This is a genomic window from Actinopolymorpha rutila, from assembly GCF_013407855.1.
Classification (GTDB): domain Bacteria; phylum Actinomycetota; class Actinomycetes; order Propionibacteriales; family Actinopolymorphaceae; genus Actinopolymorpha; species Actinopolymorpha rutila.
On record NZ_JACBZH010000001.1, the window covers coordinates 115,344 to 576,716 of the forward strand.

A 461,373-nucleotide genomic window follows, 5' to 3' on the forward strand; every position below is an offset into this window, starting at 1 on the left:
CACCAGGACCAGGGGGAGCGCGACGACGAGTCCGAACGCGAGGGCGGTGCGCCGGCGGCGCAGCTGCCGGCGGAGCTCCGCCCGGAACGGCAGGGTGGCACCGGACCGGTAGCCGGGCGTCCCGCCGTCGACGGCGCCGGCCACCGCGGCGCCGGTCTCCGCTCCATTCGGGGCGTCGGCGGCATCGTCGGTCGCGGCGGAGTCTTCGATGGCGGCTGGGTTCTCGCTCGCCTGCTCGGTCACGCCGGACCACCTTTCTCGACCGTGGCCACGAGGTCGTCGGCCGGCGACTGGTCGGCCGGCGTCTCGTCCTCCACCAGGGTCAGGAACACGTCCTCGAGGGTCGGTGAGTCACCGACGACCTCGGCAACCGTCCCGGCCGCCAGCCGCCGGCCCCGGTGCAGGATCACGACGTGACTGCAGGTGCGCTCCACCTCCGCGAGCAGGTGGCTGGACACGAGGACCGCTCGGCCACCCGCGGTGTAGGCGCGCAGCGTACGCCGCAGGGTCGCGATCTGTGGCGGGTCGAGCCCGTCGGTGGGCTCGTCCAGGATGAGCAGGTCGGGTAGCCCGAGCATGGCCTGGGCGATCGCCAGCCGCTGCCGCATGCCGTGGCTGTAGGTGCGGACCCTGCGGTTCAGGCCGGGGCCGAGGGCGGCGATGGCGAGCACCTCGTCCAGGTGCGCGTCGCCCGGCGGGCGGCCGGTGGCCTGCCAGAAGAGCTCGAGGTTGGCCCGGCCGGTCAGATCCGGCAGGAAGCCCGGCCCCTCCACCAACGGGCCCACCCGGGACAGCACGGGTGCGCCGGCGCCGACCCGGTGGCCGAAGACGAGCGCCTCGCCCGCGGTCGGCCGGACCAGGCCGAGCAGGATGCGCAGACAGGTCGTCTTACCGGCGCCGTTCGGGCCGAGCAGCCCGACCACCTCGCCGCGGCGGACGGTGAAGTCGACGTCGTCCAGCGCGGTGAGCCCGTCGGCGTAGGTCTTGGTCACGCCGTGGACCACCAGCGGCACGTCGGCGTACTCCGCCACCACCCGCCGAACCCGCCGCCTGCTCCACCGGCGCGCCGCCCACCAGCCGAGCGGGAGTACGACCACCAGCGCGGCCACGACGGCACCGAGCAGGACGACCCACGGTCCGGTCGGGTCGGAGGCGGTGAACGCGGCCACCTGCGGCAGCTTGATCCCGGCGCCCGGAGCGAGGCCGACGGTGTAGACCTGCGGTTGCGCCGGTCCGGCGTACGCCTGGTCGGTGGTGGCGAGGGTGACCCGGAGCCGGTGACCGGCAGGGAACCGGTGCACGATGCCGGGCAGGGTCACCGACACCGGCCTGGCCTCCTCGATCGAGGCGGGCAGCCCCGCCAGCCGGACGGGTGCGACGCCGCCGCCGGGGAGTTCCCGGGCGCCGGTCGGCGCGACGTCGTACAGCTTGACGAACAACACCGCACTGTCCGACCGCGAAGCCGCCCGGATCCGCACGGTGGGTGCGCCGGTGACGTCGACGGGCGCTGCCAGCGGCGCCGAGTCGTACGACGTGAACTGGCCGGGGACGTCCGTGGTGAACGAACCGCCGAGCGACCCCGCGAGCGGGGACTCCGACAAGGAGCCGGACTGGGAACCGGACGAGGCGCCGGACGAAGGGTCGGAGGAGGAGCCGGCCGAGGACCGCGACAGCAGCGAACCGGCGAGGGCGCCCAGCCCGGGTACGGACGAGACGGCCGCGGGAGTGCCGGCCGGTGGGTTGCTGACCGCGCGCGGAGACCCGTGCAGCGCGACGTTGCGGGCCGGGCGGTCCCCGTCGAGGCGGGGGTAGTTGTCGGCGTAGAGGCCGAGCACGCGCACGCCCTCCCCGCCGTAGCCGGTGCCGGTGACCCGGCTGAACGCGAACGAGTCCGGCGGCGGTGACCCCTCGTGGAGCAGGTGGTAGTCGAGCCAGCCGATGGTCGCGGCCTTCACCCGGCGCTGGTCGAGGTCGGCGCCGGCGCCGGCGCCGGCGTCGTGACCGCCGGAGAACCACGCCACCCGCACCTTGGTGCCGGCCCTGGCGATGCCGATGGCGTTGGCGTCGGCCTCGCTGAGCGGGAAGAGCGTGTCCGCGGTGCCCTGTATCAGCAGCGTCGGGGCGGTGATGCGGTGCAGGACGGAGGCCGGGCTGGACCTGGCCAGCAGGGCACGGGTGGCCGGGTCGGTGCGGCCGGTGAGGATCAGTCGCTGGTACGCCCGGCACACGTCCTCGGCGTACCGTCCGCAGTCGGGGCTGGTGCCCGCGGGCGCTCGTCCCGCGCCGCCGCGGGCGGAGCCGAGCCCGGCGGCGAACAACCGGCCGGCCCAGGCCCGCTTCAGTACGCCGGCGCCTGACCCACGCCCGGTCGCCTCCGGCAGCAGCGCGTTGCCCAGGTCGTTCCAGGTAGCCTGGGGAACGATCGCGTCCACCCGGCGGTCGTAGCCGGCCACCAGCAGCGCCAGCGCGCCGCCGTAGGAGGCCCCGACCACGCCGACCCGTGGGTCGCCCGGACCGTCCCGGCGCACCTCCGGACGGCGGGCCAGCCAGTCCAGCAGGCGACGGGCGTCTCTGACCTCCCAGTCGGGGCTGTCCAGGTGGATCTGCCCGCCGGAGCCCCCGAATCCCTCGGCGGTCCAGGTGAGCACGACGTACCCGTGTCGCACCAGGTCACGGGCCTGCCCGGCGACGCTGTCCTTGGTTCCACCGAGTCCGTGGGCGAGCAGCACCGCCGGCGCCGGGCGGCCGGCGGTCGCGGACGAGGGGACGTACAGCCGGGTGTCCAGCCTGACCGGCCGGTCACCGCGCGGCCCGGTGCGAACGGTGACCATGGATTCGGCGGTGCGGTAGCCGGCGCTGTCCCCGGCGCCCTGCCCGTTCGTGCCGCGGGCGGCCGCCGCGACAGCAACGCCGCCGCCCGTGACGAGGGCGACGACGAGGAGAGTGACCAGTGCCGCGCGGGTGCGCGTCCGGCCGCGGGCTGGCGATGCGGCCATGGCGCAACCGTACGCGGCACCTGCCGGACTCGTCCGTGGGTTCCTTCCGGCCGGGACGCGTGTCGTAGCGAGTGCGCGGCGCCGGTTGCCGCCGCGTACTCGCTACTTACTCGCCACTGCGTTGCTACTGCCTCGCTAATGCCCACTTACTGTGTGGCGTCCAGCACCAGCCGGATCGCGAGGGCACCGAAGATGGTCGCGGACGCCCGCTCCAGCCAGCGGCGGAACGCCTGCCGGCGCAGTACCCGCTCGGAGAACGTGCCGGCCAGCAGGGCGACCGAGGAGTCCACCACGATCCCGATGACGATGAAGATCGCGCCGAGGACGAGGAACTGCGCGGTAGCCGGCCAGCTGTGCGCGCCGGTGGTGAGGAACTGCGGCATGAACGCGAGGTAGAAGAGGATGACCTTCGGGTTCGCGAGGTTGGTGAGCACGGCCATCGCGTACACCCGCGGCAGCGAGCGCGGCTTGTTCGGCGTACGCACCGAACCACCCTTGCCCCGGCTGGCCCGCCAGGTCATCACGGCGAGGTAGACCAGGAACAACGCCCCGGCGATCCGGATGCCCTCGAGGACCAGCGGCGCGGTCCTGATCAACGCGCCCAGGCCGAACGCCGCGGCCACGGTGTGCACCATGAGCCCGGTCGACATTCCGGCCGCGGCGACAAAGCCCGCCCGGCGACCGCCGGAAACCGCGTGGGCGAGGACGAACATCATGTCCGGGCCGGGTACGACGCTGATCAACGCCACCGCGACGACGAACGCGATGAGCAGGGCGTGGTTCATGGAGCTGGGGTCCTCCTGGTTCTGCTGGGCGAGTCGCCCGATCAGGGCGCACGCCGAGAAGGAGCCACGCAGGTGTGCGGGCTCCTTGGTGGTTACGTTCTGTGCCGGACCGGGGGTGTGGGATCGCCAGTGCCGGGCGGCCTGCCCACTCTAGGTGGCCGCTGTCCACGCCTCCCAAACGCCCTGGCACCAGGGCGCATTCCACCGCGTTGGGTGGCCGATCGGTCGCCGGCGGGTATGTCGGGCAGCTCTCAGGATTGGTTACGTTCTGCCACTGTGCGGGCTCCCTGGCCGCGCTGACGTCGCGGTCACTCCGCGGGTTCGTCGCCCAGCCGCCGGCGGCCTCGCCGGGCGTGGCGTCCCTTCCACTCGGCGCCCCAGCGCTCGCCCTCGTCCTCGCCCTCGTCCTCGCCGCTCTCGGCACGGTCACGGCGCAGCAGGCGGACGACGACGAACGCCACCACGGCCAGAGCGGCGACCGCGACGATCGCCTTGGAGAGCATTCCGACGTACACCTCGACCAGTGACCAGTGCTCACCCAGGAAGTAGCCGGCCAGGATCAGCGCGGAGTTCCACAGCGCGCTGCCGGCCGCGGTGAGGGGCACGAACAACACCAGCGGCATGCGTTCCACCCCGGCCGGGATCGAGATCAGGCTGCGGAACAGTGGCACCATCCGGCCGAAGAACACCGTCGACCGCCCGTGCCGCAGGAACCACGCCTCGGTCCGGTCGACGTCGGACACCTTCACCAGGGGCAGCTTCCGTACCAGCGCACGCGTGCGGTCGCGGCCCACACCTGCGCCGACGAAGTAGAGGACGAGCGCGCCGAGCGTCGAACCCAGCGTGGTCCAGCCGATGGCGCCCAGCAGGCTGAGATCACCCCGGCTCGCGGTGAACCCTGCCAGCGGCAGGATCAGCTCGCTCGGGATCGGCGGGAAGAGGTTCTCGAGGAAGACCGCCACGCCGGCGCCCGGGCTGCCGAGCTTCTCCATCAGTCCGGTGACCCAGCCGACGATTCCGCCGCTCGGCTCGGCCTTGGCCGCCACCGTCATGGCGCTCACAAACACACTCCGTTCGATCATGCCTGGACGCTACGAACCGCGACCCGGGGGGCGACCCCACCTCAGGGAGCAACGATCGGGCCCTCGTGAGCGCTCCCGACCAGTCCCGGCCGTGTTCTGTTACACATCTGTGCAGGGCAAGCGCGGTCCAGTCCCCACCACTGTCCGGAGCGGCACATGAGCACCCGATACGACGACGTCCTCGACAGCCTCCGCGTCGCCTACGACGACGTCCTCGACAGCCTCCGCGTCGCCTACGACGACGGCGCCGAACGCCGCGACGCTGTGGACAAGGCGCCGTGGAAGCTCGCCGAACGCGCGGCCTTCCTCGACCGGCTGCGAGCCGAGGGCGCCGCGACCCTCCTCCCCTGCTGCGAGAGGCGGCTCAACCGGCGGTGAGCTCGACCCGGTCGAGCGGCACCGGTCGTACGGTTCCTTCGGTCGCGTCCCAGCGCACGAGTTCGGCGGCCGGAAGGACGACGGAACCGAGCTCGGCCTCCCGGTGGTCGTCGCACCAGGTGAGAACAGCTCCGACGCCGAGCGCCGGGGCGGCGAAGTGCACCAGGTTGACGTACCAGTCCCGGGCTTTCCGGGAGGCGGACGGTCCCGGTCGGTCCAGACCGGAACCCGCCTGGAGCGAGCGGTCGATCCGGCGGCGCAGCGTGTCCGCCGTGTCGTCCTCGGGGTAGGCGAGCACCGCGACCCCACGAGGATGCGGACCGACACCCCGAAGGACGAGGCGTACGGGAGGCAGACCGGTCGCCGCGGCACGCAGCGCAGCGCCGAACGTCAGCACCCGCCGGTCGGTAGGCGATACGCCGGGACGATGCGGCTCGAACGTGCAGATGGTCACGTGCAGGTCCGTCTCGGTGTCTGCCCGCCCGTCGTCTGCTCGCCCGGCCGCCACGTCGCGATCATCGCAGGCGAGGAGCCGGCGCGCGCAGAGCCAGAGGTGGAGGCAGAACGGATGGCCGACCGACAGGCCGGCGTCAGCGCCGTGCGGTCAGCTCCACCGTCGTCGGGATTTCATCCAGCTCGACGGCCTGCCGCACCCGCGTCAGTGCCTGGTCGATCCGGGCCCGGGCTGCTGCCGGGTCCGCGTCTCGGTCCAGGACGACGTGCAGGTGAAGCCGGGGGTGGGCCGCCGAGCCGGTCAGGTGGGCATTGCCGCGGTGGAGGTACGGGCTGTCGGCGAGGTCGTTCTCGATCGCGGCGGTGACCGCCCTGCCGGGGAGGTTCGTCACGCCCTGCCGCGAGTCGGGTTCGAGGCGGAGGTTGCGCAGGGTGTCGACCCGGGTCTGGCTCGCCAGCCACCACAGTCCCACCAGGGTCAGCACGATCGCGACCACGGCGAGCGCGGGCCAGAACCACTTCTGCTCCACGACGAACCGGACGGTCGCCGGATCGATCACCGGGGAGGAGGCGGGTCCGAACACGCGTGGGAGGACGTTCAGTCCGCGTGCCAGCCCGGCCGCGCCGGCCAGCAGCAGAATCAGCCCGACGAGCGCGAGCCCCACGCGGTTCCTTCGGGCGGTACGACGATTCCTCGTGGTCATCTGACTCAGTCCTGTCTGCGGCGGACGGTGACCCGGACGTTGGGGCGACCCGCCATCGGCGCGAGTTCGTCGACGCGTTCGGTGACGGCCGTACGGATCTGCTCGTCGAGGCCGGCGGTGTCGCGCAGGGGACTCGACGCGACCACCCGTACCCTGCGCGCACTGACGGCGACCTGAGCGGAGGAGACTCCGGGCACCGACTCCGCCGCGCGGGCGAGGTGCCGGCTCATCCCCGCGGACTCGATCCCCATCACTACCTGGGGATCCGCCGACGCCAGCACCACCGCACGCGGACGGCCGGGCTTCACCGCGAGGAAGAGCAACAGCAGTCCGAGCAGGATGCCCGCGCCGCAGACGACGAACGGCAGTGCGTCGTTCCAGCGCGTTTCCCGACCGAGCGCACTCAATCCATCGACCGGCAGCAGTCCGGGCGGGGACCCGAACAGCCCGCCGATCACCTCGACGGCCACCAGCGCGGCCACCACAGCGAGCACGAGCGCGACGATCGTGGCCGGCAGCACCCGGCGGGGGCGGAACACGCGGGTGGCCCGGCGAAGCGACGTGCGGTCGCCCGATCCGGTGGGCGGCGTCGAAGCCTGGGCAGGCCGGTCTTCCGCCGTACGGATCTCCTCGGTGGGCGCGCTCACAGCACCCTCCTACCGTGCTCGGCCGGGGGTACGAGGTGCGCGACGTCGATGTCGACCTGGCGCACCTCGATCCCGGTGAGTCCGGTGATCCGCTCCATCACGTGGGTACGGAGGTTCCGGGTCACCTCGCGCACCGGCGCGGGATAGACCACCGAAACGGTCATGCGTACGGTGGCCAACTCACCGTCCACCTGCGCCGACACCTGCGGTCCGGAGTCGAGTTCGTCGCGGCCGAGGGCCATGCCGAGCACCCGCCGGCTGGCCCCGCCCGCCTGGTCGACCTCGGCGAGTGCCTGGCCCGCTATGCGTTCGAGGACGCGGCCGGCGATGTCGGTACGACCCCGCGACTCCGGTGGGCCCAGCGTCTTCGTCCGATCCCCTGTGCCGGACGCAGACTCGGGTGGCCGGGTCGCCGGCGCCTCGGCCACGGTCGTCACGACCGCCTCCGGCTACCCAGCAGCGCACCTACGTCGAGGTCGCCGGTGAGCGCCCGGCCGACCAGCAGGCCCAGCAGACCGAGCACCGCCACGATCAGGAACGCCGAGAAACCGCCGAACGCCCCCGCGAATCCCACAGCCGTACCGAACGCCATGCCGATCGCCGGCCACCAGCGCGTCTCATCCATCGAAGGCCACACCCTTTCGATCAGTAGTCCCGCGAACGCGTCACCGCACCCGGGGTTCCCGGCGGCGCACTCGTCGCCACCACCGGATCAGAAGCCACAGTCCGCCACGTCGGCGGTACGTGCTCACGTCGTCGGCTCGCGCCCCGCCGGCTTCTGCTCCCGGTGACGGCGTACGTGCCGACGGGACGCCGCGGCCGGCACGCATCCGTTCCAGTCCGGCGACGAACTCGGCGTGGTCACCGCCCACGTCCGGGTGGTGCGCACGCACCCAGGCCCGGAACGCGCTGCGCTCCGCGCGGGTGCGGGTGGGATCAGAGCTCATCCGACGCCCGGATCCCTTCCCTCACCTGCCTCACCCGCCGCCGGTCGCCCGTCCTGCTCCTCGTCACCCATCGCCAGGTCGTCGATCGTCACGTCGACCCGGCGAGCGGACACGAGCGGAACGACCGCCGCGCGTACCTGCTCGGCGATCTCGGCCAGCGGCCGTCCGTACCGGGCCACCACGGCCACCCGGACCTCGTCGTCGCGTACCGCCACCCCGGGCACAGAGCGCCCGGGCAGGTAGGTGGCGACGGGCCCCGCACTGAGCCGGGCCACCTCCGGGCAGGCCGTGACCGCCGCGGCGATCCGGTCCGCCAACCGGCCCGCGTCGACGGGCTCGGCGCCGGGCGACTCGACGCTTCGCGGTTCGGTGCCGACCGACTCGGCCGCCTGCCGGCTCACTGGACCCGGGGCTGCTCGGGAGCTTCGTTGGTCTCCTGGTCACCAGGCAGGTGAATGTCGCCGACGGTGATGTTGACCTCGGTCACCTCGAGCCCGCACAACTTCTCCACGGCACCCACCACGTTGCGGCGGATGCCCGCGGCGAGGTCGGGGATGGAGACGCCGTACTCGACCACGACGTCCAGGTCGATGGCGGCCTGGCGTTCGCCCACCTCGACCGCGACGCCCTGCGTGACGGTGGACGTCGAGCCACCGATCCGCTCGCGTACCGCGCCGAACGCGCGGGAGATGCCCGCGCCCATGGCGTAGACGCCGCGGACCTCACGGGTCGCCATGCCGACGATCTTCGCGACGACCGCGTCCGCGATCACGGTGCGGCCGCCGCTGCCGGCCAGGTCGGTGCCCTTCCGCGTGGCGACCGCACCGGTGGAGGGTCCGTTCGACTCACCCGCGGTGGCCTTGGTCTTGTCGTTGGTCTGCGCAGTCATGTTCGCCTCTCGTCCAAGCCTCGGCACCAGGTGTTACCCGCAGCGGTGCCTCGTCCGTGCATGTGTCCTGCCGGTCGTTCGAGCCCGTCCGAGCCGGGCGTTCACCTTGCGCCTGCTCAGGGTGACCGCTTTGCGGCTGATCGGACGGACGGATATACCTAGCGAAGATGTTCCTGGGCCTCTTCTCCTCACGGGGGTTTGCACGTGATCTGGATCACAGTCATCCGGACCTCCTCCGTGGCGGGGTGACCGAGTGACGACGTCCGCGCCCGCCGACGACACCCTGGTGGCGCGAGCGCGGATCGGCGACACGACGGCGTTCGCCCAGCTCGTACGCCGCTACTCCGGTCCGGCCTACCGGATCGCGCTGCGCATCCTGGGCGACGCGGACGCGGCTCAGGACGTCGCGCAGGAGGCGTTCCTCACGGCCTGGCGCCGCCTCGACCGGATCCGCGAGGAACAGGCCTTCGCCGCCTGGCTCTACCGCATCGTCACCACCGCCGCCCTCCAGGCGGCGAGGAGCCGTCGCGCTCACCCCGATGCCGAGCTTGATCATGAACATGTCAGGCTTCCGCCCTCGGCTACCGGCAATCCCGAGCAGCACGTTCTCGCCGCCCACCTGCTCACCGCTCTTCAGGCGGCCCTCGGTCTGCTCACGCCGGAGCAACGGGCATGCTGGGTGCTACGAGAGTTGGAGGGGCTCTCCTATGACGAGATCGCCGAGGTCGCGGGAATCGGACCCGACGCGGTTCGGGGACGGATTCATCGCGCCCGCGTCCGCCTCGCCAGGGAGCTGAAACCATGGCGATAGACCATCCCAACGGCAACCCCCTTCCGCCGCCCGACCAGGATCGGCGCGAGGAGGTGCTCCCGTGTGGCCGCGACGTGGGGACGGTGTACGACCACCTGACCCGCGGCGGCGGCCTGGACGACCACGAGCTGTCGTGCCCGCACTGCCGGGGCGCCGCGGCGGAGTTCGCGCCGGTGCTGCAGGCCACCGAACTCCTGCGGGACGAGCCCGCCGAGCCCCCGCCGGGGTTCGTCGAGTCGATCATGGCCCGCATCCATGCCACCCGCAGTCGAGGCTGGCGGTTGCCGCTGCCGGCCGAACACCCCCTACACCTCGCCATCACCGAACACGCGGCCGCCACGGTGCTGGCCGCGGCCGCGAGCGAGGTCGCGGGCGTCACCGTCGACCGCTGTCATTTCCCCGAGCACGGCGACCCGACACGGCTGCAGATCAACCTCACCCTGCGGCAGCGAACGCCGGTGTCACTGATCGTCGAACGCGTCCGGAAGGCGGTGCGCACGGCCGCCCGGCGGCAGCTCGGCCTGGAGTTGCGCACGATCGATGTCCGCGTGGACGACATCCACCTGTGACGTCGTCCGCGACGTGACCGTCAGCGGGTCACCGCGCCTGGATCGGCGCCGCCCAGCCTGGCCGGGGGATGAGACAGAACGGGTGACCGGCCGGGTCCGCGTACACATGGTCGCCCCCGGCCAGCCGTCGCGCGCCCAGGCCGACCACGCGTACGTCGGCGTCGGCGAGGTCGTCCACCATGACGTCGAGATGGAGTTGCTGGGAGCGGTGCGGGTCCGGCCAGGCCGGTGGACGGTGGTCCGGCACCCGTTGGAACGCGACTCCCGAGGTCGTGTCGTTCGCCGCGACGACCACCCAGTCGTCGCTCCGGTAGGTCACCGGCAGGCCGAGCAGCTCGGAGTAGAAGGCGGCCAGCGCCTCCGGGTCCGGGCAGTCGACGACGACGTGGTGCATCCGGCCGATCATGGCCCGATCCTGCCACCGCGAACGCCGTCGCCGGCCACCGACGCGAGGACGAGTTTCCGTCGTACGTGCTACCAAACGGTTGCACGTGTGTGGCAGGGTGTGCAACCGTGGGGTAGCACGTCAGTCGAAGAAGCCTGGGGCAGGGCTGCCACGGAAGGGACGGTTCAGATGGGCGACGCAGCGCGGAGTACGGACCGGATCGAGCGCGAGATCATGATCGACGCCCCGATCGAACGGGTGTGGTCCCTGGTCAGCGAACCCGGCTGGTGGATCGGTGACGGCGACCGGTCCAAACAGACGGTCACCCGGGAGGGCGACCTGGTGGTGGTGGAGTTCCAGCCGTACGGGAGGTTCGGGGTGTTGCCGATCGCCGCGGACGCGCCGGCGTACGTCTCGTTCCGGGGCAACGCCGACCCGGGCGAACTGCCCGGGGAGGACAACTCCACGCTGGTGGAGTTCTTCCTCACCGAGAAGGACGGCGGCACGCTGGTGCGGGTGGTCGAGAGCGGCTTCGACACGATGTACCCCTCGCCCGAAGGCCGGGCCGACGCCCTCAGGGGCAACACCCAGGGGTGGGAGCTGCAGCTCGGATTCGCCAAGCGGGACACCGAGACCCCGACCCGATGACGGTCGCCGGGATCGACGTGGGAGCGGTCCTGGCGGCAATGGCCGATCCGACCCGCCGGCAACTCCTCGACGAACTCGTCGACGCCGGCCGGGCGAGCGCTACGACGCTCGCCGGCCGGCTACCGGTCTCGAGGCAGGCGGTGGTCAAACACCTGCGAGTGCTGGAGGACGCGGGTCTGGTGGCGGGTACCCGCGCCGGCCGGGAGGTGCTGTACTCCGCGCGCACCGAGCCTCTGGACGCTTCCGCGCGCTGGCTTGCCGACCGGGCCGCCGCCTGGGACCGCCGCCTCAGCGGGCTCAAGCGGGCCGCCGAACGGGGAGAGTAACCGGTTCCCGCCCAGGGCTACCGTGAGCACATGGAAGCCGAGTTGACGGACCTGCAGGACCAGATCGACCAGGGCACCGAGCACCTGCTGGCCACCATCTCGACGTTGACCGACGACGACGTCCGGGCGCCGTCCCTGCTGCCCGACTGGACCCGCGGGCACGTCGTCACCCACGTCGCGCGAGTCGGTGAGGCCCTGCGCAACCTCCTGGTGTGGGCGCGTACGGGCGTGCCGATCCCGCCGTACGTCAGCCAGGACGCGCGTGACGCCGACATCGCGGCAGGTGCGGGACGCAGTGCCGCCGAACTCCTCGCCGACGTGATCCAGTCGGCGCAGGCCCTGCGGGCCGCGGCGGTGGAGGTCCCGGACGAGGGCTGGGAACGCACGGTCGGCGTGCCGGGGTCGCTGGAGTTTCCCGCGTCGCAGGTCCTCGTCCGCCGACTGGTCGAGGTGGAGCTGCACCACGTCGACCTCGGCGCCGGCTACCGCGCGAACGACTGGCCGACGCGGTTCGTCGACCTCGACCTGCCCGAGCCGATGCGGTCCCAGCGCGCGGAACGTTCCTCCTGGCCGGGCGGGGCATGAGTGGCCGCGGTGACCACGGGCGGTCGCGGGAGCAGGGTCCTCCCGAGCCGGCGTCCGCCCTGGCCGCTGCACGAGCCGGCGACGAGTCGGCGTTCGTCACCCTGGTCGAGCCACATCGGCGCGAACTCCGGGTGCACTGCTACCGCATGCTGGGCTCGTTCGACGAGGCCGAGGATCTCGTTCAGGAGACCTTCCTGCGCGCCTGGAAGGGCATCGGCGACTTCGCGGGGCGGTCGAGCCTGCGCGCCTGGCTGTACCGCATCGCGACCAACGCCTGCCTGGACGCGCTGGACGGCCGGGCCCGGCGGGTGCTCCCGCACCACCTGAGCGGGCCGTCGGACGCCGGTGACGCGCTACTGCCGCCGCGGACCGACGTACCGTGGCTGCAGCCGTTCCCCGACCGCCTGCGGGACCCGGTCGGGGGCGCCTCGTCCGTCGAGCAACCGGGTCCGGTGGCACCGCGCGATGCCGAACCCGACGCCATCGTGGAGGCGAAGGAGACGCTGGAGCTGGCGTTCCTGGCCGCGATCCAGAATCTGCCGCCCCGGCAGCGGGCGGTGTTCCTCCTGCGCGACGTGCTCGGCTGGCCGGCGAAGCAGACAGCTGAGCTGCTGCAGAGCAGCCTGGCCGGTGTCAACAGCGCCTTGCAGCGGGCCCGGGCCACCATGCGGGAACAGCTGCCCGAGCGCCGGTCGGAGTGGGTCGCGTCCCAGGAGCCGTCCGCCGACGAGCGCGCGGTGCTGCGCCGCTACATGCTGGCGGTCGAACGCGCCGACGTCGCCGCGGTCGCCGAGCTCCTTGCCGAGGACGTTCGTACGACCATGCCTCCGTGGACGTTGTGGATGCAGGGCCGGGACGCGGTCGTGGCCGCGTTGACCGCGAGCTGGAACACCGAGTCGCCGGACTACGTGGGGCAGTTCCGGATGCTGGCCACCCGGGCCAACGGCCGGCCGGCGGTGGCGTCGTACGTCCGTAGCGGCGAGTCCACCTTCCACGCCTTCGCCATCGGGGTGGTCCGGATCGAGGACGGGCGGATAGTAGAGATCACCGCGTTCCACGACAGCGGGCTGTTCCGGGCGTTCGAGCTTCCGGGCGAGCTCGCCGGGTAGCACCGGCTCACCAGGCGCCCGCCGGACACCCCTCGCCCGCGGGCCACCGAACGGCGCCGATCAGTTTCTCCGCGGTCGGCCGTCTCAACGGGAGTCATCCGCGGCGAGCTCCGCAACCTGCACGACCTGCACGAGCTCCGGGCGGACGCACCATCGACGGAGGATTCCCGTGGGCAGGTTGTTGTACTCGTGCACCATGTCGCTGGACGGCTTCATCGCAGGCCCGGGCGGTGACATGTCCTGGTTGACCAGCCATCTCGGCCCGAACCCGATCGTGGACCGGCTCGTCCCCCGGATCGGCGCCCTGCTCGTCGGCAACCGCACCTTCGGCGGCGACGACCCACATCGGGGCACCGAAGGCGAGGGCAAGGCGTTCGGCGGCGGGTGGGAAGGTCCGCAGTTCGTCCTCGCCCACCGGCCGCAGGGGAGGTCGGTCCCAGGCGTCACGTTCGTCACCGACCTGCGGCAGGCGGTGGACGAGGCGAAGGCCGCCGCCGGGGAGAAGTACGTCAACGTGCTCGGCGCCCGGACGGCCCACGGCTGCGTCGAGGCCGGTCTGCTGGACGAGATCCTGGTGTTCGTCGCCCCTGTGCTGCTCGGCGACGGCGTTAGGTTGTTCGAACACCCCGGCGGGACGAACGTACGACTCGAACGCATGGACGTCGGACAGACGCCCCAGGCGACGAGTATGTGGTTTCGCGTCGTCCGCTGACCACTGCTCAGTCGGTCAGGACCAGCCAGCGCCTGCCGTCGATGAGCTCGCGTACGACGTCGAGCTGGCCCGCGTGGGTGGCGGTCTCGGTGATGACGTGCAGAACCGTCCGACGCAGGTCGCGAGACGGCAGATCGCCGAAGAGCTCTGCCGGCCACGCGGCCGGTGCGGCCTCGAGCGGAGTCGAGACGATGATCTCGTCCGCCAGTGCGGTCTCTTGTCGGTACAGCTCGTACACCTCCTCGGCCGTGGTGCCGGAGCTGACCTGCCAGGCACCGTCGCCGGTCTCCAGGTCGACGGTCTCACCCGCCACCACGGCGCGGAACCAGAATCGCTCGACGTCCAGCGCCAGGTGCCGGACGAGCCCCAGGCAGGTCCAGCCCGACGGCAGCACCGGGCGGCGCAGGTCGGCGTCGGAAAGTCCGTCCAGTGCTCCGAGAACGTGCTCGCGCTGGGCGTTCAGGGCGGCCAGCAGGGCCTCGGTCTCGGTCTCGGTGACGTGCGACGGCTGCGTCATGGTTTCTCCACGGTGGGCGGCTGGTTCTCGGGCGCGTGGCGGTGGAGAAGGTCTACCACCGGTCGCCGACAGGTCGTACCGACGCCAGCAGTTTGGCCGCGAACCGGTCCAGGTGCGGGTCCAGCGTGTCCGGCGGTTCGTCGCCCACTTGGTCCGCCCGCACCCACCTGATGCCGGCGAACTCGGCCGCGTCGTAGGAGACGATCGACGACCGGGGCAGGCCGAGGACGTACCAGAGGCTGACGTCGGTGTGCGGTCCGGCGCCGCGGGTGCGGGTCACGGTGACGAAGAAGGGCCGGTCGCCGGGGAGGCCGGGCAGCCGGGAGGGCGCGGCCTCGACGTGTAGTTCTTCGCGGCACTCTCGTACGACTGTCTCCCACGGGTCCTCGTCGGGTTCGACGTGTCCGCCGGGCGGCAGCCAGAGGCCGGCCTTGCGATGGGCGACCAGCAGGAGATCGCGCCGGGCCTCGTCGAGTACGACGAAGTAGCTCACCAGGTGCGGATCTGGGACGTCCGGCTTCGCGGTCCGGTATGCCGGGGCGCCGCCGGCCAGCCAGTCCAGCGTCGTCTGCCGGTGGGCACGCTCGGTCTTGTCCCAGGGGCGGATGCCCTCGACCAGGTCGACCAGGTGCTGCCGCGACGCCGTGGCCGCGGTCATCGCTTCGGCGCCGCGGCGGAGCTGTTTCGGTCGTGCTCGGCGACGCGGAACACGGCGGTCGTGGCGTCCTGCCCCATGCCGACGAAGGTCCGGCCGCGCACCTCGAAGACGGGTACGTGGAACCGGAAGCGTTCGGTCTCCTCGACCTCGGGGAAGGCGGTCGCCCACCGGCGGATGTCGTTCGTACTGGTCACGCCGACACCGTACCGACGGCCACCGACCGGCCCATCGGGATTCGTACCTCAGCGCGGACCGGCTCGCGTCCCCGTGGCGACCAGGACAGCCGTCACGGTCAACAACGCCGCACAGCCGAGAAGCGCGGCGGACAGCCCGGCCGACCCGGCGACCAGGGCGACGGCGCCACCGCAGACGATCTCACCGGCGTACTCCGCCTGCGCCAGGAATGAGTGGACCGTCGCCCGAACGTCGCCGCTGGTCTGCCGGTTGACCGAGATGGTGGCGATCACCCGGGTCAGCGGGACCGCGACCCCGGCGACGAACAGGACGGCCACGCTGCCTCGGACGTACCCCGGTGAGCTCGCCAGGCCGACGAGACCGAGCGCTCCCACGGCACACGCCACGACGTAGCCGCGTGGGGCCGTGCGTACATCGTCGATGTGCGGCTCCACCAGACGCAGCGCGACCGCACCGACGAGCAGGGTGAAAACACCCAGAGCGGTGAACCAGGCGACCGGGTCGGCGGGGAACCCGAGCTCGACCAGGCGCCGCGGATACAGCCGTCCGGAAGCGTCCTCGGCGCCGTTGACCAGGAAGGTGGCCGCGAAGACGACGAGGAGGACGCGGCTGCGCCGCACGAGTGCGAAGCCGCGGAGGAGGATCCTCCACGAGGTCAACCAGCGCCTGGTGCGCGTCGGCACGAACCGCCGCTCGCGGAAGCGGTGTCCGACGTACCCGCCGAGCGCCACCATGGCGACTCCGGCCAGCACCATCGCGGTGCTCCGGTGCATCAGCGAGGCCAGCGCGCCGACGCTCACCATCCCGGCCGCGGCGCCCGTCAGCTGCGCCCGTCCCGACCGGACCAGCACGTCGGAGACCCGTGCCGGATCGTCGAGCTCGTCGGTGATCCAGGCGACGTCGGCGCCGCTGGCGAACGTCCACGCCAGGCCCCAGAGCATCTGGGTCACGACCACCAGCCAGAAGGCGGTCACCAGACCGGTGGCCAGCATGGCGGTCCCCATCAACAGGTGCGAGATCACCAGCGACCACTTCCGGCTCACGGTGTCGGCGACCACGCCTGCCGGAACCTCGAACCCGAACGCGACGATCCCCTGCGCCACGCCGATCAGCACCAGCTGCGCCGCCGACAGACGGGCGTCGACGACCAGGTAGACGCTGGTGACCAGCCACCAACCGCGGTGGAGGAAGGCCCGGCACCAGGTCCAGCGGACGAAGACGGCGACCGGATCCGGGTCGCTCATCCGTCCTGGGCTCATCACGAACACTCAGGCCCGGACGTGGTCCTCCGCCGCGGGAACCTCCAGGCCGTGGCCCGCATCCGGGCCTCCGCGCAAGGAGGCACAGCAGCCATGGCGGTGATGCTGGCATGGCGCCTCCCTGCGAGTCGATGCCTTTTCGCCCCACCCAGGGTGTCCAGGGCGGGATGCGGGCACGCGAACCGGCCATGATCCGCAGGACAGGCCCTAGCGCTCCGGCAGCGTCGCGTGTGGAGGAGTGGGCGGGATGTCGATCATGGAGGTGGTGATCGCCCATCGCTCGTGGTCTCGCCAGGCCCCGTCGATGTACAGCAGCTCGGGCGAGTAGCCCTCCTGGCGAAAGCCGACTCGTCGGACCAGCTTGAGGGAGGCGTGGTTGCCGGGTTGTATCTGGGCTTCGAGCCGGTGGAGCCGCAACTGTTCGAAGGCGTAGCGCACCACCAGCGTGAGTCCTTCGGTCAGGTAGCCCTGGCCGGCGGTCGGGAGGAACGCGGCGTAGGCGATGGACCCGGACTGGAACCGCCCCCGGATGATGCTGTTGAGGTTGACCACACCAGCGATGGCTCCGCTGCCACGCACGCAGATCAGCACCGACTCCTCGTCGGGCTTCGCGTACCGAGCGAGGTACGCCTGAAACTGATCCGGTGTGGACGGCAGCGACATCCATGGGTGGTGCAGTTCCGTACTGGCGCTCACCAGGTCGAGGACCTCGTCCTGGTCATGGGCGGCAAGGTGGCGCAGAGTCACCCGGCGGGAGGTGTCCGGTCGGTCGGCCTGGAAGGCGTCGATCGCCGCATCGTTCACGGACGGACGGTACCCGCGTGCTCGTCGGCCGCCTGCGGCGTGTCCGGCCGGCACGCGTCTGGCACGCCGACGCCACAAGTGCTCCTTGACCGGTACGGCCGGGATTAGGGTGCGGATAGCGAGCGTCGAGACCACGGGGACGGGGGCAGCGGTGAGCGTCCAGCGCGATCCCATTCACAGGCCGCTTCGCGTGGGCGACGAGGAGCGCCACGCATGTGCGGAGCAGCTCGCAACCCACCATGCGCGGGGCAGGTTGAGTGCCGAGGAGTTCGAGGAACGCCTGGGGATTGCGCTCACCGCTCAGACAGGCGGTGAGCTCGGTCGACTCCTCGTCGATCTGCCGTTCCCAGAAAGCGCGCCCTCCCGCCGGGGGTCGGCCCCGTCGCAGTTGGAGCACCGGTGGGCCTGGGTCGGTGGTGGCCTCTTCCTTCTCGCGTTGTCGGTGGCCGCGATCGTGCTCATGTCGACCACGGGAACGTTGTACGGCGACGAGGCGGCCTTTCAGGCTGCCATGACAGGCCTGGCCGGCATCGTTGCGACGTTGCTGGTAGTGCGCGGTGTCCTCGGCCGTTGGCCCGTTCCCCGTAACTAACCTCGCGGTCTCCCGCGTGCTGAGCGCGGATCGGCGCCCACTGGCGCGGTCGCGGTCTCGACGCGTGGTCCCAGTGTGCCCTCCTTCGGCGGCGGAATCTTGTTTCCAGTCCAGCGGCCGACGAGGCTACCCTGCGCCGGGTGAAGTCGAGACCGACGTCCGTACCCCTGTGCCTTGTCATTGGCGCCCCGAGAGTCGGGTGCAGCTCTTCGCGCCCTGGTCGAGGATGTAGCTGATGCGAGCAGCGGAGGTGCGGCGTGCGGTGGCTGCCGCGAGGTCGACCGCCTCAGCCCTCGACTTGGCGGTCGATGACGCTGTCGTCCTCAACGACTCCAACCGGCTCGTCGTCCGCCTGACGCCATGCGACATCGTCGCCCGGGTCGCGCCCGTGACCCATCACGCTGGGAGCGCAGAGCTAGAAGTCGAGCTCGTGAAGCGGCTGGTGCAGACGGACAGCCCGGTCGCCGCGCTCGACGCCCGGGTCGAGCCGCGCGTCTTCGTGCGTGACGGCTTCGCGATCGCCATGTGGACCTACTTCGAACCCGTTCGTCGAGTGCTTCCGCCGGCTGAGTACGCGCACGCGCTTGGGCGTCTTCATGCCGGCCTGCGGCAGATCGATGTCACGATGCCGCACTTCATGGATCGCGTTGCGGAGACGCAACAAGACGTTGCGAACCGTGACGTCACCCCTGACCTCACGGATACGGACCGGGCATTGCTCGCCAACATGCTGCGTGATCTGCGGGGATCGATCGTCGACCGGGGCGCCCCCGAGCAGCTGCTGCACGGCGAGCCGCACCCGGGGAACGTGCTCGACACGAACAACGGGCCGCTCTTCATCGACTTCGAGAACACCGCCCACGGGCCTGTGGAGTACGACCTTGCCTGGGTGCCCAAAGCAGTCAGCGACCGCTACCCGAAAGCTGACCAAGATCTGGTCGACGAATGCCGAGGCCTCGTGCTGGCGATCGTCGCGATGCACCGCTGGCGTCTCGGCGACCAACACCCGAGCGGCCGGCGATCAGGAGTGGCCTTCCTCGACGTCCTGCGGGCGGGTCCGCCGTGGCCAGCGCTCGATTCCGTTCATTGGTAGGTACGTCCACCCAGCTACCGCAAGGCCACCTGGTCCGAACGCCGACGGAAACTGAGCGGAGGATCAGCCCGCCGTGCGGCCTCGGCTGTTTTGACCGCCGGTGACCGCCACAGACCATGATCATCCCCGCGATCTGGCACGCATCTGGCACGGCACGACCTTGTGCCGACGTTCAGCTTGGGAAACGTACGTCTACGGGTTCTGAGGCCGGTTACGCTCGCGGGTCGTCGGCCGGGGGTGGCCTGGGGTGACCGTCGGAGACCTCGGCTAATGGCCCGGCGAGAGGCGGGTTAGAAACCCATCCCCGCTCGGCCGGTCCGTGCTGCCAGAGACGGACCGGCATCAACGCGTCTGCTGACTTTCTGCTGACTCCCGCCTCGTTAGCGAAGTGTGTTCAGCTCGTCGAGGGTGCGATGCCCGCGCTCGATCACCCCTGGAATGACGTCGTGGCGCCCCTGACGGATCGGGAACTCAAGCTGCGTAAGGATCTTTGTCGCTGTGAGCACCGCCGCCTGCTCCCAGCCGATCAGGTCGAGGATCCTCGTCCACAGCCGCCTTCGGGCACCGTCCAGCGGATCCTCGAAGGTGTACCACTGGAGAGTGGCGAGATCAGTGGCCCGCGTGCCGCTACCGGCGTTCCCGATATCTACGACCGCCGCCACCGCGCCGTCACGGACCAGGACATTGCGGGGGTTCAGGTCGGCATGGACCATATCGGGCGCTTCCTGTGGTGGTGGGACGTCGGCGCACATGAGCCACAGGCGCTCGACTATGGCCGACACCGCCGAGGAATACCCCGGAAGCTTGGCGACAGCCCTCGACAGGCTCGGATCCAAGTCTTGACCGGATTCCTGACCGGTGGCGAGCTGGTAGGCGTACGACCAGTGGTCGTGAGGCTCGGAGGCTTGGCCGGCCTGGAGTTCGACTATCTCCATCAGTTGCTCAACGAGGGATGGGGTCAGCTCGGGCGCGGGAATCGCGTCAACGAAGTCCATCAGCTGCCATGTATGGGTCGCTGTGGCCCCCACTCCGAGGCAGACCGGGGTGGGATAGCCGCGCCCACGCATGTGCTTGACGACTTTCTGGGCTCGCAACGACTCGTCCAGCTGGTTGGGGCGTTCCCAGGGCCATGCTTTGAGCACAGCATTTGCCCCGCTGGCCAACTCGACGCGCACGGCACCCACATCGAGGCCTCCGGGCAGGTGACTGACAACAGTGACCTCTGCCTCGACCACTCTGGCCACGTCGTCCAGGACCTCAGTCGGCAGCTCTTCGGGATGGGTGCCGTGGTTCATCGACTTCACGACAGGTCACGTTGTCAGACCAGGCAAGCGGTCATCAACCAATTAGTTCCTGGCCACGAGAGCATTTACCTATGCCTCGGGGATGTTCTCCTGTGGGGCAGTCGTAGACCTACCGGGCCGGTTTCACCAGGGTCAACCAACGCTTCACCGGTTGAGCCTGGTGTTCCGGTCCTATAGGCGTTGTCCATGATCAACGACCCTGGCTGGACGAAGGCCTTCACGTAGCGCAGCGCAAAGTGCGCTGGCCACAGGTGGGCCCTCATTGGTGGCGCCACTCCCGGAGTAAGGACCGGGGGTCCAGGGGGCAGCGCCCCCGGAAAGACCTCAGTCTGAGACGACCTTCCCAGACACGCGGACCGCTCATGACCGTGCCAGCGCTGTCCGAGGACGGCCGCCAGGCCGCGCGCAGGACGAAGCCGGTGCGGAGCGCCGCGTCAGCGGCGCCTTGATCTAGGAAAGCTCTACACAGCAGAGCTGCGTCAAGACATGTGTGCTCCGTCGGTTGATGTGCGACACGCGTCCGACAGTTGATGTGCGACACCGGTCGTGATCGGCACTCTGGGCCGGAACGTCTCCGTGGGGCGTTCCGGACTCGGGGAGGCCGGGATTGGCACTGGTTGTCTTGTCGGTTGTGGAGCAGCGTCTGGACGCGGTTCGGGCTGTGTTGGCGGGCATGGAAGTCACTGAGGTCGCTGCCCGTGCTGGTGTGCATCGGGCGACGGTGCATCGGTGGGTGTCCAGGTATCTGGCTGAGCAGATTGGTGGGTTGTCGGATCGGTCGCATCGGCCGGCGTCGTGTCCGCATCAGGCTGGTGAGGTGGTGGAGGTCGCGGTCGCGGAGATGCGGCGGGAGCATCCGCGGTGGGGTTCACGGCGGATCCGGCTGGAGTTGCTGCGCAAGCCGCTGCCCTGGCAGGACAAGGAGTTCGTGGTCCCCTCAGAGCGGACGATCGACCGGATCCTGATCCGTCATGGTCTGTTGCGTCAGCGGCCGCGGAAGCGGCCGAAGTCGTCGTTCAAACGGTTCGAGCGGCCGGGTCCGATGCAGCTGTGGGGCATCGACATCGTGGGCGGGATCCGGCTGGTCAACACCACCACCGGTGAACTACGAGAAGCAAAGATCGTCACCGGCGTCGATGACCACTCCCGGTTCTGCGTGATGGCCGCGGTAGTCGAACGAGCCACCGCCCGTGCTGTGTGCCTGGCGTTCGCCCAAGCGCTGGCCCGTTACGGGGTGCCGGAAGAGGTCGTGACGGACAACGGGAAGCAGTTCACCGACCGGTTCAACCGTTACGGGCCCAGCCGCGGGGAGGTGTTGTTCGACAAGATCTGCCGCAAGAACGGCATCACCCACCGGCTCACTGCGCCGGCGTCGCCGAACCAGAACGGGAAAGTGGAAAGGTTCCACGGCACGTTCCGCCCGGACTTCCTCGACGACGCCGACCCGTTCACCTGCATCGACGACGCCCAGGCGGCAGTCGATGCGTGGGTCGCCTCATACAACCTCGACCGTCCCCACCAGGGGCTGAACGAGAAGGCTCCGGTCGTTCCGGCGGACCGGTTCGGTCCAGCGCCGGCGGGCGTTGGTGGCGTGGGAGGTGTGGAGCTGTGGCTGCCACCGTCGCTGGAACTCCTCGAGCTCACCGCGCAGGCGTCCGATCCCGGGACCGGACCCAGCCCGGCGCCCACACCAGCCCCGGCGGTGTCGGTGGGCGTCGATTCCGCCGTCGAGCTGGTGCCGGTGGACCCGAGGCCGGTGAAGGCGTTGCCGGCCGGTGGGGTGCGTGTCCCCGGTTCGGGTGAGGCGATCGAGTTGGATCGTGTTGTGCCGGCGTCGGGGAACATGTCGCTGTGCGGGAACCAGTTCTGGCTGGGAACAGCCCGGGCCGGCCTGGTGGTGCGGTTCTGGATCGACTGTGAGTGGGTGCACCTGTCGATCGGTGGTGCACGGGTGAAGTCGCTGCGGTCCCGGTTCAGCGTCAACGACCTGGACACCCTCGTCGCACAGGGAGCCGTGCCCGCCGGCGAGCCGCCGCTGCCGTCCAAACCCGGACCGGGAAGCCGTGCCGGCCGCACAGTCGTGGAGGTCGAGCGGACCGTCTCCAAGGTCGGCACCGTCTCGCTGGGACAACGCCTTGTCCTGGCCGCGGAAATCCTCGGCGGCCGGCGGGTCGGGATCTACATCGAAGAAGGCGCACCCCTGCTGTTCTTCGACCCCGAGACCCGGGAGTTGCTGCGGACCCGGCCCAACCCGCTGCAGCCCGGGGAGGCCGTCCGGTTGCAGCGCACCCGTCCGGTCGGGACGTTGCCACGCCCCTCGACCGAACCGATCCGGGTCCAGCGGCGAGCCAACAACAGCGGCGTCATCATGGTCACCGGCCAGAAGATCGCGCTGGGACGCGAACACACCTACCGCACCGTCACCGTGCACGTGTCCGAGACGACCCTGACCATCGAACTCCCCGACACCGACACCCGGCTCGTGCGCCGCACCACCACCCAGCCAGTCCGTAGCATCAAGGCACAGCGGCCACGGACCGCTGACACCTCAGTTTCCTAGGCCACGTGTCGCACATCAGCTGGCGGACATGTGTCGCGGATCTACTGTCGGATCACATGCGTCAAGACATGCGTCAAGACAAGAGCTACGCTCGTGGCCGATCCCAGGATCAGGATGGTTGATCGCAGAACGTTTCGGCGGCAGCCTGGATCTTGTCGTGAAAGGCCTGCCACCAATCGGTATCGCCCATCTCGGCGGCGTGGGACCCGGCCGTGCCGTCGATCTGCTCACGGATAATGTCGGCATGGCCGAGATGCTGGCTGGTCTCGGCGATCATGTGGGTCAACAGGACGCAAAGCGTCGTGTTCCGCTTGGTCTCCTGCCACCAGGGCACAGTTGCGGGCGCATCCAGCTCCAGCGCGGCGATCGTCGCGTCGGCGTGAGCGGAAGCTGCCTGATAGCGGCCGAGTAGGTACGCGCTGGTCTCGTCGGGTGTCGCCCACATGTCGGCGCCCTGCCAGATGGAGTCGTCTTCGATCCACGGCAGTGTCCACTCCGGTGGCCGGCCGAATACGCCGCCCAAGTAATAGGACTCGTAGAAGGTGAGGTGCTTGACCAGCCCGAGCACATTCGTTCCGGTCGGTGTCATCGGACGACGGCGGTCGTACTCACTGAGACCATCGATTTTCGCCACCATCCCGGCCCGGGCTCTGCGGAGGTAGTTGTGCATGGCGTCCTTAGGGCCGGGCGTCGATGCCATCAGGTTTGCCCCCTTCGGGGTTTCAGCTCATCGGCACTGGTCTATCGAGAGTCGGGCGCCCAGATGCGGTCGGACAGAGCATAGGCGCTGGTCTTCGCCGTAGTCGATACCGCTCGGATCGCGGTCTCGCCGGCTTCGCGTCGGCGATCCACATGGGGAAAGGCCGCCCGGTCAGCCGAGCTGACCATCGTCGAACCAAGGCCGGACGACAGCCCTGATCACTATCCCTCGAATTCCTAGCCGGAGTGTCGAGCAGGTGCTGACACAGATCCGTCAAGCACCTCCTGCGTCAAGACATGCGTCTAGAGCCTCGTGTGTCTGCAGCCTCGGTTGCGTAGGGCGTGTCCCGCGGATCTTGGGTGATTGTTCGGGCTCCGACGGCACACCGGTCGACCCCGCCAGCTACGACTACCGGCGGGCCGCACTGGACGCGTTGCACCTGTCGAAGCTGTGGGACCGGGTCACCAAGAACCTGCGCCGTGCGGTCGGGTATGAGGTGCAGTGCCTCGCCACTCTCCAACCTCAACGCCGGTTGGCGCCGCACCTGCACGTCGCCATCCGCGGGCGGTGATCTACCAGCACGCGACGAGCGAGCGTGATCGACACATCGCGGAGGCTCTGAGCACCCAGATCGCGGCCGCTCAGACCCGCTCGGGGGCCGATTCGTGAGCGGGATCTGGCACGTATCTGGCACGCCGAGCCTTCGCGGACCTCAGCTGGTCTCGCCGAGAGGGAGCCGAGAAGCGGCTGACCTGGTGTTTCGTGGTGGTGGAGACGAGGGGACTCGAACCCCTAACCCCTGCCTTGCAAAGGCAGTGCTCTGCCAGTTGAGCTACGCCCCCGGGATCGGCGCCGAAACGCCGGAGCGCCGAGCCGGTCGGTCAGCGGGCGCCACCGGACGGCGGGACCGGGTCGGTTGCCTCGGCCCAAAGGTTCTGTTCCGCCTTGTCCGCCTGCAACCGCTTGTACGCGAACCAGCCACCGGCGATCGCGACCGCGGCGAGGAGTGCCTTCTTGATCATCGGGAGCCTCCTTGAACGACACCGGCCTGGGATGACCACACCCCTGCGGGTGGCCGGCACGGACATGACATCGCTGCCGTGTCGAACGTGCCGACCGCTCGGGTGAGTGGGCCTAACTGGACTTGAACCAGTGACCTCTTCCTTATCAGGGAAGCGCTCTAACCGTCTGAGCTATAGGCCCGGGCGCCGACGAACGTTACCGCAACCCTAGCGTCCCGCCCAAACCGGTTCGACGCGGGTACCGCCAAAGGAACGGTGCGCGACCGGACTCGCGCGGAGATCACCTGAGATCCTCGAACGCGGTCCTCTGGCCCGGTCTCCGGGCCCCGTCTATCGCGTCACTCGTCCTCGGCGAGCGTGACCTCCAGACCACCCAGCAGACTGGCGGACAGGTTGTAGAGGAACGCGCACAATGTCGCGATCGCGGTGATCAGGATGACGTCGACCACACAGATCAGCGCGGTGAACCCGAGGACCCGTTGCAGCCCGATGTAGTCCTCGAGGTTGAACCGGGTCTCGGAAGCGCTGCCCAGTACGTCTGTGATCGTCCGGCTGATGGAGTCGTACACGCCGGCCGCCTGAAGGACGTACCAGACCACGCTCACCGCCACGATCGTCACGATCGCGAACGCGATGGACAGCAGGAAGGCCGTCTTCATCACCGACCACGGGTCGAGCCGGACCGCCCGCAGCCGGGCCCGGCGCACGCGGGCGCGCGGGTCCGGTGGCGGCTGCGGCGCTGACAGGATCCGCTGGCGGAGCCCGTTGCGCTCCCGGATCGCCGCCGGGTCGGTCGGCCGGTTGGGTGCGGGCCGACGCAGGTCGGGGCGGGGTGGCGCCGCACGCGGAGCGTCATTCGGACCGTTCTGACCCTTTTGCCCAGAACGGTTGCTGTGGCCAGGTCCGCCCCCGGACGTGGGGATGACTTGGGTAGCGGATTCGTCAGGCCCGCCGTTCCGTGTCACGTGCTGTCCTCCTGGCTTTCGGCCTGGTCCTGCCCGGCCGGACCGTCGGTAGGTCCATCATCAGCGGGCAGGTCGTCGGCCGTCTCCGGTTTCCCGTCGTCCCCAGCATCGTCCTCGGTGTTCCGGGCTATGGCAACGACCGAATCCCCCTCGCGAACGCCGGCGAAGATGACGCCCATGGTGTCACGTCCCTTCGCCGCCACGTCCGCCACCGGGCTCCTGGTGACCTGTCCACTGGCTTTGACGGACAGAACCCGGTCCCCGTTGCTTACCACTATTGCCCCGACGAGGGATCCCCGGGCGTCGGAAATCCGCATCGCCTTGATTCCCAGCCCGCCACGGCCCTGCCGGCGGTACTCGGACACGGCGGTCCGCTTGGCGTAGCCACCGTCGGTGACCGTGAAGACGTACTGGCCCTCTTCCTGCCCGGCCCGGATCACCGCCATCGACAACAGCTCGTCACCGTCGCGGAACCGCATCCCGGTCACGCCGGACGTAGCCCGGCCCATCGGCCGCAATTGTCCGTCATCGGCCACGAAACGCACCGCCTGAGCCTTGCGGGAGACCAGGAGGAGCTCGTCGTCGGGGTTGACCAGCTCCGCGCCGATCAGCTCGTCGTCCTCGTCGCGGAAGTTCAGGGCGATGACCCCGGCCGCGCGATTGGAGTCGTACTCCCGCAGCGGGGTCTTCTTGACCAGGCCCTTCTTGGTGGCGAGGACGAGGTACGGGAACTGCTCGTAGTCGGCGATCGCGAGCACCTCGGCGATCTCCTCGTCCGGCTGGAACGACAACAGCCCGGCGACGTGCCCGCCCTTCGCGTCCCGCGCCGCCTCGGGCAGCTCGTACGCCTTGGCGCGGTAGACCCGGCCACGGTTGGTGAAGAACAACAGCCAGTGATGGGTGCGGGTCACGAACAGGTGGTTGATCACGTCGTCGCCACGCAGCGACGCGCCCCGCACACCCTTGCCGCCGCGCTTCTGGCTGCGATAGAGGTCACTGCGGGTGCGCTTGGCGTAGCCACCCATCGTGATGGTGACCACGACCTCCTCGTCGGGGATGAGGTCGGCCGCGGTCAGGTCGCCGTCGGCGGGAATGATCTGCGTACGCCGGTCGTCGCCGTAGCGGTCGACGATGGCGGTCAGCTCCTCGGCCACGATCGTGCGCTGCCGCTCCGGCGAGGCGAGGATGTCCTTGTAGTCGGCGATCCGGGCCTCGAGCTCGGCCAGCCGCTCCAGGATGGCCTGGCGTTCGAGCGCGGCCAGCCGGCGCAGCTGCATGTCGAGGATGGCCCGCGCCTGGATCTCGTCGATCTCCAGCAGCTCGATCAGCCCGGTGCGGGCGTCATCGGCCGAGGGGCTGCGCCGGATCAGTGCGATGACCTCGTCGAGGGCGTCCAGCGCCTTGGCCAGGCCGCGGTAGACGTGGGCGTCCTCCTCCGCCTTGCGCAGCCGGAAGCGGGTGCGCCGCTGGATCACGTCGATCTGGTGGTCGATCCAGTGCGAGATGAACAGGTCGAGGGAGAGCGTGCGCGGAATCCCGTCGACCAGCGCCAGCATGTTGGCGCCGAAGTTGTCCTGCAGCTGTGTGTGCTTGTAGAGGTTGTTGAGGACGACCTTCGCGATCGCGTCCCGCTTGAGGACGACGACCAGGCGCTGGCCGGTACGGGAGGAGGAGTCGTCGCGTACGTCGGCGATTCCGGTGACCTTGCCGGAGTCGGCGAGCTCGGCGATCCGCAGGGCGAGGTTGTCCGGGTTGACCTGGTAGGGCAGCTCGGTGATGACCAGACAGGTCCGGCCCTTGTTGTCCTCCTCCACGTCGACCACCGCGCGCATGGTGATCGAGCCGCGACCGGTCCGGTAGGCGTCCTCGATCCCGCGGTTGCCGACGATCAGCGCACCGGTCGGGAAGTCCGGACCATGGATCCGCTCCATGGCGGCGGCGAGGATCTCCTCACGGGTCGCCTCGGGATGCTCCAGCGCCCACAGTGCCGCCGAGGCGACCTCGCGCATGTTGTGCGGCGGGATGTTGGTGGCCATCCCGACCGCGATCCCGGCCGAGCCGTTGACCAGCAGGTTGGGGAACCGGCTGGGGAGTACGACCGGCTCCTGCCCGCGACCGTCGTAGTTGGCGCGGAACTCGACGGTGTCCTCGTCGATGTCGCGCACCATCTCCATGGCCAGCGGCGCCATCCGGCACTCGGTGTACCGCATCGCGGCCGGCGGGTCGTTGCCGGGCGAGCCGAAGTTACCCTGCCCCTGCACCAGCGGGTGCCGCTTGGTCCACGGCTGCGCCAGGCCGACGAGAGTGTCGTAGATCGCGCTGTCGCCGTGGGGGTGGTACTGACCCATCACGTCACCGACGACGCGCGAGCACTTGGAGAAGCCCCGGTCCGGGCGGTATCCGCCGTCGTACATGGCGTACAGCACGCGGACGTGCACCGGCTTCAACCCGTCGCGGACGTCCGGCAGCGCCCGGCCCACGATCACGCTCATGGCGTACTCGAGGTAGTTGCGCTGCATCTCCGCCTGGAGATCGACGGGGTTGATCCTGGAGGGGGGAGGAGGTGGAGCGGCGGTGGTGTCTTCGGTCACTGGACCTGTTCCTTCGCACTACGGTCGCCCACGGGGGTCGACGCGAGGTGTCCGGGCGAACCGGTGGACGGGGAGCTGGACGTTGCGGGGAGAGTCATCAGATGTCGAGGAACCGGACGTCCTTGGCGTTGCGCTGGATGAACGAACGCCGCTGCTCGACGTCCTCACCCATCAGTACGGAGAAGATCTCGTCCGCCTGCGCCGCGTCGTCGAGGGTGACCTGCCCCAGGATCCGGCCGTCGGGATCCATCGTGGTCTCCCACAACTCGTCGGCGTTCATCTCACCCAGACCCTTGTACCGCTGGATCGGGTTCTCCTTCGGCAGCTTGCGGCCGGCCTCCCTACCGGCGGCCAGCAGCCCGTCGCGTTCGCGGTCTGAGTAGGCGAGCTCGTGCTGAGCACCGGACCAGCGGATCTTGAACAACGGCGGCTGCGCGATGTAGACGTGACCGGCCTCGATGACCTGCTTCATGTACCGGAACAACAACGTCAACAGCAGGGTGGTGATGTGCTGGCCGTCCACGTCGGCATCAGCCATCAGCACGATCTTGTGATAGCGCAGCTTGGCCAGGTCGAAGTCCTCGTGGATCCCGGTGCCCAGCGCGGCGATGATCGCCTGGACCTCGGCGTTCTGCAACACCCGGTCGATACGGGCCCGCTCGACGTTGAGGATCTTGCCGCGGATCGGCAGGATCGCCTGGATCCGCGGGTCACGTCCACCCTTGGCCGACCCACCCGCGGAGTCACCCTCCACGATGAAGATCTCGCACTCGTCGGGGTTGGTCGACTGGCAGTCGGCGAGCTTGCCCGGCAGGCCCCCGCCACCCAGCAGACCCTTGCGGTTGCGGGCCAGGTCGCGTGCCTTGCGGGCGGCCACCCGGGCGGTCGCGGCGGCGATGCCCTTGCGCACGATGTCCCTGCCCTCGCCGGGGTTCTTCTCGAACCACTGGCTCAGCTGGTCGTACATCAGCGTCTGGACGAACGTCTTGGCCTCGGTGTTGCCCAGCTTGGTCTTCGTCTGACCCTCGAACTGCGGCTGCTCCATCTTGACCGAGATGATCGCGGTCAGGCCCTCGCGTACGTCGTCGCCGGACAGCCGGTCCTCACGCTTCTTGATGAGGTTCCAGTCCTCGCCGAACTTGTTCACCAGGCTGGTCAGCGCCGAACGAAACCCCTCCTCGTGCGTGCCGCCCTCGTGAGTGTTGATCGCGTTGGCGAACGTGTGCACCGACTCGGTGAAGGAGGAGTTCCACTGCATCGCGACGTCCAGGCTCATGCCGACCTTGTTGTCCTCGGCCTCGAACGCGATCACGCTGCGGTGCACCGCGTCCTTGGTGGCGTTGAGGTGCTCGACGTAGTCGACGATGCCGTTCTCGTAGCAGTAGACGGCCTCCCGCGCCTCGCCCGTGTCGCTCAGCTCGGTCCGCTCGTCCCGCAGCGCGATGGTGAGGCCCTTGTTGAGGAAGGCCATCTCACGCAGCCGGGTGGCGATCGTCTCGTAGGTGAACGTGGTCGTCTCGAAGATGTCGGGCGTGGGCCAGAACGTAATCGTGGTCCCGGTCTCGTCGGTCTCCTCGTGCTGCTGCAACGGATGGTCGGGCTCACCGAGGTGGTAGGCCTGCGTCCAGCGAAAGCCGGCGTTCTTGATGTCGACCTCGAGCCGGCTCGAAAGCGCGTTGACGACGGAAATACCGACACCGTGCAGGCCACCGGAAACCTTGTAGCCGCCACCGCCGAACTTCCCGCCCGCGTGCAGCACGGTCAGGACGACCTCGACCGCCGAACGCCCCTCCGACTCCACGATCCCGGTGGGGATACCGCGGCCGTTGTCGACCACCCGCAGGCCGCCGTCGGTGAGGATGGTGACCTCGACCCGGTCGGCGTGGCCGGCCATCGCCTCGTCGACCGCGTTGTCGACGGCCTCCCAGACGAGTTGGTGGAGACCACGTTCGCCGGTGGAGCCGATGTACATGCCCGGGCGCTTACGGACCGCATCCAGGCCCTCGAGAACCCGGATCGCGCTGGCGTCGTACTGCGGCATCTCGCCGTTCGTCGGCACATCACCACGGGTAGGCACATCGCCAGTCGTAGGCACATCACCAGTCGTCACGTGTGGTTGACCTCCTGCCAACAGGACACGAAGAGGCCGCTCCGGTTGTGAGCACGTCCGGCGTTCGATCGGAACGCGGCGCCCCAGACGGTCGGAGCGGCCTGAACTGCCGCCATTGTACTCGTCCGGAGCCGCAGAAGCATGTCTGGCAGGCCCTGGAAGCCCCACTGGCCCGCACAGCCGCGACTGAGGTATCCCCCTCCGTACCTTCACTTCCGCTGATCGGTCTGAGTGGCTTCTGTGGACGATCACGAGGTGGGCTCCCCACAGGCGCGTCCGGCGACCGGAACCAGGCCATTCCGGTACGACCCGGGCGTCTCAGCCGTAGGTGTCCCGGGGACCCCGTCCGTCGCGCACGCTGCGCAGACCCCGCTGCCAGCTCGGCGCCGACGGGCCGAGAACGACCACCCGCCGGACGGTGCCGTCACCGAGTTCCTCGTTCAGCCTCCGCACCAGGCTCGGCGCGAGCAACCGGACCTGGGTCGCCCACGCGGTCGAGTCGGCCCGGACGGTCAGCTCGGCGTCGACGTACCGCTCCGCCCTGCAGTGCGCGGCGACGTCCGGCCCGACGATGTTGTCCCAGCGGGCGAGTGCGCCGGCGACGGCCACGTCGGTGGTCCAGCCGCGTTCGTTGACGAGGCGGCCGATGGTGGAGTCGAGCACCTGCGGGTCACGGTCGTCGGGACCGGCGCCGGACCGGGTGGTCCGGGTCGTGCGTCCCGCCCTCGAACGCCGGCCACCGGTGCGGCCCGCCGAGCCGGACCGTCCGCCTGGGCGGCCGCCGGGGCCTGCCCCGGGACGTGCGAGGGCTGCCGCGACCGCCCGGGCCAGTTCGAGGCCGGAGGGATTCCAGGTCGCGTCGCCGTCGTCGGGTGAGCGGGGGCCTTCCGGCGTCTCTTCGCCCTGGCCGGCCGTCGCCCGGTCTTCGGCGCCGACAGAGTCGACGGGGCCGTCGGAGTCGACAGGCACCGAAGTGTCGACGCTGTCCGGCTGGTCAGGCGGCTCGGTCGGCACGATCGACCCTCCCTTCCGCGACGACGTATCGCGCCCCGGCCAGCTGCTCCGGGACGTCCTCGGCCACCGCCGCGGTGACCAGCACCTGCTCCGCGCCGGCCACCAGACCCGCCAGCCGGCGTCTGCGGCCGGCGTCGAGTTCGGCGAACACGTCGTCCAGGATCAGCACCGGTTCACCTCCGTCGCTGCACAGCAGGTCGTACGCCGCGAGGCGCAGCGCCAGCGCCACCGACCACGACTCGCCGTGGCTGGCGTATCCCTTCGCCGGAAACTCACCGAGGCTCAGGACCACGTCGTCGCGGTGCGGACCGACCAGCGAGACGCCGCGGCGGACTTCCTCGTCCCGGCGTTCGGCCAGCGCGGCGGTGACGTCGTCGGCCAGCGCGGCGGCGGTGACCTGGTCGCCGAGGTCGGCGGAGCTGCGGTAGTCGAGCCGGACCTCCTCCTGCGTGGGCGAGACGTGTGCGTAGGCCTTCGCCACCAGTGGACGCAGCAACTCGATCGTGGCCAGCCTGGCCGCGAGGATCTCCCCACTGAGCCGGGCCAGGTGTGAATCCCACGCGTCCAGCGTGCGCAGTGCCCCGGAGGACGCCTGCGCCGCTGTCTTCAGCAGGGTGTTCCGTTGGCGCAGAACCCGGTCGTAGTCCTGGCGTACGCCGGAAAGCCGCGGGGCGCGGGCCACCAGCAACTCGTCCAGGAACCGCCGCCGGGTGTCCGGGTCGCCCTTCACCAGGGCGAGGTCCTCGGGTGCGAACAGGACCGTGCGAAGAACGCCGAGCACGTCCCGCGGACGGGAGACCGGCGAGCGGTTGAGCCGGGCCCTGTTGGTGCGCCCGGGCGTGACCTCCAGCTCGATCAGCGCGTGCCGGGCGTCACGGACCACGTCCCCGCGAACGATCGCACGGGTCGCGTCGGCGCGCACCAACGGCGCGTCGTACGGCACCCGGTGCGAACCGAGCGTGGCGAGGTAACCGACCGCCTCCACGAGATTGGTCTTGCCCTGGCCGTTCTGGCCCAGAAACACCGTGACCCCGGGTTCGAGGTCGAGCTCGACCGTGGCGTAGTTGCGGAAGTCGGTGAGGGAGAGGTGCGCGACGTACACGGCAGTGCGTCGGGGATCGGCTCAGGGAGCCTCGGTGTCCGGGCGCACCGCATGGGCGTCCGGGTGCACCGCGTGGCCGCCGAACTGGTTGCGCATCGCGGCGATGGCCTTCATCGCGGGGGAGTCGTCCTGACGGGACGCGAAGCGGGCGAAGAGTGCGGCGGCGATGGCCGGCATGGGTACGGCGTTGTCGATGGCGGCCTCCACCGTCCAGCGACCTTCGCCGGAGTCGTCGGCGTACCCCTTGATCTTCTCGAGGCCCTGGTCCTCCTCCAGCGCGGAGACCAGCAGGTCGAGCAGCCAGGACCGGATCACGGTGCCCTCGCGCCAGGAGCGGAAGACGTCGGTGACGTTGTCGACGATGTCGGTGGCCTCGAGGAGTTCGTATCCCTCGGCGTAGGCCTGCATCACGCCGTACTCGATGCCGTTGTGGACCATCTTGGCGAAGTGGCCGGCACCGACCTTGCCGGCGTGGACGAAGCCGAACTCGCCGTCCGGCTTGAGTGCGTCGAACGCGGGCTGGACCTTGGCCACGTCCTCGGCCTTGCCGCCGCACATCAGTGCGTAGCCGTTGGTACGGCCCCACACCCCACCGGACACGCCGCAGTCCACGAACCCGATGCCACGCTCGGCGAGCGTGTGAGCGCTGGTGACGTCGTCGGTCCACCGCGAGTTGCCGCCGTCGACCACGACGTCACCCTCGTCGAGAAGCGTGGCGAGTTCGGCGATCACCGCGCGGGTCAGTCCCCCGGCCGGAACCATCACCCACACCACGCGAGGCCGCGACATCTGCGCGACCATCGCCTCGAGACTGTCCACGTCGGAGACCTCGGGGTTGCGGTCGTACCCCACGACCGTGTGATCGGCGGCACGCAGGCGCTCCCGCATGTTCGCGCCCATCTTGCCCAGGCCGACGAGCCCGATCTCCATCAGAACCAGTCCCTTCTCGTGTGCCGGTACGCCGTTCCTCCCGTGTGCTGCCCCAACCGCGCCGGGGCATTCCCGCATCGACCCGCTGGTGGGCCCGTTTAGATCTCGCCGGGCTCAGCTCTGCAGTCGTACCGGCATCAGCAGGTAGCGATAGTCGCTGTTCGGCTCGGCGTCGGCGGCGGGCAGGCCGGTGAGGACGGCCGGACGGGTCGACTGGGTGAACGCGAACTGCGCGATCGGCGCCTCGATCGCACCCAGGCCGTCGAGGAGGTACTGCGGGTTGAACCCGATGGTCAGCCCCTCGCCCTCGATGGTCGCGTCGATCGACTCCGACGCCTGCGCCTCGTCGCTGCTGCCCGCCTCCAGCGTGGCGACCCCGTCGTCGAAGGTCAGCCGGATCGGGGTGTTGCGTTCGGCCACCAGGGCGACGCGCTTCAGCGACTCGACGAGGGAGCTGGTCTCCACCCGGGCGACGGTCTGCTGCTCGGGCGGGAAGAGCGTGCGGTACTTCGGGAACTCACCGTCCAGCAACCGGGTGGTCGTCCGGCGCTGGGAGCCACCGGTGGTGCCGGTGAAGCCAACGAGCCCCTCGCCACTGCCGGTGCCCGGCGCGGCGAGCGCGATCGTCACCTCCGATCCAGCACCGAACGCCTTGGCCGTGTCGGCGAGCACCCGGGCCGGCACCAGAGCGGTGGCCGACAGGTCGGACTGCTCCGGCGACCAGGTGAACTCGCGGACCGCGAGGCGGTAGCGGTCGGTCGCGGCGAGCGTCACCGACGAGCCCTCGATCTCGATCCGTACCCCGGTGAGGACCGGCAGCATGTCGTCGCGGCCGGCGGCCACGGCCACCTGCGAGACGGCGTTGGCGAACACGTCGCCCTTCACCGTGCCGGAGGCGGCCGGCATCTGCGGCAGCTCGGGGTAGTCCTCGACCGGCAGCGTCTGCACGGTGAACCGCGCGCTGCGGCAGGTCACCACGACTTTGCCGCCCTCGGCGGTGAGGTCGACCGGCTGGGCCGGCAGGCTCCGGCTGATGTCGGCGAGCAGGCGCCCGGACACCAACGCCGAACCCTCGGCGGAGACCTCGGCGGGCACGCTGACGCGAGCGGAGGTCTCGTAGTCGAAGCCGGACAGCAGCAACTCGCCGTCGCGGGCCTCGACCAACATGCCGGCGAGCACGGGCAGCGAGGGCCTGGACGGAAGGCTGCGTGCCACCCAGGCCACCGAATCGGCGAGGACGTCACGGTCTACGCGGAACTTCACCGCTCTTCGCCTCCTCGACGGACAGCGGCCAACTGGGAGCACGACGCTACACCGCCGACCAGGTCGACGGTGGCGGCGGGGCGACCTGGCCGATGCGCTGTGCGGTTTCGGATCGGAACCGGGTCACCGACGAGGTCACGCGCCGAGTCGGGCGTCGGGTAGCCGACCCGGTTGGCGGTGGGGGTCCGGAAATGCGGGTCCTGGTGACGTCGTCCCCAGGAGCGGGCCGTTGGGGATTGTGGAGTTCTTGTCATAGACGTAATTAGGCTCAGCTTCGTCATAGGTGCGGTGGACACTGGGGATAACTCGCGTTTGCGCTGCTCAGCAAGCTTGCGGGCGTCCACCGGGGCTGTGTGTGCGGTTGGGGGCGCCTGGGTGGGCCCGGTGGACCGTGGAGTTCTGTCCCACCCGATCCACAGTTCTTCCCCGACCTGGTCGGGATTGATCCACAGAGTTGTCCCCAGGGTGTGAGCACCGCGCGAGGGCGTGGTGGGCGGGTCGTGGCGGAGGGCGGTTCAGGACGAGCGGGCCTGCTGCTTGATGCGGTTCGTGAGCTCGGTCACCTGGTTGTAGACGCTGCGCCGCTCCGCCATCAGCTGACGGATCTTCCGGTCCGCGTGCATCACCGTGGTGTGGTCGCGTCCGCCGAACTGCTGGCCGATCTTCGGCAGTGACAGGTCGGTGAGCTCGCGGCAGAGGTACATCGCGATCTGCCGGGCCGTCACGAGGACCCGGCTGCGGCTGGAACCGCAGAGGTCGTCCATCGACAGGCCGAAGTACGACGAGGTCTGCGCCATGATCTGGCCGGCGGTGATCTCCGGTTCGCCACCGGTCGGGATGAGGTCCTTCAGCACGATCTCGGCCAGGGCGAGGTCGACGGCCTGCCGGTTGAGGCTGGCGAACGCCGTCACCCGGATCAGCGCGCCCTCGAGCTCGCGGATGTTGGTCTGGATCTTGCTGGCGATGAACTCCAGGACCTCGGGCGGAGCGGTGAGGCGTTCCTGGGCGGCCTTCTTGCGCAGGATCGCGATCCGGGTCTCCAGGTCGGGCGGCTGGATGTCGGTGATCAGTCCCCACTCGAACCGGTTGCGCAGTCGGTCCTCCAGCGTCTCCAGGCGCTTCGGCGGCCGGTCGGAGGAGATCACGATCTGCTTGTTCGCGTTGTGGAGCGCGTTGAAGGTGTGGAAGAACTCCTCCTGCGTGCGCTCCTTGTTCTCCAGGAACTGGATGTCGTCGACCAGGAGCACGTCGACGTCGCGGTAGCGGCGCTGGAAGGTCGGCGCCTTGTCGTCCCGGATCGAGTTGATGAAGTCGTTGGTGAACTCCTCGCTGGACACGTAACGGATCCGGGCGTTCGCGAAGAGGTTCCGCACGTAGTGACCGATCGCGTGCAGCAGGTGGGTCTTGCCGAGTCCGGAGTCGCCGTAGATCAACAGCGGGTTGTACGCCTTGCCCGGCGCTTCCGACACCGCCACCGCCGCCGCGTGGGCGAACCTGTTGGACGAGCCGATGACGAACGTGTCGAAGAGGTACTTCGGGTTCAGCCGCGGTGGCTCGCTGTCGGCGCGTACCGGCTGACCGGGCGGGGCGGAGGACAGGGTGAAGGCGTCCGTCCCGCTCACGCCGCCGTTCAGCCCGGACCGAGGGAGGTCGGGTACGCCGGGCTGGCCGGGCGAGGCCGACCCCGGGGAGCCGGGCGAACCGGATGATCCCGACATCCCGGGCCCCTGCGTTCCGGGCTGCCCCTGGCCGTGTGGTCCGGCGGGGATTCCTCCGCGCTCGTGCCCCTGGTCGTACTCGTCCCCGTCGGCCGCGGCCGCGCTCGCCATGCCGTCGGGGTCGTCGTGATCGTCGAGGGAGAGCGAGGGCTCGACGGTGACGGCCAGCCGGACCGGCTGGCCGAGCGCCGTGGACAAAGCATCCTCGAGGCGCGGACGGAGCTTGGTCTCGAGCTGGGTGCGGGTGAAGTCGTCGCGGACGGCGATGATCGCGGTGTTGCCGTGCAGGGTGACCGGGCGACTCTGGGCGAGCCACACCCGGTGCGTGGCCGGCAGATCCTGGTCGAGGCCATCGCGGACCAGTCGCCAGGTGGCGCTGAGTGGGTCAGGTTCGCCGGCCACTAGGTCACTCCCGTCTCGACATGCTTTTGGTCTTGCGCCCACGCCCTGTGGATTACCCCGCCGTGCGCGGCTGTGGACGGACTTCGGTCGACCACAATCCCAGGCGCTCGCAGGCGTCCACAGATCCTTCCACAGGCTGTGTAAAGCGACTGTGGACGACCCTAAGGGTGAGGGACGGTAACAAGCGCACAATCCGGTCAACAAGCTCCGGTCCATTCACGGCGAACCGGGCCGAAGCCGGACGACCCGGACGTTTCTCCGTCGGGCCCGCGCAATCGCCCGGTGCCCCCGGGACCACGATCTCCGGGCGGACGTGAGACGGTCGCAGCAACCCGGTCGGCAGGGCCCAGTTTGACCGGCCGAGCGGCTGACCCGTACCGTAAGTCGGTCACGGTGCTGTCTTCTTCGGCGCTCGCCGTATGCTCACGGATCAGATCCCACACCGCACTCGGTGCGTGTGCGGGGCCGCGGGTGGACGGTGACGTCGAGTTGATGGTGCCCGCGATCTTCGTCACTGACCAGGAGACTCCCTGTGAAGCGCACCTTCCAGCCCAACAACCGGCGCCGGAACAAGACGCACGGCTTCCGGCTGCGGATGCGGACCCGAGCCGGCCGCGCCATCCTTTCTGCCCGGCGGCGCAAGGGCCGCCAGCGCCTCGCCGTCTGACGGCCGAGGTCGTCCAGGTCACACTCGATGTCGTGGTCCCGGCCCGCCACCGCATGCGTCGTCCGGCCGACTTCGCGACGGCCATCCGACGCGGACGCCGGTCGGGTCGGTCGACGCTTGTCGTCCACCTCGCACTTACCACGGATCCTGCCCCCGCGAGGGTCGGGTTCGTGGTGAGCCGTGCCGTGGGCAACGCGGTCGTCCGCAACACCGTGCGGCGACGGCTCCGGCACCTGCTGCGAGACCGGGTCGCCGGGCTGTCCCCAGGAACCCTCCTCGTCGTCCGCGCGTTACCGTCGGCAGCGGAGGCGTCGAGCCAGCGGCTCGGAGGTGACCTCGACGCGGCGCTCGACGTTGTCCTGACGCGTGCGCGGCGGGTCGAGGCGGAGGGTGTGCGGTGAAGGTCGTTCTTGTCCTGCTTCTCAAGGGCTATCGCCTGGTGGTGAGCCCCTTGTATGGCCAGGTGTGCCGCTATCACCCTTCCTGTTCCGCCTATGCCCTGGAAGCAGTCGAGACACACGGGGCATTGCGAGGTAGCTGGCTCGCCGTACGCCGGCTCGCGCGGTGCCACCCCTGGACCCCCGGTGGGTACGACCCGGTCCCGCCACCCCGACCGCGCGCCGGTGTGGGCGCGCACACCCACACCTGAGGTGCATGAAGCGTGAGTTGGTACGACACGATCCTTACGCCGCTCTACGACGTCGTGTCGTGGATCATCCGAGCGTTCTACACCGTTTTCTCCCCGATCCTCGGTCCGGACTCGGGGTGGACGTGGGTTCTGTCGATCGTCGGCCTTGTGGTCTTCATCCGGATCCTGCTCATCCCGCTGTTCGTCCGGCAGATCCGGGCCAGCCGCAACATGGCGCTGCTGCAGCCGAAGGTCCGCGAGCTGCAGAAGAAGTACGGCCACGACCGGGAGCGGATGGGCCAGGAGCTCATGAAGCTCTACAAGGAGAGCGGCACCAACCCGTTCTCCTCGTGCCTGCCGATCCTGTTGCAGTCGCCGATCTTCATCGCGCTGTTCCGGGTGCTCGACGGCGCGGCGAACGGCCTGGTCCGCGGCTCGGGCCTGAACCAGACCCTGGTCGACTCCCTGCGCCACGCCTCGATCTTCGGCGCGCACATCTCGGACAAGTTCATCGGCTCGACCAGCCTGTCCGTGCGGATCGTGACGATCGTGCTCATCCTTCTGATGACGGCCACGACGTTCACCACCCAGCGCCAGCTGATGCGCAAGAACATGCCGCCCGAGGCGCTGACCGGTCAGTACGCCCAGCAGCAGAAGCTTCTGCTCTACGTGCTCCCGCTCGTGTTCGCGGTCGGCGGCGTCAATTTCCCGGTCGGTGTCCTCATCTACTGGTTCACCACGAACCTCTGGACCATGGGCCAGCAGTTCTGGGTGATTCGCCGTAATCCGGCGCCGGGTACGCCTGCTTACGACGCCTACCAGGCGCGCAAGACCAAGAAGGCGGGACATCGCCCCGGCCTTGCCGGGATCCTGCCCGGCGGCGCCAAGGAGACCGCCAAGGAGACTCCGAACGGCTCGGCCCCGGCCGCTGACGGCGAGCAGGCGGAGACCGCGCAGACGGTCAAGCGGGTACAACCGCAGCGCCTGCCGCGTAGCAAGCGGAAGGGCCGTTGACGACGGACGGCATGGCCGTCCCCGAAGGTGTCAAGCGCCGCCGACGGCGCGGGAACGAAGGAGAAGTCGTGACTGAAGGCGCTACGTCGTTCGTCGAAGGTGGCGATGCGGAGAAGCCCGGTGGGTCGAGTGAGCAGACTGATCAGGCCGCGGTGACCGGGTCTCCGCAGTCTTCGGAGTCGGGCGGATCGACCGAGGGTGCCGACGAGGTCTCCGAATCGGAAAAGTCCGAGGAGACCGGTCGGCCTGACAATGGTCAGGAATCCGGTGAGGCGTCGGCGGATCGGATCGCCCGGCTGGAGGGCGAGGGTGACGTCGCTGCCGACTACCTCGAAGAGCTCCTCGACATCGCCGACATCGACGGCGACATCGATCTCGACGTCGAAGGTGACCGCGCGATGGTCGCGATCGTCGGTGGCGACCTGAACCTCCTGGTCGGCCAGGACGGCGAGGTCCTCGAAGCGCTGCAGGAACTGACTCGACTCGCGGTCTACCGGGAGACCGGGGAACGCAGCAGATTGATGCTCGACGTCGGTGGATACCGCGCCCAGCGTCGTACCGACCTGGTCGCCCTGGCGGAGAAGGTCGTCGAAGAAGTCCGCGCGAGTGGTGAGCCGGTCCGGATGGCGCCGATGACGCCGTTCGAACGGAAGATCGTCCACGACGCCGTTGCTGCGAAGGGACTGACGAGTGAGTCGGAGGGCGAAGAACCGGACCGGCGAGTCGTCGTCCAGCAAGCCTGAGTCCGAGGCGTCGGCCTCCGACGTTTCACGTGAAACGACGTCAACTGCGGTAGCTCCCGAGAGCCCTCCTTCCGCTGAGGAGGTGTTCGGCGAACGCCTGCCGCTTGCTCGTCGGTACGCCGAACTGCTGGCAGGCGCAGGCACCGAAAGAGGTCTCCTCGGTCCACGCGAGGTTCCCCGGCTGTGGGACCGGCATCTGCTGAACTGCGGTGTGCTCGTAGAACTGATCCCGACCGACGCCACTGTGTGCGACATCGGCTCCGGGGCCGGCCTGCCCGGCATAGTGCTGGCTATCGCTCGACCCGACCTCCGAGTCACGCTGCTGGAGCCGTTGCTGCGCCGGGCAGCGTTCCTGTCGGAGGTCGCGGAGACCCTCGAGTTGACCGGTGTCACGGTGATTCGGGCGCGCGCGGAGGATCATCGGGGCAGCTACGACGTGGTCACGGCCAGAGCGGTCGCGCCACTTTCCCGCCTGGCCCGTGTCGCGCTTGGACTGTGTCGGCCCGGTGGGTCAGTCTTGGCCATGAAAGGCGAACGCGCGGGCACCGAACTCGACGAAGCGCGCCCTGAACTCGACGCGGCAGGTGCCGCGAAGTGCTCGATCGAGCGCCTGGGCGCGGATCTACTGTCGGTCCCGACCACTGTGGTGCGCGTCGTCGCGGGGACATCGCGAGGTGGTAGAAGCTCGGCGAAGCGGAGGCGGAATCGCCCGGGCGGATCCGGTTCGGCAAGAGGAGAGTGACGGTGACCGACGTGCAGGTGACAACCGGACTCGGCTGGCCGGGGGAACCGTCGCACAAACACGAACCCGAGTCGCAGCGGCCGCGCTCTACACATCACCGGACCGGGCTCGGTTGGCCGGGGGCAACACCGCCCGGTGCTTCGTCGGAACTGGCTGAGGAGGACTCGGCGACTCCGAGTTCGGCGGCGTCGCCGACACGATCGGACAGGACTCAAGGATCGCCCGACGCTGATTGGTCACCCGAGGTGGACGCGACCGACCCGGGCACCACTTGTAGCACCGGATCAGCTGGCAGGGTCGGTCACGATGGGACGTCGGTTTCGCCGGCTCCCACGGAGCAGCAATCGTCTCGAACCGAGCGATCCGGGACCGGTTCCCTCGCCGACGAGAGTGGGCCGGACGCCGACGGGTCAGCATCCGCTGCGATGCCTCCGGCTAAGGAGGCGCCGGCTGTAGTCAGGCCGACCGATCCGGCTGGTTCCCGTGCGGAGACAGACCTGCCTGATGACGTCGGCGGACAATTCTCCGGCGGTGAACGTCCGGCACCACTCGGAGGAATGCGCGGTGGGCCGGTAACCGAGGTCGCCACCACGTCCGGCGCAGGTGCGAACCCCGGCGGCAGGGTCGAATCCGCGGCCCAGCACTCACCCGCCGACGCGTTGGAGTCGGTCTCGCACCAGCGCCTCGTCGTCACAGAGACGGCCGCACCGACCACGGAGTCGGCCGAGGGGCAGCGCCAGGTGTCCAGTGAGTCCCAGACCAATGTCAGTGCGTTTCACGTGAAACCGGTCGGTGGTGAGGGGCTCTCGAGCGCATCGATCGCCCAGCCGAGCCCTCGTGACACCTTCGACTCTGCGGCCGGCGCTCACCATGCGCCGGACCATGACGAGAATTCACCCGCCGTGGAGTCTCCGGCAGGTGAGGGCAGCCCGGATGGCGACCTCACCGACGCATCACCCGCTGTCGGTATTCGCCATGGTGCGCGCCAGACGGCGCCGGAGCCGGCAGCCGACGGCACACTCGCTTCGTCCGAGAACCTCTCTTCTTCTGGGCATCGGGAGACTGACTTCGGCAGTCAGTTCCTGTCCAAAGCCGCCGAGGCTCGGGTGACCGACGGCTTGGCCGGGAGCGACCCTCGGTCCACAGCATCCCTGTGGCTTCCCCCGGGTGTCCGTGAGGCCACTCCCGGCGGAGTGCGGTCGGCGAGTGAAGCAGTGAATGAGTCCACTGAACTTGATGAGGAAGTACCCGGAGGCGGCGAGTCGGTGCCAGGCACAGAAGAGTCCCGCCCGATGTCCCAGCGAGAGCACCCCACCGATGCCTTGCCAGAGCATGAGCGTGACCGAGCCGCGGGCGAAGCGTGGGTCCGTGGCGCGGTCGGCCGTGCTCGTGGCCGCGTGAGCCAGATTTTCAGCACCTGGAGACCGGCGATCGAACCTGACGAGGCCCGGACGCATCGCGAGCGGCAGGCGTACGGCCTGGACGTGCTGGTACCCAAGCATCTGGGTGCGCCGGCACAGGACGAGCCGACGTCGGCTGGCCCGGGAAACACCGCGCGCCACGCCGACCGACCCGCAGCTGAGAGTGACCTGCCTCGCGGGACCGGCGATAGCTCGGGGAACGATGTCGCTGGGGTGGGTCAGTTCGAGACCAGCGACGATCCGACCGATGCCGGGTCCAGTCGTGACCAAGCGGCGCCGGACGTCCGCGCATCTGCGGGTGCGGCGAATCCTGGGGTTGCTGGCTCCGAGTCCGAGGCTGCTGCCACCGATGCGAGCGTGGCCGGTGAGGATGCGCACGAGTCGCTCCCGGAAGCAGCCAACTTCGACGACTCCTCTCGCGACGCCGCTACTCTGATCGATCCGCGGGCTGCGACCGACAGGTTCCGCAGTGCGGTACTGCCGGCTGACTCTGTTGAGCCAGGTGGTGAGACGCGGTCGGTAGGGATGACAGCAGGAGATGCGAACGGTCTGGGAGTCGTGGGGTCCAGGGGTGAGGAGCAGGCCTACGGCAGCACGCAGCCGGACGCAGGCCCTCGCGCTGAAGCCTCGCCCCACGGTGCCGAGGGCGTCGGGCCGCTGTCCGTCGTTGAGTCGTTGTCGGCAGAAGCAGCTGGACCCGAAGGCTCGGAGGCTCACACGCACACTCCGTCCTCCGTCGACGGCTCGGTGGCTGACGCGGCCGAGTCCGTAGGTGAGCAGCCGGTATCGAACGACCAGGACGCATTGGCGGTCCGCGTTTCACGTGAAACGACCGCATCGATCGCCGGTGCTGCCAGCCTGAAGCAGCCGCAAAGCACCGGCGTCGACGAGCGGCCTGAGCTCATCGATAGGGATGGGGGCGTCGACCGCCGCTCGGAGGAGACCGAGTCTTCGGGTGTCGATACAAGCGCATCCGCCGATGACAGCCAGGTCAGGGCGAGCGAGCCTGTACAGCCCCACACTTCGGCACCTGAAGTGCAGGGCGAGAGCGTTGGCGGCCTGCCTGCCTTTGAGAGAAGTGGCCTTTCCGGTGTCCCGAGTGAATCTGAGGTGAGGTCCGGCTCGGAGTCGTCGCGGTCGCACTACGGAGGCGGTGAACCGGCTGCTGAGCGAGGTGAGGCGATCGCCACCGAACACGAGGAGAGGACGCCGCTGACAACGGTCGAGCCGTCGGCCCAGGCAGTTCATGACAGCGCGGTCAAGGTCCCCGGCGCCGCCCAGGAACAGGCGCCAGATGCAGGCGATGGCCCTGACAGCCCCAGTGTGGAGGCTTCAGAGGAGCGGAGCGTTTGTGGGCCGGAAGTAGGTGGCTCCACCGGGGAGCCGAGCGTCCCTTCCGATATGGCCGACCTTCCCAGCGGTGTTGAGCAGTCGGAGTTCAGTTCTGCAAAGCCGGCTGAGCTGGAGACCGAAGAATCCCTCGGTATTCGTGCCGACAGCCAGGGACCGGCGGATTCGGCCGAAGGGTCGCAGCCAGTCCCGACGACGAATCGTCTCGACGGAACCGACGCGAGCCCGGCCGCCAGGGAGATAGACAACCGGCACCTGGCCGTTCCTGTAACGGCGGGCATAGAGGACGGAGCTGACACCGACCAGGCTGAGCGGAGTGGAGATGCCAAGTCGGTAGAGGAGGCGCACACTGTTACGCCTGCACCGACGCGCGAAGCAGACCCTCATCAGGCGGACCTGAGCGGGGCCGCTTGGGCGGTGGAGGAGGGGGACGCCGCCAAGACTGCACAGGCAGGCGAATTCGACGTGGACCAGTCCGACATCAGCGAGGTATCCGCGCCGCTCGATGAGTCGCGCGGCGCCGCACCCTCGACGACGAGCGTGGAGTACGGGGCTGGTGCAGGCCAGGTTCGGTCGGCCCAGCCTGGAGAGAGTTCCGGACTGTCCTACCTCTCGCGCGAAGCCGATGAGGACACGAACATCGGCTTGGCGGTTGGTTCTGCCAACGGGGATGAAGACGCTGAACCGGACGCCGCGGCAGGTGTCGCTGAGGCCGCGGACTCCGGCCCGGTCGACGGGAAGCGAGATGCCGTGGCGTCGGCAGAGAGAGCAGCGAGTGATCTGCCGACCGGAGTCGCGGACGCGACGGGTACGTTCCGGTCGGAAGCGACCTTGCCTGCGTCCTCACCAGCGGCCACTACTGGCGAGGCATCCAAAACGGGTGAGGCATCCGAAACAGGAGGGCTGGGCCGCCCCGATGACATCCGAGCGGAGAAGGACCCCGCGGTGGAGCCCGATGCTTCGTCGGTCGACGGCGAGGGTAGGCCTACGCCCGTTTCACGTGAAACGGACCGCTCAGAGCGGCTGAGTGATGATGTCGAAGTTGAGTCGGACACCTCGGCAACCGCCGCTGCGGACCCGCAGGTACCCGCCCGCGAGCACGCCTCGGCGGCCGACCTGCCAGGGTCGCCGAAGGTAGCCACGTCCACCACCGATGCGTTCACGGCTGGAGGTGAGCCGCGACTGGCGGAGCCCGAAGCTCGAGCAGAGGACGCCTGGGCGCGGTCGTCAGCAAACGAAGAGGCCGCACCGGTTGTGGACTCCGCCGCACCTGGCGGCGGGGAGCAAGAGTCCGTGCCGGCAGCGCCGAGTTCTTCGGCAGGACCGTACGACCTCGCAGCGATTCAGGGATCTGAGATCGACTCGCCCGCTACGACCGGCGACGAACTGCGTGCCGACGCCGGGGAGGTGAGCACATCAGAGCCGGGGCATCCAGTCGTCGCCGAGACGACGCGCGACGAGCGCGAGCAGCGAGACGAACCCGCTGCTGCCGACCCGGAGTCTGCCCAGAGCCCTCGGCACGAGCCGCACGATGACCAAGACGAGGATGTTGCGGCACCTGTCGGCACCGCAATAGGCCAACTGGCAGATGCTCAGCCGACCGATGCTCAGCCGACCGATGCTCAGCCGACCGATGCTCAGCCGACCGATGCTCAGCCGACCGATGCTCAGCCGACCGATGCTCAGCCGACCGATGCTCAGCCGACCGAAACTGTCGGCTCGGCTGAGGCGGCGCCAGCTCCGGTGTTCAGCATGGCTGGCGAACCTGGACCAGTGCCGCAGCCAGACGACGATGACATCCTCGTTTCACGTGAAACGACCGAGCTGCCGCCGGCCGCTTCGCTCCCACCCAATGTCAATCTGCCGATGGTCTTTCGCCCAACGCTGCCGAGGCCGGTAAAGACCCGAATCTTCGTGGTGGCGAACCAGAAGGGCGGCGTAGGTAAGACGACCACGGCGGTGAACATGGCCGCGGCGTTGGCAGGATCGGGAGCCCGGGTCCTGGTGGTCGATCTGGACCCGCAGGGAAACGCGTCGACCGCGCTGGGAATCGAGCACGGCGAGGGCGCACCAGGTATCTACGACGTGGTCGTCGACCGTCAGCCGATGGAGAAGTTCGTCCACGGTGTCCCGCGCTTCCCGACGTTGTGGGCGGTCCCCGCGACCATCGACCTTTCCGGTGCCGAGCTGGAACTCGCCACGGTGGTGGCGCGGGAGAGCCGGCTGAAGCGCGCTCTCGACACCTACCTGCGGGACCAGGAGGCGGCGGGTGAACGATTCGACTACGTGATGATCGACTGCCCCCCGTCGCTTGGGTTGCTCACCATGAACGCCCTGGTGGCGGGCCAGGAGGTGCTGGTACCAATCCAGTGCGAGTACTACGCGCTGGAGGGCGTCGAGACCCTCTTCAAGATCGTCGAGCTGGTGCGTGAGCTCAATCAGGACCTCATCGTGTCGACGGTGCTCCTGACGATGTACGACGCCCGTACCCGGCTCTCGGCCCAGGTTGCCGAGAACGCGCGGGAGAACCTCGGCCCGGCGGTGCTGCGTACGTCGATTCCGCGCTCGGTGCGGATCTCGGAGGCCCCCAGCTTCGGCCAGACGGCGATGACCTGGGATCCCGGCTCGTCCGGCGCGTTGTCCTATCTCGAGGCTGCTCGGGAACTGGCGCACCGCGACCCGGCGGCACCACCCCCGGGTCGGCCGCCCCAGGACAACGGACCGGGCGATGGTGACAACTCAGACGTACTAGGCTCGACCACCGCAGAAGCTACCAAGCGAGGGGACGTTCGATGACGGTTCGACGTGGTTTGGGTCGTGGGCTCGGTGCGCTCATTCCGCCGGCTCCCCCGCAGGGAGCCAACCAGGCGGCGCCACCGACCGGCCACGGCGGCACCGCGACGACGTCTGCCAGCGAGAACCCCAGCGATTCGGGCGGCGTCACGCCTGCCCAGATCGCGGAACCAGCCGCAGTCGCCGGCGCGCACTTCGCGGAGGTGCCGGTCGACGCGATCAGGCCGAACGCCAGGCAGCCGCGGCAGGTCTTCGACGAGGAGGCCATGGCCGAGCTCGTCCACTCGATCAAGGAGATCGGCCTGCTCCAGCCGATCGTCGTACGTCGGCTGGACTCCGACTCCTACGAACTGGTGATGGGTGAGCGTCGCTGGCGGGCGAGCCAGGAAGCCGGCCTCGAGAAGATCCCCGCGATCGTCCGGGACACCGGCGACGACGCGATGTTGCGGGATGCCTTGCTGGAAAATTTGCACCGTGCCCAGCTCAACCCACTCGAGGAGGCGGCTGCCTACGAGCAGCTGCTGGACGACTTCGGCTGCACCCACGACGATCTGGCACAGCGAATCGGACGTTCTCGTCCACAGATCAGCAACACGCTCCGACTGCTGAAGCTCCCGCCGACCGTGCAGCGCCGGGTAGCGGCCGGAGTGCTGACCGCCGGCCACGCGAGAGCCCTGCTGGCGATCGACGACGAGGAGACCCAGGACCGGTTCGCCCATCGCGTCATCGCCGAGGGCCTGTCCGTGCGCGCTCTCGAGGAGATCATCGCTGTCGGACTCGGCGAGGGTGAGAAGGCGAAGCCGAGGCGTTCGTCCAAGCCGGTGGCTCCCCGGCTCGCCGACCTGGAAAGCCGTTTGGGCGACCGCTTCGAGACCCGGGTGAAGGTCGCCCTGGGGCGGTCCAAGGGGCGGATAACGGTGGAGTTCGCTTCCCTGGACGACCTGGAGCGCATCATCGGGCTGATGGACCCGCCGGCGGCCGAGATGCTCGACAACCACGAGCAGGTCTGACAACGGGGAAGCCGATGATCCCCAGCTTTTTCCACATCGGTTTCCACACTGCATCACCTGCTCGACCCGATGTCGAGGCGCGGTAAACCTGCAGGTAGGAGCGTTGTCAACAACGGCTGTGAGGCATGCCAGCTGGGTGGAGATCCACCGAGGGTGCCGTAACTCACAGGTACATCCCCAGGTCACCGGCCGTCTTATGCACGCGTTGGACACAATTCATGCCGTGGGTTCCGACCACCCTGTGGACCGCCTCGAGACGCAGGGCGGTACGACCGTGGAGGAGGAAAGGGCGCCGCGCGCGACGGGATGCAGAAGCCCACGGACCAGCTGTGGTCCGCCGGGATACCCCTACGCGATGACGGTCGGCGCCGCGCGACGGACGGCGGCGTCGAGAAGTTCGCGGCAGACGACACCCAGGTCCAGTCCCGCCGACTCGAACGCCAGCGGCACCAGCGAAGTCTCGGTCATACCGGGCGCGACGTTGACCTCCAGGAACCACGGCAGTCCGTCGGCGTCCACGATCAGGTCGCTGCGGGACAGGTCACGCAGCCCCAGGGCGCTGTGCGCGGCCAGCGCCATCTGCGCGCACGCGGCCGCTGAGTCGTCGCCGAGCCGGGCGGGCGCGATGAACTCCGTCGCACCGGCGTTGTAGCGGGCGGCATAGTCGTACACGCCGCTGTCGGGCACGATCTCCACCGCCGGCAGCGCCTGCGGCCCGTCGCCCACGTCGACCACCGTCACGCTCACCTCGGTGCCGCCGACATGGCGTTCGATCAGGCTGACGTCGCCGTAGGCGAAGCAGCTGACCATCGCGGCAGGAAGCTCGGACACGTTGTGGACGACGCTGCAGCCGAGAGCCGAGCCACCGCGGGTCGGCTTCACCACCAGCGGCAGCCCCAGCCGGTCGACGATCCGGTCCAGAACCGTCTGTGCACCGAGTTCACGGAACGTCTCGTGCGGGAGTACGACAGACTCCGGCGTCCGGACTCCGGCCGCGGACACCACGGTCTTGGCGACGGGCTTGTCGAACGCCGACCGGCACGCGGCCGGGGTGGAACCCGCGTACGGCACGTCGAGTAGGTCCAGCACCTCTCGCAAGGCGCCGTCCTCGCCCGCCACGCCGTGCAGCAGGGGAAACACCGCGGCCGGCGGATCGGACTGGAGGGACGGAATCAGGCCGGCATCCGCGTCGCGTTCGTCGACCTCCACGCCGACGTCGCGAAGCGCCTCGCTGACCCGGCGTCCGGACCGGAGTGAAACCTCGCGTTCGTGGGAGAGTCCGCCCGCGAGAACCACCACGCGGCCAAGATCGCTCATCTGCCGTCCCTTCGTCACCAACCGGCTCGCCCGCTCGTCTCGCTCAAGCGCACTTCTCAGCGCACCTCTGGGCCAGGGAACTCGATACCTCCGTCGCGGCCACCGCGTACGGGCCCGAAGGTCTCCCGAAGCTCTAGTTCCCGCTCCACCACCGCCGCCAATCGGCGGACACCCTCCCGGATCCGGTCCGGTGGGGGCAGACAGTACGAGAGCCGCATGTTCTGCGAGCCGAACCCGTCGGCGTAGAAGGCCGTACCCGGCACGTACGCCACCCGGGACGTCACCGCTCGCGGCGACATCGCCTTCGCGTCGATGCCGTCGGGGAGGGTGACCCAGACGAAGAACCCACCCCGCGGCGTGGTCCACGTGGTGGTCGCCGGCATCAGGTCGGCCAGCGACTCCAGCATGGCGTCCCTGCGCTCGCGGTACATCTCCCGGAAGGACTTGATCTGGCCCTTCCAGTCGTGGTTGGCGAGGTAGGTCGCCACGGCGTACTGGCTGAACGTCGGCGGGCACAGGGTCGCCGACTCCTGGGCCAGCACCAGCTTGTCCCGGATCGCGTGCGGGGCCAGCGCCCAGCCCACCCGGAACCCGGGCGCGAACGTCTTGGAGAAGGACCCGAGGTAGACCACCCGGGCGGGGTCGTCGGCGCGGAGCGCGCGGTAGGGCTCGCCCTCGAACCCGAGCAGGCCGTACGGGTCGTCCTCGACCACCAGAACGTCGTGCCGGTGACAGATCTCCAGCACCCGCTGCCGCCGGTCGAGGCTAAGCGAGACGCCCATCGGGTTGTGGTAGCTCGGGATGGTGTAAAGCAGCTTCACCCGCCGGCCCTGCGCGGCCAGGGAGGCGAGCGCGTTGTCCAGGTGCTCGGGCACCAGCCCCTGGTCGTCCATCTCGACGTGCACGACGTCGCACTGGTAGGCGGCGAAGACGCCGAGCGCACCCACGTAGCTGGGAGCCTCGCACACCACGGTGTCGCCGGGGTCGCAGAAGATCCGGGTCACCAGGTCGAGCGCCTGCTGACTACCGACAGTCACCACCACGTCGTCGGGGTTGGCGTCGATGCCGACCTCCGCCATCACCTCGGTGATCTGCTCCCGCAGCCGTGGATCCCCCTGGGCAGGGGAGTACTGCATCGCGACCGCGCCGTGGTCGACCACGAGCTCGTTGAGTAGCGAGCCGACCACGTCGAGGGGAAGCCCGGAGATGTTGGGTGAGCCACCGGCGAGAGAGACGACCTCCGGGCGGTTGGCGACGGAGAACAACGCTCGGATCTCGGAGGCGACCATGCCCTTGGCGCGTGCTGCGTACCGCGTGACGTCGGCGTCGAACCTCGTCTCGCGGTGTACTGGCCGGTGCTCCGGACTGCCCTCCATAGCGGCGTACGCTCCTCTCTTCGCGGAAGCGCGCAGCCACATACCCCCTGGGCTGCCCACTCGCTACTACGATGCCCTATGGAGCGGCCTCGCGGGGACCTGGGTCAGCACCAGAAGGGTAGTCATGCGGATCGTCACCTGGATGCTGATGGGCATCGGTGCGGGAGCGCTCGCCGGTTTTGTGAGCGCACTACTGAGGCGACGACACCACCGCGCCGGTGAACCCGTGGTCGCGTACGCCGGCGGCTACGCGGCGCCGGTGGCCTCCGATGACCACACGGCCAGCCAACCGGCCCATACCATCGCTTCGGACAGTTCGCCCTCCTCGCCCTCCTCGGCGGCAAACGGGGCCGGCCACGCAAGCGATGCAAACGGCGCTGACCACGCAAACGGTGCCGACCGGGCCCATCGGGTCAACCAGGCGGCAACCGGGGGGCGGACCGACCGGGCCGAGCACGTCGGTCGGGGAGGGCGCGGGTAGCAACACCATGGGTACCACACGCCGTATCGTCAACATCACTCTCGACAACCTCGACGATCTGCCGTGGCCGTGCCGGCGGTGTGTCTTCTGGGAACTCGATCCGGTCGCTCGCCAACGCGCAGAGGACGCCGGTGACCCCGCGCTGGAGAAGGAGGCGTGGATCTCCGCCGCCCTGCTGGAGTGGGGGTCGTGCGGAAAGGTCTGCTACGTCAACGACGTGCCGGCGGCGTTCGCGATGTACGCACCCCCGTCGTACGTGCCCCGCTCGGTCGCCTTTCCCACCTCGCCGGTGAGCGCGGACGCCGTCCTGCTGATGACGGCGCGGGTGCTTCCGGACTTCGCGGGGGCCGGTCTCGGCCGGGTGATGGTCCAGAGCGTGGTGAAGGATCTGCTCCGGCGAGGCGTCCGCGCGGTGGAGGTCTACGGTGACGCGAACTGGCATCGACCCGAGTGTGTGCTGCCCGCGGACTTCCTGCTGTCGGTGGGATTCAAGACCGTACGCCCACACCATCGGTACCCCCGGCTACGGATCGAACTCCGCAACGTCCTTACCTGGAAGGAGGACGTCGAGGCGGCGCTGGAGAAGCTGATCGACTCGATGACTCCCGAAGGCGTTCCGAACCCCGCCTGAGGTCCGGTCCGGGTTCGGCGTTAGGGCTGACGAGTCGGTCCACCAGGACCGGCTGTCAACCCGGCCTTGTCACCCGCAGGACGGGGTTGACAGGTGCCTGCCCAGGTGCCGAATCGCAGGCAGTAATGGCGATCCGGACGTGAGCAAGGTCCCGTTGACGGCTCGCAACCACACTTGGCTGTACGCGGATGCACCCGACGGCGAGGACACGACGGGAACGCGACCGCAACAGAGCGCGGGCGGGTGGGCGAGCCTGCTGCGGTCAGCGGATGAGTTCGCCGAGCTGGAGCACCCCGGTGGGCGCGTCCATCTCCGGGGGCAGGTAGACCCGCTGGACGGCGACCACGATCGCCTCGGCGACGACGTCCCGGAAGCCGGGGTCGGAGATCCGGGCCGCGTCGCTGGGGTTGGTCACGTAGCCGAGCTCGATGCGGACGGCCGGCATCCGCGTGTAGCGGAGGAGGTCCCAGGTCTTGGCGTGGGTGTGACAGTCGCGCAGGTCGGTGCGGGCGACGATCTCGCGTTGGACCAGACCGGCGAAGCGTTCGCCCAGCGTCGACGGGATGTCGTCCTCGTGGCCGGCGGTGCCGTAGTAGTAGGTCGCGACTCCGCTGGCGTGCGGGTTGGGGTGCTCGTCGACGTGCAACGACACCACCAGGTCGGCGTCGGTCTCGTTGGCGAACCGTGCGCGGGTGGCCTCGTCCGGGCTCGCGTCGCGCCCACGCGACAGGTAGACCCGGACGCCGGTCGCCTCCAGCCGGCCCTCGATCCGGCAGGCGAGGTCGAAAGCGATCTCTGCCTCCGACAACCCGTTGGCCGAGCAGCCCCGGTCGGCGCCGCCGTGTCCGGGGTCGATGACGACCACCTTGCCGGGCAGCCGGGGGCCGGAGCGGTGGATGCGCTCGGACTCGCGGAGCGCGTCGGCCCGCCCGCCGGTGACGATCGGCGACAGCCGGGCGAGCGCCTTGAACGTCGCCGGACCGCAGGTGCCGTCGGCCGGTGCGCCCACGCTGTGCTGGAACTCTCGTACGGCGTGTTCGGTGCTGGGGCCGTACATCCCGTCGATCCGGTCGACCTCGAACCCCAGCTCCATCAGCCGGCGCTGCAGCGTGGCGACGTCGTCGCCGGTGAGCAGGTGGCCGGCGGTGTAGGACAGCAGCCGGTCACCGAGCCGCCAGCGTGCCTCGTCGAGGACGCGGTAGGTCTCGGCGTCGACCACGCCGTTGGCCGTCAGTCCGCGCTGCTGCTGGAACTGGCGTACGGCTCGATCGACGCTCTCGTCGAACGGCGCGTCGACGTGCCCGACGGCCTCGGCGGTCGTCGGCAGTATGCCCAGCTGGACCAGCTTCGTACGGATCTCGGCCACCGCTGGACCGCGGTCGCCCAGCCCGTATCGGTGCTCGGTCATGGGCGCCTCCGAAGTCGCTGCGTACGCACGGGCCCCGGCCTGGGCCCGGATCGGCGTCGCCATGCTATCCATGCCCGCTGGCAGGGCCCATCCCTCGGTGCGGACCCCGGCGAACGGGCCGAGCGTGGCGGATGACGTCCGGCCGGTGCAGAACGGGACCAGCGCGGTGGCGGCGGGGTCGGCCATGGTGGGTGGCCGGGCTCATACCGGCGGGCCGTACGGATGGGGGAGGCCGAAGGTGGGGCCCACCCGAGCCGAAGCAGTGCCGGGCGAGGATGCGGACGAGACGGCCGTACAAGAAGGCCGGTACGCGAAGGCCCCGACCGGCGCCCGCCGCTTCCTTCCGCCGGAGTGGCGGTACGAAACAAGCGGTGCGCACGGTCGGGGCCTTCGGTGGAACCCGAGCGCGGACGGCCCACCCCCTACGGGATGCTCGCCGCGTGCTGGTCGGAGTCAGTCGCGACCAGTCGTGACCCAGCCGGTCAGGCCGGTACGAGGTCCGACAGTTCGGCCTTGATCGCCGCCTTGGGACGCGCGCCGACCAGCGACTTCACGACCTGACCGCCCTTGTAGACGTTGATGGTCGGAATGCCGGTCACGCGGTACTCGAGCGGCGTCTGCGGGTTTTCGTCGACGTTCAGCTTGAGGAACGTGATCTTGTCGGCGTACTCCTTGGCGAGTTCCTCCAGTACGGGCGCCACCTGACGGCAGGGACCGCACCATTCCGCCCAAAAGTCGACAACGACCGGCTTGTCGCTCTGCAGGACCGTGGTCGGGAACTCGGCATCGGTCACCGGCTTGATTTCGCCCACTGGTGTCTCCTCTCGAAGGGTTTTCGTCTCAGGCTTCCACGGTCTGTGCGGTCTGCACGTCCGTGTCGTCTTCCAGCGCCGCCAGGTAGCGCTCGGCGTCCAGGGCGGCGGCCACACCGGTTCCGGCCGCGGTGGCGGCCTGCCGGTAGGTGCTGTCCACGAGGTCACCGGCGGCGAACACTCCCGGCAGGGTGGTCCGGGTGCTCGGGTGGTCGACCAGGACGTAGCCGGCCTCGTCGAGATCGACCTGGCCCCGGACGAGCTCACTGCGCGGGTCGTGCCCGATCGCCTCGAAGAACCCCGTCACCGGCAACGTCGACTGCTCACCGGTCCTGGTGTCCCGCACCAGCAGGCCTTCCAGCTTGTCGGCACCCTCGGCAGCCAGCACCTCGGTGTTCCACAGGAACCGGATCTTGGGGTTGGCCAGCGCGCGGTCCTGCATGATCTTGCTGGCCCGCAGCGCGTCCCGACGGTGCACCACGGTCACCGACCGGGCGAACTTCGTCAGGAACTGCGCCTCCTCCATCGCGGAGTCACCACCGCCGACGACGGCGATGTCCTGCTCGCGGAAGAAGAAGCCGTCACAGGTGGCACACCAGGAGATGCCGTGCCCGGAGAGGAGCTCCTCGCCCGGGATGCCGAGTTTGCGGTAGGCCGAGCCCATCGCGAGGATGACCGCGTACGCCCGGTGCTCGACCCCGGCGGAGTCACGGACGACCTTGACCTCGTTGGTCAGGTCGACGCTGTGCACCTCGTCGGAGACCAGTTCGGCGTCGAAGCGCTCGGCCTGCTTGCGGAAGTTGTCCATCAGGTCCGGGCCCATGATGCCGTCCGGGAAGCCGGGGAAGTTCTCCACGTCGGTGGTGTTCATCAGGGCGCCGCCGGCTTCCACCGATCCCTCGAACACCAGCGGTTGCAGCCGTGCGCGTCCGGCGTACAGCGCCGCGGAGTATCCCGCGGGCCCGGAGCCGATCACGATCACATTGCGGACATCGGACACGGACTACCTCGCTCTCCAAAGCAACTGACGCTGCCCATGCGTAACCGATCCTAGGCGTCGGGCATTCCGGCGCCATCCGGTCGCCAGGGACCTGCACACGCGGTGATGTTCCATGTGACATCAGTCAGAAACCGGTCGATCCGGACCACCGGCGCGCGCTGTGGCGGTGATCAGCGCACCGGCACCTGCGCGGAGTGGACGACGTGTGCCCCTTCCGACGGACATCCCGCGACGGCGTACGCCCGGACCTTGGGCTGGCCCGACGAGCCGCCGCTGGTCCTGATGAGCGCCACGATCACGGGGACGCCGCCGAAGCGTGCTCCGACGGTGTCCAGGAGCGTTCCGCCGGCGCCGGCGTCGTCCAGCACCCGGCTGACGCAGGGGCTGGGGTCGGGGGCGATGCCGTTGTTGCTCTGGGGGCCGATCGGTTTGCCCGGCGCCTTCGGCGCGGCCGCCTCGACGACGGCGCCGACCTCGCTGCCGAAGCCGGCCGCGGAGAAGTCGGTGCCGGCCGCCTTCGCGGTGAAGGCGTAGCTCCTGGGGCGCAACGGTCGCGGTGAAGGGGAGGCGGTCGAAGGCGACGGCGTGCGCGGCGCCGTGGAATGTGATCCACCGGCGACCTGGACGTCGTTGCGCTTGTCGAGGAGGTTGCCGGCCACGCCCGCACCGGCGGCGAGCACGGCCACGCCGGCGGCGACGGCGAGGAGCCGGGAGGGACGAAGCCATCCGGAGCGACGGTCGGCACGGGCGGCATGATCGGCACGGTCGCGGGCGGTGGAGAGCGAGGTCACTCCGGCCTGACCGGCGGCGCGAGTGCGTGCCTCCGCCGCGAGTGCGGACTCCATCCGGTCGGCGACCGCCGACGGCATCTGGGTGGGGATGGCCGCGCTCTCCCGGAGCAGGTGTTCGAGCTCCGCGTGCGCGTCCGCGGCGGCCGAGCACTCCGCGCAGCCGGCCAGGTGAGCGTCGATCCGGGCGTTCTCGGCGTCGGACAGGAGCCCGGCGTGGGCGTCGGCCAGGGTGTCGTCGTCAACGTGCGGGCCGGCCGTCACTTCGCCTCACCTCCACGTCGTCGCGCGCCTCCTCGGCGGTGGGTGGCCGAAGGCCGGGTGTGATCCGGGTCCTGGTCGCTTCGGGCCCCTCGAACGCGTTGGACGTCAGGTGCCGCCGGGTGGTTCCCACCGGCTTCGGCGGGCTCGGAGACGGCGCCGGCGGTCGGTCGGAGGTGGGTCAGCAGCGGCACGAGCCTGGCCCGGCCCCGCGCACACCGGCTCTTGATCGTCCCGGGCGCACACCCGAGGATCTGCGCCGCCTCCTCCACGGAGTAGCCCTCCATGTCGACCAGCACAATCGCCGCCCGCTGGTCCGGATTGAGCGAGTCGAGGGCGGTGAGGACGTCGATCCGAAGCTCCTGCGCCTCCGCCGGGTCCGGTGGCCGATCGGCGGCGAGCTCGGCCGCCCGGTCGTCCTCGGGCAGTGGGTCGGCCGCCCGGACGGCGCGACGCCGGATGCGGTCCAGGCAGGCGTTGACGACCACGCGGTGCAGCCAGGTGGTCACCGCCGAGTCGCCGCGGAACTGGCCGGCGTTGCGGAACGCTGAGATCAGTGCGTCCTGCAGGGCGTCGGCGGCCTCGTCAGGGTCGGACATCGTGCGAAGCGCCACCGCCCACAGCCGGTCACGGTGCCGGCGGAACAACGTGGCGAACGCGTCCGGGTCGCCCGCCACGTGTGCCGCGATGAGTTCCCGGTCGGTCGGTGCACCGCCCTCGGCGAGGGTGTCCGGGGTGCTGGTGGTCATCGGCGTACGACGATCTCCGCAATCCCGCCACGGTATTCGGAACCGTCGGGCGGCAGCTTGGTCAGCCAGACCAGCAGGAACCGGGTGTGCACCGGTTTGTCCGGGCGCAGCGTCACCTCGCCGTCGGCGCCGTCCTGCTTGGCGATCTGCTGCCAGTCGTCGATGCTGGCCGGTGCGCTCGACGCGCCCTCCGGCGCCGCCCGCAGTTGGACGTCGGTGCCGCCGCTGCGCAGGCTGAGCTCGACCCGGCCCACGTCGACCGGCTTGCCGAGATCGAACCAGACGCCCACGCCCGGCTTGAGGCCGCCGAGCTGGGGGTTGTTGCGGTAACTCATCGTCGTCCACATCGTGGCCTGGTCACCGTCGTAGGCCTTGGCGACGTCCTCGGGGTGTTCCTCGCCGTTGCCACCCGGCGGCGGGTCGAAGTCCTTGGCTCCGGTGATCCGGATGGGCGAGCCCGCCGCCGGCGTCTTGGTCTTGTCCGGGGTGGGGGTGTCGCTCGCCGAGGGGGTCGTCGAGGGGCCCGGGTTGTCGAACGCCGTGCTCATCAGCTGCCAGCCGAGCAACCCGGCCCCGGCCAGTACCAACAGCGCCACCAGGGCCGCGGCGATCCGCCACCAGCGTGGCCGCTGCTCGCGTTCCTGCTGGGGGTAGTGGTGTGGGGCCTGTGCGGGCGGGTGCGGCGGGGCGTAGTTGCCGCGCGGGTGCATGGCTTCGTGGGACATGCGGGACATGTCGGCGGGCGGCACCCGCTGGGTCTGGTCGCCGAGATCACCGCCGCCACCGCCGTGCTGGGTGTGGCCCTGTGCGCGGCCGTTGAGGTCGCCGCGGGTGGCACCGACCGGCGGGACACCGACCTGGGTGGGTGCGTCGGCGTAGTTGGGGGCCCCGTGCCCGCCCGCGTGGTGGCCCGGGTCGTGCCCGCCACCGGACATCGAGGCCGGCGGGAGCACTCCCTCGATCGGCGTCATGCCGACGACCTCGGTGAGCGCGGCGGCGATCTGCTGCGGCGTGGTCAGCGGGTCGCCGTGCCGGGGATGCTCGTCGAGGATCCGCTCGGTGATCTCGTCCAGGGTGCGCGGGACGCCGGCCCGGCACTGCCGGGGCGACAACAGTGAGCCGTCGGCCGCGCGGGGTGCGGCGTTCAGTCCGCTGCGCGGCCCGGCCGGCCAGCGCGCGGTCAGCGCGGCGTAGAGGAGCCGGCCGATGCCGACCGCGTCCTCGCGTTGCGGATCGGTGCCGGTCTCCTCGTCGGTGCGGGCACCGCTGAGCGCGGCCTGGGTCGCCAGCCCGACGATCTTGATGGAGCCGGTGTCGGTGACCACCACGGAGTCGGGGTCGAGCCGGTCGTGGGACAGACCCTGGTCGTGGGCGCGGGCGATCGCCTCGCTCACCTCACGGACCAGCAGTCCGGCCTGCTGGGGTGGCAACGGTCCGTCGGCCAGCAGCGCGCCGAGGCTGCGGCCGGCCACCCACTCGCGGACGACGTAGGCGACCCCGTCGTCACGCAGTGCGTCGAGCACGCGGATGAAGCGTACGTCGGCGGCGGTCGCGGCCCGCCGGGACGCCTCCAGCAGATGGTCGACCCGCGGATCGTCCGCAGCCAGCACGTGCACGACCACGGAACGTGAGAGAACCTCGTCGATGGCCCGCCAGGTCTGCGCCACCCCACCGTCGCCGGGGGTCTCCGCGAGAAGCTCGGCGACACGGTAACGACCGGCGAGGGTCACGCCCGGGTCGACATCGGTCGGATGCACGGCCCTCCTGCTCGCCGAGGGACGCGATCCGTCCCGGACTGTCTGACTGGCGCTTACATGCTAATGCCCGATTGCTCCGAGCGCTCGCCCGGAGACGCGCGCGACGAGCGCCGTGGGCCCTCAGGCCGCGGACCGGCCCAGCCGGGTACGGAGCAGGCCGAGGAGCTCGGCGATCTCCCGGACCGCGAACAGCCTGGCCAGGACAAGGTATCCCCCGAGCAGGACCACTCCACCCACCGCCACCGCCAGCAGCTCCACCAGCGGGGAGTCGCCGAGCCCCGCGGTCACGAGCCGGGCGAGGGCGTACGCGAGCACACCGGGGATCAGAGCCGCCCCGCCGGCCCGGGCGTACGTGCTGAACAGCCGGCGCCCGTCGACCCCGCCCATCCGGCGGCGCAGCACGACCAGACTGCCGAGGAACCCGATCCAGTAGCCGAGGCCGTACGACGCGGCGATGCCCACCGTCTTCCACTGCACCGGCAGGACGGCGTAGGCGACCACCGAGCACACGATGCCCACCGCGACCACCCCGATCTGGACGAAGACCGGCGTGCGGGTGTCCTCGTAGGCGTAGAAGCCGCGCAGCACGATGTGGTGGCTGGAGAACCCGATCAGGCCGAGCGCGAACCCCATCAGGACGTACCCCATGAACCGTGCGCTGGTGTCCCCGCCGCCGTGCAGGAAGAAGAACAGCGCGGTCGTCATGTCCGCGCCGAGGGCGAGGAAGGCGATCGACGCCGGGATGATCGCCACGGCCGTGAGGCGCAGGCCGTACGACAGGTCGGCGCGGACCGCACCGTTGTCACCCTCGGCCGCCGACCGGCTCATCCGCGGCAGCAGGGCGGCCACGATCGAGACCGTGATCACCGCGTGCGGGAGCATCAGGATGAGATAGGCGTTGAGGTACGGCGTGAGGCCGTACCCGCTGTCGTGCCCGAACTTCTGCAGCGCCTGCGCACTCACCGCGGTGGTCAGCCGGGTGGCCACGATGAACCACACCTGGTTGACCAGGACGAACCCGACGGTCCAGATCGCCAGCCGGCCGGACTTGCCGATGCCGCCGCCCCGGAAGTCGAACCTCGGGCGGAGCCGGAAGCCCGCGCTGCGCAGGACGGGCAGCAGGCACAGCGCCTGGACGGCGATGCCGAGGGTCGAGCCGAGGCCCAGCAACAGGATCTGCGCGCCGGTGATCTCCTGCGGGGTGTCCGCGTCGGAGATCACGATGAACGCCACGAAGACGACGATCGAGACGATGTTGTTGAGGATCGGTGACCACATCATCGGCCCGAACCGCCCGCGGGCGTTCAGCATCTGGCCGAGGATGACGTACAGGCCGTAGAAGAAGATCTGTGGCAGGCAGTACCACGCGAACGCCACCGCGAGGTCGAAGTACGGCCGGTTGGCCGGCGAGTTCATCGCCGCCCCGGAGTAGGCCCGCACCAGCAGCGGGGCGCAGACCACGGCCACCACGCTCATGCCGGCCAGGACGAGCGCCGCCAGCGTGAGCAGCCGCTGGGCGAACGCCACACCACCGTCCGGGTCGTTCTTCATCGCCCGGACGAGCTGGGGCACGAAGACCGCGTTGAGCGCGCCGCCGGCGATCAGGATGTAGAGCGAGTTGGGGATCGTGTTGGCGAGGTTGAACGTGTCCGCGAAGAACGCCGTGCCGAGTGCCCAGACGAGGACCAGGCTGCGGGCGAAGCCGGTGACCCGGGAGACCACGGTGCCGGCCGCCATGACCGCGCTGGCGCGCAGCAGGCTGGCCTGCTCGCTTCGTGGTTCCTTCTTCTGGGGGACAGCGACGTCACCGTTCACCGCTTCGCCTTCGTCATGTCGGGGCCAGGAGAGCCGGGCTGGGAGCCGGGCTCGGAACCGGGCCGGCTGCCGGATTCCTTGTCGTGCGGCTGCGCGGCCCGGCCGTTGGACCGGTCCGGGTCACCCGGCACGTCGTCCGGAGTCGGCTCGGCCCGATCGGGCTCGGCGGGCTCGCCGACCTCGGTGGCCGCCTCGCCCTGACCGCCGGCCCTGGCCCTCCGTGCCGCCGCGGCCGACCGCAGCCGCCGCACGATACGCGTACCGGCCGCCAACAGCAACAACCCCAGGCCGACGAAGATGACCACCCAGCCGACCTGACCGTAGCCGGTGACCCTGACGAAGAACGGCTGGGTGGCGCCGAACGACGTACCGGAACGGGTCGTCACCCGCGCCTCCATCTGCACCGCGGACCGGACTCTGCTGTCCGCCGGTGCCTGCGCCGTCACGCTCACCGTCGCCTTGCGGTGGGGGTCGACGCGCACCGGGTCGATCGGGGCCACCTTGAGCAGTTCGGGGTCGCGGGGGCGCACCTCGAGGTGTACCTCCACCGGCTGGTTGCCGCGGTTCCAGATCGTCACCGGGAAGCGGCCGGTCTGGCTGGACAGCGTCACCAGGCGTGGCGGGACGACCTCCACCCGGCCGATGGCCGTACGGATCCGGGAGCTCATGCTGTCGACGAGGTCGATCGCGTCGGCGTCGTCGCGCCGCCACGACGTGGAGGCTCCACGCAGGAACTCCCGGTCCAGCGCCGGGCGGGACCGCTCCGGCTCGGCCAGCATGTCCAGGAGTTCGGCCGAGTTGGCCGCGAGCTCGCGCAGGTGCTGGACGTGGCGCGGGCTGAGCTCGGCCCGGGTGTCTCTGGGGGAAGTACGCAGCGGGCCGCCGTAGGCCGTCGGCGCCTGGGACAGCAGCGCGCCGACCGAGAGGGGCCGCAGCCAGGAGACCGACTCGACGGTGCGGAACAACGTGTCGCCGGAGGCACCGGGGTTCCAGTCGCGCGGCATCGCGGCGACCATCCGCCGCAGCGTGGTGGCCGGGTCGCCGCCCTGCATCGCCGCCAGCGCGGTCTCGCTCAGGAACCGCTGCTGGATGCTCACGGGTGAGGACTGTCCGCCCGGCCCGCCGGCGGTCAGGGACGGGTCGGCAACCAGCGCGGTCACCGCGCCTTCAGGGGTGGCCAGCGACGCCACCGGGCTGGAGCCGTCCTTGGGCAGGGTGGGCAGGGCCGGCTGGGACAGCAGCACCGTGTGGGCCTTGCTGGCGGCGATCGTCTCCAGGGTGCCCGCGTCGGCGTAGCCCGCGCCGGGCCAGACGAGGGTGCCGCCGGTCTGGTACTCGTCCGAGGCCTGGTCGGCGGCCCGGACCGCCTGGGGGTAGCGGTCGGTGAGGTGGTAGCGCTGCAGAGCGGGCAGGTCGGGGTCGGCGTACGGCAGCATCTTCGCGTCACCGGCAGCGAGCACACCCCGGGCGCGGTTGAGCCACCGGCGCACGTCGGCGGTCTGGGCGGCACTGACCTTGGTGCCCGACGAGGTGGTGAACCCGTCGGACATCCGCTGCGCCTCGTCCAGCAGGGACGGGTCGACGAGGAAGCTGAGTCCGTGGCGGGCGCCGAGTTCGAGCAGCCGGCTCAGCCGACCGTTGGGCCCGAACTCCCCGAGCGCCGGGGTCTCGGCGGCGTCGTTGCTCCCGGACGGGGAACGCATGACGTCGCCGTCGACCAGGCGCGGCTGGTCGGTGACGGGCAGGACGAACGCCACCTCGACCGGCGTCAGCTTGGTGCCCGCCGGGAGATACGGCAGGAAGGTACGAGCCCGCCAGGTTTCCCGCAGGCTGGAATCCGGCGTGGTGGCCCGGATGTCGACGCCCACGACGTACACACCGGCCGCGTCCAGTCCCAGCTGCGCCATCGGCACGTTGACGTCGAAGCGCGCGGCGGCGTGCGGCCGCAGCCTCGGGGCCACCTGGTCGACGAGGTTCCACGGCTGGTCCAGGCGGGTGCCGAGGCGTTCGCCCGGCTGTTCGGCGGCGGCAGTGGTGAGCTCGTCACGGGACGTGAGGGGTGACTGATCGAACCACAGCATCGCGTTGACGGTGGACAGCGGGACGTCGCCGGAGTTGACCACCCGGCCGGTGATGCGGAGGTTTTTCGTCCCTTTGGTGGCGTACGGCGTCACGGAGTCGATCTGGATGCGTACTCCCGGCACCTGGGCCGAGGCGGGCGTCGCGGAAGCCGTGACCAGGCCGCCGACGCAGGCCAGCATCGCCAGCACCGCCAGGACGGCGGTCGCCAACCTTGCTCGACCCGCCAACACGCCTCGATGCTAGGGCATGTCTCTATGCGGGGTGCCTGACTCGGTCCGCGCCCACCACGGCGTACGGCCACACCCGAGGCCGTACGCTTGCCTCCCGTGTCGACCGACCACCTGAGCGAGGCCCAGCAGCGCGGAGTACGAGAACTCCTGCGAATCGCCCCCGTGATCGACGAACTCGGCGCGCGGTTCCAGGCCGCCGGTGCCCGGCTCGCGCTCGTCGGCGGCTCCGTCCGTGACGCGCTGCTCGGCCGGCTCGGCCTCGACCTGGACTTCACCACCAGCGCCCGGCCAATCGAGGTCGAACGCCTGCTCACCGGCTGGGCAGACGCGGTATGGGACATCGGCCGCGAGTTCGGGACGATCGGCGCCCGCAAGGGCGACTGGACTATCGAGATCACCACGTTCCGTGCGGAGGCGTACAGCTCCGACAGCCGCAAGCCCGCGGTCACGTTCGGTGACACGCTGGAGGGCGACCTCGGCCGGCGCGACTTCACCGTCAACGCGCTCGCGGTCAACCTCCCCGACCGGGCGTTCGTCGACCCGTTCGGCGGGCTGACCGACCTGGCCGCGGGGGTGCTGCGGACACCCGGCCGGCCGGAGGACTCCTTCACCGACGACCCGCTGCGGATGATGAGGGCGGCGAGGTTCGCCAGCCAGCTCGGCTTCTCGGTGGCGCCGGAGGTGGTGGCGGCGATCCGCGCGATGGCCGACCGGATCACCATCGTGTCCGCCGAGCGGGTCCGGGACGAGCTGGTGAAGCTGGTCCTCGGCCCCGACCCCCGTGCCGGGCTGGAGCTTCTCGTCGGCGCCGGGCTGGCCGACCACATCCTGCCCGAGCTTCCCGCGCTGCGGCTGGAGCTCGACGAGCACCACCGGCACAAGGACGTGTACGAACACAGCCTCACCGTGCTCGACCAGGCGATCGCCATGGAGGGGCGGATCGGCACCGGTGGCCCCGACTTCGTGACCAGGTTCGCCGCGCTGATGCACGACGTGGGCAAGCCGGCGACCCGGCGCTTCGAGGACGGCGGCCGGGTCACCTTCCACCACCACGAGGTCAAGGGCGCCCGGATCACGACCAAGCGGATGCGTGCGCTGCGGTTCTCCGGTGAGCAGATGGACGCGGTGTCCCGGCTGGTGGAGCTGCACCTGCGCTTCCACGGGTACGGCGGAGGGGAGTGGACCGACTCCGCCGTACGCCGCTACGTCCGCGACGCCGGGCCGCTGCTGGATCGGCTGCACGTGCTCACCCGCGCCGACTGCACCACCCGCAACCGGCGCAAGGCGGCCTCCCTGCAGCGCACCTACGACCAGCTGGAGGAGCGGATCGCGCGGCTGGCCGAGGAGGAGGAGCTGGCCAGCATCCGGCCGGACCTCGACGGCAACGAGATCATGCAGACGCTGGGCGTCCCGCCTGGTCCCGTGGTCGGCCGGGCGTACAAGCACCTGCTGGAGGTACGCCTGGACCAGGGACGGTTGGACAAGGACGCCGTACGCGGCGAGCTGCTGCGTTGGTGGGCGGAGCAGCCGGAAGCCCGGGCCTGAGCGATTCCGTCCGGCCGGTGCGCCCATGCGGCCCGTCGGTCACTCCGCGGCCGATTCGGAGGAGACCGGGGTACGAGGGCGCAGGCGTACGCCGGTGAGCCGGGCGTAGCCGACCGCGGCGGCGACGTAGGCCACCGCGGTGACCGCCAGCACGGCGTACGAGCGCCCGGTCGGCGGCAGCGTCAGCGCGGCAAAGGCGGCGGCGAGCACGACGACGACGTTGAACAGCACGTCGTACAACGAGAAGACCCGGCCGCGGTAGACGTCGGCGACGGTCTCCTGCACCAGCGTGTCCACACAGATCTTCACACCCTGGGCGCACAGGCCGAGGACGAACGCGGTCACCAGGACCGCGGGCACGGTGAAGAAGGTGCCCGGTACGAGCACCGCCACGGCCCCGACGAGGAAGAGCACCACGATCCAGGCCTCCTTCCGGATCCGCCGGACGGCGATCGGCGTGAGCAGCGCCGCCGACCCGAAGCCCAGCCCGGACACCAGCACCGCGGTGCCCAGGCCGGCGATCCCGGCGGCGGCGTCGCCCGCGGCGAAGTAGTTGCGATAGAGCAGGATGATCGCCACCGTGCACAGGGTGAAGAAGAAGCGCTGGACCGCGATCGCCGCCAAACCGAACGCCGCGGGCCGGCACTCCACCACGTGCCGCGCCCCGTCGGCCAGGCCGCGCAGCACGTGCCGGACCGTCGCGGCGACCTCGGCGCGTGCCGCCGCGAGGTCCGGCCCCAGCATCGGCCGCGGAATCCGCAGCACCAGCAGCGCGCTGGCGGCATAGCCCAGACTGGCGAGGACCAGCACGACGTACTCCGCGGTCGCCGGAGCTCCCCACCCCAGCGCGGCCGCGGTAGAGCCGACGCCCAGGCCGACGAGGTAGGCGAGCGTCCCGCAGGTCGGGGTGACCGCGTTGGCCAGCACCAGGCGTTCGGTGGAGACCACGTGCGGCAGGGCCGCCGACAGGGCCGCGAGCAAGAAGCGGTTGACAGACAGGCAGGCGAGGACGGCAAGGACGAACAACGGCCCCTCGCCGCCCCCGCGCGTCACCGCCAGGACGATCAGCACCAGCACCGCGCGAACGGCGTTGCACCACACCATCGTCTGCCGCCGCGACCAGCGGTCCAGCAGCACACCGCAGAACGGGCCGAGCAGGGAGAACGGCAACAACAACACCGCGAACCCGACCGCGATCGCGGTGGCGGTCGGCTGGCGTTCGGGAGAGAACAGGACGTACGACGCGATCGCGACCTGAAACACCCCGTCGGAGAACTGCGAGACCAGCCGGACGGCGAACAGCCGCCGGAAGAATCGGTGCCCCAGCAGGGTGGCGAGGTCACGCAGAAACCGCACCCCAGCAGGGTAGGCGGTTCAGCGCTCGACCTCTCCGCGGATGAACTTCTCCACCAGTTCGCGGGCCACGTCGTCGGAGTACTGCTCCGGCGGACTTTTCATGAAGTACGACGACGCCGAAAGGATCGGCCCGCCGATGCCGCGGTCCTTGGCGATCTTCGCCGCCCGGATCGCGTCGATGATGATGCCGGCGGAGTTGGGCGAGTCCCAGACCTCCAGCTTGTACTCCAGGCTGAGCGGGACATCGCCGAACGCGCGGCCCTCCAGTCGTACGTAGGCCCACTTGCGGTCGTCCAGCCAGGGCACGTGGTCGCTCGGGCCCACGTGCACGTTGCGCTTCTCCAGGTGGTGCGGGATCTGCGACGTGACCGACTGCGTCTTCGAGATCTTCTTCGACTCCAGCCGGTCCCGCTCCAGCATGTTCATGAAGTCCATGTTGCCGCCGAAGTTGAGCTGGTACGTGCGCTCCACCACGACGCCGCGGTCCTCGAACAGCTTCGACAGCACGCGGTGTGTGATCGTCGCGCCGACCTGGCTCTTGATGTCGTCGCCGATGATCGGCAGCCCGGCCTCGGTGAACTTCGCCGCCCACTCCGGGTCGGTCGCGATGAACACCGGCAGGGCGTTGACGAATGCCACCCCGGCGTCAATCGCGCATTGCGCGTAGAACTTGTCCGCCGCCTCCGAACCCACCGGCAGGTAGGAGACCAGCACGTCGGCCTCGGCCGCGCGCAGCGCCGCAACGATGTCAACCGGCTCTTGCTCGGACTCGCTGATCGTCTCCCGGTAGTACTTCCCGAGCCCGTCCAGCGTGTGCCCGCGCTGGACCGTGATCCCGGTCGGGGGTACGTCACAGATCCTGATCGTGTTGTTCTCGCTGGCCCTGGTGGCGTCGGCGAGGTCGAGGCCCACCTTCTTGGCGTCGACGTCGAACGCGGCCACGAACTCGACGTCCCGTACGTGGTAGTCGCCGAACCGCACGTGCATCAGCCCCGGCACCTTCTGGGTGGGGTCGGCGTCGCGGTAGTAGTGGACTCCCTGGATCAGCGACGTCGCGCAGTTTCCCACGCCGACGATGGCAACCCGGATCGACTGCGGACTCATGGACCTTCTCCTCGGTTCTCAGTGGTCTTGGGTGTGGCGCTGTTCTGGGTGGCGGTCTTCGGGATGGTGGTCGTCGGCGTGGCGGTCGGCCGGCTCGGGCCGGTCGGGCAGTTCCTTGGCGGCGGGGCGGCCCACGCGTTCGGAGGCGATCAGGTCGCTGAGCCAGTGCACCTCCCGCTCGACGGACTCAACGCCGTGCCGCTGGAGTTCGACGGCGTAGGTGTCGAGGCGTTCCTGCGTACGGTGGAGTTGCGCGCGGGTGCGGTCCAGGCGCTCCTCCAGCCGCCGTCGCCGGCCCTCCAGGATGCGCAGGCGTACAGCCGCGTCCGTGCGCGCGAAGAACGCCAGGCGGACGCCGAAGTTGTCGTCGTCCCAGGCGGACGGCCCGCCCTCGGCCAGCAGTTCGGTGAGGAGTTGCTCACCGGCGGGGGTGAGGCGGTAGACGATCCGCGCCCGGCGCCGGGCGGCGGTGCCGGTGGAGGTCCGGTCGCCGACGTCGGTGGCGGAGGAGTCCTCGCTGACGCAGTCCCGGGCTAGCAGGGACTTCAGGCAGGGATAGAGCGAGCCGTAGGACAGCGCGCGTCCCCACCCGAACCTCGCGTTGAGGCGCTTGCGCAGCTCGTAACCATGCATCGGCGCCTCGTGCAGGAGTCCCAGGACCGCGAGCTCGAGTACGCCCCCGCGGCGTGCCATGCACCTCACCGTCCCTGTCCCGCGTCGTCCAGCGCCGTTCCGAGCCCCGTTCCAAGCCCGATCCGGGCTGATCCAAGCCTGCCCGTGGCGCCGCCTCACGATGCCCGGCCCGCACCGATTTGGACATTGTCCACTATTCGATGTATCGAACTGATACATCGTGTCGAGATGTTCGGACGATAGAGGCGGGCGCCGTGGAAGCGCAAGGGGTGACCGCTCCGGGGACCGACGGCGGCCGGGCCGATCGGCAGGTTTGATCGCCGCACCTGCGCCGCGGGACTCGACGCTCCCGCCGAAGGCCGTACTCTCGTTGGCATGTGGTCCCAACGGTCGGTAGTCGATTACAGCCTGCAGCGGAAGGCGACGCTGCAGGCGCTGCGTGGTGGCCACGCGACCGTGATGGAGGACGTGTGCGACGCCGACCCGTACCTCCTCCGGGCGGCGAAGTTTCACGGGGAACCGACCGACCGGCCCTGCCCGATCTGCCGGAAGGAGAAGCTGACCCACGTCACCTACGTCTTCGGTGACGAACTCGGTCAGTACTCCGGCCGGATTCGGCAGACTCCCGAGCTGGAGAGGATGGCCCGTGAGCACGGTGAGTTCCGGGTCTATGTCATCGAGGTCTGCCAGGGTTGCTCGTGGAATCACCTCACGCTTTCGTACGTCCTCGGTGACGGTGTGCCACGGCGGCCGCCTCGTCGGCAGCGCACAGTCGAGGACGAGTACTCCTAGCCGGGCCAACTGCCGTACCCTCGTCAGCGCCAATCCGCTGCCGGGCAACCCCCTGGAACGACACCGTGACACATAGACACGAAGACAGGTATGCCGACGACCACACCTCCGTGGACGTCTATGGCGATCCACGCGAGGATCGGGGACCTCGCGGGCACCGCCAATCCCGCAGGCGACCCAGACGGCGCCTGCGGCGCTTTCTGCTCGGTTGCCTGTTCGCCTTCCTCGGGATCGCCATCCTGGGCATGGTGGCGTTCGTCATCGGCTACGCGCGCACGTCCGTGCCGGACCCGAACGCGAAGCTGGACTCCAACGCGACGACCATCTACTACCGCGACGGCAAGAACGTCCTGGGCTCCTTCCACGCCCAGAACCGCATCTCGGTGCCGCTGGACCAGGTGCCCAAGAACACCCAGGACGCGGTGATCGCGGCGGAGAACCGCAGCTTCTGGACCGACCGAGGTGTGTCGCCGACCGGTATCGCCCGCGCCGCGTGGAACACCGCGCGGGGTCAGAACGTCCAGGGTGGTTCCACCATCACCCAGCAGTACGTCAAGAACTACTACCTGACCCAGGAACAGACCTGGACCCGCAAGGTGAAGGAACTCTTCATCACCCTGAAGGTCCAGCGGCAACTGTCCAAGCAGGAGATCCTGCAGAACTACCTCAACACCAGCTACTTCGGCCGCGGCGCATGGGGCATCGAGACCGCCTCGCAGGCGTACTTCGGCAAGCACGTCCAGGATCTCAAGCCGCAGGAGTCGGCGGTGCTGGCGTCCCTGCTGCGGGCGCCGTCCTTCTACGACCCGGCCACCGACCCGACCAACCGGCCCCGGCTCGAGGCTCGCTACCACTACGTGCTCGACGGGATGGCCAAGCTCGGGCACCTGTCCATCGCCCAGGCCGCGCAGGAGCCGCTGCCGAAGATCAAACCGATCAGCAAGAGCAGCAACAACTCCGGACCGGGTGGCTACCTCGTCAGCCAGGTGCGCAAGGAGCTGGTCAAGCTCGGCTACAGCGAGGCGCAGATCGAGACCGGCGGCCTGCAGGTCACCACGACCGTCGACGCCAAGGCCCAGCGCGCCATGCAGGACGCGTTCGCGAAGCACTTCCCGACCAAGAACGCCAAGGGGGTGTACGCGGGCGGCGCCGCCGTGCGTCCGGGCACCGGCGAGGTCGTCGCGATGTACGGCGGGAAGGACTACATCAAGCGCCAGTTCAACGACGCCACCCAGGCCAAGCTCCAGCCGGGCTCGACGTTCAAGTCGTTCGCCCTGGCCGCCGCGCTGGAGGACGGGGTGTCCCTGCGCAGCCGGTTCGCCGGCAACTCGCCGTTCCTACTCGACAACGGCGACAGGGTGCGCAACGAGTTCAACCGCGACTACGGCCGCTACGTCGACCTGATGCAGGCCACGAGGGACTCGATCAACACCGCCTACGTCGACCTCACCGTCAACAAGATCGGCCCGAACGCGGTGTACGGCGCGGCACTGCGCGCCGGCGTACCGGCGAACTCGCCCGGCCTGGACAAGCACGCGAAGATCGCACTCGGTTTCGCGTCGGTGTCCCCGATGGACATGGCCAACTCCTACGCCACCTTCGCGGCCGAGGGCAGGCGCGCGCCGTGGCACCTGGTGGAGAAGGTCACCGCACCGGGCGGCAACGTCCTGCACGAGACGAAGGTGACGAACAAGCGGGAGTTCAGCAAGCCGGTGGTCCGCGACCTCGACTACGCGCTGGAGGACGTGGTGAAGCACGGCAGCGCGGAGGAGGCGGCGAAGGGCCTCGGCCGCCCCGCCGCAGGCAAGACCGGCACCCACGAGGACCAGACGGCGTGGTTCGTGGGCTACACCCCACAGTTGGCCGCCTCGGTGGCGTTCTACAAGGACGCGAACGGCGACGGGAAGAAGGAGTCGCTGGACAACGTGGGCGGAATGAACACGTTCTTCGGCGGCGGCTACCCGGCGCGGATCTGGACGGCGTTCATGCGCGAGGCGCTGGCCGGCCAGCCGGTACTTCAGTTCCCGCCGCCGGCCAAGCTCGGCAAGGTCGTCAACCCCAAGCCGACCTTCACCCCGCCGCCGCCCCAGCCGACGCCGACCGACACGCCGACCCCGACCGACACGCCGACGCCGACGCCGACTCCCACGGACACACCCACGCCGACGCCGACGCCGACCTTCACCCGGAAGCCGCCGGGCCCGAAGCCCAAGCCGACCGAGACCCTCCCCATCCCGACCCCCACCTCGTCGCCCAGCCCGACCAGGACCAAGGGACCCCACCGGCCGTTCCCGTGAGCCCGGCCCAGCGGTGACTGCCGGGAGACGGGAGCCGACGCGTCGTCCCGACCTGTTGACGCGGTGTAGGTCGTTCGGCGTGGCACCGGGAGGGTGCCCACCCGGTCAGCGCGATAGGGCACGATGGGCTCCGACGTGACGCCGGACCGGACGGAGGCGCGGGTGAACAGGAGTCCCTCCCGGGAGGATCCCCTCGCCCGCCTTGCGACCACCTGGCTCGGCGGCCCGGTCGGTCTGCACGCGCGCCTGAGTGGCAACCGGTGGACGCCGCTGGCGGTTGCGTTCGCGGTGACGACGGGGATGTTCGTCCTCGGCGTCCTGCAGAAGGTGCCGTGTCACGGCGTGGGCTGGCCGCGCGAGTCCGGGTACGCCTTCAGCCATCTCTGCTACACCGACGTGCCGTACCTCTACCGCGAGCGCGGCTTCGCCCAGGGCAACCTCGCGTACCTCGACACCGGCAACTACCCGCCGCTGGAGTACCCCGTCCTCACCGGCGCGGTGATGCAGGTGACCGCCTGGCTGACCCAGGCGTTCGGGTCCGGGGACGCGATGCGCGACAGCGTGCTGTACTTCGACCTCACCGTCGTGTTCCTGTTCGTCTGCGCGCTGGTGACGGTGTGGGCTCTCGCCCGGCTGTGCCTGCGCCGGCCGTACGACGTGTTGTTCTTCGCCGCGGCACCGGTGCTCGCACTGGCCGGCACCATCAACTGGGACCTCGCGGCGGTCGCCCTCACCACCTGTGCGCTGCTGGCCTGGTCGCGGTCGCGTCCGTACCTCGCCGGCATCCTGATCGGGCTCGGCGCGGCGACGAAGTTCTACCCGCTGCTGTTGCTGGGCCCGCTGCTGGTGCTCGCGCTGCGCACCGGCCGGATGCGGTTGTGGACCACGACCACGCTGTCGGCGCTGGCCGCGTGGCTGGTCGTCAACCTGCCGGTGATGCTCCTCGCGGAGAGCAGTTGGGCGGTGTTCTGGTCGTTCAACACCGCGCGGATGGGCGACTTCGGATCGATCTGGTACGTCCTCGGGCTGGCCGGGCACCCGCTCAAGGCGGTCAACACGGTCTCCCTCGGGCTGTTCGGGCTGGCCTGCGCCGGGATCGCGGCACTGGGGCTGTTCGCGCCCCGGCGACCGCGGCTGGCCCAGCTCGCGTTCCTGACGGTCGCGGCGTTCCTGCTGGTCAACAAGGTCTACTCACCGCAGTACGTCCTCTGGCTGCTGCCTCTGGTGGCGCTGGCCCGGCCGCGGTGGCGGGACTGGACGATCTGGCAGGTCGGTGAACTTCTCTACTGGCTGGCCATCTGGCTGCACCTGTCCGGCAGCCTGGCCGCGGGTGGTGCGGAGCGGCTCTACTGGCTCGCCGTGGCCATCCGGGTGGCGGCCACCGGCTACCTGTGCGTGCTGGTGGTCCGCGACATCCTGCGGCCCTCCGCCGACGTCGTGCGGGCCGGTGACCGGGTCGACGACCCGACCGGCGGGCCCTTCGACGACGCAGCCGACGCGGACTGGTGGCGTGGAGGACGCTCCCGGAGTCCGGAGCCGACCGAACGGGCCCTGCAGGAGGAGGGTGTGGCACGGTGAGCAACCGACGCAGGTGGACCGAGGACCCGCCGGAAAGACCCGGCCGCGGTGACGGCGGGCGTGGCGGAGGCCGCGCCGCAGGTCCCGGTGGCTCCGGCGACTCGGCCGGGCCCGGTCCGTGGGACGAACGTTCCAGGTCCGGGGACCCGTTTCCGAGCCGGCCGGCGCGCCGCCGTGCCGACGGCGGCCCCGACTGGCGGGAGAGGCTGGCATCGCCGCTCCCCGACGAGCCGGCGGACGACCGTACGCCCCGGCCAGGTGCGCCGGCGCCCGGCCGCCGCCGCCGGGAGAACGTGCCGCCCGAACCCGAAGGAGACCTCTGGGGTAGCGGCGGTACCGCCAGCACAGGCGGTGCCAGTGGTGCGGGAAGTGGCGGTGTCGGCCGTACAGGCGGTGCCGGCAGCACGCCTCGGTCGACCGAACCGGTGACGGACACCGGCTGGTACGGCGCCTCGGAGGTGCAGGCTTCCGCGCCGCCGTGGGACGCCCCCGACTGGGACTCACCCGACTGGACCATGCCGGAACGCAGTACGCCGGAGTGGACGCTCGACACCACCGGTCCCGACGACCGGGCGGCCGGTGGCAGCGGCCGGGACGACGGTTCGGACGACAGCCCGGGCGGGGGCGAGCGGCGCCGCGCCGACCGGCAGGGTCCCTCGTGGCCGGACGAACTGGACGGCCCGGGCAGTGGTGCGGACGACGAACCGTCCGCGCCGCTGACGCCGATGGGCGGCACCCCGGCACCGGCGCCCGCTCCGGACGACCGCGCGGCGGACCGGCCCGTCCAGCCGGGCCGACCGAGCGAGCCGGGACGGCCGGGTCGGTCCGAGCCGGCGAACGGGCCGGCGGCCGCCCGATCCGTTCCAGCTGAGCCCGCCGCGAAGGCCGGGTTCGATGGACCTGACGGACCTGGCTGGGCAACCCCGGAGCCGGAGACCGAACGCTCCGCCGCCTCGGGCGCGGGTGAGCCGCGGAGTTCCTCCCGGCTCCGGTGGCTGCCCGAACGCCTGCGACCGACGCCCGGTGACCTGCAGGTGCTGGCCTGGTGGGTGCTGACCCGCCTCGGCATCCTGTTGATCGCGATGACCGGGCCCTGGCTGTTCCACGGCACCGGCAAGATTCCGAGCTTCTGGGACTCCTGGAAGCAGTGGGATTTCTGGCACTTCGACCGGATCGCGACGTTCGGCTACTTCGCTCCTGGCTGGAGCACGCCGATCGAGGCGTTCTTCCCCGGCTTCCCGATGACGCTGCGGCTGGGTGTCCTGGTCGGGATTCCCACCGTGGTGGGCGGCCTGCTGGTGTCGTTCGTCGCCGGGGGTGTCGCCGCGGTCGCACTGGCCCGGCTCGCCGACCGCGAGTGGGGACCGGGCGCTGGGCGGTACGCCGCGGCGATGTGGATGCTGGCGCCGCCGGCGATCTTCCTCGCCGCGCCGTACACCGAGGCGCTGTTCCTCGCTCTGGCGATCCCCGCCTGGCTGTCCGCCCGCCGGGGCACCTGGTGGCTCGCCGCCGTGCTCGCCGCCGGTGCGTGCACGGTCCGGGTGTCGGGCATCTTCCTGGTCGTCGCGCTGGCGGTGGAGTTCCTCACCTCCGGGCGCCGGAAGCAGTTGCTGGACGGACTGTGGCTGGCGCTGCCGGCGGTCCCGGTGCTCGGCTACATGGCCTACCTCTACGCGAACACCGGCGACTGGCTGCGGTGGTACCACGCCCAGTCGCAGGAGTGGTACCGCGGCTTCACCCCGCCATGGGACTCGTTCTTCAACACCTGGAACGCCGCGACCGGGCACACCGCGTTCGGTGACGTGAGCGACGCGCTGCGGGCGAACTTCGAGTGGATGTTCCGGGCCGAGCTCGTGGCCATGCTGCTCGGCCTGGTCGTCACGGTCGTCCTGCTGACGCTGCGCCGGTGGGGCGAGGCCACCTGGGTGGGCGTGCAGGTGGCGGCGTTCGCGACGTCGTACTGGTTCTTCTCCGTTCCCCGGGCCACGCTGCTGTGGTTCCCGCTGTGGATCGGCCTGGGTGCCCTGGCTGTCCGGCGGCCGTGGGTGTGGCGGGCGTACGTCATCCTCGCGGTGCCGTTGTTCGGGATCTGGGCGGCCGCCTACCTCACCGGCCGCTGGTCAGGCTGACCCCGCCGGACCAGCAGGCTCCGCGTTCCAGGCGAGCCGGAACCACCGCCGCCGGCCGATCCGGAGCAGCGCGCCCTCCCCGGTGCCGGCGGGCAGCACCTGGTCGACGTCGGCCAGCACGCGGTCGTCCAGGCGTACGCCGCCCTGGTCGACCAGGCGCCGGGCTGCGCTGCGGCTCAGGTCCGGCTGGGCGAGACAGACCAGGTCCCAGACGGTGAGCCAATCCGTCTCGGTGGCGACGGACAGCACCGGCACGTCGGTGGGTTCGTGCCGGGCGGAGAACGTCGACCGGAACCACTGGCGTTCGGCCGCCGCCCGGTCGGCCCCGTGGTAGCGCGCGACGACCGCCTCGGCGAGCCCCAGCTTGGCGTCCCGGACCTCCCGGCCACCGCGTTCCACCGCCGGCCGGGCCTGCTCGGCCACGGACATCGGCACGGTCGTGTAGACCTCGAGGTAGCCCGGGACGAGCGCGTCCGGGATGCTCATCAGCTTGCCGAACTTCTCCCGCGGCGGGTCGGTCAGTGCCACGTAGTTGCCGAGGCTCTTGGACTGCTTGGCCCGGCCGTCGATGCCCGGCGTGATCCTCGTGGTGATCACCACCTGCGCCTTGCCGCCGAGCCGCTGCTGGTAGTGCCGGCCGAGCATCTCGTTGAAGAGTTGGTCGCTGCCCACGATGGTGAGGTCGGAGCGCATCGCCCACGAGTCGTAGCCCTGCAGGACGGGGTAGACGAGCTCGTGCATCGCGATGTCGCGGCCCTCGGCGACCCGGCGGCGGAACATGTCCCGCGCCATCAACTGGCCGTGGGTGACGTGTGACAGCAGGGTCAGCCAGTCCCGTGTGGTGAGGGTGTCGTACCACTCGGAGTTGCGGCGTACCTCGAACACCTCGGGTTCGGTGCGCAGCACCATGCCCGCCTGCTCCAGGAACGCCGCGGCGTTGGCCTCGATCGCGGCCCGGGGCAGGACCGGCCGGGTCTCGGCGCGGCCGGTCGGGTCGCCGACCTGGGTGGTCACGTCGCCGAGAAGGAAGACCACCGTGTGGCCGGCGTCCTGTAGGCGGCGCATCATCCACAGGTTGACCGCGTGGCCGAGATGGAGGAACGGTGCGGTGCAGTCGACGCCGTACTTGATCCGCAGCGGGCGGCCGGAGTCGAGCAGGGCTTCGAGCTCGGGGCGGCTCACCACCTCGTCGGTCGTGCGGGCGAGGTCGGCGAGCAGGGCAGAGCGGTCGGCGGCAGAATGGTTGGCGGCTGAGCCGCCCGGGGTGGCAGACACGGGTCGGGATCCTTCGAGGTCAGCAGCGGAAGGGCGCACCCTGACGAGGGCGGCCCGGGACGGCGCGTCAGCGCCGATATCGCTGCTGGGTCCCGATCACGCGAGGAAGCCTAGCGGACAGCCGGGAACGAAGCTGTGGATCAGTCCAGAACGACCCGGTCGAACTTCGTGATCGCCATCCCGACGTTGACCGGCAGCTCCGCACCCACCTCCGGCGGGCGGACCGACTCCGGCAGGAAGAGCACGCTCACCTGCATGTGCGGCGGCTCGGCGAACCACCGCCGCTTCCCGTCCACGGAGTACGGCGACAGCGCCCGGCCGGACGCCTCCAGCCCGCTGGCGGCCAGCACCCGGGCCCGGGTGCGCAGGTCGGCGACGTGGCTCGGCGCCTCCAGCGCGATGCCGTGCGCGGTGCCACCGCTGGCGACGACGAGATGCCCGGCGCCCGGCACCCGGCGCTGGCGGTAGCCGAACCGGTCGCCCTTGCTCACCGGGTGCACGTCGAGCACGTGCGCCCGAGCGGCGTAGGCCTCGCGGTCGGCCAGCCACAGCCGGGTGCCGATCCGCGACCGGATCTCCAGGCCGGGGTGGGCGGCGGTGAGCGTGCCGAGCTCCTCCGGCGTCACGTGGGAGACGAACAGCCGGTCGTACGACACGCCGCCGTCGTTCAGCCGCTCGATCCAGCCGGTGACCTCCGGCCCGTGACGTCCGGCCGAGGGCAGCGGCAGGTGCAGTGCGAAACCCTCGCAGCGCACACCCTCCAGCAGCTTCACCACGTCGGCCAGCTCGCCGGCGGGAACCCCGTGCCGGCGCATCGCGGTGAACAGCTCGACGACCACGCGCGGGCGTCCGGGGCCGTCGGCGAGGGTGCGCAGGTCGGCCACCCTGCTCACCGTGGAGATCACCCGCGGGTCGTCCGGCACCTCGTCGAAGGGCCGGATCGGGGTCAGGACCAGCAGGTCGCCGGGGAACGCCTCGCGAACCGCGGCCAGCTCCTCGTACGTCCCGACGGCCAGCGTCTCGACGCCCATCCGGGTCGCCTCGGCGGCCAGCAGCGCGTGCCCGAAGCCGTAACCGGTGCCCTTGACCACCGGGACCAGCCGTGGGTACGCCGTGGCGACGGAGTCCAGGTGGCCCCGCCAGCGGGCCGAGTCGACGTGCAGTGTCAGCGACATCCGCGGGCTACCCCCGTCGGCGCATGTAGAGGTCGAAGGCGGTGTACAGCATCCGGGAGATCGGCAGGTCCCACTCGCCGAGGTACTCCGCGGCCTCCCCGCCGGTGCCGAGCTTGAACTGCAGCAGCCCGAAGTGGGAGTCGGACTCGTCCATGGTGTCGGTGATGCCGCGCAGGTCGTAGACCCGGGCACCCGAGGACAGGGCGTCCCGGATCATCTCCCACTGCAGCGCGTTGGACGGGCGGACGTCGCGCTTGGCCGTGGACGACGCGCCGTAGGAGTACCACGCGTGGGTGCCCACCTGGACGCCGACGGTCGCCGCGGCCAGCTCGCCCTCGTGGTGGGCGAGGTAGAGCTTGGCGCGGTCGGGGTGCTCGGCGTTGAGGGCGCGGAACATCGTCACGAAGTACGCCAGCGGGCGCGGGGTGAAGTGGTCGCGCCGGGCGGTCTCGACGTACAGCTGGTGGAAGGCCGGCAGGTCGTCGGCCGATCCCCGGCTGACCTCGACCCCTGCCTTGGCGGCCTTCTTGATGTTGCGCCGCCACAGCTGGTTCATCCCGGACAGGACGGCCTTCTCGTCGCGGTCCTCCAGTGGCAGCTGGAAGACGTAACGCGGCTGGCCGGCGGCGAAGCCGGAGGCGTTCTCGGCCGGCGGGCGCCAGCCCAGGGACCGCAGCTGGTCGGCCACGGCGAGCGCGGCGTGGTCGCTGTGGTCGGGGGTCACGTCACCGAGGGTGCGCGGCCCCGAACCCTCCTCCGCCAGGGCGGCCTTGACGGTGGCGGCGGACCAGCGGCGGGTGATCACCGGCGGGCCCATCCGGATCCCGAACGCGCCCTGCGCGCTCACGTGCTCGGTGAGCGGCGTCAGCCATCGGCCCAGGTCGCCGTCGGTCCAGTCGATCACCGGGCCCTCGGGGAGGTAGGCGAGTGAACGCCGCATCCGGGGCAGCCGGCGGTAGAGGACCAGGCCCGCGCCGATGACCTTCTCACCCTCGTCGCCGGCGTCCACCCAGCCGACCGACTCCGCTTGCCACTCGCGCTTCACCTCGCCCCAGGCAGGGGTCTGGAGGAAGCTGGCCGACTCCCGGGACTCCAGGAAGGCCAGGTGCTCGGCAGGGGTGAGAGTTCGTACGCGCAGGACCACGGAGGCGAGGCTACCGGTCCTGGGCTGCCCGCGCGCCCGGCCGGCCTGGCTTCCCGGTAAGCAGGAATCCGGGCGTCGGTGGGGCCGCTACCGACTGTCCAGGCGTCGGCGCAGCCAGTCGATGTCGGCGCCCTGGCCGTCGGCGCCGCCGGGCGTCTCCACGATCACCGGCGCCCCGGCCGCCCGGACCACGGCCAGCAGGTCGTCGCCGTCGATCTTGCCCGAGCCGAAGTTGGCGTGCCGGTCGCGCCCGGAGTCGAAGGCGTCCTGGGAGTCGTTGGCGTGCACGAGGTCGACCCGCCCGGTGATCGCCTTCACCCGGTCGACGACCGTGCCCAGCTCCTCGCCGCCCGCGTGGAAGTGGCAGGTGTCCAGGCAGAACCCCACCGTGTCCCCGCCCTCGGCGTCGGTGACCGCCGCCCACAGGCGCTCGATCCGGTCCAGGTGGCGGGCCATCGCGTTGTCGCCGCCGGCGGTGTTCTCGATCAGCACCGGGCACGGCATGTCCATCCGCTCGATGCACTTGCGCCAGTTGTCGAAGCCGACCTCGGGGTCGTCGCTCCTGGAGACGTGCCCGCCGTGCACGATCACGCCGCGCGCACCGATCTCGGCGGCCGCGGTCACCGTCTGCTGGAGCAGTTTGCGCGACGGGATGCGGATGCGGTTGTTGGTGGTGGCGACGTTGATGACGTACGGCGCGTGGACGTAGAGCCCCACCCCGGCGTCGGCGGCGGCGGCCACCAGCGCCTCGGCGCCGCCTTCGTAGGCGAACTTCGGGCCCTTCCACCCCTGTGGATCACCGAGGAAGAACTGCGCGATGTCGGCCGAACGCGCCCGCGCCTCGGCGATCGGGTCCTCCTGGTCGACGTGCGCTCCGAGCGGCAGGCTGGTCATGCACGGCACCCTACGAGGCACCACCGACACTGCTCGCCACGCCCCGCCGTACAGACCCGCCGTACAGAAAGACAGGCCCGATGAACGGAGCGCCCCGCACCCTTCGTGAGCTCCGGCGCGGCATCGAGGAGGGCCGGCACACCGGCGCGCAGGTGTACGCCTCGCTGAACGGCCGGACGGTTCTCGACCTCGCCCTAGGGCAGGCCCGGCCCGATGTGCCCATGCGTACCTCCACCATCGTGGAATGGGCCTCGGCGACCAAGCCGGTGACCTGCGTGGCCCTGATGAGGCTGGTCGACGCCGGCCTCCTCGGCCTCGACGACCCGGTCCACAAGCACCTCCCGGAGTTCGCCGCCGGTGGCAAGGAGGACGTCGCGGTCCGCCACCTGCTCACCCACACCGCCGGGCTCACCAGCACGCTCACCGGGGTGGTGCCGCCGGAGCGGATGGTGGCCGACATCTGCGCGTCGCCCCTCGCACCGGGCTGGCGGCCGGGCAGACGCAGCGCCTACAACTCGGTCGCCATGTGGATCGTCGCCGGACTGGTCGCCCGGCTGTCCGGGCGGCGGTTCGGCGACTTCGTGCGTACGGACGTGTTCGGCCCGGCCGGGGTCGAGGAGGCCTGGATCGGCATGCCGGAGGAGGAGTACGACGCGCGGCGGGACGACCTCGCGGTGATCGCCGGCTCCCCGCGCTCCGGCACCCGGGACTGGGTCACCTGGGAACGCCCCACCGGCGGCGGCCACGGACCGATCCGCGAGCTCGGGCGGTTCTACGAGGCATTCCTCGCCGGGCGGCTGTGCTCGGCCGGCGCCGTCGCGGAGATGACCCGGCCCCAGGTCGCGGGCGCGTACGACGAGTACCTGCGCGCGACGGTCGACCGCGGGCTCGGCTTCCTCCTCCGGACGTCGTACGCCGGACACACCTACGGTCCGCACGCGTCACCGGACACCTACGGACATGGCGGGCGAAACTGGTGCGTCGGCCTCGCCGACCCCGCCCACGGACTGGCCGCCGCGGTGTACTGGAACGGCCTGGCCGACAGCGACCTCCAGGCGCTGCGGCAGCCCGCGACCCTGGCCGCGCTGTACGCCGACCTCGGCCTGGTAACCTAAGCGGCTGGTCCGCTGGGAAGAACCCGCCCCATGGCGCGGAAGGCACCCGGACCTGACGCAAGCCCTCCTGTCACGGAAAGACCGTGACCGCTCGAGTCCAGAGGAGGTGGAGTTCCGCATGCGTCGTTACGAAGTCATGGTGATCCTCGATGCCGATCTTGAGGAACGCACCGTAGGCCCGTCCCTCGACCAGTACCTCTCGCTGGTCCGCCAGAACGGCGGCACCGTGGAGAAGGTCGACATCTGGGGCCGTCGCCGGTTGGCGTACGACATCAACAAGAAGTCCGAGGGCATCTACTCGGTGATCGACCTCACCGCCGAGCCCGCGACCGTCCTGGAGCTGGACCGTCAGCTGACCCTGAACGAGTCGGTGCTGCGGACTAAGGTCATCCGCCCCGACACCCGCTGATTCACGGGAGGCGTTCATGGCAGGCGACACAGTCATCACACTCGTCGGCAATCTCGTCGACGACCCCGAGTTGCGTTTCACCCCGTCCGGGGCGGCAGTGGCCAACTTCCGGCTCGCGTCCACCCCGCGCACCTTCGACCGGCAGAGCAACGAATGGAAGGACGGCGAGACGCTGTTCCTGACCTGCAACGTGTGGCGGCAGGCGGCGGAGAACGTCGCCGAATCGCTGCAGCGCGGCATGCGGGTCGTCGTCCAGGGCCGGCTGAAGTCCCGTTCGTACGAAACCCGCGAGGGTGAGCGGCGGACGGTCTTCGAGGTCGAGGTCGACGAGGTGGGACCCAGCCTCCGCAACGCGACCGCCAAGGTCACCAAGACCAGCCGTGCACAGGGCGGCTTCGGTGGCGACGACCCGTGGCAGACGCAGCAAGGTGGCGGCGGTGGCGCCCGGCAGGGCGGCCAGCGGTCCGGCGGAAACGACCCCTGGGGCGGCGGACAGCAGTCCGGCGGATCCCAGGACGAGCCGCCGTTCTGATCCACCGACGTCATCCCGTTCTTTCCCCATCCGCGACCATTCCCGCATGACGCGGGGCTTCCTGGAGGAGCACCACGATGGCCAAGCCCCCTGTACGCAAGCCCAAGAAGAAGGTTTGCGTGTTCTGCAAGGAGAAGATCTCCTACGTCGACTACAAGGACACGACTCTGCTGCGGAAGTTCATTTCCGACCGCGGCAAGATTCGTGCCCGCCGGGTGACCGGCAACTGCACCCAGCACCAGCGGGACGTCGCGGTTGCCATCAAGAACTCGCGCGAAGTCGCCCTGCTGCCCTACACCAGCACCGCGCGCTGACGAGGAGGTTGACACGCTATGAAGCTCATCCTCACCCAGGAAGTGTCCGGTCTGGGCGCTCCGGGCGACATCGTCGAGGTCAAGGACGGCTACGGCCGTAACTTCCTCATCCCGCGCGGTCTCGGCATGCGCTGGACCAAGGGCGGCGAGAAGCAGGTCGCCTCGATCCGCAAGGCGCGTGAGGTCCGGGAGATCCGCGACCTCGGGCACGCCGAGCAGATCAAGGGCCAGCTCGAGGGCCTGTCGGTGAAGCTGCCGGCGCGGTCCGGCGAGAGCGGCCGGCTGTTCGGCTCGGTCACCGTCGCCGACATCGTGGCGGCGGTCAAGCAGTCCGGCGGCCCCGACATCGACAAGCGGCGGATCGAGATCGGCACGCCGATCAAGACGCTCGGCTCGCACCAGGTGTCGGTTCGCCTGCACCCGGAGCTCAGCGCCAAGCTCTCGCTCGAGGTCGTCTCGGCCTGAGCGCAGTGGCATTGCTGCCCGGAGGGGCGGTCCCGGATTCCCGGAGCCGCCCCTCCGGTCTTTTCCTGGCTGGGTCCGGTCTGAGTTCGGCGGCGTCCCGGCGCCGGCGTCGATGGGGCCGTGCCGTCAGCGCCGGGCAGCGCGTGCCCCGGTCACCAGCCAGGCGTCGCTTCGCGCCCGCACCGCCAGGGTCGCCAGCCGGGCCACCATGAACCCCCCGAACGCCCACCACAGCGCGAGCAGGCCCGCGTGGGCGGCGTACACCAGCAGCGCGAGCGGCAGGAACGCCACCAGCGTCACCAGCCCGGCGTAGGCGAGGTACTTCCCGTCGCCCGCGCCGATGAGCACGCCGTCCAGGACGAACACGATCCCCGCGACCGGTTCGAAGCAGGCGAACACGAGGATCGCCTGGGCGAGCAGCGCCTGGACGGCCGGGTCGGCGCTGAACAACGGCACGTACACCGGTCGCGCCAGCACCACCACAGCGCCGAACACCAGGCCCGCGCCGACGCCCCACTCCACCATCCGGCGGGTCGCCGCCCGCGTACCGGCGACGTCCGATCCGCCGAGGTAGCGCCCCACGATGGCCTGCCCGGCGATCGCGATCGCGTCCAGGGCGATGGCGAGGGTGTTCCACAGGGTGAACGCCACCTGGTTGGCGGCCAGTGCCACGTCACCGAACGACGTGGCGACGTACGCCATGACCAGCAGCGCGGCCCGCAGCGTCAGTGTGCGGATGATCAGTGGTACGCCCGCGTGCGCGTTCGCCCGGATGCCGGTCAGGTCCGGCCGCAGCGGCGCGTCGTGCCGGCGGGCGGCCCGCACCACCACCACGACCAGCGCCACCGCACCGGCGGTCTGGGCGAGCACGGTTCCCCACGCCGAGCCGGCGATCCCCAGGTGCAGTCCGTACACGAAGAGCACGTTGAGCACGACGTTGCCGACGTACGACGCACCCGCGATCCACAGCGGCGTCCGGGTGTCCTGGAGCCCGCGCAGCACGCCCGTCCCCGCGAACGTCAGCAGCAGGGCGGGCATACCGAGCACCGCCACCCGCAGGTAGCTGACCGCGAACTCGCGCACCTGCGGTGAGGGTCCGAACGCGCCGACCACGGCGGGTGCCGCCAGCGTGCCGACCAGCGCGAGCAGCACCCCGAGCCCGAGTGCCAGCCACAGCCCGTCGATCCCGTACGCCAGCGCCGACCGGCGGTCACCCGCGCCCAGGTGACGGGCGACGGACGCGGTGGTGGCGTAGGCGAGGAAGACGAACACGCCGACCAGGGTCTGCAGTGCCGTGCCGGCCAGGCCGAGCGCGGCGAGCTGGGGGGTGCCCAGGTGGCCGACGATCGCGGAGTCGGCCAGCAGGTAGACGGGTTCGGCGATCAGCGCGCCGAACGCCGGCACCGCCAGGCGCAGGATTTCCCGGTCGTGCGGGCTCCGGAGCCGGATGAGGGACACGGGCTGGGACCTCCGGAGGCGGCGCGGCACGGCTCGGTCGGGGTTCGGGCGGGCTTCGGGCGTGGCCATGGACGGGTTCGGACGGGGTGGCCGTCCCTATGATGCGGCCATCGCGAGAGCGGCCGGCCGAGGGGTCTGCGCACACCTCGGCGTGGACACGGCACGCCCGGTGTGGACGACACGCCCGGGCAAGCAATTGCCGGGCACTTTCTCCGGACATCGGTTGTGTCCACAGCGTGGGGACGCCGAACTCGCAGGCGAACCGCCTGATCGTGCGCTCTCCGAGATCTTCTCCACAGAGAAATCCCCAGGCTGTGCACAGCGAATCCCCAGGCAATCCCCCGGCTACCCACAGCCCCTGTGTACAAGCGGGTTGCCGCTCACGGCCCTCCACGGCGTACGGTCGCCTCTCACGTCGAACCCTGGCCGATCGCGCAGAACCATCTTGTCGGTGGTCGCCGCTAGAACTGTCGCACAGGTGTTCGTCACGGGTGGAGCGTCGGAGGTAGTGCGGCAGTGAGTGTCAGCGAGTTTCCTGTCCCGCGCGCGGTCGAGGGTGCACCCGACCGGATGCCGCCGCAGGACCTTGCCGCGGAGCAGTGCGTGCTCGGCAGCATGCTGCTGTCCAAGGACGCCATCGCCGACGTGGTGGAGGAGGTCCGCGGCCCCGACTTCTACCGTCCCGCGCACGAGACGGTCTACGAAGCGGTCCTCGACCTCTACGGCCGAGGCGAGCCCGCCGACGCGGTGACCGTCTCGGCAGAGCTGCAGCGCAAGGGCGAGCTGGCCCGCATCGGCGGCGCACCCTACCTCCACACCCTGATCGCGTCGGTGCCGTCGGCGGCCAACGCCGGCTACTACGCCGCGATCGTGCGGGAGAAGGCGATCCTGCGCCGGCTGGTCGAGGCGGGCACCAAGATCACCCAGATCGGGTACGCCGGCGACGGTGACGTCGACGACGTGGTCGATCGTGCGCAGGCCGAGATCTACAGCGTCACCGACAAGCGCAGCAGCGAGGACTACGCCGTCCTCGGCGAGATCATGGAGTCCGCCCTCGACGAGATCGAGGCGATCGGTTCCCGCGGCGGCCAGATGGTCGGCGTGCCCACCGGGTTCACCGACCTGGACGCGCTGACCAACGGCCTGCACCCCGGCCAGCTGATCGTGGTCGCGGCTCGTCCTGGTGTCGGCAAGAGCGCGCTGGCGCTCGACTTCGCCCGCGCGGCGTCGGTCAAGCACGGCCTGGCGTCGGTGATCTTCTCGTTGGAGATGAGCCGTACCGAGATCACCATGCGGCTGCTGTCGGCGGAGTCGCGGGTCCCGTTGCACCACATGCGGCAGGGCAGCATGACCGACGACGACTGGGCGCGGATGGCCCGGCGGATGGGTGAGGTCTCCGGTGCCCCGCTCTACATCGACGACTCGCCCAACATGACGCTGATGGAGATCCGGGCAAAGTGCCGGCGGCTGCGTCAGCGCAACGATCTGCGGCTGATCGTCCTCGACTACATCCAGCTGATGACCTCCGGCAAGCGGGTGGAGAGCCGCCAGGTGGAGGTCGCGGAGTTCTCCCGAAACCTCAAGCTGCTGGCCAAGGAGCTCGGCGTCCCCGTCGTCGCGCTGTCCCAGCTCAACCGCGGTCCCGAGCAGCGCACCGACAAGCGCCCGATGCTCTCCGACCTCCGCGAGTCCGGTTGCCTCACCGCCGACACCCGAGTTCTCCGCGCGGACACTGGACAGGAGGTGGCGTTGGGGGAACTGCTTGCCTCCGGTGCCCGCGACGTGCCGGTCTGGTCCCTGGACGAGCGCCTCAAGCTGGTGCCGCGCACGATGACACACGTCTTCTCCAGCGGGGTGAAGGAGGTGTTCCGTCTCCGTCTCGCGTCGGGCCGGGAGGTCAAGGCCACGGGCAACCACCCGTTCCTCACCTACGACGGCTGGAAGCCGCTTCGCGAAGTTGCGTCGGGTAGCCGCCTGGCCGTCGCGCGCCACGTCCCGCCACCGTTGCAGATCACGCCTTGGGACGACGACGAGGTGGTCACGCTCGCTCACCTGCTCGGCGACGGCTCGTTCGTCCGTCGTCAGCCGATTCGGTACGCGAGTACGGACGAAGCCAACCTGCGGGCAGTCACGCAAAGCACTCGGCGTCGTTTCGGGATCATCGCTGTTCGAGACGAATATCCCGCTGCGCGGGTCACCACCCTTCGGCTCCCGGCTCCCCACCGGCTCACTCACGGCCGGCGTAACCCGATCGCGGCGTGGCTCGACGAACTCGGCCTCTTTGGCCTGCGCTCGCACGAGAAGTTCGTGCCGGCCGGGGTGTTCTCGCTGCCGAAGAGGCAGGTGGGGCTGTTCCTGCGGCACCTGTGGTCGACGGACGGGTGCGTGCACCGGGACGTCCGCGATCAGGTGCGGATCTACTACGCCACGACCAGCCGCCGGTTGGCGGACGAGGTCGCCCGGCTGCTGTTGAGGTTCAACGTCTTCACCCGGATCAAGACCGTCCGCAAGGACGGTTACCGGGATTCCCACCACGTGCACGTAGTGGGTGCGGAGAACCAACTCCGGTTCATCGAGGACGTCGGGGTTCATGGTGCACGCGGCGCGATTGCCGCCGAGGTTCTGCCGGCACTCCGCGCCGTCACCGCCAACCCGAATGTCGACACCGTGCCCCGGGACGTGTGGGACCGGGTGCGCGAGGTGCTCGCCGAGCGGCAGGTGACTCACCGGCAGTTCGCCGCTGCGACGGGCACCAGCTTCTCCGGCTCAACGATGTGGAAGCACGCACCGAGTCGTACCCGGCTCGCCAAGGTCGCCTCGGTGCTGGACTGCGCCGAGCTGGACGTCCTCGCCACCAACGACGTGCTCTGGGACACGGTGGTGTCCGTCGAGAGCCTCGGCGAGCAGGAGGTCTACGACGCGACGGTGCTGGGCACGCACAACTTCGTGGCGGACGGGATCGCGGTCCACAACAGCATCGAACAGGACGCGGACATGGTGATCCTCCTGCACCGCGAGGACGCCTACGAACGCGAGTCCTCCAGGCCCGGCGAGGCCGACTTCATCGTCGCGAAGCACCGCAACGGGCCCACCGCCAACATCACGGTCGCCTTCCAGGGCCACTACTCCCGCTTCGTCGACATGGCCCAGGGCTGACCCGGGCCCGGCGGCAGTGATCGGGATCGACGAAGCACGCGTGCCCACACCGCCGCTGCGGCGAGGGCGACGGCGAGCAGTGCGGCACTCCCCGCCACGTCGAGGACGTAGTGGTTCCCGGTGGTGATGACCACGACGACCATCAGAACGGGAAACAACCAGGCCAGCAGGGCGCCCCGAGGGTGGGCTCCGCGAAGCGCTGACCAGACGGCGAACGCGCACCAGGCCGCCAGCGCGACGTGCATGCTGGGCATCGCCGAGAAGTGGTTCTGACCGTTGTCGAGCGTGGTGGAAGCCTTGCTTCCCAGCAGGTCGTTCTCGCCGATGATGTCGACGACTCCGTCAAGGGCGAACCTCGGCGGCGACATCGGCAGGGCCCACCAGACGGGCAGGACCAACGCGGTCATCGCCACCAGAGCCCGCCTCAGCTGCGGATAGATGTCGCTGTGCCGTAGAGCAGTCCACGCCAGGACCCCGATGAGAGCGACGTAGTACAGCCGGTAGAAGTACACCGACGGCTGGATCAGCGCCGATTCCTGTGTAAGCCACTGGTTCACCGTCAGTTCGAGGTCCAGGTGGGTGGCCCGCTCCAGCGACTGCAGGCCGACGGCGTTGCGGGTCGCCGCGGCGACGTCCCGGCCGGCGAGTGAATGCAGGCGCGTGAAGACCACGAACCAGGCGGCGAGACCGACGAGTTCGACGACGGCCACCCGCCATGACCGCGAACCGCCCCATGCCCGAAGCGACCGCGCGCTTTCACGGCCCCTGGAGGCCCGGTTGTTTCGCATGTCGCAGTGAACGCACGGTGGCCGCGAGCTGTCCACCGTCGCGCTCGTCAAGCGGAAGGCTCCCCGGTCGATGGTGGGCGGTGCTCGGCGCGACGGGTGCTCTGCTCTTCTGCCTAGTGCACTTCTACTGGGCGGCAGGCGGCCGGATCGGGGTGTCACCGGACGCCGCGCCCACCAGCGACCGACTCTGGTTCTGGCTGTACGACGACGAAATCGGTGCTGACAGGACGAAAAAGTCGCTGACAGGATGAACCGGTGCAGAAGCTGCTCGGGACCGTGTTCTTCCTGCCGACCCTGTTCCTCGTCGGCCTTGGTTTCGCCGTGGCCATCCGTCGGCTGCTCGGTGTTCGGATCGGCCTGGTCCGGACGGTGCTCGCCGCCGTCCTGGCCCTGGTGGTCTCCGGTCCGCTGCTGACCGCGATGGTGCGCCGGCCAGAGGCGATCGACACCGGCTCCGGGCTCCTGCTCACGGTGCTCGCCGCCTGCTGCGCCAGCCTGGTGGCGATGATCGTCCTGGTCATCGGCGAGGTGCTCGTACCCGACGGTTCGCTGCCCGGGCCGGTCGAACTCTGGCGTGGCTGGCGGTCGCGGGTGATCCGGGCGCGGCGGTACTCCCAGATCGTGCGCATCGCGGCGCGGTACGGGCTCGGCCGGTTCCTGCGCGGTTACCGGCACAGCGGGTTGGAGTCACCGGCCTCGCGGCGCGACCTGGCCAGGTCGGTGCGCCGGGCGCTGGACGAGGGTGGGGTGACATTCGTCAAGCTCGGCCAGCAGCTGTCGACCCGGCGCGACCTGCTGCCGACAGAGTTCGTGACCGAGCTGACCCAGCTGCAGGACAACGTCGCGCCGATCGCCTGGCCGCGGGTCGAGGAGGTGCTGGTCGCGGAGTTCGGGCGTCCCGTCGGCGAGGTGTTCGCGGAGTTCGACCAGACACCGCTCGCGGCGGCGTCGGTCGCCCAGGTGCACAGCGCCCGGCTGCCAGACGGCCGGCCGGTCGTGGTGAAGGTCCAGCGCCCCGGCATCGAGCGGACCGTCGAACGCGACCTCGACATCCTGCTCCGGCTGGCCCGTACGCTCGAGTCCCGCACCGACTGGGGGCGATCCCTGCGAGTCGCCGACCTCGCCGGCGGGTTCGCCGAGGCGCTGCGTGAGGAGCTCGACTTCACCGTCGAACGCGACAACCTGCAGGCGATGGCCGCGGCACTCGCGGACGGACCGGCCCGGGAGGTCCGGGTGCCCGTACCCCACGCCGGGCTCGCCACCGAACGCGTCCTGGTGATGGAACGGCTGCACGGCACTCCGCTCGGCGCTGCGGAGGAAACCCTCGCCGCCCTCGGCACCCGGCGCCGGCGGCAGGTGGCCAACGCCCTGCTGGAGACGGTCTTCGACCAGGTGCTGGTGCGCGGGATGTTCCACGTCGACCTGCATCCCGGCAACGTCCTCGTCGCCGCCGACGGTTCGCTCGGGATGCTGGACCTCGGGTCGGTGGGCCGGCTGGACGGAACGACCAGGCTGGCGGTCGGCCGGCTGCTGGCCGCGCTGGGGCGGGCCGACTCGATGGGTGCCTGCGACGCGCTGCTGGAGCTGGTCGACCGGCCGGACGAGATCGACGAACGCACCCTGGAACGCGCGCTCGGCGTGCTGATCGTCCGGTACGCCTCGCCCGGTGCGAACGCCGGTGCCGCCGCGTTCGCCGAACTGTTCCGGCTCGTCACCACGCACCGGCTCGGCATCCCACCGCAGGTCGCGGCGATCTTCCGTACGTTCGCCACCCTGGAGGGCACCCTCACCGTGGTGGACCCGGAGTTCGACCTGGTGGCCGGAGCCCGCGAGGTCGGGCGTACCCAGCTCGCCGAGTCGGTGGAGCCGGTTCGGCTCCGGCAGTCGCTCGAGGACGAACTCGTGACCCTGCTGCCGATGCTGCGCCGGCTGCCGCGCCGGGTGGACCGGATCGCCGACGCCGTCGAACACGGCCGGTTCACCGTCAACGTCCGGTTTTTCGCCGACGCCCGCGACCGACGGGTGGTGACCGACCTCGTGCACCAGGCGCTGCTGGCCTTCGTCGGCGCGGCGGCGGGGGTGCTCGCGGTCATGTTGCTGGGCGCCGACGGTGGACCCCAGGTCACCGAGACCTTCGGCCTGTTCGGGTTGCTGGGGTACGCGTTGCTGATCGTGGCCGTGGTGCTGGTGCTACGGGTCCTGGTGGTGGTGTTCCGGCGGGACCTGACCTGACCCCGACGTGACGAGTCCGGACCGGGACCGGCTGTCAACCTGTGCTTGGCGCTGACTGCGCCGTCAACCCGAGCTTGGCGTTGACCGCACTGTCAAGCTGCGGTTGGCGCTCCAGCCAGGCGTACTCGACCGCGTGTCAGGCAGTGCGGTCGGTGAGCCGCCCGATCAGGAGGTCGCCGCGCGCTCGGCCGCGCTGCGCAGGACGCAGAACTCGTTGCCCTCCGGGTCGGCGAAGACCACCCAGCCGGTGCCGTCGGCGTTGCGCCGGTCGTCGACGACCGTGCCGCCGAGCCCGAGGACGCGCTCGACCTCGTCGTCGCGGGCGATGCCCGGCTCGAGGCACATGTGCAGGCGGTTCTTCACGGTCTTCGGCTCGGGCACCTGGAGGAACAGCAGCGGCGGTCCCTCGGGCAGCTGCACGAGGACCTCGGGGTCGCCGGGGAAGTCCTCCTCGCCGAGCGGGGCGTCGAGGAGCTTGCTCCAGAACTGCGCGAGTGTGTACGGGTCGGCGCAGTCGATGGAGAACGAGTGGACGCGAGTGTTCAAAAGAGCTCCGGGGTCGGTTGAGGTGAGGTGTCGGAAGCTATCAGCCGGGTCCGACAGCGCGTAGAGGTTTTCCGTCCGGCCCCAGCCCCGCCTCAGCCCAACTTCAACCCCACTTCAACCCCGCCTCAGCGCTGGGTGAACGCCATCGGGTCGTCGACGTCCACGATCTGCTTGCCCATCGGGAACAACGAGATCGGCACCAGCTTGAAGTTCGCCAGCCCGAGCGGAATCCCGACGATCGTGAGGCACTGCGTGACGCCGGTGACGATGTGGGCGAGAGCAAGCCACCAGCCGGCGAGGATCAGCCAGAGCACGTTGCCGATCAGGGATCCGGCGCCGGCGCCCGGCTTGTCCACCAGCGTGCGGCCGAACGGCCAGAGCGTGAAGTTCGCCATCCGGAACGCCGCGACGCCGAACGGAATGGTGATGATCAGGACGCACAGCACGACTCCGACCAGGGCGTACCCGAGCGCCAGCAACAGCCCGCCGAAGATCAGCCAGATGACGTTGAGGACCAGCCGCACGTAGTCCAGTCTCCGCCGGTGTTCCGGTTGCCGGTAATCACCGGATCTCGCACCGGGGTACGCACTGACGCCCTTGAGAGCTATGCCGACGCGTACCGCTGCTTGCGGCGCAGCAGGGGACGCTCGACGAGGAGGTACGACAACCCGGCCATCGCGAAGGCCCCGCCGACCACCAGCATCACCTCGACCTGCGGCACCAGGTGCAGCGTCCCGACGTACGCGAGGATCGGGTAGTGCCACAGGTAGAGGCCGTAGCTGAGCCGCTGCCCCACCCAGGCCAGCGGTGGCAGCGCCAGCAGCCGGCTCAGTGGGTGGCGCCGGTCGAGCACCAGGACCGCGAGCACGGTGGCGGTGAGCACCGCGACGGCGAGGAATCCGAAGGTGTACCAAGCAGGGGTCCACCCGTCGACCCAGCCGGTGATCCGCAGCCGCCAGGCCACCAGGCCGATCGCGACCGCCGCGACCCAGGCCAGCCGGCCGGCCCAGGTGCGGATCCGGGCGAGCGCCGCGTCGTCGTCGCGCAGGTGCCACAGCACCAGGGCGAGCAGGCAGCCGACCAGGAGCTGGTCGGCGCGGGTGTCGAAGCCGTTGTAGATGCGGTGCGCGGCGTCGTCGTCCCAGATCACCAGGCGGACGACGGTCGGCACCAGGCACGCGGCGCCGACGACGGCGAGTACGGTCCGGGATCTCAGCCTGCCCAGCAACGCGCGGAGCGCGATCGGCCAGGCCAGGTAGAACTGCTCCTCGACCGCCAGTGACCAGGTGTGTGGCAACGATCCCATGGTGTTGTCGTACGGGCCCGGCTGGCCGGCCCGGACGATGTTGGCGACGTAGGTCGCGGCCAGCAGTGCGGCCATCCACTGTCCCTCGAACGCCCGCAGCGGGGTGGCCAGCGCGAGCAACGCCACCAGTCCGCACAGCAGCATCAGCGCCGGCATCAGTCGCAGGAACCGCCGGGTGTAGAACCGCCGCAGCCGGATCCGGCCGGTCCGCTCGAACTCGGTGACCAGCAGCGTCGTGATGACGAACCCGCTGATGGCGAAGAACACGTCGACGCCGACCGAGCCGCCGGGCAGTAGGTCCGGCCGCAGGTGGCAGGTGATGACGGCCCCGGCCGCGACCGCGCGCAGCCCGTCCACCCCGGCGCTGCGGACGTCGAGCGGTCGAGCCGCCCGCGCCGACCGCGTCTGCGGCGCCGACGGTACGGCTCGTCCGCGCGGTCCGGTCGCCGAACGCGCGTCCCTCGTCGGGACGTCGGTGGCCTGGGCGGGAGGCGGCGCTGAGGAAGGCATCACCGCCACCTTTTCGGCAGGGGCTGAGCAGACACCCAAAGGAACCTGAACGACAGCTGAGACGAAAGTGATCCTTTCCACTCTTTCCGGCTTGAATAGACCAGTTGGACCAATTAGGGTCCGAACGGCGAAGACAAGGAACGCGGCGGAACGAGGAGCGAGAGGGTGGTGCGCGTGCGGGTGCGGCCGACGCTCTTCACCGATGCCGACGCACTCGGCCGGGCGCTGGCGGCCGAGATCGCCGACGGCGTCGAGGCGGCGAACTCCAAGGGCCGGCGCTATCTCCTCGGCTGTCCGGGCGGGCGAAGCGCGATGACGACCTACGCCGCACTCGCCGACCAGGTGCGCATCCGGCGGGTGGACCTGTCCGGCCTGGTGATCGTGATGATGGACGAGTACGTCGAGGCCGGGCCCGTGCCGGGCTCGTTCGCGTGTGTCGCCGACGACCTCGCGCACAGCTGCCGCGGCTTCGGCCGGGACCTGATCGCGGGGCCGCTGTCGGCCGCCGCGGGCCCGGGCCGGGGCGTACGCGAGGACCACCTGTGGGTGCCCGACCCGGCCGACCCCGCCGCGTACGACCGGAACCTCGAGGCAGCCGGTGGCATCGACCTGTTCGTCCTGGCCTCCGGCGCCTCCGACGGGCACGTGGCGTTCAACCCGCCCGGAACTCCCGCCGACGCCGAGACCCGGATCGTGCCGCTCGCGCGGAGCACCCGCCAGGACAACCTGGTGACGTTCCCGCACCTGCGCACGCTGGACCGGGTGCCGACCCACGGCGTGGGCGTCGGGGTGGCCACCATTCGTACGCAGGCCCGCCGGGCGGTCATGGTGGTGCACGGCGCCGACAAGGCGCGGGCCGCCGCCCAGGTGGCGGCCGCCGACCACTACGACCCGGCATGGCCGGCGACGATCGTCAGCGAGTGTGCCCACCCCGGCCTGTACGTCGACCTGACGGCCGCCGTCGGGCTCGGTCGCGGTGATCCCACGCATCCGCTGATCAGCCGCGAGGACTGGCACCACGACGATCCCGCAACGTCGGGTTGACATCCGCTCGCGACTCGCCCGACCCACGAGAAACCCTGACAGTACGAAGCTCGGAGGACCACTGATGGCCCGGATCAAACTCGCCTACCTCGGTGGCGGCTCGACACGTGCCGCCGGGACGATGGCGTCGTTCGTGCACCACGGCGCGGAGTTCGACGGGTCGGAGGTCGTCCTGATCGACCTGGACGCCGACCGGCTGGCCCTGATCAAGCAGTTGGCCGAGCGAATGGCACGCAACGCCGGTCTCGACCTCACCATCACCGCCACCACCGACCGGCGCGAGGGGCTGCGCGACTGCGACGCCGTACTCTCCAGCTTCCGCCCCGGCGGCTTCGAGGCCCGCGCTCTCGACGAGCGCATTCCCCTCAAGCACGGCGTGATCGGCCAGGAGACGCAGGGGCCGGGCGGCTTCTTCATGGCGCTGCGGTCGATCGCGGTGATGAAGGCCGTCGCCGACGACCTCGCCGCCGTCGCGCCGAACGCCCGGATCTTCAACTACACCAACCCGGTCAACATCGTCGCCCAGGCGTTGACCAGCTACACCGACATCCCGATCGTGTCGCTGTGTGAGGGCCCGATCATCTTCCCGCGCGGTGTGGCCGAGGGTGCGGGCCTGGACCCCGACCTGGTGCAGACGACCATGGTGGGGATCAACCACAACTGCTGGAGCACCGAGCACACCTACGAGGGCAAGGACCTGATCCCGCTGCTGCGCGACGCCTACGAGGCGCGCCGCGACGACCCGAGCGTGAGCGCGGACACGAAACGGCTGCTGCGGCTCGCGGTCACGATGGAGTCGGTGCCGTCGTACTACTTCCTCAACTACTACTTCCGCGACGAGGTGCTGCGCCAGCTGCAGGGCAAGCCCACCACCCGCGCGGAGGACATCCTGGCGGAGGTGCCGGGTTACTGGCGGCACTACACCGAGCAGGCGACGTCGGAGGCGCCCGAGCTCGACCCGGGACGTTCGCGCGGCGGCATCCACGAACTCGAGCTCGCCATCGACGCGATGAACGCCTTCTACAACGACACCGGCGAGGTGCTCCCGGTCAACCTGCCCAACACCGGCGGCGTGCTGCCCGGGTTCGACGAGGAGGTCGTGGTGGAGGTGCCGACCCACGTGGACGCGAACGGTTTCCGCGCGCTTCCGCAGCAGCCGCTGCCGCACGCGGTCCGCGGGCTGGTCCAGGCCCTGGCCGAGCACCAGGTGCTGGCCGCCAAGGCGGGCTGGGAAGGCGACCGGAACGCCGGTGTCCGTGCGCTGGCCGCACACCCGCTGGTGCCCTCGCTGCCGGTGGCCGAGGAGTTGTACGCCGAGATGGCACACGCCCACGCCGCCCACCTGCCCGAGCGGCTGCTGCCGTAGATGGAGCCACTGCACCTCGGCGTGGACGCCGGGAACAGCAAGACGGTCGCCCTGCTGTGCGACGAGGAGGGTCGCGTCGTCGGGTACGGCCGGTCCGGTAACGGCGACATCTACGGCGCGGAGTCGGCGCCGGCCGCCGTGGACGCGGTCGTCGCTGCTGTCAACGAGGCGTTGACGTCCGCCGGTGCGCGGGTCGCCGACGTGCGTGCGGCGGCGTTCCGGCTCGCCGGGGTGGACTGGCCGGAGGACCACGCGTACTGGATGGACGCGCTGGCCCGGCGGCTGCCCGAGCTGCGCGCACCGTCGGTGCTCAACGACGGGTTCGCCGCCATTCGGTGCGGGGGACCGGAAGGCCCCGACGGGGCCGGTGTCGCCGGTGGTGCCGGTGTCGCCGTGATCGGCGGTACCGGCTCGGCGGTGGCCGGACGCGGCCCGACGGGTACCGAGTGGAGCATGAGCTTCTGGATCCAGGACGCGCACGGCGCCTCCGGTCTGGTGGGGAGTGCGTTGCGTGCGGTCTACCGGGCCGAGCTCGACCTCGGCCCGGCGACGGCGCTGACCGCGCGGCTGCTGGCGTTCTTCGGCGCCTCCGACGTCGAGGCCCTGCTGCACTCGTTCACCGGCCGGGCGACCGGGCACGGCTGGGCCCGGCAGGCCGCCGCCGCGCGGGAGGTGGTCGCCGCGGCCGGCGACGGAGACGAGGTCGCCACCGCGCTGGTCCGCGACCAGGGCCGGCACCTGGCCGACTACGCCCGGGTCACCGCCCGGCGGGTCGGCTTCGCCGTCGACGGGGGTGCGGCAGACGGTGCGGACGGCACGAGCGGTGTGGACGGTAGGTCCGGCGTGCCGGTCGTGCTCGCTGGACCGGTGCTGTGTGCGCCGGGTTCGCCGGTGACCGCGGCGCTGATGGACGCGCTGCCCGAGGTCTTCCCGTCGGCCCGTCCGCGGCTCGCCACCCTGCCCCCGGTGTCCGGCGCGGTGCTCGACGCACTGGCCGAGGCCGGCGTCGATCTCGTCCCCGCCGTGTACGAACGGCTGCGGGCCACCGCGCCGCCCCCGGCGTTCCTGGCCACCTGAGCGGGTCGCCGATGAGTACGAACGAGAGCGCGGCGGCACTGGCGTACGCCCAACTGGCCGACGCGTTGCGCCGCGGTGTCTACCCCGAAGGGGCCCGGCTGCCCGGCGAACGCGACCTCGCCGCCCAGGTCGGCGTCAGCCGGATGACGCTGCGCCAGGCCCTCGCCCGCCTCGCCGGGGAGGGGCAGCTCGAACGCTCCGCGCAGCGCGGCTGGTTCGTCGCCCGGCGGATGGTCGGCGAACCACCGAGCGTCCTGCAGAGCTTCACCGAGATGGCCGGCGCTCGCGGCCTGCGTCCGACGTCGCGGGTGCTGAGCTCCGAGTCGCGTCCGGCCACGCCGGAGGAGGCACAGCGGCTCGGGGTGGCCGAGTCGTCGAAGGTGCTGGAGATCCGCCGGCTGCGCGGACTGGACGACGTGCCCGTCTGCCTGGACACCACTGTTCTCGCCGGTGACCGGGCCGGGGCGCTGGCCGACGCGGACCTGACCGACCGTTCGCTGTACGAGGCGCTGCGCACGTTGTGCGGAGTGGTGGTGGCCCGCAGCTCCTACACGGTCCAGGCGCACGCGGTCGAGCCGGTGCCGGCCCGGTTGCTCGACCTGCCGGTGGGCGCGCCCGTGCTGGTCGGCTCCGAAGTCACCTACGACGCCGACGACCTGCCGGTGCTGTGCGGCACCACCCTCTATCGCGGGGACGCCTACCGCTTCCAGGCCGACCTCTACCGCCCGCTGTCTTAGTCGCACACACCCTGACCCCGCGTCGGGTCACCGGCCCGATCTCGGCCGTTCGTGCGACCGGTGCGTCTCACGCCGTGACGTTCTCGGCGCGACCTCGTTGTCCTTGATGCCTGTCGCGTGGTGTGGCCACGTGGCCGGTTGGGGCCACCCGGGCAACCAAACCGGGTGGCTCGCGCGAATCTGCGTTTGGAAGGCCCGGCGAACTACCATCATCTAGCGGAAAGGAGAACAGCACTCATCGGGCAGAACCGTTCCGCAAACGAACTGCATCGTCTGCGCCATGGGGGTGGCATGGGGACAGGCCTGCTGGAAAGCGGTGACGTCGGAGTCGATCGGATAGAGGTGCGCCTGCTCGGGCCACTGAGAGTCCGGCGGCCCGACGGCTCGATCGTCCCAAGTGGCGCGTGGCGTACGGGCAAGACCACCGACCTGCTCCGGCTGCTCGCGCTGAACGCCGGCGAACCGGTTCCGGCCATGACGCTGACCGAGACCCTCTGGCCCTCGGTGGACGAGTCCCGGGCCCGGGCGAGCCTGCGCACCGCCGCGTCCCAGATCCGCAAGGTCGTGGGTGTGGACTGCGTGGGCCGCCGCTCCGGCGGACTGGTGCTCCTGGACGCCTGGGTCGACGCCGTCGCGTTCACCGGTCTGGCCGCGGAGGCCGCCCGGGCATACCGCGAGGGACGGTACGCCGACTGCCTGACCGCCACCCGTGAGGCGGAGGCGCTCTACGTCGACGCCTTCCGCGCGTACGACGTCGACTCGGTGTGGGCGAGCGAGCATCGTGAGCGCCTCGCGGTGACCTACCTGTCGTTGCTCTCCGACGCCGCGGACGCCGCGGTCGCGCTGGGCTGGATGCACGACGCGGTGGAGTTCGCGTCCCGGGTGCTCGCCATCGACAGCTGGTCCGAGCGGGCGTACCGCGCACTGATGTACGGCCATGGCGGCCTCGGGCAGACGGCGCTGGCGCTGCGCACGTTCGAACGATGCCGGGCCGTCCTCGCCGAGGAACTCGGCGCCGACCCCTCGCCCCAGACCCGGGCGGTGCATCTCCATCTGCTCTCGGCCGACCCGGTGACCCACACCGAGTGCCCGTTCGTCGGGCGTACGGCGGAGTCGCGGTGGCTGGGCGGCATCGTGCGGTCCACTGTCGCCAACGGCCTGCCCAGCATCGTGCACCTCGGTGGCGAGCCGGGCGTCGGCCGGTCCGCACTGGTCACGGAGGTGTGCCGGGCGCTCGGAGTGCGGCTGGTCCGCGCGGACGGCGACGGGCCGAACTCCACTCGCGCCGACCTGGTCGACCGGGTCGTCGCGAGCCTCGACCAGCGACCGGACGGCGCCGAGCCGCCCGAACGCCTCGCCGCCGCCATGTCCCGCTCGGCGCCGACCGTCGTCCTCCTCCGCGAGAGCGAGGACGCCCCGTCGGCGTACCGGAACTCCCTGTGCCGGGCCGTGCTCCGGGCCACCGGTCCGGTGGTCGTCGTACTCGTCACCGGCACCGGCAAGGACACCTGCGACCTGCTCTACGTGCACCGGGACGGCACCGAGGCCGACCGGGTGCACCGGCTGGACCTGCCGCCCCTGGACGCGACCGAGCTCACCGAACTCGCCGAGGGCCTGCTCGCCGGTACGCCGACCGAGCCGCTGGTCGCGGAACTGCTGTCGATCAGTGCCGGTCTGCCCGGCCGGGCGATGGCCACGCTGAACACCTGGTCGCGGCGGGGGCGCATCGTTTCCACCCCGGACGGCCTGGCGCTGATGCCCGCGCGTGAGCTCGGCGTAGCCACCCTGCCGGACGTGGAGGATCCGGCCGGCCGGATCGTCGACGGGCACGGGGACGCCGACTCGGGTTCGGCCTCGGGCTCGGGCCTGGGTTCGGCTCCGCAGTCGATCCTGGCCCGGGCGTTCGACCAGCTCGACGCGGAGTCGCTGACGGTTCTGCAGTACGCCGCCCTGCTGGACCGCCCGCTGACCCCGGAACTGCTCGTACCACTGCTTCGACCCGACGGTGGCCCGGACGACGACCCCGGCAGCTCGGCCGGCTCCGCGTACCCGGCCGGCGGACCGGCCGCGGACGCCGCCGCCGAACGCCGACGGGTGCAGGCGCGCCTGGACCGGCTCATCGACCTGGGCCTGCTGGTCCGCGACGCCCGGGGCGCGGCGGCGTTCCGGGACCCGCTGCGACGGTCGGCGGTCCGCTACTGGTTGCGGCCCACCGTCCGCCAGCGCCTGCACGGCCGGATCGCCGCCCAGGCCCCGATCCCGACCGGCGAGCGGGTGCACCACTGGCTACGGGCGGGCGAGCCGCAGCTGGCCTTCCTGGCCGCCGTCGACGCGGCCAACGAGGCCGCGGCCGAGGGGCTCCTCGACCAGGCGCGGGACTTCCTGCTGCGCGCCCGCGCGCTCGGCCCGTCGGACTCCGACGCCCTCGACCGTGCGGACCTGGACGAGCGGATCGCCGACACCGAGGCGAGCATCGGCCGGCGCGAGGAGGCCCGGGAGACCTACGCGAGTGCGTTGCGGATCGCCCGCGCGCACGACCTGCCGGTGGAGAGCCGGATCGTCCGCAAGCTGCGGTCGCTGGACGACCCGCCTGGCCGTGACGCCGGTCCGGCGGGAGGGAGCCGCCTGATCGCCTCCGGCGGCCCGGACGGGCCCGGCCGGACCGTCCAGCACCTTCCGGCGCCGCCACCGGCCGGCGGCAACGGCGAGTTCGGCATCGAGCCCGGCTCACCGCCCACCGCCGAGGCCGAACGTGTCCTGCGGGCGGCCGTCGAGGACGCCGACCAGGCGGGTGCCGCGGACATCGCAGCCCACGCGCGGTTGCTGTTCGCCCGCATCGTGGCGTTCCCCCGGCGCAGCCTCCACCAGGGCCGGCACCTGGCGCGGGAGGCGCTCGCGCTGGCCACCCGTCCCGACCTGCGGGCACAGGCGCTGCTGATCGCCAACCTTCCCGACGTCGTGCTGGGCAGTCCGGCCGTCGTCGAACGACCACTGGCGGAGGCGGCGGAGCTGGCCGCCGGCGAAGGCATCCATCCGTCCCTGCTCGGCCGGATCAACCTGATGCGCTGCCTGGCCGCGCACGACGCCGGCTCCCCTGTGTTCGACACGATGTGGGCCGACTACCTCGCCGCGTACCCACGTCCCGAGGACGACCCGTCGTTCGGGTGGGCGCGGGTCCGGATCCACACCGAGCGCGGCGACCTCGAGGCCGCGCAGGTCGCCGACCGGGTGGACCTGCCGGCGGCGTCCGGGCCGCTGCTGACGCAGTTGCACGCCAGCGCCCGGGCGGACCTGCTGGTCGCGCTCGGCCGGCCCGACGACGCCGCCCGGACCACGCAGTCGCTGCTGGATCAGGCGACCGAGGACGGGTGCATCCTGATGGTGCCCGAAGCTGCCGCCCGGCTGGTGGTGCTGCGGTCACCGGCCGACCTGCGGGCCGCGCACCAGTACTTCGACCTGCTCGACTGGGCGATCGGGTCCGAGGGCGACCTGGCGCGGGAGAGTTGCTGGCGGCTGCTCGCCCGGGCCGCGATCCGCGCCGCGGACAGCCGGCCCGCCGCGGCCGCCGGTGCCAGTGCCCTCGCCGCACACGTCGCGGAGTCGGCCGGACTCGTCCTGCTCGCCGGCCGCGCCCAACTCGACCGGGCGCGGCACCTCGCGGACGCGGGTTCCTGGGTGGACGCCCGGCTCGCGGCGGCGGCCGCCGGGCGCGCGTTCCGTTCGGCCGGGCTGGACCACCTGGCCCGGGCGGCGGACTCGGCCACGTCGTCCGCACCGCGGAGCAACGCCGCCGGCGAACGCCCCGTCGGCTGAACCCGCGACCCCCTGGAAACCCGCGACCCCCTGGACTCCCGCGGCTCCCGGGACATGGCCGACCCGGGAGCACGGCGCGCGCGACTCAGATGTACTGGCGTACCCAACCGGCGTCGGGTTCGGGTGCCCTGGGCGCGACCCGCACCAGGTGCGGCCGGATGATGCCCAGGTTGCGGTCCTGCCACGCCATCCGTACGTACCACAGCACGCCGAGCAGCGGCATCACCAGACTGACGAACAGCATGTAGAACGGGAGGAGCAACAGCACCGGCCCGCGGTGCCTCCAGTGCAGGTACGCCACCAGAGCGGCGTACAGCACCAGCGCCGCCGTCAGCGACGACACCAGCGTCACGCCCTCGGCAACGTCGTCCACCGCGAGCCAGCGCAGCGGCGCCAGCGCGATGGTGACCACACCGCCGTACACCCAGAACCACGGATGCCGGGTCACGAACCGAGCGTTCACCACGAACAGCCGGAACTCCCCACCGGCCCAGGCCAGCCGCTGCCGGAACCACCCCCGCGCTGTTCCGGGCACCGTCGTCGGCACCTCGAACGGGATGTGCGCCACGCGGTAGCCCAGCGCGCGGGCGATCAGGCCCACCTCGACGTCGTTGCCCTGGAAGAACAACGAGTGGCGGCTCATCACGTCGGCGAGGACCTCGGTGCGGGCCACGTGGCACGCGCCCGAGACCAGCCACGACGCGAGGAACCGGAACCGCATCGCCAGCCGGTACTCGTAGTGCTGGAGTCTCGCGAGCAGGGTGTCGGAGTTGAGGGGGACCAGCCGTACCGACGCGAGGTCGGCACCCTGGCGTTCGAGTTCGCCGACCAGGACGTCGAGCGGCCGAACCGTCGTGGTGTCGGCGTCGAGTGGTACGACATACGTCGCGCGTACGAGGTTCAGCGCGTCCCGGATCAGCCGGTCCCGCACGGTGCCGGACGTGGCCCGGCGCCCGCCGGTCCGCGGAGCGGTGAACGACGCGACGAACACCCGGAACCCGTGCCGGCGGGCCAGCGCGTATAGGTCGGAGTAGAAGTCGTCGCTCTCGCCGGAGGGCGTGCACAGCACCACCCGGTCGCCGTGCGCCGCGAGGTAGTCGGCGTTCTCGAGGTACATGATGCTGCCCCAGATCGGGACCAGCACCTCGAAGTCCGAGTTCACCCGGGTGCCGGCGAACGTGTAGACCCGCCCGCGTGCCCGCAGACTCGCCAGCGCGTCCACGGCCACGGCGAGGACCGGCACCGCGACCATCGCGAGGACGACCAGCAGGGCTGTCACAGTTGTCATGACCGGCCCTCAGCTCGCCAGTACGGCGAGGTCGGCGCCCGCCAGCAGTTCGGCCATCGCCCGGCGTACCTCGTCCGGGTGCGCGGTGGCGGCCCGGGCGCACAGCGACCTGATCGCCGGCCAGGACGCGGCACCGTTCTCGGCCACGTCGACCTCCCGGATCCGCGGGTGTGCCGTGGGCCGCTGCGCCTCGGAGGGGTCGAACAGCTCCTCGTGCAACTTCTCGCCAGGACGCAGACCGGTGACCACGATTCGAGGTTCGGGCGCGCCGGACAGGGCGGCGAACCGCTGGATGAGGTCGAGGATGCGCACCGGCTCGCCCATGTCCAGCACGTACGTCTCACCAGCCTGGGCCAGGACGGACGCCTCGATCACCAGCCCGGCGGCCTCCGGGATGGTCATGAAGTAGCGCGACGCCGCCGGGTGGGTGAGGGTGACCGGCCGACCGGTGGCGAGCTGCCAGCTCAGGGTCTCCACGAAGGAGCCGCGGCTGCCGAGCACGTTCCCGAAGCGCACCGAGGCGACCGTGGTGCCGGGGTTGGCCGAGCCGGCCCGGTCGGCCACGACCATCTCCGCCAGCCGCTTGGACATCCCGAGCACCGACGTGGGCCGGGCCGCCTTGTCGGTGGAGATGTTGATGAACCGTTCCACCCCGTGTGCGATCGACGCCTGCAGGACGACCGCGGTCCCGAGGACGTTCGTCCGTACGGCCGCCTCGGGGGAGTTCTCCAGCAGCGGCAGGTGCTTGTGCGCCGCCGCGTGGTAGACGATGCTCGGCCGGGCCCAGGCGAACACGCGGTTCAGCTTCGCCTCGTCCGCGACGTCGGCCAGTACGAAGTGCGAGTCGTCCAGCAGTGCGGTGCCGGACAGTTCCCGCTGCAGCGAGTACAACGCGTACTCGTCGTTGTCGACGAAGAACAGCTCGCCTACTCCCAGTCGCGACAGCTGCCGGACTATCTCGCCGCCGATCGACCCGCCGGCGCCGGTGACGAGGACGCGGCGACCTGCGACAAGGCGCGTGGCCTCCTCGCCGTAGACCGGTTCGGCCGGTCGGCCGAGGATGTGGGCAGGCGAAACTCCCAACATGTGGACGTACTCCTCCTGACGTCGGCCGGCCGAACGGCCGGACACGCGGAGCAGCCTCGCGCCTGGGCGTGACGGTGACGTGAAGTCACCGAGTTGACGGAAGCGCCCTGACGCTCCGTACCTTGTTCACGCTCCGTTGACGCCGGGCCAGCATGCTCATCACCAGCAACTGGGGGGCGGCGCGGCCGAGCTGGGGGGCTCGGCCGAGCCACGTCAGGGGGGAACGGCGCGGCCGGGATCGGGAGGCCCGACCGCGCCACTCATTGGGGGGACAGGGCGACGCCGGTCGGATTTCCGTACGGACTCCGACCGGCGTCGCCCTGTCGAGCGGTACGGGGACGTACCGGCGAGGCGCTGGAGGGGAGCGTCTCGTCGGTACTCCGTTCACCGATCTTCTGCGCCTTCTGCTGGTGTGGCCGGTTCACGTGCTCCTGCGCTCTGCCCGACTGCCCGACTGCCCTACTGCCCTACTGCCCGAACATCACCTCGCGGACATGCCGATCACGCGTGTCGGCGCGACGGCATAGGCTCGGAAACTCCCGCGCCGCGACGACGGCGCGGGAGCAGGGACCACAGTCGTGCGGCAGGGGGGTCATCCAGGCATGGGCGAGATCGGCCACGGCGGCAACACCGGCTACCTGCGGTTTCCGACGATCAGCGGCGACACGGTGGTGTTCTGCGCCGACGACGACCTGTGGAGCGTGCCGGCGACCGGCGGCCGCGCCTTCCGGCTGACCGCGGGCGTCGCCGAGGCAGGCCGTCCTCGGCTGTCACCGGACGGCACCCGGATCGCGTTCGTCGGCCAGGAGGAAGGCCCCGGCGAGGTCTACGTCATGCCCGCCGCCGGCGGCGCGTCCCGGCGCCTCACCTTCGAGGCCGCCCGGGCCAGCATCGCCGGGTGGCTGGACGCCGGCACCATCGTCTACGCCAGCACCACCGGCCGGCCGGTCGACGAATACCGCCTGCGCAGCGTGGGTGCCGACGGCGGCCCGTCCGAGGAGCTTCCCTACGGCCAGGCCCAGTCGATCGCGCTCGGCCCGGCAGGTGGGGTGGTCCTCGGCCGCAACACCGCCGACCCGGCCCGGTGGAAGCGCTACCGCGGCGGCACGGCCGGGCGGCTGTGGACCGACCCCGAGGGCAGCGGCGAGTTCCGCCCGCTGGTCGCGCTGCCCGGCAACCTCGCCAGCCCGTGCTGGGTGGGTGAGCGCGTCTACTTCCTGTCCGACCACGAGGGCATCGGCAACGTCTACTCCTGTACACCGGACGGCGACGACCTGCGCCGCCACTCCGACCACGGCGACTACTACGCCCGCAACCTCTCCTCCGACGGCGCCCGGCTGGTCTACCACCACGCGGGCGACCTCTACCTCCTCGACCCGGCCGAGGAGGAGCCGCGGCAGGTCCCGGTGGAGTTCGGGAGTTCCCGAACCCAACGCAACCGGCAGTTCGTCCACGCCGGTGCGCACCTCGACTCGGCCGCCCTCGGGCCCGACGGCAGCGACCTGGCCGTCACCACCCGGGGCAAGGCGTTCTCGTTCGCCCACTGGGAGGGCGCGGTCCGCCAGCACGGCGAGCCGGACGGCGTTCGCCACCGGCTGCTCACCTGGCTGAACGACCACGCCAGGCTGGTCGCCCTGGCCAGCGACGACCGGCCGGAGGAGCGCCTGGTCGTCCTCACCGCCGACGGCAGCGCCCCGCCCCGGTGGCTGGACGACCTCGACCTCGGCCGCGTCGTGGAGCTGGCCGTGTCACCGCACACGGACCAGGTGGCGGTGACCAACCACCGCAACGAGGTGCTGCTGGTCGACCTCGCCGCCGAGCCCCCTGCCGTACGCCCGATGGACCAGACGCCGCACGGCTCGATCACCGGGATCACCTGGGCGCCAGACGGCCGGTGGCTCGCCTACTCCCGGCCGAGCAGCGCGAAGGTCCGCGCGATCACCCTGTGCCGGGTCGAGAGCGGGGAGACCTGGCCGGCGTCGCGTCCGGTGCTCGCCGACCACTCGCCGAGCTTCGACCCGGAGGGGAAGTACCTCTACTTCCTCGGCCAGCGCGACTTCGTGCCGGTGTTCGACGCGCTGCAGTTCGAGGCGGGCTTCCCGCTCGGCACCCGTCCGTACGCCCTGGCCCTGCGCACGTCGGTCGGATCGCCGTTCGTGCCCGAGCCCCGGCCGGTGGTCAGCGAGGCGGCCGCCACCCAGAAGAAGGCGGAGGAGGAACGCAAGGCCGAGGAGGGCGTCTCCCAGGACCACGTGCCGCCGGTCGAGATAGACGTGGACGGGCTGCCGGACCGCGTCGTCGCGTTCCCTGTGCCCGAGGGTCGTTACGAGCGGGTCGCCGGCATCCGCGGCAAGGTGCTGTACTCCAGTTGGCCGCTGCAGAGCCCGCCCGAAGGCCCCGGCCGGCGTGAGGGCGGCGGCGTCCTCGACGTCTACGACTTCGAGACGCAGAAGTCCGACCGGCTGATCGACGGGCTGTCCGACTTCACCCTCGACCGCGCCGCGCACACGCTGCTCTACCACTCTGGCGACCGGCTGCGGGTGCTGCGCGCGGGGGAGAAGCCACAGGACGAGGGCGACGACCCGCGACGGGCGACCGGGTGGGTCGACCTCGGCCGGGTGAAGGTGTCCGTGCGGCCCGGCGCGGAGTGGCGGCAGATGTTCCGGGAGACCTGGCGCCTGCAACGCGACCACTTCTGGGTGGCCGACATGTCCGGGATCGACTGGGACCGCATCTACGATCGCTACCTTCCGCTGGTCGACCGGGTGAGCACGCGCTCGGAGTTGTCGGACCTGATCTGGGAGCTGCAGGGCGAGCTCGGCACCTCCCACGCGTACGAGATGGGTGGCGCCTACCGGCCCGGTCCGCACTACGCGCAGGGATTCCTCGGCGTCGACTGGGAGCTCGACCCCGACACCGGCCACTACCGGATCGGGCACCTGCTCGGCGGCGACCGCTGGACGGACGACCTCACCTCACCGCTCAACCGGCCAGGTGTCGACGTCGCGGCCGGCGACACCGTGCTCGCCGTCAACGGCCAGCCGATCGGCACCACCGCCGACGGCACCCACCTGCCGCCGGGCGCTCCGCTGGTCAACCAGGCCGGCGAGGAGGTGCAGCTGACCGTCGTACGCGGCGACGACGCACCTCGCACGGTCACCGTGCGGGCCACCGGCTCCGAGCGGCCCGCCCGCTACCGCGACTGGGTGGAGGCCAACCGCGCCTACGTCGCCGAGCGCACCGACGGCCGGGTCGGCTACCTGCACGTCCCCGACATGGGCACCCGCGGGTTCGCGGAGTTCCACCGCGGGTTCCTGGGCGAGTACGACCGGGACGCGTTGCTGGTCGACGTGCGGTTCAACGGCGGCGGCTTCGTCTCCGGGCTGTTGCTGGAGAAGCTCGCCCGGCGCCGGCTGGGCTACGACTTCTCCCGCTGGCTGGAGCCCGAGCCGTACCCCTACGAGTCGCCGCGCGGGCCGCTGGTCGCCCTCACCAACGAGTGGGCCGGGTCCGACGGCGACATCTTCTGCCACGCGTTCAAGATGCTCGGCCTGGGCCCGCTCGTCGGCAAGCGAACGTGGGGCGGTGTCATCGGCATCTCGCCCCGGCACGCCCTCGCCGACGGTACGGTCACCACCCAGCCGGAGCACTCCTTCGCCTTCGACGACGTGGGCTGGCGGGTGGAGAACTACGGCACCGACCCCGACATCGAGGTCGACATCACGCCGCAGGACTACCGCGCCGGGCGCGACCCACAGCTGGACCGGGCGATCGAGGCGGCGCTGGCCGAGCTGGCAGCAAAGCCGCCGCACACGCCCCGCCCGGCCGAACGCCCGCGCCTGGCCGCACCCACCCTCGCCCCTCGCCAACGCTCGTGACCCAGTGACGCTCATGACCCGCGGGCGTCGTGACAGGTCGGTACGGGCATCTCCGATGAGAGCCGGGCGTGTTGAGCCCGGGTCTGCTCAGGAGGGCCGGTGACCGCCGCGCATCTGCCGTACAAGCCGCGCTGGAGCGCCGCCGACCTCGAGGCGATACCGGCGGAGTTCCGCGCGGAGGTGGTGTACGGCGCACTGGTCCTCAACCCGGCACCGACAAAGCGACACCAGTTGGTGATCCGCCCGAACTCGTCGGCGCGGACTACCTCGAGCACGCTCCGGTGACCGACACCTTCAGCACCCGGCAGCCGTGGCCGCTGGAGATCGACATACCAGACCTGGCCCGGGTCGGGCCACGGCGCTGACTCAGCTGCCAGGGCTCGGCGGGCCCGCTGCGTCCTGGGCGGCGGAGCCGACGCCGAGGGCGCGGGCGGCCAACTGGGCGAGGTGGGCGGGTTCGCGCTCGCCCGCCTGGCGTACCTGCGTACGGCAGCTGAACCCGTCCGCGAGCATCACCACGTCGGAGTCCGCTGCCCGCACCGCCGGTAGGAGCTTGCGCTCGGCGCAGTCCATCGACACCTCGTAGTGGCCCTTCTCGAAACCGAAGTTGCCGGCCAGGCCGCAGCATCCGGAATCGAGCACCTCCGCCTCCACGCCGAGCGCGCCGAGTACTTTCCGGTCGGCGACGAAGCCGAGTTCGGCGTGCTGGTGGCAGTGCACCTGGACGAGCGCCCGCTGGCCCGGCCGGCGTACGTCGAGGTCGTCGGTGTGCTCGGCCAGCACCTCGGCGAGTGTGCGCGTCTGCCCCTTGAGCGTCGCCGCGGCCGGTTCGTCGGGCAGGAGGTCGGTCAGTTCGCCGCGGAACAACGCGGTGCAGCTCGGCTCCAGCCCCACCACGGGGACGCCCGCGTCAAGCCAGGGTTGCAGGGTGCGCAGCGTCCGGCGCAACACCCGCTTGGCGGTGCCCAGTTGGCCGGTCGACACCCAGGTGAGTCCGCAGCACACCGGCTTGTCCGGGATCTCCACCCGGTAGCCGAGCGACTCCAGCACCGCCACCGCGTCCATGCCGAGGTCGGGGTCGAACGCGTTGGTGAACGAGTCCGGCCACAGCAGCACCCGCGGCGCGTCCGCCGGCAGCGAGGGCGCCTGACGGGAACGGAAGCGGCGTACGAACGTCGTCGGCGCGAACTCCGGGATGTCGCGTTCGGGAGCGATGCCGCCGAGCCGCTTGGCCAGCGCGGCCAGCGGCCGGACCTTCGTCGCCGCGTTGACCAGCCGGGCGAACGGCGCGGCCAGCCGTAGCCACAGCGGCAGGAAGCCCATCGAGTAGTGCGAGGCCGGCCGCACGCGGCCCTTGTAGTGCTGGCTGAGGAACTCCGCCTTGTAGCTCGCCATGTCCACGTTGACCGGGCAGTCGGTCTTGCAGCCCTTGCAGGACAGGCACAGGTCCAGCGCCTCGCGTACCTCCGCAGAACGCCAGCCGTCCTTGACCACCTCGCCGTTGGCCATCTCGAACAGCAGCCGCGCGCGGCCCCGCGTGGAGTGCTTCTCCTCCCGGGTGGCGCGGTAGCTCGGGCACATCACCCCGCCGTCGGCGGACAGGCACTTGCCCACGCCCATGCAGCGCCGGGTCGCCCCGAAGAACCCGTCCTCGTCGTGGGAGAACGCCAGCGTCGTGTCCGCTCGGATCGTGGGCGGCGCGACGAACACCCGCAGGTCCTCGTCCAGCTTCGCCGGCGAAACGATTCGCTTCGGGTTCATCAGGCCGGCCGGGTCCCAGGCGGAACGGAAGTCCTCGAACGCGCCGAGGATCGCCGGCGGATACATCCGGTCGAGGAGTTCGGCCCGGGCCTGCCCGTCGCCGTGCTCGCCTGACAACGAGCCGCCGTGCGAGGTCACCAGGTCGGCCGCGTCCTCCATGAACCGCCGGAACCCGGCCACGCCGTCCTTGGTGAGCAGGTCGAAGTCGATCCGGACGTGGATGCAGCCGTCGCCGAAGTGGCCGTAGTAGATGCCCTGCCGCCCGTGCTCGGCGAGCAGCGCGTCGAAGCCGCGCAGGTAGCCGCCGAGCCGCTGCGGCGGCACCGCCGCGTCCTCCCAGCCGGGGTACGCCTCGCTGCCGTCGGGCAGCCGGGTGGTGCTGCCGGCGCCGTCCTCGCGTACCCGCCACAGCGCCTTCATCCGGCCGCGGTCGCTGACCACCACGCTGGTCGCGCCGTGGCCGGCCATCACCCGGGCCACCTCCCGGCCGCGGGCCTCGGCCTCGGCGACCGACTCACCACCCGTCTCGACGTAAAGCCAGGCACCGCCGTCCGGCAGCGCCTCCAGCGCCGGGTTGGAGGGGTTGCGAGCACGCACGATGGCGACGATCTTCGAGTCGACGCTCTCGATGGTGAGCGGGTGCAGATCGAGCAGCGGTACGACGTTGTCGGCGGCCACGAACTGGTCCGGGAACCCCAGCACGGTCAGCGCCCGCACCGGCGGCGACTCGACCAGTTGCACCTCCGCCTCGAGCAGCGTCGCGCAGGTGCCCTCGGTGCCGACCAGCGCCCGGGCGAGGTGGAAGCCCTGCTCGGGCAGGAGCTGGTCGAGGTTGTAGCCGGAGACACGGCGGGTCAGGTCGGGGAACTCCGTGCGCACCAGGTCGCCGTAGGTGTCGCGGACCGCGCGCAGGTCGCGATAGAGCTGTCCTGTCCGGCCGGGGTCCGCGCACAGGCGGGCGAGCTCGTCCTCGCTGGTGGGACCGGCGGTGAGCCGAGTGCCGTCGGCGAGTACGACGTCGAGCTCGGCCACGTTGTCGACCGTCTTGCCCCAGGCCACCGAGTGCGAGCCGCAGGCGTTGTTGCCGATCATGCCGCCGAGCGTGCAGCGGTTGTGGGTGGACGGGTCGGGTCCGAACGTCAGACCGTACGGCGCGGCCGCCTTGCGCAGGTCGTCCAGCACCACGCCGGGCTGCACCCGGGCCCGTCGCCGGTCCGGGTCGACGGACACGATCGCGTCGAGGTGCCGGCTGAAGTCCATCACCACCGCGGTGTTGACCGCCTGTCCGGCGATGCTGGTGCCGGCGCCGCGCGGAAGCAGCGGTACGCCCAGCCGGTGGCACACGTCGACGGTGGCGAGTACGTCGTCCACGTCGACCGGCTGCACGACCCCGACCGGCAGGTGGCGGTAGTTGGAGGCGTCGGCGGAGAACATCGCACGGGACCCGGCGTCGAACCGGACCGCGCCGCGCACGGCCTTCGCGAGTTCACGGCGTACCGACTCGGCCAGGTCGGCGCCGGTGCCGCCGGCACCCGCCGACCTCGGCCGCCGTGCCGCGCTGTTCTGGGTCTGGGCGGAACTCTGCACGGTCCGAGCCTTCCACGCGGTGCTCGGTCGGTCACGACGAGGGGGTGCCGCCGGATTGGGTGCTGCCGTCGCGTGGTGCCGGTTCTGTGCCGGTTCTGTGCCGGTTCGGGTGGTGGCCCGGGTGGTGGTTTCGGTGTCGGCTGCCGGCGAGCCCCTGTGATGCACTTGTCCGGTGACCTTGCTGCTCGGCCGCTCCGACCTGGAACGACTGCTCGACGTGCCCGCGTGTCTGGACGCGCTGCGGCAGGGGTTCGGTGCGGAGGGGTCTGGCGCGGTGGAGTCCGGTGGGCAGGACGTCTCCCCGCGCAGGGTGCGGACGGACCTGCCCGGGCCGGGTACGGCGACCGCGCTGTTGCCGGGCCTGGTGCCGGGCGTTCCGGCGTACACCGTGAAGGTCAACGCGAAGTTCCCCGGTGCGCGGCCGGCGCTGCGCGGCCTGGTGTGCCTGCACGACCTCGCCTCCGGTGACCTGCTGGCCGTCTTGGACTCAGCGACCGTCACCGCGTGGCGAACCGGCCTGGCGGCCGCGCTCGGGACGCACCTGCTGGCCCGGCCGGAGGCCGACCGGGTGGGCGTGGTCGGCGCCGGTGCGCAGGCCGACCTCGTGGTCCGCGGGCTGTCCGCTCTGCGAACGGTGCGCGGGCTGGTCGTGCACGACGTGGATCCGGAGCGGGCCCGCGCTCTCGGCGAGGCACACGCTCACGGGGCAACCTCGGACGGTGGGGCGGTGGAGGTCGCGGTCGCGGCCGACGCGGCCGAGGTGGCCCGGCGGTGCGGGATCGTCGTGCTCGCCACCTGGGCCCGGTCGCCGCTGCTGTCGCGTACGGACGTGGCACCCGGCACGCACCTCACCTCCCTCGGAGCCGACGAGCCGGGCAAGGCGGAGTTGACGGCGGACCTGCTCCGGCTCGCCCGGGTGTTCGTCGACGACGTCGACCTGGCGGTAGCCGCCGGCGCTCTGGGCAACGTCGGGCTCGGTCACGACCAGGCTGCCGGGACCCTTGGCGAGCTGCTGACCGGACGCGTTGCCGGTCGGTCGGCGCCGGGGGAGGTCACCGTGTACGCGCCGGTCGGCCTGCCCTGGCAGGACCTCGCGCTGAGCTGGCTCGCCTACGACGCGGCGCGCGCCACAGGGCTCGGCACGTCGTACGACTGGCTGGCCTGAGCGAACCCGCGAACCGTCAGGAGCGCCCGGATCTGGCGTCCTCCCAGCTCGTGCTGGTGGCGAAGTAGGTGTCGTAGAGCTCCTGGACCTCCAGCAGGCTCTCCGGCGGCACCTTTCCGTAGGCGATGCGTTCGAGGTGGCGGAAGTAGTCGAACCGCTCGACGCCCGGGGTGATGACGATGAGGATGTCGGCGTCCTCACCCGGCGCCGCGGCGAAGGCGTGCGCGAGACCGGGCGGCACTACGACCAGGTCGCCCCGCTCGGCGGTGACGACCTGGTCGCCGGACAGTAGTTGGGCCGTACCGTCCAGCAGGTAGAACAGCTCGGCCGAGTTGGCATGGTGGTGCGGCTTCGCACCGTCCGCCCCGTTGGCCAGGCTGACTCGCTGGGTCGACAACGCGCCACCGGTGGAACTGCTGTCCGCGAGCAGCCGGATCGTGGTCGGGGCGCGGCCGACCACCTCGGCGTCCGCGGAGCGCACGATCACGGAACTGTCGAAGCTCGGTGCGATCAGCGACATGCGATCGGTCCTTTCAAGGAGTTTCCAGGGAGTCGATCAAGGAGTACGGAAAGCCTTGCGGGGTTGAGGGTCGCGGCACTCAGACCGCGAACAGGAGCGCGGCGCTGACGAGTAGGACCACGGCCGTGGCGAAGTGGATGCCGAACGCGGTCGCTCGGCTTCCGCCGTGACGGAGAACGATCAGAGTGTCCCCGATCGGCACGATGGCGACCACCAGCATGAACCACGCCTCGGCCTGCGCGCCCACCAACGCGAGCAGCGCGAGGCCGAGAATGCCGAAGGTCCCGTCGCGCAGCCCTTTGATGGTGAGGTACGCCGGATCGCCGTCCTGCTTGGCCGGGACGCCGTAGCCGGCCGCCGCCGCGCGAGGCACCAGGAGGAATCGCGCGCCGATGAAGACGACGAACAGGTTGAGAACGATGGCGAGCCCGTAGGCGAGATAGGTGAGCACGAGAGACTCCGTTGCTAGCGCTGCTAGATTCGAGAGTGAAGCTAGCATGCCGACGACAGATTGGCTAGCGGTGCTAGCCTGCGCGGTATGCCGATCCAGAAGCGCCGGGAACGCGAGCGGGCCGAGCGGGAACGCCTGATCGTCACGGCCGCACGTGAGCTGGCCGAGTCGGAGGGCTGGGACGCGGTGACCACTCGGCGGCTCGCCGACGAGATCGAGTACAGCCAGCCCGTTCTCTACAGCCACTTCAAAGGCAAGAACGCCATCATGGCGGCGGTTGCGGTGGAAGGCTTCGCCGAGCTCGCGGCCGAGCTCCACACCGCGCGTACTTCGGCGTCGGGTCCTCGGGACGCCCTCGCCGACGTCGGGGCCGCGTACGCCGCTTTCGCCGAACGCCGGCCGGCACTGTACGACGCGATGTTCACGCTCGCCGTCGACCTGCCGTTCGCCAGTCCGGAGGCGCCGGCTCCGCTGCACCAGGGTTTCGCCGAACTCCGTGAGACGTTGCGGCCGCTCGCGGGTGAGGAGAGTCCGGAGGTCCTGGCCGAGACCTTCTGGAGCGCACTGCACGGGCTGGTCACCCTGATGCGCAACGGCCGGCTCCGCCCCGCGGATCACGACATGCGGATGGCCGCCCTGATCAGCCGGTTCTCCGGGTAGGACCGGCGCTAGTCATGCTGTGCCGGCCTGCCGCCGAAGCGCCAGGGATGCACCTCGGTGTGGCCATCGCCTCGTGCGGGGAGCGTGGCCGCCGCGGCTTCGGGGTTCGGTGCCTCCGCGGCGGCCGCCCGACCGAGCCGGGTGTGTCCGTCGAGGGTCAGCAGGCCGCCGTACACGATCAACTGTGGTGAGGTGAGCGGCCCGGCGTCGGCGCCGTCCATGGCGATCAGGAGGTACCGGCCGTAGCCCTCGACGGCCTCGGTGAAGTCCCACATGGTGCGCCGGAGAACGTTGTCGAAGCGGCACAGCAGTACCGACTCGAACGCGCCCGCGCGGAAGTACGGCTCCTCGTAGGCGAACTCGCGGGCCGCTTGTACGTCCGGGAGGTCCACGATGTGCAGGCTGCCCGTGGACTCGGCCTCCTCGCCGTGGTGGGTCAGCGTGGGGCCGCGGGCGATCAGCCGATCGGCGTACTGGTCCATGAAGTCCCAGTGCTCGTTGCTCAGACGTATTTTGAGCGGGAACGCGCCCGGGCGATCGCGACCATAGACGAAGTACTCCACGTCCGTCAGCCTAGATCGCCGTGCTGCGCTTTATGGCCGGAGAACTCGCCGCTGGGGGTCGGTCCATTCCGGGGGTACGTATTCGGGGTGGCCGTGGGTGCCCATCCGCACCAGCCAGCCTTTGTGGTGGACGGTGACGTGGTGGAAGCGACACAGCAGCACCCCGTTCGCCAGGTCCGTCGGACCGCCGTGGTCCCAGGCGGTCATGTGATGGGTGACGCAACGCGGCTCCGGAATCTGGCAGCCGGGGAAGTGGCAGTGGCTCCCGTCGCGTATGGCCAGCGCACGCCGCTGGTGCTCTTTGAAGAACCGGTCGGAACGGCCCAGGTCGAGGACCTGCCCGTCCCCGCCCAGCACGACCGGGATCAAATCCGCCTCGCACGCCAACCGGCGCACCGTCGCGGCGGAGATCGGCTTGCCGTCGGTACCGAGGTAGCGGGCCGACCCGCCGCCTCCACACGTGGGGCAGCCGTCGTGGGGGTCGATAGGGTTCGGGGCAGCTTCCGACCCCGCCGCACCCTGTTCGGGTTCGGCGTCACCTCCCGGCCCGGTGTCCACGCCCGGGTCGGAGTCAACTCCCCGCCCGGTTCCCGGTTCGGCGTCGTCGCCCAGAACCGGTCCGGTTGTCGGGTCCGTTCCGGTACTGGGTTCCGGTTCGGGGTCGGTGTTCGGTTGTGGGTGCTGCCGTTGCCCTGGTGCTCGCGGTGGGGGTATCCCGTCCGCGAGGGAGCCGGTGCCAGGTGATCGCCGTTTCTCCTTACCGGCTTGGCCTTCGTTCTGGCCTTCTGCCTCCTCCGGCTTCGGCTCCCCGGCCTGGCCGGTCTTGGTGCCCTTGGCGTTTTTGGTGGTGGCGTATTTGGGGTCTGTGCAGGGGCAGGTGCAGGGTCTGGGCCGGATGATGGTTGCGGTGTCGTCGATGAAGCCCGCACCGGTGCCCTTCAGCATCGCTTCCAGCGGGATGGTGACCGCGACCTGGGGTGGTCTGCCGCCGCGGACGGGTGCGGTCGCGGCGGCGGCGAGTAGGCCGAGGGCTTCGGCGAACGCGTCACCGCGGCGTTGGTCGATGGGCCGCCGGTCCGGCTCGGCTCCTTTGATGGGTTCGGCGAGGGGTTCGATGATCTTGCGGAGCAGTTCCATCTCCCACGCCGGCAGCGTGATGTGCACCGACTCCGACTGCGGGATGCCGTTCGGCACGTAGCGAAGGGACCGCTTCTGCTCGGCCTTGCGGTCCTTCCGTTCCAGTTCCTCCCGCATCCGCCGGTCGTACTCTTCCGGCGCGATCCGCTCCAGCAGTTTCTCGCCCAGCACCCGTAGCTCGTCGGGGTTGGCGAACCTGGCTTTGGCGATCAGGAACTCCTCGGCCTGGTGACGTTCGTCCAGGCCCACATACTCGGGGAGCTTCTTGATCGCGTCGACGATGACCTGCGCCTGCCGCACCGACACCACACCGGCCGCCAGCGCCTCCCCGGTCAACCGCACCTCCTTGTCCAAGTCACGGGCGAGACCGACGGCCGCGGAGGACTCGTGCTGACTCATCCGCTGAGCCGTCCGCAGATAGACCGTCGCGTTCGGCGCACCGGTCAACCTGCCGACGTCACACGCCTCGGCCTGACGCACCACCTGCAGCTGGGCCGCGTGCAGCCGGGCGATCTCCCGCCCCAGCACCTCCAGCACCGGGCCGGCCTGCTCGGCCGTCAACGACAACACCGACGTCGACAACACCGAGTCGTTGCCGGCGGTGACCAGACCCAGAGCACCCTGCAGCGGATGCGGCGGTGCGCCGCCTCCGCTGCCGAGAGACTCCTGGGTGGTCGAAGACATGAGCGAATACTATCGGCCACCACCGACAAGCAGCCCGTTGTCCACAGCCGGGATTCCCCTTGTTGAGAAGGGATTTCTGCGCCGACTACGCCAGCACCCGGAGCAGGTCCACTAGGCGGTTCGCCTCTGCCCGAGCGAGACGCCACACTTTCCAGATCCCTGAGCTTTGCTACACCAGGCGCTGCGATGAGAGCTGTTCCGTACGGTCGAGGTTCTCGCGGAATCCCATCGCGTCTCCGACCGACCTGCACTCCAGCGCGACGTGCACACAGCACGCGAACGTCCAGCCCGCGATGCGTCGCGCATCAAGATCCAGACGATCGGCAAAGAAGGCGACCTGCTCCCGCGCGTCACGCAGGTCACGCCGCGGTCCTCGCGACAGATCGTGCCCAACGTCGAACGCGCGATCACCCAGCACCGGATACGGATCGATCGCCAACCATCCACGCTCCGAGAGCACCACGTTCCCCGGCCCAAGATCGCCGTGTAGCAACACCGTGTCCGTACAAGATGAGGTCAGGGACGTGAACAGCTCGTCCGCCTGCTCGACGACGCCTCGATCCACCGGCCGCTCGAACCGATCGAACCAGTCCCACATCGTCTCGCGGGAGCGCTCCACCAACATCGCGAGTGGCTCGAACTCGTCCTCTGCAGGAGGTTCGACTGCGTGTAACTCGGCGAGTACTGACGCAACGACTTCGTTCCCGGTCGCGACGTCGAGGTCATCACCGTTCGTGCCGGGCACGCACCGCTCGAGCAGCAAGACCTGACTCGCCTCGTCGGAGTCGAATAGTCGCACCGCTCCGCGACCAGCCCAGTGTTGCAGGCCCTTTGCCGCCCAGGGATTGCGATGACCCGGGCACTCCACCTTCAACGCCGCGTCGCCGCCGTCCGCTCGACGTACGGGAGCAACCCACCCGACGTTGCCGCCCGGCTCGAACGGGGCGCCCACATGCAGCTGCCAGGCAGAGGCCGCGTCAGCGACTAGACTCGGCAGTCGCGCCAGCCAGTTGCGTCCGACATCGCCGAACGCCGAGACGACGGTGTGCGCCAACCGATCCGGAATTCGAAGCGCAGTCGTCATGCATCAGCCCCTTGGTCTGCCTAACTCGTACTTGAACAGACGGACTTCCCCGTAGGCGATCTTAGGGGAAGGAGTGTCTACCACCGTCCAGGCGACATGATGGGCGTCACGCCGCGTTTCGCTCGGTCGGTCGCCTCAGCCCCGGAAGTCGTTGTCCTGCAAGGCTCGTGGGCTCGTGAACGCGCGCGTCCTGCGGATCATGGCCGGCTCGCGTGCCCCCGCATCCCGCCCGGCCGCGTTGTCGTCGTCGCGCGTAGAACACCGCTACGCGACTCCTCCTCCGCCTTGCCGACCGGGCACGGATGACCCGCTCACTTATCGACCCTGATCCACAGGACAGACCCTAGGCAGGTGCCACCTCCCGCGGGACGGACGAGCGCGCCAGTCGCAGCACGTTCGCCACCAGTTGATGGCCCGCGCGTCCGGTTGCGCTGAGAATCGATTCCGGGTGAAACTGCACCGCCCAGCGTCGCCGCACGTCGTCTGCGATCGCCATCGCCACCCGCGCACCACTCGGATCGTCCGTGACCGCGACGACCTCGAAGCCGGGAACGCTTTCCGGCGTCGCGTACAGCGAGTGGTACCTCCCGGCGGTGAACGACGGACCCAACCCGGCAAGGAGACCGTCGGACGGAGCGGTCCCGCTGGAAAGCACACGCACGTGCCCTGGCTTGCCGTGCGCGGGCCGGGGAAGCAGGTCGAGCGTCCCACCGGCGTACTCCACCATCGCCTGCAGGCCGAGGCACACGCCGAACACCGGAAGTCCGCGTTCCTCCACCGCCGCCAGCAGGCGTGCGCAGTCGAAGTCCGCCGGCCGGCCCGGTCCCGGCGACAGCACCACGAGATCGGGTGCAAGCGTGTCCAGTTGCTCGACCGGAAAGCCGTACCGCAACGTCACCACCTCCGCACCGTGCTGGCGGAAGTAGTCGCCGAGCGTGTGTACGAAGGAGTCCTGGTGGTCCACCAGCAGGACGCGCACGCCGGCACCGATGGCTTCGTCCGTGCTCGGGGTGAGACGGTAAACCCCCCCGGATGGTCCCGGATCTGGTTCGGACATGGTGTCAAGGAGAGCTTGCGCCTTGAGCAGGGTCTCGCGTTCCTCCTCGTCCGGGTCGGATTCGTACAACAGCGTGGCACCCGCACGCACGCTGGCGATCGAGTTCTCGACGTGGGCGGTACGCAAAGTCAGCCCGGTGTTCATCGATCCGTCGAAGCCGACGAACCCGACGGCGCCGCCGTACCAACGCCTCGGAGCGGACTCGGCGTCCTCGATGAACTGCATGGCCCACTGCTTCGGTGCGCCTGTCACGGTGACCGCCCACATGTGGGTCAGGAACGCGTCGAACGCGTCCATACCAGGTCGCAGCCTGCCTTCGATGTGGTCCACCGTGTGGATCAGCCGGCTGTAAAGCTCGACTTGACGGCGGCCGATGACCCGCACGCTGCCGGGCACGCAGACTCGTGCCTTGTCGTTGCGGTCCACGTCGGTGCACATGGTGAGTTCGCTCTCGTCCTTCGTGGAGTTGAGCAACGTCGCGATCTGGGTGGCATCCTCCAGTGCGTCCCGGCCGCGACGGATGGTGCCGGCGATCGGGCAGGTCTCCACCCGGTCGCCGGTCACGCGGACGTACATCTCCGGCGAGGCGCCGACGAGGTACTCGCCCTCGCCGAGGTTGCAGAAGAACTCGTACGGCGAGGGATTCTGCGTGCGCAGGCGTTCGTAGAAGGCGGCCGGTGAGTCGCAGCGACCGCTGAGCACGTGGCTCGGGGTCACCTCGAACAGATCGCCACGTCTGAAGCGTTCCCGTGCGGTGCGGACGATCCCGGCGTAGCGGCCGGGTTCCGGCGGCGCGGGGACCGGACGGACCTCGGGTCGCGGCGTGGGGCCGGTCTGCCGCGCCAGACCGGCCGTCGTCCGTCCGCCCACCTCGAAGTCGTACGCGTACCGCATGCTCGTCTCCCGCTTGCGGTCCACGACGACGAGCTGGTCCGGCAGGTGCAGTACGAGATCACGGTGCGGGTCGGCCGAGCGGTCGTGCCGTAGGCGAACCGGCTCGAACTGGAACGCCAGGTCGTAGCCGTACGCGCCGTACAAGCCGAGGTGCGGGTCGACCGTACTCGCGAACGCCGCGACCACCGCCCGCAGCGCGGTGAAGACGGTCGACTGCCGGCTGCGCTCCTCCTCGGCGAAGGACTCGGCCGACTCGGGGACGTCGACCCCGAAGCAGGACTCCTCGTCGCGTACGACCTCCCCGGTCCCGGCCATCGCGGCGGCCACCACGGGCAGCAGGACAAGGCCGCGTTCGTTGAGTGCGCGCGCCTCGATCCGCCGGCCGTACGCGACGAGTTCGATCGGCGGGTCGACGTAACCGAGGTGCCAACGGCTGTAGCGGCCCGGATAGTCGACACCGGACGACAACACCGCGCCACGGCGGAGGTCGAGGTCGGCGACCAGACCGGTGAGGACGCTCTCCTCGACGGGAGAGTCGGTGCGGACGACGGTGACGCCACCGGCGGTGACGTAGGAAATCGTGGTGGGCTTGGGTGTTTCGAGCACGTCGGTCGGCCTTTCGGGCGGGGGCCCGCACCGATGGCCAGGTGTCCGCGTCCTACGTGCCGGACAACGAAAAACGACCGCCGGTGAGGGCGGTCGTCGCTGGGAGATGCGTCAGGATGCGCAGGTCGTGGCGGCCGCCGGAAGGAGGCGCCACCACCACTGCAGCACGTGACTTTGCATGTCCGGAAGACTAACCCATGCTGGACGCCGGAGACAGTGAATCCTCAGGCGACCTCGGGAAGCGCCATGTCGAACGTCGTACGCAACCCTTCCTCGCCGGCCTCGGTCACCCGGACACCGCGGCCACTGCCCACCCGGGTGAGCCACTCCAGCACGAACAGCCGCTCGGTCAGGGCCGCGCCCACCGCACCGGCGAGGTGGGTGCGGCGTTCGGTCCAGTCCAGGCAGTCGCGGACGAGCGGACGGCGAGCGCGGGCCAGCCCGGCCACGTCGACGCCGAACTCGGTGAGCGCGTCCCGGCCCGCCGGAGTGAGCGCCGGGTCGTCGGTGAGGAGGTCGCGGGCGCGCAGCGCGTCGGCCAGTGCTACACCGGCCCGTCCGGCGAGGTGGTCGTAGCAGGTACGCCCGGCCGCGAGCGCCCGGCCGCGGGAGGCGGCGCGCAGGCTGGTGACCGGCGTCGGCGGCGCGATCTGCAGCAGTGGTTCGATCGCCTCGGCGATCTCGGTCCCCGCCAGCCGGAAGTACCGGTGCCGGCCCTGCCGCACGACCGTCGCCAGTCCGCCGGTGACCAGCCGGCCGAGGTGTTCGCTCGCGGTCGAGGGGGCGATCTCGGCGGCCCGGGCGAGCTCGCTCGCGGTCCAGGCCCGTCCGTCGAACATCGCCAGCAGCATGGCCGCGCGGCTGCGGTCGGCGAGCAGGCCGGCGATCCGGGCGAGGTCCACTTCGGCGGGCATGCCGCCACGGTACCCACGGCTCGTTTCGGCCCAGCCCGAACAGACCCGGCCCTAGCGTCCGGGGCATGTCCGTCCAGTCGACCCAGCTCGCAACGTCCGCCCACCGGACGATCACGCCCTCCGTCCTGTACTTCGGCACCCCCGTCGTCCTGGTCACCACCCGCAATCCGGACGGATCGGCGAACATCACGCCGATGTCGTCGGCGTGGGCTCTCGGCTCGACCGTCGTCCTGGGCCTGGGCGACTCCGGTCAGGCGGTCCCCAATCTCGAGCGCGAACGCGAGTGCGTCCTCAACCTCCCGTCGGCGGACCTGTGGGAACGCGTGGAACGGCTGGCTCCGCTGACCGGCCGCCACCCGGTCCCGGCTGCGAAGGCCGGCAAGTACCGCCACGAGCCGGACAAGTTCGGCGCGGCCGGGCTCACCCCGCTGCCAGCCGAGACGGTGCGCCCGCCGCGCATCGCCGAGTGCGCCCTGCACCTCGAGGCCGAGGTCGTCTCGATCACGCCGGGTACCGAGGGCGGCTTCCGGATCGTGGAGACGCTCGTCCGCCGGATACACGCCGCCGACGGCATCACCGTCCCGGGGACCAGCCACGTGGACACCGGCCGGTGGCAGCCGCTGCTGTACGTGTTCCGGCACTACTTCGGTACGGGGTCGCGGCTCGGGCGGACGTTCAAGGCCGAGACGTAAGGAACGCGGTCAGCTCGTCGTGGGTCGGAACACCCGAGCGGCCGTCGATCGCCCGGCAGGCCAGGGCCGCCGCGCCGTTGGCGTACCGTACGGCGTCCGGAAGGTCCAGGCCGCGGTCCACGGCGAGCAGCAATGCGCCGTGGAAGACGTCGCCCGCCCCCAGCGTGCTCACCACCTCGACGGCGAAGCCGGGCACGTGCACCGGCTCACCGCTCGCGGGCAGCAGGTGCGCGCCGTCGGCGCCGGCGGTGGCGACGACGAGCCCGGCGCCGTCGTCCCGGGCGCGTTCCAGCAGTGCGCCCACCGGTTGTTCGCCGTACGTCAGGCGCAGCCGGTCGACCGTCGGGCCGTAGAGGTGCACGCCGCGCGGGTGGAAACCCGGGATCGGGTTGCCCGCGTCCACCGACACCCTCGGCCCATCGGGCACCAGCACGTCACGGGTCGCCGGCCAGCCCAGGTGGTCCAGGTGTACCCAGGCGGCGGCCGCCACGAGGTCCCGCGCGCGCGGCCCGAGCTCGAACGCCGGCAGCGGGCGGGTGCAGATGGCCCGCGTACCCGACGACCGGTCGACCAGGACGACGCTCGCGCCGCCGGCGCCGGCGGGTACGGGAACGACGCCGGACACGTCGACGCCCTCGCGGGTCAGGTCCGCGACGATGCGCTCCCCGGTCGGGTCGTCGGCGATCGGCCCGACGAACGCGACGTCCCCGCCGAGCCGGGCCGCGGCCACCGCAGCGGTGGCGGAGTTGCCGCCGCCTGCGTGGACGAGCGCCTCGGCCAGCAGCCGCTGGTCCGGCCCCGGTAGATGGGGTACGACCGCGATCGCGTCGTCGTTGACCGAACCGACGAAGACCAGCCGGCTCATGCGTCCGTCCAGGGGCGGGCGTTCGCGGCCACGATCGCGGCGAGTTCGCGGAGGTACGGCACGGACTCCTCACGCAGCAGCCGCGTCCGGTCCGCGGCCGGCAGCGCGTTCGTCCACAGGGCCCGGCCGGCGAGCATCCCGGAGGCGCCGCCCCGGCAGCACGCCGCCACCGCGCCCGGGAAGTCGCCGCGTTCGACGTGGGAGGACAGCACCACCCAGGGACAGGCGATGGAGGCGGTGAGCTCGGCCGCGGCGGCGGTGATCCGGTCGGCGTCGCCCCGGCCGAAGTACGGAACCTCCGCCTTGTACAGCGAGGGCTCGACCGCGCCCAGCTCCCGTGCGCACCGCAGCAGCGTCGCCTCCCGGTCGAACGAGCCGCTCGCCTGCTGGTCCTCGGTCGGGCGTACGACACCCTCGACGATGCTCGGCATCCCCGCGTCCCGGCACGTTGCGACGAACCGGGCGGCGTCGGCCACCCGTTCGCCGATCCGATCGTCCTCGCGCCACACGACCAGCAACTTCGCGGCGACAGCCCCCTGCCCGGCGTACCCCGGAAGGTCCAGCGTCCGGTCGAACACCGCGTCCCCGACCACTTCACCGGGGCGGCTCGACAACCGGTCGGCGGCGACGATCCGCCCGGTGTCCGGACCCGGCGACGGCTTGCCGGCGAGGATGTCCGCACCGAACTCCGGGTCGGCGAGGAACCCTGATGCCTCCGGACCCAGCGCGACCGCGACGTCCTGCTTGAACTCGCGAAGCTCCTTGTCCGGCACCGTGTCCGGGGTGCGGCCCGACGTCTGGGCCAGCATGCCGCGCAGCGACTCCCGCTGGTCCATCGCGACCATCACGAATGTTCCGTCGGGGCGGGCGAGCCCGCGCAGGCCGGGATCCGGCATCGATGCCTCACAGTCCTGGGATCGTTCCCACAGTCGGTCCCACAGAGTCGTTCGCAAGGTTCTCCGAACCGACCGAACCAGAGCGGTGACAGGCAGGTCAAACGGGTGGCCGGGACCGGCGAGCTGGTCGCGGCGTGTCCGGTTTTTCAACAAGGATGTCCGTCCAGGCCCTGCGGGTGCCGTGCGGGTGACGCCTACCGTCGAACGCGTCGCCGATTCGCACGTACACCCGAACCGCAGGAGGATCCCCATGGTGGACGAGTCCCAGCTCGCGTCCCACGCCGCCGCGTACGCCGAACACGGCTACGTGCTCGTCAAGGGCCTGCTCGACAAGGCGGAGGCGCAGGCCTACCGCGAGGAGAGCCACGCGCTGATCGAACGCCTGAACCGCGACGCCGACCCGACCTGGGAAAGCGCCCGGCAGCTCGGCATGGGGGAGCGTACCGAGCTGAAGCACTGTCACGACGTGCAGTTCCACGCCGCGGCGTTCTCGAAACTGCTGGTCGACCCGCGCTTCACCGACGTCGCCGCCGCGGTGATGGGTACGCCGAACGTCCAGCTGCACCACACCAAGCTGTTCGTGAAGCCACCGGAGAAGGGTTCGCCGTTCCCGATGCACCAGGACCACCCGTTCTTCCCGCACGCGAAGCACTCGGTGGGTGCGGCGATCTTCCACTTCGACGACGCCCCGCTGGAGAAGGGCTGCGTACGCGTGGTGCCGGGCAGCCATCGCGACGGCCCGCTCGCTCACCAGTCGGAGGGGAGCTGGCATCTGCCGTTCTCGCAGTGGCCGCTGGACAAGGCGGTGCCGTGCGAGGCGGAGGCAGGCGACGTGCTGTTCTTCACCTACTTCACGGTGCACGGCTCGGGCGTGAACACCACCTCCGAGGCACGTACGACGCTGCTGGTGCAGTACCGCGACCCGGCCGACCCGCCGACCGAGGACCTGCACACCCACTCGCTCGGCCAGGGCATGATCCTGCGCGGCGTCGACCCGACCTCGCGGGGCGCGGCCGCGGCAGCGATGTGAGCGGCCCGCCGGCGAACGGGCGGGCGCTCGCGTCGCTGACCGCCGCCCGCGTCGGCGTAGACGTGGCCGGGCACCGCGCGGAGTTCCTGTACTGGGGCTACTACGAGCCACGGCCGTGGCGGAACTACCTGCACACGCACTCGTTCTTCGAGATCTGTTACGCCTATGCAGGCACGGGCGTCTTCCGGACCGGTGAGCAGGAGTACGTCGTCGGCCCGGGGACGCTCTTCGTCGCGCGTCCCGGCGACGTGCACGAGATCGTGTCCGACACCACGGATCCGCTGTGCATCCACTACTGGTCGTACACGCTGGTGCCAACCCGCACCGCCCGCAGCCGCCGGCCCAGGCCGAACCCGGAGGGGACCGAGGGGCGCGAGGTGCTGGACCTGTTCGCGGCGCCGGGTACGCGGGTGCTGTCCCAGGCGCCGGATCGGATCCCGGCGGTCCTCGGCCTGCTCGCCGCCGAGGCCGCCGCACCCGGTCCGGCGTACGACCAACTGTTGTCCGCGCTGGCCGGCGCCCTGGTGGTTGAGACGGCGCGGGCCGTGGTGGACGAACCCGACCTGCGCCCGCGGCTCGTCGCGGACTCGGCCGGCCGTGACGAGCGGACCGCCGCCACGATGGTGCGCTACCTGCAGGACAACTACGACCGGGCGGTGGCCGTCCGCGACGTCGCCGCCCAGGTGCACCTGGGCGAACGGCAGGTGAGCCGGTTGTTCCGGGCGCACACGGGCACGACCGTGCACGCCTACCTCACCCGGCTCCGGCTGGAGATCGCCGCCCAGCGGCTGCTCGAACGCTCCGCCGACGGTGAGCACACCGCCATCGCCGAAGTCGCCCGGGCGTGCGGTTACCCCGATGTCCGTCACTTCACGACCGCGTTCCGCCGGCACTGGGGAGTCGCGCCGGGTGCCTTCCGGGACGGCGGCGGCACCGCCCAACTGGGGGACCGGCCGTCCACAAACACGCCGCCGTCGGTCACCGAACGTTGACGCTTCATCGAGCCGATGACTACCGTCCGGTAGTCCATGCCGAGATGTCGGCATTTTCCGGCTGCGGAGCGACGTGGGAGGGCGTCCACCTGCGGCCACCCGCTCCCTCTGGAGGTTTTGTGCCCCAGTCGCGTCAACGCGCCGATGCCGCCGCGTTGGAGGTCGCCCCGTCCGCCGTCCCGAGCGCCACCGCGCCGGCCGTGCCCACGCCACCGGTCATCCCCGACGCACCGGCGCGGGCGACGCTGGCCGACGTCGCCCAGCGGGCAGGGGTGTCCCGCTCGACGGCCTCGCGCGGGCTCACCGGCCGTGGGTACGTCGCACCCGCCGCCCGCGAACGCATCCTGCTCGCGGCGGAGGAACTCGGCTACGTGCCCGACGGCAACGCCCGCAGCCTGAAGGCCCGGCACACCCCCGCCGTCGGCCTGCTGGTGTCCGATCTGCGCAACCGCTTCTACGCCGAGGTCGCCGCGGGGGCGAGTTCGGTGCTGCGGGACGAGGGCTACACGATCGTGCTGGTCGACGACACCGGCAGTGACCCCGAGGAGGTGGCCGCGGCCCGTACGGTGCTCGCGATGCGGGTCGCCGGGGTGCTGGTCACGCCGGTGTCTGCGGCGGTCAGCCAGCTTGTCGCCCGGCACGGCGTACCCCTCGTCGAGATCGACCGGCAGTTCTGCCGGGGCGAGTGCGACGCGGTCCTGGTCGACAACGTCACCGGCGCACGCGAGCTCACCGAGCACCTGCTCGGGCTCGGCCACCGGCGGATCGCCCTGCTGGTCAACGAGACCGGGTGGACGACGAGCGCCGGCCGGATCAAGGGCTACCACCAGGCCTGGGCGGCCGCGGGCAGGGAGGTGCCGGCCGACGGCGTGGAGGCGGTGGGCTTCGACCCCGACCAGATCGAGGACAAGGTGGGCGAGCTGCTGTCGCGCCGGCGTCCGCCGACGGCGGTGTTCGCGGCCAACAACGTGGTGGCGGAGGCGGTCTGGCGGCAGTCGGCCAGGCTCGGCCTGCGCATCCCCGACGACCTGTCGTTCGTGGCGTTCGACGACTCGCCCTGGATGAGCATGGTGAGCCCCGGCATCACCACCGTCGCGCAGCCGTCGGTGGAGCTGGGTGCCCGGGCCGCCCGGCTGCTGCTGAGCCGAATGGCCAAACCCGGTCGCCCGCGCACCACCCGGCTGGACTGCCCGCTGATCGTACGCGGATCCACCGCTCGGCTGGGCCGTCGGCGTACGCCCGTGAAGGGGTCCGAGGGCGTCCGGTCGGCGCGTTGACGTAGATCGTGGAGCCCCTCTACGTTCGTGTGGGAACGATGCCAGCCGCAGCGACCGCACGGCCAGGACAGCCCCAGAGGGAGTCACCCACCGATGTCTCGACCAGCGGCCGCCCCCGCGCGGCTCCTGCACATGATCGGCAACGCCCACATCGACCCGGTGTGGCTGTGGCAGTGGCCGGAGGGGTTCCAGGAGGCGCGGTCGACGTTCTGGTCGGCGATCCACCGGATGGCGGAGTACCCCGACTTCGTCTTCACCTGTGACCAGGTGGCGTTGCTCGCCTTCGTGGAGGAGGCCGACCCCGCGTTGTTCGAGGAGATCCGCAAGCGGGTCGCGGACGGGCGCTGGGTCAACGTCGGTGGCTGGTGGGTCGAACCCGACTGCAACGTTCCCACCGGTGAGTCGTTCGTACGCCAGGGCCTGCTCGGCCAGCGTTACCTGCGGGAGAAGTTCGGCGTCTCCGCGACGGTCGGGCTGAACGCCGACCCGTTCGGCCACAACGCGACGCTCCCGCAGATCCTGCGCAAGCAGGGCCTGGAGGCCTACTGCTTCCTGCGTCCGGGCCCGCACGAGGCGGAGCTGCCCGGCAACCCGTTCTGGTGGGAGGCGGCCGACGGGTCCCGGGTGCTGGCCTACCGCATCCCGCACGAGTACTGCAGCCCGCGCGCCGACATCGCCTACCACACCGACAAGGCGATGGCCCAGCTCCCGCCCGGACTCGGCACGGCGATGGTCTTCTACGGCGTCGGCAACCACGGCGGCGGGCCCACCAAGGACAACATCGACAGCGTGCACCGGCTGGACCGGCTCGGCGCGTACGGCGAACTCCGGCTGTCCAGCCCGCCCGCCTACGTCGAGGACGTGCTCGCCTCCGGGGTGGAGCTACCCGTGTGGCGCGGCGACCTCCAGCACCATGCCGCCGGCTGCTACGCCGCGCACTCCGGCATCAAGGCGTGGATGCGGTCCGCCGAGCACGCGCTGGTGGTGGCCGAACGCTGGGCGAGCGTGGCCTCGGCCGTCGCCGGTACGCCCTACCCGCACGAGGCGCTCACCCACGCGTGGAAGCAGGTGCTGTTCAACCAGTTCCACGACATCCTTCCCGGTACGTCGATCGAGCCTGCCTACGACGACGCCCGCGACCAGCTCGGCGAGGCCCGGTCCATCGCCCGGCGTACTGTCAACCTCGCCTTGCAGACGCTGGCGCGCGACACCGACATCCCGTTCCGTGAGGGCACCCAGCCGGTGCTGGTGTTCAACCCGCACCCGTGGCGGGTCCGTGCCGACGTGGAGTGCGAGTTCGGCCTGGCCATCGAGCGTCCGTGGGTGGAGGACGACACGGGCCGGCCGGTGCCGTCCCAGTCCACCCGCGCACTGGCCACCACCTCGAATCCGAAGCGGGTGGCGTTCCCGGCAGACCTTCCCCCGTTGGGACATCGGCTGTACTGGATCCGGCCGGGTGCGCAGGCGCCTGTGTCCGTTGGCGATCGCGCCTCCGAGGTGGCGGTCACCGACGCCGCGTCCGCGCCGGTGCTGGAGAACGCCCACCTGCGGGCAGAGGTCGACCCGACGACCGGGTGGCTGCTCACCCTGCTGGACAAGGAGACCGGCGCCGACCTGATGGCCGGCTTGGACGGGGATGCCGGCGTGGACGCGCCGCACACCGTGGTCACCGAGGACCCCACCGACACCTGGGGTCACCGCGTGGTGTCCTATGCCGGCCCGGGTACGCCGTTCACCTGCACGTCGGCGCGGATCGTGGAGAGCGGGCCGGTACGCACCGTCGTCCGGGTGGAGAGCACGTACGGGAACTCCAAGCTGGTCGAGGAGATCATCCTCGGTGCGGACGCCCGGCACCTGGAGGTGCGGGTCGACCTGAACTGGCAGGAGATGCTCCGGCTGCTGAAATTGCGGTTCCCGGTCGGCCTGCGTGAACCCTCCGCGACGTACGAGATTCCGTACGGCCACCTCACCCGGCCCGCCGACGGCGCGGAGGAACCCGGCCAGTCCTGGGTGGACGTGAGCGGCACCCTCGCGAACGGCACCCGGGCCGGGCTCACCGTCGTCAACGACGCCAAGTCGGCCTACGACGTCAGCGGCGCCGACATCGGCATCACCGCGGCGCGCAGCCCGGTCTACGCCTGGCACGAGCCGCGTCAACTTGAACCTGACGGTCTCTACAGCTACCAGGACCAGGGCCGGCAGACGTTCCGGTACCTCCTGGTGCCGCACGCGGGTGACTGGCGCGATGCCGGAGTCGTCCGGCTGGCGGCGGAGCTCGCCGAACCCGCCCAGCCGGCGTACGAGTCGTTCCACCCGGGCCCGCGGCCGGCGACGGCGTCGTTCGCCGTGGAGGGTGTGGGTGGAGGCTCGGACGGCGCCGGCGGCTCCGTGGTCACGACCGTGCTGAAGCGCGCCGAGGACGGTGACGCCCTGGTCGTCCGGGCGTACGAGTCGGCCGGGGTGCCGGCCACGTGGAGCCTGGACCTCGGCTTGGCCGGGCGTACGGTCAGCGCGACCTTCGGCCCGCACGAGATCAAATCGTTCCTCGTGCCGTTCGATCCCGACCGGCCGGTCGTGGAGACCGACCTGCTCGAGGACCCGCTCGCCGCGACCGAGCCTGCCACCGAGCCCGCGAGCGAGCCGGCCACCGACGAGGGAGTTTCCGGTGATGCATGACCTTCTGGCCCGTCAGTTGGCCGACCACGTGGACACCGCGCGGGCGGTCGAACCCCTGCTGGCGCGGGTCGGTGAGCTCGGCGAGTTGCTGTGTACGACGTTCGCGGCCGGGGGACGGCTCTACACGTTCGGCAACGGCGGCAGCGCCGCCGACGCACAGCACCTTGCCGCGGAGCTGATCGGCCGCTACAAGCGCGAACGCCGTCCGCTGCCCGCCGTGGCGCTGAGCGTCGACCCGTCCGTGGTGACCTGCATCGGCAACGACTACAGCTTCGACGACGTGTTCGCCCGGCAGGCCACCGCGCTGGCCCGGCCAGGCGACGTGGTCGCGGGGTTCACCACCAGCGGTATGTCCGCGAACGTCGTCGCCGGGCTGGCCGCCGCGCGCGAGGCGGGTGCCCGGACGGTGCTCTTCGCCGCCGGCTCGGGCGGGAAGGCGGCCGAGCACGCCGACGTGTCCCTGCTGGTCCCGTCGAGCACGACCGCGCGTACGCAGGAGATGCACCTGCTCCTGCTGCACCTGGTCAGCGAATGGGTGGACGCGTGGGCCGCGGGCGAGACCGACGAGCGCGGCGTCGCCCTGCAGGCCGCAACGACGAGTTGACAGCAACGCCCGCTTGACGTGCATCCCCGGTGCCGAGGCGGCCAGGGCATGAAGGGGCAGGGAACCGTTGACGTCGGCAAGGCCGGGTTGACGGTCACCAGCCTCGGTACGCGGCCGCACGCAGGCGGAGGCGTTCGCGGACCGACGCGACGGTGACGCCGCCGTCGGGATGGCGGTCCAGTTTGCCCCGGGTGAGCAGGTCGTGCACGCCCTGCCGGGTGACGCCGAGCATCGCGCCCGCCACGGCGTACGTCACCGCCTCCGCCGTCGGGTGGCCGACCCGGCGCACGGCGACCTGGCCCAGCGGAGTTCGCCACCACGAGGCCGGTGGGTCGAACATCTCGTCGCCGGGCCAGAGCGTGCCCACCAGCCGGGCCAGCGTGTGGGCGGCCTGGCGTTCGTCGTCGTCGAGCAGGTCGTCCGCCCACGCCGCCGCCTGGGTGACCGCGCGGTCGCGGAGGTCGTCCAGGTGCGGGCCGGTGCCGAGCAGGATCTCCACCGGGTCGAAGAATCGCCGCTCCAGCAGTTGCAGCAGGTGCGCGGCAAGCGCGCGGTGCTCCCGGTCGGCCGCGCTCATGGCTGCTCCTTCCTCTCGTACGGCAACTGCTTGACGCGTTCCGTCAAGTATCTTGACGTGCCCGGTCAAGGTACTTGACGGAGATGGTCAAGTAGCGCCGGCGCGCCGATGCCACCCGAACCTGTGCGCGGACTGTCGCTGGGCGGCCCGCGGACGGTCTGGCAGGCTCGAAGGGGTGGGTCCGCCGTGCCGGAACGTGATGGAAGGGGTCAGTGAACGATGCGAACGACGACGCTCGGAGCCGGAGGTCCGCAGGTCGGCCGGATCGGCCTGGGCTGCATGGGAATGTCCTGGGCGTACGGCGAGGGTGACCGCGACGACGCCGCCTCGATCAAGGTGATCCACCGCGCGCTCGACCTCGGCGTCACGCTGATCGACACCGCCGACGCGTACGGCCCCTACTCCAACGAGCAGCTCGTCGGCCGAGCCCTGCGCGACCGGCGCGACCAGGCGGTCCTCGCCACCAAGGTCGGGCTGATCCCGGACGGCGCGCGTCAGCTCCACCGCAACGCCCGGCCGGAGTACATCCGCGGCGCGATCGAGGGCAGCCTCGCCCGCCTGGGCGTGGACCATCTCGACCTCTACCAGCTGCACCGTGTCGACCCGGCCGTCCCGCTGGCGGAGAGCTGGGGTGCCCTGGCCGAACTCGTGAAGCAGGGCAAGGTCCGGGCGATCGGACTGTCCGAGGCGACGCTGGCCGAGATCAAGGAGGCGCAGGCGATCCACCCGGTGGCCAGCGTCCAGTCCGAGCTGTCCCTGTGGACCCGTGGCCAGCTCGACGACGTCGTGCCCTACACCGAGGAGCAGGGGATCGCGTTCCTGCCGTTCTCCCCGCTCGGGCGTGGGTTCCTCACCGGCGCGATCACCTCGGCGGCCGACCTGCCCGAGGGCGACATGCGCCGGCAGCTGCCGCGCTTCCAGGGTGAGGCGTTCGACGCCAACCAGGCGCTGGTGACGAAGGTCCGCGCGGTGGCCGAACGCGTCGGCGTCGCCCCCGGCCAGGTCGCCCTCGCGTGGGTGGTCGCGCAGGGGCGCTACGTCGTTCCCATCCCCGGCACCAAGCGGTTGCGCTACCTCGAGGAGAACGCCGCCGCCGGAGACCTGGAGCTGCCGGCCGACGTGCTGGCCGAGCTGGACGCGCTGCCGCCCGCGGTCGGCGACCGGTACGGCTCGTTCGCCGGCGCCTCGAACACCTCGACCGGCCCGGCCGCCTCGAAGTAGCCCACCTCCGGCGACGGGGGAGTTTCGGCGCGCAGCCGCTCAGCCGCTCAGCCTGCTCGGCCGAGGTCGGCGAGCGCGTGGGCCAGCCGCTCCGGTTCGGACAGCATCGGCCAGTGCCCGGTCGGTACCTCGACGTAGGTCCACTCCTTGCCGGCGAACCCGGCGAAGTACGGATGGCCCTCGGCGACCATCGCCCGTACCTGTTCCACGGGAAACATGCACGTGACCAGGGTGTGCGGCAGGCCGTCGCACCGGCCGTCGTCGGCGAGACGGAGCGGCTGGGCGTTGGCGTTGAGCGGCTGCGGGACCGCCCGGGCGGTGAACGACGCCCGGGCGGTCTCGTCGAGACCGGCGTACACCGGTACGCCGGAAGCCAGCTCGGCCGGCGACGGTGGCGGAAGGAGCCACCCGTCCTCGCGTTCCTTCAGCCGCCGCAACGTCGCCTCGCGCTCCTCCGGGCCGGTCATGTCCAGCTGGGAGGTGCCGCTGGGCAGCGGCCCGCTCTCGACGTAGACCAGGCGTGCGAGCCGGTCCGGTACCCGATCGGCCGCGCCGGTGACCGGGAAGCCGCCGTAGCTGTGGCCGACCAGGATCACCTCGTGCAGGTCGGCGTACTCGATCGTGTGCACGACGTCGGCGATGTGGGTGTCCAGGTCGACCTCCCGGGACGCGAGGTGCACCCGGTCGCCCAGACCGGTGAGCGTGACGGGGTGGACGTCGTGGCCGGCGGCGCGCAGGCGCGCGGTGACGTCGGTCCAGGCCCAGGCGCCGAGCCAGTTGCCGGCGACGAGTACGTACGTGGCCATCGGTGGATCCTTCCGGGAACGCTCCGAAGAGCGGAGAAGCAGCGAAAGCGGAGAAACGGCGGCTGTTCGGATCGGGGATCGGGAGTGACCCCGGCCCGACCCACGGCAGTACCGTAGAACCGAATCCGGACCGAACCCGCCCGCATTGCGCGGCATCCTGGAGAACATGTCGCCGAACCCGTCGTCCGCCGACCGGCCGCACCCCACGACCCGGGTGCTGGCCCTGCTCGAACTCCTGCAGGCCCACCACCGGCTCGGCGGCGCCGAACTCGCCGACCGGCTGGGCGTAGACCAGCGCACCGTGCGCCGGTACGCCACCCGGCTGACGGAGTTCGGCGTGCCCGTGGAGGCGGAGCGCGGCCGCTACGGCGGCTACCGCCTGCGTCCGGGCTACAAACTTCCCCCGCTGATGTTCACCGACGACGAGGCCACCGCCGTCGTCCTCGGGCTGGTCGCGGCGCGCGCCGCTGGACTCGCCACCAGCACGACGGCGACCGCGACCGAGAGCGCGCTGGCCAAGATCTCCCGCGTCCTGCCCGACGCGGTGCGCGACCGGGTGACCGCCGTCCAGGAGACCCTCGGCCTGACCCGGCCGCCCCGGACCGGCGAGGTGCCGCCGACCGAGGTGGTTCTCACGCTCGCGTCCGCCGCGCGGCGCCGGCGGCGGGTGCACCTGGTCTACGCCGGTCGTGCCGGCGAGCGGTCGGAGCGCGACCTCGACCCCTACGGCCTGGTGGTCGACCGGGGCAGGTGGTACGTCACCGGTCACGACCATCGGCGCGACGAGGTGCGGACCTTCCGGGTGGACCGGATCGTCGCGGTCACCCCGACCGACACCGGCTTCGAACCACCGGCCGGCTTCGATCCGGTCGCCCGGGTGAGCGAGTCGCTGGCGGGGGTTCCGTGGGCGCACGAGGTCGAGGTGGTCCTGGACGCTCCGCTGGCCGACGTACGCCGGCGGGTCCCCGCGACGCTGGCCACGCTCGCGGAGGTGGATGGCGGCGTCGTGCTGACCATGCGGGCCGAACGCCTCGACGGCGCCGCGCTGATGCTGGCCGGGCTCGGCTGGCCGTTCGAGGTGCGCCGTCCGGCCGAGTTGCGGGCAGAGGTACGCGCGCTCGGTGCGGCACTTCAGGCGTACGCCGACCGCGGCGACTGACACGCCTCAGGTGTCTGAGCCCTCGCCCCGGCCGCGCCGGCCGCGTCGGATCTCGGTCCCGAGCGCGTCCAGTCGCTGCGTCCAGAACCGGCGGTAACGCTCCAGCCACTCGTCCACCTCGCGCAGCGGCTCGGCGTCGACGGCGTACAACCGACGGGTGCCCTCGGCCCGGACGTTCGCGAAGCCGTTCTCGCGGAGCACCCGCAGATGCTGGGACACCGCCGGCTGACTGATCCCGAACTCCGCCCGGATCGTCTCCACGATCGCCCCCGCGGACTGCTCGCCGTCGGCGAGGAGTTCGAGGATGCGCCGTCGTACGGGATCGCCGAGAACGTCGAAGGCGTGCACAGGTCGATCCTTCAGAACGTCCCTGCGCCGGCCGCACCCGGGTCGCGCAGCACGGCGAGGGCCCGGGCGAACTCCGCGTCCCAGCCGGCCTCGCCGGGGTCCGTCCCCGCCAGGTGAGAGGCGAGTCCGGCGTCGGTGCGTACGTCGGTGCGTGCTGCCATGGCGGTCCCCTCCGTCCTCGGCCCCGCGGGAGCACCGGAGCGACGACGCCATCATTTGCCATCGACTTATATAAGTCAAGGCGAATCCGAGGCCTGCTTCCAGGGGTCGTACGGCGCCGCGCCGGTGGCCGCTTCCAGTCGCTTCCCGCCGCTGGGCGAGCCAGTGGCCCAGGTCGCCGTAGTCTGTCGTGCCGACGGGACAGACCGAGCGGCGTTCACGGGGGCGGGAGGCGGCAGCGAGTGCAGGCGGACACGCAGGTCGTCGGCCCGAACACCCACGAAGCCGGGCCGGGGCAGGGTCCGAGGCAGGGTTCGGTGACCCGGGTGGTCGGCCTGATGTCCGGTACGTCGTACGACGGAATCGACGTGGCGGCCGCGGACCTCGCCTTCGACGGGACCGAGATCGTGCTCCGCCCCCTCGGCGAGCTCGCGCTTCCCCTCGACCCAGGCATCCGCGACCTGATCGGCGCCACCCTGCCTCCCGCACAGACCTCGATGGCGGACGTGTGCCGGCTGGACACCGTGCTCGGCCAGGCGTTCGGCGAGGCGGCCGCGCGTGGCGCCGAGGAGCTGGCCGGCGGCCGGGCCGACCTGGTGGTGTCCCACGGTCAGACGCTGTTCCACTGGATCGACGACGGGCAGGCCCGTGGCACGTTGCAGCTCGGCCAGCCCGCCTGGATCGCCGAACGCACCGGCCTTCCCGTCGTCTCCGACCTGCGCAGCCGCGACATCACCCGCGGCGGGCAGGGTGCGCCACTGGTCAGCATCCTCGACGTTCTGCTGCTGCCGCCGGGACCGACGGCGCGCGCGGCGCTCAACCTCGGCGGCATCGCCAACCTGACGCTCGTCCGGCCCGACGGCGACGTACTGGCGTACGACCTGGGGCCGGCCAACGCGCTCGTCGACCTCGCCTGCCGGCGCTACTTCGACCGGCCGTACGACGTCGACGGGGAGATCGCGGCGTCCGGTTCGGTGAGCGAGAAACTGCTCGCCGCCCTGCTGGACGAGCCGTACTTCCGCCGTCCGCCGCCCAAGTCGACCGGCAAGGAGCTGTTCCACGGCGGCTACCTCGACGCCGCGCTGCTCGGCGTACCCGACCTCTCGCCGGCCGACATCGTGGCCACGGTCACCGAGCTGACCGCCCGGCTGGTGGCGACCGAATGCGGCACCCACCGCGTCGGTGAGCTGATCGTGTCCGGCGGCGGGGTCCGGAACGGCAGGCTGATGCACCGGATCCGGGAGCTCGCCGGCGCCGACAGTGCCGACGGTGCCGACGTGCGGATCCGGCCGATCGACGACCTGGGGCTCCCGTCCGACGGGAAGGAGGCCTATGCATTCGCCCTGTTGGGCTTTCTCACCTTCCACGGGGTGACCGGAACGGTTCCGGCCTGCACCGGTGCGGACGCGGCGACCGTCCTCGGGAGCATCACTCCCGGTCGCGGCCCGCTCCGACTCCCCGAACCACCCGGCGTGGTACCGACCCGACTGCGGATCGAGCCGCCCGTAGCGAGAGGATCGAAGGCATGACCGAAACGACGACCGAGCCCGGCGGCACGGCCGCGAAGCCGGAGCAGTCCGAGAAGGAGGCGTCCGTGCAGACGCCCGAAACGCCGGACAAGGCCGACATCGCCGTGACCGGCCTGGCCACCATGGGGCGCAACCTGGCCCGCAACCTCGCCCGGAACGGCCACACGGTCGCGGTGCACAACCGCACCCGCAAGCGCACCGACTCCCTGATCGCCGAGTTCAGCGGCGAGGGCAACTTCATCGCCTGCGAGTCGCTAGCCGACGTGGTGCGCTCCCTCAAGCGGCCGCGCAAGGTCATCGTCATGGTCCAGGCCGGCGCCGGCACCGACGAGGTCATCGACCAGCTGGCCGAGCTGCTGGAGCCGGGCGACATCCTGGTCGACGGCGGCAACGCCCACTTCATCGACAGCCGCCGGCGTGAGTCGGCCTTGCGCGAGCGCGGCCTGCACTTCGTCGGCACCGGCATCTCCGGCGGCGAGGAGGGCGCGCTGAACGGCCCGAGCATCATGCCCGGCGGCACCGCCGAGGCGTACAAGACGCTCGGGCCGATCCTGGAGTCCATCTCCGCCCAGGTCGACGGCACGCCGTGCTGCACCCACGTCGGCGCCGACGGTGCCGGGCACTTCGTGAAGATGGTGCACAACGGCATCGAGTACGCCGACATGCAGCTGATCGGCGAGTCGTACGACCTGCTGCGCACCGTCCTGGGCAAGACGCCGGACGAGCTCGCCGAGATCTTCCGTACGTGGAACACCGGCGACCTGGAGTCGTTCCTGATCGAGATCACCGCCGAGGTCCTCGCCGCGAAGGACCCGCGCGGCGGCGACGGCGCGTTCATCGACAAGGTGCTCGACCAGACCGAGCAGAAGGGCACCGGCCGCTGGACGGTGCAGATCGCGCTCGACCTCGGCACCCCGGTGTCCGGGATCGCCGAGGCGGTCTTCGCGCGCTCGGTGTCCGGCCACGCCGAGCAGCGCAACGCGGCCCGGGGCGTGCTCGACGGGCCGTCGGAGAAGGTGGCCGTCGACAACCCCGACCAGTTCGTCGAGGACGTACGCCGCGCGCTGTACGCGTCCAAGGTGGTCGCCTACGCGCAGGGCTTCGACATGATCCGGGCCGGCGCGGAGGCCTACGACTGGAACATCGACCTCGGCGCGATGGCCACCATCTGGCGCGGTGGCTGCATCATCCGGGCGCGGTTCCTGGACCGGATCCGGGAGGCGTACGAGAAGACGCCCGACCTGCCGTCGCTGCTGGTCGACCCGTACTTCGCGCGTACGGTCAACGAGGGCCAGGAGGCCTGGCGCCGGGTGGTCGCGACCGCGGCCGCCGCCGGTGTCCCGGTGCCCGGTTTCGGTGCCGCGCTGTCCTACTTCGACGCGCTGCGCCGCGACCGGCTGCCGGCGGCCCTGCTGCAGGGGCTGCGCGACCTGTTCGGTGCGCACACCTACCACCGGACCGACGCCGAAGGTTCGTTCCACCTCGAGTGGTCGGGCGACCGGTCCGAGCGCGAGGTCTGATCGCCGGAGTTTGATCAGGGTCCGGCCGGAAGGTTCGTTCCACGTGGAACGAACCCGGCCGAACCGCTGTGCAGGTGTCGGTGGGTCCGGGGGCTTCCCCCGGACCCACCGACGTGTTGTTTCGGGAGCCGTGCGGAGTAGGTTCACCCGCATGCGCATCTCGGTGTCTTCCGACATGGCGGCCGGTGTCGCCGACGCACTGGTCGCCGACCTTCGCCGCCGCGGCCACGACGTGCTGACTCACGGCGCGCTGAACCCCGGCGTCGGCGACGACCGCGACGACTGGGCCTGGGCCAGCGAGGCGGCGGCTCGCGACGTCGCCGACGGTCGTGCCGACCAGGCCGTCGTGTGCTGCTGGACGGGTACCGGCGCGTCGATCGCCGCCAACAAGGTGCCGGGTGTGCGAGCCGCGCTGTGCGCCGACGCCTACACCGCCACCGGTGCCCGGCGCTGGAACGACGCGAACGCCCTCGCCCTCAGCCTGCGGGTGGTCTCCGAGCCGCTGCTGGGCGAGATCCTGGACGCGTGGTTCGAGGGTCGGCCGAGCGAGGAGGCCGACGACCGGGCGAACGTCGCCCACGTCGACGCCATCGCCCAGGCCTGACGCCGGCCCCGCGTCCGGCCGGCGCCCGCCGCCGTCACACGCTCGCGTCGTCCGGGCCACGCAGCAGGGCGTTCACCTCGGCGACCTGCGCCGGCGTGAGCGGACCGTGCGCCAGCGCGCCCGCGTTGTCCTCGACCTGGGCGACCGTACGGAAGCCGGGGATCGGGATCGTCCGGTCGCTGCTGCCCCAGATCCAGGCCAGCGCGCCCTGTGCCAGACTCCGGCCGCCGCTGCGCAGGATCTCGCGTACGCCGTCCAGCTTCGCCAGCAGCGCGGGCGACGGCCGGCCCCCGTCGAACCACGGCTGCCAGGTCGCGACCGTGCGTACGTCGTCGGCCGGAAGCTGGGAGCCCGCGCCGTACTTCCCGGTGAGCAGGCCCATCGCCAGCGGGGTCCGGTCGACGCTGGTGAGATCGTGCCGGGCGCAGGTGGCGAGCAGGTCGGTGGCCGGGCGGAACAGGTTGAGGTCGTGCTGGACCACCGCGCAGTTGGTGCCGGAGGCGAAGAACTCCGCGCGTTCGGCGTCGTCGGTGCTCCAGCCGTACGCCCGGATCGTGCCGGCGGCCACGAGGTCCTCCAGCGTCTCCATGACGGCGAGCGCCTCGCTCACCGGCAGGTCGCCCACGTGGAGCTGGTACAGGTCGAGGTAGTCGGTGCCCAGGCGCCGCAGCGACGCCTCGCAGGCACGCCGGACGTACGCCGGTGAGGTGTCGCTGCCGGTCAGGTCGCGGCGTTCCTCGTCGTAGGTGTAGCCGAACTTCGTGGCCACCACGACCCGTTCGCGGTCGGCGCCGAGCGCCCGGCCGAGCACGCGTTCGCTGTGCCCGGTGCCGTACGCGTCGGCGGTGTCGAAGAAGGTCACGCCGAGGTCGAGCGCGCGGCGGATCGCGCGCACCGACTCCTCGTCGTTCACCTCGCCCCAGCCGTCGGGCTGGCCGAACATCGTGAACGGCCCGCCGATCGCCCAGCAGCCCAGGCCGAGGGCGCTGGGTTCGATGTCGGTACGGCCGAGCCGCCGGGCGAGGGAGGCGCTGGTGCTGGGGGAGGTGCCGGTCTGCTGGAAGGTACCGGTCTGCTGGTTCGTCATGCGTTTCACCGTAGGAGCATGCGGACCGGGTGGCCGGGCCGAAGACGACCGACGATCCCGGACCAATCCCGAGCCAAACCCGGGCCAGTCCAGCCGGTCGCCTTCGGATGCTTCTTACGACCGGCCCTGGGCTCGAGGTCCGTACGTCAGCCGGCGCAGCACGAACTCCGCCGGGCCCGGCCGACCGCGCCGGTCGAGCCGGTCGGCGGCCACGACTGTCCCGAGCCAGACGGCGACCGCGACGACCAGGCCGGTCACGGTGGGGCTGCCGAACCGACCGCCGAGCGCGAGGGTGAACGGCGCCAGCAGGACGAGCCAGGCCACCGACTGGGCGAGGTATCCCGACAGCGAGCGCCGCCCCAGAGCGGAGAGGGCCCCGACGACCGGCCCCGGCCGGGTCACCCGCGCGGCGACCAGCCCGAAGAGCGCCACGTAGCCCGGTCCGGCGAACATGCCGCTGACGCCGTGAAGGGTGAGCGCCAGGCCCCCGGTCGACTCGTCGACGTGCAGCCCGCCGGCGGCGATCAGCGCGGCCGGGAGACCTCCGGCGACGGCGATCCCCAGCCCGAGGACGGCCGTCCACCCGAGCAGGTTCCGGTGGCGGTCGGGCTCCTCGAGAACGCGGCGGCGCGCGGCCCACATGCCCAGCCAGGTGATGACGATGAACGGTACGACGGTCAGCGTGTGCAGGGGCCACTCGCCGAGCCGGTCCAGCACTGACGCGGCGTACCCCGTCGCGGCGAGGGAGTCGACGTGCTTGGACCCAAGCCCTGCCGTGCCGTTGGAGCCGCCGGTGAGGCGGCTCGCCACCAGGGCCGTGAAGACCACGACCTCCACCAGCATCAGCGCCCAGATTGCCGGCGCGATCCGGTGGAACCTGTCACCGCGGCGCAACAGCAGCAGCGTCATCAGGATCCCGACGATGCCGTAGGCGCCGAGGAAGTCGCCGTAGTACAGCAGGGTGGCGTGCACGAGCCCGAAGACGACGAGCCAGGCGTTGCGGCGCAGCAGCACCGAGCGGACCTGCGCCGGTGTGGCGCCCGCGGTCTCCTGGCGGCGCGCGAGCTGGACGACTCCGTAGCCGAACATCACCGCGAAGACGGGATAGCCGCGGGCGTGCACGAGGTCGAAGAGCCAGAAGTTGAGGACGCGCTCGGCGCCGTGCGGAGTGGTGTCCAGGCCGGGTTCACCGGCGAACACGACCCCGGCGACGTTCGCCACGGCGATGATCAACAGCATTGCGCCCCGGGTCAGGTCGGGTGCGAGGGCGCGTTCGGTGGGCCGGACCGGCCCTCTCCGGGTCTGTGGTGCGACGGCGACGTTGATGGTGTCCCCCTGAGGTCGGGCCTGCGGTGGCTTCCAGAACTAAGTTGCAGCAACAAACTATCAGAGAGAAACTAAATCTGTCTGGCAGGATGGCGGTCACATTCCCGGCACATTCCCGGACGGGAACGAGGGGGCCATGAGCGACGACGAGAGCGTGCCGGCGCCGCTACGCCGGCTGTGGCGAATCCCCGAGCCCTCGCGCCTCGGGCGGCCCGCGGCTCTCGACGTCGACCAGGTGGTCGCCGCGGCGGTGGAGATCGCCGACCGCGAGGGCCTGACCGGCGTGACGCTTCCCCGGGTCGGCAAGAACCTCGGCTTCACCGGGATGTCGCTCTACCGGCACGTCGGGTCCAAGGACGAGTTGCTCGCCCTGATGGCCGACTCCGCCCTGGGTGCCCCGCCGACCATCGATCCGAAGGACTGGCGGGAAGGGCTGCGTACGTGGGCGTTCGCGCAGCGCGCGGTGTTCCGGCGCCGGCCGTGGCTGACCCGGATACCGGCCTCCGGGCCGCCCGCTGGACCGCACCAGATCGCCTGGATGGAGGCCGCGCTGACGGCCATGTCCGGCACCCCGCTGGAGTGGGGGCCCAAGGTGGGCATCCTGTCGCTGGTCAGCGGCTACGTCGCCCAGTCGGTACGCCAGTCGGGCGAGTTCGCCGAGAGCAGGCCCGAGGGGCAGGGGCAGGTGGAGGCCGAGCGGGCGTACGGCCGGGCGCTGGAACGTCTCGTCGAGCCCGGGCGCTTTCCGCAGACCGCCCAGCTGTTCTCCTCGGGGCTGTTCGAGGCCCCGGCGCCGGACACCACCGACGCGGCCGCGGCCGACGCCGACTTCTCGTTCGGGCTCGACCTCATCCTGGACGGGGTCGCCGGGAGGCTGGAGCGATCCGACCCCTGAGCCCGCCCGGGCTTGGGGCGTACGACCTTCTTGGGTCTCGCTGCCGGGCCTGGCGCGGGCGGCCGGATCTGCCGGTCTACTCTCGGAGCGTGACCGAAGCCGCACGAGTCCGGTACGCCTATCTCGGCCCGGCCGGGACCTTCACCGAGGCGGCCCTGCGCACCCTGCCCCACATCGACCAGGTCGATCCGGAACCCTGTGCGACCGTCCCCGCCGCCCTGGACGCCGTACGCTCCGGCGCGGCCGACGGTGCGGTCGTACCCATCGAGAACTCCGTCGAGGGCGGCGTCCCGGTCACCCTGGACGAACTCGCCGGCGGCCACCTGATGATCACCCGGGAGATCCTGCTGCCGGTGTCGTTCGCGCTGCTGGCCCGGCCCGGCACGCAGCTGGCCGACTGCAAGCGGATCAGCACCCACCCGCACGCCGCCGCGCAGTGCCGGCGGTGGCTGGCCGACAACCTGCCGCAGGCGGAGGTGACGCTGGCCTCGTCCACCGCCGCCGCGGCCGCCGCCGTCGCCGAGGAGGGCTCGGAGTTCGACGCGGCGGTGGCGCCCCGGATCGCCGGTGAGCGGTACCGGCTCGAGGTGCTCGCGAACGAGATCGAGGACAACGCCGACGCGGTGACGAGGTTCGTGCTGGCCACCCGGCCGGCCGCGCCGGGGCCGATGACCGGTGCCGACAAGACGTCGCTGGTGGCGTTCATCCGCGACGACCACCCGGGCGCGCTGCTGGAGATCCTGGACGAGTTCGCCGTACGCGGGGTCAACCTCACCCGGATCGAGTCCCGACCGACCGGTGACGGCATCGGCCGGTACAACTTCTCCATCGACTGCGAGGGGCACGTCGGCGAGGCGCGGGTCGGCGAGGCGCTGATGGGCCTGCGCCGGGTGTGCGCGGAGGTGCGTTTCCTCGGCTCCTACCCGCGCGCGGACGGCGCCCGGATCCGCCTGCGCATCGGCACCGCCGACGCCGACTTCCACGACGCCGCGGACTGGCTGGGGCGGGTGCGGGCAGGCCGCGGCTGAGCGCCGAGCTGCGCGCTCTGGTGGTGCTCATCTGCGACTCGGCCTTGTGCTCGGCTCTGTGTTCGGCTTTGTGCTCGGCACCGCGGCGGGCGTGGGACGCCGCGGTACCGGCACGAGAACACCTTGGCAGGGACCACCGACAACTGTCCGATCCCGCGCCGTCGGCCGAGCCGCAGACCGACCTTCCGGCCCCTTGGCGCTGACCCGTCGGACCTACCTGACCTGCGGCGTCAGCGGTCCGGGTCGGCGAGCCGGCGGATCATCCGGGCGAGCTGGTCGGCGTAGGCCTCGGCGAACTCCTCGGTGTCCGGATCGGTGCCGAAGATCGCCTGCGCCATCTGCGGGAGCGTGGTGACGGCGTTCGCCGCGGCCATGAAGGCCAGCAGGAACGCTCGGGGGTCGATGTCCGCGGCGAGCTCGCCGGCCTGCTGGCGGCGTTCGATCTCGGCGACGGCGGCCGGCATCCGGGTGGTCCGGTGCTCGGCGGCCCGGGCGGTCTCCCCGTCGTCCGGCTCCGCCTGGCTTCTGGCCTCGGTGGCCGCCGTCGTCAGGCCCTGCCAGGCGAGCAGCCGGGCGAAGTCGCGTTCCTGCGGTCTCCGCGCGACGTATCCGCTGGTCAGCTCGGCGAGCGACAGGTCGGCCTGAACGGCGAGAAGCTCCCCTTCGACCTCCTGCCAGCGGCCCACCAGCGCGTCGTACAGCCCGGCCTTCCCGCCGAAGTAGTAGGAGATCAGCTGCTTGTTGACGCCGGCGCGGTCGGCGATCTCGTTGACCCGCGCTCCGGCGTAGCCCTTGGCGGCGAACTCCGTGAGCGCCGCCTCGAGGATGCGATCGCGGCTGCGTTCCGGGTCGCGCTGCCGAGTCGCCTTCGGGGGTGTCCTCCTCGTGCCGGCCATGCCGGGATCCTAGCAGTCGCCAACCATGCGGATGACTGTTTCAAACGTTCAGTTGACAAATTCAACCGAATGGATGAACCTGGCGTACGTCCCCATGACCCAGGGACCCACGGACGCACAACCCACGGAGGAGTACGACCATGACCGCGAGCACTGCCGCCGCATCGGCCAACGCCGCCGCATCCGCCAACGCCGCCACCCCCGACACCGCCCGGACGTCCGTCCTGGTGGTCGGCGGATCCCTTACCGGCCTGTCCACCGCTGTCTTCCTTGCTTGGCACGGCGTACCGGTGGTCGTCGCCGAACGCCACCCGGACCTGCTCATGCACCCCCGGCTGCGCGGTCTGAGCCCGCGTACGGTCGAGCTCTACCGCCAGGCCGGGCTGGAGGACGCGATCCTGCGGGCGAGCTACGCCCGGGCCGAGACGTACGAGTGGATTCCGGTGCGGGCGCAGACGCTCGCCGACGAGGAGTACGCCCCGGTGGAGGGCGAGGGTGACGCGAGCCCCGAGGCCGCGAGCCCCTGCGGCCAGGGCCCGATCGACCAGGACCAGCTGGAGCTGTTGCTGCGGGCCCGGGCCCGGGAGCTGGGCGCCGACGTGCGGTTCGCCACCGAGGTCACCGGCTTCGACCAGGACGCGGACGGGGTGACGGCCAGGCTGCGGGACCTGACCTCCGGCGCGGAGACGGTGCTGCGCGCCGACTACCTCGTCGCCGCGGACGGGTGGACCAGCCCGGTGCGGACGGCCCTCGGCATCGAGGTCGACGGGCCGGGTGCGTTGTTCCACACCATCACCGCCATCGTCGAGACCGACCTCACCCCGGCGACGCGTGGCCGCGAGGTGTCCATCGCCTACCTCCAGCGGCCGCAGCCGTTCACGATCCTGATGGTGCACGACGACCTGGGGCAGCGGTGGGTGTTCGGGACCGGCTACTCCCCGGAGCGCGAAGGCCCGGAGGACTTCACCGACGAGCGGGTCGTCGCGATGGTGCGCGCCGCCGCGGGTCTGCCCGATGTCAAGGTGACCTTGCTTCCGCAGATTCCCGGCACCGAACGCAAGGTGTTCGGGTTCGGCATCGGCGTGCAGCTCGCCCGGAGCTACCGCTCCGGCCGGGTCTTCCTGGTCGGCGACGCCGCGCACCTGATGCCCCCGACCGGCGGGCTGAACGGCAACACCGGCGTGCAGGACGCGCACAACCTCGCCTGGAAGCTGGCCGCCGTGCTGGCCGGGCAGGCCGGTCCGGCGCTGCTGGACACCTATCACGACGAACGCCATCCCACCGGGCGCCTCACCATGGAGCAGGCGTACGCGCGGTTCGGGAACCGGATGGGGCCCGACGCGGACGTGGAGATGGTGGAGTACTCCGCGGTGGCGATGGGGTACCAGTACCGCTCCGCCGCGGTGGTCGGTGCCGGCGAGGACGCGTCACCGTTGCCACAGGGCGCGCTCGCCGGTCAGCCCGGGACCCGGGCGCCGCACGTCGTGGTCGGGCGCGCCGGGGCGGAGATCTCCACGCTCGACCTGTACGGACGGGAGTTCGTGCTGCTCGCCGGGCCGGCCGGGCAGGCGTGGGCCGACGCGGGGGAGTCGGTGGCGGCTGACCTGGGCGTACCGGTGCGGGCGTACCGTTTCGGCGCCGATCTGACCTCGGCCGACGGTCCGGCACGGCACGGGATCGGTGCCGCCGGCGCGGTGCTGGTCCGCCCGGACGGCGTAGTCGCCTGGCGGTCGGCCGCGGCGCCCGCCGACGAGGATGCCCGGGCCGAGCTCGGGCGGACGCTGCGCGCCGTACTCGCGCGCAGCTGATCCGGCCCGAGGGAACCCGTGAGGCGTCAGTGCCGGAAGAGGCGCACTCCGGTCCGGACGAGGCTGATCCCGTGCTCGTGGCAGGCCCGCGCCACCTCGTCGTCACGGATCGAACCGCCCGGCTCGGCGAACCACCGAACGCCGTGCCGGGCCGCCTCGTCCACGTTGTCGCGGAAGTTCACCATCGCGTCCGAACCGAACGCGACGTCGCGGGGCGGCTCCTGCCGGAGCTCCCACCAGGCGTCGGCCTTCGCCCCGGCGATCGGGTGCAGGCGATGCGGGACTGCTGACCGGCACCCACGCCGAGGGTCGTGCCCGCGCGGACGTAGACGACGGAGTTCGACTGGGTGTGCCGGAGTACGACCTGTCCGAACAGCAGGTCCTCGACGGCGGGTGCCGGCAGCGGGTGCCCCGTCGTGTCCACGCGTACCAGGTCGGGTGTCAACCGCAGCTTGTCAACGGGCTGGGCCAGGCGCAGGCCGTGGACCTCGCGGACCTCCTCCTCGGGCGGTTCGTACGCCGGATCCATCCGCAGGACGAGGAAACGCCCGCTCTTCTTGGCCGCCAGGATGTCAACCGCGCCTTGCTCGTACGCCGGGGCGATGATCGCGTCCGACACCTTGCGGCGCAACAGCCGGGCGAGGGTCACGTCGACGGGCGCGGACACCGCGACGACGTCGCCGTACGACGACTGCGGGTCGGTGTCGCGAGCACGTACGTAGGCCCGCGCGACCGGACTCAGCTCGGCAGCGTCCACGCCGAAGGTGGTCGCCGCCACCTCGTCCACCGAGCCGTCGAGCGCGGCACCGGCCGGGGACAGGTGCTTGATGGACGCGGCGGCGGGCCGGCCGAACAGGTCGGCAGCCTCCGCGACCAGCCGCCAGCCGGCCAGGGCGTCCAGCAGGTTGAGGTACGACGGCGTGCCGTTGATCACCTCGAGCGGCCACTCGCCGGGGCGTACGGGCGTCACGGACGCGGGCAGATGGGGATTCATGCCGTACCGCAGCTTCATCGGGGGTCTCCCTCGGTCGCAGGTGGATGCTGCGGACCGAGGCCCCCAGGCGGTCGAGGCCGGTCCAGGCCCACGAAGAACACAGGGCCGGGTCGCCGCTCCCCGATGGTCGGATCCATCCGCGCCAGTCGCGGCGAGCCCAACCCTAGGACACGCCCCAGCCGCACGAAACCCGTCCGAAGCGGGTGTGTCGTCGATCGAATTCCCCCGGTGGACCCCTGATCCTCGATCACGCCGCCGGGGTTGGGTCAATTCCTTCCGGCCTGCCCGCAGGCCCCGGCCACAGGCAGGTCCGAGCGGGTCGATAATGCCTACGGTGAGCGATCCGTTTACGACAGGGCAGATCCGCGACCGGGTGCTGGCCGGTTGGTCGGCGTCACCGGCGCGTTTCCGGGAGGACGCCAACGCCGAGGAGGACCTCGCGCTCGGCGGTTACCGCGACCGGCTGGTCGTCGAGCTCGCGCAGAACGCCGCGGACGCGGCCGCCCGCGCGGGTGTGCCCGGCGTCGTCCGGTTCACGTTGCGCGACGACGCGCCGGCGTGGTCGGCGTCCGGCGGCCCGGTCCTCGTGGTGGAGAACACCGGCGCCGGGCTGACCTCCGACGGGGTGCAGTCGCTGGCGACCCTGCGGGCCTCCGCCAAGCGCGACGAACCGTCCGAGCCGGCCGGGCCGACCCGGCCGGGCGACCTGTCAGAGCCGACCGAGCCGATCGAGTCGGCCGTCGGCCGGTTCGGGGTCGGGTTCGCGGCCGTGCTCGCGGTCACCGACGAGCCGGTCGTCCTGTCCCGCTCCGGCGGGGTGCGGTTCTCCCGCGCCGACACCGCCGCGCTGGTCGCCGAGGCCGCGCGGGAGGCGCCCGGCCTGGACACGGAGGTACGCCGGCGCGGGGGCCAGGTGCCGGCGCTGCGGTTGCCGTTCCCCGCGGAGGGCGAGCCGCCGGAGGGCTTCGACACGGCCGTGGTGCTGCCGCTGCGCGACGAGGCCGCGGCGGAGTTGGTACGCGAGTTGCTGGCGGAGGTCGACGACACCCTGCTGCTGGCCCTGCCCCGCCTGGACCGGATCGAGATCGACACCGGCACCGCTCCCGTACGCGTGCTGTCCGACGCCGCCGCGCGCTGGCACACCGTACGAGCCGGCGGGACCTGGACGAACGCCGAACGCGCCACGCTGCTCGCGGACCGGCCGACCGAGGAGCGCGACCGCCCGTACTGGTCGGTCCTGTGGGCGATACCCCGCGACGCCGCGCCGGTGGACCCGCTCGGGGGCACCGGGTCCGCCACCTCGGCGCTGCCACGGGTCGTGCACGCGCCCACGCCGACCGACGAGCCGATGTCGTTGCCGGCCCTGCTGCTGGCGTCGTTCCCGCTCGACCCGACCCGCCGGCACGTCGCGCCCGGTCCGCTCACCGACCGGCTGGTGGAGGAGGCGGCCACGGCGTACGCCGAACTCGCCCGCACCCGCGCCGAGGCCGGAACCGACGGGGGCTCCGGCGGGGGCACTGACGCCCTCGACCTCGTGCCCCTCGGCCTTCCGGCGGGCCGCCTCGACGGCGCCCTGCGCGCCGCCATCGCCCACCGGCTCCCGGCCACGCCGCTGCTGCCCTCGGCGGAGGACCCGTACCTCCTGCTCCGCCCGCGGGAGGCGGTCGTCGTCGACAACGCCGACCCGGTGCTCGTACGCACCCTGGCGTCCGTGGTCGGCGGGCTGGTCGCCCCCGACCCCCGGCACGGCTCCGCCCTCGACGCGCTCGGCGTACGCCGGCTCCCGCTGGCCGACCTGGTGGACGAACTCGGCGCGGTGGCCGACGCGCATCCGCCGGACTGGTGGCACGACCTGTACGTCGCCCTCGCCGGTGCCGCCGCCGACCCCGAACGCCGGGAGGCGCTGGGCGCGCTGCCGATCCCGCTCGCCGACGGCCGGGTCGCCCGCGGCGCCCGCGGCCTGCTGCTGCCCGGAGGCGCCGACCTGCCGGAGGAGACGACCGGCGTCCTCGCGTCGTACGGCCTGCGGCTGATCCACCAGCTGGCCGCGGCCGAGCCCGCGTTCGACACCCTCGAACGCCTCGGCGCGACACCTGCCGGCCCCCGAAGCATCCTCGACGACGGTGCGGTCCGGGCGGCGGTCCAGGACTCCCCGGACGCCGACGAGCCCGCCGAGGTCGCCGACGCCGTGCTCGCCCTGGTCGCCGCCGCGGTGCGCGCCGGTGAGCTGCAGCCAGGCGACCTGCCCTGGCTCGGCGACCTCGCGCTGCCCGACGACACCGGCGAGTTGGCCCCCGCCAGCGCACTCGTCCTGCCCGGCTCGCGGGCGGAGGAGCTGTTCGACCCCGAGGACCTCGCGCCGCTGGACCGGGCGGTGTTCGAACACTGGGGTCCGCAGGTGCTGGAGGCGGCCGGCGTGGTCGGCACGCTCGGCCTGGTCACCGCCTCCGACGTGGACCTCACCGCCCCGCCGGACGAGCTCGCCGAACTCGACGACATCGAGAGCTGGGCGAGCGAGGCCGCCGACGAGCTCGAGGCGGGCGACGGCGGCGGCACGGTGGGCGAGTTCCTCGCGGTGCGCGACGTCGACTTCGTACGCGAGGACGCCTGGCCGCGGGCCCTCGTGCTGCTGGTCGCCGAGCCGGCGCTGCGCCGGGCGCTGGTCGTCCCCGCGCGGCTGCGTGACCCCCGCCGGCCGGAGCTGCCCGCGGTGGACGTCCCGTCGTACACCGCCTGGTGGATCCGCCGGCACGTCCACGTCGACGGCCTGCCGATCCCCGCGTACGCCGACCCCGACGCCGAACCCGCGATCGCCGCGCTGGCCCGCCCGGCCCCGGCCTGGCTGGCGGCGTTCGACCCGGCGGCCCGGCTGGCGATCGGCCTGGTCCGCACCGCCGACGACCTGGACAGCGACGGCCTGCGCCGGATCCTGCACCGGCTCGCCGACCCCGCACTGGTCGTGGACGCGCCGACGATGGTGCGACTGTGGGCGCAGCTCGGCTCCCTCGACCCGCAGCTGCTGGGCTCGGACTCCGCGCCGGAGCGCGTCCGCGTCCTGGCCGGCCGGGAGACGCGGGTGGTCGACGCCGACGACGCGGTGGTCGTGGACGCACCCATGTGGGCGCAGCGCACCGACCTGGGCGAGCAGGTCGTCGCGACCGGCGAGGCCGCGGACAACCTGGCCGAGCTCCTCGACCTGCCGCTGGCCTCCGAGCTCGCCGCCGGTGAGGTCGGCGGTGAGCCGGCGGGTGACGGCGGGGAACGCCAGGTGCCGGAGGCGGTCCGCCTGCTGCTGCCGGAGGTGCCCACGAGCTGGTGGGAGTATGACGACCTGCACGTCGACGGGCAGTCGGTGGAGTGGTGGGTGGACGACGACGGCCGCCCGCACGCGGCCACCGGTGCGGGGCTGGCCCGGGCGCTGGCCTGGGCGGGCGGCCGGTGGGACCTGCGGTACGCCGTCGCGGCCGTGCTCGCCGAACCCGACCAGCTGGCGGCGTACGTCGTGGAGGCCGCCTTCGACGAGCGACCCGGCGACGAGGGGCCCGCCGACGAGGGGCCCGCATAGGGCGGGCCGCCTCGATGGGCGGAGCTAGTTGCGGCGCTCCGTACTCGGCATCCGGATCAGCAGGACGCCCGGCTCGATCTCACACCGCAGCTCGCGCCCGGACTCGATCACGTCACCGTCGAGCTGGCGGGGGACCTCCTCCGCGGCGGTCACGACGACCCGGCGGCCACGCCAGGTGTGCAGGCGTTCGTCCTGTTCCTTCGACCGCCGGGCCACCCGCCACGCCACGTGCGGCCACTCGGTCAGCCGGCGCGGCGCCACCGCCACCACGTCCAGCATCCCGTCGTCCGGCTCGGCCTCGGGCAGGAGTTCGAGTCCGCCGTGCAGGGTGCCGACGTTGCCCACCAGGACGGTACGTGCGTACCGGCGTACCGGCGGCTCGTCGTCGACGGCGATGTCCACCCGCAGCGCGGGGAACGACAGGTTGCGCACGATCGACACCGCGTACGCAGCCCAGCCGACCCGCCGCTTCAGCTTGGCCGGCGCCTCGCCCACCACGGCCGCGTCCAGCCCGAGCCCGGCCATCACCGCGAACCGGTCGGTCTCCAGGCTGTCCCCCTCGACCCGAACGAGGTCGAGCCGCCGGTCGGAGCCGGTGAACGCCACCTCGATCGCCTCCCGCAGGTCCAGCGGGAGGCCGAGGTTGCGGACCAGCAGGTTGCCGGTGCCGGCGGGCACGATCCCGACCGGTACGCCGCTGTCGGCGAGTTCGGAGCAGACCACCCGGACCGTGCCGTCGCCGCCCGCGGCGATCACCAGGTCGACCTCGGCGGCGAGCGCGGCCTTGGTCATCGCGTGGCCCGGGTCGTCCACGCTGGTCTCGAACCACTCCGGCGGCTCCCATCCGCCGCGCTGGGCCGTGCGTTCGACCTGGTTGCGGAAGTCGGTGGCGTCGTCGACCTTCGACGGGTTGAGCACCACGGCGACGCGGCGGCGAGGGCGTTCGGGCTCGTGATCGCCTGACGGGTCGCGGGGGCGGCCCAGTCCGAAGGCGAGAACGGTGGCTCCGAGCAGGGCGGGCGCGAGTATCCAGGCGGCTAGCACGTCTGAAACGTAGTGCACGGACAGGGCTACGCGATCCAGTCCGACCAGCAGAATCGTCCCGCCGGCCGCGGCGATCGCCGCGACCTTGCCGCGCGTACGGACCCGGAGGCGGAGTGCGACGATCACCAGCGCCACCGCCACGAGGGACGACATCAGCGCATGTCCGGACGGGAAGGAGTAACCGTGCGGCTCCGAGACCGGTCGCGCCACCGGTGGCCGTGGCCGCGCGACCAGCGCCTTGATGAACCACTCGAGCAGCGTGCCGACCGTCACCGCCCCGATCAGCCACAACCCGAGCCTGCGGTAGCCGGCCCTGATCACGAACGCCGCCACCACCACCGCGGCGGCCCGTAGCACCCAGGGCTGGCTGATCGCCTGCACCGCGACGAAGAAGTCGGCGAGCCAGGAGCCCGGCGTCACCACGGTCGTCCACCAGGTGGCCACCGAGCGGTCCATGCCGACCAGCGGCGCCCACTGGATGGCGACCAGCACGAGGAGTACGGCGAACCCGGCGCTGCTGGCCAGCGTCGCGAACATCGCCCGGCGCTCGACCGCCCGGCTGCGCGCCGCCCGCTGCCGTGCGGCCCGGGCGGTACGTTGCTGGGCGGAACGGCCGGTCCTGCCCGGCCGGTCGGCGCGGTGGTTGTCGGGGGGCTGCTCGGTGGTGGCCGGCGCGATTCCCGTTGCTTCCGGCTCCGGCCGGTCCGGTGTGGTCCCGGCCGATCCGTTCCGCTCCGACTCGTTCCGCCGGGATTCGTTCCGCTGGGATTCGTTCTGTTCCGAACCGGTCCGCTCTGCACCGTCCCCGCCTGCTCCGTCCTGCCCGGCGTGGCCGGGAGCCGGTTCGGGTGCATCGGCGTACCGCGGGTCGGTGCGGTCGGCGCCGGGCGGGCCGTTCTTCGGCGCCGTCGCGACCTTCGGAGCGGCGGGCACGGGTGCCTTCACACCGCGTCGGCGGCGCCGCCGACGGTCCTTGGCTCCCGTCTTGCTACTCACGGAAAGCATGTCTACCCCGGGATCGGCCCGTTCGCAGACCACGGGGGTGTCCGGCGCCCCGGCGCGTCCTCGCCGGGCTCCGCTCCGGGGGCGCGCGCCGCCCTGCCGGACACGGAGCGGTACCCGTCCGGCTCCGGAACGGAGTCTTGCCTGGTCCGGCCAGGGCCTTACCAGGTAAACCGGTGGCGGGGTCGACGGTCCACCCGCGTACCCTCGATGCCGTGATCGACCCCAAACTGCTCCGAGAAGACCCCGACCGGGTGCGCGCCAGCCAGCGGCGTCGCGGCGCCCCGGTCGAGCTCGTCGACCAACTGCTCGCCGCCGACGAGCGGCGCCGGTCCTCGATCGCCTCGTACGAGCAGGTTCGGTCCGAGCAGAAGTCCCTCGGCAAGCAGGTCGCACGCGCCCAGGGCGAGGAGAAGCAGGCCCTGCTGACCCGCACCCGGGAGCTGTCGGCCCAGGTGAAGGCGGCCGAGGCGGAGCAGGCCGAGGGCGAGCGGGAGTTCCAGCGGCTGATGCTGGAGCTGGACAACCTCGTCGAGGACGACGTCCCGCCGGGCGGCGAGGACGACTACGTCGTACTCGAGGAGGCCGGCAACCCCCGCGACTTCGCCGCCGAGGGGTTCGAGCCGCGCGACCACGTCGAGCTCGGGCAGCTGCTCGCCGCGATCGACATCGAACGCGGCGCCAAGGTCTCGGGCGCTCGGTTCTACTACCTGACCGGAGTGGGCGCGCTGCTGGAGATGGCGCTGATCAACATGGCCGTCGACCAGGCGATGGCGTACGGCTTCACCCCGATGATCCCGCCGTCGCTGGTGAAGCCGCGGGCGATGGAGGGCACCGGCTTCCTCGGTCAGGCCGCCGACGACGTCTACCACCTCGAACAGGACGACCTCTACCTCGTCGGCACGGCCGAGGTGCCCCTCGCCGCCTACCACTCGGACGAGATCCTGGACGCCGACGCGCTGCCGCTGCGGTATGCCGGCACCAGCCCGGCGTTCCGGCGCGAGGCCGGGTCCTACGGCAAGGACACCCGCGGCATCATCCGGGTGCACTGGTTCGACAAGGTGGAGATGTTCTCGTTCTGCCACCCGGACCAGGCGCGTGAGGAGCACCAGCGGTTCCTCGCCTGGGAGCGGGAGTTCTGGGACCGGCTGGAGATTCCCTACCGCGTGATCGACACCGCGGCCGGAGACCTCGGCGCCAGCGCGGCGCGCAAGTACGACATCGAGGCGTGGATCCCCACCCAGGGCCGCTACCGCGAGGTCACCTCGACGTCCAACTGCACAGAGTTCCAGGCCCGCCGGCTGGGGGTGCGGTTCCGCGACGCCGACGGCGTACGCCCGGTGGCGACGCTGAACGGCACCCTGGTCGCGATCGCCCGGGCCATCGTCGCGGTGCTGGAAAACCACCAGCAGGCCGACGGCTCGGTCCGGGTGCCGAAGGCGCTGCAGCCCTTCCTCGGCGGCCGGGCTCTGCTGGAGCCGCGCACGTGACAGCTCACTCGACGACCTCGCCTGATCGGATCGCCGAGAGCTGGCGCCCCCGCCTGGTGGCGCTCGACATCGACGGAACGCTCGTCGACGCGAGGAACCAGCTGTCTCCGGTGGTGGACGCCGCCGTACGCCAGGTGGTGCGGGCCGGTGCGCACGTGGTGCTCGCCACCGGGCGCGGGCTGACGGCCACCCGCCCGCTGGCGCAGCACTTCGACCTGCCGACGCCGTACCTCGTGTGCAGCAACGGCGCGGTGACCGTACGCCTGCACCCGGAAGGGGCGGCGCTCACCCACGACGGCTCGGTCGACGGCCGCGGGGTCGAGCTCGTCGACGTGGTGACGTTCGACCCCGAGCCGGTGGTGCGGATGCTGCTCTCCCGGCTGCCCGGCGTGCTCGTGGCCGTGGAGGAGTTGGGCGTCGGCTACCGCGTCAACGCGCACTTTCCCCAGGGTGAGCTGACCGGGGAGATCGAGGTGCAGTCGATCGCCCAGCTGGTCGCCGAGCCCGCCACCCGCGTCATCCTGCGCGAGCCCACCATCGAGGCCGAGCAGTTCCTGGACATCATCGACCGGGTGGGCCTGCACGGGGTCGCCTACTACATCGGCTACACCGCCTGGCTCGACCTCGCCCCCGAAGGCGTCAGCAAGGCCACCGGGCTGGCCAAGGTCGCCGAGCGCCTCGGCGTCGACCGGGAGGACATCCTGGCGATCGGCGACGGCGACAACGACGCCGAGATGCTGTCGTGGGCCGGGCGCGGGGTGGCGATGGGCAACGCCGCGATCGAGATCCAGCGGGTCGCCGACCACGTGACCGCGCTGCAGGAGGACCACGGGGTGGCCGTCGAGCTCGCCCGCTGGTTCCCCGACATCGCCGTGCCGGCGGTTCCGTCGAGCTGACCTGCCCGGTGCCGGGCCTGGGACGCGTCCCAGCGGGTAAGCTTCCGGCATGACGTTCCGGCACCAGGAGATGATGCGGCCCCGCTAGGGGTCGCTTCCGTGCCGTATCCACTGCCGAAGGCCCCTCGCGAGAGCGGGCCTTCTTGCATGTCAGGACCGGGCCTCCCTCGCGAGCAGACGAAGGGAACCCGCCCGATGTCCGCCCGCCCGACCTTACCGGCCCAGCCGGCCCCGCCGCCGTCGAACGACCCGCACCGGCCGAGGCGGTTCTACGTCACCACCTCGATCCCGTACGTCAACGCCGATCCCCACCTCGGGTTCGCCCTCGAACTCGTCCAGGCCGACGTCCTCGCGCGGCACCGCCGCCTGCGCGGTGACCAGGTGCGCTTCCAGTCCGGGACCGACGACAACGCGCTCAAGAACGTCCAGGCCGCCGAGCGCGCAGGCGTACCCACCCAGGACTTCGTGGACGCCCACGCCACCGCGTTCGAACGGCAGCGCGAGGTGCTCGACCTGTCCTACGACGACTTCCTGCGCACCAGCCGCGACCCCCGCCACCGCCCGGGCGCCGAGCGGCTGTGGCGTGCCTGCGCCGACGCGGGCGACCTCTATCGCAAGCACTACGAGGGGCTGTACTGCGTGGGCTGCGAGCAGTTCTACGCCGAGGACGAGCTCGCCGACGGGTTGTGTCCGCAGCACGAGACCCGGCCGCAACTGGTGAGCGAGGAGAACTGGTTCTTCCGGCTGTCCCGCTACCAGCAGCAACTGCTCGACCTCTACGCCAGTGGCCGGCTGCGGATCGAGCCCGCCGTCCGCGCGAACGAGATGCGGGCCTTCGTCGAGGCCGGCCTGACCGACTTCTCGATCTCGCGGTCGGTGGCCAGGGCCCGCGGCTGGGGCGTGCCGGTGCCAGGGGACCCGAGCCAGGTGATGTACGTCTGGTGGGACGCGCTCGGCAACTACCTCACCGGGCTGGACTACGGCGACGGCCCGGACGCGCCCGCGTTTCGCACCTGGTGGCGCGGCGAGGGCGCTGCCGAAACCCGCCGGGTGCACGTCGTCGGCAAGGACATCCTGCGCTTCCACGCGATCTACTGGCCTGCCATGTTGCTGTCGGCAGGGCTGCCGCTGCCGACCGAGATCCTCGTGCACGACTTCCTCACCGCGAACGGCCGCAAGCTCAGCAAGTCGCTCGGCACCGTGGTCGACCCGGTGCAACTGACCGAGGACTACGGCACCGACGCCCTGCGCTGGTGGCTCACGGCCAGGGTGCCCAAGGTCGGCGACACCGACTTCACCCTCGACCGGCTGGTGGACGTGGCCAACCAGGACCTGGCCGGCGGGATCGGCAACCTCACCCAGCGGGTGGTCAGCATGGTGCACCGCTACCGCGCCGGCGTCGTTCCCGTCGTCTCCGCCGTACCCGATGGTCCTGTCGATCCCGAACGCGATGACGTACGCCAGGACTCCGCCGGCACCGCGCTCCTCGACGAGGCGAACGCGTTGCCGGACCGGATCGACGAGGCGCTGGCGGCGTTCGACCTGCGGGCGGCGACCCGGGCGGTGCGCGCGGTGGTCGCGCAGGCCAACCGGTACGTCGAGGACACCACGCCCTGGACGCTGGCCAAGGCGGAGCGAACCGGAGATCCGGACGCCGGCCGGCGGCTCGACGTGGTGCTCGGCGTCCTCACCGCCGCCGTACGCGCGATCGGCGCCGAGCTCGCGCCGTTCGTGCCCACGCTGGCCGAACGCGTGCTCACCCAGGCCGGGGCGCCCGGCGAGCGGCTGCCGGATCCGGTGGCGGTCTTCCCACGCCTGGAAGTGCAGGTGAGTGAGGAGGTGCGGCCGGAGAAGGGAAGGGCAGTGCCGGCGAGGTGACGGCCGACGTGGCGGCGGGTGTGGCGACTGATGTGGCTGCCGAGGCGAGGTGACGGCGACGCGGGCGGGTTGCGGGCCGGAAGCGTTGGATGGTTAGAGTTCCGACTCGTGCCAAGATTCCGACTTGCGCTCGCCCTGGTCGCCAGTTGCGCGGTGGCCCTCGCCGGTTGCGGTTCCAGCGACGACGACTCGGCTGGTGCGCAGGGGGCCAAGGCCCCGGCCAAGGTCGCCGCGGACCGGGCCGCGAAGCCGACGAAGAGCCCCACCCCGACGTCGAACCCGACTCCCACACACGAGCCGAAGACGGCCGAGGAGCTGAAGGGATCGATCGGCAAGATCGTCCTCACCGGCAAGGAGATCGGCCACGGCGTCGAGATCCAGAACCAGGACGACAGCCTGACCACGCCGACGAACGACATCTGCGGCCGGAAGTGGGCCGGGGACAGGAGGCGGCTCGCCCGCAACCAGGACTTCTTCTGGAAGTCGGGCAGCTCCCCGTCGCTGGTGGTCAGCGGCGAGGCCGTCGCGTACGAGCCGGGCACGGGGTCGAAGGCGCTGGCCGAGATCCAGAGCGCGGTCGGCGACTGCGACGGGTGGAAGCACGACCAGGGACAGATCCGCGACGTGACGGCGGTCGACCCGCCGTCCGGCGCGCTCAAGGATGCGTTCGCGTGGCGGGGTGTCGACGCCCGCGACGGCCATACGTACTCCTACCTCGCGGTGTACCAGGCCGACGGTGACCTGCTCAGTGCCGTCTACGTCTGGGCCGACAGCCGGTCGCAGGCCCGCGAGGTCGCCGCCCAGGTCGTACCCAAGGTCGCCGACCGGCTCGAGAACGCCGCCAACTGACCCGGCGCGGCCGCTCTGGGAGGATGGGCCGGTGACCGTACCGCCGCATCACCTGCCGTCCAGCCCGCCCCGCCTTGTCGTCAGCGACCTCGACGGAACCCTCCTGCGCTCCGACGGGACGGTCTCGGACCGCACCCGCGCCGCGCTGGCCGCGGCGGAGGAGGCCGGCGCGACGGTGGTGTTCGCGACCGGGCGGCCGCCGCGCTGGATGCGCCCGGTGGCCGAGCAGACCGGGCACCGGGGAATCGCGGTCTGCTCCAACGGCGCCCTGGTCTACGACCTGCACCAGGAGCAGGTGGTCCAGAGGTTCCCGCTGTCGCCGGAGATCGGCAGGTCGGTGGTGGGGTCGATCCGGGCGGCGATCCCCGGAGTGTCGTTCGGGGTGGAGTCCGGCGACCGGTTCGGGCACGAGGAGACGTATGTCATCGACGGCGACGTCGCGAGTGAGACGTACGTCGGGGAGATCTCCGACCTGCTGGGCCAGCCGATGGTGAAGCTCCTGGTCCGCCACGACACCTACCACCCGGACGAGCTGCTGGCGAAGGCCCGGAAGGCGGCCGGCCACCTGGTCGAGCTCACCCACTCCAGCGAGGTGGGCCTGCTGGAGATCTCCGCCCAGGGCATCTCGAAGGCGACGACGCTGGCCGCGCTGTGCGACGAACGCGGGATCGACCCCGCGGAGGTGGTGGCGTTCGGCGACATGCCGAACGACCTGGCCATGCTGGCCTGGGCCGGCACGGCGTTCGCGATGGCGACCGCGCATCCGGAGGTGCTGGCCGCGGTCGAACGCCGCTGCCCGTCCAACGACGAGGACGGGGTCGCGCACGTGCTGGAGAGCATCTACCTCTGACGGCGGAATCCCTCGCGCTCAGCTCAGAGGTACATGCCGCCGGGGCGCTCGGCCTCCGGCGGTGCCGGCTGCATCTGCGGCGGGAGCTGGCTGCCCGGCGGGAGCGAGCGGCGCATCTGCTCCAGCTGGGCTCGGGCCGCCATCTGCTGGGCGAACAACGCCGTCTGGATGCCGTGGAACAGGCCCTCCAGCCAGCCGACCAGCTGGGCCTGCGCGACCCGTAGCTCCGCCTCGGAGGGAACGACGCCGTCCTCGAACGGCAGCGAGAGGCGGCTCAGCTCCTCGACCAGCTCCGGGGCGAGCCCCTTCTCCAGCTCGGCGATCGACGACTTGTGGATCTCGCGGAGGCGCTGCCGGCTCGCCTCGTCCAGCGGCGCGGCCTTCACCTCGTCCAGCAATTGCTTGATCATGCTGCCGATCCGCATCACCTTGGCGGGCTGCTCGACCAGGTCGGTGACGGAGCGCTCGTCGTCCTCGTGCCCCTCACCGTCCGCGTCGTCCCTGGCGGGCGGGCCCTCCACGGCCATGCCGTCGGGGCCGACGATCACGACTCGGGGCGATTCCTCGCCGCCGTGCGGGTGGTCGGAGCCGGCCGCGCCGGCGTCGGAGGCGAAGAAGGGATCGGTCATGGCCCCCATCCTTACCCCTTCGGGTCGCAGACGCGAGGGCACCCCCGGACCAACAGGGGAGCCTCCCGGGTGAGCTGCCTCAGGCATCTGGGTCGGTGTGGCCGGCCGAACGGCCGCGTGACCGGGGGCGGTCGGTGTCACCGGATCTGCGGAGGCGTTCGGCTCGGCGGCGGGCGACCTCGGCTCGGATGCGGATGCGGGCGAGTCGCTGAGCCCTCTGCGTGTAGTCGATGTTCATTCCGCTCACCCGCCTCGTCGTCGGTGCGCCCTCGCACGCTGTCTCGTGCCGCGCGGCGGGGCCAGGCAGGCCGTGTCCGGTCGACTGCCCCGCCGCGGGTTACAGAATGGGACGGGCTGAACGGCGCCGCGGTTGCCTCCTCGACCAGATTTTTTCCGTTTGTCCGTTTTGCTGGACTCTCGCCGGGTGGTTCGGCACCGGCTCGATGGGGATTCGGTCCCAACTCGTTGCCGGCTTGGTGCCGGCGGCGTCGACCCGGTCCTGGCCTGGTCCTGGCCTGGTCCCTAGTCCTCGCGGACGGCCAGCAGCACCTTGCCGACCTGCTCACCGCGGTCGAGGACGCCGTGCGCCTCCGCCACCTGGTCGATCGGCACCACCTGGTGGACGACCGGGCGCAGATGCCCGTCGGCGACCAGCGGCCAGACGTTCTCCCGCACGCTCGCCACGATCGCCGCCTTCTCCGCCACGGGCCGGGCACGCAGCCCGGTGGCCAGGACGGCGGCCCGCTTGACCAGCAGGCGGCCCAGGTCGAGTTCGCCCTTGCGGCCGCCCTGCATCCCGATGACGACCAGCCGGCCCTCGATGGCCAGCGTGGAGACGTTGCGGTCGAGGTAGGGCGCGCCCACGATGTCGAGGATCACGTCGGCGCCGTGACCATCGGTGGCCTCTCGTACGACCTCCACGAAGTCCTGCTCGCGGTAGTCGATGGCGACGTCGGCGCCCAGGTCCCGGCACACCGCGCACTTGGCCGGGCCGCCCGCCGTGGCCAGCACCCGTGCACCGAGCGCGGTGGCCAACTGGATCGCGGTGGTGCCGATGCCGCTCGCGCCGCCGTGCACCAAGAGGGTTTCCCGAGGCTGCAGCCCGGCGAGCATGAACACGTTGGACCACACGGTGCAGACCGCCTCCGGCAGCGCGGCCGCCTCGACCAGACTCACGCCCTCCGGCCGGGGGAGCACCTGGCCGGCAGGCACCGCCACCTTCTCGGCGTACCCGCCACCGGCCAGCAGTGCGCACACCTCGTCGCCGACCGCGAACCCGTCCACGTCCTGGCCCAGCGCGGCGATCCGGCCCGAACACTCCAGGCCGAGGATGTCCGACGCTCCCGGCGGGGGCGGGTAGTTGCCCTGGCGCTGCATGACGTCGGCGCGGTTGACGCCGGCCGCCACCACGTCGACGACCACCTCGCCGGGGCCGGGTTCGGGGTCTGGCACGTCCCCGAGCGTCAGGACCTCAGGACCACCCGCACCCTCGAGTACGACTGCACGCATCGTTCGGCTCTCCTCCCGGTCGGCCGGCTCGTCGCCTACCCGTTGCCTACCCGTTGCCTACCCGTTGCCTACTCGGTCGTTATGCGGTCCGTTCGACGTCCCGACACCTACGGCAGGGCTCGGTCACCCGGCCCGGCCACCGGACGCGCCGGTGCCGTTGGTCCCGCCGTTGCCCTTGGTCCCGCCGGGCCCGTCCGACCCGGCCGGCCTGATCGGCCCGAGTTCCTCGGCGTCGTCGGATTCGTCCTCGTGGTGGGCCTCGTTTTCTCCGCCCGGGCGCGGCGCCCACGGGAGCTCCTCCGCGGGCCGGACCACGATGACCCGGTCGCCGCGCAGCAACTGCGACACGGTGGGGTCGAAGTACCGGTAGACCTCGCCGCCGCGGACCACGGCCACCGCCACGTCGTCCAGGTCGCGAGGGGAACGACCCTCCTCGCGCGGAAGTACGGGGCGTTCGGCCACCTCCATGCCCTCGCCGTAGCTGAGCAGGTCCTCCAGGACCGTGCCGAGCGCCGGGCTGACCGTGGACAGGCCCATGATCCGGCCCACCGCGTCGGAGGAGGTGACGGTGACGTCGGCGCCGCTCTGGCGCAGCAGCCGGATGTTCTCCGCCTCCCGCACCGAGACCACCACCGTGGCGCTGGGGTTGAGCTGGCGGGCGGTGAGCGTGACCAGGACCGCCGTGTCGTCCCGGTGGGCGGTGACGATGACCCGGGAGGCGACGGAGAGTTCGGCCCGCCGGAGTACGTCGGCCCGGGTGGCGTCGCCGACCACCCCGCTCAGGCCGGCGGCGTTCGCCTCGGCCACGGCGCCCGGTGACGCGTCGACGACGACGATCTGGTCGGCGGGGATCCCGCCGTTGACGAGGGTGTCGATCGCGCTGCGGCCCTTGGTGCCGTACCCGACGACGACGGTGTGATCGCGCAACCTGGTCCTCCATCGCGAGATGCGCCACTGCTCCCGGCTCCGCGTTGCCAGGACCTCCAGGGTCGTGCCGACCAACACGATAAGGAAAGCGATCCGCAGCGGCGTGACGAGCAGGACGTTCGTCAGCCGGGCCTGTGCGGTGATCGGCGTGATGTCGCCGTATCCGGTGGTGGTGAGGCTGACGGTCGCGTAGTACAACGCGTCGAGCACGCTGAGTGACCCGCCCGCGGTGTCCCTGTATCCGTCCCGGTCGACGTAGACCACCAGGACCACCAGCGCCAGCAGACCGAGGGCGGCGGCGGCCCGGATGGCGATCTGGCGGAGGGGCGGGACGTAGCTCTCGGGGAGACGCACCTCACCGAACAGGTGCGGTGCCGCGCGGTTGGAACGCTGCGGAAGTGACATGGCGGCAATGACAGTAGCGCCAGCCGGGTTCGGTCAGTCCGCCGAGCCGCCGTCCGTACCTCCCCGAGACCATGGATCAGTCGAACCACCTCCGGTGTCCCACCGCTGGGAGAGGTCGCGGGCCAGGTCGACACAGGCCGCGAGGTCGGCCGGTGAGCCGCCCCGGCGCGCGGCGGCGTACCCCACCAGGAACGTCGTCAGCGGCGCGGCCGGCCGGTCGACGTTGTGCGCGGCGTCGCGGGCCAGGTCGAGGACGGTGTTGATCAGGTCGGCGTCGACCACCGGGCTCACGCCGGTCTCAGGCGTCTCAGGCGTCTCGGGGGTCTCGCCGCCGTCCGAGGCGTCCGCCGCCAGTGCGGTGGTGAGCTGTTGGGCCCAGTCGAGGAGCATGGGTGGCCTTTCGGTGCTGTCGCAGGGAGTACGGGCGAGCTGGTCGGCGGCGGCGAGGTCGTCCGGGGTGTCGCAGTCGCGGGCCGCGCGGGGCGAGCGGAGCTTCGCGCACTTCAGGTGGGTGGTGAGCCGGCGCGCGGGCTGGTTCCGCGGATCGCCGGTCTCGGCCAGAACCCGGTCGACTGCGGTACGCCGGTAGGCCGCGGCCAGCGGCTGCGTACGCCCGGTTCCGTCGGTCAGCGTGACCCCCTCCACGTCCGGAGTCGGCCAGGTCGCCAGTCCGGTCACCAGTTCGGCCACCACGTCCGCGTCCACCAGTGGCATGTCCGCGGCCAGCACCACCACGACGGGTGCGGTGCCTCCGAGGAGGCCGGCCGCCACCGCCGCGAGCGGTCCTGACCCGGGCGGATCCTCCCGGGTCCAGCGCGGTCGTACGGGAAGGTGCGGGTCGACCGCACGCCGTGGGCCGACCACCGTGACCGAGGCGGCACCCGCACACGCGGCGAGCACCCGGTCGAGCATCGGCCGGCCGCCGACGGGGAGCAGCACCTTGTCGGTGCCGCCGAACCGGCGCGCGCCGCCGCCGGCGAGCACGATCACGTCGTACGCCCGATCGTTCGCCGTCGGGTCGTACGCCTGGCCGTCCGCCGGCGGAGTGGTCACGGGGTCGAGTGTTCCACCAGGCAGACTGGACGCGTGCGTATCGCCCTGCTGCAGTTCACCGCCACGCTCGACAAGGAACGCAACCTCGCCGAGATCGGGCGCCTGGCCCGGTCCGTCGCCGCCGACCGGCCCGCCGTCGTGGTGTGCCCGGAGGCGAGCATGTGCGACTTCGGCCCGGCCGACACGGTGCTCGCGGAGTACGCCGAGCCGCTGGACGGCCCGTTCGTACGAGGCCTGGCCGACCTCGCCGGCGAGCTTGGTGTGGTCGTCGTGGCGGGCATGTTCGAGCGCGTCGCCGACGACCCGGGGCGGGCGTACAACACGCTCGTCGTCGTACGCCCCGACGGTTCGCTGGCCGCGACCTACCGCAAGATCCATCTCTACGACGCGTTCGGCTACCGCGAGTCCGACCGGCTGGTGGCCGGTGAGCCGACCCCGGTCACCGTCGCCGTCGGCGACCACCGGCTCGGCCTGCTCACCTGTTACGACCTTCGCTTCCCGGAGTTCGCGAGGACGCTGGTCGACGCCGGGGCGGACGTCCTGGTGGTGCCGGCCGCCTGGATGCGCGGGCCGCTGAAGGAGGACCACTGGATCACGCTGGCGCGGGCCCGGGCGATCGAGAACACCAGCTACGTCGCCGCCTCCGGGCAGTGCGGTTCGGCGTACTCCGGGCACACCATGCTCGTCGATCCGATGGGCGTCGTGGTCACTTCCCTGGGCGAGCAGGTGGGCGCGGCGGTCGGTGACGTCGACGCCGAACGCCTGGCGGAGGCGCGCACCCGCAATCCCACGCTGCGCCACCGTCGCTTCACTGTCAGTCCGTAGGGGTGAACTCTGGGTGACGAGAGCCTCTCCAAAGGTCCCAAAAGTCAATGTCTGGGACAAAAAACGGCTCCCGGTACTCCTGATCCACTCCGTCACCTCTATGGTCTGTGCTTGCAAAATGCTGCTAAAGGCAAGGACAGGCCGGGGGGCTCGTCTCCTTAAAGGGGTGTGCGACACATGGCCGTGACTAGTGTGAGTCGTCGGCTACGAGTGCTCGGAGTGCCCGTCGACGCCGTCGACATGCAGGGCACGTTGAACTGGGTGGAGGAGCGGGTCGCCAGCCGGAAGAGCGGCACCCACCTGTGCGTCAACGCGGCGAACGTGGTTCGCGCGCACGACGACCCCGACTACCTCGCCGTCCTCGAACGCGGTGACCTGATCGGCTCCGACGGCCAGCCGTTCGTCTGGGCGGCGCGTGCCCTCGGCCAGCCGCTGCCGGAGCGCGTCGCCGGGATCGATCTGATGGAGCAGGTGCTCGACCGTTCCCGGGAGACCGGGTGGCGGGTCTACCTGCTCGGCGGCCGCGACGAGGTGGTCCGCCGGCTGGCCGGTCAGCTCAGCGCCCGCGGCGTTCGCATCGTGGGTCACCGCGACGGCTACTTCGGTCCCGACGACGCCTCCCGGGTGTGGGACGAGGTTCGGTCGGCCGACCCGGACGTGGTATTCGTCGGGATGCCGACCCCCACCAAGGAGCACTTCATCATCGAGGGCGCCCACCAGGCCCAGGTGCCGGTGTGCATCGGGGTGGGCGGCAGCTTCGACGTCCTGGCCGGCGACCTGCGCCGGGCGCCCGCGTACATGCAGCGACTGGGGCTGGAGTGGTTGTTCCGGCTGCTGCAGGAGCCCCGCCGGTTGTTCACGCGGTACGCCGTGACCAACACGAGGTTCCTCGCCCTGGTCCTGCGGGCGATGGTGCGCCGGACCCGGACCGCGCGAGGGTGACGGTCGGCGGCCCGACGTGCGGAGGATGACGCTCCGCGCGAGGTGACCCGCTGACCAGGCGTGGATAAGGGGTGGGCCGTCCGGGGGAGACCCCATACGATTGGCCCACGTGTCATCAACCTGCGAATCCGCCGGCTCGTCGGCTCCCTCCCCGTCACTGAGCCCGTCGTTGGTGGCGCCCGCCGGCAGCGCCGCGGAGTCCCACCGCACCCCCGCCTACGCCGACGTCGCCGTGGCGACGCTGGACGCGGAGCGGGCCACCGCGCAGACGACCGTGCCGGCGCAGTCGGCCCCGGCCCGTGGCGGCTGGCCGGCCTGGCTGCTCCTCGCCGCCGTCGTTCTCCTCGCCTTCAACCTCCGCCCCGCCGTCTCCGGCCTGGGTGCCGTCCTGGACGAGGTGAGCGCGGACCTCGGCGTCTCCGCGCTGGTGGCCGGTGTCCTGACCACACTGCCGGTGCTGAGCTTCGCCGCGTTCGGTGCCATGGCGCCCGGCTGGTCGCGCCGGTTCGGTTCCCGGCAGGTGCTGGCCGCGGCGCTCCTCGCCGTGGTGGCCGGCCAACTGGTGCGGGTGCTCGTCCCGTCGGTGCCGGTGTTCCTGCTGGCCACGACCATCGCACTGGCCGGGATGGCGGCCGGGAACGTCCTCGTCCCGGCGTTCGTCAAGGCGTACTTCCCGGGGCGGGTCGGCCTGGCCACCGCCGCGTACACCACCTCCATGGCCGTCGGCACCACGTTGCCGGCCGCGCTGACCGTGCCGATCGCGCACGCGTTCGGCGGCTGGCGGTTCGGTCTCGGGGCCTGGGCGGTCACCGCGGGGGTGGCGCTGCTGCCGTGGCTGGTGCTGGCCCGGCGCCGGGGGGTGGTCGCTCGGCCGGCCGGGTCCAGCGGCCGGCACGAGTCGCTGTGGTCGGTCGGCCGGTCACCGCTGGCGTGGTCGCTGGCGGGATACTTCGGGCTGCAGTCGTTGCAGGCGTACGCCGCGTTCGGCTGGCTGCCGCAGATCTTCCGTGCCGCCGGGGTGGACGCCGCCCATGCGGGGCTGCTGCTGGCGATCCTGCCGCTGGTGGGCGTACCCCTGTCGCTGCTCTTCCCGTCGCTGGCCGCCCGGCTGCCCGACCAGCGGCCGCTGGTGTGGGCGTGCGGCGCGGCGTACATCGTCGGGTACGTCGGGCTGCTGCTCGCGCCCGCTTCCGGGGCGGTCGCCTGGGCGATCCTGCTCGGCCTGGGCGGCGGCGCGTTCCCGCTGACGCTGACGATGATCGGGCTGCGCTCCCGGTCGCACGACGTGACGGCGCGGTTGTCCGGGTTCACCCAGAGCGTGGGCTACCTGCTGGCGGCCTGCGGGCCGTTGGCGATGGGCGCGCTGTTCGACGTGACCGGCGGATGGACGGTGCCGATCGGGCTGCTGCTGGTGCTGGTGGTGCCGCAGGTGGCGACCGGGCTGATGGCGGCCCGGCCGAGGTACGTCGACGACGAGCTGGCCGCCGCGGACGCGGCGCAGGACGTCGCCGCCGAGGACTTCGCCGCTGATCCTGGGGCCGCCGGCGAGCGTGCCGACGTGGACGGTCCGGGGCACTCTCGCGGTTGACGGTTCCGGCCGTCCGCGGCGGGTTCGCGCGCTGTCGCCCACTGTGATCGTTCGCCATACTTGGCCACACCAGTAGGCCCTGGCCGGGAGGCGACACGACCGTGACCGAGACCTCCGACACCCTCGAGGCGAACGGCGCCGCGCTGTACGTCGGAACCGCCACCGCCGACATCACCCCCTCCGACCCGGTACCGCTGGCCGGGTTCGCGGTCCGGCTCGAACCCTGGGAGAAGGTGCGGGCGCCGCTGGCGGCGCAGGTGTTCGCGTTCGGCGACGCGGCCGGCACCTGCACGGCGCTGCTGGTCTGCGCCGACCTGCTGTGGTGGGGGCCGGACACGGTGGCCGACCTGACCCGGCGGATCGAGGCCGAGCACGGCGTACCGGAGGGCAGCGTCGTCCTGCACGCCTCGCACACCCACTGCGCACCCCAACCGGGGCTGACGTTCTCCCCGCTCATCGGCCAGGGGGACCCCGCCTACGTCGCCCACCTGACCGACGCCGTGCTCGCCGCGATCGGTGAGGCCCTCGCCGGGATGGAACCGGCGTACGTCGAACGCGGCACCGGCAGCTGCGGGTTCGGCATCAACCGCCGGCGGGCCAACCTCGACGGCACCTACGGCGGCCCGAACCCCAACGGCCCGAACGACCCGGAGGTGGGCGTGCTCCGGCTGGCCCGCCCGGACGGCTCGACCCGGGCGCTGCTGGTCCACTACACCTGCCACCCCGTCGTCTCCGCCGACCCGCAGGTGTCGCCGGACTACCCGGGCGCGATGCGGTCGGCCCTGGAGCACACCGTCGGGGAGGGCGTACCCATCGGCTTCCTGCAGGGCTGCTGCGGCGACGTCAACCCGAACGTCGTTCGGAACGGGGAGTTCCACCGTGGCGGCGACGAGGAGATCGAGGCGATCGGGCAGCAGTTGGCCGCCGCGGTCGGCGCGGTCCTCGGCCGGCCGCTGCGGCGACTGCCTCCGCTGCCCCCCGGCGGTGTCGCGGTGCGGACCCACACCGTCAACCTGCCGTTGCAGGTGCCCTCCCGCGACGAACTGGCCCGCCGCCGGGAGGCGCCCGGCATCGACGGCGACTGGGCACGGCGGCTGCTCGCCGAGCCGGGCCGGCTGGTCGAGCAGGTGCCGCTGCGGCTGACCCGGGCCGACCTCGCCGGAGGCCTCACCCTGGTCGGTCTCGACGCTGAGGTGAGCGTGGCGTACGGGCACCACGTGAAGCGCCGTACGTCCGGCGCCGCCCTGCCGATCCCGTACACCAACGGAATGATCGGGTACGTCGTCACCGCCGCGCAGGTGCGGGAGGGCGGCTACGAGCCGGACCAGTCCTATCCGTACGTCTACCGCGCCGGCAGGTTCGCGCCCGCGGTGCAGGACCACGTGCTGACCGCGCTGGACGAGGTGTTGGCCGACCTTGCCCAGGACGAACTCGGCGTGCCCGGACAGCATGGCCCTTCCACGCAGATCGGAGACCACCGATGACGGCGACCAGGCCGACGACGGACGCCGACCGGCCGGCCCTGCTCGGCGGCGCCCCCGTACGCCAGGCGGCCTTTCCCGCCTGGCCGCCGGTGAACGACGCGGCCGTGCGCGCGGTCACCGAGGTCGCGAGGGCCGGCGTCTGGTCGGCCGCCGACGGGCCGGTGAAGACGGAGTTCGAGCGGGCGTTCGCGGCCTACCACGGCGCGCGGCACGGCCTGGCCGTGTGCAACGGGACCATTGCGCTGGAGATCGCGCTGAAGTCGCTCGGCATCGGCAGCGGCGACGAGGTGATCGTGCCGGGCTACACGTTCCTGGCCACCGCGACCTCCGTGCTGGGCGTGAACGCACTGCCGGTGTTCGCCGACGTCGACCCGGAGTACGCCTGCCTGGCCCCGGACGCGGTCGAGGCCGCGATCACCCCGCGGACGAAAGCGATCATCCCCGTCCACCTCGCCGGGCATCCGGCCGACCTGGACCGGCTCACCGACCTGGCCCGCAGGCACGGGCTGGCGCTGATCGAGGACGCCGCGCACGCGCACGGGGCGAGCTGGCGGGGACAGCGGGTCGGGTCGTTCGGCACCTTCGGCTGCTGGTCGTTCCAGGCCAGTAAGAACCTGACCGCCGGCGAGGGCGGCATGGTCGTGACCAGCGACGACGAGCTCGCCGAGCGGGCGTGGAGCTTCCACCACTGCGGGCGTTCGCGGGCCGGCGCGTGGTACGACCACGGGATCCTCGGCGGCAACTACCGGTTGACGGAGTTCCAGAGCGCGATCCTGCTGGCCCAGCTCGCCGACCTGGGCGAGCAGCTGGAACGCCGCGAAGGCAGCGCCCGCGTCCTCGACGAGGGGCTGTCCCGGATCGCCGGGCTCACCCCGCTGGCCCGCGACCCGCGGTGCACGACGCACGGCTACCACCTGTACCAGTTCCGGTACGACCCGGACGCGTTCGGCGGGCTGCCGCGCGAGCGTTTCACCGCCGCCCTGAACGCCGAGGGAATCCCGTCCAGTCCCGGTTACGGCGTACCTCTCGACCGGCAGGGCGTGTTCGCGCATCGCCGATTCGACCAGCGCGCAACCGGATTCGACCCGTCCTACCCCGCGACCGACTACGGCCGGCTCGACCTGCCGGTGACCGAGCGGTTCTGCGCGGAGCTGGTGTGGATTCCCCAGCAGGTCCTCCTCGGCTCCGACGCCGACATGGCCGATATCGTCGCCGCGGCGGAGAAGGTCTCGGCGGCGGCGGACACCCTGGTGGAGGCGACGTGACCGAAGCGGCGGACGGCGCGCGGACGCTCGACGCGACGGCCCGGCCCCGGGTTGCGATCATCGGCACCGGCCAGATGGGCAGCCGGCACGTCGAGGCGTGGCACCGGCTCGGTGCCGAGGTCGTGGTCCACTCCCGTTCGCCCGAGCGCGGCCGGGCGTTCGCGTCCGAGCACGGCGTGCGGCCGGTAACCGAGCCGGCCGAGGTGCTCGCCGCCGCCGACGTCATCGACGTCTGCACGCCCACCGACACCCACGCGACGCTCGCCCACTGGGCCGCTAGGGCCGGCCGGCACGTCGTCTGCGAGAAGCCGCTCGCCCGCGACCCTGCCGAGGGCCGGACGATGATCGATGCGTGCATCGACGCCGGTGTCGGGCTGTGCGTGGCGCAGGTGCTGCGTTACTTCCCGGCGTACGTCGTGGCCCGGGACGCCATCGCCGCCGGCCGGATCGGGCGGCCCGAGGAGTTCACGTTCTTCCGGCAGGCGGAGAGCCCGGGCGCGCAGACCTGGTTCGCCGACGTGGCCCGGTCCGGCGGCCTCCTGGTCGACCTGGCGATCCACGACCTCGACTACGCCCGCTGGGTGGCCGGCGAGGTGAGCGAGGTCGTCGGCCGTACGACGCCGCGCTCCGGCCCCGGCGCCCCGCTGCGCAGCAACGCGACGCTCACCCACGCCGACGGGGTGACAACCCGGGTCGAGGCGGTCTGGGACGTGCCGGGCACCGAGGTGCGCTCGACGTTCGAGCTCGCCGGCGACGAGGGCGTGCTGCGGTTCGACTCCGCGGCACCGGTGGTGACCGACGGGACCGGTGCGGTGGTGTACGCCGACGACGGTTCGATCGACCCGTTCGCCGAGCAGTTCGCAGAGTTCGTCACCGCGTTCACCGGCGGACCGGAGCCCAGGGTCACCGCCGAGGACGGCCTGATCGCGCTGGCGATCGCGCTGGGCGCCGAGGAGTCGGCGCGCACGGGCCGGCCGGTCGATCCCGCCGGCCTGCTCCGCTGACGCACTTCGCGTCGCCCTCGTCCCGTCTCGGAAGGGCGTGACCGGGACCGGTCGCGGCAACGGTGTACGAAGATCGACTTCCGACCGAAAACCGTTAACGTGGGCGCGGGCGCCTGCGTCGCCAGGTGCCCTACCCCTGTCGCCGGGAAAGGGAGCAGTTCGTGCTTCGACGTACGCCACGACTCACGCGTGCACTCACCTTCGCGGGTGCGGCCGCACTCGCGCTCGCCACCTCCGTCGGGCTCGCGGCCGCGCCGGCCAGCGCCGACCAGACCAGTGTCAACGCAGCCCGCGCCGACCAGGCCCAGCCGGTACGGGTACGGGTGGCCAGCTACAACATCCACCACGGTGCGGGCCCGGACAACGTGCTCGACCTGCCCGACGTGGCCGACGAGATCCGCGGCCTGCGCGCGGACGTGATCGGCCTGCAGGAGGTCGACCGGCACTGGGGTGACCGCAGCGACAACCTCGACGAGGCCGCCTGGCTGGCCGAGCGGCTGGACATGCACGTCGCCTACGCCGCCAATCTCGACCTGGATCCGGCCACGCCGGGTGTGGAGCGCCGCCAGTACGGCACCGCGATCCTGTCCCGCTTCCCGATCGAGTCCTACACCAACACCCTGCTGCCGAAGTTCGGCGACCACGAACAGCGCGGCCTGCTCGTCGCCGACGTCAAGGTGCGCGGCGTGACGATGCGGTTCGCCAACACACACCTGCAGCACAACGACAACCTCGAGCGCCAGGCGCAGGCGCAGCGGATCATCGAGCTTCTCGGCGAGCAGCCGACCCGGACGTTCCTCACCGGCGACCTGAACGCCAGTGTCGGTGCGACCGAGATCAAGATCCTGACCAACGTGTTCACCGACTCCTGGGCGGCGGTCGGCGTGGGCGACGGGTTCACCTACTCCCGGGAGGACCCGCACAACCGGATCGACTTCGTGATGTCGTCGCCGGACGTGCGGCCGTTGCACGCCCGGGTGGCCACCGACGCCGACGGCTCGGACCACCTGCCGGTGGTGGCCGACCTCGCCGTCCGTCGCTGACCGCGCGGCCTTTCTACGGCCGTCCCCGTAGCGTGGACCGGGTGAGCAGCCCGCGGTTCCACGTGGAACACGAACACCCGCACGACCCCTCGGAGGGCGGTGGCCACGAACTGGCCGCCGCCCTCCGCGTCGTCACGTACAACGTCCACCACGGCGCGGACACGGAGGACCGGCTCGACCTCGCCCGGACCGCCGCGGTGCTCGCTCGCTCCGGCGCCGACCTGATCGGGCTGCAGGAGGTCGACCGGCACTGGTCCGAACGCAGTGCGTTCGCCGACCAGGCGGAGTGGCTGGCGACGGCGCTGGGCATGCACGTGGCGTACGCCGCCAATCTCGACCTCGACCCCGACGGGTCCGACGGGGCGGGGCAGGAGCGCCGGCAGTACGGCCTCGCGGTGCTGTCCCGGTTCCCGATCCTGTCGGTGCTGCACGAGCTGCTGCCACCTGGGCCGGGCCTCGAACCGCGCGGGCTCCTGGCCGTCGACGTCGACGTCGACAAGGACGGGGGCAGGGAGCGGCTGCGGTTCGTCACCACGCATCTGTCCGAGGCCGATCCGCGAGCCCGCGAGAGCGAGGCCTCCCGGGTCGCTGACATCCTCGGCCCCGCACCGCGGCGGACCATCCTCACCGGAGACCTGAATGCCCTGCCCGATGCCCCGGAGACCAAGCCGCTCACCGACGTACTCGCCGACGCCTGGCCGGCCGAAGGCTCCGACCCCGGCCACACGATTCCCGTGGCCGTCCCGGACCGCCGGATCGACTACGTGCTCGTCTCACCCGACCTGACGGCTCAACGCGCGTGGGTGCTCACCGACGCGGACGCCTCCGACCACCTGCCGGTCGTGGCCGACGTACGGCTCTGAGCTCCGAGGACCCGGACTCAGTCGGCGAGGGGTTCGTCCAGCGGGTCGCGCCACTTCGTACCCGCGTGCTCTCGTACGCATCCCAGCAGTTCCTCGGTCGGCCGCGACCAGCGTTCGACACCGGAGATCAGCAGCAGCCGGCGGTTTGGTTCCCAGCGCATCGCCCAGCGGTGCGGCTTCGTCTCCCACCCGCGCGTAGGGCGTACGGACAGGAAGCGGGCGCCACGCCACTTCACCAGCCCGACGCCGTCCAGGTCGCTCCACGGCATCCGCAGCCGGTTGGTGTTGAACAGCCCGACCATCGACAGGGCGGCCTCGTCGACCTCGATCGCGAACCAGCCGCGCAGCATCAGACAGCCGCCGATGCCGGGCAGGAACGCCACCGCCGCGAACAGGAGGAACCACAGCACGCCGGCGGTGCCGGGGGTCCTGACCAGCATCGCGACGGCCGCACCCCCGAAGAAGAGCGCCATCACCGGGAGCAGGACGGCGCCGAGGAACGTGCCCAGTGGGTTGGGTCGGAACACTTCTTTGGCGCGCACGGCCGACAGGGTATCCGTACGCGCCGACCGTGCGACCAGGCCCGCGAACTTGTCCACAGGCTGTCCTCCGCACGCGTTGTCCACAGACGCGCCGCCGGCCGGTCCGGCCCGACCGTCCGGACCAGTAGGCTCGGCACTTCGCCTCGCGACACCGGGATCGGGAGGCCGGGCCGGCGGCCGGGGTTGTGGTCTGGTCCGGGTAGGCGACGGGACGACGGAGGCCGGATCGGTGGCACCCCAGAACAAAAACACCAGGCACCTGATCGAGGCCGCGGCTCAGGCGGCCGCCGACAAGGCCGGCCCGCACCTCAACGTCGCGGTCGACTACGTCGACAAATACACCGAGCTGCCCTGGCACGCGTTCGGCGCACTCCCCGCGGCCATCCTGGCGGGCTCCTACGACGCCGCGCGGGAAAGCCAGCTGCACAACCTCAAGGACGGCCGGGAGAAGCTCAAGCAGATGGTGGAGGGCCTGGCCCAGGTCGCCCACACCTACTGGACGGCGGAGAAGGCCAACACACTCACCGCCGACGGCAAGGAGAAGCTCGAGGCCACCAGGCCGAAGCCGGCCACGTCGATGCTCGGCTCGATCGTCGACGGCTACGCGGGCGGCGGGGTTCCCGTCACGGTGCTGGCGGCAGTGGCTCTCCGGCCGCACTGGGTCTTCTCGATCGTCACGAAGAACGCCTCGGCGAGGCTGTGCCCGCTGGCACTGATGAGCGTGGGGACCTGGGCGGCACTGGAGCCCGACGAGGAGTCCCTCAGCCAGGCGAAGGGCGCCTGGGAGCAGACGGCCGAACACCTGAAGAACATCGGTGACCTCGACACGGCGATGGGGCTGAGCGACGACGCCTGGTCGGTGGAGAACGAATCCCGCAGGCAGTTCAACGCCTGGCTGGCCGACTTCCAGGTCGAGCTGAACGACGCCAAGGACGCCGCGTCCGGTCAGGCGACCGCGATCGACGGTGTCGCCTCGGCCATCCGCGGAATCCAGATGGGCATGATGATCACCGACGCCGCCTGCCTGGCCGCGATGATCTGCTTCAAGATCATGGAGGCGTTCCCGCTGACGACGCTGGCGGGCAAGCTCGGCCAGGTCGCCGTCGCCATCACCAACGCGATCGCGACGACGGCGGTGGCCGCCGCGATCCTGACGTTCATCGCCACGTGGGCAGGTAACGCCACGTCAATCGCCAGCGCCGGACAGTTCAAGAAGCTGGACATCGGGCCGGGCGGTGACGAGCAGACGTTCATCGACCTGAAGGATCCCACCAAGGACTGGGCGAAGGCGTGAGCTGACCGCGTGGTCCCGACTGAGCCACTGGATTGGGCACCCCACCGGCCGGGAGGACAGCGCACATGAGCTTCTTCGGGATCCCCGAGCTCGACGCCAACATGGACGGCCTGCTGAACATGGTCGACCAGCTCGAGACGGTCCAGCAGCGGATGAACGACCTGACGGCCAGCGCCACCAGCGAGGACGAGTACATCACCGTCACCGTCGACGCGAAGGGCCAGGTCGCCGCGATCGACCTCAACCCCCGCGTCATGCGCAAGGCGTCCGAGGACCTCGCCGAGGAGCTCAGGGAGACGATCAACCAGGCGCACGCGGCGCTGGCCGAGCGCAGCCAGGAGCTCATGTCCGAGCTGAGCGGAGCGGCCGGGATCGACCTGGACACCGCGCTGAACGGTACGAGCAACGTCAAGGAAGCCGCCGAGGAGCTGATCCGGATCGGGCGTGGCGACGTGACGCCGGAGCAGGCGAACGCCGCGATGCGCGATGCCACCCACCGGGTGACCGGCTTCAAGCAGCCCTGACAGCAGCCCGAACCGTTCAGTCGACTCGGCATTCCGGGAGTCGGTCCAGGATCTGCGTCACCGTCTGCTCCGGCGTCTGGTCGGAGGTGTCCAGCCACAGGCCGAGCCGGGGCGTCTCGACGCGCAGTGCGGCGTCGAGGTCGGCGGCGGTCCAGCCGTCGGCGTACCCCGTCTTGGTCCGGCCGGCCTCCCGGCGTTCCACCACCTCCGGCCGCGGTGCGAGGACGACGACGCCGACCGGGCGGGTGCCCAGCGACTTTACGTACTCCATCAGGTGCTCTCCGATGATGATGTCCTGGACGACGGCGGTGTAGCCGGCCTCGGCGTAGGCGTCGGCCACCTGGGCGGAGATCCGAAAGCGCAGGCGGAGTTCGGCGTCCATGGCCTCCCCGCCGTCCGGCACGATCGGCGCCGCACCCGACACGATCATCCGGCGGAACACGTCGCCGCGTACGTGCGCGGACCGGTTCAGGCGTTCGGCCAGCAACTGTGCGACGGTCGACTTCCCGGCGGCCATGACGCCGGTCACCACGATCACCTTCGGGACCTCGGGTGCCTCGGACACCTCGGACATCTGGGGGGCCATCGGCCCATCGTGCCGGGCGGGCGCACCGCGGTGCACCTGGTTTGGATCTCGCCGGTCCCGTCACCGACGCCGGTCCCTGAGCCGCCGGCCCTGGCCCGACGGGCCCGCCGCTTCCGGGCCGGACGCCCATGGTGAGAGGGACGACATACCCGTGCCGCCGCGCGGACGCCGATGGTGGGATGCCGGGAGTGCAGGCGTGGTCCGTGGCGCCCGCGAATCTTTGTGTCTCCGCCCAAGGGGGTCCGGCCGTGGCTGTCGTACGACTGCACTCCTTCGCCGGCAATCTCGTCGAGGTGCCCGAAGGGGCGGTGGAGAGGTTCGCGGACGAGTTGCGCGGCCGGCTCATCCAGCCCGTCGACCCGGAGTACGACACGGCCCGGGCGGTGTGGAACGGCCTGGTCGACAAGCGGCCCGGACTGATCGCCCGCTGCGCCGACTCCGGCGACGTCGCCACCGCGGTGAACTTCGCCCGCGAGCACGACCTGCTCCTCGCCGCACGTGGTGGTGGGCACAACGTCTCCGGAATCGCGTCGTGCGACGGCGGCCTGGTCGTCGACCTGTCCCCGATGAGCGCGGCCCTGACCAATCCCGCCACCGAGATCGTCCGCGCCCAGGGCGGCGTGCGCATCGCCGACCTCGACCAGGCGACGCAGCCGTTCAACCTGGCCGTCCCGATGGGCGTGGTGAGCGAAACCGGTGCGGCCGGCCTCACGCTCGGCGGCGGCTTCGGCTGGCTGTTCCGCAAGCACGGGCTGAGCTGCGACAACCTGCTGTCCGCCGAGGTGGTGACCTCCGACGGGGGTACGGTACGCGCCGGGTCGAAGCCCAGCGAGGATCCGGACCTGCTGTGGGCGCTGCGCGGAGGCGGCGGCAACTTCGGGATCGTGACGGAGTTCGAGTTCCGTGCGCACCCGGTCGGGCCGGACGTGTTCTGCTCGCTCGTCGTGCACGCCGGCGCGGACGCGGGCGAGGCGCTGCGGGCGATCCGATCGTGGAAGGAGACGATCCCGGACGAGGTGGCGTCGCTCGCCATCCTGATGTACGGGCCGCCGATGGAAGGGTTCCCGCAGGAGTACGTCGGGCGGCCGGTGCTGATCCACCTGGCCACGTACGTGGGTGACCCCGACGAGGGCGAGCGCGTGCTGGCCGCGGCCCGCGCGCTCGGCCGGCCGGTCGTCGACCTCAGCGGGCGGCGTACGTACCTCGAACTGCAGGAGTTCTTCGACGCCGACTATCCCGCGCACGAACTCCGCTACTACTGGAAGTCCCGCTTCCTCACCGGGCTGGACGACGCGCTCATCGACACCATCGTGGGGTTGAGTGAAGCGGCTCCGTCCCCGCGGTCGACCATCGACGTGTGGCCGCTCGGCGGCGCGATGGCGCGGGTGCCGGCGGGCGACACCGCGTTCGGCGACCGGTCGATGCCGTACATGCTGGGCATCGAGGCGAACTGGGAGAATGCCGAGGACGACGACGCCAACATCGCCTGGGCGCGTGACGTGTACGAGCGGACAGGGGCGTACTCCGACGGGCGGGAGTACGTGAACTTCCCCGGCTTCTACGAGGCGGACGAACTCGCGCGGTCGACGTTCGGAGACAACTACCCGCGCCTGGTCGAGCTCAAGCGGCGCTTCGACCCGCAGAACCTCTTCCGCCTCAACCACAACATCTCCCCGACCGGCTGAGGTGCGCCTCGCCGGGCGTGGGCCCTCGACCGGCCTCGGTCTGGCTGTCGGCGCCAGGGGTGGGATGGGTTGTCGTACCCGGATGGGACAATGGTCGGCGTTGCCCTCGAGCCTGGCTTCGAGGGTGGATCTGCGGGGTTTCGCCGGGGTGGGGTCTGGTCGTTCGAACGGCTGTCGGCCCGGGCTAGGGCGTCGTACCGCAGGTCGGGAGGGCTCGCATAGTGGCCTAGTGCGGCGGTCTTGAAAACCGCTACCGAGGGACCCCTCTCGGTCATGGGTTCGAATCCCATGCCCTCCGCTCACCGGTATTAGCTGCTCTGACCTGCGGAAACGTGTTCTGCGGTCTGCTCGTTCCGACGGCCTGATTGATCTTATTGTGTCGCCGCGACGAGCCGGCGGATCCGCTGTCTCAGGGCTCTATTTCGGGGCCAGTTGGGTGCCGGAAGGAGCGGACGCGATCGTGGGCGTCGACTACAGCCTGGCGCGCCGGAGTTTCACGAAGCCGGATTGCCGGGTCGCCGCAGTCGGTCAGCCCGGCCAGGGCGATCAGAAAATGCGGTGGTCGGCGACCTGCGATCCCCCGCGGTCCTCAGCCTCTGGGGCCAAGTGTGTTCGTGACAAGGCCCGGCCACACAAGCTGGTGACGGCTCTGGATACACGTCGTCCACACGCCAACGAAGAATGACTCCCGACCTCGGCAGGACGGCCTATGCGGAACCTGAAACCAGCCTGTTCCGAAACTGTTCGTCATCCGAGTCAAGCGGTGGGTCATCAAGCCTCGCGATGAAGAAGGCTAGGAACGTGCTCCTGACGTTCGAGCCCGCCAGGAGTTCTCGCCATGACCACAAGTTCGGATGGGGCATGTGGATCGCTGCCTCCGCCGGAGTGAGACGAGCGATTGCGCTGGCAAACAGGTCGCGATCGAGTCGATAGACGTCCGTGTCAGCGACGTAGCCGCAAGTTCCCGCCAGCACGACGGCCGGAAGCGGGCGAACAGCCCCAGGCGCATTGATATGCCCGAACGTCAGGTGCGGCCCGTCCTTGCGCGCCACGCCGTATGCCACCGGAATCGCAAAGCCGGGGATTTCGTCCGCGAACCGCGTGTACGCGGCGCGGAGGTCTTGATCGGTCACCCATGCTTCGGACATTCGGAGCCCCTCGTGCGACGGGTCCAGCGGCCATTGACTGGGCGTTCGCCTACCGTGACTCGACTGCAACCCGCAGGCCCAGCGCGATGAGGACGGTGCCGCTGACTGCCTCGAGTCGGCGTCGGATGGCCGGCCGCCTGAACCACGCCCCGGCGCGCCCAACTGCGGCCGCCAACGTCAGGTACAGGACGATCTCGATCGCCACCTGCAACAGAGCGAGCAAGGCCGTGGTGGCCAGCAGCGGCTGGTCCATAGGCACGAACTGCGGGTAGAAGGCGAGCATGAAAACCGCGGCCTTGGGATTCGCAAGCATGACCACGACGCCCTCGATGAACGCCTTACGCCGCCCCGCGACAATCAGGTGCGGCATCGCGCCTTCGGCGTCGTCGACGGAGACGGATGCGCGGTTGCGCCAAGCTTTCACGCCGAGGTAGATCAGAAAGCAGGCACCAACAACGCGAAGGACGATGAACGCCAACTCGGATGCAGCCACAAGCGCAGCAAGGCCGGCGGCGGCGAGCAACGCCCACAGATATAGCCCGAGCTCAAGCCCGAGCACCGTCGTTACCGCGCCGGAGAACCCATACAGCGCGGCGCGGCGAAAGATCAAAGCCATCGCCGGACCCGGCGATGCCGAGATAAGCACCACGGCCACCACGAAGGCGGGAAGTGAAACGACGAGGTCCATGGGCAGATAATCCACGACCGACGTCGCGTGATCAACCACCTCGCACCAGGGGCACTCACCGGCGCGTCGGCCGTGCGGCTCGACGGTGCCGCCTCGACGGCGAAACGGCGTGGGATACCCGGGCGCTCAAGACGCCCATGATTGCCGGGCCGAGGTCACTGCGGTGTCCGCGCCCCGGGCCTCACCGCGAAGCAGGACGCCATCTGAAGCACGATCGCCCCCGATGAACGGATGCTCCGGGCGCGCCTCCAACTGCTTGGCGGGCCCCACTGTCAGGCTCTGCTGCCATGACGGAGGCGATGACCGGTGCCGAGATGTTCCTCGTGAGGATTGGAGACGCGGAGCGCGGCACTTGCCTCGACGCACTCACCGAGCACCACCGCTATGGACGCCTGAGTGCCGAGGAGTGCGACAGGCGCCAGCAGGCCGCACTGGAGGCGTTGACCGCGGCCGACCTGGGCAGGCTGGTTGCAGACCTTCCATCTCTGCCTACCGGAGTGGACCGGCGCGTACGTCGGCTCGCGGCTCGATAGACGCCCGCACGGCGGCACTCTGGGTAGCTCCACCGGTCGTCATCGTCAGTTCGGCTGCGATCACGTCGACGGTGATCCCGGACGCCTTGGGGATGGTTAGCACGCCAGTCCTGATCTGGGTCAGTGCGGTCACGGCGCGATTGGCTATGCGACCCACTGGGCCGTATCGCATTTTCGCCACAGGTAGGCCATCCGCTTTTCAATGGGCGGCGGGAGCGGCGCTAACTTCACTGCGGCGCTTCGCATGCCGACACGTGACGGGTTGGGAACCGTCGGCGGCGCGCAAGAGAAATGATCAGAACCTGTGGATGGCCCTCGGCCGGGTGACGTGAACGGACGCACCTTCCCGAGGAAGATCTGGAATCCATTGCACTCTGATCAGGACCGGCGTTGGCGCGTCGGTTCGGGAAGGTACGTCCATGCTCAAGGTAGTCCACGACGCGGAGGCCTCCAACGAGCCGGCCGGTGGGTCGTTGATCGACCAGATCGTCCGTAACGGGGCCCGGCCGCGTGGCGCAACCGGGTGTCGCTGGATGAGTTCATGCAGATGCTGGCCGCGGCGTTGCAGGCGGAGGTCGCCGCCTACGTCGAGGCGTTCACCGACGAGGTCGACGAGAACGGACACCGGCGGGTGGTCCGCAACGGACACCACGAGCCGCGAGAGGTGACCACGGCGGCGGGTGCGGTGCCGGTCCGGCAGCCGCGGGTCAATGACAAGCGGATCGATGCGGTCACCGGGAAGCGGAAGCGGTTCGCTTCGGCGATCCTGCCCGCCTGGGCGCGGAAGTCGCCGCGGGTCGCCGAGGTGCTGCCGCTGCTTTACCTGCACGGCCTGTCTTCCTCGGATTTCGGGCCCGCGCTGACCCAGTTCCTCGGCACCAGCCACGGCCTGTCCGCCTCGGTGATCACCCGCTTGACGAAGGACTGGCAAGACAAGGCGGCAGCGTTCAACAAGCGATCGCTGGCCGACACCGACTTCGTTACGTGTGGGTCGATGGGATCCACCTCAAGGTCCGCCTCGAGCAGGACAAGGTGTGCCTGCTGGTCATGGTCGGGGTTCGTGCCGACGGCAACAAGGAGCTCGTCGCACTCGACGACGGACACCGCGAGTCCACCGAGTCCTGGCTCGACCTGCTCCGCAGCTGCAAGCGCCGCGGCATGCGCGGCCCGGTACTCGCGGTCGGCGACGGCGCACTCGGGTTCTGGGCCGCGCTGCGCGAGGTGTTCCCCGACACCCGCGAGCAGCGCTGCTGGTTCCACAAGATCGCCAACGTGCTCAACGCGCTGCCCAAGTCGACCCAGCCCGGCGCGAAGGCCGCACTCGCCGAAATCTGGAACGCTGAGGACCGCAAGCACGCCGAGGCAGCGGCGAAGGCATTCACCACGGCCTACGGGGTCAAGTAGCCCAAGGCGGTCGCGAAGATCACCGACGACCTCGACGTGCTGCTGGCGTTCTACGACTACCCCGCCGAGCACCGGATCCACCTGCGCACCACCAACCCGATCGAGTCGACTTTCGCCACCGTCAGGTTGCGGCAGCGGGTCACCAAGGGCCCCGGATCCCGGGCCGCCGGCATGGCGATGGCATTCAAGCTCATCGAGTCCGCTCAGAGCCGCTGGCGCGCGGTCAACGCACCCCACCTCGTCGCGCTGGTCCGTGCGGGCGCGAAGTTCGAGAAGGGCAAGCTGGTCGAACGACCCGACGAATCAGGAGGTGGGACTCAAGCCGCGTGACACCCATCCACGGCCCGACAGACCTCTACCCCTCGGCTCGACCTTGAAGGCAGGACCATCAGTGTCAGAGTCCGCCGCCTCGCCCCCCGATTTCGTCCGCACCTACGAACAGGCCACCAACAGCCACGACATCGCCCAACTCACCCCGTTGATTGCTCCCGAAGCCGTCTGCTGGTTCTCCGACGGATCGCACTGCGGCCGAGACGCCATCCTTACCGCGATCGCCGAGACGTTCGCCACCATCCGCGACGAGACCTACGAGATCAGCGACCTGGAATGGATCGCCGTCAGCGGAAGCCACGCGGTCTGCCGCTACACCTTCCGCTGGGTAGGAACCATCAACGGGCAGCCCCGAACGGGCAGCGGTGTTGACGAGGAACCAATGTCCTCGTCAACACCGACGCCGGGCAGATACTTCACGAGCACCTGAGCACGTAGTCCCGTCGGTGGCACCGATCCACAGGTCTTGACAATTGCTCAGTCCGACAAGATGACCGGCCCTCGGCGGCCTTGGTCTCAACGACAAAGAAGGCAGAGGAACCCTGGGCCTTCGCTTCTCTTGACACCCAGACGACTATGTCCGCGCGAGGGCTGTTGTGCCCATGCATCGTGCGACGTTCCTAGTCCATCTGCGCCAAGTCGAACTTCCCGTCAACGACCAGTCGACGCACCCACTCTTGGCGAACAACTTCCTCAGGCTTGTGAGTGATGTCGACCCACTTATCGCGGAGGGGAACCCAGACCCACTTCCCGACTTGATGGATCGCTTTGCTGTCGTCGGCGAAAGGGCTGTCGGGCCTCTGAGGCGGCACGGCGTTGGGCATGTCGGGAGCCTAACGAAACGTCAGGACAAGTCCGACGATCCGGTTGCCGTGAAGAGTTTCCTTACTGGCTCAAGCGCGCCTGCGGCGCGACATGGTGGGGCCCCAGCGGGGACCCCGCGCTCCGGGCCTCCGGCCCTACGCGCACCCCCGCTGGGGCCCACCATTCCCAACCAATCAGGTGCAGATCCGGGTCATCACCGATTGCCCCGAACTGCTCCGCAGCGGTCAACTACGTATGTGTCCATCACCCGACCACTCCTCTCCGAGCCGGAAGCGCGAGCCCGGACAGCCAAGGCACTTATCGCCGGCGCTGTCGCGCTCGCAGCTTGGGCCATCTACCTCGGCGCTTCACTGCCACCCGGACCGCACCACTCCTGGTCATCGACCTGGACCGGGCTCGACAATCTTGCTCTCACATGGGCCGGACTCGATGGCATCGAGTGCATCGCGCTCACCACCCTTGGAGTCGCGATGCTCCTGGATCGACCGCTCCTCGCATCCGTCACGGGCCTGTTGGCTCTCCCCGTGTTCGCCCTCGATGCCTGGTTCGACGTGATGACGAGTCTGACCCGCGGCGAACTCGATGCCGCGCTCGCCATGGCGGCGCTCGCGGAGATTCCCCTGGCCCTGCTGCTCGCGCTCATAGCAAGACACGAAATGGCCCGTGCCGTCTCGGCTCTTTCGCCGACCTGACGCACACGCCGCCGACCCGATCCAACAGGATTTGCATGCCGGCACCCGACAAGGGCGTTACGCGTCGCTACGCGATGGCCTCCGGCCACCCTTGACCCCGGACACCACCAGGGCTGGTTATTGGGTAGGTGGCTCTCCCCTGTCCAACTGCCCCTTTCCTGCCCCCGCGACCGTCTGGGCGGCCCTCAGCAACAAGCAGGAATCGCCCCCGCAGCACGCCTGTGGACAGTGCGCTCAGGAGGGCCAAAAGCCAGCCAAGGGCCTTCCGTGCGTAGTGTCAGAAGCCGCATCGATCACTACCGGACCAAAGGACATGGTGGTCGAGGTTAGCCGCAATCATCTCTTCCCCCGCAGCGGTGACATCTGCTGCAGCGATGTCGCTCGTATCTCCGACGTCTCCAGCCATTCGCCGAAGGCTGCGTTAGCGTCGCTCACAGGATGGCACGACTTATCGTCCAACTGGTGAACGCTGCGGCCGGGGGAATTTCCGTCGAGGCTGGGCCTCAGCGTGTATCTGCCCAGGCGTCGTTCTTCGCCGCCACCGCCGGAGTGGGCGATGGCAAGCCGACGCGCGCGATCACGAGCGGCGCGCCGGACAACGAAGGATTCGTGGCGCTCGAGCTCGCCGATCTCGTCCATGAACGCACGGTGGTCGTGGACGCGCTGCTTGACGGGACGAGCACGCTCGGCCAGCCCCGCCGACATCACCGCCCTGGCCGCCTCGCCAGGCACGATCCGCGGTTACGAAGAGTTGAAACTCGCGAGCGCCGCCGAGTTCCGCAAGCAGGCGGCCGAGCTTCTCACCCGCATCCAGCGACCCGGCCCGGAGCCCGCGCTGCGCCCCGGGCTGGAGAACCGTGCCCCAGACGACGGTCCTGGGCTACCGCGACACGCCGACCTCGCCGTCCGGGTCAGGCGTGTAGCAGGTCCACCCGCCCACGCGCTCGCTGAGCGGCTTGTCGCACTGGTCCTCGCTGGACCCCACCGTCCGGAACGCCACGACGGCCCCGGCCCCGAGGACGACCAGCACGACCAGGGCGATCACTTTGGCTCGTATCGACAATCTCATGCGCGCTCCCCTTCCCACCTGACGCCGGGACGAAAACGGATGTAGTAGCCCCTACCACCGCCTCCGCCGCCGCACGTAGGCCTGTAGCTCTACCGGCGGGGTACCGAGCTTTGGGGTAATTGTGGGCATCAAGGACGGCTGGGTCGCCCCGCCGGTACCGGCGGGTCTCCAGATACGCCCGCCGGGTCGCGCAGTTGCGCTCCCAAATCTTCGCCGACGGGGGAGGCGGCCGTGGCCTGCGCGTACGTGTTCCCTTGGTCGCGGTTTCGCAGCTGTCGGGTTCCATCCGCAGCAGTGGGCAGTGGGCAGTAGGCCTCGTCCAGCAGTTCGGCAACGGAGCTGGCGCCGACACGCTCGGAGGCGGCGAGGACCATCCGAGCCGACGTCCATGCGGACCTCCGGGACGCGGATGTGGATCGAGTTGCGGGCTGATTCTGACCGGCAGCCACGCCTTTTCAAGAGCAGCGCTCGGCAGAAGCACTTCACCACGAGGCGCGGCATTCCAAGAGTTGTTTACTGACCCACGCTCCTAGACGCAGACCCAGCAGTAGATCCGAGCCGGACGAGGCGGTCGCCCTGATCTGCTACACGCCGTGGTCCGGGCCGAGCCCGTGGATGGAGGCGGGTCCGGTGTTCGTGCACGCCGAGCGGTGCGCGGGCTACCTGACGCCGGACCGCTATCCGGAGAACATGGCCCGGGGCAGGTGCATGTTCAACACCTTCGACCCAGACGGCAACCGGGCGTACGACCACATCACGTTCGTCTCACCGGGTGATTCCTACGAGGAGACGCTGGCCGAACTGCTGGGCCGGCCCGAGGTGGCGTTCGTGCACGTCCGCAGCGTCGACGCGGGATGCCTGGCCTTCGAGGCGCGCCCGGTCCGGTAGGTCTTCCGCCGTACGATCCCGGGCATGCTTCCCACGCTCGACGGGTTCACGCTGGAGTTGGTCCCGCACTGTTCGTCGGTGCCCCGCGAGGGCTGGTCCGGTGAGCACCGGGTCCGTCCCCTCAGCGAAGAAGGCCATGCGCAGGCCCGCGCCCTGGTGGGTGCGCTCGGCATCGACGTCGATGCGATCTACAGCAGCCCGGCGCTGCGGTGCCGGCAGACGGTTTCGCCGCTGGCCGATGTCGTCGGCCTGACGGTCATCGAACTGGCCGAACTGGACGAGGCGGCGGGGTTCGGGGAGCCGAGTGAGTGGATCGACGGGATCTTCGCGCCCGTCGGGATGGCGATCGGTGGCGCGTGGTCGGCCGGCCGTGCGGTGCGGGCCCTTGCCCTGATGGCGCGCAGCCATCCCGGCGGGCGAGTGGTCGCCAGCTCGCACGGGGACGTCATCCCGGTCTTCCTGTCGCTGGTGGCCGGGATGTACGACCGGCCGCTGCCGGCGGTGGTCGATCGTGGCGGGTGGTACCAGCTGCGGTTCGCGACCGGCACCGTGACGCTCACCGGTCACGACCAGGCCGCCACGACCGCGCGCTGAGAACGGGGTCCACTTAGCCCGGATTCACCGATGGGCGTGGTGGTGTGAGCGTGGCGTGAGGAGCGGATGCCCTTGTGTGTTGGAGGATCGGACTTGTCGAAGGTCGAAACTCTGGCACTACGAAGGGCATCCGCAAGATGCAACTGTCTCACACGTTCGCGGCGACTTCGGCGGTGTTCGACGAGCCGAATCTGGTGTCGTCGGCAGGCCTGGTCCCGGTGATGGGGCTGGCGGAGTCGGCTGGGTTGGCCGACCTTGTCGATGCATGTCTGAGCGTGCCGACCGATAAAGGTGCCAACGCCGGCTCGAAGGTGGCGTCGCTGGTGGGTGGGATGGTCGCCGGGGCGGACAGCATCGACGACATGGCGCTGCTCCGCCATGGTGGGATGGGCCGGGTCTTCACCGGCACCTATGCGCCGTCGACGCTGGGGTCGTTCCTGCGCTCGTTCACCTTCGGCCACGTCCGCCAGCTCGATGCGGTCGCCTCGCGGCTGCTGACCGGGCTGGCGACCAGGACGCCGCTGGTGGCCGGGATCAACGGCATCAATGACTACGCGGTCGTCGACATCGACGACACGATCGTCGAAGTCCACGGGTATGCCAAGCAGGGGGCGGGGTTCGGCTACTCCGGAGTGCGCGGCCTGAACGCCCTGCTGGCCACGCTCACCACCGGGCAGACCGCACCGGTGATCGTGGCGCAGCGGCTCCGCAAAGGCTCCTGCGGCTCCGCACGCGGCGCGAAACGCCTGGTTCGTGACGCGTTGAAGACCGTGAAGACCCTCCGAGGCGCCGGCACCGAAGAGTCGTCTGCGGCCCCTGTGCTCGTGCGGGCGGACTCGGCGTTCTATGGCCGGCCCACCATCGCCGCCGCTGTCGGCGCGGGCGCGCAGGTGTCGGTCACCGTCCGCCTGGACACGCCCGTGAAGAAGGCCATCGCCACCATCGCTGACGACGCGTGGCACACGATCGAGTACCCGCACGCGGTCTATGACGAGACCACCGACTGCTGGATCTCCCGGGCTCAGGTCGCAGAGCTACCGTTCACCGCCTTCAGCGGGAAGAAGAAGGCCGACCAGGTGCCCGGCCGGCTGGTGGTCCGCCGCATCCCCGACCTCAACACCACACCCGGGCAGGACGGCCTGTTCGACGTGTGGCGGTTCCACGCCTTCTTCACCACCGTGCCCACCCAGGCGATGGACACCGTGACCGTGGACAAGACCCACCGAGCCCACGCGATCATCGAACAAGTCCATGCCGACCTGAAGAACTCAGCCCTGGCGCACCTGCCCTCGGGCCGGTTCGCCGCGAACGCCGCCTGGCTCGTCCTGGCCGTGATGGCGTTCAACCTGACCCGCGCCGCGGCCACTCTCACCGGGCCGGCGCTGGCCCGCGCGACCACGGCCACGATCCGCCGCAAGCTGATCGCCGTCCCCGCACGCATCGCGCACTCCGCCCGACGGATCACGCTGCACCTGCCGACCGCCTGGCCGTGGGAAACCGCGTGGACACGCCTGTTCACCCACGCCTGCGGGCCACCCACCCCGGCAACAACCTGACCACCCAGCCTCCTACGGCGCGAACCGGAACCCCGAACGTGGACACCTGGCAACCAGGCCAGGCGAAAGCGCCTGCCCCCAACCACAGCCCAGCAGCAACGCGCCCCCGGAAACGATCACCTACAGCCCATCGGTGGATTCGGGCTTAGCGGCAGCAATCACCGGGGTGGGTGCAGTCCTAGCCGAGCTGCTTACGCTGTCCAACCGCGTTGTGAGCGGTGCACTGCAGCTCGCCGCGGGCGTCCTGGTCGCCATCGTTTTCGTTGACCTGCTACCGCCTGCGGTGAGGGGCCTGGTGCTGGGTCGAGTCGTGCTCGCGTTCTTTGTTGGAAGCGCCCTCTTCGTGGCCTTCGACTACGCCTCGGCATGGCACACCGCCAGACGTGGGAAGGACGAGGCGTCTACCGGCTCGGCCGGCCTGTTCGTGGGTGTCGTTGGTGACTTCCTCATCGATGCAGTCGTCATCGGCATCGGGGCGGCCCTCGACTTGGGCACCGGACTACTCCTGGCGACCGGAATGGCTATCGCCCAGGCACCACTGGCCTTCGTCGCCATCGCAACCGCCAAGGCTCAGGGGATGCCCACCAACCGGCGTCGATTACTGATCGCGGCTTTCTTCGCGATCATCCTGGTGGGCGTACTGCTTGGATACCTGGTGCTGCAGAACCAGTCCGAGACCGTCATCTTGACGCTGACCGCGGCCAGCGGGGGCTTTCTGATCACCGCCGTGGCCGAGATCATGGTCCCTGACGCGATCAGGTTTCTCGAACGGAAGGGCCCTAGCCTCACGCCGATCTGGTTCACCATCGGCCTTACCGGCATGGCCCTGTTCAAGCTCACCAGCAAATGACCTCCCCAGTCGTGCTGGATAGCCGTCGAGGCGCAGCCCGCGCCTCCACGTCTGTCCGGGGGGTGCCTCTCCCAGCGGTCGGTCAGCTTGCCCACACCCTGCTCAGGTTCTGGGTACGCCGCTTGCGGTGGCCGTCCGATGGGAGGGCACCCGGATGAGACCTCCCACAAGGGGCTAAGCGTCAAGACTGCTGATCGGCCCGGTCTGACCCTGCCTTGCAAAGGACCGTTGAGGTCTCAGACTGCCGTGAGGGTCGATCCTCGCAGTGTCCCGACCCCGCCGGCATGACCGTCGTTGACCGCTGCGGACCGTGATCGGCCCTGGCTTGGGGCACGCGGAGGGCACGCGACTTTTGTCGGAAGGGCAGGAGTTGCCGTTACACGGTTCGAAGCCAGGCGTCGGCGGCGGTGAGCAGCCCATCAATCCATGGCACGCCCTCACGACGACACCAATCGGCGTTGAATATCGCGTTGTGCGCCTGATACAGCGGCAGTGTCCGATCGAGCCGGGCACGGTCAATGCCGGTCTCGGGGACGTAGCAGTCCAGGAGGGTGGGCAACACCATCCCCGGCGCCGGGCAGTCAGCGGGACCACCGGCCTGTACCTTCGCAAACTCGAAGACAGGATCGGCCACGATCGCCCCGCCCCAGTCGACGATGCCGGTCACCACGCCGCTGTCGGGGTCGACGAACGTCTCACATCCAGTGAGATCGCCGTGCACCAGGCTCCCCCGGTCGATCACCGGTGTGGCCTCCTCGAACACCTTGATCGCCATCGTCCGAAAGGCGTCTGTGGCGTGGCCGGCCTCGACCAGGGCGTCCAGATAGCCGCGTGCTGTCTGCAGGACCCAGGCGGGCCAGGAGCCGCACGTGCCGTGCCCGGCTGCATCCAGTGGACCGAAACCTCTCGGCTGAACTTGGTGCAGCCTGGCCAAGCAGCGGTCAAGTCCATTGGCGTGGTGTAGCGGTCGTGTCGCGTGATCCTCTTGGTGGTTAGGCGCTGAGCGCCTTGAGGTCGGTGTCGGTCACCTCCTCGGTCTCGGTGGCGCGGGCTTTGGCGAGGAGGTCCAGGCCGAGGTAGCGGCGGCCTTCGATCCATTCGTCGTGTTGTTCGGCGAGGACGGCTCCGACGAGGCGGATGAGGGAGTTGCGGTCGGGGAAGATCCCGACGACGTCGGTGCGGCGGCGGATCTCGCGGTTGAGGCGTTCTTGGGGGTTGTTGGACCAGATCTGTCGCCATAGCTGCTTGGGGAAGCCGGTGAACGCCAGCACGTCGGTCCGGGCGGCCTCGAGGTGGTCGGCGACCTTGGGTAGCTTGTCGGCCAGGGCGTCCAGGACGCGGTTGAACTGGTCGTGGACCGCGGCGGTGTCGGGCTGGTCATAGACCGAGTGCAGCAGCGTCCGCACCCACGGCCAGGACGCCTTCGGGGTCACGGCCATGAGGTTGGCGGCGTAGTGGGTGCGGCACCGTTGCCAGCCCGCGCCCGGGAGTGTGGCGCCGATCGCTGCGACCAGACCTGCGTGGGCGTCAGAGGTCACCAGGCCCACGCCGGACAGGCCGCGGGCGACCAGGCCGCGCAGGAATCCCAGCCAGCCGGCGCCGTCTTCGGCGGAGGTGACGTCGATGCCGAGGATCTCTCGGTGTCCGTCGGCGTTGACACCGGTCGCGACGAGTGCGTGCACCCCGACGACCCGGCCGCCCTCTCTGACCTTCAGCACCAGGGCGTCCATCGCGACGAACGTGTACGGACCTTGATCGAGGGGGCGGGTGCGGAACGCCTCGACCTGCTCGTCCAGCTCCGCCGCCATCACGCTCACTTGTGACTTGGACAGGCGGGTGATGCCGAGTTGTTCGACGAGTTTCTCCATCCGCCGCGTCGATACCCCGAGCAGGTAGCAGGTGGCCACCACCGACGTCAGGGCCCGTTCGGCCCGGCGTCGCCGTTCCAGCAGCCAGTCCGGGAAGTACGAACCGGAGCGGAGCTTGGGGATCGCGACATCGATCGTGCCGGTACGGGTGTCGAAGTCGCGGTGACGGTAGCCGTTACGGGAGTTGGTGCGGTCCGGGCTGGGCTGACCGTAGGGGGCGCCGCAGACCGCGTCGACTTCGGCACCCATCAGGGCGTCGATGAACGTCGACAGCAGGTCGCGCAGCAGGTCCGGCGACGCAGCAGCCAGCTGTTCGTGCAGGAACCGGTCAGGGGTCATACTGGGCTTGGCGGTCATCGCGTAGGTCTCCTTGAGCTTGAGCGGGAACTCAGTTCGAAGGATCACGCGATGACCGCCCTTACGCGTCTACGACACGCCCATCAACAAGGCGCCTGCGGTACACCACTCTGCTGGACGCCACTCAAGCAGCGCGCGATGTCGGGCAAGGTTCGGGGCGCCAACGCCTGGTTCTCGGGCGCCCATTCCACGCCTTCCACCTTGGACATCGCGAACCAGTGATTGCCTGGTACTCGAGTGTCGGTACCGGTGGCCAGCACCCTAGGCACTGGGATACCGGCCTCGCGGGCAAGGCCGATCGTGGTCACTTCCGCGCGGACGTCCGCGTCACCGGCCGCCTTGGCGAACACCACGCCCGCCGGTGTGGTCGCACCGACCACCACCCTCGGCCCCCAAACTTCGGGAAACTCAACGGTCTCCGGCTCGCCAAACGCCTCGCGTAACACGTCAACAATCGCCTGCTGATCCGGCGTCATACCGAGCGACGCTAGGCAGCTCAGGGGCCGGCCTGCAAACGCATTTCCCACCATCCTCACGCGCTTCCGCGGGTAGTGCACTCAACGGTGACGCTCCTCTGCCGCAGCGAACCAGATCTAGCTACGCGTGATCCGCGCAATGTGTGTTGCCGAGGCGTCAGGTCTCCTGGCATGCTCGCGAGCCGGAATCGTCGAGGATAGGAGCAGCGATGGGGATCGTGAGGTGCGACGTCACCGTGTCCCTTGACGGGTGCATGGCGGCTTCTGGGCAGACCCTGGAGAATCCCATGGGTGAGGGCGGCATGCGGACCATGGCATGGCATGACTCCGAACCGGACGCGTCTCCCTTCACCGGCACCCCGAACCCCACGGGAGCGTTCGTGATGGGGCGGAACATGTTCGGCCCGGACAGAGGTGAGTGGGACCTGTCCTGGCGCGGGTGGTGGGGTGAGGAGCCGCCGTATCACGCCCCGGTGTACGTGCTCAGCCACCACGCGCGCGAGCCATTGCCGATGAAGGGCGGCACGACGTTTCACTTCGTCACCGACGGCATTGAGTCCGCACTGGAACAGGCACGCAAGGCGGCCGATACCGACGACGTGCAGATCGCCGGCGGCGCTAGCACGGTGCGGCAATATCTCAGGGCCGGGCTGCTGGAGGAACTGGTGCTGCACGTCGCGCCGGTAACAGTGGGCGGCGGCGAACGACCGCTGGACGATGTTGGGGCCCTGGACTTCGATCTCGTCGCCATTGCCTCGGGTCCAGCAGTGACACACCTGAAGTACCGGCCCACGCGATAGACAGCACGTCGCTCTGACCACCTCGACCGTGACGCCGACCAATAGCGCGACTGGAACCGAACATCGTCGCCTCGGGATGGCCAGCAAGCTGTGGCACCCGACGGCAGGACGGGTGGATCCTGCCCTAGTGGTGCTGGTCACCGACGAGGGTGAGCTCAGCGGCGTGGTGCACTAGGACGGCGCCGCCCGCGGTGACGCACGCTTCGCGATCGTGACGATGCGCTTCTTGGCGCCGTTCCTGTCGTGTGTCGAGACCTCCGGCCTCTGGATCGCTGGGAAGCTTAGGTGGGCAGGGCGACCTGTCTCAGGACGTTTCAGCGCCAAACTGCTGGTCGTCGCCACGTTGTTGGTCGTCGCCGAGGTCGCGGTCGTCGACGTCGAAGTGACGCTGGCGGTCTGCGAGTGGTTCGGCATCCCGGTACGGTCCGAGGCGGTCGCCCTGGCTTCCCCGCGCCGCGGCAGGGAATGGTCGCCCGTCCGGGACGTGGCGGGTGCCAGGGCGACCACCACGTCAACAGGAGCAGTGGTCCGGCAGCACTGCGAGGCAGATGGCGAGTCCGCTCGGGTGCCCGTACGGTCGGCGGACCCGCCCCGCTGCCTCCAACGGAGAGGTTTCCTCGGCCTGCTGCGGATCCAACCTGCCAGGCCCCGTCACTGTCATGAGCGCCATCCGCAGCGGCTCCTGGCGCAGCGGCGGCTCCGGCCAGAAAGGGCCCCGAACTCCTGTAGTCTCCGGGAGATGATCGGCCCGGGTGGCTCTCGCCAAGGCTTCGGCCGCGAAGCGTGCACCTTACTTACCTAGCTGGGGCCGGTGCAGGTGGCCGGGGCGATCGCAGAACCGGGATGGGTCACAGAAAGGTCGGAGGGTTTGGCCGGTGTCCTCGTTTTGTCCGGGGAGAGCGGTGGCCCGTAGCCTGTCCCGGCGCGGTGGGCAGCTTGGCTGTCCTCTCCGATCTGGCCCGTGGTCCCTCCGGCGGCGCCGTACCGGTCGATGAACTGCATCGCCGGCGCGAGGTCAAGGGTGTCGAGGGCATCACTGCACTCCCAGGCGGCCCAGGCCAATTCCTGCTCTGGTGGCCGACGAACATGTCGACCCAGCCGAGGAGCGCCACGATCCGCCCGTCGCACAACAACACGTTGCCGCGGTAGAAGTCCGCATGCAGGGGCTGGTGGTTGGTCCGGGTGTTGCCCCTGACCAGATCGGCTGTTGCTAAGTGGCAGCCTGAGGCTTGGTTTCGTTGCTGTGGCTGCAGTTTGTTGCCGAGCAGGCGTAGACGGTGCAGTGGTGCAGGGAACCCGTCGTTCCGGCCGAGGTCTGCCGCCGCTGGGACGATCCGGCTGGTGGGTCCGTGCCGATTACTCGGGCCGGTCGGCCGGTGGCCGGCCTCGCCCCAACCCCGGTTCCGGGGCCGGCCCCCGACTGGCGTGGTCGTCGGGATTGTGGGTCGCCGAATGTCCTTATGTGGTTGGTCTTTGGGCCAGGCATGTGGCCCTCGGAGGTTCCCGCCAAGGTGGGTTGGCCAGTGAACGAGCCGGGCGCACCCATTGCCGTGCTGAGTCACACGCCGCCTCGGTCCGCATCGGGTGCGACGGGTCCTGCCCGGGGCGGATGTGGGCATCTGGTCGTGTCTTAGCCCGGATTCACCGATGGGCGTGGTGGTGTGAGCGTGGCGTGAGGAGCGGATGCCCTTGTGTGTTGGAGGATCGGACTTGTCGAAGGTCGAAACTCTGGCACTACGAAGGGCATCCGCAAGATGCAACTGTCTCACACGTTCGCGGCGACTTCGGCGGTGTTCGACGAGCCGAATCTGGTGTCGTCGGCAGGCCTGGTCCCGGTGATGGGGCTGGCGGAGTCGGCTGGGTTGGCCGACCTTGTCGATGCATGTCTGAGCGTGCCGACCGATAAAGGTGCCAACGCCGGCTCGAAGGTGGCGTCGCTGGTGGGTGGGATGGTCGCCGGGGCGGACAGCATCGACGACATGGCGCTGCTCCGCCATGGTGGGATGGGCCGGGTCTTCACCGGCACCTATGCGCCGTCGACGCTGGGGTCGTTCCTGCGCTCGTTCACCTTCGGCCACGTCCGCCAGCTCGATGCGGTCGCCTCGCGGCTGCTGACCGGGCTGGCGACCAGGACGCCGCTGGTGGCCGGGATCAACGGCATCAATGACTACGCGGTCGTCGACATCGACGACACGATCGTCGAAGTCCACGGGTATGCCAAGCAGGGGGCGGGGTTCGGCTACTCCGGAGTGCGCGGCCTGAACGCCCTGCTGGCCACGCTCACCACCGGGCAGACCGCACCGGTGATCGTGGCGCAGCGGCTCCGCAAAGGCTCCTGCGGCTCCGCACGCGGCGCGAAACGCCTGGTTCGTGACGCGTTGAAGACCGTGAAGACCCTCCGAGGCGCCGGCACCGAAGAGTCGTCTGCGGCCCCTGTGCTCGTGCGGGCGGACTCGGCGTTCTATGGCCGGCCCACCATCGCCGCCGCTGTCGGCGCGGGCGCGCAGGTGTCGGTCACCGTCCGCCTGGACACGCCCGTGAAGAAGGCCATCGCCACCATCGCTGACGACGCGTGGCACACGATCGAGTACCCGCACGCGGTCTATGACGAGACCACCGACTGCTGGATCTCCCGGGCTCAGGTCGCAGAGCTACCGTTCACCGCCTTCAGCGGGAAGAAGAAGGCCGACCAGGTGCCCGGCCGGCTGGTGGTCCGCCGCATCCCCGACCTCAACACCACACCCGGGCAGGACGGCCTGTTCGACGTGTGGCGGTTCCACGCCTTCTTCACCACCGTGCCCACCCAGGCGATGGACACCGTGACCGTGGACAAGACCCACCGAGCCCACGCGATCATCGAACAAGTCCATGCCGACCTGAAGAACTCAGCCCTGGCGCACCTGCCCTCGGGCCGGTTCGCCGCGAACGCCGCCTGGCTCGTCCTGGCCGTGATGGCGTTCAACCTGACCCGCGCCGCGGCCACTCTCACCGGGCCGGCGCTGGCCCGCGCGACCACGGCCACGATCCGCCGCAAGCTGATCGCCGTCCCCGCACGCATCGCGCACTCCGCCCGACGGATCACGCTGCACCTGCCGACCGCCTGGCCGTGGGAAACCGCGTGGACACGCCTGTTCACCCACGCCTGCGGGCCACCCACCCCGGCAACAACCTGACCACCCAGCCTCCTACGGCGCGAACCGGAACCCCGAACGTGGACACCTGGCAACCAGGCCAGGCGAAAGCGCCTGCCCCCAACCACAGCCCAGCAGCAACGCGCCCCCGGAAACGATCACCTACAGCCCATCGGTGGATTCGGGCTTAGGGCTTCCGGTTCGTCCGGTTCGGGGTATGACGGCAGGCGCTTACGTGGTAGCGGTCTCGTCCCAGTCGGTGCGGTGGTCCCAGATCCAGCGGAAGGGGTCGCGATCGCCGCGGAACATTGCCTTCATGGCCAGCGGCATGGTCGCGTCGCGCAACACGCGGCCGATTGGTCCGGCCGTCTTGCCGGAACCGTTGCGACGGCCCTGGGTCACGATCTGCTCGACCCTGGGCCGCCGCGCTGCTTCGAACGTTCCGAAGGCTGCGGCCGGGTCCGACTGATCGCGCAGTGCCCTGCCGAGCACGACCGCATCCTCGATCGCGAGGGAGGCGCCCTGGCCCGCGGACGGGGAGACCGCGTGGGCGGCGTCACCGACCAACACCGTGCGGCCGCGGTGCCAGGCCGGAACCGAGGGCATGTCGTAGGTGACCCATCCGGTCGTGATCTGTTCGGTGTTGTCGATCGCTGCGAGCGCCGGTACGTCGTCGTCACGGAACAGTTCGCGCAACTGTGCCCGCCATACGTCGGCAGGGACGGCAGCGAGTTCGGCCGGGTCCGGCTCCTCTCGCCGAGGCGGGTTGGCGAACCACCAGACGTCGCCGTTCGGGTGCCCGACGTAGCCGAAGAAGCAGCGTTTGCCGAAGACGAGGTGGTTCACGCCTGGTTCGATCCCCAGGTTCAGCCCCCGGGCGTAGCCGGCGGTGTTGAGGAACCCGACGTACCGGGGCCGAGGCGCCGTGGGATCGATCAGGGTGCGAACGACCGACCGGATGCCGTCCGCGCCCACGAGTACATCGCCCTCGGCGGTCGTGCCGTCGGTGAAGTGGGCACGAACGTGGTTGCCGGTGTCGTCGATGTTGACCAGGCGCTTGCCGCGGATGATTGGGATACCGCGGGTGGTGGCCTCCTCGACCAGGGCGGCGCACAGGTCGGGGGGGGGGGGGGGTAAGAGTGATGGCGCGGGTGCCGTCAGCCAGTGCGCCGCCTTGCGGGAAGTCGGCGAGCACGCGGCCGCGGCCGTTGGTGATGACCATCCGTGGAGTGGCGAAGCCACGGTCGAGCACGGCGTCGTCCATATCGAGCGTTCGGAGGGCGGAGATCCCGTTGAGCGCGAGACCGAGGAAGGCGCCAATGCCGTCGGCGTTCGTGTCGTATGCCTCGTAGATGACCGGGTCGAGACCTGCACGCTGCAGGGCGACAGCCGTGACCGGTCCGGCGATCCCGGCGCCGATCACAAGGGCGGTGCGTGGCATGGGTTCGGTGCTCCGTTCGTTCGAGGAGATCCGTGGTAGTCAGGTCCAGATCCCGAGATTGTTTCGTTCGATCGAACGAAACAATGCGTTAGGATCCTCACCATGTCAACCGACAAACCCCGAGCGTCCCGCCGGCAGCTACTGGCCGATCTGATGCAGGCCGGCCGGGAACAGAGCAACGCGATCGTGATGTACCACAGCGCCGTTGCCACCCGGCTCGGCCTGAGTACGACCGATGAGAAGATCCTCGACCTGCTCGAGCGGGAGGGGCCCCTCACCGCGGGTCAGCTTGTCGAGCGGACCCGGCTGGCTCCTTCCTCCATCACGGCGGCGATCGACCGGCTGCAGCGCGGCGGTTTCGCCCGCCGCCGGCCGTACGCCAAGGATCGGCGCCGGGTCACCGTGGAGCTATGCCACGAGGGTCTGAGGGGGGCGCCGGACCTCTTCGCCGACCTGACACGTCGGCTCAAGAAGCTGTACGCCAGCTACAACGACGACGAGTTGGCCGCGGTACTCCGTTTCATGCGAGAGGCCACGATCGCTCAGCGAGCCGCCACCGAGGAGCTCACCAAGCCAAGTGCATAACCCCGTACTACTCAGTCCGTGGGCGCCGTTGACGAAGAAGGCCTGGGAAGCCGCCGGCTTCGCGACTGGCGCCTTCGCGGTAGCAGTCCAGCTGGTGTGGGGTGGCGCCGTGGGCGACGGCGCGGGCTGTGGGAACGGGCCCGGGGCCTCGAGGTGCCGGGTGCTGGTGAGATCCGGTAGTCCAGAGCTGAGATGACGGCGCCCGCCCATTCCTCACAATCCCGGCGGACACCTTTCGCCCGAATCCGGGCGCACCGGAAGATCGCGGCTCGCGCCTACCGCTAACCGGTATGCCAACGTGCCAGAGGGCCTGCCCAGCAGATGGCGGTTCGCCGTCACGACGCGGGCTCCGCCGCGACAGATGCTTGCGGATGACGGAGCTCACCCTCTCGACCAGGATGCAGAGGTCGAAGAAATGAGAACTTTCCAGCGCACCGGCACCGCGGTCGTCACGACGATCACGGACCGCGCTACGCACCAGAACGTGACCCGGTCCACCCACCGTCGGCGCACGCTTCCGCCGGCGCGGGAATCCCTTGCACCGTTGCCCACCACGGTGCCGGCGCTGGAGACCTCGGATCAGAACCTGACCGCGCCGGTCGTCACCACCCGACCCTGCCGGCACCACAGACCTGCGCGTCGCGCGCTCCCTCGCACTCGACGCCGTTCTCGACGACGTTTCCGACACTGAGGGAAGGGACTGAGGAGCCCGCCATGTCTGACCACCAGCGAGCGATCGAACTCTCCCAGGCCGAGTGCCTGCATGTGCGGATCCACCTGCAACTCGTCCACGGCCGCCGCCTCACGACCCAGCCGTCAACCACGACCACACATCACGCCGACGGAAAGCTCCTCGCCCCGGCCGACTGGCTGTGGACGCAGCTGCCGTGAGCATGCCGGTCGGGACCGTTGCGTCGACCTCAGCGGCATCGCACAGTGTGCACTGGGTCGACCCCCCTGGCCTCGAACTGCGTATGTCCAGTCACAATCCTTGAACCCACGTCCGCCGTCAACCTTCGACGTGATCGCGCAGGCATGCGGCGCCACGTCCGGACGAGATTGCCGCCGTAACCAGTAGGGCCTCATTTCGTTAGTACAGCTAGCGTCGGTGCTGTGCAGGCCTGGCCGATGGTCGCCCCCGCTGATGGCCCGACCGAGCACTTACCGACGCCGCCAGCGTTCCCACCCCCTGGGAACGCCGGGTCACGCTGCCGCCCAGCGGGCGGGTTCCCCGAACCTGGGGCTCCGCTCGCGGGCGGCGGGTGACGCTGACCACCGGCCCTGGCCGGATGAGCGGACCCATGTGAGCGGCGGACCGTCCTCCGTGCAGGCCCGCGACCTTCCGCAGTGCCCCGCCACACCCTCGGACATGGCTAGGGCGGGGCGCCATCTTCGGGCTCACCTGGCGGTACGGCGATCGGCGCTCTGCTTCAGCCCTCCCGCAACGGAACCCGCGGCGGGCGTGACCTGCGGCGCTACCGGATCAAGATTGCCATTGCGCGTAGGTGCTTGCTTGTGAAGCCGTCACTCGCGAGCGAACGGCCCCGAACTCTTGTAGCCTCGCCGACGGTCGCCCCATTCGCCCATATCACGGCTCGATGACTTCGCATGGTCAGAGGTTGATTGCTGGCCGAGGTCGAACCGTGTGATGACGCGGGACGGGTCTTGGGGCGAGTAGATTCCTGGCCGTGAGCAACGATCTTCCCAACATTTTGTATGAATATATTGGTCGTGTTGTCGTGAAGGCGGCCGAACTCGAACGGGCGCTGGCGGAGGTGTATACCACCCTCACGCTCGGACCGCCGGACGGCACGACAGCAGAGGACGAGCGTCGAGCGTTCGTCAAGACATGGGCGAGCAAGCCCGGCACATTGCTGGTCGCAGAAATGCAGAAGCCCGACGCAGGAGTCCCCGGACACCGCCGTAACGAGTTTGACGAATACCTGGGCGACGTGACCACAGCGCTGGACTCAAGGCACGGCGTCGCGCATGTCGGCGAGACCGAGGCAACACTGATGGAGCAGGTGGCCACTCTCAGCCGGCTCGTCCACTGGGCGTACATCTGGCTCGGTCGGTTCGAGGCCGAATGGCTCAGTGGTCGCCTACCGGCTCGCCCACAGCTTGGCGACGAGGCGACGCGTTAGTCAGCCCGGTGCACGTGACCGTGCGGCGGTAGTGGGCGTTGAGGGACTCGACGCTGTCCACCGCGGCGGCCGAGCTGGCAACCGCCTTCGCCACCAGGCCGACAGTGCAGCCGGACTTCAGAGACCGGCTGCTCGGCGAAACTCGCAGCTTCGGGGCCATCGCGGGGCCACGCGTGGTGGGTCTCTGGCCGATCTCACAGGCTGGTGCGGCCTCGTTCCGAGCCGGGAGCTGGGTTCGGTGGCTGTGGTGCGATCTATGGTCGCGGCCGGGCACCGTTGTTGATGGGGATGGGGTGGTCGTGGTGGTCCCGGCACCGCGGACGCTGTCGGGGGAGCAGCACCCGTCGCCGCAGGACCTCGAGCACGACTATGGGCTCCGGGTCGCAGCTCTCCTTCCGTGTGCTGGCGGGTTCGAGAGTGACTGCTGGGTCGCTGACGATCGCTGGTTCGTGAAGCGGTGGCGGGGTAGTGAGCCTCCGGCCCGTCTGGGGCTGCTTGAGGAGCTGGGTACTGCGGGAATGCCGGTGCCGGCTCCGATTCGCACGCTCAATGGTGAGTTCTACACAGCATCGGGCCCGCGGCCGTACGCGGTGTTCCCGTTCGTCCGAGGACGTGAGGCGGTCGATGATGACTGGCGGCTGACGGCGGAGGCACTGAAGAGCGTGCATGACCTTGCCGGTGTCGACCTTCCAGCGACCACGATGGACGAGCCGGAGATCTGGCAGCTGCGAGAACGGCTGGACCATCCGTGGATCAGGGACCGCAGACGCGAGGTAGCGGCAAGCATCTACCGCCTGGAGGCCACGATCGAGCGAGCGAGGGCAAAGGTGGTGCGGCACGTCGTGTGCCACCGTGACTTCGGCGGGTCGAATCTCCTCATCGATGGCGGCCAGGTGGTGGCCATCCTGGACTGGGCGCAGGCTGTGCTCGGCCCGCGCGAGCACGACGTCTGGATGGCCGCCGAAGGTCGACACGGCTCGTCGTTCCTGGCTGCCTACGGCGCTAACGATCTCGACGTCGATCACATCGAGTACGCCCTGCTTGCACGTGCGCTGCGCGACATGGCCGGTCGCGTCCTGCAGGAGGTGGACAGGCCTGGGGTGGACACCTGGGGGTTCGACCGGATCGCCAGGCTCGACCGCGACCTGGCGATGTTCGGCCCGTACTGCACCGGGAGAGCTACTCCTGGCCGCAGTTGTAGGGTCGCCAATGTCGGCAGCCCTCGTCGCCCCGGCAGGGGAGGGGCGGGCGGCGTCTAACGGGAGACCGGAACCGTTCGTTGTCGGTCGCAAGAGCACCCCGGGCGACGGTCAGGGGAGTCCGCTCCTGGTCCGCGGTGGATGACGTGCCCGAAGGCGTCGCAACGCTAGCTGTCAAAGGTTCATGGCGGTTGGCCGTTATTGGACGGAACTCGTTGTGGGGAACCTCTGTCGCGGTAGTTAGCAATGCTGACATTCTCAGCCTCCCCAGCGGCGTCGCCGCTTTGCTGAGGTGGGGCATCGGATGTCGGCTTCGGTTTCGTCGCGTCGTCGTCGGTCTTGGTGAGTACCGGTGCCGGCCGGCACTCCTACCCGTGGTTGGCGGCGGTGGTTGACCTTCTCCACGGTGCTGTTGGTGGCGCTGGGTCTTGTCGGGGTGGATGTGCCGGCCGATCTGGCTGGGCTGGCTCCGGCGGTTGCGGAAGCGGCGACCGCGCCGGCGGGTGCGGAGTATGTGCCGCTGGCTAGCCGTTAGGAGTCAAAGTATGGCTGATCCATGGAAGGAGTGGCTAGGAAAGCATCTACTGGACCTTGGCTACGGTGGACGCGGCTGGGATATCCTCATCTTCGTCGCTCTGTCCGGTGCTGGTTTGGGCGCTCTCCTGGGCGGTCTATTTGGCGGTATGGGCATTGGTATTGCCGTCGGTTTCCTGTGTGGATCCGGCCTGAATATCGCGTTGGTCGTGTGGGCACTTAGACGTAGGAGGGTTAGCTCCCTTCCGCCAACTCACAGGTCGTCCCCGCCTAGAGATGAATGACGATTCGTGTGGATGTAGAGGATAGGGTTACGTCGCCAAGGTGTGTCGGGCATGGGATTGGCTCTGCCTTGGCAACGGTCGCTACAGCCGTAGATGGCGGTGACGCCCAGCCTGCGCTATCGGTACCTGAGCTAGGGATTATGGTGCTGAAAAGTCGAGGAACGCCTTGGTATGTCTACCTTGGATTCACGATCCTCGTTCCAAGCGCAGTTGTCTTCGCGTTAAGCGATCGATTGATCCAGAATAGCTGGTGGTGGGCGATGCTGATAATTGCTGCCGTAATCCCAGTGCTTCTGATGCTTCGACGGATCGGGCACAACGAAAACAGCGATACCGATGCCCATTCCGGCGACGACAGCTGAATTTGCAGTGCTGAGTGCTTCCGGACCAGTCCGCCGGCCGCACCCATGCTTGAGGCCCGCGCGGGGCCAAGGCGGCGGGGAGTAAATGCTTGTCGATACGGATTGGCGTGCCGCGGCGGCAGCCGGAAGTCTGCGGACGCGACCGAGTAGCTGTTGTCTCGGGTCCAGCCATAGACGCTGTAGGGGACGTTCTTTCGGAGCTTGGATGCTTTGCCTTGGAGTTCCAGCCGCCGGTCGGGTCGTCCGCACAGAAGGAGGTGGAACGGCCGGTGAGCTTCGGTGCGTCGTAGCTAGCGTCTTCGATGCGTCGGCCTTGTCCGGTGCTAGCTCGCTGGCCGGCGTGGCGCCAGTAGGGGTCAGGTGGTGCGGCCGATGTGGATTACGAGCACGGTGACGGTGTGGTCTTCGATTTCGTAGACGATGCGGTAGCGGCCGATCCGGATGCGGAACGCGGGTCCGATCTTGGTGGCGTAGGGGGGTAGGGGTTGGCGGTGAGCTCGTCGAGCACGGTGAAGAGTTCACGCACGCCGGCTCGGTCGTCGTCGAGGTATCCGGCGAGACTGTTGAGGGCGTTCTCGCGCCAGTCGAGGGTGTAGGTCACTCGGTGAGCCCGAGCCTGCGCTTGGCCTGCTCGTGCGGGATGGTCCGCAGGGTGCCGTTGGCTTTCTCGAGTTGGTACTGGGCGATGGCGAGCCGGTCTTCGAGGTCTTCCAGTTCGGCGGCGCTGATGATGGCGGCTGCGGTTTGGCCGTGGTCGGTGATGATGACGCGTTGGCGGGTGTGCGCGGCGCGTCGTACGAGGCTGCCGAAGCGGGTCCGCGCGTCGGTGATGGTGACGACTTCGGCGCGGGCGGCGGGTGTCGGCTCGGGAAGACCTTGGCTCATGACACAAGTGTGCACTACCTGACACTTGCTGCCGGTCCTGACGGCGGCGTGTCGGCGCCGATGGCTGGCACCGTCAGCCAGGACGTCGGAGCCGGCGAGGGCCGGTGCCGGAGGAGTACGCACGCCATCGGCGCGACGGTAGCGGTCTGGCTGAGTCGCACGGTGTGGTCAGCGCCAGTCCGGCCGTGTCCAGCGGGCTGTGGCTGGTCGGTTCACGGCGTGGCGGATACGCGGCGAAGTGGTGGTCGGGGCGGTGAACGGTGCTGGTCACACGGGGTGTTGGAGATTGCTTGAAAATCGCTAGGGCAGGACCCACCTGTCCTCATGGGTTCGAATCCTATGCCCTCCGCTCCACCTGTATAGCTGCCCTGACCTGCGGAAACGTGGAGCGGTTCGGGGCTGTTAGCCCGCCCCGAACCGCTCCCGCAGCGTCTTCTTGGAGAACTTCCCGACCGAGGTCTTGGGGACCTCGTCGATGAACTCGACCCGCTCGGGGATCCACCAGTGTGCGACGCGCGATGACAGGAACGCGCGGAGGTCGTCCGCGGTCAGCGCGTGGTCGTCCGCGCGGACCACGCAGGCTAGTGGGCGCTCGCCCCACCGCTCGTCGGGCATCGCGATCACTGCCGCCTCCAGCACTGCGGGGTGCGCCATGATCGCGTTCTCCAGCTCGACGGAGGAGATCCACTCGCCGCCGGACTTCACGAGGTCCTTGGTGCGGTCGACGAGTCGGATGTATCCGTCGGGCGAGATCGTGGCGACGTCGCCGGTCCGCAGCCAGCCGTCGTTGGTGAACGACGCTTCACGGTCGCCGTCGGCGCCGTAGTAGGAGGCCGCGACCCACGGCCCGACGACCTCCAGCTCGCCGTGGTCGCTGCCGTTCCACGCCACCTCGTGCGTCGTCCCCGGCTCGACGATCCGCGCCTCCACCAGCGGCATGGGCACGCCCTGGCTCGCCCGCATGCGCGCCAGCTCGTCCGCGGGCAGGTCGGCAAGCGTGCTCTTGATCGTGCACACGGAGCCGACCGGGCTCGTCTCGGTCATGCCCCACGCCTGCAGGATCGGCAGGCCGAGCCGCCGTTCGTAGGCCTCCGACAACGCCTGCGGCACGGCCGACCCACCGCAGACGACGGCCCGCAGCGCGGAGAGGTCGCGGCCGTGCAACTCGTCGAGCGCGCCCGTCCAGATCGTCGGCACGCCGGCGGCCAAGGTGACGCGCTCGCGCTCGATCAACTCGGCGATCGCCGCCGGGCTCATCTGCGGACCGGGGAACGCGAGCGCGCTGCCGGCCATCGCGGCCGCATACGGCAGGCCCCAGGCGTTGGCGTGGAACATCGGGACGATCGGCAGGATCGTGTCCCGCTCGCTGACACCGAGCGTGTCGGCCAGCATCACCCCGAGCGAGTGCAGCACCGTCGAGCGGTGGGAGTAGACGACCCCCTTGGGGTGGCCGGTCGTCCCGCTCGTGTAGCACATGGCCGCGGCCTGGTTCTCGTCGTCGACGTGGAAGTCGATGGCCGGGGACGCGCCGATCAGCGCCTCGTAGTCGACGATGCGATCGTCGGCCGGCACCTCGCCGGCGCCGTCGTCCATCACGACCACGTGGCGCACCGACGGCGCGTCCGCGATCAGCGGCAGCAGCGTCGCGGCCAGCGAGCGGTCGACGAATACGACATCGTCCTCGGCGTGGTTGACGACGTAGGTCACCTGCTCGGGGAACAGGCGGATGTTCAGCGTGTGCAGCACGCGCCCGCTGCACGGGACCGCGAAGTACAGCTCCAGGTGGCGCGCGCTGTTCCACGCGAACGTGCCGACGCGCGCGCCGGGCGCGACGCCGAGCGCGTCGAGCGCCCCGCCGAGCCGGCGCGTCCGCCGCGCCCACTCGCCGTAGGTCTGCCGCTCCCGCCCGGTCGAAGTCAGCGTCGTGATCGTCTTCTCGGCGAACAGCCGCTCGGCGCGGTTGAACGCGTGGACGAGCGTCAGCGGGTGGTCCGACATCTGCCCCAGCATCTGGTCTGTCTCCTCGATCGATCGCGGCGAGCTGCCGCTCGTCCGTCCGGTCTGTGAGGGAGTGCGGCGCACGTCCTCGATCCCGTCCGTACCGCCAGCCCGTTGGCGACCACCGAACAACCCGCCATGAGAGCCGTCCTCGCCACCGCGCACTCCACCAGCCGCCAGCGCATGCGGTGAGGGTAGTGGCGGCAGGGCGACGCCAACAGGACCATGACCGATGTGGAGCGGCTGCAGCGCATGGTGGCGGACCTGCGGGCGATGCGGGACCAGTGCGAGCCGAAGAGCCGCGAGGACCAGAGGTACTTCCACTTCTCCAACGCGGCATCGCAGCTGCTGTGGCTGATAGGTGACCTTCAAGCCGAGGAGGGCTGACATGGATGTCGGTGACTTGAGCAGCGACAAGGTGAACGAGGTCGCGTACATGGACGCCACCAAGGAGGCGGTCCTCCAAGGGTTCAATGCCGTCCTGGTCGATGCCGGTCGGCGCTACCGGATCAAGATTGGTAACTCGTTGGTTGGAGTCATCTCTCGTCGCAACGAGCGCGAGTGGCGCACAGATGAGATGAGCTGGGAGGGAAGTGGACGCGATCGTGGGCGTCGACTACAGCCGTGGCGCGCAGGAGTTCCACATAGCGAGGTGCGACGCCACCCACTCCCAGGCCCTGGGCCGCCCGCAGTCGCGGGATCGGTGGGATCTGCTCGGACCTCCTGGCGCATGACGATCGGGAAGAGGGCGCCAGCTACGGCGATACACGGCACGGCGGAGACGACCCGCCACCCGACTTCACATCGGCTACAGACGCCGAGATCCAGGCTGGGCTGGCGTCATGGACGTCGGAGCTCGAGGTCGTGCACGCGTCGTTCGTGTGACGCCGCCCGCGTAGCGGCGAGCCCGGACGCCTGCGTACAGAGGTCTGCCTGCTCTGAGCGGCGCGTCCCAGGATGCGGCCGTCAGACGGCCTCGGAGATGGCGTCCTTGGCGCGGCGGACCAGTGCCTGGGCGAGCTCGATCTTGTACGCCGAACCGGGCAGCGGCGTTGCGTCGCCGAAGCCGACCGCATCGCCGTCGGGCGACTCGACCAGCCACGGCACCGGGGCGACCCCGGCGAGTGCGACCCGCACATCCTCATCGGACCGGACCGCCGCGACGCCGACCAGGGCGAACGCGTACCGCTTGCGGTCCATCGCCTTCAGGTAGGTGCTGGCATCGGGCCGCGGCACGTCGATCTCCAGGATCAGCTCGCCCGGTTCCAGCGCGGTGACGGTCCGGTCGTCGTCGGTGGGGAGCCGGTACAGGTCGGCGATCGGCAGGTCCCGCCCTGACGTACGCACCGTGGCCTCCAGCGCGAGCAGTGCCGCGGCCGGGTCGGACGGGTGCGCCGAGGCGCAGCGGCTGTTGCCGAACACCGCGTGCTCGTCGCTGCGTCCGTCGCGGGCCAGGCACTTCTCGCCGCCGGCCAGCCAGCAGTCGTGCCCGAGTCGCCAGTACCAGCAGCGGGTCGCCTGCAGCAGGTTGCCCGCGATGGTGCCCATGTTGCGGACCTGCGGCGACGCCGACAGTCGGCATGCCTCACGAAGGGCATCGGGCAGGCCGGCCGAGGCGTCGGCGTATTCCAGCTCCGTGAGCGTCGTACCCGCACCGATCCGCACCCCGCCGTCGTACGGCGTGATCTCGCGTGGCAGCACGGCGCGGACGTCGACGAGGGTGTCGGCCGCGAGTAGCCCGTCGCGCAGCAGCGGGACAACCTCGGTACCGCCGGCCAGGGCCACCGAACCGGTGCCGAGCCCAGCCTCGCTGGACTCGGCGTCGGCGAGGCTAGACAGTCGCCGGAGCTTCATGGCGTTCCTTCGCTGCTTGTCGGTCGGCCGCGTCGCGGAGGGCGCGCAGCATCTCCTCGCGGTCGAGGGGGAGTTCGTGGACGTCGGCGCCGGTCGCGTCGCGGATGGCGTTGGCGATCGCGGCGGCGACCGGGATGATCGGCGGTTCGCCGAGTCCCTTGGCGCCGAGGCTGGTGAGGTTGGGGTCGGGTACATCGACGAGCTCGGTGATGATCTCGGGGACGTCGGCGATCGTGGGCATGCGGTAGGCGTCCAGCGTCTGGGTGAGGACCTGCCCGGTGGTCGGGTCGAGCAGGCGTTCCTCGGACAGGGTGTGGCCGATCCCCTGGATGACGCCGCCCTCGAGCTGGCTGGAGGCGCCGAGCGGGTTGATGACGCGGCCGACGTCGTGGATCGCGGCGAGGCGTTCGACCCGTACCTCGCCGGTCTCGATGTCCACCGCGACCTCGGCGACCTGGACGCCGAAGGTGTGCACGCCCATGCCGGTGGGGTTCGGGCCACGCGCGCCCTTGCCGAGGATCTGGGCGTTGCCGAGCAGGCCGAGGACCTCTCCGGTCGGCCAGGACTCACCGTCGGCGGCCTCGATGCGGCCGGCGCGCAGCGTCAGCTGGTCGGGGTCGCGTTCGTAGCGTTGGGCGGCGATGTCGAGTATCTGCCGGCGGGCGTCGCCGGCGGCGGCGCGGATCGCTGGACCCATCGACGGGGTAGTGGAGGAGCCGGCCGCGGCGACGGCGTACGGCCCGCGGTCGGTGTTGCCGAGGACGAGGTCGACGCTGTCCAGCGGCAGGCCCAGCTCCTCGGCGGCGACCTGGGACATGGCGGTGCGGGTGCCGGTGCCGATGTCCTGCATTGCGGTGACGACGGTGGCGCGGGCGTCGGAGCCGACCCGCACCCACGCATAGGCGGGAGGTCCACCGCCGCCGTACCAGATCTGGGACGCCATGCCGACGCCTCGCCGCCAGGGCCCTTCACTACGGGCGCGGACGTCGTGGCGGCGGGCCCAGTGCTTGTCGGCGCGGGCGTAGCACTCCATGAGGTTGTTGGAGGAGTACGCGGTGCCGGTGGCCGGATCGGCTGGGGAGAAGTTGCGGCGACGGATCTCGAGCGGGTCCATCTCCAGCTTCACCGCGAGCTCGTCGACCAGGCACTCCAGGCCGAAGGTGCCCTCGACGAACCCGGGTGCGCGGAACGCCGCCATCGGCGGGGTGTTGAGGCGGGCCGCGTACTCGACGGTCCGGACGTTCGGGCAGGCGTACAGCCCCTGCATCGGTCCGGCGGTGGAGGCCATCCAGCCGCCCCAACCGAGGGCGGCGACGAACTCCCCGCCGAGCGCGACGATCGTGCCGTCGCGGCGGGCGGCGATGGTGAGGCGCTGGATGGTGGCGTTGCGGTTGCCGGCGGCGAGGTTCTCCTCGCGGCGGGTCAGGGCGCAGCGGACGGGGCGGCCGGTGCGCTTGGCGAGTTCGGTGGCGATGAAGGTGTAGTGGCCGGGGTCGTTCTTGGCGCCGAAGCCGCCGCCCATGAATTCGCAGATCACCCGAACCTTGTCCGCCGGTATGCCGAGCTCCTGGGAGACGCCGTTGCGCACGCCCCAGATGTCCTGGGTGGAGGTGTGGACGACCAGGGTGTCGCCTTCCCACGTACACACCGACTGGTGGGTCTCGAGGGAGTTGTGGAGGACGACCTGGGTGCGGTACTCCGACTCGATCACGACGTCGGCCTCGGCCAGAGCCGCGTCGAAGTCGCCGCGCTCGTAGTGGCGGGGCTCGGAGGTCAACTGGCCGCGGCGTACGGCCTCGTCGGGGTCGAGGACGGGTTCCAGGAGCTCCCAGTCGACGTCGATGAGCGTGAGGGCGGCGCGGGCCTGGCCTTCACTGTCGGCGGCGATCGCGGCGACGGGTGCGCCGTGGTAGCCGGCGAGGGCCTGGACCTCGGGGGCGTCGCCGGGGCCGATCGCGCCGCGCACGCCTGGCGCCTGCAGGGCCCGGGACAGGTCGATGTGGCGGACGCGGGCGTGGGCGTACGGCGAACGAAGGACAGCGGCGGTCAGCATCCCGGGCAGTCGGACGTCGGCGGTGTAGATGGCCTCGCCGCGGGCGCGGGCGTGGCCGGACTTGCGGGTGGCGGGGCGGCCCACGACGTCGAGCGGGCCGGACGGCCACTGGTCGAGGGAGTCCTCGTCGACGACCAGCCAGATGGTCTCGAAGCGTCCTTCGACTTCCTTCTCGGTCCTGATCAGGCGCGCCATGTCAGGATCGCCTCCTCGATCTTCGGATAGGCGCCGCAGCGGCAGATGTTGCCCGCCATCGCGTGCCGGATCTCCTCGCGGCTGGGCTGCGGATTGTCGGCGACGAGGGCGGTCGCGGACACGATCTGTCCGGGCGTGCAGAAGCCGCACTGGAGTGCGTCGCAGCGGACGAACGCGTCGACCATCGCGTGTTCGCGCAGACCCTCGATGGTGGTGACCTCGGCGCCGTCGACGGTGTGGGCGAGGGTGATGCAGGACAGCGTGGGTTTGCCGTCGACCTGCACCGTGCAGGCGCCGCAGTGTCCTTCCCCGCACGCGACCTTGGTGCCTGTGAAGCCCAGGTCGTTGCGGAGGAGTTCGACGAGGGTGCGTCCGACCGGCGCGGCGACCTCGTAGCGCTGGCCGTTGAGGGTGAGCCGGATGGTGTCGGCGCCCGGTGCGTCGTTCGGGTCTGGTGCGGCGCCATTCGAGTGCGGCGCGACCTCGGCCGTCATGACCGGGTCCTTGGCCGCGAAGGAGCTCCTCGTTCGGTCCTCATCAACCGTCCCTTCATCCGGAGCCGGCCGGGTCGCGGTGCGCACACCGGAACGCCGCGATTGTCCCGGATATCGTGCGACCCACAGCGGGCTGTGTCCAGCGCTGGTCCCCTGGCCGCGGCGGTAGCGGTTGTAACAACGCCGCGTATTCGCCGCGCCTCTGTCCTGACACCGCGCGACCAGCGTCCGGGTCAGGAGGTCCGGACCCGGTTGGCTACGGCAGCGAGGATCGCGGCCGTCAGCCCGACGCCCAGACCGATCGCCATGGCGATCAGGAACGTCGAGCCGTGCAGGACCAGCTCGCGGAGCGACGAGCCGACCTTCTCGGCCAACGAGGTCGCGCCTGCGGGTGGGTGATGTCCCAGGGACGACCCGATGGTCCAGAGTGCCTCGTGTACGACGGCCAGCGAGAGTCCGTAAGGGGTTCCGGCGACGAGGTGGTCCCGGATCGGCACCGACGTGCGCTGTCTGCTGGGATCGGCCTCAGCTTCCCGTGGGATCGGCCGGAGGTCGTCGGCCCGGCGAATGCTCGTCGCGTACGTGTTGCAGCGCAGGAACGGCCCTTGCTCGTACGCAGGTCGGCGTAGCTTGCCGTTCTTCCCTGCGCCACCGCCGACACCTCGGTGAGAGGCGGACGGCGCCCTACCAGATGTGTGGTGGCGGTGTCGTTCCGTCCAGACGACACTGCGCGGCTTCCAGGTCGTACTCGATCTTCTCCGACCGGAACCCGTTGCTGATCGAACGGTGAACGCTGTGGACACTGCGGTGGATCCGGTAGATGCGCAGGAGCTCTGCGTCCAGCGTCGTGGTGAGGATCTCGTCGAGCCGGTCGACGGCCTCCTGAAACCCTTCGTAGGAACTGCATTCGATGACAAGGTTGTCACGCATGCCGAGAAGTGCGAAGCGCCGGTCACCGCGGGCGATCCCGAAATTCCAGTCCACGACAGCCGACACCTTGCCATGGTCGTCGAAGAGAACGTTGCCGAACGAGAAGTCGGTGTGTACGACGTCGCCGCCGGTCACCTCGAAGGATTCGCCGTCGTCGATCTCCAGAAACCGCTTGAGAATCCGCCGGCTTCGTTCGTCGTATCGGCCCAGCGTTTTCTGCCAGGGATGTTCACCCGCGACGAGCACGGGGAACTGCGGCGGCGGAGGAACGTCGGGCCTATCGACCAGCAGCCCGGCGAACTTCTCGTTCGTGGCCACCATCTCCTCGACCAGACCGGCATCGAATCGCGTCACATGCTTGCCGGGAAGGCGTTCCTGCACGACCGTCACCATGCCGTCGGCCAGCTGCATGATCAGGTCATACCGTGGAACGGGCAGGGCGTGAGCGCGGACCAGCTGGAGAGTTTCGGCAGTGAGGTGCATGTATGCGAGCGGGATGGTCGGGCGGGTGATGACACCTGCTCGCCCGTCCGGCCACCGTACGTAGGCTGCGCTGCTCACACCTCCGATCTGGTCGGACAGGCCTGTCAACTCCAGCCTGCTACCCGTCCTCTGGTTGATCTCTGCGACGACTTTCGTCGGTGCCCAGGGGTTCTCGGACAGAGTGAACTCCAACGGATGCTCTTCCATCGCTTCTCCCAAGAACGTCGGGCACCGAGTCTGCACAGTGGCAAACACCAAGAACAAGTCTTGTTTCACCCCTCCGCCGATGGTGAACTTGGCGTGGCGCACCCCTCAAGGCGCCGGTCGAAAACCGCTCCCCGGCAACGCGATGGCGGGATGGGCATCCCTAGCTACCCCGACGGTGAGCTGTCGAAGTACGCCGATTAACTCCCCGGGGCTTGGTGTGGCTTGCTCTGGTCGGCCGGATCTCGGCGTTTGCGGCCAATGGAACGAGATAGATGCCGCGGCGTCGCGGTGGGGGCTAGCCGGGACCTAGACACCCGTCGCGCCGGCTCCGGGCCATGGTGTCCAGTCTGTTGGGCGGGTGGGTTCGAAGTAGCCGAGATACATGTCCAGGGCGGGATCCAGCAGGGGGATGTAGCGGCCTTCCTCGATGCCGGTCCCTGGGTCGTTGGCCTGCTGCTGCGCGGAGACTCCGGCGATGAGCGCAATGAACAGCGCCATGCCACGATCCGTCGCGGCGGTGGGGTGCAGATGGTGGTGCCGCACAGCACTGGTGATAGCGCCGTGGAGCAGCTCGTTGGCGCGCAGGCTGGGCGCATAGGCCTGTTCGGACGGTGTGAATCCGGGCACCGCCGGCGTGAACAGCAACTGCGTGAGCACCGGCTGGTCCACCGTGAACCGCAGGGTTGCCCAGGCGGCGGCGCGCACCCCCGGCCAGCCCTCGTCGGCGGCGCCGATGGCGGCTGCGAGGAGGTCGTGGTGGGTGCGCATGCCGCGCTCGAACAGGGCGTCGTAGACCGCGGTGCGGGAGTCGAAGTACTGGTACAGCGATGGCTGGCGCAGGCCCACCCGGCGCGCGACGTCGGTCAGGTTGAGGGCCGCCACGCCCTGCTCGGTCATGACCGCGAGGGCGGCGTCCAAGATCTCGTCACGGGTTTGGGCGCGGCGCCGTTCCCGGGGCGTGCTGGGCGCCGGCTGAGGAGCGGGGGCCTTGCGCGGCGATGCCATGAACGCATCCTAGATCTTCCGATGAACTACCGAAAACACTAGTGGTCATTGGTTAGCCTAGGTGGCATCGATAGTTGCCGAGGGAGGTTGTCATGGAACGTCTGGATCGCGACACGGTTCGCCTGCAGGTCGAGGCCACCGCGGAGTCGCTCTACGACCTGGTGTCAGACGTATCCCGTACCCCGCAGTGGAGCCCCAAAGTCGTCTCCTGCAGCTGGCTGGACGGCCACACCGAAGCGGCCGTCGGGGCACGGTTCCTCGCCCGCAACAAGGAGCGCTGGCTCACCTGGTCCAACAAACCTGTCGTGGAGACCACCGAACGAGGAAGAGAGTTCGCGTTCACCCGTACCGAGCCCGGCGGCGGCACGATTCGCTGGTTCTACCGGTTCGCTCCGTCCGGCAGCGGCACCATCGTCGAACACGGCTACGAGGTCCTCCGGCCGGTTCCCCTCGCCCTGCACGTCAGCCTGCGTGTCCTGCTCGGGATCCGCGACCTGCGCAGTGACCTTCACCAGAACATGACCACCAGCCTGGGACGGCTGGCTGACATCGCCACGACCCGACCCGCGCAGCAGGCGCCGACTGAGCCCGCCTGAGCGCTTGGCACACGAAGCCTCCCGGCTCACCGTGGCCGACCAGCCACCTACACGAGGATCTGGCCGAAGAGGGTCGTCGTGTAGGTGGCTGTTGGCGGGACCAGGAAGGAATCGAAAGCAGATCGGTGCTGGCAGCGGTCAGATCCAAGGCAGCGTCAACGGCATCGACAGACCCTAAGTGCTGGGGGTGAGCCGGGGTCGTGTCGGCCAGTTCTACCCCGGACGCTGCCGTGAGCCGGGTCGAGGTGGAGAGTTACGTACGTGTCGGCGATGAGTTCCAGATCGCTCGTGACGTTGACCGCTACACGGCGACGACATGTACGTGCCCGGAGCTGTCAGCCTGCTGATCGATGGCGTCGACGTCTTGGGCTCGGACTTGTGGGACGACGTGAACTGGCTGTGGCCCTTCATCGTGCAAGCCGTCGACGAGTGCCGTCGAACAGGGGCAGGTAAGAGAGGGTTTCCGGACCAGCCCATCGCTTTCAAGACCCAGGTTGCCTGGGAGGGGAACCTCCTCGTCACAGTCACTGACGGCGAAGAGACCAACCGCAGCGCGGTGGCCCCTGCCGCTGAGTTCTACGAGGGCGATCTCCTGCAGCGTTGGACTTCTTCGTCCAGTTGCAACGCCTGTGTCCAGGAACCGAGTTCGGCGAGGACGAGCAAGTTCTCTTGGCGTCCTGGCTGCGCTGAGGTGCTGCCGTGTCGGCACACCGGTGGCTGGCACCGTCAGCGCAGACGTCCGAGTCAGCGAGGGCAGGTGCCGGCAGGCCTCTACGCCATCGGCGCGGCTGAGCGGTCTCATCTTGACCTGCGACCTGGGCGGGAGCGTCGCAAGAGATCCATGAGGTCACGCCGAGGGGGAGACCGATATCGACTGGGAGCGGGTCGTCGTTCGGGCCGAGCGGCTACGCCCGTCGAGGCCGGACCTTGCGGCCGTGGTCTCATTCGTGGCGGCTCGCAACAGGCCGGCGAGCATTGCCAGGAGGAGATAGAAAAGCACTCGCAGGACGGTGCCCTCATAGCTGGATTCGAAGGCGAACGTCACCACCTCGACCAGAACCGCGTACCCGAGCGGTCCGGCCAGCGGATGCACCCGGCGGCGCAGGAGGAAGAGGACCGCAAGGCTGGCGATCGCGACGCCGACGAGTACGCCCAGCGGCAGCCCGAACGACAGTACCTGCTGCACATAGGTGTTGTGTACGTCGACGGGGGCCGCCGGATCGCCATAGGGGACGACGCCCGCACCGTACCCCAGGAAGGGTCGTGCGCCGATCTTCTCGGCAGCCTCCGAGTACAACTCGACGCGCATCAGGATGCTGTCCGGCGACAGGCGGCCGCTGATGTACTCATGCGTCGGCGGGTTGAACCTGTAGAGCGCGACTGCCCCGGCGGAGAGGCCCAAGGTCCCGATGAGCACCTTGCCGAGCACCTTGCCGGGCACCGGGCGTCGCCGAGCCCGAGGTCGGCGACTGATCGGAAGCAGGGCCAGGTATCCGACGCCCGCGATCACCGATGCAGCGAGCACACCGCGGGAAAGAGTGCAGACGATGCCCATTGCCGCGATCAGGCCGGCCAGGGTGGCACGCCAGTCTCGGCGGCTGTGGCCCCAGTACAGCAGCGGCGGAACAAGGATCGCGAGCACGGTGGCGAGATTGTTCGACCCGCCCAGCACCGGGTGGGAGAGCCGGGCGTAGTAAGAGACGGCGTACCCGGTGTGGTAGTCGGATCCGTATGGTCCGAAGCCCGGCACGTGCAGCAGCAGGAGCACTGCCGGCACGATCACCAGCCAGGCATACCGCCGGAGATAGGCCACGACCCGCTCGGCGGACAGTCCCTCGAGTTCGCGGGTGATGAACAGGTACGCGACGAACCCCTCGACGGAGATGAGCGTGGTGCGCAGCGACTCGATCCGGTCCTGGCTCCACAGCAGCGAGAGCGCGGCAACCAGTGGCGGGATCGCGAGAGCCACCGCGAGTGGGCGGTAGCCGATGTCGAGGCGCCGCCGCCAGAGGTTCGGGACGAGGCTGGCCGCAGCGACGAGGAGCAGCAGATCGAGGATCGACACCGACCCGATGACCGATTCGACGACCGGCCACGGGACCGGGATCCGCAGCGGCATCGCGGCAGCCAGCAGCACCAGCATGAGGAAGATCCGCGGCCGCTCCGCCCGCGGCCCCCACAGCGCTCGTGGCGTCCATCGCCCAAGCCGCCGGGCCGGCCGAACGCCCGCCCGCGTCGCGTCGAACGCCGTCACCGAACACCACCGATCCGCGCATCCCCGGCACGGCCGGCCGACGCGCCCGGGTCCGCCGTACGGTTCACCAGACGGGTCGATCGCGGGAAGGGCAGGCGGACCTGGCTGACTTCCGCCAGCCCGGAAACGAGGTCTTCTCCGTCGGGGGCGCAGGTCACGGCAGAGACGTGCAGCGCAGCGCGGGCGTGATTCATGCCGACATTTATCCCCGGTACTGGCTGGCCGAACACGGACGTGGCGACGGCACCATCGCCGAGACGGGCAGCCACACCGAACTACTCAAACGTCACGGCCGGTCGGCGACGAGTCCGGTCATTCAGTCGTGACGCCAACCACGACGCGCCGATTTGAGTGCCGGGTTCGCGTACTTCGGCGTCGACGCGTCCGGTGGCGGGTGGACTACGGTGCGTGCTCCTCGATGTAGCTCCCACGCAGGGAGGCGTGGTTGAGGCGGTGGCCGGACTGGTGGCCGGATCTCTGGTGCTACCTTGCGCCGGTGACAGACCATGAGTGGTTCCTCACCGCGGCCGAGCGGGGCAACCACGCCACCGAACTCGACCGCCGACGCGGTGATGGGGCCGCGGCGTGGTCTGGCGGGAACACGGTCACGCCGCTGGTGCACGGCGCGACCTATTTCGCCCGGCTCGTTGAGGTCGTCACTGCCACCGAAGCCGGGGACGTCATCATGTTCACCGACTGGCGTGGCGACCCCGACCAGCGCCTGGACGAGGCGGGCGCCGAGGTGGCGCGCGTGCTGTGTGAAGCCGCCGGCCGGGGTGTGATCGTCAAGGGGCTCATCTGGCGTTCGCACTGGGACCGGTTGGCGTTCAGCGCGGAGCAGAACCGGCATTTGGGCGAGGCCATCAACGCCGCGGGCGGTGAATGCATCCGCGACATGCGGGTGCGTCCGGGCGGGTCTCACCATCAGAAGTTCGTCGTTGTCCGGCACGCCCAGCACCCCGAGCGGGACGTGGCATTCGCCGGCGGTATCGACCTGTGCCACAGCCGGCGCGACACCAGCGAGCACCACGGCGACCCGCAGCCGCAGCCGATGAGCGATGTCTATGGACCCCATCCACCGTGGCACGACATACAACTGCAGATCCATGGGCCGGTGGTAGGGGATCTCGAGTTCAGTTTTCGGGAACGCTGGAACGACCCCACACCGGTCAGCCTCAACCCCGCCTACCGGGTGGCCGACGTACTGCGGCACGACGACGATGACCCGTCCACCCTTCCCGCGCAGCCGTCCGACCCCTCACCGGCGGGCACCCACCTGGTGCAGGTGCTGCGCACCTATCCTGCGCGGCGCCCCCGCTACCCGTTCGCTCCGGACGGTGAACGCAGCATCGCCCGCGGCTACCGGAAGGTCCTCGCCCGCGCCCACCGGCTCATCTACATCGAAGACCAGTACCTGTGGTCGGATGAGGTAGCCACCGGTTTCGCCGACGCGCTCACCGCCAACCCCGACCTGTTGGTGGTCGCGGTGATCCCCCACCACCCCGACCAGGACGGCCGGCTGAGCCTGCCGATGAACCTGGTCGGACGCCAGCACGCGCTCGACCTGCTCAACGCAGCCGCTCCGGGCCGCGTCGGGGTATACGGAATCGAGAACCACCTCGCCAACCCCGTGTACGTCCACGCCAAAGTGTGCGTCGTCGACGACGTATGGGCCTCGGTCGGCTCCGACAACTTCAACCGCCGTTCCTGGACGCACGACTCCGAGCTGTCGTGTGCGGTGATCGACCTGGTCCGCGACGGCCGCGAACCGCGCGTTGTGGATCGTTACGGTGACGGCGCCCGCGTCTTCGCCCGCAACCTTCGCCTGGAACTCGCCCGCGAACATCTCGACCGCGACCCCGGTGACGATGCCGACCTGATCGATCCCAAGTCGATGTTCGCCACCTTCGCCGAAGCAGCAACGCGGCTGCAGCACTGGCACGACAGCGAACGCACCAGCTCGCGGCCACCCGGCCGGCTGCGGCCCTACCAACTGCCGCGGCTTTCGCCCGCGACCATGAGGTGGGCCGGCCTGGCGTACCGCACCGTCGCCGACCCGGACGGCCGCCCATTGCGCCTGCGCCGGACACACACATTCTGACTGTCGGCTTTGATCGAATTCTGCGTACGCGCCGTTCGGTCGCGGTCGGCGTGTGGGGCGACGCTCCAGCCGATCCGCGCTGGACGGCGCGCTCGTCCTTCTGGGTTCGTCACGGCCTCCTGACCTCTTTGGGAGCCAGGGCTGGTTGCCGGGCACACGCCCAGGCAGGACCATGTCCGGGTGGGGCGTAAGAAGACGGCTGACCGGCGCTTGACCTTCGCCGAAGTTGTGGAGGCCGTCGTTGCCGCCGACCCGGGACCGCATGCCGAGTGGATTCCTTTCCGCTCTGCGCTTGAGGACGGTGAGTACACAGACGAGCGAGGAGTCCAGTGGCATCTGCGTCGCGGCGAGCTCAAGGTCTCCCGCGTGGAACACCTGATGCGCGACCCTCATGTCCGTGTCCTTCACTGCCAGGGGTCGGACGTTCGTGACGTCCCGATGGGGGAGCGAGAGGCACTCCTCGTCACGATCCGTCCTTACCTCAAAGGCGTGAAGCGCCCATCGCCCGGCGACTACACCGACTACTTCCTCGGCGAGTTCAAGGACGACAATCACCGCTCGCTCCTCATCATCGAAGAGCAGTGCTGACCCGGCCCTACGGATAATGGCCCTACCCTGAGCGGAGGTTTCGCGTCGATCCGCGTCGACGTCCCCGGCGGCGGGTGGAAGCTGGACGGCAAGCCGCCGCGGTTCCGGGAGAAGATCACATATTCCGCTTACGGGTGGACCCACGACAACAGCTGGTCGACCGGCGGTGTCGACTTCCGGCTGGCCACGGTAAGACGTATCCAGCCCGGGCGGGTGCTACTCCAGGACGACAACGGTCACGACATCCAGGTGACCAGGCGCGAGTTCTACCGGATGGCTCACGACCCAACGAGGTGGAGTGCGGCTGAAGCCACGTGCCCCGACGTGCCACCGAACGGCCTTCACCAGCCGTTAATAACCAACGTTCCGCGTCGAATCACGCTCGGCGCCAGCGAGACGCCACGACGCCTCGCTCACGAGAACCCGCTCGTAATGCGTTGCTCTTCTTACCCGGCTGAGTGCCTCCCTCGACACGCCGGTCGACGCGTGCGAATGCCCGCGGGCGAGCATAAGAGATGAAGGCGCGGTGGTCTTGGTATGCGGGGGATGTCGTGCGAATCAAATACGGGCTGGCGTCACGCGGTTTTGTCAACCGCCTGTTGTGCAAGCCGAAATTCGTTGGGCGCGGCCTTGCCGGAGGCCTTCTCGCACTGTTCACGGCGCTGTTGTCGGTCGGCGCCACGCCTGCGACAGCGCAGACGGCGGGTGACGCCCTGTCCTGGGGAGCCGGCGGCAGCGGCCAACTCGGCGTAGGTAGCCTGCAGAACAGCGCGCTTCCCCTTCGGCCGTTGCTTCCTACCGGCGCTGCCGTGACGGCGATCGCCGCCGGGGCCCAGCACGGCGTCGCCGTGACGACGCGGGGTGTGTTCGCCTGGGGTGGCAACGACTCCGGCCAGCTCGGTAACGGCGACAACCTGCGCAACAGCGCCCCGGTCAACGTGGTGATCCCACCAGGAACCTTCATCACGGCGGTTGCCGCCGGTGACGAGCACACGCTGGCGCTCACCTCGACCGGTCAGGTTCTTGCGTGGGGGTCCAATCGTCTCGGGCAACTGGGCAATCCGTCGATCGGCCCGACCAGCAACGTGCCCGTCAGGGTGGCGCTTCCACCTGGGGTGACCGTGGTCGGCGTAGCGGCCGGTGACTTTCACAGCCTCGCGGTCACCTCCACTGGCGGCGTACTCGCGTGGGGCTCCAACGAGTTCGGCCAACTTGGCAACGGGACGGACAGGAACGAAAGCCGGACTCCCGTCCCTGTGTCCCTCCCGCCCGGAACAGCCGTCACGTCCGTGACCGCCGGTGGGATGCACAGCGTCGCGCGGACGGTGACAGGAGGAGTGCTCACGTGGGGGCTGAATGATGCCGGACAACTCGGCGACGGGACCAACGACGAGCGCGACGCTCCCGTACCGGTGACCCTGCCGGCCGGGACCGTCGTGACCGAGGTCGCCTCCGGAGTGTTGGCAAGCCACACTCTCGCGCTGACCTCGGCCGGCCAGGTGCTTGCCTGGGGTAGCAACCAGTCGGGCCAACTGGGCAGAGGCAACCAGATCGGGTCCAACGTGCCCGTCCCGACGGCCCTTCCAGCCAGCACCGTGGCGACCGCCATCGCCGCCGCCGGTGTGAACAGCGTCGCGGTGACGGCGTCCGGTCAAGTGCTGTCCTGGGGCGACAACTCCCTCGGGCAGGCGGGCGACGGTGCTGCCGGTGGTATCAATGCGCTACCCGTTCAGGCGTCGCTTCCCGCCAACACGTCAGCGACCGACGTCGCTGCGGGAAATGGCTTCAACCTGGTTGTCAGTCAGTCCACCAACAGTCAGGGCCCCGACACCGGCGACGGCGCCACCGCTGCCGGCGGCCCTCGTCACGGCCTGATCGTGGGTGGTGTGCTGGCGTTGGCGCTTGCCTGGTGGGCAGGCGCCGCCATCCGGCGCGGCAACCGACGCCGCCTCGCCCCAACCTCGTGATCACCCTCGACCTGAGAGCGAAGTTGGGAGGAGGCGGCCACGGTCGCCGGTTCGATCAGCGGTGGCACCGCACGGCACTTCGCCAGAGTCGGCCGGGACGGGCCCGCCCAGCGCGCCCCGGAACTTGCCCGACCGTATTACGCCGTACTACAGTCGGATAGTGTTCGAAGACGTCGACTGGTCCAACCGTGGCCGGTACATGCGTGAACGGCATGGCATCGATCCCGCGTTGGCCAACGAGGCGCTGGCAGACCCGAACCGGCTGGTGTTGGACCCGGATCCGGCCGGGCCAACGACGTTGACCAGCGCAGGTATCGGGAGGGGCAAGTATGAGCGAGTTGGACGATCTGCTGCACAGTGAGGCTGAGCATGCAGAGCAGAACAAGGACGCACCCGCGGGCCCGGGCACGAAGGTCACCAGGGGCCACGACCGGGCCCGGGTACTCCAGGTTCGGTTGAACGATGAGGAGTTTGCCGCAGTCACCAGACTCGCCGAGGTGAGCAACCTACCTGTCTCGACACTCGTGCGGTCCTGGATTCTGGAGCGGGTCCAAGCACCAGAATCCGAGCCGGCGGCGACCATCGACCGGATCGCTCGTGACGTGGACCATCTACGACGACAACTGGCCTCGTGAACGGCTGACTTCTTGAAGGCTGATCGCCCGCCGGAGCCACGGGGAGGGCAGGGCGAAGTATTTCGCCGAACTACGTCGAGGACGTTCTGTTTGCCGGATGGAGACACCGCAGGTCGACCACGCCAATCGTGGGCAGGTGGCCTCGTGGCGGCGGCCTCGGATCAGGGGCGGGCGAGGACCCGGACCAGGCGCAGTGCGGCGTACGGCCATCCCCGAGCCAGGTCGGCGGGCTTCGGTGTGGTGGGCAGGCCGACGGGCGCCAGCGAGCAAGGATCGGCGGTCGAACCGGCGATCGCGAGGAACAGGTAGTGGTCGTCGGGCGCGGCGGTGGACAGGTTCACGTCGACCGGGACGGCGCGCGGCATCCGGGCATCCAGCGCGGCGGGCAGCGGGATCCGCGGCGAGCCGGTTGTTGTCACCGCTCGGTCCCAACCGGTGGGTGCGGTGGGTACGGGGCCGGTTCCGAGGACCGCGTTCACGTACGCGGGGATCGGGCTCACGTCGGTGGCCAACAGTGCGGCCCGGCTGGTCGCGTGTCGCCACAGCAGCAGCACGAACGCATCCCCCGCCGGGACCGGCGTCATGTCTCGATGGTGGATCAGCACGTCGACGGTGTTCCATTCGGCGAACACGTGCGCGACGTCGTCGCGGATTCGCGGGTGGACGACGTTCTCCAGCAGGTCGATCTCGGTCGCGAGCGCCGACATCGCGAGCGGGGTGTGCCAGGCCGGACGGTAGACGGCGAGCGGGTCGGTGGCGTTGCTCGACACCGCGCCGCCCGCGGTGAGTCGGGTGCCGCCGACCACGGCGTCCCAGAGCGCGCGGTTGATCTTGGGTTGGACCGGGCCGAGGGTGGGATCGGTGCTGCGGTGGAGTTCGACCAGGGCGCCGAACGTGTCGGTCCACCGGCCGTCCGCGTTCACCGAGGGGTAGAGCCACCGGAACGCCGTCTGGAACGTCCACAGCTGGTACGCCGTCGCCGTGCCCGCACTGACCGTTGTCTCGTCGATGGTGTCCGAGGCGCGGAACCGCCAGGTCGGCGCGGACGCCGGGTTCGCGCGGGGCCGGATCATGATGTCGCGGCTCGCGTACGGCACGACCGGCGGCCGCGTCGGGCTGAGGCGGGGGTTGGCCATCGGTGTGGGCAGCCGGCGGCGGTCGTCGCGGGCGTGCACCCGCAGGTACGTGCGCTGCGGCTCGTCGTCCACGCTCAGGTCGCGCTCCCAGACGCCGCGGGACTGGAACGCGGCCCGCAGCAGGCGTGGGCTGCCGGCCGCGTTGCTCGGGTCGACCCAGACGTGGAGGTCCTGGACAGCGGCCTGCGGCAGACCGTTCACGTCCGTGGCCCACGCGTGCGGCCACGGTTGTCCCGCCGCTGGTGGCCCGGCTCCGCGTTCGCCCTTCCACACGCCGGTGACCGTTCCGACGTACACGTCGGCGTTCCGCTGGGGGTCGACCACCACCGCGTACGCCGGATCCAGGGGCGGCAGTTGGGCGCGCAGTGTGGTGGGGAAGAAGGCGCTTGCGACGTCGGAGAAGAACAGGCAGGTCTCCGCCGCCGGTGAGCCCGGGTCGCCGGTGGTGACGAGATAGAAGTCGTTGCTCTCCGGAACCGGCGCGAGGTCGCTCAGCATGCTGACCGCAGGGTCAGGTGCTCCTGTCACCGGCGGCGCGAGTACGACGCCGGCGGGTGCGACGAGACACCGGGCCGACCAGCGGGCGGTGGTGGCGTCCTGCGTCCAGCGCACCACGCCGTTGGCGAACAGCACCAGCAGAACCCGCTCGCTCACCCACTTCGCGGTGACCACCTCGCCCAGCGGCCCGGTGCCGTTGACCGCCGGCGGCAACGGCGCACCCGCGGGCACCCCCACGGCGCGGTTGGCCGGCAGGTCCCGGCCGCCGGCCCGCGGGTTGACCGCCGGGCCACCGGGGAACGGCAGCACCTGCCAGCTGTTCGGTGCGGCGAAGCCCACGTTGTCGCTCAGCCACACCCGGTTGGTGCCGATCACCAGTCGGGCCGCGGCGGTCGCCGTCCGCCTGACCGCCGAGGGCCCGGAGTAGAACGCCGACAGGTTGCTCTCCCGGTCGGTGCGCAGGTCGACGGTGAACGAGCCCTGGTCGAGCGGGTTGACGAACCCCGCCATCGGGTCGGCCTCCCAGGAGGCCCGGAAGTACTGCGACACGATGACCTGCGGCAACCTCGGGTGGAAAGCGACCCCGCCGCCGTCGCCGCCCATCGTGTCCTCCCAGACGGTGTCGCCGACTCGGGAGTGGCGGCCGTTGTCCTGCGTACCGATCGCGGCGAAGTGACTGGACGTCGGGTGCGCGGCGACGAAGTTGACCTCGAGCGCGGCCATCCCGGTGGCTCGCGGGGCGAACGTGTTGACCCGGCCGGCGTGGGTGGAGACGAAGACACCGCCGTCGGTGCCGACCCACACCTGGCGGTTGGGGTGGGTGCCGGCCAGCCGGATCATGTGCACGTCCGGGTGGACCCCGTCGCCGATCAGCCCGCCGGAGGTGGCGTGTTCGCCGCCGGGCGGCACGCCGGTACGGGACACACCGGCGGTCGGTACGAGCGCGGGCCCGACGCTGACGTCCAGACACCACAGCGACGCGCCCGCGTCGGAGGTGTTGCCGGCGAGGTAGATCCGGTCCACGCCACCCACCACGTCCACTGCGATGGTCTGGTCGTAGTCGCGTTGGTTCTTGCCGAGGGAATTGCCCTGCCACACCGTGGGAACGCCCGCGATGGACTCGGCCGTTGGTGTCGCCGAGGCTGCCGCGGCGATCCGCCACACGCCTGCGACCGTGGCCGACGGCGCACCCGGCTGCTGGTCGCCGAGGACGTACACCCGGTCGGCCTCGGCGACGGCGAGGCTCATCCGGCCGACCAGCGGCATCGCCCCCGACGCCGTCGGGTCGAGGCCGGCCACCCAGTGGAAGGACGCGCCGAGGTCGTCGGTGTAGGCGACACCGCTGCCCGTCGGCGCGAAGACGCCAGGTGTTGCGCTCTCGAGCCCGCGGGCCACGGCGAGCAGGATCCGGCCGTTGGCGTCGCCGCTTCTGGGCAGCCACAGGGCGGCGGTGACGAGGGGTTGCTGCCCCGACCCGAGCCCGAGGAACGTACCGAGGGCCGGGAGCGGTGCCCAGGCGAACTCGCCGTTGTGGGGCGGGCCGGCCGGCCGCCGGGTGCCGAGGAACAGACCGCGGTCGGTGCCCGCGACCACTCGGTCCAGTCCGGACCCGGCTGAGCCGGTGGACTGGCCGGCAGTCGCGAGCGGGTCGCGGGCGAGCGCGAAGACGCCGGCGCCTTCCAGCACGCTGATGCCCGCCTCGGGTTCCCAGGTCGGGTCGGCGCCACCCTTGGTGGCCGGTCCGCGGGCCGCGAGGACGCCGCGGCCGGCGAGGGCGGGCCGGGCAGGCGGGCGGCCGAAGCCCTGGGGCTCGCCGGTGCCGACGAGGACGAAGTCCTGCGCCGCGTCGGCGGCCGGGTCAGGTCCGGGCGGTTCGGCGAACGCCACCAGCAGGCTTCCGCACGCCTGTGCGTTGTGGACGCCGCCGTGCACGGCCGCGCGGACGGCCCAGCCGCCGACCGGCGACCAGGTTGCTCCGCCGTCGTCGGTGTACCAGACGCCGCCCTTTGCGGTCGCGGCGTACGCGCGGCGGCCGTCGGCGCTCACCGCGAGGTCGCGGACCCGGCCGGTCGCCCGGGGCCAGGACGCCTGCAGGAACCGTTCCTTCGCGCGGATCACCGACGGGCCGATCGGCACCCAGCGGTGGGTGTCGCCGGCCGGGAAGATCCGCATCCGCTCACCAGGGGCGGCGACCTTGGCGGCAGCCTCCGCGGCGCTTTCCTCCTCGCGCAGCCGGCGACCCATTGCCTCGGTGAGCGCGCCGGGATCGTAGCTGCCTGCCCGGTTGGCGACGAAGGCCAGCCGCTCGGCCGAACGCCCGGACCGGCGCCCGCGCCCCCGCGTCGAGCCGGTGCGGGTCGGCCTGCCGGAGCCCGGCGCAACAGACGGGGGCGGCGAGGGCTCGGTCATGGCGTACCTCCCGGCTGGTTGTCCGGGGCACCGGGGCCGTCCGGTGCCGTGGGTTGGTCCGGCGTGACCCGAACCCATCCCTCCTGCACCTCGTGCGGCAGCCTGGGCAGGTACGCCGTCTGGGTCGCCGCCACGATCGGGTCGTCCCGCCAGGTCAGCGGCCCCGTTCGCCGGGTGAAGGTCTGCCGTTCGCCGAGCAGCGTGACGAGCGGGAGCCGGATCTGCGCGGGGTCGACGAGCACCGGCCCCACCCGTACCGACGGAACCAGCCGCCGGAGCCCCGGTGTCACCCAGTCGTCGGCGAGGGCGAGCGCCTTGCGCGGCAGCACTCCGGCGGTCAGGTGGACCCGGCCGACCGGCAGCATCAACAGGGTGAGCCGCACCGTCTGACCCGGCCGCAGCCAGAGCGTGCCATCCGGAACGACGTACGGGTGGACCAGCGGCTCCACGCCAGGGACGTCCGCGGCGCCGAGCATCCCGAGTTGCCCGCGCCGGGGGCCGCTGTCGGTCGCCAGGGCGGCGACAACCTTGTCGACCAGACGCAGCCGCGTGTAGTCGTCGTCGACGAAGAAACCCAGCAGCGCGTCGTCGGCACGGGTGAGCGCACCCAGCCGGACGGGGAACCGCTGCTCGCGCATCGCCGCGAACGCCGCCCGCCGCGCGTCCGCACCGCCGGGCGCCACGACGTCCACCTCGTCGAGGTCGTCCGGTACGTCCAACCGGAGCGCGGCCCGGACCACCGCCACCGGCCGCCCGATCAGCCCGGCCACGGTCGGCGAGCCGATCGCGGCGAACGTGTCCACCGTCCACAGGGTCGTGTCGATCACCCGCAGCAGGGCGGTCAGCGCACTGGCGGCGGGAGGTGTGGCCAGGTCGCGCGCGGCCGCGTCCGCGCGTACCAGCCCGGCCGCGATCTCGCCGGTGATCCGTGCCTGTGCGTCCAGTCCGGCGAGCGGGCCCGCGTCCGGCGGCAGCGGCCGGCCCGGTGCGGTCTCCCAGGTCACCGCGCCGTTCACGGCGTCGTGTCCGAGCTGCCCGATCGGGGTGCCGGCGACGGTGAACGTCTCCAGTTCCTCGTCGATGTGGTCGGGCAGCAGGAAGCCCGCCACGGGGTTGACCGCGCCGGCGGGGTCGAGTTGGTCGACGTACGCCTCGTGCAGTTCCGCCGGGTCGGTGTCGGCCGGCTGCCCCGGGTCGACCAGCCGGAACAGCGCCCGCGCCAGGTGCTGGACGCGCGGGCGCATCCGGATGCCTCCGGCCGTCCCGGACACTTCCAGGTCGAGGGTGGTCGCCGTGGCCGCGACGGCGTCCGGTGGGACGTCGAGCGTCCGGCCGAACGCGTCCACCAGCCGGAGCGCCTCGACGGTGAGCGTGCCGGCGAACACCGGGACGGCCGCACCGGTGGCCTTCGGCTTCGGGTCGGAACCGGCACCGCGGTCGAGGACGCCGACGTACGGGATGCCGAGCAGTTGTTCGCGCAGGCCGTCCAGCGACGCCGACATCAGGTCCAGCGGCGCGACCAGGTCACCCAGCCGGGCCAGCAGGTCCTGGTCCGACGTCGGCAGGGTGGAGTTTCCGGTAGCGTCGCGCTGCTGTTCGGTGTCCACCCACCGGCGGATGCCCTCGTGCAGTGCCCGGGAGACGCCCTGGCCGAGCGGGCTGCGGCCGGTCAGCGTGAGGTGGACGGGGTTTCCGGGGTCCGGCGGTTCTTGGCCGGCGGGTTCGAGGTCGAGTCCGGCGAGCTCCCATCCGGCCACCGAGTCGTGGCCGTCCAGGACGACCCGCCACTCCAGCCAGAGGGGCACCCACGGCTGCCGCCACGTGGTGAGCGCCACCGGGCTCGGCGGCGTGCCGCGCACGAACGCGTGCCGGGCCAGTTCGGCGCCGATCTGCCGGTCGACCATCGACGCACCCGCCGACACCCGCGTCCACGGGTCCGCCGCGGCACGCGCGGCCTGCGGCACGGGGAGATCGAGATGGCTGGACCCGTCGTAGCGGCCGTCCACGCCGTACAGCCGGACCATCTCGGCCGCCACCCGGGTCACGTACGAACCGACGACGTTCTGCGACGGTGCGCCGGCAGCGGCGAGCCATTGGTAGCCGTACGGGTTCAGCAGGACGGCCTCCCGGACGACGGTGAGCACCTCGTCCGGTACGGCGCCCGAACCGAGCGTCGGCAGCACCGCCGCGCCGTCGACGACGCCCTCGATCGCCGGCACGCACTCGCGGGGGTACCGGCAGCGCAGCCGACCGCGTTCGTCGAACAGTCCGTCGCCGTGGTGCCGGTGGTTCGGCCGTCCGCCCCGGAGCGCGAGGACCGGCGCCTGCGGCCGGAAGTATCTCGGCGCCGGGCGAGTCACCTCCCGCGACTCCGAGCGTGCCTTGCCCGTCGCCGCGACGGTCGTCTCCTCGACCCGGCCGGCCGGCGTGGCGCTCGCCGGCGTGGCGCCGCCGCCCGTGTCCCCTGAGCCCGTCGGGCCCACACCGGCAGCCGCCGAGCCGAGCGCCCGCCCCGACGCCCGGGACCGCAGCGTGAGATCGGTGTGTGCCCAGGCCAGCGTGGTGCCCAGATGCGCGCGTGGCTGGGCTGCCCGGCCCTTCCGCCCGACCGTCGTCGGCCCGGCCGGCGCGCTGTCCTCGGCCCGGAGCCGGTCCGGTTTGGTGCCGGGCAGCGGCGTGCCGGGCAGCGGCCAGAACCCGTCGGCGTGCTCGCGTTCGGCGAGGTCCTCCAGGCCGTCCGGGCTGCCGAGCTGCTCGACCACCCCGCTGGTGAACGCGGCCATCAACGTCTCGGCCGACCGCCGGTGCTCGGCGTCCAGGCCGAGCGCGCGGGCACCGAACGCCGCGACCACGTCGTCCACGTCCAGGCCCAGGGCGGTGCCGAGGTCGGTCGCGTCCGGGCGGTCGTCGGCGGGGGGCAGGCCGCCGGCGACGGGTACCCCGAGCACGCTGCCGTGCACGAGCGTCGCGTACCGCGGCAGCGCGGGTGTCACGAAGACCTGCTCGGCGACGTTCACGGGGGACCGGAGCGGGACCGCCACGTCGTCCAGAGCGCCGGAGACGGTACGACCGTCCGCGCCGGTGATCTTCGTCGGCGACGTCTCCTTCGGCGCGACCAGGCCCATGCCCGCGCGCAACCGGGCGAGTCGCGGATCCGCTTCCACCAAGGCCTCGTCGTCACCGTCGTGCACGACGTACCAGCCCAGGCCGGTCAGCGCGGCGTCCAGCCGCCGCGGACCGGCGGCCCCGGCGAGCGGGTCCTGGTCGAGGTCGCTCCACCACCCGGCGACGGTGTAGACGGCCTGGTCACCGGCAGGTCTGCCGGCGGCGTCGGCGAGGTCGTCCAGCGGGTCGTGGAACCCGAACCGCCCGGCGCTTGCTTCGTACGACGCGGTCCACAGCAGCGAACCCCCCACCGCCCCGTCGAGCGGGTCGAGCGTCGGCGTGCCGGCGGGTGCGGGATCCGGCGTCCCGGCGTACTTCTCCAGCGGCGTGACCGAACGGGTGCGCGCGTCGAGCACCCAACCGCGTACGACGACCTGGCGCGCCCCGGCCGGCTGCAGCGTCCGCACCACGACCCACCGGTCCGGCAGGCGTGGCAGGGCAAGCGTCCCGCCGGGCGAGCCCGAGCCGGCCAGCAGCGCGTCCGGCAGCGCCCAGTGCAGGTGGACGCCGGGCGGCCGCACCCCGCCGACGTCGAACGGGGCCGGGTCGCCGGGTCCTCCGGTGACCGCGACGGTCGCCTCGCCGTCGGTGGCCGGCACGACGTATGCCTGTACGTCGATCGGCACGAGGATGCGGGTCCGCCGGGACAGCCGCTCGTCCCAGGTACCGATCGCCGCCAGCGATGCGCCCGCCTGGACCAGGGCGGCGAACCGCCGGTCGAGGACCGCGTCCAGCCTCCGCCGCTGGTCGCCGCCGTCCGCGGCCGCTGCCGGGCCATCGGGGTCGTGCGAGCCCTGAGGGTCGTGTGGCGCGGACATCACGGGCCCTCCGTCCGGAACACGTGGTCGACCATCGCCTCGTAGGAGACGGTCGGCCGGAAGACGTACGACACGACGGTCGGCTCGGGGTCCCCGAACACCTGCCGGAACGGGAACCGGACGAGTTGCAGCGCGTACTCCGAGCTGTCCAGCCCGTCGGCCGCACCGCTGCCCACCCGTCCCGCGAGCCGGCGCTCCAACTCCTGGATGTCGACCACGCCGGCGGCACCCGCACGGAAGGGCACGTCGACCGGCGGCCCCGGCAGGTAGTCGAACGTCGTCGCGTCACGCGGGCGCAGCGTGGCCGACAGTTCGCCGTCGCCGTCGCCGTCCGCGGGGTCGAACCCGAACTGCACGCCCTGGCGCGGTTCCTCCAGGTGGACCACCGACGGAACCCCGTCGAACAGGCACAGCAGGACCGCCGGCGCCAGCCGTTCCAGCCGCAGCAGCCGCATCCGGCCGGGCTGGTCCTCGGGGATCCGCGCCTCGTCGGCAGCCGGTCCGGGATCGATGCTGAACGCGCGGACGTGCAGGGCCGGCCAGCCCGACACCGCGCGGGAACGCAGCAGGAATCCGCTGATCGGCCCGGTGTCGCCGGCGTAGCGGTCCGAGCCGGGTACGCGGCGCCGGTTGCGTTCCTCGTTGTCGAGCTCGTCGCGTACCTGGGGGTACTGGTTGGTGAGCTGCGTACGGTCGTCGCTGTTCACCGTGCCGACGGCGAGCGCTCCCTGCACCAGCGCGTCGGTCCAGCGCCGGTCGACGTAGAACCACCGGATCGACTCCGGCGGCAGCAGGTCGGAGTCGGCGACGAGGTAGGCGAACGGCACGCCGTCCAGCAGTCGGAGCCGGACCAGCCACTCGCGCAACTCGGCGGGCAGCGCGCCGTCGCCGTCGTCCTCGGTCGCGATGCGCACCGGCGGCAGCTCGCTGAGGGTGAGCGGAAGCTCCCGCAGCACCGTGGTCGGGTCGACTCTCATCGGTCACCTTCCTGCTCCTCGTCGCCGCTGTCGCCGCTGTCGCCGAGGCCGGCGAGCAACCGCTCCAACGCGTCCGGGCGGCGCGGGTCGGCGGCGAGCGTGTCGGCCACCAGCCGGTCGACCTCGCGGCGCACCGTCTCGGCGAGCGTCGTGCGCACCTGTGCGTCGGAGGTGGCGCGTTCGCGGATGTCGGGACGGAGTACGGCGGTCTGGCGGAGCTGGCCGAGCACCGTCGCCGCGTCGCCGGTGAGCACCTTCGGCGACAGCCCGAATCCCTTCGCCAGCAGGGTTTCGAGGGTTCCGTCCACGGGGAGCGCCCGGCCGGCGGCCACCAGTGGCGCCGGGTCTCCGACGAACTCCCGCGGTTGGGCCACGGCTGCCTCGGCGAGGCTCCGTCCGAGGAGGACGCCGACGTGCGTGTCGAGAGTCCACCCGGCGCCGAGCACCTGGGCGAGGAAGCCCGCGTGGTCGCTCCACACCGCGCCGCGCCGCGCGACCTGGTAGCCGCCCTGCCGCCACCGCATCAGGGCCGCGACCATGGACGGCCGGGCCAGCGCGAGCAGTCGGCCGATCTCGAAAGCCGCCGCGAGGGAGATGTCCTCCCGTCCGTCCGGCACCACGATCCGCAGTTGGTCGGCGGCGTGCGCGAGCGGCAGCCGACCTCCCGGTGGGTCGGTGGTGGGATGGGGAACGAGCGGGCCGCGGTACCAGGAGCGGACCTGATCTCCTACCCGGGTGCGGTGCGCCAGGCCGGTGTGGCCGGTCTCCACCACCTCGACCGGTACCCGCCCCGCCGCTGCCGGCGCGGACCCGTCGGACTCGCCGGACCCACCGGACCCACCGGACCCACCAGACCCACCGGAGTCGGCCGGGTCGGCGAGGGTGCCGAGCAGGCCGGAGTCGAGGCCCTCGACCAAGGTGCGGAACGTCTCCTCGCCGTACGACGTGAAACTCCAGTGCAGCAACACCGGGAAGCGCAGGGTCGGGTCGAGGTCGACCGCCTCGCCGACGACGAAGCCGGACACCACGGCCGCGCTGAAGTCCCGCGCCATCTCGGCGTAGACGTCGGCGGTGCCGCGTACCGTCGCCCGGCTGGACCACGACCGCTGCTGGGTCGACGGTGCGGAAGCGGTGCCGGGATTCGGCACCGGGGTGACCGAGCCGACCGAACCGGCCGTGGAGACGGGATCGGTGCCTCCACCCGAGCGGCCCATCAGGGCGTGGTCCCACTGCGCCTGGTTCACCCGCAGGTCGGCGACCTTGACCGGCAGCGGGGTGACCGGGGCGGGGTCGGGCGCGTGGTCCAGCAGCGCGTCGAACTGCCCCTCGAGGTTGACCAGGCAGGCGAGGTACTTGACCGGCACCTCCTTGCCGTCGGCGTCCCGGCCCGGCAACGGCAACCTGTTGCTGATCACCACGGCGAGGAATCCGTCGTCGTCGCCCATCATGAGCTCGGTGTCGTGGATGTCGACCTCGCGAGCGTGCGCGAGCAGAGGTACGTCCAGCCGGGTCGGGAAGATCCGCCGCACCGTCGACGCCCGGATCGAGAGGTAGTTGCCCAACTCCACGTCGGCCTTGCCGGGAAGGGTTCGCCCGGGTGTCACGCACTCGGTCACCGGCTGGTTGAGTTTCAGCTCCGCCTCGCCTTCGGCCACGAGGACGAGTGCCAGCCACGGTGTCGTGCGGGGTACGCCCGGCTGGACCAGGCGTTCCCAGGGCAACGTCCGGCGCCGCATCACCACCTGCGGCAGGCGCGAGCCGTACGCGCCCTCGCTGCCTGCCGGGGGGAACGTCGACAGCACCTGGTCGGGCGGCAGCGTGAAGCGCGGCGCCCGAACGCTGATGTGCGCGGCGAGTTCGGCGACCGGCAGGTCGCCCGGCCCGAGGCCGCCGGCCGACAGGTCCTGGTTGGTACGGAAGCGGTAGTCGCCGGCCTGCAGCGGCGGTTCGATCCGCGAGTACAACACGAACTTGCCCTCACCGACCGCCATCGCGCCGTCCCCCTTCCCCGTGTGCGTCGGAGCGTGCGTCGGAGCGTGCGTGGGAGTGTGTGCCAGGGTGTGCGCCGGCGCCCGAAGGTGCGTCGGAGGGTGTGACGCCGATCCAGCGCAGCCGCGCGCCCTGCCCGGTGCCGGCGAGCACCCGCCCGGTGGCGGCGACCACGCCGGAGCGAACGATCTGCCGGGACAGGAAGTCGACACCGTCCCGCGCGCCGAGGACTCCGGTCACCCGCCAGTCGCCGCCCGCACGCGTACGGACGACGACCGGGACCGAAGCCTTCGGGTCGATCGGCACGACGGGGTAGGCCAGCACGGCCTGGTCGCCGGACAGCAGCACGGTCGGCGGCACGTCCGCCCCGTCCGGGGTGGTCGCCCGGCGTGCGCCCTCCAGTTCAAGGGCCACCGCGTCGAGCCGGTCGGCGTCACCCTCCTCGACCACGATCGCCACGGCGCTGACCGGGCGTGCGAACGACGTCCGTACCTCCGCCGCCTCGGTGAGCAGGTCCGCCGCGGTCACCCAGGCCGCGCCGCGAACGGCCGGTCCTCCGGCGACTGTCAGGACGCACCCGTCCGCCAGCGCCGCCTGCGAACCGAGCGAGCAGACTCGGGACCGGGCATGCCAGCCGGCCACCCCGTCGTCCCGTCCGTCCTGCGCGATCGCCCCGTCGGCCTGTACCGCGACGAGCGCCGCCGCCGGAGGTACGGCAACCCGGATCCCGCCGCCGGCCGCGGGGGCGTCGGTCACCACGTCGTCGAGTGCCACCGAGCCGTCCCCGCGCAGGACCGTCACCCGGGCCCGGCCTGCGACCTCCAGGACAGGACGGTCGGCGTCCGAGACGTCGACGGCGGCGTCCGGGAGCATCAGTACGACCAACTCACCCGCTGCGAGGTCTCGTCCGTCGGTCGGCGCCGGCGGGTCGTCGACACCGACCGGTACACCGTCAAGATCACCTTGCCGGCCGTCAAGAACACCTTGCGCGCCGTCAAGGACTCCTTGCGCCTGGTCAGGTGAGCCGTGCGCGCCGTCCGGGCCGGCGTGCGGTACGCCGAACACGACGACCGGTCCGGCGGGTCCGGCGGGTCCGGCGGGCCCGAACGCTCCGGTGATCCCGCCGACGAGTCCGGTCAGCCCGGACGTGCCCAGCGGGTACGACCGTGTCGCGCCGGTCGCCTCCGTCCGTGGCACCCGGAGGGCCGCCAGCGTCCCGGCCCGCTCCGCCGCCGGAAGTGCCGCGAGGTGCATCGCCACCGGCAGGTGCGCGCCGAGCCGGGCACGTACCGAGTCCAACGTCGGCGCCACCCGCCGCTTGATCCGCCGGTCGGCGACCGTGGTCGCGGGCGGCCGGGCGGCCACGCCGCTGCCGGCGGTGAGGAAGCCGGCGACGACGGGGGGACGCGACGGCCTGGGCGTCGGCGCCGGGCCCGCGGGTGTGCGGGCAGCCGCTGCATCGGCCGCGTTCACCGGTGCCATCCCGTCCGCCAGTGTTCCGAAGAGGGGCGGCGCGCTCACCTCGCGCCCGTACGCCGCACGGGCCAGGGCGCTGCGCGCGCCCGAAGGGAGCAGCCCCGCGGGCAGGTCCCGCGGCGGCACGGCGAACAGTTGCTCCCCGGCGGCCACCAGCGCCTGGGAGACGGTCACCGGATGCGGTATCTCCACCGTTCCGGCCGTGGCCAGCAGGTCGGCGCGCGACGGGCCGCCTGCCTGCAGCGGCAGTGGCCGGCGGGCCGCCTCGACGCGGTAGTAGTCGATCTCCGGGCCACGGGCCATCGTCGTCGCCTCGGCCACCAGGCGCACCTGGTTGCCGGCGCGGACGACGTCTCCGGTGGGCAGTGCCGGAGCGGGCAGTCCGGCGGGATCGGGTTCGCCCCAGGTCCCGATCGGGAACGCCTCCCGTCCGGCCGTGCTCCCCTCGGGCCGCGGGCCGGCCGCCGCGAGGTTGGCGCCGAGTTGACGCAACGGTTCGGGAAGGTCGGTCCACACCCCGGTGGTGGGATCGCGTTGTTCCAGCCGGATCCGCAGTGTCGAGACCAGGCCGCCCGCCCGCATCGGCTTCAATCCGAGAACGGCCGGCAGGTTGTCGGAGCGGATGACGGGGACCGGCACCGGACCACCGGCCAGACCGACGTCGATCCGGGCGGTGGGCACAGTCGTCACCACGGTGAGCTCGAACTCCGCGTACACCTCGAACGGCCGGCCGGCGGTGCCGTCGGAGGTCGGTGCGGAACGGTCGCCTCCGGTCGCCGCGGGCAGCGTTCCCCGGCCGGTGATCGCCGACAGCACCCGGGCCGTGCCGCCGCCGGCGTCCTCGAGGTACTTCGCGACGAACTCCGCCCAGCCGAGGACCCGTGGCTCGACCCGGCGCTCGCTGCCGAAGCCGACACTGATGTCGCACGGGCCGACCTCGAGGGTCGCCTCGCCGGAGAAGTCCGGGCCCCACACCCGGATCCGGGCGCCGACGGAGATGCTGATGCTGATCGTCCCGAAGAAGGTGTCGATCTTCACCCCGGCGGAGATGCGGGCGTACGCCTGGACCTCGAACCAGAACGGGTCGAAGTGCACGATGCCGTGCGCACCGAACGCGATCCGCGCCCACGCCCAGCCGAAGTCCGCGGAGACCTCGACGTCGACGCCGGCCATCAACGCCTCGGACGTCAGCGCGAAGTACGCCCCGCCCTTGATGGTGATCGCGTCGCTGACCCGCCAGGTCAGGCCGAGGCGCGGCACCTCCGGATAGCCGTCGCGGTGGAAGTCCGGGTGGTAACCGCCGAGCGACATGACGAACTGTCCGGCCAGCGGGCCCTTCCACCAGGTCGCGAACGCGAAGCCGCCGCTCAGCCGTACCTCTGGATAGAGCAGCCAGGAGTTCTCGGTCAGCGCCGCGCGGATCACGAACGAGCCCTCCTTGGTGGAGAACCGCGCGAGCAGGCCGAGTTCGATCGACACCAGGGCCGCCTCGGGCCGGGGGAGGGCCATCCGGGCCAGGCCGAGCAGGCTGACCTCCAGCCCGTCACCGAACGACACGGCGAGCACGGCGATGCCGTCCACCAACGTGAAACAGGTGAAGCTCAGTCCGGCGGCGAACCAGAAGAGCCCACGTTGGGGCGGGAAGTAGTCGTTGAGCCGGCGCAGCTCCGCCATCGGGTCCTCGGGCGGGCGGGCAGCCGGATCGAGCGCGGCGATGAACGGGAAGTCGTTGAACCCGCTCGGGTCGTCCGGGATGTGCAACCCTCGGTTGACACCGAGGCCGCCGCCGATCCCGGTGACGAAGAACGCCGGTGGCCCGCCGATCGGGCCGTTGACGCCGCCGAACACGAAGAAGGACGGGTTGCCGTGGTCGTCGGTGTAGCCGCCGAACACCGACAGGCCGTACGTGCCGAACCGGCCGAGCAGCATCCCGACGTACGACACCGGACCACCCGGATCGGGTGGGCCGACCGTCTTGAGCAGCCCGCCGGAAAGACTCGCGCCGGACAGATCCGCCGAGATCGCCAGCCCCATCAGGTCGACGGCCCAACTGTGGAGGTCGAGCGGGTCGCCGCCGGTCCAGCTGATCGAGAGCCTGTCCACCGCGGCGGTCAGGCCGAAGATCGAGACCCGGCCGTCGAAGTACAAAGAGATCCGGCTCAGCGTCCCGCCGCTCTCCACGGTGTCGAAACCGACGCGTTCGAGATACAGCGGTCCGAGTTGGCGCTGGACCACGATCCACCACGGCCCTGGTATCGGACCGGCGCGCAGGGAGACCGCGGCGTCGGACCCCGGATGTTTCTGGACCGCGAACGAGGGCGAGAACGCCGGTCGGGCGGACGGTCCGGACTGCCCGGCATCGTTCATGATGCTGTTCGCCACGGCGTTCGAACCGCCACCGCCGCCGGGCGCGAACGCCAGCCCTGCCAACTCGAGGTTGACACCACCGCCGAGCCCGGTGGTCCTCGCCTCGCCGTAGACGTGCACGGCGATGCCGTCCAGCGACAGCGAACCCAGCGACAGCAGAGGGCCGCTCGTGTTGGTGAAGCGCAGGCCCAGCCCGGCGACGGACACGGCCGGGTCGATCGCCAGGTCCGCGGGCGACGTGCCGGACAGTACGTACACGGCGAGGCCGGCGGCCACCTCCGGGGAGACCCAGCTCGCGTCGACCTCGAGGTCGACCCTGGTGTCGGACTCGGCGAGAGTGAACCGCTGCCCTGGTTCGAGGGCGAGGGTGAGACCGAGTTGGCGGGTGGTCGTCCCCGTCGACGCCAGACCGATCCGCACCTTCCCGTCCAGGGTGACCGACAGGGCCGGTTCCTGCGCGGCGTTCCACAGCAGGCGCTTGAGCCGGCCGAGCAGGGCCTCCGGGTCGAGCAGGTCGAGGGCGAGGTCGGGATCGACGTCGGTACTGCCCGCGCCGTCGGTGAACACCACGCCCTGCAGAGTGGCGACTGCCTTCGGGCCGAGGACGCTCCGCAGGCCGTCCACGACCACGCCGCCGGCGACGGACAGAACGACCGCCAGCAACCACTCCGTCGCATCCACCGCCGTCCGGATCGACTCGGCACCGCCGGGCGACGTCCGCAGCACCGCGGCGAGGCTCGGTGGGGTCGCGTCCAGGCCCCACCGGAACTCGACCGACCGTGCCGCGCCGTCGTCGAGCGCCAGGCCCAGGCCGACGGTCCGGGACGCTCCGGAAGCGCTGCCTGCGCGGACTACGAGCAGCGGCCGCAGCGTGAACGCGCCCAGGTCGAGTGCGAGCGGACCCAGCCGGGCAGCCACCTCCACACCGGCCGCGGACAGCCGCAACCGCTCCAGCGCGAACCTGCCGAGCCCGGCGACGGTGACATCCGCGCGGAGTTCCACGGCGGGCAGGGCGCCGCTCGCGTCGAGCACCAGCTCCACCGGGCGGCCCGTCCCGTGCCCTGGCCCGGTCCCGCCGAAGCCGAGGGTCAGAGTGCCGGTCCCGGCGGTCACGCCGACCACCGTCCCGGCTGGGTCGAGGGCGGAGGCGAGAGCAGCCGCCCCTGTGGCGACCAGGAAAGGCAGCCGGGCGGCCAGCCGGGCGGCCGGGTTCGCCGCGAAGGAGGTCAGCCGGTTGGCGGTGAAGGCGTCGCCGTCGCGCAGGTCGAGGGCCTCGCCGAGATCGAACACCGCCTGGCCGACGGTCTTCAGGACCGGCGTCCCACTGTCGGTCCGGTGTCCGGCGAGTGCGTTCAGGACGACCGGGAGAACCGACTCCCCGGCCGTGGCGAGCGCGTCGCCGAGACCTGGTCCCTGCGGGTACAGGGGGAGCGGCGCGGCCGGCGGCCGGAGCAGCCGCAGGCGTACGGGTGGATCGGTGCCGAGGGCGACGTCCAGTGCGAGCCCGCGCCCGTCGACGTCGACGGACGCTCCGAGGGTGGGGTGCGGCAACCCGTCCGGGCCGACCAGCAGCCCGGCCGAGAGGTGCGTCGTCGCCGCCGTGCCGCCGCCCGCGTCCACCGCGAGCGACACGTCCAGCCGCAGCCGGAGCCGGTCACCGGACTCGACGGCGTAGTCGACCACGACGCCGTCGCTGAGCGGCCAACCGGTCGCGGTGCCGCGGTCGGGCACCAGCAGCGGTGCCAGCGTGTCCAGCAGTCCGGCCGCGCCGGCCGCGGCGTTGGCCCGCCAGGTCGCCACGCCGTGGCGCAGCCAACCTCCCGGGTCCTGGACCAGCCCGACCGGTACGACGACGGATCGGAAGCCGAGGTCGTCGGCCGGCGTGAGCAGGCCGACCGCCTCCAGTACGGCGTCCAGGAGCGTCGCCGTCGTACTCGGCACGACCTGGCGCAGCGCACCGAGCGCACCGTGGGCGGCGACCGCCGGCAACACCACCGTCGCCAGGTCGCGAAGCGCTGCCTCGTCGGGTCGTGGCAGCAGCGCGACCCGGCGGACCGGCACGCCCGGGCCGGGCGCGGCCCACTCCACCGCGACGCCGGCCGGCGTGGCTCCGGCCACGAGGCGCAGCCCTCCGGCGGCCGGGTCGAGCGCGCCGAGCGACATCGTTGCCGACACGCCGGTCGTGCCGAGGGTGACGTCCACCGCGAACGCCGGCAGCCCCGCGGTCGCAGTGCGCAGCGACGCGGTGAAGGCTCCGGTGGCGAGGTCCGTGCCGAGGGTGGCGGGGCCGACGGACCAGCCGACCACCGCTCCGGCGCCGGTCGCGGCCGGTACGAGAGCGCGCAGCCGAGCAGCCACGTCGGCCGGGTTCGCGGCCACCTGCTCGCGAACCGTGTGGGCGGTGTCGTGCAGCAACCGGTCCAGTCCGCCCGGGTCCAGTCCGCCGTCGCGGGTCACCCCGAGCAGGTCGAGGAGCCCGGCCAGGTCGGGTGAGGCGGCCCGCAGCCGGGCCACCACGTCGGCGAGCAGGACGCGTACTTCCGGCAGCGCGGAGGTCAGCTCGGTGACGGTGACGTCGGGTGCGGCGCCGGTCGGGTCGGCACGGACCACCCAGCGTTCCCGCTCGACGTCGAACCCGCGTGCCTCGTGCAGGACGAGTTCGGCGTCGCCGGCCCGGCCGTCCAGCGGTATGTCGATCCGGGCGGACATCCACCGCACCTCGCCCACGGTGCTGTCCGATCCGGGACCGCCGGCGAGCCAGCCGTCGGTCACCCCGAGGTGGACGTCCACGACGACACCTCGGACCGGCTCCACCCGAAGGCCCGCGTCGGTCGCCCGGGAGACGCGGCACAGTTCGACGGTGGAGCCGACCCCGACCAGCAGACCACCGAGGTCGAGGTCGGTGACCGGGAGGGAGACGCCGGCGTGGAGCGCGGTCACCTCGCCGTCGGTGCGGTCGTACGCGGCGAGCGCGGTGTCGATTCGTGCCTGGACGCCGTCCATGACGTACGCCGTGAGCCCGCGCGCCAGCGTCTCCTCGTCCAGGTTGCCGAAGACCGCGTGCACCGTCAGCCCGCTCCGGCGGGCCTCGTCACCCGCACTCGCCAGGTCCGCGACGACTGTGTCCGAGGCGGCAGCGTCCACGCTGCGCCCGACCACGGCGGCGGCCTGTTCACGTGGTGTCGCCTCCTGTGCCAGCAGCAGGTCCGGCCACGGCTCCCGGCCCGGTCGCTCCAGCCGGCGCAGGAGCCGCAGCGCGTCGCCACCGAGTCCGCCGTGCAGGCTGTCCACGGCGAGCCCGGCCCACGGCGTGCCGACGGTCACCACGTCCGAGACCGCCGGCACGGTCGCCGCCGTACGGACGGCGGCCGCACCGCACCCGCCGTAGCCCACCACCACGATCGGATCCGTGCGACCCGCGAGGACCGCGGCCAGCCGCGCGGCCTGCTCGCCGACTCCGCCCCGGTCCGGCCGTTCGGCCGCGGCTGCCGTCGGCGTCGGCAGCCGGACGAACCACGTCCCGCCGCCGGTCGCGGGCACGGTGCCCACCGCGCCGACGCTCTCCTCCGCGGGCGCATCCGCCCCGGTCGCAGTCGTGACGGAACGGTCGAAGGCGGTGCCTGCCGGGCGATCGCGCACCCACGTCGGCTCGCAGCCGACGTACACCACGGCCGCAGGTGGCGGGTCGAGCACGTCGGGCAGCAGCATCCCCACGCTGCCGAGCGCGACGAGCTCGGCGTACGTCAGGCCGCCGAGTTCGACGGCCGTGACGTCGTCGGGTAGGGCGGTCGGCCGCCCGACCAGACCGTCGGTACCGGCCCACCGGGTGATCAGCAGGTCCAGGCCCTGGGCCAGCGAGTTCCGCCCCACCAGCAGGTCGGCGAGGTCGGGCACGGCGCGGGCCGCCCCGCGCAGGAGCCCGTCGAGCGCGGCGGCGTCGGGTGACTCGCCGCCGGCCACGCTGCCCATCCGCTGGATGAGGTCGTCCAGGCCGGTCCCGCAGCCCGGGTCCAGCCAGACGGCGAGGCCGGGTGCCCTGACCTCGCCGGAGACCGGGCAGCGGTACGGGTCGCGGGACGAGCCCGTACCGCTGGGCACGCTCTGCCCGAAGCCGCTCAGCAACGCCGCAACCGGACCGAGCGCCGCGCGGACCCGATCGCAGTCCAGCACCAGGTCGGCGAGCCAGGCCCGTACGGTCGTGGCCGCGTCCGCCTCCGGGTCGGCGCCGACCAGGCCGGCCAGCGACAGATGCGCGCCCGTACCCGTCCAGCCGACAATGTCGAGGAGCGCGTCGACGGCGGGCATCCGGAGTTCGCCGAGCAGCGCGCCAGCCGCGCGTTCGACCGCGAACCAGTCCGCCGCCGGGAAGGTCAGGTCGCCGTTCGCGTCGAGAGTCGGCAGGTCGATCGGGATCCGGCCGTCCGGTGCGCCGGTCACAAGGGCGAGGCGATCCGCCGAAATTGCCGCCCGCAGACCACGCCCCGCTGCCCAGCCGACCCGCACGGACAGATCGTCGGCCTCCAGCGCGTAGGCGCCGAGGGGGAGCCGGACCGGTGTCGCGTCCGGCCGTCGCAGAGTCAGGGAGCCGTACGCGTCGACACCGAACGCGGCACCGCCCGCTCCGGACAGATCGACCCGCACCAGATTCGCGCCGAGCCCGGCGGTCACCTCGTACGACCCGAGCACGGGTACGCTGACCCGCCCGGACAGCGCGGCCAGCATCCGGGTGTCCTCCCGCCACACGGTGAGGTCCACACCGGCCGGCCCGGGACCGCCCAGCAGTTCGACCCGCCACGGGTCCGCCGTCGTGCCCGCGCCGGGGACGTCGGCGACGGCCACTCCGGTGACCAGGGCGCGCAGCCGGCCGAGGACGTCCGTGGCGGCCGCGGGTGTGCCGGTGACGTCGCGCCAGTACGTGCGGACCGCCGCCAGCGGATCGGTGAACAGCGCCGGCACGTCCAGCGGGTCGATTCCGGGTGGTGGGTCCAGGCCGAGCAGCCGGTTGACCAGGACGCCTGCCGGTCCGAGGTTCGCGATCGCGTCCGCGAGTGCGCCTTCGAGGACCGAGGCGGCCGAGTCCAGCGCGGCCGACGGAGAGGAGAGGTCGAGCACGTCGTACGTCGGACCGCCCCCGGCGACCACCACGTCGTGCAGCGTGAGCACGAACGCCGGCCGCCCGGTCGGGTCGAGCGCGACGCCGGTGTGCAGGCTGCCCACGTGGGGCGCGGCCCCCGGCAGTAGCGGTGACCCGCCGGCGTCCTCGCCGAAGACCGCCTCGACCCGCAGGTCCGGCAGGGCGGTGCAGACGCCGGTGCCGGTGTCGGCACGCAGCAGGTCGGCGGCCAGCCGGGCCCGGGCGCCGGTACGGGTGTCCAGGGCGAGTTCCAGCCACGGCACGAGGACCGGGTGGTCCGCCACGCCTCGCGTGACCCGTACGCCGACCGTCACCGCAACCGGCCCGGCGACAACCTGCACGCCGCCGTCCGGATGTCCGGAGCCGCCGACAACCACGGTGCCGCCGACGAGCGAGGCGAGTTCGCCGAGCCAGGCGTCGCGGGCGGTGTGGTCGGTCGGGTCGGTGGGGTCGACGAGGACGCTTTCCACCCAGTCGACCAGGGCCGAGATTCCGCGGGTCGGTAGGTCGGCGAGCGGCAACGGCGGCAGGCCGGGTACGTCCCGGAGCCCGAGCAGCCCGGCCACCGCACGGAACGGAGCCAGCGCCGGATCGACCCCGGAAAGTGTGTCCGCCTGCGCGCGGACCAGGCCGAGCACCAGGTCCAGGACGTCCGTCCCGAGGTCGTCCAGGCTGGTGGCGTCGAAGGAGAACGTCCGAGGACTCGGCGCGCCCGGCAGTTGCAGGTCGCGCAGCGTGAACTCGACCGCGAGCGAGTCGTCGGCCGTCGTGGGAATGCCGAGGCCGAGGGCGACGCCGCCGAGCGACGCGGCTCCGGGCGCGGGCGGGACCTCGGCGAACGTCGCGTCCACCTCGATCCGTACCCGAGCTCCAGGCGTACCCACCAACAGCCACGACGGCATTCCGGCGGGTCCGATCGGCGGCGGGCCGCCGTGGCGCTCGAACTGGAACAGCGGTACGTGTACCCGCGTCGACACCTGCGGCGCCCCGCCGGCGATGGTGTGCTCCAACCCCACGCCGAGCTGCACAGCCCCGGCGACTTCCGCCACGACGGCGGCGACCGTGACGTGCGGGTCGGAGTTGGTGAACAGCGGCACCCAGGTCTGTCCGGCGCGCACCGCCCGGTCCGGCGGGCCGAGCACGCCGTCGACGAACGCGAGCAGCGCGGCCCGCTGGTCGTCGTCGGCGAGCAGGTGGCGTAGTCCGTGCTGGTTGCCCGACGAGTCGGCGTCGGCGCTGCCGACGGGATCGCCGAACCACGAGGTGTTCGGCGAGCCGCCGGCGTCCAGCAGGCCGATCGCCTTCGCCAGGTCACCGAACGAGCCCAGGCCGCCCGCGTCCAGCGTCATGGCTGCCACCTCATGGTTGCCGCCTCCTGAGCTGCTGCCGTACGACCGGCTGGATGAGGAGGAGATCCCGGGTCGCCGCAACAGCACCCGGGACGAGCGGGCGCTTCGTGGGATCGACGCCGGCCTGGGCGCACAGCGTCTGCGCGAGCTGGACGAGGGCCTCCCACACGAACGCCACCAACGCCTGCGACCAGACGTCGACCACGACGTCGGGGCCGACGGGGCGGGCGAGGGACGACATCACCAGCCCGGCCGGCGCGTCCGGTGTGCCGACACCGAGCGGCACCTGGACGGTCGCGTCCTTCCCGAGTTGGTCGCAGGTCACCGAGAGGCCGAAGGCGACCAGCCCAGGGAGGCAGGTGATCGAGATGCCACCGGTGTGGACGAGCAGTTCGTTCGCGCCGTCCCTCCACACAACGTCGGGTGAGGACCCGCGCGGCAGGTCGGCTACCAGCCGGACCGTCTGACGCAGTGTGCGCTGCGCCAGCTGGACCGGCACCCGCAGCAGAGGTGGCGCCGCCGGGGCCTGGAAGGCGGGCGGTTCCCCGCCGGACATGGTCCGGCCGCCTAGCGGGTGGTGCCCCTGCCGAACGCGCGGGCGATCAGATGGAACAACGGCTCCCGGACCCGCAGCCAGACCTCGACCACGACGATCACGACAGCGAGCAGAAGGATTGGGTATTCCTCGAACAGCACGACGGACCTCCCCAGCCATCGAGCCTTCCCGCACCTGCTCCGGGTTCGCCATGGCGGGGGCGACACGGTCCTCGCGGGTGTTGCAGGAAATGTCGTACCACCGGCGGGGGGTGTCAAGCCTGACCTGCGCGATTCGCGGACAGAGGCGAGTCGTCTCCGAACCGATCCGAGCCAGTCGTCAGGAACCCATGGGTGAACCCGAGTCCGTATGCGGGTCGATCGTCATCAGGCGGCACCGGCGCCCGCCCAGCGGCGCCTGGCGGACTGCCCCTGGTTTCTGTGTAATGCGGGCACTGCGGGAGGGTGAGCGGGTGGATTCTGAGGAAATCTCGTTCGAGTCGAAAGGCGTCGCACTTCACGGCACCATCTGGCGGCCCACCCAAGCCGGCGACGGCACAGGTACCGTCCTGATCGGCGGTTCCGGGCAGACCGACCGCACGAACGGAGGGTATTTCGACGCTCTTCGCGATCGTCTGGTCAGTGCCGGGATCGCGGTGCTGGGCTACGACAAGCGGGGCGCTGGACGTTCGGGTGGCAGCTGGCCGTCGGCCAGTGTCGACGACCTCGCCGCAGATGCGGCGGCTGCGGTGGAGGCGCTGCGAGGGAATGAGGGGGTCGATCGACACCGGATCGGATTGTTCGGGCACAGCGAGGGCGGCTGGGTGGCGCTCCGGGCACGCCGGAATGCTTGCCCACGCTTCATCGTCCTGAACTCGTGCCCCGCGCTCTCATTCCTCGACTCCGAGGTCTACGCCCTGACAACCGCCGGCGTCGACTCCAATCGAGCACAAGGGCTGTTCGAGCGGCTCCGGCAGGCTGCGCGCGAGGGTGCCGACACGGCCGCTGCGAACCGGCTGCTGGCTCACACGGGCGACCCGTTCCTGGACACGGTGCTCGAACAAGCGAGCTTCCGCCTCGACACTGACCGGTGGGAGCAATTACGCAGCTGGATCGAGTACAGCCCCAGCGCCGACCTGGCAAGCCTCAACGTGGCCACCCTCGCCATCTATGGCGAACTGGACCCGCTCACGCCGGTGGAGGCGAGCCTGCGCTTCCTGGGCCAGAAGACGGCGATCGTGGACACCGTCGTGATCCCCGGTGCCGACCACCGACTACAGGTCGACGGACAGCTGGCAGGCAGCTATCTCGACACAGTCACGGGCTGGGTAACCTCGTCGTCTTCCACGGCCGCGTAAGGCGCGGGAACGCGGACGCGAGACCCCGCGGGGGCCCGGTGTGTGGCCCGGGTTCACGCGTCACCCCGGTCAGTAGCGAGCCCAGATCTGGCGCAGGGCGTGCCCGTAGACAGCCTCCACTGTTGCCTGCTCGTCTCGTCCCAGCCAGCCGCGGGCGGGGGAGTCGGCACGCAGTTCGGCGCTGGCGAAGCCGGCCGGCCAGCAGTAGTCGAGCTCGTTGAGCGTGGTCTCGGCGCCGCAGCACGGCATGCGAACGTCGAGCCGTGCGAAGGACGTCTCGTATGCGGCGTCCATGCGGTCCTGCCACCACGAGGTCGAGGTCGTGACCGCGCAGTGGGGACAGTTGACTCGCTCGACGTTGCTGCCCTGGTCGACGAACACCACGTGGTCGTAGCCGTGGGCTTCGATCTCCTCAGCCCCCGGGGGCGAGGGTCCGCAGACGGGCAACGGCCGCCTCGGCCGCGCTTGCGGTCGGTCGCCAGAGATGGTCGGTGGGGATCAGCGACAACCGGTCGAAGGACACAGCACATCCCATCACGGTGCGTTTGAGCCGTCGCGGTCCTGGTGACGTCCGGCGTGGTGTACGGCGGTCAGCTACGCGCAGGGACGCTGCGTGCTCGGTACGCGGCTGACTTGGTGCGGTTCTGGCAGGCGGTGGAGCAGAACCTGCGGCTGCCGTTCTTGGAGGTGTCGACGTAGACGCGGTCGCAGCGGTCGGCGTCGCAGAGTCCGAGGCGTCCCGCGAGGTTACTTCCCAATGCGAGGGCGATGCCGGTGGCGCACCCGGCCGCCCAGCCGGTGGCAAGAGTGTCGTCGGTGCCGTGGAAGTGGACGTGCCATCCACCGCCGGGCTGGGGGTCCAACTGGGGTCGGGCTCCTGTCCGGGCGAGCAGGGTGTTGATGGTGGCGGCTGCGCAGGCGAGGTCGCCGTCATGCGCGGCGCGGAAGGCGTGACACATGTCGGCCGCGTGATGGCTGAGTGAGTCGGCGTCGCCGGCGGTCACCTCGGGCCTGCGGCGTCCGGCGCCGCTCAGTGCTCTGCCGACCGCTCGTATGCGGTCTTGACCGGTAGGAGCGTCGTAGGTGTGACCGCCTCGGTGTCCAGGTGTGAGCTCGTTGACCAAGCGCGCGGCGACCTCGACCAACGTGAGTACGTGACTATCAAAAGCCACTTGACCAGTCACCCCGCTCTCCGTACGATTCTCTCTGGCGCATCACTGACAATGCGGACTTTACCAGTCATGCGCGAGTGGGGGATGAGGTGCGGGTGACCACTGGCGCGGACGCCACGACTTGCCGGCGGGGGCTGTCCACGACCGTGTGGATCCTCGTGCTCGCCCGCGCAGTCAACCGGTTGGGCGCGTTCACGATGCCCTTCCTGGCACTCACGCTGGTGCAGGATTTCGACGCCTCGGTGAGCGAGTCCGGATATCTGCTTGCGGCCTTCGGGCTGGCAACTATTCCGTCGCGCCTGTTCGGCGGTCATCTGGCCGACAGCATCGGGGGCAAGGGCACCATCCTGATCGGGTTGACCGGGACTGCGACTGCACAGCTGTGCATCGCCGGATCGCAGACTCTGTCCCAGGCGACTGTGGCGGTGGTGGCGCTCGGACTGATGTTCGAGGTTTACGAGCCGCCAAGCCAGTCGATCATCGCCGACGTGACATCCGCCGATCAGCGCCCGATGGCCTACGGGCTGTTTGCTGCGGCGATGGCGGCAGCGGGGATGGGAGCAGGGCTGTTGGCTGCGCTGCTGGCGAGCGTGGACTTGCGATGGTTGTTCGTTGCCGACTCGGCTACCTGCCTGGTCTGCGCAGGCGTGGTGGCGGCGCTCCTTCCCCGCCTACGAAGAGAGCGGACGCGCCACGCGATGAAGGTCAAGGCATGGGCGGATCGGCGCCTGCTGTCCATGCTCGCGCTGGGTACGGTGTTCGCCGTCATCTACCTCCAGGTCACCATCGCGTTACCGCTGACGCTGACCGAGCGCGGCTACAGCACGTCACTGGTCGGGGTCCTGTTCACGCTCTCAGCCACCACGATGGTGCTGGGCCGACCTCTGCTCGCCCGCCCTCGGATGCGGTCGCTGGACGACTTCCATGCCATGGCAGTCGGCTACACGATCCTGGCTGGGGGGCTGTTGCTGAACGGGTTCGCCACCAGCATGCTCGGCTTTGGCATCGCCACGGTCATCTGGAGCATCGGCGACCTGATGCTGCTCGGTCGCGTCTACACCATCGTCGCGAGCATCGCTCCTGAAACAGGACGCGGCCAGTACCTTGCCGTCTACGGCATCAGCTGGGGCCTCGCCGCTGTCGCAGCACCCTTGCTCGGCACTCAGTTGCTCGAGCACGGAGGACCTCGCCTCGCCTGGACCACGCTAGCGGCGCTGAGTCTGGGGCTCGCTTCAGCGCAACCGGCCCTGCGCACGAGGTTTCGGTCTCCAAAGGCGGGTCTGCTCAGGGATAGCTGGTATCTGAGTTGAAGCCGATCTTCGAGGACTTCAGGAACGGCGAACCCTGTCTGACGGACGGCATCGCGCCTGGCCAGCGGGTGGTCGCCCATCGAGCTGCTGAGTCATCTCCTCCACATGGAAGCACCTGTGCTCGTGTCGGCGGCAGGTTCACCAAGGACCCTCCCACGTTGGAGTGGATCTGCTTCCACGTTCTGGCGGAGTACGCCCGCCATGCTGGTCAGTTCGACGTCGTGCGCGAGCTGAGCACAGCTCCGTCCTGAGGACCGCCAAGCCCGGCCGCAGCTGCGGCGTAGTCGTCACCGAGTGGGAGTGCCTCTGGCTGACCTCGTCAGCCTCACTGGAGCCCAGGCGATCGCCTACAAAAAAAGGAATGTGGTTCCTCGGGCGCTTCGATACCGTCGAGCCCGGCGCCTGGGCGTACTCGCACCGCCGCCCGGTCGAGCGTCGTACCAGCCAATCGGTGAACGCGAGGAGGCAGACGTGAACACCACAGTCTTGCTCACCGGGCCGGCCGGAGCAGGGAAATCCACTGTGGCGGCCCTGTGGGCCAGTCGTGGCAACTCTCAACGGGCGTTCATCGATGTCGACTCGCTCCGGCTCCTGATCCGCGCTGGGGTAGCTCTGCCTGAGCACGGCTGGACGCAGGAAACGCAACGCCAGTGGAACATCGGAACGGATCTGTGCGTGGCTATGGCCCAGATCTATGAGAAGCACGACGTCGACTGCATCATCGACGTCTACGCACCGCCGACATCGACACCCGTCGAAGGATTCACCGACATCACCGCAGAACTCGACCTCCGACGTATCATCCTCTTCCCCAGCCTGGCCGTCTGCCTGGAGCGGAACCGCCGACGCAGCCGGCGTCCCCTCGTCAGCGACGAAGACATGCGGGGGAACTACGAGGATTTCGAGTGGTGCCTTCGCCAAACTGCGCCTGACCACGTGATCGACAACAGCAATCTCACCCTCGAGGAGACCGTCGACGCAATCGAGGCCGAACTCCACTCGTGATTCCACCGCACCGGCGACGCCCCTCACCGATGTGTCACCCGTCGATCGGTTCCGGAGTTCTGTGGCCGGTTCATGCGTCGCAGGTTGGCCGACGTTGCTCGGGGAGGTACAAAGTGTCGTGCTTCCGATCCATGTCGCTGAATGGGCCCTGAGAGCAGTAGCTCCTGCAGGGCGGCTCGTCAACGTTGTGCCGCACCTTGACCCGGCCGTCGTCGCCTACTGGGATGTCCGTGCCGCTCTCAACTGTCCGGTCCGGTTCGCAGATCCCGGCCAGGGACCGCGCCGTGACGTGTTCCTCAGGGCCGCCCTTCGCTACCTCTCCGCATGAGTCAGCGGCCACAGCGCGACATTCTGCGGGATTCTGCGGCGGGTCATGATCGTCTACTGTCGGGCTGCAAAAGGAGGAGCCGTGATCGAGAGACGTCCAGCGTGCGCACCGGAATCACCCCCGGACCAAGCCGTTCGGGGCCTGTCACGCCGCACCTTCCTGCGGACCAATGCAACGTTGCTCGCCGGCTTCGGGGCAGTTGCGGCCTGGCCCAACGCCGTCAGTGCCGTCGCCGCCGAGCCGGCCGAGGTCACCCGCCCGTTGGCCGCGAGCCGGGCGGACGAATGGACCCAGTTGTTCGATCGCCGGTCCGGCTGGATCGGCGCGGACGGGATCTACTCGGTTCCGCTGGACGGACGGGACGGACTGGCCGCCGCGAGGTCCATGTCCCGTACCGCCTTCATTTTCAGTGACACGCGAGTAGGGACCGTCGATCCGCTGGACCTCACCTACGACCAGACGGGCTTCCTCAACAACTCGTCCGCAGTACTGACAGGCGACCGTCCGCTCCAGGGGCGGGCCACCTTCATCACCCCGGAGAACGGCGCCTTCGGCAACGGATTCTGGATGAACGACGGGATCGCGATCGGCGACACGCTCTACGCGACCGGCTTCGCGCCGGACTCCAACTGGAACGCGGCCCGGGTCGACCTGATCGCGGTTCCGATCGTGGACGGCGTACCCGACTACGCCGCCGTCCGCAGAACAGAGGACGTCGGCCTCCTCGTCCGTACCAACACTCACATCGTGATGTTCGGCGTCGGCATCACCGACAACTCGGCCGCCGACGGCCACGTTTACGTGTACGGCTACCGAAACACGCTTTTCGGGGGCCAGAAGGACCTCGTCGTCGCACGGGTGCCGAAGGCAGGTTTCGCGGATGTTCCGCGCCAAGGCGTCAGCTCACCCTGGCGTTTCTGGAGTGGGAGTGAGTGGAGCTCCGACATCGCCGTGGCGGAGCAGGATGCGGCGGTCCTGCACTCCGACGTGTCGACGGAGTTGAGCGTCACGCCCATTCCGACTGGCACGTACGCCGGGAAATACCTGCTGGTCTATACCCGCAACGTCATGTCGACCGGGCTGGAGTACGCCGTGGGCGGCACCCCGATCGGGCCGTTCTCCGCCGGCGTTCTGTTCTACAACTGCCCGGAGCCGTTCATCTACGGAGCTCAGACCGAGGGGATGACCTACTGCTACAACGCCAAGGCGCATCCGAGTCTGTCCGAGAAGGGCAGGCTCCTCGTCAGCTACAACGTCAACAGGGTTGGCGGCGACCCGCTCACCACCGAGATCTACCGACCTCGGTTCGTCTGGCTGGATCTGAACACGCCCGCCGCGCCCACGCCGGCGCCGAGGGCAACCACGAATGTCGCGGCAGGACGACCGGCCACCTCGAGCCACGGACATGCGACGGCGGCCAGGGCGACCGACGGCGCCTGGGACGAGTTCGAGGACGGCTGGGTCGCGGACGCCAAGCAGACGACCTGGCTGGCCGTCGACCTTGGTGCCACCAGAACGATCCGGGGATACCGCGTCAAGCACGCCGGCTATGGCGGAAGTCCTTCCGCGACCGCATTCAACACCCGCGACTTCTCCGTCCAGGTATCAGATCGCCCAAGAGGACCGTGGACCACAGTCGACGCCGTGTCCTGCAATACCGACAACCTCACCGATCGGCTGCTGCCGAGACCGGCCGGCGCCCGCTACGTCCGGCTGCAGGTCACCAGGCCGACCCAGACCGCGGACAGCACCACTCGCATTCTGGAGTTCGAGGTTCTCGGTAACGCAGGGACCAGCCCCGTGAACCTCGCGTTGTACAGGCCGGTAACAGCCGACGCTGCCAACTCCAGGGCCTACCACGTGACAGACGGCCAACTCGCCGATGCCGAGTTGGATGCCTGGGTGAACTCGTCCGGCCACAACCCCACGTGGCTCGCTGTCGACCTCGGGTCCGCACGGTCCATCGGCCGCTTCGTGGTCAGGCACGCGGAGGCGGGCGGTCTGGACGCCACCCTCAACACCCGCGACTTCACCCTCCAGTCCAGTGACAACAACAAGCAGTGGGTCGACCGCGACAGTGTTGTGGACAACGAATCGGCGGTCACCGACAGAGTCCTTTCTCCCTTCAGTGCGCGCTATGTACGCCTGGTCATCACCAAGCCCGTTGCCGACATTGTCACGGACAGGACCGCGCGCGTCTACGAGTTGGAGGTCTACCCACCAGGCGCCTGAAAACCGGTAAGGGGCTGGCCAATATTGCCGCCGCCGAGTCATTGACAGCGCATTTGGCCTGTAGCAAACTTCCGGCACCGCGATTACATCGTTGAATTTCGATTCAGGAGTCGCCGGGTGACTGTGACCTCCACGATCGATCCGGCGTTCTCTGCCGGACTGGTCAATCCCTTGCTGTTCGGTACCTTCGTCGAGCACCTCGGCCGGTGTGTCTACACCGGCATCTACGAGCCCACGCACCCGTCGGCCGACGAGGACGGCTTCCGCGGCGATGTCGCCGCGCTGGTTCGTGAACTCGGTGCGACCGTCGTCCGCTACCCGGGCGGCAACTTCGTGTCCAACTACCGCTGGGAGGACGGCGTCGGGCCGCGCACGTCGCGACCTCGGGTGTTCGACCTCGCCTGGCGTTCCATCGAGACCAACCAGGTGGGCACCGACGACTTCCTCGCCTGGTGTGCCCGCGTCGGTCTGGAACCGATGCTCGCGGTCAACCTCGGCAACCGCGGCCTGGCCGAGGCGGTCGACTACCTCGAGTACGTCAACGGCGCCCCCGGCACGCGGTACGCCGATCAGCGCGTGAGCAACGGGCATGCCAAGCCGTGGGGCGTACAGCTGTGGTGTCTGGGCAACGAGATGGACGGCCCGTGGCAGATCGGCCACAAGACACCGGTGGAGTACGCCCGGCTCGCGCAGGAGGTCGCCCACGCGTACAAGACCTTCGACCCGGAGCTGCAACTGGTCGCCTGCGGCTCCTCCAACCCGACGATGCCGACCTTCGGCGACTGGGAGCGCATCGTTCTCGAGCACTGCTTCGACGACGTCGACCTGATCTCGGCACACGTTTACTACGAGCCGGTCGGCGGCGACGAGGTGTCCTTCCTGGCGGTCTCGGCGCACATGGATCGCTACATCCGCGACGTGGTCTCGACCGCCGACCACGTGGCCGCCAAGAGGCACTCGGACAAGCGGATCAACATCTCCTTCGACGAGTGGAACGTCTGGTTCGCCGCCCGGCACGCCGAGAACGCGGTGGAGCACACCGAGGCGTCCGAGGCACCCGCGTTGATCCAGGACGTCTACACCGCACTCGACGCGGTCGTGGTCGGATCGCTGCTGATCACCCTGCTCCGTCACACCGACCGGGTCGGGGTGGCCTGCCAGGCGCAACTGGTGAACGCGATCGCTCCGATTCTGACGGTCCCGGGCGGAGCCGCGTGGCGGCAGACGATCTTCCACCCGTTCGCTCTGACCGCCAGGCACGCCCGAGGCACTGTCCTGATGCTCGGCGGTGATCACGGACAGGTCGACACTCCTGCCCATGGTCCGGTCGAGCAGGTGTGGGCGGTCGCGACGCACGATGCGCAGTCCGGTGAGCTGGCGATCTTCGCCGCCAACCGGTCGCTGAGCGAACCCGCCTCCTGGACCGTACGGCTGGGCGCGTTCGGCGAACTCCGCCTGGTCGAGCATCTCGTCGTCGGTGACGAGGACAACAACGCAGTGAATACCGAGGATCTCCCCGACCGGGTCGTTCCCCAGGCCGGCGTCTCCGCCCTCGCCGGCGACACGTTGACCGTCACGCTGCCGCCGGCGTCGTGGCACTGCATTCGACTCGCCAGCCGCTGATGTTCGAAAGGACCAACGATGACCACTGCTGATCCGGTGCGTTTCGGCCGCCGCACCCTGCTCGGCGCCGCCGCCGCTTTCGGCGCCGGACTCACCTTCTCCGGCTGTGGTGGCAGTCACGGCCCGGGTCAGGAACCCGCAGCCGGCAAGGGCGGTGCCGAGGGCTACAACGGCCCAGACGTCACGCTGCAGTACTGGAACGGCCTCACCGGCGGCGACGGCCCGGTGATGAAGAAGCTGGTCGCCAAGTTCATGAAGGCCCACCCGAAGATCAAGGTCACCACCACGTCGATCGCCTGGGCCGACCTGTTCCAGAAGTTGCCGGCCGCGGTGCAGAGCGGTCGTGCCCCCGACATCTGCCTGATGCACACCGCCGACATCGCCACCAACGCCGCCCGCCGGGTGGTCCAGCCGATCGACGACGTGATCAAGGGTCTCGGGCTCACCGCCGACGACTACGCCGAGCTGGTCTGGAAGGCGACGTTCTTCAAGAGCCAGCAGTACGCGATCCCGTTGGACATCCACCCGGCTGGTCTCTACTACAACAAGAAGGTGCTGACCCAGGTCGGTGCCGACCCGACCAAACCGCCGACCACCAAGGACGAGTTCATGGCGGTGCTGGACAAGTGCAAGTCCAAGAACGTCAAGGGCTACTGGGTGAGCGCGCTGAGCGTCGGCGGGCTGGTCGCGCAGTCGATGATCTTCCAGAACGGCGGCTACATGATCAGCGACGACGGCACCAAGACCGGCTTCGGTGATCAGCCGGCGATCGACTCGATCACCTACTTCAAGAGCCTGATCGACGACGGCTACTCGCCGAAGAACGCTGCCGCCGACGGCGACTGGGTGTCGTTCAGTAACAACAAGGCCGCCTTCATGATCGTCGGGCCATGGATGGTCACCCCCTGCAAGGAGGCCAAGGGCCTGGACTGGGGCTGTGCGCCGATCCCCGTGTTCGGCTCGCAGCAGCAGACGTGGGCGGGTTCGCACTGCTTCACGCTGCCGCGGCAGGCCAACCAGGACAAGAACAAGGCGACCGCGGCGCGCGTCTTCGTCAACTGGATGAGCAAGAACTCCGTCGGCTGGGCCGAGGCCGGCATGGTGCCGGCGCGCAAGTCCGTCCGTGAATCGTCCGAGTTCGCTCAGTACACCGACGTGAAGCAGTTCGAGAAGATGATCGACTGGGCGCACTTCCCGCCCAACGTGCCAGGCGCGGGCGACACCGATCCCGAGTGGAGCAAGGCAGTCAGCCTGGCGGTGACCGGAAAGAAGCCGATCGCGCAGGCGTTGCAGGACGCGGCCCAGAAGGGCGACCAGATCCTGACCGCGAACAAGAAGAAGTACAGCGGATGAGCAGTCGAAACGATCGGGAGCCGCGGCCATGAGCCGGACCACGTTGCGGCACCACCGTCCCCTGACGCCGTACCTGTTCGTCGGGCCGTACGTGGTGTTGCTGTTGACGTTCGTGGTGGGGCCCGCGGTCTTCGGCGTCTGGATGAGCCTGCACAACTGGGACTTCATGCTGCCGGGCAAGCCATGGGTGGGGTTGCAGAACTACCTCGATCTGCTCGACTCCGGCTCGGTGATCTTCCATCCGTTCTGGAACGGCATGAAGAACACGTTCCTGTTCGTGCTGATCAGCGTGCCGTTCCTGGTGACGATCCCGCTGGGACTGTCGCTGCTGCTCAACCAGAAGTTCGCCGGCCGCACGTTCTTCCGCGCGGTCGTGTTCACGCCGTTCGTGCTCGGGGTCGCAGTGGTCGGCCTGCTCTTCGGCTACCTCTTCGACCCCGAGGTCGGGCTGATCAACGGCATCCTGAGCGGGGTCGGGCTGCCGAAGGTCGCCTGGCTGACCACCCAGCCGCAGGCCTGGATCACGATCGTGGTCACGACGATCTGGTGGACGATCGGCTTCAATGCGGTGATCTTCCTGGCCGGGTTGCAGGGTCTGCCCGGAGAGCTGTACGAGGCGGCGGAGCTCGACGGTGCCGGCCGGTGGGCGAGGTTCCGCCACGTCACCGTGCCGGGACTGCGCAACATCTTCCTGTTCGTGGTGACGACGACCATCCTTGCCAGCGCGAACCTGTTCGGACAGCCGTACATCCTGACCAGGGGCGGACCGGGCGACAGCACCACGACGGCGATCATGGCGATGACCAACGAGGGCCTGCGCGGCTTCCGAATGGGCACCGCCGCGGCGATGAGCTACGTGCTGGCGCTGGCCCTGACGATCATCTCGATCGCCAACTTCCTGATTATGCGGGAGCGCAGACCGTCATGACGACGACCAGGCCGATCACCAGCAGTCGATCCGGTGCCGACTCGTCCACCGGACTCGGCGGACGAGCTCACCGGACGGGCTACTCCCGAACCAGGGTTGGGCCGCTGACCTACGTCGCGATGACAACGATCTCGTTGATCTTCGTGCTGCCGTTGCTGTGGATGGTGCTCACCACGTTCAAGACCGAGTCCGACGCGCGCTCGATCCCGATCCGGGTCATGCCCAGCGAATGGACCCTGCGGGCATACAAGGTGATCTTCGACGACGCCGCGAACCCGGTCTACACGTGGCTGATCAACTCGCTGGTGGTCTCGGTGCTGCACATGCTGCTCACCCTGGCGGTGGCATCGGCCGCGGCGTACGCACTGGCCCGGATGCGCTTCGCCGGCCGGAATCTGCTCTTCGGCGTACTCATCGCCACCCTCTTCGTCCCCGGCTTCATCTTCTTCATGCCGAACTACCTCACGATGAGCAAGCTCGGCTGGCTGGACAGCTACTGGGCACTGGTGGTGCCGGGTGCGGCCGGCGCGTTCGGTGTCTTCTTCCTCCGGCAGTTCTTCCTGTCGATCCCTCGCGAACTGGAGGAGAGCGCCCTGATAGACGGCGCGAACTCCTGGACGATCTTCACCCGGATCGTGCTGCCGCTCTCGAAGCCCGGGCTGGTGACGCTTGCGGTGCTGAGCTTCCTCGGTGCATGGAACGACTTCATCTGGCCGGTGTTCGTGCTCTTCAGTCCGAACAAGATGACGCTGGCCCCCGGCCTCGCCACCCTCCAGGGGGCCTACACGACCGACTATCCGGTGGTGATGGCCGGAGCGACCGTGGCCGCGGTCCCGGTGTTGATCCTGTACGTCATAGTCCAGCGGTACGTGATCGAGGGCGTCGCCAACAGCGGGCTGAAGGGCTGACCGCCCGAAGAGCTCGGCGGAGTGCTAGCTATTTGGGTTGCGGCGTCGCCGTCCGCGGATCCAATGTGTGCTGATGTTGATCAGACGCGAGACAGCGGCCGACGTGCCTGCCGTACGAGCTGTCACAGCAGCCGCCTTTGCCAAGCCGGACACGCCGGTTCCTGTCGAGGTGACCATTCTCGACGGGCTACGCACCTGCCCCGCCTGGCTGCCGCCGCTGTCCCTCGTGGCGATCGGCGACCAGGAGGAGGTCGTCGGGCACGCTGTCTGCACTCGGGGGTACGTCGACGCATTCCCCGCTCTTGGTCTGGGCCCGATCAGCGTGCATCCCAACCACCAGCGCCGCGGCGTCGGTCTGGCACTCGTTCATGCTCTGCTTGGTGCGGCGGATGCTACTGGCGAACCTCTCGTCGCCCTGGTCGGCAGCCCTGCCTACTACGGCCGATATGGCTTCCGCACTGGCACCGACTACGGAATCACGCCACCGGATCCGGCCTGGGGCGAGGCTTTTCAGGTCCGCACGTTGACCGCGTACGAACCCAGGGTTCGCGGCACGTTCGTTTTCGCCGAGCCCTTCAACATTGCTTGACCTGCGGACTGATGACGACTGCGAACTCGTGTGCACCTGCGACGGGATCTCCGTATGGCGGCATCCATGAGTCGCCCCGTCTCGATCCGTCCGGTGCGATCGCCATCACCGACCATCCAGCGTTTGTGAAGCATGGCTACGGCGCGCCCTCACCAGAAGCTCGGTGTCAGCGGTGTGCTCGGCCCGACCATCGACACCTGACCGTATGGCACGCGAAATCGCGGAGCGCATGCTGCCCGCGGACTGGTAGCGGCGGTCGGGATCCTTCTGTAGGGCGCGCAGCACGATCGCGTCGTACGCCGGCGGAAGATCCGGAGCGAGAGTGGAAGGAGCAAGCGGCTCCTCGTGCATGTGGAGGCAGGCGACTTCGTACGGAGTAGGGCCCGTGAACGGCGGGCGTCCGGTGAGCAGCTCGTACAGCACACAGCCGACTGAGTAGATGTCACTGCGGTCATCGATCGGACGCCCGCTGGCCTGTTCGGGAGACAGATACTGTGCGGTGCCGACTATCGCGGCCGGGTCGGTCAGGGTGCCGGTCTGCTCGAAGAGGGCGAAGGCGATGCCGAAGTCCATGACCTTGACGGCGCCCGACGTGGTGACCATGATGTTGGCCGGCTTGACGTCGCGGTGGACTATGCCGTGCCGATGGCTGGCCTGGAGCGCGTCCAGGACCTCGACGATGATCTCGAGGCCGCGGTCAGGCCGAATCGGGCTGTCCTCGGCGACCATCTCCTTGAGGGTCCTGCCCTCGATGTGCTCCATGACGATGAATGGAACCTCGACTTCGCCATGGTGGTCTGTGCCGGTGTCGTAGACGGCGACGATCGAAGGATGATTGAGGGCGGCTGCCAACTGTGCTTCGCGACGGAAGCGCGCGAGGAACTCCGGCTCGGCGGCGAAATGGCAGCGCAGAATCTTGACAGCCACCGCCCTGCCGAGGAGGTTGTCCACGGCGTCCCACACTTCCGCCATGCCACCGTGGCCGAGCAGCCCGCGAAGCTCGTACCGCCTGCCGAGGCACCGGACCGCGATGTCTGGCTGGTCCACCCCGGACAGGTGCGCCCGCGCAGGTCGGTCGGAGGGTTTCCGTTGATGGTGATTCCGACGACCGTCGTGGTTCGCTACGGCGGGATCGTCGGGAGCGCTGAGTGAGGCCATCGCCTTGGCAGGGCGGCTCCGCTCGGCGCCGAGCACAGTGCCGGACGGCAGGCCGGCCACGTCCTCCGGGGGCCTCGACTCGAGCCGGCTGACCACCTCGGCGAACCGGAGGTAGGTGTCGATGCTCGCGATCACTGCCCGCGCGTCAAGCGCAAGGAGTTCGGCGCCGACAACCGCCACTCGCACGTTGGCTTCGATGACGATGCCCTTGTGGAGCACGGCTTCGATGACCTCGGCGAGACTGTCTGGTCGAGGCGCGCGGTGGATGCTCTTCCCGTCCACAGAAGCCACGAGGTGCCACCTCCAACGGCCTATGCCCTCTGCCCCGGACGCGAAAGCACGAGGTCGACGAGGTTCGCGCTGCGAAACGTACACACCGGACCGGTCCCCGAACAGAACGGTTGGATCAACGCTGCTTACTTTCCCACATGATCAAGAAACTCCCAAGAGCTGACAGGAGCTGGCGGTCGCAGGCACGTGAATGCCGGCGGCGCCTGTCAATGATCAATTGACGGAGAGCGAGCGATCCGTCGCTGCGCCGTCATGGCCGGTCGACCGTCGTAGCCGGTCGACCACTGAAGGTGGGTACTGGCCGAGTCCGGAAGCCAACCGGCCAAGATCTGACATTTTCGGCAAAGATGCGCTTTACACGACCGTCGCGGGGGCGTGCTCCCCACATTCCGCGCAGCCGAACATCCCGAGGTGACGGCGTGAAAGATCACGGTAATGCTCCGCGCAGGAGCCTGCTCGACGGGGTCATACGAACCGAGTTCATCCGGTGACCCGCGGGAGGCCGGCTCCCACGCACAGGGGTAAGCGGAAGGCACTGCTTGCCGCGACCACTGGGGCGGCCGTCGCGTTCGCTGCCGTTGGTGCCCTTACCTACTCGCACCTGTTCGCGTCCGTCGATCCGCAGGCGAAGGTGCTGTACGAGCCGACCCCGAGCCAGAGAGTCGTCACTCACCGCCCGAGCCGGGGTGGGGTGCGTGCACCGCTGCCGACGGCGACGGAGATGGCAAGGGCAACCACGCTGACACCAACTCCTACGCCCACACCCACTCGCACGGCCCGGCCCACGCCGAAGCCGACGAAGACCGCCACCCCCAGACCGAAACCCAGGCCGACAGCCAAACCGAAGCCAAGACCGAAACCAGTACCCAAGCCGCAGCCCAGGCCCGAGCCGAAGCCGAAACCGAAGCCGGCGGCCGTACCCGTCCGACTGCCGGACGGTCGACCGAACTTCCAGTTGCCGTTCAGGTGCGGGCAACGCTGGCGCGCCACGACCTACGCGGGGCACAATCCCGAGCAGGGCAAGATCGACTGGTTCTATCAGGACGGGACCACGCGAGGACAGGACGTGCTCGCGTCCGCGCCCGGCGTCGTCGACCACATCTCACCCGGCTCCGGGCTGATCGAGCTGGACCACGGCGGCGGGTGGTACTCGGTCTACATCCACATGCCCACCTTCACCGTCAGCGAAGGCGAGAAGGTCGCCCAGGGCCAGAAGATCGGCGAGGTCGGCTCGGTCAACACCGACGTCGCCCACCTGCACTACGAGCAGCTCTACGACGAGAACGGCGACGGCCGTGGATCGACACCGTCGGAGATCCAGATCCCGCTGATCATCCAAGGCACGAAGTACGCGCTCACGGAGTCAACGGATGACGTGGTAGTCACCAGCAAGAACAACTGCGGCTGAGAAACAGGTGGCTGTACCGCGTCCTCTGGACGGGCCGTTCCGAGCCTCTGGTTCGCCGCTACCGGGAACGGATGGGAGAGAAGGAGGGCGAGTGGTTCGTGGTCCTGCGGATGTACCGGCCACATCCTGAGGTCGTCGACACGGTGTGGCGCTGTCCGGGGATCACCAGAGTCGACTGAGGTCCCACGAACCGTTCGACGATCTCGCGCGTCCTGCCGAGCAGCTGGTTGTGGATCCGCGGGGCCTCGGCGTCATCGGCCGGCCGGTGCATCCGCCGATGCGTCAGGCAGGGTCGCGCTGTCGGTTTGGATGCGGCGGCGGCGCCAGGCAACGACGGCCAGCCATGTGGTCCACGTGAGCATCAGCGCGTAACTGACGAGGATGGCCACGGAGTTGTCGTCGTCGAAGCCGTGGGAACCGAGCACCCATCCCTGCGCGAGGTAGGAGGCACCGGAGAGTCCCATCAGGAGGCCGATCGTCTTCGGTAGACGCTTCGAGAGGGTCACCGCGGTGCCGAGCAGGATGAGTGCGAGGCCGAGCGTGAAGCACTGGTAGCTGCGGCTGCCCCACTCCAGCCAGCGGACGGTCTCGGCGGTGGCGAACCGGGCCGCCTTGTCCGCGGCCGGTGCGCCGACCCAGGCGTCCACGGCCTGCTTGAGCGCGACTCCGTCCACGGCTTGGAGGACGCCGTACAGCCCGAGGGCGATGCCCGCCGCGATCGCACCGAACCGGGCCAGCCAGGCTGCGGTACCTGCGCGAATGTCGAGGGCGACGTGCAGGGCGACCAGGCCGGCGACAATGGTGGCCATGCCGATGAACTGGCCGAGGTGGACGGCGGCCCAGTCGCGGCTTCCGGCGTAGTCGTCGAAGATGACCTTGTGGTCGTTGGCAGGCCCGCCGGTGTGGAGGAAGGTCACCACCACGTAGGTGATGAAGCCTCCGAGGAGCAGGGCGGCCGGGGTGCGGAGCGCGTTGCGGTCGGACAAGGCTTCCTCCGTACGCTTCGTGGCGGCCCGGGTGGGCCGGAGGTGGCTGGTGGTTTGTCGCCTACGGCGCCGGCGCAGTCCTCGTCGAGAGCGGCGTGCTCGCCGACCTGCTCATCATTTCGCTGCCACTGCTGCTTGTCTGGCAAAACGCCTGGGTCTCGCCGTCCACGACGGGATGACCGGCAAAGCTCCGCGTCGTGTCCGACCCGCTGCGGGTGACCTGCCGAATACTGCGATCGCAGTCGCTCGCCGCCGCGGCCGCTGACCTACGATGTGGCGCACCAGCGCGACATCATCTGCGCGCTGTACCGGCGGCGAGGGAGCGCTAACCAGTATGAGCACGGCATCGACCGGTTGGTCATTCGTGACCACCGATTCGCTGGAGAAGGTCTACACCGACGGCGACCCGCGTCCACTCGACCGGTCCATCCCGCAGAGCCTCTTCCTCGGCGAGACCGGGTCTGTGCAGGTCGCGTTCAGACCGCCGCTCGACGGGCGTTCCCCGGATCTTCGGCCGATCGTCTTCGAACTCGCGGGAGACGCGAGCCGATTCGCGAGCCTGCACACGGTCGAACTGGTCCCGTGCACCACGATGGCCTATCCCGGACTCCACGACGATCGGTACGACCGCGATGCGCCGGGCCTGTATCCGGATCTGCTCCGCCCGGCTGTGAACGGCGAGGTCATGCCGCTGTTCGGTTGGTGGCGAGCAGTCTGGGTCGACCTGCGGATCGACGACGCGGCGGATGCCGGAGTTCACGAACTGACGATCGCAGCGCGCACCGCCGACGGTGATTCTCTCTTCGAGGACACGGTCGAGTTCGACGTGTTCCCGTACGAACTGCCGCCGCTCGACATCGTCAACACTCATTGGTTCCACTGCGACGGGCTGGCGCAGTACTACGACGTGCCGGTCTTCAGCGAGGAGCACTGGACCGCCGTCGACAACTTCCTCGGCCGGGCGGCCGAGATGGGTGCGACGTCCGTACTGACGCCGGTGTGGACTCCGCCCTTGGACACCTCGCGCGGCACTACGAGAACACCCGTCCAGCTTCTCGACATCAGCTACTCCGCCGGTCGGTACTCGTTCGGCTTCGAGAAGCTCGGTCGCTGGCTGGAGCTGTGCCGCAAGCACGGCTTGGCCCAGGTCGAGATCGCGCACTTCTTCACCCAGTGGGGCGCCGAGGCGACTCCGGCGATCTATGTCGAAGAGAACGGCGAGACCGTGCACAAGTTCGGCTGGCACGTCGGGGCCACGGACCCGGCATACCGCGAGCTGCTCGAGCAGTTGGTGCCGGAGCTACGGGAGTTCCTTGCCTCGCACTGGTCCGGCGACGTCATCTATCACGTCTCGGACGAACCGCATGGTGAGAAGGCGCTCGCCACCTACGAGGCGGCGCGTGCGGTGATCGTCGATCTGCTCTCCGGCTGCACCATTGTGGACGCCCTCAGCGATTTCGCCTTCTACCAGAACGGCGTGGTGCCGATTCCGGTGGTGGCCACCAACGCGATCGGGCCGTTTCTGGACGCGAAGATCGACGATCTGTGGGTCTATTACTGCGTGTCCCAGCAGCGGGACGTCGCGAACCGGTTCATCGGCCTGCCGTCGCTTCGTAATCGCGTTCTCGGGCACCAACTGTTCGCGTTCGACGTGGCGGGTTTTCTGCACTGGGGCTTCAACTTCTACAACTCGGTGGGTTCACGCTCGCACGTCGATCCGTTCCAGGACACCTGCGCCGGCGGCGGGTTCCCGGCCGGCGACCCCTTCATCGTCTATCCCGGGCCGAAGGGTCAGCCGCTGGACTCGATCAGGTTCAAGGTGTTCGCGGCGGCCATGCAGGACCATCGAGCGATGCAGGCGCTGCGGGACGTCGCAGGCAAGGATGCGGTGATGCGCCTCATCGACACCGACGGCGACGGAGGGCCCCTCAAGTTCGACGCGTACAGCTACGACCCGAATCACTACCGCCGTACGCGTGAACAGATCAACCGACTGGTCGCGGCCGCCATGGCCGGGCCGAAGTAGTTGGTCCTGGCACGGGCTACTCCGCGGAGCGGACCCCTATGTTGAAGATGTAGCTTCGCCGCGGTCGGTCGGCCGAGTGGTTCGCACCGGTGTAATGCGGGGTCCCGGGCAGATGCATGGTGCAGCCGCCGGCCGGGATCTCTGCCACGACGACGCGCGAGAGATCGAGCTGAGCAGTGGGGTCGGTGAGGGCGAGCAACCGTCCCTCGTCTTCAGGGCTGCCCGATGCCACGTAGTGCTCGAGGTGCGGTCCGTCGTGGTGCCCCGGAATGAACTGCATACAGCCGGTCTGGGTATCCACATCGTCCAGGGGCACCCAGAACTGGATGGACCGATCGTGCATCTGCGTACCCGCGTCGGCGAACGGCATGGCGCCGTACGCGAAGTCCTGATGCCACGGTGTGACGTGCGGGTGCCCGGGCGGCTTGTAGATCAGCATGTCGAAGGTTCGTACCAACTGATCGGTTCCGAACAGTTGCCGGGCCAGCACGAGTGCGTTGTCGACGGCCGGGTTGTGGTCGAAGAGCGGGTGTGCCCGCGCCGGCAGCATGACCTGGCGGGTGATGCCTCCGAGCATTCGGTCCGAAGGGTTGGTGTCCTGACGGGTCAGGAGGTCGTCGTACGCAACGCGCAGTGCGGCCGTCGTCTCCGGTCCGATCAGGCGGTCGAGCACGAGGAAGCCGTCGCGATGCCATGACGCGACCTGCTGACCGCTCAGACAGGGGGTCTCGTTCGTGGTCGAAGCTGGTGAACTCACTCCGCGGTCCTTTCGCTGGCCTTGGCGCCCGGTACCCGGCCGGACCTTGGCCGCACGCTCATGACGGGATCGGATCTGCCTGACCTGTCCATCTTCCAGTACGACGGGCATTCGGCCCTTCCTACTGTCGGGAACCGGTCGGAGACCCGGTCTCACGTTCGGCCGCCTGGAGCCGCCGCCACTTCGCCATCGACTCCTTGATCTCCTCGCGTAGGAACACGAAGAACCGGCTGGTCTCGTCCAGTCGGCGCCCGGCGCGGGAGTCCGGACCCAGGAGCGCGCTGCCTTCCTCGGCACCGGCCTGCACCCGGACCAGCACCGGGTCGGACTGGCTGATGAAGTGGCTCCAGGTGTGCTCGTGGATCCGGCAGAAGTCGTGGCGGCTACCGGGTTCACGACCGCGTTCGACCAGCCGCACCTGCACCAGGTACTTGACCGCCCCGGAGATCGCCGAGGCGCCGGCGCCCAGTCGTTCGGCGAGTTCGGCGGCCGACAGTTTCCCGGAGTCGGCGACCATCAGCGCGGCGTACACACGCGCGGCCATCCGGGGCATGCCGGACTCCACCATGATCTGCGCGAACCGTTCCCGGAAGGCGACGACGGCGGCCTCGCCTGCTCCCATCACCGCACCCTCCCCTCCTTGTCGTGGTCTCGACAGATCCAACCTTGTCACGGACTTCACAAAATTCGTGAAACAAGAGTAGCGTCAACGGCGTGAGCGACACCGAACTCGTCGGCGTGCAGAAGACCCTCAGCCCCATCCTCAGGGCCAAGGCACTGGACAACCGACTGCCGGACCCGATTCTCGGCGACCGGTACGCCGAGCAGGCGATGCGGGGGCTCGACCCCGACTACGACAAGCGCAGATTCGGCAAGAGCCAGCTGGGTCTGGTCGCGGTCGTACGCGCCAAGGCCCACGACGACTGGGCCCGAAGCTTCCTCGCCGATCACCCCGACGCGGTGGTGCTGCACCTGGGCTGCGGCCTCGACGCCCGCGTGTATCGAGTCGACCCGCCCGCCACCGTCGAGTGGTACGACCTGGACTACCCGTCCACCATCGAACTGCGGCAACGATTCCTGCCGTCGCGCGAGCACTACAACCTGATCGGCTCCAGCGTCACCGACCTGGCCTGGCTGGACCGCATTCCCCGCGGCCGGCCGGTGCTGATGATCGCCGAGGGACTGGTGCCCTACCTGACCGAGGCCGAGGTCCGGCGGTTGCTGACCAGCGTCGTCGACGCCTTCCCCACTGGTCAGATACAACTCGACCTGGTGTCGGTCTGGGGATGGCGAACGTCGAAGTGGGACCCCACGCTGCGCAAGTACGGAGTCCGGTTCCACAGCGGCTTCGACGATCCGGCCGCGCTGGCCGACTGGCACCCGCGGCTCGAGTACGTCGACGAGGCGCCGATGAACGACTCACCGGTCCTGATGGCCAAGGCTCCCGCGAACGTACGTCGGATGTACCGCCTCCTGAACCTGCTGCCGGGCATGAAGCGGTCCGTCCGCATCGTGCGGTTCCGCTTCTGAAGCGCCGACCGTTCCAGCAGTTCGAGCAGTCGACACTCGTCAACTGATACGCCCTGGCCGAACGGGTCCGCCGTGGTGTAGACATGGCCGGCGCCGATTCGACGTGTGGGCTGGGACTGCAGGGAGGGACGTGCGGATGCGCGCGCGTACGTGGATTGTTGGTGCTGTTGCTGCGATGGTCGCGGTTGGTCCGAGCACGCTGGCGTACGGCGCCTCCATGGCGGAGACCGCTCCGGCGCCGGTGAAGAGTCTTGGCGTTCCGCTCCCGGTGAGCTACTTCTCGGCGATCGAACTCGACGAGGCGCGCGGCCGACTGTATGTCGGGCAGAGCATCGGGCACGACCTCCCGCTGGCGGTCACTGACCTGGATGGACGCCTGCTGTCGCACGTGGACGCGGTGAAGGACGTCACCGACGTCACCTTGAGCGACGATGGCCGCACCTTGTTCGCCGCCCAGGGCTATGACCGGGTGACCGCGATGGATGCGGAGAGCCTGCAGGTCACCGGCGTCTACTTCGCGCCCGACGGTGTTTGCCCCACCTCGGTCGAGGCGACCGGCGGAAAGGTCGTGGCGGGCTACGTCGACTGCGGCGCCGGCTCGGGTGGCCTGGCCGTCTGGTCCGCGCCGAACACGTCACCGCGCCTGTTCACCGAGGCGGTCGACTACAACCCCGTCCTCGACACCAGCCCCGGCGCACCCGGTCTGGTCGTCGCAGGCGACAGGGGAGTCACGCCCGTCAAGACGTTCGTCGTCGACATCTCGGGTGACACGCCATGGATCCGAGCGCGCAGCACCGTCGACGGATCGCTGCGGGACTACGCCATGAGTCCCGACGGGACCACGGTGGTGCAGTCCAGTGGATGGCCGTACGAACACCGCACCTACCGAGTGCCGGACCTGGCCGACAGCGAGATCTATCCGAGTGGCGCCTACCCGATCGACGCTGCCTGGTCAGGTGACGGGTCGACCGTCGCCGTCGCGCGGGATCCGGCACCGAGCAGTGATCCGGACGTGTACCTGTACGCCAGGAATGCGACCGTGCCGACGTACGTGGTCGACTTCCACCCCGACCAGGCGGCGTCGTACCGCACACTCCTGGTCAACCGGGCGGGCACCCGTGCGTGGGTGGTGACCAGCGACTTGTACGGCCAGAACGTGACCCTGCATTCGTTCGGTCCGGCGCACGAGCCGAACCCGCCGTACACCGACCTGACTATCACTGCCCAGGTGGGTAAGGGCAAGACCGGCCACACGGCGACGGTCACCGCGACCCTTCGTTTCCCGGTCGTGGGACTGCGGCAGCTACGCGTGACCGCTTCCACCAACGGCGGCGCCGAGAAGGAGATCCTGTCGGGCATGCTGGACGAGAACGGCCAGACCACCGGCACGTACGACCTGCCGCGAGGGACGACCACCTTCACTGCGCGCTACACCGACTTCGACGGGTGGTTCCCCTCGAAGACCGTCACCACGACGCTCACCCGCTAGCCGAAAAGCTCCACGCGCCGATGAGTTGGCCCGGTCAGTCGAGGCCGAGGCCGCGCCGGCCTGTGTGGTTGAGGTCGTCCGGCGAGAAACGGTTCGGCCAGGTGCGTTCGTAGTGTTCGGCCGGGAAGTCGCTCGGGCTCGAGCCGGTGAGGAACGCGTCCCGGACCTGGGCCGCGTACTCCTCGTTGCGCGGGCACCACGGCGCGGCGGGGATGTAGATGACGTTGCCCCAGCCAACCTGGTCGGTGACCGGCGTGACGCTGTGGATCATGTCGCAGTGCCACCACACGGAGTCGCCGGCCTTCACGTCCGGGATGCCGGTGAGAGCCTCCATCAGCAGCGGGTGCCACTTCTCGCTGACAGGAAAGACCTGGTTGACGGTGACGCCGCACATGTCGTCGTCGGGCACGTCCGGCAGCAGCGGCCGCAGCATCAGGTACGCCATCGCGCCCGCGATCGGGACGGTGTGCAGGACGCCCTGGTCGTGGTCCATGTCGGACAGGGCGGTCCAGCCCTGGAAGGTGCGGAACGCCGAGCACATCGTGCTGCCGGGGTACTGCTTGCCGACCGTCCGGTTGGCGGCCTGCCAGGGGTCGTACTGCTCCACAGTCCCGTCGAACAAGGAGGCGAACGCCTTCTGGTTGGCCTGCGTCATCCACAGGTCGAGGGTGCCGGGGTCGAGATGTGCGCCGAGCCCGCCGGAGTTGGTGCCTGGTGGGCGGCGTCGGATCCGATCGGGGTAGAGCGAGTCGCGGTCCGGGTCGAACCACTGCACACCGTCGGAGGTGTGGGTCCACTGACGGTTGAGGAACGCCTGGACGCGGGCCATGCGGTCGCTCTGCCGGGCCTGCATCTGGGCCGGGGACCAGTAGATCGGGTAGATCTCGGGCTTGGACCCGACGCTGCCGAAGAAGTCGTCCCCGGGGCCGCGGTAGTCGGTGAAGAAGTCGTTGCCGTCGACGTACTCGACGACATCGCGGTCCCAGGCCATCGCCTGCTCGCGCTCGAAGTGTCCACGTACGACCAGGCAGCCACGCCGGCGTAGCTGGGCCACCTGCTCGGCGGAGACCGTCCCGGCGGCGATGTCGGCGTAGTCGACGACCGGCCAGATCGGCTCGCCCTTCCGGCGGGCGGCGGTGATCTGCTCGACCTCGGCCCGGATGCCGTCCTCGACGACCGCGAACACCTCCTCGACCGTGCGACCGGACGCTGCGATGCGGGCGCGCAGCGCGGCCTTGATCTCGCGGATCGCCTCCGGCAGGTCGTCCGGCGTCTGGTCCCAGTGCGGAAGCGCGGGCAGGGTGACGGGGCTCGCCGACATGGCCACTCCTTCTAGTCACGGCTCCTTACTTGAACGGGACTGTAGGCGCGCGGAGCTTTCTAGGCAAGACCCCTGTCTAGAATGGCCGGGTGGATCCCGCCAAGCCTTCCCCGGAGTTGCTGCGCGGCCTAACCGACGAGCACGTGCTGTCGGCCCTGATGCGGCGGAGCCGGATGACGCGTGCCGAGCTGGCCGCCGAGACCGGTCTGTCGAAGCCGACCACCGGTGAAAGTGTGCGCCGCCTCGTGGAGCTGGGGCTCGTGGTGGACACCGGCGAGCGCAGCGCGGGCGGACGTGGCCGCGGCCGGGTCGGCTCGTACTACGCGCTCGCCGCTGACATCGGCAGTGCCCTGGCGGTCAGCATCGCGCCGGAAGGGATCGTGGCCGAGGGCGTCGACGCCTACGGCGAGACCCAGGTGCGGGCCGAGGAGAAGATCGACAGGCCGGCCGGCCCGGAGGCCGTGGCCACTGCAGTGGTCGCCGCGACGGAACGGGTCCGCGGTCGCATCGACGGGCCGATCCGGATCGTGGTCGTGAGTGCAGCCGGCCCGGTGGATCGTTCCACGGCTCGCCTGGTCCGCTTCCCGGACGAGCCGTTCCTGATCGGTGAGCTCGATCCGGCGGAGATCCTCGCGCCGTACGTCAGTGGGCCGGTCGTCGTCGACAACGACGTGAACTGGGCGGCGCGGGCCGAACGCGACCACCACACCGGACCACGGCTGTGCGACTTCGCCTACGTCTTCCTCGGTGAGGGACTGGGCTGCGCGATCGTCAGCGACGGTCAGGTGATGAAGGGCCACACCGGCATGGCGGGAGAGATCTCACATGTCGTCACCAGCGGAACAGACGGTCGTGCCACCCAGCTGATCGACGTCTTCGAGCAGCTGGACCTGCGCCAGCCCGGATCGACGGCCATCGACGTCGACCGGCTGGTGGCCGCCGTCACCGACGAGCAGGACGGTGCCGCGGTACGCCGGACACTTGGGCAGGCCCTCGGCGGAACACTCGCGGCCGTCGCCGCCCTGGCCGATCCCGAAACCGTCATCGTCGGCGGCCCGTGGGGAACGCATCCGGTCGTACTCGAGACCATCGACTCCGCGGCCGGCGACCTGCCCCGGCCCCTCACGATCCGCGCTGCGCAACTCACGGCCGAGCCCTCGCTGACCGGCGCTCGCGCGGAAGCGCTCAGCCGCCTGCGCAAGGCAGTCGTAGACGCCGCCACGAACAGCAGTCGTTGACGTGAAGAGGCAGCGCTGTACGGCGTTCCAACCTGAGCGTGATCATGAACGCGATCTCAGCGCCGGCGCAGCCTTCGACGCGGCACGTGTCAGGTCCGTGTCAGGTCGACGTCAGGCCGGGCGCGGATGGTGGCTGCATGACAACGAACAGCACGTCCTCGATCAGTTCGCAGTGGACCGGCATGGTGTCGGTCGACGACACGGCCCTGGCCGTCACCGACTCCGGCGGTTCCGGCGTCCCCGTGGTCTACCTCAACGGTCAGTTCGCCACCCAGGGGTACTGGCGGCGGGTCATCGCCGAGCTGGGGACGGACTGGCGGCACATCACCTACGACGAGCGGGCCCGCGGCAGGAAGTCGAAGCGCTCGGCGGACTACTCCTTCGAAGCCGCCGTCCGGGATGTCGATGCCGTCCTCGCGGCCAGGGGCGTCGACCGGGCCCTGGTGGTGGGCTGGTCCTACGGCGCGGTCGTGGCGGCGCACTGGGCCGGCCGTAATCCCGACCGTACGTTGGGCGCGGTCCTGGTCGACGGAGCGTTTCCGTACGACTGGCTCGACGAGGCCATGGAGCAGCGGATCCGGAAGCTGTTCCGGCGGATGGGGTGGTTCACGCCGCTGCTGCGTCCGACCGGCCTCACCCCGCGGATGACGGCGGAACAACAGGCCGAGAGCAACATCGAGCTCGGCAGGCTCTCCCGGGAGCGCGAGCTGAGTCCCGTACTGGACAGCATCACCGTCCCGGCCCGGTATGTGCTCGCTTCCGGTACGTCGTTCGGAAGCAAGGGCGATGAGCAGGAACGCATCCGCGCCGGCCTCGACGGTGTGGTCGAGCGCAACCCGAACATCCGGATCAGCGCGAAGGTCCCCAGCAACCACGGTGCCCTCCTGCGCAAGGACTTCGCCGCGATCGCGGATGCCGTACGAGAGGTCACCGCCCTCTCGCGTACGAACTCGCACGACTGAGCGCATCCGGTCCAGACTGGTTCGGGTAACCCACAGCGCACGTGAGCCTCAGCACGGAGGGGGTTTTGTCATGGAACTGATCATCGGAGCCGTCATCCTCCTGGCAGGAATTCTGATCGGCCGTTTCCTGCCAGGCCTGGGCAGGTCGCGACGCAGCGCCCTGGGGGAGGTCAAACCCCTGTGCGGGTGCGGACATGCGTCTTCTTTCCACGAGGAGAGAGGCCGGTGTCACGCACTCAACGAGGTGACGCGGTGGGACGGGGGAAGGTGGGCCGGGATCGAGTCCGTTCCGTGCAACTGCCAGAAGTACACCGGGCCGGAGCCACTCCCGGCCTTCTACGCTCCGGAGCTCACCGAGTAGGCCCCCGGGTCGTTCCGTCGAGGAGAGGCCACGCATGCCGCTAGGGTCCGCACGATGCTGCGCCAGCCGCCGGCGGCGAGACCGCTCCTTGAACCTCACCAACCCCTCGGCGTCCGGGCACTGCCCTCAGCCCGTACGCCACCAGAGCGTGAGCCGGCGGGTCGACCCACCGTGGTCACCGGCCGGGAGGACAGCCGACTTCGTGAACCCGACAGCGGTCATGGCGCTTTCGTACACGTCCGCGTCGGCACTGGTCGGAAACACGACCGGCCGCTGCGGCCAGTCGACCCTGCCGAGGAGATCGCCGAGGAGGCCCTCGAAGCCGGGAAGCACGTGAAGGTCGAGGAGCCACGCGCCGCCGAGCGTCAGCGGGCTGGGAACAAGGTGGCACCACCCGACGACTCCTCCGGCCGAACTCTCCGCAACGTACGACTGCGCCCCTGCGAGATCCAGTTGCCCGAGCAGTCGCAGGAAGCTGCCTTCCGCGCTTCCACACTCGTCGATGCCCAGTGCCGACGACCTCGGCGCCGGCTCTCCGGCATGGGGAGCATGGGCGAGTACGAAGCAGAGCGCGCCCCAGTCGTCCCACCTGGCTCGCCGGATCGACGTGTCGCCCGCGGGCGCGGGTGCGGCCGCGGGCTCGCTGCCGGGCTCCGCGAACCAGCACATCTGTCCGGACTCCGGAACCGCGGACCGGAACCCGAAGGAGCTGTAGACCTCGTACGGCATCGAGCCGTAGCCGGTGGACAGTGTGAGCCGAGTGAATCCCAGCGCCCTGACATCCTCCATCTGTGTGGCCATGAGCTGACCGAAGGCACCACGGCGGCGCCATTCGGGCACTGTGTAGACGTGGCCGAGAACCCCGAAACCACGCGCTCCCGCCACCATGACGTGTGTGATCGGCTCGCCGTCGACGCAGCCGACGTAGAAATGGGTCCGCAGGTCGTCGAGCGGCTGGTCGAGCGCGCGCTCGATGTGGCCGGCGTAGGGATCACCCTTGTGACGCAGGAAGAGTCTCAGCCGACCTGTCCAGTCCGGATCGGGAGCGTCGACCGCCGCGAGTTCCAGCGACTCGCCGCTGGTCAACTTTCCGTACCCCAGTCGGCGATACATGTCGCGGGGACCCTCCTTCTGGGCGGACGTCGCCATGTCGGCCCGCACACCGTGCAGTCGTCCGGCGGTGGCTGTCAACGGCCTCGGCCGTCGTCGGCTGGCCGAACCAGGGCGGGATTCCGTCGGGCCCAGGTCGAGTACGCCCTTGCGAGTTCGGGTGCCTCGCCATGGTGTAGACCCGTACGGGAAGTTCTGCCAACCACGACGTGGGATGTGCCGGTATGAGCGAGACAGACAACGTGGGCGTGCGGATGGTTCGAGACGACTTCGCCGATCTCCCACAACACGAGTTGCCGCCGGGCTATCGGCTTCGTACGTACGAGGTGGGTGACGATCGGACGTGGACGGACCTGCACCTCGCGGCCGAGCCGTATGTCGACGTGACGCCGGAATTGTTCGTTCGCGAGTTCGGCACGGACCACACGGTGCTGTCCGATCGCATGTTCTTCGTGGAAACGCTCGACGGCGAGCCCGCGGGGAGCATCACCGGGTGGTGGGAGCGGGATCGCCACAACCCGACGGAACGAGGGCGCATCCACTGGGTCGTGGTGCACCCTGCCCACCAACGACGCGGCCTCACCAAGCCGATGATGACGCGGGCGATGCAGCGGCTCGCGCGCAGCCATCCCGACGCCATGCTGGGGACCTCGACAGGACGTACGTGGGCGCTCAAGGTCTACCTGGACTTCGGCTTCCATCCGGATCCGGACGAGCTCGCGAGCCGGCCCGAGGTCGCGGCGGGATGGCGCGGTGTACAGGCCCGGCTGAACCATCCCCTGTTGGCGACGTACCTCCGATGAGGCCGCTCAGCGGAGCGCGCCGCTAACTTCCCGGGCAACTAATCTCGCGTGCATGACGTTCGAACTGACCGATCCCTTCGGCGACCACGGGATTCGCCGCGTTGCCGCGATCACGGACGAGGCCCTCGTTCAGCTCAGCGTCGCCGATCTGCTGGACGAGCTGCTCGAGCGCGTCAGGAAGTTGCTCAAGGTCGACACGGCGGCGGTGCTCCTGCTCGACCACTCGTCCCAGTCGTTGGTGGCGACGGCGGCGAAGGGAATCGAGGAGGAGGTTCGCCAGGGCGTCCGCATCCCGATGAGCAGTGGCTTCGCCGGCCGGATCGCGGCCGAACGGGAGCCGATCATCCTCGAGCACGTCGACAGCAAGAACGTGTGGAACCCGTTGCTGTGGCGTAAGGGGATCCGGTCCCTGCTGGGTGTGCCGATGGTGACCGAAGGTGCCGTGGTCGGCGTGCTGCACGTCGGAACGCTCAGCCCACGACGGTTCACCGAGGAGGACGTGAAGCTGCTGCAGCTGGTGGCGACCCGAGCCGCTCTGGCCACCCGGGCGCGGCTCTCCGACGCCGACCGTGCTGCCGCCGTCACTCTGCAACGCAGCCTGCTGCCCTACCAACTGCCGACCCTGCCGGGACTGGACGTCGCCGCGCGCTACGTGACCGGAGAAGGAGGCGTCGGTGGCGACTGGTACGACGTCTTCCACCTTCCCTCCGGTGCCCTGTGCCTGGTGGTCGGCGACGTCATCGGCCGCGGACTGCACGCCGCGATGGTGATGGGCCGGCTGCGCAGCGATCTTCGTGCGTACAGTCTCGACACGGAGGATCCGGGTCTCCTGCTCGGCAAGCTGGACCGCAACGTCCACCACTTCGGGCCCGACACCCTGGCGACCGTCGTCTGCGTGGTCGTCGAAACCTCGCTGGACGTGATGTCGATCTCCGTGGCCGGACACCTGCCGCCGATCATGGCCGGCCCGAAGGGCGAGGCTTCCGTCCTCGATCTCCGGACGGACCTGGCCATCGGGGCTGCCCCGGGCCAGGTGCGTCACAGCAACCGGATCGCCTTCGGGCCCGGCTCGGTCCTGTGCCTCTACACCGATGGCCTGGTCGAGCGCCGTGATGCCTCGATCGACGAGCGCATCGACCTTCTCCGCCGAACCGTCAGCACCGACCGGGCGGAGGCCGTCTGCGCATCCGTCATGAACCAGCTGGTGGGCAGCCGGCACGTACCGGACGACATCGCACTGCTCTCGCTTCGCCGGCTCCCGCTCTGACCTGCGGGAACGGGGCGGGTACGGGACGGGTACGCCGAGGTCGGGCGTCGTGGCGGCAATTTAGGCTGGGGAACGCTGTCGATTCCGGGCCGGCCGTACGACGTAGAGGCGTACGGACCAACCGACCAGCTGAACGGAGACCTCCCATGGCCCAGTACGCCATCCTGATCTACGCCAACGACTCGGCCCACAGCCCGGACGCCACTCCCGAGGAACTCGCGGTGCACGACCGGCACGCCGAGGAGTTGATCAACTCCGGGGCGATGCTCGCCGCCGCCGCGCTGCAGCCGAGGGACACCGCGACCTCGGTACGTGCCGACTCCATCACCGACGGTCCGTTCGTCGACGCCAAGGAGGTCATCGCCGGCTTCTGCGTGGTCGAGGCGCCCGACCTGGATGCCGCCCTGAAGATCGCGCGGAGCAACCCCGCCACCCAGCAGGGCGGCGGTGTCGAGGTACGCCCCGTCGCCGGCTTCTTCGCCAAGGGCCAGTAAGAGGCGTGACCGCATGACAGACCCGGCAGACCCGGCAGACCCGGCAGACGTCGAGGCGGCGGTCGCCGACGCGCACCGTCGCGGTTGGGCCCTGGTGCTCGCCGCGACGGTGCGGGTCGCGCGTGACCTGGACCTGGCCGAGGAGTGCGTGCAGGAGGCGTACGCCGCGGCGCTGGAGAGCTGGGCCCTCGACGGCATCCCGGACAATCCGGCGGCCTGGCTCACCACCACGGCGAAGCGCCGGGCGATGGATGCCGTACGCCGCGAGCGGGTGTTCCGCTCCAAGCTGCCGTTGCTGGTGGAGTCGGAGGAGTCAGCGGACTCGGTGGACGAGGCGGCCATGGACGAAGCGTTCGAATTGACCACCGGCAACCCGGAGGACGTCGTACCCGACGAGCGGCTGCGACTGATCTTCATGTGCTGCCATCCGGCCCTGGCGCAGGACGCGCAGCTGGCGCTCACCCTGCGGCTGGTGTGCGGGGTGTCGACCGGGGACATCGCTCGCGCGTTCCTCGTGTCGGAGCCGACGATGGCCGCCCGGCTGACCCGGGCGAAGAAGAAGATCTCGGCCGCCCGCATCCCCTTCCGGGTGCCCGAGGCGGCCGAGTTGCCGGACCGGCTGCGCGCGGTGCTGGGAGTGATCCACCTGCTCTTCACCACCGGCCACACCGCGCCGTCGGGTGGGTCCTTGCTGCGTACGGACCTGGTGGACCAGTCGCTGCGACTGACCCGGATGCTGCGGAACCTGATGCCCGACGAGCGGGAGGTGTGGGGGCTGCTAGCCCTGCTGCTGGTCACCGACGCCCGGCGAGCCACCAGGGTCGACGACCAGGGCCGACTGCTGCGGTTGGAGGAGCAGGATCGGTCGCGATGGGACCGCGCGGCGATCGCCGAGGCACACGACCTGATCGTGGACGGCCTGCGCGGCGGGCGACCGGGCCGCTATGTGCTGCAGGCCGCGATCGCCTCGCTGTATGCCGAGGCACCGGCCTATGACCAGACGGACTGGCCGCAGATCCTCACGCTGTACGACGCACTGCTGTCGGTGTGGCCGTCACCGGTGGTGGCGCTGAACCGCACGGTGGCACTCGCGATGGTCAGCGGTCCCGCTCAGGCGTTGGCGGAGGTCGAGGAGCTGGAAAGGGACGGCCGGTTGGCGGGCTACCAGTACCTGTCGGCGATCAAGGCGGACCTCCTTCGGCGGCTTGGCCGCGCCGACGAGGCTGCCACCGCGTACCGCCGGGCACTGGAGTTGGCCACGAACGAAGCCGAACGGGACTTCCTGGCCGACCGCCTCGCCAGTCCCCTGCGGCCGTAGGGCCCGTCGCCGCCGAGTCCGCGATGCCGGGCGCACGGGCGTTCAGGCGGTCGGCGCGCCGGGAGGTCCGCTCAGAACCTTGGGGACGTACTCCAGCAGTTGGATGCGGCCGTCGAAGGTGCGGCTGTCGGTCATCTCCAAAGCGACGTCGGGGTAGCCGTCGTAGATGCGCTCGTGACCGGTGGCGCCGGTGATGACGGGGAAGACGACCACGCGGAAGCGGTCCACGAGGCCGACGTTCAGGAGTGCGCGGCACAGGGTCAGGCTGCCGATGGTGCGCAGGGACTCCGAGCCCTTCTCCTTCATTTCCCGTACGGCCTCGATCGGATCTCCGGAAACGAGCCGCGAGTTGGGCCACGTCAGTGGCTCGGTCAGGGTGCTCGAGAAGACGACCTTCGACAGGTTCGCGAGGACGTCGGTGCCTTCCTCGCCGTCGGCGGCGAAGCCCGACATGACGCGGTACGTGGTTGCGCCCATCAGGACCGTGTAGTCCCCTTCCGGCGCATCGCCCAGCCACGCGAGGTACTCGGGTCCTTCCAGTCCCCAGAAGCCCGGCCAGCCGTCGGCGGAGGCATAACCGTCAAGCGAGGTGATGAAGTCGATCAGGAGTTCCGGCATCGTCGTTCGCTCCACGGGTCTCGGGTGACATCACCTGGTGCAGACCCGCGCCGAGGCGAGAACTCATCGCCGGCGATCGTGAGAACCTCTGCTGTCAGGAGTCGGTCAGGGGTTGCACTTGTGCGTCGACCCCGGCCCCGACCATGGTCGTACGAAGGACCGAGGAGTGGGAGGCACGCCGTGGAGGGCCGGCAGGTGGCGGAGGATGGTGAGCTGAGCCTGTCCCCGTCGCAGAACCACCGGTATCTGCTGGAGGAGATCGCCCCGGCCCTGCGCTTCACCGGTGGTGACGTGGCGGCCTGGCAGGAACGGCTTCGGCCCACGCTGCGTGAGCTGCTGGGCATGCCGGAGCCTTCGCGGCTTCGACTGCGCGCGCGGACGTTGTGGCGGAACGAGCTGGAGCGGGGCACGGTCGAGAAGCTGGCCTTCGCCGCCGAGCCGCACGCTGACGTGGTGGCGTACTTCTGTACGCCGCACGATCGCCCCCCGCCCTACCCGACGGTGATCTGCCTGCAGGGGCACAGCACGGGGATGCACGTCTCGATCGCGCGTGAACGCGACGACGAGAGCGTGCCCTTCGCCGTCGAGGGTGACCGCGACTTCGCGCTGGGCGCCATGCGGCACGGGTTCGCCGCCCTGTGCATCGAGCAGCGCAGCTTCGGCTACCGACGCGAGCAGGCCCAGGCGGCCACCTCACCGCACGGATGTCACGACGCCGCGATGCAGGCCCTGATGCTGGGGCGCACGCTGGTGGGTGAGCGGGTGTTCGACGTGGACCGCGGCATCGACTACCTCACCGCGCGGGGCGACGTCGACCTGTCCCGACTCGGGGTGATGGGGAACTCGGGCGGTGGTACGGCGACCATCTATGCCGCCGCGTTGCTGGACCGCGTGCGGTTCGCGATGCCCTCGTGCGCGTTCTGCACGTTCGCGGACTCGATCATGAGCATCTACCACTGTGCGGACAACTACGTTCCCGGTCTGCTCCGCTGGGCCGAGGCGGCCGACGTGCTCGGGCTGTTCGCGCCGAAGCCGGTTGTCGTGGTCGCCGGCCGCGACGATCCCATCTTCCCGCTGCTCGGCGTACGCACGGCGTTCGACGACCTGCGGAGGATCTACACCGCGTCGGGGGCCGACGAGCAGTGCCGGCTGGTGATCGGTGACGGCGGACATCGTTTCTACGAGGAGAAGGCGTGGCAGGCTCTGCTGGAACTGATCGAGTGATGGCGAGCAGCGAACGACCGAACGTGCTGGTCGTCATGAGCGACGAGCAGCGCTGGGACTCCTTCGGGTACGCGGGCAATCCGGCAGCGCACACTCCGCACCTGGACGCGCTCGCCGAGCAGTCGACGGTGTTCGAGAACTGCTACACGCCGTTCCCGCTGTGCTGCCCGTCACGGGCGAGCCTGTGGACCGGGCGGATGCCGCGGCATCATCACGTACTCGGGAACTGGCGGGCGATCGCTCCGGACCTGCGCGAGGCCGGGCTGGGGCGCGCCTTCCAACGTGCCGGCTACCACACGACGTACTGCGGCAAGTGGCATGTTCCGGGTACGACGCCGGCGCGGATGGGCTTCGCCGACCAGGTCGCCATCCCCGCGGTCCTCGACGGCCGGGACCGGGGACGGTACATCGAGCCCTACCGGGAGTACGCCACCGCGCAGGGGTACGAGCTCGTCGAGGGGCACATCGAGAACCTCACGGCCGCCGACGTACGAACCCTGCGTACGGCACCGCATCGTGGCACCGCCGAGATCCCGGTGGAGCACTTCCTGGAGACCTGGCAGACCGAGCAGTTCCTGCGCACGCTCGACGATGCTCCGGACGACCGGCCGTGGTTCGCCGTGTGCTCCTTCAACGCGCCGCACTTCCCGATGATCGTGCCGGCGCCGTACGACACGATCATCGACCGCGGTCGCGTCGAGCTGCCGGCCAGCTTCGCGACCGGCCTCGGAACCAGGCCGCGCGAAGTGGCGGAGTCCGGGTTCGCCCGCAAGTACGCCGACCTCGACGAGGCCGGCTGGGTCGATGTCGTCGGGCACTACCTCGGCCTGGGCGCCCTGGTCGACGCGCAGGTCGGCGCCATGGTCGAGCACCTCCGGCGTACCGGCCAACTGGACCGGACGATCATCGTCTACACCTCCGACCACGGTGACCTGCTCGGCGCGCATCGCCTGATGGAGAAGGGACATCTCCTGCACTACGAGGAGGCGCTGCGGATCCCGCTGATCGTCCGGCACCCGGACGTGGGTGCCGCGACGTCGGGCTCGACCTCGACCTCGACCGGAAACCTGGTGTCCGTCGTCGACCTCGCCGCCACGCTGACCGAACTGGCCGGCGTGGCCTGGGACGAGGACGACGACGGGATCTCCTTCGCCGGCATGCTCGGCGAGCGGGCGGCGGCACCGACCCGCGAGTACGTCACCGCCGAAACCGTGCTCTACGGCATGAACGCCGACGCGCAGGGCGAACACACCGACCCGGCCGACTGGAACGCCACGACCGACGCGCTCAACGCCTCGGTCCGCACCGGGACGTCCCGCTACATCCACCGCTCACGGGACGTCGACGAGTTGTACGACCTCACCACCGATCCGCACGAGCAGCACAACGTAGCGACCGATCCGGCGTACGAGCACGAACGGCTGGCACTGCGACGTCTGCTGGCGAAGGAGATCGAGGACGTGTTCCCCGAGGTGGCGGCTGAGCTGGCGCAATCGTGAGTTGACAGCGCGGCCGGGAGCTGACCCGTCAGGGCTCGAGGTCGGTGACGCCCTTGCCGGTCGCGAGGTCGAACGGCACCGAAGCCTGGTCGTGCGTGATCAACCACTCGCCGTCGATCTTCCGGAAGCAGAACGTCCCGCGGACCCACATGCCGCTGGTTGCCGTGCCGTTGTTCAGTGTGCCGCTGAGCCGGCCGAAGCAGTGCCCGAACGCGACGTCCGCGCCCACGGTGAGGGTCAGGTCGCGAACCTCGTACGACACGTCGGAGAAGATCGTGAACACCTTCGCCCAGTTCTTCAGCTTCGCGTCGATTCCCACGTGCTGCAGGGGCGGCTCGACGTCGAAGGAGACGACGTCCGTGGCGTAGATCCGCTGCAGGACTTGGAGATCCTTGGCTCCGATCCCGTCGACGATCTGGTCGATCCGCTGCCTGATCCTGGCTTCGTCCTGCTCGCGTTGTGTGGGCATCGCGGTTGGTCCCTCCGCTCGGTCCGGCCTGTCGGCCTTCGTCACCGTTACGACGACGCAGGCAGCCGGAACGTGAGATCCGTGCCCGCCGACCGACCGACCGGCCGACCGGCCGTGGCGGGAGTGGCCAGGGCCACGGGGCGGCCGTCGGTGGTGGCGGGGGTCAGGCCGCCACCACCGTGTTCGGAGGTGTCGTCAGCAGTACGGCGGGGCCGAGCCGACGTTGGTCACGTACCGCGCGGCCACCCACGCGCCGGGCCCGTCACTCGTGAGCTGGTACCAACGGGAGTTGCCACCGACCGACTGGCTGTCGACCTTGCAGACCAGCGGCAGGAATCCCCCTGCGCGGACCGAGGAAACGACCGCGTTCGCGGTGTTCGGACCGCTGCGCACGTTCAGGTCCACCAGGGCCCGTCCGTCGTACTCGTTGCCGTTGCCGCAGAACCGCGGCGCGGTCCCGACGTTGGCGACGTAACGTGCGGTGACCCACCGGCCGGTGCCGAGCTTGTACCACACGTAGTTGCCACCCACCAACGGCCCGAAGGCCTTGCACAGAAGCGTGACCGTCGCCCCGGCGCGGAGCGTGCCGACGTCGGACGCGAACGTTGTCGGCGCACTCCGGACGTTGACGGTCGCGACGACCCTGCCTTGGTACGTCGTCGCGGCTGAAACTCCCGGCGCCGCGGCCAGCATGACCGTCGAGACCAGGATCGTCGCGGCGGCGGTGACGATGCCACGGCCGCGCCTACCCACCCGCAGCCGGACCAGCCCGCGGAGGGCGGTTGCGTATTCGCGGATGCGACTACTCATCATGAGCCTCTCTTTCTCGATGATTGCCGCACTTTGGCTGGGTAGACGTGCGAGCGGCGGCGATGGTTGTACGACTCCGCGAAAGAGGGATCCCACCATCGGAGTCGACGCGGCGGTCGACTGTGGTCCCGGCCGGGTCCGCGACGGGCGACCGGCGCCGGCCCACGGCCTCGCCAAACCTTTCCTGGGGCCTGGTTGCGCCGACACGGCACGGGGATCGCTCCCTCCGCAGTCCGCGAGGGACTCGGCGGTCTGCCCGGCGCCGGCCACTCACCTTTAGTACGACTTCGAAGGAGCCGAACATGCTTCGACGCCGCACCATCCAACGGGTGGCGATGGCCGCCGCTGTCGCGCTCACCACCGGCGGACCCGTCGCGCTCGCGTCGGCCGCCGCGCACGACGGCACCGCGCACGCAGCCACCTCTTCGGCTCAAACCACTCTGTCCGCTCAGGCCGCGACGCACTACACCTCCCACCGCGACCGGCCCGGCTCTCTGACGGCCGCACAGCGCCAGGTGATCCGGGACGCGACCGCTCGTTACCGGAACGTCGACAATGCCGTCGAGGCCGGCTACCTGCCCACCGACGTCTGCGTGGCGGACCCGACGCTCGGCGGGATGGGCTACCACTACGTCAACCCCGACCTTGCGACCAACCCGAACCTCGACCCGACCCGGCCCGAGGTCCTGGTGTACGCCCGCGACCACCACAGCAGGCTCCACCTGGTGGCGATCGAGTACTTCAAGGCCGACGCCGACCAGAACCTCGGAACCGACGACGACCGCCCGACGCTGTTCGGTGAGCCGTTCGACGGGCCGATGCTGGGACACGAGCCAGGTCAGCCGATCCACTACGACCTGCACGCCTGGGTCTGGCGCCCGAACCCTGCCGGGGAGCTTGCGCAGTTCAACCCCACCGTCCGCTGCACGTCGTGACGGTGACCCGGTAGCAACGCCGGTTGGATGAGCACATGCAGAACGGTGGTGGCGGGCCTCAGCCCGCCACCACCGTTCTCCTCGAGGTGACGTCAGCAGGACGGCGGTGCCGCCCCTTGGAGCACGACGTAGTAGGCGGTGACCCACTTACCCGTGGCCTGCTTGTACCAGAGTGGCTTGCCGTGGACGACCTCTCCGTTCACCTTGCACAGCAGGGTGATCGTCTTTCCTGCTTGGAGCGTGCCGACGGCGATGGCCGCCGTCGTCGGTCCCTTCCGGACGGTGAGCGTGGTGAGAACCTTGCCCTGGTAGGTCGCATTCGGGTTCGTCGAGGCCTGAGCCTGCGGCGCGGGCGCCAACACGGCCGTCGAGACCGCGACCGTTGCCGCGGCGGTGACGATGCCACGGAATCCGCGTTTCCTCCATCCTGGGCGTACCCGTTCTCGCAAGTCTGCCGGGCGTTCGCGGATGCAAATACAGGAATCGGGATCACCGACCAAACCGGCGAGAATTTCCTGCCCGCGCGACGGTGCGACGAATCGGCGGTGGCCAAGGTCCCGTACAGACGCCACCGCCGGACCCTTGATTCGCCGGATCTGAGTCGGGTGACCTTGGAGGGGCTCACTCCATCAGGACTCGCGACAGGGCGGTGACGCGTGAACAACGGGCGGATCCTGGTCGGCCTCGACCGTTCGTCGACGAGCAGACATGCGCTGCAGTGGGCCGTCACGGAGGCGGACCGCCTGGAGGAGGCGGTCGAGCCGATCTACGTCGAGGGCGAGACCGACGTCGACGCTCTCCTGTCCCTGTCCCGGGACGCGGCGCTCCTGGTGCTCGGGCGGTTGCCCGAAGCCGACGTACTCGACTCCTCGACGATGAGTCGCTGTCTTCGCCTGGCATCGTGCCCCGTCGCGGTCGTACCCGATGTTCCTGTGCCGGAGCAGACCGGCGTGGCCGGCGGCGGCCCGCAAGGCTGGCTTGACAGTCTTGGTGACCGGCCGGTACGGGAGGTGATGAGCACCGAGGTGGTGGGAGTGGACTCCGCGACGGATGTGGACACCGCGTGGCGGACGATGCTCGGCGCAGGGTTCGCTCATCTGCCGGTGATGGAGCAGGGCCGATGTGTCGGTGTCGTACATGAGGCCGATCTCCTGTGGCGGATGTACGACTGGTCGCGGCGTGACCGCGCGGTGCTGGTGGCCGACGTGGCCCGGATGCCGGCGCCGACCGTGACCGTGGACCTGACCGTCCGCGAGGCCGCGGAGACGTTGCGCCAGAGCACCGGCGATGCGGTCGTGGTGATCGACGGGGAACAGGTCGTGGGAATGCTGACCGCGCACGACCTCCACGCGGCGCTGTTGCGGCAGCCGGTGCCTTCGGAAGGGCCGGTCGTCGTCGGCGTCGACGGGTCCGCGGGCTCGCAGTACGCGCTGACGTGGGGACTGCGGTACGCCGGACAGACGAACCGAAGAGTCCTCGCCACGTCCGTCAGCCTGCTCGCCCCGCGGCCGGCGTACCGCACGCTCCCGGCTCCGCGGGAAGAAGTCGCGTCCGCCGGCGGGGCACACAAGGAGGTGCTCGACACCGCCCTCGGTCAGGCCGAACCGTCCGAGACCCCGGTGCGTTCCATGGTGGTGTACGGGCGACCCGGGCCCACGCTGTGTGCGCTGGCCGCCCACGCCGCCGGCCTGGTCATCGGCAGCCACGGCGCGGGCGCGTCCCCGGAGTCGCTGCTCGGCTCGGCCAGTGCGTACTGCGTTCGGAACGCGCGCTGCCCCGTCATCGTGATCCCACCCTCACTGACCTCGGGCTTGTCCACGAAGCACGTTGCGCGCAGCACGGTGGGGAACGGGTAGCAGCGGAATCCGGGCCAGTGCGACGTTCCGTGTGCCTGGACGGAAAACGCGTTGCGTGGCAGAGGCGGCTCCGCATAGATGGGTGGATGTCGGAGTCAGCATTCCTTGCCCGGCTGCACGCGCGGTTCGCGGTACCGCGGGCGGTCGTCGTTCGCCTCGCGGAGCGGGCCACCGGTCACCGGGTCGTGGACCTGCGGCGAGTGATGCGTGGGTACGACAACGAGGTCTATCGGGTTGAGCTGACCGGCGACCTGGCTGTCTACGTGCGGATTCCCGGCCCGGGAAAGAACGGGTTCGTCCACGAGGCATGGGCGATGGAGCAGGCCCGTGGCGCCGGCGTACCCGTGCCCGAAGTACTTCTGATCGACACTGTCCGGGGCGAGGCGTCCGACGCGGACGAGGCGGACGAGCGGCACGCGATGGTTCTCGCGGAGGCGCCAGGACGTCAGTTGGGAACGGTCCTCGCATCGCTGTCAACTGCACGAAGGCGTGCAGCGATGGTGAACGTCGGTCGGGTGCTGGCGAGGCTGCATTCGGTGCGTACGCCTGGGGTCTGGCGTCCGGGCGACGACGGTACGTGGCCCGACCCGGCGGACCTTCGCCGCGGCTTCGTCGCCGACCGAACGGCCGAACGTCCGCAACTGTCCGCGGCCGGGCTCACCCCCGAGGAGGTGGACAACGCGATCGCCCTGCTCGGTGCGTCCTCGGCGACTCCGCCGCCGGACAACTTCGTGCTCTGCCACGGTGACGTCTCGCCCGAGCATGTCTTCGTCGATGCCGAACTCCGCGTCTGCGGGCTCATCGACTGGGGCATGTGGCACGGCGGCTCACCGATCGGCGAGCTCGCCTACGTCGCCATGGTTCACGAGGAGACGGACCTCACCGCAGTGGTGGAAGGCCACACCGGTGGGTCACTCGACGAGCCCGCGTTCCGGCGGCCATTGCCCTTTCCATCGCGAACCAGGTGATCGGACACGTCGCTCACCACGTCGACATCGGGGATACGGCCGGTGCCGCTCGCAACGCCCAGGTGCTGCGACGCGCGCTGGCGGAACTCGGTAACAGGGACGGTCGTGTGGTGGACCTCCATGACCTCAAGTGAACAGCACGCCGAGAGCACTCCAGGGTTTCCATGCTCCACCTGACACGCCGTAGTCTCTGGGCATGACATCCGCAGTCGTGCAGGTACCGGCAAGCGCCGACACTGTCGTCGAGGCGCTCGGCACTCTCGCCCCGGGATGGCGCGACCGAACCGGCATCAGCCACGCCGAGGGCTGGACCAGTGTTCCGATGCGCGCCGACGCCGCCGACCGCTTCGCCCCACTCCTCGCGCGTCTGCTCGGCACAGGTGTCCTCTGCTGGCAGAACGGAGCCGAGGCGTGCCGGGTGACCTTCTTCCAGCCGGACGGCGACATGATCGGGCCGGCCGACACGGCTGATGTCGAGGCACTGGAGGCCTTCGCCAAGGCGTTCGCGAGGCGCCAGGTTCTGCACGTGACACCCACCTCAGGCGGTGATCGCACCCGGCTGCTCGGTGAGGCGTCCGAGTCCGCGGCCTCGGTTTCGGACGACGCGGCCGCCGGGCACCGCGCGCACCGGGCCTTCGCGTCCGTACTGGGAGTGCCGTACCCCGCGCAGGCAGCGCCGGCGGACTCGAATCCGTCAGTGCCCGTACTCTCCGAGGCCAGCGTGCTCTCGGTCGCCGCGCCGCTCCAGCGTCGGCGTCAGCTCGAACAGGCCCGTCACATCCTCAAGTTCGTGGTGTACGCCGCCGTTGTCGGAGCGGTCGCCTCCGTGTTCGAACCCGGTTGGCCGATCAACGCGCTGGTCATCGCGGTCGCTCTGATCCTGTTCGGCATCTGGTTCGGCCTGGGATGGAGGCTGAAGAAGATGCGGCAGGAGCAGCAGACCGCCTCGTGACGCCGAGCCAAGCTCGCTGCCCTCTCGCGATGCCGCGGGTCAGCTCCCCTCGGCCATCCGCTTCATGCGGTCGATCGCGTTCTGAAGGTCGCTTTCCATGGTCATGGTGTCGCGCATGAACTCGTTCATCGCGGCTTCCATCTGAGCGGCGTTCGTGGCGAGCTCCGCAAGATCGGGTTGACCTTCCTCCCCGATCGTCTCGTCCACCACTCGCTGCATCTGGTCGCGCATGTCCGCACGAGCGGCGTTCGCCACCTGTACCAAGACCGCCGCGAAATCCTCGGACGCCATCCTCATCGCTCGCGGATCGAGCTGGATGGACTCGATTCCGTTCTCCTCGGTGTAGGTGACGGTGATGCGTTCGTCCTCACTGGTCGCCGAACCGCTGACCTCTGCGATCCGGCGTTCCATCTCCTGCGCGCGCTGGAGGTTCTCCCGTTGCGCGGCGATGATCGCCTCAGGATCGCGGAGCAGGTCGTTGAAGTCCCAGCTCTCCAGTGCCATGGCTTCCCCCTTCGAGAACTCTCGTCCCGCCTGGTCGGCGTGGATCAGAACCCGGAAAAGTCCGGGATCGCCTTCAGGCCCTTGCGCTTGTACTTCTCCAGCAGGTCTTCCACTGCGCGCAGGCCGGTGTCCTGCAGGGAGTCCCAACCGCCGCCTCCGATGTCGCCGATCTTGTACGAATCCACGGCTGCCGCGTTGGCCGTCATGAGGGTGCAGATGGCCACGTGGCCCAGGCCCACCATGACCATGACCGCCTCCATCACCGGGACGATCTTCTGCGAGATCCTCACCAGCGGGGTGCCGATGCTCCTGATCGTGGCGGCGACCCCCGCGCCGATGCCGAAGGCCCACGACATCGCCATCGCGGCCACCCAGGCGACCGCCAGTGCGGCCAGTACGGTCATGAGTGCGGCAGCGATAGCCAGCTGAATGAACCGCAACATCGCGACGACCGCCGTCAGCGACGCCGTGACGTATCCCAGCTGTTTGGTGGCATCGAGACTGATGCGATACATGTCCAACTGCTCGCCGAACTGCTCCTGGTCCTTCGCCTTCCAGGTCTGCTCGGTGATCGTGGAGCCGTGCTTCACGACGTCGGCGGAAAGCTGGCTGGCGACCTTGGCGGCTTCATGGACCTTGGAGCAGGCATCCATCATCGTCGCGGTGTCGGTCCGGATCAGCGCCAGACGTGGAGGCATGCCGAGTGCGACCTTCGCGGCACCGACACCGGGAAGCTTCACCGGCGCGGCCTTGCCCCAGATCCCGGCCATCTTCCCGCCGCCACCGCCCATGGTGCCCAGCGCGTTGAGCAGGATGCCGCTCTTCTCCGAAGGCATCGGAGTCCACAGCTCCCAGAACGCGAGCGTCGAGGCGATCATCGAGGAGATGAACGCGACCTGTCCGAGGTCCTTGCCCGAGGAGACCGCACCAGCCATCGAGTCGTAGGTGTTGCCCATCAGTTTCCTCCGACGTGGAAGCTGTTGACCTTCTCGGTGGCCTCCCAGTTACGGGAGCAGGCCTGTGCGCCGCGGTTCAGCTCGCCGGCCACCGTCTGCTTCCGTTCGAGTGAGTCTTCGAGAAACGCCGCCGCGAAGAAGAAGCTCATCACGACCAGGAGCCCACCGCCCTGCCCGGCGTCCATCATGGTCGTCTGTGCGTCCGCGCACTTGCGTGAGGCATCCGGCAGGGTGTCGTCGGCGGAACGCTGAAGACGCTTGCCGAGGTCGCTCACGAACTCCCAGTCGACCGCCTTCGATCCCATGGGGAGCAAGGCTACCGGTGGGCGCGGACGAGCCGCGCCGGAGAAGATCCACTCCTGTGGACAAGCAGGTCCGTATCTTCCACGCCGGTCGGACTGGTACCAGGACCGTGTGACCTGGCTTGCGCGGAAGACCGCACGCCGTCGGACACCGGCGAAGGCGCCCCTGGTCCTACCCCGAAGAGGCGAGGCCGTTGGTGCGTCTCGCAGTCAAGGGCCGTAAGTCCTACTTGCGCCATTTGTGGCGCTGGAAGCCCAGACAAGCATGTGTCGGGCGGTATCAATGGTGATACCGTGGCGGCATGGCTATGACGTTGCGATTGACCGACGAAGAGGCCGACGCGCTGAGGGTCCGTGCGGAGTTCGAGCACCGCTCGATGCAGGAGGTGGCGCGTCAGGCGGTGCGCGAATACATCGAGTCACACAGTCGCGCCGATCTGCTCGAGCACGTTCTGGATGAGGAGCTTCCCCGGTACGCAGAGGCGCTGGAGAGACTCGGCCAGTGATTTATCTGACCCTCGCCGAGCTGCTACGGGTGGCGGAGCGGGCCATACGTGGCCCAGTCGAGGTAAGAGACTACGGATTGCTTGAGTCTGCCCTGGCCAGGCCGCGAACCACAGTGTTCGGCGCGGATGCCTACCGGTCACCGCATACGAAGGCTGCCGCCCTTGTGCACTCCTTGGCTCGCAATCATGCCTTGGTAGACGGCAACAAACGCCTGGCACTGGGTGGGCTGATTGCTTTCTACGGTGTGAACGGATACCGGCTCACGTTCTCCAACGACGCGGCGTACGACCTCATCATGGCCATCGCTGCAGGAGAGCTTGACGATGTGGACGTCATCGCTTCAGTACTTGAGCAGGCCATCAAGGTTCGCGAGTAATTGCAGGCGTGGGCCCACTAAGTCCTAGCCGTGCGACCTTATGCGAGGCAGACCGACCTTTTCGTTCATATTTGGCCAAGCTTGCGGAGGGCGGTGGCGACGTCGGCTGACATGGGGTGGGAAGGGCCGAGGTCGGTCAGCAGGGAGCGCAACTCCGCAGCCGCCCGCTGACCGTCGCCGACGGAGGCGTGTAGCGCCGCAGCTTGACGGCGAAGCTCGATGACCTCTTCATCCCGTCGGCCGAACTGACGTTGCTTCGTCGCCAGGACAGGTTCCAGATAGGCGAGCGCCTCGTGCGCATGGCCGAGCGCGGCGTGGCAGGTCGCGATCTGAAGCTTCCAGTGCAGGATGTCCTGGTCGTCAGGCGCTCGCTCGGGCTCGATGTCCTCGACAAGTCGTTCGTACTCCGTCAGCGCGCGGGCGTAGTCGCCGCCGAGCAGGAGGGTGTTCGCCAACTGATGGCGAACGCTGCGTACGTCGGATCGGGACCGGGCCCGTCTCCCGCGGGCAAGCAGGTCGGTGAGAAGCTCCGCCGCCTGGGTGAACCTGCCCGCGTCCACCAAGTCCGCCGCCTCGTCGCGCACGGCAGCGAAGTCCACCGGAGCGGGAGCCGCAAACGCCGGAGCCGCCGAGGAACCGACCGGCTCGCCAGCAGGCGCCGCACCTGGACGCGGTGAGGGTCGCGAAGCACCACGACGCGGGGCGAGCGGGAACCGGTACGGCCGAGTGGGATCGGACGGGACCGCTCGATCCTCCCGCCCAGCCGCAGGAAGGAAGGGGGCCAGCCGGCCGTAGACGTCCTCGGCGTCGGCCGGCCGGTCCTCCGGTTCCTTCGCCATCAGGTCGAGCACCAGCCGCTCCAGCTCCGGCGGCACGTCCGGCCTGGCCAACCGAACCCGAGGCGCCGGCTCCTCGACGTGCCGGCGCATGACCGGGTAGCTCGCCTCGCCGGGAAACGGCCGTACGTCCGCGAGCAGTTCGTAGAGGATGCAGCCCAGGGCGTAGAGATCGCTGCGCGGGCTGGCCACTCCGCCGAGCACCTGCTCGGGCGACATGTACGCCGGGCTGCCGATGGTCTCTCCGGTCGCCGTCAACCTGGTCGCATCAGCCGCCAGCAGCGCAGCCACCCCGAAGTCCAGGACGACGACCGTGCCGTCCGGCCGCAGCATCACGTTGGTCGGCTTCAGGTCTCGGTGCACCAACGACACAGCGTGGGCCGCCGAGAGGATCGAGGCGATCTGCGCCGCGACGGCGACCGCCCACTCGACGGGCAGCGGCTGATGCTGGACGAGGAAGTCCACCAGATCGATGCCCGGCACCAGCTGCATCACGAGATAGAGCTGCTCGCCGTCCGCATCCCGGCTATCAGAGCCTCCAGCGTCCACGCCGGCGTCGAAGATCGCCGGAACGCCGGGATGCTCGACCCGGGCGGTCAGCCTCGCTTCACGCGCGAAGCGCTTGGCCAGCGCTGTCCGCTGCGTCGACGAGGAAACGGTGTGGGCATGGAGGAGCTTGACCGCGACGCGACGGTCGAGCCGGGTGTCGTACCCGGCCCAGACCTCGCCCATCCCACCGCGCCCGATCGGCGACCCGAGCTCGTAGCGCCCCGCCAGCGTCCGCCGTTTCATGATCGATCAGGCTACGTCCTTGCGTAGCGACTCGTACGCGTACCGCCGCGCCAGGCTCTTCAACGCGGAGTTGTAGTCGGGGTTGTCGTTGAACTCCCGGAACATTCTCGTGTTGTTCTCCAGCCGCTCGGCCATCTTGTCCTCGAACGCGTCGTCGAAGACGTGGCCGAAATTGTCCAGGTCGTTGTTCAGGGCGGCGGCCTTCATGAAGTTCGGGTCGTCGGAGATCACGTCGTTGGCGGGCCCGATCACCGCGTCGTGTTCGCCGAGGTTGAGCCCGAACCGTTCGTTGAGGTCGGCGATCAGCTCCGACAGCGACATCTTCTCCGGCTCGTGCTGCTTCCCGCCGCCGTCACCGGTGAAGCCGGGCAGCAACTGTTCGCCTTCGGGATCCAGGCTGACATCGTGCTCGCCGGTCTTGGTGATGCGCAGGTGCGTCAAGTCGACCTTGCCCAGGTCGACGGCCGGATCCTCGCGACGCGGCAGCCGCTGGACGAGCATCTTGCCGTAGACGTAGAGGAGTTCCAGCTCTTCGTCCTGGAAGCCGCAGATCTGCGCCAGGAAGCCGTACTTGCGGATGTAGTCGCGCAGATCCCCCCTGAACTTCTCGGCCTGATCGGGATCGTCCTCCAGCAGTTGCGCGAACCGGTCCCGCGCCGGATCGGTGAGCCGATACAGCTCCGCGTGCGCCTTGTCGAACGCTGTTCCGCGCCGCCGTTCCTGCGCGCGCACGTACTCGTCGAAGAAGGCACGCATCTCCGACTCCACCAGGAGCTGGTGGTCCATCACGGCGCGATGCGCGGTGTAGATGAGGTTCGGGTCGGTCGGGGTGGTGATCGTCGCCTCGTAGAAGGGCCGGAACGCCTTCTGGATGTCGTCGGCCTCGTTGGCGAGGTCGAGTACGAAGAGGTCGTCCTGCTCCTTGCGGGGATGCGTGCGGTTGAGCCGTGAGAGGGTCTGTACGGCAGCAACCCCGGCCAGCGGCTTGTCGACGTACATCGTCGTGAGCAGCGGCTGGTCGAACCCGGTCTGGAACTTCTCCGCCACCACGAGAATGCGGTACTCCGCCTGATCCCGGCTCGCCGCATGCGGGTCGTCGGCCTTGGTGTACGCGAACGCCCTCGGCAACGCGGACTCGCTGATCCCGTTGAGCCCCGACTCGGTCACGGTGTCCGCCTCGAGCCCGTCAACGGCGAGCTTGCCGGAGAAGGCGACCAGCGTCCCGCAGCCGTCGTAGCCGAGATCCTCGACGTACTTCCGGATCGCGCGGTAGAGCTTGACCGCGTGCTCGCGGGACCGGCACACCACCATCGCCTTCGCCCGTCCGCCCAGCCGGCCGCGGGTGTGCTTGACGAAGTGCTCGACGATGAGTTCCGCGCGCTGCTGCATGCTGGCCGGGCTCAGGGTGGCGAACCGCGCGAGGGCCGCGCTGGCCTTGCGTTCGTCCACTTCCCGGTCGTCGGGGTTGCCGTTCGCCAGCCGCCAGTACGTCTTGTAGGTGACGTAGTTGCGGAGTACGTCGAGGATGAAGCCCTCCTCGATCGCCTGCCGCATCGAGTAGACGTGGAACGGCCGCACCTCGCCGTCCCGGTGGGTGCCGAACAGCTCGATCGTCTTCGGCTTCGGCGTCGCGGTGAACGCGAAGTACGACAACGTCTCGTGCTTGCCGCGAGCGAGCGCGGAGGCGGTGAGCGGGTCGGCGTCCTCGTCGATGTCGTCGCTGCCGAGCTTGGTCAGCACCCGCTTCAGCGCGGCAGCGGACTCTCCGGACTGCGAGGAGTGCGCTTCGTCGACGACGATCGCGAACTTCCGCCCGCGCAGGTCGGACACCTTGTCCAAGACGTACGGGAACGTCTGCAGCGTGACGATGAGGATCTTCGCCGTCTCGCCGGACAGCGCCTCGCCGACCTGTTCGGACTTCGCGCCCTCGCCCTTGTGACCGATCTGGCGGACCACGCCGGCCTTGTGCTCGAACTGGTAGATCGTGTCCTGCAACTGCCGGTCGAGCACGTCCCGGTCGGTGATGACGAGCACCTTGTCGAACACCGGCTCGTTGTCGTCCCCGTGCAGGCTGGACAGCCGGTGCGCGAGCCAGGCGATGGTGTTGGACTTGCCCGAGCCGGCGGAGTGCTGCACGAGGTAGTTGTGGCCAGAGCCGTTGTGCGCCGCGTGGTCGACAAGCGAGCGGACAGCGTGCCACTGGTGGTAGCGGGGAAAGATCAGCTTGCGGTTGTGCGGCGTGTCCTTCTTCCCGCCGCCGCTCTTGCCGCCCTTCTCCAGGTGGAGGAAGCGGCGCAGCAGGTCGACCCAGGCGTCCGGCTGCCACACCTCGTCCCACAGGTAGGAGGTGCGGTAGCGGCCGGGGAGCGCGGGCGGGTTGCCCGCACCGCCAGTGTTGCCCGGCCCCGCGGAGCCGGTGTTGAACGGGAGGAACATCGTCTCCGCGCCGGCCAGCCGGGTGGTGAGGAACACCAGCTCCTGGTCGACCGCGAAGTGCACCAGCGTGCGGCGGGCGAAGATCAGCTCGTTCGGGTCGCGGTCTCGGCGGTACTGCTTCTTGGCGTCCTCGACGGTCTGGCCGGTGTAGTTGTTCTTCAGCTCGGCGGTGGCGACGGGGATGCCGTTGACGAAGAGGGTGAGGTCGAGTTCGTTCCCGGGGGCCTTCTCGGAGTACGCGAGCTGGCGGGTGACGGTCAGGCGGTTCTTCTCGTACTGCACCAGCGCGTTGTCGGCGAGGGTGTGGGCGGGCCGGAAGTACGCCAGCCGGATGAGCACGCCGCGGTCCTTCACCCCGTGCCGCAGGACGTCGAGCGTGCCGCGCTCGTCGATCTGCTTGGCCACGTGGGCCGCGAACCGGTGCTGGGCCTCGGCGACGTCACCTCCGTAGAAGGCGCGAAGGCGCTCCCACTCGTCGTTCTGGGTGGCGCCGATGAAGGTCGCCAGCTCCTCCAGGTCGAGCCCGAGCTTCTTGTCGTACGCCGTGCGCAGACCGGCGTGCCAGCCGGACTCGATCAGGCTGGCCTCGATCGCGTTCTCGAACTCACCCTCGTCGTGTACTGCCACGTTCCCCCCTGCTGTCGCGCTGAAATGTCGAAGCTACTCGGTCGGCCGAGCCCGAGTCGATGCTGCTAGGCGACACATCCGTCGGCGCGGTGCGTCGCCAAGCACGCATGTGCGGATGCGTGCTCCTCGGCGCTGGGTGCCTGTCTGCGAGCTCACACCCGAACTCCCGAACTCGCCGTCGTGACGTCCAGCTGACCCGTTACTGCCGCCGTGATCAGCGCCTGCCGCCGCTCGCTGAGTAGTAGTAGTTGTCGATCCAGGGCGCTAGCCAGGTATGACTGCGATTCCGTTAACTGGCCTGCTTGGTTCACGACCTTCAGTTGCGCCTCCAATGCCAAGGCTGGCACGGGCAGCGACATGACCTTCGCGCTGCTAGTCGTGGCTATCCCTACTTGATTGGATGTAAAGCGAAAATACCGGCGGCCATGTACCGAGGCGAGAACTGCTGCAAGATAGTCCGAGCTAAGCAGCTTAGGGTCTGGTCGAATAGCGAAAATGTGATTTTGATGTATCATCTCGGGAATCTCATTGCGCCATACTGCCCCACGCCCGAGATTGTCTGGGTTGCCGTTTGCTTCGGTGATTACCACGTCGCCGAACTGGAGCGTGGAAAGCCGGGCGGCAGACCGTTCTACACGAATAGATTTTACTTGCGTAAGATCGATTCGGCCATCCTGTACGTTCGCTACTCGTAGATACGGCCTAACCACGTCGGACTCGCTGACCTTTCTAGACGCATTAACCATGACGCCTGTCTGCACGCGAGCGATATGACCAAGCCGTACGAATTCCTGGGCGGCAGGGAGCCAAGGCCAGTCGGTAGACCGCCGGCAGTCTGTAGAAATTCCCGGAGTTACTAGCTCGGAAACCGCAGCGAGATGTCGTTCGTTAAGGAGATCAATTTGCTTGCTCCGAGCGACCCTCGTTTGGTCGAGTCGGGAGGTCTCGGCGTCGAGGAAGTCGGCGATGCGTCGCTGTTCTTCGAGGTCTGGAGCGGGACATGCAGTCCTCGAGAGCGGCTCGAGGTTCAAGGACCTGAAAGTGGCCCCACCAACACTTGCGTCCCAGAAGCTCCGCGCCAGTTTCGACTGGAGTGCCCAGAAGAGGAAGCGTCCGCACATCGAACGTCCCGGTGCGACCCGGGCAGTGCCCTGCGTGAGATTGGCTCCGTCAAGCTCGGCCGGAACTGTCATAATCTTTCCGTATGACGGGCCGATAGAGACGACCAAGTCTCCTGGAGTCACGCGGGAACGCTTGTAGGCCCGGGCAATCTCGAGGCTCGTCTTGCGGAGCTGAGCCGGATCTGCGACGCCGTCGGTCTCGGTCATATCCACGGGTCGGATATATGGGACGCCGCCGGGCACGTCTTCGCCGGCTTGAACGATCCCGTAGGTGATGGGGCGCTTTGGATCTACCAAGCGCCTTAGCGGGAGCACGTCCCACATCACTCGGTCACCTCGGTGAGGAGTCGCTGGATCTGGGCTTCGAGGTCCTTCAGCTCGGCGTCTATCTCTTCGAGGGGGCGGGGTGGGACGTACTTGTAGAAGTGGCGGGTGAAGGGGATCTCGTACCCGACCTTGGTCTTCGAGTGGTCCACCCAGGCATCGGGCACGTGGGGGAGCACCTCGCGCCGCATGTACTCGTCGATGTCCTGGTCAAGCGGTACGATCTCGTAGTCACGCAGGTCCGGATCGGGCAACGAGTCACCGTGCCGGTCTGTCTGGAGTTCGCCCTCAGGATCGGACACCGAGACCGTGGACCACACTGCCTTGTCAACGGGAGCCGACAGCTTGCCCAGCGGCACCAATGTCTCCTTCAGCGTCCGAGCGAACTCCACCTTCCGGAACGCCGCCGGACGACCGAGCAACCCGCGCAGGAGGTCGAGAAGCTTGTCCCGCTCGGAGTACTTCGCCAGCGGCTTCGCCACCTCCAGCTCGACCAGCGCGTCCTCGGTAACCTCGAACCGCAGCTTCAGCGGTCGCTCGACCGTGATCCGGTGATACCCGAAGTCGCGCGGCGCGAAGACCTTCACCTTCTCGTGCATCGGGTGCGACTCGTCCGTGGCGGCCGTCAGAGCCTCGCCATACAGGCGGGTGAGCGTGGCGATCTCCGCTTCCGGCACGTACTTCCGCTTGTCACCAAGAGACTTCCGCATCTTCGACCAGTGCTCACGCGCGTCCAGTAGGATCACCTTGCCCTTGTGGGCGGCGTCCTTGCGGTTGGACAGGATCCAGAAGTACGTCGAGATGCCGGTGTTGTAGAAGAGCTGGTCCGGCAGCGCGACGATCGCCTCCAGCCAGTCGTTCTCCAGGATCCACTGGCGAATCTTCGACTCACCCGACTCGGCCGCGCCGGTGAACAGCGGCGAGCCGTTGAAGACGATCGCCAACCGCGAGCCACCGTCCTCGGGCTTTTTCATGTGGTGGATCATGTGCTGCAGGAACAGCAGTGAGCCGTCGTTGATCCGCGGCAGCCCGGCGCCGAAGCGGCCGGCGAACCCGATCTTCGCCTCGTTCTCGATCTCGCTCTTGACCTTCTTCCACTCCACGCCGAACGGCGGGTTAGCCAGCAGGTAGTGGAACTTCTCGCCGTAGTGCTTGTCGTGGCTGAATGAGTTCCCGAGCTTGATGTTCTCGGAGTTCTCACCCTTGATCATCATGTCCGACTTGCAGATGGCGTAGGACTCGGCGTTCAGCTCCTGGCCGAATGGGAACACCCGCGCGTGCGGGTTGTGCTCCTGGATGAACTCCTCGGCCGCGGTCAGCATCCCGCCCGTCCCGCACGCCGGGTCGAAGACCCTGCGCACTACGCCGGGCGTCGTGAGCTCTGCTTCGTCGGGAGCAAGCAGCAGGTTGACCATCAGCCGGATGACCTCGCGCGGCGTGAAGTGCTCACCGGCGGTCTCGTTCGAGATTTCGGAGAACTTCCGGATCAGCTCCTCGAACGCGTAGCCCATGTCGTGGTTGCTGACCCGCTCCGGGCTCAGGTCGATCTCGGTGAACTTCGACGCCACCTGATACGTCAGTCCGGCACCGTCGAGCCGCTGCAGCTGTCCGTAGAAGTCGAATGCCTCGAAGATGTCCTCGACGTTCTGGGAAAACGCTCCGACGTAGGCCTTGAGGTTGCTGGTCACGTTGTCCTGGTCGCGGACTGCCGCGCCGAAGGTGAGCTTCGAGGTGTTGTAGAAGTCGACCTTCGCGGCCCGCTTGAGAAGGCGATCCGTGTTCTCGACACCCTTCGTCACCAACTCCGCCCGCCGGGCGAGCACGGCGTCCTTCGTCGGGGCCAGCACGCAGTCCAGGCGGCGCAGCACCGTGAACGGCAAGATCACCTTGCCGTACTCCGACTGCTTGTAGTCACCGCGCAGCAGGTCGGCGACGGACCAGATGAACGCGGCCAGGTTCGTGTGGGTCGTACTCACGCTTCTCCTTGTCGGGTCGCACCGATCATGGCAGTGCGGGTAGGTCGACGGTACGACGTTCGGTCAGATCAGGGTGCCGTTGGCGAGGCCCTCGGCGAGTTGGTCGGTGAGCTCGCACCCGAGCCGGCGGGCACGGGCGAGCTCCTCACGAAAGCTGCGGAGCAGGCGGAACCGCTCACCGAGCTGACGCTGGGTCCGCAGGTCGAGCACGGGTATCTCGATGCGGCGTACGTCCAGGCGATGGATGCCCGACATCGTGCCCGAACTCGCTCTCGCGGCCGACTCCGCGCCGAGCTGCCCGGCGAGGAAGTCGACGTCCAGGACATCGGTGTCGACTCGAACGAGATAAAGGTTCGGACCCAGCAGCAGGTCCTCGTCGGTGACCACCCAGGGGCGGATGTGGCCGTCGTTCGCCACCGTCGGGACGACCAGGTCGCCAGGGCGGAGTTCGATCAGTCCCTCCGGCGCCTCGCCGACGACTCGCGTGCTCGGGGGTGTTCCGGTGGCGATGTCCCGGGCGGTGAGCACGAGGGGACCGTCCGCGTGCTCGTCGGCGTCCAGCCGTCCCATCGACTTCTGCAGCGTCAGGGCGCCGGCGCGGGCGAGGTCGCCGATCGTCGTGGTGGTGCGGGCCGCGGCCTCCGCCGAAGAGATCTCGGGTAACAGGGAGGGAAGGTGCCGGAGCAGCTTCACGACCTCGGTGCGGGAGGCCTCCAGCGCGCGCGGGTCGAGTGGCGCCTCGGGCGGCGGCAGGTGACGCGCGGGCGTCAGGTCGACGTCCTCGTCGAGCAGGTCGATCGGCTCGACCACTCGCTGCCGCCCGGGGATCTCCACGACCTCGCCGGTTCGCGTGAACGCCCGCCACGGCTCGAGCACCGACTCGGTGAGCGACTCCCAGTCGACCTGCCCGCGGCGTGCGGGCCGAAGGTGACTGGTGTCCACCAACAGGATCGGCTCGGCCCCACGCGAATCCGGGCCGCGCAGCACCCACAGGTGCATGCCGACGCCGGTGGACATCAGGCTCCCGCCGGGTAGGCCGATCATTGCCCGCAGCACACCGCGGCGCAGGAGCGCCTGCCGGATCGCGCGGCCGGATCGGCGAGAGGCCACCCCCTCGGTCAGCAGAAGTACGACGAGACCTCCGGGGCGAACGTGGGCGAGGCAGTGCTGCAGCCACGCCAGCTCCGACTCGACCTTCGGCGGCAGGCCGTACTCCCATCGGGGGTCGAAGCCGAGTTCGTCGTGTCCCCACTCTCGGACCGCGAACGGCGGAGTACACAGCACCGCGTCCGCGCGCAGCTCGGGGAAGGCGTCTGCGCGAAGCGAGTCCCCCGCGTCGACCCGGCTGTCGGCGTGCAGGCTCGAGCGCGCCTGGGCCAGGCGGGCGAGCGCGGGGTGCAGCTCCTGCCCGTACAGCGAGGTCGCACCGTGCTCGGCGGCGGCCCGCAGGAGACCACCGGGACCACAGGCCGGGTCGAACACCGTGCTCGCGCCGGCGGTGATGCGCGCCATCAGGTCCGTGAGCGGAGCGGGTGTGAACAGGTGCTGACGCTGCTGGAGGCCGAACACCTCCTCGCAGAGGTCTTCCACGATGTCGGCGGGCGACTCGTCCGCCAGCCTCTCGAGCGCGTCCTGGACGCCTGCGGGAAGGGTGACGGTCGCGGTCGGGTCCGCGAGGTGGGTGGCCACGTCCGCGAGTAGTTCGAGCAGCTCCGGCTCGTCCCGGCCGGCGTCGATGGCCCTCCACAGCGCTTCCCGACCGCTGAGTTCACGGACCTTCCCCTGCTCGCGAAGCCACGTGTCGACGGCCGACAGGACGAACCGCGGGTTCGCCGCGGAACCCTCAACAGGGTCCGGGAAGTCGATGTGCCGCTTGCGCCAGTTGCTGACCGCGGCGCGGCCCACGCCCGCGATGCGAGCGACCTCCGCCGCAGTCACAAGTACGTCATCAGGCATGGACACCTTCCTTCAAGTTCGTGGACAGGCTAGCACGCATCGGGACATGTGTTGACATGTCTGTCCATCATCCGCTTAACTTGCACCGCACACACCGGAAGACGCGGGGTCGACGGAACGGTGTGCAGCCTTTGGGGGGCACTCATGAGCAACACGTTCGACAACGCGACGACGCAGGAGCCGCAGCCGATCCAGCCGGCGAAGCCGCCGAAGAAGAAGCGGCGCTGGCCGTTCGTCCTGGCCGCACCGCTCGCGTTCTTCCTCGGAATCGCCATCGGAGCGTCCGGCGGCGACACCGCCACCGCGACCGCCGAAGCGGAGCCGACGCCGGCGAAGACCGTCGAGGTGACGGTCCCGGGCCCGACGAAGACGGTCAAGGTTCCGGTGCCGGGTCCCACAGTCACGGTCACGGCGAAGCCGGCTGGTCCGTCAGGCTCGATCCCCGGTGACGGAGTCTTCCTGGTCGGATCCGACATCAAGGCCGGCACTTACCGCGCCGGCAACGACTCGGGGAACTGCTACTGGGCGCGGCTGTCCGGGACGTCCGGTGAACTCGGCGACATCCTCGCCAACGACAACCCGAGCGGTCCGGCGCTGGTGACCATCCGGTCGTCCGACAAGGCGTTCAGCAGCGCGCGCTGCGGCGAGTGGACTCGCGTCCAATAGGGGGATGGACGCGACCGACGCGTCCGGTGGGGGGACCGGACGTGCCCCGCGCCCGATGGGGGACGGGCGCGACCCGGCGTCTGATGGGGGATCAGACGCGCAGGGGACGTGGGTGGGACCGGCTGGGGGGTGCGGTCCCACCCACACCACCCTCACTCGGATCGAGCTCCTCGTGATCGGTCCACAACTGGCCACCGACCTCGCGTGGGATGCGTCTGGTCGCTGGTCGGAGGATCCTTGCCGCGGTACGCGGTCGAGCATTCGCAGGAAGCAAGAGTCGACAACGCAACAGTGCGCCGGGGGGCGACGATGTGCGACGCGAACGAACAGACAGCCGGCGAAGCCGGACCAAACGACAAGCACCTGATCGATGCGGTGCTCGACTTGGCCGCCAAGGACACCAACCTGTCTGACGAGGCCGAGCTGGTCGTCCTGGCCGCGATGCAAGACGACCAGTCGCTGGCTGCCGCGCTCGGCGGCGACTATCCGACCCGACCCCAGCCGCGCCCTGAAACCCTGAGTTCTGAGCAGGCCGTGGCCGAGCCGGTCGGGGCCTTCATTCAGTCGATCCGGGTGAAAAGCTTCCGAGGGATCGGTCCCGAGGCGGAGCTGAAACTCACGCCGGCACCTGGTCTCACGGTGGTGGCGGGACGCAACGGCTCGGGCAAGTCCAGCTTCGCCGAGGCGTTCGAGGTCGCGCTCACCGGGACCAGCTACCGCTGGAGTCACAGCGCACGAGCTTTCCAGGTGCACTGGCGGAACCTCCACGCCGGAGACCCTCGCCATATCCGGGTCGACCTCGCAGAAGAGGGCGTCGGTACGACCACCGTCGGGGTGGACTGGGAGGGGGAGGCGGACTTCGACGCCTGCTCCACCTGGGTGCAACGCAAGGGGCAGCCACGTGAGGCCGGCGTGTCGAGCCTTGGCTGGGACCGCGCGCTGGAGCTGTACCGGCCGATCCTGTCGTACGAGGAACTCGGCGGTCTGCTGGAAGCCCGACCTAGCGACCTCTACGACGCGCTCGCCGTCCTTCTCGGCCTCGAACGTGTCACTGATGCGCAGCAGCGTCTGGCCGCCGCAGTGAAGAGGTTGCAGCCGTCGAAGAGTTTCCGGGATGAGAGCGCCGACCTCAAGCGGCTGCTCGCAGACGCCACCGACGAACGGGCCCGGCAGGCGTACGCGCAACTGCGGAAGCACCGCCCCGACCTGGACAGTCTGCAGGCGCTGGCCACCGGCACTTCCGGGCCCGTCAACAGCGATGTCTCGGCGCTCCAGGCGCTGACCCGAATTCACGTCCCCTCCCGCGAGGAGGTCGTGAACGCCGCGCGGGACCTGCGTGTCGCTGCGGAGGACCTGTCCGCGGCGGAAGGCACAGCGGAGGCCGTAGCCGAGCGTCGCACTACGCTTCTCCGGGAGGCGCTGAAGCTCCACGGTGACCACGGCGACGGGTCCTGTCCCGTGTGCGGCGAGGGGACGCTCGACGCGGCCTGGCGGACGCGGGTGGAGGAGGAACTCACCCGCGAGGACGAACGCCTGCGCGAGCAGCGAGAGCGACGCCGGCGGTTGGACGCCGCGCGTACGGCGGTCGAGGAGCTGATCCGCGGCGTGGAGGCACCCAGCTACCAGGGACAGACGTCTCTCGAGGCTCTCGACGCCGCACACGCCGCCGTCCAGCTTTGGGCGCGGCCGACCGCGGAGGACGCCACGCGGGCCGCCCATCTGGTGGAGACGTACGACGGATTGTCGTCCGCGATCGCGGCGCTCCGGTCCGAGGCGGTGGTAGCAGTTACCGCGCAGCAGGACGCGTGGGCACCGCTGGCCGGCCGACTGGCCCGCTGGGTCACGGAAGCTCGCGAGCTGCGGCAGAGCGAACCGACGTTGAAGCTGGCCAAGTCCGCGCTGGACTTCGTGAAGAGCAATGCAACCGACCTGCGTAATCAGGCATTGGAGCCACTGGCGGGAAAGGCGCGCTCGATCTGGGGCGCGCTGAAACAGGAGAGCAACGTCGACCTCGGCAGCATCCAACTGGACGGCAGTTCGACGAGACGGCACGTGAAGGTGTTGGCCGAGGTGGATGGCGTAGAAGCTGGAGCGCTGGGCGTGATGAGCCAGGGCGAACTCCACGCACTGGCGCTCGCGCTGTTTCTACCGCGCGCCACCGCGGATGCCAGCCCGTTCCGGTTCATCGTGCTGGATGATCCGATCCAGGCGATGGACCCGGAGAAGGTGGACGGATTCACCCGGGTGCTGGCGAAGTTGGCTGAGGACCGCCAGGTGATCGTGCTCTCCCACGATGACCGCCTGCCGGAGGCCGTACGCCGGACGGTGAAGGGTGCGCGGATCCTTGAGGTGTGCCGTCAGGCGGACTCCGTGGTGCAGGTGGCCTCCTGTGAGGATCCGGCCAAGCGGTACCTGAATGACGCGTTCGCCCTGACCAGGGACCTGAAGGTGCCGAACGACGTGCAGACCCGCGTGCTCCCCGGCCTGTGCCGGATGGCGGTCGAAGCCGTGGCACGGGACGTCTACATGACTAGGCGGTACGCCGCGGGGAAGAGCCGGGCCGACACCGAGGCCGCCTGGCAGGCGGCGGTAACCCCGTACCAGCGCATCGCGCTTGCTGTGCCGCACGACCACGAGGCGGACCTGCACAGGTGGTTCGACGTAAAGCAGTACCGACGGTCCGCATGGAGGGTCGTGACCAGAGGCGTCCACGGAGGCGTGCATCACGTTCCGCGTGGCATGGTCGAGGACGTAAAGCGCCTCGTCGAGGACATCCGGTCAGGTGCTGCCTGATGACAGCGGTGGGGACGGTATCGGCGGGCGTACTCCTGGGCTACGCGCGGGCTGTCCTGTCCGGCACGACGGCCATGCCCAAGACTCGAGCGCCGCGGATAGCCGCGGTGCTTGCCCGGCAGGCACTCGAAGAGACAGTGCAGCAGTTGTGTACCAGTGCCGGAGCGCCGCTGTCGGACGCGACGATGCGGTCGCGACTCATCAGCCTTCGGTTTCTGGTCAGTCGCGACCACGCAGGCAGGATCGCTGACCTGGCAGAGGCGGCGTGGAACGGACTCAGCGGCGCCTGCCACCACCACGCGTTCGAGCTCACACCTACCGTGGGCGAGGTGCATGGCTTGATCAACTGTGTCGCCGAACTGACAGTCTTCGCGAGCACCGTCGCTGCGAAGACCGCGGACGAACGATGAGCAGCTACAAGGAGGCGGCGTGACCGCACTCGGATCCCGCGCACACGATCCGCGCCTGATCGACACCACGTCCCGACTCGTCGAGTTCCTCCGTGAGCTCGCGACCGTCCGACGGGATCAGGTGCTCGACGTCGCGGACTATCCCGAGGTGCACTGGCTGGCGGACCTGCCCGAGCAGACGACGCGGCGCCCCGACGCTGCCGCCGGTGAGATCGTCCTATCGTTCGACTCTCCGGTCTCCGAGCCGCCGCCCGATCTGCCTGCACGCCTGGAGGGCTGGGTCGATCGGCAGGAGATCGCCGATGCCGAGCTCGAAGCGCCGGCCCTCAAGCCGAGTGGGCCGGTCCAGGTCGTCGAGGTCGGGTCCTACGGAGACCGCACGCCGCGCACCGAGACACGCGACCTCGACGACGTACCGGAGATCCGTTCGGCGTACGACTGGTGGCTGCTGGAGTGGCAGGCCTGGGCGACCGGTGAGCGCCTGATCCTCGCTCAGCGGCGCTGGCACCGCAGCATGCTCGCCGTGGTCAACCTGCTCTCCCAGCGTGAGGACGAGTTCGAGTTCGTCCTCGCCACCGGCCTGCTCAGCTGGGCCGCACCCGACGGCACGCGTGTCCGCAACCACCTGCTCGGCACCCGGGTCAACGTCGTACTCGACGCGCAGACCCAACGCATCGACGTCCTGCTCGAGGCCGGGGTGACCCGGATCCAGGACCGCGCGCTGCTCGAGGGAGTCGCCGGTTTCGAGTCCGCGCGGGCGAACTGGGTCCGGGAGCGGGTCCGTGCCGGCGAGGGCGTGGGGCTTCAGGAGTCCGTGACGGACGTCCTCAAGGACTGGTGCGACCGGGCGCTGGACCACGGCGCGATCTACCGCGACGAGTGGTCGGCGGAGCAGGCCTCGGCGACCGCTGAGGTGCGGTTGGCGCCGGCGCTCGTACTCCGCGCACGTGACCGGGCTTCGCTGATCGACTACTACGACCGGATGCTGGCAGCACTGTCCGGGCCGGACGCGCAGGCTCCGCTGGGACTGGCCCAGCTCGTCACCTCGCTCGAGCCCGACGAACGGATGGGGTTCCTGGAAGATCAGGGCGCGACGTCGGGCGCTGCCCTGGGAGCCGACCCGCTGTTCCCGCTGGCAGCGAACCCCGAGCAGCGGCAGATCATGACCCGCCTGCGCGGGGACAACGGCGTCGTCGTGCAGGGGCCGCCGGGTACCGGCAAGACGCACACGATCGCCAACCTGGTCGCCGCGCTGCTCGCGCAGGGACAACGGGTCCTGGTCACCAGCCAGAAGGCCCAGGCACTGCGGGTGTTGCGGGAGAAGCTGCCGAAGGATGTCGCCAAGCTGTGCATCTCGATCACCGACCAACGGCGCGGTGGTTCCGCCGAACTCGAGGGCAGCGTTCAGGCGCTCTCCAGTCGCTTCGAAAAGTACTCCGCTGAAAAGTACGAGCGAGAACTCGGGCAGCTCCGACAACGCCGTGCGGACGCACGGCGCGAGGAGGCCACCCTCGTCGAGCGCATCCGATCCCTCCGTGAGGCAGAGACGTACCAACACGACGAGATCGCGCCCGCTTACCGCGGGCGGCTGGCGGACATCGCCGAGCGGCTCAAGCGGGAAGCTCCGGCCTGCGACTGGATGCCGGTGCCACTTCCTGCGCGAGCGTCGGGCACGCCACCGATCAACGCCACCGAGTCGGCCGAGCTCGTCCGGCTGCTGGCCGACGAGACCGCACAACGCAGGGCTCGTACCTCCCAACTGCTTCCGGAGGTAACCACACTGCCGCCGGTGGAGACTGTGCGAGGGCTCGTCGCCGCCGAAGCCGCGGCGACGGACAGTGCCCGGCAGGCCGAGACTGACCTGTCCCGGCGGTTGGCGGCGTGCTCGCTGGACCTGCTGGCGCGGCTGGAGGAAACGGCCGGCGCGGTAGCCGCCGCTCTGGACCACCTCGATCTGTCCGACGACCCGGGCTTGTGGGAACAGTCGGACTGGGTCGTCCGGGCTGTCACGAGTGGACTCGCACAGCAGGAAATGTTCATCTGGGAACAGCTCCACGCGCACCAACCCCGCGTCGAGGAAGCCCGCTCTGCGATGCGCACACTCGGGCTCCGACGGGTGGCGCTTCCTCCGTTCGCCCCTTCGGGAGACGAGAGCGAAGCCAGTCAGTTGGCCGCGGCCCTTCGGTTGCGCGACTACCTGGCCGGTGGCGGCAAGCTGAAACGAGGACTGTTCAAACCCGCCGTCCAGCGTCAGGCCGAACCACTGCTTACGGGTGCCCTCGTGGACGGTGTGTCCCCGACGACCGTCGAACTGCTGAGCATCGTCATCGCCGAGCTCGAAGGCCGCGCGGCTTGCGCGGAGCTGTCACACGGCTGGCGGCTCGTCGGGGTGGACATTCCTGTCGACCAGCCAGTGCCCGCCGTGGTGGGCAGGATCAGCGATCAGTACGCCCGGCTGGACCTGGTCATGCAGGTGTGGGCCGGGGTCCGGCAGGCCACCGAACTGCTGGCTGCCGCGATGATCCCGGTCCGTCTGGCAACGCCATCGAGGTGGCGGGAGTACGTCGTCGCCTTGCGCGCCGTCCGCCTTCGCTTGGAGGCCGACCACGCGAGCTCCGAACTGCAGACCCTGCGGGAGCGGCTGGACCTCGAGGTCGCCAAGGGAATGGCGCCGCCCGAACTGGTGGCCGCTGTCGTGGCCCTGGCCGGGCGCGACATCGAGGCGTACGGGCAGTGTGTGGCGGCATTGGCGACCGCTCACCTGGAGCTCCGGGAGCAGTCGCGGTGTGACGACCTGCACGAACGCCTCAACGCCGTCCACCCTGCTCTGGCCACCAGGATGAGCCGGACCCGAACCGACGAGGAATGGCCGGAACGCCTGGCCAACTGGGACCGGGCGTGGGCATGGGGGAAGGCGCAGACGTTCTTCACCGCGCAGCGTCAGCCTGGATTGGAACGCCAACTCGACGGCATACTGGAGGCAGCGACCCAGCAGGTGTTGAACGTCAGTGCCAAGCTCGCGGCTGAGCAGGCGTGGAGCATCTGCCTGTCGCGGATGACGTCCCACCATGCTCAGGCGCTGCGGTCGTACCAGCAGCACATGAAGGACTTCGGCGGAGGGACGGGGCGTTACGCGTCGCGCTTCAGGCGCCTTGCGCGAGAGGCGATGGCGGAGGCGGCGCCGGCGGTGCCGGCTTGGATCATGCCTCTGCGCCAGGTGCTGGAGACCATGCCGCCCACACGTGACTCGTTCGACGTGGTGATCGTGGACGAGGCCAGTCAGGCCAGCATCGAGGCGTTGTTCCTGCTCTGGCTCGCACCGCGAGTCATCGTGGTCGGTGACGACAAGCAGTGTGCTCCGTCCGTTGTGTCACACGGTGAGTTGCAGCCGTTGTTCGACAAGTTGGGGACCTACCTGCCCGACGTGCCTGGCTACCTGCGGGACGCGTTCACACCGAACTCGAGTCTGTTCGACCTGCTCGGCACTCGCTTCGGCTCGGTGATCCGGTTGCGCGAGCACTTCCGGTGCATGCCGGAGATCATCGAGTACTCCTCCCGCCAGTTTTACCCCGACGAGCCGCTCGTCCCGTTGCGCCAGTTCGGCGCCGACCGGCTGCCACCGCTCCAGGTCGTCCACGCGCCCGGAGCGAGCACCGACGGGACCGGGGTCCGGATTCGGAACGAGACCGAGGCGGCGGAGATCGTCAATCAGATCGTCGCCTGCCTGGACGACCCGGCGTACGAGGGCAAGACGTTCGGAGTAGTCGTTCTGCAGGGGAGTGGTCAGGCCCAACTGATCCAGAACCTGCTTCTGGAACGAATCGCCACAACGGAATGGGACCAGCGCAAGCTGCGGGTCGGCACCCCGCCGGACTTCCAGGGTGACGAGCGGGATGTCATCTTCTTGTCAATGGTGATCGCGGAGAAGCGGTCGGCGATCACGAAGCTGGAGTTCCAGCGTCGGTTCAACGTCGCGGCGTCCAGAGCGAAGGACCAGATGTGGCTGTTCCACTCGGTGAGTCCCGACATCTTGTCGCCGACCGACCTGCGCAAGTCGCTGTTGACGTACATGCTGAACCCGCCCGCCCCGTTCGCGGCTTCCACGCTCGACGACGTGGTCGCGGACGTGCCCTATGGCCCGCCGTTCGATTCGGTCTTCGAGCAGCGGGTCTTCCTGCGGATCCGCGAGCGCGGTTACCACGTGACCCCGCAGGTGGAGGTCAACGGTCGGCGCATCGACCTCGTCGTCAGTGGTGCGAAAGGCCGGCTTGCGGTCGAGTGCGACGGCGACCACTGGCACACCTCCCCGGAGGACCGGGAGAACGACCTCGACCGGGAGCGGGAGCTGAAGCGCGCCGGCTGGAAGTTCTGGCGGGTACGAGAGAGCGAGTTCTACTTCGACCCTGACGCGGCGCTCACGACCCTGTGGGACGAACTCGACCGGCGTGGGATTCATCCCGGTGAGGCGCTGAAGGAGCAGACCGAAGTTCCCACGTCGTCATGGTCGGCCGTGCGGCTGCCCGAGGACGAGGACGGGTCCCCTGGGGACGACGCTGAGAGTCAGGACGAGGAACTGCCGCCGCCGGTGGCGCCCTCTCCTACCGAGACCAGGACGCGCCAACGGACCGGCACCTCGGCCGGCGGCAAGCGCAAGGCTTTCCCGACGGCGCCTGTCGAGTTGCGGCTGGTCGAGCAGATTGCGCTGCCGGTGGACGTGCCCGACATCGAACCCGACTTCGACAGTGCGAGAAACGACCTTCCGCTCACTCCGGGACGGACCGCGCCCGGATACAGCCGCTCGGAACTGCAGGCACTTCTGCGCTGGGTGGCAGGAGATGGGCAGCGGCGTTCAGAGGATGACCTTCTGGCCACCGCTGCCGACGTTCTCAACAGCCCGAGTCCTCGCGACCAGGTCCGGACGCTGCTCCGTTCAGCCCTCCGCCACATGCTGCGCAACTAACTCCACCCCACTGAGCCCGGAAAGGATGACCTGTGGAGACGAACGTTCGTACACCGCTGGATGTCTTCACCCTGCCCCAGCATCTGGTGATTCCGCTGTTCCAGCGCCCGTACGTGTGGGACGAGTCCGAGCAGTGGTTGCCACTGTGGCAGGACGTGCGCAGGCTCGCTGATCTCCGCATCAGTGAACCCTTCGCCTCGGCCACCCACTTTCTGGGCGCCGTGGTGGTGCAGGCGCAGGACAACCAGACCGGAAACCTCCCAGCCCGCAACGTGATCGACGGGCAGCAGCGGCTCACGACGCTGCAGCTGTTGATGGACGCCGCCGGCTCGGTGCTGGAGGAGGCTGGGCTGGATGCCCTGTCGGGCCAGTTGGAGGTGCTGACCCACAACCTCGGGATGTACGTGACCGGCGGTGCGACGAGGTTGAAGGTGCGGCACAGCAACCGGGACAGGGCCGCGTTCGACGAGGTGATGAACGCCGAACCCCCGGTCGATCACGACGCGCTCAAACACTCCGGATCCTTGCTGGCACGCGCCCACCGGTTCTTCGTGCGCATGGTCGGCGACTGGCTGGGCGAGGACGCCAGCCAACCGACGTACGCATACCGTGCCGAGATCTTGGTTCAGGTGTTGACCAGAGGCCTGCAACTGGTGGTCATCGACCTGCAGGCGCAGGAGAACTCCCAGGAGATCTTCGAGACGCTGAACGCCCGGGGTACTCCACTGACTGCCGCGGACCTGGTGAAGAACTTCGTCTTCCAGCGACTGGAGAGTGAAGGTGTCGACACTCGTCGCGCCTATGCCGAGGACTGGCCCTTCGAGTCGAAGTTCTGGGAAACCGAGATCAGTGTCGGGCGGTACAACGTCTCTCGCAGTTCTCTGTTTCTCAACCAGTGGCTGGTCTCCCGCGTGGGTGAAGAGATCAGCCCGAAGTCGACCTTCTCCCGGTTCAAGCATTTCGTGGACCACGAGTGTGGTCAGAAGATGAGTGAGGTTCTTGTTCTACTCAAGCAACAAGCAAACCTCTACCAACGGTGGACGGTTACCGCCTCCGAACCGGACCGGTCGCTGACGCCGACCGAGATGGCCGTCTACCGGATGGGAGCCACCGGCCTCGAGTTGTTGAAGCCGATCCTGATCTGGCTGCACGACCCGGAGCGTTCGATCCCCACGGCCGCGGCGAACGAAGTGATCGCGGCCACCGAGAGCTGGGTGATTCGCCGACAGCTGCTGCGGCTGCCGTCAGCCGACCTCGGCCGCATCGTCGCGGACCTGATCCGCACGCATCGATCCGCCCCCGCCGCGGAACTCCCTCTGCGGGTACGCACGCACCTCACGCGCCTGGCATCCGCGAGCACCTACTGGCCGGGAGATGAAGAGATCCGCTCGGCGATGCTGACCGAGAACGCCTATCGGCGGTTTCCTAGGAGCCGGTTGCGGATGCTGCTCGAAGCGGTCGAGGATCGACTGCGCGACGTCTACAAGTACCCGCCAGTGCCACGGCGCGGGTACCCGATCGAGCACGTGCTGCCGCAGAAGTGGGAGACGAACTGGCAGGTCGAAGGCCTGGAAGCCCAGATCAACCGGGGCGCTCATGTGCACCGACTCGGCAACCTCACGCTCGTGACGGACGGCTTGAACGTCGCGATCTCCAACAGCGCCTGGACTCTCAAGCGTGAGAAGCTGGCCACGTACGACGTCTTCCTGATGAACAGGCACTTTCGGAACGCCACCGAGGTGTGGGACGAGGACACTATCGACGCCCGTACCCACATCATCATCGACGCGCTGCTGAAAACGTGGCCGGTTCCCGAAGGGCACCTCGGTCAGGTCGTCCATGCAGCGGACACCGACCAGGGATGGGTGGAGATCAAGCATCTGGTCGCCGCCGGACTCTTGACGCCGGGCACCCGACTGCTTCCCCGTCCCGGGTCCTGGGCGCCCACGGAGGCAGTGATCAGCGAGGACGGGACGCTCAAGGTCGACGGGAATGTGTTCCAGACGCCATCCGGCGCCGGCAGGCATGTCAAGGGTGCGGTGACCAACGGATGGACGTTCTGGCGACTCGATGACGGGCGCAAGCTCGCAGACGTACGAGCTGTCTATCGCGGCGCGAAGCCGGAGCAGGACAAGGCCCGTCCGGCCTTCGACTGGTCTCGCCTGCACGCGATCCTCGAGGCGTTGCCCGAAGGCAACTGGACGGCATACGGCGACCTGGCCGACGCTGTGGGAACGGCGCCGCAGCCGCTGGGCAACCACATCACCACCTGCCCGCAGTGTGCCAATGCGCACCGAGTCCTGACCCACGACGGCCAAGTGGCCGAGGCGTTCAGGTGGGCAGACCCCGGCGACCACCGCGATCCCGTGGAGATGTTGCGAGCGGAAGGCGTCCCGTTCACTGCAGGCAAAGCCGATCCCGGCAAGCGGCTCAACAGCGACGACCTCACCGGCCTCGTAGCCGAACACTGAGACCTGGCGTTTCTCGGAGGAGGGGGAGGTCGAGGTGGACGAGGCGGCCAGTGCCCTGCTGGCTCGGATCGGTTCGTTGCGCCAGCACCAGATCAAGGGGAAGAGGTCGCCACACAAGCCGCTGCTGGTACTCCTCGCCCTCGGGCAGATGGCGGCGACCGGGTCGAGTGAAGTTCCGTGGTCGCTGGCGGAGCAGAAGCTGGCGGAGCTGATCACCGAGTTCGGTACGCCGCGGCGCACTGGCGCGGCGCAAGGTGCGGCCTACCCCTTCACTCGCCTACAAGCGGACGGGATCTGGGTGCTTGACCGCGACGTCCCGATGGACCAGATCGGTCCGCTGCGGCAGCACCAGGTCACGGGGCGGTTGGAGCGGTCCTTCGAGGATCTGCTGCGTGCCCGCCCGGCTCTCCTGGAAGAGGCGGCGAGGAGGCTGGTGACCAGCCAGTTCCCGGATACGGTCGCGCCCGACGTCCTCGTGGCTGTCGGGCTGGATCCGGACCTCCTCCATGCGTGGCGGGAAGCGGACGACACTGGTCGCGGGACTGCCGCGCTGCGGCGACGCAGCCAGGTGTGGAGAACGTCCGTTCTGCAGGCCTGGGATCGGCAGTGTGCGTTCTGCGGGTTCGACGGCCAGATCGGGGGTGCCACGGTCGGCATCGATGCCGCGCACGTGCGCTGGTTCGCCTTCGACGGGCCCGACTCGCTGGACAACGGGCTGGCGCTGTGCACGCTGCACCACAAGCTGTTCGACCTCGGTGCCGTCGGGCTCACGGCCGAGCTGACGATCCAGGTGTCGACCATGTTCACAGCCCGTACGGGCACAGGCAGACAGGTCTACGAACTGCACGGGCGGGAACTTGCGAGGCGGCCGGGAACGGCTCCACCTGCTCACGCACACGTGACCTGGCATACCACGCAGGTCTTCAAGGGCAAGCCCCTCACCGTCTGACCTGCCACTCCGAGCCCCGGGCAGTCGGACCCGTTGGTGAACTGAAATGACAGCTGCGATGCTCACATCGCCCGCGGGCTCGACACCATCGACAGCAGTCCTGCGAAACCAACCGCCGCTACCGTCGGTAGGTGTACGGTAACTCTCGGCCGCGCGCCGGGATCCCTGTGAAGGAGAAGATCTGATCCGGTGGTGAAGGTGCCACGCAACCCGGAGGACCGTCGTGTCCGCCAGGCCCTCCCGCAACTGGCATGAGCCAGACATCATCGGAGTGGCCCCGCATCGGTGTTGTCACCGAGGCCATGGCGGAGCTGACTCGTCTCGCGTCTCACCTCGCGGCGCGGCGGCACCTTGCCTTCTACGGCACTGGATTCGTGCCCCCGGATCTCGTCCGTGCTCCGAGCCGAGTACGCGCCGTGCTGGGCCGGCGGAGCCTGCCACCGGGTGTCGAGCCACACGTGGCTCGCTCGTTCGCTCCTGTCCAGGAGGTCCTCGGGACGATCGCACCCGGCCGGCTGGGGCGAGCCCGTCAGTGGTTCATGGATCGTCGATCCGGCGAACTGGGTCGACGAGCCGGCCGCGAGCTGGAACGAGCTCCAACGGACGCGCTGGTCATCTCACACGGGGCGGCCCTCGAGGCCTTCCGGCACGACTGCCCGGCCCTGCGCGTGCTCAACATGCCAAGCGTTCATCCGCGATTCCGTACCGCGACGATCGAGGCGGAGATCGAGCGCTGTCCGGACCTGGCGCCGAGCATGACGGCAGACCTTCCGCCGCATGGGCGGCTGGCCCGCTTCGACGAGGAGTTCGAACTGGCTGACCTCGTCCTGGTGCCGTCTCGATTTGCCGCGCACACTCTGGAGGAGTACGGGGTTCCGAGCGGAAAGATCGTCGTCGTGCCCTATGGGGCGCATCTCGCGGAGTGCGCGAACGACCCGAAGGAGGTGTCCGAGAGACTCGAGATTCTCTACGTTGGCCGGATCACGCAGAGCAAGGGTCTCTCCTATCTCCTCGATGCGCATGCGCGTCTGCGCACGGGAAGTGCCGGCCTTTCCGTGGTCGGTGGCACGGCGGCGCAGGCGCGACTCTTCTCGAGGTACGGTCGCGGGTGGGTTCACCGTGCGGCCGTACCCCGCTCGCAGGTTTCCGGCTATTTCCGATCAGCCGACGTGTTCGTGTTGCCCAGTTTGTTCGAGGGCATGAGCCTGAGTGTGCTGGAGGCGATGGGGCACGGGCTGCCGGTGATCGTGACGCCTGCCTCGGGGGCGGCCGACCTGGTCACCGACGGGGTCGAAGGGTTCGTAGTGCCTGAGCGCCGTCCGGACGTACTCGCCGACCGGCTTCGCCAACTGGCCGATGATCCCGTCAGGCGTTCGGGCATGGGGCGCGCTGCCCGGCGGCGTGCCGAGGCTTTCACGTGGCAGACCTACGCTGAGACCACGTTCGCAGCCGTAGTGAAGGTACTGGCGTCCCACGCCTGAGGGTTCGTGCACGAAGTGCGGTGTCGCTTGGTGCATCCGCAAGGGTGAACGCGGGAGGCGCCATCGCCGGTGCTACCTCGCCGGAACTGCCGCCACCGCGTGTTGCCAAGCCGAGGAGTTGAGCGCCTCGACGTAGGTACTTTCCGCTGCTCTTTCCGTCAGATCCAAGCTGCCGGGGCCGGGAATTCTGGTCTCCCCCGCCGGGACCACCTGGGCGTCGGCAAAGCCGCACTCCAGAAGAAGTCGGCAGAGTGAGCGGCCGTCGTACATCCACAGATGATGCCGGTTGCCGGCCACCAAGTAACGAAGTCTCTGCTGGAGCGTCCTCGGATTCGAGGACGCCAGGACGGTCTGCTCCACAAAGGAGTCGGCATCACACCGGGACAGATACTGCTGGACGATGAGGCCCAGGTCCGGAACCGCTATCCGAATGATTCCGTCAGCCTGCAGAACACGTCGGGCCTCTGTGAGGAACGTGCGCGCTTCCCAGGGCTCGAGGTGTTCGAGCATATGTGATGTGTACAGCACCTCGACCGAGCCGTCCGGTAGCGGTATTCTGCGGGTCGCGTCGGCATACTCTATGTGAGCCTTCTTGCAGAATTCGACGAACTCGTTCTGGTGCTTGTCGGTGAGGCCGGTCGCCACGAGCAGGCGCGCCAGCAAAGGTACTTTGGCGAGCCGCAGGCTGAGGGAGTTGTCGAAGTTCTTCCAGCCGGGAGTGGGTGACGACCCACATCCTATGTTCACTCTCATTCTCGACCTCTGGCCTGTAGCGCCTTCTCATCGGCCGATCCACCTGCCGTCGCGATGCCGACCCAGGGCAGACCGTAGTTGCACTCGTTCCCAAGTCCGGCATGTCGCAAACAGGGCGTTTCCGCAGTTCGTCACCTGGGTAGGCGTCCGCCCGCGATCGACCCGCGCACTTCGGTTCGGACTGCCCACATCGGCGCGGAGAACGTGCGTCCGCCGTGGCTCCTTCAAGGCGCTCACCGCGACAGAGATCTCGGTGGGGAAGGGCTTTACATGCGAGTACTCGTCTTGTGGAACCAGCTGACCGGCTACATGAAGGCCACGCTCGAGTGCCTGGCAGAGCAGCCCGAGGTGGAGTTGCACGTCGTGGCGTTTCCATCCGCCACCGACGCGCCCTTCAGTGCTTCGGAGGCCCGTCCCGGGAAAGCCAGCTACTACACATTCACCGACGATCTCGATGTGGGTGCGATCCACGACGACATCGATCCGGACGCGTTGATCGTGTGCGGCTGGTCCACGTCCGCCTACCGGCGGCTCGCCAGAAGATCACGTGCGCTGCGGATTCTCTATATGGACAACCAGTGGCTGGGGACGGCCAAACAACGCGCCGGCGTCATCGTCAGCCGGTGGTACTTGGGGCCGGCCTACGACGTGGCCCTTGTGCCGGGCGAACGGCAGGCACACTTCGCGCGGCTGCTGGGTTTCCGCGAAGACGACATCTGGCGTGGGGGCCTTTCCGGTGATTACCACGCGTTTGCCGCGCGTCCAGGACAGGTCTCAGCTTCACGCCGGGAATTCCTCTACGTTGGTCGCCTCCATGACTACAAAGGTGTGGGGGTGCTCGCGGAGGCGTTCCGCAGATACTCCTCCCTCGTACCCGATCCCTGGGATCTCACCGTTTGCGGTACGGGACCCATGCAGAAGGTCTTCGAGCAGATGCCGGGAGTGCGCCACCTCGGTTTCGTCCAACCGTCGAACCTGCCGGACATAGTCCAGGGCTCAGGTGCATTCGTCATGCCCAGTACGTTCGAGCCCTGGGGTGTGGTCATCCATGAAGCCTGCGCGGCGGGCCTGCCGGTCATCTGCACACCAGCGTGTGGTGCCGCAGCCGCCCTTGTCGAGGACCACTGGAACGGCTACCTGGTCGAGCCAGGCTCTGCCCAGAGCCTGTGCGAGGCGATGCTCAGGATGCACTGTCTGCCAGACGTCGAACGTCGGCGCATGGGTGACAACAGCGCATTGCTGGCACGAAGGTTCACCCCCGACCGGTGGGCAGCGACGCTTGTGAGCCGGATCGACCGACGCCTGCCCGGCGGGTCCGCCGCGTCTCCTCACAGACCGAGACGACGCGTCGGAAGGGGTTCCTCCATCGCGTAGATGTCGACCCCGAAATCGCGGAGCATGCTGCTCATGTCTCGTCGCTCCGGCGCCGGGATCCGGTGGTCGCGCTTCTTGTGACCGTACTCGGGGCTCGCCATCTGGCTCGGCCTGTCCAGGCTCCGGACGGCACGGCCGAGATCGAAGTGGGGGTACGCCGCGGCCGCGGCCGCCAGTGCCCGCTCGGGTTCGGTCACGAGTTCTTCGTAGTAGACGGTGGTTCTCAGCGTCTCGTCGGCCAGTTCACGAGTTGCGAGGGCATTGTCGGCGATCCACAACAAGGTCAACCATCGACTGGGCGGGCTGGACCGGGGAGCCACGTCGTCGGCATCCACACCCAGTGCTGCCGCGGCGGGTGGAACCACATGCGCCCATGGCCATGAACCCCAGTCGGCCTTCAGCATGGACGAAACCACGGCCGCAGGGTGCCGCACCATGTATCGCACGGCGACGTCGGGAAACTGATTCTCGACCCAGCCGAGCATCCGGGCGGCGCGCACCTCCTTGACCACCAGGCGTTTGGTCTGTCGCAGATCACGAAAAGAAGTCTGCGCTGTGGTCCATTTCGACAGGTGCCGGCCCTCGAACAGTCCACCCATCAGGGCACGCATGGCCGGAGCATCCTCGGTGGGCGAGATCCTTGGATACCCGTGCACTGGGACGATCGGATTGGCGACAGGCGACATCCTGGGGTGGAGCGGTTCGAAGATGGGTTGTGCACCCAGTCCCGCGATCAACGCCTCCATCAGGGCAGTCGTGCCGCTGCGTCCGGACCCGACCAGGAAGAGCACGTCGGACAACGCGGCCGGACGCAGTACGGACTCGCCCATGGCCAGGCCGGCGTTGTAGGTACGACGTACAGCTTCTTTCCACATCATGGTTCGCGCCTTCTTCTCTCAGCCTTTGACCTGTGCCTCAGCAACGAGGACCCGGCGTTGAGGCTTGTGCAACATGTTCACCACGAGGATCACCACCAGGGGGGCACTGTTCACCAACAGGAAGGTGACCAACGATGTGAGGCTGTCGCGATAGATCTGGATCAGCGACGCCGCGACAAGCAGGTAGGCGAAGTGGAAAGCCGACCCCATCCCGTGGGCGTAGGCACGGCAGTACACCCAAAGACCCGCCCGCGCCAGGAGGAAGGCGACCAGGGTGAGCCCCACCCAGCGGAAGTCGACGTAGAGACTGCCCGGCATGGTGAGGACGGCGCCCTGTGCACTGAGCGGGCGATCCGACGTCGAGAGCTTCACGACTGCCTCGTTCAGCACCGGCTTGTCGGGCCACAGCGGCCGCGGGATGGGCAGGAACAGCACGTTCACATAGCCTTCACCGTAAAGAGGCACGCCGTAACGGTCGCTCTGCGCCATCACCACACCCAGCGCATCCAGCCCAAGCTGATCGTTCGATCCACCGCTGAAGCTCTCCCCGATCCCGCGGCCCACCTCCTGACTGACGACCTGTGGTGTGAGGGAACCCGTGCGGTAGGAGGCGCCGATGGCGTCCATGGCGACGAACACCGGGAACACCGCCACCATCCCGGCGACAATCAGTTTGGTCGGCCACCTGCGTCCCTTGCGATCCAGCCAGATCTGACCGAGCAGAATCAACGGCAGAATGACCCGGAACCTGTCCTGACTTTGCAGCCCCATGAAGCACAGGTACATCGCCAGCGGGCAGAGCAGGTACCAGCGAAACCCCTTGACGTACACGAGACCCAGCAGAAGCAGCCCCGGCCAGGTCACCGCGAAAATTTCGTATGACGTCGAGAGCGCAACGCTCTCCGTTCCGCTGCCCGAGGTGTACGTGCGGGTGGCCAGGAAGTAAAGGCCGATCGGCATCAGGAACACAGCGACGCCGGTGACGACCGCCGGTCGGAGTTCGCGAGGCGATGTAGGTGTTTCGCTCCACTTCGCAGGCGTCGGCATCAGCCATCCGAAGGTGGCCGACAACAAGAAGACGTCCGCTGCGAGCAACGCACGTACGACCTCGGCTTCGCTCAGCTCCGAGAATGTGGGGCTGCCCTGACGGATGGCCCAACCGCGAAAGGTGAAGAGCATTACATGGAAGATCAGATAGATGAATGCCGGATGGGAATGCCGGCGATGGCGATTCCTGAAGAAGCCCGCGGCGCACGCGGCGACCACGGCGGAATCGACCAGCAGCGCTGTTGACAGCGAGAAGCTCATACGTAGTCCGTCTCTACGGGTACACGGAGGGCTGGACCGGTGCTCTGGATCGTCGCGACCGCGCCCCACGACACCAGGAACGTGACCAACGCTCCTGCCAGAGACGCGATGGCCGCTCCGACTCCCCCGAGGCCGACAGCCAGGGGGAAGACGCCTGCGAGGGTGAGAACGCCGGCAATCTGCGCCCAGGCATACGCGCGCAGCGTGCCCGACGCCTTCAGGGCCGCGCCGAGGCAGTTCGCTCCGATTCGCACGACCGCTGCGAGAAGCAGGATCGTCAGTGGCTCCGCCGCCCCCAGAAAGTCCCGGCCGTACAGGAGTTCGATCATGGGGCGAGCCATGGCGGCTATGACAAGGGATGCAGCGAGCCCGGCACCCATGCCGGCCACGACGGCGTTCGCCAGGTCCGGTCGGGAGAAGTGCCCCGCGCTGAACCGTGGAAAGAGCACCTGGTCGAGGCTGGTGCCGATCATGAGCACGACCGCCGCAATGGAGATCGCGACCGAATAGACGCCGAGGACGGCCGGAGCGAAGAGCAGGCCAAGCAGCAACTGGTCCAGGCGTGGACCTATCCGCTGCGGCAGCGTCGCGAGGACGAGTCTTCGCCCGAAGTAGGTCGTCGCGCGCCGCTCGCCCGGCGCGAGTGGGGCTCGACCACCGCGCCGGGCCAGCGCCACAAGGAACAGCGACAGCAGAAGTCCACCGATCAGGTTCGCGGCGAGCGCGGACAGGATGGTGAGCTGACCGGCTGCCCAAAGCACCGCAGCGCCGAAGGCATAGACAACCGGCTGCGTGAGACGCACCGAGTTCCACGCCTTCATACGCTGGCCGGCACGCAGGGGGACGATGCTGAGGAGGGTGAACGTGTTCAGCGGAACGACTGCCGTCGTCGCGACGACCGACAACCAGGTGGCCACGTCGTGGGGCCGCACGATGTAGCAGGCGGACCCCAGCAGCACCAAGCACCCGAGAGCACTCTGTACGGCGGCATCGCGCGCCACCGCCGACCTGAGTGCCCACGCACGACTCGACGAACCACCCGCGTGGAAGATCACCGCCTCGTCGATGCCGGTCAGTGACAGTGATCCCACTGTGGCGGACCACACCAGAAGGGATATGAGCACCCCACGGTCCTCGGGACCGAGCCCCCGGGCGGTGATGACGCCACTCACGATCCCGAGGAGCATCGACAGCATGTTGACCGCGCCCGTGCCGACCACCGCACGGGCGGCGGAGGACCTGGTCAGTCTGGTGAGTTTCACGCGTCCGGGCCCGTTGGAGAGCACGAACGACCACGAGCGTCGTTCGGTTCGGCGTCGACGAAGACGTGCCTGCAGTGGATCGTGTCGTAAGCGGGTGCGTTGTTCACGACGAGAAGGCGATCATCGGGCACGACGGAACTCCTCGTCGATGATCCGCACGTATTCGCGAGCCCGCTCGCCTGGGCCGGACATGGAGTCGAGCATGGCCTGCGCCGCCTCACGGATCGTCGCCTCCACCGCCTCGGGACTGCGCAACCATTCCTCGATCCGGTCCGCCCAGTCGTCGGGGTCGAGGGGATCGGCGTAGACCACCGCGTCGCCGCACGTCGTACGAACGAAGTCGCGGTCCGAGGCGAACACCACCCTGCCGGCCGCGACTCCCTCGACCGGCGCGGCCGAGAACGCCTCGAGCAGACTGGGGAACACCACGGCATCAGCTTGGGCGTACGCCTTCGCCAGTCCCGAGACGGGCAGCGGGCCCAGGTTGACGCAGTGGCACCGGAACCTGAGGGTCCGCGCCTTCCACTCCTCCTCGCTCAGGGTCACGGCGAACTCGACATCCTGACCGCGCCGGGTGAGCTCCTCGCCCACCTGGCCCAGCAGTTCGTGGTTCTTGTGTGCGTAGGCCCGGGCGACATACAGCAGTCGGGTTCGAACGCCCGTGGTGCTGCGTGGCACCGGACACTGCTCGAGCAGCGTCCGGTTGACACAGTTCGGCACCACGTCGACAGGCGCCGACAAGGCAGGAATGCGCCTGCGCGTGGCGTCGGCGAAGGCCTCGGTCTCCACAACGACCCGATCGGCGCGCTTCAGCAGTCGCCGCGAGACGATCCCACGTGCGGCCCACTTGATCCTGCTCCCGCGTGAGTGTGGAGGAACGCCCGCCGGCCGGGGGTAAACGGACGTCACGTCGGCGTACCCCACGATCCGGCGGCGCGCGCGGGCCGCGAAGTACTCCGGCCCGAGTACGACGAACGACACCTCGGCCCGAGAGCGGTTCGGCACCCAACTGGACAGGCGGGCGGGACCGCGAGGGCGCACCACACGTAGCGGCAACTCCACGCCGGCGTCGGCCAGGTTCGCCGACACGGCAGGGGACACTTCGATGTCGACATCTCTCAGCCACGGACAGGCGGCGACCTCGCCGGGGTCGGCGCGAAGCGCAGCCAACTCGCTGAGAAACGACGTCGCCACCTGAAGTCCGCCGCCGTGATGAAGGTTTGACGCGTCGATCAGCACTCTCGACGGGCTCATCGCATCAGACCTGCCCTGTTGCGATCGGCTGCCGTGGGTGTCGTGTACGAGCGCGGTTGGCGAACCTGGCAGCGGAGCATTTCGACCTGATTGACATAACCCTTACGCCTGACGGAAACCGCTGTATCCCACGGCAGCTTTTTGGCCTGCGATCGAGAGCAATCGGAGGTTTTCACGGTCGCGGTAGCACTGGAGGCGAATGACAGCTTTCTCAGCGTCCGCATGCGAACGTGCGGAACACCGGCCGTCCAGGTCAGGCCAGGGCGCTCGACACCACGCTTCGTGATCTTTACGTTGCGACGGGGCCGAGTCGCCGGTGGCCCGAGCCGTCTACGGAGGGAATCGCCAAGCCATGGTGTCTCGTCGTCGCTTCCTCACGCTGTCCGGCGGCCTTGCCGGCGCCGCTGCCTTCACCCAATGGGCGGGTACGGCCACAGCCGGCGCCGCGCCGATCAGCATGCAGCCCGCGCCGGCCGCCCTGACCGCGAGAGAGGCGGCGAAGAACCCCAGCCTCGTCTGGCCCGCCAACCAGGTGCTGCCGACCTTCCCGCAGCCGAAGCACCTCGACGTCGCCGCCGTCCAGAAGCTTTCGGGCGACGACCAGGCGCTCCTCAACACGCTGCAGGGCGTCGTCAACCGCGTACGTCCCCGGGTGTACTTCCTCGTCGACAACAGCAGTGACGCCGCCTGGCTCGCCACCCTCGGCCTGCCGACGACACGACATGACGACCCGATGAGCCTCGTCGCGGCGTACCGGTCGGAGATCAGCGGCGCCATCGTCTACGACCGCGACGTCCCGGACAGCATCAACGTCGCCACCACCTTGGCCGGGCTGAAGAACGCCGTCATCGCGAGCCCCGAACAGGCCGAGAAGTACGACCTGCCGATCGTGGAGGACCTGCGCGGCCGGTTCACCGATGACCCGCTGGAGACCTACCGCTGGCAGGTCGAGCACCTGTGGCCGCAGTGCACCCACCGGCTCCTCACCGGCGTACCGCCGACCCGCACGGCCGCGGTGCCCGGCGTGAAGTGGACCCAGCTCGCCCGCGAGACCAACCCGGTGCGCGACAACTCCAACCGCAAGGTCTACGAACTCGACCTGTCACCGGTGCTGGGTGGTGAGGGCGTTTACCTGCGCTTCCAGGACTCGTTCGGCAACGACGGCTGGGGGCCGTCGGTGCAGCACATCACGATCCTCGCCGACGGCAAGCAGATCGCCGACTTCGAGACCGCCACCGACGCGGAGACGCCCTACATCTTCGACGCGGACGGGTCCGCGGTCGCCGACGGGCACCGCTTCTGCGACGGCGGGTCGTACTTCATCTACCACTTCGCACCGCCCGCGGGTACGACCACGCTGACCGCCAAGGTCGACATGTGGAACCAGTACCTCGTCACCGCCACCGACCAGGCCCCGACCCGTGTCGAGGTGTTCCCGAACCTCCGCGACTACATCGTCGGTACGAAGGCGATGGTGGCCTGGCTGCCGCCCGAGGGCGCCTCGGGCGACCTGCTGGCCGAGATTTTCGGCATGGTGGAACCGACCACGCCGTACCTCGGCTGGTTCAACGGCGCGGTGGCCGGTGAGCACGGCGGGGTCGGCATCGCCTCCGAGCAGGGCCTGGAGGTGCTCGCCGCCGACTTCTACCAGAACGGCACGGTCTTCTCCGGTGCCCGCGCGACGATCCGGCCCACCCCGCCGCGGCGCAGCACCCCACGGCTGAAGAAGAAGATCTACCTGTCGTTCACCGTCGGCGAGGGCGACAACATCCAGTACTGCCAGCACCGGATGCGCGACATCTGGGACAACGACGACCGTGGAACCGTTCCCACGAACTGGACGATCGACCCGCTGCTGGCCGACGTCGGCCCGGCGATCTACGCGTACTACCAGCGGACGGCGACCCGCAACGACCTGCTGATCGCCGGCCCGTCCGGCGCGGGCTACACCTACCCCTCGCTGTGGCCGGCGGACAAGCTGGACTACTTCACGAAGATGACCGGCCGCTACATGCGCGCCACCGGGCTGAACGTCATCTCCTGCTTCAACATCGTCGACGGCCCGCCCGCTCCGCCCGACGAGCGAGTGGGCGCCTCCTACCACGACAACACGCCTGCCCTCGGCATCGTCCTCGGCTGGGAACGTGGCAACCAGATCACCACGCCCGGCGGCATCCCGGTGGTCGGTGACTTCGCGCGGTTCGCCGACGTCGCCGACTACCACAAGGGGCTGTACGACCACGTCGCCGACTGGGACGGTGACGCACCCCGCTTCGTGGCAGGCGCCATCCAGGCCTGGAACTGGACGCCGACCGAGGTGGTGAAGCTCGCCGAATCCCTCGACGACCGCTTCGAGATCGTACGCGGCGACGTGTTCTTCGACCTGCTGAAGCGGACCCTCGACTAACGGGTGGACCGAAGCCGGCGGTCAGACGCCGCCGGCTTCGGTGTTGGCTTCGGCGTGCGGCAGGTCGGCCGGTTCGAAGACGGCCAACGGGTAGCCCCGCTGGAACTCCGGCGGCAGTGGGGCGAGCCGGGCGCGGAACTCCTCGATCCGGTCGGCGACCAGACCCTTCGCCACCAGGTCGCGCTCGGGATACGCGCCCAGGTCGTCGATGTCGGCGAGGAAGCGGTCCAGCTCGGCGGCCATCCGGGCGCGTACGTCGGCGTGGTCCGGATCGCCCGCCAGATCGTGCACGCACTCCGGATCCGTGCGCACGTCGTACAACTCCTCTGCGGGTTTGCGCGGCGGCATGAAGATCGCAGCGGTGCCGTGGAGCTCCCCGGCCGCGTTGAGCCGGCGGAGCTCCTGCATCGTCGGCATGTTCTCCATGTAAAGGTTGCGTTGACAGTACGGAATCTGCGGGTAGAAGTTGCGCACGTAGTGGTAGCGCCGATCGCGGACGACCCGCACCCGGTCGAACGACTCGTCCATCCGGTCGCGCCCGGCGAACACCCGGTCGCGCGGCGGGGCTTCGGCGGCACCGAGGAACGCCGCACCGTCGTAGTAGGCAGGGATCGGCGCGCCCGCGATCGAGCAGAACGTCGGCGCGAGATCGACCCAGGACACCAGCCGGTCGCTGACACTGCCGGGCTCGACGACGCCGGGCCAGCTGACCAGCAGCGGCATGTGGATGCCCGTGCTGTAGGGCCAGCGCTTCTCGCGCGGCAGGCCGCGCCCGTGGTCGGCCAGGAACATCACGACGGTGTTGCCGGCCTGCCCGGAGGCGTCCAGCGCGTCGAGGATCTGCCCGACCTGCCGGTCGAGTTCGGCGATGTTGTCGGCGTGCCGGGCGATGTCGCCGCGCACGACGGGCGTGTCCGGGAGGTACGACGGCACCGGCACGTCCGCCGGCTCGGTGACGCGCGGCGGGCGTGGCTTGCGCGGGTCCCAGTGTTCCAGGCCCTCGCGGTCGGCGTACTCGCCCGCATCCGGCCACATGGACGACTCGTGGGTGATCGCGAGGTTGACGTACGCGAACCAGGGTTGGCGCGGCATGGCGCCCGCCCGCAACCTGTCCACCCACGGCTCGTCGTCGTCACGCCAGTCACTCGACGGCTCGAAGTTGAAGTCCAGTTTGGTCGGCCAGCTCACGTGGTAGCCCGCGTCGCGGAGCTCGTGGGTGAACAACCGCGGCGGGTGCACCAGCGTGGACCGCATCTGGTGCGTGCCGATCCTCATCGGATACTGCCCGGTGACCATCGTCGACCGGGACGGGGCGCAGACGGGATAGGTGGAGTACGCCTCGTCGTAACGACATCCGCGTGCGGCCAGCCGGTCGAGGTTGGGCGTACGCACGTAGTCGTCGCCGTAGCAACCGGCGATCCGGCCGATGTCCTCACCCACGATCAACACGATGTTCGGCCGGTCGGACACGCGCACTCATCCCTTCCGACGTGCGGCCGGGCTCCTCGGTTGGCCTGTGGGCGCTGGCAGACGACCTACGACATGCCCTGGCCCGGCCACTCCGTACGGAGCATGCCCATGAGCACCTCGTCGTGCCATGCGCCGTTACGGTACACCGCCGAACGCCGCCGTCCCTCCTCGACGAATCCGACCTTGCGGTAGCTGGCGATCGCCGGCTGGTTGAAGGCGAAGACCTCAAGCTGGATGCGGTGCAGTCCCAGCTGGGCGAAGCCGTACCGCACCAACACCCGCACCGCGTCCGTGCCGAAGCCCTGGCCGTGGTGGTCGGGGCCGAGGAAGATCCCGAGGGTTGCGCAGCGGTCCTTCGGCTGCGTCTGGAACAGCGCGCCGTGTCCGAGGAGTTCGCCGGAGTCCTTGGCCACGATGCTGAAACCGCAGTCGAGGCCGTCGTTCGCACTCCAGGTGCGGAACATCTCCCGTACGCCGTCGGATGGGCGAAGGTGCGGCGGCCCGGCGACCTGGAACGGCACGATTCGCGGGTCGGCCCACCAGGCGCACAGAGACGCCAGGTCGGCTTCGTGCAGCTCCCTGAGGCGCACGCTGGCCCCGGCCAGAGCGTCGAGGTCGACCGGGTTGGTCGTCGACGGGTCCGCGGAGTCGGTCATGGCCAGGAACCCTAGGGAGTGCAGGCAAGACAGACGGACACCGACTGACCGGATGCTGCCAGTGGCGGTGCAGTGTCGTTGACGGTCCGCGACTTTGCGGTTACGTTGCCGACTCAACGCAAGATCGCTGCTTCATCTTGTTCCAACAGCTCTGAACAGCTCTGAACAGCTCTGAACAGTTCTGGCCATGCGTTCCCGTCCCGGGCCACGCGTTGCGGGGAGCCGACGGTCGTTCCACGTCGGAACCCCCGGGAGTTCTCGTACCCATATCGCGAAGGGCCGACCGTGGACACACTCGATGAGCGCAGTGGAAACATCGGCCGGCGTCGGCTCCTGATCGGTTCCGCACTCGCCGCGGTGACCACGACGATCGCCGCCTGCTCCGGATCCTCGACGAACGCCGGCGGAAAGCCTTCGGTAAGTCCGAAGTCCGCCAACCGCAAGGGCTCCCCGGCGAAACCACTGGCAGCACCGAAGCAACTGCACGAGGCGCCGGCCCTGACGAGGCGGGTCAAGGCCGGTGAACTGCCACCGGTCGGCAAGCGCGTTCCAGGCCGGCCGTACGTCGTGCCGCACCGTTGGCTGCGGACCGGAAAGTACGGCGGAACGCTGCGCATGCCGGCGTCGGCGTCCACGACGTTCTCACCGACCACCCTGATGTACGGGCACGCGCCACTGCGGTGGCTCAACGACTCCCAGGATCTCGGACCCGGACTGGTGGAGTCCTGGGAGTCCAACGACGACGCGTCGCAGTGGACACTCCACCTGCGCAAGGGTGTGCGCTGGTCCGACGGCGCACCGCTGACCGCCGCCGACGCGATGTACTGGTGGAAGGACCTTGTGCTGAACGACGACTATCCGGCGGAGGCGCCGGACAGCGGGCGTTCCAGCAAGGGCACACCGATGAAGCTGTCGGCGCCGGACGGGTACACGCTCGTCATGGACTTCAACGCGCCGAGCCCGGTGGTCATCTTCCAGTTGGCGCGGTACGTCCAGTGGGACGGGTGGTTCCAGCCCAAGCACTATCTGAAGCAGTTCCACGCCACCTACAACTCCAAGGTGGGCGAGGACTGGGCGAACCAGCACGCCGAGAAGATGAACTACGCGATAAACCCCGACTGCCCGACCCTGACCGGATGGAAGCTGCGTTCCTACCGTGAGGGTGTGCGGGTCACCTGGGAACGCAACCCCTACTACTGGTGCGTCGACACCGAGGGCAACCAGCTTCCGTACATCGACGTTCTCAGCATGCCGTTGTTCCAGGACCCGCAGGTCGGCAAGCTGCAGGTGCAGAACGGCCAAGCGGACTACGCCGGCACCTGGGGTGCTTCCGTACCGCTCCTCCTGTCCGACGTCAGTGGGTTGAAGCGCTCGGCGGCGAAGAGCAGGACCAGGGTGCTCCTGTGGAACACCGGAACCGGCGGCACGCCGGCGTTCTTCTTCAACTTCGACTACCCGGACGAGCAGATGCGGAAGCTGATCCGCACTCCGGAGTTCCGGCAGGCCCTCTCGCTCGCGCACAACCGCGAGGACGTACGCAAGACGTTGTACTTCAACACCGGGCAGATCACGACCGGGACGCACAGTACGCAGTCGATCGAGTATCACACCCCGCCGGACGGGCCGAAGATGTACAAGGCCTGGAAGGACAGCTACGCGGCCTACGACCCGGACAGGGCCAAGCGGATGCTGGACAAGCTCGGCGTGGTCGACTCCGACGGCGACGGCATGCGCAACCTGCCCGGCGGCGACAAGCTGGCCATCGTCGTCAGTTACTCCGCGGACACCACCGAGGAAAGCGTCACCTACAACCAGATGCTGAAACGCGACTGGGAGAAGATCGGCGTCTCGGTCAAGCTCGACCCGCGCCCGCCGACGGTGTTCGGGGAACAGTGGGAACGCGGCGAGCTGATGTCACAGGGTGGCTGGGGACTCACCACCCTGCACGACCATCTCGTTCTGTACTACTGGTTCTGCTCGACCGAGCCGAGCGTGTGGGCGCCGCTGCAGGCCCAGTGGTGGAAGGCCAGGGGTACCTCGGCCGAGCACGCCGAGGCCGACGTCAGCCCGTGGAAGCGCACGCCTCCCCGCCTCGAACCCGACAAGGGCGGGCCGGTCGACCGGCTGTGGCAGGGACTGGCGAAGGCGTTGGCGGAGCCCGAGGCCCTGAAGCGGACCAGGACCGTGTGGGACATGATCAGGATCCACGTGGAGGAAGGCCCGTTCTTCCAGTGCTCGGTGGCCAACTTCCCGACACCGCTGGTCGTCCACCAGGACCTGCGCAACGTCCCCAGCCAGGACGAACTCGCCTACGGCGGGCTGGCCAACACCTGGTCCCACCCGACGCCCGCCGTCTACGACCCGGAGGCGTACTACTGGGAGAACCCCTCCGAGCACACCTGACCCGCCGCGCACCCCAACCGCCAGTACAGGAGGGCGATCCGCCATGTCCGACGCCCAGCACGACGACGGTCCGGCGGCCGACGCCGCCTCGCGACGGTCGGCGCGCGTGTCCCGGCGGGGCCTGTTACTGGGTGGCGCGTCGACACTCGCGGCGACCGGGGTGACCGGGGCGGCCGCGCCCTTCTTGCCAGCCTTCGCAGCCTCTCCCGCCGCCGCGCTGGTCGAGGTCGACAGCAGGTTCTTCGCGACCTCCTCCGTGCCGTACGCCGACGAGCTCGACACCGAGAGCGACGGAGACCTGTGGCCGACGGCCTGGGCCGACGACGGCGCCCTCTATACGGCCAACGGCGACGGTCGCGGCTTCTCCGACGAGGCGTGGTCCGACATCGTGGTCAACCGCATCGACGGCACCCCCGAGACCGGCCTGTCCGGCGTACGGCTGACGGCCGGCGACGACATCGTCCGCATCTGGTCCGATCCCGCGAACTTCAACCGCAAGCCGACCGGGATGGTGGCCGTCGACGGCAACGGTGACGGTAGGGACGAGCTGTACCTCGCCGTGCAGGACCTGCGCCGGCCGCCGGATCCGGGCGCACCCGGCAACCCACATGCTTTCAACGAGGCGCCGGCGGCGACGATCGTCCGCTCGACCGACTACGGCCGCACGTGGCAGCCCACGTCGGAGCCGATGTTCACCGACCACATCTTCACCACGGTGTTCTTCTGCGACTTCGGGCAGAGCAACTCCCGGTCGTCGATGCTCGGCCGAGCCGACGCCGGTTACGTCTACGCGTACGGCCTGGACAACAACTGGCGCGACTCGTTCAGCGGCATCGTCGACGACCCGCTCGACCTATGGCTGGCGCGAGCCCCGATCGGGTCGATCCTGGACCGGTCGACGTGGCAGTTCTTCGCGGGTGTGCGCGGCGGCAGGCCGACGTGGAGCAGGGAGCTCGGCGACCGGGTGGCGGTGCTGCACGACGAACGGCGCGTGTATCCCGGCGCGGTGACCGAGGACGGCAACAGCGTGTTGTCCCAGGGCTGTGTGGTCTACAACCCTGGCCTGAAACGCTTTCTGTACCTGTCATGGACCGAGTACACCTACGAGTTCTACGAGGCGCCGGCGCCGTGGGGACCGTGGAAACTGTTCCAGCACAAGGACTTCGGCCCCTATCCGTGGTGGGGATCCGAACCCGGAACGCCCGGACCGAAGAACGGCGGGTACGCCACCGTGGCGCCGTCGAAGTTCGTCTCGGCGGACGGCCGGCAGCTGTGGGTCCAGTCGAACTGGTTCGTCGGCACCGGGCACCCGCGCAACAACTACAACTTCTCCCTGCGCCGGCTCAGCCTGGAGCCCTACCACCGGACCTCACCGGCGAAACCACCCGACCCGGCCGGCAACCTCGTCCGCACGGCACCCGGCACCGTGGTGGTCGACAAGACCTGCCACTACGGCAGGTCGCACTACCTCAACGACGGTCGGACCGACCTCGGTGAGGACAGCTGGGACGGCTCGGCGAAGGAGGCCGACCGGTGGGGCTACATCTGGCCGCGGGCCTACCACCTGAACCGGCTCGTCTACACCACGGGAACGATGTTCCCCGACGGCGGCTGGTTCGACGCGGCCGACGGCGGGCTGCGGGTGCAGGTCCGTCGCGAGCACAGGTGGACCGACGTACGAGGTCTGCGGATCACCCCCGACTACCCGTACGACGACAGCGCCGGGTCGTACCAGGCCTACACGCTGACGTTCACACCGACGTGGGGAGACGGGATCCGGCTCGTCGGGCGGCCGGGCGGACCCGCACACTTCACCTCGATCGCCGAGCTCGAGGTCTTCTACGACCCGGCCGCACAGCGCTAGCGTTTGCCTGTGCACGTCACCGGTGGACGTCGCTGAGGGCTGCGTCAGGGAGCGGAGACCGATGAGCCACATCGTGATGACGGGGATGCCCGCCTCCGGGCACGTCAACCCCAGCCTGCCGTTGGTCCGCGAACTCGTCGGCCGGGGTGTCGACGTGACGTACTACTCCACCGGCGAGTTCGCGGACGCGGTGGAGCGCGCCGGTGCGAAGTTCCGGGCCTATCCGGACGGCGCGATCAGCTCCCGCGACATCGCCGCCGCCACGCAGTCCGGCAGCTCCGTCCGGGTGGTCGCGAAGGTGCTGGAGGCGACTCTGGCGCTGGTGCCGTTCCTGCGGGAGGAGTTCGCGCGGGAACGCCCGGACGCGGTGGCGTACGACTCCAACGCCCTGTGGGGGCGGGTGACCGCCGCCGGCCTCGACCTGCCGACGATCTCGTTCATGACGACCATGCTGCTCGGGCCGGCGGACTTCAGGGGCCTGACAGCCGGCGAATGGGCGTACACCCTGCGGCTGATGCTGCCCGACTTCCCCCAGGCGGTCCGCGCGCGGCGACGGGTGCTGCGGCGCTTCGGTAACGGGGCCGTGCCGAGTACGCCGATGCTGCCGATGTCCGGTGACCTGACGTTGTTCCCGATCCCGCGCGAGATCCAGCCGGCCAACTCCCGTCTGGACGAGCGCTGTCACTTCCTCGGGCCCACCGTCAACCCGGACCTGCGCGTAGGCGAGCTGGATACCGAACTCGCCGCACACGTGGACGGTCCCGACCCCGTGGTCCTGGTCTCGCTGGGCACCTTGCACGCCGGCACCGGTGAGTTCTTCCGTACGTGCTTCACCGCGCTCGCCGACCTCCCCGCGCGGGTCGTCCTGGCCGTCGGCCACTCCACCGATCCCGGTGAGCTCGGTACGCCACCGGCCAACACGCTGGTCCGCACGACCGTTCCCCAGTTGGAGATTCTGCGCAGGGCGGCCGTCTTCGTCACCCACGGCGGGATGAACAGCGCGTTGGAGGCACTGGCGTACGCCGTGCCGCTGGTGGTCGTCCCGCAGCAGGTCGAACAGCTCGTCGTCGGGCAGACCATCGCCGAGCGCGGAGCGGCCGTGGTGCTGCGCCAGAACCTGTCCCACCGTCCGGTCCCGGCCGGTGAGCTCCGGGCCGCCGTCGAGCGCATGCTGTCCGACCCGTCCGCGCGTGACCATGCCAGGGCGCTCGGTGCCGGCTTCGGCTCCGGTGGCGGGGCCGCGGCCGGCGCCGAACTCGTCGAGGAGCTCCTCCACCGGCGCCCGTAGGTCCCCGGCTCCGGAGCCCCGTCACGAGTCGCGTCGGCTGAGGTGGCGAATCCGGCGGCGGAGGGCGGGGCCGAGGCGGACCATCACCCGCTTCTCGATCCCCTTCGTCCGGCGATCGAGGGCGGCCAGCTGCTTCCGGGTCGCCGCGAGTTCCTTGCGGAGCGTCGTGAGCTGCCGCTCGGCCTCGGCCTCGCGGCGTTCGGCGGCGGCCACCCGGCCACGCAGCTTCCGGTCGTTCTCCCGGGTTCTGGCGTCGGTCGCCGCGCCCAGTTCGCGCAGCCGGCTGATGCGGTAACGCAGGTTGCCGTCGTCGCTGCCATCCCAGACCGAGATGGACGCGGGCAGGTCGAGAGCGGACAGCTCGGCGTCGAAGACCGCGCCCCGGTCGCCGTGGGTGTAGGTGTTGCGCAGGTCGTTGCGGTCGAGGAAGGCGGCGACACGGTCGAACCGCTCGGCGTGGCCCTTCAGCATCGCGGAGAAGTCGGCGTTCTCGTACAGCTCACGCGGGTCGGTATCGGCGGGCAGCCCGGCGAGGGGCCGGTTCGGCAGGTCGAAGTACCGGCACAGCTCCAGGGTGCGCGAGTCGTGGGTGAGGACGACCGCGGGGGTACCCGCCAGCAGGGCCGCGACGTTGCCGTGGATGCGGGTGCCGAACGCGAAGTCGTACTCGCGGAGCTCCCGGATCCAGGTCGCCGGGTCCAGCGGCAGACGCATCTTGTTCTCGCACAGGAGGCGGTGGGTCAGGTGCAGGGGGAAGTCGTCCGCGACGCCCGACTCCGGCGTGGTGTCGCCCCACAGCAGCAGCTCGCCGTCGGCGGTGTTCTGTGCGTAGTACGTCAGGTGCGTATAGCTCTGCCAGACGTTCCGGGCGATACCCGCGACGTCGCCGACCGGGATGGCGTCGGGCGAGAGGTTGACCGCGATCCGCGAACCCCCGTCGAGCTCGGTGGCCCGGATCTCGGGGAACGTGTCGCCGTACAGGAACATCGACGGGCAGCCGATGATGTCCACGTCCGCGAAGCCGAGCCCCTTCAGGTAACGCGCGGTCAGCTCACCGCGTACCCCGATGGACGCGGAGCGGTCCAGAACCGCCGCGGCGAACCGTCGTACGGACTCGTTCATCGGTGCCAGCGAGTCGGTCGCGTAGTCCTCGCCGACCTGGGCTCCGACGCCGACCACGACCACCGGGATGGTGAGCTGTTCGATCAGCCTGGTCAGCCGGTCGAGCGAGGCGTGGAAGGTGGGACGGAAGGCGTTGGCGAGGGGTACGACGAAAACGTCGTAGCGCTCGTTGATCTCGGCGGCGCGCTCGGGGGAGATGTCGGTACGGATGCCGTTGGACGTCACCGTGGTGTCCGGCACCGCCAGCATCTTGTGGACCGAATCGCTGAACAGCAGATTGCCCGTGTTGGTGCCGATCAGGTCCTGGTGCAGGAACTCGGCCGGCGTGGCGACACGATGCGGGCTCTTGCCCGAGCGGATGAGGATGTGCTTCACGGCAGATTCCTGGGCGTGATGTGGACACGTTGCGTGTCCGGCCGACGGTGGTCTGGGTCACGGCTCTCGCCGAATGGCCTATCGTGCCGTCCCCGCGGCGGCAGGTCCAGTGGCCCCTCGCCCGGGTAGGAGGACGGACGGGACAGTTGATCCCGCCGGAGTCACGTTGAGGTGAGGGGCCGTCACACAAATGGGCAGTAGCTTTCTGCGGACGGTCGCGACCACCGCGGTCCCCGTTCTGGGCCGGCTCGTCCATCACCGGGACGTGTTGCGCGGCCAGAACGACCGGCTGCGTACAGAGGTCGCCCGGCTGAGCCTGGAACTGGACGCGGTGCGGGGCGGGGCCGCCGAGAACGGCAGGGCCGCCGAGAACGGCAGGGCCGCCGAGAACGGCAGGGCTGCCGAGGGCACGGACCGGACCTCGGAAGGCCGGACCGATCTGCAGTACCTGTTCGTCGTGACGTACGGCCGTTCGGGATCGACCCTGCTGATGTCCCTGCTCGACGGAACCCCGGGGTACTGCATCCGCGGGGAGAACGGCGGGGGCCTGCACCGGCTGTTCGAGTACCACTCCGCGGCCCTCGAGGCTCGGGTGAAGTGGTCCGGGGAGGAGTCGTTGACGCCCCGTCACCCGTGGTACGGCATCGAGAACTATCCGCCCGGAGTCGCCGCCGCCCGCATGCGCCAACTCGTGTCGGAGACGCTGCTGCGCCCGGAGCCCGGGACCCGCGTGTCCGGCTTCAAGGAGATCCGCTGGTGGCAGTCACCTCCGGACGACTACCTGAGCTTCGTGGAGACGCTCTTCCCGGGCGCGCGGTTCGTCCTGAACACCAGGAACCTCTCCGACGTCGCCAAGAGCAGGTGGGTGGCGGACTCGCCGAACGCCCTGGCCGACCTCGCCATCCTGGAGGGGCGGCTGCGGCAGGCGGTCGAGAAGCGGGGCGAACGCGGTTACAACGTGCACTACGACGACTACGTCAGGGATCCCTCGGTGCTGCGCGGGCTGTTCGACTGGCTGGGCGAGGAGTACGACGAGGAGCGGGTGGCCCGCACTCTCGCCGTACGCCACTCCTTCTGACCGGGGGGCGAACGCGACCGGATGTGGGCAGACTCGGAGACGGCGGAGCGGTCGGCGCGCATTGTGGAGGGATGCGCCGACGGGCAGGTCCAGGCACGCTCGGCGAGTGGCTCCGGCAGGCTCCGGCAGGCTCTGGGAGGCTCGGCATGGCAGACGACCGTGGAACGTCGCGGCGGAGGTTCCTCACGCTGGCCGCGGGGACGGCCATCGCCTCGGGTGTGGCGCCGGTGGCGTCGGCACGCACCGCAGGCATGGCCGGGGCGCCCACGTCGCCCACGTCGCCCACCGAACGCGGCGGCCCGATGGCGCCGGATCCCTACGCCCGTTGGGAGAACGGCCCGTGCCCACGGCCTGATCCGGCGTACTTCCCGATCGGGGTATGGCTGCAGGACCCGGCACTGGCTCCGCAGTACCAACAGGCGGGCATCAACCTCTACGTCGGCCTGTGGCAGGGGCCGACCGAGGAGCAGTTGACGACCCTCGCGGGGTACGGCATGTCGGTGCTCGCCGACCAGAACGACGTCGGCCTGGGCCGCGAGGCCGCCGGCCCGCTCGTCGGCTGGACCCAGATGGACGAGCCGGACAACGCGCAGCCGCTGCCGGGCGGAGGCTACGGTCCGCCGGTCGACCCGGCGGTCATCGCGGACAGGTACCACCGGATGGTGAGCGCGGACCGAACCCGGCCGGTGCTCCTCAACCTGGGCCGGGGGGTGGCCGACGACGACTGGATCGGCCGCGGCCCGGACGCGTCTCTCGACGACTATCCGAAGTACGTCGGGGGCGCCGACATCGTGAGCTTCGACGTCTACCCGGTCGCCGACGGTCTCCCGCTGTGGCTGGTGGCGAAGGGGCTCGACCGGCTGCGGGCGTGGTGCGGCCGGGACAAGATCATCTGGAACTTCGTCGAGACCACCAACATCTCGGGGAACAACCAGGTCACGCCCCACCAGTTCCGTGCCGAAGTGTGGATGTCCTTGATCCACGGGTCACGCGGCATCCTCTACTTCGTCCATCGGTTCGCGCCCGAGTTCGACGCGGCCAGGCTGCTGCACGACCCGCAGATGCTGGCGGCGGTCACGGCGACGAACGCGCTGATCCACCGGCTGGCGCCGGTGCTCAACCGGCCGTCGCTGCCGGGAGCCGTCGAGGTGACCGGGTCCGACGCCGCGGTGCCGATCGACACGATGGTGAAGCGGCTGACCGGGGTGACGTACGTGTTCGCCGTGGCCATGCGGGACGCGTCCACCGTGGGCCACTTCGTCCTCGGCGGCGCGGCGGCCGGCGCGTCCCGGGTCGAGGTCGTCGCCGAGGACCGCACGGTCGCGGTGTCGCGGGGACGGTTCAGCGACGCGTTCGACGGTTACGGCGTCCATATCTATCGGATCGTGCACCCGCGCTGAGTGCCCGCCTGCGAGCCGGCCGCGGTGGGCCCCGAGCCGCCCGTCCACAGTGGACCGTAGGGTCTGCATCCGTGGGCGGCGCCTCCCCTGCCAGCAGGGGAGCCTTTCCCCGGACACGGAACGTGGCAGCCGGCCGACGCTGCGGTGACAATGCCGCGCGGGTCAGGTTGACTCGACGGTAACTCGCCGGGTCTGAAAGCCTGTGCCGTGGTGGCGGGGGTCTGTCGGGTTCGGCGCTGTGAAGCGCAGGCGGAGTGTGGGAGGCCGGTCGGTGTTCAGGCGGATCGCAGTGGTGAACCGCGGCGAGGCCGCGATGCGGCTGATCAACGCCGTACGCGAGCTCAACGCGGAGGGCGGCGAGCCGATCGAGACGGTGGCGCTCTACACCGACGTCGAGCGGACCGCGACGTTCGTACGCGAGGCCGACCTCGCCTACTCGCTGGGCCCGGCGTCCGCACGGCCCTACGTCGACCACGCGGTCCTCGAACGCGCCCTCCGGGACACCCGGGCCGACGCCGCATGGGTGGGCTGGGGCTTCGTCGCCGAGGACCCGGCGTTCGCCGAGCTGTGCGAACGCCTCGGCGTCACCTTCATCGGGCCGACGCCGGAGGCGATGCGCCGGCTGGGCGACAAGATCGCCTCCAAGCTGGTGGCCGAGGAGGTCGGCGTTCCGGTCTCGCGCTGGAGCGGCGGCCCGGTCGAGACGCTGGACGCCGCCCTCGACGCGGCGGACAGGATCGGTTACCCGTTGATGCTCAAGGCGGCTGCGGGCGGCGGCGGTCGCGGTATCCGGGTGATCATGTCCGGCGAGGACCTCAAGCAGGCGTACGACCGGACCCGCGACGAGGCCGAGCGGTCGTTCGGCAGCGGCGTGGTCTACCTCGAGCAGCTGGTCACCGGCGCGCGGCACGTCGAGGTGCAGGTGATCGCCGACGGCCAGGGCACCGCCTGGGCTCTCGGAGTGCGCGACTGCTCGGTGCAGCGCCGCAACCAGAAGGTGATCGAGGAGTCCTCCTCGCCGGTGCTGTCCGCGGAGCAGGCCGACCAGCTGAAGGCTGCGGCCGAGCGGCTCGCGCTCGCGGTCGGCTACCGCGGCGCCGGGACGGTCGAGTTCCTCTACCGCCCGCAGGACGAGCTGCTGTCGTTCCTCGAGGTCAACACCCGGCTGCAGGTCGAGCACCCGGTCACCGAACTGACCACCGACCTCGACCTGGTGAAGGCCCAGATCCGGATCGCCGCCGGCGCCCGGCTGGAGGGCGAGCGGCCGGCCGAGATGGGGCACGCGATCGAGGCCCGGCTGAACGCCGAGGACCCCGACCGCGACTTCGCCCCCTCGCCGGGGCGGATCGCGCTGCTCGACCTGCCGGTCGGGCCCGGGGTACGCGTGGACACCGGCGTCAGTGCCGGCGACACCATTCCGGCCGAGTTCGACTCGATGATCGCCAAGATCATCGCCTACGGCCGGACCCGGGACGAGGCGCTGGCGCGGCTGCGCCGAGCGGTGAGCGCGACCACGGTGATCATCGAGGGCGGCGTCACCAACAAGGGCTTCATCCTCGCGCTGCTCGACCAGCCCGAGGTGATCGACGGGAGCGCGGACACCGCCTGGATCGACCGCGTGCGCGGGCAGGGCCGGCTGGTCTCGCACCGCCATTCCGGCGTCGGGCTGGTCGCGGCGGCGATCGAGGGGTACGAGGAGGCCAAGCAGGTCGAGCTCCGACGGCTGCTGGAGACCGCGCACGGCGGCCGGCCGCAGGTGCAGCACGAGGTCGGCCGGGCGATCGACCTGGAGCTGCGCGGCGTCGCCTACCGCGTCACCGTCGCGCAGATCGGCCCGCACCGGTTCCGGGTCGGCGTCGGCAACGGCGACGACCAGCACGTCGTCTACGGCGAGCTGGAGCGGTCCGGCACCTACGGCGCCCGGCTGACCGTGGACGGCCGGACGTTCCGGCTGGTCACCGCCACCCACGGCCCGGTGCACCTGGTCGAGGTGGACGGCGTCACCCACCGGGTGAGCCGGGGCGAGGGCGGGGTGCTGCGATCACCGGCGCCGGCCCTGGTCGTCGCGACGCCGGTGGCGCTGGGCGCCGAGGTCGAGGCCGGCGCACCGGTGCTGGTGCTGGAGAGCATGAAGATGGAGACGGTGCTGTACGCGCCGTTCCGGGCCACCGTGCGTGAGCTGTTGGTGTCCGCCGGGAGCCAGGTCGAGACCAGCGCGCCGCTGGTCCGGCTGGAGCCGGTCGCCGACGAAGCGGCGGAGGCGGAGGGTGCGCCGGCGGGCCTACCGGGCGCCGCGGTGCCGGCCGTCGACCTGGACCTGCCCACCGAGACCGTACGCAAGTCCGCCGAGGAACGCGCCGAACGCGGCCTGGCCGACCTGCGCAGCATGCTGCTCGGCTACGACGTGGACGCCCGCGACCAAGGCGAGATGCTGACCGGCTACCTGACCGCACGGGCGGAGCTCGCGGCGGCCGGGCAGGCGCCGATGTCGGCGGAGATCGAGCTGCTGCAGGTGTTCGCCGACTTCGCCGAGCTGAGCCGCAACCGGCCGGCCGGCGAGGAGATCAACACCGAGCACGGGGTGCACAGCCCGCGCGAGCACTTCCACACGTACCTCCAAAGTCTCGACCCCGAGCGCGGCGGCCTGCCGGAGGCGTTCCGTGTCCGGCTGGCCCGGGTGCTCGGGCACTACGGCGTGACCGACCTGGAGCGCAGCCCCGAGCTGGACGAGGCGGTGTTCCGCATCTTCCTCGCCCAGCAGCGGTCCAGGCCGGACGTGCTGCTGGTCACGGCGTTGCTGCAGGCGTGGAGCACCGAGCCGCTGCCGGCGGCCCCGCTGGACGGACGCGTGCACGACGTACTCGAGCGGCTCGTGCTCGCCACCCAGCTGCGCTTCCCGGTCGTCGGTGACCTGGCGCGCAGCGTCCGGTTCCGCTGGTTCGACCAGCCGCTGGTGGACGAGGAGCGGGCCGAGGTGGTGGCCGGCGTGGGCGCCGAGGTCGATGCGCTGGCGGCCAACCCGGACGCGCCCGACCGGCAGCAGCGGATCGATGCGCTGGCGGCCATCCCCGAGCAGATCGTCGGGTTCCTCGTGCAGCGGCTGGAGCGCGGCTGGGCCGAGTGGGAGCCGATGCTCGAGGTGCTGATCCGCCGGCACTACCGCGAGTACGAACTCCACGGCCTGAGCGAGCTGGCCGTCGAGGGGAGACCGTTCGCGTCGGCCGACTACTCACTCGACGATCGGCCCACCCACCTGGTCAGCACGGTCGGTACGGTCGCCGAGCTCGCCGACCCCGACGGCGCTCTGGTCCGGGCTCTCGCCGCCCAGGTCGTCGCCCGGCCCGCCGGGCACGAGGCGGTCGTCGACCTCTACCTCTCCGGGCCGGACACGCCGGACGGGCAACAGGAGGCGGCGGACGCGCTGCGCGAGCTGGTCGCCGCGCTGCCGCTGGGTCATGGCGTACGCCGGATCACCCTCGCGGTCGCCCGCGGCGGCGACAAGGCGGTCGAGTACTTCACCTACCGTCCGGCCGGCACCTCGGTCGCCGAGGACGACAACGTACGCGGCGTCCATCCCATGGTGGGGCGGCGGCTGAACCTCTGGCGGCTGCGCGACTTCCGGATAAACCGCCTGAACGCGCCCGAGGGCGTACTGCTCTACCACTGTGTCGCGCGGGACAACGACGCCGACCAGCGGCTGGTCGCGCTGGCCCAGGTGCGCCAGTTCGCCGTCGTACGCGACGAGGACGGACAGGTGACGTCCCTGCCGCACGTGGAGCGGGCGATCTCGAACTGCCTGGAGGCGATCCGCCGGGCCCGCAGCGCACGGGGTACGGCCGGCGCCCGCCTGGACATGAACCACGTCTGGGTGCACATCTGGCCGGTCGTCGACGTACAGGTCGAGGAGCTGACCGCGCTGCAGCGCAACATCGCGCCGCTCACCGTCGGCGCGGGCATCGAGGAGGTGCTGGCGCAGGGGCAGGTCGAGCGGCCGGACGGCACGGTCGCGCCGGTGACGGCACGCTTCTTCTACCAGCCGGGATCCGGCGTGGTCACCTCCGTGGAGGAGCGGACCACCGAGCGGCTCGAACCGCTCGACGACTACGCCCAGAAGGTCCTGCGTTCGCGCCGCCGTAACACCGTCTACCCGTACGAGCTGACCGACATGGTGGCCGGCCCCGGTGGCTCGGGGGTGGAGTACGACCTGGACGACTCCGGCGTGCTCGTGCCGGTCGACCGTCCGCGTGGCCTGAACAAGGCGGCGATCATCGTCGGGGTGATCAGCACGCCGACCTCGCGCTGCCCCGAGGGCGTCACCCGCGTGGTGCTCAGCGGCGACCCGACCAGGGCGCTCGGCGCCCTCGCCGAGGCCGAGTGCGCGCGGATCGTCGCCGCGCTGGACCTGGCCGAGCGGATGCGGGTGCCGGTCGAGTGGTACGCGCTGTCGGCCGGTGCGCGCATCTCGATGGACTCCGGCACCGAGAACATGGACTGGATCGCCGCGGCACTCAAGCGGATCGTCGAGTTCACCCAGGCCGGCGGGGAGATCAACGTCATCGTGGCCGGCATCAACGTCGGCGCGCAGCCGTACTGGAACGCCGAGGCGACGATGCTGATGCACACCAAGGGCATCCTGGTGATGACGCCGGACAGCGCGATGGTGCTCACCGGCAAGCAGTCGCTGGACTTCTCCGGCGGGGTCTCCGCGGAGGACAACTACGGCATCGGTGGCTACGACCGGGTGATGGGCCCGAACGGCCAGGCGCAGTACTGGGCGCCGGACCTCAAGAGTGCCCGCGACGTGCTGATGTCGCACTACGACCACACCTACGTCGTCCCGGGTGAGCGCGGGCCGCGACGGTGGGACACCATCGACCCGGTGGACCGCGACGTCACGACGTATCCACACGAGGCGCCGGGCAGCGACTTCCGTACGGTCGGGGACATCTTCTCGTCGGAGACGAACGCCGGCCGTAAGAAGCCGTTCGACATCCGTACGGTGATGCGCGCGGTCAGCGACCTGGACCACCCGGTGCTCGAACGCTGGGCCGGGATGGCCGACGCCGACACGGCGGTGGTGCAGGACGCCCGGCTCGGTGGCTACCCGGTCTGCCTGCTCGGGATCGAGTCCAAGTCCGTACCCCGTAGGGGATTCCCGCCCACCGACGGTCCGGACACCTACACCTCGGGCACGCTGTTCCCGCGTTCGTCGAAGAAGGTGGCCCGGGCGATCAACGCGGCCAGCGGCAACCGGCCCCTGGTGGTGCTGGCGAACCTGTCCGGCTTCGACGGGTCACCGGACTCGATGCGCAACCTGCAGCTGGAGTACGGCGCGGAGATCGGCCGGGCGGTCGTCAACTTCGACGGACCGATCGTGTTCGCGGTGATCTCGCGCTATCACGGCGGGGCGTTCGTGGTGTTCTCCAAGGCGCTGAACCCGAACCTCACCGTGTTGGCGGTGGAGGGCTCGTTCGCGTCGGTGCTCGGTGGTGCGCCCGCGGCCGCGGTGGTGTTCGCAGCCGAGGTGGACGCTCGTACGGCGGCCGACCCCAGGGTGTCGAGTCTGGCCGCGCGGGTGTCGGCCGCGGTCGGTGCCGAACGCGCCGCGCTGGCGACGGAGCTGGCGGAGGTACGCACCGCCGTCCGGGCGGAGAAGTTGGGTGAGGTCGCGGCCGGGTTCGACCGGGTGCACAGCATCCAGCGGGCCGTCGAGGTCGGCTCGGTCGACGCGGTGATCGGTGCGACCGAACTCCGCCCCCGCCTGATCGAGGCCATCGAACGCGGCCTCGGGACTTCGAGCTGACCTTACGATTCTTCCGCGGAGGAATCGGACCGGTCAGACGGGCGATTCCTCCGCGGAAGAATTTCGGAAGGGCTCAGGCGTCGGCTGCCTGGCCGCGGTTGGCGAGGATGCTGCCGATGTCTCGGTGGTTCAGGTACACGACGACGCTCCACCCCTCGTCGGCGCGGCGCAGCAGGTAGGTGGCGTGCAGGGTGAGGGGCTCGGCGTTCTCGTCGGCGAACTCCACGTCCCAGTGCGTCTCCACGAGGATGTGCTGGTCGTCGAGTGGTCGGGCGGCGAGGTCGCGGAAGCGCGTGCCGGTCGCCCCGACGGATCCGAACATCTGGGCCCGCTTGGGAAGGACGGCCCTCAGTTGGTCACGGGTCACGACGGTGGCACTGGACGGATCGAGGCTGAGGAACTGTTCGTGGAAGACGTCGGCGCCGCTCGAGTCGAACCGCTCGAAGAACTCCCGAAGTTCCGCTTCCAGGGCAGGGGTTTTCACTGATCCTCCGCGTGAACGAGTCTGTGTGCGACGGTTGTGCGCTGAGTGTCGTACGGTAGCAGCCGCGACAGTAACTGTCACGACAAATAATAGGAGCGTCATGCCCAGCCCTGGAGTCCAGGCGTCGAGTCTCATCGTCCGGCTCGCCCGCGAACTACGCACCGCCCTGGACCAGCGCTTCGCCGCTTTCGGACTGACGTCGCAACAGGCCGGCCTCCTCGTCCACGTCTTCACCGGGCAGTCCAGCCCGCGCCGCCTGGCCGACCTGCTCGGAACGGACACGGCCGGCATCACCCGACTGGTCGACCGGCTGGAAGCCAAGGGGCTCGTCCGGCGTGCGCCCGACCCGGCCGACCGTCGCGCGGTGGTGGTCGAGCTCACCACTGCCGGGCGTGCGTTGATCCCCGAGCTGCCGCCGGTCTTCGAGGCCGTCGCCACCGAACTGACCCATGGCGTCGACGCCGGCGACGCTGCCGAGCTCCTCCGAGCGATGCTCACCAACCTCAAGTCAGCCGAGTAGGCGCCCCGGCTGGGGCCGGACGTAGCTGCCTCGTCCGAAGTGTCGAGCAGGCAAGGGCCCCCGTGAATTCGCGGCGCTTGTGGAAGTTCGTGATGTCGATTCTGCTGCCCCTCGTTCGAAGAGGGGGCAGAACGCCGATGAGTTGGGGCCGCGTGCGCGGTCAGACTTGGCGTACCCCACTATCGCGACACCTTGATCAAGGAGTAGTTCGATGCGGAAGCTCACCGCTGGTCTGTTCATCTCGCTGGACGGGGTCATCGACAACCCGCAGGACTGGCACTTCCCGTACTTCAACGACGAGATGGGTGCGGCGGTCGACGCCCAGCTCGGCGCCGCCGACACGATCCTGCTCGGCCGGGTGACCTACGACAGCTTCGCCGGTGCGTGGCCGGACCGTGAGGCGGCCGGCGAGGAGGACGCTCCGTTCGCCAAGAAGCTGGGTGACGCACGCAAGATCGTCGTCTCCCGTCAGGACCTCGAGTTCACCTGGCGTAACTCCGAGGTGCTGAAGGGTGATCTGGTCGAGGCCGTCACCACGCTGAAGAACGAGCCGGGAGATGCGATCGGAATGAGCGGTTCGGTCGCCGTCGTACGTCAGCTGCTCGCCGCCGGCCTCATCGACGAGCTGCACCTGCTGGTCCACCCGATCGCGGTGCGCAAGGGCGCGCGGCTGTTCGAGGACGCGGACACCTCGATCCCGCTGCGGCTGCTGTCGTCGAAGGCGTTCAGTACGGGCGTACTGCACCTCGTCTACACCACCGACAAGTCTGCTCCTGACGGGACATACGAGGATGCGAAGGCGCACCTGCCCCAGGAAGACAGCTGACGAAGCAGGACTCCGACCGGCCGGGAGAGTCACCGACTTTCCCCGGCCGGTCGCTGTGCGTGGCGGCTTCACTGCCTGGGCCGAAAGTCCCCAATTGCCCGGGCCATACTTGATTGATTCAAGAAAATCCGCCAGACTCGGCGACGTGCCAAACTCCGCAGACTTCGAGCGCATCCTCCGCGAGGCCGCCCTTCGGGTGACGCGCCCGCGGGTGGCGGTGTTGTCCGCGGTGCACGACCTTCCCCACGCCGACACCGACTCGATCATCGGTGCCGTACGCAGCAATCTCGGCGTCGTCTCCCACCAGGCCGTCTACGACGTGCTCCACGCGCTCACCGCCGCGGGTCTGGTGCGCCGCATCCAGCCGCTCGGCTCGGTGGCGCGGTACGAGGCCCGGGTCGGCGACAACCACCACCACGTGGTCTGCCGGTCGTGCGGCGCCATCGCCGACGTCGACTGCGCGACGGGTGAGACTCCGTGCCTGACGGCAGCCGACGACTCGGGCTACGAGATCGACGAGGCCGAGGTCATCTACTGGGGCAGATGTCCTGAGTGTGTGGCGAGTGGCAACCAGCAAGCAGCCAGCACCAAGTAACAGCGAGACGGGAGAAGGACAGACGTGTCTGACCATGCCAGCGAGAGTGAAAACCCAGCAATCCCCTCCCCGACTCCGAAGACGGACCGGCCGAGGACGATCCAGGACTGGTGGCCCGACGCGCTGGACCTGAAGGTTCTGGCGCCGAACTCGGAACGCACCAGCCCGATGGGCGCGGACTTCGACTACGCGGAGGAGTTCAAGACCCTCGACCTCGAGGCGCTCAAGCGTGACGTCGTCGAGGTGATGACGACCTCGCAGGACTGGTGGCCCGCTGACTACGGCCACTACGGCCCGCTGTTCATCCGGATGAGTTGGCACTCCGCGGGCACCTACCGCATCGCCGACGGCCGGGGTGGTGGCGGCGCCGGTGCCCAGCGGTTCGCGCCCCTCAACAGCTGGCCCGACAACGCCAGCCTGGACAAGGCCCGCCGGCTGCTGTGGCCGGTGAAGCAGAAGTACGGCCGCAAGATCTCCTGGGCCGACCTGCTGGTCTTCGCGGGCAACTGCGCGCTGGAGTCGATGGGATTCAAGACGTTCGGCTTCGGCTTCGGCCGCGCGGACATCTACGCGCCCGAGGAGGTCTTCTGGGGTCCCGAGGACGCCTGGCTGGGCGACGAGCGCTACAGCGGTGACCGGGAGCTGTCCGGCCCGCTGGGTGCGGTGCAGATGGGCCTGATCTACGTCAACCCGGAGGGCCCGAACAGCAACCCGGACCCGATCGCGGCCGCCAGGGACATCCGCGAGACGTTCGGCCGGATGGCGATGAACGACGAGGAGACGGTCGCGCTGATCGCCGGCGGTCACTCGTTCGGCAAGACCCACGGCGCGGGCCCCGCGGACAGCGTCGGCCCCGAGCCGGAGGCGGCGCCCCTCGAGCAGCAGGGCCTGGGGTGGAAGAGCACCTACGGCACCGGCAAGGGCGGGGACGCGATCACCAGCGGTCTCGAGGTGGTCTGGACCAGCACGCCGACCAAGTGGAGCATGGGGTTCTTCAAGAACCTCTTCGACTTCGAGTGGGAGCTCTCACAGAGCCCGGCCGGGGCGCACCAGTGGGTAGCGAAGGACGCCGACGCGACCATCCCGGACCCGCACGACCCCTCGAAGAGGCGTCGCCCGACGATGCTGACGACGGACCTGGCGCTGCGGTTCGACCCGGTGTACGAGCGGATCTCGCGCCGGTTCCTGGAGAACCCGGAGGAGTTCGCTCTGGCGTTCGCCAAGGCCTGGTACAAGCTGCTGCACCGTGACATGGGCCCGGTCTCGCGTTACCTCGGGCCGTGGGTCGCCGAGCCGCAGCTGTGGCAGGACCCGGTGCCCGCGGTCGACCACGAGCTGGTCGGAGCCGACGACATCGCCGCCCTCAAGGCCAAGCTCCTCGACTCCGGCCTGTCCACCTCCCAGCTGGTCTCCACCGCGTGGTCGGCGGCGGCGAGCTTCCGCGGCACCGACAAGCGCGGCGGGGCGAACGGCGGCCGGCTGCGGCTCGCGCCGCAGAAGGACTGGGAGGTCAACAGCCCGGTCGAGCTGTCCAAGGTGCTGCCGGTTCTCGAGCAGATCCAGCAGGACTTCAACAGCTCGCAGTCGGGCGGCAAGAAGGTCTCGCTGGCCGACCTGATCGTCCTGGGCGGTTGCGCGGCGGTCGAGCAGGCGGCGAAGAACGCCGGCCACGACGTCACGGTGCCGTTCGCGCCGGGACGTACGGACGCCTCGCAGGAAGAGACCGACGTGGAGTCGTTCTCCGTACTGGAGCCGAGGGCCGACGGGTTCCGCAACTACCTGCGCGAGGGCGAGAAGCTGGCGCCGGAGACGCTGCTGCTCGAGCGGTCGTACATGCTGAACCTCAGCCCGCCGGAGATGGCGGTCCTGGTCGGCGGCATGCGGGCCCTGAACGCCAACCACGGGCAGTCCCGGCACGGCGTCCTCACCGACCGGCCTGGTGTGCTGACGAACGACTTCTTCGCCAACCTGCTCACCATGGCCACCGAGTGGAAGCCGTCGGAGTCGGCGGAGAACGTCTACGAGGGCAGGGACCGCGCCACCGGTGAGGTCAAGTGGACGGCCACCGCCGTCGACCTGATCTTCGGTGCCAACGCCCAGCTCCGTGGCATCTCGGAGGTCTACGCGGCCGACGACGCGAAGGAGAAGTTCGCCCGCGACTTCGTGGCGGCCTGGGACAAGGTCATGAACCTCGACCGGTTCGAGCTGCGCTGATCTCGAAGTAGGGCGTCGCTTTTCGCAGTACAGCAGTACAGCAGTACGGCAGTACGGCATTGCAGAGGTCCAGGTCGGCCGGATCATCGGCCGACCTGGACCTTCGTCGTCCCGGCCTTCTTCTTGCTCGCGCTCACTCGCGTTCCGCGGCCCAGACTGCACGGGCGGCGGGGACACTCCCGGCCACGAGCAGCCCGATGGCGATCGCCCCGACCACGACCGGGTTTCCGGGGAGGACGAACATCGCCATCGTCAGTGGACTGCTGGCGACCATCGCCCAGGCCGCCCAGGCAGGAACGACTCCGGCTCGCCGCAGCGCTGTCCCGAGCAGGACGTACGCCGCCAGGTGGCCGACGATGTAGACGATCAGGTACGCGTTCATCAGGGGTCCGTACGCGAACGTGTCGTACAACCTCCCGTAGGGAGTGCTACCGGGCATCCGGGCCATGGCGACTGCGGCGGCGTCCAGGGCGGTCAGGGCTGCGAGCGGGATCCAACCCACCACGCCGGCCAGCCCGCCGAGCGCGGACAGCCACGGCGTACGAGCCCAGGAGAGCCGGGCAAGTCCGACGACGCTCACCGGAAGCAGGAAGCTCGCGGCGAAGAACGCGATCAGGTGTGCGGTATTGGTGGCCGGGTCTGCGGTCGCGTTCGCTGTGATCGTCTGCCCGCCGTCCGTGTGCATCGCCGGAGGCGCCAGCAGGCCGCCGAGCCAGAAGCACAGTGGACCTCCCACGACCGACACCGCAGCGAGCCGGTTGAGCAGCTGCTCCGGGCGGGAGGACGTTGCGGTAGTGGTGACGGCGACGGACATGAACGGACCTCCCGGGAGGCTGACTTCGACGCGCCACATCCTACGAACGCCTGACGACAGGTTCAGGCCGGTGCGGGTCGAGGTGTGGACGCGTGTGGTGAGAGCTTGAGCCAGCGGGGCAGAGCCCTGCGTGCGCTGGGATCTCCGCGTACGACCAGATCGCCGGAACGCAGCGCCGCGGTCCAGGTGAGGTCACCGCGCCACACCTGCGTGAGGGTACGCAGCCTGGCCTCCACGGTGACGAGTACGTCGAAACCCGGGTCGTGGTCGCAGACGTCAACGCCGTCGGTGGTGATGACCAGCCACCAGTCGCGGGGCGCGTCGGTGACGTCGGGGAAGCTGAACTTCAGCACCGTCCGGGTGTCCGGGACGGCTTCGTAGGCGAGGTTGCGGTGTACGTCCCACATCAGCAGGTGCGGGTCGAGGTCGGCGTCGCCGAGTTCGGGAACCCAGCGAGTGCCCCACCTGCCGAGCGCGTCGATGACGGGCTCGAGTTCCCTGCCCGCCGGTGTCAGCTCGTAGGTGATCCGGTTGCCGGCCTGCCGGCGTTCGACCACACCGGCCCGGACCAACGTGTTCAGCCGCTTGGACAGCAGGGCCGGCGACATGCGGGGCACACCGCGCCGCAACGCGTTGAAGTGCCGGCTGCCTGCGACGAGTTCGCGGACGACCAGCAGGGTCCAGCGTTCGTCCAGCAACTCCATGGCCTTGGCGACCGGGCAGAACTGCCCGTAGCTGGTGGGCATCGCCGTACTCCTTCCGCCCGGGCTGGGTGCGGTGCGGGCAGCCGCCACGGCCCGATGCCGTCGAGGGTAGGCGTCCCGGACCGGGCGGCGGGAGTGCAATGCCGGTACAGAAGTTGTACTGCCCAGGTACAGACCGAGTACTGGGGGCGGGCCCGCGTCGGACCGGACGATCGTGCCGACGGCGTACCGACGCACGAAAGGCCACGATCATGAGCACACAGACCGTTCAGATGACGGACCGGCCCACCCTCTCCGAGCAGGCACCGGTGCTGTTGTCCAGGATCGCCGGATATGTCGCGCACCGTACGGTGGTGATCGGCCTGCGGGCCGGGCTGCTGCGCGGCATCGCCGACAGCCCCGGCGTCAGCGCGGACGAACTGTCCGACAGGTTGGGCCTCGACCCGTTCTACGTCTCGGTGTGGTGCCGGAGCGCGTTCGCGGCCGGGATCCTCGCCCGCGGCGGCGAGGGCGGTTACGGGTTCGAGCTCGAACCCCACCTGGACACCCTGCTCCTCGACATCGCCTCACCCGCCTACCTCGGCGACGTGTTCCTCGTCTGCGACGCGCCGGAGATGTTCGGCCGGTTCGAGGAGAACCTCGCCAGCGGCCGGCGGATGTGGTGGGACGACACGACGCCCGACTGGATCAACGGGGTCGCGGGCGCGGGCACGCCGTTCTACACCCGGCTGGTCCCGGCGGGGCTGGCGCACGTACCCGGACTGGCCGAACGCCTCGCCACCGGCTGCCGGATCGTCGACACCGCGTGCGGGTCGGGCGTGGGACTCGTCCGGCTGGCGACCACCTATCCGAACTGCACCGTGGTCGGCGTCGACGGTGACCGGCACTCCGTCGAGGTGGCCCGTGAGCGGATCCGGGCGGCCGGCGTGGACGATCGCGTCCGGCTGGTGTGCAGCCCGCTGGAGGACATGGTGCTGGACGAGCCGGCAGGTCTGGTGGTCAACAACATCTCGATGCACGAGTGCCGGGACGCCGACCTCGTCACCCGGAACGTCGCCGCCGCGCTCGAACCCGGTGGCTGGTTCGTGATCTCGGACTTCCCGTTCCCGGACTCCGACACCGGGCTGCGGACCCCACCCGGTCAGGTGATGTGCGGCATCCAGTTCTTCGAGGCCCAGATCGACGACCAGCTGGTACCCCGATCGACGTACGACGAACTCCTTGCCCGGCGCGGCTTCACCAATGTCGGCTCGGTGCAGCTGACGCCGATGCACGCGCTCACCTACGGGCAGGTACCCCCGGCTGGTTCCGGCGGGTGAGCTGTCGCGCGGCACCGGCCAGGACCTGGAAGGAGTCCCACGTCGTCGCGGGTGTCGCGTCCGGATTGGCGGTGACGTCGAAGTGCTCGCCGTTGTCCGGCGCGAACTCGGTCGGCGGGTCGTCCTCCGCCTCCGGAAAGGCCCGGGTCGGCGCCGGCGTGACGCGTCCGACGAGCCGCCAGTACAACCAGCCCGCGCAGGACTCGTCCGCAGCGATCGCCTCCACCCACGAGCGCAGCGCTGCGGGCTGGTCCTCGTGCAGCGCGCTGTAGGAGAACTCCTGCAGCACAACGGGTTTCCCGGCCTGGCGCGCCGTCTCACCATGGCGGTGGATCAGCTCGACGACCTGGGCGGGAGTGATGCCGTGGTAGTCGGGATAGGTGTGCCAGGTGCCGAAGTCGATGGTCGGAATCGCGAGCTCGCGGGCGGGATCGACGAAGCTGGACCGGTCGTAGAAGCCCTCACCGCCCACGCACACAAGATGGTTGGTGTCGATCGACTTCACGTACGCCGACATCTGCGAGATCCAGTCCTCCGACAGCGGCCGGCCGTCAGGCGCGGTCTTGGTGTTGTCGGCCTCCGGCTCGTTCATCAGGTCCCAGGCGAAGATGGCCGGCTCGTCCTTGTACGCCCGGCCGGTCAGGGAGTTGCGCCGGTTGAGGACGTGCGCGACCCAGGCCCGGTAGAACGCCCGAGTGCGCTCGTCGGCGAAGAAGAACGTGTACCTACGCGGGTCGTTCGACACGTTGTAGTCGGGCAGGAACCACCGGCACACCTGCTGGATTCCGCCGGCCCACTGCCAGAAGTCGATCAGGGCGATGTCGAGCTTGAGGCCCAGCCGCTCGGCCTTCCAGATCACGTAGTCCCAGCGGCCCAGCCCGTTCACCGTGCTGTCGTTGAACGCCCAGGTGCCGCGGCCCGCATCCCACGACAGGAGGTAGGTGCCGTGCATGCCCATGTTGGAGGCGTCCGCGGTGCTCTGCCAGTTCCACGTGGACGGCACCGACCCGTCCGGCGATCCGATGACCGAGTGCAGGATCGTCCGTACGACACTCGCGCCGGCCCGCTTCGCGGTCTCCAGGACGTCGTCCACCTCGGCCCGGGTACCCCAGCCGAGGTAGTGGTTGTTGAAGCCGGCAACAGCGAAGGGCCTGCCCCGGTAGCTGAAACCGGTTCCGTCGGTGGCGACGAACGGGCTCTGGTGATCCGCGTGCGCGGGTGGCGCACCGCCCAGCAGGGCGGCGGCGGGAACGGCCGCGGAGGCCTTCAACAGGGTGCGTCGGCGTGGGAAGGCGCTCGACGGTTCACGGTGCGCTGGAGACACAGTCCCAAACGGTCCGGTGCGGCGCGGATCCCGTCAAGAGCCGGGGTCGTACGTCGGCCGAAGGCGGCCGATCCGCACCGGTGGCGCCGAGGTCGCTCGACAAGCAGCCGGCGACTCCGGTAGGTGGTGCTGAATGAGAATCGGGAACCACGGCGCGATCACCTCGGCGAAGCTCACGGCCGCGGCCCTGGAACGCGTCGAGGCCGACAACCCGCGCCTGAACGCCGTCGTCACCCTGCTCGCCGACGAGGCCATGCGCGACGCCGAGGCCGCCGATGCGGAGTCGCGGGCCGGGAACTCGCGCGGGCCGCTGCACGGGATGCCGTTCGGCGTGAAGGACATCGTTGACACCGCCGGGGTCCGTACCACCGCCGGGTCGGCGTTCTTCCGCGACCGGGTGCCGGACGAGGACGCCGAGGTCGTACGCCGGGTCCGCGACGCCGGTGCGGTGGTGATCGGGAAGCTGCACACCCACGAGTTCGCGTTCGGGCCCGCCGGGGACGCCTCCTGCTTCGGCCCCGTACGCAACCCGTACGACCCTGAGCGGATGGCCGGCGGGTCCAGCGGCGGCTCGGCCGTCGCGGTGGCCACCGGCATGTGTGCCGCCGCGCTCGGCAGCGACTCCGGTGGCTCGGTCCGCATACCCGCGGCTCTGTGCGGTGTGGTGGGCATGAAGCCGACGTACGGCCGGATCAGCCGGCACGGCGTCTTCCCGTTGTCGTGGAACCTCGACCACATCGGCCCGCTCACCCGGACGGTCGGCGACAACGCCCGGGTGCTCGCGGTGCTGTGCGGGTACGACGACCGGGACCCGGGCTCGGTACGACGCGGCGCCGAGGACTTCACCCGCGAGCTCGACCTCAGCGTTCGCGGCCTCACCGTCGGCGTACCCGACGACTACTACTTCGACCACCTCGACCCTGACGTCGACCACCGGGTGCGGGCCGCGATCAGTGCGCTCGCCGACCTCGGCGCGACCGTCCGCCCGGTCACCGTCCCCGGCCTCGCCGATCTGCGGGACGCACACCGGGTCGTCATCAGCGTCGAGGCGTACGCGGTGCACCGGGAGCGGCTGGACGCGAACCCGGAGCTGTTCGACCCGACCGTGCGGCAGCGGCTCGTCGACGGGAGCGCGATCAGGGGCTGGGAGTACACCGAGGCGCTGCGGCTGCTGTGGGAGTCGCGGCGCACGTTCACCCGGCTCTTCGACGGTGTCGATGGCGTGGACGGCGTGGACGCTCTGGTCACGCCGAGCGTCGCCGTCACCGCGCCGCGGCTGGGTCAGGTGGACACCGACGCGGCGGGCATCAAGGAGACGGTGCGCTGGGCCCTCACCCGGCTCGCCGTACCGACGAACGTGACCGGAACCCCCAGCCTGTCCGTACCCTGCGGGCTCTCCCGCGACGGTCTGCCGGTCGGCCTGCAGCTCAGCGGCCGGGCGTGGAGCGAGGCCCGCCTCTACCGGATCGGCCGGGCCCTGGAGGCCGCCGCGCACGCGTGATCGACTTGCGAGGACGGGTGCCCCCTGGCTGGAGGCCGGTTGGCTGTGGTTGACCCCAGGTGCCTCCGGGTGACACTGTCCCCATGGCGACCCCCGTGGTGACCGTTCGGCCGGACCCGTCGTACCAGCATCCGGCGTTCGAGGGCTGGGGCACCAGCCTGGTCTGGTTCGCCAACGCCACCGGCGACTACCCCGACGAGCTGCGGGAGACGCTGGTCCGGCTGGTCTTCGGCGAGGACGGGCTGGGCCTCACCATCGCCCGTTACAACATCGGCGGCGGCAACGCTCCCGACGTCCGGGACTACCTCCGCCCCGGCGGCGCCGTGCAGGGCTGGTGGCACGCGCCGGACGGCACCACCCGCGGCGACGTCGACTGGTGGTCGGCGGAGGACCCGGCCGGCTGGAACCCCGACGCCGACCACACGCAGCGCTGGTGGGTGGACCGGATCAAGCCGTACGTCACGACGTGGGAGACGTTCAGCAACTCCCCGCCGTGGTTCATGACCCGGTCCGGTTACGTCTCCGGCGGGTTCCTCCCCTGGAACGACCAGCTGAAGGCGACGAGTGTCGACGACTTCGCGGCCTACGTCGTCGGGGTCACCGAGCGGCTGGAGGCCGCGCACGGCATCCGGGTCGACAGCATCGACCCGTTCAACGAACCGAACACCAACCACTGGGTCACCATCCTCGGCTTCGACGCCCGGCCGGTCGGCGTCCGCCAGGAGGGCGCCCACATCGGGCCCGAACTCCAGCACCAGGTCCTCCGCGCGCTCGACCGTGCCCTGGCCGGCTCGGCCACCGAGGCCCGGATCGCGGCAATGGACGAGACCAACCCGTCGATCTTCGTACGCAACTGGACGAGCTGTCCCGCCGACGTGAAAGCGGCGGTGAGCAGGCTGAACGTGCACACGTACGCCACCGCCCAGCGCACCGCGGTCCGCGACCTCGCGAAGTCCGACGGCAAGCCGCTGTGGATGTCGGAGGTCGAGGGCGACTGGGGGCACGGTCAGGACTTCGAGGACATGGACCCCGGGCTGGGTCTGGCCCAGCACATCACCGACGACCTGCGGGAACTCGAACCCTCGGCCTGGGTGTTCTGGCAGCCCGTCGAGGACTACGACAATATGGCGCCCGGCGGCCACGGGGACCTCGGCGGCAACTGGGGCGAGATCCAGGTGCGGTTCGACTGCACCGCGCAGGAAACGCCGCGGACGTGCCCGGTGCGCACCAACCAGAAGTTCAACACCGCCCGCAACTTCACCCACCACATCCGGCCGGGCGACCACCTGGTGAAGATCGACGACGCCAACACGGTCGCGGCGATCCGGCCCGGCGCGCGCACGGCCACCCTCGTCCACACCAACCCGACGTCGGCTCCGCGCGACCTGCGGGTCGACCTGTCGAAGTTCGCCACCGTCGGGCCGGGCGCCACCGTCGCCGCCATCGTCACCGACCGGTCCGGCGCGCTGCGGGAGAGTGCTCCGGTCCCGGTCGACGGTCTGGTGGCGAACGTACGGGTGCCGGCCCGGTCCGTCACCACGCTGGTCGTCTCCGAGGTGGCGGGGGTGGCCGAGGACGCCGCGACGTTCCGGGACGGGCGCACCTACCGATTTGTCGGTGTGCAGAGTGGCCGGTGGCTGGCCGCCGTCGGACCGGGCTCCGACGGCCTGGTCATCCGGACCGCCGACCCGGCGAGCGCCGACCAGTTGTGGACCGTGGACAGGCTGACCGGCGGCTGGACCAACCGTGAGCACCACCAGTTGCGTGCGCACGACGGCCGTCAGGTGGCGGTGCGGTCGGGGGCGCTCGTCCTCGAGCCGGCGCAGGAGACCCCGGACGAGGCGGCGCGGTGGTACCTCTCCACGACCGGCGACGGCACCTACACGATGGCCAACGTCGCCGGGCCGGGAAACATCGAGGTGACCGGGCAGGCGACGGCCGACGGGTCGGCGGTCGGGCTCTGGCAGCCCAACGCCGGGACCAACCAGCGGTGGCGGGTGATCGACGAGACCGTTCCGGACGGATAGGCCACGCCCGGGTATGCTGATCGCCGGTTGAGGACCCAGCCGATCTGCAGGCGTTTCAATGCCCAGACGGAGGCTGGACCTCGCATGTCGCACTCAACCGACGTTCCCACGACCAGGGCCGTGCGGCTCCTGAAAGTAGCCTTCGAGGAGCTGTGGGCCGAACGGCCCCCGGCCGACGGAACGCCATACCCTCAGGCTGTCGCCGAGGTCGCCGTCCGCCAGATCGCCGGCGCCAAGTGGGCCAGCATCACCCGCGCGAGCGCGGGCCGGTTCTGGACCGAGGTGGCCACGCACGAGACGGCCCGCCAGGCAGACGAGGTGCAGTACGCCTTCGCCTCCGGTCCCTGCGTCGACGCCATTCGCGACGACACGACCCACTGGCTCCGCGACGTTCGCCATGCCCGCCGGCGCTGGCTCGACTTCGCCCAGCGCGTCGGAACCGACCTGGGGGTCGGCAGCGTGGCCAGCTGCTCCATGGTCGTACTGCCCGTCGACGACGGTCACGCGCAGTCCAGCCTGAACGTCTACTCCGACCAGCCGAAGGCCTTCGACGACACGGCGGTGCGGTACGTCGAGACACTGGCGAGGTACGGCGAGTTCCTCGCGCTGGTCACCGACGACCGCTACCGGATCCACCATCTGCGGCAGGCACTGGCGTCCAACCGGGAGATCGGGATCGCTATCGGCATGTTGATGGCCAGGCGCCGGGTCACGCGGCAGCAGGCGTTCGACCTCCTGCGGGTCGCCAGCCAGCACAGCAACCGGAAGTTGCGTGACATCGCCGCCCAGGTCGTCGACACCGGCGCACTGGCCAGCCCACCTGCCCGGTCGGTCGACGGGCAGGACACGACGGTCGCGCCGTGACCCGCGCCGGTGCCCGGGCTGTCGATGCCCGGGTTGCCGGTGCCGGTCGCAGGATCGCCGGTAGCGGCCAGCGGCGAGGATTCCCTTCCGCCGCACGGTGGTTACCGTCGGTGCATGGCTGATGCGAACGAGTCGAACCTCACCGCGGAGCAGGTCGAGCGCTACCACGAGCAGGGGTTCCTCGCCCTGGAGTCGTTCATCTCCGCCGACGAGGTGCTCCGGATGCGGGCCATCTACGACCGGCTCTTCGCCGACCGGGCGGGGCGTTCGGCAGGCGACCAGTTCGACCTCGCCGGTGCGGACGAGGACGACGCCGACGCCCGGCTGCCGCAGATCCTGAAGCCCTCGCAGTACGCGCCGGAGCTTCTGCGCAGCGAGACCGTCGCGCGGGTGCGGGCCGTCCTCGCGGCGCTCCTCGGGCCGACCGCCACGATGGGCGGCGACCACGCCATCAACAAGCCGCCGCGCCACGGTGCGGAGACGCCCTGGCACCAGGACGAGGCGTACTGGGACCCGGCGTACACCTATCGTTCGCTCAGCATCTGGATCCCGTTGCAGGAAGCCACCGTCGACAACGGCTGCATGCAGTTCATTCCCGGCTCCCACCGCGGTGAGGTGCTGCCGCATCGTCCGATCGGCGGCGACCCGCGCGTGCACGGCCTGGAACTCGTGCCCGGGACGATCGACGTTTCCGCCGCGGTTGCGTGCCCGCTCCCGCCGGGCGGCGCCACGATCCACACCAACCGCACCGTGCACTACGCGTCGGCCAACCAATCCGATGACCACCGGCGCGCCTACATCGTCGGCGGCGGCACGCCGCGGGAACCGGTGACGGCGCCCAGGGAGTACCCGTGGCGCGCCGGGCAACAGACGACCGCCCGGGCACAACGTGCCCAGAGCGCAACGCGGACGGAGGGATGACGCGATGCCGGCTTCCTCGTCTTCGCCTGTGCCTGTGACACCGGGTGGACCGATTGGCAGTCTCTCCCGGCGGCGGCTGCTGGAACTCGTCGGACTCGGTGCGGTGGGTACGGCGGCAGCGGCCACCACCACCGCCTGCGCCGCCGACGGTCGTGGGAACGGCGGTGACGGGAAGTCCGGGAAGGCGCGGGAGTTCCACGGCGCCTGGCCCTATCAGGTCCCGCCGAAGGGCCACTTCAACCTGATGTCGGGCGTGACCGACTCGATCGGGCTCGGGATGTACCTCGACCTGATCTTCCTTCCGGGCGGGATGTGGTACTGGAAGGAGCAGAAGTGGGAGCCTCTGCTGGGGGAGAAGTGGGGCTTCGACGAGAAGACCGGCACCTTCTCGTACACGATCAGGAAGGGACTCACCTGGAACGACGGTTCGCCGATCACCGGCCAGGACGTGTTGACGACGTTCACGTGCCGGCGGGTGATGAGGCAGACCGAGTGGCAGTTCGTGAACAAGGTGGAGATCGCCGACGACGAGCACACCGTGGTGTTCACCATGAACAACCCGTCGACGGTGGTCGAGCGGTACGTCGTTCGCGCGGCGGTGTTCCCGCACGCGATGTACCGCGGTTTCGCCAAGCGGGCAACGGAGCTGTTCGACTCGGGTGGCAGCCTGGACGACGCGGACGGGAAGAAGCTCAACGAGGACCTGCAGGCGTACCGGCCGAAGAACCCGGAGAAGGAGGTGCTCACCAGCGGGCCCTTCCGGTACGACTTCGGCAGCATCACCAACGCCCAGCTCACCCTGCGCAAGAACGACAAGGGGTGGGGTGCGGACCGGATCAAGTTCGACACCATCACGGTCTTCAACGGCGAGACGACCGACGTCACTCCGGTCGTGCTGGCCAAGAACGTCGACTACGCGACGCACGGCTTCCCGACCGCCACCGAGAAGGAACTGATCGGCAAGGGCTTTCGCATCATCCGTCCACCGACCTACGCCGGTGGCGGGCTGTTTCTCAACCTGGACAAGCTTCCGGAGTTCAGGGACGTCCGGGCCCGGCAGGGACTCGCCCATGCGATCGACCGGCGGCTGGCCGCCGAGGTCGGCGGTGACTCCTACAAGCCCGTACAGCTGATGGCCGGGTTCTCCGACATCCTGGTGCCACAGTGGCTGTCGGACGCCGACCAGGCGCGGCTGAACCACTACGAGCACGACCAGGACAAGGCGGCATCGATACTGACGGCCGCGGGGTGGACCAGGCGTGGCGGCAGATGGCTCACTCCGCAGGGGAAGCCGGCCACCTACGAGATCAACTACCCCGCGGAGTACTTCGACTACGTGGCCGCGGCGCAGAGCATCACCCGGCAACTCAAGAGCTTCGGTATCCAGCTCAACATGCGAGGTGTGACGTTCACCCAGCAGCCGATCGACCTGGACAAGGGGCGGTTCGAGTTCGCCATGCAGGGCTGGGGTGCGTCCAGTGCGCCGCACCCGCACTTCTCCTTCGTGGCGGCGTTCTTCACCCACAACATCCCGATCGCCGCCAACCAGGGCGGCAAGGGGATCGCGTTCCCGCTGACCCAGAACACCAAGGCGTTCGGGAAGGTCGACCTGGAAAAGGTCGTCAACGAGGCCGGCGCCGGGCTGGACGAGCAGAAGCAGCGGCAGAACGTCGCGATCGCGGCCCGGGCGTTCAACGAACTGCTCCCGATCATCCCGATTGAGGAACGCTACGGGAACAACCCTGCCCTGCAGGGCGTACGCGTCAAGGAGTGGCCGCCGGACAGTGATCCGGTCATGCTGGACGCGCCGTACGCCGACAACTTCACCACCCTGCTGATGTTCAAGGGCAAGCTCGATCCCGCGTAAGGGGATGGGCGCCGGGATGCTCGGCTGTTCGATCAAGGTCGGCGCACCTTCTGGTGCGGGTCGACCCACTCGGGCGGGATGTACTCGGGGTGGCCGTGGCTGCCCATGCGTACCTGCCAGCCTTTGTGGTGGACGAAGGTGTGGTGGGTTTTGCAGAGCAGCACTCCGTTGGCGAGGTCGGTGGGGCCGAAGTGGTCCCAGGCGGTCATGTGGTGGGCGACGCAGCGGCGTTCGGGGACCTGGCAGTCGGGGAAGTGGCAGTGGCTGCCGTCGCGGATGGCGAGTGCGCGGCGTTGGGGTTCGGTGAAGAACCGGTCGGCCATCCCGACGTCGAGGACTTCGCCGTTGCCGCCGAGAACGACGGGGATGATGTTGGCGTCGCAGGCCATCCGGCGGATGGTGGCGACTGAGAGCGGTTCTCCGCGGAGGCCGAGGATGCGGGCCGACCCGCCGCCGCCACACTTCTGGCAGCCGTCGTGGGGGTCGATGGCAGCCTCCGGCCCCGCCGCACCCCCCTCGGGTTCGGCGTCTACCTCCGGATCTGCTTCACCTGTTGGATCCGCTCCGGTCTCGGTGTTCGGTTGTGGGCGTTGCCCGGGTTCTCGTGGTTCGGGTATCCGGTCCGCGACCCCGCCCGGATGGTGTGGGTCGGGTGGTCGTTGCTCCTTGACTGGTTGAGCGTTCTGGTCAGTCGTCGTGTCGGCGTCAGTCTGGCCGAGGTCGTCAGAGGGGGCCTGGCAGGTGGTGCCACCGGAGTCAGGCATCACATCCGGGCCGACAACAACGCCATCTGCGTCGGGTTCGGGCTGGGTGTCGTTCGTGTGCTCGCGGTGGGCGGAGTTGTTGGGCCTGGTGTCCTCGGTGTCGTCGGCGCTGTTGCTGTGGGCGGGCTTCGTGGGCTTGGCGCCTGTGGTGCCGTTCGCGCTCGTGTTCTGCTGTCGGGTCTTGCGCTGGGTCTGGCGTTTGGCGTCGGGGGTCTGGCAGGTGCAGGGCATGGGGCGGACGGGGTTGAGGTCGTCGATGGTGCCGAACCCGAGGCCGGTCAGTAGCTGGTCGACTCCAACGGTGACCGTGACGCAGTCGCGTCCTCGTCCGCGGTTGGGGGAGGCTTCCCACTCGGCCATTCTGGCGACGAGTTCCGCAAAGGCGTCCCCACGCTTTTGGTCCAGGGGGCGTTCGTCGGGGTCAGGGCGGGTGTCGGAGGCGATCAGCGCCTCGATCAGCTTGCGCAGTTGTTCCATCTCCACCACCGGAAGCTTGATCACCACAGTTTCCGATCCCGGAATCCCGTTGGGCAGGTAGCGCAGCGAGCGTTTGCGTTCGGCGGCGCGTTCGGCGTCGCCGAGTTCTTTCCCGAGGCGGCGTTCCCACTCTTCTGGTGCGAGGACCTGCAGCAACGCCCGCCCCAGCAGGCGTACGTCGTCGGGGTTACGGCGCCGCGATTCCTCGATCAGGTATTCCTCGGCCTTCACCCGTTGTTCAACACCGACGTAGGCGGGCAGGTCCTTGACCGCGAACGCGATCACCTGCGCATGCTTCAACGACAACTCACCACGAGCGAGAGCGGCGGCGGTCAATGTGACCGTACGGCCCAGGTCCCGGGCCAGGCCGACGGTGGCGGACGCCTCGGTCTTCGACATCCGCTGCGCGGTGCGCAGCCATGCCGCGGTGGTCGCCGCACCCGTGGTTTTGCCGACGTCGCGGGCTTCGGCCTCGCGTACCCAGGTCAGGTTCAGAGCGTCCGCGCGCGCCTTCTCCACGGCCAGTTCGCTGATCAGTTCGCCGAGTTCGCGCGCTTCCAGGCAGGCGGTGGGGGTGGACAGTGCCTCGTCCATTGCGGCGCGGAACATGCCCAGCGCAGCCTTCAACCGGGCGACGGTGCCGTAGCCACCGCCGCCGGGAAGGTCCTGCTCTGCCGAACGCATGTTCGAAGTCTAGTAGCCATCACAGACAAGAAACCGTTGTCCACAAGGCGATCCCGATCCGTTGATTGTGGACAACTTGTGGTTCCGCACCTGGTGCCGTCCGTCGCGGGTCCTTCGGCAAGAGCTGCAAAGGGTTTGCGCCGAGACGTACCAGACTGCGTTGATGGACAGATGTCGGACGCTCTCCTGACCGAACTGCACGGACGCTTCGGAGCTCCGCGCCATGTAGTGGTCGGCCTGGCCGAGCGCGCAACCGGACGTTGCGTGGTCGAGGTCGAGCGGGTCGTACGTGGCTACGACAACGAGGTGTATCGCGTCCGACTCGATGCCGGCACCGTGGTCTACCCCCGCGTCCGACTCGGACGACCTGCGCCGCCGACTAGCGCAGACGCGCTGACCCCGACCCGGAGCCGATGGACGACTCGCAGGGCGTACCACTGCGCCACATTGCAGGAGCTGTGTGAGCACCGGGAAGACGGTTAGGACTGGCGGGCGAACGAATGCCGGCGCACCGCGATCCAGCAGTTCCGTACGGAGATCGACAGTGCGTCGCGGACGTACGCGCAACCGCCCGCGCCCTACACCGCACATCCTGACCCGGCTCGCAATCGCGGCTCGAGGCTTGCGGCTCGGGCCGGCAGAATCCGGTTTGCGTCCCCTGCGGCACGTCCAACAGGATGACCGGATGGCTATCTCCATTCAGTGCGTCGTCGTCGACGCAGCCGACCCCGACCGGCTGGCCGCGTTCTGGGAGGCGGCGCTCGGCTGGCGGCGTACTTACGACAGTCCGGACCAGATTGCCCTGGAACCCCCAGCCGGCTCGATCTGGGACGGCGTGGCGCCGGACCTGCTGTTCGTGCGCGTGCTGGACGCCAGGGCCGGCAAGAACCGCTTGCACCTCGACCTGCGCCCGGAGGACCAGGCCGCGGAGGTGGCGCGGTTGGAGTCGCTGGGTGCCTCCCGGGCGAGCGTCGGCCAGGCCGCGGACGCCGAGTGGATGGTGATGACGGATCCGGAGGGCAACGAGTTCTGCGTACTGCAGGCGTTCACCGCCGAGCAGAACGCCGAACTCGCCCGCATCCGCGCCGCTCGTACTCCCGCCACCGAGTAGAGAGGCAGACCCGAGCCCGCAGCTCAGTCCCCGCGTAGCGCGGCCTGGGCGAGGATACGGTCGGCGACGTCCATCGTCTTGACAGCATCCCGGAACGGCGAGCTCGTCAGCTCCCTCCCGGCCAGGAGGGAGTCGACGAACTCGCGGTTCTTCTGCCGGAAACCGCCGAAAACGTACAGCTCGTCGCTGCCGGCCACTGTGCGGGCGTCGTACTCGAGGGGCGAGGCCTGGTTGTCGGCGTACAGCTGCGCGCTGGTTTCCGGATCGGCGTCGCAGGCGATGGTCGGAGCATGCATCTGGACGCGGAACACCCGGCGCCCGCTGGCCCAGTTGCACAGCAGTACGCCGGTCGCGCCGGTACTGAAGTGAAGGGTGGCGGTGAACCAGTTGATGTCGGGTACGCCGACCCGCTTGCAGTGACTCTCGATGTCCTCGACGTCCCCGCCGCAGATCCAGCGCAACGTGTCGATGACGTGTACGCCGTCGTCGAGCATGCGGTCGCGCGGTGACCAGAACGGCTGTGGGTCGCACTTGTAGAACTCGCAGACCGCGTGCACGATCGGGCCACGTTCGAGGCAGGCGTCGCGCATCCTCGAAAGCAACGGACTCGTACGTCGTTGGAAGCTCGCCTGGGTGATCGCGCCGTTCTCCTCGGCGAGGGCGGCCAGCATCTGGGCCTGGTGCCGGCTGAGCCCGAGCGGCTTCTCGACGTAGAGGTTGAGGCCCTGCTGCAGGCACCAGACCCAGACGTCGTACATCAGGTGCGGCTGCCCGACGGCGTACACCCCGTCGGGGGCGGTGTCCTCCACCATCTGACGGTAGTCGGCGTAGCGCCCTTCGATTCCGTAGCGGTCCGCGACCTCGTCCAGCCGCTGCTGGTCGAGGTCGCAGGCCCCGACGATGCTGACGTCTGGGAACGATGCCAGGGAGGGCAGGTGCACCCGTTGGGTCATGGCGCCGAGTCCGATCAGCGCCACCTTCGCGTCACTCATGATGGTCCTCACTGCCTGACTGCCGGGCAGGGACTGGCAGGCGCAGTCCCCGACGTGTAAGGGTTTCGGATGGCCACACCGGCTGGAGGAGACCATCTGATGCGCACAGTGTTGTTCACCAAGCTGTTCGGGTCCCGCGGGCTGGACGAGATCGGACCCACCGTGGCCGACCTCGGCTTCGACGGCGTCGACCTGCTGATCCGGCCGGGCTTCTCGGTGACCCCGGACGAGGCGGACCGGTTGCCGCGCGTCGTGGCCGACCTGCGGGCGCTCGGCCTCGACGTGCCGATGGCGACGACCGACCTCACCGACCCGGCGAGCTTCCCCACCGCGAAGGTGTTCGGCGCGTGCGCGGAGGCCGGCGTCGGCCTGATCCGGCTGGGGTACTGGAACTACGACGGGTCCCGTCCGTACGACGACATCCGGGACCAGGCACGGCGCGACCTCGACGAGCTCGAACGCCTCGCCGCGTCGTACGGCATCGGTCTGGCGATCCAGCTGCACGGCGGCACGATCCACTCCTCCGGTGCACTCACCCGGGTGCTGCTGGAGGGCCGCGACCCGGCGGTGGTCAGCGGCTATCCCGACCCGGGTAACCAGGTGGTGCAGGACGGCCGGGAGGACTGGCGGCTGACGTTCGACCTGCTGCGTCCCTGGCTCAGCTGTGTCGGGGTGAAGAACGGCGGCTGGTTCGCGGGCGCCACCCAGGCAAGCGGCGGGCGTGCCTGGCAGTCGGACTGGCTCGGCCTCGCCGACGGCATGGTGCCGTGGCCGGACATCCTGGACCACCTGCGCACGACGGGGTTCGACGGACTGCTGTCGTTCCACAGCCACTACGAACTCCCGTACGACCAGGTGCTCGACCAGACCCGGGTCGACCTGCGGTTCGTCCGGCGTTGCCTGGAGCGAGCCGGCTGAGCTTCGGCACGAGGGAGTCCCACCAGGTGAGGGAACGCTTGCGGTCGTGGCTCGGCGGACGATGGCGGTTCGGAGCGGCGGTCGGTATCGCGTTGCGGGTGATGTTCCGCGCGGACCCGCGTTCGGCGGCCGCTGCGCTGGCGTGCTCGGTGGTGATGGCGTTCCTGCCCTCGGCGACGTTGGTGGTGCAGCGTGCGCTGGTGAACCGGGTGTCCGAGGCCGGAACGACTGCGGTGGGCGTCGGCCTGGTCGTGGCGGTGGTTGCGTTCGCGCTGTTCGTCGTGGCCGAGGATGCTGTGGACCTGATCCTGTCGACCTGCACGGACAACGTGCGCGACCGGGTGGAAGTCCTGGTGTCCGGCGCCCTGATCGAGCACGTGAACGACTTCCACACTCTTGAGTTGTTCGAGTCACCGCGTCTGCTTGACGGCCTGGGTCTGGCCAAGGCCGGTGTCGCCGGCTTCGGTCGCCTGTGCTGGGCTGTGTTCGGGGTCGGCGCACGGCTGGTCAGCCTGGTGCCTGTCGTGGTGCTGCTGTGGCAGGTGCGGCCGTGGATCCCGGTCGTGATCATCGTGGCTCTGGTGCCGGTGGTCTGGCTCACGCTGAGGGTGCCCGTACGCGTGTGGGCGTTGAAGGAGCAGTCCGCCGAGACCGCACGCCGACGCGACCACCTGCAGATGGTTCTCACCGAGTCGTCCTACGCAGCCGACGTACGCCTGTATCGATCGGCGCCTGCGCTGATGAGGAGCTGGCGGTCACTGGCCGGTCAGGTCACCGAACCGGTCGCGCACCTGCGCGCCCGGTCGATGGGTCTGCTGGTTGGCGTCGCGGTGCTGAGTGGTGCGGTGATGGTGCTGCCGATCTGGTGGTCGGCCGTCCATATCTCGTCGAGGGGCGGCGTGGGCACCTTTGTCCTGGTGCTGTCGTCGATCGTGATGCTGCGGGTGGTCGTCTGGGTGTTGCTCGCCAACGGTAAGGATCTGGTCGAGTCGGCCGCGGGTGTGGGCAGGTGGCAGGCGTTCATGCAGACCACACCCTCTCGGCGTGCCGAGGTGGCCGATGCGCCCACGCTGCCGGTCTCACCCTGCGGGGGCGCCACGGTCGAGACGACCGGGCTGCGGTTCACCTACCCGGGTGCACAGCAGGCTGTGTTCGAGGGGCTGTGCCTCGGCTTCAGGGCCGGTACGTCCACTGCCATCGTCGGCAGCAACGGCGCGGGCAAGACCACACTCACGAAGCTACTGATCGGGCTCGTGGATCCCGACGCGGGAACGATCCGATGGAACGGCGTCGACACAGCGAAGGTCGCCCTCGGCGAACTGCGCGAGCGCATCGCGGTCGTTCCGCAGAACTTCTCCCACTTCCCCTTGACGATCCGGGAGAACCTCCTCATGGGACGCGAGGGGATCCCGGACGAACGCCTGCTGGAGGTCCTGCGCGACGTCGGACTCGACCACCTCGCCCAGCAACCCTGCGACCTGGACGTCGTGCTGTCCAAGGAGGTCGTCGGCGGGACAAGCCTGTCCGGCGGACAGTGGCAGCGGCTGGCGATCGCCCGCGCGGCCGTCGCGGCCGATCGCGCCGAGCTGTTCGTCTGGGACGAGCCCACCTCCGCACTCGACCCCCTGGTGGAGTTCGAGGTCGCCGACAAGCTCCTGCAGCTCTCCCGCGGGCGGACCAGCATCGTCGTCAGTCACCGGCTCGGCATCTGCACGCTTGTCGACCGCGTGATCATGCTCGACCACGGCCAGGTCGTCGAGGACGGCACCCACGAGGACCTGCTCCGCAGGAACGGCGAGTACGCCCGCTGGTTCGAGGTCCAGGGTCGCCTGTACCGCAATTGACAGTTGACGCAACCGTACGGTTGCCATAATGTAGCAACCGAACGGTTGCTACCAACTGGAGGTTGCAGATGAGCTTTCCCGATCGCATCGAGCGGACCATGGAGGTCGCTCACCCGCCGGCCAGGGTCTGGGCGGCGCTCACCACCGCCGAAGGGCTGGGCACCTGGTTCGGCAACCAGGCGACGATCGACCTGCGTCCGGGCGGATCCGCCCAGCTGACGTGGGACAGCGGCGACAAGGCCGAGTTGCGGGTCGAACGCGTGGAGGAGCCGTCGGTGTTCGGCTTCACCTGGCAGATCCACGGGTTGCCCGAGGACGACCCCCGTCGTACGTACGTCGAGTTCACGCTCGAACCCATCGCCGCGGGCACCCGGCTGACCGTGGTCGAGTCCGGTTTCGCCCAACTGCCCGAGGACGCCTACCGCAAGGCGTACCAGGGCAACACCGAGGGCTGGGCGCACGAGCTGGGCGAACTCGTCGACTACCTCGATGCCGCCTGAGCCGGCCGAGCCTGAGCACGGTGACGTCGAGGCGGTCGCCGAGCAGGTCTTCGTCGCCCTGGCCGACCCGACCCGGCGCGCCATCCTGGCGGAGCTGGCCTCGGGAGGACCGGCCACGGCGACGGACCTGGCCGACCGGTTGCCGATCACCAGGCAGGCGATCGCCAAACACCTTGCCCTGTTGACCGACGCGGGTCTGGTGACCGCCGAAGCGGGCGAACGTCGCCGGGTGCGGTACCGGCTGCGCTCCGCGCCGATGCAGGTGGCACAGCAGTTCCTGGCCGCGCTGGCCCGCGACTGGGACAGTCAACTCGACGCACTGAAGGACCTCCTCGACCGAGGGGCAGGAGGACGCGACGCGTCCACGACGGACGAGAACGGAGGAACGCCATGACGACCGAGGAGGCACTGGTATCGGGAACGGCGTGAAGGAACCACCTGTCGTACGGGCCCGAAGGTCGCTGTCGCACCTCGTCGTGGCGCAGCGGCCTCTGTGACGTTCAGTCCTCGCCGACGACCTGACGGTCGGCGGAGGAGAACGAGATGACGAACACGGCGGTGTCCGGGCCGACGTTGCGGGCGTTGTGGAACACGCCCTGCGGGATGCTGATGGTGTCGCCGGCGCTCATCCGTACGGAGTCGTCGTCGAAGCTGTGCTCGATCGTGCCCCGCAGGACGTGCAGAACCTCGTCGCAGTTGGGGTGGTAGTGCCGCGGGTTGTGCTGACCCGGCTCGATGTAGCACCGGCCAACGGTCATCGTGGTGGAGTTGCCGAGCCTGCCCGACACCATCCAGACGAGGCGCCCCCAGGACGTCTGCTCGATCTCGTGGTCGGGGACGTTGGCGAGGGCAGTGGCGACGTCGGGCATCAGGCTGCTCCGTTCTCGTTCGGCGGTGACGGGTTCAGGGGAAGGTCGACGAAGGTTCCGGCGGGCACGGTCCGGTAGGCCTCGAAGAGACGCATGACGGCGAGCGAGTCCTCCAGCGTGCCCCTGGTCGGTGGCGTTCCGGCCAGAACACTGTCACAGAAGTGCAGGAGCTCCGGCACGTAGCCGAGGTAGAAGAGGTTCTTGTTGTAGAGCTGCCCCAGGGAGAACTCCGGCTCCCAGTGCAGGGGTGCGTGCTCCTCGTTGACGACGTAGGAGGGTGAACGTCCGTAGCCCAGACGTGCGCCGCGGCGGTAGTAGGTGAGCCGGACGCTGTTGTCCACGACGACGTTCGCGTCCTGGCCGACCACCTCGACGCGTTCGAGCGGGCTGGTCCCGGCACTTCCGGCAGCCAGGTGCAGCGTCCCGACCGCGCCGGAGGCGAAGCGCAGCGAGGCTGTGCTGGCGCCGGAGACCGGCTCCCACTGGTAGCCGAACCCGCACACGTCTCCCATCAGATGGTGCAGAACCGCGCCCGGGTGGTAGATGTGGTCGAGGAAGCCGCGCATCGCCCGCAGGTCGTGGCGTTCCTCGAACGCCGGAAGGCTCTGCGGGTAGCGGACGCTGACCGAGCTCACCTCGCCGAACTCCGGTGCGGAGATGATCTCCTTCGTGCGTTCCATCGCGGGGGTGAAGATCTTCTTCAGTCCGGTCATCACGAACCTGCCGGCCGCCGCGGACTCCCTCTGCAGTTGACGGATCTCGGCCACCGAGGCGGCGGTCGGCTTCTCCATCCAGACGTGGGCGCCCGCTCGCAGGCAGTCCAGGGCGAGGTCGGTCGCCTGCACCCGGCCGTCCTCGGCGTACGACGTCACGACGAAGACCGCGGCCGGCCGTTCACGTTCGAGCAGCTCGCGGTGGTCGGTGTAGGAGCGCGGCGCTCCGAACAGCCGGGCGTACTCCGCGGCCCGTTCGCCGTCGAGGTCGCAGACGGCGCGCAGGTCGACCGGTGCGTACTGGAAGGACGGGTAGACGTTGCGGTAGGAGTGGCCGCCCGCACCGATGAACGCGACCGGGATCCGTTCGGCGTACTCGAACTGGTAGGTGATGTGGTCCACCACTCCTACCGTGGCGCACCTTGCGCGCCCGCGCCCCGCCTGTTGCCGGAACCGGCCGCCTATTGCCTGACGACCCTCAGCCGGTGGTCATGAGGTAGTCCTCGCCGAGCTCGCCGTTGCGACGGAAGCCCAGCCGGACGTACAGGCGCTCGGCGTTGCCATTGTCCTTGTTCACCTGCAGCTCGACGGCCACTCCCTTGCCGCTCGCCTCGTCCAGCAGCGTGGTGATGACCGCTGTGCCGATTCCTCTGTTCTGGAACGCGGGGTGGATCTGGATCCCGCCGAGGAACACGCGTTCGGGGGTACGGACGACCCGCAACCGCCCGGCGCGTTCCTCGCCGACGCAGATCACGTACGTCGTGCTGTTCTCCACCAGGCCCAGCGCCTGGTCCCTGGTGCCGGACCGGTAGCCGTCGAGCCAGCTGTCCTTCTCCGCTGGCGTCATTGTCGGCTCGTCCTGCAGATACGTGGCGTACACCGTCTGGCTGAGGAACTCCACGTCGTCGAGTGTCGCGGGCCGCACTGACGGTTCGGAGGGTCTTGTCGGTTCGGGGGTCATGCCTCAACCTCGACCCAGGCCCACAGCCCGGTCAACCGGTTATCAGCGCAAGGCTAGGTGGACTCGCGGACGACGAGGTGTGGCTGGACGACGACCTGTCGGCGGCGGCTCCCGGAGGCCCCCTCCGCACCGCCGAGCGCCTCCAGCAGCAGCGAGGCGCCGAGCTCTGCCAGCCGCGGGTTGTCCTGGTCGACGGTGGTGAGCTCCGGAGTGCACGCCCGGGCGATCGGCACGTTGTCGAATCCCACCACCGCGACGTCGCGCGGCACCCTCCGGCGGCGGTGCCCAAGCGCCTTGACGACGCGCACGGCCCAGAGGTCGTCCGGGGCGACGACGGCGTCCAGGCCTTGCGGAACCACCCAGGTGTCAACCAGGTCTTGCGCGTACGCGGCGATCACGTCCGGGTCGAAGACCGGCCGATCGAGGTCGGCGGCCCACGTCCGGGGTTCGAGCCCGTGCGCCTCGCAGGCGGACCGGAATCCACGCAGGCGCGCAGGTGGCCGGGTGCCGACGGGGTTCTCCAGCACGAGGCCGACGTCGGTGCGACCGCGCGACACCAGGTGGTCGACGGCCTGACGTACGCCGGCCGCGCGATCCACGTCGATGGCGTACGCACCGCGAAACGCCGACCGGCCCGCGCACAGCACCACCGGCTGGTCACGCAGCCTGCGGGCCAGCGGCCGGATCCACTCGCCGGGCAGTTGGTCGACCAGGATCAGCCCCTCCACGGCGCGGTCCTCGAAGTCGTCGAGGTACGCCGACAGCGCGGACGCGTCGTCTACATGACCGACGACGAGCCGGTATCCGTGCGTACGCAGGACTCGTTCGATCGCGAGCAGGCGTTCGAAGTGGACCTGCGCACTCTCCGCCGCGATGAGCGCGCCGAGCAACTTGCTGCGGACGCCGTTCAGCTGCTGTGCGGCGCGGTTGGGGCGGTAGCCGAGCTCCTCCGCCACGGCGACGACTCTGGCCGCGGTGGCTTCACCCACCCGGGTGTTGCGTCCACCGGCGGCGTGCAGAACGTGCCCGGCGACGCTTCGGGAGACGCCGGCCCGGGCGGCGACGTCGGCCAGCCGGACCGCCGCGCGCGCCGAGGGCGACCGGCTGCTGGTCACCATGGCGAGCAAACGTAAGGCTGACGGTCCGGGCCGTCAAGGCCGTCGGAATCAACGGACAATGTCGGCCATAAGCCTTGCCAGCTGTGTACGAGTGTCTTAACGTCTCGGCTTCGAGACCACAACGCGCAAACAGCGGGCAGATTGTGCGGCCTCTCGTCCGAGTTCGGACGGCCTTCCGAGCAGGAACGGGTGCGTGATGACACCTGACCGAGCCACCTCCACCGTCGGGTTGCGCGAGGCGCGCGAGTCAGTGGACCGGTCCGTAGCTCAGCCGCGAACCGGCAGCCGGTGGACCAGGATCGGCATCGGCGGGGGCGGCGCGATGTTCCTGCCGACGGTGAGCCCGCACGACCAGAACACCGTGGTCGTCACCTGCGACATGACCGGCTGCTACCTGACCCACGACGCCGGTGGGTCCTGGCGCAACTTCAACCTGCGCGGCGAGGCGTACGACGTCAGCTTCGATCCGCATGGCGAACGCACGGTATACGTGGCCGCGGGCAGCGCCGGCCTGTGGCGCAGCGCGGACCACGGCGAGTCCTGGGAGTGCCTCTATCCCGACCCGGACCGGATCGCCGACATCGTCTGCCCCGACGACCACGCCGGCACGGAGTACGTCCTGACCGACGGCCGCCGTTCCGGCGCGGTCACCGCCCTCGCCGTCGACGGGCGGACCGCAGGAACGCTCTACCTCGGCGAGCAGACGGACGACGGGACGATCCTGCACGGCTCGACCGACGGCGGGCGGTCCTGGCGCCAGCTCGCGAGCCTGCCGGGCGAATCCGTGCGCGGACTGCACGTCGGCCCGTCCACCGGCGGGATGTCGCAGACCGCCGGGTCGCCGGTGCTCTGGCTGGTCACGGACACCGCCGTGCACGAGTATGCCGACGGGACCCTGCACCGGCTGCCCGGACCGGCCGAGGGCGAGGCGCTCGCCTCGCACGCGTTCGGCCACTCAGGCGAGGAAACCCGCTGGTACTGGGCGACCACCACGAGCCTGTACGTCTCCACCGACCGCGGGCGCACCTGGACCGAATCCCGCCTGCCCGGCAACCCCGGCAGGGGCTACGGCCTGCACGCGATGGCGGTCTGCGCGACTGACCCGCGGGTGGCGTACGTGTCGTACGCCGGCCTTCGGGCCGAACGCGGCGACGACCGTGCCGGCGACACCGACGGCACGGAGCACTTCGGCATCGCCCGCACCGACGACGGCGGCAGCACCTGGACCCTTGTCAGCGCGAGCACCCCGGACCACCAGGACAACACCGACGACGACTGGGTGTCGCAGACCCCGGCGCGCAGCGAGTGGGCCTGGGGCGTCGGCGTCGGGCCGCACGACCCGAACCTGTGTTACGTCACCGATTGGGGCTCGGTCTGGCGGACCACCGACGGAGGTCGGCGCTGGAACCAGGCCTACTTCCGCCGGGTGACGCCTGCGTCGGTGACCACCACCGGGCTCGACGTCACCACGAACTACGGCGTCTTCCACGACCCGTTCGACTCCTCGCGGCAGTTCATCGCCTACACCGACGTCGGGCTGATCCGCAGTGAGGACGGTGGCCGGAGCTGGCAGCCCACCCAGGAGGGGATCCCCGAGCGGTGGCACAACACGACGTACTGGATGGTGTTCGACCCCGAGGAACGCGGCCGGGTGTGGGCGGTGATGGCCTACGACCACGACATGCCGCGGCCGAAGATGTGGCGCCACAAGTCCACCGACGCCTACCAGGGCGGGGTGTGCACCAGCACCGACGGCGGGCGCACCTGGCAGGTCAGCTGTGACGGCATGCCGCCCACCGCACCCACCAACATCGTCCTGGACCCGCGGAGCCCGGTCGGCTCGCGCACTCTCTACGTCACCGCCATGGGTCGCGGAGTCTTCAGGTCGGTCGACGGCGGCGCCTCCTGGCAACCCGTGGTTGACGGCATCGAGGAGGACCGCCCACTCGCCTGGCAACTGTGCCTGAGTGGAGACGGAAGTTTTTACCTGGTGGTCTTCCGCCGGGGCGAGCACGGCCGCGACCAGGGTGGGGACGGCGCGCTTTACCGTTCGACCGACGGTGCCGACCACTGGGAACGTGTGGCTCTTCCGGACGGCGTGAACGGACCGGCCGGAATCCTCGCCGACCCTGCCGATCCCGGTCGGCTCTACCTGTCGGCGTGGCGGCGCGAAAGCTCGGACGCGAAGGCCGGCGGCGGAATCTACCTCTCCACCGACCGCGGCGCGTCCTGGCGGCAGGTCCTCGACCGCGACCAGCACGTCTACGACGTCACCGCCGACCCGCGTCACCCGGGCCACCTCTACGCGGCCGGCTTCGAGTCGAACGCCTGGCGGTCCACCGACCACGGCGAGACCTGGGAACGCATCCAGGGCTTCAACTTCAAGTGGGCGCACCGCGTCGTCCCCGACCCGCTCGACCCGGAGTCGATCTACGTCACGACGTTCGGCGGAGGGGTCTGGCACGGCCCGGCCGACGGTGACCCCGACGCGGCAGAGGACATCCGAACGCCACGGCTGGCGTACCACCGACGACCCGCGAACTGAAGCGACGGACCACCTCACGAAGGAGCGCCCATGAACCTCGGAAGCCGCACCGTGATCTCCTCCGTGGTGGCCGCACTCGCCACCACCGGCCTCGGCTCGTCGGCCGGGGCATCGGCAGGACGTCGATGAGTACGGTGGGGCGAGCCGCCTCGACCTCCGCGTCCGCGGGGCCGGTGGTCGGCGCGGCGGGCACCGGGTCGGACCGCCGGTCGGGGCCGCAGTCCGGCGACCGGTCGACCGGACAACGCCCCCGGCGGGACGCGCGGGACCTGTTGCGACGGGCCGCCCGCGAGTGGCGGATGTACGTACTCGTCGTCCCGGGGCTGTGCTACTTCGTGCTCTTCCGCTACATCCCGTTCCTGGGCAACGTCGTGGCGTTCCAGGACTACTCGCCGTTCCTGGGGTTCATGCACAGCCCCTGGGTCGGCGTGCAGAACTTCGTCGAACTGTTCAGCGACCCGGAAGCCGTGACCGCGTTGAAGAACACCGTGGTGATCAGCTTCCTGCAGATCGTGTTCGCCTTCCCGGCGCCGATCGCGCTGGCCCTTCTGCTGAACAGCATCATGAGCGAACGGGTGAAGCGGTTCGTCCAGTCCGTGGTCTACATCCCGCACTTCCTGAGCTGGGTGGTCGTCGTCTCGCTGTGGCAGGCGATCCTCGGCGGCGACGGGTTGTTCAACACCGTGCTGCGCAGCGGCGGACTCGGGTCGGTGGACATCCTCACCAACCCGGGCCTGTTCAAGGCGGTGATCACCTCCCAGGTCATCTGGAAGGAGGTGGGCTGGGGCACCATCATCTTCCTCGCCGCGATCACGATGATCGACCAGCAGTTGTACGAGTCGGCCGCGGTCGACGGTGCCGGGCCGATGAGTCGCCTGCGCCACGTGACGTTGCCGGGCATGGCTCCGGTCGTCGTCCTCCTGCTGATCCTCCGGCTGGGTGGCGTCCTGTCGGTGGGTTTCGAGCAGATCCTGCTGCAGCAACCAGCCGTCGGGGCGGACGCGGCACAGGTGCTCGACACGTTCGTGTACTTCCACGGCGTCGCCGGCGGGGAGTGGGGAACCGCGTCCGCGGCCGGCCTGGTGCAGGGCGTGGTCGGGACGTTCCTCGTCATCGCCGCGAACAGGTTCGCCAAGCGGATGGGCTCGGAGGGGGCGTTCTAGATGGCACTCGGAACAGCCGGTGGCAAGCAGACTCACGGCCTGACCTCCTCGATGTCCGTGCGGGCGCGCCGGCCGGTGTGGATGGAGAAGCCGTCGGCGGGGATGCAGGCGTTCAAGGCGCTGGTCATCACCGGCATCACCGTGGTGATGCTGTATCCGTTCGTGTACGTGATCTCGGTGAGCCTGTCGAAGTCGTCGATCGTGCGCCGGGGTGATGTGGTCCTGTGGCCGCGCGAACCCACGTTGCAGGCCTACCGCGACATCTTCGCCACCGGGGTCGTCACCCGGTCGTTGCTGGTCAGCATCGGCATCACCGTCGTCGGCACGGCACTGAGCGTCTTCATGACGGTCACTCTCGCCTACGGGCTAACCCGGACCCGCGAGGTCCCAGGGACGAGGTTCGTGCTCTATGTCGCGTTGTTCACCATGCTGTTCGGCGCCGGCATCATCCCCAACTACCTGCTGATCAAGGCACTCGGGATGCTCGACACGTACGCCTCGCTGGTGATCCCGCCGGTGATCAGCGCGTTCAACCTGGTGGTGATCCGGAACTTCTTCATGAACCTGCCGCGTGAGCTGCTGGACTCGGCGCGGGTGGACGGGGCCAGCGAGTTCCGGGTGCTGTGGTCGATCGTGATGCCGCTGTCGAAGGCGGTGACGGCGGTGATCGCGTTGTTCTACGGCGTCGGCTACTGGAACAACTTCTTCAACGCGATGCTCTACCTCAAGGATGCGCAGAAGTGGCCGGTCCAGTTGGTGCTGAACCAGTACGTCGTGCAGGGCACCCCACTGGCCCAGGTGGCCAACCCGGACGCGATCCCACTGGCGCCTGAGGTCATCAAGATGGCCGTCCTGGTGGTGGCCACGGTGCCGGTCCTGCTGATCTACCCGTTCCTGCAGAAGTACTTCACCAAGGGCGTCCTCACCGGGGCCGTCAAGCAGTAGTTGCCGTTGGTGCCGTGCCGTCGCGTGGGTCGATGGCGCGCGGGCCGTCGAACGCAGAATTTTCAGGGAGCATGTCATGACGATGAACTGGCACGACCGGCCGATGTCCCGGCGTGGGGTGCTCAGCCTGGGTGCGGCGGCGGTGACGAGCCTCGCGCTCGCCGGCTGCGGCGACGGTGCGAAGTCCGGCTCGGGAGCGGGCGGGAAGCACGGTGCGCTGAAGCTGCCCGCGTACAAGCCCGCCGGACACGCCGAGGGTGCGATCACCAGCGACAACACGTTCGTGCCGAACGCGTTCGAGAGCTATCCTCGCCCGCCGTTCACCTCGGTGCCGAAGACCCCTGCGCACGGCGGCCAGGTCACCGCCTGCGTGCTCGACTGGGGACCTCCTCCGCCGGGCAAGGCCAAGAACGTGTGGGCCCAGCAACTCGACAAGCGGCTCGGCACGACGTGGAACCCGACCGTCATCCCCGCCGCCTCCTACGACACGAAGGTCGCGGCGATCCTGGCCAGCGGCGAGATTCCCGACGTCATGTGGGTGCAGCCGGACTACCAGCAGCCGGTCGCCCAGGCCGTCCAGCAGGGCGCGTTCGTGGACCTGTCGGAAATCCTGGCCGGTGACGGGATCAAGGACTATCCCAACCTCGCGACGGTGCCGAGCTACCTCTGGAAGCGGTCCTCGGTCGAGGGCGCGATCTACGGCATCCCGCGTCCGCTCTACCTGCTGAACAAGGTGGACGTCTACCGCGCCGACTGGGCGGCGAAGCTCGGCTACCCGGACCCGCCGAAGAACGCCGACGAGGTCTTCGAACTGCTGACCGCGTTCTCCCACGGCAAGGCAGCCGGCAAGGTGAAGACCTGGGGCATCGCCGCGTTCGACGTCCGGATCACCGAGTTCGTCGGCAACATGTTCCGGATGCCCAACCAGTGGCGGGTGAACAAGGACGGCTCGTTCGAGTACTACGTCGAGACCGACGAGTACGAGGCCACGCTGACCTACATGCGGAAGTTGTGGAAGGAGGGGGTCTTCCACCCCGACGCGCTGTTGTTCCAGACCCAGTCGGACAAGAGCGCGGACCTGTTCATCTCCGGCCGTACCGGCTTCTACCGTCCACCGCCCGCGGGCTGGTTCCCGGCGAACTCCGACCTGGACGAGCTGACGAAGAACGACCCGAAGGCCCGGCCCGAACTGCTGGTCACCCCCGGGCATGACGGCGGCCAGCCGCTCAACGCGCAGACGAACGGCTGGTGGGGCATCGGCGTGATCTCCGCCGAGGCGGGCAAGGACGACAAGCGGCTGGGAGAACTGCTGCACGTGCTCGACTACTGGGCCGCGCCGTTCGGCAGCAAGGAGTACACCTTCCTCAACTACGGCGTCGAGGGCCGGCACTTCAACTTCGACGCCAAGGGCGACCCGGTGGGCGTCGACAACGAGAAGTTGACGAACGAGATGGCGGCGAACTACTTCATCAACCCCAGCGAGAGCGTCATCTACTACCCGGGGACGAAGGGCCGCGCCCGGATGGTGCACGACTACTACGAGAAGCAGCTCGCGCACTCCGCCGCCGACCCCAGCCTGGGGCTGCTGTCGGAAACCAAGTTGAAGAAGGTCACCGCGCTCACCAGCCTGAACACCTCCTACGAGAACGACATCGTGTCCGGGCGCAAGCCGCTCAGCGCGCTGAAGGAGTGGCGTCAGCGGTGGCGGTCCGGCGGTGGTGACAAGATGCGCAAGGAGTACGAGGACTCCTACCAGCGCAGCAAGGGAGACGGGGGAAAGTAGTGATGGCCGAACTCCGTACCGAGCAGGTGTCGATGCCGGTGGCGGCGGTCGGTCCGCCGAACCCGCTGCCGCCGCTGCGGTCCACGCGGGACGTGCACGCCGAGATCGACACCTCCGGCGTGGACGAGGAGATGGCGCGCAACCTCCGCTACGGCCGGGTGGCCACCGTCCTGCCCTACCTGCTCCAGGACGGCTACACCCGCGACCGGGTGGAGGCGCCGGTGAAGGTCGCCATGCTGGAGAACGACGTCCTGCGGGCGACGTTCCTGCTCGACCACGGCGGTCGGCTCGCGTCCCTTGTCCACCGGCCGTCCGGCCGGGAACTCCTGCACCGCAACCAGATCCTGCAGCCTGCCAACCTCGCCTTGCGCAACGCCTGGTTCGCCGGCGGGGTGGAGTGGAACCTCGGCACCACCGGCCACACGGCACTCACCTGTTCGCCGCTGCACGCCGTCCGGCTCACCACGCCGACAGGGCAGCCGGTGCTGCGGATGTACGAGTTCGAGCGGATGCGCGAGCTCGTCTACGTGCTGGACTTCTGGCTTCCGGAGAACTCGGCCGTCCTGATGGTGCACGTCCGGGTGATCAACCACGACCCGGTGGAGAAGCCGGTGTACTGGTGGTCGAACATCTCGGTCCCCGAGACCGAGGACGTCCGGGTGGTGGCCCCGGCCGACAGCGCGTACCACTTCGGCTACGGCCGCCGGCTGGAGCCGGTGGGGATACCGGTCGTGGACGGTGCGGACGTGACCTACCCGGCCCGTGCCCGGCACGCCGCGGACTACTTCTTCGACACCCGCGCCGCCCGCCGTCCGTTCATCGCCGCGCTGGACGGCCAGGGTCTCGGCCTGGCGCACACGTCGACCCGCCGGCTGATGGGCCGGAAGCTGTTCGTCTGGGGGCGGGGTGTGGGCGGCCGGCGGTGGCAGGAGTTCCTGTCCGGCCCGGACTCGGCGTACTGCGAGATCCAGGCCGGGCTGGCCCGCACCCAGGCCGAGCACCTGCCGATGCCCGGCAACACCTCGTGGTCGTGGGTCGAGGCGTACGGGCCGGCGGAGGCCGACCCGGCCGCGGTCCACGGTGCTGACTGGGCCGGCGCGCGGGCGGCCGCCGAGGCGGCGGTCGACCGGATGGTTCCGGCATCCGCCCTCGACCAGGCGCTGCGTGACGCGGACGCGTGGGCCGACGAACCACCCTTGGAAGTGCTGCATGTCGGCTCGGGGTGGGGAGCGCTCGAACAACGCCGCCGGGCTGTGGCCGGCGCACCGTCGATGCCGGCCACCGGGACACCGTTCGACGAGGCCGGCCTGGGCGAGGAGCAGGCGCCGTGGATGCGGCTGCTGGCCGACGGCCGGGTCGCCGAGACCGGGCCGAGCGCACCGGTCTCCTACGTCGTGGGGCCGTCCTGGCTGCCGCTGCTCGAAGCCGCGGCTGACAGTCCGGCGGCCTGGCTGCACCGGGGCGTGGCTCGCTGGCATGCCGGGACCCGGGCGGAGGCGAGGGCGGCCTGGGAACGCGCCGGTGAGACGCCGTGGGCGTTGCGCAACCTCGCGGTCGCCGACGCGGTGGACGGCGACGCCGCCGCTTCGGCGGACCGGATGCTCACCGCGCACCGGCTGGCGCCGGGTGTGCGGGCGCTCACCCTGGAGACCGTCCGTGCGCTGCGGACGGCGGGTCGTCCGGATGACGCGCTCGCGATCCTCGGTGAGTACGCGGTGACGACGCCGCTGGACGCGCGGCTGCGACTCGAGCAGGCCTGGGCGGCGCTGGAAGCGGGCGACCTGGACCTGGTGGAGCGGCTGCTGGAGGAGGACCTCGCACCGGCCGACCTGCGGGAGGGCGAACTCTCGCTCGGGCGACTGTGGTTCGCCTTCCAGGACGCACGTGCCGAGCGACGGCTCGGGCGGTCGTTGACCGACGCCGACCGTGAGGCGGTGCGCCGCGAGCATCCCGTCCCGGCGAGGTACGACTTCGCGATGTCCCACTGAGCGCGTGCGGATTCTTCCGTGGAAGAACCACGGATCCGGACCCGAGCCGGACCGAGCCGGACCGAGCCGGACCACGCCGGGCATCAGGGCGCGGCGGAAGCGGCGGACACGGTGGACACGGCTGCGGCGTCGACCTCCGCCAGCAGTTCGGCCCTCCGCCGGTCGGTGGTGAAGGCGGCCTCGATCGCGTTGCGGGTCAGCGCAAGTAGTTGGTCCCGGGCGAGCCCGAGTGACGCGGCGGCCGCGTACTCCGCGCCGATCGTCGTACCCACCTGCACCGGATCGTCGGTGGCGAGCGTGACCTTCACTCCGGCGTCGACCAACCGGACCAGCGGATGTTCGGCCAGCGACGGGACCACGCCGAAGAGCACGTTGCAGGACAGCGCGCACTCCAGGGTGATGTCCCGGGCGATCAGAAGGTCGACGAGCGCGGGGTCCTCGATGGCGTGGATGCCGTGCCCGATCCGGGTCAGCCCAGGAGTGGCGGTAGCGGCGGCGATGTTGTCGGTGGACAGTTCGCCGGCGTGGGCGGTGATCCCGAGGCCGGCTTCGGCGAACCGTTCGGCCAGACGATGCGCGATCGTCCAGTCCGCCTCCGACCGGTACGGAAAGCACATCAGATCCACGCCGGCGAGGCCCTCTCCGGCCAGCCGTACGCAGCCGTCGACCTTCGCGGCCAGCTCCGGCGGTGGTTCCGAGCCCACCATCACGATCGCCAGTGGCTCGGCACGCAGGGCCGGGAAGTCAACCTGCACTTGCCTCTCGGCTCTGCGGAAGAGCTCGATGAACCCCTCCCGCAGCACGACGTCGCCACCGCAGCGCACCTCGATGTAACTACCGCCGGCGCCCGCGTGCTCGGACAACACGTCGGCGATGCGGGCGACGAACAGTTCGTCGTCATCGTCGACCTCCAGCGGGACCGGGCGCATGGTGCCCACCCGGGCCAGCCGATCCGGGCCGGGCGGGAACTCCGCCACCAGCCGCCGTCGCCACGCGGCCCAGTCGTACGGCTGACTGCCCTCGCGCCGCGCGAGGACCCGGTCGAGATGTGGCGTGGGTTCCTGGTGAACGTGCAGGTCGGCCATCGGCAGGGCGGCGATCGGGTGTTCGCGGGGCTGATCGGGAGGAAGCGCCATGCCTGAACGCTAGACAGGACGGTGAGGGCGTTCCACCAGTAGAACAAGCGTGTCCGCGCCCTCCAGAGCAGCTGTCGTCACCCCGCCCGGGTGGCCGTGACGCCACCTACCCGGCCCACTCGACGACCGCGGCAGATCGCGTTCCGTCGTGCACTCGTGTGCGGTTCGTACGCCGCGATAAGTGCTTGCCGAACGCCGACCCGCCTGTCAGGGTGGCCGGTGTCTCTCCCCCCGGATCTGCCGAGCACGACTGCCGCAACCACCCAACGCCCGCTCGTGCGCGCGACCGGGCTGGTCAAGGAGTTCCGCCGGGCCAATCGCGGTGAGGGCCGCCTCGGCGCACTCCGCGCGTACGTCCGCGGCGACCACGACGTGATCCGGGCCGTGGACGACGTGTCGTTCGACATCCACAGCGGCGAACTGGTCGGATACCTCGGGCCGAACGGCGCCGGCAAGTCGACCACGATCAAGATGCTCACCGGCATCCTCACGCCGACCGCCGGCACGGTGTCCGTCGCGGGCCGCGACCCGTCCCGCGAGCGCCGGGCGAACGCGCTCAACATCGGCGTGGTGTTCGGTCAGCGCAGCCAGCTGTGGTGGGACCTGCCGCTGCGGGAGTCGTTCCGCGCGATCCGCGACCTCTACGGCGTTCCAACCCAGGAAGGCGACCGCAGGCAGCACGAACTCGTCGAGCTGCTCGACATGGACGAGTTCCTCGACGCGCCGGTTCGCCAACTGTCGTTGGGACAACGCATGCGCGGTGACCTCGCCGCGGCCATGCTCTACCAGCCGCGGCTGCTGTTCCTCGACGAGCCGACGGTCGGGCTGGACGTGGTGGCCAAGGAACGTATCCGGGAGTTCGTCGCCAACGTGAACGTCGTACACGGCACGACCGTCGTCCTCACCAGCCACGACCTCGAGGACGTGGAACGACTGTGCCGGCGGATCGTCCTCATCGACCACGGCCGGGTGCTGTACGACGGCGCGCTCACCGAGTTGATGGCGCGCTACGGCCCCTACCGTGACCTCGTCGTCACGCTGGCCGAGCCGGCGGACATCACGGTCGACGGCGCCGAACAGGTCTCCCGGCAGGGGCCGGTGGTGACCCTGCGGTTCCGTTCGGACCAGGTGAAGGCCCCGGAGGTCATCGCGGCGGTCACCGCGGCGCACGCGGTCGTCGACCTGTCCGTCGTCGAACCTCGGCTGGAGGCGGTCATCAGCCGGATCTACACCCAGCGCGCCCTGCCGCAGAGCGTCGCATGAGAAGGCTGCAGCCCGTGGCACGGCCCGTGGTGCGGCCGGGCCCGCGGTCCAGGCTGAGGCCCGTCCTGAGCCAGGTCCGGATCGGCATGCTCACGCCGTGGGCGTACCGCACGTCGGTCCTGCTCGGCTACCCGGCCGTCGCGGTCCAGGTCGCGCTCTACAGCGTGGTGTGGCGGGCGATCTACGCCGGTCACGAGGGCGAGGTCGCCGGGACGGACGTGCGCACCGCGGTCGGGTACGCCGTGCTGGGCCTCACGATCGCGGGCGTCCTGAACACCTCGCCGTACCACTCGATCGCGTCCCGGGTGCGCGAAGGCCTGATCGGGGTGGACCTGACCCGGCCGATCGGTCTGCTGACGCAGAACCTCGCCTTCCAGACCGGCGCCGTCGTCGCCGCGTTGCCGACGGTCGCGGTCGGCCTGGGCACCGGCCTGGTCGTGGGCGGGCTCGCGCCGCCGAGGAGCGCGGGGGCGGCCGGGTGGTTCGTGGTGAGCCTGCTGCTCGCGTTCGCCGTCTCGCAGCTGACCACGATGCTGATGGCGCTGGCGTCCTTCTGGACGATGGAAGTGGGCGGGATCAACATGACGTTCTTCGTGGTGCGTACGTTCATGTCGGGCGCGATCCTGCCGCTGTGGTTCATGCCGGACTGGCTGCGGACCGCCGCCGGGGCGCTGCCGTTCCAGGCCTCGACGTACACCCCGCTCTCGATCTACTTCGGCCGCCCGCCCGGCGGCCTGCCGGCGGCGCTCGGCGTACAGGCACTGTGGATCGTCGTGCTGGGCGGGCTCTGCGCGTGGGTGTGGTCGCGGGCGCGGCACCGGGTGGTGGTCCAGGGTGGCTGACCTCACCGGGCCCTCGACCGGTGCCGCCGAAGCCATCCAGCCGCCGTCGACGCTGCGGCAGTTCGCCGTCCTGATCCGGATCGGGCTGGCGTCGGCGACGCAGTACCGCGCCAACTTCGTGCTGACCTCGGTCGGCGCGATCTTCTACGAGGCGGTGTCGCTGGCGTTCGTCGGCGTGATCGTGCACGCGTTCGGCAGCATCGGTGGGTGGAGCTTCGTCGAGGTCGCCTTCGTGTACGGCATCCGCTCCACCGGGCACGCCCTGCACGGCCTGCTGTCCGGGCAGCTGTGGATGACCGAGGACGTGGTGCGGCGGGGCGAGTTCGACCGGTACCTGCTGCGGCCGGTCGACCCGCTGGTCCAGTTGCTGACCCGGCGGTTCCAGGTCACCGCAATCGGGGACGTCGTGTTCGGCCTGGTGGTCCTGTCGGTGACGGCGGTGGCCGCGCCGGTGGACTGGTCCGTCGGCCGGGTCGCCTACCTCGTGGCGGCCGTGGTGGGCAGCGCGTTCGTGGAGTCGGCGGTGATGTTGGCGCTGGTCTCGTCGACGTTCCGGCTGCTGGACGCCTCGCCGCTGCTGAGCGTGGCCGACCGGGTGTTCGTGACGTTCGGGCCGTATCCGCTGAGCGTGCTGCCGCGGGCTGTCGGCTACCTGCTGACCTTCGCGCTGCCGTTGGCGTACGCGGCGTTCTTCCCGGCCGCCATCCTGCTGGGCCGAAGCGACGACGTGTTCGTGCCGACCTGGCTGGCGCTCGCGTCACCGGCGGTGGGTCTGCTGCTGTACGCCGGTGCGGTCCGGCTCTTCCATCGGCAGACCCGGCACTACTCCAGCCCCGGCCACTAACGCGAGGCCCTCATCTGCCGTCAGCCGGCGGGATGGGGTTCGCGTACGGCCGCGAACGTCTGCGGGAACTGCGGCCCGATGTCGCAGGTGCCCTCGACCACCGGACCGGCGCCGAGGTTCCAGAAGTCGCTTCCGATCGCCGGCATGGCGGGGGCCGGGCCGTCCGCGCGCCTGCCGAGGGCGACCAGCTTCATCTCCCGCGCGTGGGCGGCCATGGTGGCGTCGTCGGGGAAGTGGTCGAGGTCCTCGGGTCCCCACGGGTTGTGGTTGTAGCAGGAGCTCCAGGCCGCGAGGAACCACGGCTTGCCCAGGCTCTTGCAGTACGAGGAGACGTTGGGAACGCTCACGTCCCGGTCGGCGGTGGAGTTGACCTCGACCCCGCAGGCGGCGTTGTTCGGGTCGGCCATGATGGTCTGCCAGTCGATGCCGCTGTTGGAGTAGTTGAGGTAGGAGAAGCCGCCGCTGCTGGCGGGGATGTTCGGTGCCAGCTCGTGCCACTGGGCGAGGGTGCGCGCGAAAAACGCCGTCATCTGCTCGGTCGTACCCGCCGTGGGAACACCGAAGTTCGGTGCGTCGATCTCGCCGTAGAGCTGGACCATCGCGATGGTCGGGTCGTTCTTGTACGTCACGCCGGTGACGGTGTTGACGCGATTGGCGACGAAGCGCAGGTACGACTTCCAGTCCACGGTGGTCGGGGTGGTCCCGTTGGCCGCCAGCGACTGGCCGTACTCCGCGAAGTGCAGGATCACGTGCATGCCGGCGGCCCGGGCGGCGGCGACCACCTTGTCGACCCGGGTCCAGGTCGCCTCCGACATCGTGTCGGACAGGTCGTGGTACCGGGTGTCGAACTCGACCAGTTCGATCACGTTGAGATGCGCGCGCCGGGCCAGGGTGACCTCCGCACGGGGGTCGTCGTAGTGGCTGTATGCCGTGGCGCCGCGCACCTCGAACGGATGTCCGTGCAGACACAGCCGCGTCCCGCACACACGTACGAAGTCGCCGGCCGCCGCGGTGCCGCCCGGCGCGCTGGCCGCGTTCGCGGTTCCCGGCAGCAGGGCCGCGGGGAGTGACAGCGTCAGCAGCGCCATCGCGGTGAGAAGCCTGCCCAGCAACCGACGTTTCGTCTTCACCCGAGCGTTCGTACCACGGCTCGGCTGCCGGCGAGGAGTGCCGAGACCGGACCCGGACGGCCACCGAACGAAACCGGTCATGCTCCCGCACACAAGGGTTTTGGTCCTCGCGCCCACACCGGACTTCGGCAGACACCGAAAACGCTTGCCAGGTGAGGGAGAAGGGGGCCACGATCGGGCAATGCCCGGCTACGAACCACTTTCCCTCGAGTCCGTGTGCAACGCAGGCGTCGAAATCCTCGGCGCACCAGAGCAGGAGCCCCCGCTCGGCAAGGTGACCTTGCGCGGCCTGCCGTTCCTCGTCGGTTCCGAAACCCCCGCGAAGGACCGCTGCTTCGTGGCGCCCTCCGAACCGGTGTCGGTCGACGTCGGCCGCACGGCGCGCCACGTCGTCGTCGCGCACCGGCTGCTGGAGCCGGGCGGCCCCGCCGGCCACGGCGTCGGCGGCCACGTCGCCGACTACGTCTTCCACCTGGCCGACGGCACCACCGTCGAGGTGCCGATCCGGGAACGCTTCGAGATCCAGATCATCGGCCACGCGTGGGGGCGGGATCCGTTCCTCGCGGTCAGCGACAACGCCGACAGCAACGCGCCCCGGTTCGAGGGGCGCTGGGGCGAGGCCGGCTTCCGGATGACCGAGCACAACAAGGGCTGGGCGCGGACGTTCTACCTGTGGCAGTGGGAGAACCCTCGGCCGGACACCGTGATCGAACGCCTGGAGATCATCCCGCGCGGACTGCCGTTCCTCGTCGGCGGCGTCACCCTCGGGCACCTCGACGAGCATCCGTTCGTACGTACGCCGGGACGGCCGGTCAGGCTGGTGGTGACCGACAGCGACGTCGCCGGGCGCGACGGCGTACTGGACCTCGAGGTCGACCGGGGCGTGGCGACCTACCCGCAGCCGATCCCGACCGGCGACGACCGGGCCGGCTACGGCGCCGGAGACTGGCCGCCCGCCACCAGCCCCGCGCACGCCTCGGTCACGGCTCTCCCGTCGGCCACCCTCGTCGTCGGCAGCAAGGGCGAGGAGCTCGGCCGAGTGCGCTGGGGCGACGTCGAACGCGACGGGCACGCCGAGAACGACCGGGTTCGGGTGGAGCTCGTCGACCCCGGCCGCAACTGGGTGCACGTGAAGGTGCTCGACGACGCGACCGGGCGCCCGGTCCCGTGCCGGGTGCACTTCCGTTCTCCCGAAGGCGTGCCGTACCAACCGCACGGTCACCACAACCACGTCAACCAGAACATCGGCAGCTGGCACCTCGACGTGGGCGGCGACGTCATCCTCGGCCAGCGCACCTACGCCTACGTCGACGGCACCTGCCAGGGCTGGCTCCCGCGCGGCGAGGTGGTCGTCGACGTCGCCCGCGGGTTCGAGTACGAACCGCTGCGGGAGACGGTGCAGATCGAGAAGGGGCAGCGGGAGCTCACGCTGAGGATCCGGCGTACGACCGACCTGGCGGCGGCCGGTTGGTGGTCCGGCGACTCCCACGTGCACTTCCTGTCCACCGCCGGCGCGCAGCTCGAGCAGCAGGGCGAGGACCTGCGCGTGGTCAACCTCCTGCAGGCCCAGTGGGGCGCGCTGTTCACCAACACCGAGGACTTCACCGGCCGGGTGATCGGGGCGGACGGCAGGGGCAGCGGCGACTACCTGACCTACGTCGGGCAGGAGAACCGCCAGCACGTGCTGGGCCACATGCTGTTGTGGGGGCTGAAGGAACCCGTCATGCCGTGGTCCAGCGACGGCCCGGACGAGGCGGAGCTGGGCGGCGCCCTGGACGTGACGCTGAGCGACTGGGCCGACCGGACCCACGCCCAGGGCGGCACCGTCGTCGCCGCGCACTTCCCCAACCCCAACGGCGAGCCGGCCGTGCTGGTCACCACCGGACGGGCGGACGCGGTGGAGATGCTCGCCCACGGCGACGACGCGCTGCTGGAGTACTACCGCTACCTCAACTCCGGTTACCGGATGCCGCTCGTCGGCGGCACGGACAAGATGTCGAGCTCGGTGCCGGTGGGGCTCTACCGCACCTACGCCCGGCTCGATCCGGACGAGGAGTTCACGTACGACGGCTGGTGCCGCGCGGTGCGGCAGGGGCGGACGTTCCTGTCCGGCGGTCCGCTGCTCACCTTCACCGTGGACGGGCGGCAGGCCGGTGACACGGTCGAGCTGTCCGGGCCGGGCACCGTGACCGTCGAGGCGGGGGTGACCAGCATCTTCCCGCTGCACGGCCTGGAGCTCGTCTGCAACGGCGAGGTGGTCGCGTCGGTCGCCGGGCGTGGTGAGCGCGCGCTGGACCTCACCGAGGAGGTCCGCGTCGACGGCCACTCCTGGCTCGCGCTGCGGGCCATCGGCAGCGACAACCACCTGGACGAGTGGGGCCGCCGGGTGTTCGCGCACACCTCGCCGGTGTTCGTCGCCTGCGGCGGGCCGTGGGGCATGGCCGACCCGGACGGGCTGCACTACATCAGGACGGTCGTGGAGGGCGCGCGCGACTACGTACGCCACACCGCGATCCGCCGCCCGGACGACCTCACCACCCACCACCACGGCGAGGCGAACCACCTCGCCTGGCTCGAACGCCCCTTCGCCGAGGCCCTGGCGGCGCTGGACCGTCGCGACCGCGAACGCCGCCGGTAACTCCGGCGAGCAAGCCGAAAGTCGACCGGCCGGGTGGAACGTCACACCCGGCCGGTCGAACGTCGTACGCCGAACAGGCGGTACAGGTGGTGCGTCAGCTCACCGGCCGGGCCCGGTTGAGCGGCGCGGGAGTGATCGTGCGGTGCGCGCGCAGGTAGGCGATGAAGCCCTCGTGGTCGCGGTCACCCCGAACCGCGTCGGTGTATCCCTCGAAGACCTTGTAGCCGTCGCCACCGATGAGCGTGTAGGCGAGCGCCGCGACGCGGTAGTCGCGCCTGAGGTCCAGCCGCTGACCGCTGATGTGCACCCCGGCCGGGTCGACGCGCTTCCCGACCGGCTTGGAGGTGTCGAAGGAGTAGAACACGTTGCGGGACACCGCGAACGGTGCGAACTTCACCGTACCGTCGGACTGTTCCACCCACTGTGCCTCGAGTGCCGCGTGCACCATGGTGCCGGGCATGGTCACTGTCAACACGGGGTTGCCGTAGCCGAACGCGCCCCAGGCCTCGCCGAAGAGGATCGTGCCGTCCTCGTCCGCGGCGTTGGAACCCTTCGCGTACAACAGGTCTCCGGTCAGCGCGACCGAACCCGAGACCGGCTTGGTGGCGATCAGGGCCAGGTCGGCTCGGCCCTCGCGGGTCTGCTGCGCGTCCCAGTACGCGAAGTCCGCGGCCAGGTTGCCCATCGTGGACTCACCGGAGGCGTGGGGCACGCGGGTGAAGTCGCCGGTCGTCCTGGCCAACGGTGTGGCCCAGCGCTTGGCGCCCTGCGCCGTCCAGTAGTCGGCGATGCCCTGCACTTCCTCGTCCAGCGGTACGTCGCGGGTGTTGGCGTGATTGGTCGAGGTGGTGAGCTCGCGGATCACCGCGCCGGTGTCCGGGTCCAGCTTGAGGTTGATCTCGTTGATCAGCGAACCGTGGTTGCCGGCTTCCACCACCGGGCGCGGAACGCCGTTCGGGTCGGGCACCATCATGTTGAACCGGCAGTGCCAGTGGCCGGTGACGATGGCGGCGATGTCGGGTGAGGCCTTGGCCGCGAGCTGGAAGACCGGACCGGACGGGTTGCTGCCGGCGTTGTAGTCGTTGCCCGCGACCCCGCCGTCGTGGATGTTGATGACGATCGCGTTGACACCGCGGGCCTTGAGTTCGGCAGCGAGCTTGTTCGCCTGGTCCAGGTCGGACAGCGACCGCAGCGATGGCTGGTACGACGTCGAGCCGACCTCGGTGCCCACCAGGGTGAGGTGGATGAACGCGATCGGCAGCTTGCGGCCGTTCCCGGCGTCGACCCACTCGATGTTGTACGGCGGGAGAATCGTCTTCCCGGAGTCCGCCCACACCATGTTCGCGGTGTAGAAGTCGAAGTTCGCGCCCCGGAACCGCTGCCCGGTGGAGTCGACGAAGTTGTCGTCCCGGCCGGACACGGGGTACGGCTCGCCGTTCATCATGTGGTCGACCAGGAAGCCGACGCTCTGGTCGAGTTCGTGGTTGCCGACGGTGCTGAACCGCAGCCCCATCGCGTTGAGCGCCTCGATGGTGGGCTCGTTGGCGTGCGCGTCGACCTCGAACGGCCAGCCGGAGAAGTTGTCCCCGGAGGAGAAGAAGATGGAGTTCCTCTTCCCTTCCCGCAGCCGCTTCAGGTGCGTGGCCATGTAGCCCACGCCGCCGACGGTCACCTTCGCGCCACCGGCGCCGGTGATGACGCTGCCCTGGCCGGGTGTCGTGGGCTGCAGGTAGCCGTGCAGGTCGGTGATGTTCAGCAGTTGGACGTCGACGTACCCGGACGCGTCCTCGGCCGCGGCCGGTGTGGCGTGGGCGATGTCGCCGACAGCGGCGGCGGTGGCGATCGCGCCGGCGGCGGTGAGAAAGGTGCGACGTGGAATCCGTCTGGCCACTGGGAGCCTTCTTCCTGGGGCCGCACCGGCCTTCGGGCGGCGTCGGAGATCATTTTTGCCTGGCTCCGACATTATTCGCACCGGGTGAACGCCGGTCAACGCGCCGGCGACGGATGAGGTGCGCGGTCAGATGCTGCGCGTGGCCAGAACCGGAAGCGCGCCCCGGACGGCACCCACCAGGCGTTCGTCCAGCGCGTCCAGGGCGAGGCAGACGCTTCCCAGCGCCACGCAGTCCGGACCCAGCGTGGACGCGCGTACCTCCGGTCCCTGCGGGAACAACCGGGTCAGCTCCTCGTTGAGGGGCTCCAGGAGCACGTCGGCCGCCTGGGAGAACGCGCCGCCCAGCACCACCAACTGCGGGTCCACGACGCCGACCGCGGTGGCGGCCGCGACCGCCATCTCCCGTGCGTACCGGCGAACCGCGGTCACCGCCGCCCGGCGACCCTCCCGAGCCTCGGCGAAGGCCCGCTCCGCACGGTCGGCGACCGGCACGTCCGGCGGCACCGCGCGGCAGCGGTGGAGGTAGTCGATCGCCGCCTCCCAGCGCAGCATCGGCAGGGTGGACAGGTCCGCGGCCGCTCCGTGGAACCCGCGCCGCAACGTGCCGTCGATGACCAGGGCCAGACCGGTACGCCGGCCGGCGTGCAGCAGGACCAGGTCCGGCACGTCCGTCGCCACCCCTCGGCGGTGCTCGGCGAGTGCGGCCAACTGGCTGTCGTTGTCCACCACGACCAGTCGCGCCGACCGGCGGAAGTGCGCGGCCAGGTCGGCCCCCGCCCAGTCCGGAATGGCGTTGACCCGGACGACCTTCCCGTCCCGATCGACCAGTCCGGTGGTGCCCGCACCCACTGCCCAGATCCGGGATGTCGCGACACCGGCGTCGCGGGCGCAGTCGGCGATCGCGCGATCGGCGGCGGCCAGCCTGGCCGCCCTGCGGGTGTCGGGGCTCACCAGGCGGTGCGCCGTCGCCAGGACCCGGCCGCCGAGGTCGGCCAGCACCGCCCGGATCGAGTGCGCCCCGATGTCCAGCCCCACGGCGTACCCCGCCTCGGCGCGGAAGCGGTAGCTGCGCGCCGGCCGGCCGCGCCCGCGTACGGCCGGTTGCTCCTCGACCAGCCACCGCCGGGCCACCAGGCTGGCGAGCACGTCCTCCACCGCGGTGCGGCCCAGGCCACTGCGCTCGACGATCTGTGCGACCCGCAGCTCGCCCGCGTCGCGGACCGCTGCCAGGACAGCGCGCTCGTTGAGCTGGCGAAGCCGGGACAGGTCACCCCCGTCGGCCGACTTACCTCGCGTTGCTGCCATGGTCCGCGAAGCCTAACGCCCGCCCGTCCGTTGATCGGCCGGTGTTCACCGATGATCAGCTCGGGGGTCGCCGGAGCTTCATGTGCCCGGTGCACTGTGGTCGACGCGACGGCGACGACAGGAGACGGGCATGCGCAAGTGGCAGCGGGCGGCACTCGGAATGGCGGCGGCGAGTGCGCTGGTGACGGGTGTCTCGTCCGGTACGGCGTCGGCGGACAGCTCCCAGAGCCGGGACTTCAGCTTCGCGGTGATCGGCGACATCCCCTACGGCGCCACCCAGATCGCGGACTTCCCGAGCGTCATCGACCAGATCAACGCCGACCGCGACGTCCGCATGGTCGACCACCTGGGCGACATCAAGGACGGCTCGTCCCGGTGCACCGACGACTACTTCGCGCTGATCAAATCCGACTTCGACGAATTCGCCGACCCGCTGGTCTACACACCGGGCGACAACGAGTGGACCGACTGCCACCGGCCCAACAACGGCTCGTACGACCCGCTCGAACGTCTCACCGCCGTCCGCCGGACGTTCTTCCCACAGCCGGGTAGGACGCTCGGCCACCACAGCGTCGCGGTGAGGTCCCAGGCCGCGCAGGGGTACCCGGAGAACGTCCGCTACACCCGGGCCGGGGTGGCCTTCGCCGCCGTGCACATCGTCGGCAGCGACAACAGCCTGGCGCCGTGGACGGGCAACTCCGCGCCGACCGCGGAGCAACGCGCAGAGGTCGAGAGCCGCACCGCGGCCGACGTCCGGCTGATCCGGGACACCTTCGCGCAGGCGCACAGCGAGGACGCCAAGGCGGTGGTCCTGCTGACCCAGGCCGACATGTTCGACCCGAGTGCCGCCGACCCGGACCCCGCCGACTTCGCGGGCTTCACGCCGATCGTCGACGTGATCGCGGAACAGGCGAGGGCGTTCCACGGGCCGGTCTACCTCTTCAACGGGGACAGCCACGTCTACAACTTCGACCGGCCCCTCGCCGCGAGGTCGCGCTGGTCGTCCTTCTACGGCGTCTCCACTCCCGTCCCGAACCTCCGCCGCATCACCGTCGACGGCTCCACCGGTGTGAACGACTGGCTCAAGGTCACCGTCGACCACCACGACCCCCAGGTGCTGCGCTGGGCTCGGGTACCGTTCGCGAACTAGGCCCCGCGGGGGCAAGGACGGGACGTGGAGGGCGACATGTGGGCGAGAGCTCTGGGGGAGGACGGCGCCGAACTGCGTCCCCTCGAACCCTGGCGGGCGGAGGAGTTTCTGGCCCACATGGACCGGGGGCGTGAGCTCGTCGGCGAGTACATCGGGCTGGCCGACGCCGTGACCGACCTCGACTCCAGCCGTGCGTACCTCCAGTCGTACGCCGACAAGGCCGCGGCCGACACCGGGCGCATCTACGGAATCTGGCTCGACGAGAAGCTGGTCGGCGGCGTGCTCTTCCGGACGATGGACGTCGTACGCGGGAACGCCGAGGCGGGTTGCTGGCTGGAGCCGTCGGCGGTGGGCCGTGGACTGGTGACCCGGGCCGTCCGGGTGATCATCGACTGGGCGGTGGAGGAGCGGGGCATCCACCGGGTGGAATGGCGGGCGGCGACGCCGAACACCGCCAGCGTCGCCGTGGCCCGGCGGCTCGGGATGACCAGGGAAGGCGTGCTCCGGGAGAGCTCCCCGCACCGAGGCAGGCGGTACGACGTCGAGATCTGGTCCGTACTCGCCCCGGAGTGGCGGGCGGCCGGGCGCACGACCTGACTCCAGGTGGGCGTCGGCTCATTCTGGCGTGAACACGAGCGGGTTCGGGGATGCTCGCAGTATGTCGAGAGCCCGGCGGCCGACCCTGCCGACGGCACTGGCGGGCGGACTGGTCGCCGGTGGGCTCCTGCTGTCCGCGTGCACCCCGGCGCCGACCTCCGGCCCGGCCTCCGCCCCGACCTCCGCCCCGAGCAGCACGATGCCGGCCGACCGTGTGCCCGCGTCGCCCACCGCCGTCCCCACCTGCCCGCCGCCCGAGGACAAGGTGGTCAGGTCGGCTCCGGGCGAGGGCAAGACTGTCGCGCTCACCTTCGACGACGGCCCCGGCCCGGCGATGCTGGCCATCGCGAACGTCCTGCGTTCCAAGGGCGTCACCGCGACGTTCTTCGACACCGGCGCCCACGACGCCGCCGACCCGGCCGCGGTCACGAAGGTGGCCGCCATGGGCTTCCTCGTCGGCAACCACACCTGGGACCACAACTACCCCGCCGGGACCCCCTCGGGCTGGACCGTCGGCTACCTGCGCGACCAACTGGCCCGCACGTCCGCCCAGCAGCGGCGGCTCACCGGCCGTCCGACCTGCTTCTTCCGCCCTCCGGGCGGCTACCTGACCAACGTGCGGACCGTCGCGTCCGGTGAGGGCATGTCGACAGTGCTGTGGTCGGTGGACGCGCGGGACTGGGCCCAGCCCGGGTACGCCGACCCGGACGCGGTGGCGAAGATCGTCGACCGGGCGACCTCGCTCGACGCCGACAACCGCCGGCACCCGATCGTGTTGATGCACGCCGCCAAGGCGTCCCACGAGGACGAGTCGAAGGTCTCCTCCTACCGCGGCAACACCGTCGCGGCGCTGCCCCGGATCATCGACTGGTACGCCGAGCGGGGGTACCGGTTCGTCGACCTCCTCGGCCGGACCGCGAGCCAGATCGCCGCGGGACAGGCCGGCACCCGGCCCTGAAGTCCGTCGGGCCGGCCGGGATCTGCCGCCCCCGCACGACGTCCAGCGGGGTGCCGCTGCCCGACTGTCAAGCAGGACTTGCCACCTGATGTCGCGGTAGGGCCCGCAACCGGGCCTTGTCAGGTGTTCGCCCAGCCGCTGGTCGGTGCCGACGTCTAGGGTGTGGCGCCATGACGCTCTCCACCGCCGCATGCCTGACCGCCATCGCCGAACACTCCAGTGGCTTCGCCGCCGCCGTACGCGACAACCTGGACGCCCGGGTCGAGCACTGTCCCGAGTGGGACGTCGCCGACCTCGTGCAGCACCTGACCGAGGTGCACTGGTTCTGGCGGACGATCGCCGCCGAGCGGCCGGCCTCGCCGCCGGAGCAGTCCAGGCGGCCGGCGCGCGCGGACCGGTCGGAGCTGGTCGCCGTGTTCGAACGCGGCGCCGCCGAGCTGGTCGACGTGCTCGGCAGGGCCGACCAGGACGCACCGGTGTGGACCTGGTTCCCCGGCCGCCAGGACATCGGCTTCATCACCCGCCACCAGGTTCAGGAGGCGGCGGTGCACCACTGGGACGCGGCGAACGCGGCCGGCGCTGCGTGGACCGTGCGGCCGGAGGTGGCGGCCGACGCGGTCGAGGAGTTCCTCACCTGCTCGCTGGCCGACGCCGACGATGTCGTGCGGTTGGGGCGTTCGCTGTCCGGCCCGCTCGTGCTCACCGCCACCGACCTCGACAGGTCGTGGACGGTGTCCCAGGCCGATCCCACCGCGGCGCTCCTGTGGGCTCCGGGCGTCGCCGGCGAGGCCGCCGTCTCCGGCACGGCCGCCGACCTGATGCTGTGGATCTACGGCCGGGTGTCACTGCCCACCGGGCAGCCCGAGCGGGTGGCGGAATTCCGTGCGCTGAGTTCCACCGACTGACTCCGGGCGCGGGCAGCGGTCCGCGCACCAGGCACTACGTATGGTGAATTATCTGTGTCCACGCTGCGCCGGAGGCGTTGTCGGTCTCCCCGGTCGTGCGAATTGCCCCCGAAATCGATAACCTGTCCCAACCCAGTGAGCGGACTCGTGACCGAGCCCTTTGGGTCAAGGAGCAGGACCGATGAGTGACACGCCGATGTACGACCGTTTGGTGGACGAACGCCTCGGGCGGGCGCCGCACGAGTTCGACGGATACGAGACCTGGGACGATTCCGAAGAAGCGCGTGCGGCATTCGAGCGGGGCGCTGCCGAAGCGCAGCGAGCAGAGCGTCCTGCGCAGTCGCAGGGTGCGACTTTCGCTCGTCACGCAAGGGAAACCACCGGCTTCCGGTCCGTCGCCGACGGATGAGCCTCGCGGCTCTTTCTGGTAGCCGGCCGCCCTTCGGGGATGCGGCGACTCCGTTTATCTGAATTACGTACCTGGAAAGCGAGACGTAGATGAGTCAGACGCTGGTCGTGTTTCTTTTTGGTGGCTTGTTCGCCTGTGCGCTCGCGCATTTCCTGCGCGGTGGGAGTAGTCGTATCGCGCGAATAGCGGCAGTGGTCCTGTTCGGACTCGGCCTGCTTTTCGCGCTGCTTCCCGCGCTGCACCTCGGTTAGTTTCCCCAAGGGTTCCGGCTCAGTTCCCTCGGTCCACCGCGCCCTCCGCTGTCGAGGTGGCCGCACCGGCCGAGGGAGCAGCCGGGACCCGTAGGTTCCCCACGAGGGTCTCGACCAGGCCCGGCCGGTCGAGATCCGGAACGACCCGGTGCAACGTCGACAGCACCACTGCCAGTGCCAGACAGGTCGCCCCGGCGACACCGCTCACGCCGCCGACGTACGCTCCGATGAGTTGGCCCGGGTCGAGGTCGACCGGTGGCGTCAGGCCCCCTCGGTCGGCGAGTCCGATGGCGAGGACCGCGACCACCAGGAATGCTCCACCCACCAGGGCGAGCCAGGCGACGGTGCGGTGGTGGGGGTTGGAAGGCTCGCGAACGGGTTCGTGACGTTGACCCAGGACGAGGAGATACCCGGCCGCGGCGGCCCAGATCCCGACGATGAGTAGCGCTGCCAGGGCGTCGCTCGGCCGGTGCCACCCGGCGGACAACGTCGCGATCCCGGTGAGCGAGGCGTAGACGGCGCCGAGGATCGCGGCCAGCCCACGCAGCCGGGGCGGAAGGACCAGCACCGCGGCGACGGCGATGGACGCGGCGACCGTCACGTGCCCGCTCGGCATGCTGTTGGGCGCGCCGATGTTGGTGCCGGCGATCCCGAGGTCGGGCCGGTCGATCACGTAGTCCTTGAGTACCTGACTGGTGAGGTTCGCGCCCGCGACGAGCACGGTGGCGACCAGCGCCAGCCGGATCCGGCGGCGGACGAGGGCGATGAACGCGACGACGGCCGTCGCCACCACCAGGGACGCCAGCGAGACGGCGTCGAGTACGCCGGTGACGAGTCCCTGGGCCTGGTCCCGGCCCATGCTGCTCGCCCGGAGAACGCTCGCGTCCAGCACCTGGCCGTGCGGGGTGCGGATGAAGACCCACCACACGAGCACGAGCACCGCCGCCTGCGCGAGCACGAGTACGACCAGCCATCCGGCGACCAGGCTCTTGACGAGGCGCTGCATCTGGTCAGCCTTCCGATCGGTTGCGTGAAGGTGCCGAGCCCCCGCGAGCCCGGCGGTACGGGGGAGACCGACTGGCCCACGGCGGGCCCGGCACTGCTGCAGTAACGCACGAACCCCGGTCTGGGTCACGCCCGTGGTTTGACCGCTATCGGCCATCTGGCGGCGGGGTCGCCGGTCGCTCGGTTCGCCGGCCACCCGGGGCCGGTTGCGGTCGTGGTCCCCCTCGGCCGGGCGGTCGTTGGCAGGCTGGCGTACGCATGGATCGTCCACGTACGCGCGGCGGGCCTTCCAGGGTCCGGCGGAGAGGGGGACGCGATGAACGACCGGCCGGTGTACTCCGCCGCGGTGATCGGATGCGGGACCGGCGGGATGCTCAGCGTCCGCGCGCTCGCCGCCTCGGAGCGGTTCCGGCTGGTGGCCGCGTGCGACCTACGGGCAGACGTGCGGGACAAGCTCGCGGCCGAGTACCCGGGGATTCGCACCTACGCCGACCATCGCGAGTTGCTCGCCGACGTGTCCGCGGCCGCCGGGACCGACCACGCGATCGACGTCGTGTGCGTGTCGACGTACGCCCCCACGCACGAGGAGATCGCGCTGGCCGCGCTGGCGACCCGTCCGCGCGGCCTGCTGGTGGAGAAACCGCTCGGCGACACGGCCGCGGCGGGCCGGCGCATCGTCGACGCGGTCACCCGGAGCGGGACGCCGCTCGCCGTTCCCCACGGACTGCTCGCCCGGCCGACCTCGCTGGAGATCCTGCGCCGGGTGCGGGCCGGGGACATCGGCGAAGTCCGGCTGGTGGAGATCGAGTGTGCCGGCTGGGACATCATCAACGCCGGCATCCACTGGTTCCAGTACGCCGTCAACCTGCTCGTCGCCGACCCGTTCGCCGGCGTGCTGGCGACGTGCGACACCTCGAGCCGGACGTTCCGCGACGGCATGCGGGTGGAGACCGAGGCGGTGACGTACGCCTGGACACGCGGCGGTGCCCGGGTCGTCCTGCACAGCGGCGATCACGTCGCGCAGAGCCGGCCCGGCAAGGACACGCTGTTCCGCGTCGTGGGCACCGACGGACTGGTGGAGTTCTGGGGATGGGAGAACGGCTACCGGATCGTCGCGGGCTCCGGTCCCGCCGACGTCGGTCCGTTCCCCGACGCGGACCGGTCGCCGCACCAGGTGCACCTGGAGGAGCTGGCCCGCCAGATCGACGAGGGCAGCCCGGGGCACGGCCCGGGCCACAGTCCGGACCACAGTCCGGACTACACGGTCGCGGACACCTCGCTGCGGGCGCTGGAGCTGTGCGAGGCGGCGTACCTCTCGCACCGGCACCGGTGTGTGGTCACGTTCCCACTGTCGGAGTTCGTGCTTCCGGAGTTCGTGCCGCCCGGGGCGTCGGACTGGGACCCGGGTACGCCGTACCCCGGCGAGGGCGGCGGTCGCGACGGCCGCCGGCTGGAGGCACGATGACCACCATGACTCCCATGAGCACTTCGAGAACAATCTTCGGTGTGGTCGGCAGCGGCTGGCGGACGGAGTTCTACCTGCGGATCGCCGCCGCGTTGCCGGACCGGTTCGGCGTCGCCGGAGTGGTCGCCCGCAGAGCCGAACGCGCGAAGGAACTCCGGGAACAGTTCGGCGTACCGACGTTCGACTCGATGGAGGCGCTGCTCGACGACGGAAGCCCGGACTTCGTGGTCACGTCGGTGTCGTGGGCGGCCAACCCCGGCCTCGTGGTGGAGCTTGCCCGGCGCGGTGTTCCGGTGCTGAGCGAGACGCCACCGGCGCCCGACCTGGACGGGATGCGGGCGCTGTGGGACGAGGTCGGCGACACCGCGATCGTGGAGGTCGCCGAGCAGTATCCGTTCCTTCCGGAGTACGCCGCGCGGGTGGCGGTGTGTCGTTCGGGCCTGCTCGGCAAGGTGACCTCGGCCCACCTGTCGGCCACCCAGACCTACCACGCGATCGCGGTCCTGCGTACGTTGCTGGACGTCGGTTTCGCCGACGCGGAGGTGGCCGGGACCGCGTTCACCAACCGGCTCCAGCGCGGTCCCGACCGCGACGGCTGGCCCGTCCGGGAGGAGCTGGTGGACGCCGACCAGGTGATCGCGACGCTGGACTTCGGCGACCGGCTAGGCGTCTACGACTTCACCGCAGGGCAGTGGTTCCACCCGATCCTCGGCAACCGGATCGTCGTACGCGGCGAACGCGGCGAGGTGATCGACGACCGGCTCACCTACCTGCCCGACCCGTCCGTTCCCGTGCAGACGTCGTTCACGCGCCAGCAGACCGGACTCGGCGGTGACCTGGAGGGGTTCCACCTTCGGGCGTTGTACGCGGGGGAGCGTCGCGTGTACGCCAACCCGTACGCACCGGCGCGGCTGCCCGACGAGGAGATCGCGATCGCCACCTGCCTGACCGGGTTGGCCGAGCGGGTCCGTTCCGGCGGGCAGCCGTCGGGTGGATACTCGCTGGCGGACGCGTGCCAGGACCACTACCTCGGCCTGGTGGTGTCGGAGGCCGTGGCGTCGGGGACGCGGATCCGCACCACCCGCCAGCCCTGGGCCCGCGACTGACCGGCGTACGCACACTTCACGAACGAGGGCCGGCCCGAGCCGGTGACCGGGTGCGGTCAGCCGATCGTGGTTCGTTGACGGCGTCGCGGGGCGGCTCCTAGCCTCCGGCCAGTGTGAAATCGATTTCTGGCCGCTGATCGGGAACGGGAGCCGGGCTATGCGACGTAGGACACTCCTCACCACAGCCGCGCTGGCGGGTCCGCTGGCCGCCGTTGCCGGACCGCAGGCGGCCAGCGCCGAGGGGCCGGACAACGGACCCGGCGGCCAGCCCGCGCCGAAGTCCGTCGGCGCGGCGGCACCGATGCTGGCGCCCGGGCCGAGCGTGCCCGGCCCGACCCTGGCGGAGAAGGTCGCCAAGCTGACCGGACCCGACTCCATCAACCACACCGACACCCGCTACCAGGTGATGGGGACCGACCTCGGCGCGATGTGGGACAACGGCTCGGGCCAGGTGCTGATGGCGTTCGGCGACACCTTCGGCGAGGGCCAGGTCGGCGGCGGGCAGTTCGGCCAGGACTGGCGTTCGAACGTTCTCGCGCGCTCGTCCGACCACGACCTGTCCGACGGGATGACGTTCGACGACATGGTGGTGGACCGGCCCGGGCACGCCAAGGAACTGCTGGCGTCGAAGAAGGCCGACAACGACGAGATCACCGTCATCCCCAACTCCGGCGTCAGCGTCGGGAAGCGGCAGTTCCTGCACTACTTCTCGCAGAACAACTGGGGTCCGTGGAACACCAACTACGGCGGCATCGCGTACTCCGACGACAACGGGCAGAACTGGACCAAGAGCGACGTCCGCTGGCAGAACTCCGCGCCGTTGTGGGGTCGCGGCTTCCAGTTGGGTTCGCTGGTACGCCAGGGCGGCTTCGTCTACCTGTTCGGCACCGGCAGCGGCCGGCTGTACGACATCAGGTTGGCCCGCGTGCCGGAGGCCCGGGTGCTCGACATGAGTGCCTGGAGGTACTGGAACGCGCACGCCTGGACGGCCCGGGAGGCCGACGCCGTTCCCGTGGTCGCGGCGCCGTCGGGTGAGATGTCCGTGCTGTACAACGAGTATCTCGGCCGGTGGCTGATGATGTACCTCGACGAGTACCGCGCCGCCATCGTGATGCGCGAGGCGCCGGACATCACCGGCCCGTGGAGCGGCGCGCGGGTGGTCGTCCGCGGTGGCGACGGTGGCGAGTACCCCGCGCTGTACGCGCCGTTCATGCATCCGTGGTCGGCGGCCTCCGGCGGCCGGGACCTGTACTTCGCGATGTCGCAGTGGGGTCCGTACAACGTCTTCCTCATGCGCACCCGGCTCGACCGGGCCGTGGACACCGCCAACCTGATCAGTGATCCGGGGTTCGAGGAACAGCCCGACCGGCAGGTGCGGGTGCCGTGGTTCGTCTGCGGCCAGGGCGGCATCGACCGCGACGGCCAGCAGTCGTACGCCGGGAAGAACAACGGGTACGTGCGCGCGGCACAGGGCTGGAACGCCCTCACCCAGTCGGTCGTGGTGCAACCGGCCCGCCGGCACCGGCTCACCGCCTGGGTGCGGTCCTCCGCACGCGACGTTCCGGACGGAGCACTGGGGGTGCGTGGCCGGCGCGGGGAGATCGCCCGGACGTCGTTCGGGCACCTGGGCAACTACACGAAGGTGAGCGTGGACTTCGACCCCGGCGACAACGCCGACATCGAGGTCTTCGCCGGCTTCTGGGGAGCGGGCGCGGACGCCTGGGTGCAGGTCGACCAGGTGTCGCTCGTCGCGCTGTAGGAGATATATAAGCGCTGTTATAGTTCCGGGCATGGTCTCTCCACCGCCCGCGGGCGACCGCGCGCGCAAGTCTGCCCAGCGCCCGGACCCCACCGAGGTGAGCCACTGGCGGCCACTGCACCTGCTGCTGGCCGCCATGGACGACGAGATCGCCGCGCTCTACGCCGAGCGTGGCGTGACCGGGATCCGCCCGCGGTTCACCAGGCCGCTGATCCGGCTCGGCAGGGAGGGCCCGATGACCATCCGGGCGCTCTCCGAGGCACTCGGCGTCAGTCACTCCGCGATGAGCCAGACGGTGTCGGCGCTGCGCCGGGAAGGGTTCGTACGCAGCACGCCGGGCGCCGACGCCCGCACCCGCGAGGTGGCGGTGACTTCGCGCGCCCGCGAGGTGCTGCCGTTCCTCGAGGCGGAGTGGCGGGCCACCGAGCGCGCCGTCGCCGATCTCGAGGGCGAGATTCCGTACCCGCTGAGCCAGGTGGTCCGCGACCTGCAGGCAGCGCTGGACCAGCGGTCGTTCGGGGACCGGATCGCCGCGCACCTGGACGACGAGGTCGGTACGCCGTGAGCTTCGTCGACGGGTTCATCGACGGGCTCATCGACACCCGGCCGCTGCGGTCCGGTCCGGCGTTCCGGCGACTGTGGGTGGGCACCACGCTGTCCCGCCTCGGCGGGCAGCTGACCATGGTGGCGGTGCTCTACCAGGTGTGGGAGCTGACGGGGAGTCCGGCGGCCGTCGGTGTGCTCGGCCTCGTGCAGGCGGTGCCGATGGTGGTGTTCGGACTGGTCGGCGGGTCGCTGGCGGACGCGGTCGACCGCCGCCGCCTCGTCCTGCTCACGACCACCGGGCAGTTGGTCGTCGCGGGGATGCTGGCGGTGCAGGCGTTGACCGAACTGCGTTCGTACGCCGTCCTGCTGATCCTCGTGGCGGCACAGAGTGCGGGCGGGGCGCTGGGCGCGCCGGCGCGGCGTACTTTCGTGCCGAGGTTGCTGCCCGCCGACCAGGTGACCGCGGGGGTGGCGTTGTTCCACGTCAGCTTCCAGCTCGCCATGCTCGGCGGCCCGGCGCTGGGCGGCCTGCTCATCGCGCACGCCGGGGTGGGGGTCTGCTACCTGGTGGACGCGGTCGCCTTCCTCGCCGCGCTGTACGGCGTACGCGGGTTGCCGGCGATGCGACCGGCCGGCCAGGCCGCTCGCCCAGGCATCCGTACCGTCTGGGAGGGCTGGCGGTTCGTCGCGACCAGGCCGGCGTTGGGTGGCGCGTTCCTCACCGACGTCTTCGCCACCGTGCTGGCCATGCCGGTCGCGTTGTTCCCGGTGGTCAACGCCGAGCGGTTCGGCGGCCGGCCGGAGACGCTGGGGTTGTTCTTCACCGCGATCGCGGTGGGCGGGGTGTGCGCGGGTGCGGTGTCGGGACGCGTCGCGCGGTCCGGCCGGCCCGGCGTGGTGATGCTGATGACCGCGGCGGTGTGGGGCGTGGGCCTGGCGGGGTTCGGGCTCGCGTCGTACCTCTGGCTCGCGCTGGGCTGCCTGGCGGTGGCCGGCGCGGCGGACACCTTCTCGGTGATCTCCCGGGGATCGATCGTGCAGCTGGCGACGCCCGACTCCCACCGGGGTCGGGTCAGTGCGGTCGAGCACATCGTCGGGGTTTCCGGGCCCGACGTCGGCAACTTCCGGGCCGGGCTCGTCGGCGATCTCACCTCGGCGACGTTCGCCCTCGTGGCCGGCGGGGTCATGTGTGTGGCCGGAGTGGCCGGGGTCGCCGCCACCAACCGGAGCCTGCGGAGGTTCACCCCGACGGTCGAGGAGGTCGAGGAGTCCGAAGAGGGGTTGCGCGCGGCGGTGTGACTCCGCCATGCTGCTCCGAAACTACTTCGACCTCGAACTTGTTTTGGGTGCTGGTACGTGGTCGTGGCGAACGGAGCCCCGCATGGCAAGGCGATTCCCGCTGTGGGTGACAGCTTCTGTGGTTGCGTTGACGGTGGGGTTCGGTGTGGCGGCACCGGCCCAGGCAGCTCACGCGGCTACGCGGCACGGTCCGCCGCGGCCGCCGGACACCTACGTCGTGTCCGAGGAGCCCGGTGTGGTGCCGGAGGGAATCGCCGTGCAGCGGGACGGTCGGATGTACGTGACGTCGGACGCCACCGGCGCGCTGTTCGCGGGCGACGTACGCGTGCCGTCGATGCGCCCGTTCGCCGTCGGCGCGGTCGACCGGCCGAGTTCGCGCGGCGTGCACACCGACGGGTCGGGGCGGGTGTGGTCGGTCGGCGCCGGCACCCTGACCGTGCACTCGCGTAACGGCAGGCTGCTGGCCACGCGCAGCGCACCCGACGGTCCGCTCGGAGCGGCCGACCTGAACGACCTGGCGATCACCGCCGACGCGGTGTACGTCACCGACTGGGCCAACCCGATCGTCTACCGCGCACAGCTCCGGCACGGCCGACCGGGCCCGCTGCAACCCTGGGTTGACATGCGTTCCGCGTTCCCGCAGTTCCCGGCGCAGTACTGGCTGCTGAACGGCATCGTGGCCGACGCGGCCGGTGACACCGTGCTGGTGGCCTCGAACGGCACCGAGGCTGTCTGGCGGATCGACGTCGCCACCCGCACCGTCTCCCAGGTCGACCTGGGTGGGCACAGCTTCGGCGCCGACGGCATGGTGCTGGCCGGCCGGCGGCTGTACGCGGTGCTCAACTACGGCGCGCCGAACGGCGTCTACGTCGCCGATCTCGATCCCGAGCTGCGGGCGGGCACCGTCACCCACCAGATCCTGACCGACGCCGACGGGGAGGCGTTCGACCTGCCCACCACCCTCGCCCGCTACCGGTGCCGGCTGTACGTGGTGAACAGCCAGGGTGACCACCGGCCTGGCCAACCGCCCTACACGGTGAGCGCCGTCGCCGACCCCACGTGCGGTGAGTGAGCGCCGGCCGAGGCGGCCACGCGTCCTGGACCAGCGCGGCGGCAACGTCGTCCTCGACCTGTTCGTTCTGCACCAGCACCTGGGCAGCCTGCTGGCGGCGGCGCTGGAGCCGACCGGTGTGACGCCTGCGCAGTACGCGGTGTACGGCCAGCTCGGGCAACGCGACCAGACGCCGAGTGAACTCGGCCGCACCCTCGGGCTGCCGTTGCCCACGTTGTCGGGCCACCTCGCGGCGATGGACCGGCGCGGCGACATCGCCCGCACCCGCAGCGACCGCGACGGGCGTTCCCACGTCGTCGCCCTGACCGAGGCGGGCCGGGCGCGGCTGGAGGAGTGCCGGCCGAGGATGCGGCAGGCGGTGGCGGCGCTGAACGCTGAGCTCGGCGGCCGGGGCGCGGCCGAGGGAGTACGCGACGTGCTCGCCGGGCTGGACGACGCGATCCGGGCCGTCACGCCCTAGGTCTGTCCTAGACAACGTCGAACTCGTTGCCCTCCGGGTCCTGCAGCAGGGCGGCGTAGTGCCCCATGCCCGGCACATCCGTGATCCGAAGCACGCCGGCGCCGGCCTCGACCAGTCTTTCCACTGTGGAGGCGACCCGCTGCCTACGGACCGCCAACGGGACGTCGCGCCCGCCGCCGACCTTCAGGTCGAGGTGGATTCGGTTCTTGGTGGCCTTGGGTTCCGGTACCTGCTGGAACCACACCCGGGGCCCGAGCCCTGCGGGATCGACGATCGACTCCGGGCTGTCGCCCGCACCAACAGGCAACTCCTCCTCCGGCACGCCCATAGCTGCCCAGTACTCCCGCCACGTGGCATGGCTCCCCGGTGGGGGTTCGGGAATGTATCCCAGAGCTTCGCTCCAGAACGCCACCAGCCTCCGCGGGTCGGCACAGTCGATCGTGAGTTGCAGCGTCAGCTCCATGACCAGAGCCTGACAGACGCGTCCGACATGCATGCTGGGCCTACCGCGCCGACGACAGCGACGCACCTTCGCAGAAGGTTCTAGCGCAGGACGCTGGTGATGCCGCCCCACAGGTGGGCGCGGAACGTCTCGTCCTCGTAGGCCACCGGCGCGTGCCCGAGCGAGGTGTACCACGCCTTCGCCCGGCCCACCTGCGTCCGCCAGCAGATCGGGTGGTCGGGGCCCATCCCGGACGAGCCGGCGTCGTAGTCGTCCTCGTTCACGGTCGCCAGGACGTCGACGGTTCCGCGCGGGTTGGTGTCGAAGGCGTACCACTCCTCGTGCCAGGACCACGGGGTGGGCAACGGCCTGGTGGAGGGGTCGTCGGTGCGTTCGACCTGGATCCGGGCGGTCTGCAACTCGCGAGGATGGGAGGTGAAGCGCGCGCCCACCAGCCGGTCGAACAACGGCCAGTCGCGTTCTGCGTCGGAGGCCACGTGGATCCCGGCGTACCCGCCGCCGCTCGCGGTGAACTCCTCGTACGCCTGCCGCTGGGCGGCGTCCAGCAGCCCGGTCCCGGACGTCTGCAGCCACACCACCGCGGCGTACCCGCTCAGGTTGGCCGACGTGAACGCGTCACCGGACTCGGTGTGGTCGAGGTCGACCGATGCGTCCGCGGCGAGGTTGCGCAACGCGGCGACGCCCGCCTCGATGGACTCGTGCCGGTAGCCGGCCGTACGCGAGAACACCAACAGCCTGGTCATGGCGCGACCCTACGGTCTGCGTGGCACCACCCGCCTCGCCGGCGTCACACTTCGGAACCTGGGTGGCCGGGTTGGCCAGGGCGGCCCCTAGGGTCTGGCCCATGGCAGAGCTGGAGATCGACGCCCTCGTGTTCGACGTCCTCGGCACGCTCGTGGACGAGCCCGCCGGCATCCGCGCGGGTATCCATGAGCTGGCCCCCTCGCTGGAGGATTCCGGGCTCGAGCAGCTTCTGAGGTTGTGGCAGCAGCACATCGAGCGCGAGCAGGGCCGGGTGCTCGACGGGGACCGGGCCTACGTCACCACCGAGGTCCTCGATGGGGAGGCCGCCCGGCTGGTCGCCGACGCCGCCGGAGTCGACGACCCGGCCGCGGTGGCGAGGCTGGCCCGGTCGGGCCGACGGCTTCCGCCGTGGCCCGACACCGTGACCGGGCTCGCCGAGATCGCCGAGCGGTTTCCGCTGATCGGGCTGTCCAGCGCGAGCCGCACCGCGCTGCTGGAACTCAACGCCCACGCCGGACTGCGCTGGCACCAGGCGCTGTCCGCCGAGGACGCCCGCACCTACAAGCCGGACCCGGCCGTCTACCGTTTGGCGGTCGACGTCTCCGGACGGCCGCCGGAGCGGTTGCTGATGGTCGCCGCGCACGCCTGGGATCTGCGCGGCGCGCAGCGCCTCGGCCTGCGCACCGCCTACGTTTCCCGGCCCGTCGGGGACCCGCCCTCGCAGTCGGACGAGTTCGACCTCCACGCCGACGACCTGGCCAGCCTGGTCCACCAACTCGACCGGCACCAGGGCACGCGAACCGGCCATGATTCGCAGGACAGACGCTAGCCTCGGGATTTCACGTCGCGGGTGGTGTGTGCGGCGTGTAACGCACGAAGTGCCTTCCATGCTCGGGAAACTTGGGATTGCGACGTCGCAAGTAGCACCGAGTGGAAGGCACTTCGTAGGTGAAGCGTATCCCGGCTGTGGGTGTGGTGTTGGACTCGGCTCGTGAGTCGTTGGTGTCGAGTTCGGGTGGGCTGTTGCTGGCACAGACGGTGCGGGTGTCGGGGCTGGCGGATGCGTTGTCTGCGGCGCTGGCGCCGTGGCGTGGCCGGCGGGCGGTTCATGATCCGGGCAAGGTGATCTGTGATCTGGCGACCGCGGTCGCGTTGGGTGGGGACTGCCTTGCCGATCTGGGCGTGGTGCGGGCCCAGCCGGGGCTGTTCGGGCAGGTGGCCTCTGCCCCGACCGTCTCCCGGCTGATCGCCGCCCTGGCCGGTGACGTCGACGCGTCGCTGGCAGCGATCCGGACCGCGCACGCCGCCGCCCGGGACGCGGCCTGGGCGGCCCGGCGGCCGCTGCCCGGACGCGCGGGCTCTCGCGGTGGCGGGCAGGTGATCGTGGACATCGACTCCACCCTGGTCACCGCGCATTCGGACAAGGAACTGGCGGGGCCGACCTACAAGCGTGGGTTCGGGTTCGCGCCGATGTGCGCGTTCGTCGACCACGGCGAACACGGCACCGGGGAGACGCTGGCCCTGGCGTTGCGGCCGGGGCCGGCTTCCCCGCAAAACGTCGCCGATCACATCGATGCCCTGGATCTGGCGCTGGCCCAGCTCCCCGAGCACGAGCGGGCCCAGGTGCTGGTCCGCGCAGATTCTGGGGCGTGTTCGAAGAAGTTCCTGGGCCACGTCACCGATAAGGGTCTGGAGTACTCGATCGGCTACGCGGCTCACCCCACGGTCAAGGCCGCGGTCGAGGCGATCCCGGTCCAGGCGTGGCGGGCAGCCCTCGACGGCGACGGCGACCCCCGCGAGGGCGCCCAGGTCGCCGAACTCACCGCCTGGATGCCCACCCCGGTGCGATCTACCCGCCCGGGCCCACAGGAGTGGCCGGACGGTATGCGGGTGATCGCCCGCCGAGAACGCCCCCACCCCGGCGCCCAACTCCGGCTGACCGACATCGACGGGTGGCGCATCACCTGCTTTGCCACCAACACCAAAGGTTCCGGCTGGACCTTGCCGGTGCTGGAGGTCCGCCACCGTCAACGCGCCCGCGCCGAGGACCGCATCCGCTGCCTCAAAGACACCGGTATGGCCAACCTGCCCTTCGCCGACTACGACCGCAACCAGATCTGGCTGGCAATCGTGGCCCTGGCCTCCGACCTGCTCACCTGGACCCAGACCCTGGCCTGGCCCGACCAGCCACCCAGCCAGCCGCAGGTGCGCCGCTGGGAACCCAAACGGATCCGGCTACGCATCCTGTCCGTGGCCGGGCGCATCATCGCCACCGGCCGGCGACAACTCCTGCGACTACCCCGCGACTGGCCCTGGAACCCGCTCATCGACACCGGCTGGGCCACCCTCAACACCACCTGAGAACAGACCCCAATCCCTACCACCAGGACCAAGGAGAACCGGCGACCACAGCGCCGGAAACCACCCCTGCCCACCACCAGGCGAAGGACAGCACCCCGACCGAAACCACGACCACACCTCGATGACCAGCCAGATGAAAGATCGAGGCTAGGCGAAGCCGCCGTTGCTCATCAGGAGCTGGCCGTTGATCCACTGCCCGCGCGGTGAACACAGGAAGTCGACGAGGTTCGCGGTGTCCTGTGGTGTGCCGAGGCGGCCGAGCGGCGTCTGTCGGATGCCGCTCGCCCGGATCTCGTCGCTCATCCAGCCGGTGTCCACCGGGCCGGGATTGATCACGTTGGCACTGACGCCGAGCTGGGCGAACTCGCGGGCGGCGGCGAGCGTGATCCGGTCGAGCGCCCCCTTGCTCGCGCCGTAGGGCAGGTTGCCGACGTAGTGGTCGCTGGTCAGGCTGATGATCCGGCCGGTGCCGGGCTCGCCGGCGAAGCGCCGGCCGTACTCGCGGATCAGCAGCCAGGTGGCGCGCGCGTTGACCGCGAAGTGCCGGTCGAAGCTCTCGACCGTGGTGTCGAGCAACCCGGAGTCGACCGACTCGCAGTGACACATCACCAGTGCGGTGACGCCGCCGAGTCGGCGTTCGGCCTCGTCGAACACCGCCGCCGGGGCGTCCGGGTCGGACAGGTCCGCCTCGATGGCCGCCGTGGCCGCGCCGTGCTCGGCGAGATCGTCGGCGATCGCCTGCGTCGCACCGTCCTCGACGCCCCAGGACATGCGCTGGTCGTAGGGCGTCCAGTAGGTGAACGCGATGTCCCAGCCCGAGTCGGCCAGTTGGCGGGCAATGCCCGCGCCGATTCCGACCGTCCGGCCGACGCCGGTGACCAGTGCCACCGGGCGGCCCGGACCGGACTCATCGGGTTCTGCGGACGCCTGGATCGTTCGTTCGTTGTGGCTCATCGCGCAGGATTGTGCTGGACCGGTCGATGGCGGAGCAACCGCGTTTCGGCAGCAGCCGGTGAGGTCCGGCGGTCGCCGGCGATCGGTGATCTACGCCCAGCTCAGCTCCCGGCGATGTTGACCATCCACGGGGTGCCGAACCGGTCGGTGCACATGCCGAACTCGTCGCCCCACATCTGCTTCTCCAGCGGAATGGCCACCTGGCCTCCGTCGGACAGCTGCTGCCAGTAGCCGCGCAGGGTGTCGGTGTCGTCTCCGCTCAGGCTGACCGTCATGTTGTTGCCCGGCTGGTGCTCCATGCCCGGCGGGTTGTCCGCGCCCATGAGGGTGAAGCCGTTGTCGGCCTCCAGCATGGCGTGCATGATCTTGTCGGCGCCCGGCGCGTCCGGCGTACCGAACTCACCGAAGGTGTTCATGGCGAGGTTTCCCCCGAAGACGCGCTGGTAGAACTCCATGGCTTCCCGGGCGTTGCCGGGGAAGCTGATGTAGGGGTTGAGTCGAGAGGCCATGGATCCTCCTTGATTCCGGCCTTCGTTGCGGTGTCAGCGGCGTGAGGCGTGAGCCCAGCCCTGTGGGACAGCATTCGCAGACTAGCGGGCGCCACCCCCAACGAAGGTGAACCCGCGAAGGCGTCGCCTTCGTCGTCACGAAGTGGCGCGGTCGAGCCGGGTACCGAGGTCGGCGAGCGTGGCGTGGTCGAGCCCGAGACCGGGGAACGACGCCAGCGTGCTCATCGGCATCGTGCCCACCACCCGGACGAGCCCCGGGTCGCGCAGGATCGGCAGGTCGAGGCCCTGGAGGAGTTCGTTTCCCCGAGGGTCGGCCAGCCACTCGGCCAGGGTGGAGTCGGCGGTCAGCGGCAACGCGATCGACGGAGCGTCCAGCCGGATCGTGGTGGCTGCGCGCAGGTCGCGGGAGGACGTGCCCACCGCGATCTCGAAGTCGCCCGCCTCGACCACCCAGTCGTGATGGCGAACCGACCAGTACGCGAACGCCCGCCGGTCCAGCGTCATCGTGGCCGTACGGCTCTCGCCGGGCTCCAGCGCGACCTTGGCGAAGCCCTTCAGCTCCCGCACCGGCCGGGTGACCGAGCACTCCGGGTCCCGTACGTAGACCTGGACGACCTCCGCACCGGCGAGCGGCCCGGTGTTCGTCACGGTCACCGACACCTCGACCGCCAGGTCGTCACCGGCGACGGACCCGCTGGTGCGCACGGACAGGCCGCCGACGTCGAACGTGGTGTACGACAGGCCGTGCCCGAACGGGTAGCTGACCTCCTGCGCGGAACGGTCGTGGGCGCGGTAACCGACGAACACACCTTCGCCGTACCGCACGACGCCGCTGTCGCCGGGGAAGTTGAGGAACGACGAGCTGTCCTCCAGGCGTACGGGAATCGTCTCGGCCAGCTTCCCCGACGGGTTGGCCCGGCCGGTGAGCAGGTCGGCGACGGCGCCGCCCGCGGCCTGCCCGGACAGCCAGCTCTCCAGGATCGCGTCGGCGTCGCCGTCCCAGGTGGAGGTGCGGACCGCGGAGCCGTTGGACAGCACCACGGTCAGCGGCCGGTCGTTCGCCTCCCGCAGCGCTGCCAGGAGCGCCAGTTGGCCGGCCGGCAGGTCCAGGTGCGTACGGTCGAAGCCCTCGGACTCCTCGGCGGCAGGCAGGCCGAGGAACACGACCACCCGGTCGGCGGCGCGCGCGACCCGCACGGCCTCGGACCGCAGCCGCTCGTCCTCGCCGGCCGCCCCGTCCGCGGCTTCACCGCCCAGGCCGTACCCCGGTGCGAAGACGATCTCGACGTCCGACCCGAGGCGGTCGCGCAACTCCTCGACCGGCACGTCCACCCGGGTCGGGTTGACCTCGGAGCTGCCCCCGCCCTGGAAGCGCGGCGTCCGGGCGAGCTCGCCGACGACCGCGACCGTGGCGCCCGGCTCCGTACGCAGCGGCAGCGCGCCGCGCTCGTTCTTCAGCAGGACCGCGGACTCCAGCGCGGCCAGGTGGGCCACCCGGTGGTGTTCGTCCTCGTCGAAGGTGACCGGCTCCGCGTCCGCGGCCCCGATCGCGGACGTCGACCGGTCCACCAGCGTCAGCACCCGGGCCACCGCGTCGTCGAGTACGGACTCCGCCAGCCACCCCTCGCGCACCGCGGCGACCACCGCGGCCGGGCTCAGCTCGAGGTTCGGCGGCATCTCCAGGTCCAGGCCGGCCTCCAGGGAGCGCACCCGGTCGTGCACCGCGCCCCAGTCGGAGACGACCAGCCCGGCGAAGCCCCACTCCTCCCGCAGCACCGTCGTCAGCAGCCGGCGGTGCTCGGAGGCGTACGTCCCGTTGACCTTGTTGTAGGCACACATCACGGTCCACGGCTGCTCGGTGCGCACGATGTGCTCGAACGCCGGCAGGTAGATCTCGCGCAGCGTCCGCTCGTCCACCTCGGCGCTCACCCGGAGCCGGTCGTCCTCCTGGTTGTTGGCGGCGAAGTGCTTCACCGAGGTGCCGACGCCCTGGCTCTGCACGCCGCGGACGAGGGCCGCGCCGAGCCGCCCGGCGAGGAAGGGGTCCTCGGAGTAGTACTCGAAGTTGCGCCCGCACAACGGCGACCGCTTGATGTTCACGCCGGGGCCGAGGACGACGGACACGCCCCACCGGCGCGCCTCGGTGCCGAGCGCCCGGCCCACGGTCTCGATCAGCCGGGTGTTCCAGGAGCTTGCGATGCCGGCCGCCGGCGGGAAGCACGTCGCCGGGACGCTGCCGGACAGGCCCACGTGATCGGCCTCGGACAGCTGGGTACGCAGGCCGTGCGGGCCGTCCGACACCATGATCGCCGGGATGCCCAGGCGCTCGACCGGTGTGGTGTGCCAGAAGTCCGAACCGCTGACCAGCGCGGCCTTCTCCGCCAGGGTGAGCTGGCCGACCGCGGCCGGCGCGGGCGGGAGGGAACCGTGGGTCTCGGACATGGTGCCTCCCTGGTAGCCGTGGGCCGGGGCCGTCGTGCTGGCACTGTAACCCCGCCCACCCGCCAGGTAGGTTCGGCGGATGCGATCCGAGGAGATCACCGCGGCCGACGCGGGCACCTGGAAGCTCGGCGACGTCACCGTCAACCGGATGGGCTTCGGCTCGATGCGGATCACCGCGAACCCCGACCGTGAGGTCGCCCTCGCCGTGCTGCGCCGGGCCGTCGAGCTCGGCGTGAACCACCTCGACACCGCCGCGTTCTACGTGTCACCGGGCGGCACGCTCGGCGTCGGTACCGGTCCTGCGCGCTATGCCACCGAGCTGATCCGGGCCGCGCTCTCGCCGTATCCCGACGACATCGTGGTGGCCACCAAGGTCGGCCCCGGCATCGACCCGGACAAGGGCTTCTACCAGGCGACCACGCCCGCCCAACTGCGCAGCCAGGTCGAGGAGAACCTCCGCCGCCTCGGCCGCGACCACCTCGACCTGGTGAACCTGCGGATCATCAAGAAGGCCGGGCACGACTCGATCGCGGAGCGGTTCGGCGCGCTGGCGCAGCTGCGCGACGAGGGGCTGATCCGGCACCTCGGCCTGTCGAACGTACGTCAGGACCACCTTGACGAGGCCGGGGCCATCGCACCGGTGGTCTGCGTACAGAACCCCTACGGGCTCGACTTCAAAAGGGAGGAGGACGCTCTCGTCCGCACCTGCGAGGAGCGGGGAATCGCGTACGTCCCGTTCTTCGCCATCGCCGGCGCCGGCCGGGAGGCGGGCGCGGCGTCCGGCCACAGCGAGGCGGTCCACGCCGTGGCCCGGGCGCACGGGGTCACGCCGCATCAGGTACGCCTGGCCTGGACCCTGCACCAGGGCCGGCACGTGCTGGCGATCCCGGGGACCGGCGACCCGAAGCATCTTGCCGACAACGTGGCCGCCGGCGCGCTGCGGTTCACCGCCGACGAGCTGGCCGGCCTGGGCTGACTTCGGGCTGACTTCGGGCTGACTTCGGGCTGACTTCGGGCTGACTACGAACCGTCGGACAGCTGGGCCGGTAGGTCGAGTACGTCGTCCGGATCGACGGCGAGATCTCCCCACGCGACGGCGGCCAGCCCGCCCCGATGCGACCGCGCCGTCACCGTCTCGGTGTTGGCGAGCGGATGCGCCAGAGCCCAGCGTGGGGTGACGTTGGCGAGTACGTCGGACAGCGCGCAGCGATACAACCCGCCGTGCCCGACCAGGACCGTCGTACCCGCCTGGGTCGCCACCTCGTCGACCAGCGACCGGAGCCGCGCCCGGATCTCGTGCAGGTTCTCGCCTCCGGCCACCCGATGGTCGCCCTCGTTGCGCACCAGCCAGGCCTTCAGCACCTCGTCGTGCTCACGCCAGTGCGCGGGATCGCCGCTTCCCTCGTAGGAGCCGACGTCGAACTCACGAAGGGCGTCGGAGACGACGACGGGTACCCCGAGTTCGTGACCGAGGATCCGCGCCGTCTGCACGGCCCGCAGCAAAGGGCTCGAGCGGATGCGGTCCACCGTGGTCCGGCCCGCCAGCCGACGCGCGAGCGCGACCGCCTGCTCGCGGCCGCGGTCGGTCAGCGGGTGACTCGGCTCGTGATTGGCGAACACGTTCAGCAGGTTCGCGCGGCTCTCCCCGTGGCGGGCGAAGATCAGGCTCACCGATTCATACTGCACACATGCCAGCGATTCGGGTACCGCCGACTCAGATGCCGCAGACGGAGAGCGCGGTGATCGTGCCGGTACGCGAGGCGGAGCCGGTCGTGGGTCACCTTCGGTCCCGGCTGGACCCGTCCGCGGCCTGGGGCGTCCCCGCGCACGTGACGGTCCTCTACCCGTTCGTCCCGCCGGAACGCATCGACGCCGAGGTGCTGGCCGCGCTGGGCGAGGCGATCCGCACGGTCGCGTCCTTCCGGGCTACGTTCACCCGCGTCGAGTGGTTCGCGGACCAGGTGGTGTGGCTGGCCCCGGAGCCGGCCGGGGCGTTCGCCGACCTCACCGCCGCGGTGTGCGAACGCTTCCCGGAGTATCCGCCGTACGGCGGTGCGTTCGCCGAGGTGGTGCCCCATCTCACCGTCGGCGACGGTGCTCCGGCGGCCGAACTCCGCCGGGCGGAAGAGCTTGTGCGCGGCCACCTCCCGATCAGTACGGAGGTGGCCGCGGCACAGGTCTTCTGCGGGTCGCCGGATCCCGACTCGTGGCACCCGATCGTCGAGCTTCCACTCGGCCGACCCTGAGGTGGGAGCTTCCCGTCAGGTCAGCTTGCGGTAGTCGGCCGGCGACCAGCCGAGCATCGCCTCGATCCGGACCATGCCCGACTGCTCCAGCAGGGTGACCGGGTTGTCGCCGTCGAACCGGTAGAGCCCGGTGTCGGCGTCGCGGAACCGCTGGTACGACTGGTCGGCGTACCACTGCATCGCCTCGCGGTAGGCGGGGTCCGGGCGAAGCGTGGACAGCTGCAGCAGGTTGGCGAAGAAGATCGCGTGGAACCGCGCCGGCTGGGTGAAGTAGCGCTCGTTCTCGGCGTAGAACGCGAGCGCCTTCTTCGCGGTGTCCTCTGCCTGGTCGAGGAAGACCCGGCTGCCGGTCGCCCGGTGGAGCAGGACACCGGCACCGATCATGACGCCCTGGTTGTAGGACCACTGCGACTTCTGGATGTTGCCGGCGAGGTCGACGTGGTCCCAGTACAGGCCGTTCGGGGCCAGCATGTACGACCGCGTCCAGTCGTACATCCGGGTGGACCACTCGAGGTAGCGCGGCTCCCTGGTGGCGAGGTAGAGGTGGAGGCCCACCTCCGCGCCGGGCGCGTTGGAGACGGTGTTGCGGTCATGGCTCCAGGGCGCCTGGGTCCAGAACACCCCGCCGGGGCACGGATGCGTCGGGTCGTCGTCCCAGCCGAACACCACCAGGTCGAAGATCTGTGCCGCGCGGCGCAGCGAGGGCGCGTGCCCTCCCGACGTCCTCAGGTGGCGTTGCAGGTCGGCCAGGCCGATCCACTCGTTGTCGTCGTAGAACTTGTCCCCGCCCTGGCCGAGCGGCGGGCGCAGGTAGGAGTCGTAGCCGGGCGGGTCGGTCTGCGCGTTCCAGTACTTCTCCACCGCGGTGAACCGGTCGGCGACGTCGGCGGTGTACCCGCTGCCCATACCCGGCAGCCCGGCCACGTCCAGCGTCGCGACCATCGCCTGGGAGAACGGCCAGACGTAGGAGTACTGATTGCCGCCGGCGTGGGGGTACTCCTCCAGGTAGAGCGACGTCTTCGGGTCGTAGAAGTACTTCTGCAGCGCGGCGTAGGTGTCCCGCGCACGAAGGGCGTAGCGGCGTAGGTCGCGGGTCGGGACCGTGTCGGCGTAGGCAGGAGTGGTGGCGACCGCGCCGACCGCCGCGGTCGTGGCCGCGGCCACTCCGCCGAGCAGGACGGCCCGTCGCGACGGGGCGCTGAAGTGCTGGGTCACGGGAAACCTCCGAGTCGATGTGCCGCCTGGCACGGGACTCAACGTGCACTGGATATACCAACAAGTCAACGGCTGCTTTCGTCCGTATGCGGTCATCGCCGCCTCGCCGCCAATCCCCTTGTGTGGTGGAGGATTGGCGCTGAGAGAGCACCGGTTCGAGTTGGTATGTCGGTGCCCCACAAATGGTATGTGAACGAAGTCTGGAGACCCGGTGCCCGAGCACTTCCTGTACGAGCGCCTCTACGAGTTCGTGCTGGAGGAGATTTCGGAGAGCCGGCTGTGCCCCGGCGACCGGGTGCCGTCGGAGACCGAACTGGCCGAGCGGTTCGGCGTCAGCCGCATCACCTCCAAGCGGGCGCTGCGGATGCTCGCCGATGCCGGCGTGGTCGACCGCCGCCGCGGCAAGGGGTCGTTCGTGTCCGCCGACGCGCACCGCCTGGACGCCGTACGGGAAGCGGAGAGCCCGGCGGCGCCGGCCGTCGGTGAGCGCGCAGGCGGAACGGGGTGCCTGGCGCTGCTGCTGCCCGACGCGTCCGAGACGTACGGCCTGGACCTGATGTGTGCCATCGAGGAACGTGCCGCCGAGCACGGCTACCACCTCGTTGTACGGCGAACCCGCGACAGCCAGCAGGTCGAGGAGGATGCGATCCGCGCGCTCGCCGGTGGGACCGTGGACGGGATGCTCGTCTTCCCGGTGCACGGGGAGTTCTACAACGCGAGTCTCGTCCGGCTCGTCCTGGACGGTTCCCCGCTGGTGCTGGTGGACCGTTACCTGCCCGGCATCCCGGCGTGTGCGGTGTGCACCGACAACGCGGCCGCGTGCCGGGTGCTGACGGAGTACGTACTCGACCAGGGGCACACCGAGGTCGCGTTCGTGTCGCCGCCCGTCGAGAACACCACCAGCATCGAGGAACGCATCCAGGGTTACCGATCCGCGTTGCACGAGCGCGGTCTCCCGGCCTCCGCCGAGCGCTGCTTCACCGGCCTGCAGAGCACCCTGCCCGAGCCCGGCTCGGACAGCGAGGCGGGCGCGGACCGGGCCGCGATCCGCGAGTTCCTCGACCGCGAACCGGCCGTGACGGGGTTCGTCGTCTGCGAGTACAACCTCGCGGTCCTGTTGCGGGAGGTGCTGGCGGAGGTGGGCCGCCGCGATCCGGTGGGCCGCGGCGATCCCGCCGGCTACCTGATCGCCTGCTTCGACTCACCCTGGTCGCGGGCGGCCGCGGCCTCGTTCCCCCACATCAGGCAGGGCCAGCAGGAGATGGGGCGGCGAGCGGTGGACCTGCTCGTCGCCCAGCTGAACGGCGAGGACGTACCCCGCCGGTCCACCGTTCCGTTCGAGCTGGTGACTCCGTAGGCGCAGATCCGGGCTCTGAGGAGGATGCGGCGCGGCGCGTTCACGAGTTGGGGCCGGATGTGGCCGGTCGTCCGTGCTGTGCCCGGCGGCGGATCCCGGTATCTCTGGATCGAGTACGCGTGCCGAGGAGGACCCGATGCACGACGAACGCTCCACGCACCCTGACCGGCGGACGCTGCTGAAGGCGATGGGAGCGGGCGCGATCGCCGCCACCGCGCCGATCGCAGGGGGAGCGGTCCCGGCAGCGGCCGCGACCGGTGAGGCAGCGGCCGCCCGAGCGGCCGCGGTGACCCGAACGGCTGCGGCGCCGGCGATCACCCCCGAGGAACTCGCCCACCTGCCGCTGGTCGGAGGCAAGGAGTTCCCGATCGGACTGTGGTGGCCACCGCCGCCGCTGCAGACTACGCTCGCGCGCTATCAGGAGATCAAGGACGCGGGGTTCACCTACACCCACAGCAACAACTACCTGTGGGCCGACGCCTACATCCAGAAGTACGCGCTCGGCATCGCCGACCAGGTGGGGCTCACGCTCGTCGTCGACGACCCGACCGTGCGCTGGATGCGCAACGACTTCCGCATTTCCACCGAGGGCGGCGACTTCACCCTCACCCCGGACCAGGCGGCGACCAAGCTGAAGCAGGTGCTGGACACCTACCGTCCGCGCAGCTTCTGGGAGCTCCAGGGCGGTCGGCTGCTGCAGAACGGCGGCACGGGCAACGGCAGCGCCGGGCTGTCCCGCGACGGTGCGGACTGGTCGGACTACACGTTCGCGTTCGACGTCGCGCCCCGGCAGACCGGTGGCGGCGGGAAGTACGCCCAGGCAGGGTGGGCGTTTCGCGCGCAGGACCCGGCCAACGCCTACGTCTGGTTGCTGTCCAACTCCGCCTACACCACACCGGCGGCGCCCGGTTACCTGACCAAGGTGGCGTTCGTGAACGGCAGCCCCGCCTGGGTTCGGCCCGTGCCGCTCACGATCGCGGTCACCGACGGCACGTGGTACCACGTCGAGACGAAGGTCGCCGGGGACACCATCACCACGTCGATCAACGGCACGGTGGTCGACACCACGACCGACGCGACGTATGCCCGCGGCCGGGTCGGGTTCCGCGAGGCCGGCCCGGAGTCCGCGCTGTTCGACAACGTGAAGGTCACCGCGGCCGACGGCAAGGTGCTGTTGACAGACGACTTCTCCGGCAACCTCGAAGCCTGGAACGCACCCAACGCCGGCGGCTCCCCGGCGTTCGCCGGACTCGACATCTACGACGAACCCTCGCCGGACAGGTTCGAGACGCTCGCCCACCTGGTGCGGATCACCCGGGAGCTCGACCCGAACGCCCTGCCCTACATCAACCTGCTGCCCTCCAACGACCAGAACTACGTGCGGCAGTTCGTCGATGTCGTCAAGCCGGTGTTGCTCTCCTTCGACCGCTATCCGCTGATGGCCGACGGCACCGACGACCCGGGTTACTTCCTCAACTGGAAGATCGTCCGTGAGGAGGGCCTGCGGGCCGGCCTGCCGACGTGGATCTTCATCCAGACCGGGGCGTACGGCAACCGCCGCCAGCCGACCGCGGCCGAACTGCTGTGGCAGATCAACGTCAGCCTCGCCTACGGCGCGAAGGGCATTCAGTACTTCACCTACTGGACACCAGATCCGGCCCGTGGCGAGGGGTTCCAGCCCGCGCTGATCACCGTGGACGGCAAGCGCACCGACCGCTACGACGCGGCGCGGAACATCAACCTGCGCTGGCTCGCCCCGGTCGGGCGCGAGCTGAAGCCGCTGGTGTCGGAGTCGGTGACCCACGCCCACGACGACCCGCTGCCGGCCGGCGCGACCGCGTGGACGCCGGACGAGGTGGTGAAGTCGGTGCAGGGTGACGCGGTCGTGCTGGGCAGGTTCGTCGACGCCGAGCGGACCGGTGCCCGCTGGCTGCTGATCGCCAACCGGTCGCACTCCAAGCGGTGCGTGAGCCAGGTCGAGCTCGACCCGGCGACGGTCGGGAAGGTCGCGAGGTTCGACCCCAGGACCGGGACCTACGTCGGCCAGGACCGGCTGCGGCTGACCGCGAACCTCGACGCGGGCGCGGCGGTCCTCTACCGGCTCCAGAAGGGCTGACTACCCTACGACGGGTGACGATCGAGCTGACCCTGCTGTCGCGGGTGGCGTTCCGCGGCCGGGAGATCAGCGGCACCCGGTTGCGTGGTCTGCTCGCTCTGCTCGCGGCCGATCTGCGCGCCGGCTGCGGCACCGCCCGGCTGATCGACGGGCTGTGGCCGGAGGAGCGCGCGGAGGATCGACCGGACAATCCGGCCAAGGCGCTGCAGGTCCTCGTCTCCCGGGCCCGGGCTCAGCTCGGCTCCGACGTGATCGCCAGTGTGCCCACCGGTTATCGGCTCACCCTCGCGGCCGAGCGGGTGGACGCCGCCGCGGTCCAGCTCGCCGCGGCAGCCGCCACCGAGAGCCTCCGGGCCGGCGACCAGGTCGCCGCGCTCCGGCACGCCGAGGAGGGGCTGGCGCTGTGGGACGGACCGCCGGCGCCGGACGGGTCAGACGTCTGCGATCCGGTGGAGCGGCTGCGCGCCGGCCGCATGCCGACGTACTGGACGCTGGCGCGCACCCGGGCGCTCGCCGCGGCGCGGCTGGGACGCCACGCCGAGGTGGTCGAGGCGCTCACCGAGCTGGCCGGCCGCAACCCGCGGGACGAGGAGGTCCTGCTCGAACTCCTGCGCGCCGAGGCCGCCACCGCCGGTCCGGCCGCGGCGCTGGACAGGTACGAGGCGCACCGGCGGACGCTTGCCGACGAGCTCGGCACGGACCCCGGGGCCGCACTGCGCGCCGAGCACCAGCGCCTGCTGCGCGCTGGCCAGCCGACTGTGCGGCACGGCATTCTGTACGAGCCGAACCAACTGCTGGGGCGCGATGCCGACGTGGCGGCGGTGACCGGTCTGCTGGGCACGTCGCGGGTGACCTCGATCGTCGGCCCGGGCGGCCTGGGCAAGACCCGGTTGGCGTATTTCGTCGGTCGCGAGGCCCAGCAGCGGGTCGTGCACGTCGCCGCGCTGGCCGGCGTTGTCGCCGACGAGGACGTCGTACGGGAGGTCGCCGCCGGTCTCGGGGTGAGCGAGGGACGCCGGAGCCCCGTCGGGAAGCTCACCGGTGGCGCTCCCGACGCTACCGACCTGGTGGCCGGAATCGCGGCCGCGCTGGGTGCCGAGCCCGCGCTGCTGGTCCTCGACAACTGCGAGCACGTCCTGCGAGGTGCCGCCGGTCTCGTGAGCGCGCTGGTGTCCTCGACCAGGGACCTTCGGGTGCTGACCACCAGCAGGGCACCTCTCGGCCTGTCGTCGGAGTCGGTGTACCCCCTGCCCGAGCTCGACCTGGCGACGACTGTCGAGCTGTTCGGCCAACGAGCCCGGGCGGCCCGGCCCACCGCCGACCTGCCCGCCGAGGCGGTCGCGGACGTGTGCCGGCACCTGGACGGTCTGCCCCTGGCGGTGGAGCTGGCCGCGGCCCGGGTGCGGGCGCTGTCGGTTCCGGAGATCGCCCGCCGGCTGGAGGACCGTTTCGCCGTACTTCGCGGCGGGGCACGGGACGCGCCCGAACGCCACCAGACCCTGCACGCGGTCGTCGAGTGGAGCTGGAACCTCCTCGATCCGGCCGGGCAGGCGGCCATGCGGACGCTGTCGATCTTCGTGGACGGCTTCACTGCAGACGCAGCCTGTCAACTGCTCCTTGGCGGCGGTGCATCCGCGGAGCCGGCACAGGGTGTCAAGGACGGGTTGGCGATGGTGGAGCACCTCGTCGACCAGTCGTTGCTGAAGGTGGTCGACACACCCACCGGCACGCGCTTCCGGATGCTGGAGACCGTACGCGAGTTCGCCACCGAGCGGCGGCGGAAAGCCGGTGAGGACGACGAGATCACCCGGCGCTTCCTGGCGTGGACGTGTGACTTCGCGCGCACCCACCACGAGACGCCGTTCGGCGACCAGCCGTTCTCGAAGGACTGGCCGGTGCGCGCCGAGCAGGACAACCTCGTCCAGGCGCTGCGGCTCGGGCTGGCCAGGGACGACGGCGCGGCGATCGCCGCGGCGACCGCGCTCCTCACCGGGCTGTGGACCTTGGAGTCGGCCTACTCCCGGCTGCCGGAGCTCGTGGACACCGTCTGGCCGCTGTCGCACTTCCGTCCGCCGCCGGACCTGGTGGAAGTGACCCGGACGGCCGCGACGATGAACGTCATGTGCATGTTCATGTTGCGCGGCCCGAGTTCGGGCCGCGAGTTGTTCACCCTCCGCCGGTTGCCGACGGCCCCGCCGGACACTCCGGTTCGGGCGGCGGCCGCCGTGCTCCGGGAGGCGCCGAGCCTGCTCGCCCCGGACGGAGCAGCCCTCGCCGCGCTGTGTGCCAGCCCGCAACCGCTGCTTGCGGTGTTCGCCAACATCCTGGCCACCTACGTACACGAGCACGGCGGTGATCCGGCGGCGGCACTTGCTGCCGCGGCGTCGATCCTTTCCGTTGTGGAGAGGGAGGATCTGCCCTGGGTCAGGGTTCTCGCCCACACCCGGGTCGCCGAGCTGGCGCTGCAGATCGGGCAGGGGGAGCTGGCCGAACACCACCTGGTGGCGGCCCTCGACGTACTGGAGGGACAAAACTGGCCGGACGTGTTCAAGATCCGCTGGGCACTCGTGCTGGCCACCCTCCAGCGTGGTGTCGTGGACGAGGCCGAACACTGGCTGGAGCAGACCAAACTCAGCCGTTACGAGGACCTCGACGACATGGTCACCTTCGACCTCGGGGTCCGCGCGGAGATCCGACTGGCCCGCGGTGACGTCGAGGGTGGCCTGCGCGAGTGGCGGCGTGCCGTCGATGTCTTCCACGGCGGGTACGACCACAGCTTCCGGCTGGAGTCGATCGGACTGAACCCGTGGGGCGTGCAGGTCCGCGCGGTCGCGGTCGCGGCACATGCCCGGCACGGCAGGCCGGATCTGATCCGGGGCATCGTGGACGAACTTCCCGGCCTGCTGACCCTGATGCTGAACTACCCGGTCGACAGCCCGCCGGCGTACTTCGTGGAGTCCCCGATCCACGGCACGGTCCTGGTGGCGCTGGCCCTGGTCGACCTGCGCCGCGCGGCCGGTGCCGATGACGTCGGAGCCGGCGGACGCAAGGCCCGGTTGACACGTTCGGCGGTACGGATGATCGCCCTTGCCGAACGCTTCCGCTTCGCACGGGAGTTCGCGGTCACCATGTCCGGTGTGGAACTACGTCGGATCGCGGAGGAAGCCGACAGTTCGGCGTACGACGAAGCAGTCTCGTCGTACGCCGAACTCGAGCAGCACGAACTCCGTGCCGCCGCCCTGAGAGCGCTGTCGGATCGCGAGCAGGCGCAGAGCCTTCCAGGGACCGACTGACGTCAGTGGGTCGGGTCGCGGTCGTAGCGGGCGCGGGCCCAGACGTAGCCGAGGACGATGATCCCGGCGCCCCAGGCGGTGGCGATCAACGCGCTGTTGCCGATCGGCGTACCCAGCAGCAGACCGCGCACGGTCTCGATGAACGGAGTGAACGGCTGGTACTCCGCGAACCACCGCAGCCCGGGCGGCATCGAGTCGGTGGGTACGAAACCGCTGCCCAGGAAGGGCAACATCATCAACGGCATCGGTGTGTTGCTGGCGCTCTCGACACTCTTGGCCACCATGCCGAGAGCGACCGTGAACCACGTGAGGGCAAGGCTGAACATCACCAGGACGCCGGTCAGGGCGAGCCACTCGGCGAAGGTGGCGTTCGGCCGGAATCCCACCAGCAGGGCGACCACGAGGACCACGGCCAGGGCGAGCACGCTCTGGAGGACGGCGCCGAGGACGTGCCCGGTGAGGACCGAGGCCCGGCTGATCGCCATCGTCCGGAACCGCGCGATGATGCCCTCGGTCATGTCCATCGCCACCGCGATCGCGGTGCCCTGGGCGGTGGCGGCGAGTGCCATCGCCAGGATGCCGGGCACGACGTAGTTGACGTACTGCTGGCGCCCTCCTTCGATGCTGCCGAGCCCCGCTCCGAGCGTCCCCCCGAAGACGTACACGAACAACAGCAGGAAGGTGACCGGGACGCCGATGAGCATCAGCGTCACCGAGGGGTAGCGCTGCATGTGCCTGAAGTTGCGGCGCAGCATCGTCGCGGAGTCGGCAACCGCGTAGGACAGACTGCTCATCGGGTGAGTTCCTTCCGGGAGTCGGCGGAGCCGGCGGCGTGCTCGGCGGCGGCTTCGGCCGGGTCGGCGGCGGGCCGGCCGGTGAGGGCCAGGAAGACGTCGTCGAGGTCGGGCGTGTGCACCGACAGGTCGTCGACCTCGATGCCCGCGCGGTCAAGTCGTTCCAGCAGCGCGCGCAGCGACCGCACCCCACCGTCACCGGCGACCTGCAGGGTGAGCGCGTCGTCGTCCCGGGCCGCGTCGCCGAGGACGCGGGCGGCTTCGTCGAGTCTGAGCGCGTCGGCGAACTCCAGCTTGACGTGGCCGCCGGGCACCATCCGCTTGAGCTCGGACGCGGTGCCCTGGGCCACCAGCTTCCCGTGGTCGAGCAGGGCGATCCGGTCCGCGAGCTGGTCGGCCTCCTCGAGGTACTGCGTGGTGAGGAAGATCGTCGTCCCGCCGGCGACGAGGCGGCGGATGACGTCCCACATCGTGCGCCGGCTGCGGGGGTCCAGACCGGTGGTCGGCTCGTCGAGGAAGATGACCTGCGGGGTGCCGACCAGGGTCATCGCCAGGTCGAGGCGGCGGCGCATACCGCCCGAGTAGGTCGAGGCCTGCTTGCGGGCGGCGTCCACCAGGTCGAACTGTTCGAGCAGTTCTGCCGTACGCCGTCGCCCTCGAGCCCGGCCCAGGTGCCGCAGGTCGGCCATCAGGGTGAGGTTCTCCTCGCCGGTGAGGAGGTTGTCCACCGCCGAGAACTGGCCGGTCACCCCGATCACCGCGCGCACCGCGTCGGGGTCCCTGCTCAGGTCGGCCCCGGCGATCCGGGCCTGGCCGGCGTCGGCGGTGATCAACGTGGAGAGGATCTGGGCGGCGGTCGTCTTGCCGGCGCCGTTCGGCCCGAGCAGGGAGAAGATCGTTCCCTCGGCGATGCTCAGGTCGATCCCGTCGAGAACGACCTTCTCTCCGAACGACTTGCGCAGCCCGGTCGCCTCGATCGCCGGCCCGGATGCGGGAGTTCTCATGCTTCCTCGTCTCGTCAGTTGTGGCGTGGGTGCCACGACTGGGACGAGGGTGCCCGGGCCGGCCTTCACTGCGGTTTCACGACGGTTTCACGGCCCGCGAGGTCCTGGTCGGCTGGTGAAACCGGGGTTGGACTCCGGCGCTCAGGCTTCGTGGAAGGGGAGCCAGCCGGTGCGTTCGTGCCAGTGCCGACCGGCGCGCAGGTGGGCGACGTAGGCACGCTGGAGGGTCGAGTTCTGCGGAAGGTCGTCGAGCAGGTCGGCGGTGACCTCCGGCCCGGGTGCGGAGCGTTCGAAGACGTAGCCGAGCACCACGTGGTCGGCGTCGCCCTCGTCGGTCTCGCGCAGGAACGGCAACACGTGGAACCGTTGCTGGAAGCGCACGATGTTGGCGGCCGGCGGGAGGTACTCGCCCAGTTGCGGGTCGAGCAGCCAGGATCGGCAGGTGAAGAACGCCACCGGCTCCTCGGGAAAGTAGCGCCCGAAGAAGTCCCGGGCCTCGGCCAGCGACCGGTCGCAGGCGTCGGCGTCCAGCCGCCCGGTCGCCGGGATGTGCACCGCCACGGCGTACCCACAGGCGCCGTTGCCGAACGACACCGCACCGCGGTTGAAGTCCAGCCGCCCGAACGAGAACTGCGCCCCGCGCAGATGGACCTGCGGAGTCCAGGAGCTGAACAGGCTCAGCCCGCTGTGCCCGGTGATGGTGCGGTGGGCCCGCATGCCCTGGCCGACGCCCAGGCTGGCCCAGCTCACCTCCTCGGGGATGCCCCGCCCGGCGTGGTAGGCCAGCACCTTCGGCAGCGCGGCGAGATACAGCCAGACGTACAGGTGCGCGCCGACCGGCCCGGTGCTCGCGGGCAGCGCCGGCCACCCGGGCAGGCCCTCGATGGGCAGGCACTCGCCGAGGACGGACACCTGGTGGCGGTACATCCGGTCGAGCACCCACCACAGCGCCTGGTGCCGCTGCGGATCAGGTCGGGCCGCCAGCGTGTCCGCCCTGTCGCGCGGGTCGGCGCCGAGCCGGGTGAGCAGCCGGTCGGCGGTGTCGTCGTCGGGCAGCACCGGGCCGTCCTCACCGGCCTGGGAGCCCGCATGCTCGCGTTCGGACAACCAGCGCACAGCCTCCGGGGACAGCCCGAGTTCGTCCCGCACCATCGCGAGGTCCCGGCTCACGTCCGGCGGCGTCGACGTCATGTGTCCTCCCTTGGTCCGGCGGGGCTCGGATGGGCAGCCTTCCAGGCGGGGCACCCGGTGCGCCCGGCGTGCCCGACACGCTACCGTGCCAGGGAGTCCAGCGAAGATCCTCGGCGTACGACGGCACACGCCGCTGCACGCCCCGGTCAGTGAGGGAGAAATCCTTGCCGGACAAGGCGAAAGTCCTTCTCGACCCGCACTTCCGGAAGATGACGGAGATCTTCTCCGCCGCCGACCTGGAGCGTCTGCACGACACCGGGGAGGTGGTGTGGGGGCGCGACGACCCGATGCCGCCCGAGGAGGCCCGCAGGGCGCTGGCCGAGGCGACGGCAGTGGTGTGCTCGCAGTGGCGGTACGGACCGCTGCCCGACGCGCCCGACCTGCGCGCGGTGGTCAGCGTCTCCGGCGCGTTCCCGAACGACCTGGACTACCAGGCATGCTGGGCGCGGGGGATCCGTGTGCTGTCGGCGGCACCGGCGTTCGGGCGGCAGGTGGCCGAGATGGCGCTGGGGCTCGCGCTCGCGTCCTGCCGGGAGATCGCCGCCGGAGACGCCGCGATGCGATCCGGTGAGGAGCAGTGGCTGCACGCCGGCAACGCGAACACCTTCATGCTGTACGACGCTCCGGTCGGGTTCATCGGCTTCGGCGCGCTCGCGCGGAGCCTGCGGCCGTTGCTGGTGCCGTTCGACGTACGGATCAAGGTGTACGACCCGTGGCTGGGCGACGGTTTCCTGCGGCGCCAGGGCGTCGAGCCCTCGTCGCTGCCGGAGCTGCTGGAGACGTCGCGGTTCGTCTTCGTGCTGGCCGCGCCGAGCAGCGAGAACCAGGCGTTGCTGTCGCGGGAGCTGCTCGAGCGGGTCCGGCCCGATGCCGTCGTAGTGCTGGTCAGCCGGGCGCACGTGGTCGACTTCGACGCGTTGACCGAACTCGTCCTGGCCGGGCGCTTCCGCGCCGCGGTCGACGTGTTCCCCGACGAGCCGCTCGCGCCCGACCACCCGATCCGCGGCGCCCGCGGCGCGGTGCTGTCCGCGCACCGAGCCGGGTCGGTGCGCGAGGGTATGTGGGACATCGGCCAGATGGTGGTCGACGACCTGGAAGCGATCGTCGCCGGCCTGCCGCCGCGCCGGCTGCTGGCCGCCGAACCCGAGCTCGTCGGCCGGGTGGTCTCCGGTCATGGCCTGAAGCGGTAGCCCCGGCCGGGCTCGGTGATCAGGTGCCGCGGCGCGGCCGGTTGGCGTTCGAGCTTGCGCCGCAACTGCGCCATGTAGACGCGCAGGTAGTTGGTCTCGGTGGCGTACTCCGGTCCCCACACCTCCTGCAGCAGTTGGCGCTGGCCGATCAGCCGGTCGGGGGCGCGCACCAGCGTCTCCAGCAGATGCCACTCGGTCGGCGTGAGGCGTACCTCCTGACCGTCGCGGATCACCCGCTTGGCGGCCAGGTCCACGGTGAACGCCTCGGTGGTCACCACGGGCTCGCCGTCCGGCCCGGGCTGTCCCCGGCGGACGGCGGCCCGCAGCCGGGCCAGCAACTCGTCCATGCCGAACGGCTTCGTCACGTAGTCGTCTGCGCCCGCGTCCAGGGCGGTGACCTTCTCGGTCGAGGACTGCCGCGCGGACAGGACGAGGATCGGCACCTGCGTCCAGCCGCGCAGCCCGCGGATCACATCGACACCGTCCATGTCCGGCAGGCCGAGGTCGAGTACGACGAGCTGCGGGTGGCGGCGGGCGGCGACGTCGAGCGCGGCCCGCCCCTCCGCCACCACGTCGACGTCGTACTCCCGGGCCCGCAGGTTGATCGCGAGCGCACGGGCCAGCTGGGGGTCGTCCTCGACGACGAGCAGCCGAACCTGCGAGGTGGTCACCGTGCCGTCCTGTCCGCGTCGTCAGGGTTGTACGCCTGGGCGGCGGGCAGCGTCAGCACCATGGTGAGCCCGCCGGCCGGGGTGTCCTCCGCGTACAGCGTGCCACCGTTGGCCTCGGCGAACCCGCGGGCCACCGCGAGGCCCAGCCCGACACCGGTGCCGGCGGGTGCGTCACCGAGCCGCTGGAAGGGCTCGAAGATGTGGTCCTTGGCCTCGTCGGGTACGCCGGGACCGCGGTCGGCGACCCGGATCTCCACCTGGTCGCGCAGCGCGCTGGCCGTGAGCAGCACGGGCTCGCCGGGCGGGTTGTGGCGTACGGCGTTCTCGACGATGTTGGCGACCGCGCGTTCGACCAGCCCGGTGTCCACCCGGACGGCCGGCAGGTCCTCCGGCAAGGCCACCTTGACAGACTGCGGTGGTACGCCGATCAGCGCGGCCGGGACCACCTCGTCCAGGCTCACGTCGCGGAGCATCGGGCGGACCGCCTCGGCCTGGATCCGGCTCATGTCGAGCAGGTTCGCGACCAGCCGGTCCAGCCGGTCGGCGGACTCCTCGATGCCGGCGAGGAGTTCGGCCTGGTCCTCCTCCGACAGCTCGACGTCGGTCTGGCGCAGGCTGCTCACCGCTGCCTTCACCGCCGCCAGCGGGGTGCGCAGGTCGTGGGAGACGGCGGCGAGCAGCGCGGTCCGGATCCGGTTGCCCTCGGCGAGCTTGCCGGCCCGGCCGGCCTGTTCGGCCAACCGCTGGCGTTCCAGGACGACGGCGAGGTGCTCGGCGAAGGCCTCCAGCACCCGGCGGTCCGAGGCCGGCAGCACCCGCCCGGACAGGGCCAGCACCAGCGAGTCGGTCACCGCCGCGTCCGCGTCCGCCTGTCCCGGGCTGCTGGCGGGGTCGGTGCCCACGCTGCCCAGCACCTTCCACTGGTCGTCGGCGCCGTCGGCGCCGTCGGCGCCCTCGACGGGTCCGCGTTCGAGTAGCGCGGCCGAGGCCATCCCGAACGTCTCCCGCGCCTGCCCCAGCAGGGATTCCAGCCCGTCGGAGCCGCGCACGGCGTTGCCGGCAAGGGTGGACAACGTGGCCGCCTCGGCCTTGGCCCGGGCCGCCTGACTCGCCCGCCGCGCGGCCAGGTCCACGACGATCGCGACCGCGACCGCGATGACCACGAAGATCACCAGCGCGACGACGTTCTGGCTCTTGGCGATGGTGAGGGTGTGCAGCGGCGGGGTGAAGAAGTAGTTCAGCAGCAACGACCCCATCACCGCCGCGACTGCCGCCGGTGCGATCCCGCCGACGAGGGCGTTCGCCACCGCGAGGGCGAGGAACAACAGCACCTGGACGGTGAGCGTGGCCGAGTCCCGGGTCGACGCCAGCAGCAGGGTCAGCACCGGTGGCCCCACCAGCGCCAGGATCCAGCTGCCGACGATGCGCCGCCTGCTCAACGGCGTACGAGGCGTCTGCAACCGGCCCTTGCCGATCTGCTCGTGAGTGACCAGGTGGACGTCGATGTCGCCGGACCTCGGGGTCAGCACCGTCGCGACGTCCGGCCGGAACAGGTGCCGGAAGCGGTTGCGCCGGCTGCTGCCGAGCACGAGCTGGGTGGCGTTGACGCCGGAGGCGAAGTCGAGCAGCGCGGTGGGCACGTCGTCGCCGAGCACCTGGTGGTAGGTGCCGCCCAGGCTCTCCACGAGAGTGCGAAGCCGGCCGAGGGTCTGCGGCGACGGCGCGGCCAGGCCGTCACCGCTGGCCACGTGGACCGCGAGCAACTCGCCGCCGGCGCCACGCGCGGCGATCCGCGCCGCCCGCCGCAGCACGGTCTCACCCTCCGGCCCGCCGGTGAGCGCGACGACGACGCGTTCGCGGGCCGGCCACGCCGCCGTGATGTCGTGCTCGGCGCGGTAGCGCGCGAGCCCCTCGTCCACCCGGTCGGCCAGCCACAGCAGGGCCAGCTCCCGCAGCGCGGTGAGGTTGCCGGCACGGAAGTAGTTGGCGAGTGCCGCGTCGATCTTCTCCGGCGGGTAGACGTTGCCGTGCGCGAGCCGGCGGCGCAGCGACTCCGGTGACATGTCCCGCAGCTCGATCTGGTCCGCGCGCCGGACCACCTCGTCCGGGATCGTCTCCCGCTGCCGCACCCCGGTGATCGCCTCGACCACGTCGTTGAGCGACTCGAGGTGCTGGATGTTGACCGTGGTGACCACGTCGATGCCCGCGTCCAGCAGCTCCTCGACGTCCTGCCAGCGTTTGGCGTTGCGGGAGCCGGGGACGTTGGTGTGCGCGATCTCGTCCACCAGTACCTGCTCGGGCCGGCGGCGGATGATCGCGTCCACGTCCATCTCGTCGAACGTCCGGCCGCGGTACTCGACGGCGTGCCGCGGCACGACCTCCAGCCCGGCGACGAGCTGCTCGGTCAGCACGCGGCCGTGGCACTCGACGAAGCCGACCACCACGTCGGTGCCTCGGTCCGCGCGCCGGTGTCCCTCACCGAGCATGGCGTACGTCTTGCCCACCCCGGGTGCCGCGCCGAGGTAGACCCGAAACTTCCCGCGCGCCATCGGCTATCGCGTTCGTGCCTGCTGGTTGTGGTGAACCAGGTCGCGTAGCTCGCGCAAGGCGAGGTTGACACCGACGACGTTGACGCCGGGCTCACCGAGGAAGCCCAGTGAGGGCCGATCGGTGTTCTCGTCGACCAGCCTGGCGACCTGGCTCGGTGTGAGCTGGTTGGCCCGGGCCACCCGGGACAGCTGCACTCGTGCGTACGCCGGGGAGATGTGCGGGTCGAGGCCACTGCCGCTGGCGGTCACCGCGTCCGGCGGCACGGCCGAGAGCGCGACGCCGTTCTCCTTCGCCACCTGCGCCCTGCGCTCGCGGACCAGCTTCACCAGTTCGGGGTTGGTGGGGCCGAGGTTGGAGCCGTAGCTGTTCATCGCGTCGTACGGAGTGGCTCCGGTGGCCGACGGGCGGGAGTGGAACCATCGCGGACCGGTGAACTCCTGGCCGATCAGGCGGGAGCCGACGACCTGGCCGTCGCGGTGGATGAGCGAGCCGGCCGCCTGGTCGCGGAAGGCGACCTGGCCGACTCCCCACACGGCCAGCGGGTAGAGCACGCCGGTGATCACGGTCAGGACGAGCAGGACCCGAATCGCCGGGCCGAGCTGACGGATGGTTGCGTCCACGGGGTCACCCAATCCCTGGTATGAGCGAGATGAGCATGTCGATCGCCTTGATCCCGAGGAACGGCACCACGATGCCGCCGAGGCCGTAGACCCACAGGTTACGCCGCAACATCGACGAGGCCGAGGTTGGTCGATAGCGCACGCCACGCAGCGCAAGGGGGATCAGGACGACGATGATCAGGGCGTTGAAGATCACCGCCGAGAGGATCGCGGACTCCGGAGTCGACAGGCCCATGATGTTGAGCGCCTGCAGTCCCGGGTAGACCGCGGCGAACATCGCCGGGATGATCGCGAAGTACTTCGCCACGTCGTTGGCGATGGAGAACGTCGTCAGTGCTCCCCGCGTGATGAGCAGTTGCTTGCCGATCTCGACGATCTCGATGAGCTTGGTCGGGTTGGAGTCGAGGTCGACCATGTTGCCGGCCTCCTTGGCGGCCGGCGTGCCGGTGTTCATCGCCACCCCGACGTCCGCGGCGGCCAGTGCGGGCGCGTCGTTGGTGCCGTCGCCGGTCATCGCGACGAGCTTGCCGCCCTCCTGTTCGCGGCGGATGAGCGCCATCTTGTCCTCGGGCGTCGCCTCGGCGAGGAAGTCGTCGACACCGGCCTCCTCGGCGATCGCCCTGGCGGTCAGCGGGTTGTCGCCGGTGATCATCACCGTACGGATTCCCATGGCGCGCAGGTCGTCGAAGCGCTCGCGCAAGCCCGCCTTGACGACATCCTTGAGGTGGACGACGCCGAGCACGCGGGTGATGGCGTCACCGCCGTCGGTGCGGCGCTCGGCGACCAGCAGGGGCGTGCCGCCGCGCAGGGAGATCTCGTCCACCGCCTCCGCCGTGCCGGCCGGAATCGTGCCACCTTCCTGCTGCACCCACCGGAGTACGGCACTGGCCGCACCCTTGCGGATCTGGTGGCCGTCGGTGTGGTCGACGCCGGACATCCGGGTCTCGGCGGTGAACGGCAGAACCGTTGCCCCACTCAGTTCCCGGCCGCGTAGCCCGAACTTCTCCTTGGCCAGTACGACCACCGACCTGCCCTCGGGTGTCTCGTCGGCGAGGCTGGCGAGCTGGGCGGCGTTCGCGAGCTCGGCTCGCCCGGCGCCGCCGACCGGCACGAAGTCCACGGCCTGGCGGGCGCCCAGGGTGATGGTGCCGGTCTTGTCCAGCAGCAGCGTCGACACGTCACCGGCCGCCTCGACCGCGCGCCCGGACATCGCCAGCACGTTGCGCTGGACCAGGCGGTCCATGCCGGCGATGCCGATCGCGCTGAGCAGCGCGCCGATCGTCGTGGGGATCAGGCAGACCAGCAGGGCGACGAGCACCAGGATCGTCTGCTGCTGACCGGAGTACCCGGCCATCGGCTGCAGCGTCACGATCGCCAGCAGGAAGATGATCGTCAGGCTGGCCAGCAGGATCGTCAGCGCCACCTCGTTCGGTGTCTTCTGCCGGTCCGCACCCTCGACCAGTGAGATCATCCGGTCCAGGAACGTCTCGCCCGGCTCGCTGGTGATCCGGACCACGATGCGGTCCGACAGCACCCTGGTCCCGCCGGTGACCGCGCTGCGGTCGCCGCCGGACTCGCGGATCACCGGCGCGGACTCGCCGGTGATCGCCGACTCGTCCACGCTGGCGATGCCGTCGATCACCTCGCCGTCGCCGGGGATCACGTCGCCGGCCTCGCACACCACCAGGTCGCCGACGTGCAGCGACGTGCCGGGTACCTGCTCCTCGGTACTCCGGTCGGCTCCGAGCCTGCGTGCCAGGGTCTCCGTACGGGCCCGGCGCAGCGTGTCCGCCTGCGCCTTGCCGCGTCCCTCGGCAACCGCCTCGGCGAGGTTGGCGAACAGCACCGTGAGCCACAGCCAGCCGACGACCAGCCAGCCGAACAGGCTGGAGTCGAAGATCGTCAGCACGGTGCTCAGCGCGGCGCCCACCTCGACGACGAACATCACCGGCGACCTGACCATGGTGCGCGGGTCGAGCTTGGCGAGCGCCTGCGGCAGCGAGCTCAGCAACTGGGCCGGGTCGAACGCGCCGCCGGCGACGCGGTGATGCCCGCCCGGGTGGGAGGCAAGCTCAGGTTGCACCTGGGTGGTCTCCGCTTCGTCGGTGTGGTGGGTGGACGTGCTCATGACAGACCTTCCGCAAGAGGACCGAGGGCCAGGGCGGGGAAGAACGTCAGGCCGGTGACGATCAGGGTCACGCCGGTGAGCATGCCGACGAACAGCGGCGAGTTCGTCCGCAGCGTTCCGGCCGTCTCCGGCACCGGTTTCTGCCGGGCCAGCGAGCCCGCCAGTGCCAGCACGAACACGATCGGGACGAACCGGCCGAACAGCATGCACAACCCGAGCGCCACGTTGTAGAACGGCGTACCCGCGGTGAGGCCGGCGAACGCCGAGCCGTTGTTGTTGGTCGCGGAGGCGAAGGCGTACAGCACCTCCGACAGCCCGTGCGCGCCCGGGTTCAGGATGGACGAGCGGCCGGTGGACAACGTCAGCGCGAGTCCGGTACCGATCAGCACCAGCAGCGGCATGGTCAGGATGTAGAGCGCGACCAGCTTCATCTCCCGGGCGCGGATCTTCTTGCCCAGGTACTCCGGCGTACGCCCGACCATCAGGCCGGCGACGAACACCGCCACGACCGCCAGCACCAGCAGGCCGTACAGCCCGGAGCCGACGCCACCGGGCGCGACCTCGCCAAGGAGCATGGCGAGGATGGTCACCCCGCCGCCGAGCGCGGTGTAGGAGTCGTGCATCGAGTTGACCGAGCCGGTGGACGTCAGGGTCGTCGACACCGCGAAGGCCGGTGAGGACGACAGGCCGAACCTGGTCTCCTTGCCTTCCATCGCACCGCCCGCGAGTTGCAGGGCCGCGCCGGGGTGGGCGAACTCGGCCGCGTAGCAGGCAACGACGAAGCCGAGCCAGACGATGCCCATCACGGCGACGATCGCGTAACCCTGCTTGAGGTTTCCCACCATCCGGCCGAACGTCGCCGGCAGCGAGAACGGGATCACCGTGAGCAGGAAGATGATCAGCAGGTTGGTGAAGCCGGTGGGATTCTCGAAGGGATGCGCGTCGTTGGCGTTGAAGGGTCCGCCGCCGTTGGTGCCGAGGTCCTTGATCGCTTCCTGGGAAGCGACGGCGCCACCCGGCAGGTGCTGGGTCGACCCGGCCAGCGTGTGCACCGTGGTCGGGTCGCTGAAGTTCTGGATGACGCCGCCGGCCAGCAGGACGATCGCGGCGACGAACGCGATGGGCAGCAGGATGCGCAGCGTGCCGCGGACGAGGTCGACCCAGAAGTTGCCCAGCTGACCGGTGCCGTGCCGGACGAAGCCGCGGACGAGGGCGACCGCCACCGCCATGCCGACCGCGGCGGACGCGAAGTTCTGCACGGTGAGGCCTGCCATCTGGGTGAGGTAGCTCATCGTGGACTCACCGGAGTACCACTGCCAGTTGGTGTTGGTGACGAACGACACCGCGGTGTTGAACGCGCCGTCCGGCGGCACCGGCTTCATCCCCACCGACAGGGGCAGCCAGCTCTGCAGCCGCTGCATGGCGTACAGGAACAGTACAGACACCAGGGAGAACGCCAGCACGCTCGCGGCGTAGCCCGTCCACCGCTGGTCGGCGTCGGGGTCGATCCGCAGGGCGCGGTAGATGAGGCGTTCGACCTTCAGATGGCGATCGCTCTGGTACACCCGTGCCATGTAGTCGCCCAGTGGGCGGTGAACGACGGCGTACGCGGCGACGAGGGTCGCCACGAGGAGGACGGCGGTGAGGCCCGGGGACATCTAGAACTTCTCCGGTTTCACGAGGGCGAGGAGGAGGTAGACGATCAGCGCGACCGCGAGGACGAGGCCGACGACGTTGGCGAGGCTCACAGCTTCGCCGCCCCCTTGAGGATGCCGACGACAACGCAGAACGCGATGATCGTCAGGGCGACGAACAACAGGTCACTCACGGGGTGCCCTTCTCTGCCGATCTTTCGATGGGTGACCGGACGACCCGAAACCCACTCAAGTGGACCGATGCCCTCCGCCGGCTGCGCCTTAACGGCGTCCATACGGGATGGCCGGTGATCTTGACGCGTTCTTGACGGCTCAGCCCACGTGGACGTGCGGGCGCCGGGCCGGGTCGGGCTCGGCCTCGCGCAGAACCTCCCGGGTGACCGGGGCGACCTCGCCCACGCCGATGAGGAGGAACCTCGCGAGGTTGGTGAGCGGGTTGCCCTCGGTCCACTCGAAGTGGATGTGCGGGCGGCTCCCGGTGCGGTCGCGGACGTCCAGCAGGAGGGCGGCCAGTGCGTTGGGCACTGTGGAGCTTTCCATCCGCAGTACGCGGAACTTGCCGTGCAGCACCAGGCCGTGCACGTTCAGACTGGACTCGAACTCCGACGGGTCGCGGACGACGACCTCGGCGAAGATGATGTCGTCCTCGACGGGGACGTCGCCCTCGGCCCGCATCTGGCGGATCTTCTCGCGGTACTCCGCGACGTCACCACGGCCGGGTTCGTTCGCGATCAGCCGCACCCGGCGGCGCGCGCAGTCACGGACGAACCGCTGCGCCGTCTCGTCGAGGGTGACCTCGGTGACCCGTAGCTCGAAGGCACGGTAGGAACGGGACAGCAGCGAGACCGCGAGGATGGCGGCGATGAAGCAGGCGCCGATCTTCACCCCGTCCGGTCGTTCGGCGATGTTGGCCAGGGTCGTGTAGACGAAGACCGCCACGATCACCCCGAACGCCGTGGTCCAGTGGTGTTCGCGGGCGCGTCGGGCGGCGATGGTCACCGCGACGGCGGCAGAGGTGATCAGGACGAGCACACCGGTCGCGTACGCCCCGCCCTGAGCGTTCACGTCCGCCTGGAAGATCCAGGTGATGAGGAACGCCACACCGGTCAGGACCAGCACCATCGGCCGGGTGGCCTGCGCCCAGTGCGGCGCCATGCCGTACCTCGGCAGGTATCGCGGCAGCAGGTTCAGCAGTCCGGCCATCGCCGACGCCCCGGCGAACCACAGGATCGCGATCGTCGAGAGGTCGTACACGCTGCCGAATCCACCTCCGAGGTACTCGTGTGCGACATAGGCCAGCGCCCGGCCGTACGCGGGCTGCCCGGGTTGGAAGTCCTTGGCCGGAATGAGCAACGTGGTGACGATGCTGCTCGTGATCAGGAAGACGCTCATGATCAGCGCGGCGGTGGTGAGGAGTTTCCGGGTGCCCCGGATCCGGCCGGTCGGTCGTTCCTCGGTGTCGGAGGCGTCACCCTCGATGTGCGGCATCACGGCCACGCCGGTCTCGAACCCCGACAGGCCCAGCGCCAGCTTGGGAAACACCAACAGCGCAAGGGCGATCATCAGGAACACGTCACCATGCTGGGTGGTCAGCGCGACCCCCCAGTCGGCGACGACGTGCGGGGTGGTGACCACGTGCCACAGGCCGACTGTCACGACGACGGCGTTCAACGACAGGTAGACCGCGACCAGGGCCACCGCCACCCCGATCGCCTCCTTGAACCCCTTCAGGAAGACCGCTCCGAGGACGGCCAGGAAGACCAGGGTGATGCCGACCTGGTGGTTGCCGAAAGCCGCCGGCACGTGCGGGTTCTCGATGACGTGCTCGGTGGCGTCCGCGGCGGACAGGGTCATGGTGATGACGAAGTCGGTGGCGGCGAACCCGAGCAACCCCAGGACGAACAGCTTGCCCTTCCAGAACGGCAGCAGGCGTTCCAGCATCGCGATCGACCCCATGCCGTGCGGGCTCTCCCGCGCCACCCGGCGATAGACCGGCAGCGCGCCGAAGAGGGTCACCAGCACCAGGACGACCGTGGCCAACGGGGAGAGCAGGCCGGCGGCGAGCACCGCGATCCCGGGCTGGTATCCGAGCGTGGAGAAGTAGTCCAGGCCGGTCAGGCACATCACCTTCCACCAGGGGCTGCGTGGATGTGAGTTGCCCGGTTCGCTGAACGCCGCCAGCCGTTGGGACCGGCGTGGCATTCCCTCCAGCAGCCACTGGCGCAAACGTCGCGAAACCGGCCGGGAACCGGCGTTGCTGGCTTCGGCCACGGCGTGCTCCCGTCTCGCCGCCGTCGAGCGGACGTCGAGGAGGGCTCCTTCTCACACTAGGAGAGGCTGGCCCGCCGCGAGACGCGATCGCGTCATCCCACGGCCATCGGGCACGCATCGGGCGGCCCGGGCGAATCGGACGCGCCGGGCCGCTCCTCGCTACTCCGTGGCGGAGGTCAGCACCAGGCGGCCGTAGTCGCCGTACAACCCGCCCACCTGGACGTAGTACGTCGTTCCGGCGGTCGTGGGCAGGTCGACCCGGCCCTGAAGCGAGGTGCGCGGCAGCGGGAAGCCGGGGCCGTCGTCGTCGCCGCACGCGACGGGTTCGAGTCCGTCGGCGGTGGCGGTGTAGACGGCGAGCACGGTGTCGAAGTCGCTGCGGGCTGTGTCGAGATGGATGGTCCCGCCAGTGCCCTGCACGGCGTACCAGAGAGTGCGGCCCACCGGCCCGTCCGCACACGGCAGGTCCGCCTCGGCGACCTCGGCGGCACCCCGAGTGGAGTCGCGGACCGTGGCGCCAGGCGTCAGCGTGGCCGCGGTCGCGAGGGTGTCGTTGCTCGGCGCGGGCCCGCTGGGCTTGGGTCCCTGGGACGCGCTGATGTGCTCACGGGTGAGGATCTCCAGGTGCTCGCACGTGGCGTCGACCGAACCCCACGGCAGGTCCGCCTTGGCGGTCACCGCGTACGGCGTGGCCTTCTGCACCACGCGGGCGATGGAGGTACGCAGGATGCCGGTGGTGGTCTCGCCGCTGGGCCGCGCGGTCACCGAGACGGGAACGTCCGCGATCACCTCGGCGGTCTCGGAGTCGCGCAGCGGAAGCGTCGCCACGAACTCGTCCGCCGGCTCGACCGGGCCGAACAGGTTGTACTGGCGGCCGTCGTGCTCGACTTCCACGGAAAGGAAGTACTCGCCCTCGGCGGGGCCGAACAACCCGACCAACGCGTTGCCCTCGCAGCGCGCCGAGTCGAACAGGTGCCGCTCGGACCGGACGGTCGCCGCCGGTGAGTTGGACCGGTACGTCACCAGCGTGGACGAGCCGGTGCAGTCCAGGGCCTGGACGGTGTAGCGGGGCAGGTCGAGGGTGGGCCTGACGGCCAGGGTGGAGGCGACGGTGTGCGACTTCACGTGCTGGTTGCCGTTGTCGTTACGCCCGTCGGTCTCGACCTGCGCGGTGGCCGTCGTCGTCGCGGTGAACGCGCCACTGCCGGCCGGCTCACCCTCGGCGTTGTAGACGTCCAGGGTGTACGAGGGTGAGCCGTCGTTCCAGTTGCCGGTGCCGTACGCGCTCAGCACAGGAGCGTCGTCCGGGCCGACCGACACGTACGCGAAGTCGCCGAACTCGGAGGACGCGCCCGCGGTGACGAACACCTGCTCGCCGGTCGTGGTGGTCCCCGAGCACTGCAGCCCGGCATGGAAGGACGTCTGTGTGGTGGGTGGTGCCGCGGTGGCCGAGGAGACGGCCATCCCGCTGGCGACCATGGCGATCGCGGCGACGCCCGCGACTCGGCCGAGCCTGTTCATCTGTCCCCCCGCAACGGATCCGGTGACGGCACCGGCCGACGCCCGCTGTCGTCCGGTGGCGAAGATCGTAAAGCAGGCGGTGGGTGTGTGTAATGGTTTCGGAAAAAGCCGGTCAGAGCACGTAGCCAGGGTTCACAGATCGAACGACAGGACGGTGACCGAGTGGGGCGGGAAGTCGTACTCGCCGGACGGTACGTCCACCCGGCCGCGCCGGCGGACGCCGACGTTGTCGGGGTTGCTCAGGCTGTTGGCGGCGAGCACGTCGTCGACGTCGGCGCCGAGGTCGCGGACGTCCGCGCTGGACGGCAACGACTCGGCCCTGCCGTCCAGGACGATGCGTGCCCGAATCGGTGCCGCCCGGTACCGGTTGATGACCGCGACGCGCAGGGAACGCCGGTCCTCGGTGAGAGTCGCGCTCACGTCGAGGTAGGCGACGACGGCGGGACGTGTGGTGTGCCGGCCGCCGCGCTCGCGTTCGTCGCCCTGGCGTACTGCGGTGGATCGGGCAGGGCCGTCGACCTGTGTCGCGAGCGCCCGGCTGCCCAGGGAGTTCTGGTACAGGTCCCACACGTGGTAGGACGCCGACTTCACCGCGCCGCCGGGCCGGGCGACCACAAGGCCGTTGGCATTGACCAGGTTGACCGTGTTCGCCATCGTCGGCGGTACGGGGAGGCCTGCGCCACGGTGCAGGGTGTGGAACACCCCGGCGTAGAACAACGCGTCCGCGAGCGTTCGGGGGCTCCAGCGGTTGACCCGGAGGTTCGTCGGTGACTCGTCGGGCGCGGCGACGTCACGGGGTACGACCCCGCCGTCGTCGGAGGGGAGCGGCTCGGGCCAGCTCGCGGGCTCCAGATGCCGGATGTTCCACTCGTCCAGCGCCAGTGCCAACGGCCGGTTGACACCAGCCTTCGCGGCCAGGTCGGCGACGAGGTGGGAGTAGTCCTGGATGCGTTGCTCGAAGTACGCAGGCTGCGCCACCACCGCGTCGTAGTCGTCGTCACCGGACGCCGCCGAGAACAGATGCGTACTCGCGGCGTACAGGTGGAGCGAGACGTAGTCGACCAGGTTCCCCGCCTGCTCCAGCAGCGGACGGGTCCACTCCTCCTGCTGCCACGGGATCCCGACCGCCACCAGCTTGAGGTCGGGGTCGACCAGCCGCATGAACCGCGCGTGCTCGCGGGCCGCGGCGGCGTACTCCTCCGCCGTGCGGTGGCCGTACTGCCAAGGTCCGTAGACCTCGTTGCCGATCCCCCAGTAGCGGACGCCGTACGGCTCGCGCCGGCCGTTCTCCACTCGTCGTCTGGTGTACGCCGTGTCGGCCCGGCTGTTGGTGTACTCCACCCAGCGCACCGCCTCGTCGACGTCCCGGCAGCTGTGCACGAGGTAGGGCTCCGTGCCGACTTCGGCGCACCAGGCCAGGAACTCGTCGGTGCCGAAGCGGTTGGTCTCCAGTCCGCCCCAGGCCAGCTCCAGCCGGCGCGGCCGCGAGTCGCGTGGGCCGATGCCGTCCTCCCAGTGGTACGGCGACGCGAAGTTGCCGCCCGGCCAGCGAACGACCGGCAGGCCGAGCTCCTGGCACAGTGTCAACACGTCCTTGCGCAGACCGTTTCGGACGCCGGGCCCGTCGTAGGACAACGGGGAGCCCTCGTCGAAGACACCGCCCTCGATGTTGCCGAAGAACGACGACTCGAGGAAGTGCCCGTAGATCTGCGGGTCGATGCGGCCGACCTCGCGGCTCCGGTCGATCAGGATGGTCGCGGACGGCTGGGTCACGAGTGCTCTCCCTGGGGCGGTCGTCCTGCTGCGGCTTGGGAAAGGTGGGTCACCTGCTCGCCCCTTTCGACATCAGGGCAGTGCGGTAGTCACGGGAGCGTCGTGTCGACCAGCGCCGCCAGGACTGCCGCCTGGAGGTCCTGTCGCGCCTCGGAATACCTCGGATCGGCCGAGAGGTCGTGCAACTCGTGGGGGTCCGTGTCGAGGTCGAAGAGTTCGGTGAAGACGGTCCCGTCCCGGTGGATGGTGACGAGCTTGCGCTGTCCGTCGGTGACGGTGAGGAAGCCCTCGCCCTCCGCGAAGACGTACCGATGCCCGGCGCCGTCGAGGTTCCGGCCGTCCGGCACGGCTCCGCTCGGTGTGCCATCACCGGAGGTCCCATCCGCGGAGACACCCGCGGCCTCGACGAGCGTGGGGTGGACGTCGACGAGACTGGTGAGCCGGTCCGTGCGCGTCCCCGCGCCGGCGCGTCCCGGTCGCCGCAGCAACAGCGGGACGTGCAGGACATCCTCGTACGCGCAGGCGTTCTTGCCCCAGAATCCATGGTTGCCGAGCATCTCGCCGTGGTCGCAGGTGAAGATCACCAGGAGGTTGTCGCCGAACCGCTCCTCCGCGGCGCGCAGGATCTCGCCGATCTGGTCATCGATCAGGGCGACGTTCGCGAGGTAGTGCAGGCGCAACCGATGCCAGTAGTCCTCGTCCCGGTCGTGGTAGCCCGCGCCTTCCACCGCCCCCGCGGCCGAACCGTGGAAGCTCCGATAGTGGAAGCGACGAGGGTCGCTCCACTCCTCGGGCACGACCGTCGCCTCGCCGACCAGTGTCTCGTCCACCCGGCTGAGGTACTCCTTCGGCGGGTCGAAGGGAAAGTGTGGCCCGCTGAACGACACCCAGCCGAAGAACGGCCTGCTGTCGTCGTGTGACCCGATCCACTCGCACGCCTTGCGGCCGACCCAGGCGTCCGGATGCCACTCCGCAGGCCCGGGGAACGTGAACACCTTGCGGGCCTCACGGTCCCAGACGGCGGATCGGTAGTCGGCGAGATGCCCCGCCGCGTCGAGCTCGCGGGCGTAGTCGTCGTAGAACCAGACCGAGACCTGCTTGTCGTCCTGCAGTGCGAGGTGTTCGATGCCGAGACTCTCGTAGTACGCCCGGAACTCGTCGTACGGCAGAGTGCGGTCGGGCCGGGTGCTGCCGTACGGCACCGGCGTGTAGTGGCACTTGCCGATGTGCCCGACGGTGTAACCGGCCGTGCCGAGAGTGGTGTAGAGGTTGGGAATGTCCGCCGACAGGGTGGTGTCCCGGAAGTTGCTGTACGCTTGGTGGTTGCGCGGATAGCGGCCGGTGACGAGGGACGCGCGACTCGGCAGACACCACGGGCTCGCCGTGTAGGCGCGGTCGAAGACGGTGCCCGCATCGGCCAGCGCGTCGAGGTGTGGTGTCGCCACCGCCTGCCCGCCGTAACATCCGAGCGCGTCCCGGCGAAGTTCGTCGGCGGTGATCAAGAGTATGGCCGGGCGGTCACCGGTCACGTCGGCACGTCCTCGCGGTAGTAGGTCGTCGTGTGTTCGGAATCCGAACCCGTCTGTCGTCGCGTGGCGGCGATGGTGTCAAGCGCGGCTTGCCAGGCCGGATCGGCGGCTCGGTAGACGATGAGCCGCCGGGTCGATACCTTCGTCGAGGACTGGTAAAGAACGTTACCTGTTGTGAGAACTCCGGGCGGTCAGGCGTAGCCGGTCTGGCGGCGGGCTTCCTCGATGATCCCGATCTGTCGCCGGACGCTCTCCGGCGTGACGAACAAGTCCGCGCCCGTACGCAGGGTCGCCTCCAGCCGGTCGTAGTAGCGCAACGCGGCCGACCTGGTGCCGCGGCCCAGCGTGCGGACCTCCTCCTGCCAGTCGATCGTCTCGCCGCTGCCGTACCGTCGGCCCGCCGCCGGGCCCTCGTCCAGGTGTGGCGCGTTCGCGGCAGCGGCATCGAACCACCGGATCGTGAACGTCTGCCCGTCGCCGACCAGCGCGCCGGTGGTGCCGGTGATCTGCCAGCCCGGCTGGGGAATCGCCATGCACATGCTGGACTCGACCTCGGCCAGCGGCCCGCTCGGTCCCCGCAAGGTCAGCTTGACATGGTCCTCGGCGTCGCCCCGGCCGACCGTGTGCCGCAGGTCCGCGAACACCTCCGTCGGTTCCTCGCCCAGCAGCAGAAGGACCTGGTCGAGTACGTGCGGAACGGTGTTGGACAGTTCGCCGCCGCCGTACTTGCGAAGCGTCTGCCAGTCGGCCCGTCGCTGGAAGCGGTGCACCGTACGCCGGAGCAGAACCAGCTTCCCCAGCAGGCCGGAAGCCAGGACGTCCCGTACGAAGTCGAAGTCGACGTCCAGGCGGCGCGGCAGGTAGCAGGTGAGCAGCCGGTCGGCCCGGTCGGCGGCGGCGATGAGTTCGTCCATCTCCGCCACCGACGCGGCCATCGGCTTCTCCACGACGACATGGGCGCCGGCTTCGAGCGCGGCGACGGTGAGTGGGACGTGGGTGTGGGAGGGCGAGGCGACGACCACGATGTCCAGGCCCTCGGTGCCGATCACACCCTCCGGGTCGGTGTGGGAGGCACAGCCGAAGCGCTCCTCGGCCTCCTGCCGTCGCTCCGCCACCGGGTCGGCGACCGCGGCCACCTCGAACCCCTCGTGGTCGGCGATCGCGTCGGCATGGATGTTCCACCCGCTCCTGCCCAGCCCGATGATCCCGACCCGAACCGGTGCGTCCGCCATGCCAGCCCCTCCGTCGTGCCTGTCGTGTTTGGCTGAGTACGGCCGGTGTCGTCACGGCCGTTGTGGTCAGCCTGCCGCCTGGACCGGGCGCGGTCCAAGCCGGCGGCCTGTGACGGCCAGAACCGGTCCGGCGGGCGCTCCGGGGACTCTCAGGTCCCGTTCAAGCAGCGCACGTAGCCTGGCCGGATGGCAGGAGAGAAGCGGTTCGATCAGGTCGCGCTGGTGGTGAACTCCGGGTCGAGGAGCGGGGCCGCGGCGTTCGAGGAGGCCCAAGGGCGGCTCGGCGACCTCGGCGTACCGCTCGGTGAGTGCTATCAGGTCACCGACGGCACCCGGCTGCCGGAGGTCGTCGCCGAGGTCGCGGACCACCACGATCTGGTGATCGTCGGCGGCGGGGACGGCACGCTGAGTACGGCCGTCGACCACCTCGCGCCGCGCCGGGTCGCCCTCGGCGTGCTTCCGCTGGGAACGGCGAACGACTTCGCCCGTACGCTCCGGATCCCGTTCGACCTCGCCGGCGCCTGCGAGACGATCGCGCACGGCAAGGTGGTCGACGTCGACCTCGGCCGGATCGGCGACAACTACTTCGTCAACGTGGCCTCGGCCGGGCTTTCCGTCGGCGTCACCCGGGCCCTCACCCCCAGGATGAAGCGCCGGCTGGGGCCGTTGGCGTACCCCCTCGCGGCGGGTCGTGCCTACCGCGCCCACCGGCCGTTCCGGGCCTGGCTGGAGTTCCCGGACGGCGACCACGCTCCGATGGAACTCGACGACCTGCTCCAGGTCGCGGTCGGCAACGGCCGGCACTACGGCGGCGGCAACGTCGTCTCGCCCACCGCGGGCATCGACGACAACACCCTGGACGTGTACGCCATCCCGGCGGGCCATCTCCGGGACCATCTCAGCATCGCGCGGCTCCTGCGGGACGGAAGTTTCGTCCGGCACCAGAACGTCGTGCACGTGACCACGCGCCGGCTGAACCTCCACTCCGAGCCCGAGCAGGCGGTGAACGTCGACGGCGAGGTGGTGGCGACCACCCCGCAGGAGTTCAGCGTGCAACGGAACGCGCTGGTCGTGCTCGTACCCCAGGAGTCCGACGCCGCGCGGCTGGACCCGCACCATCCCTGACGCGGGAACCCAGCTGGGGCCAGCCGGGACTACTGGACGCAGAACACGTTGCCCTCCGGGTCGGTCATGACCACGTGGTCGGTCCCCGGCTCCGACACCACCCGCAGCACCTTCGCGCCGTGCTCCCGCAGCCGGGACACCTCGTCGTCGCGACGCCCGGGCTCGGCGTGCACGTCGAGGTGGAGTTTGTTCTTGCCCGGTGTCGGGTCGGGCACGGCCTGGAACAGCAGCCGCCGGCCCAGGCCCACCCCGGTCGATTCGTCCACCGGGTCGTCGGGATGGCGTACGGCGGCGGCGTGCAACCACACCTTGCGCCCGTCCACCTCGGTGTACTGCGCGTCGGTGACGACGCCCGCGCCGAGCAAACGGTCGATCAGTGCGGAGTGGTCCTCCACCTCGTAGCCGAGGGCGAACGCCCAGAAGTCGGCCAGTCGCAGCGGCTCCGCGCAGTCGACGACGAGCTTCCAGTGCAGAGCCATGAGTCCTCCCGGTGAAGTCGACACCAGTTATAGTGGTTACGTGTCCGTGCCCGCAACCGGTCTGCCCATGCACTCCCGGGACGGCGCCCAGTGGATCTTCGATCCGGGTGCCCTCTGCCTGGAGCTCCTGGTCACCGGCGGGCCCGGGCCGCTGGCGAGGTGGGAGACGCTCGACCGACCCGAGGGCCTGCGCAGCTGGTTGGCGGACTCCCGGCTCCACCTCGACCCGGCGCAGGTGGACGTCACCGCCGAGGCGCTGGCATCGGCCCGCCGGGTACGCGACGCCCTGTGGCGCCTGGTCCACGACGCGGTCCACGGCGCGGTCCACGGCAGGGACGAGGACCCCGGCGGAGGCACGGACGAGGACTCGGGGCTGACGCCGACCCCAGCGGACCTGGCCGAGGTCAACCGTGCTGCCGCTCGCCCACCACTCGCGCCGCGGCTCGCCGCCGACGGAACGCACGGCTGGCAGCTTCCCGCCGACGTCGAGCAGGTGGTCTCGACCGTCGCCCGGGACGCGATCGACTTGCTGACCGGCCCGTTCGCCGACCGGATCCGGGAGTGCGACGCGCACAACTGCCGGCTGGTCTTCGTGGACACCTCACGGCCCGGCCGGCGGCGGTGGTGCTCGATGGAACGCTGCGGCAACCGCCACAAGCTCCGTGCGCTTCGCGCCCGTCGCGATCCGAAGGAGCAGTCGCCGTCCTGACGAAGGCCGTCCGCGCGCTGGGCCGTGCTGTGGGTCCTGAGCATGTCGCCCCACGCCTCGGGTAGGAGCGCCCTACAGCAACACGCCCTTGACAGGCGACGTCGGCGCGCGGGAGTGGGGACGAGATGACCAGACATGCCAGCGTGTGGTTCGCCGGACCGGATGGGCCGACCTACCCGGCCCTGGACACCGACCTGGATGTCGATGTCGCGGTGGTCGGCGGCGGCCTGGTCGGCCTCACCACCGCACTGCTCGCCCAGCGCGCGGGCCTGCAGACCGTCGTACTCGAGGCCCGTCGGCTCGCCTCCGGGTCCTCCGGGCACACCACCGCCAAGGTCACCACGCAACACGGCCTGATCTACGCCGAACTCGCCAAGCGGCACGGCTGGACCGCCGCCGGTCAGTACGCCGCGGCCAACTCGGCCGGCATGGAGCTGGTGACCGACCTGGTGGAGCGGTCCGGCATCGACTGCCAGCTGACCCGGGCGCCGTCCTACGCGTACACCCTGGACGAGGCGCGCGTCGGCGAGCTCGAGGCCGAGGTCGCCGCGGCCACCCGAGTCGGGCTCGATGCCACCCTGGCCGACACCGCCGAGCATCCTTTCGACGTCGCGGCCGCCGTCCGCTTCGACGACCAACTGCACTTCCACCCGGTCCGCTACCTGCGCGCGGTCGCGGCCGCCGCGGTCGAGGCCGGTGCCGGCATCCACGAGTCCACCCGGGTCACCGACGTGTCCGAGGGGCGCGACCACACGGTCACGGTGACCACGTCCTCCGGTGTGGTCCGGGCCCGGCACGTCGTGATGGCGACCCTGCTGCCGCTGGGCATGATCGGCGGGTACTTCGCCCGTACGCGGCCGCAGCGGTCGTACGGCCTGGCCGCGCGGCTGCGTGGTCCCGCACCGACCGCGATGGCGTTGTCGGTCGACCAGCCCACCCGGTCGACGCGGCCGTGGCTGGGCCCCGGCCCGAACGGCATCGTCGTCGTCGGCAACGGCCACGAGACGGGCGCGTCGGAGGTCGACACCGAGGAACAGGTCCGCGACCTGGTGGAGTGGACGCGGAAGGTGTTCGACGTGGAGGACGTGGAGTACACCTGGTCCGCGCAGGACTTCACCACCCCCGACCACATCCCGTACGTCGGAGCCGCGCCCGGCCACCATGCGGTCTGGGTCGCCACCGGGTTCGGCAAGTGGGGGCTGAGCAACGGGTCCGCCGCCGCGATGATGCTGGTCGACGCCATGTCCGGCCGCTCCAACCCGTGGGCGCCGGCGTTCGACGCCCGCCGGATCGGCGACGTACGCGGAGTGGTCAGGACGGTCACCGACAACCTGCATGTCGGCAAGGAGTTCGTCGGCGGCTACCTCGGTACGCCCGAGTCGCGGACGCTGGACCAGGTGCTCCCGGGAACCGGTGGGCTGATCCGGGTGGGCGGACAGGCGATGGGCGTCTACCGCGACCCGGCCGGCAACCTGCACGGCGTACGACCGACCTGCTCGCACCTCGGCTGCCGGCTGCACTGGAACGCGGCGGAGACCAGCTGGGACTGCAACTGCCACGGGTCCCGCTTCGATCCCGACGGTGCCGTCCTCACCGGCCCGGCGACCAGCCCGCTCCAGCCGCGCGACCCGGAGGCCACGGTGAACGCCCACCGGGACGAGGACGCGGAGGGCGACGACCCGGAGACGACGGACGCGGAGGGCCGGAGCAGCGCGTGAACCACCGATGAGTTTGCCCACCCCCGGGTGTCGGTACGGGAGAGCGTGATCCTCCCGACTCCGCTCACCGACCCCGGAGGTGCCCAGTGGTCCCCGACAAGCTCACCACCTGCCTGTGGTTCGACGGCCAGGCCGAGGCCGCGGCCAACTACTACGTCTCGATCTTCAAGAACGCCTCGCTCGGCAGCATCGACCACTACAGCGAGGCCGGACCCGGCGAGGCCGGCTCCGTCATCACCGCCGAGTTCGAGCTGAACGGCCAGCAGTTCGTCGCGCTCAACGGCGGCCCGCAGTTCAGGTTCACCGAGGCGATCTCGTTCCAGATTCCGTGCGCGGACCAGGACGAGGTGGACTACTACTGGAACCGGCTCAGCGAGGGCGGGGAAGAGGGCCCGTGCGGCTGGCTGAAGGACCGGTTCGGGGTGTCCTGGCAGGTCGTGCCCACGATGCTGCCCAAGCTGCTGACCGACCCCGACCCGGAGCGGTCGAGGCGGGCGTACGAAGCGATGTACACCATGCACAAGATCGACATCGCGGCGATGGAGAAGGCCGTCGCGGGCGGCTGACCCGCGGCCCGTGCGACCCCCCCGGGTCCTCTCGGTCTACTCCCCGGACACGGCCATCTCGCCGAGTTCGGACCAGTCGTCCCCGGGCACCTTGAAGTTGACGATGCGCGGCGTCTGGGCGAGATGGGGCGGCAGCGTCCGGCGTGCCTCCTGGAAGTGCGCCGACTGCACGTGCGCCGCGCCCGCGTCGTCGTCGCGGAACGCCTCGACCAGGACGTACTCCGTCGGGTCGTCCAGGCTGCGCGACCAGTCGAACCACAGGCAGCCGGGCTCGCTCCGCGTGGCCTGGGTGAAGTCGGCGACGATCGCGGGCCACCGGTCGGCGTCCTCGGGCCGTACGCGGAACTTCGCGGTGATGAAGATCATGGGTCGCCTCCCCGTGTCCGGTTTCTCCGTCACGCCACACCGTAGCGGGAGGGCCCGGCAGGGGAAGACGCCAGTAAAAGTGGTGCGCGATCCTGGTCGGGAAGTGTCCGGCCGGCCGCGTCGGCCTCGACGTCAGGGGTGAGCGGTGCCGAACCCCGGCGCCACGCCGAGAGGGAGTGAACCCGTGAAGTACATGATCCTGACGTACGCCTCACAGCAGGACTACGACGGCATGGCCGGCAAGGGCGGGGACCAGCCGGCCTGGTCGGAGGAGGACTTCGCCGCGATGGGCGCGTTCATGGAGAAGTTCAACGCCGACCTCGCCGAGTCCGGTGAGCTGGTCGAGACGCGTGGCCTGGACGCGCCGGTGCACACCCGGCGGCTGGGGTCGAGGGACGGCCGGCCGGTGGTGACGGACGGGCCGTACGCGGAGACCCAGGAGGTGCTCGCCGGCTACTGGATCGTGGAGTGCGACAGCTTCGACCGGGCGACCGAACTCGCTGCCCGGCTGGCCGACTGCCCCGGACCGGAGTCGGTCCGGGCCACCGCGTACGCCGACGTCCGGCCGGTGGTGGAGTCCAGGTCCGAGCTGGAGGCGTGAGCGGTGACCGAGGTCGAGGACCTGCTGCGCACGCTGGCGCCGCGGGTCCTCGGCGCGGTCGTCCGGAGGTACGGCCACTTCGACACCGCCGAGGACGCCACCCAGGAGGCGCTGCTGGCCGCCGCCACCCGGTGGCCGGTCGACGGCGTACCGGACGACCCGCGCGCCTGGCTGGTCACCGTCGCCGCGCGCCGGCTCACCGACCTGCTGCGCAACGAGCAGGCCCGGCGACGGCGCGAGGACACCGTCGCCTCATGGGTGTTGCCCGACCAGTGGCTGACGCCGCCCGCCGACCGGCCCACCTCCGACACCGACGACTCGCTGATCCTGCTGTTCATGTGCTGCCATCCGGCGCTGTCGGCGGAGGCGCAGATCGCGTTGACGCTGCGCGCCGTCGGCGGGCTGACCACGGCCGAGGTGGCTCGAGCGTTCCTCGTCTCCGAACAGACCATGGCCCGCCGGATCGGCCGGGCGAAACAGCGCGTCCGCGACAGCGGCGTGGCGTTCGGCATCCCGGCCGGTGCCGCACGCGACGACCGGCTGGCCGCTGTCCTGCACGTGCTCTACCTGATCTTCAACGAGGGGTACGCGAGTACGTCCGGGCCCGACCTGCACCGCGTGGAACTCGCCACCGAGGCGATCCGGCTGGCCCGGATGGTGCACCGGCTGCTGCCGGACGACAGCGAGGTGGCCGGGCTGCTCGCGCTCATGCTGCTCACCGACGCCCGGCGGGCCGCACGGGTCGGGCCGAACGGCGAGCTCGTCCCGATGGACGAACAGGACCGCGGCCGCTGGAACGCCGACCAGATCGCCGAGGGGGTGGGTCTGGTCACCGCCGCGTTGCCGCGCGGCCACACCGGGCCGTACCAACTGCAGGCCGCGATCGCCGCGCTGCACGACGAGGCCCCGCGTGCCGAGGAGACCGACTGGCCGCAGATCGCCGCGTTGTACGGCCTGCTGCGCAAGCTCTCCGACAACCCGGTGGTCGCGCTCAACCACGCCGTCGCGGTGGCCATGGTGGACGGTCCACGGGCCGGTCTTTCGCTGGTCGGGGCGCTGGAGTCCGACGGGCGACTGGCCGGCGACCACCGGCTGCACGCGGTCCGGGGACACCTGCTGGAACGCGACGGTGATCCGGCCGGGGCCCGGGCGGCCTACCTCGCCGCCGCGGACCGTACGTCCAGCCTTCCGCAGCAGCGGTACCTGCGCGCCCGCGCCGCCCGGCTGCCCGACGTCCAGGCGTGACCTGCACCGTGCTGTCGGCGGCGTCGCCTACGCTGCGGTCATGACGTCGGAGGAGACGCGCGAGGGCGTGTCGCTCACCAACCTCGACCAGCCGCTGTTCGACGGGGCCGGGGCGACGAAGCGCGACCTGGTCGACTACCTCGACGTGGTCGGTGACCGGATCATCGCCGAGCTGGCCGGCCGACCGCTGTCGGTGGTGCGGGTGCTGCGCGGGCAGCCGCCGTTCATGCAGAAGAACCTCCCGAAATACACCCCCTCGTGGGTGCGCAGCGTCTCGGTGTGGGCGGAGGCGTCCAAGCGGGAGATCCGGTACGCCCTGTGCGACGACCGCCGGACGCTGCTGTGGTTCGGCAACCAGCGCGCGATCGAGTACCACCCCACGCTGTCCCGTGCCGACAGCGTCACCCACCCGACCGCCCTCATCCTCGACATCGACCCGCCGGAGGGCGACGACCTCGCCGCGGGGTTCGGCCTGGCCGTCGCGGCGGCGAAGCTGGTCCGGCAGGCGCTGGCCGACGCCGGGCTGGCCGGAGCGGTGAAGACCAGCGGCGCCAAGGGCCTGCACGTGGTCGTCCCGCTCGCGTCGGGGCAGGACGTGTGGGACGTCGCGGCCGCGACCCGGGCGCTCGCCGTGCGCGCCCAGCGGCTCGATCCGTCCGTGGCCACCACCGCGTTCATCCGCGAGGACCGGGCCGGGAAGGTGTTCCTCGACTCGACCCGCGCCGGCGGGGCCACGGTCGTCGCGGCGTACAGCCCGCGCGTCCGGCCGGGTGTGCCGGTGTCCTACCCCGTCGGCTGGGACGTGCTCGACGACATCGCACCGGGTGACTTCACCATCCACACCGTGCCCGAGCTGATCGGCGCGGGTGACCCGTGGGCCGAGCAGTTGCCGGCACCTCAGACCCTGCGTGCCGACCTCGTGGCCGAGGGGCACACGATCCCGGTGGCCCGCGTCCAGGCGATGCACGAGGGCAAGCGCCGCGCCCGTGCTCGGCGCGGGGAGTCCACCTAGCCTACGGCGGTGTCGCGGAGCTCGGCCGGCAGCGGTTCAGCGTGTACGACGTGCAGGCTGGTGACCGCCCGGGTCAGCACGACGTACAACCGCGCCATCCCACGCGGCTCGGCCGCCACGATCCTGGCCGGCTCGGCGACCACCACCGCGTCGAACTCCAGTCCCTTGGCCAACATCGCGGGTACGCACACCAGCCGGGCCGTCTCCATCGCGTCGTCGGCGCTGCCGAGCAAGGCGGACGGGAGATTCCTGTCCAACAGGCCCGCTCGCAGTTCTGCGACGTCAGCGTCCGCCGCGATCATCGCGACCGAGCCCTCACCGGCCAGGGCGTTCCGGCAGGCGTCCGCGAGACTGTCAAGGAAGCCTTGCGGATCGGGGGATGCGGCGGGACGGGCGGAACTGATCCGCAGCGCGTCCGGCAGGGAACGGATCCCTGTCGGCCGGCCCAGGGCGGGCGCGATCGTCGGCAGCAGCCGGGCCGCGAAGTCGATGATCTCGCCCGGCACCCGGAATCCTCGTTCCAGCTCGACCAGCCGGGTCCCGGGCATCTCCAGGTGCTCGAAGACCTGCTCCCACGAACCCGTCGTCCACGCCGACGTCGCCTGGGCGAGGTCGCCCAGCACGGTCGCGGAGCCGGTACGGCAGCGCCGGCCGAGTGCCCGTAGCTGCATTGCCGACAGGTCCTGCGCCTCGTCCACGACCAGGTGACCGAGGGAACCTGCCCGGCGTTCGATCAGGTCGGTGAGCTCGTCGAGCAGGACCAGCTCCGCCGGCGACCACTTCGCCGACTTCGCCGACCGCGGGGGCTTGGCCCAGGCCAGCTCGGCCCTCTCGTCCTCGGCGAGGTCGGCGCCGGCCGCGGCCGCGAGGAACGCGGCGTCCGACAGCAGCCGGAACAGCACCTGCTCCGGCGTCACCTTCGGCCACACCTGGTCGACCAGCGCCTTCACCGGCCGCGACCGGGCCACGGCGTTCTGAACCCTGTCGTCGGGTGACTCGCCGCGGCGTTCCATCAGCACCAGCACCTCGTGTGCGATCCGCTGTGCGAGCGAGTTGCGTCCGGGTGCGTAGCGGGTCGCACCGCGCAGCGACTCGACGATCTCCTGGACGGCGTAGTCGTGCACGCGGTAGCGGTTGGCTCCCTTGGTGTAGAGGATTCCCTCGGTCGGCGTACCGACGTGCAGCCACAGCGCGCGCAGCAGAACGGCCGCCATCCGGGCGTCGCCCTTGAGCTGCTCGGCCCGCGGGTCCCCGGTGACCGTGCCGGCAGCGCCGGCGGTGCCTACAGTGCCGGGCTGGCCGAGCAGCTCTTCTACGGTGGTCTGGCGTACGTCGACCTCACCGAGGGCGGGCAGCACCTTGCGGATGTAGGACAGGAACGAGCGGTTGGGCCCGACGATGACGACGCCGCCGCGGCTGAGGCGTTCGCGTTCGGTGTAGAGCAGGTAGGCGATCCGGTGCAGCCCGATCGCCGTCTTGCCGGTGCCCGGCGCGCCCTGAACGCAGATGGACGGCTGCAGGGGCGCGCGAACCAGGTCGTCCTGCTCGGGCTGGATGGTGGCCACGATGTCGCGCATCGGTCCGGTACGCGGCCGCTCGATCTCGGCCCGCAGGAAGGCGTCCGCCTCGGTGCTGCCGGCGTCGATGGCGTCCGAGGCCGTACCCGTGCCGTCGAGGATCTCGTCGTCGTAGGCGGTGAGGTCGGCCGCGTCGGAGAAGCCGTAGCGACGGCGCCGGTGGACGTGCTGCCGGTCGGTGCGGGTGGCGCGGTAGAAGGGGACCGAGACCCGCGCCCGCCAGTCGATGACCAGCGGCGCACCCGCCTCGTCGTGGACGTGCCGGCGGCCGATGTGGATCCGGTCGGCCGCCTCCGCCACGGTCCCGGCGTCGTAGTCGATCCGGCCGAAGAACAGCGGCACGTCGGGCAGGTCGACCAGGGACTGGGCGCGCAGCCAGCGGGCGCGGAGGTTCGACTCGTTGGTGAAGCGTTCGTCGTTGTCCTCGCCACCGATCAGCGGGGTCTCGGTGGCCACGACGTCCGCGTGCATGCGGCGCAGAGCCGCGCGGGCGGTGTCCAGGAAGGCGCGCTCGGTCCGGAGTTCGGGGTCGGGGTCGTGCGGTCGGTCGGGTTCGGCGGGTTGCGGCTCGTGCGGCCGGCCGGCCGGCGTGGTGACGTACTCGATCATCAGGACCTGGGCTCCTCTGGTCGTGAGGACGCGTGGGGAGTTGGGCGACCACGTGCTTGACGCGGCCGCATCTGCCGAGACGACGAAGAGATCGGCGGCCATCGACGAGGGTCCCGCCCCGGAAGAGGTCCGGTTCGATTCGATCCTTCGAGGATTACTCGAGAGCCACCCAGGAAGCCCGGTGACGCTACCAGGGCGGTTGCCGGTGCGCCAACGGTTATTCGCGCCCGGCCGATGGGTAGCTCGCACTGTGGCGGACAACTCCAGCTCCGTCGGACGCGGCGTACTTCTGTCGGGGCTTCGGTCAGGCACCAGGGTGAGTTGGTCCACGCACGCGCGCACAGCGAACTCGGCCCGGTGGCAGCCCTCCCGGAGACGGTTCCTGGGTATCGGGGGAGGCGGCGCCGCCGCGGTGCTGCTCGGCACCGGGGTGTTCGTCGAGAACTCCGTGACGTCGGTCCCGCTCGGGGGTGCCGACCCCTTCACCCTCGGCGTCGCCTCCGGTGATCCGGCGCCGCACGGTGTGGTGCTGTGGACCCGGCTGGCGCCGGAGCCGCTGGCTCCCGACGGGAGCGGCGGGATGCCGCCGAGGCCCGTGCGGGTGGAGTACGAGGTGGCCGCCGACGAGCGGTTTGCTCGCGTCGTCCGGGGAGGCCGGGTGGTCGCCACTCCCGAACTCGGCCACTCGGTGCATCCGGAGATCGCCGGCCTGGAACCCGACCGGGTGTACTACTACCGGTTCCGCGTCGGCGGGGCGCTCTCCCCGATCGGGCGGACGAGGACGACGCCGCCCGTCCCGTCCTCGCCGAGGGAGCTGACCTTCGCGTTCGCCAGCTGTCAGACGTGGCAGGACGGCTTCTTCACCGCGTACGACCATCTGGCGCGGGAGGACCTCGACCTGGTGGTCCATCTGGGCGACTACATCTACGAGCACGTGCCCGACCGCGACCGGCGCGGGGAGATCCGGGAGTCGGCGCTGCGCACCGAGGTGTTCGACCTGCCTGGGTACCGGCTGCAGTACGGCCTCTACAAGTCCGAGGCGCCGCTGCGGGCCGCCCATGCCCGCTTCCCGTGGATCGTGACGTTGGACGACCACGAGGTGGAGGACGACTGGGCCGGCGACCATGCCGGGACCACTCCGGTGCCGAGCGCGGACCCGGTCGCGTTCCGCAGGCGCCGGGCGGCGGCGTTCCAGGCGATGTACGAGAACCAGCCGATGCGGCTCGCACAACTCCCGTCAGGGCCGGCGATGCGCCTGCACCGGCGGTTGTCGTACGGGCGACTGGTCGACCTCACCATGCTGGACACCCGGCAGTACCGCGACGACCAGCCGTGCGACGGTGGGAGATCGGCCACCTGCCCCGAGCGGTTCGCGCCTGGCCGGAGCATCCTCGGCGCCCGGCAGCGTGAGTGGCTGCTGAACGGGTTCGCGACCTCGCCGGCCCGGTGGCAGGTGCTCGGCAACCAGGTTCCGATGGGGCAGGGCGACCTCGACCCCGGCCCGGCCACGGAGGTGTCGCTCGACCCGTGGGACGGCTACGTCGCCGAGCGCAACCGCGTGCTCGGCGCCGCCCGGGATCTCGGCGTACGGAACCTCGTGGTGATCACCGGCGACCGGCACCGCAACCACGCCTGGGACCTCAAGGCCGACTACTCCGACCCCGAGTCGCCGACGGTGGGCAGCGAGTTCGTGGGCACGTCCGTCACCACCCGCGGGGACGGCGAGGAGGTCGACGCGCGAGGGCGCCTGGAGCTCGCGTCGAACCCGCACCTGAAGTTCTACAACGCCCGCCGCGGCTACGTCCGGGTGCACGTGGACAGGCAGCGGTGGAGCACCGACTTCCGGGTGCTGCCGTACGTCACCCGGCCGGGCGCGCCGATCAGCACCCGCGCGACCTGGGTGGTGGAGGACCGCCGGCCCGGCGTCCAGGAAGGGTGACGGGCGGAACTCATCGCGGGAGGCGCGGGAGGCGCCGAGGTGGTCAGCGCCGGCGCGCGGCCTCCACCAGCTCGGTGCAGCCGTCGAGGAGGCGTTGCAGACCGAACTCGAACAGCGCGTCCAGGTCGAAGTCGTACTCCTTCTCGGCCAGCCGGGCGAAGGTCACCAACCGTTGTTCGGCGACGATCCGGTCGATGGCCGGCTGCTGGGTCGCCATCCACTCCTCGCTCGTCAGCCCGCTGGTCGCTTCCGCCTCCGCCTCGCTTTCCAGGTTGACGGCCGTGCCGCGCACGTAGTTGAACAGCGTGAGATGCATGGTGAAAGCGGTCTGCAGGTCGAGTCCCTCGGCGAGCAGGCCGGCGAGCACCCATTCGGTGTACGGGAGGGCGTGCGGGGTCGCCTGCGGGCGGGTGATCGACATGGTGGGCGCGAGCCAGGGGTGCCGGCGGAAGAGCGTCCACAGCGTGCGGGCCACCAGGTCGAGCCGCGGCCGCCAGCCGTCCGGTGGCTCGGCTGGGAGCGGCGAGGCCGCCAGCACCGCGTCCATCATCCGCAGCAGCAGGTCGTCCTTGTCGCGCACGTGCCGGTACAGCGACATCGTGGCGACCCCGAGGTCGACGGCCACCCGGCGCATCGAGGCGGCCGAAACCCCCTCGGCGTCCGCGATGGCGATCGCCGCCTCGACGACGCGTTCGGTGGTGAGCGTCCGGTCGGTGGCCGCGGCGGGACGGCTCTCCTGCGAGGTTCGTGCGTCGGTGGCGGGGCCGGTCGTGGTCGTCGTCCGGGTGCCCGTCCGTCCGCGCTCGGCGACCACGGTGCCGACACCGGGCACGGCCCGCACCAGGCCGAGGTGGCGGAGCTCGGTGAGCGCCTTCGTGGCGGTCGCCATCGCCACGCCCCACTCGCGGGTGATCTCCCGGGTCGAGGGAACCCGGTCACCCGGTGCGAGCTCGCCGGCCTCGATGCGGCGCCGGAGCGCGGCGACGACCTCGTGGTACCGCGACGCTGTGGACGAATCTGCCATCCGAGGGCCTCCCTCCTGTCGAGCTGTACTAGTGCACCGAGGCGGCGCTCAGCCTAGCGTTCCGGCGCCGGTCGGACTGCCGGGTCGTCCGGCCCAGGCGTGCAGATCGTGATCAGTGCACTAGTACGGCATCCTGTAGTCTCCTTGGAAGCAAGGCTTGCACTAGTCATGCGTACACCGTACAGTCACCGGCATGTCGAACAGAACCGTCCTCGTGTCCGGCGCCAGCATCGCCGGCCCCGCCGCCGCGTACTGGCTACGCAGAGCCGGCTACAGCCCCACCGTCGTCGAGCGCGCGCCGGCACCCCGGCCCGGCGGGCAGGCGGTCGACCTTCGCGGTGCGGGGCGCACCGTGATCACCCGGATGGGCCTGATGGAGCGGGCGCGCACGCTCGGCCTGGACCAACGCGGCCTCGCCCTCGTCGACAGGCGGGGCCGGATCACCGCGCGGATGCCGGCGGACAGCTTCGGCGGCGAGGGTATCGTCTCCGAGATCGAGATCCTGCGCGGCGACCTGGCCGAGCTGCTGTACGACGCAACGCTGCCGGACACCGAATACCTCTTCGACGACACCATCACCGACCTGCGCGAGGACGGCGACGGCGTGCTGGTGACCTTCGAACGCGCCGCTCCCCGCCGGTTCGACCTGGTGGTCGGCGCCGACGGGCTGCACTCGACCGTCCGCGCGCTGGCGTTCGGTCCCGAGGAGAGGTACGTCAGGCCGCTGGGCTGCTACACCGCGTGGTTCACCGTCACCGACGACATTGCGCTGGACGGCTGGTACCTCATGCACAACGCGCCCGGCGGGCTGGTGGCGTCCGCCCGGCCGGGCCGCCTGCCCGGTGAGGTGAAGGCCGGGTTGAGCTTCCGGTCCGAGCCGTTGTCGTACGACCGGCGTGACGTGCGCGGCCAGCAGGACGTCCTCGCGTCGAGGTTCGCACGCGTGGGGTGGGAGGTCCCGCGGCTGCTCGCCGGGATGCGCGCCTGCACCGACTTCGCGTTCGACTCGATCGGGCAGGTGCATCTCGACCACTGGTCCCGCGGGCGGGTAGTCCTGCTCGGCGACGCCGGCTACTGCCCGACACCGCTCACCGGTCTGGGGACGAGCGTCGCGCTGGTCGGTGCGTACGTGCTGGCCGGCGAACTCGCCGCCGCCGACGGCGACCACGTGACCGCGTTCGCCCGCTACGAGGACCGCATCCGGTCCTACGTGACGAGTGCGCAGGAGCTCCCGCCGGGCGGTGTCTCGGGGTACGCGCCGATGAGTGCGCCGGCGATCTGGGCGCGTGGGCTGTCCATGCGGTGGATGACGCGCTGGCCGATGCGGCCGGTGATCGCCCGGCAGTTCGCCAAGGCGGCCGACATCGAGCTACCCGAGTACGCCTTCGCAAGCGTGGGTTGACAGCGGTGTCCGGGAGCGGTCCGGGAGCGGTCCTCTAGTGGCCCCGACCGGCCAGGCCGGTCCCAGCCAGTCCGGTCGTGCTTCCTTGACCAGCGCGCTCCGGCGCGAGAACGATGGCGGCCGTGAGCACAACCCGCGGTCCGCAGGTGAAGGACGACGAAGCTCTGGACCGGCGGCACTGGCGGTGGGCGGTGCTCGCGTCGATGGCCGACTACATCGACGCCGGCTCGATCGTGGCGGGCTCGGCCGGCCTTGCCCTGTGGGCCAGTGCGTACAACCTGAGCAGTGGTGCGGTCGGGCTGATCGCGGCGTTCAGCTCGAACGCCATCTCCGCCGGCGTCGGCTGCCTGATCGGCGGCTGGCTGGGTGACCGGGTGGGCCGCAAACGGGTCTACCAGTGGGACCTGCTGGTGTACGCGTTCGGCACGTTGTTCGTCATCTTCTCGCCCAGCCTGCCCGGCCTGCTGGTTGGCTTCGTCATCGTCGGGCTGGCGGTCGGCGCGGACATCCCCACCTCGTGGACGCTGATCGCGGAGTTCTCCCCGGCACGGGCGCGCGGAAAGATGCTCGGGCTCACCAACGTCTTCTGGTCGCTCGGCCCGGTGCTGACGCTGGCACTCGCCTGGGCGCTCGCACCCCTTGGCCTGTTGGGGATCCGGATCGTCTTCGCGCACCTGCTGGTGGTGGCGCTGGTGACGTGGTTCTTCCGCCGCGGGATGGTCGAGTCCGAACGCTGGCGAAACGCCGGGCGGGTGGCCGGTGACGCGGTCGCGGGCGGCGCCAGGCAGGCGACGATGCGGTTGCGGGACTTCACCACTCGGGCCAATCTGCGGGCGTTCGCGTTCGTGTTCGCGATGTTCCTGCCGTGGAACCTCGTCGCGGGTACGGCCGGGTTCTTCTTCCCGTACATCCTGCGTACCGTCGGCGGCGCCGGCCAGGGGACCAGCGTGGCCCTGCAGGCGATGGGGTTCCTGATCGTGTCGATCACCACGTCGGTGGTGTTCATGCCGCTCAGCGACACCCGTCACCGGCGGCTGCTGTTCGGGATCGGCGCGGCGCTGCAGGCGATCGCGTACGGCGTGCTGTTCACGTTCCCGCTCGGGGTCACGGTCGCCGTCGTCTACCTCGTGGTGAACAACCTCGGCAGCGGTTTCGGGCAGGGGCCGTTCTTCCGGGTCTGGTCGACCGAGCTGTTCCCGACGCAGATCAGGGCGAGCTCGCAGGCGTTGCTGTACGGCGTGGTGCGGATCCTCATCGGTGGCTGGAGCTTCCTGGTGCCGGTGCTGGCGGCGACCGGATTCCACACGCTCGCGTTGATCCTGCTGTTGCTGCTGTTGCTGCTGGTCGCCAGCGGCGTGATCGGGCTGGTCTTCATGCCGCGGACGGCCGGCAAGACGCTCGAGGAGATCCAGGCCGAACGCGTGGCGGCGTGACGCAGCTTCGGCAGGATGACGGCATGGCATGGACTGCACCGCAGGTCGAACGAGGTTACGCGGAACCACTCGCCGGCGGCGAGCGCGCCGTCCTCGACGGGTGGCTGGACTGGCACCGAACCACCTTGCTGCACAAGTGTGCCGGGCTGACCGGTGAGCAGTTGGCGCTCCGGGCGATCCCGGCGTCGAACCTCTCGCTGCTCGGGCTCCTTCGTCACGTGGCGGAGGTGGAGCGGATGTGGTTCCGCCGGAAGGTGGGCGGTGAGAACCTCCCGGAGCTCTACCCGGCCGGTGTGGACTTCGACGACGCCGACGGTGCTTCGGCCGAGGCCGACTACGCGACGCTGGTGGGCGAGATGGCGGCCTCTCGGGCAGCCGCTGCGGGGGTGGCGTTGGACACCGAGTTCGCGATGGAGGGGTGGGGCCGGCAGGTGTCGCTGCGGTGGATCCACGTCCACCTGATCGAGGAGTACGCCCGGCACAACGGTCACGCGGACCTGCTGCGGCAGAACGTCGACGGGGCCACCGGCGTCTGAACCCCTCGTCGCTTCCGAAGCTAGGGCGTTTCCGGGGACTCGAGGTGGGACAGGGCGATGTCGAGGTAGTGCTCGGCGTGCTCGGGTGGTCCGTGGCGGACTGCCCAGTCGACCAGGCCCAGACTCCAGTGCGCCCAGTACGCGCGAAGCATCACCGGGTCCACCTGTCGGCCGAGGATCTCGTCCAGGCGGACGATGGCCTCCGGCTCGACCGACGGCCCGCCGGCCGGACGGGTGGCGAGCAGGAACGCGAGGTGGAACCGCAGCTTCAGCAGGGCGAACCACCGGTCACCGCGCCCGAGTCCGGCCCAGTCGACGATGCCGGTGACGGCCTCGCCGGTGGTGAAGAGGACGTTGCCGGGTACGAGATCCAGGTGCACCAGGTCGTCACCGGACAGGTGCTGCGGCGAGGTGTCGCCGATCTCGCGGATCCACTTCAACAGCCGGCGGCTCCGGTCGTCGTACCGCTCCAGCGTCTCGTGCAGGCACCAGCCGTCCCCGCTTCTCCGCAGGTGAAGGTCGGGAACGTGGACATCCGATCGGTCGGCGAGAACCCCGGCCAGGCGGTCGTTCGCGGCGACGATGGCGTCGACCGTGTGTGCCGTGACGTGGGTGGGCGGGGCGCCTGGTAGCCGCTCCTGGACGATGACGGCGCCCTCGGACACCTCGGTGACGAGTTCGTGCCGGGGCACCGGTGCGCCGCGTTCGCGGGCGAGACCGAGGACGTCGCCGAGGTGACGCAGGAAGCCTGCGGGTGCGGTCGAGCGGGTGAGTACGCCGTCGCGTCCGTCCGGCCGGCGTACGAAGACGGCCTCGCTGACCTCGCCGTGCCTGGCGGTCCCGACGAGTTCGAGCTCCAGCCCGGACCGCGCGTTGAGGTCCCGGACAAGTCGCCGCGCCCTGCTCGTCGCCGTATCCACGACGGACACCATGCGGCGAACCTGTCGCGATCGCAAGGGAGTATGCGGGCCGGCAGGCGAACAGAACAAGGGGTCTGGTGTTGCCCCCTACCGTGCCGGCCGAATGGGCGGGCACTGTCGGAGGCCTCTCGTAGGGTCTGGGTCATGGCACTGTCTGTGAGCGAACGAGAGCAGTTCCTTGCCGAGCCGCACGTCGCCGCGCTGGCGGTGGACGCGGAAGATGGTCGGGCGCCACTGGTGGTCCCGATCTGGTACCAGTACGAGCCCGGCGGCGAGGCCTGGGTGCTGACCGGAGTGCATTCGCGCAAGGCGCGGTTGATCGAGGCCGCCGGCCGGTTCTCGCTGATGGTCGAGCGTGTGCGGCCTTCGGTGCGCTACGTCTCGATTGAAGGCCCCGTCACCCGGACCAGCCCGATGACCGACGAGCAGCTGGACGAGATGGCGCGGCGATACCTCCCACCGGAGGTGGTGAAGGGTTACATCGAGATGGCGAAGGCCGAGCACGGCGAGCAGCTCATGGTCGCCATGCGGCCGGAGCGTTGGCTGTCCTCCGACCTGGGTTCGTTCTGACCCGGTTTGCCTGAGGTGCCGCCCTGTCCGGACGCCCGTCCCCGGCCTCCGGGTGGGCGAGGTGGCATACCGCGCCTGTGTCCGGTAGGGATGAGGCACGTCCGAAGGGAGCCGAATGCGTCAGCTGGAAGTGGAACGCAAGTACGACGTCGAGCCGGACTTCGTCCTGCCCGATCTGTCCTCGGCCCCCGGAGCGGCCTCGCTCGACGAGCCCGTCGAGCACGAGCTGGACGCGACCTACTACGACACCGACGAGCTGCACCTGTCCCGTCACCGGGTGACGCTTCGCCGGCGCGCCGGCGGCCACGACGCGGGCTGGCACCTCAAGCGGCCGGCCGGCGCCGGGGGAGCGCCCGAGCATCATGGTGCGCGGACCGAGCTCAGGGCTCCGCTCGACGAGGGTGACGGCGCCGAGCGCGCCGAGCCGCCCGCGTCGTTCGCCGAGGAGCTCCGCGCGCTGACCCGAGGGCATCCGCTTCGCCCGGTGGCGGGGATCCGCACCCGGCGGCTCGAACGCGTTCTCCGTTCCGGCTCCGGTGACGCCCTCGCCGAGGTCTGCGACGACCACGTCACCGCGCACACCTACGGTGACGCGGTGACCGCGCGCGAGTGGCGGGAGGTGGAGGTCGAGCTCGTCGAGGGTCCGCCCGGCCTGCTCGACGCGACCGAACGGCTGCTGCTGGACGCGGGCGCACGCCCGGCCGCGTACGGGTCCAAGCTGGCTCGCACCCTCGACCTGCGGCCGTCGCGCACACCGGAGGCCGCGCGGTCGGGGCGTGGTTCCGGCAGCGACGAGGAACGCGCATGGTCGGCCGTCGCGACGTACATCGCCGACCAGCGAGACGCCATCATCACCCTCGATCCGGGCGTACGACGGGGTGATCCCGAGGCGGTGCACCAGATGCGCGTCGCCTGCCGTCGGCTGCGGAGCACGCTACGCACCTTCCGGCCGTTCCTCGACCGCGCGCGCACCGACCCTCTCGGCGTCGAGCTGCGCTGGCTGGCCGGCGACCTGGGCCTGCTCCGCGACAGCCAGGTGCAGGCCGAGGGGCTGCGGGCCGCCATCGCCGCCGAACCCACCGAACTCGTGATCGGACCCGTGGAGCGGCGGATCAGCGACCACTTCGCGGCCGAGGCCGAGCAGGCGCGCGGCCGCGTCGCTGCCGCACTGGACAGCCCGCGATACGCCACCCTGCTCGACAACCTGGACGCGCTCGTGGAGGCCACCGCGGGCCAGGAGGCCGGCGCGGCCGGACTGCGAAGGCGAGCACGTAAGGCGCTTCGCCGGGTCGACCGCCGGCTCGACCACGCCGCCGCGCTGTCCACACGACCCCGAGCCACGCCCTCGGTGACCCCGCCCCTTCCCGGGGTGGTCCGCGACCGATCCGCCGCGCTGCACGAGGCACGAAAGGCCGCGAAGCGGGCGAGGTACGCCGCGGAGGCGCTCACCGCCGTCGGCGGCAAGGACGCCCGCCGCCTGGTCAGGGCGCTCAAACGGTTGCAGAAGGTGCTCGGCGCCCACCAGGACAGCGTCGTCGCCCGGCAGACGCTCCGCGACGTCGGCGTACGCGCCCACCTCGACCAGGAGAACGCCTTCACCTACGGCCTGTTGCACGCCCGCGAGCAGGCCGCCGCCGAACGCGTCCTCGAGGACCTGCCCGCGGTGGAGCGGGCGATCCGCCGCAGGAAGGCTCGACGCTGGCTCGGCTGAGGCGGCTGCCCCCGGATCCCGCTCACTCCCACGGGTGAGCGAAGCCCCTCGCCGGGTGCACGCGCCCAGAGGTCGGCGGCGCGCATCGTCGAGGCATGACCGACAGCCCCTCCGCGACAGCGACAGCGGCCCCGACAACACCCCGAAGGCTGAACAGAGGTGGATGCCGCCCGGCCTGGGCGCTCGCGGCGTTCGGGTTCGCCGACGCCTACGCCCTGGTTCGGCTGCTGTGGGCCACCGGCAGCCGGTGGGGCTACACCGCGTGCGACCGCACCGTCGAGCAGACCGCCGACCAGGTGGCCACCGGATGCGGCGCGGCCACGCTGGACTCCCTGCCGTTCTGGTCCGGGTGGGGCGCGGTCGCCCTGTGCGCCGCCCTGGTGGCGGTGACCGCGCTCGGCGTCGTGCGGCCCGGGCGACTGGTGGCCGCCGGCCTGTGGCCTGCCGCCGCCGTCCTGGTCGCGCTGTCCTTCCCCGGGCACCTGGTGTTCCAGGTCGCCGCGGCGGCCGGCCATCTCACCGACTGGCGCGACCTCGCCAACCGCGTGGTGCTCCTCGGCGGTGGCCTGCTGGTCGCCGCCGCGGCGGTCTCGGCGGCGCCACGCGCGCAGGGGGTACGACGACCGGCCGGGGTTCTCCAGGCGCCGCGGTGGTTGCGCGCCTGGGCAGGTGCCGGGTGCGCCCTGCCCCTGCTCGGCTGGACGCTCCCGCACACCCTGTGGCTGCTCGGCGTTCCGTTCGGGATCCCGGCGGAGATGCTGGCGAAGGTTCGCGAGGACATCAGCCCAGCGATGGGCATCGCCCTGTGTGCCGTACCCGCGCTCGGCGGCCTGCTCACCCTGGGACTCGCCGGCCGGTGGGGACAGGAGTTCCCGCGCTGGCTGCCGCTGCTGGCCGGCCGCCGGGTGCCCCGCCTGCTCGCGCTGGTCCCGGCCGGGGTGGCCTCGGTGGCGCTCACGTCGTACGGCCTGATCGGTGTCTCGATGATCGCCACCGCCCTCGTCGACGGGCAGACCACCTGGGCAGGGCTCGCGGCGGCGTGGGCCGTCACCGGCACCGAGGTGCTCTTCCTGGCCTGGGGCGTCGCCCTCGGCGTTGCCACCCTCGGCTACCACCGGCTGACCCGCGCCCGGTGACGCCCGGGGGCCTCCTGCGTATCCCGGCACGGGATCAGGCCGGGGGCACGGCGTCCTCGGACGCCGGCCGGTCGTGGATGGGGCCGTCGGTGTGGGTGAGGCGCCGGCCGGATCCGCCCCGGCGGCAGGCGACGATCTCCGCCGCCACCGAGATCGCCGTCTCCGCGGGGGTACGGCTGCCGAGGTCGAGTCCGATGGGCGCGGACAGGCGGCGTAGTTCGGCGTCGGTGAGCCCGCGCTCGCGAAGGTGTCCCAGCCGGTCCTCCGCCGTCCGCCGGCTGCCGAGCAGGCCCACGTACGCAGCGGGGCAGCGCAGCGCGACCTCGAGCAACGGCACGTCGAACCTCGGGTCGTGGGTGAGTACGCACACCACGGTGCGGCCGTCGACCCGGCCGGTGGCGCACTCCCGCGCCAGGTACCGGTGCGGCCAGTCGACGACGACCTCGGCCGCGTCGGGCACGCGTTCGGCGGTGGCGAAGACGGGCCGGGCGTCGCAGACGGTCACGCGGTAGCCGAGGAACGCGCCGGCCGAGCTCACGGCGGCGGCGAAGTCCGTGGCGCCGAAGACGAGCATCCGCGCCGGCGGGACGTACGACTGAACGAGCACGGTCAGCCGGCTGGTCAGCGGCAGGATCCCGGACTCGCCCGCGGCCAGCATCGTGCGTACCTCGGCGAGCAGGGCCGCCGCCCGTTCGTCCGTCATGGGCAGGGAGCCGTACGTGCTCTCGGCGCCGACGAGCAGCCGGGTCCCGGCCGGCTCCGCACCGCCGAGCACGCCAACCCCCGCCACCGGCTCCTGCGCACGGACGGCCGCGTCGAGCCGGTGGAGCAGCGCCGCGTCGGCGGGTTCGACCAGCACCTCGATGGTTCCGCCGCAGGTCAGGCCGGCTGCAAAGGCGTCCTCGTCGGAGACGGCGTACCGCTCCAGGACGGGCCGGCCGGTGTCCAGGACCGCCAGCGCCCGCTCGTACACCGCCGCCTCGACACAGCCGCCGGACACGCTGCCTGCCACCGCCCCGTCCGCTGCGACGGCCATCGCCGCGCCGACCTCGCGGGGAGCGCTGTCGAACGTGGCCACTACCGTCGCCACCGCGCACCGCCGGCCCGCGTCCAGCCAGCCCAGCACGACCGGCAGGAGGTCGCGGAGGTCGCCGTGGCCACCCGTCCAGCTCATCACCAGATCATCTCGCAGCCCGGCGGAAGTCGCCGCGCGGGCGACGTGGCCGAGGACGTCCCGGCCCCGGGCACGAACGAAGCCTCCCGACCCGAGGCGTACGGCGTCGTCGGTTCTGAGTCGACGATGCGTACGCCAGGGGCCGGGAGGCTTCGGTGACGCGGGATCTACCAGGTGCGACTGCCTACCAGGCGTAGTCCTCGGGCGCGGTGCGGTGACCGGGGAAGATCTCGTTCAGCCGGTCGAGCGCCTTGTCGTCCAGCCGGACGTCCAGCGCTCGCTCGGCGGCGTCGAGCTGCTCCATCGTGCGCGGCCCGATGATCGGCGCCGTCACCGCGGGCTGCGCGAGCAGCCAGGCCAGCGCGACGTCGCCGGGCTCGTGGCCGAGGTCGGCGGCGAGGTTCTCGTACGCCTCCAGCTGCGGCCGATACTTCTGGATCGCCTCGGCCTGCTGGCGGCGCTTGCCCTCGTTCTCCTTGCGGAGGACGCCACCTAGCAGCCCGCCTGCCAGCGGCGACCACGGGATGACGCCGAGGCCGTAGTGCTGCGCGGCCGGGAGCACCTCGAGCTCGACCGCGCGGGCCAGCAGGCTGTACTTCGACTGCTCGCTGACCAGGCCGACGAAGTTACGGCGGGCAGCTGCCTCCTGGGCCTGCGCGATGTGCCAGCCGGCGAAGTTGCTGCTGCCGACGTAGAGGATCTTGCCCTGCTGGACGGCCACCTCGAGGGCCTGCCAGATCTCCTCCCACGGCGTCTGCCGATCGATGTGGTGGAACTGGTACAGGTCGATGTAGTCCGTCTGCAGCCGCTTGAGGCTGGCGTCGAGCGCGCGACGGAGGTTCAGCGCGGACAGCCGGCCCTCGTTCGGCCAGTCGCCCATGTCGCCGTAGACCTTGGTGGCCAGCACGGTGCGCTCGCGGCGGCCACCGCCCTGGGCGAACCAGCTGCCGACGATCTGCTCGGTGTTGCCCTTGTTGTCCTGACCGCCGTAGACGTTGGCGGTGTCGAAGAAGTTGACGCCCTTGTCGTGGGCGGCGTCCATGATCGCGTGCGAGTCAGCCTCTGTCGTGTGCGGCCCGAAGTTCATCGTGCCCAGGCAGAGGCGGCTGACCTTGAGGCCGGTACGACCGAGGTGAGTGAATTCCATGCTCTCCATCCTGTAAGTCGGGCGGCCAGCCGTCCAACAGCAGAATCCGCTGAGTTTGAGCAGCCAGACCGATCAATCCGGCGGGCTCCCCGCGGCCGAGCACGGCGTGGCCGGGCCCGGCGCGGGTGCACGCCGACGGGGTCTCAGCCCAGACCGCCGACCCGGGTGGCGTTGGCCTGGGCGGTCAGCGCCAACTCGGTCGCGGTGAAGACCAGCTCCTGGGGAATCGCGGTGTCACCACGGCGTACGACGTCGTCGAGGATGGCCGGGAAGTACGGCAGCTCGACGTCGTCGCTCTCGAGGTACTGCGTGTCCTTGCCGTTCACCACGAAGAGGTGGTCACCGCCCGGCCGGCCGAGCAGGTCGATGTTCTTGCGTACCTCCATGTAGCCCTCGGTGCCGAGAACGGTGAGCCGCCCGTCGCCCCACACACCAAGGCCTTCAGGGGTGTACCAGTCGACCCGGGCGTAGCCGTGGGCGTGCGGGCTGCGCAGCACGACCTCGCCGAAGTCCTGGAACTCGGGGTACTCCGGGTGGGCGAAGTTGCCGACCGTCGACGACACGACCTCGGCGCTGGTCGAGCCGGTGAGGTAGAGGAACTGGTCGACCTGGTGGGAGGCGATGTCGGCGAGGATCCCGCCGGCCAGCCCCGGGTCGAACGTCCACGACGGGCGAGTGTGCGGGCGCAGGTGGTGCGGGCCGGTTCCCATGGTCTGGACGACCTGGCCGATCGCGCCCTCCTCGATCAGCCGGCGGGCGTGCACGGTCGCCCTGGACGCGGTGCGCTCGGAGAACGCCACCGACCAGAAGCGTCCGGTCTCGGCCACCGCGGTCCTCACCTCGGCGAGCTGGTCCAAGGTGATGGCGCCCGGCTTGTCCGCCACCACGTCCTTGCCGTTGCGCATCGCCGCGACCGCGATCTCGGCCCGACGCGCGGGGACGGCGGCCGTGACGACCAGCGCGATGTCGGGGTCGGTGAGGAGCTCGTCCGCCTCGGCCACGCGGGGGATCTGCGGAGCCCGCTCGGCCAGCGCCGCGGTGTGCGGGGTGTCGGTCTCGCTCCACATGCCGACGCACTCCGCACCTGCCCCGATCAGGCCGTGCACGAGGCCGAGGATGTGACCGTGGTCGAGGCCGACGGCGGCGAACTTCAACGGCTTGGTCGTACGGGAGTCGGTGCTCGTCATGCGTCCACCATTCCACGCCGACCGCTGCTGCCGGGAGTCGTACAGGCCGGAACGCCGCCGTCGGCCAGCGGACGGTGCTCAGCGCGAGCATGCGGGCAATCTTCGACCCCAGCTACGGCCTGCTGAAGGCGCTGCTCACCCCGCTCGGGGTCACCTCGCCGGCCTGGATGACCGACTCCGCGTGGGGGGCGGGTGCGTGGACGTTGTTCCGCCGGCTCACTTTGCCGCTGCTGTCGCCGGTGACGTTCTTCATCGCCATCACCAGCGTCATCGGCACCTTCCAGGCGTTCGACATCATCGCGATCATGACCGGCGGTGGTCCGGGTGACGCGACGACAACTCTGTCCTGGTAGGTCTACCAGCAGGCATTCCAGGCGCTCGACGCCGGACACGCGGGCGCCGGAGCGATCGTGATGTTCGTGATCCTGTTGGCCATCACCGGTGCACAGGCGCGGATCATGGAACGAAGGGTGCACTACCGATGAGCGCCGTGGTCGGAAGCCGACGCGAGACGAGCAACAACACGGGCGGTCCGGGCACTCGGCGCGGCCCCCTCGGCCGCGGTGGCCTGTACGTGCTGTTGGTGGTGGTCGGCCTGGTGGCCGTCATCCCGATCTACTGGCTGCTCAGCGCCTCGGTCACCCCGTCGGGGGAGATCTTCCAGTTCCAGTGGTTCCCGCTGCACTGGGTGTGGGACAACTACCCCGCCGCCTGGGTCTCCGCGCCGTTCGGCCGGTTCTACGTCAACTCGATCGTGGTCACCCTGGCCGGTGCGCTGATCCAGATCTGCGTCGCGGTGTTGTCGTCGTACGCCTTCGCCTATCTGCGCTTCCCGGCCAAGAACCTCGTGTTCCTGATCTTCCTGGGCGCCATGATGGTGCCCGGCGCCGCCGTCCTGCTGCCCAACTACCTCACGATCGCCAACCTCGGCTGGGTCAACACCTACGCCGGACTGGTCATCCCCGGAGTGGGCAGCGTGTTCGCGATGTTCCTGCTACGCCAGCACATGATGACGCTGCCGGGCGAGGTGAGCGAGGCGGCCAAGGTCGACGGTGCCGGCCACCTGCGGATCCTGTGGAGCATCATCCTGCCGATGTCGCGCCCGATGGTCGTGACCGTCGTCGTCATCGCGCTGGTGGAGAAGTGGAACGACTTCATCTGGCCGCTGGTCGCCACGAGCACCGACTCGATGCGCACCCTGCCGGTCGGGCTGCTGATGCTGAAGAACGTCGAGGGTTTCACCAACTCTCGCAGACGCCCTACACCCCGGCCGACGGTGTGTGGACCAACCACGACGGCCTGGAGCTTCGCAACATCGTCGCGCTGGGGTGCGGTGATGGCGGCGACGGTGTTCGTCGTCCTGCCGCCGCTGGTGGTGTTCTTCTTCGCGCAGCGGCAGATCATCGCGGGGCTCACCCAGGGCGCAACGAAGGATTGACGGCGGCATGAGGAGAAGCATGACGGGGAACGACATGTCGCGGTGGAGCCGCCGGTGACCTGATCGAGGAGAGCTACACCAGGCACTACAAGTAGCCGCTGGCAGCTGTCGGCTCGCGGTGCCCCGGCCGGCAACCCGGCCCGGGCACCGCGCTCAGCCGGCCGTCAGGACAGCGGCAGCCAGCGGAGCACGTCCTGGATCTTGCGGTCCCACAGGCCCCACTCGTGCTCGCCGGGCTCGAACTCCACGGTGACGGGCACGTCCAGGCGGTGGGCGGTGTCGACGAACGCGTGGTTGTGGTGCATCAGGCCGTCCTCGGTGCCACACGAGACGTGCAGCGCCGGCAGTTGCCGACCCGACTTCGCGGTCTGTTCCAGCAACCACAGCAGGTCGTTGTCGGTCCCGCGCACCTCGCCGCCGAAGACCCGGTCCATGAGTTCGGGCCGGCCCTCCCGCATACCGGGGTTGGCGACGTCGAGAGCCCCGGACAGGCTGGCCGCCGCCGCGAAGCGTTCCGGCTGGCGCAAGGCCCACTTGACGGCGCCGTACCCGCCCATCGACAGGCCCGCAACGAACGTGTCCTCGCGCCGGGTGGACACCTTGAAGAACCGGTCGACGAGTGAGGGAAGCTCCTCCGACAGGAACGTCCAGAAGCGGTTGCCGTGCGCCTCGTCGGCGTAGAAGCTGCGGTGCACCGCCGGCATCACGACCGCGAGGCCGAGCGTGGAGACGTAGCGTTCGATGGACGTACGCCGCAGCCAGATGGTGTCGTCGTCACTGAGGCCGTGCAGCAGGTAGAGGACGGGGGCTCCGCTCTCGCGCGCGGCGCCGGACATCCCGATCTGGGTGGTCGTCTCCTGCGGCAGGATCACCGTCATCGAGGTGCTGAGCTCGAGTGCCTCGGAGAAGAAGTCGCAACGCATCAACGCCATTGGCGGAGGTCCTTCACTGTGGCCGGAAAACACGACGCTGGCAGCCTTCCCGAAGGAAGGCTGCCAGCGCAACGGCCGAACCCGGTCGCCCCCAGGTGATCTGTGGGAGAGCCGGTTGGCTCACAAAGCTGCTCGGGTCAGAACCAGACCTTCCGGCCGCCGACCGGACGGCCGATGGCGCCCAGGATGAAAAGCACCACTCCGATGACCAGCAGGATGATGCCGATGGTCGAGAGGATCGAGATGCCCAGGGCAAAGCCCAGGATCGTGAGGATGATGCCGAGGATGATCACAGTTACAGCCTCATCTTTCTAGGGGGTCACCGGTCCGGCTGGCTTACCGATCCGTACCGGATTTTCGGTGCTGCAGCGTATCCGTCTTCTGAGCTTGTGTCCGGAGTTCGTTTCCAGACTGTGATCATTGCGCCTGCGACCAGCAGTGGCGACCACCGTCCGCGTGTGGTTCGGGTAGGAACCGCGACCCGCGCGACGCCTCGGCGTACTCGTGGTGACGTGCCGCGCCCGCACGTGGCCGCATTCCGCTCTTCCTCCGCCACCCGTCGCCCGGAGGTCTCCCGGACCGCCACCGCGCCCGGGCACCGGGCATGTACGCCGACCTGGTGATGGGCGAACCGGGAGTACTGGTGGCGCCCGCCACCCGCACTACGTCGAGGAGGTCCGGCCCGCCTGCTGCCAGGAGCTGTGACCAGGCCGTTCGACGCCGTGTCCCACGACGTGGGAACAAACTTTGCCAAATGTCGAATCTCCGGACAACTTCTCGAGGGTGCCGGTGTTGATTGATCACGATGCGGTCACTATGGTCTCCATCAGATATCTGTCCAGTTTGAGTCGGCCGTCCTGGTCGGCGCAGATGTCTCGCTTAGTCCCTGTTGGGTCGGTCCACGGTGGATCGATCCTGCGGGGAGCCGGGGAACCACGTGTTTTCTGGGGTGAATCGGCAGGCGCGACGGTCGCAGGTTGACCGCCAAGCCCGCCGTAGGGCAACTTCCCGGCCCGAACCCGTCAGCTCACCCGGTAGGCGTTGAGGAAGAAAGGCACCCGCCTGTGACAACCCGCAGGGCCCGATCAGGGCGTGCGTTGTTCGTCGTCGGCACCACCACGGCCACCCTGGCCGCTCTGGTCGCGCTTCCGGGTTCGAGCAGCTACGCCGAGCCGTCGACGCGCAGCATCAGCGAGGTCCGGCAGCAGGTCGACGATCTGTACGCGAAGGCTGAGAAAGTCACCGAGCAGGCCAACGAGCTGGGTGACAAGATGACGGTCATCAACCGCCGGGTCCGCAGCCTCGACGCCGACGTCTCCCGCCAGCAGCAGCGCGTGAGCGCACTGCGTGGCAACATCGGCCAGTTCGCCGCGGCCCAGTACCGCGCCGGCAACGTCGACATGACCGCCCAGCTCGCGGTCTCGAAGGATCCGAACGAATACCTCGCCCGGATGCGCACGGTCAAGGTCGTCGACGCTCAGCAGGGCGACATGCTCCGGCAGCTGCAGGAGGGCCAGAAGCGGCTCGCCGAGCAGCGTGCAGCCCGGTCGGCGGAGCTCGCGAGCTACCGCGAGGCCAAGAGCCAGGCCGACGCCCGCCGGAAGACCGCGCTGAAAAACGCCGCCGAGGCCAAGGCCCTCCTCGCACGCCTCACCGCCGAGCAGAAGCGGCGCATCGCTGCCGCCGAACGCGCGGCCCAGGAGAAGGCCGCCCGCGAGCAGGCCGCGCGGGAGAAGGCGCAGGCACGTTCGACTCGCGGCAGCGGCAGCGGTGGTCGCACCACGCCGAAGTCCGACCTCCCGTCCAACCCGGGTCCCGCCCCCAGGCCCGCTCCGGTACCCTCCGGCAGTGGCCGTGGCGCGACCGCGCTGGCGTTCGCCAAGGCCCAGCTCGGAGAGCCGTACGTCTTCGGTGCGGACGGCCCCAACAGCTGGGACTGCTCGGGCCTCACCATGGGCGCGTGGAGATCGGCCGGCGTCTCGCTGCCCCACTCCTCGCGTTCGCAGTACGCCATCTCCACCAAGATCTCCAAGTCCCAGCTGCAGCCCGGTGACCTGGTGCTCTTCTACAGCGACCGTCACCACGTGGGCATCTACGCGGGCAACGGCATGGTCATCCACGCGCCGCGCCCGGGCAAGACGGTCGAGTACATCAAGATGAAGTACATGCCCTACGCCGGAGCGGTGCGGCCCGGCTAGGCCGCGCACCTCTCCGCGCCCCCCGAACCACGACAGGCGTTGATGCCGGAACCCCCCGCTGGCGTCAGCGCCTGTCGTGCTGTCCTGCGACACCTGCGTTCGGTCCCTCTGCGGTCACTCGGCGACGCGAAATCGTGCGTCCACCGATGACTTCGGGCGACGTGGACGGTCCATACACCGACACGTTCGTACCGCCCGCGCCATGGCGGGCCGCCAGAAGGGGAACCCCAGCTCATGACCACGCACGAAGTCCGGTCCACCGTCGCACCGCACCGCTCCCGCGCACTCACCGTCGCCCTGTGGGTCCTTCAGGTCCTGCTGGCGGCGGTGTTCCTGTCCGCTGCCTACTCCAAGCTGTCCGGCGACCCGGCGCAGGTGCAGGGCTTCGAGGCCATCGGGTTCGGCCAGTGGTTCCGCTACCTCACCGGTGCCTGTGAACTCGCCGGCGCGATCGGCCTGCTGGTCCCGCGACTTTGTGGCCTCGCCGCGATCGCCCTGGTGGGACTGATGGTCTGCGCCACGCTCACCAACCTGTTCCTGATGCCGGGCATGGCCGTGATGGCGATCCTCACTGTGGCGCTGGGCATCCTCCTCGGGGTGGTCGCGCGGGCGCGGTGGGCGGACACCAGGGAGCTACTCGCCCGGTTCCGTCGTTGACCCGAACGAGGGAGTTGACCCGAACGAGAGGAAGTGGGCCGGATGGAAGTTCGACGGCGTGAGGGTTACCACGGGACCGGCCCGGGCGCGATCACACCGGACGGCTGCGCGGTGGAGCTCTACAGCAGGATCCCGGTGGACGGCTCGCCCGACCTCATCGCCCGGTCGGTGCCGGCCGGCGCCACGATCCTCGAGCTCGGCTGCGGCGTCGGCCGGATGACCCACCCCCTGCTCGAGCACGGGTTCACGGTGACCGCCGTCGACGAGTCCCCGGAGATGCTGGAACGCGTTCGGGGAGCCCGCACGGTGCTCAGCCCGATCGAGTCGTTGGACCTCGGCGAGCACTTCGACGTCGTGCTGCTGGCGTCGTTCCTGGTGCACGCCGGCTCGGAGGAGGTCCGCCGCGGGTTGCTGCGTACCTGCCTGCGGCACCTGGCGCCGGGCGGATGCGTGCTGATCCAGCGGGAGGGCCGGGACTGGCACGACGTGGTCCCCCGGGAGCGCCCGATCGGCGACGGGGTCGCCCGGGTCGTCTCGTCCGACCCGGTCGGCCCCGGCGTCAACTCGGTGCTTTTCGAGTACGCCTTCCCCGACGTGGTGTGGACGCAGACGTTCCTGTCCCGGCCGCTGTCCACGGAGCAGTTCGAGCAGGCGCTGGCCGAGGTGGGGCTGCGGGTGGACGCCTACCTCACCGACGACGGAACGTGGGTACGCGCCGTCCCGGCGACGACCTGACCGAAGCTCAGCCGCCCGCCATGGCGCCGACCACCAGGAACGGCTCGGCGCCTTCGGCCACCTCGCCGGGCAACGGCTTGTCGGGGTCGTCGTGGGAGAGGTCCTGCTGGCAGGCGAAGAAGCGGACGAACGCGCGCCGGCGCCGTGTCTTCGGGTCGCGGATCGTGCCCCGCAGCATCGGGTAGCGGGCCTCCAGCGCGTCCAGCACCAGCGCCTGCGTCGGCTCGCCCGGCACCTCCAGCCGCACCTCGCGCTCCGCCCCCGACAGGGTGCGCAGGTGCGCGGGGAGCACGACGCGGATCATGGCAGGGTCTGGACTTCGACGGACAGGACCGCCGGCAGGTCGCGCACGATCGGCGCCCAGCTGTCGCCGGCGTCGGCCGAGGCGTAGACCTGGCCACCGGTCGTACCGAAGTAGACACCGCAGGAGTCCAGCGAGTCGACCGCCATCGCGTCCCGCAGGACGTTGACGTAGCAGTGGCTCTGCGGGAGCCCCTTGCTCAGCGGCTCCCAGTCGTTGCCGCCGGTGCGGCTGCGGTAGACGCGCAGCTTTCCCTCGGGCGGGAAGTGGTGGGAGTCGCTGGTGATCGGGACGACGTAGACGGTCTCCGGCTCGTGCGCGTGAACGTCGATCGGGAAGCCGAAGTCGGTGGGCAGGTTGCCGCTGATCTCGTACCACGTGTCGCCGGCATCGTCGCTGCGCATGACGTCCCAGTGCTTCTGCATGAACAGCACGTCCGGGCGGGACGGGTGCATCGCGAGGCGGTGGACGCAGTGCCCGACCTCGGCGTCCGGGTCGGGGATGCCTTCGGACTTCAGGCCGCGGTTGATCGGCTTCCAGGTCTTGCCGCCGTCGTCGGTGCGGAACGCCCCGGCGGCGGAGATCGCCACGAAGATCCGCTCGGGGTCGGTGGGGTGCAGCAGGATCGTGTGCAGGCACATGCCGCCGGCGCCGGGCTGCCAGTGGGGCCCGGAGCCGTGGCCGCGCAGGCCGGACAGCTCACCCCAGGTCTGGCCGCCGTCGGTGCTGCGGAACAACGCGGCGTCCTCGACCCCGGCGTAGACCGTGTCGGGATCGGTCGGGGAAGGCTCGAGGTGCCACGCCCGGGCGAACTCCCAGGGGTGCGGGGTGCCGTCGTACCACTGGTGGGTGCCCGGCGTGCCGTCGTAGCTGAAGTCGTTGCCGGCCGGCTGCCAGGTCTTTCCGCCATCGTCGGAACGCTGGATCACCTGGCCGAACCAGCCGCTGGTCTGCGATGCGTACAGCCGGTCGGGATCGGCGGGCGACCCCTTCACGTGGTAGATCTCCCAGCCCGGGAAGTGGGGACCGCTGACGTCCCAGTCTTCACGCCGGCCGTCGGAGGTGAGGATGAAGGCGCCCTTGCGGGTGCCGACCAGAACGCGTACGCCGCTCACTGTGTACTCCTTCGTCGCGGCCCGAGCCGCTGAACCGTCTACCCTGCGTATCCCGAGGTCAAGCTAGCGGTCCGACCGGCCGCCGTCTTCTCCAATCTTGCGCTTCCGCAGGCCAGTGGGGGCAGCGCCACGACGACGGGCGCGGACCAGGGCGGCGTGAGGTCGAGGTGGACGTCGCGTCGGACCGGCGGCACGCTCGACGTCACCCGTATCGGCCACGGCGAGTGACCGCTGACGCCGACCTCGGGGAGAAGTTGGCCCAGCGGGTCGGCCCGTCCGGGCAGCGCGGCGGCGAGCAGCCAGTAGCTGCCCGGCGGGATGCCGGTGAGGACGAAGCCACCGCCGTCGTCGAGCAGGGCGCCGCTCACCGGCGCGCCGCGTGGGGCGCGCCGGGTGAACACGCCGACGTAGACCGCGGCGGAACCGCCCAGCGCGGCCAGGGCGCCGGGACTGAGGTGGGCCACACCGGTGACCACGCCGCCGTGCCGGTCACCGCCGGGCCGGCTCACCGGTCGCGGCGGCTCAGTGGCGAGTGCGTCGGGAAACCGCCGGAACTCGCGCGGGCCGACGCCGACCGAGGACGCGAACCGGCTGGTGAATGTGCCCACGGAGGTGAAGCCGACGGCGAAACAGACGTCGATGATGCGGTCGTCGCTGTCGAGCAGCAGGCGCTTGGCGTGCTGGAACCGGTGCGCGCTGAGGAACTGTCCAGGCGGGAGGCCGAGATGGCGTTCGAAGATCCGGGAGAGGTGGAACGGACTGTAGCCCACGTGGTCGGCGACGTCGCCCAGGCGGATCGGCTCGGTGGCATGCGCGGCGAGGAAGCCTGCCGCCTGGACCGCGACCTCGAGCATCGCCTCGCACCGCCGTACTGCGTGTGAACGCCGTCGTTCAGCCAGGTCAGAGTAAGTCAGACCGGCGGGCCCACCCTAGAGGATGGGCCCGGCCGGCTCCAGCACCTCGGCTACACCGTTGCCGACCCTCCCCGGGTAGTTACAGGTGCTGGTCACACGGACTATATCGAACATGCGTTCGAGTTGCTACCCGGCACCGGTACGCGCGAACGGGTCGGAGTCGGCGCCGGCCTCACGCGTGAAACTTAAGTGACGACTTGAATTTCTCGAGGGCAGCGCATACGGTTAAGTGCATGCTTAACCATGCGGCTGCGGACGAGGTGTTCCACGCCCTCGCCGATGCCAACCGGCGGGCGATCATCGAGCGCCTGACCCGTGGCCCGGCCACGGTGAGCGAGCTGGCCCGCTTCCTCGGCGTGACGGTCGCGGCCACGGTGCAGCATCTGCAGGTGCTGCAGGCGAGCGAGCTGGTTCGGTCGGAGAAGGCCGGACGGGTCCGCACCTGTCAGCTCGACCCATCCGGCCTGCGGCGTGCGGAGGAGTGGCTGCGCCTACGGCGAACCACGTGGGAGGACCGCCTCGACCGCCTCGGCGACGTCCTCGGCGAGGGCGTGGACGGGCACACCTCAACCCCGAACGACACCCCTGAGGAGACCAGATCATGACCGAGCACTCGGTGAAACACAGCACGTTCACGCTGGAGCGGACCTACTCCGCCCCACCCGCGAAGGTGTTCGCGGCATGGGCCGATCGCGACACGAAGGCGAAGTGGTTCGCGGCCCACGACTCCGCGTACACCCTCGACTTCCGCGTCGGCGGCGCCGAAGCGGCCCACGGACGCACCGACGACGGAGCGGAGATCGTCGCCGAGTCGGTCTACCGCGACATCCTCACCGGCGAGCGCATTGTCTACACCACTCTGCTGTACGGCCGCGGCGTGCTGGCGACCGTGTCGGTGACCACCGTGGAGTTCGTCTCCGAAGGCACGGGCACGCAGCTCGTACTCACCGAACAGGGCACCTTCCTCGACGACCAGGAACATCCCGAATGGCGTGAGCAGGGCACCGGCAACTGGCTGGACGCGCTCGGCCGCGAACTCGGCGAGGCGTGACGGCTCGCCACGCCCCACCTCACCGCACACGACAGCCAGGGGAGCCCACCATGACCACAGCGCACAAGGCGAACGACCCGACCGCCGAAGCCGAGATCCGCGAACTGCTCGAGACCCGCACCCGGGCACTCGCCGGGAAGGACGCCGCCACGCTGGTCGCCGCGAACGACGCGGCTGTCGTGGTGTTCGACGCCGTAGCGCCCTTCGTGCATCGTGGCGCCGAGAC

At 70.2% G+C, this 461,373-nt stretch carries 389 protein-coding genes, 3 tRNA genes, 2 pseudogenes and 2 riboswitches (2 of these 396 running past the window's edge); of the genes and pseudogenes, 209 read left to right on the plus strand and 185 right to left on the minus strand.

Features of this window, described 5'->3' with window-relative positions; translation table 11 throughout:
- From F4554_RS00485 to F4554_RS00500, 4 genes are all read right to left on the minus strand, one after another.
- Positions 1–243, minus strand: the 5' end (the start) of a protein-coding gene (locus F4554_RS00485; protein ID WP_337795805.1) for an ABC transporter permease. 708 nt of this gene lie to the left of the window's left edge; the window shows 243 of its 951 coding nt (coding positions 1–243); the start codon lies at positions 241–243; its stop codon lies beyond the left edge, outside the window.
- Complete coding sequence (locus F4554_RS00490) at positions 240–2,996, minus strand: alpha/beta fold hydrolase (RefSeq protein ID WP_179785523.1); 2,757 nt, start codon at positions 2,994–2,996, stop codon at positions 240–242. The genes F4554_RS00485 and F4554_RS00490 overlap by 4 nt, the downstream gene beginning before the upstream one ends.
- A 146-nt stretch (positions 2,997–3,142) precedes the next feature.
- A complete protein-coding gene (locus F4554_RS00495; protein ID WP_179785524.1) occupies positions 3,143–3,781 on the minus strand; it encodes a LysE family translocator in 639 nt (212 codons plus the stop codon).
- 308 nt (positions 3,782–4,089) lie between these two features.
- Positions 4,090–4,863 carry a DedA family protein gene (locus tag F4554_RS00500; protein WP_179785525.1) on the minus strand — a complete coding sequence of 258 codons (774 nt, stop codon included), beginning with the start codon at positions 4,861–4,863 and terminating at the stop codon, positions 4,090–4,092.
- 156 nt (positions 4,864–5,019) lie between these two features.
- Between F4554_RS00500 and F4554_RS00505 the strand changes: the two genes are divergently transcribed.
- Positions 5,020–5,241 (plus strand): hypothetical protein, encoded by a 222-nt coding sequence (locus tag F4554_RS00505; protein WP_179785526.1) that lies wholly within the window; start codon positions 5,020–5,022, stop codon positions 5,239–5,241.
- On the opposite strand, the gene F4554_RS00510 is transcribed toward F4554_RS00505, so the two are convergent.
- The 8 genes from F4554_RS00510 to F4554_RS00545 all read right to left on the minus strand — a co-directional run bounded on the left by F4554_RS00510 (position 5,228) and on the right by F4554_RS00545 (position 8,881).
- Complete coding sequence (locus F4554_RS00510; protein WP_179785527.1) at positions 5,228–5,749, minus strand: hypothetical protein; 522 nt, start codon at positions 5,747–5,749, stop codon at positions 5,228–5,230. The two genes, F4554_RS00505 and F4554_RS00510, sit on opposite strands and share 14 nt — an antisense overlap.
- Positions 5,750–5,831: 82 nt before the next feature.
- Complete coding sequence (locus F4554_RS00515) at positions 5,832–6,359, minus strand: alkaline shock response membrane anchor protein AmaP (protein ID WP_179785528.1); 528 nt, start codon at positions 6,357–6,359, stop codon at positions 5,832–5,834.
- 44 nt (positions 6,360–6,403) lie between these two features.
- The gene (locus F4554_RS33380; RefSeq protein WP_179785529.1) at positions 6,404–7,045 is read right to left on the minus strand and encodes a DUF6286 domain-containing protein; all 642 of its coding nucleotides are present in this window, start codon (positions 7,043–7,045) and stop codon (positions 6,404–6,406) included.
- Complete coding sequence (locus F4554_RS00525; RefSeq protein ID WP_179785530.1) at positions 7,042–7,482, minus strand: Asp23/Gls24 family envelope stress response protein; 441 nt, start codon at positions 7,480–7,482, stop codon at positions 7,042–7,044. Before F4554_RS00525 ends, F4554_RS33380 begins: the two co-directional genes overlap by 4 nt.
- Positions 7,479–7,670, minus strand: a complete 192-nt coding sequence (locus F4554_RS00530) for a hypothetical protein (RefSeq protein ID WP_092651195.1) — start codon at positions 7,668–7,670, stop codon at positions 7,479–7,481. The genes F4554_RS00525 and F4554_RS00530 overlap by 4 nt, the downstream gene beginning before the upstream one ends.
- A 40-nt stretch (positions 7,671–7,710) precedes the next feature.
- Positions 7,711–7,992, minus strand: a complete 282-nt coding sequence (locus tag F4554_RS00535; protein WP_179785531.1) for a hypothetical protein — start codon at positions 7,990–7,992, stop codon at positions 7,711–7,713.
- The gene (locus F4554_RS00540) at positions 7,989–8,393 is read right to left on the minus strand and encodes an Asp23/Gls24 family envelope stress response protein (RefSeq protein WP_179785532.1); all 405 of its coding nucleotides are present in this window, start codon (positions 8,391–8,393) and stop codon (positions 7,989–7,991) included. The genes F4554_RS00535 and F4554_RS00540 overlap by 4 nt, the downstream gene beginning before the upstream one ends.
- Positions 8,390–8,881, minus strand: coding sequence for an Asp23/Gls24 family envelope stress response protein (locus tag F4554_RS00545; protein WP_179785533.1), 492 nt, complete (start codon positions 8,879–8,881; stop codon positions 8,390–8,392). Before F4554_RS00545 ends, F4554_RS00540 begins: the two co-directional genes overlap by 4 nt.
- A 253-nt stretch (positions 8,882–9,134) precedes the next feature.
- Between F4554_RS00545 and F4554_RS00550 the strand changes: the two genes are divergently transcribed.
- Positions 9,135–9,692 carry a sigma-70 family RNA polymerase sigma factor gene (locus F4554_RS00550; RefSeq protein ID WP_179785534.1) on the plus strand — a complete coding sequence of 186 codons (558 nt, stop codon included), beginning with the start codon at positions 9,135–9,137 and terminating at the stop codon, positions 9,690–9,692.
- Entirely contained in the window at positions 9,683–10,261 is a 579-nt protein-coding gene (locus F4554_RS00555; RefSeq protein ID WP_179785535.1) for a hypothetical protein, read from the plus strand. Before F4554_RS00550 ends, F4554_RS00555 begins: the two co-directional genes overlap by 10 nt.
- Before the next feature lie 28 nt (positions 10,262–10,289).
- On the opposite strand, the gene F4554_RS00560 is transcribed toward F4554_RS00555, so the two are convergent.
- Complete coding sequence (locus tag F4554_RS00560; protein ID WP_179785536.1) at positions 10,290–10,667, minus strand: VOC family protein; 378 nt, start codon at positions 10,665–10,667, stop codon at positions 10,290–10,292.
- 168 nt (positions 10,668–10,835) lie between these two features.
- On the opposite strand from F4554_RS00560, the gene F4554_RS00565 reads away from it, so the two are divergent.
- The 5 genes from F4554_RS00565 (at position 10,836) to F4554_RS00585 (ending at position 14,026) form a co-directional block, all read left to right on the plus strand.
- The gene (locus F4554_RS00565; RefSeq protein ID WP_179785537.1) at positions 10,836–11,294 is read left to right on the plus strand and encodes an SRPBCC family protein; all 459 of its coding nucleotides are present in this window, start codon (positions 10,836–10,838) and stop codon (positions 11,292–11,294) included.
- On the plus strand, positions 11,291–11,620 hold the full coding sequence (locus F4554_RS00570) for an ArsR/SmtB family transcription factor (RefSeq protein ID WP_179785538.1): 330 nt from the start codon (positions 11,291–11,293) through the stop codon (positions 11,618–11,620). The genes F4554_RS00565 and F4554_RS00570 overlap by 4 nt, the downstream gene beginning before the upstream one ends.
- Before the next feature lie 30 nt (positions 11,621–11,650).
- The gene (locus F4554_RS00575) at positions 11,651–12,205 is read left to right on the plus strand and encodes a maleylpyruvate isomerase N-terminal domain-containing protein (protein ID WP_179785539.1); all 555 of its coding nucleotides are present in this window, start codon (positions 11,651–11,653) and stop codon (positions 12,203–12,205) included.
- Complete coding sequence (locus tag F4554_RS00580) at positions 12,202–13,314, plus strand: sigma-70 family RNA polymerase sigma factor (RefSeq protein WP_179785540.1); 1,113 nt, start codon at positions 12,202–12,204, stop codon at positions 13,312–13,314. The genes F4554_RS00575 and F4554_RS00580 overlap by 4 nt, the downstream gene beginning before the upstream one ends.
- A gap of 169 nt (positions 13,315–13,483) precedes the next feature.
- On the plus strand, positions 13,484–14,026 hold the full coding sequence (locus F4554_RS00585) for a dihydrofolate reductase family protein (protein WP_179785541.1): 543 nt from the start codon (positions 13,484–13,486) through the stop codon (positions 14,024–14,026).
- A gap of 7 nt (positions 14,027–14,033) precedes the next feature.
- Here F4554_RS00585 and F4554_RS00590 read toward each other — a convergent pair whose 3' ends face one another.
- The 5 genes from F4554_RS00590 to F4554_RS00610 all read right to left on the minus strand — a co-directional run bounded on the left by F4554_RS00590 (position 14,034) and on the right by F4554_RS00610 (position 17,459).
- Complete coding sequence (locus tag F4554_RS00590) at positions 14,034–14,543, minus strand: mycothiol transferase (protein ID WP_179785542.1); 510 nt, start codon at positions 14,541–14,543, stop codon at positions 14,034–14,036.
- A gap of 52 nt (positions 14,544–14,595) precedes the next feature.
- Positions 14,596–15,201 (minus strand): NUDIX domain-containing protein, encoded by a 606-nt coding sequence (locus F4554_RS00595; protein WP_179785543.1) that lies wholly within the window; start codon positions 15,199–15,201, stop codon positions 14,596–14,598.
- Positions 15,198–15,395, minus strand: coding sequence for a hypothetical protein (locus tag F4554_RS00600; protein ID WP_179785544.1), 198 nt, complete (start codon positions 15,393–15,395; stop codon positions 15,198–15,200). Before F4554_RS00600 ends, F4554_RS00595 begins: the two co-directional genes overlap by 4 nt.
- 48 nt (positions 15,396–15,443) lie before the next feature.
- The gene (locus F4554_RS00605) at positions 15,444–16,640 is read right to left on the minus strand and encodes an MFS transporter (RefSeq protein WP_179785545.1); all 1,197 of its coding nucleotides are present in this window, start codon (positions 16,638–16,640) and stop codon (positions 15,444–15,446) included.
- A 222-nt stretch (positions 16,641–16,862) separates the two neighbouring features.
- A complete protein-coding gene (locus tag F4554_RS00610) occupies positions 16,863–17,459 on the minus strand; it encodes a GNAT family N-acetyltransferase (protein ID WP_337795806.1) in 597 nt (198 codons plus the stop codon).
- Between the two features lie 190 nt (positions 17,460–17,649).
- On the opposite strand from F4554_RS00610, the gene F4554_RS00615 reads away from it, so the two are divergent.
- Complete coding sequence (locus F4554_RS00615) at positions 17,650–18,051, plus strand: DUF1707 domain-containing protein (RefSeq protein WP_179785547.1); 402 nt, start codon at positions 17,650–17,652, stop codon at positions 18,049–18,051.
- A gap of 235 nt (positions 18,052–18,286) precedes the next feature.
- Positions 18,287–19,144 carry an aminoglycoside phosphotransferase family protein gene (locus F4554_RS00620; protein ID WP_179785548.1) on the plus strand — a complete coding sequence of 286 codons (858 nt, stop codon included), beginning with the start codon at positions 18,287–18,289 and terminating at the stop codon, positions 19,142–19,144.
- A 380-nt stretch (positions 19,145–19,524) separates the two neighbouring features.
- Here the strand turns inward: F4554_RS00620 and F4554_RS00625 are convergent, their stop codons facing one another.
- Entirely contained in the window at positions 19,525–20,439 is a 915-nt protein-coding gene (locus F4554_RS00625; RefSeq protein ID WP_179791203.1) for a phosphotransferase family protein, read from the minus strand.
- Positions 20,440–21,079: 640 nt separating this feature from the next.
- Between F4554_RS00625 and F4554_RS00630 the strand changes: the two genes are divergently transcribed.
- On the plus strand, positions 21,080–23,008 hold the full coding sequence (locus F4554_RS00630; protein ID WP_337796280.1) for an IS481 family transposase: 1,929 nt from the start codon (positions 21,080–21,082) through the stop codon (positions 23,006–23,008).
- A gap of 109 nt (positions 23,009–23,117) precedes the next feature.
- Here the strand turns inward: F4554_RS00630 and F4554_RS00635 are convergent, their stop codons facing one another.
- The gene (locus F4554_RS00635) at positions 23,118–23,678 is read right to left on the minus strand and encodes a DinB family protein (protein WP_238341174.1); all 561 of its coding nucleotides are present in this window, start codon (positions 23,676–23,678) and stop codon (positions 23,118–23,120) included.
- Between the two features lie 286 nt (positions 23,679–23,964).
- Between F4554_RS00635 and F4554_RS00640 the strand changes: the two genes are divergently transcribed.
- Positions 23,965–24,279 (plus strand): replication initiator, encoded by a 315-nt coding sequence (locus F4554_RS00640; RefSeq protein ID WP_337795807.1) that lies wholly within the window; start codon positions 23,965–23,967, stop codon positions 24,277–24,279.
- 195 nt (positions 24,280–24,474) lie between these two features.
- Here the strand turns inward: F4554_RS00640 and F4554_RS00645 are convergent.
- The 11 genes from F4554_RS00645 to dnaA form a co-directional block, all read right to left on the minus strand.
- Positions 24,475–24,550, minus strand: a tRNA-Ala gene (locus tag F4554_RS00645).
- 39 nt (positions 24,551–24,589) lie between these two features.
- Positions 24,590–24,730, minus strand: coding sequence for a DLW-39 family protein (locus F4554_RS00650; protein WP_179785551.1), 141 nt, complete (start codon positions 24,728–24,730; stop codon positions 24,590–24,592).
- Positions 24,731–24,837: 107 nt separating this feature from the next.
- Positions 24,838–24,911 (minus strand) — tRNA-Ile (locus F4554_RS00655).
- A gap of 157 nt (positions 24,912–25,068) precedes the next feature.
- Positions 25,069–25,437 (minus strand): DUF3566 domain-containing protein, encoded by a 369-nt coding sequence (locus F4554_RS00660; RefSeq protein ID WP_337795808.1) that lies wholly within the window; start codon positions 25,435–25,437, stop codon positions 25,069–25,071.
- 254 nt (positions 25,438–25,691) lie between these two features.
- Positions 25,692–28,286 carry a DNA gyrase subunit A gene (gyrA, locus tag F4554_RS00665; RefSeq protein ID WP_179785552.1) on the minus strand — a complete coding sequence of 865 codons (2,595 nt, stop codon included), beginning with the start codon at positions 28,284–28,286 and terminating at the stop codon, positions 25,692–25,694.
- Positions 28,287–28,383: 97 nt separating this feature from the next.
- The gene (gyrB, locus tag F4554_RS00670) at positions 28,384–30,327 is read right to left on the minus strand and encodes a DNA topoisomerase (ATP-hydrolyzing) subunit B (RefSeq protein WP_179785553.1); all 1,944 of its coding nucleotides are present in this window, start codon (positions 30,325–30,327) and stop codon (positions 28,384–28,386) included.
- Between the two features lie 387 nt (positions 30,328–30,714).
- Positions 30,715–31,410 (minus strand): DciA family protein, encoded by a 696-nt coding sequence (locus tag F4554_RS00675; RefSeq protein ID WP_337795809.1) that lies wholly within the window; start codon positions 31,408–31,410, stop codon positions 30,715–30,717.
- Positions 31,391–32,512, minus strand: a complete 1,122-nt coding sequence (gene recF, locus F4554_RS00680; protein WP_179785554.1) for a DNA replication/repair protein RecF — start codon at positions 32,510–32,512, stop codon at positions 31,391–31,393. Before recF ends, F4554_RS00675 begins: the two co-directional genes overlap by 20 nt.
- Positions 32,513–32,533: 21 nt before the next feature.
- Positions 32,534–33,442, minus strand: coding sequence for a phosphogluconate dehydrogenase (NAD(+)-dependent, decarboxylating) (gnd, locus tag F4554_RS00685; protein ID WP_179785555.1), 909 nt, complete (start codon positions 33,440–33,442; stop codon positions 32,534–32,536).
- A gap of 114 nt (positions 33,443–33,556) precedes the next feature.
- The gene (gene dnaN, locus F4554_RS00690; protein ID WP_179785556.1) at positions 33,557–34,705 is read right to left on the minus strand and encodes a DNA polymerase III subunit beta; all 1,149 of its coding nucleotides are present in this window, start codon (positions 34,703–34,705) and stop codon (positions 33,557–33,559) included.
- A 515-nt stretch (positions 34,706–35,220) separates the two neighbouring features.
- A complete protein-coding gene (dnaA, locus tag F4554_RS00695) occupies positions 35,221–36,786 on the minus strand; it encodes a chromosomal replication initiator protein DnaA (RefSeq protein ID WP_420360740.1) in 1,566 nt (521 codons plus the stop codon).
- Between the two features lie 571 nt (positions 36,787–37,357).
- On the opposite strand from dnaA, the gene rpmH reads away from it, so the two are divergent.
- The 8 genes from rpmH to F4554_RS00735 all read left to right on the plus strand — a co-directional run bounded on the left by rpmH (position 37,358) and on the right by F4554_RS00735 (position 47,193).
- On the plus strand, positions 37,358–37,492 hold the full coding sequence (gene rpmH, locus F4554_RS00700) for a 50S ribosomal protein L34 (protein WP_179785558.1): 135 nt from the start codon (positions 37,358–37,360) through the stop codon (positions 37,490–37,492).
- 32 nt (positions 37,493–37,524) lie between these two features.
- On the plus strand, positions 37,525–37,893 hold the full coding sequence (gene rnpA / locus F4554_RS00705) for a ribonuclease P protein component (RefSeq protein WP_179785559.1): 369 nt from the start codon (positions 37,525–37,527) through the stop codon (positions 37,891–37,893).
- The gene (gene yidD, locus F4554_RS00710) at positions 37,890–38,141 is read left to right on the plus strand and encodes a membrane protein insertion efficiency factor YidD (protein WP_092651145.1); all 252 of its coding nucleotides are present in this window, start codon (positions 37,890–37,892) and stop codon (positions 38,139–38,141) included. Before rnpA ends, yidD begins: the two co-directional genes overlap by 4 nt.
- A 12-nt stretch (positions 38,142–38,153) precedes the next feature.
- On the plus strand, positions 38,154–39,134 hold the full coding sequence (gene yidC, locus F4554_RS00715; protein WP_179785560.1) for a membrane protein insertase YidC: 981 nt from the start codon (positions 38,154–38,156) through the stop codon (positions 39,132–39,134).
- A 152-nt stretch (positions 39,135–39,286) separates the two neighbouring features.
- A complete protein-coding gene (locus F4554_RS00720) occupies positions 39,287–39,877 on the plus strand; it encodes a Jag family protein (RefSeq protein ID WP_179791206.1) in 591 nt (196 codons plus the stop codon).
- An 82-nt stretch (positions 39,878–39,959) separates the two neighbouring features.
- A complete protein-coding gene (rsmG, locus tag F4554_RS00725; protein WP_337795811.1) occupies positions 39,960–40,619 on the plus strand; it encodes a 16S rRNA (guanine(527)-N(7))-methyltransferase RsmG in 660 nt (219 codons plus the stop codon).
- Positions 40,620–42,016: 1,397 nt separating this feature from the next.
- Positions 42,017–46,186, plus strand: coding sequence for an AAA family ATPase (locus F4554_RS33385; RefSeq protein WP_337795812.1), 4,170 nt, complete (start codon positions 42,017–42,019; stop codon positions 46,184–46,186).
- Positions 46,183–47,193 (plus strand): ParB/RepB/Spo0J family partition protein, encoded by a 1,011-nt coding sequence (locus tag F4554_RS00735; RefSeq protein ID WP_179785562.1) that lies wholly within the window; start codon positions 46,183–46,185, stop codon positions 47,191–47,193. Before F4554_RS33385 ends, F4554_RS00735 begins: the two co-directional genes overlap by 4 nt.
- Positions 47,194–47,541: 348 nt before the next feature.
- Here F4554_RS00735 and F4554_RS00740 read toward each other — a convergent pair whose 3' ends face one another.
- Positions 47,542–48,510 carry a D-alanine--D-alanine ligase family protein gene (locus F4554_RS00740; protein WP_179785563.1) on the minus strand — a complete coding sequence of 323 codons (969 nt, stop codon included), beginning with the start codon at positions 48,508–48,510 and terminating at the stop codon, positions 47,542–47,544.
- A gap of 56 nt (positions 48,511–48,566) precedes the next feature.
- Positions 48,567–49,922: an aminotransferase-like domain-containing protein gene (locus F4554_RS00745; protein ID WP_420360741.1), complete on the minus strand. Its 1,356-nt coding sequence runs from the start codon at positions 49,920–49,922 to the stop codon at positions 48,567–48,569.
- A gap of 88 nt (positions 49,923–50,010) precedes the next feature.
- Here F4554_RS00745 and F4554_RS00750 point away from each other — a divergent pair, with 88 nt between their 5' ends.
- Both F4554_RS00750 and F4554_RS00755 read left to right on the plus strand, forming a co-directional pair.
- The gene (locus tag F4554_RS00750; RefSeq protein WP_179785565.1) at positions 50,011–50,367 is read left to right on the plus strand and encodes a hypothetical protein; all 357 of its coding nucleotides are present in this window, start codon (positions 50,011–50,013) and stop codon (positions 50,365–50,367) included.
- A gap of 7 nt (positions 50,368–50,374) precedes the next feature.
- Positions 50,375–50,998, plus strand: a complete 624-nt coding sequence (locus tag F4554_RS00755) for a GNAT family protein (protein WP_179785566.1) — start codon at positions 50,375–50,377, stop codon at positions 50,996–50,998.
- Positions 50,999–51,260: 262 nt separating this feature from the next.
- On the opposite strand, the gene F4554_RS00760 is transcribed toward F4554_RS00755, so the two are convergent.
- From F4554_RS00760 to F4554_RS00795, 8 genes are all read right to left on the minus strand, one after another.
- Positions 51,261–52,406 (minus strand): N-acetylmuramoyl-L-alanine amidase, encoded by a 1,146-nt coding sequence (locus tag F4554_RS00760; RefSeq protein ID WP_179785567.1) that lies wholly within the window; start codon positions 52,404–52,406, stop codon positions 51,261–51,263.
- Positions 52,407–52,888: 482 nt separating this feature from the next.
- Positions 52,889–53,218 carry a thioredoxin gene (gene trxA, locus F4554_RS00765; protein WP_337795813.1) on the minus strand — a complete coding sequence of 110 codons (330 nt, stop codon included), beginning with the start codon at positions 53,216–53,218 and terminating at the stop codon, positions 52,889–52,891.
- Positions 53,219–53,246: 28 nt separating this feature from the next.
- A complete protein-coding gene (gene trxB / locus F4554_RS00770; RefSeq protein ID WP_179785568.1) occupies positions 53,247–54,218 on the minus strand; it encodes a thioredoxin-disulfide reductase in 972 nt (323 codons plus the stop codon).
- Positions 54,219–54,388: 170 nt separating this feature from the next.
- Entirely contained in the window at positions 54,389–55,270 is an 882-nt protein-coding gene (locus tag F4554_RS00775; RefSeq protein WP_179785569.1) for a zf-HC2 domain-containing protein, read from the minus strand.
- Positions 55,267–56,016 (minus strand): RNA polymerase sigma factor SigM, encoded by a 750-nt coding sequence (sigM, locus tag F4554_RS00780; protein WP_179785570.1) that lies wholly within the window; start codon positions 56,014–56,016, stop codon positions 55,267–55,269. The genes F4554_RS00775 and sigM overlap by 4 nt, the downstream gene beginning before the upstream one ends.
- Entirely contained in the window at positions 56,013–57,773 is a 1,761-nt protein-coding gene (locus tag F4554_RS00785) for a protein kinase family protein (RefSeq protein WP_179785571.1), read from the minus strand. Before F4554_RS00785 ends, sigM begins: the two co-directional genes overlap by 4 nt.
- A gap of 120 nt (positions 57,774–57,893) precedes the next feature.
- Positions 57,894–59,588 (minus strand): murein biosynthesis integral membrane protein MurJ, encoded by a 1,695-nt coding sequence (murJ, locus tag F4554_RS00790; protein ID WP_179785572.1) that lies wholly within the window; start codon positions 59,586–59,588, stop codon positions 57,894–57,896.
- The gene (locus tag F4554_RS00795; protein ID WP_179785573.1) at positions 59,585–61,900 is read right to left on the minus strand and encodes a DUF6049 family protein; all 2,316 of its coding nucleotides are present in this window, start codon (positions 61,898–61,900) and stop codon (positions 59,585–59,587) included. Before F4554_RS00795 ends, murJ begins: the two co-directional genes overlap by 4 nt.
- A 96-nt stretch (positions 61,901–61,996) precedes the next feature.
- Between F4554_RS00795 and F4554_RS00800 the strand changes: the two genes are divergently transcribed.
- The gene (locus tag F4554_RS00800; protein ID WP_337795814.1) at positions 61,997–63,445 is read left to right on the plus strand and encodes a CCA tRNA nucleotidyltransferase; all 1,449 of its coding nucleotides are present in this window, start codon (positions 61,997–61,999) and stop codon (positions 63,443–63,445) included.
- A gap of 39 nt (positions 63,446–63,484) precedes the next feature.
- Here the strand turns inward: F4554_RS00800 and F4554_RS00805 are convergent, their stop codons facing one another.
- From F4554_RS00805 to F4554_RS00815, 3 genes are read right to left on the minus strand one after another with little or no spacing between them, the layout of a single operon-like run.
- Complete coding sequence (locus F4554_RS00805; RefSeq protein WP_179785574.1) at positions 63,485–64,801, minus strand: MFS transporter; 1,317 nt, start codon at positions 64,799–64,801, stop codon at positions 63,485–63,487.
- A gap of 18 nt (positions 64,802–64,819) precedes the next feature.
- A complete protein-coding gene (locus F4554_RS00810) occupies positions 64,820–65,905 on the minus strand; it encodes an inositol-3-phosphate synthase (RefSeq protein ID WP_179785575.1) in 1,086 nt (361 codons plus the stop codon).
- 18 nt (positions 65,906–65,923) lie between these two features.
- The gene (locus F4554_RS00815) at positions 65,924–66,598 is read right to left on the minus strand and encodes a PadR family transcriptional regulator (protein ID WP_179785576.1); all 675 of its coding nucleotides are present in this window, start codon (positions 66,596–66,598) and stop codon (positions 65,924–65,926) included.
- Positions 66,599–66,913: 315 nt separating this feature from the next.
- Between F4554_RS00815 and F4554_RS00820 the strand changes: the two genes are divergently transcribed.
- From F4554_RS00820 to F4554_RS33390, 4 genes are all read left to right on the plus strand, one after another.
- Positions 66,914–67,330, plus strand: coding sequence for a DUF5318 family protein (locus tag F4554_RS00820; RefSeq protein ID WP_179785577.1), 417 nt, complete (start codon positions 66,914–66,916; stop codon positions 67,328–67,330).
- A 245-nt stretch (positions 67,331–67,575) separates the two neighbouring features.
- Entirely contained in the window at positions 67,576–69,627 is a 2,052-nt protein-coding gene (locus F4554_RS00825; protein WP_179785578.1) for a transglycosylase domain-containing protein, read from the plus strand.
- Between the two features lie 162 nt (positions 69,628–69,789).
- The gene (locus F4554_RS00830; RefSeq protein WP_337795815.1) at positions 69,790–71,205 is read left to right on the plus strand and encodes a glycosyltransferase family 87 protein; all 1,416 of its coding nucleotides are present in this window, start codon (positions 69,790–69,792) and stop codon (positions 71,203–71,205) included.
- Between the two features lie 425 nt (positions 71,206–71,630).
- Complete coding sequence (locus F4554_RS33390; RefSeq protein ID WP_337795816.1) at positions 71,631–73,334, plus strand: mannosyltransferase family protein; 1,704 nt, start codon at positions 71,631–71,633, stop codon at positions 73,332–73,334.
- Here F4554_RS33390 and tyrS read toward each other — a convergent pair.
- From tyrS to F4554_RS00855, 4 genes are all read right to left on the minus strand, one after another.
- On the minus strand, positions 73,326–74,609 hold the full coding sequence (gene tyrS, locus F4554_RS00840; RefSeq protein ID WP_179785580.1) for a tyrosine--tRNA ligase: 1,284 nt from the start codon (positions 74,607–74,609) through the stop codon (positions 73,326–73,328). The two genes, F4554_RS33390 and tyrS, sit on opposite strands and share 9 nt — an antisense overlap.
- A 140-nt stretch (positions 74,610–74,749) precedes the next feature.
- Positions 74,750–75,784, minus strand: a complete 1,035-nt coding sequence (locus F4554_RS00845) for an alanine racemase (protein ID WP_179785581.1) — start codon at positions 75,782–75,784, stop codon at positions 74,750–74,752.
- A 7-nt stretch (positions 75,785–75,791) separates the two neighbouring features.
- The gene (locus tag F4554_RS00850) at positions 75,792–76,928 is read right to left on the minus strand and encodes a peptidoglycan bridge formation glycyltransferase FemA/FemB family protein (protein ID WP_179785582.1); all 1,137 of its coding nucleotides are present in this window, start codon (positions 76,926–76,928) and stop codon (positions 75,792–75,794) included.
- 87 nt (positions 76,929–77,015) lie between these two features.
- Positions 77,016–77,822: a deoxyribonuclease IV gene (locus F4554_RS00855; RefSeq protein ID WP_179785583.1), complete on the minus strand. Its 807-nt coding sequence runs from the start codon at positions 77,820–77,822 to the stop codon at positions 77,016–77,018.
- Between the two features lie 80 nt (positions 77,823–77,902).
- Between F4554_RS00855 and F4554_RS00860 the strand changes: the two genes are divergently transcribed.
- The 5 genes from F4554_RS00860 (at position 77,903) to rplI (ending at position 80,657) form a co-directional block, all read left to right on the plus strand.
- On the plus strand, positions 77,903–78,937 hold the full coding sequence (locus F4554_RS00860) for a serine hydrolase domain-containing protein (protein WP_179785584.1): 1,035 nt from the start codon (positions 77,903–77,905) through the stop codon (positions 78,935–78,937).
- Positions 78,938–79,055: 118 nt separating this feature from the next.
- Entirely contained in the window at positions 79,056–79,346 is a 291-nt protein-coding gene (gene rpsF, locus F4554_RS00865; protein WP_179785585.1) for a 30S ribosomal protein S6, read from the plus strand.
- Between the two features lie 16 nt (positions 79,347–79,362).
- Positions 79,363–79,878, plus strand: a complete 516-nt coding sequence (locus F4554_RS00870; protein WP_179785586.1) for a single-stranded DNA-binding protein — start codon at positions 79,363–79,365, stop codon at positions 79,876–79,878.
- Positions 79,879–79,955: 77 nt separating this feature from the next.
- On the plus strand, positions 79,956–80,192 hold the full coding sequence (gene rpsR, locus F4554_RS00875) for a 30S ribosomal protein S18 (protein WP_092651073.1): 237 nt from the start codon (positions 79,956–79,958) through the stop codon (positions 80,190–80,192).
- An 18-nt stretch (positions 80,193–80,210) separates the two neighbouring features.
- A complete protein-coding gene (rplI, locus tag F4554_RS00880) occupies positions 80,211–80,657 on the plus strand; it encodes a 50S ribosomal protein L9 (protein WP_179785587.1) in 447 nt (148 codons plus the stop codon).
- Between the two features lie 126 nt (positions 80,658–80,783).
- On the opposite strand, the gene F4554_RS00885 is transcribed toward rplI, so the two are convergent.
- Positions 80,784–82,115 carry an MATE family efflux transporter gene (locus F4554_RS00885; RefSeq protein WP_337795817.1) on the minus strand — a complete coding sequence of 444 codons (1,332 nt, stop codon included), beginning with the start codon at positions 82,113–82,115 and terminating at the stop codon, positions 80,784–80,786.
- Positions 82,116–82,730: 615 nt separating this feature from the next.
- Between F4554_RS00885 and F4554_RS00890 the strand changes: the two genes are divergently transcribed.
- Entirely contained in the window at positions 82,731–85,271 is a 2,541-nt protein-coding gene (locus F4554_RS00890; RefSeq protein ID WP_238341485.1) for a replicative DNA helicase, read from the plus strand.
- Here F4554_RS00890 and F4554_RS00895 read toward each other — a convergent pair.
- On the minus strand, positions 85,238–85,981 hold the full coding sequence (locus F4554_RS00895; protein ID WP_202889087.1) for a phosphatase PAP2 family protein: 744 nt from the start codon (positions 85,979–85,981) through the stop codon (positions 85,238–85,240). The two genes, F4554_RS00890 and F4554_RS00895, sit on opposite strands and share 34 nt — an antisense overlap.
- Before the next feature lie 333 nt (positions 85,982–86,314).
- Between F4554_RS00895 and F4554_RS00900 the strand changes: the two genes are divergently transcribed.
- The gene (locus tag F4554_RS00900; RefSeq protein ID WP_202889088.1) at positions 86,315–88,291 is read left to right on the plus strand and encodes an AarF/UbiB family protein; all 1,977 of its coding nucleotides are present in this window, start codon (positions 86,315–86,317) and stop codon (positions 88,289–88,291) included.
- Between the two features lie 165 nt (positions 88,292–88,456).
- Here the strand turns inward: F4554_RS00900 and F4554_RS00905 are convergent, their stop codons facing one another.
- The 3 genes from F4554_RS00905 to F4554_RS00915 form a co-directional block, all read right to left on the minus strand.
- Complete coding sequence (locus F4554_RS00905) at positions 88,457–88,837, minus strand: VOC family protein (protein ID WP_179785590.1); 381 nt, start codon at positions 88,835–88,837, stop codon at positions 88,457–88,459.
- Between the two features lie 125 nt (positions 88,838–88,962).
- A complete protein-coding gene (locus F4554_RS00910; protein ID WP_179785591.1) occupies positions 88,963–89,361 on the minus strand; it encodes a YccF domain-containing protein in 399 nt (132 codons plus the stop codon).
- 80 nt (positions 89,362–89,441) lie between these two features.
- A complete protein-coding gene (locus F4554_RS00915; protein ID WP_179785592.1) occupies positions 89,442–90,653 on the minus strand; it encodes an acyltransferase family protein in 1,212 nt (403 codons plus the stop codon).
- Positions 90,654–90,818: 165 nt separating this feature from the next.
- On the opposite strand from F4554_RS00915, the gene F4554_RS00920 reads away from it, so the two are divergent.
- The 5 genes from F4554_RS00920 (at position 90,819) to F4554_RS32825 (ending at position 98,690) form a co-directional block, all read left to right on the plus strand.
- Entirely contained in the window at positions 90,819–91,697 is an 879-nt protein-coding gene (locus F4554_RS00920; RefSeq protein WP_337795818.1) for a 6-phosphogluconolactonase, read from the plus strand.
- 64 nt (positions 91,698–91,761) lie between these two features.
- A complete protein-coding gene (locus F4554_RS00925) occupies positions 91,762–93,063 on the plus strand; it encodes a family 4 glycosyl hydrolase (RefSeq protein WP_179785593.1) in 1,302 nt (433 codons plus the stop codon).
- Positions 93,064–94,140, plus strand: coding sequence for a BadF/BadG/BcrA/BcrD ATPase family protein (locus F4554_RS00930; protein ID WP_179785594.1), 1,077 nt, complete (start codon positions 93,064–93,066; stop codon positions 94,138–94,140). It abuts the gene before it with no gap.
- Positions 94,141–94,151: 11 nt separating this feature from the next.
- Positions 94,152–94,877, plus strand: a complete 726-nt coding sequence (locus F4554_RS00935) for a GntR family transcriptional regulator (protein ID WP_179785595.1) — start codon at positions 94,152–94,154, stop codon at positions 94,875–94,877.
- Positions 94,878–95,168: 291 nt separating this feature from the next.
- Positions 95,169–98,690 (plus strand): ATP-binding protein, encoded by a 3,522-nt coding sequence (locus F4554_RS32825; protein WP_179785596.1) that lies wholly within the window; start codon positions 95,169–95,171, stop codon positions 98,688–98,690.
- 85 nt (positions 98,691–98,775) lie between these two features.
- Here F4554_RS32825 and F4554_RS00945 read toward each other — a convergent pair whose 3' ends face one another.
- Both F4554_RS00945 and F4554_RS00950 read right to left on the minus strand, forming a co-directional pair.
- Positions 98,776–99,978: a glycosyltransferase family 2 protein gene (locus F4554_RS00945; protein ID WP_179785597.1), complete on the minus strand. Its 1,203-nt coding sequence runs from the start codon at positions 99,976–99,978 to the stop codon at positions 98,776–98,778.
- Between the two features lie 9 nt (positions 99,979–99,987).
- Entirely contained in the window at positions 99,988–101,109 is a 1,122-nt protein-coding gene (locus F4554_RS00950; protein ID WP_202889089.1) for a polysaccharide biosynthesis protein, read from the minus strand.
- Between the two features lie 557 nt (positions 101,110–101,666).
- On the opposite strand from F4554_RS00950, the gene F4554_RS00955 reads away from it, so the two are divergent.
- Both F4554_RS00955 and F4554_RS00960 read left to right on the plus strand, forming a co-directional pair.
- Positions 101,667–104,942 carry a S41 family peptidase gene (locus F4554_RS00955; protein WP_179785598.1) on the plus strand — a complete coding sequence of 1,092 codons (3,276 nt, stop codon included), beginning with the start codon at positions 101,667–101,669 and terminating at the stop codon, positions 104,940–104,942.
- Between the two features lie 99 nt (positions 104,943–105,041).
- The gene (locus F4554_RS00960; RefSeq protein WP_179785599.1) at positions 105,042–105,227 is read left to right on the plus strand and encodes a hypothetical protein; all 186 of its coding nucleotides are present in this window, start codon (positions 105,042–105,044) and stop codon (positions 105,225–105,227) included.
- Between the two features lie 81 nt (positions 105,228–105,308).
- On the opposite strand, the gene F4554_RS00965 is transcribed toward F4554_RS00960, so the two are convergent.
- Positions 105,309–108,290 carry an FAD-linked oxidase C-terminal domain-containing protein gene (locus F4554_RS00965; RefSeq protein ID WP_179785600.1) on the minus strand — a complete coding sequence of 994 codons (2,982 nt, stop codon included), beginning with the start codon at positions 108,288–108,290 and terminating at the stop codon, positions 105,309–105,311.
- Between the two features lie 172 nt (positions 108,291–108,462).
- Here F4554_RS00965 and F4554_RS00970 point away from each other — a divergent pair, with 172 nt between their 5' ends.
- On the plus strand, positions 108,463–109,455 hold the full coding sequence (locus F4554_RS00970) for an ornithine cyclodeaminase family protein (protein WP_179785601.1): 993 nt from the start codon (positions 108,463–108,465) through the stop codon (positions 109,453–109,455).
- 16 nt (positions 109,456–109,471) lie between these two features.
- Here the strand turns inward: F4554_RS00970 and F4554_RS00975 are convergent, their stop codons facing one another.
- The gene (locus F4554_RS00975) at positions 109,472–109,975 is read right to left on the minus strand and encodes a cupin domain-containing protein (RefSeq protein WP_179785602.1); all 504 of its coding nucleotides are present in this window, start codon (positions 109,973–109,975) and stop codon (positions 109,472–109,474) included.
- Between the two features lie 79 nt (positions 109,976–110,054).
- Entirely contained in the window at positions 110,055–110,426 is a 372-nt protein-coding gene (locus F4554_RS00980) for a DUF4267 domain-containing protein (RefSeq protein ID WP_179785603.1), read from the minus strand.
- Positions 110,427–110,513: 87 nt separating this feature from the next.
- On the opposite strand from F4554_RS00980, the gene F4554_RS00985 reads away from it, so the two are divergent.
- Positions 110,514–111,086 (plus strand): TetR/AcrR family transcriptional regulator, encoded by a 573-nt coding sequence (locus F4554_RS00985; RefSeq protein WP_179785604.1) that lies wholly within the window; start codon positions 110,514–110,516, stop codon positions 111,084–111,086.
- Positions 111,087–111,094: 8 nt separating this feature from the next.
- Here F4554_RS00985 and F4554_RS00990 read toward each other — a convergent pair whose 3' ends face one another.
- The 5 genes from F4554_RS00990 to F4554_RS01010 all read right to left on the minus strand — a co-directional run bounded on the left by F4554_RS00990 (position 111,095) and on the right by F4554_RS01010 (position 118,025).
- Complete coding sequence (locus tag F4554_RS00990) at positions 111,095–111,649, minus strand: YciI family protein (RefSeq protein ID WP_179785605.1); 555 nt, start codon at positions 111,647–111,649, stop codon at positions 111,095–111,097.
- Between the two features lie 30 nt (positions 111,650–111,679).
- A complete protein-coding gene (locus tag F4554_RS00995) occupies positions 111,680–113,470 on the minus strand; it encodes an HNH endonuclease signature motif containing protein (protein WP_179785606.1) in 1,791 nt (596 codons plus the stop codon).
- Between the two features lie 169 nt (positions 113,471–113,639).
- The gene (locus F4554_RS01000) at positions 113,640–114,554 is read right to left on the minus strand and encodes an aminoglycoside phosphotransferase family protein (RefSeq protein ID WP_179785607.1); all 915 of its coding nucleotides are present in this window, start codon (positions 114,552–114,554) and stop codon (positions 113,640–113,642) included.
- Positions 114,555–114,897: 343 nt separating this feature from the next.
- Positions 114,898–117,111 carry an anthranilate synthase component I gene (locus F4554_RS01005; protein WP_179785608.1) on the minus strand — a complete coding sequence of 738 codons (2,214 nt, stop codon included), beginning with the start codon at positions 117,109–117,111 and terminating at the stop codon, positions 114,898–114,900.
- A 224-nt stretch (positions 117,112–117,335) separates the two neighbouring features.
- Complete coding sequence (locus tag F4554_RS01010) at positions 117,336–118,025, minus strand: winged helix-turn-helix domain-containing protein (RefSeq protein WP_179785609.1); 690 nt, start codon at positions 118,023–118,025, stop codon at positions 117,336–117,338.
- Positions 118,026–118,090: 65 nt separating this feature from the next.
- Here F4554_RS01010 and F4554_RS01015 point away from each other — a divergent pair, with 65 nt between their 5' ends.
- Complete coding sequence (locus F4554_RS01015) at positions 118,091–118,717, plus strand: flavin reductase family protein (protein WP_179785610.1); 627 nt, start codon at positions 118,091–118,093, stop codon at positions 118,715–118,717.
- Here F4554_RS01015 and F4554_RS01020 read toward each other — a convergent pair.
- Together F4554_RS01020 and F4554_RS01025 are read right to left on the minus strand one after the other, a co-directional pair.
- Entirely contained in the window at positions 118,701–119,582 is an 882-nt protein-coding gene (locus F4554_RS01020) for a carbohydrate kinase family protein (protein ID WP_179785611.1), read from the minus strand. The genes F4554_RS01015 and F4554_RS01020 overlap by 17 nt on opposite strands.
- Positions 119,579–120,478, minus strand: a complete 900-nt coding sequence (locus F4554_RS01025) for a hypothetical protein (RefSeq protein WP_179785612.1) — start codon at positions 120,476–120,478, stop codon at positions 119,579–119,581. The genes F4554_RS01020 and F4554_RS01025 overlap by 4 nt, the downstream gene beginning before the upstream one ends.
- A gap of 250 nt (positions 120,479–120,728) precedes the next feature.
- Between F4554_RS01025 and F4554_RS01030 the strand changes: the two genes are divergently transcribed.
- The 5 genes from F4554_RS01030 (at position 120,729) to F4554_RS01050 (ending at position 127,057) form a co-directional block, all read left to right on the plus strand.
- Complete coding sequence (locus tag F4554_RS01030; protein ID WP_179785613.1) at positions 120,729–121,508, plus strand: phytanoyl-CoA dioxygenase family protein; 780 nt, start codon at positions 120,729–120,731, stop codon at positions 121,506–121,508.
- Positions 121,505–122,500 carry a helix-turn-helix domain-containing protein gene (locus F4554_RS01035; protein ID WP_179785614.1) on the plus strand — a complete coding sequence of 332 codons (996 nt, stop codon included), beginning with the start codon at positions 121,505–121,507 and terminating at the stop codon, positions 122,498–122,500. Before F4554_RS01030 ends, F4554_RS01035 begins: the two co-directional genes overlap by 4 nt.
- Positions 122,501–122,619: 119 nt before the next feature.
- Complete coding sequence (locus F4554_RS01040) at positions 122,620–123,777, plus strand: LacI family DNA-binding transcriptional regulator (protein ID WP_337795819.1); 1,158 nt, start codon at positions 122,620–122,622, stop codon at positions 123,775–123,777.
- A 93-nt stretch (positions 123,778–123,870) separates the two neighbouring features.
- A complete protein-coding gene (locus tag F4554_RS01045) occupies positions 123,871–126,453 on the plus strand; it encodes an alpha-mannosidase (protein ID WP_179785615.1) in 2,583 nt (860 codons plus the stop codon).
- On the plus strand, positions 126,446–127,057 hold the full coding sequence (locus F4554_RS01050; RefSeq protein WP_179785616.1) for a D-sedoheptulose-7-phosphate isomerase: 612 nt from the start codon (positions 126,446–126,448) through the stop codon (positions 127,055–127,057). Before F4554_RS01045 ends, F4554_RS01050 begins: the two co-directional genes overlap by 8 nt.
- 94 nt (positions 127,058–127,151) lie before the next feature.
- Here the strand turns inward: F4554_RS01050 and F4554_RS01055 are convergent, their stop codons facing one another.
- A complete protein-coding gene (locus F4554_RS01055) occupies positions 127,152–127,634 on the minus strand; it encodes a hypothetical protein (protein WP_179785617.1) in 483 nt (160 codons plus the stop codon).
- A gap of 219 nt (positions 127,635–127,853) precedes the next feature.
- Between F4554_RS01055 and F4554_RS01060 the strand changes: the two genes are divergently transcribed.
- Complete coding sequence (locus F4554_RS01060) at positions 127,854–128,855, plus strand: aldo/keto reductase (RefSeq protein ID WP_179785618.1); 1,002 nt, start codon at positions 127,854–127,856, stop codon at positions 128,853–128,855.
- Positions 128,856–128,902: 47 nt separating this feature from the next.
- On the opposite strand, the gene F4554_RS01065 is transcribed toward F4554_RS01060, so the two are convergent.
- A complete protein-coding gene (locus tag F4554_RS01065; RefSeq protein WP_179785619.1) occupies positions 128,903–129,661 on the minus strand; it encodes an alpha/beta fold hydrolase in 759 nt (252 codons plus the stop codon).
- Between the two features lie 166 nt (positions 129,662–129,827).
- On the opposite strand from F4554_RS01065, the gene F4554_RS01070 reads away from it, so the two are divergent.
- A complete protein-coding gene (locus tag F4554_RS01070; RefSeq protein WP_179785620.1) occupies positions 129,828–130,820 on the plus strand; it encodes a helix-turn-helix transcriptional regulator in 993 nt (330 codons plus the stop codon).
- A gap of 6 nt (positions 130,821–130,826) precedes the next feature.
- Here F4554_RS01070 and F4554_RS31735 read toward each other — a convergent pair whose 3' ends face one another.
- A complete protein-coding gene (locus tag F4554_RS31735) occupies positions 130,827–131,168 on the minus strand; it encodes a metalloregulator ArsR/SmtB family transcription factor (RefSeq protein WP_179785621.1) in 342 nt (113 codons plus the stop codon).
- Between the two features lie 11 nt (positions 131,169–131,179).
- Entirely contained in the window at positions 131,180–131,329 is a 150-nt protein-coding gene (locus F4554_RS31740) for a hypothetical protein (RefSeq protein WP_179785622.1), read from the minus strand.
- A gap of 240 nt (positions 131,330–131,569) precedes the next feature.
- On the opposite strand from F4554_RS31740, the gene F4554_RS01085 reads away from it, so the two are divergent.
- The 3 genes from F4554_RS01085 to F4554_RS01095 all read left to right on the plus strand — a co-directional run bounded on the left by F4554_RS01085 (position 131,570) and on the right by F4554_RS01095 (position 134,980).
- A complete protein-coding gene (locus F4554_RS01085) occupies positions 131,570–132,856 on the plus strand; it encodes an anhydro-N-acetylmuramic acid kinase (protein ID WP_337795820.1) in 1,287 nt (428 codons plus the stop codon).
- Positions 132,853–134,376 (plus strand): NADP-dependent phosphogluconate dehydrogenase, encoded by a 1,524-nt coding sequence (gndA, locus tag F4554_RS01090; RefSeq protein ID WP_179785623.1) that lies wholly within the window; start codon positions 132,853–132,855, stop codon positions 134,374–134,376. Before F4554_RS01085 ends, gndA begins: the two co-directional genes overlap by 4 nt.
- Before the next feature lie 151 nt (positions 134,377–134,527).
- The gene (locus tag F4554_RS01095) at positions 134,528–134,980 is read left to right on the plus strand and encodes an RpiB/LacA/LacB family sugar-phosphate isomerase (RefSeq protein WP_179785624.1); all 453 of its coding nucleotides are present in this window, start codon (positions 134,528–134,530) and stop codon (positions 134,978–134,980) included.
- A 34-nt stretch (positions 134,981–135,014) separates the two neighbouring features.
- Here F4554_RS01095 and F4554_RS01100 read toward each other — a convergent pair whose 3' ends face one another.
- Together F4554_RS01100 and F4554_RS01105 are read right to left on the minus strand one after the other, a co-directional pair.
- Complete coding sequence (locus F4554_RS01100; protein ID WP_179785625.1) at positions 135,015–136,067, minus strand: aldo/keto reductase; 1,053 nt, start codon at positions 136,065–136,067, stop codon at positions 135,015–135,017.
- A 114-nt stretch (positions 136,068–136,181) separates the two neighbouring features.
- The gene (locus F4554_RS01105) at positions 136,182–137,306 is read right to left on the minus strand and encodes a DUF418 domain-containing protein (RefSeq protein WP_179785626.1); all 1,125 of its coding nucleotides are present in this window, start codon (positions 137,304–137,306) and stop codon (positions 136,182–136,184) included.
- Positions 137,307–137,529: 223 nt separating this feature from the next.
- On the opposite strand from F4554_RS01105, the gene F4554_RS01110 reads away from it, so the two are divergent.
- Together F4554_RS01110 and pheA are read left to right on the plus strand one after the other, a co-directional pair.
- On the plus strand, positions 137,530–138,288 hold the full coding sequence (locus tag F4554_RS01110) for a TetR/AcrR family transcriptional regulator (RefSeq protein ID WP_179785627.1): 759 nt from the start codon (positions 137,530–137,532) through the stop codon (positions 138,286–138,288).
- Between the two features lie 89 nt (positions 138,289–138,377).
- A complete protein-coding gene (gene pheA / locus F4554_RS01115) occupies positions 138,378–139,316 on the plus strand; it encodes a prephenate dehydratase (protein WP_179785628.1) in 939 nt (312 codons plus the stop codon).
- Positions 139,317–139,546: 230 nt separating this feature from the next.
- Here pheA and F4554_RS01120 read toward each other — a convergent pair whose 3' ends face one another.
- The gene (locus F4554_RS01120; RefSeq protein WP_179785629.1) at positions 139,547–140,212 is read right to left on the minus strand and encodes a TetR/AcrR family transcriptional regulator; all 666 of its coding nucleotides are present in this window, start codon (positions 140,210–140,212) and stop codon (positions 139,547–139,549) included.
- Between the two features lie 140 nt (positions 140,213–140,352).
- Between F4554_RS01120 and F4554_RS01125 the strand changes: the two genes are divergently transcribed.
- Positions 140,353–142,020, plus strand: a complete 1,668-nt coding sequence (locus F4554_RS01125) for an FAD-dependent oxidoreductase (RefSeq protein WP_179785630.1) — start codon at positions 140,353–140,355, stop codon at positions 142,018–142,020.
- A gap of 26 nt (positions 142,021–142,046) precedes the next feature.
- Here F4554_RS01125 and F4554_RS31745 read toward each other — a convergent pair whose 3' ends face one another.
- Both F4554_RS31745 and F4554_RS01130 read right to left on the minus strand, forming a co-directional pair.
- Positions 142,047–142,205 carry a hypothetical protein gene (locus F4554_RS31745; RefSeq protein ID WP_238341175.1) on the minus strand — a complete coding sequence of 53 codons (159 nt, stop codon included), beginning with the start codon at positions 142,203–142,205 and terminating at the stop codon, positions 142,047–142,049.
- A complete protein-coding gene (locus F4554_RS01130) occupies positions 142,199–143,032 on the minus strand; it encodes a hypothetical protein (protein ID WP_238341178.1) in 834 nt (277 codons plus the stop codon). The genes F4554_RS31745 and F4554_RS01130 overlap by 7 nt, the downstream gene beginning before the upstream one ends.
- A gap of 36 nt (positions 143,033–143,068) precedes the next feature.
- Positions 143,069–143,174, minus strand: a riboswitch (ZMP/ZTP riboswitch).
- 174 nt (positions 143,175–143,348) lie between these two features.
- Here F4554_RS01130 and F4554_RS01135 point away from each other — a divergent pair.
- Entirely contained in the window at positions 143,349–146,579 is a 3,231-nt protein-coding gene (locus F4554_RS01135; RefSeq protein WP_337795821.1) for a hypothetical protein, read from the plus strand.
- Positions 146,580–146,603: 24 nt separating this feature from the next.
- Here the strand turns inward: F4554_RS01135 and F4554_RS01140 are convergent, their stop codons facing one another.
- Positions 146,604–148,619 carry a diacylglycerol kinase family protein gene (locus tag F4554_RS01140; RefSeq protein WP_179785632.1) on the minus strand — a complete coding sequence of 672 codons (2,016 nt, stop codon included), beginning with the start codon at positions 148,617–148,619 and terminating at the stop codon, positions 146,604–146,606.
- 221 nt (positions 148,620–148,840) lie between these two features.
- Here F4554_RS01140 and serS point away from each other — a divergent pair, with 221 nt between their 5' ends.
- The 5 genes from serS (at position 148,841) to F4554_RS01160 (ending at position 154,588) form a co-directional block, all read left to right on the plus strand.
- Positions 148,841–150,115: a serine--tRNA ligase gene (serS, locus tag F4554_RS01145; RefSeq protein ID WP_179785633.1), complete on the plus strand. Its 1,275-nt coding sequence runs from the start codon at positions 148,841–148,843 to the stop codon at positions 150,113–150,115.
- Positions 150,112–151,011: an HAD family hydrolase gene (locus tag F4554_RS01150; protein ID WP_337795822.1), complete on the plus strand. Its 900-nt coding sequence runs from the start codon at positions 150,112–150,114 to the stop codon at positions 151,009–151,011. Before serS ends, F4554_RS01150 begins: the two co-directional genes overlap by 4 nt.
- 195 nt (positions 151,012–151,206) lie before the next feature.
- Entirely contained in the window at positions 151,207–152,889 is a 1,683-nt protein-coding gene (locus tag F4554_RS01155) for a methionine--tRNA ligase (RefSeq protein WP_179785634.1), read from the plus strand.
- Between the two features lie 108 nt (positions 152,890–152,997).
- Positions 152,998–153,738, plus strand: a complete 741-nt coding sequence (locus tag F4554_RS31750; protein ID WP_238341180.1) for a hypothetical protein — start codon at positions 152,998–153,000, stop codon at positions 153,736–153,738.
- 31 nt (positions 153,739–153,769) lie between these two features.
- The gene (locus tag F4554_RS01160) at positions 153,770–154,588 is read left to right on the plus strand and encodes an HAD family hydrolase (protein ID WP_337795823.1); all 819 of its coding nucleotides are present in this window, start codon (positions 153,770–153,772) and stop codon (positions 154,586–154,588) included.
- Positions 154,589–154,611: 23 nt separating this feature from the next.
- Here the strand turns inward: F4554_RS01160 and F4554_RS01165 are convergent, their stop codons facing one another.
- From F4554_RS01165 to F4554_RS01180, 4 genes are all read right to left on the minus strand, one after another.
- Complete coding sequence (locus F4554_RS01165; RefSeq protein ID WP_179791216.1) at positions 154,612–155,115, minus strand: bacterial proteasome activator family protein; 504 nt, start codon at positions 155,113–155,115, stop codon at positions 154,612–154,614.
- A gap of 624 nt (positions 155,116–155,739) precedes the next feature.
- Positions 155,740–156,726, minus strand: coding sequence for an NAD(P)H-quinone oxidoreductase (locus F4554_RS01170; RefSeq protein WP_179785636.1), 987 nt, complete (start codon positions 156,724–156,726; stop codon positions 155,740–155,742).
- A 123-nt stretch (positions 156,727–156,849) separates the two neighbouring features.
- Entirely contained in the window at positions 156,850–158,058 is a 1,209-nt protein-coding gene (locus F4554_RS01175; protein ID WP_179785637.1) for a potassium channel family protein, read from the minus strand.
- Positions 158,059–158,091: 33 nt separating this feature from the next.
- The gene (locus F4554_RS01180; RefSeq protein ID WP_179785638.1) at positions 158,092–159,111 is read right to left on the minus strand and encodes an NTP transferase domain-containing protein; all 1,020 of its coding nucleotides are present in this window, start codon (positions 159,109–159,111) and stop codon (positions 158,092–158,094) included.
- 33 nt (positions 159,112–159,144) lie between these two features.
- Here F4554_RS01180 and F4554_RS01185 point away from each other — a divergent pair, with 33 nt between their 5' ends.
- The 8 genes from F4554_RS01185 (at position 159,145) to F4554_RS01220 (ending at position 168,125) form a co-directional block, all read left to right on the plus strand.
- Positions 159,145–159,936 carry a carbon-nitrogen hydrolase family protein gene (locus tag F4554_RS01185; RefSeq protein WP_179785639.1) on the plus strand — a complete coding sequence of 264 codons (792 nt, stop codon included), beginning with the start codon at positions 159,145–159,147 and terminating at the stop codon, positions 159,934–159,936.
- A 177-nt stretch (positions 159,937–160,113) separates the two neighbouring features.
- The gene (locus tag F4554_RS01190; RefSeq protein ID WP_179785640.1) at positions 160,114–160,878 is read left to right on the plus strand and encodes a WecB/TagA/CpsF family glycosyltransferase; all 765 of its coding nucleotides are present in this window, start codon (positions 160,114–160,116) and stop codon (positions 160,876–160,878) included.
- A gap of 109 nt (positions 160,879–160,987) precedes the next feature.
- Positions 160,988–162,466, plus strand: a complete 1,479-nt coding sequence (locus tag F4554_RS01195; RefSeq protein ID WP_337795824.1) for a CynX/NimT family MFS transporter — start codon at positions 160,988–160,990, stop codon at positions 162,464–162,466.
- A gap of 101 nt (positions 162,467–162,567) precedes the next feature.
- Complete coding sequence (locus F4554_RS01200; RefSeq protein ID WP_179785641.1) at positions 162,568–163,950, plus strand: hypothetical protein; 1,383 nt, start codon at positions 162,568–162,570, stop codon at positions 163,948–163,950.
- Positions 163,947–165,215 (plus strand): DegT/DnrJ/EryC1/StrS family aminotransferase, encoded by a 1,269-nt coding sequence (locus tag F4554_RS01205; RefSeq protein WP_179785642.1) that lies wholly within the window; start codon positions 163,947–163,949, stop codon positions 165,213–165,215. Before F4554_RS01200 ends, F4554_RS01205 begins: the two co-directional genes overlap by 4 nt.
- Positions 165,212–166,219, plus strand: coding sequence for a Gfo/Idh/MocA family oxidoreductase (locus F4554_RS01210; protein WP_179785643.1), 1,008 nt, complete (start codon positions 165,212–165,214; stop codon positions 166,217–166,219). The genes F4554_RS01205 and F4554_RS01210 overlap by 4 nt, the downstream gene beginning before the upstream one ends.
- A gap of 161 nt (positions 166,220–166,380) precedes the next feature.
- On the plus strand, positions 166,381–167,262 hold the full coding sequence (locus F4554_RS01215) for an endonuclease/exonuclease/phosphatase family protein (RefSeq protein ID WP_179785644.1): 882 nt from the start codon (positions 166,381–166,383) through the stop codon (positions 167,260–167,262).
- A 41-nt stretch (positions 167,263–167,303) separates the two neighbouring features.
- The gene (locus F4554_RS01220) at positions 167,304–168,125 is read left to right on the plus strand and encodes an endonuclease/exonuclease/phosphatase family protein (RefSeq protein ID WP_179785645.1); all 822 of its coding nucleotides are present in this window, start codon (positions 167,304–167,306) and stop codon (positions 168,123–168,125) included.
- Positions 168,126–168,142: 17 nt separating this feature from the next.
- On the opposite strand, the gene F4554_RS01225 is transcribed toward F4554_RS01220, so the two are convergent.
- A complete protein-coding gene (locus tag F4554_RS01225) occupies positions 168,143–168,667 on the minus strand; it encodes a hypothetical protein (RefSeq protein WP_179785646.1) in 525 nt (174 codons plus the stop codon).
- Positions 168,668–168,896: 229 nt separating this feature from the next.
- Here F4554_RS01225 and F4554_RS01230 point away from each other — a divergent pair, with 229 nt between their 5' ends.
- Together F4554_RS01230 and F4554_RS01235 are read left to right on the plus strand one after the other, a co-directional pair.
- On the plus strand, positions 168,897–169,961 hold the full coding sequence (locus F4554_RS01230; RefSeq protein ID WP_179785647.1) for a hypothetical protein: 1,065 nt from the start codon (positions 168,897–168,899) through the stop codon (positions 169,959–169,961).
- Positions 169,962–170,026: 65 nt separating this feature from the next.
- Positions 170,027–170,485, plus strand: coding sequence for a YbaB/EbfC family nucleoid-associated protein (locus F4554_RS01235; RefSeq protein ID WP_179785648.1), 459 nt, complete (start codon positions 170,027–170,029; stop codon positions 170,483–170,485).
- Positions 170,486–170,501: 16 nt separating this feature from the next.
- Here F4554_RS01235 and F4554_RS01240 read toward each other — a convergent pair whose 3' ends face one another.
- Positions 170,502–171,071 carry an AAA family ATPase gene (locus tag F4554_RS01240; protein ID WP_238341182.1) on the minus strand — a complete coding sequence of 190 codons (570 nt, stop codon included), beginning with the start codon at positions 171,069–171,071 and terminating at the stop codon, positions 170,502–170,504.
- 248 nt (positions 171,072–171,319) lie between these two features.
- On the opposite strand from F4554_RS01240, the gene F4554_RS01245 reads away from it, so the two are divergent.
- Both F4554_RS01245 and F4554_RS01250 read left to right on the plus strand, forming a co-directional pair.
- The gene (locus tag F4554_RS01245) at positions 171,320–172,756 is read left to right on the plus strand and encodes an FAD-binding oxidoreductase (protein ID WP_337795825.1); all 1,437 of its coding nucleotides are present in this window, start codon (positions 171,320–171,322) and stop codon (positions 172,754–172,756) included.
- 207 nt (positions 172,757–172,963) lie between these two features.
- A tRNA-Ser gene (locus tag F4554_RS01250) sits at positions 172,964–173,054 on the plus strand.
- 409 nt (positions 173,055–173,463) lie between these two features.
- Here the strand turns inward: F4554_RS01250 and F4554_RS01255 are convergent.
- Together F4554_RS01255 and F4554_RS01260 are read right to left on the minus strand one after the other, a co-directional pair.
- On the minus strand, positions 173,464–173,904 hold the full coding sequence (locus F4554_RS01255; RefSeq protein ID WP_179785650.1) for a hypothetical protein: 441 nt from the start codon (positions 173,902–173,904) through the stop codon (positions 173,464–173,466).
- A 49-nt stretch (positions 173,905–173,953) separates the two neighbouring features.
- A complete protein-coding gene (locus F4554_RS01260; RefSeq protein WP_179785651.1) occupies positions 173,954–174,592 on the minus strand; it encodes a LysE family translocator in 639 nt (212 codons plus the stop codon).
- 314 nt (positions 174,593–174,906) lie between these two features.
- Between F4554_RS01260 and F4554_RS33910 the strand changes: the two genes are divergently transcribed.
- From F4554_RS33910 to F4554_RS01275, 3 genes and pseudogenes are all read left to right on the plus strand, one after another.
- A complete protein-coding gene (locus F4554_RS33910) occupies positions 174,907–175,125 on the plus strand; it encodes a DUF1707 SHOCT-like domain-containing protein (protein WP_420360742.1) in 219 nt (72 codons plus the stop codon).
- A 419-nt stretch (positions 175,126–175,544) separates the two neighbouring features.
- Positions 175,545–176,859, plus strand: a pseudogene (locus F4554_RS01270) (IS256 family transposase).
- Between the two features lie 61 nt (positions 176,860–176,920).
- Entirely contained in the window at positions 176,921–177,289 is a 369-nt protein-coding gene (locus F4554_RS01275) for a DUF4440 domain-containing protein (protein ID WP_179785653.1), read from the plus strand.
- A gap of 190 nt (positions 177,290–177,479) precedes the next feature.
- On the opposite strand, the gene F4554_RS01280 is transcribed toward F4554_RS01275, so the two are convergent.
- A complete protein-coding gene (locus tag F4554_RS01280) occupies positions 177,480–177,683 on the minus strand; it encodes a hypothetical protein (protein ID WP_179785433.1) in 204 nt (67 codons plus the stop codon).
- A gap of 237 nt (positions 177,684–177,920) precedes the next feature.
- Here F4554_RS01280 and F4554_RS01285 point away from each other — a divergent pair, with 237 nt between their 5' ends.
- A complete protein-coding gene (locus tag F4554_RS01285; protein WP_179785654.1) occupies positions 177,921–178,376 on the plus strand; it encodes a hypothetical protein in 456 nt (151 codons plus the stop codon).
- A gap of 336 nt (positions 178,377–178,712) precedes the next feature.
- Here the strand turns inward: F4554_RS01285 and F4554_RS01290 are convergent, their stop codons facing one another.
- Together F4554_RS01290 and F4554_RS01295 are read right to left on the minus strand one after the other, a co-directional pair.
- Positions 178,713–179,015 carry a hypothetical protein gene (locus F4554_RS01290; protein WP_179785655.1) on the minus strand — a complete coding sequence of 101 codons (303 nt, stop codon included), beginning with the start codon at positions 179,013–179,015 and terminating at the stop codon, positions 178,713–178,715.
- Between the two features lie 241 nt (positions 179,016–179,256).
- Positions 179,257–179,445: a hypothetical protein gene (locus F4554_RS01295; RefSeq protein ID WP_179785656.1), complete on the minus strand. Its 189-nt coding sequence runs from the start codon at positions 179,443–179,445 to the stop codon at positions 179,257–179,259.
- Between the two features lie 516 nt (positions 179,446–179,961).
- Between F4554_RS01295 and F4554_RS01300 the strand changes: the two genes are divergently transcribed.
- The 4 genes from F4554_RS01300 (at position 179,962) to F4554_RS01315 (ending at position 183,333) form a co-directional block, all read left to right on the plus strand.
- A complete protein-coding gene (locus F4554_RS01300; protein ID WP_179791219.1) occupies positions 179,962–180,333 on the plus strand; it encodes a DUF1203 domain-containing protein in 372 nt (123 codons plus the stop codon).
- Positions 180,334–180,357: 24 nt separating this feature from the next.
- Positions 180,358–180,927 (plus strand): histidine phosphatase family protein, encoded by a 570-nt coding sequence (locus F4554_RS01305; protein ID WP_179785657.1) that lies wholly within the window; start codon positions 180,358–180,360, stop codon positions 180,925–180,927.
- Positions 180,928–181,064: 137 nt separating this feature from the next.
- Positions 181,065–182,483: an IS1380 family transposase gene (locus tag F4554_RS01310; protein WP_179785658.1), complete on the plus strand. Its 1,419-nt coding sequence runs from the start codon at positions 181,065–181,067 to the stop codon at positions 182,481–182,483.
- A gap of 211 nt (positions 182,484–182,694) precedes the next feature.
- Positions 182,695–183,333 carry a ZIP family metal transporter gene (locus F4554_RS01315; protein ID WP_179785659.1) on the plus strand — a complete coding sequence of 213 codons (639 nt, stop codon included), beginning with the start codon at positions 182,695–182,697 and terminating at the stop codon, positions 183,331–183,333.
- A 376-nt stretch (positions 183,334–183,709) separates the two neighbouring features.
- On the opposite strand, the gene F4554_RS01320 is transcribed toward F4554_RS01315, so the two are convergent.
- The 3 genes from F4554_RS01320 to F4554_RS01330 all read right to left on the minus strand — a co-directional run bounded on the left by F4554_RS01320 (position 183,710) and on the right by F4554_RS01330 (position 186,034).
- Entirely contained in the window at positions 183,710–184,267 is a 558-nt protein-coding gene (locus F4554_RS01320; protein ID WP_179785660.1) for a phosphotransferase family protein, read from the minus strand.
- 58 nt (positions 184,268–184,325) lie between these two features.
- The gene (locus tag F4554_RS01325; protein ID WP_179791220.1) at positions 184,326–185,558 is read right to left on the minus strand and encodes an IS256 family transposase; all 1,233 of its coding nucleotides are present in this window, start codon (positions 185,556–185,558) and stop codon (positions 184,326–184,328) included.
- Positions 185,559–185,641: 83 nt separating this feature from the next.
- Positions 185,642–186,034: a phosphotransferase gene (locus tag F4554_RS01330; RefSeq protein WP_179785661.1), complete on the minus strand. Its 393-nt coding sequence runs from the start codon at positions 186,032–186,034 to the stop codon at positions 185,642–185,644.
- Between the two features lie 209 nt (positions 186,035–186,243).
- Between F4554_RS01330 and F4554_RS01335 the strand changes: the two genes are divergently transcribed.
- Together F4554_RS01335 and F4554_RS01340 are read left to right on the plus strand one after the other, a co-directional pair.
- Positions 186,244–186,834, plus strand: a complete 591-nt coding sequence (locus F4554_RS01335; protein WP_179785662.1) for a dihydrofolate reductase family protein — start codon at positions 186,244–186,246, stop codon at positions 186,832–186,834.
- Positions 186,835–188,588: 1,754 nt separating this feature from the next.
- Positions 188,589–190,007 (plus strand): IS1380 family transposase, encoded by a 1,419-nt coding sequence (locus tag F4554_RS01340; protein WP_179785658.1) that lies wholly within the window; start codon positions 188,589–188,591, stop codon positions 190,005–190,007.
- A 189-nt stretch (positions 190,008–190,196) separates the two neighbouring features.
- Here the strand turns inward: F4554_RS01340 and F4554_RS01345 are convergent, their stop codons facing one another.
- A complete protein-coding gene (locus F4554_RS01345) occupies positions 190,197–191,207 on the minus strand; it encodes an FAD-dependent monooxygenase (protein WP_202889095.1) in 1,011 nt (336 codons plus the stop codon).
- Here F4554_RS01345 and F4554_RS31375 point away from each other — a divergent pair.
- The 5 genes from F4554_RS31375 to F4554_RS01365 all read left to right on the plus strand — a co-directional run bounded on the left by F4554_RS31375 (position 191,140) and on the right by F4554_RS01365 (position 195,394).
- Complete coding sequence (locus tag F4554_RS31375) at positions 191,140–191,445, plus strand: hypothetical protein (protein WP_202890292.1); 306 nt, start codon at positions 191,140–191,142, stop codon at positions 191,443–191,445. The genes F4554_RS01345 and F4554_RS31375 overlap by 68 nt on opposite strands.
- Positions 191,446–191,508: 63 nt before the next feature.
- The gene (locus F4554_RS01350; RefSeq protein ID WP_202889096.1) at positions 191,509–191,991 is read left to right on the plus strand and encodes a MarR family winged helix-turn-helix transcriptional regulator; all 483 of its coding nucleotides are present in this window, start codon (positions 191,509–191,511) and stop codon (positions 191,989–191,991) included.
- Between the two features lie 714 nt (positions 191,992–192,705).
- Positions 192,706–192,882 (plus strand): hypothetical protein, encoded by a 177-nt coding sequence (locus F4554_RS01355; RefSeq protein WP_179785663.1) that lies wholly within the window; start codon positions 192,706–192,708, stop codon positions 192,880–192,882.
- 797 nt (positions 192,883–193,679) lie between these two features.
- A complete protein-coding gene (locus F4554_RS01360; RefSeq protein WP_179785664.1) occupies positions 193,680–194,135 on the plus strand; it encodes a hypothetical protein in 456 nt (151 codons plus the stop codon).
- A gap of 302 nt (positions 194,136–194,437) precedes the next feature.
- Complete coding sequence (locus F4554_RS01365; RefSeq protein ID WP_337796283.1) at positions 194,438–195,394, plus strand: phosphotransferase enzyme family protein; 957 nt, start codon at positions 194,438–194,440, stop codon at positions 195,392–195,394.
- 1,476 nt (positions 195,395–196,870) lie between these two features.
- Here the strand turns inward: F4554_RS01365 and F4554_RS33915 are convergent.
- Together F4554_RS33915 and F4554_RS01375 are read right to left on the minus strand one after the other, a co-directional pair.
- Positions 196,871–196,975 (minus strand): type II toxin-antitoxin system RelE family toxin, encoded by a 105-nt coding sequence (locus tag F4554_RS33915; RefSeq protein WP_179791222.1) that lies wholly within the window; start codon positions 196,973–196,975, stop codon positions 196,871–196,873.
- A gap of 136 nt (positions 196,976–197,111) precedes the next feature.
- Complete coding sequence (locus F4554_RS01375; protein WP_179785666.1) at positions 197,112–197,399, minus strand: type II toxin-antitoxin system Phd/YefM family antitoxin; 288 nt, start codon at positions 197,397–197,399, stop codon at positions 197,112–197,114.
- Between the two features lie 250 nt (positions 197,400–197,649).
- Between F4554_RS01375 and F4554_RS01380 the strand changes: the two are divergent.
- Positions 197,650–197,753 (plus strand): annotated as a pseudogene (locus F4554_RS01380).
- 48 nt (positions 197,754–197,801) lie between these two features.
- On the opposite strand, the gene F4554_RS01385 reads toward F4554_RS01380, so the two are convergent.
- A complete protein-coding gene (locus F4554_RS01385) occupies positions 197,802–199,409 on the minus strand; it encodes a long-chain fatty acid--CoA ligase (protein WP_179785667.1) in 1,608 nt (535 codons plus the stop codon).
- Between the two features lie 213 nt (positions 199,410–199,622).
- Here F4554_RS01385 and F4554_RS01390 point away from each other — a divergent pair, with 213 nt between their 5' ends.
- Complete coding sequence (locus tag F4554_RS01390) at positions 199,623–199,784, plus strand: hypothetical protein (RefSeq protein ID WP_179785668.1); 162 nt, start codon at positions 199,623–199,625, stop codon at positions 199,782–199,784.
- A 579-nt stretch (positions 199,785–200,363) separates the two neighbouring features.
- On the opposite strand, the gene F4554_RS01395 is transcribed toward F4554_RS01390, so the two are convergent.
- The 6 genes from F4554_RS01395 to F4554_RS01420 form a co-directional block, all read right to left on the minus strand.
- On the minus strand, positions 200,364–201,251 hold the full coding sequence (locus F4554_RS01395) for an FAD binding domain-containing protein (protein WP_179785669.1): 888 nt from the start codon (positions 201,249–201,251) through the stop codon (positions 200,364–200,366).
- Positions 201,229–203,499, minus strand: a complete 2,271-nt coding sequence (locus F4554_RS01400; RefSeq protein WP_179785670.1) for a xanthine dehydrogenase family protein molybdopterin-binding subunit — start codon at positions 203,497–203,499, stop codon at positions 201,229–201,231. The genes F4554_RS01395 and F4554_RS01400 overlap by 23 nt, the downstream gene beginning before the upstream one ends.
- Positions 203,487–203,993, minus strand: a complete 507-nt coding sequence (locus tag F4554_RS01405) for a (2Fe-2S)-binding protein (RefSeq protein WP_179785671.1) — start codon at positions 203,991–203,993, stop codon at positions 203,487–203,489. The genes F4554_RS01400 and F4554_RS01405 overlap by 13 nt, the downstream gene beginning before the upstream one ends.
- Before the next feature lie 233 nt (positions 203,994–204,226).
- Positions 204,227–204,490, minus strand: a complete 264-nt coding sequence (locus tag F4554_RS01410) for a hypothetical protein (protein ID WP_179785672.1) — start codon at positions 204,488–204,490, stop codon at positions 204,227–204,229.
- 187 nt (positions 204,491–204,677) lie between these two features.
- The gene (locus F4554_RS01415; RefSeq protein WP_179785673.1) at positions 204,678–205,715 is read right to left on the minus strand and encodes a phosphotransferase; all 1,038 of its coding nucleotides are present in this window, start codon (positions 205,713–205,715) and stop codon (positions 204,678–204,680) included.
- Positions 205,716–205,919: 204 nt separating this feature from the next.
- Positions 205,920–206,618 carry a TetR/AcrR family transcriptional regulator gene (locus tag F4554_RS01420; protein ID WP_179785674.1) on the minus strand — a complete coding sequence of 233 codons (699 nt, stop codon included), beginning with the start codon at positions 206,616–206,618 and terminating at the stop codon, positions 205,920–205,922.
- Positions 206,619–206,710: 92 nt separating this feature from the next.
- Between F4554_RS01420 and F4554_RS01425 the strand changes: the two genes are divergently transcribed.
- Entirely contained in the window at positions 206,711–207,214 is a 504-nt protein-coding gene (locus tag F4554_RS01425; protein WP_179785675.1) for an SRPBCC family protein, read from the plus strand.
- An 847-nt stretch (positions 207,215–208,061) separates the two neighbouring features.
- Here F4554_RS01425 and F4554_RS32835 read toward each other — a convergent pair.
- Positions 208,062–209,468: an O-antigen ligase family protein gene (locus F4554_RS32835; protein ID WP_179785676.1), complete on the minus strand. Its 1,407-nt coding sequence runs from the start codon at positions 209,466–209,468 to the stop codon at positions 208,062–208,064.
- A 167-nt stretch (positions 209,469–209,635) separates the two neighbouring features.
- Here F4554_RS32835 and F4554_RS01435 point away from each other — a divergent pair, with 167 nt between their 5' ends.
- The 6 genes from F4554_RS01435 to F4554_RS01460 all read left to right on the plus strand — a co-directional run bounded on the left by F4554_RS01435 (position 209,636) and on the right by F4554_RS01460 (position 214,759).
- Positions 209,636–209,794 (plus strand): hypothetical protein, encoded by a 159-nt coding sequence (locus tag F4554_RS01435; RefSeq protein ID WP_179785677.1) that lies wholly within the window; start codon positions 209,636–209,638, stop codon positions 209,792–209,794.
- A gap of 170 nt (positions 209,795–209,964) precedes the next feature.
- Complete coding sequence (locus tag F4554_RS01440; protein WP_179785678.1) at positions 209,965–211,569, plus strand: phospholipase D family protein; 1,605 nt, start codon at positions 209,965–209,967, stop codon at positions 211,567–211,569.
- Positions 211,570–211,749: 180 nt separating this feature from the next.
- The gene (locus tag F4554_RS01445) at positions 211,750–212,157 is read left to right on the plus strand and encodes a hypothetical protein (RefSeq protein WP_179785679.1); all 408 of its coding nucleotides are present in this window, start codon (positions 211,750–211,752) and stop codon (positions 212,155–212,157) included.
- A 515-nt stretch (positions 212,158–212,672) separates the two neighbouring features.
- Entirely contained in the window at positions 212,673–214,124 is a 1,452-nt protein-coding gene (locus F4554_RS01450) for an RCC1 domain-containing protein (RefSeq protein ID WP_179785680.1), read from the plus strand.
- Positions 214,125–214,284: 160 nt separating this feature from the next.
- Positions 214,285–214,485 (plus strand): hypothetical protein, encoded by a 201-nt coding sequence (locus F4554_RS01455; protein WP_179785681.1) that lies wholly within the window; start codon positions 214,285–214,287, stop codon positions 214,483–214,485.
- Complete coding sequence (locus tag F4554_RS01460) at positions 214,463–214,759, plus strand: hypothetical protein (protein ID WP_179785682.1); 297 nt, start codon at positions 214,463–214,465, stop codon at positions 214,757–214,759. Before F4554_RS01455 ends, F4554_RS01460 begins: the two co-directional genes overlap by 23 nt.
- A gap of 161 nt (positions 214,760–214,920) precedes the next feature.
- Here F4554_RS01460 and F4554_RS01465 read toward each other — a convergent pair whose 3' ends face one another.
- Genes F4554_RS01465 through F4554_RS32840 form a run of 7 tightly spaced genes read right to left on the minus strand, consistent with a single transcriptional unit; the run spans position 214,921 to position 236,773 of the window.
- On the minus strand, positions 214,921–218,802 hold the full coding sequence (locus tag F4554_RS01465) for a beta propeller repeat protein (RefSeq protein ID WP_179785683.1): 3,882 nt from the start codon (positions 218,800–218,802) through the stop codon (positions 214,921–214,923).
- Positions 218,799–222,785, minus strand: coding sequence for a hypothetical protein (locus F4554_RS01470; protein ID WP_179785684.1), 3,987 nt, complete (start codon positions 222,783–222,785; stop codon positions 218,799–218,801). The genes F4554_RS01465 and F4554_RS01470 overlap by 4 nt, the downstream gene beginning before the upstream one ends.
- Positions 222,785–223,762, minus strand: coding sequence for a hypothetical protein (locus F4554_RS01475; RefSeq protein ID WP_179785685.1), 978 nt, complete (start codon positions 223,760–223,762; stop codon positions 222,785–222,787). The genes F4554_RS01470 and F4554_RS01475 overlap by 1 nt, the downstream gene beginning before the upstream one ends.
- Positions 223,759–225,753, minus strand: coding sequence for a hypothetical protein (locus tag F4554_RS01480; RefSeq protein WP_179785686.1), 1,995 nt, complete (start codon positions 225,751–225,753; stop codon positions 223,759–223,761). Before F4554_RS01480 ends, F4554_RS01475 begins: the two co-directional genes overlap by 4 nt.
- The gene (locus tag F4554_RS01485; RefSeq protein WP_179785687.1) at positions 225,740–236,077 is read right to left on the minus strand and encodes a DUF6603 domain-containing protein; all 10,338 of its coding nucleotides are present in this window, start codon (positions 236,075–236,077) and stop codon (positions 225,740–225,742) included. The genes F4554_RS01480 and F4554_RS01485 overlap by 14 nt, the downstream gene beginning before the upstream one ends.
- A gap of 10 nt (positions 236,078–236,087) precedes the next feature.
- The gene (locus F4554_RS01490; protein WP_179785688.1) at positions 236,088–236,633 is read right to left on the minus strand and encodes a hypothetical protein; all 546 of its coding nucleotides are present in this window, start codon (positions 236,631–236,633) and stop codon (positions 236,088–236,090) included.
- Between the two features lie 11 nt (positions 236,634–236,644).
- Positions 236,645–236,773 (minus strand): hypothetical protein, encoded by a 129-nt coding sequence (locus tag F4554_RS32840; protein WP_272955865.1) that lies wholly within the window; start codon positions 236,771–236,773, stop codon positions 236,645–236,647.
- A 311-nt stretch (positions 236,774–237,084) separates the two neighbouring features.
- Here F4554_RS32840 and F4554_RS01495 point away from each other — a divergent pair, with 311 nt between their 5' ends.
- Entirely contained in the window at positions 237,085–237,969 is an 885-nt protein-coding gene (locus F4554_RS01495; protein ID WP_179785689.1) for an alpha/beta fold hydrolase, read from the plus strand.
- A gap of 69 nt (positions 237,970–238,038) precedes the next feature.
- Here the strand turns inward: F4554_RS01495 and F4554_RS01500 are convergent, their stop codons facing one another.
- Together F4554_RS01500 and F4554_RS01505 are read right to left on the minus strand one after the other, a co-directional pair.
- Positions 238,039–238,416 (minus strand): hypothetical protein, encoded by a 378-nt coding sequence (locus F4554_RS01500; RefSeq protein ID WP_179785690.1) that lies wholly within the window; start codon positions 238,414–238,416, stop codon positions 238,039–238,041.
- Between the two features lie 143 nt (positions 238,417–238,559).
- Positions 238,560–238,973 carry a CGNR zinc finger domain-containing protein gene (locus tag F4554_RS01505; RefSeq protein ID WP_337795826.1) on the minus strand — a complete coding sequence of 138 codons (414 nt, stop codon included), beginning with the start codon at positions 238,971–238,973 and terminating at the stop codon, positions 238,560–238,562.
- Between the two features lie 263 nt (positions 238,974–239,236).
- Between F4554_RS01505 and F4554_RS01510 the strand changes: the two genes are divergently transcribed.
- The 9 genes from F4554_RS01510 to F4554_RS01550 all read left to right on the plus strand — a co-directional run bounded on the left by F4554_RS01510 (position 239,237) and on the right by F4554_RS01550 (position 249,417).
- Entirely contained in the window at positions 239,237–240,451 is a 1,215-nt protein-coding gene (locus tag F4554_RS01510; RefSeq protein WP_337795827.1) for an MFS transporter, read from the plus strand.
- 68 nt (positions 240,452–240,519) lie between these two features.
- A complete protein-coding gene (locus F4554_RS33395; protein ID WP_337796284.1) occupies positions 240,520–240,702 on the plus strand; it encodes a mycothiol transferase in 183 nt (60 codons plus the stop codon).
- Positions 240,703–240,922: 220 nt separating this feature from the next.
- Positions 240,923–241,456, plus strand: a complete 534-nt coding sequence (locus F4554_RS01520; RefSeq protein WP_179785692.1) for an ATP-binding protein — start codon at positions 240,923–240,925, stop codon at positions 241,454–241,456.
- 409 nt (positions 241,457–241,865) lie between these two features.
- Positions 241,866–244,016 carry a discoidin domain-containing protein gene (locus F4554_RS33400; RefSeq protein WP_179785693.1) on the plus strand — a complete coding sequence of 717 codons (2,151 nt, stop codon included), beginning with the start codon at positions 241,866–241,868 and terminating at the stop codon, positions 244,014–244,016.
- A 117-nt stretch (positions 244,017–244,133) separates the two neighbouring features.
- Positions 244,134–245,639, plus strand: a complete 1,506-nt coding sequence (gene arfA / locus F4554_RS01530) for an arabinosylfuranosidase ArfA (protein WP_179785694.1) — start codon at positions 244,134–244,136, stop codon at positions 245,637–245,639.
- Between the two features lie 18 nt (positions 245,640–245,657).
- Positions 245,658–246,992 (plus strand): ABC transporter substrate-binding protein, encoded by a 1,335-nt coding sequence (locus F4554_RS01535; protein WP_179785695.1) that lies wholly within the window; start codon positions 245,658–245,660, stop codon positions 246,990–246,992.
- Between the two features lie 28 nt (positions 246,993–247,020).
- A complete protein-coding gene (locus F4554_RS01540) occupies positions 247,021–247,920 on the plus strand; it encodes a carbohydrate ABC transporter permease (RefSeq protein WP_179785696.1) in 900 nt (299 codons plus the stop codon).
- Positions 247,917–248,828, plus strand: coding sequence for a carbohydrate ABC transporter permease (locus F4554_RS01545; protein ID WP_179785697.1), 912 nt, complete (start codon positions 247,917–247,919; stop codon positions 248,826–248,828). The genes F4554_RS01540 and F4554_RS01545 overlap by 4 nt, the downstream gene beginning before the upstream one ends.
- Positions 248,829–248,901: 73 nt before the next feature.
- A complete protein-coding gene (locus F4554_RS01550; RefSeq protein ID WP_179785698.1) occupies positions 248,902–249,417 on the plus strand; it encodes a GNAT family N-acetyltransferase in 516 nt (171 codons plus the stop codon).
- A 105-nt stretch (positions 249,418–249,522) separates the two neighbouring features.
- Here the strand turns inward: F4554_RS01550 and gvpJ are convergent, their stop codons facing one another.
- Complete coding sequence (gene gvpJ / locus F4554_RS32845) at positions 249,523–250,857, minus strand: gas vesicle protein GvpJ (protein ID WP_179785699.1); 1,335 nt, start codon at positions 250,855–250,857, stop codon at positions 249,523–249,525.
- 730 nt (positions 250,858–251,587) lie between these two features.
- On the opposite strand from gvpJ, the gene F4554_RS31775 reads away from it, so the two are divergent.
- Positions 251,588–252,274 (plus strand): M23 family metallopeptidase, encoded by a 687-nt coding sequence (locus F4554_RS31775; protein WP_238341188.1) that lies wholly within the window; start codon positions 251,588–251,590, stop codon positions 252,272–252,274.
- 251 nt (positions 252,275–252,525) lie between these two features.
- Here F4554_RS31775 and F4554_RS01565 read toward each other — a convergent pair whose 3' ends face one another.
- On the minus strand, positions 252,526–253,260 hold the full coding sequence (locus F4554_RS01565) for a DUF4386 family protein (RefSeq protein WP_179785701.1): 735 nt from the start codon (positions 253,258–253,260) through the stop codon (positions 252,526–252,528).
- Positions 253,261–253,624: 364 nt separating this feature from the next.
- Here F4554_RS01565 and F4554_RS33405 point away from each other — a divergent pair, with 364 nt between their 5' ends.
- The gene (locus tag F4554_RS33405) at positions 253,625–255,286 is read left to right on the plus strand and encodes a glycoside hydrolase domain-containing protein (RefSeq protein ID WP_202889098.1); all 1,662 of its coding nucleotides are present in this window, start codon (positions 253,625–253,627) and stop codon (positions 255,284–255,286) included.
- 16 nt (positions 255,287–255,302) lie between these two features.
- Here F4554_RS33405 and F4554_RS01575 read toward each other — a convergent pair whose 3' ends face one another.
- Both F4554_RS01575 and F4554_RS01580 read right to left on the minus strand, forming a co-directional pair.
- Complete coding sequence (locus F4554_RS01575; RefSeq protein WP_179785703.1) at positions 255,303–256,043, minus strand: phytanoyl-CoA dioxygenase family protein; 741 nt, start codon at positions 256,041–256,043, stop codon at positions 255,303–255,305.
- A 121-nt stretch (positions 256,044–256,164) separates the two neighbouring features.
- Positions 256,165–256,665, minus strand: coding sequence for a GbsR/MarR family transcriptional regulator (locus F4554_RS01580; RefSeq protein WP_202889099.1), 501 nt, complete (start codon positions 256,663–256,665; stop codon positions 256,165–256,167).
- A 92-nt stretch (positions 256,666–256,757) separates the two neighbouring features.
- Between F4554_RS01580 and F4554_RS01585 the strand changes: the two genes are divergently transcribed.
- Positions 256,758–257,573, plus strand: coding sequence for a class I SAM-dependent methyltransferase (locus tag F4554_RS01585; protein ID WP_179785705.1), 816 nt, complete (start codon positions 256,758–256,760; stop codon positions 257,571–257,573).
- 136 nt (positions 257,574–257,709) lie between these two features.
- Positions 257,710–259,062, plus strand: a complete 1,353-nt coding sequence (locus tag F4554_RS01590; RefSeq protein ID WP_179785706.1) for a TolB-like translocation protein — start codon at positions 257,710–257,712, stop codon at positions 259,060–259,062.
- A gap of 34 nt (positions 259,063–259,096) precedes the next feature.
- Here F4554_RS01590 and F4554_RS01595 read toward each other — a convergent pair whose 3' ends face one another.
- Positions 259,097–260,383, minus strand: a complete 1,287-nt coding sequence (locus tag F4554_RS01595; RefSeq protein WP_179785707.1) for a DUF1479 domain-containing protein — start codon at positions 260,381–260,383, stop codon at positions 259,097–259,099.
- A gap of 89 nt (positions 260,384–260,472) precedes the next feature.
- On the opposite strand from F4554_RS01595, the gene F4554_RS01600 reads away from it, so the two are divergent.
- Positions 260,473–261,621 (plus strand): ROK family protein, encoded by a 1,149-nt coding sequence (locus tag F4554_RS01600; RefSeq protein WP_179785708.1) that lies wholly within the window; start codon positions 260,473–260,475, stop codon positions 261,619–261,621.
- Between the two features lie 137 nt (positions 261,622–261,758).
- Positions 261,759–262,583, plus strand: coding sequence for an alpha/beta fold hydrolase (locus tag F4554_RS01605; RefSeq protein ID WP_179785709.1), 825 nt, complete (start codon positions 261,759–261,761; stop codon positions 262,581–262,583).
- A gap of 487 nt (positions 262,584–263,070) precedes the next feature.
- Here the strand turns inward: F4554_RS01605 and F4554_RS01610 are convergent, their stop codons facing one another.
- Positions 263,071–264,093 (minus strand): GNAT family N-acetyltransferase, encoded by a 1,023-nt coding sequence (locus tag F4554_RS01610; RefSeq protein WP_179785710.1) that lies wholly within the window; start codon positions 264,091–264,093, stop codon positions 263,071–263,073.
- A gap of 185 nt (positions 264,094–264,278) precedes the next feature.
- Here F4554_RS01610 and F4554_RS01615 point away from each other — a divergent pair, with 185 nt between their 5' ends.
- From F4554_RS01615 to F4554_RS01630, 4 genes are all read left to right on the plus strand, one after another.
- Positions 264,279–264,857, plus strand: a complete 579-nt coding sequence (locus F4554_RS01615; protein ID WP_179785711.1) for a GNAT family N-acetyltransferase — start codon at positions 264,279–264,281, stop codon at positions 264,855–264,857.
- Positions 264,858–264,909: 52 nt separating this feature from the next.
- Positions 264,910–266,124 carry a PP2C family protein-serine/threonine phosphatase gene (locus tag F4554_RS01620; RefSeq protein WP_179785712.1) on the plus strand — a complete coding sequence of 405 codons (1,215 nt, stop codon included), beginning with the start codon at positions 264,910–264,912 and terminating at the stop codon, positions 266,122–266,124.
- 146 nt (positions 266,125–266,270) lie between these two features.
- On the plus strand, positions 266,271–266,618 hold the full coding sequence (locus F4554_RS01625; RefSeq protein ID WP_179785713.1) for a YciI family protein: 348 nt from the start codon (positions 266,271–266,273) through the stop codon (positions 266,616–266,618).
- Between the two features lie 13 nt (positions 266,619–266,631).
- Positions 266,632–267,936 (plus strand): RNA polymerase sigma factor, encoded by a 1,305-nt coding sequence (locus F4554_RS01630; RefSeq protein ID WP_179785714.1) that lies wholly within the window; start codon positions 266,632–266,634, stop codon positions 267,934–267,936.
- Positions 267,937–267,978: 42 nt separating this feature from the next.
- On the opposite strand, the gene F4554_RS01635 is transcribed toward F4554_RS01630, so the two are convergent.
- Entirely contained in the window at positions 267,979–268,554 is a 576-nt protein-coding gene (locus tag F4554_RS01635) for a dihydrofolate reductase family protein (protein ID WP_179785715.1), read from the minus strand.
- Positions 268,555–268,734: 180 nt separating this feature from the next.
- On the opposite strand from F4554_RS01635, the gene F4554_RS01640 reads away from it, so the two are divergent.
- Together F4554_RS01640 and F4554_RS01645 are read left to right on the plus strand one after the other, a co-directional pair.
- Entirely contained in the window at positions 268,735–269,778 is a 1,044-nt protein-coding gene (locus F4554_RS01640) for an alpha/beta hydrolase family protein (protein WP_179785716.1), read from the plus strand.
- Positions 269,778–271,277: a sulfatase-like hydrolase/transferase gene (locus F4554_RS01645; protein ID WP_179785717.1), complete on the plus strand. Its 1,500-nt coding sequence runs from the start codon at positions 269,778–269,780 to the stop codon at positions 271,275–271,277. The genes F4554_RS01640 and F4554_RS01645 overlap by 1 nt, the downstream gene beginning before the upstream one ends.
- Positions 271,278–271,305: 28 nt before the next feature.
- Here F4554_RS01645 and F4554_RS01650 read toward each other — a convergent pair whose 3' ends face one another.
- Together F4554_RS01650 and F4554_RS01655 are read right to left on the minus strand one after the other, a co-directional pair.
- Complete coding sequence (locus F4554_RS01650) at positions 271,306–271,746, minus strand: YybH family protein (RefSeq protein ID WP_179785718.1); 441 nt, start codon at positions 271,744–271,746, stop codon at positions 271,306–271,308.
- A 195-nt stretch (positions 271,747–271,941) separates the two neighbouring features.
- The gene (locus F4554_RS01655) at positions 271,942–272,559 is read right to left on the minus strand and encodes an SH3 domain-containing protein (protein WP_179785719.1); all 618 of its coding nucleotides are present in this window, start codon (positions 272,557–272,559) and stop codon (positions 271,942–271,944) included.
- A gap of 299 nt (positions 272,560–272,858) precedes the next feature.
- On the opposite strand from F4554_RS01655, the gene F4554_RS01660 reads away from it, so the two are divergent.
- Positions 272,859–273,491 (plus strand): hypothetical protein, encoded by a 633-nt coding sequence (locus tag F4554_RS01660; protein ID WP_179785720.1) that lies wholly within the window; start codon positions 272,859–272,861, stop codon positions 273,489–273,491.
- A 92-nt stretch (positions 273,492–273,583) separates the two neighbouring features.
- Here the strand turns inward: F4554_RS01660 and F4554_RS01665 are convergent, their stop codons facing one another.
- Positions 273,584–274,063 carry an SH3 domain-containing protein gene (locus F4554_RS01665; RefSeq protein WP_179785721.1) on the minus strand — a complete coding sequence of 160 codons (480 nt, stop codon included), beginning with the start codon at positions 274,061–274,063 and terminating at the stop codon, positions 273,584–273,586.
- 84 nt (positions 274,064–274,147) lie between these two features.
- Between F4554_RS01665 and F4554_RS01670 the strand changes: the two genes are divergently transcribed.
- The 3 genes from F4554_RS01670 (at position 274,148) to F4554_RS01680 (ending at position 277,267) form a co-directional block, all read left to right on the plus strand.
- Complete coding sequence (locus F4554_RS01670; RefSeq protein ID WP_179785722.1) at positions 274,148–275,347, plus strand: universal stress protein; 1,200 nt, start codon at positions 274,148–274,150, stop codon at positions 275,345–275,347.
- An 86-nt stretch (positions 275,348–275,433) separates the two neighbouring features.
- Complete coding sequence (locus F4554_RS01675; protein ID WP_179785723.1) at positions 275,434–276,315, plus strand: phosphotransferase family protein; 882 nt, start codon at positions 275,434–275,436, stop codon at positions 276,313–276,315.
- A 196-nt stretch (positions 276,316–276,511) separates the two neighbouring features.
- On the plus strand, positions 276,512–277,267 hold the full coding sequence (locus tag F4554_RS01680; protein WP_179785724.1) for a hypothetical protein: 756 nt from the start codon (positions 276,512–276,514) through the stop codon (positions 277,265–277,267).
- Positions 277,268–277,306: 39 nt separating this feature from the next.
- Here the strand turns inward: F4554_RS01680 and F4554_RS01685 are convergent, their stop codons facing one another.
- Genes F4554_RS01685 through F4554_RS01695 form a run of 3 tightly spaced genes read right to left on the minus strand, consistent with a single transcriptional unit; the run spans position 277,307 to position 279,032 of the window.
- Positions 277,307–277,771, minus strand: coding sequence for a YbaB/EbfC family nucleoid-associated protein (locus F4554_RS01685; protein WP_179785725.1), 465 nt, complete (start codon positions 277,769–277,771; stop codon positions 277,307–277,309).
- A 44-nt stretch (positions 277,772–277,815) separates the two neighbouring features.
- Positions 277,816–278,727 (minus strand): hypothetical protein, encoded by a 912-nt coding sequence (locus F4554_RS01690; protein WP_179785726.1) that lies wholly within the window; start codon positions 278,725–278,727, stop codon positions 277,816–277,818.
- A complete protein-coding gene (locus tag F4554_RS01695; protein ID WP_092650815.1) occupies positions 278,727–279,032 on the minus strand; it encodes a hypothetical protein in 306 nt (101 codons plus the stop codon). Before F4554_RS01695 ends, F4554_RS01690 begins: the two co-directional genes overlap by 1 nt.
- 299 nt (positions 279,033–279,331) lie before the next feature.
- On the opposite strand from F4554_RS01695, the gene F4554_RS01700 reads away from it, so the two are divergent.
- A complete protein-coding gene (locus F4554_RS01700) occupies positions 279,332–279,535 on the plus strand; it encodes a DUF6290 family protein (RefSeq protein ID WP_179785727.1) in 204 nt (67 codons plus the stop codon).
- Positions 279,532–279,912, plus strand: coding sequence for a type II toxin-antitoxin system death-on-curing family toxin (locus F4554_RS01705; protein ID WP_179785728.1), 381 nt, complete (start codon positions 279,532–279,534; stop codon positions 279,910–279,912). Before F4554_RS01700 ends, F4554_RS01705 begins: the two co-directional genes overlap by 4 nt.
- A 65-nt stretch (positions 279,913–279,977) precedes the next feature.
- Here the strand turns inward: F4554_RS01705 and F4554_RS01710 are convergent, their stop codons facing one another.
- From F4554_RS01710 to F4554_RS01730, 5 genes are all read right to left on the minus strand, one after another.
- Positions 279,978–281,540 carry a serine/threonine-protein kinase gene (locus F4554_RS01710; protein ID WP_179785729.1) on the minus strand — a complete coding sequence of 521 codons (1,563 nt, stop codon included), beginning with the start codon at positions 281,538–281,540 and terminating at the stop codon, positions 279,978–279,980.
- Positions 281,541–281,546: 6 nt separating this feature from the next.
- Positions 281,547–284,603, minus strand: coding sequence for a DEAD/DEAH box helicase family protein (locus F4554_RS01715; protein ID WP_179785730.1), 3,057 nt, complete (start codon positions 284,601–284,603; stop codon positions 281,547–281,549).
- 152 nt (positions 284,604–284,755) lie between these two features.
- Positions 284,756–286,048, minus strand: a complete 1,293-nt coding sequence (locus F4554_RS01720; protein WP_179785731.1) for a restriction endonuclease subunit S — start codon at positions 286,046–286,048, stop codon at positions 284,756–284,758.
- The gene (locus F4554_RS01725; RefSeq protein ID WP_179785732.1) at positions 286,048–288,024 is read right to left on the minus strand and encodes an N-6 DNA methylase; all 1,977 of its coding nucleotides are present in this window, start codon (positions 288,022–288,024) and stop codon (positions 286,048–286,050) included. Before F4554_RS01725 ends, F4554_RS01720 begins: the two co-directional genes overlap by 1 nt.
- A gap of 63 nt (positions 288,025–288,087) precedes the next feature.
- On the minus strand, positions 288,088–289,980 hold the full coding sequence (locus F4554_RS01730) for an N-6 DNA methylase (protein ID WP_179785733.1): 1,893 nt from the start codon (positions 289,978–289,980) through the stop codon (positions 288,088–288,090).
- 144 nt (positions 289,981–290,124) lie between these two features.
- On the opposite strand from F4554_RS01730, the gene F4554_RS01735 reads away from it, so the two are divergent.
- The 7 genes from F4554_RS01735 to F4554_RS01765 all read left to right on the plus strand — a co-directional run bounded on the left by F4554_RS01735 (position 290,125) and on the right by F4554_RS01765 (position 303,710).
- On the plus strand, positions 290,125–290,646 hold the full coding sequence (locus F4554_RS01735; protein ID WP_179785734.1) for a hypothetical protein: 522 nt from the start codon (positions 290,125–290,127) through the stop codon (positions 290,644–290,646).
- A 309-nt stretch (positions 290,647–290,955) separates the two neighbouring features.
- Positions 290,956–293,439 carry an AAA family ATPase gene (locus tag F4554_RS01740; protein ID WP_179785735.1) on the plus strand — a complete coding sequence of 828 codons (2,484 nt, stop codon included), beginning with the start codon at positions 290,956–290,958 and terminating at the stop codon, positions 293,437–293,439.
- Positions 293,439–293,849, plus strand: a complete 411-nt coding sequence (locus F4554_RS01745) for a hypothetical protein (protein ID WP_179785736.1) — start codon at positions 293,439–293,441, stop codon at positions 293,847–293,849. Before F4554_RS01740 ends, F4554_RS01745 begins: the two co-directional genes overlap by 1 nt.
- A 19-nt stretch (positions 293,850–293,868) precedes the next feature.
- Positions 293,869–298,809 (plus strand): AAA domain-containing protein, encoded by a 4,941-nt coding sequence (locus F4554_RS01750; protein ID WP_179785737.1) that lies wholly within the window; start codon positions 293,869–293,871, stop codon positions 298,807–298,809.
- Positions 298,810–298,895: 86 nt separating this feature from the next.
- Positions 298,896–301,280, plus strand: a complete 2,385-nt coding sequence (locus tag F4554_RS01755) for a GmrSD restriction endonuclease domain-containing protein (RefSeq protein WP_337796285.1) — start codon at positions 298,896–298,898, stop codon at positions 301,278–301,280.
- Positions 301,281–301,314: 34 nt separating this feature from the next.
- Positions 301,315–302,229, plus strand: coding sequence for a phosphorothioated DNA-binding restriction endonuclease (locus tag F4554_RS01760; protein ID WP_202889100.1), 915 nt, complete (start codon positions 301,315–301,317; stop codon positions 302,227–302,229).
- A 539-nt stretch (positions 302,230–302,768) separates the two neighbouring features.
- Complete coding sequence (locus tag F4554_RS01765) at positions 302,769–303,710, plus strand: glycosyltransferase family 4 protein (RefSeq protein WP_179785739.1); 942 nt, start codon at positions 302,769–302,771, stop codon at positions 303,708–303,710.
- Between the two features lie 72 nt (positions 303,711–303,782).
- Here the strand turns inward: F4554_RS01765 and F4554_RS01770 are convergent, their stop codons facing one another.
- Positions 303,783–304,463, minus strand: a complete 681-nt coding sequence (locus F4554_RS01770) for a class I SAM-dependent methyltransferase (RefSeq protein WP_179785740.1) — start codon at positions 304,461–304,463, stop codon at positions 303,783–303,785.
- Between the two features lie 270 nt (positions 304,464–304,733).
- Here F4554_RS01770 and F4554_RS01775 point away from each other — a divergent pair, with 270 nt between their 5' ends.
- The gene (locus tag F4554_RS01775; protein ID WP_179785741.1) at positions 304,734–305,837 is read left to right on the plus strand and encodes a glycosyltransferase family 4 protein; all 1,104 of its coding nucleotides are present in this window, start codon (positions 304,734–304,736) and stop codon (positions 305,835–305,837) included.
- Here the strand turns inward: F4554_RS01775 and F4554_RS01780 are convergent.
- The 4 genes from F4554_RS01780 to F4554_RS01795 all read right to left on the minus strand — a co-directional run bounded on the left by F4554_RS01780 (position 305,792) and on the right by F4554_RS01795 (position 310,539).
- A complete protein-coding gene (locus tag F4554_RS01780) occupies positions 305,792–306,667 on the minus strand; it encodes a sulfotransferase (RefSeq protein ID WP_179785742.1) in 876 nt (291 codons plus the stop codon). The two genes, F4554_RS01775 and F4554_RS01780, sit on opposite strands and share 46 nt — an antisense overlap.
- Before the next feature lie 66 nt (positions 306,668–306,733).
- Positions 306,734–308,023 (minus strand): hypothetical protein, encoded by a 1,290-nt coding sequence (locus F4554_RS01785; protein ID WP_179785743.1) that lies wholly within the window; start codon positions 308,021–308,023, stop codon positions 306,734–306,736.
- The gene (locus F4554_RS01790; RefSeq protein WP_179785744.1) at positions 308,020–309,309 is read right to left on the minus strand and encodes an oligosaccharide flippase family protein; all 1,290 of its coding nucleotides are present in this window, start codon (positions 309,307–309,309) and stop codon (positions 308,020–308,022) included. The genes F4554_RS01785 and F4554_RS01790 overlap by 4 nt, the downstream gene beginning before the upstream one ends.
- A gap of 96 nt (positions 309,310–309,405) precedes the next feature.
- Positions 309,406–310,539: a glycosyltransferase gene (locus F4554_RS01795; protein ID WP_179785745.1), complete on the minus strand. Its 1,134-nt coding sequence runs from the start codon at positions 310,537–310,539 to the stop codon at positions 309,406–309,408.
- 352 nt (positions 310,540–310,891) lie between these two features.
- On the opposite strand from F4554_RS01795, the gene F4554_RS01800 reads away from it, so the two are divergent.
- Positions 310,892–312,946: a GxGYxYP domain-containing protein gene (locus tag F4554_RS01800; protein ID WP_179785746.1), complete on the plus strand. Its 2,055-nt coding sequence runs from the start codon at positions 310,892–310,894 to the stop codon at positions 312,944–312,946.
- A 21-nt stretch (positions 312,947–312,967) separates the two neighbouring features.
- Here the strand turns inward: F4554_RS01800 and F4554_RS01805 are convergent, their stop codons facing one another.
- Positions 312,968–314,416 carry a sulfatase-like hydrolase/transferase gene (locus F4554_RS01805; protein ID WP_179785747.1) on the minus strand — a complete coding sequence of 483 codons (1,449 nt, stop codon included), beginning with the start codon at positions 314,414–314,416 and terminating at the stop codon, positions 312,968–312,970.
- Positions 314,417–314,481: 65 nt separating this feature from the next.
- Complete coding sequence (locus tag F4554_RS01810) at positions 314,482–315,072, minus strand: GNAT family N-acetyltransferase (RefSeq protein WP_179785748.1); 591 nt, start codon at positions 315,070–315,072, stop codon at positions 314,482–314,484.
- Positions 315,073–315,357: 285 nt separating this feature from the next.
- Between F4554_RS01810 and F4554_RS01815 the strand changes: the two genes are divergently transcribed.
- From F4554_RS01815 to F4554_RS01825, 3 genes are all read left to right on the plus strand, one after another.
- Complete coding sequence (locus F4554_RS01815) at positions 315,358–317,475, plus strand: ABC transporter substrate-binding protein (protein ID WP_179785749.1); 2,118 nt, start codon at positions 315,358–315,360, stop codon at positions 317,473–317,475.
- A gap of 43 nt (positions 317,476–317,518) precedes the next feature.
- A complete protein-coding gene (locus F4554_RS01820; RefSeq protein ID WP_179785750.1) occupies positions 317,519–319,339 on the plus strand; it encodes a DUF4185 domain-containing protein in 1,821 nt (606 codons plus the stop codon).
- A gap of 61 nt (positions 319,340–319,400) precedes the next feature.
- Positions 319,401–320,627, plus strand: coding sequence for a macrolide family glycosyltransferase (locus tag F4554_RS01825; RefSeq protein WP_202889101.1), 1,227 nt, complete (start codon positions 319,401–319,403; stop codon positions 320,625–320,627).
- Between the two features lie 21 nt (positions 320,628–320,648).
- Here F4554_RS01825 and F4554_RS01830 read toward each other — a convergent pair whose 3' ends face one another.
- Positions 320,649–322,124: a polysaccharide pyruvyl transferase family protein gene (locus tag F4554_RS01830; RefSeq protein ID WP_179785751.1), complete on the minus strand. Its 1,476-nt coding sequence runs from the start codon at positions 322,122–322,124 to the stop codon at positions 320,649–320,651.
- Positions 322,125–322,314: 190 nt separating this feature from the next.
- Between F4554_RS01830 and F4554_RS01835 the strand changes: the two genes are divergently transcribed.
- From F4554_RS01835 to F4554_RS33410, 3 genes are all read left to right on the plus strand, one after another.
- Entirely contained in the window at positions 322,315–323,202 is an 888-nt protein-coding gene (locus tag F4554_RS01835; RefSeq protein WP_179785752.1) for a sulfotransferase, read from the plus strand.
- A gap of 146 nt (positions 323,203–323,348) precedes the next feature.
- The gene (locus tag F4554_RS01840) at positions 323,349–324,602 is read left to right on the plus strand and encodes a hypothetical protein (RefSeq protein ID WP_179785753.1); all 1,254 of its coding nucleotides are present in this window, start codon (positions 323,349–323,351) and stop codon (positions 324,600–324,602) included.
- A 271-nt stretch (positions 324,603–324,873) separates the two neighbouring features.
- Positions 324,874–330,405: an ATP-binding protein gene (locus F4554_RS33410; protein ID WP_179785754.1), complete on the plus strand. Its 5,532-nt coding sequence runs from the start codon at positions 324,874–324,876 to the stop codon at positions 330,403–330,405.
- Positions 330,406–330,478: 73 nt separating this feature from the next.
- Here F4554_RS33410 and F4554_RS01850 read toward each other — a convergent pair whose 3' ends face one another.
- Complete coding sequence (locus F4554_RS01850; protein WP_179785755.1) at positions 330,479–330,889, minus strand: nuclear transport factor 2 family protein; 411 nt, start codon at positions 330,887–330,889, stop codon at positions 330,479–330,481.
- A gap of 100 nt (positions 330,890–330,989) precedes the next feature.
- Here F4554_RS01850 and F4554_RS01855 point away from each other — a divergent pair, with 100 nt between their 5' ends.
- The 4 genes from F4554_RS01855 to katG all read left to right on the plus strand — a co-directional run bounded on the left by F4554_RS01855 (position 330,990) and on the right by katG (position 335,044).
- Positions 330,990–331,409: a MarR family winged helix-turn-helix transcriptional regulator gene (locus F4554_RS01855; RefSeq protein ID WP_179785756.1), complete on the plus strand. Its 420-nt coding sequence runs from the start codon at positions 330,990–330,992 to the stop codon at positions 331,407–331,409.
- Positions 331,410–331,620: 211 nt separating this feature from the next.
- Entirely contained in the window at positions 331,621–332,235 is a 615-nt protein-coding gene (locus tag F4554_RS01860) for a dihydrofolate reductase family protein (RefSeq protein WP_179785757.1), read from the plus strand.
- A 145-nt stretch (positions 332,236–332,380) separates the two neighbouring features.
- Entirely contained in the window at positions 332,381–332,830 is a 450-nt protein-coding gene (locus F4554_RS31785; RefSeq protein ID WP_179785758.1) for a transcriptional repressor, read from the plus strand.
- 24 nt (positions 332,831–332,854) lie between these two features.
- A complete protein-coding gene (gene katG, locus F4554_RS01870) occupies positions 332,855–335,044 on the plus strand; it encodes a catalase/peroxidase HPI (RefSeq protein ID WP_179785759.1) in 2,190 nt (729 codons plus the stop codon).
- A 133-nt stretch (positions 335,045–335,177) separates the two neighbouring features.
- On the opposite strand, the gene F4554_RS01875 is transcribed toward katG, so the two are convergent.
- Positions 335,178–335,858: a hypothetical protein gene (locus F4554_RS01875; RefSeq protein ID WP_179785760.1), complete on the minus strand. Its 681-nt coding sequence runs from the start codon at positions 335,856–335,858 to the stop codon at positions 335,178–335,180.
- A gap of 62 nt (positions 335,859–335,920) precedes the next feature.
- Positions 335,921–336,604 carry a winged helix-turn-helix transcriptional regulator gene (locus tag F4554_RS01880; RefSeq protein WP_179785761.1) on the minus strand — a complete coding sequence of 228 codons (684 nt, stop codon included), beginning with the start codon at positions 336,602–336,604 and terminating at the stop codon, positions 335,921–335,923.
- Between the two features lie 209 nt (positions 336,605–336,813).
- Here F4554_RS01880 and F4554_RS01885 point away from each other — a divergent pair, with 209 nt between their 5' ends.
- Positions 336,814–337,881 carry a class I SAM-dependent methyltransferase gene (locus F4554_RS01885; protein ID WP_179785762.1) on the plus strand — a complete coding sequence of 356 codons (1,068 nt, stop codon included), beginning with the start codon at positions 336,814–336,816 and terminating at the stop codon, positions 337,879–337,881.
- Here the strand turns inward: F4554_RS01885 and F4554_RS01890 are convergent.
- Entirely contained in the window at positions 337,841–339,151 is a 1,311-nt protein-coding gene (locus F4554_RS01890) for a cellulase family glycosylhydrolase (RefSeq protein ID WP_179785763.1), read from the minus strand. The two genes, F4554_RS01885 and F4554_RS01890, sit on opposite strands and share 41 nt — an antisense overlap.
- A gap of 187 nt (positions 339,152–339,338) precedes the next feature.
- On the opposite strand from F4554_RS01890, the gene F4554_RS01895 reads away from it, so the two are divergent.
- From F4554_RS01895 to F4554_RS01915, 5 genes are all read left to right on the plus strand, one after another.
- Entirely contained in the window at positions 339,339–340,706 is a 1,368-nt protein-coding gene (locus F4554_RS01895; protein ID WP_179785764.1) for an amidase, read from the plus strand.
- Between the two features lie 83 nt (positions 340,707–340,789).
- Entirely contained in the window at positions 340,790–342,733 is a 1,944-nt protein-coding gene (locus F4554_RS01900) for an RICIN domain-containing protein (RefSeq protein ID WP_179785765.1), read from the plus strand.
- A gap of 84 nt (positions 342,734–342,817) precedes the next feature.
- Positions 342,818–343,597, plus strand: a complete 780-nt coding sequence (locus F4554_RS01905) for a GAF and ANTAR domain-containing protein (protein WP_179785766.1) — start codon at positions 342,818–342,820, stop codon at positions 343,595–343,597.
- A 114-nt stretch (positions 343,598–343,711) separates the two neighbouring features.
- The gene (locus F4554_RS01910) at positions 343,712–344,518 is read left to right on the plus strand and encodes a phytanoyl-CoA dioxygenase family protein (protein WP_179785767.1); all 807 of its coding nucleotides are present in this window, start codon (positions 343,712–343,714) and stop codon (positions 344,516–344,518) included.
- A gap of 28 nt (positions 344,519–344,546) precedes the next feature.
- On the plus strand, positions 344,547–346,385 hold the full coding sequence (locus F4554_RS01915) for an ABC transporter substrate-binding protein (RefSeq protein WP_337795828.1): 1,839 nt from the start codon (positions 344,547–344,549) through the stop codon (positions 346,383–346,385).
- A 32-nt stretch (positions 346,386–346,417) separates the two neighbouring features.
- Here the strand turns inward: F4554_RS01915 and F4554_RS01920 are convergent, their stop codons facing one another.
- On the minus strand, positions 346,418–348,310 hold the full coding sequence (locus F4554_RS01920) for an HNH endonuclease signature motif containing protein (protein ID WP_179785769.1): 1,893 nt from the start codon (positions 348,308–348,310) through the stop codon (positions 346,418–346,420).
- Positions 348,311–348,995: 685 nt separating this feature from the next.
- Between F4554_RS01920 and F4554_RS01925 the strand changes: the two genes are divergently transcribed.
- Entirely contained in the window at positions 348,996–349,421 is a 426-nt protein-coding gene (locus F4554_RS01925) for a VOC family protein (protein WP_179785770.1), read from the plus strand.
- A 23-nt stretch (positions 349,422–349,444) separates the two neighbouring features.
- Here F4554_RS01925 and F4554_RS01930 read toward each other — a convergent pair whose 3' ends face one another.
- Entirely contained in the window at positions 349,445–350,413 is a 969-nt protein-coding gene (locus tag F4554_RS01930; protein ID WP_179785771.1) for a Gfo/Idh/MocA family protein, read from the minus strand.
- A 99-nt stretch (positions 350,414–350,512) separates the two neighbouring features.
- On the opposite strand from F4554_RS01930, the gene F4554_RS01935 reads away from it, so the two are divergent.
- From F4554_RS01935 to F4554_RS01950, 4 genes are all read left to right on the plus strand, one after another.
- Positions 350,513–351,331, plus strand: coding sequence for a sugar phosphate isomerase/epimerase family protein (locus F4554_RS01935; protein WP_179785772.1), 819 nt, complete (start codon positions 350,513–350,515; stop codon positions 351,329–351,331).
- Between the two features lie 26 nt (positions 351,332–351,357).
- Positions 351,358–353,175, plus strand: a complete 1,818-nt coding sequence (locus F4554_RS33415; RefSeq protein ID WP_179785773.1) for an ATP-binding cassette domain-containing protein — start codon at positions 351,358–351,360, stop codon at positions 353,173–353,175.
- A 68-nt stretch (positions 353,176–353,243) separates the two neighbouring features.
- Entirely contained in the window at positions 353,244–353,675 is a 432-nt protein-coding gene (locus tag F4554_RS01945) for an SRPBCC domain-containing protein (protein WP_179785774.1), read from the plus strand.
- The gene (locus F4554_RS01950; protein ID WP_179785775.1) at positions 353,665–354,069 is read left to right on the plus strand and encodes an ArsR/SmtB family transcription factor; all 405 of its coding nucleotides are present in this window, start codon (positions 353,665–353,667) and stop codon (positions 354,067–354,069) included. Before F4554_RS01945 ends, F4554_RS01950 begins: the two co-directional genes overlap by 11 nt.
- A gap of 106 nt (positions 354,070–354,175) precedes the next feature.
- On the opposite strand, the gene F4554_RS01955 is transcribed toward F4554_RS01950, so the two are convergent.
- The 4 genes from F4554_RS01955 to F4554_RS01970 all read right to left on the minus strand — a co-directional run bounded on the left by F4554_RS01955 (position 354,176) and on the right by F4554_RS01970 (position 357,336).
- Positions 354,176–354,544 carry a cupin domain-containing protein gene (locus F4554_RS01955; protein ID WP_179785776.1) on the minus strand — a complete coding sequence of 123 codons (369 nt, stop codon included), beginning with the start codon at positions 354,542–354,544 and terminating at the stop codon, positions 354,176–354,178.
- On the minus strand, positions 354,544–355,659 hold the full coding sequence (locus F4554_RS01960) for a Gfo/Idh/MocA family oxidoreductase (protein WP_179785777.1): 1,116 nt from the start codon (positions 355,657–355,659) through the stop codon (positions 354,544–354,546). The genes F4554_RS01955 and F4554_RS01960 overlap by 1 nt, the downstream gene beginning before the upstream one ends.
- A gap of 76 nt (positions 355,660–355,735) precedes the next feature.
- Positions 355,736–356,218 carry a GNAT family N-acetyltransferase gene (locus F4554_RS01965; RefSeq protein WP_179785778.1) on the minus strand — a complete coding sequence of 161 codons (483 nt, stop codon included), beginning with the start codon at positions 356,216–356,218 and terminating at the stop codon, positions 355,736–355,738.
- A 53-nt stretch (positions 356,219–356,271) separates the two neighbouring features.
- Positions 356,272–357,336 carry a LacI family DNA-binding transcriptional regulator gene (locus F4554_RS01970; protein ID WP_179785779.1) on the minus strand — a complete coding sequence of 355 codons (1,065 nt, stop codon included), beginning with the start codon at positions 357,334–357,336 and terminating at the stop codon, positions 356,272–356,274.
- Positions 357,337–357,532: 196 nt separating this feature from the next.
- On the opposite strand from F4554_RS01970, the gene F4554_RS01975 reads away from it, so the two are divergent.
- The 5 genes from F4554_RS01975 (at position 357,533) to F4554_RS01995 (ending at position 365,760) form a co-directional block, all read left to right on the plus strand.
- On the plus strand, positions 357,533–359,881 hold the full coding sequence (locus F4554_RS01975) for a WD40/YVTN/BNR-like repeat-containing protein (RefSeq protein ID WP_179785780.1): 2,349 nt from the start codon (positions 357,533–357,535) through the stop codon (positions 359,879–359,881).
- A 125-nt stretch (positions 359,882–360,006) separates the two neighbouring features.
- Positions 360,007–361,044, plus strand: coding sequence for an ABC transporter permease (locus F4554_RS01980; protein ID WP_238341191.1), 1,038 nt, complete (start codon positions 360,007–360,009; stop codon positions 361,042–361,044).
- Positions 361,045–361,989: a carbohydrate ABC transporter permease gene (locus tag F4554_RS01985; RefSeq protein ID WP_238341192.1), complete on the plus strand. Its 945-nt coding sequence runs from the start codon at positions 361,045–361,047 to the stop codon at positions 361,987–361,989. It abuts the gene before it with no gap.
- A 76-nt stretch (positions 361,990–362,065) separates the two neighbouring features.
- Positions 362,066–363,772 (plus strand): type 2 periplasmic-binding domain-containing protein, encoded by a 1,707-nt coding sequence (locus F4554_RS01990; protein ID WP_179785781.1) that lies wholly within the window; start codon positions 362,066–362,068, stop codon positions 363,770–363,772.
- 2 nt (positions 363,773–363,774) lie between these two features.
- The gene (locus tag F4554_RS01995; protein WP_179785782.1) at positions 363,775–365,760 is read left to right on the plus strand and encodes a DUF5107 domain-containing protein; all 1,986 of its coding nucleotides are present in this window, start codon (positions 363,775–363,777) and stop codon (positions 365,758–365,760) included.
- A gap of 83 nt (positions 365,761–365,843) precedes the next feature.
- On the opposite strand, the gene F4554_RS02000 is transcribed toward F4554_RS01995, so the two are convergent.
- Entirely contained in the window at positions 365,844–366,896 is a 1,053-nt protein-coding gene (locus tag F4554_RS02000) for an amidohydrolase family protein (RefSeq protein ID WP_179785783.1), read from the minus strand.
- A gap of 276 nt (positions 366,897–367,172) precedes the next feature.
- Here F4554_RS02000 and F4554_RS02005 point away from each other — a divergent pair, with 276 nt between their 5' ends.
- Genes F4554_RS02005 through F4554_RS02015 form a run of 3 tightly spaced genes read left to right on the plus strand, consistent with a single transcriptional unit; the run spans position 367,173 to position 369,845 of the window.
- Positions 367,173–368,159: an ATP-binding cassette domain-containing protein gene (locus tag F4554_RS02005; RefSeq protein ID WP_179785784.1), complete on the plus strand. Its 987-nt coding sequence runs from the start codon at positions 367,173–367,175 to the stop codon at positions 368,157–368,159.
- A 14-nt stretch (positions 368,160–368,173) separates the two neighbouring features.
- On the plus strand, positions 368,174–369,001 hold the full coding sequence (locus F4554_RS02010) for an ABC-2 family transporter protein (protein ID WP_179785785.1): 828 nt from the start codon (positions 368,174–368,176) through the stop codon (positions 368,999–369,001).
- Entirely contained in the window at positions 368,994–369,845 is an 852-nt protein-coding gene (locus tag F4554_RS02015) for an ABC-2 family transporter protein (protein WP_179785786.1), read from the plus strand. Before F4554_RS02010 ends, F4554_RS02015 begins: the two co-directional genes overlap by 8 nt.
- Before the next feature lie 20 nt (positions 369,846–369,865).
- On the opposite strand, the gene F4554_RS02020 is transcribed toward F4554_RS02015, so the two are convergent.
- Positions 369,866–370,975 (minus strand): glycoside hydrolase family 5 protein, encoded by a 1,110-nt coding sequence (locus F4554_RS02020; RefSeq protein ID WP_179785787.1) that lies wholly within the window; start codon positions 370,973–370,975, stop codon positions 369,866–369,868.
- A 181-nt stretch (positions 370,976–371,156) separates the two neighbouring features.
- Here F4554_RS02020 and F4554_RS02025 point away from each other — a divergent pair, with 181 nt between their 5' ends.
- Entirely contained in the window at positions 371,157–373,613 is a 2,457-nt protein-coding gene (locus tag F4554_RS02025) for a CehA/McbA family metallohydrolase (protein ID WP_179785788.1), read from the plus strand.
- A 94-nt stretch (positions 373,614–373,707) separates the two neighbouring features.
- On the opposite strand, the gene F4554_RS02030 is transcribed toward F4554_RS02025, so the two are convergent.
- Together F4554_RS02030 and F4554_RS02035 are read right to left on the minus strand one after the other, a co-directional pair.
- A complete protein-coding gene (locus F4554_RS02030) occupies positions 373,708–375,504 on the minus strand; it encodes a bifunctional metallophosphatase/5'-nucleotidase (protein WP_337795830.1) in 1,797 nt (598 codons plus the stop codon).
- A 126-nt stretch (positions 375,505–375,630) separates the two neighbouring features.
- Positions 375,631–376,809: an ROK family transcriptional regulator gene (locus F4554_RS02035; RefSeq protein ID WP_179785790.1), complete on the minus strand. Its 1,179-nt coding sequence runs from the start codon at positions 376,807–376,809 to the stop codon at positions 375,631–375,633.
- A 130-nt stretch (positions 376,810–376,939) separates the two neighbouring features.
- Between F4554_RS02035 and F4554_RS02040 the strand changes: the two genes are divergently transcribed.
- The 6 genes from F4554_RS02040 (at position 376,940) to F4554_RS02065 (ending at position 381,079) form a co-directional block, all read left to right on the plus strand.
- Positions 376,940–377,959, plus strand: a complete 1,020-nt coding sequence (locus F4554_RS02040) for a metallophosphoesterase (protein ID WP_238341193.1) — start codon at positions 376,940–376,942, stop codon at positions 377,957–377,959.
- Between the two features lie 24 nt (positions 377,960–377,983).
- A complete protein-coding gene (locus F4554_RS02045; protein WP_337795831.1) occupies positions 377,984–378,556 on the plus strand; it encodes a GNAT family N-acetyltransferase in 573 nt (190 codons plus the stop codon).
- 61 nt (positions 378,557–378,617) lie between these two features.
- On the plus strand, positions 378,618–379,514 hold the full coding sequence (locus tag F4554_RS02050; RefSeq protein WP_179785791.1) for a polysaccharide deacetylase family protein: 897 nt from the start codon (positions 378,618–378,620) through the stop codon (positions 379,512–379,514).
- Between the two features lie 170 nt (positions 379,515–379,684).
- Entirely contained in the window at positions 379,685–380,419 is a 735-nt protein-coding gene (locus F4554_RS02055) for a maleylpyruvate isomerase family mycothiol-dependent enzyme (protein ID WP_179785792.1), read from the plus strand.
- A 181-nt stretch (positions 380,420–380,600) separates the two neighbouring features.
- A complete protein-coding gene (locus F4554_RS02060) occupies positions 380,601–380,828 on the plus strand; it encodes a hypothetical protein (protein WP_179785793.1) in 228 nt (75 codons plus the stop codon).
- An 89-nt stretch (positions 380,829–380,917) separates the two neighbouring features.
- On the plus strand, positions 380,918–381,079 hold the full coding sequence (locus tag F4554_RS02065) for a hypothetical protein (protein ID WP_179785794.1): 162 nt from the start codon (positions 380,918–380,920) through the stop codon (positions 381,077–381,079).
- Positions 381,080–381,098: 19 nt separating this feature from the next.
- Here the strand turns inward: F4554_RS02065 and F4554_RS02070 are convergent, their stop codons facing one another.
- Positions 381,099–382,085: a phosphatase PAP2 family protein gene (locus F4554_RS02070; RefSeq protein ID WP_179785795.1), complete on the minus strand. Its 987-nt coding sequence runs from the start codon at positions 382,083–382,085 to the stop codon at positions 381,099–381,101.
- 315 nt (positions 382,086–382,400) lie between these two features.
- Here F4554_RS02070 and F4554_RS33920 point away from each other — a divergent pair, with 315 nt between their 5' ends.
- From F4554_RS33920 to F4554_RS02105, 7 genes are all read left to right on the plus strand, one after another.
- A complete protein-coding gene (locus F4554_RS33920) occupies positions 382,401–383,549 on the plus strand; it encodes a Gfo/Idh/MocA family protein (protein WP_179785796.1) in 1,149 nt (382 codons plus the stop codon).
- A 14-nt stretch (positions 383,550–383,563) separates the two neighbouring features.
- A complete protein-coding gene (locus F4554_RS02080; RefSeq protein ID WP_179785797.1) occupies positions 383,564–384,655 on the plus strand; it encodes a Gfo/Idh/MocA family protein in 1,092 nt (363 codons plus the stop codon).
- A gap of 157 nt (positions 384,656–384,812) precedes the next feature.
- Positions 384,813–386,414, plus strand: coding sequence for a DUF4185 domain-containing protein (locus F4554_RS02085; RefSeq protein WP_179785798.1), 1,602 nt, complete (start codon positions 384,813–384,815; stop codon positions 386,412–386,414).
- Between the two features lie 31 nt (positions 386,415–386,445).
- Positions 386,446–386,979 (plus strand): MarR family winged helix-turn-helix transcriptional regulator, encoded by a 534-nt coding sequence (locus F4554_RS02090; RefSeq protein WP_179785799.1) that lies wholly within the window; start codon positions 386,446–386,448, stop codon positions 386,977–386,979.
- A complete protein-coding gene (locus tag F4554_RS02095; RefSeq protein ID WP_337795832.1) occupies positions 386,976–388,259 on the plus strand; it encodes an MFS transporter in 1,284 nt (427 codons plus the stop codon). The genes F4554_RS02090 and F4554_RS02095 overlap by 4 nt, the downstream gene beginning before the upstream one ends.
- 82 nt (positions 388,260–388,341) lie before the next feature.
- On the plus strand, positions 388,342–389,331 hold the full coding sequence (locus F4554_RS02100; protein WP_179785800.1) for an SMP-30/gluconolactonase/LRE family protein: 990 nt from the start codon (positions 388,342–388,344) through the stop codon (positions 389,329–389,331).
- Entirely contained in the window at positions 389,324–389,791 is a 468-nt protein-coding gene (locus tag F4554_RS02105; protein WP_179785801.1) for a MarR family transcriptional regulator, read from the plus strand. The genes F4554_RS02100 and F4554_RS02105 overlap by 8 nt, the downstream gene beginning before the upstream one ends.
- A gap of 7 nt (positions 389,792–389,798) precedes the next feature.
- Here the strand turns inward: F4554_RS02105 and F4554_RS02110 are convergent, their stop codons facing one another.
- Both F4554_RS02110 and F4554_RS02115 read right to left on the minus strand, forming a co-directional pair.
- Positions 389,799–390,254, minus strand: coding sequence for a VOC family protein (locus tag F4554_RS02110; protein WP_179785802.1), 456 nt, complete (start codon positions 390,252–390,254; stop codon positions 389,799–389,801).
- 80 nt (positions 390,255–390,334) lie between these two features.
- Positions 390,335–390,997, minus strand: a complete 663-nt coding sequence (locus F4554_RS02115) for a ThuA domain-containing protein (RefSeq protein WP_179785803.1) — start codon at positions 390,995–390,997, stop codon at positions 390,335–390,337.
- Positions 390,998–391,098: 101 nt separating this feature from the next.
- Here F4554_RS02115 and F4554_RS02120 point away from each other — a divergent pair, with 101 nt between their 5' ends.
- Both F4554_RS02120 and F4554_RS02125 read left to right on the plus strand, forming a co-directional pair.
- Entirely contained in the window at positions 391,099–391,827 is a 729-nt protein-coding gene (locus tag F4554_RS02120; protein ID WP_179785804.1) for a haloacid dehalogenase type II, read from the plus strand.
- A 119-nt stretch (positions 391,828–391,946) separates the two neighbouring features.
- On the plus strand, positions 391,947–393,359 hold the full coding sequence (locus tag F4554_RS02125; RefSeq protein WP_337795833.1) for an IS1380 family transposase: 1,413 nt from the start codon (positions 391,947–391,949) through the stop codon (positions 393,357–393,359).
- A 147-nt stretch (positions 393,360–393,506) separates the two neighbouring features.
- Here the strand turns inward: F4554_RS02125 and F4554_RS02130 are convergent, their stop codons facing one another.
- The 3 genes from F4554_RS02130 to F4554_RS02140 form a co-directional block, all read right to left on the minus strand.
- A complete protein-coding gene (locus tag F4554_RS02130) occupies positions 393,507–394,313 on the minus strand; it encodes an SDR family oxidoreductase (RefSeq protein WP_179785805.1) in 807 nt (268 codons plus the stop codon).
- Positions 394,314–394,414: 101 nt separating this feature from the next.
- On the minus strand, positions 394,415–394,822 hold the full coding sequence (locus tag F4554_RS02135; protein WP_179785806.1) for a VOC family protein: 408 nt from the start codon (positions 394,820–394,822) through the stop codon (positions 394,415–394,417).
- 135 nt (positions 394,823–394,957) lie between these two features.
- Positions 394,958–397,264 carry a glycoside hydrolase family 3 C-terminal domain-containing protein gene (locus F4554_RS02140; protein ID WP_179785807.1) on the minus strand — a complete coding sequence of 769 codons (2,307 nt, stop codon included), beginning with the start codon at positions 397,262–397,264 and terminating at the stop codon, positions 394,958–394,960.
- 79 nt (positions 397,265–397,343) lie between these two features.
- Between F4554_RS02140 and F4554_RS02145 the strand changes: the two genes are divergently transcribed.
- Positions 397,344–398,240 (plus strand): aldo/keto reductase, encoded by an 897-nt coding sequence (locus F4554_RS02145; RefSeq protein WP_179785808.1) that lies wholly within the window; start codon positions 397,344–397,346, stop codon positions 398,238–398,240.
- Between the two features lie 44 nt (positions 398,241–398,284).
- Here F4554_RS02145 and F4554_RS02150 read toward each other — a convergent pair whose 3' ends face one another.
- Positions 398,285–398,935, minus strand: coding sequence for a histidine phosphatase family protein (locus F4554_RS02150; protein WP_179785809.1), 651 nt, complete (start codon positions 398,933–398,935; stop codon positions 398,285–398,287).
- Positions 398,936–398,982: 47 nt separating this feature from the next.
- Here F4554_RS02150 and F4554_RS02155 point away from each other — a divergent pair, with 47 nt between their 5' ends.
- On the plus strand, positions 398,983–399,510 hold the full coding sequence (locus F4554_RS02155) for a 2'-5' RNA ligase family protein (RefSeq protein WP_179785810.1): 528 nt from the start codon (positions 398,983–398,985) through the stop codon (positions 399,508–399,510).
- A gap of 15 nt (positions 399,511–399,525) precedes the next feature.
- On the opposite strand, the gene F4554_RS02160 is transcribed toward F4554_RS02155, so the two are convergent.
- Complete coding sequence (locus tag F4554_RS02160) at positions 399,526–400,725, minus strand: glycoside hydrolase family 76 protein (protein WP_337795834.1); 1,200 nt, start codon at positions 400,723–400,725, stop codon at positions 399,526–399,528.
- Between the two features lie 211 nt (positions 400,726–400,936).
- Here F4554_RS02160 and F4554_RS02165 point away from each other — a divergent pair, with 211 nt between their 5' ends.
- The 3 genes from F4554_RS02165 (at position 400,937) to F4554_RS02175 (ending at position 407,491) form a co-directional block, all read left to right on the plus strand.
- Positions 400,937–402,082, plus strand: coding sequence for a GntR family transcriptional regulator (locus F4554_RS02165; RefSeq protein WP_179785812.1), 1,146 nt, complete (start codon positions 400,937–400,939; stop codon positions 402,080–402,082).
- A gap of 136 nt (positions 402,083–402,218) precedes the next feature.
- On the plus strand, positions 402,219–404,198 hold the full coding sequence (locus F4554_RS02170) for a 3-keto-alpha-glucoside-1,2-lyase-like domain-containing protein (protein ID WP_179785813.1): 1,980 nt from the start codon (positions 402,219–402,221) through the stop codon (positions 404,196–404,198).
- 14 nt (positions 404,199–404,212) lie between these two features.
- Positions 404,213–407,491: a BTAD domain-containing putative transcriptional regulator gene (locus tag F4554_RS02175; protein WP_179785814.1), complete on the plus strand. Its 3,279-nt coding sequence runs from the start codon at positions 404,213–404,215 to the stop codon at positions 407,489–407,491.
- Positions 407,492–407,493: 2 nt separating this feature from the next.
- On the opposite strand, the gene F4554_RS02180 is transcribed toward F4554_RS02175, so the two are convergent.
- The 3 genes from F4554_RS02180 to F4554_RS02190 all read right to left on the minus strand — a co-directional run bounded on the left by F4554_RS02180 (position 407,494) and on the right by F4554_RS02190 (position 410,480).
- Positions 407,494–408,285: an ABC transporter permease gene (locus F4554_RS02180; protein ID WP_179785815.1), complete on the minus strand. Its 792-nt coding sequence runs from the start codon at positions 408,283–408,285 to the stop codon at positions 407,494–407,496.
- Positions 408,282–409,289: an ATP-binding cassette domain-containing protein gene (locus F4554_RS02185; protein WP_179785816.1), complete on the minus strand. Its 1,008-nt coding sequence runs from the start codon at positions 409,287–409,289 to the stop codon at positions 408,282–408,284. Before F4554_RS02185 ends, F4554_RS02180 begins: the two co-directional genes overlap by 4 nt.
- A gap of 141 nt (positions 409,290–409,430) precedes the next feature.
- Complete coding sequence (locus F4554_RS02190; protein ID WP_179785817.1) at positions 409,431–410,480, minus strand: acyltransferase domain-containing protein; 1,050 nt, start codon at positions 410,478–410,480, stop codon at positions 409,431–409,433.
- A gap of 164 nt (positions 410,481–410,644) precedes the next feature.
- On the opposite strand from F4554_RS02190, the gene F4554_RS02195 reads away from it, so the two are divergent.
- Complete coding sequence (locus tag F4554_RS02195; protein ID WP_179785818.1) at positions 410,645–411,670, plus strand: NAD(P)-dependent oxidoreductase; 1,026 nt, start codon at positions 410,645–410,647, stop codon at positions 411,668–411,670.
- On the opposite strand, the gene F4554_RS02200 is transcribed toward F4554_RS02195, so the two are convergent.
- The 12 genes from F4554_RS02200 to F4554_RS02255 all read right to left on the minus strand — a co-directional run bounded on the left by F4554_RS02200 (position 411,652) and on the right by F4554_RS02255 (position 427,620).
- On the minus strand, positions 411,652–412,341 hold the full coding sequence (locus F4554_RS02200; protein ID WP_337795835.1) for a response regulator: 690 nt from the start codon (positions 412,339–412,341) through the stop codon (positions 411,652–411,654). The genes F4554_RS02195 and F4554_RS02200 overlap by 19 nt on opposite strands.
- Complete coding sequence (locus tag F4554_RS02205; protein WP_179785819.1) at positions 412,338–414,890, minus strand: sensor histidine kinase; 2,553 nt, start codon at positions 414,888–414,890, stop codon at positions 412,338–412,340. The genes F4554_RS02200 and F4554_RS02205 overlap by 4 nt, the downstream gene beginning before the upstream one ends.
- Before the next feature lie 3 nt (positions 414,891–414,893).
- Complete coding sequence (kdpC, locus tag F4554_RS02210) at positions 414,894–415,511, minus strand: potassium-transporting ATPase subunit KdpC (RefSeq protein WP_337795836.1); 618 nt, start codon at positions 415,509–415,511, stop codon at positions 414,894–414,896.
- Between the two features lie 4 nt (positions 415,512–415,515).
- Positions 415,516–417,639 (minus strand): potassium-transporting ATPase subunit KdpB, encoded by a 2,124-nt coding sequence (kdpB, locus tag F4554_RS02215; protein ID WP_179785820.1) that lies wholly within the window; start codon positions 417,637–417,639, stop codon positions 415,516–415,518.
- Positions 417,636–419,297, minus strand: coding sequence for a potassium-transporting ATPase subunit KdpA (gene kdpA / locus F4554_RS02220; protein WP_179785821.1), 1,662 nt, complete (start codon positions 419,295–419,297; stop codon positions 417,636–417,638). Before kdpA ends, kdpB begins: the two co-directional genes overlap by 4 nt.
- Positions 419,298–419,387: a K(+)-transporting ATPase subunit F gene (gene kdpF / locus F4554_RS32855; RefSeq protein ID WP_179785822.1), complete on the minus strand. Its 90-nt coding sequence runs from the start codon at positions 419,385–419,387 to the stop codon at positions 419,298–419,300.
- Positions 419,384–419,569, minus strand: a complete 186-nt coding sequence (locus F4554_RS02230) for a hypothetical protein (protein WP_179785823.1) — start codon at positions 419,567–419,569, stop codon at positions 419,384–419,386. The genes kdpF and F4554_RS02230 overlap by 4 nt, the downstream gene beginning before the upstream one ends.
- A gap of 37 nt (positions 419,570–419,606) precedes the next feature.
- Positions 419,607–421,565: an APC family permease gene (locus tag F4554_RS02235; protein WP_179785824.1), complete on the minus strand. Its 1,959-nt coding sequence runs from the start codon at positions 421,563–421,565 to the stop codon at positions 419,607–419,609.
- Positions 421,566–421,724: 159 nt separating this feature from the next.
- Positions 421,725–423,086, minus strand: a complete 1,362-nt coding sequence (locus F4554_RS02240) for a hypothetical protein (RefSeq protein WP_179785825.1) — start codon at positions 423,084–423,086, stop codon at positions 421,725–421,727.
- 132 nt (positions 423,087–423,218) lie between these two features.
- Entirely contained in the window at positions 423,219–424,859 is a 1,641-nt protein-coding gene (locus F4554_RS02245; RefSeq protein WP_179785826.1) for an alpha-L-arabinofuranosidase C-terminal domain-containing protein, read from the minus strand.
- Between the two features lie 89 nt (positions 424,860–424,948).
- Positions 424,949–426,388, minus strand: coding sequence for a sulfatase-like hydrolase/transferase (locus F4554_RS02250; RefSeq protein ID WP_179785827.1), 1,440 nt, complete (start codon positions 426,386–426,388; stop codon positions 424,949–424,951).
- A gap of 191 nt (positions 426,389–426,579) precedes the next feature.
- Positions 426,580–427,620, minus strand: a complete 1,041-nt coding sequence (locus tag F4554_RS02255) for a Gfo/Idh/MocA family protein (RefSeq protein ID WP_179785828.1) — start codon at positions 427,618–427,620, stop codon at positions 426,580–426,582.
- Positions 427,621–427,806: 186 nt separating this feature from the next.
- Between F4554_RS02255 and F4554_RS02260 the strand changes: the two genes are divergently transcribed.
- Positions 427,807–428,745: a lipid kinase gene (locus tag F4554_RS02260; protein WP_179785829.1), complete on the plus strand. Its 939-nt coding sequence runs from the start codon at positions 427,807–427,809 to the stop codon at positions 428,743–428,745.
- A 29-nt stretch (positions 428,746–428,774) separates the two neighbouring features.
- Here the strand turns inward: F4554_RS02260 and F4554_RS02265 are convergent, their stop codons facing one another.
- Positions 428,775–429,224 (minus strand): VOC family protein, encoded by a 450-nt coding sequence (locus F4554_RS02265; RefSeq protein WP_179785830.1) that lies wholly within the window; start codon positions 429,222–429,224, stop codon positions 428,775–428,777.
- 40 nt (positions 429,225–429,264) lie between these two features.
- Between F4554_RS02265 and F4554_RS02270 the strand changes: the two genes are divergently transcribed.
- The 3 genes from F4554_RS02270 to F4554_RS02280 all read left to right on the plus strand — a co-directional run bounded on the left by F4554_RS02270 (position 429,265) and on the right by F4554_RS02280 (position 432,217).
- The gene (locus F4554_RS02270; RefSeq protein WP_337795837.1) at positions 429,265–429,933 is read left to right on the plus strand and encodes a CGNR zinc finger domain-containing protein; all 669 of its coding nucleotides are present in this window, start codon (positions 429,265–429,267) and stop codon (positions 429,931–429,933) included.
- Positions 429,934–430,058: 125 nt separating this feature from the next.
- Positions 430,059–431,651: an FAD-dependent oxidoreductase gene (locus F4554_RS02275; RefSeq protein ID WP_179785831.1), complete on the plus strand. Its 1,593-nt coding sequence runs from the start codon at positions 430,059–430,061 to the stop codon at positions 431,649–431,651.
- Between the two features lie 86 nt (positions 431,652–431,737).
- The gene (locus tag F4554_RS02280) at positions 431,738–432,217 is read left to right on the plus strand and encodes a VOC family protein (protein WP_179785832.1); all 480 of its coding nucleotides are present in this window, start codon (positions 431,738–431,740) and stop codon (positions 432,215–432,217) included.
- A 36-nt stretch (positions 432,218–432,253) separates the two neighbouring features.
- Here the strand turns inward: F4554_RS02280 and F4554_RS02285 are convergent, their stop codons facing one another.
- Positions 432,254–432,583, minus strand: coding sequence for a putative quinol monooxygenase (locus tag F4554_RS02285; protein WP_179785833.1), 330 nt, complete (start codon positions 432,581–432,583; stop codon positions 432,254–432,256).
- A gap of 193 nt (positions 432,584–432,776) precedes the next feature.
- On the opposite strand from F4554_RS02285, the gene F4554_RS02290 reads away from it, so the two are divergent.
- Genes F4554_RS02290 through F4554_RS02300 form a run of 3 tightly spaced genes read left to right on the plus strand, consistent with a single transcriptional unit; the run spans position 432,777 to position 435,441 of the window.
- Positions 432,777–433,184, plus strand: a complete 408-nt coding sequence (locus F4554_RS02290) for a YciI family protein (RefSeq protein WP_202889609.1) — start codon at positions 432,777–432,779, stop codon at positions 433,182–433,184.
- 3 nt (positions 433,185–433,187) lie between these two features.
- The gene (locus F4554_RS02295) at positions 433,188–434,429 is read left to right on the plus strand and encodes a sigma-70 family RNA polymerase sigma factor (RefSeq protein ID WP_179785835.1); all 1,242 of its coding nucleotides are present in this window, start codon (positions 433,188–433,190) and stop codon (positions 434,427–434,429) included.
- Between the two features lie 40 nt (positions 434,430–434,469).
- Entirely contained in the window at positions 434,470–435,441 is a 972-nt protein-coding gene (locus F4554_RS02300) for a DNA polymerase domain-containing protein (protein ID WP_179785836.1), read from the plus strand.
- On the opposite strand, the gene F4554_RS02305 is transcribed toward F4554_RS02300, so the two are convergent.
- Positions 435,438–437,627, minus strand: coding sequence for a HelD family protein (locus tag F4554_RS02305; protein WP_179785837.1), 2,190 nt, complete (start codon positions 437,625–437,627; stop codon positions 435,438–435,440). The genes F4554_RS02300 and F4554_RS02305 overlap by 4 nt on opposite strands.
- Positions 437,628–437,943: 316 nt before the next feature.
- On the opposite strand from F4554_RS02305, the gene F4554_RS02310 reads away from it, so the two are divergent.
- The gene (locus tag F4554_RS02310; RefSeq protein ID WP_179785838.1) at positions 437,944–439,566 is read left to right on the plus strand and encodes an alkaline phosphatase D family protein; all 1,623 of its coding nucleotides are present in this window, start codon (positions 437,944–437,946) and stop codon (positions 439,564–439,566) included.
- A 43-nt stretch (positions 439,567–439,609) separates the two neighbouring features.
- Here the strand turns inward: F4554_RS02310 and F4554_RS02315 are convergent, their stop codons facing one another.
- Positions 439,610–440,590 carry a TetR/AcrR family transcriptional regulator C-terminal domain-containing protein gene (locus F4554_RS02315; protein ID WP_179785839.1) on the minus strand — a complete coding sequence of 327 codons (981 nt, stop codon included), beginning with the start codon at positions 440,588–440,590 and terminating at the stop codon, positions 439,610–439,612.
- A 193-nt stretch (positions 440,591–440,783) separates the two neighbouring features.
- On the opposite strand from F4554_RS02315, the gene F4554_RS02320 reads away from it, so the two are divergent.
- The 3 genes from F4554_RS02320 (at position 440,784) to F4554_RS02330 (ending at position 443,961) form a co-directional block, all read left to right on the plus strand.
- Complete coding sequence (locus F4554_RS02320; protein WP_179785840.1) at positions 440,784–441,992, plus strand: FAD-dependent monooxygenase; 1,209 nt, start codon at positions 440,784–440,786, stop codon at positions 441,990–441,992.
- 122 nt (positions 441,993–442,114) lie between these two features.
- Positions 442,115–443,425 (plus strand): MFS transporter, encoded by a 1,311-nt coding sequence (locus F4554_RS02325; protein WP_202889104.1) that lies wholly within the window; start codon positions 442,115–442,117, stop codon positions 443,423–443,425.
- A gap of 23 nt (positions 443,426–443,448) precedes the next feature.
- Complete coding sequence (locus tag F4554_RS02330; protein ID WP_179785842.1) at positions 443,449–443,961, plus strand: DinB family protein; 513 nt, start codon at positions 443,449–443,451, stop codon at positions 443,959–443,961.
- 20 nt (positions 443,962–443,981) lie between these two features.
- Here F4554_RS02330 and F4554_RS02335 read toward each other — a convergent pair whose 3' ends face one another.
- A complete protein-coding gene (locus F4554_RS02335; RefSeq protein ID WP_179785843.1) occupies positions 443,982–444,893 on the minus strand; it encodes a phosphotransferase in 912 nt (303 codons plus the stop codon).
- Between the two features lie 132 nt (positions 444,894–445,025).
- On the opposite strand from F4554_RS02335, the gene F4554_RS02340 reads away from it, so the two are divergent.
- The 3 genes from F4554_RS02340 to F4554_RS02350 all read left to right on the plus strand — a co-directional run bounded on the left by F4554_RS02340 (position 445,026) and on the right by F4554_RS02350 (position 448,298).
- Positions 445,026–445,451 carry a pyridoxamine 5'-phosphate oxidase family protein gene (locus F4554_RS02340; RefSeq protein ID WP_179785844.1) on the plus strand — a complete coding sequence of 142 codons (426 nt, stop codon included), beginning with the start codon at positions 445,026–445,028 and terminating at the stop codon, positions 445,449–445,451.
- Positions 445,452–445,566: 115 nt separating this feature from the next.
- Positions 445,567–447,162 (plus strand): CYTH and CHAD domain-containing protein, encoded by a 1,596-nt coding sequence (locus F4554_RS02345; RefSeq protein WP_179785845.1) that lies wholly within the window; start codon positions 445,567–445,569, stop codon positions 447,160–447,162.
- Positions 447,163–447,257: 95 nt separating this feature from the next.
- The gene (locus F4554_RS02350; protein WP_179785846.1) at positions 447,258–448,298 is read left to right on the plus strand and encodes a hypothetical protein; all 1,041 of its coding nucleotides are present in this window, start codon (positions 447,258–447,260) and stop codon (positions 448,296–448,298) included.
- A 34-nt stretch (positions 448,299–448,332) separates the two neighbouring features.
- Here F4554_RS02350 and F4554_RS02355 read toward each other — a convergent pair whose 3' ends face one another.
- From F4554_RS02355 to F4554_RS02365, 3 genes are all read right to left on the minus strand, one after another.
- Positions 448,333–449,472, minus strand: a complete 1,140-nt coding sequence (locus tag F4554_RS02355; protein ID WP_179785847.1) for an XdhC family protein — start codon at positions 449,470–449,472, stop codon at positions 448,333–448,335.
- 184 nt (positions 449,473–449,656) lie between these two features.
- A complete protein-coding gene (locus F4554_RS02360) occupies positions 449,657–450,619 on the minus strand; it encodes an aldo/keto reductase (RefSeq protein ID WP_179785848.1) in 963 nt (320 codons plus the stop codon).
- Between the two features lie 143 nt (positions 450,620–450,762).
- Complete coding sequence (locus tag F4554_RS02365) at positions 450,763–451,806, minus strand: Gfo/Idh/MocA family protein (protein WP_179785849.1); 1,044 nt, start codon at positions 451,804–451,806, stop codon at positions 450,763–450,765.
- An 89-nt stretch (positions 451,807–451,895) separates the two neighbouring features.
- Here F4554_RS02365 and F4554_RS02370 point away from each other — a divergent pair, with 89 nt between their 5' ends.
- A complete protein-coding gene (locus F4554_RS02370) occupies positions 451,896–452,159 on the plus strand; it encodes a carbohydrate ABC transporter permease (RefSeq protein WP_179785850.1) in 264 nt (87 codons plus the stop codon).
- A gap of 128 nt (positions 452,160–452,287) precedes the next feature.
- Positions 452,288–453,244, plus strand: coding sequence for a carbohydrate ABC transporter permease (locus tag F4554_RS02375; protein ID WP_179785851.1), 957 nt, complete (start codon positions 452,288–452,290; stop codon positions 453,242–453,244).
- A 164-nt stretch (positions 453,245–453,408) separates the two neighbouring features.
- On the opposite strand, the gene F4554_RS02380 is transcribed toward F4554_RS02375, so the two are convergent.
- Both F4554_RS02380 and F4554_RS02385 read right to left on the minus strand, forming a co-directional pair.
- Entirely contained in the window at positions 453,409–454,176 is a 768-nt protein-coding gene (locus tag F4554_RS02380; RefSeq protein ID WP_179785852.1) for an alpha/beta hydrolase, read from the minus strand.
- 137 nt (positions 454,177–454,313) lie between these two features.
- Positions 454,314–454,469: a hypothetical protein gene (locus F4554_RS02385; protein WP_092650604.1), complete on the minus strand. Its 156-nt coding sequence runs from the start codon at positions 454,467–454,469 to the stop codon at positions 454,314–454,316.
- Between the two features lie 573 nt (positions 454,470–455,042).
- Positions 455,043–455,231: riboswitch (cyclic di-AMP (ydaO/yuaA leader) on the plus strand.
- Positions 455,232–455,240: 9 nt separating this feature from the next.
- Here F4554_RS02385 and F4554_RS02390 point away from each other — a divergent pair.
- From F4554_RS02390 to F4554_RS02400, 3 genes are all read left to right on the plus strand, one after another.
- The gene (locus F4554_RS02390) at positions 455,241–456,374 is read left to right on the plus strand and encodes an NlpC/P60 family protein (protein ID WP_179785853.1); all 1,134 of its coding nucleotides are present in this window, start codon (positions 455,241–455,243) and stop codon (positions 456,372–456,374) included.
- Between the two features lie 234 nt (positions 456,375–456,608).
- On the plus strand, positions 456,609–457,031 hold the full coding sequence (locus F4554_RS02395; protein ID WP_179785854.1) for a DoxX family protein: 423 nt from the start codon (positions 456,609–456,611) through the stop codon (positions 457,029–457,031).
- Positions 457,032–457,073: 42 nt separating this feature from the next.
- A complete protein-coding gene (locus F4554_RS02400; protein ID WP_179785855.1) occupies positions 457,074–457,766 on the plus strand; it encodes a class I SAM-dependent methyltransferase in 693 nt (230 codons plus the stop codon).
- Positions 457,767–457,773: 7 nt separating this feature from the next.
- Here the strand turns inward: F4554_RS02400 and F4554_RS02405 are convergent, their stop codons facing one another.
- From F4554_RS02405 to F4554_RS02415, 3 genes are read right to left on the minus strand one after another with little or no spacing between them, the layout of a single operon-like run.
- The gene (locus tag F4554_RS02405) at positions 457,774–458,058 is read right to left on the minus strand and encodes a MoaD/ThiS family protein (RefSeq protein WP_202889105.1); all 285 of its coding nucleotides are present in this window, start codon (positions 458,056–458,058) and stop codon (positions 457,774–457,776) included.
- Positions 458,059–458,066: 8 nt separating this feature from the next.
- Positions 458,067–459,182, minus strand: coding sequence for a beta propeller repeat protein (locus F4554_RS02410; RefSeq protein ID WP_179785857.1), 1,116 nt, complete (start codon positions 459,180–459,182; stop codon positions 458,067–458,069).
- A gap of 38 nt (positions 459,183–459,220) precedes the next feature.
- Positions 459,221–460,036, minus strand: a complete 816-nt coding sequence (locus F4554_RS02415; protein WP_179785858.1) for a helix-turn-helix transcriptional regulator — start codon at positions 460,034–460,036, stop codon at positions 459,221–459,223.
- 293 nt (positions 460,037–460,329) lie between these two features.
- Here F4554_RS02415 and F4554_RS02420 point away from each other — a divergent pair, with 293 nt between their 5' ends.
- The 3 genes in view from F4554_RS02420 to F4554_RS02430 are tightly spaced (at most 50 nt apart) and all read left to right on the plus strand, a layout consistent with a single transcriptional unit that may run on beyond the window.
- Entirely contained in the window at positions 460,330–460,701 is a 372-nt protein-coding gene (locus tag F4554_RS02420) for an ArsR/SmtB family transcription factor (protein ID WP_179785859.1), read from the plus strand.
- Positions 460,698–461,147: an SRPBCC family protein gene (locus F4554_RS02425; protein WP_179785860.1), complete on the plus strand. Its 450-nt coding sequence runs from the start codon at positions 460,698–460,700 to the stop codon at positions 461,145–461,147. Before F4554_RS02420 ends, F4554_RS02425 begins: the two co-directional genes overlap by 4 nt.
- A gap of 50 nt (positions 461,148–461,197) precedes the next feature.
- A protein-coding gene (locus F4554_RS02430) for a YybH family protein (RefSeq protein WP_179785861.1) crosses the window boundary here: on the plus strand, positions 461,198–461,373 show its 5' portion. Its footprint extends 280 nt past the window's final position; 176 of the gene's 456 nt are visible here — the first part of the coding sequence; the start codon lies at positions 461,198–461,200; its stop codon lies off the right edge, out of view.

What these genes read in the sequence shown, in the direction of transcription:
- F4554_RS00945 (WP_179785597.1), bottom strand. Translation starts at nt 99,978, where the DNA reads ATGACAACTGTGACAGCCCTGCTGGTCGTCCTCGCGATGGTCGCGGTG.
- F4554_RS01335 (WP_179785662.1), top strand. Translation starts at nt 186,244, where the DNA reads ATGGGGATCGTGAGGTGCGACGTCACCGTGTCCCTTGACGGGTGCATG.
- F4554_RS01835 (WP_179785752.1), top strand. Translation starts at nt 322,315, where the DNA reads ATGGGCAGTAGCTTTCTGCGGACGGTCGCGACCACCGCGGTCCCCGTT.
- F4554_RS02190 (WP_179785817.1), bottom strand. Translation starts at nt 410,480, where the DNA reads ATGACGTCGACGCCGCCGGACGTGAGCCGGGACCTCGCGATGGTGCGG.
- F4554_RS02035 (WP_179785790.1), bottom strand. Translation starts at nt 376,809, where the DNA reads ATGGCAGCAACGCGAGGTAAGTCGGCCGACGGGGGTGACCTGTCCCGG.
- F4554_RS01740 (WP_179785735.1), top strand. Translation starts at nt 290,956, where the DNA reads ATGTGCGACGCGAACGAACAGACAGCCGGCGAAGCCGGACCAAACGAC.
- F4554_RS01490 (WP_179785688.1), bottom strand. Translation starts at nt 236,633, where the DNA reads ATGTCCGGCGGGGAACCGCCCGCCTTCCAGGCCCCGGCGGCGCCACCT.
- F4554_RS02085 (WP_179785798.1), top strand. Translation starts at nt 384,813, where the DNA reads ATGCGACGTAGGACACTCCTCACCACAGCCGCGCTGGCGGGTCCGCTG.
- F4554_RS00975 (WP_179785602.1), bottom strand. Translation starts at nt 109,975, where the DNA reads ATGTCGCTGATCGCACCGAGCTTCGACAGTTCCGTGATCGTGCGCTCC.
- F4554_RS01165 (WP_179791216.1), bottom strand. Translation starts at nt 155,115, where the DNA reads ATGGCCGTGGAGGGCCCGCCCGCCAGGGACGACGCGGACGGTGAGGGG.
- F4554_RS02230 (WP_179785823.1), bottom strand. Translation starts at nt 419,569, where the DNA reads ATGGACGCCGTTAAGGCGCAGCCGGCGGAGGGCATCGGTCCACTTGAG.
- F4554_RS01615 (WP_179785711.1), top strand. Translation starts at nt 264,279, where the DNA reads ATGAGCGAGACAGACAACGTGGGCGTGCGGATGGTTCGAGACGACTTC.
- F4554_RS00625 (WP_179791203.1), bottom strand. Translation starts at nt 20,439, where the DNA reads ATGAACCACGGCACCCATCCCGAAGAGCTGCCGACTGAGGTCCTGGAC.
- F4554_RS00890 (WP_238341485.1), top strand. Translation starts at nt 82,731, where the DNA reads ATGCTGCTGTCCAAGGACGCCATCGCCGACGTGGTGGAGGAGGTCCGC.
- F4554_RS01680 (WP_179785724.1), top strand. Translation starts at nt 276,512, where the DNA reads ATGACATCCGCAGTCGTGCAGGTACCGGCAAGCGCCGACACTGTCGTC.
- F4554_RS01050 (WP_179785616.1), top strand. Translation starts at nt 126,446, where the DNA reads ATGCATGACCTTCTGGCCCGTCAGTTGGCCGACCACGTGGACACCGCG.
- F4554_RS02305 (WP_179785837.1), bottom strand. Translation starts at nt 437,627, where the DNA reads ATGATCGAGTACGTCACCACGCCGGCCGGCCGGCCGCACGAGCCGCAA.
- F4554_RS01985 (WP_238341192.1), top strand. Translation starts at nt 361,045, where the DNA reads ATGGCACTCGGAACAGCCGGTGGCAAGCAGACTCACGGCCTGACCTCC.
- F4554_RS02120 (WP_179785804.1), top strand. Translation starts at nt 391,099, where the DNA reads ATGGCAGAGCTGGAGATCGACGCCCTCGTGTTCGACGTCCTCGGCACG.
- F4554_RS02350 (WP_179785846.1), top strand. Translation starts at nt 447,258, where the DNA reads ATGACCGACAGCCCCTCCGCGACAGCGACAGCGGCCCCGACAACACCC.
- F4554_RS02320 (WP_179785840.1), top strand. Translation starts at nt 440,784, where the DNA reads ATGTCGAACAGAACCGTCCTCGTGTCCGGCGCCAGCATCGCCGGCCCC.
- F4554_RS01450 (WP_179785680.1), top strand. Translation starts at nt 212,673, where the DNA reads ATGAAGGCGCGGTGGTCTTGGTATGCGGGGGATGTCGTGCGAATCAAA.
- F4554_RS01480 (WP_179785686.1), bottom strand. Translation starts at nt 225,753, where the DNA reads ATGGCGGTCGGTGAGGGCAAGTTCGTGTTGTACTCGCGGATCGAACCG.
- F4554_RS01100 (WP_179785625.1), bottom strand. Translation starts at nt 136,067, where the DNA reads ATGACGAACCAGCAGACCGGTACCTTCCAGCAGACCGGCACCTCCCCC.
- F4554_RS01465 (WP_179785683.1), bottom strand. Translation starts at nt 218,802, where the DNA reads ATGACCGAGCCCTCGCCGCCCCCGTCTGTTGCGCCGGGCTCCGGCAGG.
- rpsF (WP_179785585.1), top strand. Translation starts at nt 79,056, where the DNA reads ATGCGTCGTTACGAAGTCATGGTGATCCTCGATGCCGATCTTGAGGAA.
- F4554_RS01855 (WP_179785756.1), top strand. Translation starts at nt 330,990, where the DNA reads ATGCCCAGCCCTGGAGTCCAGGCGTCGAGTCTCATCGTCCGGCTCGCC.
- F4554_RS02145 (WP_179785808.1), top strand. Translation starts at nt 397,344, where the DNA reads ATGCGATCCGAGGAGATCACCGCGGCCGACGCGGGCACCTGGAAGCTC.
- F4554_RS01905 (WP_179785766.1), top strand. Translation starts at nt 342,818, where the DNA reads ATGTCGCACTCAACCGACGTTCCCACGACCAGGGCCGTGCGGCTCCTG.
- F4554_RS00810 (WP_179785575.1), bottom strand. Translation starts at nt 65,905, where the DNA reads ATGAGTCCGCAGTCGATCCGGGTTGCCATCGTCGGCGTGGGAAACTGC.
- F4554_RS01260 (WP_179785651.1), bottom strand. Translation starts at nt 174,592, where the DNA reads ATGGACCTCGTCGTTTCACTTCCCGCCTTCGTGGTGGCCGTGGTGCTT.
- F4554_RS00760 (WP_179785567.1), bottom strand. Translation starts at nt 52,406, where the DNA reads ATGACCGAGCACCGATACGGGCTGGGCGACCGCGGTCCAGCGGTGGCC.
- F4554_RS01240 (WP_238341182.1), bottom strand. Translation starts at nt 171,071, where the DNA reads ATGGCCCCCCAGATGTCCGAGGTGTCCGAGGCACCCGAGGTCCCGAAG.
- F4554_RS00815 (WP_179785576.1), bottom strand. Translation starts at nt 66,598, where the DNA reads ATGGCACGCCGCGGGGGCGTACTCGAGCTCGCGGTCCTGGGACTCCTG.
- F4554_RS01545 (WP_179785697.1), top strand. Translation starts at nt 247,917, where the DNA reads ATGACGACGACCAGGCCGATCACCAGCAGTCGATCCGGTGCCGACTCG.
- F4554_RS01070 (WP_179785620.1), top strand. Translation starts at nt 129,828, where the DNA reads ATGTCGCCGAACCCGTCGTCCGCCGACCGGCCGCACCCCACGACCCGG.
- F4554_RS00495 (WP_179785524.1), bottom strand. Translation starts at nt 3,781, where the DNA reads ATGAACCACGCCCTGCTCATCGCGTTCGTCGTCGCGGTGGCGTTGATC.
- F4554_RS00955 (WP_179785598.1), top strand. Translation starts at nt 101,667, where the DNA reads ATGGGCGAGATCGGCCACGGCGGCAACACCGGCTACCTGCGGTTTCCG.
- F4554_RS01305 (WP_179785657.1), top strand. Translation starts at nt 180,358, where the DNA reads ATGCTTCCCACGCTCGACGGGTTCACGCTGGAGTTGGTCCCGCACTGT.
- F4554_RS01295 (WP_179785656.1), bottom strand. Translation starts at nt 179,445, where the DNA reads ATGAGATTGTCGATACGAGCCAAAGTGATCGCCCTGGTCGTGCTGGTC.
- F4554_RS01055 (WP_179785617.1), bottom strand. Translation starts at nt 127,634, where the DNA reads ATGAGCGCGGCCGACCGGGAGCACCGCGCGCTTGCCGCGCACCTGCTG.
- F4554_RS02255 (WP_179785828.1), bottom strand. Translation starts at nt 427,620, where the DNA reads ATGGCGGACGCACCGGTTCGGGTCGGGATCATCGGGCTGGGCAGGAGC.
- F4554_RS00985 (WP_179785604.1), top strand. Translation starts at nt 110,514, where the DNA reads ATGCCGATCCAGAAGCGCCGGGAACGCGAGCGGGCCGAGCGGGAACGC.
- F4554_RS01825 (WP_202889101.1), top strand. Translation starts at nt 319,401, where the DNA reads ATGAGCCACATCGTGATGACGGGGATGCCCGCCTCCGGGCACGTCAAC.
- F4554_RS02055 (WP_179785792.1), top strand. Translation starts at nt 379,685, where the DNA reads ATGACGCTCTCCACCGCCGCATGCCTGACCGCCATCGCCGAACACTCC.
- F4554_RS00500 (WP_179785525.1), bottom strand. Translation starts at nt 4,863, where the DNA reads ATGATCGAACGGAGTGTGTTTGTGAGCGCCATGACGGTGGCGGCCAAG.
- F4554_RS02115 (WP_179785803.1), bottom strand. Translation starts at nt 390,997, where the DNA reads ATGACCAGGCTGTTGGTGTTCTCGCGTACGGCCGGCTACCGGCACGAG.
- F4554_RS01735 (WP_179785734.1), top strand. Translation starts at nt 290,125, where the DNA reads ATGAGCAACACGTTCGACAACGCGACGACGCAGGAGCCGCAGCCGATC.
- F4554_RS02265 (WP_179785830.1), bottom strand. Translation starts at nt 429,224, where the DNA reads ATGGCTCTGCACTGGAAGCTCGTCGTCGACTGCGCGGAGCCGCTGCGA.
- F4554_RS01795 (WP_179785745.1), bottom strand. Translation starts at nt 310,539, where the DNA reads ATGAGCCCGTCGAGAGTGCTGATCGACGCGTCAAACCTTCATCACGGC.
- F4554_RS01255 (WP_179785650.1), bottom strand. Translation starts at nt 173,904, where the DNA reads ATGTCCGAAGCATGGGTGACCGATCAAGACCTCCGCGCCGCGTACACG.
- F4554_RS02340 (WP_179785844.1), top strand. Translation starts at nt 445,026, where the DNA reads ATGGCACTGTCTGTGAGCGAACGAGAGCAGTTCCTTGCCGAGCCGCAC.
- F4554_RS01800 (WP_179785746.1), top strand. Translation starts at nt 310,892, where the DNA reads ATGGTGTCTCGTCGTCGCTTCCTCACGCTGTCCGGCGGCCTTGCCGGC.
- F4554_RS01350 (WP_202889096.1), top strand. Translation starts at nt 191,509, where the DNA reads ATGTCAACCGACAAACCCCGAGCGTCCCGCCGGCAGCTACTGGCCGAT.
- F4554_RS02395 (WP_179785854.1), top strand. Translation starts at nt 456,609, where the DNA reads ATGACCACGCACGAAGTCCGGTCCACCGTCGCACCGCACCGCTCCCGC.
- F4554_RS02025 (WP_179785788.1), top strand. Translation starts at nt 371,157, where the DNA reads ATGCCCGGCTACGAACCACTTTCCCTCGAGTCCGTGTGCAACGCAGGC.
- F4554_RS01785 (WP_179785743.1), bottom strand. Translation starts at nt 308,023, where the DNA reads ATGAGCTTCTCGCTGTCAACAGCGCTGCTGGTCGATTCCGCCGTGGTC.
- F4554_RS01930 (WP_179785771.1), bottom strand. Translation starts at nt 350,413, where the DNA reads ATGAGTGACGCGAAGGTGGCGCTGATCGGACTCGGCGCCATGACCCAA.
- F4554_RS00930 (WP_179785594.1), top strand. Translation starts at nt 93,064, where the DNA reads ATGGAGCCACTGCACCTCGGCGTGGACGCCGGGAACAGCAAGACGGTC.
- F4554_RS01325 (WP_179791220.1), bottom strand. Translation starts at nt 185,558, where the DNA reads ATGACCGCCAAGCCCAGTATGACCCCTGACCGGTTCCTGCACGAACAG.
- F4554_RS01385 (WP_179785667.1), bottom strand. Translation starts at nt 199,409, where the DNA reads ATGCTGGGGCAGATGTCGGACCACCCGCTGACGCTCGTCCACGCGTTC.
- F4554_RS02155 (WP_179785810.1), top strand. Translation starts at nt 398,983, where the DNA reads ATGCCGCAGACGGAGAGCGCGGTGATCGTGCCGGTACGCGAGGCGGAG.
- F4554_RS01810 (WP_179785748.1), bottom strand. Translation starts at nt 315,072, where the DNA reads ATGACCGACTCCGCGGACCCGTCGACGACCAACCCGGTCGACCTCGAC.
- F4554_RS02185 (WP_179785816.1), bottom strand. Translation starts at nt 409,289, where the DNA reads ATGAGAACTCCCGCATCCGGGCCGGCGATCGAGGCGACCGGGCTGCGC.
- F4554_RS01945 (WP_179785774.1), top strand. Translation starts at nt 353,244, where the DNA reads ATGAGCTTTCCCGATCGCATCGAGCGGACCATGGAGGTCGCTCACCCG.
- F4554_RS02415 (WP_179785858.1), bottom strand. Translation starts at nt 460,036, where the DNA reads ATGCTCGAGGTCGCGGTCCAGGCGGCAGGCTTCCTCGCCGCGCATGCC.
- rpsR (WP_092651073.1), top strand. Translation starts at nt 79,956, where the DNA reads ATGGCCAAGCCCCCTGTACGCAAGCCCAAGAAGAAGGTTTGCGTGTTC.
- F4554_RS00555 (WP_179785535.1), top strand. Translation starts at nt 9,683, where the DNA reads ATGGCGATAGACCATCCCAACGGCAACCCCCTTCCGCCGCCCGACCAG.
- F4554_RS00575 (WP_179785539.1), top strand. Translation starts at nt 11,651, where the DNA reads ATGGAAGCCGAGTTGACGGACCTGCAGGACCAGATCGACCAGGGCACC.
- F4554_RS00605 (WP_179785545.1), bottom strand. Translation starts at nt 16,640, where the DNA reads ATGAGCGACCCGGATCCGGTCGCCGTCTTCGTCCGCTGGACCTGGTGC.
- F4554_RS01485 (WP_179785687.1), bottom strand. Translation starts at nt 236,077, where the DNA reads ATGACGCTGGACGCGGGCGGCCTGGGCTCGTTCGGTGACCTGGCGAAG.
- F4554_RS02365 (WP_179785849.1), bottom strand. Translation starts at nt 451,806, where the DNA reads ATGACGAGCACCGACTCCCGTACGACCAAGCCGTTGAAGTTCGCCGCC.
- F4554_RS01125 (WP_179785630.1), top strand. Translation starts at nt 140,353, where the DNA reads ATGACCGCGAGCACTGCCGCCGCATCGGCCAACGCCGCCGCATCCGCC.
- F4554_RS01030 (WP_179785613.1), top strand. Translation starts at nt 120,729, where the DNA reads ATGGTGGACGAGTCCCAGCTCGCGTCCCACGCCGCCGCGTACGCCGAA.
- F4554_RS00505 (WP_179785526.1), top strand. Translation starts at nt 5,020, where the DNA reads ATGAGCACCCGATACGACGACGTCCTCGACAGCCTCCGCGTCGCCTAC.
- F4554_RS01130 (WP_238341178.1), bottom strand. Translation starts at nt 143,032, where the DNA reads ATGAAGCTGCGGTACGGCATGAATCCCCATCTGCCCGCGTCCGTGACG.
- gndA (WP_179785623.1), top strand. Translation starts at nt 132,853, where the DNA reads ATGACCGAAACGACGACCGAGCCCGGCGGCACGGCCGCGAAGCCGGAG.
- F4554_RS01695 (WP_092650815.1), bottom strand. Translation starts at nt 279,032, where the DNA reads ATGGGATCGAAGGCGGTCGACTGGGAGTTCGTGAGCGACCTCGGCAAG.
- F4554_RS01730 (WP_179785733.1), bottom strand. Translation starts at nt 289,980, where the DNA reads ATGCCTGATGACGTACTTGTGACTGCGGCGGAGGTCGCTCGCATCGCG.
- F4554_RS31745 (WP_238341175.1), bottom strand. Translation starts at nt 142,205, where the DNA reads ATGGTGAACTTCCGCGACAACGTGGACGAGGCGGCCCGGCACGGCGTT.
- F4554_RS01155 (WP_179785634.1), top strand. Translation starts at nt 151,207, where the DNA reads ATGTCCGCCCGCCCGACCTTACCGGCCCAGCCGGCCCCGCCGCCGTCG.
- F4554_RS01620 (WP_179785712.1), top strand. Translation starts at nt 264,910, where the DNA reads ATGACGTTCGAACTGACCGATCCCTTCGGCGACCACGGGATTCGCCGC.
- F4554_RS01875 (WP_179785760.1), bottom strand. Translation starts at nt 335,858, where the DNA reads ATGTCCGTCGCCGTCACCACTACCGCAACGTCCTCCCGCCCGGAGCAG.
- F4554_RS01840 (WP_179785753.1), top strand. Translation starts at nt 323,349, where the DNA reads ATGGCAGACGACCGTGGAACGTCGCGGCGGAGGTTCCTCACGCTGGCC.
- F4554_RS01925 (WP_179785770.1), top strand. Translation starts at nt 348,996, where the DNA reads ATGGCTATCTCCATTCAGTGCGTCGTCGTCGACGCAGCCGACCCCGAC.
- F4554_RS01605 (WP_179785709.1), top strand. Translation starts at nt 261,759, where the DNA reads ATGACAACGAACAGCACGTCCTCGATCAGTTCGCAGTGGACCGGCATG.
- F4554_RS00820 (WP_179785577.1), top strand. Translation starts at nt 66,914, where the DNA reads ATGTGGTCCCAACGGTCGGTAGTCGATTACAGCCTGCAGCGGAAGGCG.
- F4554_RS01630 (WP_179785714.1), top strand. Translation starts at nt 266,632, where the DNA reads ATGACAGACCCGGCAGACCCGGCAGACCCGGCAGACGTCGAGGCGGCG.
- F4554_RS01550 (WP_179785698.1), top strand. Translation starts at nt 248,902, where the DNA reads ATGTTGATCAGACGCGAGACAGCGGCCGACGTGCCTGCCGTACGAGCT.
- F4554_RS01105 (WP_179785626.1), bottom strand. Translation starts at nt 137,306, where the DNA reads ATGCTGTTGATCATCGCCGTGGCGAACGTCGCCGGGGTCGTGTTCGCC.
- F4554_RS01710 (WP_179785729.1), bottom strand. Translation starts at nt 281,540, where the DNA reads ATGAAACGGCGGACGCTGGCGGGGCGCTACGAGCTCGGGTCGCCGATC.
- F4554_RS01330 (WP_179785661.1), bottom strand. Translation starts at nt 186,034, where the DNA reads ATGACGCCGGATCAGCAGGCGATTGTTGACGTGTTACGCGAGGCGTTT.
- F4554_RS02260 (WP_179785829.1), top strand. Translation starts at nt 427,807, where the DNA reads ATGGCAGGAGAGAAGCGGTTCGATCAGGTCGCGCTGGTGGTGAACTCC.
- F4554_RS01970 (WP_179785779.1), bottom strand. Translation starts at nt 357,336, where the DNA reads ATGGTGACCAGCAGCCGGTCGCCCTCGGCGCGCGCGGCGGTCCGGCTG.
- F4554_RS00545 (WP_179785533.1), bottom strand. Translation starts at nt 8,881, where the DNA reads ATGACTGCGCAGACCAACGACAAGACCAAGGCCACCGCGGGTGAGTCG.
- F4554_RS02360 (WP_179785848.1), bottom strand. Translation starts at nt 450,619, where the DNA reads ATGGAATTCACTCACCTCGGTCGTACCGGCCTCAAGGTCAGCCGCCTC.
- F4554_RS01880 (WP_179785761.1), bottom strand. Translation starts at nt 336,604, where the DNA reads ATGCCCACCAGCTACGGGCAGTTCTGCCCGGTCGCCAAGGCCATGGAG.
- F4554_RS01690 (WP_179785726.1), bottom strand. Translation starts at nt 278,727, where the DNA reads ATGGGCAACACCTACGACTCGATGGCTGGTGCGGTCTCCTCGGGCAAG.
- F4554_RS01340 (WP_179785658.1), top strand. Translation starts at nt 188,589, where the DNA reads ATGCAACTGTCTCACACGTTCGCGGCGACTTCGGCGGTGTTCGACGAG.
- F4554_RS01535 (WP_179785695.1), top strand. Translation starts at nt 245,658, where the DNA reads ATGACCACTGCTGATCCGGTGCGTTTCGGCCGCCGCACCCTGCTCGGC.
- F4554_RS02135 (WP_179785806.1), bottom strand. Translation starts at nt 394,822, where the DNA reads ATGGCCTCTCGACTCAACCCCTACATCAGCTTCCCCGGCAACGCCCGG.
- F4554_RS01110 (WP_179785627.1), top strand. Translation starts at nt 137,530, where the DNA reads ATGAGCGACGACGAGAGCGTGCCGGCGCCGCTACGCCGGCTGTGGCGA.
- F4554_RS33910 (WP_420360742.1), top strand. Translation starts at nt 174,907, where the DNA reads ATGTTCCTCGTGAGGATTGGAGACGCGGAGCGCGGCACTTGCCTCGAC.
- F4554_RS00855 (WP_179785583.1), bottom strand. Translation starts at nt 77,822, where the DNA reads ATGACCAGCCTGCCGCTCGGAGCGCACGTCGACCAGGAGGACCCGATC.
- F4554_RS01700 (WP_179785727.1), top strand. Translation starts at nt 279,332, where the DNA reads ATGGCTATGACGTTGCGATTGACCGACGAAGAGGCCGACGCGCTGAGG.
- F4554_RS01965 (WP_179785778.1), bottom strand. Translation starts at nt 356,218, where the DNA reads ATGACCCCCGAACCGACAAGACCCTCCGAACCGTCAGTGCGGCCCGCG.
- F4554_RS00735 (WP_179785562.1), top strand. Translation starts at nt 46,183, where the DNA reads ATGACGGTTCGACGTGGTTTGGGTCGTGGGCTCGGTGCGCTCATTCCG.
- F4554_RS02335 (WP_179785843.1), bottom strand. Translation starts at nt 444,893, where the DNA reads ATGGTGTCCGTCGTGGATACGGCGACGAGCAGGGCGCGGCGACTTGTC.
- F4554_RS00740 (WP_179785563.1), bottom strand. Translation starts at nt 48,510, where the DNA reads ATGAGCGATCTTGGCCGCGTGGTGGTTCTCGCGGGCGGACTCTCCCAC.
- F4554_RS01395 (WP_179785669.1), bottom strand. Translation starts at nt 201,251, where the DNA reads ATGAAGCTCCGGCGACTGTCTAGCCTCGCCGACGCCGAGTCCAGCGAG.
- F4554_RS01645 (WP_179785717.1), top strand. Translation starts at nt 269,778, where the DNA reads ATGGCGAGCAGCGAACGACCGAACGTGCTGGTCGTCATGAGCGACGAG.
- F4554_RS01610 (WP_179785710.1), bottom strand. Translation starts at nt 264,093, where the DNA reads ATGGCGACGTCCGCCCAGAAGGAGGGTCCCCGCGACATGTATCGCCGA.
- F4554_RS02205 (WP_179785819.1), bottom strand. Translation starts at nt 414,890, where the DNA reads ATGGCGCGCGGGAAGTTTCGGGTCTACCTCGGCGCGGCACCCGGGGTG.
- F4554_RS01025 (WP_179785612.1), bottom strand. Translation starts at nt 120,478, where the DNA reads ATGCCGGATCCCGGCCTGCGCGGGCTCGCCCGCCCCGACGGAACATTC.
- F4554_RS01475 (WP_179785685.1), bottom strand. Translation starts at nt 223,762, where the DNA reads ATGAGAGTCGACCCGACCACGGTGCTGCGGGAGCTTCCGCTCACCCTC.
- F4554_RS01660 (WP_179785720.1), top strand. Translation starts at nt 272,859, where the DNA reads ATGCTTCGACGCCGCACCATCCAACGGGTGGCGATGGCCGCCGCTGTC.
- F4554_RS01310 (WP_179785658.1), top strand. Translation starts at nt 181,065, where the DNA reads ATGCAACTGTCTCACACGTTCGCGGCGACTTCGGCGGTGTTCGACGAG.
- gnd (WP_179785555.1), bottom strand. Translation starts at nt 33,442, where the DNA reads ATGGAGATCGGGCTCGTCGGCCTGGGCAAGATGGGCGCGAACATGCGG.
- F4554_RS01820 (WP_179785750.1), top strand. Translation starts at nt 317,519, where the DNA reads ATGTCCGACGCCCAGCACGACGACGGTCCGGCGGCCGACGCCGCCTCG.
- F4554_RS01015 (WP_179785610.1), top strand. Translation starts at nt 118,091, where the DNA reads ATGTCCGTCCAGTCGACCCAGCTCGCAACGTCCGCCCACCGGACGATC.
- F4554_RS01770 (WP_179785740.1), bottom strand. Translation starts at nt 304,463, where the DNA reads ATGAGAGTGAACATAGGATGTGGGTCGTCACCCACTCCCGGCTGGAAG.
- F4554_RS02050 (WP_179785791.1), top strand. Translation starts at nt 378,618, where the DNA reads ATGTCGAGAGCCCGGCGGCCGACCCTGCCGACGGCACTGGCGGGCGGA.
- F4554_RS01895 (WP_179785764.1), top strand. Translation starts at nt 339,339, where the DNA reads ATGAGAATCGGGAACCACGGCGCGATCACCTCGGCGAAGCTCACGGCC.
- F4554_RS01745 (WP_179785736.1), top strand. Translation starts at nt 293,439, where the DNA reads ATGACAGCGGTGGGGACGGTATCGGCGGGCGTACTCCTGGGCTACGCG.
- F4554_RS00750 (WP_179785565.1), top strand. Translation starts at nt 50,011, where the DNA reads ATGCGGATCGTCACCTGGATGCTGATGGGCATCGGTGCGGGAGCGCTC.
- F4554_RS01405 (WP_179785671.1), bottom strand. Translation starts at nt 203,993, where the DNA reads ATGACGGCCGAGGTCGCGCCGCACTCGAATGGCGCCGCACCAGACCCG.
- F4554_RS01635 (WP_179785715.1), bottom strand. Translation starts at nt 268,554, where the DNA reads ATGCCGGAACTCCTGATCGACTTCATCACCTCGCTTGACGGTTATGCC.
- F4554_RS00825 (WP_179785578.1), top strand. Translation starts at nt 67,576, where the DNA reads ATGGTGGCGTTCGTCATCGGCTACGCGCGCACGTCCGTGCCGGACCCG.
- F4554_RS01290 (WP_179785655.1), bottom strand. Translation starts at nt 179,015, where the DNA reads ATGGACGAGATCGGCGAGCTCGAGCGCCACGAATCCTTCGTTGTCCGG.
- F4554_RS00870 (WP_179785586.1), top strand. Translation starts at nt 79,363, where the DNA reads ATGGCAGGCGACACAGTCATCACACTCGTCGGCAATCTCGTCGACGAC.
- F4554_RS02130 (WP_179785805.1), bottom strand. Translation starts at nt 394,313, where the DNA reads ATGAGCCACAACGAACGAACGATCCAGGCGTCCGCAGAACCCGATGAG.
- F4554_RS02070 (WP_179785795.1), bottom strand. Translation starts at nt 382,085, where the DNA reads ATGCAGCGCCTCGTCAAGAGCCTGGTCGCCGGATGGCTGGTCGTACTC.
- F4554_RS01900 (WP_179785765.1), top strand. Translation starts at nt 340,790, where the DNA reads ATGGCGACCCCCGTGGTGACCGTTCGGCCGGACCCGTCGTACCAGCAT.
- F4554_RS02100 (WP_179785800.1), top strand. Translation starts at nt 388,342, where the DNA reads ATGGCAAGGCGATTCCCGCTGTGGGTGACAGCTTCTGTGGTTGCGTTG.
- F4554_RS01280 (WP_179785433.1), bottom strand. Translation starts at nt 177,683, where the DNA reads ATGCCCAACGCCGTGCCGCCTCAGAGGCCCGACAGCCCTTTCGCCGAC.
- rplI (WP_179785587.1), top strand. Translation starts at nt 80,211, where the DNA reads ATGAAGCTCATCCTCACCCAGGAAGTGTCCGGTCTGGGCGCTCCGGGC.
- F4554_RS02345 (WP_179785845.1), top strand. Translation starts at nt 445,567, where the DNA reads ATGCGTCAGCTGGAAGTGGAACGCAAGTACGACGTCGAGCCGGACTTC.
- F4554_RS01685 (WP_179785725.1), bottom strand. Translation starts at nt 277,771, where the DNA reads ATGGCACTGGAGAGCTGGGACTTCAACGACCTGCTCCGCGATCCTGAG.
- F4554_RS02170 (WP_179785813.1), top strand. Translation starts at nt 402,219, where the DNA reads ATGCACGACGAACGCTCCACGCACCCTGACCGGCGGACGCTGCTGAAG.
- F4554_RS00570 (WP_179785538.1), top strand. Translation starts at nt 11,291, where the DNA reads ATGACGGTCGCCGGGATCGACGTGGGAGCGGTCCTGGCGGCAATGGCC.
- F4554_RS02300 (WP_179785836.1), top strand. Translation starts at nt 434,470, where the DNA reads ATGACGTCGGAGGAGACGCGCGAGGGCGTGTCGCTCACCAACCTCGAC.
- F4554_RS00530 (WP_092651195.1), bottom strand. Translation starts at nt 7,670, where the DNA reads ATGGATGAGACGCGCTGGTGGCCGGCGATCGGCATGGCGTTCGGTACG.
- F4554_RS01995 (WP_179785782.1), top strand. Translation starts at nt 363,775, where the DNA reads ATGGCCGAACTCCGTACCGAGCAGGTGTCGATGCCGGTGGCGGCGGTC.
- F4554_RS01095 (WP_179785624.1), top strand. Translation starts at nt 134,528, where the DNA reads ATGCGCATCTCGGTGTCTTCCGACATGGCGGCCGGTGTCGCCGACGCA.
- F4554_RS00995 (WP_179785606.1), bottom strand. Translation starts at nt 113,470, where the DNA reads ATGTCTTCGACCACCCAGGAGTCTCTCGGCAGCGGAGGCGGCGCACCG.
- F4554_RS02355 (WP_179785847.1), bottom strand. Translation starts at nt 449,472, where the DNA reads ATGAGCTGGACGGGTGGCCACGGCGACCTCCGCGACCTCCTGCCGGTC.
- F4554_RS31775 (WP_238341188.1), top strand. Translation starts at nt 251,588, where the DNA reads ATGGCAAGGGCAACCACGCTGACACCAACTCCTACGCCCACACCCACT.
- F4554_RS00560 (WP_179785536.1), bottom strand. Translation starts at nt 10,667, where the DNA reads ATGATCGGCCGGATGCACCACGTCGTCGTCGACTGCCCGGACCCGGAG.
- F4554_RS01235 (WP_179785648.1), top strand. Translation starts at nt 170,027, where the DNA reads ATGAGCTTCTTCGGGATCCCCGAGCTCGACGCCAACATGGACGGCCTG.
- F4554_RS01860 (WP_179785757.1), top strand. Translation starts at nt 331,621, where the DNA reads ATGCGGAAGCTCACCGCTGGTCTGTTCATCTCGCTGGACGGGGTCATC.
- F4554_RS00565 (WP_179785537.1), top strand. Translation starts at nt 10,836, where the DNA reads ATGGGCGACGCAGCGCGGAGTACGGACCGGATCGAGCGCGAGATCATG.
- F4554_RS01580 (WP_202889099.1), bottom strand. Translation starts at nt 256,665, where the DNA reads ATGGGAGCAGGCGAGGCCGCCGTCGTCGCCTTCCGGGAACGGTTCGCG.
- F4554_RS01425 (WP_179785675.1), top strand. Translation starts at nt 206,711, where the DNA reads ATGGAACGTCTGGATCGCGACACGGTTCGCCTGCAGGTCGAGGCCACC.
- F4554_RS01955 (WP_179785776.1), bottom strand. Translation starts at nt 354,544, where the DNA reads ATGCCCGACGTCGCCACTGCCCTCGCCAACGTCCCCGACCACGAGATC.
- F4554_RS01065 (WP_179785619.1), bottom strand. Translation starts at nt 129,661, where the DNA reads ATGGCCACGTACGTACTCGTCGCCGGCAACTGGCTCGGCGCCTGGGCC.
- F4554_RS01170 (WP_179785636.1), bottom strand. Translation starts at nt 156,726, where the DNA reads ATGCGTGCAGTCGTACTCGAGGGTGCGGGTGGTCCTGAGGTCCTGACG.
- F4554_RS02110 (WP_179785802.1), bottom strand. Translation starts at nt 390,254, where the DNA reads ATGGAGCTGACGCTGCAACTCACGATCGACTGTGCCGACCCGCGGAGG.
- kdpA (WP_179785821.1), bottom strand. Translation starts at nt 419,297, where the DNA reads ATGTCCCCGGGCCTCACCGCCGTCCTCCTCGTGGCGACCCTCGTCGCC.
- F4554_RS02420 (WP_179785859.1), top strand. Translation starts at nt 460,330, where the DNA reads ATGCTTAACCATGCGGCTGCGGACGAGGTGTTCCACGCCCTCGCCGAT.
- F4554_RS01355 (WP_179785663.1), top strand. Translation starts at nt 192,706, where the DNA reads ATGTCTGACCACCAGCGAGCGATCGAACTCTCCCAGGCCGAGTGCCTG.
- F4554_RS31740 (WP_179785622.1), bottom strand. Translation starts at nt 131,329, where the DNA reads ATGGCAGCACGCACCGACGTACGCACCGACGCCGGACTCGCCTCTCAC.
- F4554_RS01910 (WP_179785767.1), top strand. Translation starts at nt 343,712, where the DNA reads ATGGCTGATGCGAACGAGTCGAACCTCACCGCGGAGCAGGTCGAGCGC.
- F4554_RS00590 (WP_179785542.1), bottom strand. Translation starts at nt 14,543, where the DNA reads ATGACGCAGCCGTCGCACGTCACCGAGACCGAGACCGAGGCCCTGCTG.
- F4554_RS02370 (WP_179785850.1), top strand. Translation starts at nt 451,896, where the DNA reads ATGCGGGCAATCTTCGACCCCAGCTACGGCCTGCTGAAGGCGCTGCTC.
- F4554_RS02400 (WP_179785855.1), top strand. Translation starts at nt 457,074, where the DNA reads ATGGAAGTTCGACGGCGTGAGGGTTACCACGGGACCGGCCCGGGCGCG.
- F4554_RS02240 (WP_179785825.1), bottom strand. Translation starts at nt 423,086, where the DNA reads ATGAACAGGCTCGGCCGAGTCGCGGGCGTCGCCGCGATCGCCATGGTC.
- F4554_RS00620 (WP_179785548.1), top strand. Translation starts at nt 18,287, where the DNA reads ATGCGAGCAGCGGAGGTGCGGCGTGCGGTGGCTGCCGCGAGGTCGACC.
- F4554_RS02065 (WP_179785794.1), top strand. Translation starts at nt 380,918, where the DNA reads ATGAGTCAGACGCTGGTCGTGTTTCTTTTTGGTGGCTTGTTCGCCTGT.
- F4554_RS02315 (WP_179785839.1), bottom strand. Translation starts at nt 440,590, where the DNA reads ATGGCAGATTCGTCCACAGCGTCGCGGTACCACGAGGTCGTCGCCGCG.
- F4554_RS01420 (WP_179785674.1), bottom strand. Translation starts at nt 206,618, where the DNA reads ATGGCATCGCCGCGCAAGGCCCCCGCTCCTCAGCCGGCGCCCAGCACG.
- gyrB (WP_179785553.1), bottom strand. Translation starts at nt 30,327, where the DNA reads ATGCCGCAGTACGACGCCAGCGCGATCCGGGTTCTCGAGGGCCTGGAT.
- F4554_RS02040 (WP_238341193.1), top strand. Translation starts at nt 376,940, where the DNA reads ATGCGCAAGTGGCAGCGGGCGGCACTCGGAATGGCGGCGGCGAGTGCG.
- F4554_RS00845 (WP_179785581.1), bottom strand. Translation starts at nt 75,784, where the DNA reads ATGTCGCTGACACTGCACGTCGACTCGGCCCGCTGGCGGGGCCACCTG.
- F4554_RS01675 (WP_179785723.1), top strand. Translation starts at nt 275,434, where the DNA reads ATGTCGGAGTCAGCATTCCTTGCCCGGCTGCACGCGCGGTTCGCGGTA.
- F4554_RS01470 (WP_179785684.1), bottom strand. Translation starts at nt 222,785, where the DNA reads ATGTCCGCGCCACACGACCCTCAGGGCTCGCACGACCCCGATGGCCCG.
- F4554_RS01625 (WP_179785713.1), top strand. Translation starts at nt 266,271, where the DNA reads ATGGCCCAGTACGCCATCCTGATCTACGCCAACGACTCGGCCCACAGC.
- F4554_RS02080 (WP_179785797.1), top strand. Translation starts at nt 383,564, where the DNA reads ATGAGCACTTCGAGAACAATCTTCGGTGTGGTCGGCAGCGGCTGGCGG.
- F4554_RS01120 (WP_179785629.1), bottom strand. Translation starts at nt 140,212, where the DNA reads ATGGCCGGCACGAGGAGGACACCCCCGAAGGCGACTCGGCAGCGCGAC.
- F4554_RS01765 (WP_179785739.1), top strand. Translation starts at nt 302,769, where the DNA reads ATGGATCGTCGATCCGGCGAACTGGGTCGACGAGCCGGCCGCGAGCTG.
- F4554_RS33920 (WP_179785796.1), top strand. Translation starts at nt 382,401, where the DNA reads ATGAACGACCGGCCGGTGTACTCCGCCGCGGTGATCGGATGCGGGACC.
- F4554_RS00580 (WP_179785540.1), top strand. Translation starts at nt 12,202, where the DNA reads ATGAGTGGCCGCGGTGACCACGGGCGGTCGCGGGAGCAGGGTCCTCCC.
- F4554_RS00595 (WP_179785543.1), bottom strand. Translation starts at nt 15,201, where the DNA reads ATGACCGCGGCCACGGCGTCGCGGCAGCACCTGGTCGACCTGGTCGAG.
- F4554_RS01650 (WP_179785718.1), bottom strand. Translation starts at nt 271,746, where the DNA reads ATGCCCACACAACGCGAGCAGGACGAAGCCAGGATCAGGCAGCGGATC.
- F4554_RS02180 (WP_179785815.1), bottom strand. Translation starts at nt 408,285, where the DNA reads ATGAGCAGTCTGTCCTACGCGGTTGCCGACTCCGCGACGATGCTGCGC.
- F4554_RS01720 (WP_179785731.1), bottom strand. Translation starts at nt 286,048, where the DNA reads ATGTGGGACGTGCTCCCGCTAAGGCGCTTGGTAGATCCAAAGCGCCCC.
- F4554_RS01590 (WP_179785706.1), top strand. Translation starts at nt 257,710, where the DNA reads ATGCGCGCGCGTACGTGGATTGTTGGTGCTGTTGCTGCGATGGTCGCG.
- F4554_RS02060 (WP_179785793.1), top strand. Translation starts at nt 380,601, where the DNA reads ATGAGTGACACGCCGATGTACGACCGTTTGGTGGACGAACGCCTCGGG.
- F4554_RS01950 (WP_179785775.1), top strand. Translation starts at nt 353,665, where the DNA reads ATGCCGCCTGAGCCGGCCGAGCCTGAGCACGGTGACGTCGAGGCGGTC.
- F4554_RS02290 (WP_202889609.1), top strand. Translation starts at nt 432,777, where the DNA reads ATGATCCTGACGTACGCCTCACAGCAGGACTACGACGGCATGGCCGGC.
- F4554_RS01990 (WP_179785781.1), top strand. Translation starts at nt 362,066, where the DNA reads ATGACGATGAACTGGCACGACCGGCCGATGTCCCGGCGTGGGGTGCTC.
- F4554_RS00490 (WP_179785523.1), bottom strand. Translation starts at nt 2,996, where the DNA reads ATGGCCGCATCGCCAGCCCGCGGCCGGACGCGCACCCGCGCGGCACTG.
- F4554_RS01980 (WP_238341191.1), top strand. Translation starts at nt 360,007, where the DNA reads ATGAGTACGGTGGGGCGAGCCGCCTCGACCTCCGCGTCCGCGGGGCCG.
- F4554_RS01010 (WP_179785609.1), bottom strand. Translation starts at nt 118,025, where the DNA reads ATGCCCGCCGAAGTGGACCTCGCCCGGATCGCCGGCCTGCTCGCCGAC.
- F4554_RS00925 (WP_179785593.1), top strand. Translation starts at nt 91,762, where the DNA reads ATGGCCCGGATCAAACTCGCCTACCTCGGTGGCGGCTCGACACGTGCC.
- F4554_RS01400 (WP_179785670.1), bottom strand. Translation starts at nt 203,499, where the DNA reads ATGGCGCGCCTGATCAGGACCGAGAAGGAAGTCGAAGGACGCTTCGAG.
- F4554_RS01655 (WP_179785719.1), bottom strand. Translation starts at nt 272,559, where the DNA reads ATGATGAGTAGTCGCATCCGCGAATACGCAACCGCCCTCCGCGGGCTG.
- F4554_RS32825 (WP_179785596.1), top strand. Translation starts at nt 95,169, where the DNA reads ATGGGGACAGGCCTGCTGGAAAGCGGTGACGTCGGAGTCGATCGGATA.
- F4554_RS00755 (WP_179785566.1), top strand. Translation starts at nt 50,375, where the DNA reads ATGGGTACCACACGCCGTATCGTCAACATCACTCTCGACAACCTCGAC.
- F4554_RS02090 (WP_179785799.1), top strand. Translation starts at nt 386,446, where the DNA reads ATGGTCTCTCCACCGCCCGCGGGCGACCGCGCGCGCAAGTCTGCCCAG.
- F4554_RS01920 (WP_179785769.1), bottom strand. Translation starts at nt 348,310, where the DNA reads ATGCGTTCGGCAGAGCAGGACCTTCCCGGCGGCGGTGGCTACGGCACC.
- F4554_RS01390 (WP_179785668.1), top strand. Translation starts at nt 199,623, where the DNA reads ATGACCGATGTGGAGCGGCTGCAGCGCATGGTGGCGGACCTGCGGGCG.
- F4554_RS01595 (WP_179785707.1), bottom strand. Translation starts at nt 260,383, where the DNA reads ATGTCGGCGAGCCCCGTCACCCTGCCCGCGCTTCCGCACTGGGACCAG.
- F4554_RS02380 (WP_179785852.1), bottom strand. Translation starts at nt 454,176, where the DNA reads ATGGCGTTGATGCGTTGCGACTTCTTCTCCGAGGCACTCGAGCTCAGC.
- kdpB (WP_179785820.1), bottom strand. Translation starts at nt 417,639, where the DNA reads ATGAGCACGTCCACCCACCACACCGACGAAGCGGAGACCACCCAGGTG.
- F4554_RS01975 (WP_179785780.1), top strand. Translation starts at nt 357,533, where the DNA reads ATGACACCTGACCGAGCCACCTCCACCGTCGGGTTGCGCGAGGCGCGC.
- F4554_RS00860 (WP_179785584.1), top strand. Translation starts at nt 77,903, where the DNA reads ATGAACGGAGCGCCCCGCACCCTTCGTGAGCTCCGGCGCGGCATCGAG.
- F4554_RS02140 (WP_179785807.1), bottom strand. Translation starts at nt 397,264, where the DNA reads ATGTCCGAGACCCACGGTTCCCTCCCGCCCGCGCCGGCCGCGGTCGGC.
- F4554_RS02285 (WP_179785833.1), bottom strand. Translation starts at nt 432,583, where the DNA reads ATGATCTTCATCACCGCGAAGTTCCGCGTACGGCCCGAGGACGCCGAC.
- F4554_RS01045 (WP_179785615.1), top strand. Translation starts at nt 123,871, where the DNA reads ATGTCTCGACCAGCGGCCGCCCCCGCGCGGCTCCTGCACATGATCGGC.
- F4554_RS01540 (WP_179785696.1), top strand. Translation starts at nt 247,021, where the DNA reads ATGAGCCGGACCACGTTGCGGCACCACCGTCCCCTGACGCCGTACCTG.
- F4554_RS02275 (WP_179785831.1), top strand. Translation starts at nt 430,059, where the DNA reads ATGACCAGACATGCCAGCGTGTGGTTCGCCGGACCGGATGGGCCGACC.
- F4554_RS02330 (WP_179785842.1), top strand. Translation starts at nt 443,449, where the DNA reads ATGGCATGGACTGCACCGCAGGTCGAACGAGGTTACGCGGAACCACTC.
- F4554_RS00535 (WP_179785531.1), bottom strand. Translation starts at nt 7,992, where the DNA reads ATGAGCTCTGATCCCACCCGCACCCGCGCGGAGCGCAGCGCGTTCCGG.
- F4554_RS01780 (WP_179785742.1), bottom strand. Translation starts at nt 306,667, where the DNA reads ATGGGCGAGTCCGTACTGCGTCCGGCCGCGTTGTCCGACGTGCTCTTC.
- sigM (WP_179785570.1), bottom strand. Translation starts at nt 56,016, where the DNA reads ATGACCACCAGCACCCCGGACACCCTCGCCGAGGGCGGTGCACCGACC.
- F4554_RS01020 (WP_179785611.1), bottom strand. Translation starts at nt 119,582, where the DNA reads ATGAGCCGGCTGGTCTTCGTCGGTTCGGTCAACGACGACGCGATCGCG.
- F4554_RS01935 (WP_179785772.1), top strand. Translation starts at nt 350,513, where the DNA reads ATGCGCACAGTGTTGTTCACCAAGCTGTTCGGGTCCCGCGGGCTGGAC.
- F4554_RS01205 (WP_179785642.1), top strand. Translation starts at nt 163,947, where the DNA reads ATGACGGCGACCAGGCCGACGACGGACGCCGACCGGCCGGCCCTGCTC.
- F4554_RS01190 (WP_179785640.1), top strand. Translation starts at nt 160,114, where the DNA reads ATGGCCGTGACTAGTGTGAGTCGTCGGCTACGAGTGCTCGGAGTGCCC.
- F4554_RS00650 (WP_179785551.1), bottom strand. Translation starts at nt 24,730, where the DNA reads ATGATCAAGAAGGCACTCCTCGCCGCGGTCGCGATCGCCGGTGGCTGG.
- F4554_RS02000 (WP_179785783.1), bottom strand. Translation starts at nt 366,896, where the DNA reads ATGGCGCTTCCTCCCGATCAGCCCCGCGAACACCCGATCGCCGCCCTG.
- F4554_RS01775 (WP_179785741.1), top strand. Translation starts at nt 304,734, where the DNA reads ATGCGAGTACTCGTCTTGTGGAACCAGCTGACCGGCTACATGAAGGCC.
- F4554_RS02375 (WP_179785851.1), top strand. Translation starts at nt 452,288, where the DNA reads ATGAGCGCCGTGGTCGGAAGCCGACGCGAGACGAGCAACAACACGGGC.
- F4554_RS00635 (WP_238341174.1), bottom strand. Translation starts at nt 23,678, where the DNA reads ATGCACAACTACCTCCGCAGAGCCCGGGCCGGGATGGTGGCGAAAATC.
- F4554_RS00935 (WP_179785595.1), top strand. Translation starts at nt 94,152, where the DNA reads ATGAGTACGAACGAGAGCGCGGCGGCACTGGCGTACGCCCAACTGGCC.
- F4554_RS02425 (WP_179785860.1), top strand. Translation starts at nt 460,698, where the DNA reads ATGACCGAGCACTCGGTGAAACACAGCACGTTCACGCTGGAGCGGACC.
- F4554_RS01375 (WP_179785666.1), bottom strand. Translation starts at nt 197,399, where the DNA reads ATGAGCCAAGGTCTTCCCGAGCCGACACCCGCCGCCCGCGCCGAAGTC.
- F4554_RS01175 (WP_179785637.1), bottom strand. Translation starts at nt 158,058, where the DNA reads ATGTCACTTCCGCAGCGTTCCAACCGCGCGGCACCGCACCTGTTCGGT.
- F4554_RS01000 (WP_179785607.1), bottom strand. Translation starts at nt 114,554, where the DNA reads ATGACGACTGCGCTTCGAATTCCGGATCGGTTGGCGCACACCGTCGTC.
- F4554_RS01885 (WP_179785762.1), top strand. Translation starts at nt 336,814, where the DNA reads ATGAGCACACAGACCGTTCAGATGACGGACCGGCCCACCCTCTCCGAG.
- F4554_RS00915 (WP_179785592.1), bottom strand. Translation starts at nt 90,653, where the DNA reads ATGCCTTCCTCAGCGCCGCCTCCCGCCCAGGCCACCGACGTCCCGACG.
- F4554_RS01060 (WP_179785618.1), top strand. Translation starts at nt 127,854, where the DNA reads ATGCGAACGACGACGCTCGGAGCCGGAGGTCCGCAGGTCGGCCGGATC.